This window comes from Bacillus sp. DX4.1, from assembly GCF_030348195.1.
Taxonomy (GTDB): Bacteria; Bacillota; Bacilli; order Bacillales; family Bacillaceae_G; genus Bacillus_A.
In genome coordinates, this window is the sequence record NZ_JAUCFT010000008.1 from 4306781 (window position 1) to 4768153 (window position 461373).

Annotated in this window: 426 protein-coding genes, 22 tRNA genes, 3 rRNA genes, 1 other RNA gene, 12 pseudogenes, 3 riboswitches and 3 other annotated features (1 of these 470 running past the window's edge); of the genes and pseudogenes, 131 read left to right on the forward strand and 333 right to left on the reverse strand. The window is 36.8% G+C overall.

Annotated features, from left to right (window positions below; genetic code table 11):
• Positions 1 to 358 precede the first annotated feature (358 nt).
• From QUF99_RS24935 to QUF99_RS24945, 3 genes and pseudogenes are all read left to right on the forward strand, one after another.
• Positions 359 to 856 (forward strand): annotated as a pseudogene (locus QUF99_RS24935) (alpha/beta hydrolase); the annotation flags it as partial.
• 253 nt (positions 857 to 1109) lie between these two features.
• Positions 1110 to 2357, forward strand: coding sequence for an RNA-guided endonuclease IscB (iscB, locus tag QUF99_RS24940; RefSeq protein ID WP_289373702.1), 1248 nt, complete (start codon positions 1110 to 1112; stop codon positions 2355 to 2357).
• Between the two features lie 89 nt (positions 2358 to 2446).
• Positions 2447 to 2980, forward strand: a pseudogene (locus tag QUF99_RS24945) (alpha/beta hydrolase); the annotation flags it as partial.
• 45 nt (positions 2981 to 3025) lie between these two features.
• On the opposite strand, the gene QUF99_RS24950 reads toward QUF99_RS24945, so the two are convergent.
• From QUF99_RS24950 to QUF99_RS28780, 6 genes and pseudogenes are all read right to left on the reverse strand, one after another.
• Positions 3026 to 3838: a DUF4247 domain-containing protein gene (locus QUF99_RS24950; protein ID WP_289373704.1), complete on the reverse strand. Its 813-nt coding sequence runs from the start codon at positions 3836 to 3838 to the stop codon at positions 3026 to 3028.
• Between the two features lie 12 nt (positions 3839 to 3850).
• A complete protein-coding gene (locus tag QUF99_RS24955) occupies positions 3851 to 4357 on the reverse strand; it encodes a DUF4178 domain-containing protein (protein ID WP_289373706.1) in 507 nt (168 codons plus the stop codon).
• 22 nt (positions 4358 to 4379) lie between these two features.
• A complete protein-coding gene (locus tag QUF99_RS24960; RefSeq protein ID WP_289373708.1) occupies positions 4380 to 4784 on the reverse strand; it encodes a DUF350 domain-containing protein in 405 nt (134 codons plus the stop codon).
• A gap of 304 nt (positions 4785 to 5088) precedes the next feature.
• Entirely contained in the window at positions 5089 to 5754 is a 666-nt protein-coding gene (locus QUF99_RS24970) for a PspA/IM30 family protein (RefSeq protein WP_289373710.1), read from the reverse strand.
• A gap of 446 nt (positions 5755 to 6200) precedes the next feature.
• Positions 6201 to 6284, reverse strand: a pseudogene (locus tag QUF99_RS28610) (sigma-70 family RNA polymerase sigma factor); the annotation flags it as partial.
• Positions 6285 to 6544: 260 nt separating this feature from the next.
• A pseudogene (locus QUF99_RS28780) lies at positions 6545 to 6732 on the reverse strand (hypothetical protein).
• 361 nt (positions 6733 to 7093) lie between these two features.
• Here QUF99_RS28780 and QUF99_RS24975 point away from each other — a divergent pair.
• Positions 7094 to 7270 carry a YqbF domain-containing protein gene (locus tag QUF99_RS24975; protein WP_289373711.1) on the forward strand — a complete coding sequence of 59 codons (177 nt, stop codon included), beginning with the start codon at positions 7094 to 7096 and terminating at the stop codon, positions 7268 to 7270.
• A 199-nt stretch (positions 7271 to 7469) separates the two neighbouring features.
• On the opposite strand, the gene QUF99_RS24980 is transcribed toward QUF99_RS24975, so the two are convergent.
• Genes QUF99_RS24980 through QUF99_RS24990 form a run of 3 tightly spaced genes read right to left on the reverse strand, consistent with a single transcriptional unit; the run spans position 7470 to position 9860 of the window.
• Positions 7470 to 7631, reverse strand: coding sequence for a FeoB-associated Cys-rich membrane protein (locus QUF99_RS24980; protein ID WP_289373712.1), 162 nt, complete (start codon positions 7629 to 7631; stop codon positions 7470 to 7472).
• A gap of 16 nt (positions 7632 to 7647) precedes the next feature.
• Positions 7648 to 9636 (reverse strand): ferrous iron transport protein B, encoded by a 1989-nt coding sequence (gene feoB / locus QUF99_RS24985; RefSeq protein WP_289373713.1) that lies wholly within the window; start codon positions 9634 to 9636, stop codon positions 7648 to 7650.
• The gene (locus QUF99_RS24990; RefSeq protein WP_289373714.1) at positions 9633 to 9860 is read right to left on the reverse strand and encodes a FeoA family protein; all 228 of its coding nucleotides are present in this window, start codon (positions 9858 to 9860) and stop codon (positions 9633 to 9635) included. The genes feoB and QUF99_RS24990 overlap by 4 nt, the downstream gene beginning before the upstream one ends.
• Before the next feature lie 186 nt (positions 9861 to 10046).
• Positions 10047 to 10148, forward strand: a riboswitch (TPP riboswitch).
• A gap of 91 nt (positions 10149 to 10239) precedes the next feature.
• On the opposite strand from QUF99_RS24990, the gene thiT reads away from it, so the two are divergent.
• The gene (thiT, locus tag QUF99_RS24995) at positions 10240 to 10842 is read left to right on the forward strand and encodes an energy-coupled thiamine transporter ThiT (protein ID WP_289373716.1); all 603 of its coding nucleotides are present in this window, start codon (positions 10240 to 10242) and stop codon (positions 10840 to 10842) included.
• Between the two features lie 348 nt (positions 10843 to 11190).
• On the opposite strand, the gene QUF99_RS25000 is transcribed toward thiT, so the two are convergent.
• The 6 genes from QUF99_RS25000 to QUF99_RS25025 all read right to left on the reverse strand — a co-directional run bounded on the left by QUF99_RS25000 (position 11191) and on the right by QUF99_RS25025 (position 15925).
• Complete coding sequence (locus tag QUF99_RS25000; protein WP_289373718.1) at positions 11191 to 12993, reverse strand: sensor histidine kinase; 1803 nt, start codon at positions 12991 to 12993, stop codon at positions 11191 to 11193.
• A complete protein-coding gene (locus tag QUF99_RS25005) occupies positions 12990 to 13679 on the reverse strand; it encodes a response regulator transcription factor (RefSeq protein ID WP_289373721.1) in 690 nt (229 codons plus the stop codon). The genes QUF99_RS25000 and QUF99_RS25005 overlap by 4 nt, the downstream gene beginning before the upstream one ends.
• 79 nt (positions 13680 to 13758) lie before the next feature.
• Complete coding sequence (locus tag QUF99_RS25010; protein ID WP_289373723.1) at positions 13759 to 14391, reverse strand: class D sortase; 633 nt, start codon at positions 14389 to 14391, stop codon at positions 13759 to 13761.
• Positions 14392 to 14485: 94 nt separating this feature from the next.
• Positions 14486 to 14944, reverse strand: a complete 459-nt coding sequence (locus QUF99_RS25015; RefSeq protein WP_289373725.1) for an LPXTG cell wall anchor domain-containing protein — start codon at positions 14942 to 14944, stop codon at positions 14486 to 14488.
• 234 nt (positions 14945 to 15178) lie between these two features.
• Positions 15179 to 15511, reverse strand: coding sequence for a hypothetical protein (locus tag QUF99_RS25020; RefSeq protein ID WP_289373727.1), 333 nt, complete (start codon positions 15509 to 15511; stop codon positions 15179 to 15181).
• A 192-nt stretch (positions 15512 to 15703) separates the two neighbouring features.
• On the reverse strand, positions 15704 to 15925 hold the full coding sequence (locus tag QUF99_RS25025; protein ID WP_289374762.1) for a hypothetical protein: 222 nt from the start codon (positions 15923 to 15925) through the stop codon (positions 15704 to 15706).
• 205 nt (positions 15926 to 16130) lie between these two features.
• Between QUF99_RS25025 and hpt the strand changes: the two genes are divergently transcribed.
• Both hpt and QUF99_RS25035 read left to right on the forward strand, forming a co-directional pair.
• Positions 16131 to 16661, forward strand: coding sequence for a hypoxanthine phosphoribosyltransferase (hpt, locus tag QUF99_RS25030; RefSeq protein ID WP_289373729.1), 531 nt, complete (start codon positions 16131 to 16133; stop codon positions 16659 to 16661).
• A gap of 329 nt (positions 16662 to 16990) precedes the next feature.
• Positions 16991 to 17170, forward strand: coding sequence for a cold-shock protein (locus QUF99_RS25035; protein ID WP_289373731.1), 180 nt, complete (start codon positions 16991 to 16993; stop codon positions 17168 to 17170).
• A gap of 951 nt (positions 17171 to 18121) precedes the next feature.
• Here the strand turns inward: QUF99_RS25035 and QUF99_RS25040 are convergent.
• On the reverse strand, positions 18122 to 19309 hold the full coding sequence (locus QUF99_RS25040) for an MFS transporter (protein WP_289373733.1): 1188 nt from the start codon (positions 19307 to 19309) through the stop codon (positions 18122 to 18124).
• A 258-nt stretch (positions 19310 to 19567) separates the two neighbouring features.
• Complete coding sequence (locus tag QUF99_RS25045) at positions 19568 to 20197, reverse strand: GNAT family N-acetyltransferase (protein ID WP_289373735.1); 630 nt, start codon at positions 20195 to 20197, stop codon at positions 19568 to 19570.
• A 220-nt stretch (positions 20198 to 20417) separates the two neighbouring features.
• Between QUF99_RS25045 and QUF99_RS25050 the strand changes: the two genes are divergently transcribed.
• Positions 20418 to 21263, forward strand: coding sequence for a MerR family transcriptional regulator (locus tag QUF99_RS25050; RefSeq protein WP_289373737.1), 846 nt, complete (start codon positions 20418 to 20420; stop codon positions 21261 to 21263).
• Positions 21264 to 21276: 13 nt separating this feature from the next.
• Positions 21277 to 21586, forward strand: a pseudogene (locus QUF99_RS25055) (transposase); the annotation flags it as partial.
• 35 nt (positions 21587 to 21621) lie between these two features.
• On the opposite strand, the gene QUF99_RS25060 reads toward QUF99_RS25055, so the two are convergent.
• The 6 genes from QUF99_RS25060 to QUF99_RS25085 all read right to left on the reverse strand — a co-directional run bounded on the left by QUF99_RS25060 (position 21622) and on the right by QUF99_RS25085 (position 28176).
• The gene (locus QUF99_RS25060; RefSeq protein WP_289373739.1) at positions 21622 to 23571 is read right to left on the reverse strand and encodes an FtsX-like permease family protein; all 1950 of its coding nucleotides are present in this window, start codon (positions 23569 to 23571) and stop codon (positions 21622 to 21624) included.
• Positions 23558 to 24328 carry an ABC transporter ATP-binding protein gene (locus QUF99_RS25065; RefSeq protein ID WP_289373740.1) on the reverse strand — a complete coding sequence of 257 codons (771 nt, stop codon included), beginning with the start codon at positions 24326 to 24328 and terminating at the stop codon, positions 23558 to 23560. Before QUF99_RS25065 ends, QUF99_RS25060 begins: the two co-directional genes overlap by 14 nt.
• 302 nt (positions 24329 to 24630) lie before the next feature.
• Positions 24631 to 26205: a putative ABC transporter permease subunit gene (locus tag QUF99_RS25070; RefSeq protein WP_289373741.1), complete on the reverse strand. Its 1575-nt coding sequence runs from the start codon at positions 26203 to 26205 to the stop codon at positions 24631 to 24633.
• Positions 26195 to 26911 (reverse strand): ABC transporter ATP-binding protein, encoded by a 717-nt coding sequence (locus QUF99_RS25075; RefSeq protein ID WP_289373742.1) that lies wholly within the window; start codon positions 26909 to 26911, stop codon positions 26195 to 26197. Before QUF99_RS25075 ends, QUF99_RS25070 begins: the two co-directional genes overlap by 11 nt.
• 357 nt (positions 26912 to 27268) lie before the next feature.
• Positions 27269 to 27907: an SdpI family protein gene (locus tag QUF99_RS25080; RefSeq protein ID WP_289373744.1), complete on the reverse strand. Its 639-nt coding sequence runs from the start codon at positions 27905 to 27907 to the stop codon at positions 27269 to 27271.
• Complete coding sequence (locus tag QUF99_RS25085) at positions 27904 to 28176, reverse strand: autorepressor SdpR family transcription factor (protein ID WP_289373746.1); 273 nt, start codon at positions 28174 to 28176, stop codon at positions 27904 to 27906. The genes QUF99_RS25080 and QUF99_RS25085 overlap by 4 nt, the downstream gene beginning before the upstream one ends.
• A gap of 211 nt (positions 28177 to 28387) precedes the next feature.
• Here QUF99_RS25085 and QUF99_RS25090 point away from each other — a divergent pair, with 211 nt between their 5' ends.
• From QUF99_RS25090 to QUF99_RS25110, 5 genes are all read left to right on the forward strand, one after another.
• Positions 28388 to 29083 (forward strand): response regulator transcription factor, encoded by a 696-nt coding sequence (locus tag QUF99_RS25090; protein ID WP_289373749.1) that lies wholly within the window; start codon positions 28388 to 28390, stop codon positions 29081 to 29083.
• A gap of 2 nt (positions 29084 to 29085) precedes the next feature.
• Positions 29086 to 30096: a sensor histidine kinase gene (locus QUF99_RS25095; RefSeq protein ID WP_289373751.1), complete on the forward strand. Its 1011-nt coding sequence runs from the start codon at positions 29086 to 29088 to the stop codon at positions 30094 to 30096.
• Positions 30097 to 30200: 104 nt separating this feature from the next.
• Entirely contained in the window at positions 30201 to 32171 is a 1971-nt protein-coding gene (locus QUF99_RS25100) for an ABC transporter permease (RefSeq protein WP_289373753.1), read from the forward strand.
• Between the two features lie 20 nt (positions 32172 to 32191).
• Positions 32192 to 32944 (forward strand): ABC transporter ATP-binding protein, encoded by a 753-nt coding sequence (locus QUF99_RS25105; RefSeq protein WP_289373755.1) that lies wholly within the window; start codon positions 32192 to 32194, stop codon positions 32942 to 32944.
• Positions 32941 to 34923 (forward strand): FtsX-like permease family protein, encoded by a 1983-nt coding sequence (locus QUF99_RS25110; protein ID WP_289373756.1) that lies wholly within the window; start codon positions 32941 to 32943, stop codon positions 34921 to 34923. Before QUF99_RS25105 ends, QUF99_RS25110 begins: the two co-directional genes overlap by 4 nt.
• 51 nt (positions 34924 to 34974) lie before the next feature.
• On the opposite strand, the gene QUF99_RS28785 is transcribed toward QUF99_RS25110, so the two are convergent.
• The 8 genes from QUF99_RS28785 to QUF99_RS25150 form a co-directional block, all read right to left on the reverse strand.
• The gene (locus tag QUF99_RS28785) at positions 34975 to 35127 is read right to left on the reverse strand and encodes a YjcZ family sporulation protein (protein WP_483298643.1); all 153 of its coding nucleotides are present in this window, start codon (positions 35125 to 35127) and stop codon (positions 34975 to 34977) included.
• A gap of 335 nt (positions 35128 to 35462) precedes the next feature.
• Positions 35463 to 35765 carry a nucleotidyltransferase domain-containing protein gene (locus tag QUF99_RS25120; RefSeq protein WP_289373758.1) on the reverse strand — a complete coding sequence of 101 codons (303 nt, stop codon included), beginning with the start codon at positions 35763 to 35765 and terminating at the stop codon, positions 35463 to 35465.
• A 4-nt stretch (positions 35766 to 35769) separates the two neighbouring features.
• Positions 35770 to 36876: an o-succinylbenzoate synthase gene (gene menC / locus QUF99_RS25125; protein ID WP_289373760.1), complete on the reverse strand. Its 1107-nt coding sequence runs from the start codon at positions 36874 to 36876 to the stop codon at positions 35770 to 35772.
• Complete coding sequence (locus QUF99_RS25130) at positions 36877 to 38322, reverse strand: o-succinylbenzoate--CoA ligase (protein ID WP_289373762.1); 1446 nt, start codon at positions 38320 to 38322, stop codon at positions 36877 to 36879.
• 459 nt (positions 38323 to 38781) lie between these two features.
• A complete protein-coding gene (menB, locus tag QUF99_RS25135; protein WP_289373763.1) occupies positions 38782 to 39600 on the reverse strand; it encodes a 1,4-dihydroxy-2-naphthoyl-CoA synthase in 819 nt (272 codons plus the stop codon).
• Positions 39601 to 39705: 105 nt separating this feature from the next.
• Positions 39706 to 40518: a 2-succinyl-6-hydroxy-2,4-cyclohexadiene-1-carboxylate synthase gene (menH, locus tag QUF99_RS25140; RefSeq protein ID WP_289373765.1), complete on the reverse strand. Its 813-nt coding sequence runs from the start codon at positions 40516 to 40518 to the stop codon at positions 39706 to 39708.
• Entirely contained in the window at positions 40515 to 42269 is a 1755-nt protein-coding gene (gene menD / locus QUF99_RS25145; RefSeq protein ID WP_289373767.1) for a 2-succinyl-5-enolpyruvyl-6-hydroxy-3-cyclohexene-1-carboxylic-acid synthase, read from the reverse strand. The genes menH and menD overlap by 4 nt, the downstream gene beginning before the upstream one ends.
• Positions 42266 to 43660 carry an isochorismate synthase gene (locus tag QUF99_RS25150; RefSeq protein WP_289373769.1) on the reverse strand — a complete coding sequence of 465 codons (1395 nt, stop codon included), beginning with the start codon at positions 43658 to 43660 and terminating at the stop codon, positions 42266 to 42268. Before QUF99_RS25150 ends, menD begins: the two co-directional genes overlap by 4 nt.
• Before the next feature lie 191 nt (positions 43661 to 43851).
• Here QUF99_RS25150 and QUF99_RS25155 point away from each other — a divergent pair, with 191 nt between their 5' ends.
• A complete protein-coding gene (locus tag QUF99_RS25155; RefSeq protein WP_289373770.1) occupies positions 43852 to 44805 on the forward strand; it encodes a 1,4-dihydroxy-2-naphthoate polyprenyltransferase in 954 nt (317 codons plus the stop codon).
• 183 nt (positions 44806 to 44988) lie between these two features.
• Positions 44989 to 45720 carry a TraR/DksA C4-type zinc finger protein gene (locus QUF99_RS25160; RefSeq protein WP_289373772.1) on the forward strand — a complete coding sequence of 244 codons (732 nt, stop codon included), beginning with the start codon at positions 44989 to 44991 and terminating at the stop codon, positions 45718 to 45720.
• A 39-nt stretch (positions 45721 to 45759) separates the two neighbouring features.
• Here the strand turns inward: QUF99_RS25160 and cspD (QUF99_RS25165) are convergent, their stop codons facing one another.
• On the reverse strand, positions 45760 to 45960 hold the full coding sequence (gene cspD / locus QUF99_RS25165) for a cold-shock protein CspD (protein ID WP_286122439.1): 201 nt from the start codon (positions 45958 to 45960) through the stop codon (positions 45760 to 45762).
• A gap of 356 nt (positions 45961 to 46316) precedes the next feature.
• Here cspD (QUF99_RS25165) and QUF99_RS25170 point away from each other — a divergent pair, with 356 nt between their 5' ends.
• Positions 46317 to 47099, forward strand: a complete 783-nt coding sequence (locus QUF99_RS25170) for a TIGR00266 family protein (protein WP_289373773.1) — start codon at positions 46317 to 46319, stop codon at positions 47097 to 47099.
• 73 nt (positions 47100 to 47172) lie between these two features.
• Here the strand turns inward: QUF99_RS25170 and QUF99_RS25175 are convergent.
• Positions 47173 to 47957, reverse strand: a pseudogene (locus QUF99_RS25175) (MerR family transcriptional regulator).
• Between the two features lie 196 nt (positions 47958 to 48153).
• Here QUF99_RS25175 and QUF99_RS25180 point away from each other — a divergent pair.
• Positions 48154 to 48876: a lipase family protein gene (locus tag QUF99_RS25180; RefSeq protein WP_289373774.1), complete on the forward strand. Its 723-nt coding sequence runs from the start codon at positions 48154 to 48156 to the stop codon at positions 48874 to 48876.
• A gap of 76 nt (positions 48877 to 48952) precedes the next feature.
• Positions 48953 to 49093 (forward strand): hypothetical protein, encoded by a 141-nt coding sequence (locus tag QUF99_RS25185; RefSeq protein ID WP_289373775.1) that lies wholly within the window; start codon positions 48953 to 48955, stop codon positions 49091 to 49093.
• Between the two features lie 136 nt (positions 49094 to 49229).
• Here the strand turns inward: QUF99_RS25185 and QUF99_RS25190 are convergent, their stop codons facing one another.
• The 6 genes from QUF99_RS25190 to QUF99_RS25215 form a co-directional block, all read right to left on the reverse strand.
• Positions 49230 to 51638, reverse strand: a complete 2409-nt coding sequence (locus tag QUF99_RS25190) for a glycogen/starch/alpha-glucan phosphorylase (protein WP_289373776.1) — start codon at positions 51636 to 51638, stop codon at positions 49230 to 49232.
• Positions 51639 to 51650: 12 nt separating this feature from the next.
• Positions 51651 to 53087: a glycogen synthase GlgA gene (gene glgA / locus QUF99_RS25195; RefSeq protein ID WP_289373778.1), complete on the reverse strand. Its 1437-nt coding sequence runs from the start codon at positions 53085 to 53087 to the stop codon at positions 51651 to 51653.
• Positions 53088 to 53275: 188 nt separating this feature from the next.
• A complete protein-coding gene (locus QUF99_RS25200) occupies positions 53276 to 54310 on the reverse strand; it encodes a GlgC family sugar phosphate nucleotidyltransferase (protein WP_289373781.1) in 1035 nt (344 codons plus the stop codon).
• Between the two features lie 18 nt (positions 54311 to 54328).
• The gene (locus tag QUF99_RS25205) at positions 54329 to 55459 is read right to left on the reverse strand and encodes a glucose-1-phosphate adenylyltransferase (protein ID WP_289373782.1); all 1131 of its coding nucleotides are present in this window, start codon (positions 55457 to 55459) and stop codon (positions 54329 to 54331) included.
• Positions 55407 to 57344: a 1,4-alpha-glucan branching protein GlgB gene (gene glgB / locus QUF99_RS25210; protein ID WP_289373783.1), complete on the reverse strand. Its 1938-nt coding sequence runs from the start codon at positions 57342 to 57344 to the stop codon at positions 55407 to 55409. The genes QUF99_RS25205 and glgB overlap by 53 nt, the downstream gene beginning before the upstream one ends.
• Before the next feature lie 738 nt (positions 57345 to 58082).
• Positions 58083 to 59027 (reverse strand): L-lactate dehydrogenase, encoded by a 945-nt coding sequence (locus QUF99_RS25215; protein ID WP_286122448.1) that lies wholly within the window; start codon positions 59025 to 59027, stop codon positions 58083 to 58085.
• A gap of 493 nt (positions 59028 to 59520) precedes the next feature.
• On the opposite strand from QUF99_RS25215, the gene QUF99_RS25220 reads away from it, so the two are divergent.
• Positions 59521 to 60441: an alpha/beta fold hydrolase gene (locus tag QUF99_RS25220; RefSeq protein WP_289373785.1), complete on the forward strand. Its 921-nt coding sequence runs from the start codon at positions 59521 to 59523 to the stop codon at positions 60439 to 60441.
• A gap of 36 nt (positions 60442 to 60477) precedes the next feature.
• Here the strand turns inward: QUF99_RS25220 and QUF99_RS25225 are convergent.
• The 24 genes from QUF99_RS25225 to QUF99_RS25340 all read right to left on the reverse strand — a co-directional run bounded on the left by QUF99_RS25225 (position 60478) and on the right by QUF99_RS25340 (position 67194).
• Positions 60478 to 60549, reverse strand: a tRNA-Glu gene (locus tag QUF99_RS25225).
• A gap of 8 nt (positions 60550 to 60557) precedes the next feature.
• Positions 60558 to 60648: transfer RNA gene (locus QUF99_RS25230), tRNA-Ser, on the reverse strand.
• Between the two features lie 3 nt (positions 60649 to 60651).
• Positions 60652 to 60726 (reverse strand) — tRNA-Asn (locus QUF99_RS25235).
• Between the two features lie 4 nt (positions 60727 to 60730).
• Positions 60731 to 60807 (reverse strand) — tRNA-Ile (locus tag QUF99_RS25240).
• Positions 60808 to 60816: 9 nt separating this feature from the next.
• Positions 60817 to 60887: transfer RNA gene (locus QUF99_RS25245), tRNA-Gly, on the reverse strand.
• 7 nt (positions 60888 to 60894) lie between these two features.
• Positions 60895 to 60970 (reverse strand) — tRNA-Lys (locus tag QUF99_RS25250).
• A 37-nt stretch (positions 60971 to 61007) separates the two neighbouring features.
• Positions 61008 to 61083, reverse strand: a tRNA-Phe gene (locus QUF99_RS25255).
• A gap of 9 nt (positions 61084 to 61092) precedes the next feature.
• A tRNA-Asp gene (locus QUF99_RS25260) sits at positions 61093 to 61168 on the reverse strand.
• Between the two features lie 2 nt (positions 61169 to 61170).
• Positions 61171 to 61247 (reverse strand) — tRNA-Met (locus QUF99_RS25265).
• 26 nt (positions 61248 to 61273) lie between these two features.
• A tRNA-Ser gene (locus QUF99_RS25270) sits at positions 61274 to 61366 on the reverse strand.
• A gap of 17 nt (positions 61367 to 61383) precedes the next feature.
• Positions 61384 to 61460, reverse strand: a tRNA-Ile gene (locus QUF99_RS25275).
• A gap of 4 nt (positions 61461 to 61464) precedes the next feature.
• Positions 61465 to 61541, reverse strand: a tRNA-Met gene (locus QUF99_RS25280).
• Between the two features lie 14 nt (positions 61542 to 61555).
• Positions 61556 to 61628, reverse strand: a tRNA-Ala gene (locus tag QUF99_RS25285).
• A gap of 11 nt (positions 61629 to 61639) precedes the next feature.
• A tRNA-Pro gene (locus QUF99_RS25290) sits at positions 61640 to 61713 on the reverse strand.
• Between the two features lie 11 nt (positions 61714 to 61724).
• Positions 61725 to 61798, reverse strand: a tRNA-Arg gene (locus QUF99_RS25295).
• A 3-nt stretch (positions 61799 to 61801) separates the two neighbouring features.
• Positions 61802 to 61890: transfer RNA gene (locus QUF99_RS25300), tRNA-Leu, on the reverse strand.
• Positions 61891 to 61906: 16 nt separating this feature from the next.
• Positions 61907 to 61981, reverse strand: a tRNA-Gly gene (locus tag QUF99_RS25305).
• Between the two features lie 29 nt (positions 61982 to 62010).
• A tRNA-Leu gene (locus QUF99_RS25310) sits at positions 62011 to 62091 on the reverse strand.
• Between the two features lie 20 nt (positions 62092 to 62111).
• Positions 62112 to 62187, reverse strand: a tRNA-His gene (locus QUF99_RS25315).
• 9 nt (positions 62188 to 62196) lie between these two features.
• A tRNA-Thr gene (locus QUF99_RS25320) sits at positions 62197 to 62272 on the reverse strand.
• Positions 62273 to 62278: 6 nt separating this feature from the next.
• Positions 62279 to 62354, reverse strand: a tRNA-Val gene (locus QUF99_RS25325).
• Between the two features lie 5 nt (positions 62355 to 62359).
• Positions 62360 to 62475: ribosomal RNA gene (rrf, locus tag QUF99_RS25330) — 5S ribosomal RNA — on the reverse strand.
• Positions 62476 to 62578: 103 nt separating this feature from the next.
• Positions 62579 to 65500 (reverse strand): 23S ribosomal RNA (locus tag QUF99_RS25335).
• A 142-nt stretch (positions 65501 to 65642) separates the two neighbouring features.
• Positions 65643 to 67194 (reverse strand): 16S ribosomal RNA (locus tag QUF99_RS25340).
• Together the 16S, 23S and 5S rRNA genes with 21 tRNA genes alongside form the textbook arrangement of a ribosomal RNA operon.
• A gap of 477 nt (positions 67195 to 67671) precedes the next feature.
• Here QUF99_RS25340 and QUF99_RS25345 point away from each other — a divergent pair.
• Entirely contained in the window at positions 67672 to 68352 is a 681-nt protein-coding gene (locus QUF99_RS25345) for an MgtC/SapB family protein (protein ID WP_289373787.1), read from the forward strand.
• Positions 68353 to 68471: 119 nt separating this feature from the next.
• Positions 68472 to 69467, forward strand: a complete 996-nt coding sequence (locus tag QUF99_RS25350; RefSeq protein WP_289373789.1) for a potassium channel family protein — start codon at positions 68472 to 68474, stop codon at positions 69465 to 69467.
• Here QUF99_RS25350 and QUF99_RS25355 read toward each other — a convergent pair.
• Positions 69457 to 69867 carry a YugN-like family protein gene (locus QUF99_RS25355; RefSeq protein ID WP_289373790.1) on the reverse strand — a complete coding sequence of 137 codons (411 nt, stop codon included), beginning with the start codon at positions 69865 to 69867 and terminating at the stop codon, positions 69457 to 69459. The genes QUF99_RS25350 and QUF99_RS25355 overlap by 11 nt on opposite strands.
• Before the next feature lie 238 nt (positions 69868 to 70105).
• Entirely contained in the window at positions 70106 to 71458 is a 1353-nt protein-coding gene (locus QUF99_RS25360) for a glucose-6-phosphate isomerase (RefSeq protein ID WP_289373791.1), read from the reverse strand.
• Between the two features lie 432 nt (positions 71459 to 71890).
• Between QUF99_RS25360 and QUF99_RS25365 the strand changes: the two genes are divergently transcribed.
• A complete protein-coding gene (locus QUF99_RS25365) occupies positions 71891 to 72124 on the forward strand; it encodes a DUF378 domain-containing protein (RefSeq protein ID WP_289373792.1) in 234 nt (77 codons plus the stop codon).
• 143 nt (positions 72125 to 72267) lie between these two features.
• On the opposite strand, the gene yugI is transcribed toward QUF99_RS25365, so the two are convergent.
• The 3 genes from yugI to QUF99_RS25380 form a co-directional block, all read right to left on the reverse strand.
• The gene (gene yugI, locus QUF99_RS25370) at positions 72268 to 72612 is read right to left on the reverse strand and encodes a S1 domain-containing post-transcriptional regulator GSP13 (RefSeq protein WP_289373794.1); all 345 of its coding nucleotides are present in this window, start codon (positions 72610 to 72612) and stop codon (positions 72268 to 72270) included.
• Between the two features lie 156 nt (positions 72613 to 72768).
• Entirely contained in the window at positions 72769 to 73959 is a 1191-nt protein-coding gene (locus QUF99_RS25375; protein WP_289373795.1) for an aminotransferase, read from the reverse strand.
• Entirely contained in the window at positions 73956 to 74450 is a 495-nt protein-coding gene (locus tag QUF99_RS25380; RefSeq protein ID WP_289373796.1) for an Lrp/AsnC family transcriptional regulator, read from the reverse strand. The genes QUF99_RS25375 and QUF99_RS25380 overlap by 4 nt, the downstream gene beginning before the upstream one ends.
• 117 nt (positions 74451 to 74567) lie before the next feature.
• Between QUF99_RS25380 and QUF99_RS25385 the strand changes: the two genes are divergently transcribed.
• Together QUF99_RS25385 and QUF99_RS25390 are read left to right on the forward strand one after the other, a co-directional pair.
• On the forward strand, positions 74568 to 75530 hold the full coding sequence (locus QUF99_RS25385; RefSeq protein ID WP_289373797.1) for a 2-hydroxyacid dehydrogenase: 963 nt from the start codon (positions 74568 to 74570) through the stop codon (positions 75528 to 75530).
• A gap of 108 nt (positions 75531 to 75638) precedes the next feature.
• Positions 75639 to 76478 (forward strand): alpha/beta fold hydrolase, encoded by an 840-nt coding sequence (locus QUF99_RS25390; RefSeq protein ID WP_289373798.1) that lies wholly within the window; start codon positions 75639 to 75641, stop codon positions 76476 to 76478.
• A 258-nt stretch (positions 76479 to 76736) separates the two neighbouring features.
• Here QUF99_RS25390 and QUF99_RS25395 read toward each other — a convergent pair whose 3' ends face one another.
• Positions 76737 to 76988 (reverse strand): DUF1871 family protein, encoded by a 252-nt coding sequence (locus QUF99_RS25395; protein ID WP_289373800.1) that lies wholly within the window; start codon positions 76986 to 76988, stop codon positions 76737 to 76739.
• Positions 76989 to 77106: 118 nt separating this feature from the next.
• On the opposite strand from QUF99_RS25395, the gene QUF99_RS25400 reads away from it, so the two are divergent.
• On the forward strand, positions 77107 to 78258 hold the full coding sequence (locus tag QUF99_RS25400) for a MalY/PatB family protein (RefSeq protein ID WP_289373802.1): 1152 nt from the start codon (positions 77107 to 77109) through the stop codon (positions 78256 to 78258).
• Between the two features lie 85 nt (positions 78259 to 78343).
• On the opposite strand, the gene QUF99_RS25405 is transcribed toward QUF99_RS25400, so the two are convergent.
• Both QUF99_RS25405 and QUF99_RS25410 read right to left on the reverse strand, forming a co-directional pair.
• Positions 78344 to 78883 (reverse strand): superoxide dismutase family protein, encoded by a 540-nt coding sequence (locus tag QUF99_RS25405; RefSeq protein WP_289373803.1) that lies wholly within the window; start codon positions 78881 to 78883, stop codon positions 78344 to 78346.
• Between the two features lie 69 nt (positions 78884 to 78952).
• Positions 78953 to 79129 carry a hypothetical protein gene (locus QUF99_RS25410; RefSeq protein WP_286122464.1) on the reverse strand — a complete coding sequence of 59 codons (177 nt, stop codon included), beginning with the start codon at positions 79127 to 79129 and terminating at the stop codon, positions 78953 to 78955.
• 114 nt (positions 79130 to 79243) lie between these two features.
• On the opposite strand from QUF99_RS25410, the gene kapB reads away from it, so the two are divergent.
• Positions 79244 to 79627, forward strand: coding sequence for a kinase-associated lipoprotein KapB (gene kapB / locus QUF99_RS25415; RefSeq protein WP_289373805.1), 384 nt, complete (start codon positions 79244 to 79246; stop codon positions 79625 to 79627).
• A 171-nt stretch (positions 79628 to 79798) separates the two neighbouring features.
• Here kapB and kapD read toward each other — a convergent pair whose 3' ends face one another.
• Complete coding sequence (kapD, locus tag QUF99_RS25420) at positions 79799 to 80422, reverse strand: 3'-5' exonuclease KapD (protein WP_289373806.1); 624 nt, start codon at positions 80420 to 80422, stop codon at positions 79799 to 79801.
• Positions 80423 to 80731: 309 nt separating this feature from the next.
• Between kapD and QUF99_RS25425 the strand changes: the two genes are divergently transcribed.
• On the forward strand, positions 80732 to 82057 hold the full coding sequence (locus QUF99_RS25425) for an ArsB/NhaD family transporter (protein WP_289373807.1): 1326 nt from the start codon (positions 80732 to 80734) through the stop codon (positions 82055 to 82057).
• Positions 82058 to 82568: 511 nt separating this feature from the next.
• On the opposite strand, the gene QUF99_RS25430 is transcribed toward QUF99_RS25425, so the two are convergent.
• Positions 82569 to 83030: a hypothetical protein gene (locus QUF99_RS25430; protein WP_289373808.1), complete on the reverse strand. Its 462-nt coding sequence runs from the start codon at positions 83028 to 83030 to the stop codon at positions 82569 to 82571.
• A 114-nt stretch (positions 83031 to 83144) separates the two neighbouring features.
• Here QUF99_RS25430 and QUF99_RS25435 point away from each other — a divergent pair, with 114 nt between their 5' ends.
• From QUF99_RS25435 to QUF99_RS25445, 3 genes are all read left to right on the forward strand, one after another.
• Positions 83145 to 83837: a DNA alkylation repair protein gene (locus QUF99_RS25435; RefSeq protein ID WP_289373809.1), complete on the forward strand. Its 693-nt coding sequence runs from the start codon at positions 83145 to 83147 to the stop codon at positions 83835 to 83837.
• A gap of 520 nt (positions 83838 to 84357) precedes the next feature.
• Positions 84358 to 85734: a glycine--tRNA ligase gene (locus QUF99_RS25440; RefSeq protein ID WP_289373811.1), complete on the forward strand. Its 1377-nt coding sequence runs from the start codon at positions 84358 to 84360 to the stop codon at positions 85732 to 85734.
• 257 nt (positions 85735 to 85991) lie between these two features.
• Complete coding sequence (locus tag QUF99_RS25445; RefSeq protein ID WP_289373812.1) at positions 85992 to 87863, forward strand: LTA synthase family protein; 1872 nt, start codon at positions 85992 to 85994, stop codon at positions 87861 to 87863.
• Between the two features lie 114 nt (positions 87864 to 87977).
• Here the strand turns inward: QUF99_RS25445 and QUF99_RS25450 are convergent, their stop codons facing one another.
• On the reverse strand, positions 87978 to 88361 hold the full coding sequence (locus QUF99_RS25450) for a hotdog fold thioesterase (protein WP_289373814.1): 384 nt from the start codon (positions 88359 to 88361) through the stop codon (positions 87978 to 87980).
• 92 nt (positions 88362 to 88453) lie between these two features.
• Here QUF99_RS25450 and QUF99_RS25455 point away from each other — a divergent pair, with 92 nt between their 5' ends.
• The 5 genes from QUF99_RS25455 (at position 88454) to QUF99_RS25475 (ending at position 94129) form a co-directional block, all read left to right on the forward strand.
• The gene (locus tag QUF99_RS25455) at positions 88454 to 89197 is read left to right on the forward strand and encodes a DUF3298 and DUF4163 domain-containing protein (RefSeq protein ID WP_289373816.1); all 744 of its coding nucleotides are present in this window, start codon (positions 88454 to 88456) and stop codon (positions 89195 to 89197) included.
• A gap of 50 nt (positions 89198 to 89247) precedes the next feature.
• A complete protein-coding gene (locus tag QUF99_RS25460) occupies positions 89248 to 89856 on the forward strand; it encodes a biotin transporter BioY (RefSeq protein WP_289373817.1) in 609 nt (202 codons plus the stop codon).
• 267 nt (positions 89857 to 90123) lie between these two features.
• A complete protein-coding gene (gene murJ / locus QUF99_RS25465; RefSeq protein WP_289373818.1) occupies positions 90124 to 91680 on the forward strand; it encodes a murein biosynthesis integral membrane protein MurJ in 1557 nt (518 codons plus the stop codon).
• The gene (locus tag QUF99_RS25470; protein WP_289373819.1) at positions 91673 to 92740 is read left to right on the forward strand and encodes a glycosyltransferase family 4 protein; all 1068 of its coding nucleotides are present in this window, start codon (positions 91673 to 91675) and stop codon (positions 92738 to 92740) included. The genes murJ and QUF99_RS25470 overlap by 8 nt, the downstream gene beginning before the upstream one ends.
• 12 nt (positions 92741 to 92752) lie before the next feature.
• Positions 92753 to 94129: an O-antigen ligase family protein gene (locus tag QUF99_RS25475; RefSeq protein WP_289373820.1), complete on the forward strand. Its 1377-nt coding sequence runs from the start codon at positions 92753 to 92755 to the stop codon at positions 94127 to 94129.
• A gap of 24 nt (positions 94130 to 94153) precedes the next feature.
• On the opposite strand, the gene QUF99_RS25480 is transcribed toward QUF99_RS25475, so the two are convergent.
• From QUF99_RS25480 to QUF99_RS25530, 11 genes are all read right to left on the reverse strand, one after another.
• Positions 94154 to 96706, reverse strand: a complete 2553-nt coding sequence (locus QUF99_RS25480) for a YfhO family protein (protein ID WP_289373821.1) — start codon at positions 96704 to 96706, stop codon at positions 94154 to 94156.
• Between the two features lie 122 nt (positions 96707 to 96828).
• On the reverse strand, positions 96829 to 99501 hold the full coding sequence (locus tag QUF99_RS25485; protein WP_289373824.1) for a YfhO family protein: 2673 nt from the start codon (positions 99499 to 99501) through the stop codon (positions 96829 to 96831).
• A gap of 95 nt (positions 99502 to 99596) precedes the next feature.
• Positions 99597 to 100019 (reverse strand): GtrA family protein, encoded by a 423-nt coding sequence (locus tag QUF99_RS25490; RefSeq protein WP_289373825.1) that lies wholly within the window; start codon positions 100017 to 100019, stop codon positions 99597 to 99599.
• Between the two features lie 12 nt (positions 100020 to 100031).
• On the reverse strand, positions 100032 to 101039 hold the full coding sequence (locus QUF99_RS25495; RefSeq protein WP_289373826.1) for a glycosyltransferase family 2 protein: 1008 nt from the start codon (positions 101037 to 101039) through the stop codon (positions 100032 to 100034).
• A 141-nt stretch (positions 101040 to 101180) separates the two neighbouring features.
• On the reverse strand, positions 101181 to 102071 hold the full coding sequence (gene galU / locus QUF99_RS25500; RefSeq protein WP_289373827.1) for a UTP--glucose-1-phosphate uridylyltransferase GalU: 891 nt from the start codon (positions 102069 to 102071) through the stop codon (positions 101181 to 101183).
• A 452-nt stretch (positions 102072 to 102523) separates the two neighbouring features.
• A complete protein-coding gene (locus QUF99_RS25505; RefSeq protein ID WP_289373828.1) occupies positions 102524 to 102922 on the reverse strand; it encodes a DUF2304 domain-containing protein in 399 nt (132 codons plus the stop codon).
• Positions 102919 to 103635, reverse strand: coding sequence for a glycosyltransferase family 2 protein (locus tag QUF99_RS25510; RefSeq protein WP_289373829.1), 717 nt, complete (start codon positions 103633 to 103635; stop codon positions 102919 to 102921). Before QUF99_RS25510 ends, QUF99_RS25505 begins: the two co-directional genes overlap by 4 nt.
• Before the next feature lie 27 nt (positions 103636 to 103662).
• Positions 103663 to 105582 carry a DUF2142 domain-containing protein gene (locus QUF99_RS25515; RefSeq protein WP_289373830.1) on the reverse strand — a complete coding sequence of 640 codons (1920 nt, stop codon included), beginning with the start codon at positions 105580 to 105582 and terminating at the stop codon, positions 103663 to 103665.
• Between the two features lie 25 nt (positions 105583 to 105607).
• The gene (locus QUF99_RS25520; RefSeq protein WP_289373831.1) at positions 105608 to 105946 is read right to left on the reverse strand and encodes an EamA family transporter; all 339 of its coding nucleotides are present in this window, start codon (positions 105944 to 105946) and stop codon (positions 105608 to 105610) included.
• Entirely contained in the window at positions 105939 to 106280 is a 342-nt protein-coding gene (locus QUF99_RS25525; RefSeq protein WP_289373832.1) for an EamA family transporter, read from the reverse strand. The genes QUF99_RS25520 and QUF99_RS25525 overlap by 8 nt, the downstream gene beginning before the upstream one ends.
• 317 nt (positions 106281 to 106597) lie before the next feature.
• On the reverse strand, positions 106598 to 108325 hold the full coding sequence (locus tag QUF99_RS25530; protein WP_289373833.1) for a phospho-sugar mutase: 1728 nt from the start codon (positions 108323 to 108325) through the stop codon (positions 106598 to 106600).
• Between the two features lie 316 nt (positions 108326 to 108641).
• Between QUF99_RS25530 and cdaS the strand changes: the two genes are divergently transcribed.
• The 3 genes from cdaS to QUF99_RS25545 all read left to right on the forward strand — a co-directional run bounded on the left by cdaS (position 108642) and on the right by QUF99_RS25545 (position 111163).
• The gene (gene cdaS / locus QUF99_RS25535) at positions 108642 to 109250 is read left to right on the forward strand and encodes a sporulation-specific diadenylate cyclase CdaS (protein WP_289373834.1); all 609 of its coding nucleotides are present in this window, start codon (positions 108642 to 108644) and stop codon (positions 109248 to 109250) included.
• A 103-nt stretch (positions 109251 to 109353) separates the two neighbouring features.
• Complete coding sequence (locus QUF99_RS25540) at positions 109354 to 109713, forward strand: hypothetical protein (protein WP_289373835.1); 360 nt, start codon at positions 109354 to 109356, stop codon at positions 109711 to 109713.
• A 310-nt stretch (positions 109714 to 110023) separates the two neighbouring features.
• Positions 110024 to 111163 carry a mannosyltransferase family protein gene (locus QUF99_RS25545; RefSeq protein WP_289373836.1) on the forward strand — a complete coding sequence of 380 codons (1140 nt, stop codon included), beginning with the start codon at positions 110024 to 110026 and terminating at the stop codon, positions 111161 to 111163.
• A gap of 106 nt (positions 111164 to 111269) precedes the next feature.
• On the opposite strand, the gene QUF99_RS25550 is transcribed toward QUF99_RS25545, so the two are convergent.
• The 4 genes from QUF99_RS25550 to QUF99_RS25565 all read right to left on the reverse strand — a co-directional run bounded on the left by QUF99_RS25550 (position 111270) and on the right by QUF99_RS25565 (position 114707).
• Entirely contained in the window at positions 111270 to 112757 is a 1488-nt protein-coding gene (locus tag QUF99_RS25550) for a leucyl aminopeptidase (protein ID WP_289373837.1), read from the reverse strand.
• A 412-nt stretch (positions 112758 to 113169) separates the two neighbouring features.
• A complete protein-coding gene (locus QUF99_RS25555) occupies positions 113170 to 113796 on the reverse strand; it encodes a 3D domain-containing protein (RefSeq protein ID WP_289373838.1) in 627 nt (208 codons plus the stop codon).
• Between the two features lie 82 nt (positions 113797 to 113878).
• Positions 113879 to 114196: a YuiB family protein gene (locus QUF99_RS25560; protein ID WP_289373839.1), complete on the reverse strand. Its 318-nt coding sequence runs from the start codon at positions 114194 to 114196 to the stop codon at positions 113879 to 113881.
• A 16-nt stretch (positions 114197 to 114212) separates the two neighbouring features.
• Positions 114213 to 114707: an NUDIX domain-containing protein gene (locus QUF99_RS25565; RefSeq protein ID WP_289373840.1), complete on the reverse strand. Its 495-nt coding sequence runs from the start codon at positions 114705 to 114707 to the stop codon at positions 114213 to 114215.
• Between the two features lie 266 nt (positions 114708 to 114973).
• On the opposite strand from QUF99_RS25565, the gene QUF99_RS25570 reads away from it, so the two are divergent.
• The gene (locus QUF99_RS25570; protein ID WP_289373841.1) at positions 114974 to 115408 is read left to right on the forward strand and encodes a DUF5391 family protein; all 435 of its coding nucleotides are present in this window, start codon (positions 114974 to 114976) and stop codon (positions 115406 to 115408) included.
• 260 nt (positions 115409 to 115668) lie between these two features.
• Here QUF99_RS25570 and QUF99_RS25575 read toward each other — a convergent pair whose 3' ends face one another.
• The gene (locus tag QUF99_RS25575) at positions 115669 to 116877 is read right to left on the reverse strand and encodes an NAD(P)/FAD-dependent oxidoreductase (RefSeq protein ID WP_286122493.1); all 1209 of its coding nucleotides are present in this window, start codon (positions 116875 to 116877) and stop codon (positions 115669 to 115671) included.
• 465 nt (positions 116878 to 117342) lie between these two features.
• On the opposite strand from QUF99_RS25575, the gene QUF99_RS25580 reads away from it, so the two are divergent.
• On the forward strand, positions 117343 to 118332 hold the full coding sequence (locus tag QUF99_RS25580; RefSeq protein ID WP_289373842.1) for an NAD(P)/FAD-dependent oxidoreductase: 990 nt from the start codon (positions 117343 to 117345) through the stop codon (positions 118330 to 118332).
• 113 nt (positions 118333 to 118445) lie between these two features.
• Here the strand turns inward: QUF99_RS25580 and QUF99_RS25585 are convergent, their stop codons facing one another.
• On the reverse strand, positions 118446 to 119186 hold the full coding sequence (locus tag QUF99_RS25585; protein ID WP_289373843.1) for an SDR family NAD(P)-dependent oxidoreductase: 741 nt from the start codon (positions 119184 to 119186) through the stop codon (positions 118446 to 118448).
• Between the two features lie 119 nt (positions 119187 to 119305).
• Here QUF99_RS25585 and QUF99_RS25590 point away from each other — a divergent pair, with 119 nt between their 5' ends.
• Complete coding sequence (locus QUF99_RS25590) at positions 119306 to 120148, forward strand: LysR family transcriptional regulator (RefSeq protein WP_289373846.1); 843 nt, start codon at positions 119306 to 119308, stop codon at positions 120146 to 120148.
• A 145-nt stretch (positions 120149 to 120293) separates the two neighbouring features.
• Here the strand turns inward: QUF99_RS25590 and QUF99_RS25595 are convergent, their stop codons facing one another.
• Positions 120294 to 120524 carry a hypothetical protein gene (locus QUF99_RS25595; protein ID WP_289373847.1) on the reverse strand — a complete coding sequence of 77 codons (231 nt, stop codon included), beginning with the start codon at positions 120522 to 120524 and terminating at the stop codon, positions 120294 to 120296.
• Between the two features lie 190 nt (positions 120525 to 120714).
• On the opposite strand from QUF99_RS25595, the gene QUF99_RS25600 reads away from it, so the two are divergent.
• From QUF99_RS25600 to QUF99_RS25610, 3 genes are all read left to right on the forward strand, one after another.
• The gene (locus QUF99_RS25600) at positions 120715 to 121194 is read left to right on the forward strand and encodes a GyrI-like domain-containing protein (protein WP_289373850.1); all 480 of its coding nucleotides are present in this window, start codon (positions 120715 to 120717) and stop codon (positions 121192 to 121194) included.
• Between the two features lie 182 nt (positions 121195 to 121376).
• Entirely contained in the window at positions 121377 to 122627 is a 1251-nt protein-coding gene (locus QUF99_RS25605) for an MFS transporter (RefSeq protein ID WP_289373852.1), read from the forward strand.
• A 41-nt stretch (positions 122628 to 122668) separates the two neighbouring features.
• The gene (locus QUF99_RS25610; RefSeq protein ID WP_289373853.1) at positions 122669 to 123121 is read left to right on the forward strand and encodes a 2-thiouracil desulfurase family protein; all 453 of its coding nucleotides are present in this window, start codon (positions 122669 to 122671) and stop codon (positions 123119 to 123121) included.
• A 31-nt stretch (positions 123122 to 123152) separates the two neighbouring features.
• Here the strand turns inward: QUF99_RS25610 and QUF99_RS25615 are convergent, their stop codons facing one another.
• The 4 genes from QUF99_RS25615 to QUF99_RS25630 all read right to left on the reverse strand — a co-directional run bounded on the left by QUF99_RS25615 (position 123153) and on the right by QUF99_RS25630 (position 125470).
• Positions 123153 to 123506, reverse strand: a complete 354-nt coding sequence (locus tag QUF99_RS25615) for a YxeA family protein (RefSeq protein WP_289373854.1) — start codon at positions 123504 to 123506, stop codon at positions 123153 to 123155.
• A 143-nt stretch (positions 123507 to 123649) separates the two neighbouring features.
• A complete protein-coding gene (locus QUF99_RS25620; protein ID WP_000611448.1) occupies positions 123650 to 124003 on the reverse strand; it encodes a HesB/IscA family protein in 354 nt (117 codons plus the stop codon).
• 41 nt (positions 124004 to 124044) lie between these two features.
• A complete protein-coding gene (dapF, locus tag QUF99_RS25625; RefSeq protein ID WP_289373855.1) occupies positions 124045 to 124911 on the reverse strand; it encodes a diaminopimelate epimerase in 867 nt (288 codons plus the stop codon).
• Between the two features lie 319 nt (positions 124912 to 125230).
• The gene (locus QUF99_RS25630) at positions 125231 to 125470 is read right to left on the reverse strand and encodes a YuzB family protein (protein ID WP_289373856.1); all 240 of its coding nucleotides are present in this window, start codon (positions 125468 to 125470) and stop codon (positions 125231 to 125233) included.
• Positions 125471 to 125756: 286 nt separating this feature from the next.
• On the opposite strand from QUF99_RS25630, the gene QUF99_RS25635 reads away from it, so the two are divergent.
• The 4 genes from QUF99_RS25635 (at position 125757) to QUF99_RS25650 (ending at position 128872) form a co-directional block, all read left to right on the forward strand.
• Positions 125757 to 126827 carry an NAD(P)/FAD-dependent oxidoreductase gene (locus QUF99_RS25635; RefSeq protein WP_286122501.1) on the forward strand — a complete coding sequence of 357 codons (1071 nt, stop codon included), beginning with the start codon at positions 125757 to 125759 and terminating at the stop codon, positions 126825 to 126827.
• Positions 126828 to 127107: 280 nt separating this feature from the next.
• Positions 127108 to 127767, forward strand: coding sequence for an ABC transporter ATP-binding protein (locus tag QUF99_RS25640; RefSeq protein WP_289373857.1), 660 nt, complete (start codon positions 127108 to 127110; stop codon positions 127765 to 127767).
• Positions 127751 to 128539, forward strand: coding sequence for an ABC transporter permease (locus tag QUF99_RS25645; protein ID WP_289373859.1), 789 nt, complete (start codon positions 127751 to 127753; stop codon positions 128537 to 128539). The genes QUF99_RS25640 and QUF99_RS25645 overlap by 17 nt, the downstream gene beginning before the upstream one ends.
• A gap of 69 nt (positions 128540 to 128608) precedes the next feature.
• On the forward strand, positions 128609 to 128872 hold the full coding sequence (locus QUF99_RS25650) for a zinc ribbon domain-containing protein (RefSeq protein ID WP_289373860.1): 264 nt from the start codon (positions 128609 to 128611) through the stop codon (positions 128870 to 128872).
• A gap of 35 nt (positions 128873 to 128907) precedes the next feature.
• Here QUF99_RS25650 and QUF99_RS25655 read toward each other — a convergent pair whose 3' ends face one another.
• From QUF99_RS25655 to QUF99_RS25665, 3 genes are all read right to left on the reverse strand, one after another.
• Positions 128908 to 129708 (reverse strand): aminoglycoside adenylyltransferase domain-containing protein, encoded by an 801-nt coding sequence (locus QUF99_RS25655; protein WP_289373861.1) that lies wholly within the window; start codon positions 129706 to 129708, stop codon positions 128908 to 128910.
• Positions 129696 to 130004, reverse strand: a complete 309-nt coding sequence (locus QUF99_RS25660; protein ID WP_289373862.1) for a hypothetical protein — start codon at positions 130002 to 130004, stop codon at positions 129696 to 129698. Before QUF99_RS25660 ends, QUF99_RS25655 begins: the two co-directional genes overlap by 13 nt.
• Before the next feature lie 93 nt (positions 130005 to 130097).
• Positions 130098 to 130406 carry a DUF1462 family protein gene (locus tag QUF99_RS25665; protein ID WP_289373863.1) on the reverse strand — a complete coding sequence of 103 codons (309 nt, stop codon included), beginning with the start codon at positions 130404 to 130406 and terminating at the stop codon, positions 130098 to 130100.
• Between the two features lie 278 nt (positions 130407 to 130684).
• On the opposite strand from QUF99_RS25665, the gene QUF99_RS25670 reads away from it, so the two are divergent.
• A complete protein-coding gene (locus tag QUF99_RS25670; protein ID WP_000431179.1) occupies positions 130685 to 130921 on the forward strand; it encodes a NifU family protein in 237 nt (78 codons plus the stop codon).
• 238 nt (positions 130922 to 131159) lie between these two features.
• Here the strand turns inward: QUF99_RS25670 and yutH are convergent, their stop codons facing one another.
• On the reverse strand, positions 131160 to 132161 hold the full coding sequence (gene yutH, locus QUF99_RS25675) for a spore coat putative kinase YutH (protein WP_289373865.1): 1002 nt from the start codon (positions 132159 to 132161) through the stop codon (positions 131160 to 131162).
• A gap of 118 nt (positions 132162 to 132279) precedes the next feature.
• Here yutH and QUF99_RS25680 point away from each other — a divergent pair, with 118 nt between their 5' ends.
• Positions 132280 to 132771, forward strand: coding sequence for a phosphatidylglycerophosphatase A family protein (locus QUF99_RS25680; protein ID WP_289373866.1), 492 nt, complete (start codon positions 132280 to 132282; stop codon positions 132769 to 132771).
• A 184-nt stretch (positions 132772 to 132955) separates the two neighbouring features.
• Here the strand turns inward: QUF99_RS25680 and QUF99_RS25685 are convergent, their stop codons facing one another.
• On the reverse strand, positions 132956 to 133429 hold the full coding sequence (locus QUF99_RS25685; protein WP_289373867.1) for a GNAT family N-acetyltransferase: 474 nt from the start codon (positions 133427 to 133429) through the stop codon (positions 132956 to 132958).
• 176 nt (positions 133430 to 133605) lie between these two features.
• Between QUF99_RS25685 and QUF99_RS25690 the strand changes: the two genes are divergently transcribed.
• The 8 genes from QUF99_RS25690 to QUF99_RS25725 all read left to right on the forward strand — a co-directional run bounded on the left by QUF99_RS25690 (position 133606) and on the right by QUF99_RS25725 (position 141447).
• Complete coding sequence (locus QUF99_RS25690; RefSeq protein ID WP_289373868.1) at positions 133606 to 134868, forward strand: TerD family protein; 1263 nt, start codon at positions 133606 to 133608, stop codon at positions 134866 to 134868.
• A 12-nt stretch (positions 134869 to 134880) separates the two neighbouring features.
• On the forward strand, positions 134881 to 136095 hold the full coding sequence (locus QUF99_RS25695) for an HpcH/HpaI aldolase/citrate lyase family protein (RefSeq protein WP_289373869.1): 1215 nt from the start codon (positions 134881 to 134883) through the stop codon (positions 136093 to 136095).
• Entirely contained in the window at positions 136022 to 137407 is a 1386-nt protein-coding gene (locus QUF99_RS25700) for a phosphoribosyltransferase family protein (RefSeq protein ID WP_289373870.1), read from the forward strand. Before QUF99_RS25695 ends, QUF99_RS25700 begins: the two co-directional genes overlap by 74 nt.
• Positions 137404 to 138522, forward strand: a complete 1119-nt coding sequence (locus tag QUF99_RS25705; RefSeq protein WP_289373871.1) for a cysteine protease StiP family protein — start codon at positions 137404 to 137406, stop codon at positions 138520 to 138522. Before QUF99_RS25700 ends, QUF99_RS25705 begins: the two co-directional genes overlap by 4 nt.
• The gene (locus QUF99_RS25710) at positions 138519 to 139334 is read left to right on the forward strand and encodes an HAD family hydrolase (RefSeq protein WP_289373872.1); all 816 of its coding nucleotides are present in this window, start codon (positions 138519 to 138521) and stop codon (positions 139332 to 139334) included. The genes QUF99_RS25705 and QUF99_RS25710 overlap by 4 nt, the downstream gene beginning before the upstream one ends.
• A gap of 59 nt (positions 139335 to 139393) precedes the next feature.
• A complete protein-coding gene (locus QUF99_RS25715; protein WP_289373873.1) occupies positions 139394 to 140062 on the forward strand; it encodes a vWA domain-containing protein in 669 nt (222 codons plus the stop codon).
• 18 nt (positions 140063 to 140080) lie between these two features.
• Positions 140081 to 140767 (forward strand): MBL fold metallo-hydrolase, encoded by a 687-nt coding sequence (locus tag QUF99_RS25720; protein WP_289373874.1) that lies wholly within the window; start codon positions 140081 to 140083, stop codon positions 140765 to 140767.
• A 98-nt stretch (positions 140768 to 140865) separates the two neighbouring features.
• Positions 140866 to 141447: an NAD(P)H-dependent oxidoreductase gene (locus QUF99_RS25725; protein ID WP_289373875.1), complete on the forward strand. Its 582-nt coding sequence runs from the start codon at positions 140866 to 140868 to the stop codon at positions 141445 to 141447.
• A 37-nt stretch (positions 141448 to 141484) separates the two neighbouring features.
• Here QUF99_RS25725 and QUF99_RS25730 read toward each other — a convergent pair whose 3' ends face one another.
• From QUF99_RS25730 to QUF99_RS25740, 3 genes are all read right to left on the reverse strand, one after another.
• The gene (locus QUF99_RS25730) at positions 141485 to 142249 is read right to left on the reverse strand and encodes a TIGR01457 family HAD-type hydrolase (protein WP_289373876.1); all 765 of its coding nucleotides are present in this window, start codon (positions 142247 to 142249) and stop codon (positions 141485 to 141487) included.
• Between the two features lie 132 nt (positions 142250 to 142381).
• Positions 142382 to 143014: a helix-turn-helix transcriptional regulator gene (locus tag QUF99_RS25735; RefSeq protein WP_289373877.1), complete on the reverse strand. Its 633-nt coding sequence runs from the start codon at positions 143012 to 143014 to the stop codon at positions 142382 to 142384.
• A gap of 93 nt (positions 143015 to 143107) precedes the next feature.
• Complete coding sequence (locus tag QUF99_RS25740; protein WP_289373878.1) at positions 143108 to 143548, reverse strand: DUF86 domain-containing protein; 441 nt, start codon at positions 143546 to 143548, stop codon at positions 143108 to 143110.
• 147 nt (positions 143549 to 143695) lie between these two features.
• Here QUF99_RS25740 and glpX point away from each other — a divergent pair, with 147 nt between their 5' ends.
• The 4 genes from glpX to QUF99_RS25760 all read left to right on the forward strand — a co-directional run bounded on the left by glpX (position 143696) and on the right by QUF99_RS25760 (position 146342).
• Entirely contained in the window at positions 143696 to 144667 is a 972-nt protein-coding gene (gene glpX, locus QUF99_RS25745; RefSeq protein ID WP_289373879.1) for a class II fructose-bisphosphatase, read from the forward strand.
• A 14-nt stretch (positions 144668 to 144681) separates the two neighbouring features.
• Entirely contained in the window at positions 144682 to 144948 is a 267-nt protein-coding gene (locus QUF99_RS25750; protein ID WP_286122523.1) for a DUF3055 domain-containing protein, read from the forward strand.
• A gap of 366 nt (positions 144949 to 145314) precedes the next feature.
• Positions 145315 to 145815 (forward strand): S4 domain-containing protein, encoded by a 501-nt coding sequence (locus tag QUF99_RS25755; RefSeq protein ID WP_289373880.1) that lies wholly within the window; start codon positions 145315 to 145317, stop codon positions 145813 to 145815.
• An 11-nt stretch (positions 145816 to 145826) separates the two neighbouring features.
• Positions 145827 to 146342 (forward strand): GNAT family N-acetyltransferase, encoded by a 516-nt coding sequence (locus tag QUF99_RS25760; protein ID WP_289373881.1) that lies wholly within the window; start codon positions 145827 to 145829, stop codon positions 146340 to 146342.
• A gap of 172 nt (positions 146343 to 146514) precedes the next feature.
• Here the strand turns inward: QUF99_RS25760 and QUF99_RS25765 are convergent, their stop codons facing one another.
• A complete protein-coding gene (locus tag QUF99_RS25765; RefSeq protein WP_286122526.1) occupies positions 146515 to 146817 on the reverse strand; it encodes a YutD family protein in 303 nt (100 codons plus the stop codon).
• 118 nt (positions 146818 to 146935) lie between these two features.
• Here QUF99_RS25765 and QUF99_RS25770 point away from each other — a divergent pair, with 118 nt between their 5' ends.
• The 4 genes from QUF99_RS25770 to QUF99_RS25790 all read left to right on the forward strand — a co-directional run bounded on the left by QUF99_RS25770 (position 146936) and on the right by QUF99_RS25790 (position 149985).
• Positions 146936 to 147514, forward strand: a complete 579-nt coding sequence (locus QUF99_RS25770; protein WP_289373882.1) for a YhcN/YlaJ family sporulation lipoprotein — start codon at positions 146936 to 146938, stop codon at positions 147512 to 147514.
• Between the two features lie 131 nt (positions 147515 to 147645).
• On the forward strand, positions 147646 to 148425 hold the full coding sequence (locus QUF99_RS25775) for a YhfC family intramembrane metalloprotease (protein ID WP_289373885.1): 780 nt from the start codon (positions 147646 to 147648) through the stop codon (positions 148423 to 148425).
• A 352-nt stretch (positions 148426 to 148777) separates the two neighbouring features.
• A complete protein-coding gene (locus QUF99_RS25785) occupies positions 148778 to 149488 on the forward strand; it encodes a GNAT family N-acetyltransferase (protein WP_289374763.1) in 711 nt (236 codons plus the stop codon).
• A 20-nt stretch (positions 149489 to 149508) separates the two neighbouring features.
• A complete protein-coding gene (locus tag QUF99_RS25790) occupies positions 149509 to 149985 on the forward strand; it encodes a YbaK/EbsC family protein (protein WP_289373886.1) in 477 nt (158 codons plus the stop codon).
• Positions 149986 to 150006: 21 nt separating this feature from the next.
• On the opposite strand, the gene lipA is transcribed toward QUF99_RS25790, so the two are convergent.
• A complete protein-coding gene (lipA, locus tag QUF99_RS25795; RefSeq protein WP_289373888.1) occupies positions 150007 to 150903 on the reverse strand; it encodes a lipoyl synthase in 897 nt (298 codons plus the stop codon).
• Positions 150904 to 151233: 330 nt separating this feature from the next.
• Here lipA and QUF99_RS25800 point away from each other — a divergent pair, with 330 nt between their 5' ends.
• Complete coding sequence (locus QUF99_RS25800) at positions 151234 to 152223, forward strand: M23 family metallopeptidase (RefSeq protein ID WP_289373890.1); 990 nt, start codon at positions 151234 to 151236, stop codon at positions 152221 to 152223.
• Between the two features lie 85 nt (positions 152224 to 152308).
• Here the strand turns inward: QUF99_RS25800 and yunB are convergent, their stop codons facing one another.
• The 5 genes from yunB to QUF99_RS25825 all read right to left on the reverse strand — a co-directional run bounded on the left by yunB (position 152309) and on the right by QUF99_RS25825 (position 155592).
• The gene (gene yunB, locus QUF99_RS25805; protein ID WP_289373892.1) at positions 152309 to 153046 is read right to left on the reverse strand and encodes a sporulation protein YunB; all 738 of its coding nucleotides are present in this window, start codon (positions 153044 to 153046) and stop codon (positions 152309 to 152311) included.
• A 55-nt stretch (positions 153047 to 153101) separates the two neighbouring features.
• Positions 153102 to 153404: a YunC family protein gene (locus tag QUF99_RS25810; protein WP_289373893.1), complete on the reverse strand. Its 303-nt coding sequence runs from the start codon at positions 153402 to 153404 to the stop codon at positions 153102 to 153104.
• Between the two features lie 128 nt (positions 153405 to 153532).
• A complete protein-coding gene (locus tag QUF99_RS25815) occupies positions 153533 to 154942 on the reverse strand; it encodes a bifunctional metallophosphatase/5'-nucleotidase (RefSeq protein WP_289373894.1) in 1410 nt (469 codons plus the stop codon).
• 261 nt (positions 154943 to 155203) lie between these two features.
• Positions 155204 to 155377 carry a hypothetical protein gene (locus QUF99_RS25820; RefSeq protein ID WP_289373895.1) on the reverse strand — a complete coding sequence of 58 codons (174 nt, stop codon included), beginning with the start codon at positions 155375 to 155377 and terminating at the stop codon, positions 155204 to 155206.
• Between the two features lie 44 nt (positions 155378 to 155421).
• Complete coding sequence (locus QUF99_RS25825) at positions 155422 to 155592, reverse strand: hypothetical protein (protein WP_289373896.1); 171 nt, start codon at positions 155590 to 155592, stop codon at positions 155422 to 155424.
• A 165-nt stretch (positions 155593 to 155757) separates the two neighbouring features.
• Between QUF99_RS25825 and QUF99_RS25830 the strand changes: the two genes are divergently transcribed.
• Positions 155758 to 156174 carry a hypothetical protein gene (locus tag QUF99_RS25830; protein WP_289373897.1) on the forward strand — a complete coding sequence of 139 codons (417 nt, stop codon included), beginning with the start codon at positions 155758 to 155760 and terminating at the stop codon, positions 156172 to 156174.
• A gap of 12 nt (positions 156175 to 156186) precedes the next feature.
• Complete coding sequence (locus tag QUF99_RS25835; RefSeq protein ID WP_289373898.1) at positions 156187 to 161163, forward strand: DUF4132 domain-containing protein; 4977 nt, start codon at positions 156187 to 156189, stop codon at positions 161161 to 161163.
• Between the two features lie 76 nt (positions 161164 to 161239).
• Here the strand turns inward: QUF99_RS25835 and sufB are convergent, their stop codons facing one another.
• The 14 genes from sufB to QUF99_RS25905 all read right to left on the reverse strand — a co-directional run bounded on the left by sufB (position 161240) and on the right by QUF99_RS25905 (position 173118).
• Positions 161240 to 162637: a Fe-S cluster assembly protein SufB gene (gene sufB / locus QUF99_RS25840; protein ID WP_286122539.1), complete on the reverse strand. Its 1398-nt coding sequence runs from the start codon at positions 162635 to 162637 to the stop codon at positions 161240 to 161242.
• A 55-nt stretch (positions 162638 to 162692) separates the two neighbouring features.
• Positions 162693 to 163124, reverse strand: a complete 432-nt coding sequence (gene sufU, locus QUF99_RS25845) for a Fe-S cluster assembly sulfur transfer protein SufU (protein WP_289373899.1) — start codon at positions 163122 to 163124, stop codon at positions 162693 to 162695.
• A complete protein-coding gene (gene sufS / locus QUF99_RS25850; RefSeq protein ID WP_289373900.1) occupies positions 163114 to 164334 on the reverse strand; it encodes a cysteine desulfurase SufS in 1221 nt (406 codons plus the stop codon). The genes sufU and sufS overlap by 11 nt, the downstream gene beginning before the upstream one ends.
• On the reverse strand, positions 164334 to 165626 hold the full coding sequence (gene sufD / locus QUF99_RS25855; protein ID WP_289373901.1) for a Fe-S cluster assembly protein SufD: 1293 nt from the start codon (positions 165624 to 165626) through the stop codon (positions 164334 to 164336). Before sufD ends, sufS begins: the two co-directional genes overlap by 1 nt.
• A 15-nt stretch (positions 165627 to 165641) precedes the next feature.
• Positions 165642 to 166427, reverse strand: coding sequence for a Fe-S cluster assembly ATPase SufC (sufC, locus tag QUF99_RS25860; protein WP_286122543.1), 786 nt, complete (start codon positions 166425 to 166427; stop codon positions 165642 to 165644).
• A 238-nt stretch (positions 166428 to 166665) separates the two neighbouring features.
• Positions 166666 to 167472, reverse strand: a complete 807-nt coding sequence (metQ, locus tag QUF99_RS25865) for a methionine ABC transporter substrate-binding lipoprotein MetQ (protein ID WP_289373902.1) — start codon at positions 167470 to 167472, stop codon at positions 166666 to 166668.
• A 40-nt stretch (positions 167473 to 167512) separates the two neighbouring features.
• Complete coding sequence (locus QUF99_RS25870) at positions 167513 to 168178, reverse strand: methionine ABC transporter permease (RefSeq protein WP_289373903.1); 666 nt, start codon at positions 168176 to 168178, stop codon at positions 167513 to 167515.
• Positions 168171 to 169196, reverse strand: a complete 1026-nt coding sequence (locus QUF99_RS25875; RefSeq protein ID WP_289373905.1) for a methionine ABC transporter ATP-binding protein — start codon at positions 169194 to 169196, stop codon at positions 168171 to 168173. Before QUF99_RS25875 ends, QUF99_RS25870 begins: the two co-directional genes overlap by 8 nt.
• A gap of 377 nt (positions 169197 to 169573) precedes the next feature.
• Positions 169574 to 169681: riboswitch (SAM riboswitch) on the reverse strand.
• 125 nt (positions 169682 to 169806) lie between these two features.
• Entirely contained in the window at positions 169807 to 170151 is a 345-nt protein-coding gene (locus QUF99_RS25880; protein WP_289373907.1) for a hypothetical protein, read from the reverse strand.
• A 153-nt stretch (positions 170152 to 170304) separates the two neighbouring features.
• A complete protein-coding gene (locus QUF99_RS25885) occupies positions 170305 to 170613 on the reverse strand; it encodes a thioredoxin family protein (RefSeq protein ID WP_289373908.1) in 309 nt (102 codons plus the stop codon).
• Between the two features lie 3 nt (positions 170614 to 170616).
• Positions 170617 to 170961 (reverse strand): toprim domain-containing protein, encoded by a 345-nt coding sequence (locus QUF99_RS25890; RefSeq protein WP_286122549.1) that lies wholly within the window; start codon positions 170959 to 170961, stop codon positions 170617 to 170619.
• A 412-nt stretch (positions 170962 to 171373) separates the two neighbouring features.
• The gene (gene gcvH / locus QUF99_RS25895; RefSeq protein WP_289373909.1) at positions 171374 to 171757 is read right to left on the reverse strand and encodes a glycine cleavage system protein GcvH; all 384 of its coding nucleotides are present in this window, start codon (positions 171755 to 171757) and stop codon (positions 171374 to 171376) included.
• A gap of 41 nt (positions 171758 to 171798) precedes the next feature.
• Complete coding sequence (locus QUF99_RS25900; protein ID WP_289373910.1) at positions 171799 to 172164, reverse strand: arsenate reductase family protein; 366 nt, start codon at positions 172162 to 172164, stop codon at positions 171799 to 171801.
• Between the two features lie 420 nt (positions 172165 to 172584).
• Positions 172585 to 173118, reverse strand: a complete 534-nt coding sequence (locus QUF99_RS25905; protein ID WP_289373911.1) for a hypothetical protein — start codon at positions 173116 to 173118, stop codon at positions 172585 to 172587.
• A gap of 146 nt (positions 173119 to 173264) precedes the next feature.
• Here QUF99_RS25905 and QUF99_RS25910 point away from each other — a divergent pair, with 146 nt between their 5' ends.
• A complete protein-coding gene (locus QUF99_RS25910; protein WP_289373913.1) occupies positions 173265 to 173924 on the forward strand; it encodes a phosphatase PAP2 family protein in 660 nt (219 codons plus the stop codon).
• A 119-nt stretch (positions 173925 to 174043) separates the two neighbouring features.
• Here QUF99_RS25910 and QUF99_RS25915 read toward each other — a convergent pair whose 3' ends face one another.
• The 11 genes and pseudogenes from QUF99_RS25915 to QUF99_RS25965 all read right to left on the reverse strand — a co-directional run bounded on the left by QUF99_RS25915 (position 174044) and on the right by QUF99_RS25965 (position 183845).
• On the reverse strand, positions 174044 to 175057 hold the full coding sequence (locus tag QUF99_RS25915) for a PTS sugar transporter subunit IIC (protein ID WP_289373915.1): 1014 nt from the start codon (positions 175055 to 175057) through the stop codon (positions 174044 to 174046).
• A 20-nt stretch (positions 175058 to 175077) separates the two neighbouring features.
• Positions 175078 to 176028, reverse strand: coding sequence for an L-lactate dehydrogenase (locus tag QUF99_RS25920; RefSeq protein ID WP_483298617.1), 951 nt, complete (start codon positions 176026 to 176028; stop codon positions 175078 to 175080).
• Positions 176029 to 176295: 267 nt separating this feature from the next.
• Positions 176296 to 176544, reverse strand: coding sequence for a spore coat protein (locus QUF99_RS25925; RefSeq protein WP_289373918.1), 249 nt, complete (start codon positions 176542 to 176544; stop codon positions 176296 to 176298).
• A 13-nt stretch (positions 176545 to 176557) separates the two neighbouring features.
• Complete coding sequence (locus QUF99_RS25930) at positions 176558 to 176743, reverse strand: hypothetical protein (RefSeq protein ID WP_289373919.1); 186 nt, start codon at positions 176741 to 176743, stop codon at positions 176558 to 176560.
• A 200-nt stretch (positions 176744 to 176943) separates the two neighbouring features.
• Positions 176944 to 177075: pseudogene (locus tag QUF99_RS25935) on the reverse strand (permease); the annotation flags it as partial.
• Positions 177076 to 177109: 34 nt separating this feature from the next.
• A pseudogene (locus tag QUF99_RS25940) lies at positions 177110 to 177259 on the reverse strand (TetR family transcriptional regulator); the annotation flags it as partial.
• On the reverse strand, positions 177259 to 177981 hold the full coding sequence (locus QUF99_RS25945) for an MBL fold metallo-hydrolase (RefSeq protein ID WP_289373921.1): 723 nt from the start codon (positions 177979 to 177981) through the stop codon (positions 177259 to 177261). The gene QUF99_RS25945 and the pseudogene QUF99_RS25940, both read right to left, overlap by 1 nt.
• A 160-nt stretch (positions 177982 to 178141) precedes the next feature.
• A complete protein-coding gene (locus tag QUF99_RS25950) occupies positions 178142 to 179926 on the reverse strand; it encodes an acyl-CoA dehydrogenase family protein (RefSeq protein ID WP_289373922.1) in 1785 nt (594 codons plus the stop codon).
• A gap of 81 nt (positions 179927 to 180007) precedes the next feature.
• Positions 180008 to 180142: a hypothetical protein gene (locus tag QUF99_RS25955; RefSeq protein ID WP_289373923.1), complete on the reverse strand. Its 135-nt coding sequence runs from the start codon at positions 180140 to 180142 to the stop codon at positions 180008 to 180010.
• 124 nt (positions 180143 to 180266) lie between these two features.
• Complete coding sequence (locus tag QUF99_RS25960) at positions 180267 to 181442, reverse strand: acetyl-CoA C-acetyltransferase (RefSeq protein WP_289373924.1); 1176 nt, start codon at positions 181440 to 181442, stop codon at positions 180267 to 180269.
• 21 nt (positions 181443 to 181463) lie between these two features.
• Positions 181464 to 183845 carry a 3-hydroxyacyl-CoA dehydrogenase/enoyl-CoA hydratase family protein gene (locus tag QUF99_RS25965; protein WP_289373925.1) on the reverse strand — a complete coding sequence of 794 codons (2382 nt, stop codon included), beginning with the start codon at positions 183843 to 183845 and terminating at the stop codon, positions 181464 to 181466.
• Between the two features lie 239 nt (positions 183846 to 184084).
• Here QUF99_RS25965 and QUF99_RS25970 point away from each other — a divergent pair, with 239 nt between their 5' ends.
• Positions 184085 to 184231: a YuzL family protein gene (locus QUF99_RS25970; RefSeq protein ID WP_289373926.1), complete on the forward strand. Its 147-nt coding sequence runs from the start codon at positions 184085 to 184087 to the stop codon at positions 184229 to 184231.
• A 102-nt stretch (positions 184232 to 184333) separates the two neighbouring features.
• Positions 184334 to 185173: a D-alanyl-D-alanine carboxypeptidase family protein gene (locus tag QUF99_RS25975; protein WP_289373927.1), complete on the forward strand. Its 840-nt coding sequence runs from the start codon at positions 184334 to 184336 to the stop codon at positions 185171 to 185173.
• A 25-nt stretch (positions 185174 to 185198) separates the two neighbouring features.
• Here the strand turns inward: QUF99_RS25975 and QUF99_RS25980 are convergent, their stop codons facing one another.
• The 3 genes from QUF99_RS25980 to QUF99_RS25990 all read right to left on the reverse strand — a co-directional run bounded on the left by QUF99_RS25980 (position 185199) and on the right by QUF99_RS25990 (position 187186).
• On the reverse strand, positions 185199 to 186116 hold the full coding sequence (locus QUF99_RS25980) for a proline dehydrogenase family protein (RefSeq protein WP_289373929.1): 918 nt from the start codon (positions 186114 to 186116) through the stop codon (positions 185199 to 185201).
• Between the two features lie 408 nt (positions 186117 to 186524).
• Positions 186525 to 186770: a YusU family protein gene (locus QUF99_RS25985; protein ID WP_289373930.1), complete on the reverse strand. Its 246-nt coding sequence runs from the start codon at positions 186768 to 186770 to the stop codon at positions 186525 to 186527.
• A 113-nt stretch (positions 186771 to 186883) separates the two neighbouring features.
• On the reverse strand, positions 186884 to 187186 hold the full coding sequence (locus QUF99_RS25990) for an MTH1187 family thiamine-binding protein (RefSeq protein ID WP_286122570.1): 303 nt from the start codon (positions 187184 to 187186) through the stop codon (positions 186884 to 186886).
• 555 nt (positions 187187 to 187741) lie between these two features.
• Here QUF99_RS25990 and QUF99_RS25995 point away from each other — a divergent pair.
• Positions 187742 to 188410, forward strand: coding sequence for an adhesin (locus QUF99_RS25995; protein WP_289373931.1), 669 nt, complete (start codon positions 187742 to 187744; stop codon positions 188408 to 188410).
• A 225-nt stretch (positions 188411 to 188635) separates the two neighbouring features.
• A complete protein-coding gene (locus QUF99_RS26000; RefSeq protein WP_289373932.1) occupies positions 188636 to 189394 on the forward strand; it encodes a TrmB family transcriptional regulator in 759 nt (252 codons plus the stop codon).
• Positions 189395 to 189699: 305 nt separating this feature from the next.
• Here the strand turns inward: QUF99_RS26000 and QUF99_RS26005 are convergent, their stop codons facing one another.
• Positions 189700 to 190872: an MFS transporter gene (locus QUF99_RS26005; RefSeq protein ID WP_289373933.1), complete on the reverse strand. Its 1173-nt coding sequence runs from the start codon at positions 190870 to 190872 to the stop codon at positions 189700 to 189702.
• A gap of 117 nt (positions 190873 to 190989) precedes the next feature.
• Between QUF99_RS26005 and QUF99_RS26010 the strand changes: the two genes are divergently transcribed.
• Positions 190990 to 191292: a hypothetical protein gene (locus tag QUF99_RS26010; RefSeq protein WP_289373934.1), complete on the forward strand. Its 303-nt coding sequence runs from the start codon at positions 190990 to 190992 to the stop codon at positions 191290 to 191292.
• A gap of 105 nt (positions 191293 to 191397) precedes the next feature.
• On the opposite strand, the gene QUF99_RS26015 is transcribed toward QUF99_RS26010, so the two are convergent.
• The 3 genes from QUF99_RS26015 to QUF99_RS26025 form a co-directional block, all read right to left on the reverse strand.
• A complete protein-coding gene (locus QUF99_RS26015) occupies positions 191398 to 192705 on the reverse strand; it encodes an APC family permease (RefSeq protein WP_289373935.1) in 1308 nt (435 codons plus the stop codon).
• A gap of 65 nt (positions 192706 to 192770) precedes the next feature.
• Positions 192771 to 193009 (reverse strand) — a binding site (T-box leader).
• Positions 193010 to 193170: 161 nt separating this feature from the next.
• Positions 193171 to 193953 carry a membrane protein insertase YidC gene (locus QUF99_RS26020; protein WP_289373937.1) on the reverse strand — a complete coding sequence of 261 codons (783 nt, stop codon included), beginning with the start codon at positions 193951 to 193953 and terminating at the stop codon, positions 193171 to 193173.
• A gap of 30 nt (positions 193954 to 193983) precedes the next feature.
• Positions 193984 to 194268, reverse strand: coding sequence for a hypothetical protein (locus QUF99_RS26025; protein ID WP_289373941.1), 285 nt, complete (start codon positions 194266 to 194268; stop codon positions 193984 to 193986).
• Positions 194269 to 194547: 279 nt separating this feature from the next.
• On the opposite strand from QUF99_RS26025, the gene QUF99_RS26030 reads away from it, so the two are divergent.
• Positions 194548 to 195441, forward strand: a complete 894-nt coding sequence (locus QUF99_RS26030; protein ID WP_289373944.1) for a YitT family protein — start codon at positions 194548 to 194550, stop codon at positions 195439 to 195441.
• A gap of 160 nt (positions 195442 to 195601) precedes the next feature.
• Here QUF99_RS26030 and QUF99_RS26035 read toward each other — a convergent pair whose 3' ends face one another.
• Complete coding sequence (locus QUF99_RS26035; protein WP_289373946.1) at positions 195602 to 195871, reverse strand: hypothetical protein; 270 nt, start codon at positions 195869 to 195871, stop codon at positions 195602 to 195604.
• 635 nt (positions 195872 to 196506) lie between these two features.
• Between QUF99_RS26035 and QUF99_RS26040 the strand changes: the two genes are divergently transcribed.
• On the forward strand, positions 196507 to 196893 hold the full coding sequence (locus tag QUF99_RS26040; protein WP_289373947.1) for a DUF3938 domain-containing protein: 387 nt from the start codon (positions 196507 to 196509) through the stop codon (positions 196891 to 196893).
• A gap of 238 nt (positions 196894 to 197131) precedes the next feature.
• Here the strand turns inward: QUF99_RS26040 and QUF99_RS26045 are convergent, their stop codons facing one another.
• The 4 genes from QUF99_RS26045 to QUF99_RS26060 all read right to left on the reverse strand — a co-directional run bounded on the left by QUF99_RS26045 (position 197132) and on the right by QUF99_RS26060 (position 199118).
• Complete coding sequence (locus QUF99_RS26045; RefSeq protein ID WP_289373948.1) at positions 197132 to 197272, reverse strand: DUF3985 family protein; 141 nt, start codon at positions 197270 to 197272, stop codon at positions 197132 to 197134.
• 147 nt (positions 197273 to 197419) lie between these two features.
• Positions 197420 to 198127: a DUF3169 family protein gene (locus tag QUF99_RS26050; RefSeq protein ID WP_289373950.1), complete on the reverse strand. Its 708-nt coding sequence runs from the start codon at positions 198125 to 198127 to the stop codon at positions 197420 to 197422.
• Entirely contained in the window at positions 198117 to 198338 is a 222-nt protein-coding gene (locus tag QUF99_RS26055; protein ID WP_289373953.1) for a helix-turn-helix transcriptional regulator, read from the reverse strand. Before QUF99_RS26055 ends, QUF99_RS26050 begins: the two co-directional genes overlap by 11 nt.
• Positions 198339 to 198503: 165 nt before the next feature.
• Positions 198504 to 199118, reverse strand: coding sequence for a DedA family protein (locus tag QUF99_RS26060; protein ID WP_289373954.1), 615 nt, complete (start codon positions 199116 to 199118; stop codon positions 198504 to 198506).
• Between the two features lie 615 nt (positions 199119 to 199733).
• Between QUF99_RS26060 and QUF99_RS26065 the strand changes: the two genes are divergently transcribed.
• The 3 genes from QUF99_RS26065 (at position 199734) to QUF99_RS26075 (ending at position 201853) form a co-directional block, all read left to right on the forward strand.
• Positions 199734 to 200171 carry a DUF3978 family protein gene (locus tag QUF99_RS26065; protein WP_289374764.1) on the forward strand — a complete coding sequence of 146 codons (438 nt, stop codon included), beginning with the start codon at positions 199734 to 199736 and terminating at the stop codon, positions 200169 to 200171.
• A gap of 104 nt (positions 200172 to 200275) precedes the next feature.
• Positions 200276 to 200749: a L,D-transpeptidase gene (locus QUF99_RS26070; RefSeq protein ID WP_289373955.1), complete on the forward strand. Its 474-nt coding sequence runs from the start codon at positions 200276 to 200278 to the stop codon at positions 200747 to 200749.
• 441 nt (positions 200750 to 201190) lie between these two features.
• Positions 201191 to 201853 (forward strand): response regulator transcription factor, encoded by a 663-nt coding sequence (locus tag QUF99_RS26075; RefSeq protein WP_289373956.1) that lies wholly within the window; start codon positions 201191 to 201193, stop codon positions 201851 to 201853.
• 328 nt (positions 201854 to 202181) lie between these two features.
• Here the strand turns inward: QUF99_RS26075 and metG are convergent, their stop codons facing one another.
• Positions 202182 to 203816 carry a methionine--tRNA ligase gene (gene metG / locus QUF99_RS26080; RefSeq protein WP_289373957.1) on the reverse strand — a complete coding sequence of 545 codons (1635 nt, stop codon included), beginning with the start codon at positions 203814 to 203816 and terminating at the stop codon, positions 202182 to 202184.
• A 51-nt stretch (positions 203817 to 203867) separates the two neighbouring features.
• Positions 203868 to 204140: a binding site (T-box leader), on the reverse strand.
• A gap of 152 nt (positions 204141 to 204292) precedes the next feature.
• Between metG and QUF99_RS26085 the strand changes: the two genes are divergently transcribed.
• Complete coding sequence (locus tag QUF99_RS26085) at positions 204293 to 205087, forward strand: class I SAM-dependent methyltransferase (protein ID WP_289373958.1); 795 nt, start codon at positions 204293 to 204295, stop codon at positions 205085 to 205087.
• A gap of 427 nt (positions 205088 to 205514) precedes the next feature.
• The gene (locus tag QUF99_RS26090; protein WP_289373959.1) at positions 205515 to 205829 is read left to right on the forward strand and encodes a metal-sulfur cluster assembly factor; all 315 of its coding nucleotides are present in this window, start codon (positions 205515 to 205517) and stop codon (positions 205827 to 205829) included.
• Between the two features lie 52 nt (positions 205830 to 205881).
• Here the strand turns inward: QUF99_RS26090 and QUF99_RS26095 are convergent, their stop codons facing one another.
• From QUF99_RS26095 to QUF99_RS26110, 4 genes are all read right to left on the reverse strand, one after another.
• Complete coding sequence (locus tag QUF99_RS26095) at positions 205882 to 207531, reverse strand: M4 family metallopeptidase (protein ID WP_289373960.1); 1650 nt, start codon at positions 207529 to 207531, stop codon at positions 205882 to 205884.
• A gap of 152 nt (positions 207532 to 207683) precedes the next feature.
• Complete coding sequence (locus QUF99_RS26100) at positions 207684 to 208379, reverse strand: pirin family protein (RefSeq protein WP_289373961.1); 696 nt, start codon at positions 208377 to 208379, stop codon at positions 207684 to 207686.
• A gap of 51 nt (positions 208380 to 208430) precedes the next feature.
• Entirely contained in the window at positions 208431 to 208841 is a 411-nt protein-coding gene (locus tag QUF99_RS26105; RefSeq protein ID WP_289373962.1) for a MarR family winged helix-turn-helix transcriptional regulator, read from the reverse strand.
• A gap of 114 nt (positions 208842 to 208955) precedes the next feature.
• Complete coding sequence (locus QUF99_RS26110; protein ID WP_289373963.1) at positions 208956 to 209390, reverse strand: DUF3920 family protein; 435 nt, start codon at positions 209388 to 209390, stop codon at positions 208956 to 208958.
• Positions 209391 to 209603: 213 nt separating this feature from the next.
• On the opposite strand from QUF99_RS26110, the gene QUF99_RS26115 reads away from it, so the two are divergent.
• Positions 209604 to 210044, forward strand: coding sequence for a Dps family protein (locus QUF99_RS26115; RefSeq protein WP_289373964.1), 441 nt, complete (start codon positions 209604 to 209606; stop codon positions 210042 to 210044).
• A 96-nt stretch (positions 210045 to 210140) separates the two neighbouring features.
• On the opposite strand, the gene QUF99_RS26120 is transcribed toward QUF99_RS26115, so the two are convergent.
• Positions 210141 to 210719: an LOG family protein gene (locus QUF99_RS26120; RefSeq protein ID WP_289373965.1), complete on the reverse strand. Its 579-nt coding sequence runs from the start codon at positions 210717 to 210719 to the stop codon at positions 210141 to 210143.
• A 73-nt stretch (positions 210720 to 210792) separates the two neighbouring features.
• On the opposite strand from QUF99_RS26120, the gene QUF99_RS26125 reads away from it, so the two are divergent.
• Entirely contained in the window at positions 210793 to 211107 is a 315-nt protein-coding gene (locus tag QUF99_RS26125; RefSeq protein WP_289373966.1) for a MazG nucleotide pyrophosphohydrolase domain-containing protein, read from the forward strand.
• 185 nt (positions 211108 to 211292) lie between these two features.
• Positions 211293 to 211799: a ferritin gene (locus tag QUF99_RS26130; protein ID WP_289373967.1), complete on the forward strand. Its 507-nt coding sequence runs from the start codon at positions 211293 to 211295 to the stop codon at positions 211797 to 211799.
• A 41-nt stretch (positions 211800 to 211840) separates the two neighbouring features.
• Here the strand turns inward: QUF99_RS26130 and QUF99_RS26135 are convergent, their stop codons facing one another.
• Positions 211841 to 213022, reverse strand: a complete 1182-nt coding sequence (locus QUF99_RS26135) for a NupC/NupG family nucleoside CNT transporter (protein ID WP_289373968.1) — start codon at positions 213020 to 213022, stop codon at positions 211841 to 211843.
• A 953-nt stretch (positions 213023 to 213975) separates the two neighbouring features.
• Positions 213976 to 215406, reverse strand: a complete 1431-nt coding sequence (locus QUF99_RS26140; protein WP_289374765.1) for an alanine/glycine:cation symporter family protein — start codon at positions 215404 to 215406, stop codon at positions 213976 to 213978.
• A 373-nt stretch (positions 215407 to 215779) separates the two neighbouring features.
• Here QUF99_RS26140 and QUF99_RS26145 point away from each other — a divergent pair, with 373 nt between their 5' ends.
• Positions 215780 to 216418, forward strand: coding sequence for an NAD(P)-dependent oxidoreductase (locus QUF99_RS26145; RefSeq protein WP_289373969.1), 639 nt, complete (start codon positions 215780 to 215782; stop codon positions 216416 to 216418).
• A 121-nt stretch (positions 216419 to 216539) separates the two neighbouring features.
• Here QUF99_RS26145 and QUF99_RS26150 read toward each other — a convergent pair whose 3' ends face one another.
• The 4 genes from QUF99_RS26150 to QUF99_RS26165 form a co-directional block, all read right to left on the reverse strand.
• Positions 216540 to 217451 (reverse strand): thioester domain-containing protein, encoded by a 912-nt coding sequence (locus QUF99_RS26150; protein ID WP_289373971.1) that lies wholly within the window; start codon positions 217449 to 217451, stop codon positions 216540 to 216542.
• 158 nt (positions 217452 to 217609) lie between these two features.
• A complete protein-coding gene (locus QUF99_RS26155; RefSeq protein ID WP_289373972.1) occupies positions 217610 to 218170 on the reverse strand; it encodes a biotin transporter BioY in 561 nt (186 codons plus the stop codon).
• 153 nt (positions 218171 to 218323) lie between these two features.
• Complete coding sequence (locus QUF99_RS26160; protein WP_483298644.1) at positions 218324 to 219163, reverse strand: aldo/keto reductase; 840 nt, start codon at positions 219161 to 219163, stop codon at positions 218324 to 218326.
• Positions 219164 to 219263: 100 nt separating this feature from the next.
• A complete protein-coding gene (locus QUF99_RS26165) occupies positions 219264 to 220487 on the reverse strand; it encodes an MFS transporter (RefSeq protein ID WP_289373975.1) in 1224 nt (407 codons plus the stop codon).
• Between the two features lie 471 nt (positions 220488 to 220958).
• Here QUF99_RS26165 and QUF99_RS26170 point away from each other — a divergent pair, with 471 nt between their 5' ends.
• The 3 genes from QUF99_RS26170 to QUF99_RS26180 all read left to right on the forward strand — a co-directional run bounded on the left by QUF99_RS26170 (position 220959) and on the right by QUF99_RS26180 (position 223451).
• Entirely contained in the window at positions 220959 to 221306 is a 348-nt protein-coding gene (locus QUF99_RS26170; RefSeq protein ID WP_289373976.1) for a winged helix-turn-helix transcriptional regulator, read from the forward strand.
• A 485-nt stretch (positions 221307 to 221791) separates the two neighbouring features.
• The gene (locus QUF99_RS26175; RefSeq protein ID WP_289373977.1) at positions 221792 to 222232 is read left to right on the forward strand and encodes a helical membrane plugin domain-containing protein; all 441 of its coding nucleotides are present in this window, start codon (positions 221792 to 221794) and stop codon (positions 222230 to 222232) included.
• Positions 222233 to 222272: 40 nt separating this feature from the next.
• The gene (locus QUF99_RS26180; RefSeq protein WP_289373978.1) at positions 222273 to 223451 is read left to right on the forward strand and encodes an NAD(P)/FAD-dependent oxidoreductase; all 1179 of its coding nucleotides are present in this window, start codon (positions 222273 to 222275) and stop codon (positions 223449 to 223451) included.
• Between the two features lie 122 nt (positions 223452 to 223573).
• Here QUF99_RS26180 and tyrS read toward each other — a convergent pair whose 3' ends face one another.
• The 6 genes from tyrS to QUF99_RS26210 form a co-directional block, all read right to left on the reverse strand.
• Positions 223574 to 224836: a tyrosine--tRNA ligase gene (gene tyrS, locus QUF99_RS26185; RefSeq protein WP_289373979.1), complete on the reverse strand. Its 1263-nt coding sequence runs from the start codon at positions 224834 to 224836 to the stop codon at positions 223574 to 223576.
• Between the two features lie 83 nt (positions 224837 to 224919).
• Positions 224920 to 225142 (reverse strand) — a binding site (T-box leader).
• Positions 225143 to 225345: 203 nt separating this feature from the next.
• Complete coding sequence (murB, locus tag QUF99_RS26190) at positions 225346 to 226221, reverse strand: UDP-N-acetylmuramate dehydrogenase (protein WP_483298645.1); 876 nt, start codon at positions 226219 to 226221, stop codon at positions 225346 to 225348.
• 882 nt (positions 226222 to 227103) lie between these two features.
• Positions 227104 to 228498 (reverse strand): DUF4179 domain-containing protein, encoded by a 1395-nt coding sequence (locus QUF99_RS26195; RefSeq protein ID WP_289373981.1) that lies wholly within the window; start codon positions 228496 to 228498, stop codon positions 227104 to 227106.
• Entirely contained in the window at positions 228468 to 229028 is a 561-nt protein-coding gene (locus QUF99_RS26200; protein WP_289373982.1) for a sigma-70 family RNA polymerase sigma factor, read from the reverse strand. Before QUF99_RS26200 ends, QUF99_RS26195 begins: the two co-directional genes overlap by 31 nt.
• A 127-nt stretch (positions 229029 to 229155) precedes the next feature.
• Complete coding sequence (locus tag QUF99_RS26205; protein ID WP_289373983.1) at positions 229156 to 229551, reverse strand: SET domain-containing protein; 396 nt, start codon at positions 229549 to 229551, stop codon at positions 229156 to 229158.
• A gap of 302 nt (positions 229552 to 229853) precedes the next feature.
• Positions 229854 to 230195: a zinc ribbon domain-containing protein YjdM gene (locus QUF99_RS26210; RefSeq protein ID WP_289373984.1), complete on the reverse strand. Its 342-nt coding sequence runs from the start codon at positions 230193 to 230195 to the stop codon at positions 229854 to 229856.
• A 500-nt stretch (positions 230196 to 230695) separates the two neighbouring features.
• On the opposite strand from QUF99_RS26210, the gene QUF99_RS26215 reads away from it, so the two are divergent.
• Entirely contained in the window at positions 230696 to 231238 is a 543-nt protein-coding gene (locus QUF99_RS26215) for a DUF4871 domain-containing protein (protein WP_289373985.1), read from the forward strand.
• A gap of 295 nt (positions 231239 to 231533) precedes the next feature.
• Here QUF99_RS26215 and ssrA read toward each other — a convergent pair.
• The 17 genes from ssrA to QUF99_RS26300 form a co-directional block, all read right to left on the reverse strand.
• Positions 231534 to 231888: a transfer-messenger RNA gene (gene ssrA, locus QUF99_RS26220) on the reverse strand.
• A 126-nt stretch (positions 231889 to 232014) separates the two neighbouring features.
• On the reverse strand, positions 232015 to 232482 hold the full coding sequence (gene smpB / locus QUF99_RS26225) for an SsrA-binding protein (RefSeq protein WP_289373986.1): 468 nt from the start codon (positions 232480 to 232482) through the stop codon (positions 232015 to 232017).
• Between the two features lie 91 nt (positions 232483 to 232573).
• Positions 232574 to 234922, reverse strand: coding sequence for a ribonuclease R (gene rnr / locus QUF99_RS26230; RefSeq protein WP_483298646.1), 2349 nt, complete (start codon positions 234920 to 234922; stop codon positions 232574 to 232576).
• 387 nt (positions 234923 to 235309) lie between these two features.
• A complete protein-coding gene (locus QUF99_RS26235) occupies positions 235310 to 236050 on the reverse strand; it encodes an alpha/beta hydrolase (RefSeq protein WP_289373990.1) in 741 nt (246 codons plus the stop codon).
• Positions 236051 to 236280: 230 nt separating this feature from the next.
• Positions 236281 to 236514 (reverse strand): preprotein translocase subunit SecG, encoded by a 234-nt coding sequence (secG, locus tag QUF99_RS26240; RefSeq protein WP_289373992.1) that lies wholly within the window; start codon positions 236512 to 236514, stop codon positions 236281 to 236283.
• Positions 236515 to 236618: 104 nt separating this feature from the next.
• Positions 236619 to 237311 carry an LrgB family protein gene (locus tag QUF99_RS26245; protein ID WP_289373994.1) on the reverse strand — a complete coding sequence of 231 codons (693 nt, stop codon included), beginning with the start codon at positions 237309 to 237311 and terminating at the stop codon, positions 236619 to 236621.
• Complete coding sequence (locus tag QUF99_RS26250; protein WP_286122630.1) at positions 237308 to 237676, reverse strand: CidA/LrgA family holin-like protein; 369 nt, start codon at positions 237674 to 237676, stop codon at positions 237308 to 237310. The genes QUF99_RS26245 and QUF99_RS26250 overlap by 4 nt, the downstream gene beginning before the upstream one ends.
• Positions 237677 to 238122: 446 nt before the next feature.
• Positions 238123 to 238668 carry a hypothetical protein gene (locus QUF99_RS26255; protein WP_289373997.1) on the reverse strand — a complete coding sequence of 182 codons (546 nt, stop codon included), beginning with the start codon at positions 238666 to 238668 and terminating at the stop codon, positions 238123 to 238125.
• Positions 238669 to 238889: 221 nt separating this feature from the next.
• Positions 238890 to 240182, reverse strand: coding sequence for a phosphopyruvate hydratase (gene eno / locus QUF99_RS26260; RefSeq protein ID WP_286122632.1), 1293 nt, complete (start codon positions 240180 to 240182; stop codon positions 238890 to 238892).
• A gap of 32 nt (positions 240183 to 240214) precedes the next feature.
• The gene (gene gpmI / locus QUF99_RS26265) at positions 240215 to 241744 is read right to left on the reverse strand and encodes a 2,3-bisphosphoglycerate-independent phosphoglycerate mutase (protein WP_289373998.1); all 1530 of its coding nucleotides are present in this window, start codon (positions 241742 to 241744) and stop codon (positions 240215 to 240217) included.
• The gene (gene tpiA / locus QUF99_RS26270) at positions 241741 to 242496 is read right to left on the reverse strand and encodes a triose-phosphate isomerase (protein WP_289373999.1); all 756 of its coding nucleotides are present in this window, start codon (positions 242494 to 242496) and stop codon (positions 241741 to 241743) included. Before tpiA ends, gpmI begins: the two co-directional genes overlap by 4 nt.
• Positions 242497 to 242527: 31 nt before the next feature.
• Entirely contained in the window at positions 242528 to 243712 is a 1185-nt protein-coding gene (locus QUF99_RS26275; protein WP_289374002.1) for a phosphoglycerate kinase, read from the reverse strand.
• Between the two features lie 136 nt (positions 243713 to 243848).
• Positions 243849 to 244853, reverse strand: coding sequence for an ArsJ-associated glyceraldehyde-3-phosphate dehydrogenase (locus QUF99_RS26280; RefSeq protein WP_003201932.1), 1005 nt, complete (start codon positions 244851 to 244853; stop codon positions 243849 to 243851).
• Positions 244854 to 244883: 30 nt separating this feature from the next.
• Positions 244884 to 245912 carry a gapA transcriptional regulator CggR gene (gene cggR, locus QUF99_RS26285; protein ID WP_289374005.1) on the reverse strand — a complete coding sequence of 343 codons (1029 nt, stop codon included), beginning with the start codon at positions 245910 to 245912 and terminating at the stop codon, positions 244884 to 244886.
• Positions 245913 to 246047: 135 nt separating this feature from the next.
• Positions 246048 to 246293 (reverse strand): glutaredoxin family protein, encoded by a 246-nt coding sequence (locus QUF99_RS26290; protein ID WP_289374006.1) that lies wholly within the window; start codon positions 246291 to 246293, stop codon positions 246048 to 246050.
• A gap of 9 nt (positions 246294 to 246302) precedes the next feature.
• Positions 246303 to 247610 (reverse strand): RNA polymerase factor sigma-54, encoded by a 1308-nt coding sequence (gene rpoN / locus QUF99_RS26295; RefSeq protein WP_289374007.1) that lies wholly within the window; start codon positions 247608 to 247610, stop codon positions 246303 to 246305.
• 629 nt (positions 247611 to 248239) lie between these two features.
• Positions 248240 to 248315, reverse strand: a tRNA-Arg gene (locus tag QUF99_RS26300).
• A gap of 254 nt (positions 248316 to 248569) precedes the next feature.
• Here QUF99_RS26300 and QUF99_RS26305 point away from each other — a divergent pair.
• The 8 genes from QUF99_RS26305 to clpP all read left to right on the forward strand — a co-directional run bounded on the left by QUF99_RS26305 (position 248570) and on the right by clpP (position 253325).
• Positions 248570 to 248776 (forward strand): DUF1657 domain-containing protein, encoded by a 207-nt coding sequence (locus tag QUF99_RS26305; protein ID WP_289374008.1) that lies wholly within the window; start codon positions 248570 to 248572, stop codon positions 248774 to 248776.
• 251 nt (positions 248777 to 249027) lie between these two features.
• Positions 249028 to 249516 carry a YhcN/YlaJ family sporulation lipoprotein gene (locus tag QUF99_RS26310; protein ID WP_289374009.1) on the forward strand — a complete coding sequence of 163 codons (489 nt, stop codon included), beginning with the start codon at positions 249028 to 249030 and terminating at the stop codon, positions 249514 to 249516.
• A gap of 29 nt (positions 249517 to 249545) precedes the next feature.
• The gene (gene spoVAC, locus QUF99_RS26315; protein WP_289374010.1) at positions 249546 to 250022 is read left to right on the forward strand and encodes a stage V sporulation protein AC; all 477 of its coding nucleotides are present in this window, start codon (positions 249546 to 249548) and stop codon (positions 250020 to 250022) included.
• A complete protein-coding gene (gene spoVAD, locus QUF99_RS26320) occupies positions 250023 to 251036 on the forward strand; it encodes a stage V sporulation protein AD (protein WP_289374011.1) in 1014 nt (337 codons plus the stop codon).
• Entirely contained in the window at positions 251037 to 251387 is a 351-nt protein-coding gene (spoVAE, locus tag QUF99_RS26325) for a stage V sporulation protein AE (RefSeq protein ID WP_289374013.1), read from the forward strand. It abuts the gene before it with no gap.
• 11 nt (positions 251388 to 251398) lie between these two features.
• The gene (locus tag QUF99_RS26330; RefSeq protein ID WP_289374015.1) at positions 251399 to 251605 is read left to right on the forward strand and encodes a DUF1657 domain-containing protein; all 207 of its coding nucleotides are present in this window, start codon (positions 251399 to 251401) and stop codon (positions 251603 to 251605) included.
• A gap of 20 nt (positions 251606 to 251625) precedes the next feature.
• Positions 251626 to 252495: a DUF421 domain-containing protein gene (locus QUF99_RS26335; RefSeq protein WP_289374016.1), complete on the forward strand. Its 870-nt coding sequence runs from the start codon at positions 251626 to 251628 to the stop codon at positions 252493 to 252495.
• A 248-nt stretch (positions 252496 to 252743) separates the two neighbouring features.
• Positions 252744 to 253325 (forward strand): ATP-dependent Clp endopeptidase proteolytic subunit ClpP, encoded by a 582-nt coding sequence (gene clpP, locus QUF99_RS26340; RefSeq protein ID WP_289374017.1) that lies wholly within the window; start codon positions 252744 to 252746, stop codon positions 253323 to 253325.
• Between the two features lie 430 nt (positions 253326 to 253755).
• Here clpP and QUF99_RS26345 read toward each other — a convergent pair whose 3' ends face one another.
• The 17 genes from QUF99_RS26345 to QUF99_RS26425 all read right to left on the reverse strand — a co-directional run bounded on the left by QUF99_RS26345 (position 253756) and on the right by QUF99_RS26425 (position 271799).
• Entirely contained in the window at positions 253756 to 254820 is a 1065-nt protein-coding gene (locus QUF99_RS26345) for a glycerophosphodiester phosphodiesterase (RefSeq protein ID WP_289374018.1), read from the reverse strand.
• Positions 254821 to 254995: 175 nt separating this feature from the next.
• Complete coding sequence (locus tag QUF99_RS26350; protein WP_289374019.1) at positions 254996 to 255253, reverse strand: HPr family phosphocarrier protein; 258 nt, start codon at positions 255251 to 255253, stop codon at positions 254996 to 254998.
• A 21-nt stretch (positions 255254 to 255274) separates the two neighbouring features.
• Complete coding sequence (gene whiA / locus QUF99_RS26355) at positions 255275 to 256225, reverse strand: DNA-binding protein WhiA (protein ID WP_289374020.1); 951 nt, start codon at positions 256223 to 256225, stop codon at positions 255275 to 255277.
• Between the two features lie 98 nt (positions 256226 to 256323).
• Entirely contained in the window at positions 256324 to 257277 is a 954-nt protein-coding gene (locus QUF99_RS26360; protein WP_289374021.1) for a gluconeogenesis factor YvcK family protein, read from the reverse strand.
• Positions 257278 to 257280: 3 nt separating this feature from the next.
• Positions 257281 to 258162 carry an RNase adapter RapZ gene (gene rapZ, locus QUF99_RS26365; protein WP_289374022.1) on the reverse strand — a complete coding sequence of 294 codons (882 nt, stop codon included), beginning with the start codon at positions 258160 to 258162 and terminating at the stop codon, positions 257281 to 257283.
• A 19-nt stretch (positions 258163 to 258181) separates the two neighbouring features.
• A complete protein-coding gene (locus QUF99_RS26370) occupies positions 258182 to 258640 on the reverse strand; it encodes an NUDIX hydrolase (RefSeq protein ID WP_289374024.1) in 459 nt (152 codons plus the stop codon).
• A gap of 126 nt (positions 258641 to 258766) precedes the next feature.
• Positions 258767 to 259588 (reverse strand): DUF368 domain-containing protein, encoded by an 822-nt coding sequence (locus QUF99_RS26375; RefSeq protein WP_289374025.1) that lies wholly within the window; start codon positions 259586 to 259588, stop codon positions 258767 to 258769.
• 186 nt (positions 259589 to 259774) lie between these two features.
• Positions 259775 to 260731: a thioredoxin-disulfide reductase gene (gene trxB / locus QUF99_RS26380; protein WP_289374027.1), complete on the reverse strand. Its 957-nt coding sequence runs from the start codon at positions 260729 to 260731 to the stop codon at positions 259775 to 259777.
• A gap of 78 nt (positions 260732 to 260809) precedes the next feature.
• Positions 260810 to 262321, reverse strand: coding sequence for a tetratricopeptide repeat protein (locus tag QUF99_RS26385; RefSeq protein WP_289374028.1), 1512 nt, complete (start codon positions 262319 to 262321; stop codon positions 260810 to 260812).
• A gap of 137 nt (positions 262322 to 262458) precedes the next feature.
• Positions 262459 to 262971, reverse strand: coding sequence for an acyltransferase (locus QUF99_RS26390; RefSeq protein WP_289374029.1), 513 nt, complete (start codon positions 262969 to 262971; stop codon positions 262459 to 262461).
• 113 nt (positions 262972 to 263084) lie between these two features.
• On the reverse strand, positions 263085 to 263720 hold the full coding sequence (gene ppaX / locus QUF99_RS26395) for a pyrophosphatase PpaX (protein ID WP_289374030.1): 636 nt from the start codon (positions 263718 to 263720) through the stop codon (positions 263085 to 263087).
• Between the two features lie 87 nt (positions 263721 to 263807).
• The gene (gene lgt, locus QUF99_RS26400) at positions 263808 to 264620 is read right to left on the reverse strand and encodes a prolipoprotein diacylglyceryl transferase (RefSeq protein ID WP_289374032.1); all 813 of its coding nucleotides are present in this window, start codon (positions 264618 to 264620) and stop codon (positions 263808 to 263810) included.
• A gap of 22 nt (positions 264621 to 264642) precedes the next feature.
• On the reverse strand, positions 264643 to 265572 hold the full coding sequence (gene hprK / locus QUF99_RS26405; protein ID WP_289374034.1) for an HPr(Ser) kinase/phosphatase: 930 nt from the start codon (positions 265570 to 265572) through the stop codon (positions 264643 to 264645).
• 165 nt (positions 265573 to 265737) lie between these two features.
• On the reverse strand, positions 265738 to 266112 hold the full coding sequence (locus tag QUF99_RS26410; RefSeq protein ID WP_289374036.1) for a phage holin family protein: 375 nt from the start codon (positions 266110 to 266112) through the stop codon (positions 265738 to 265740).
• A 207-nt stretch (positions 266113 to 266319) separates the two neighbouring features.
• Positions 266320 to 269193 carry an excinuclease ABC subunit UvrA gene (uvrA, locus tag QUF99_RS26415; protein WP_483298618.1) on the reverse strand — a complete coding sequence of 958 codons (2874 nt, stop codon included), beginning with the start codon at positions 269191 to 269193 and terminating at the stop codon, positions 266320 to 266322.
• Positions 269194 to 269195: 2 nt separating this feature from the next.
• On the reverse strand, positions 269196 to 271172 hold the full coding sequence (gene uvrB, locus QUF99_RS26420; RefSeq protein ID WP_289374040.1) for an excinuclease ABC subunit UvrB: 1977 nt from the start codon (positions 271170 to 271172) through the stop codon (positions 269196 to 269198).
• A gap of 162 nt (positions 271173 to 271334) precedes the next feature.
• Positions 271335 to 271799 carry a DUF4362 domain-containing protein gene (locus QUF99_RS26425; protein ID WP_289374042.1) on the reverse strand — a complete coding sequence of 155 codons (465 nt, stop codon included), beginning with the start codon at positions 271797 to 271799 and terminating at the stop codon, positions 271335 to 271337.
• Between the two features lie 440 nt (positions 271800 to 272239).
• Here QUF99_RS26425 and bcaP point away from each other — a divergent pair, with 440 nt between their 5' ends.
• The gene (bcaP, locus tag QUF99_RS26430; RefSeq protein ID WP_289374044.1) at positions 272240 to 273649 is read left to right on the forward strand and encodes a branched-chain amino acid transporter BcaP; all 1410 of its coding nucleotides are present in this window, start codon (positions 272240 to 272242) and stop codon (positions 273647 to 273649) included.
• 18 nt (positions 273650 to 273667) lie between these two features.
• Here bcaP and QUF99_RS26435 read toward each other — a convergent pair whose 3' ends face one another.
• The 6 genes from QUF99_RS26435 to QUF99_RS26460 form a co-directional block, all read right to left on the reverse strand.
• Entirely contained in the window at positions 273668 to 274279 is a 612-nt protein-coding gene (locus QUF99_RS26435) for a hypothetical protein (protein WP_289374045.1), read from the reverse strand.
• Positions 274276 to 275034, reverse strand: a complete 759-nt coding sequence (locus QUF99_RS26440; RefSeq protein WP_289374766.1) for a MerR family transcriptional regulator — start codon at positions 275032 to 275034, stop codon at positions 274276 to 274278. Before QUF99_RS26440 ends, QUF99_RS26435 begins: the two co-directional genes overlap by 4 nt.
• A gap of 115 nt (positions 275035 to 275149) precedes the next feature.
• A complete protein-coding gene (locus QUF99_RS26445) occupies positions 275150 to 275377 on the reverse strand; it encodes a hypothetical protein (RefSeq protein WP_289374767.1) in 228 nt (75 codons plus the stop codon).
• Positions 275378 to 275985: 608 nt separating this feature from the next.
• Entirely contained in the window at positions 275986 to 276201 is a 216-nt protein-coding gene (locus tag QUF99_RS26450; protein WP_289374768.1) for a hypothetical protein, read from the reverse strand.
• Between the two features lie 37 nt (positions 276202 to 276238).
• The gene (locus QUF99_RS26455; RefSeq protein WP_289374046.1) at positions 276239 to 276436 is read right to left on the reverse strand and encodes a helix-turn-helix transcriptional regulator; all 198 of its coding nucleotides are present in this window, start codon (positions 276434 to 276436) and stop codon (positions 276239 to 276241) included.
• Positions 276437 to 276550: 114 nt separating this feature from the next.
• Entirely contained in the window at positions 276551 to 277573 is a 1023-nt protein-coding gene (locus QUF99_RS26460; RefSeq protein ID WP_289374048.1) for a YeiH family protein, read from the reverse strand.
• Between the two features lie 173 nt (positions 277574 to 277746).
• On the opposite strand from QUF99_RS26460, the gene QUF99_RS26465 reads away from it, so the two are divergent.
• From QUF99_RS26465 to abc-f, 4 genes are all read left to right on the forward strand, one after another.
• Positions 277747 to 278640, forward strand: coding sequence for a LysR family transcriptional regulator (locus QUF99_RS26465; protein ID WP_289374049.1), 894 nt, complete (start codon positions 277747 to 277749; stop codon positions 278638 to 278640).
• 50 nt (positions 278641 to 278690) lie between these two features.
• Positions 278691 to 279059, forward strand: coding sequence for a MerR family transcriptional regulator (locus QUF99_RS26470; RefSeq protein ID WP_289374769.1), 369 nt, complete (start codon positions 278691 to 278693; stop codon positions 279057 to 279059).
• Positions 279060 to 279065: 6 nt separating this feature from the next.
• Positions 279066 to 279602, forward strand: coding sequence for a flavodoxin family protein (locus QUF99_RS26475; RefSeq protein ID WP_289374050.1), 537 nt, complete (start codon positions 279066 to 279068; stop codon positions 279600 to 279602).
• Positions 279603 to 279892: 290 nt separating this feature from the next.
• Entirely contained in the window at positions 279893 to 281527 is a 1635-nt protein-coding gene (abc-f, locus tag QUF99_RS26480; RefSeq protein WP_289374053.1) for a ribosomal protection-like ABC-F family protein, read from the forward strand.
• Positions 281528 to 281637: 110 nt separating this feature from the next.
• On the opposite strand, the gene QUF99_RS26485 is transcribed toward abc-f, so the two are convergent.
• From QUF99_RS26485 to QUF99_RS26590, 21 genes and pseudogenes are all read right to left on the reverse strand, one after another.
• Entirely contained in the window at positions 281638 to 281949 is a 312-nt protein-coding gene (locus QUF99_RS26485; protein ID WP_286122670.1) for a heavy metal-binding domain-containing protein, read from the reverse strand.
• A 175-nt stretch (positions 281950 to 282124) separates the two neighbouring features.
• A pseudogene (locus tag QUF99_RS28790) lies at positions 282125 to 282561 on the reverse strand (hypothetical protein); the annotation flags it as partial.
• Positions 282562 to 282580: 19 nt separating this feature from the next.
• The gene (locus tag QUF99_RS26500; RefSeq protein ID WP_289374055.1) at positions 282581 to 283783 is read right to left on the reverse strand and encodes a PDZ domain-containing protein; all 1203 of its coding nucleotides are present in this window, start codon (positions 283781 to 283783) and stop codon (positions 282581 to 282583) included.
• Between the two features lie 202 nt (positions 283784 to 283985).
• Positions 283986 to 285419, reverse strand: coding sequence for a S41 family peptidase (locus QUF99_RS26505; RefSeq protein WP_289374057.1), 1434 nt, complete (start codon positions 285417 to 285419; stop codon positions 283986 to 283988).
• A gap of 117 nt (positions 285420 to 285536) precedes the next feature.
• The gene (gene ftsX, locus QUF99_RS26510) at positions 285537 to 286430 is read right to left on the reverse strand and encodes a permease-like cell division protein FtsX (RefSeq protein ID WP_289374059.1); all 894 of its coding nucleotides are present in this window, start codon (positions 286428 to 286430) and stop codon (positions 285537 to 285539) included.
• Positions 286420 to 287106, reverse strand: a complete 687-nt coding sequence (gene ftsE, locus QUF99_RS26515) for a cell division ATP-binding protein FtsE (RefSeq protein WP_289374062.1) — start codon at positions 287104 to 287106, stop codon at positions 286420 to 286422. Before ftsE ends, ftsX begins: the two co-directional genes overlap by 11 nt.
• 609 nt (positions 287107 to 287715) lie before the next feature.
• The gene (gene cccB, locus QUF99_RS26520; RefSeq protein WP_289374064.1) at positions 287716 to 288039 is read right to left on the reverse strand and encodes a cytochrome c551; all 324 of its coding nucleotides are present in this window, start codon (positions 288037 to 288039) and stop codon (positions 287716 to 287718) included.
• 500 nt (positions 288040 to 288539) lie between these two features.
• Positions 288540 to 289641, reverse strand: a protein-coding gene (gene prfB, locus QUF99_RS26525) for a peptide chain release factor 2 (RefSeq protein ID WP_289374065.1) whose coding sequence is annotated in 2 segments (ribosomal slippage) — positions 288540 to 289568 and positions 289570 to 289641 — 1101 coding nt in all. Because the reading frame shifts where the segments join, the coding sequence is not laid out codon by codon here.
• A gap of 481 nt (positions 289642 to 290122) precedes the next feature.
• Complete coding sequence (gene secA / locus QUF99_RS26530; RefSeq protein WP_289374067.1) at positions 290123 to 292633, reverse strand: preprotein translocase subunit SecA; 2511 nt, start codon at positions 292631 to 292633, stop codon at positions 290123 to 290125.
• A 313-nt stretch (positions 292634 to 292946) separates the two neighbouring features.
• Positions 292947 to 293489 carry a ribosome hibernation-promoting factor, HPF/YfiA family gene (hpf, locus tag QUF99_RS26535; protein WP_289374069.1) on the reverse strand — a complete coding sequence of 181 codons (543 nt, stop codon included), beginning with the start codon at positions 293487 to 293489 and terminating at the stop codon, positions 292947 to 292949.
• A gap of 331 nt (positions 293490 to 293820) precedes the next feature.
• A complete protein-coding gene (gene cspD, locus QUF99_RS26540; RefSeq protein WP_289374770.1) occupies positions 293821 to 294018 on the reverse strand; it encodes a cold-shock protein CspD in 198 nt (65 codons plus the stop codon).
• Between the two features lie 155 nt (positions 294019 to 294173).
• On the reverse strand, positions 294174 to 294878 hold the full coding sequence (locus QUF99_RS26545; protein WP_289374072.1) for a ComFC family protein: 705 nt from the start codon (positions 294876 to 294878) through the stop codon (positions 294174 to 294176).
• Positions 294878 to 296224 carry an ATP-dependent helicase ComFA gene (locus tag QUF99_RS26550; RefSeq protein ID WP_289374073.1) on the reverse strand — a complete coding sequence of 449 codons (1347 nt, stop codon included), beginning with the start codon at positions 296222 to 296224 and terminating at the stop codon, positions 294878 to 294880. Before QUF99_RS26550 ends, QUF99_RS26545 begins: the two co-directional genes overlap by 1 nt.
• A 346-nt stretch (positions 296225 to 296570) precedes the next feature.
• Positions 296571 to 296792, reverse strand: coding sequence for a heavy-metal-associated domain-containing protein (locus QUF99_RS26555; protein WP_289374074.1), 222 nt, complete (start codon positions 296790 to 296792; stop codon positions 296571 to 296573).
• A 492-nt stretch (positions 296793 to 297284) separates the two neighbouring features.
• Complete coding sequence (locus tag QUF99_RS26560; RefSeq protein ID WP_289374075.1) at positions 297285 to 298430, reverse strand: phosphomevalonate kinase; 1146 nt, start codon at positions 298428 to 298430, stop codon at positions 297285 to 297287.
• A gap of 77 nt (positions 298431 to 298507) precedes the next feature.
• A complete protein-coding gene (mvaD, locus tag QUF99_RS26565) occupies positions 298508 to 299497 on the reverse strand; it encodes a diphosphomevalonate decarboxylase (protein WP_289374771.1) in 990 nt (329 codons plus the stop codon).
• 460 nt (positions 299498 to 299957) lie between these two features.
• Positions 299958 to 300542 carry a chlorite dismutase family protein gene (locus tag QUF99_RS26570; protein WP_289374772.1) on the reverse strand — a complete coding sequence of 195 codons (585 nt, stop codon included), beginning with the start codon at positions 300540 to 300542 and terminating at the stop codon, positions 299958 to 299960.
• A 542-nt stretch (positions 300543 to 301084) separates the two neighbouring features.
• Positions 301085 to 302035: a mevalonate kinase gene (mvk, locus tag QUF99_RS26575; protein WP_289374077.1), complete on the reverse strand. Its 951-nt coding sequence runs from the start codon at positions 302033 to 302035 to the stop codon at positions 301085 to 301087.
• A 312-nt stretch (positions 302036 to 302347) separates the two neighbouring features.
• Positions 302348 to 303220, reverse strand: a complete 873-nt coding sequence (locus tag QUF99_RS26580) for a hypothetical protein (protein WP_289374078.1) — start codon at positions 303218 to 303220, stop codon at positions 302348 to 302350.
• A 17-nt stretch (positions 303221 to 303237) separates the two neighbouring features.
• Positions 303238 to 304347: an excinuclease ABC subunit UvrC gene (gene uvrC, locus QUF99_RS26585; protein WP_353958416.1), complete on the reverse strand. Its 1110-nt coding sequence runs from the start codon at positions 304345 to 304347 to the stop codon at positions 303238 to 303240.
• Positions 304348 to 304356: 9 nt separating this feature from the next.
• The gene (locus tag QUF99_RS26590; RefSeq protein WP_289374079.1) at positions 304357 to 305178 is read right to left on the reverse strand and encodes an ATP-binding protein; all 822 of its coding nucleotides are present in this window, start codon (positions 305176 to 305178) and stop codon (positions 304357 to 304359) included.
• Between the two features lie 703 nt (positions 305179 to 305881).
• Between QUF99_RS26590 and QUF99_RS26595 the strand changes: the two genes are divergently transcribed.
• On the forward strand, positions 305882 to 307177 hold the full coding sequence (locus QUF99_RS26595; protein WP_289374080.1) for a hydroxymethylglutaryl-CoA reductase, degradative: 1296 nt from the start codon (positions 305882 to 305884) through the stop codon (positions 307175 to 307177).
• Positions 307178 to 307298: 121 nt separating this feature from the next.
• Here the strand turns inward: QUF99_RS26595 and QUF99_RS26600 are convergent, their stop codons facing one another.
• Complete coding sequence (locus tag QUF99_RS26600; RefSeq protein ID WP_289374081.1) at positions 307299 to 308474, reverse strand: hydroxymethylglutaryl-CoA synthase; 1176 nt, start codon at positions 308472 to 308474, stop codon at positions 307299 to 307301.
• 437 nt (positions 308475 to 308911) lie between these two features.
• Here QUF99_RS26600 and QUF99_RS26605 point away from each other — a divergent pair, with 437 nt between their 5' ends.
• Positions 308912 to 310099 (forward strand): acetyl-CoA C-acetyltransferase, encoded by a 1188-nt coding sequence (locus QUF99_RS26605; RefSeq protein WP_289374082.1) that lies wholly within the window; start codon positions 308912 to 308914, stop codon positions 310097 to 310099.
• Positions 310100 to 310204: 105 nt separating this feature from the next.
• Here the strand turns inward: QUF99_RS26605 and QUF99_RS26610 are convergent, their stop codons facing one another.
• From QUF99_RS26610 to QUF99_RS26655, 10 genes are all read right to left on the reverse strand, one after another.
• Positions 310205 to 310756: a cob(I)yrinic acid a,c-diamide adenosyltransferase gene (locus tag QUF99_RS26610; RefSeq protein ID WP_289374083.1), complete on the reverse strand. Its 552-nt coding sequence runs from the start codon at positions 310754 to 310756 to the stop codon at positions 310205 to 310207.
• 34 nt (positions 310757 to 310790) lie between these two features.
• Positions 310791 to 312842, reverse strand: coding sequence for a ribonucleoside-triphosphate reductase, adenosylcobalamin-dependent (gene nrdJ / locus QUF99_RS26615; protein WP_289374085.1), 2052 nt, complete (start codon positions 312840 to 312842; stop codon positions 310791 to 310793).
• 358 nt (positions 312843 to 313200) lie between these two features.
• Positions 313201 to 313902: a Crp/Fnr family transcriptional regulator gene (locus tag QUF99_RS26620; protein ID WP_289374087.1), complete on the reverse strand. Its 702-nt coding sequence runs from the start codon at positions 313900 to 313902 to the stop codon at positions 313201 to 313203.
• A gap of 207 nt (positions 313903 to 314109) precedes the next feature.
• Positions 314110 to 314268, reverse strand: coding sequence for a hypothetical protein (locus tag QUF99_RS26625; protein ID WP_289374089.1), 159 nt, complete (start codon positions 314266 to 314268; stop codon positions 314110 to 314112).
• A gap of 24 nt (positions 314269 to 314292) precedes the next feature.
• On the reverse strand, positions 314293 to 314502 hold the full coding sequence (locus QUF99_RS26630) for a heavy-metal-associated domain-containing protein (RefSeq protein ID WP_289374091.1): 210 nt from the start codon (positions 314500 to 314502) through the stop codon (positions 314293 to 314295).
• On the reverse strand, positions 314499 to 314765 hold the full coding sequence (locus QUF99_RS26635; RefSeq protein ID WP_289374092.1) for a flavodoxin domain-containing protein: 267 nt from the start codon (positions 314763 to 314765) through the stop codon (positions 314499 to 314501). Before QUF99_RS26635 ends, QUF99_RS26630 begins: the two co-directional genes overlap by 4 nt.
• Before the next feature lie 375 nt (positions 314766 to 315140).
• On the reverse strand, positions 315141 to 317036 hold the full coding sequence (locus tag QUF99_RS26640; RefSeq protein WP_289374094.1) for a heavy metal translocating P-type ATPase: 1896 nt from the start codon (positions 317034 to 317036) through the stop codon (positions 315141 to 315143).
• Positions 317037 to 317739: 703 nt separating this feature from the next.
• Positions 317740 to 319029: a C40 family peptidase gene (locus QUF99_RS26645; RefSeq protein ID WP_289374096.1), complete on the reverse strand. Its 1290-nt coding sequence runs from the start codon at positions 319027 to 319029 to the stop codon at positions 317740 to 317742.
• Between the two features lie 296 nt (positions 319030 to 319325).
• Positions 319326 to 319640, reverse strand: coding sequence for a winged helix-turn-helix transcriptional regulator (locus QUF99_RS26650; RefSeq protein ID WP_289374098.1), 315 nt, complete (start codon positions 319638 to 319640; stop codon positions 319326 to 319328).
• Between the two features lie 169 nt (positions 319641 to 319809).
• The gene (locus QUF99_RS26655; RefSeq protein WP_289374100.1) at positions 319810 to 320652 is read right to left on the reverse strand and encodes a DegV family protein; all 843 of its coding nucleotides are present in this window, start codon (positions 320650 to 320652) and stop codon (positions 319810 to 319812) included.
• A 240-nt stretch (positions 320653 to 320892) separates the two neighbouring features.
• Here QUF99_RS26655 and QUF99_RS26660 point away from each other — a divergent pair, with 240 nt between their 5' ends.
• Together QUF99_RS26660 and QUF99_RS26665 are read left to right on the forward strand one after the other, a co-directional pair.
• The gene (locus QUF99_RS26660; protein WP_289374101.1) at positions 320893 to 321537 is read left to right on the forward strand and encodes a YigZ family protein; all 645 of its coding nucleotides are present in this window, start codon (positions 320893 to 320895) and stop codon (positions 321535 to 321537) included.
• A 25-nt stretch (positions 321538 to 321562) separates the two neighbouring features.
• Complete coding sequence (locus QUF99_RS26665) at positions 321563 to 322663, forward strand: LCP family protein (RefSeq protein ID WP_289374103.1); 1101 nt, start codon at positions 321563 to 321565, stop codon at positions 322661 to 322663.
• A 168-nt stretch (positions 322664 to 322831) separates the two neighbouring features.
• Here the strand turns inward: QUF99_RS26665 and wecB are convergent, their stop codons facing one another.
• Together wecB and QUF99_RS26675 are read right to left on the reverse strand one after the other, a co-directional pair.
• Positions 322832 to 323947 (reverse strand): non-hydrolyzing UDP-N-acetylglucosamine 2-epimerase, encoded by a 1116-nt coding sequence (gene wecB / locus QUF99_RS26670; RefSeq protein WP_289374105.1) that lies wholly within the window; start codon positions 323945 to 323947, stop codon positions 322832 to 322834.
• Positions 323948 to 324038: 91 nt separating this feature from the next.
• Positions 324039 to 325364: a UDP-glucose dehydrogenase family protein gene (locus QUF99_RS26675; protein ID WP_289374106.1), complete on the reverse strand. Its 1326-nt coding sequence runs from the start codon at positions 325362 to 325364 to the stop codon at positions 324039 to 324041.
• An 874-nt stretch (positions 325365 to 326238) separates the two neighbouring features.
• On the opposite strand from QUF99_RS26675, the gene QUF99_RS26680 reads away from it, so the two are divergent.
• From QUF99_RS26680 to QUF99_RS26690, 3 genes are all read left to right on the forward strand, one after another.
• Positions 326239 to 327312 (forward strand): glycosyltransferase family 4 protein, encoded by a 1074-nt coding sequence (locus QUF99_RS26680; RefSeq protein ID WP_289374107.1) that lies wholly within the window; start codon positions 326239 to 326241, stop codon positions 327310 to 327312.
• 200 nt (positions 327313 to 327512) lie between these two features.
• Positions 327513 to 328253 (forward strand): polysaccharide deacetylase family protein, encoded by a 741-nt coding sequence (locus tag QUF99_RS26685; RefSeq protein WP_289374108.1) that lies wholly within the window; start codon positions 327513 to 327515, stop codon positions 328251 to 328253.
• 102 nt (positions 328254 to 328355) lie between these two features.
• Positions 328356 to 331031 carry a sigma-54-dependent transcriptional regulator gene (locus QUF99_RS26690; RefSeq protein WP_289374111.1) on the forward strand — a complete coding sequence of 892 codons (2676 nt, stop codon included), beginning with the start codon at positions 328356 to 328358 and terminating at the stop codon, positions 331029 to 331031.
• 82 nt (positions 331032 to 331113) lie between these two features.
• Here the strand turns inward: QUF99_RS26690 and QUF99_RS26695 are convergent, their stop codons facing one another.
• Positions 331114 to 331527, reverse strand: coding sequence for a CHRD domain-containing protein (locus QUF99_RS26695; protein ID WP_289374113.1), 414 nt, complete (start codon positions 331525 to 331527; stop codon positions 331114 to 331116).
• Between the two features lie 241 nt (positions 331528 to 331768).
• On the opposite strand from QUF99_RS26695, the gene QUF99_RS26700 reads away from it, so the two are divergent.
• Positions 331769 to 332950, forward strand: a complete 1182-nt coding sequence (locus QUF99_RS26700) for a chromate transporter (RefSeq protein ID WP_289374114.1) — start codon at positions 331769 to 331771, stop codon at positions 332948 to 332950.
• A 39-nt stretch (positions 332951 to 332989) separates the two neighbouring features.
• On the opposite strand, the gene chbG is transcribed toward QUF99_RS26700, so the two are convergent.
• The 5 genes from chbG to QUF99_RS26725 form a co-directional block, all read right to left on the reverse strand.
• Positions 332990 to 333694, reverse strand: coding sequence for a chitin disaccharide deacetylase (chbG, locus tag QUF99_RS26705; protein WP_289374115.1), 705 nt, complete (start codon positions 333692 to 333694; stop codon positions 332990 to 332992).
• Between the two features lie 52 nt (positions 333695 to 333746).
• Positions 333747 to 335072 (reverse strand): 6-phospho-beta-glucosidase, encoded by a 1326-nt coding sequence (celF, locus tag QUF99_RS26710; RefSeq protein ID WP_289374117.1) that lies wholly within the window; start codon positions 335070 to 335072, stop codon positions 333747 to 333749.
• A 5-nt stretch (positions 335073 to 335077) separates the two neighbouring features.
• A complete protein-coding gene (locus QUF99_RS26715) occupies positions 335078 to 335401 on the reverse strand; it encodes a PTS lactose/cellobiose transporter subunit IIA (RefSeq protein WP_289374118.1) in 324 nt (107 codons plus the stop codon).
• A 182-nt stretch (positions 335402 to 335583) separates the two neighbouring features.
• Positions 335584 to 336891, reverse strand: coding sequence for a PTS cellobiose transporter subunit IIC (celB, locus tag QUF99_RS26720; RefSeq protein ID WP_289374119.1), 1308 nt, complete (start codon positions 336889 to 336891; stop codon positions 335584 to 335586).
• 16 nt (positions 336892 to 336907) lie between these two features.
• Positions 336908 to 337210: a PTS sugar transporter subunit IIB gene (locus QUF99_RS26725; RefSeq protein WP_289374120.1), complete on the reverse strand. Its 303-nt coding sequence runs from the start codon at positions 337208 to 337210 to the stop codon at positions 336908 to 336910.
• Between the two features lie 450 nt (positions 337211 to 337660).
• Here QUF99_RS26725 and QUF99_RS26730 point away from each other — a divergent pair, with 450 nt between their 5' ends.
• The gene (locus tag QUF99_RS26730) at positions 337661 to 338101 is read left to right on the forward strand and encodes a GNAT family N-acetyltransferase (protein WP_289374122.1); all 441 of its coding nucleotides are present in this window, start codon (positions 337661 to 337663) and stop codon (positions 338099 to 338101) included.
• A gap of 17 nt (positions 338102 to 338118) precedes the next feature.
• On the opposite strand, the gene QUF99_RS26735 is transcribed toward QUF99_RS26730, so the two are convergent.
• From QUF99_RS26735 to QUF99_RS26755, 5 genes are all read right to left on the reverse strand, one after another.
• Positions 338119 to 338532 carry a DUF3021 domain-containing protein gene (locus QUF99_RS26735; protein ID WP_289374123.1) on the reverse strand — a complete coding sequence of 138 codons (414 nt, stop codon included), beginning with the start codon at positions 338530 to 338532 and terminating at the stop codon, positions 338119 to 338121.
• Positions 338533 to 338536: 4 nt separating this feature from the next.
• On the reverse strand, positions 338537 to 338986 hold the full coding sequence (locus QUF99_RS26740) for a LytTR family DNA-binding domain-containing protein (RefSeq protein ID WP_289374125.1): 450 nt from the start codon (positions 338984 to 338986) through the stop codon (positions 338537 to 338539).
• A 134-nt stretch (positions 338987 to 339120) separates the two neighbouring features.
• Positions 339121 to 339438 carry a PTS lactose/cellobiose transporter subunit IIA gene (locus QUF99_RS26745; RefSeq protein WP_289374126.1) on the reverse strand — a complete coding sequence of 106 codons (318 nt, stop codon included), beginning with the start codon at positions 339436 to 339438 and terminating at the stop codon, positions 339121 to 339123.
• 9 nt (positions 339439 to 339447) lie between these two features.
• Positions 339448 to 340749, reverse strand: coding sequence for a PTS cellobiose transporter subunit IIC (gene celB, locus QUF99_RS26750; RefSeq protein WP_289374128.1), 1302 nt, complete (start codon positions 340747 to 340749; stop codon positions 339448 to 339450).
• Between the two features lie 14 nt (positions 340750 to 340763).
• The gene (locus tag QUF99_RS26755; RefSeq protein WP_289374130.1) at positions 340764 to 341066 is read right to left on the reverse strand and encodes a PTS sugar transporter subunit IIB; all 303 of its coding nucleotides are present in this window, start codon (positions 341064 to 341066) and stop codon (positions 340764 to 340766) included.
• A gap of 447 nt (positions 341067 to 341513) precedes the next feature.
• Between QUF99_RS26755 and QUF99_RS26760 the strand changes: the two genes are divergently transcribed.
• Entirely contained in the window at positions 341514 to 342728 is a 1215-nt protein-coding gene (locus tag QUF99_RS26760) for a dicarboxylate/amino acid:cation symporter (RefSeq protein ID WP_289374132.1), read from the forward strand.
• Between the two features lie 338 nt (positions 342729 to 343066).
• A complete protein-coding gene (locus QUF99_RS26765) occupies positions 343067 to 344215 on the forward strand; it encodes an acyltransferase (protein ID WP_289374133.1) in 1149 nt (382 codons plus the stop codon).
• A 394-nt stretch (positions 344216 to 344609) separates the two neighbouring features.
• On the opposite strand, the gene QUF99_RS26770 is transcribed toward QUF99_RS26765, so the two are convergent.
• On the reverse strand, positions 344610 to 344759 hold the full coding sequence (locus QUF99_RS26770) for a hypothetical protein (protein WP_289374135.1): 150 nt from the start codon (positions 344757 to 344759) through the stop codon (positions 344610 to 344612).
• A gap of 260 nt (positions 344760 to 345019) precedes the next feature.
• Between QUF99_RS26770 and QUF99_RS26775 the strand changes: the two genes are divergently transcribed.
• Positions 345020 to 346375, forward strand: a complete 1356-nt coding sequence (locus QUF99_RS26775; RefSeq protein ID WP_289374138.1) for a cytochrome ubiquinol oxidase subunit I — start codon at positions 345020 to 345022, stop codon at positions 346373 to 346375.
• A complete protein-coding gene (locus tag QUF99_RS26780; RefSeq protein ID WP_289374140.1) occupies positions 346368 to 347393 on the forward strand; it encodes a cytochrome d ubiquinol oxidase subunit II in 1026 nt (341 codons plus the stop codon). The genes QUF99_RS26775 and QUF99_RS26780 overlap by 8 nt, the downstream gene beginning before the upstream one ends.
• A 104-nt stretch (positions 347394 to 347497) precedes the next feature.
• Here QUF99_RS26780 and thiC read toward each other — a convergent pair whose 3' ends face one another.
• The 4 genes from thiC to QUF99_RS26800 form a co-directional block, all read right to left on the reverse strand.
• A complete protein-coding gene (gene thiC / locus QUF99_RS26785; protein WP_289374141.1) occupies positions 347498 to 349258 on the reverse strand; it encodes a phosphomethylpyrimidine synthase ThiC in 1761 nt (586 codons plus the stop codon).
• 457 nt (positions 349259 to 349715) lie between these two features.
• Positions 349716 to 349831, reverse strand: a riboswitch (TPP riboswitch).
• A gap of 171 nt (positions 349832 to 350002) precedes the next feature.
• A complete protein-coding gene (lldP, locus tag QUF99_RS26790) occupies positions 350003 to 351664 on the reverse strand; it encodes an L-lactate permease (RefSeq protein WP_289374143.1) in 1662 nt (553 codons plus the stop codon).
• Between the two features lie 533 nt (positions 351665 to 352197).
• The gene (locus tag QUF99_RS26795) at positions 352198 to 352692 is read right to left on the reverse strand and encodes a metal-binding protein (protein WP_289374145.1); all 495 of its coding nucleotides are present in this window, start codon (positions 352690 to 352692) and stop codon (positions 352198 to 352200) included.
• Positions 352693 to 352741: 49 nt separating this feature from the next.
• Complete coding sequence (locus QUF99_RS26800) at positions 352742 to 353107, reverse strand: YkvA family protein (RefSeq protein ID WP_289374148.1); 366 nt, start codon at positions 353105 to 353107, stop codon at positions 352742 to 352744.
• A gap of 548 nt (positions 353108 to 353655) precedes the next feature.
• Here QUF99_RS26800 and QUF99_RS26805 point away from each other — a divergent pair.
• The 5 genes and pseudogenes from QUF99_RS26805 to QUF99_RS26825 all read left to right on the forward strand — a co-directional run.
• On the forward strand, positions 353656 to 355584 hold the full coding sequence (locus QUF99_RS26805) for an LTA synthase family protein (RefSeq protein WP_289374149.1): 1929 nt from the start codon (positions 353656 to 353658) through the stop codon (positions 355582 to 355584).
• A gap of 820 nt (positions 355585 to 356404) precedes the next feature.
• A complete protein-coding gene (locus QUF99_RS26810) occupies positions 356405 to 357277 on the forward strand; it encodes a D-amino-acid transaminase (RefSeq protein ID WP_289374151.1) in 873 nt (290 codons plus the stop codon).
• A gap of 512 nt (positions 357278 to 357789) precedes the next feature.
• Positions 357790 to 359559: a C40 family peptidase gene (locus QUF99_RS26815; protein ID WP_289374152.1), complete on the forward strand. Its 1770-nt coding sequence runs from the start codon at positions 357790 to 357792 to the stop codon at positions 359557 to 359559.
• Between the two features lie 547 nt (positions 359560 to 360106).
• On the forward strand, positions 360107 to 361318 hold the full coding sequence (locus tag QUF99_RS26820; protein WP_289374153.1) for a NupC/NupG family nucleoside CNT transporter: 1212 nt from the start codon (positions 360107 to 360109) through the stop codon (positions 361316 to 361318).
• 109 nt (positions 361319 to 361427) lie between these two features.
• A pseudogene (locus QUF99_RS26825) lies at positions 361428 to 361679 on the forward strand (glycosyltransferase family 2 protein); the annotation flags it as partial.
• A gap of 322 nt (positions 361680 to 362001) precedes the next feature.
• Here QUF99_RS26825 and QUF99_RS26830 read toward each other — a convergent pair.
• Both QUF99_RS26830 and opuD read right to left on the reverse strand, forming a co-directional pair.
• Positions 362002 to 362136 (reverse strand): hypothetical protein, encoded by a 135-nt coding sequence (locus tag QUF99_RS26830; RefSeq protein WP_286122731.1) that lies wholly within the window; start codon positions 362134 to 362136, stop codon positions 362002 to 362004.
• 267 nt (positions 362137 to 362403) lie between these two features.
• Positions 362404 to 363933 carry a glycine betaine transporter OpuD gene (gene opuD, locus QUF99_RS26835; protein WP_289374154.1) on the reverse strand — a complete coding sequence of 510 codons (1530 nt, stop codon included), beginning with the start codon at positions 363931 to 363933 and terminating at the stop codon, positions 362404 to 362406.
• Positions 363934 to 364608: 675 nt separating this feature from the next.
• Between opuD and QUF99_RS26840 the strand changes: the two genes are divergently transcribed.
• From QUF99_RS26840 to QUF99_RS26855, 4 genes are all read left to right on the forward strand, one after another.
• Positions 364609 to 365478 carry a cell wall-binding protein EntA gene (locus tag QUF99_RS26840; protein ID WP_289374155.1) on the forward strand — a complete coding sequence of 290 codons (870 nt, stop codon included), beginning with the start codon at positions 364609 to 364611 and terminating at the stop codon, positions 365476 to 365478.
• A 90-nt stretch (positions 365479 to 365568) separates the two neighbouring features.
• Complete coding sequence (locus QUF99_RS26845; RefSeq protein WP_289374157.1) at positions 365569 to 365877, forward strand: DUF3910 family protein; 309 nt, start codon at positions 365569 to 365571, stop codon at positions 365875 to 365877.
• Positions 365878 to 366128: 251 nt separating this feature from the next.
• On the forward strand, positions 366129 to 367748 hold the full coding sequence (locus QUF99_RS26850; RefSeq protein ID WP_289374159.1) for an SWIM zinc finger family protein: 1620 nt from the start codon (positions 366129 to 366131) through the stop codon (positions 367746 to 367748).
• Positions 367732 to 370488 (forward strand): DEAD/DEAH box helicase, encoded by a 2757-nt coding sequence (locus QUF99_RS26855; protein WP_289374160.1) that lies wholly within the window; start codon positions 367732 to 367734, stop codon positions 370486 to 370488. The genes QUF99_RS26850 and QUF99_RS26855 overlap by 17 nt, the downstream gene beginning before the upstream one ends.
• A gap of 297 nt (positions 370489 to 370785) precedes the next feature.
• Here the strand turns inward: QUF99_RS26855 and QUF99_RS26860 are convergent, their stop codons facing one another.
• Positions 370786 to 371271, reverse strand: coding sequence for a VanZ family protein (locus QUF99_RS26860; RefSeq protein ID WP_289374163.1), 486 nt, complete (start codon positions 371269 to 371271; stop codon positions 370786 to 370788).
• A 121-nt stretch (positions 371272 to 371392) separates the two neighbouring features.
• Here QUF99_RS26860 and QUF99_RS26865 point away from each other — a divergent pair, with 121 nt between their 5' ends.
• Together QUF99_RS26865 and QUF99_RS26870 are read left to right on the forward strand one after the other, a co-directional pair.
• Positions 371393 to 371617: a DUF1659 domain-containing protein gene (locus QUF99_RS26865; protein ID WP_289374165.1), complete on the forward strand. Its 225-nt coding sequence runs from the start codon at positions 371393 to 371395 to the stop codon at positions 371615 to 371617.
• A 37-nt stretch (positions 371618 to 371654) separates the two neighbouring features.
• Positions 371655 to 371870: a DUF2922 domain-containing protein gene (locus QUF99_RS26870; RefSeq protein WP_289374167.1), complete on the forward strand. Its 216-nt coding sequence runs from the start codon at positions 371655 to 371657 to the stop codon at positions 371868 to 371870.
• 19 nt (positions 371871 to 371889) lie between these two features.
• Here QUF99_RS26870 and QUF99_RS26875 read toward each other — a convergent pair whose 3' ends face one another.
• Entirely contained in the window at positions 371890 to 372288 is a 399-nt protein-coding gene (locus QUF99_RS26875; RefSeq protein WP_289374169.1) for a DUF4359 domain-containing protein, read from the reverse strand.
• Between the two features lie 193 nt (positions 372289 to 372481).
• On the opposite strand from QUF99_RS26875, the gene QUF99_RS26880 reads away from it, so the two are divergent.
• Entirely contained in the window at positions 372482 to 372967 is a 486-nt protein-coding gene (locus tag QUF99_RS26880) for a competence protein ComK (protein ID WP_289374171.1), read from the forward strand.
• Between the two features lie 49 nt (positions 372968 to 373016).
• Here the strand turns inward: QUF99_RS26880 and QUF99_RS26885 are convergent, their stop codons facing one another.
• The 66 genes and pseudogenes from QUF99_RS26885 to fabZ form a co-directional block, all read right to left on the reverse strand.
• Positions 373017 to 373487: a sigma-70 family RNA polymerase sigma factor gene (locus tag QUF99_RS26885; protein WP_289374172.1), complete on the reverse strand. Its 471-nt coding sequence runs from the start codon at positions 373485 to 373487 to the stop codon at positions 373017 to 373019.
• A gap of 225 nt (positions 373488 to 373712) precedes the next feature.
• Complete coding sequence (yknW, locus tag QUF99_RS26890; RefSeq protein WP_289374173.1) at positions 373713 to 374399, reverse strand: YknW family membrane protein; 687 nt, start codon at positions 374397 to 374399, stop codon at positions 373713 to 373715.
• Positions 374400 to 374701: 302 nt separating this feature from the next.
• The gene (locus QUF99_RS26895; protein ID WP_289374174.1) at positions 374702 to 375901 is read right to left on the reverse strand and encodes an ABC transporter permease; all 1200 of its coding nucleotides are present in this window, start codon (positions 375899 to 375901) and stop codon (positions 374702 to 374704) included.
• Positions 375898 to 376578: an ABC transporter ATP-binding protein gene (locus QUF99_RS26900; RefSeq protein ID WP_289374175.1), complete on the reverse strand. Its 681-nt coding sequence runs from the start codon at positions 376576 to 376578 to the stop codon at positions 375898 to 375900. Before QUF99_RS26900 ends, QUF99_RS26895 begins: the two co-directional genes overlap by 4 nt.
• Complete coding sequence (locus QUF99_RS26905; protein WP_289374177.1) at positions 376575 to 377765, reverse strand: efflux RND transporter periplasmic adaptor subunit; 1191 nt, start codon at positions 377763 to 377765, stop codon at positions 376575 to 376577. The genes QUF99_RS26900 and QUF99_RS26905 overlap by 4 nt, the downstream gene beginning before the upstream one ends.
• A gap of 201 nt (positions 377766 to 377966) precedes the next feature.
• On the reverse strand, positions 377967 to 378410 hold the full coding sequence (locus QUF99_RS26910; RefSeq protein WP_289374178.1) for a hypothetical protein: 444 nt from the start codon (positions 378408 to 378410) through the stop codon (positions 377967 to 377969).
• A 251-nt stretch (positions 378411 to 378661) separates the two neighbouring features.
• Positions 378662 to 380002 (reverse strand): MFS transporter, encoded by a 1341-nt coding sequence (gene pgtP / locus QUF99_RS26915; RefSeq protein WP_289374179.1) that lies wholly within the window; start codon positions 380000 to 380002, stop codon positions 378662 to 378664.
• A 19-nt stretch (positions 380003 to 380021) separates the two neighbouring features.
• Positions 380022 to 381056, reverse strand: coding sequence for an ABC transporter substrate-binding protein (locus QUF99_RS26920; protein WP_289374181.1), 1035 nt, complete (start codon positions 381054 to 381056; stop codon positions 380022 to 380024).
• Complete coding sequence (locus QUF99_RS26925) at positions 381053 to 381835, reverse strand: DUF3919 family protein (protein ID WP_289374182.1); 783 nt, start codon at positions 381833 to 381835, stop codon at positions 381053 to 381055. Before QUF99_RS26925 ends, QUF99_RS26920 begins: the two co-directional genes overlap by 4 nt.
• A gap of 66 nt (positions 381836 to 381901) precedes the next feature.
• Positions 381902 to 383332, reverse strand: coding sequence for a HAMP domain-containing sensor histidine kinase (locus tag QUF99_RS26930; RefSeq protein WP_289374183.1), 1431 nt, complete (start codon positions 383330 to 383332; stop codon positions 381902 to 381904).
• Positions 383333 to 383343: 11 nt separating this feature from the next.
• Complete coding sequence (locus QUF99_RS26935) at positions 383344 to 384015, reverse strand: response regulator transcription factor (protein WP_289374184.1); 672 nt, start codon at positions 384013 to 384015, stop codon at positions 383344 to 383346.
• 106 nt (positions 384016 to 384121) lie between these two features.
• Entirely contained in the window at positions 384122 to 385066 is a 945-nt protein-coding gene (gene manA / locus QUF99_RS26940; RefSeq protein ID WP_289374185.1) for a mannose-6-phosphate isomerase, class I, read from the reverse strand.
• Positions 385067 to 385084: 18 nt separating this feature from the next.
• Positions 385085 to 387034, reverse strand: a complete 1950-nt coding sequence (locus QUF99_RS26945; protein ID WP_289374187.1) for a PTS fructose transporter subunit IIABC — start codon at positions 387032 to 387034, stop codon at positions 385085 to 385087.
• A gap of 155 nt (positions 387035 to 387189) precedes the next feature.
• A complete protein-coding gene (locus tag QUF99_RS26950; protein ID WP_289374188.1) occupies positions 387190 to 389139 on the reverse strand; it encodes a BglG family transcription antiterminator in 1950 nt (649 codons plus the stop codon).
• A 219-nt stretch (positions 389140 to 389358) separates the two neighbouring features.
• Positions 389359 to 390499 (reverse strand): annotated as a pseudogene (locus QUF99_RS26955) (RNA-guided endonuclease InsQ/TnpB family protein).
• Between the two features lie 291 nt (positions 390500 to 390790).
• Complete coding sequence (tagU, locus tag QUF99_RS26960) at positions 390791 to 391702, reverse strand: polyisoprenyl-teichoic acid--peptidoglycan teichoic acid transferase TagU (RefSeq protein ID WP_289374190.1); 912 nt, start codon at positions 391700 to 391702, stop codon at positions 390791 to 390793.
• Between the two features lie 247 nt (positions 391703 to 391949).
• Positions 391950 to 392966 (reverse strand): UDP-glucose 4-epimerase GalE, encoded by a 1017-nt coding sequence (galE, locus tag QUF99_RS26965; RefSeq protein ID WP_289374191.1) that lies wholly within the window; start codon positions 392964 to 392966, stop codon positions 391950 to 391952.
• Between the two features lie 668 nt (positions 392967 to 393634).
• Entirely contained in the window at positions 393635 to 394324 is a 690-nt protein-coding gene (locus tag QUF99_RS26970; RefSeq protein ID WP_289374192.1) for a CpsD/CapB family tyrosine-protein kinase, read from the reverse strand.
• A gap of 445 nt (positions 394325 to 394769) precedes the next feature.
• A pseudogene (locus tag QUF99_RS26975) lies at positions 394770 to 394925 on the reverse strand (hypothetical protein); the annotation flags it as partial.
• Positions 394926 to 394989: 64 nt separating this feature from the next.
• Positions 394990 to 396792: an ABC transporter ATP-binding protein gene (locus QUF99_RS26980; protein ID WP_289374193.1), complete on the reverse strand. Its 1803-nt coding sequence runs from the start codon at positions 396790 to 396792 to the stop codon at positions 394990 to 394992.
• Positions 396793 to 396794: 2 nt separating this feature from the next.
• On the reverse strand, positions 396795 to 397979 hold the full coding sequence (locus tag QUF99_RS26985) for a nucleotidyltransferase domain-containing protein (protein WP_289374194.1): 1185 nt from the start codon (positions 397977 to 397979) through the stop codon (positions 396795 to 396797).
• 22 nt (positions 397980 to 398001) lie between these two features.
• On the reverse strand, positions 398002 to 398454 hold the full coding sequence (locus QUF99_RS26990) for a lasso peptide biosynthesis B2 protein (RefSeq protein ID WP_289374195.1): 453 nt from the start codon (positions 398452 to 398454) through the stop codon (positions 398002 to 398004).
• A gap of 239 nt (positions 398455 to 398693) precedes the next feature.
• Entirely contained in the window at positions 398694 to 398993 is a 300-nt protein-coding gene (locus QUF99_RS26995; protein WP_289374196.1) for a lasso peptide biosynthesis PqqD family chaperone, read from the reverse strand.
• Positions 398983 to 399921, reverse strand: a complete 939-nt coding sequence (locus QUF99_RS27000; protein WP_289374198.1) for an aldolase — start codon at positions 399919 to 399921, stop codon at positions 398983 to 398985. The genes QUF99_RS26995 and QUF99_RS27000 overlap by 11 nt, the downstream gene beginning before the upstream one ends.
• A gap of 108 nt (positions 399922 to 400029) precedes the next feature.
• Positions 400030 to 400161, reverse strand: coding sequence for a paeninodin family lasso peptide (locus QUF99_RS27005; RefSeq protein ID WP_289374200.1), 132 nt, complete (start codon positions 400159 to 400161; stop codon positions 400030 to 400032).
• Between the two features lie 14 nt (positions 400162 to 400175).
• Positions 400176 to 402110 carry a lasso peptide isopeptide bond-forming cyclase gene (locus QUF99_RS27010; RefSeq protein ID WP_289374201.1) on the reverse strand — a complete coding sequence of 645 codons (1935 nt, stop codon included), beginning with the start codon at positions 402108 to 402110 and terminating at the stop codon, positions 400176 to 400178.
• A gap of 555 nt (positions 402111 to 402665) precedes the next feature.
• Positions 402666 to 403835, reverse strand: a complete 1170-nt coding sequence (locus QUF99_RS27015) for an aminotransferase class I/II-fold pyridoxal phosphate-dependent enzyme (protein WP_289374202.1) — start codon at positions 403833 to 403835, stop codon at positions 402666 to 402668.
• Between the two features lie 13 nt (positions 403836 to 403848).
• The gene (locus QUF99_RS27020) at positions 403849 to 404481 is read right to left on the reverse strand and encodes an acetyltransferase (RefSeq protein ID WP_289374203.1); all 633 of its coding nucleotides are present in this window, start codon (positions 404479 to 404481) and stop codon (positions 403849 to 403851) included.
• Between the two features lie 13 nt (positions 404482 to 404494).
• On the reverse strand, positions 404495 to 405091 hold the full coding sequence (locus tag QUF99_RS27025) for a sugar transferase (RefSeq protein ID WP_289374204.1): 597 nt from the start codon (positions 405089 to 405091) through the stop codon (positions 404495 to 404497).
• Between the two features lie 461 nt (positions 405092 to 405552).
• Entirely contained in the window at positions 405553 to 407100 is a 1548-nt protein-coding gene (locus QUF99_RS27030) for a lipopolysaccharide biosynthesis protein (RefSeq protein WP_289374205.1), read from the reverse strand.
• Between the two features lie 3 nt (positions 407101 to 407103).
• Complete coding sequence (locus tag QUF99_RS27035) at positions 407104 to 407985, reverse strand: glycosyltransferase family 2 protein (RefSeq protein ID WP_289374206.1); 882 nt, start codon at positions 407983 to 407985, stop codon at positions 407104 to 407106.
• Positions 407986 to 408297: 312 nt separating this feature from the next.
• Positions 408298 to 409383 (reverse strand): acyltransferase family protein, encoded by a 1086-nt coding sequence (locus QUF99_RS27040; RefSeq protein WP_289374207.1) that lies wholly within the window; start codon positions 409381 to 409383, stop codon positions 408298 to 408300.
• A gap of 106 nt (positions 409384 to 409489) precedes the next feature.
• Positions 409490 to 410671, reverse strand: coding sequence for a glycoside hydrolase family 88 protein (locus QUF99_RS27045; RefSeq protein ID WP_289374208.1), 1182 nt, complete (start codon positions 410669 to 410671; stop codon positions 409490 to 409492).
• A gap of 39 nt (positions 410672 to 410710) precedes the next feature.
• Positions 410711 to 411271: an acyltransferase gene (locus QUF99_RS27050; protein WP_289374209.1), complete on the reverse strand. Its 561-nt coding sequence runs from the start codon at positions 411269 to 411271 to the stop codon at positions 410711 to 410713.
• Positions 411272 to 411496: 225 nt separating this feature from the next.
• Complete coding sequence (locus tag QUF99_RS27055; protein WP_289374210.1) at positions 411497 to 412711, reverse strand: glycosyltransferase; 1215 nt, start codon at positions 412709 to 412711, stop codon at positions 411497 to 411499.
• Positions 412712 to 412723: 12 nt separating this feature from the next.
• Positions 412724 to 413914, reverse strand: a complete 1191-nt coding sequence (locus QUF99_RS27060; protein ID WP_289374212.1) for a glycosyltransferase — start codon at positions 413912 to 413914, stop codon at positions 412724 to 412726.
• 13 nt (positions 413915 to 413927) lie between these two features.
• On the reverse strand, positions 413928 to 415088 hold the full coding sequence (locus QUF99_RS27065) for a polysaccharide pyruvyl transferase family protein (RefSeq protein WP_289374214.1): 1161 nt from the start codon (positions 415086 to 415088) through the stop codon (positions 413928 to 413930).
• Between the two features lie 21 nt (positions 415089 to 415109).
• Positions 415110 to 416141, reverse strand: a complete 1032-nt coding sequence (locus QUF99_RS27070; RefSeq protein ID WP_289374216.1) for a glycosyltransferase — start codon at positions 416139 to 416141, stop codon at positions 415110 to 415112.
• 138 nt (positions 416142 to 416279) lie between these two features.
• The gene (locus QUF99_RS27075; RefSeq protein WP_289374218.1) at positions 416280 to 417482 is read right to left on the reverse strand and encodes a glycosyltransferase; all 1203 of its coding nucleotides are present in this window, start codon (positions 417480 to 417482) and stop codon (positions 416280 to 416282) included.
• Positions 417483 to 417567: 85 nt separating this feature from the next.
• The gene (locus tag QUF99_RS27080) at positions 417568 to 418185 is read right to left on the reverse strand and encodes an acyltransferase (protein ID WP_289374219.1); all 618 of its coding nucleotides are present in this window, start codon (positions 418183 to 418185) and stop codon (positions 417568 to 417570) included.
• A complete protein-coding gene (locus tag QUF99_RS27085; RefSeq protein ID WP_289374773.1) occupies positions 418178 to 418966 on the reverse strand; it encodes a glycosyltransferase family 32 protein in 789 nt (262 codons plus the stop codon). The genes QUF99_RS27080 and QUF99_RS27085 overlap by 8 nt, the downstream gene beginning before the upstream one ends.
• A gap of 39 nt (positions 418967 to 419005) precedes the next feature.
• A complete protein-coding gene (locus QUF99_RS27090; RefSeq protein WP_289374221.1) occupies positions 419006 to 420073 on the reverse strand; it encodes an EpsG family protein in 1068 nt (355 codons plus the stop codon).
• Between the two features lie 345 nt (positions 420074 to 420418).
• Entirely contained in the window at positions 420419 to 421321 is a 903-nt protein-coding gene (locus QUF99_RS27095; protein ID WP_289374222.1) for a glycosyltransferase family 2 protein, read from the reverse strand.
• Positions 421322 to 421348: 27 nt separating this feature from the next.
• Positions 421349 to 422461 carry a glycosyltransferase family 1 protein gene (locus QUF99_RS27100; RefSeq protein WP_289374224.1) on the reverse strand — a complete coding sequence of 371 codons (1113 nt, stop codon included), beginning with the start codon at positions 422459 to 422461 and terminating at the stop codon, positions 421349 to 421351.
• Positions 422462 to 422472: 11 nt separating this feature from the next.
• Positions 422473 to 423540, reverse strand: coding sequence for a glycosyltransferase (locus tag QUF99_RS27105; protein ID WP_289374225.1), 1068 nt, complete (start codon positions 423538 to 423540; stop codon positions 422473 to 422475).
• Positions 423503 to 424669 carry a glycosyltransferase family 4 protein gene (locus QUF99_RS27110; protein ID WP_289374226.1) on the reverse strand — a complete coding sequence of 389 codons (1167 nt, stop codon included), beginning with the start codon at positions 424667 to 424669 and terminating at the stop codon, positions 423503 to 423505. Before QUF99_RS27110 ends, QUF99_RS27105 begins: the two co-directional genes overlap by 38 nt.
• 111 nt (positions 424670 to 424780) lie before the next feature.
• Positions 424781 to 426595, reverse strand: a complete 1815-nt coding sequence (locus tag QUF99_RS27115; RefSeq protein ID WP_289374227.1) for a polysaccharide biosynthesis protein — start codon at positions 426593 to 426595, stop codon at positions 424781 to 424783.
• A 621-nt stretch (positions 426596 to 427216) separates the two neighbouring features.
• Positions 427217 to 427876 carry a CpsD/CapB family tyrosine-protein kinase gene (locus QUF99_RS27120; RefSeq protein WP_289374229.1) on the reverse strand — a complete coding sequence of 220 codons (660 nt, stop codon included), beginning with the start codon at positions 427874 to 427876 and terminating at the stop codon, positions 427217 to 427219.
• A complete protein-coding gene (locus QUF99_RS27125; protein WP_289374230.1) occupies positions 427866 to 428564 on the reverse strand; it encodes a YveK family protein in 699 nt (232 codons plus the stop codon). Before QUF99_RS27125 ends, QUF99_RS27120 begins: the two co-directional genes overlap by 11 nt.
• Before the next feature lie 998 nt (positions 428565 to 429562).
• Entirely contained in the window at positions 429563 to 430723 is a 1161-nt protein-coding gene (locus QUF99_RS27130; RefSeq protein ID WP_289374231.1) for an aminotransferase class I/II-fold pyridoxal phosphate-dependent enzyme, read from the reverse strand.
• 31 nt (positions 430724 to 430754) lie between these two features.
• Positions 430755 to 431378, reverse strand: coding sequence for an acetyltransferase (locus tag QUF99_RS27135; protein ID WP_289374232.1), 624 nt, complete (start codon positions 431376 to 431378; stop codon positions 430755 to 430757).
• The gene (locus tag QUF99_RS27140) at positions 431375 to 431986 is read right to left on the reverse strand and encodes a sugar transferase (protein WP_289374234.1); all 612 of its coding nucleotides are present in this window, start codon (positions 431984 to 431986) and stop codon (positions 431375 to 431377) included. The genes QUF99_RS27135 and QUF99_RS27140 overlap by 4 nt, the downstream gene beginning before the upstream one ends.
• A gap of 13 nt (positions 431987 to 431999) precedes the next feature.
• Positions 432000 to 433166 carry a glycosyltransferase family 4 protein gene (locus tag QUF99_RS27145; RefSeq protein WP_289374236.1) on the reverse strand — a complete coding sequence of 389 codons (1167 nt, stop codon included), beginning with the start codon at positions 433164 to 433166 and terminating at the stop codon, positions 432000 to 432002.
• Positions 433166 to 434293, reverse strand: coding sequence for a glycosyltransferase family 4 protein (locus QUF99_RS27150; protein ID WP_289374237.1), 1128 nt, complete (start codon positions 434291 to 434293; stop codon positions 433166 to 433168). The genes QUF99_RS27145 and QUF99_RS27150 overlap by 1 nt, the downstream gene beginning before the upstream one ends.
• A gap of 96 nt (positions 434294 to 434389) precedes the next feature.
• The gene (locus QUF99_RS27155) at positions 434390 to 435742 is read right to left on the reverse strand and encodes a nucleotide sugar dehydrogenase (RefSeq protein WP_289374239.1); all 1353 of its coding nucleotides are present in this window, start codon (positions 435740 to 435742) and stop codon (positions 434390 to 434392) included.
• 51 nt (positions 435743 to 435793) lie between these two features.
• Positions 435794 to 437068: an O-antigen ligase family protein gene (locus QUF99_RS27160; protein ID WP_289374240.1), complete on the reverse strand. Its 1275-nt coding sequence runs from the start codon at positions 437066 to 437068 to the stop codon at positions 435794 to 435796.
• A gap of 30 nt (positions 437069 to 437098) precedes the next feature.
• Positions 437099 to 438391, reverse strand: coding sequence for a lipopolysaccharide biosynthesis protein (locus QUF99_RS27165; RefSeq protein WP_289374241.1), 1293 nt, complete (start codon positions 438389 to 438391; stop codon positions 437099 to 437101).
• Positions 438392 to 438395: 4 nt separating this feature from the next.
• On the reverse strand, positions 438396 to 440228 hold the full coding sequence (locus QUF99_RS27170; protein WP_289374242.1) for a polysaccharide biosynthesis protein: 1833 nt from the start codon (positions 440226 to 440228) through the stop codon (positions 438396 to 438398).
• Between the two features lie 158 nt (positions 440229 to 440386).
• Positions 440387 to 441265: a UTP--glucose-1-phosphate uridylyltransferase GalU gene (gene galU / locus QUF99_RS27175; protein WP_289374243.1), complete on the reverse strand. Its 879-nt coding sequence runs from the start codon at positions 441263 to 441265 to the stop codon at positions 440387 to 440389.
• 232 nt (positions 441266 to 441497) lie between these two features.
• Positions 441498 to 442265: a tyrosine-protein phosphatase gene (locus tag QUF99_RS27180; RefSeq protein ID WP_289374245.1), complete on the reverse strand. Its 768-nt coding sequence runs from the start codon at positions 442263 to 442265 to the stop codon at positions 441498 to 441500.
• 268 nt (positions 442266 to 442533) lie between these two features.
• Positions 442534 to 443223 (reverse strand): CpsD/CapB family tyrosine-protein kinase, encoded by a 690-nt coding sequence (locus QUF99_RS27185; protein ID WP_289374246.1) that lies wholly within the window; start codon positions 443221 to 443223, stop codon positions 442534 to 442536.
• On the reverse strand, positions 443213 to 443950 hold the full coding sequence (locus tag QUF99_RS27190; RefSeq protein ID WP_289374248.1) for a YveK family protein: 738 nt from the start codon (positions 443948 to 443950) through the stop codon (positions 443213 to 443215). The genes QUF99_RS27185 and QUF99_RS27190 overlap by 11 nt, the downstream gene beginning before the upstream one ends.
• Positions 443951 to 444550: 600 nt before the next feature.
• Positions 444551 to 445543: a UDP-glucose 4-epimerase GalE gene (galE, locus tag QUF99_RS27195; protein ID WP_289374250.1), complete on the reverse strand. Its 993-nt coding sequence runs from the start codon at positions 445541 to 445543 to the stop codon at positions 444551 to 444553.
• 761 nt (positions 445544 to 446304) lie between these two features.
• The gene (galU, locus tag QUF99_RS27200; protein WP_289374251.1) at positions 446305 to 447189 is read right to left on the reverse strand and encodes a UTP--glucose-1-phosphate uridylyltransferase GalU; all 885 of its coding nucleotides are present in this window, start codon (positions 447187 to 447189) and stop codon (positions 446305 to 446307) included.
• Between the two features lie 189 nt (positions 447190 to 447378).
• A complete protein-coding gene (tagU, locus tag QUF99_RS27205; RefSeq protein ID WP_289374253.1) occupies positions 447379 to 448296 on the reverse strand; it encodes a polyisoprenyl-teichoic acid--peptidoglycan teichoic acid transferase TagU in 918 nt (305 codons plus the stop codon).
• A gap of 227 nt (positions 448297 to 448523) precedes the next feature.
• Positions 448524 to 448958 carry a 3-hydroxyacyl-ACP dehydratase FabZ gene (gene fabZ / locus QUF99_RS27210; protein WP_003202177.1) on the reverse strand — a complete coding sequence of 145 codons (435 nt, stop codon included), beginning with the start codon at positions 448956 to 448958 and terminating at the stop codon, positions 448524 to 448526.
• 881 nt (positions 448959 to 449839) lie between these two features.
• On the opposite strand from fabZ, the gene QUF99_RS27215 reads away from it, so the two are divergent.
• Both QUF99_RS27215 and QUF99_RS27220 read left to right on the forward strand, forming a co-directional pair.
• Positions 449840 to 450133, forward strand: a complete 294-nt coding sequence (locus tag QUF99_RS27215) for a hypothetical protein (RefSeq protein ID WP_289374257.1) — start codon at positions 449840 to 449842, stop codon at positions 450131 to 450133.
• A 237-nt stretch (positions 450134 to 450370) separates the two neighbouring features.
• Positions 450371 to 450640 (forward strand): hypothetical protein, encoded by a 270-nt coding sequence (locus tag QUF99_RS27220; RefSeq protein WP_289374259.1) that lies wholly within the window; start codon positions 450371 to 450373, stop codon positions 450638 to 450640.
• A gap of 261 nt (positions 450641 to 450901) precedes the next feature.
• Here QUF99_RS27220 and QUF99_RS27225 read toward each other — a convergent pair whose 3' ends face one another.
• From QUF99_RS27225 to QUF99_RS27255, 7 genes are all read right to left on the reverse strand, one after another.
• Entirely contained in the window at positions 450902 to 452113 is a 1212-nt protein-coding gene (locus QUF99_RS27225; protein ID WP_289374260.1) for a glycosyltransferase family 4 protein, read from the reverse strand.
• Between the two features lie 14 nt (positions 452114 to 452127).
• Positions 452128 to 455400, reverse strand: a complete 3273-nt coding sequence (locus QUF99_RS27230) for a CDP-glycerol glycerophosphotransferase family protein (RefSeq protein WP_289374262.1) — start codon at positions 455398 to 455400, stop codon at positions 452128 to 452130.
• A gap of 226 nt (positions 455401 to 455626) precedes the next feature.
• The gene (locus QUF99_RS27235; RefSeq protein WP_289374264.1) at positions 455627 to 456958 is read right to left on the reverse strand and encodes a CDP-glycerol glycerophosphotransferase family protein; all 1332 of its coding nucleotides are present in this window, start codon (positions 456956 to 456958) and stop codon (positions 455627 to 455629) included.
• A gap of 407 nt (positions 456959 to 457365) precedes the next feature.
• Positions 457366 to 459000, reverse strand: coding sequence for a teichoic acids export ABC transporter ATP-binding subunit TagH (tagH, locus tag QUF99_RS27240; RefSeq protein ID WP_289374265.1), 1635 nt, complete (start codon positions 458998 to 459000; stop codon positions 457366 to 457368).
• A gap of 15 nt (positions 459001 to 459015) precedes the next feature.
• On the reverse strand, positions 459016 to 459819 hold the full coding sequence (locus tag QUF99_RS27245; protein ID WP_289374266.1) for an ABC transporter permease: 804 nt from the start codon (positions 459817 to 459819) through the stop codon (positions 459016 to 459018).
• A gap of 4 nt (positions 459820 to 459823) precedes the next feature.
• A complete protein-coding gene (locus QUF99_RS27250; RefSeq protein WP_289374268.1) occupies positions 459824 to 461020 on the reverse strand; it encodes a CDP-glycerol glycerophosphotransferase family protein in 1197 nt (398 codons plus the stop codon).
• Between the two features lie 190 nt (positions 461021 to 461210).
• Positions 461211 to 461373, reverse strand: partial view of a CDP-glycerol glycerophosphotransferase family protein gene (locus QUF99_RS27255; RefSeq protein ID WP_289374269.1) — the final stretch only. Its footprint extends 1016 nt past the window's final position; only the last 163 of its 1179 coding nucleotides appear in the window; the start codon falls outside the window, past its right edge; the stop codon is at positions 461211 to 461213.

The following is a 461373-nucleotide window of genomic DNA, read 5'->3' on the forward strand; positions in this document are numbered from 1 at the left end:
TTATTCCATTAAAGAGCCATTTAATGGAATAACAGTCACAGAGATGATCAATCATTTTTATAAAAAAATGATTCAATTGAATATATTAAAAGCGTGTTTTGATCAATCTTTTTTTCAAAACACGCTTTTTCTATTTGCTCTTTTATCAACGTTTGTAGAGTTAGTTTAATCAAACTTTATTTCAAGGCTACACATATTTACCATCTATAATTTTATTGTTAACTTAGCTACGTCTAAATCATAAAGGAAATTCTTATAATACATTTTCCAAATCTGGTTCAACATAAGTTTGCTTATAACTTTAGCTTTCACGTATGATTATCGTAATAATAAAGTAAGGAATGAAGCTAATTTTATTATGAAAATAAAAAAACAAAAATCTAAAGGAGTATGGAAAAAAAGAATTTTTATATCTATCCTAATTGTTCTCGGATTGGTTCTTGCGGGAGTAAGTTATTGGAATTTTTCACCCGTTCCAAAGGCATTTCTGATTAAAAAAGCATTTGAAGAGGGAATGTTTGCTCAATCTGATAACTATGACAATGCCTTAAAAGAAACAAAAACTGTTAAGGATATCGATTATAATTCTAAATTTCCAGATGGCACATTAGACATCGTTTATCCGAAAAATCATACAGAAAAAACACCTGTTATTTTTTGGGTACATGGAGATGGATTTGTAGGTGGAGATAAATCACAAATCACTGGGTATGCAGTGGAATTAGCTGCTCGTGGTTATACAGTCGTGAATATAAACTATGCTCTTGCTCCTAAAAAAGAATATCCTACTCCAGTATTCCAACTTGGTGAGGCTTATGAATATATAAAAGAGAATGAAGAGAAATATAAAGTCAACTACCCACCACTTAAACGCTAACGCGTTTTGAAGTGGGGGCTTGTAAAAAGCCCTGGTTGTCTAGCCTCAGCCTTTTGTAGACTACGTTCGTAGGTTGCATACCCAAGAATAATTCCCTAGTTCTTGGCTCTATGGTGGCTCTGTAACAGTTCTGGTTGGGAAGGAACGGTCAACCACAAGCCTTCTTTCATAAGAAGTTGCTAACACCTACAAACATTGGCGAAGGGAAACAAACTCTTAGGAGGGACAAAACATGCGTGTATTTGTCAAGAATTTACGAGGAGAACCGCTCATGCCTTGCAGTACTCGTAAGGCACGGCTTCTTCTCAAACAAGGAAAAGCTAAGATTATGGGTTACACACCGTTTACCATTCAATTGCAATATGCGACTGGTGAAATAGTACAACCTGTTACAATCGGTTTCGATAGCGGTGCAAAATATGTGGGGATCGCAATTACAACAGAGGAAAAAGTACTAGTGAAAGGAACCATTGAATTACGTCAGGATGTGAAAGAGAACCTTACTCTTAGAGCCACATTACGTAGAAGCCGAAGACAACGTAAAACCCGTTACCGAAAAGCGCGCTTTCTCAATCGAAAAAAGAAAGATGGCTGGCTTCCACCATCGATTCAAAGTCGAACCGATAACATCATTCATTGGATTGAGACATTCAAATCGCTATTACCTTCACCAAAAGTCATTGTAGAAGTCGGCAAGTTTGATGTACAAAAACTAAAGAACCCTGATATACAAGGGAAAGCGTATCAACAAGGAGACGCATTTGGCTTTTGGAATACAAGATACTATGTGTTTGCGAGAGACCATTATACATGTCAAATCTGTAAGAAAAAAGGTGGCATTTTGCACACGCACCATATAATTGAGCGGCGTAATGGCGGTTCAGATATGGCAGATAACCTCATGACAGTACATGAAGATTGCCATGAAAAATTCCACCAAGGGAAAATCAAGTACGTTTTTAAGAAACCAAAACAGTATAAAGAGACAGCCTTTATGAATATTTTGCGGCTTCAAATTATGAAGCGCTTAGATTGTGAGATTACGTATGGTAGTTACACAACACCGAAGCGAAAAGAATTAGACTTATCTAAAACACACTATAATGATGCCATTGCGATTACTAATCCGAAACAATTACGAGAATATCAGCAAAGTGGTGAATTTCGCATCAAGCAATTTAGAAAGAAAAAACGGTCATTACATGAAGCAACTGCAAGAAAAGGAAGAAAAACGAAAAATAGAACAGCGAAAAGAAATAATAAAAATACACCGTATGTAGGCACAATGTATCTAGGTGATAAGGTGAAAGCGTTTGGACAAATAGGATTCGTGACAGGATTTACAGGGAAGATGGTGTATGTGCAAGATTTGGACGGCCATTATATACAAAATCCTGTTAAATCTTATAAACAAGTGAATATATCGGATATTAAATGTATGCACCACAATCATAATTGGTTATTCTTACAAGTCAGTTAGGCGATGCCTAACCGAAATTCATCCCCACCTTATCGCTTGGCTATCGCCCGTCACGCGCCTGAAGATGGGGACTTCTTTCGGGAAGTACATTAAAACTAGACAATGTTTATTTTGCAGGAGATTCTGCTGGGGCACAAATATCTGGTCAATTCGTTAATATTCAAACATCCCCTGAGTATGCAAAATTAACGAAGATTGACGCTATTGTTAATCCTTCTACAATAAAGGGTGTATTGCTATTTTGCGGTCCATATAATATGCCTGCGTTAGCTAAGATGGAAACAACTAAAGTAATACAAGACTTTATGCGTACCACTGGTTGGGCTTATTTTGGGAAGAAAGACTTCGAAAAATCACCTGAAATGGAGATCGCTTCAATTATAAATCATGTTACAAAAGATTATCCACCAGCATTTATCACAGATGGGAATACTGCATCATTCGAGAATCAAGGGAAAGAATTAGCTTCTACTTTACAAAGTAAAGGAGTCCCTGTAGACAGTCTCTTCTTTGATAAAAATATTGCTGGTGAGTTAGCACATGAATTTCAATTTAAAATGAATACACCAGCAGGTCAAGAAACTTTCAACAAAGTTCTTGAATTTTTAAGTGAAAATAAATAACAGAAAAGCCCAAGAAGCATCTTCTTTGCTTCTTGGGCTTTCACTTTATCTTCTCTTCGTAATTTTCCCTGAACCGCCAACCCTTGTTTTAGGGGGAGATGTATTTCGCGGCGGGCTTTTAATCGATGATTTTGGTTTTACATCTGATCCACCTGAATTACCAGGTGATTTTATGATTTTCCCTTTATTTTCAGTAGATGGCGGGACAGTCTTACTTCCTTTTTCTGTAATACTCCCTTTATCACCTACAGATGTTTTTGGTTCTTGTATCTTATCACTTCTCTTAATAATAGAGCCTTTACCCTGTTTCGTAATAGGCGGCGGTGTCTTCTTCTCTTCCTGTGTAGGCGGCCTTTCTGGAATAACCGGTTTATGATTTTTTCGGTCTGTATATCCGCGATAATCTCCATGATAGGATTTACGCGAATCAAATATGTCATCTAATATACTTGCTAAAATATAACCTTGTAAGAAAGATGGTTGATAATTTTGACGAACAAATTCTTTGTTACTTATCTCAACTAACGTATCAGATGGTTTCTCTTTATCTTTCTGAAGGTTATAAATTTTATCAGAATACACAAGGAACATCTGATTTTCATCTTCTTTAGACGCTTGCTTTGGTTCCTTTTCATCAATTAATTCCTTCGCAACTTCAGGAACAGAGCGATTGGCGGCCCTATATACATATGATTCTTGCTTGCCGTCTTTTGCAACGGACTCTAACGGGTAACGGTCTTGAATGGATTTCTCATTATCGCATCCCGATAAAACGAAACCAGCAACTACCAGTAAAGTCACAATGGCAAGAATAGGGATTAGGAACGATTTAATCATGGTAAACAATCGGTTTGACATGATTACGCCCCCTTACGTCGCCCTTATAATTTGTACATCAGCAGAAAGAATCGATTCTCCCTCATACATCATTGTACGCCCATCTTGCCACTCTATACGAAGTAGCTTCCGGTTGTCGGATTGAAACTCCCACACGTGTTGTTCATCAGATACTGCAAACGGTGTTTTCCCCATCACAACAACGCGTCCATTATATTGTTCTTCCATATGATACTCTATATCATCCATTTCAATTGTCGTTGGAACCTCATTTATAGAATCTAAACGCCCATCGATTGGTGCATACAGTTTATAATAAGTGCTTTCACGGTTTTCAATTTTTAAATAGCGAATTGTCTTTCCATCCTGCAATGTTAAAACAATTTCACCACGAGAATGCATACTTGTTTTTCCAATCAGTTCGTACATCACTAATGAAACTTCAATCATATCCCCAGGCGCTAACGTGAGTAAAGTTTTCTCTGGTTTCGCAGGCTCGGGACTTTTCATTATATTTTTAATACGTTTGAATAAACTCATGGAGCTATCCCTCCTTTTCTCGTTATAGGCACGCTGCTAAAATGAAGGCTCCGACAATATGTAACGAACCAGCTAACAAAGCATGTGCTACATGCCCTTGCTTCGTTCCCTCTTCTAAATCTAAACCAACTATTTTTTTCAAAATGAGTTCAATAAACATTTCTACCACTAATAAAATAACAAAAGAAACAGCGGATGCAAGTAATGCTTGCCATAAATCATTCGATTTCGTAATCGATTGTGACAAAATATATCCTTGTGCAAAAAGCTTCATAATAAAGCGAGTTGTGACAGCTATATTTCCTTTTTTGATTTCCGCTAAATCATTATATTTTGTAAAAATAGAATCAATCCACATAAGTAGAAATAAAAGAACCGCACTTGCCCCTGTCCATACAAGCATGGCTAAAACATTCATCCATGTCATTCCAAAACCTCCTCTAGCAAAATAAAGTGAAACTTTAATTAGTGGGGGTTCTCTTCATTCCCCACTAATTATTAGCCCTCACCAATCGGGCTTTTATGGGCAGTTTCTCCTCCACCTAACTTCTTTGCTTGTGCTGCATTTTGAGGGGAGAGATTACTGCCTGTTAATGATGGGTAATAGAAAACCGACATGGTTTATTTCTATGACATGTCGGTTCTTTCCATACATTCTCTATAAAAAGTGCTTACACTATATTATCCCGCATGAACGAGCAGTAATATGCCACACTTATTAACATTTCATATTATTTCTCATACTGCTTCATAATACGGGCTAATTCATCATCTACAACTGAGTTTTTATTTAGACTTGCGAATTCCTCATCTAATGATTTTTCTTTTTTGTAGATTTCTCCACTTGCTTCTGCTTCTGCCTCTAATTGAAGAGCTTTTTCTTCCATACGACTTAACCCAGCTTTTGCTGTATTTGCATCAAATCCAGACATTGCTTTATTAATATTTTTTTGTGCTTTCGCTGCATTTACACGCGCTACAAGCGTTTCACGTTTATTTCTTAGCTCTGTTAATTGTTTACGCATTTCTTCTAATTTCGCGCGAAGATTATCAGCAGCTGCTTTATTTTGTTCATAGCTTGCTTTATATTCATTCATCTTTTGCTCTGCATTTTGCTTTTCTTCTAGAGCACGGCGTGCAAGGTCAATATTATTTGCCTGAACAGCCATATGTGCTTGTTCTTCACGTTTCTTTACAAGAGCTTCTTGTTCTTCATATAATAATTTAAACTTTTTCTCAAGCGCAATTTGAGCTGCTACACTCTTCTCAGCTTCTTGTACATCTTCTTGCATATCACGTAAATATTGATCCGTCATCTTAACTGGATCTTCCGCCTTTTCAATCAATGCATACACATTTGACATCGTTAAATCTCTTAATCGTTTAAAAACTGACATTCAGATTCCTCCTATGGACTATCTCATATTTCAAATTCAATTCCCGTAAAACTAAATAAAGTAAAACTTCCATCAGTGGAAGCTTTATCCCCACTGATGGTCAGCCCTCATGAATCGGGCATTTACGGTCAGCTGTCTCCCACCTATCTTCTCTGTTCTTCCCTAAATCTTGAAGCGGGGCTCACTGTCCGCGAATAGCGAGATAAATCTTCCTTTACAGTAAGAATATTCATTTTCAAAGCCTATGTGTTTATTATAACAAAACTAAAATGTCCTTACATGTTATTCCTTGAACATACAAACTATAATATGACATTCTCTTCACAACATTTCCTCATACTACATACTTACTTTCTATATCCTACAATCTTGCTACTTTCCGGAATGATTAGCCCGTCAATTTTGATTTAATATCTATTTAATATGGTAGTTAATTATAATTCTTATTTTTGGCGAACAAAAGCAATGAGTTGTTCAAACGCTTGATCATTTCCTTTTCTTGCTTGTTTTACTAGATAGGCTATGTCCATTTTTATTTTTTCTTCCCTTTACTAATATAGTCGAATGAGAGAACCGAAAGGTTGCAAAAATAAGAGTATATATAAATCCCCTCCAGCAAAATACTTTGGAGGGGATCCTAGTTCACATAATCCATCATTATAGGTAGCAAAAATATTAATGCCGTAATTAAACTTAAAAATGCTCACACAAATGATCTGCACATCAATTATCCTTTGATATACAGATCATTTGTACGATAATTTTTACAGATAAGTGCAAAATAATAAACTTACATGAATGCTTTTAAAAGTTCTTGTACCATTGGAATTACTCCACCTATAAATTTTAAAACAGCGATTGCGATTTCCATACTATTTACCTCCTTTTATCTTATATTAAAATGTAGTGAATCTTTATATCTCTATTATAGTAAGCGTTTATGTGCATATCAATACATTTTAATATGCAATATTTCATAAAACACAAACGGTTTATTTTGTTATAATTATAAAGGTGAATTGTTCATCCAACGATTCATAACAACGCATATCTATTAATAATGCAACCCTAATTACGCACAAAGGGAGAAGAATGTTTATCATTCTTCTCCCTTTTATATTTTAACGAACCTAACCTATCTATCTTAAGAAAGTGCTTGCATATAATTATTTACTAGATCCCTTTTCTTCCTATCTTTTTACAACCCGATAAAGTGAAACTTCCATTTGTAAAAACCACTGATAAATCCCTTTAATATTTTGGCATAAATAACCAATTTATAGGTTATTCTAATAAAAACTATTTAGATCCATATCCTGATATAGTGGAGGTATGTATGATGTATTATGTGAAATTAATTAAGGGACAATCTTTCTATGCCTTTGATCATCGTTTCTTATTACATCAAGAGGAACAAGTTACACAAAAAATTTTTAAATACCTGTGCAAAAATGAATTTTTTGAATTACGCAAAGACGAGAGCTCTCCCATTATAAAAAAAGAACAAGGAAAATAGACATTTGTCGTCTAGTCAAACATTTGTGTGAGTGAGGTCATATGTAATACAAAAAAGGATAGATAAAGCTAATATTCTTTGCTTGTATCTATCCTTCTCTTTTACTGTATATAATGTGTAACATTATATACCTTTAGTATTAAGTTAATTACCTAAAACCTTGACTTTTGATAAAATATCTAGATTAACTTCCGTTTAACTACTTATGAGCAGTCATATCAGGACTACAACTATTTGACTGACACGACTTATTCAGCGAACATGCTGCACATTTCCCTTTTTTACTTCTCTTTACAAAATTGATTAACGTATATCCTGCATATCCAAAAATGGCCGCTCCGATTACAATATTGACTATCATTATGATACATCTCCTTCTAGAATCCGAGTAGGGATCCAACTTGGTATATAATGAGCGTTAACACATAAGCAACAATAAGTGGATAAATAACAGAGAAAATCGTCCACTTTACAGATCCTGTTTCACGGCGAATCACAGCAACTGTCGCTAAGCATGGAACGTATAACAAAATGAAGAACATGAACGCATATGCTGATAATGCAGTATAGTGCGCGCCCATTACATTTCCTAATACATCTTCTTTAACAGCATAAATGATTGCCATTGTAGAAACGACAACTTCTTTTGCTAAAAATCCTGTTAATAATGACGCCGCTGCTTGCCATGTTCCAAAACCGAGCGGCGCTAAAATTGGTGCCACGAAACCACCAATCATCGCTAAGAAACTATCTCCCATATCTACACCAAATCCTGATGGACCAGCATAGTTGAGTAACCAAATGACGACAGAACCACCAAAGATAAACGTACCTGCTTTACGTACGAAACCTTTTCCTTTTTCCCAAGTACTAAGCCATAATGTTTTTGCTTGTGGCACACGGTAAGGTGGAAGCTCGATAACAAAAATAGACTTTTCTTCTTTTAAAACGGTAAGAGACATTACCTTTGTAACTAAGAGTGCTAGTACAATACCTGCAATGTATAAAGAGAATACGACCATCGCTTGACTATGAGGGAAAAAGACTCCCGCAAATAATGCATATACAGGTAAACGTGCTGAACAAGACATAAATGGTGTTACTAAAATGGTAAGCAATCTCTCTTTCTCTTGTTCAATTGTTCTCGCTGCCATAATCCCTGGTACGTTACAACCGAAACCAATGATCATCGGAATAAACGCTTTTCCGTTTAAACCAAAGTACTCCATAATACGGTCCATTACAACGGCAATTCGTGCCATATAACCTGAATCTTCTAATAACGAAATAAAGAAGAACAACGCAAAAATTTGTGGAACGAATACTAATACAGCTCCAACACCAGCAATAATCCCTTCTGTAACAAGAGCTTGAATAAATTCAGATGCCCCGATATTTGCGAGTCCTGCTGTGACCCAATCTGTGAACTGCCCACCGAGAAATCCATCAAGTATATCCGATAAAGGTGTCCCAATCCACGTAAACGTAACCTGAAAAATAAAAAACATAACTGCTAAAAAGATTGGAAGTCCTAAAACTTTATGTGTAATTAACTGATCGATTTTTTCTGAAAAAGGAATTTCCCCTTCCTTTTCATGCTGAATAATATTTGTTTTTAACTTTTCAATATACGCTGCACGTGTATTGTAAATATGCTGATCCAACGCTACATCAAACTCCACTTCTAACGCCGATCGAATCGCTACAAGATCCTGATAAATAGACAATGTATTCAATTCTTGTTCTACTACTTCGTTATTACTTAAAAATTGAAGTGCAAGCCATCTTGGATGCTTATAATTTGCTTGCCCCAATATGTCCATTAATTGTGTAATGCCTGCATCTACGCTTTTACCGTAAGAAAGAATAAAAGTTTTCCCCTTCTTCTTCCCACTCTCATGGAGAGTAGCTAGTAATTCATCGCAGCCTTTTCCACTTCTCGCAACAACAGGAACGACTGTTACACCGAGCATTTCTGCTAGTTTTTTTGCATCAATTATAATCCCGCGCTGTTTCGCCACATCGACCATATTTAACCCGATAGAAAGTGGCTTACCAAATTCTAATAATTGCACAGTCAAGTGCATATTACGCTCAAATTGAGAAGAGTCTACAATATTTAGCATATGATTAAATTCTTCTGTTAATAGAAATTTTGTAACGACTCCTTCATCACGGGAAACCGGATTTAAGTCATATACGCCTGGTAAATCAATCAATGTTCCTTGTTTATCTTTTAACTTACCAACTTTCTTTTCTACCGTTACTCCGCTCCAGTTCCCTACATATTCATATGAACCAGTAAGCGCATTAAATAATGATGTTTTTCCGGTATTCGGATTCCCTAGCAAAGCAACCTTATTCACGCTAATTCCACCTTTATCATTTTCGCGTCACAATGACGAATACTAATTAATTGTCCACGGCACTCTAATGTACAAGGGCCATTGAACATTGCCTTTTGTTTTATACGAAGCTCGCTTCCTTCTAAAAGACCAAACGCAGCTAATCTACGTTTTAACAACTTATCTAACGACTGTATATTTTTCACTAATACCTTTTCACCTATTTTAATATCAACTAAGCTCATAATTTCCCTCCTTAGAAGAGAATGATAATTATTTTCAAGAAAATTATATCATATTCTTGTTATCTTGTATTATATCTTTTTGCTTCATATTTATTAACATTTTCGTACAATTATATTTAAATACTAAATATTCATTTGTCATTTTCATCCATTTCCATTACAATGAACCTAACAAATAAAGAATCTCGTTATCACAGGGGGAGCCTCGTTGCTGAGAGGGAACACTTCGTTCCGACCCTTTGAACCTGTTAGTTAATGCTAACGTAGGAATTGTGCAAACGTTGAAATACATACCTCATCATTCTCTACTTACGTATTTCATATCTCCCTATGGTAATTCTTCTTTTTTGTGCAATTTAGATTTAGGGGGACTGACAATATGCGTAACACCAATTTACAAGCGATGATTGAATCTGCAATTCTTGCAGCCTTTGCCTTGATCATCGACATTTTACCACTATCGATTAAACTTCCAACAGGCGGTTCTATCTCATTTGCTATGATTCCTATTTTTATTATCGCTTACCGCTGGGGATTTAAAACGGCTTTCTTAGGAGGCTTAATTTGGGGACTACTACAAATCGTAGTCGGCGATGCCTATATTTTAACGCCTGTACAAGCGTTTATTGAGTACTTTATTGCATTTGCATGTATTGGTTTTTCTGGTTTATTTTATCAACCTATCCAGCAAACACTAGCAAATGGTCAAGGCAAGAAAACAATGGCCTATATTATAGTTGCTACACTTATCGGTAGCTTTGCCCGCTATTTCTGTCACTTTATTGCTGGCGTTATCTTCTTTGGAAAGTATGCACCACCGGGACAGTCCGCTTTCCTATATTCGTTAATCGTCAACGGTAGTACCATGCTTGCTTCTTTCGGGTTATGTACAGTGTTACTACTCCTTTTATTTACAACATCACCTCGCTTATTCAAAAGCATTGGTGCACATCATATGAATTCAAAAAAGAAGAGTGCCTAAATGGCACTCTTCTTTTTCACTAAATCAAACTATATTTTCAGAAACACTACATACCAATATAAGAAGGGTACCCCTCCCTCTATAAGGATATCCTTGTAGTAAGGAGAATTTTCAACCTACAACACTGTATCTTTATATTTTCTACTAATAGATTTTTAATGAGTTATATCAATAATAAATACGATAAATGCACAAAAGAAAATAAAGACCACTATACTTAGTAAATTGCTATTCACGGCTAATCTACTCCTTAAAAAACTCATTTTCTATTGAAATTATACGTTTGAAACATAAAGATAAGATAAAGATACTATCAAAAAAAATTAAAAAAAGTGTAGAATGTCCTTTCTACACTTTTTTCTGTAAATAAAAATAAAACAGCACACCATCTTCTGTATTATTTACACCATACTCTACGCCATGAAGTTCTAAAATATTTTTAGAAATGGCAAGCCCAAGCCCCGTTCCACCTTTTGAACGCTGACGAGCCGTATCTATCCGATAAAAACGATCCCAAATTTTATCTAATTGCTCTTCTTGAATATGAGCACCTTTATTTTCTATACAAACCTTAACTCGATTTGGTTCATCTATTGTGGAAATAATAATATCTTCTTTTTCCGGCGTATAACGGATTGCATTCGTTATAAAATTGACAATTACTTGTTCAATGCGATGCTGATTTGCGACAACTTGGGCTGGAGATACATGTTTGTAAACATGAAGTTCCTTTTTTTCTATCTCTACTAATAATTGTTCACATATTTGCTCAATAACTTCATCAATATAAAAAGCATCTATTTTCATTTTATATGTGCCGGATTCAAATTTAGCTAACTCCAGCATATCCAAAATTAACATATCCATCTTATCTACTTCTTTTTCCATTGCTTGAAAATAATATTCTTTCTTATGCTCAGCGACCCCATCTTTTAAGATAGAAATGCAGCTTTTCATAATACTTAGAGGAGTTTTCAGTTCATGTGATACACCTGCAATAAACTCTTTCCGTGTGTTTTCTAACTTTCTTTCTTTTTCGATGTCTTGTTCCAGTTGTCCAATATGTGAATGTAGTGTATTAGATAGCATGTTAATATTTTTCGATAAATCTCCAATCTCATCTTTTGAAGTAATCGGGATTCTTTCCGTGAAATCTAAATGTGCAATTTTTTTCGTTGTATCATTTATTCGTAATAACGGTTTTGCAATTTGTTTTGAATAATAGAAAGAAGCAAGAAAAATCAGTACTAATACAAACGCAATGATATATACATAATAATCCTTTACCATTTGTACTGCTTCATCTACTGGCTGTAAGGAGGCCATTGCGAATACATATGTGAATGAGCCATCTTTTTCTTTTATCGGTTCTATTAACCATTTATATTTTATATCATTTTTTTCATAGTCAATTATCTGTAAGGAATCATTGGTATCTTTACTTTCATTTAACAGTAAGTTTGCTTGAAACTCTTTTATACTCTCCAAAAATAGAGTATTTTTATAAAGGAAATTCGACATTCCTTTGCTATCAGGTAGTTGAATTTTTGTAATAGTTCCTAAAAAAGCAGTACTAGGAACTTGAGCAGCACTTTTCTTTTCTTCTTTAACTTTAGTTTGCATATCATTTATTTTCTTATTCAGGGGTTTATTGGACCAATTTGTCCCTCCCTTGTATAGATTTAATCCAGCCGGAACGAATGTAGAATCCCTATTTATTCCATAAACAGAAATTTGTAATCCTGAAAAATGTGGTAGTTTTTCATTTTCAACCTCTTCTATCCCCATAAGATTATATAGAGGAACTTTAATGTTTGTTTTTCCAAACTCTTTCTGGGACAGTCGATCCAGCTTTACTTCTAAATAAAAATCTTCGGCATGTTTTAAATTCCCATCGCTATCTAATGTTGTGATCCACGTATTATTTTCTCGATAAAAATCTTGCTCAAGTTTTCGAATTGATTCTATGTTACCTCCGCTATTCAAATATCCTCTCTCAAAAGAGCTTATGTTCGTTTGAATATCATTTACTTTTCTGTTCGCATAATATTGTTTAAAGAATATCGTTTGTCCAATAAAAATCGTTGCTAAAATCAACATGCATAAGGTTGTTGTAAGGATAAATAATTTTAGTACAATCCCTTTTCTCATAGACTCCCCTCAAATTTATAGCCCGCTCGAACAACAGTAATAATATACTTCGCTTTATCCCCTAATTTATTTCTTAAATTACGGATATGGCTATTCACTGTCCGATCATCACCAGCAAATTCATATCCCCAAATTCTTGTAATTAATTGCTCTCTTGTTAGAACGATTCCTTGATTCTTCATGAAATACGTTAATATCTCAAATTCCGTATGCGTTAAATTAATATCGATCCCATCTATCGTGACGATACGTGATGGAAAGTGGACGCAAATCCCATGAATAGATAACGTATCATTATCATTATTCGAAAATTCACTTATAGCTTCTCTACTTTCCAGCAGTCGCTTCGCTCTTGCTAATAAAATCGGCGGGCTATATGGTTTTGCTACATAATCATCTGCACCTAACTCAAATCCAAGTAACGTATCATCTTCATCTACACGTGCTGTCAGCATAATAATTGGAACTTGAGATGTCTTACGAATTCTTCGGCAAACAGACCAACCATCTAATTCTGGCAACATAATATCAAGAATTACTAAATGAACCTCTTCTTCTCCAAATAAGACTAACGCTTCCTTCCCGTCTCTTGCCTCAAGTACTTTATATTTTTCATTTAAAAAATAATCTTTCAAAATTTCACGTAAAATATCCTCATCCTCAACAATTAAAATTGTTTTTGTCATGTTTTATTTCCCCTTCTCTCATTCTAAGCAACAGATTATCTTCTTTTTCTTTTTGATTCCAAAATATTTAGCAGTTAGATTACTGTAATTTCACTTTCGGATCGCTAGGAATTAACTTCGCTTCAATAATATATCGATCTGGTGCATCACCTATATAATCGAATGGATAGCAAGTTGTCAGCGTTAATGTTGGTTCTTCTTTCTTTACAATAACTGTACGATCATCTGCATGTGTAATCCACATTTTTTGAATTCCATACGTGTAAATCTTATTATCATATTCTACAATAAGGCTATCTTTTTCTTTAAGCTCCCCTAGCTCTGTAAATACAGTATCGCGATGTCCACTCAGTACGGTATGACCCCCTTCAGATGGAGCAGTTGTAATATCACTCACAAACATACCTACTCCTTTTTTTAACGTGGTATCATTCGCTCCCCAATATACAGAAAACTTTTTCTTCATTTTTGGGATATTTAATATAGCTACTTTCTCCCCTTCTTTATATTGCATTTGAGAGGATGGTACTTGAGAATTCACAGGCGTTTCCGCGGAATGTTGTTTTGGTTCTATCTTCTCAAAATGCTTTATTTCTTCCGTCGTTAAATCTTGCGCAGCACTTTTCCCTTTGTACCACTCAAAAAAATAATACGTTCCCATAAAAATACCAACTATCATACAACATAATCCAATACGATTTACAAGTCTCACTTTTAATCCCTCCATGCAAAAAATGGTAGGGTTATCCTACCATTTTTAATATATGAAATTATCCTACTTTCCATAGGCTAATAAGAAATTCGTTTTACGCTTTGATTTTACGGCGAGTAAATCCAAATACTGATCCTAACGCTACAAGACACGCGCTTAATACCATCATTGTTACGCTATTTGATGCTGTATTTGGTAGTTTCTCACCTTTTGTAACTTGCTTTGCTGCTTCTTTTTTCATCTTATTTTGATTTTGTTGTTCCTGAATTGCTGCTTCTTTTTTCATCTTATCTTGATTTTGTTGTTCCTGAATTGCTGCTTCTTTTTTCATCTTATCTTGATTTTGTTGTTCCTGAATTGCTGTTTCTTTTTTCATCTTATCTTGATTTTGTTGTTCCTGAATTGCTGCTTCTTTTTTCGCCATATCTTGCTTTTCTTGCGCTTGTGCTGCTACTTCTTCCTTTGTCATTGTTCCAGTAGATGCACTAGCTACCGATGAGTACCCTACTGATAAAAGTGCCATTGCACAGATTGGTAAAAGTTTTTTTTTCATTTTATTTCTCTCCTTTTATACTTTTTTCACATCATCTTGGATGTATTAATAGGATATATCTGTTATGTAAATATGAGATGCAGATAAAATGGATTTCTTTTAAAGATTAAATTCATATTAAAAATATAAAATTTTCCTATTGTGAATAGCATGTCTTTCCGTTTAAAGTGGATCCAAAAAGAACAAAAAAGCATTGTAGATTCTCTCTACAATGCTTTTTCTGTGTCTCAGTTTCTATTTGTTACTTTCTTGTGATTCTAGAATAGGTGGGTCCGGAACGATAACTATTTGTCTCGGCTCAGTTTTCTTTAAGTGATTATTGACATTACACTTATGACGCTGAACACCCCATGCTTTAATAGGGTTTGTAAAAATGACTCTTCGCTCTTTATTAGGGGTCTCTTCTCTCGTTTTACAATGCTCATTCCATTTACACCACTTCATTGTAAACTTTAAAGAAGAATGATCTTTTTCTCGATCAAACAAATACGAAAAACTCATATCTTCTGCTAACGTAACAGTATGACTAGTTGATAACAAAGCAAGGGTCGTCCAACGTTTTTCCATTCCCTCCTACTCCTTTTCACATATAGTGCCTAAAACTTGCCTTACCTAAAATGTGTTTGCCTTTTTACCTTACATATGTAAGTGTATACAAAACTATGCTTCTCAACTATCGATTTGTCTTACAAAATACCTTACATTTTTGTAAGAAATAAAAAAACCTCCATTTATATAAATGAAGGCAAACTATTACACTTAGTTTTTATCTATATACTCTTTCATTTCATCTAATCCAGTTTCACGCATCTGCATCAGCATTCCATGTGCAATCGCTCCAATAATTAAGGTCATCCCAATCAATGAAATACGGATAATTGGTTCATCAATGATATAAGCTAACAAGCCAAGAACAATTGTTAACATTAACGATTTTGTAAATGTAACGTATGTGTAATGCTTCTTCTTCATTTCTACCATCCCTTTATGGAAGCGCTCTCTTATCGTGCTTAGTATATCATATTTTGTCACTACTTTTCTAAAAACCACAAGGTTGGTTCAATGTTATTGACAGAACGTTTCTAATACAATCCAAAGTCCATTTTTCATCTATCTTTTTTGACTTTTGCGCATCAATCCTTTACAGTCAAAATGTTCATAAGTTTTACACTGTAGGAGGATCCCAATGAATATTGAAATAAAAGATACTTTAATCTCTGAAGAAACATTACAAGCAAAAGTAAAAGAACTTGCGCTACAAATCGAGCGCGATTTTGCAGGAGAAGAAATCGTTGTTATCGCTGTATTAAAAGGTTCTTTCGTCTTTGCTGCTGATTTAATTCGCCACATTAAAAACGAGGTAACAATCGACTTTATCTCTGCATCTAGTTATGGTAACCAAACAGAATCGACTGGAAAAGTAAAATTATTGAAAGATATCGATGTGAACATTACAGGTAAAAATGTAATTGTTGTGGAAGATATTATCGATTCTGGCTTAACGCTTCACTTCTTAAAAGACCATTTCATCATGCATAAACCAAAAACATTGAAGTTCTGTACATTACTTGATAAACCAGAGCGCCGTAAAGTCGATTTAAAAGCAGAATACGTAGGCTTCCAAATTCCGGATGAATTTATCGTTGGCTACGGCATCGACTGTGCAGAAAAATATCGTAACCTTCCATATATCGCGGCGGTTGCAACAGATAAATAATAGATAGACTGAACTGTTTCATATAAACTGAAACTTTAATCAGTGGTAGGTTCTTCATCCTTCACTGATCATTATCCCTGACCAATCGGGCTTTTACGGACCGTTTATCCCCACCTAACTTCTTTGCTTTTTGCAGAACTTTAAGGTGAGGGTATTACTGCCCGCAAATAGCGGGATAATTCACTCCGTTATGTGTTGGAAATTATTAAAGTTCGCATTTTTATAAAAAAAACTTTATAATTAAAAGTATTAAAGGTTGTTAACACAAAAACGTTAACAACCTTTTTATTTTTTTAAAGAATGATACTTTACTTAAGAGGAGCGATTTCATGTATTGGAAAAGAAATAATACCCCTGTAGAAGAACCCGTGGAAACAGCTGTATGGGAATGCCAAACGGAAGACTGTTTAGGATGGATGCGTAAAAACTTTTCTTTTGATGAAGAGCCAAAATGTCCTTTATGTAAAGGTAAAATGACAAGCGGAGAACGCCTATTACAGAAGCTATAAAATAACTAAATTTTTTTCATTTCCTACATTCCTCAACTATGAAGTCAAATAAAGTGAAATTCCCCTCATTTAGGGATTTCTCTTTCTCCTTACCTACGATACAATTCCATTTCCTAAATGTGAATCTAAAATAAAAGGTACAAAAAAGGCTTTGCGTACCTTGCAAAGCCTTTTCTTTATTTACTATATAAATCCATTTTGATTTTTCGACATATAGCCGCGGCTATGGATAACAAAAGGTGGCCTGCACTCGTTTTCTCTCTTTGTTTTCACTATGTCTGGGCAGGAAAAGGATCTGACCGCTTCTATGCATGGCCGGATGCTCTCTCCCACCTAAAAAGAAGGATTTTATGTCGGTTTTTAAATTTGTATTTATATAATAAGAACTGTACCAATAGCTACTTCTCTCATTATTTTCCGCTCACAATCTTAAAGTAAGAACGAACTGTTAAGAAGTAATATCCAATATAAATAACGCCATCCTTTCCTATGATTCTACAGAAAGAATAGCGTATTTTTTCATTTTAGGGGGTATCTTATTTTGTTAGCTTGATAGCGATGTGGCGGTACCTCTAGTAGGTTCTTATTATTATGGAGTTTCATAATTTTTATTTTTAAGATCTAACGAATTTACTATAAATACAAATAAAAATCCAATTGCACATAGAAACTCTAACCAATTGAATGTGTGTTCTTTTAGCAATTCAGAAATAAAGTCAATGCTATTAGTAACAAATAATATCCCAAAAATGCATATGTTAAATTTCAATATTTTTAAACTTTCCATAATGTTCACCTCAATTTCCAAATTAATATATTATTATTTAGATATCATAATAATATATTAGTGAATATCTTTTCACCACACTATATTTCGTGGTTACAATTCTTTTATTTGTTCAATTCATCAGGTTTTTTTAGGAACTACATTAAATTCTGGTACAAAAAATGTTAATTCAGTTTTGCTCTACTCTTCCATAATACAGTTATGCCAAAACCAGCAGTAAGAATTAATCCCGCAAAAATATATGGAATATTAACATTTACATTAAATAAGATACCTCCCAGTGCTGGCCCTACCATATTTCCGAGGCTTGTATAAGTAGAATTCATCCCTCCGGCAAATCCTTGATTTTCTCCAGCTATTTTAGAAAGTAACGTTGTGATTGCCGGCCGAAGTAAGTCACATGCCAAAAAAACGATAAACGTTACAATCATAAGTGCCCAATAATTACTAATAAATGCAGACTCAAAAATATATATAGCAGCTATGAGTAGGCTACATTGAATGATTCTTTTTTCACCAAATTTTTTTACTAGTTTTTCAAAGAATAAGATTTGTACTACTACTCCTAATATGGCGCTTATTGCAATAATTGTTGATATATCCTTGGGCGTAAAACCAAACTTTTTATCAACAACAAAGCTAAACATATGTTCATAAGCTGATAAACCACATGCTAGAACAAAGACAAGTAATAGTGGGGTAAAGTATAAAGGGTGAAAAGATTGTTTAATTTCCTGTAAAAAGCTTATTTGTATTTTGTTATCTCTCATTTTATTTCGTTGCTCTTTAGACACAGGTTCTTTCAAAATGAATACTGAAAAACACGCAGCGATACCGGAAATCACAGCTGCAAAAAAGAACGGTGCACGTATGCCAAAATCAGATATAAATCCACCAATCCCAGGGCCAATGATGAACCCTGCACTGATAGATGCTGATAGATACCCTAATGCTTTTGCTCTGTTTTCTAATGAAGTTGTATCAGCTATAAAAGCAGTAACTGCCGGCATCATACATGCGGCACTAATACCGCCTAATGCTCTAGAAAGAAATAATACCCATATATGATTTCCAACTCCAAATAAAAATTCAGAGAAAGAAAAAAGGGATAATCCCAGTATAATCATTTTCTTTCGACCAAATGTATCTACCCATACTCCAGCAATAGGAGATGTTAGTAGTTGAACAAATGCAAACGTAGCAATTAAATATCCCATAATGTCAGTACCTAATTGTAATGTCTTCATATAAGATGGCATTATGGGAACAACAAGACCAATGCCTAAAAATACAATAAATAAATTGAATAATACTAAGGCTAAAGATAATTTTTTTCTGTTACCTACAATCATGTTACTTCCCTCATTCTATGGTTAGTTAAATACAATCGTAAAAAAACTTTTTATTGTACTAATAAGTAGTGTAAACATTCAAGTTACTTTAATGTCAATACAGTAAATACAAATATAGCTCTTCTGATGTTGGATCAGTAGATTCATAAGAAAACGTCATCCTTTCTCAGCTAACTTGTTTAGAAAGAATAACGTTTTTTATTATTTGGAGAGGAGGATACTTTTTTGAGTTGATGGGCATGATGCTACCCCTATTAGTTAAAAATTATAACAGTATAAAAATACATTAAGTTTTGCTTGAATTGAATCAAAATAAATTTCTTTTTCATTTATACGTTCAAAGTTTTGGCTGTCATAAAATCCATAGTTACATCTAGTATCTGTATATAAATATAAAGATTTCACATCCGTACTTTTCATATAATTAGACAAATGATTCATTAGAGCCTTTCCAACCCCAAGACCTCTAGATTCCCCTGATACAATAAATAACTGTACAGAACCTTGAAAATCATCTTCTTTTCCTTGTATAAGTTCTTTATATGTGTCTTGAACTTTTGAGAATTCTTTTATGAATTTTTTATTCTCCTTATTAGCCATGAGCACTTTAAGCATGGTATAGGCAAGACTTAAAGTATTATGAGCTTTCTTTAAACGATTTTTGTCTTTTTTTGAATCCCCCAAAATAACACCAATAATCTTATTGTTTTTTTCTGCTACTTTGCTAAATGAACTTCCTAAAATACAACTTTGTAGATAGATGTTTAATATTGAATCTAAAAATTTCCTATCTTTAATAAATTCATTGAAGCCAAATGCTTCACCAATCAATTCTTTAACAGATTCATAATCCTCTTTAACTAGACCTCTATACATTACTTCATCCATGTTTATAAACTCCCTTTTATATACGAATTAAAAAACCGACATAAAAACCCCCTTCTTTTTAGGCGGTCAGATGCAAGGTTTAATACAAAAGGAGTAAGCAAGTAGCGGTCATGTTGTATTTTCCATAGCAGCGATTTATATGTCGAAAAATTAAAATGTATATATATAGTATTGCAAATAGCTTATTATGATAATAAGGTCTCCTCTAAGGGGAGAGTCAATGAGAAAAAATATAAAGGAAGTGATTAGGGTGAAAAACTTATTTTCTATTGGGGAAGTTGCTAAAATGAAAGGCATTACAATAAAAGCGTTAAGATATTACCATAAAATAGGTATTCTCATTCCAAGATATATTGATGAAATAACAGGTTATAGATATTATTCTATAGATCAATTTATTTATATAGATATTATAAAAAATTGTAGAGAGTTAAGAACTAGTATAGTAGAACTTCAAGAGATTTTTAAAGACTGTAATACTGATAAATTACTAAAATTTTTACAATTAAAAAGATATGAAGCAGAAGAAAACATAAATAAAATGCAAGAAATAATCAAAAGCATTGATACCTTAAATACGCAGGTAGAGAATTCTAAGGATATATTAAATAATGATGAAATATCTATTAAATTCTTTGAACAGCGCTATGTAATTGTAGCACCATGTAAAGAAGTAGGAAGTTTAAAGGAGCTACTTTACTATTCAGACTTAGAGAAAATCATTCAAGATAAAGAGTGGAAAATGTCAATGGAAAGAGGAATCATATATAACTTTAATTCAGATGGTAATGTAGAACCAAAATATGTTTTTAGTGGATTTCAAGGGAATTCTAATATAGAAGTTGAACAAAATATAAAAATATTACCAAAGGGGAAGTATTTAACTTTAGCCTATAGTAAAGATAATGAGGAGGAACGTAGAAGAAAAATAGTTAAATATGTAAAAGAAAATAATTTAAAAATTAAAGGTTTTATTGAAGTGGAGTTATTTAATGATTTCTTCAATACAGAATCCTATAGTTGTCAAGTTCAAATGTTTATAGAAAATAATGAGGAAGTTGACTAAAGATAAGTAGGTATCACAACAGAAGACCTTTGGAACAGAGTGTTTAGCGACATTACGACCTGGCGACCTATGTATTCGGGGTTTAGGCTATTATTCACTGGACGATTTAGATCAAATGGACCAACGTGGCGTGTATTATATATCGCGGCTTAAATTAAATAATATGGTGTATATCAAAAATGAGTTTCCTGAATACTTTCGAAATGGGACAGTAAAAAAAACAGTCTCAGTACATCAAAGTTGATTTAGAACACATTATGAATATCTTAAAACCAGGGCAGTTCTATGAAATAACAGACGCTTATATTGGAAAGGATAAAAAAGCAGCTATTGCCTGTAACAATAGCTGCTTCTTTCATTACTTCGAGTTCACGATATTAAAGTAAGAACGAACTGTTAAGAAGTAATATCCAATATAAATAACGCCATACACACCGATACTCATTAATAACGGAATCAAGATTTCATATGGCATTAACGTTGATAAACCTTTTAACGCAAATAGGCTGTGGCAAATCCCTACTACTAATGGAATCGCGAAGATAAATCTTACTTGTTTCGCAATCGCTTTTTTCATTTCTTTTTTTGTAACTCCGACTTTGCGAAGTACTACGTAGCGATCACGGTCTGCACTTGCTTCTGTTAACTGTTTGAAGTAAATGATAGAACCTGTTGCTAGTAAGAACACAAGACCTAGGAAGAGACCAATGAACATCATTAAGCCCGTTGCTTCAAGCATGCCATGGAAACCGGTGTAGAAATCATTGAAAGGTACCGCAACTTCTGATTGTCCAGCTGGCATCACTTTCTTTAATTTTTCTGTCAGTACTTTACTATTCTTCTCATCTTTTACATCGATATTCTTAACGATGCGTGTTCCAGCTACTTTTTTCGCACTGTCATATACCTCATCTGGTACAACAACGAATAATTCACCTAAGTTCGTTAAGTTACGTCCTTCAGCACCTTTAATCGTTAATGTCTTTGTCTCATTGCCAATTGGGAATACCGCTTTATTCCCTTTATATATCGTACTAAATTCATGACCTTCTATATACATGCCATCAAATACGAACGCTTCGTTAGCCGCCAAACTTACAGCATCTACATCCATTTTTTTTGCAGTTTGATTGAAAGCTGATTGCGATACAAGCTGATATTTCTCTGTAACTAAGTAATTCGTATTCATACCCATATCTGCTTTTTCGCCTTCAAACTTTCCTTTAACAGAAACCATTTCAACTTCAACTTGATTCGTTACGGGATGATTTTGCTTCTCTTCATCCAAAATCGCATTTACTTTATTATCTAATACCGCATCTTTTTTCTCGTAAGAATAGCTGTACGGTGCATAATCCCTCGTTTGTTTAAATGTGTTGTAATACATCGTTACAGATGTCCCAACCGCTGTTAACGTAACGGCACTTAATACCGCAATTGTTGCTAGTGATTTTGCATTTCCTTTAATGCGGTATAACAACTGAGATGTTGTTACCATGTTCATTCCATTATAGAATGATGACTTCTTGTTTCTCGCTCTTTTTAATACGAACACTGTAAAGAACGTAAACAGTAAATACGTTCCAAGTACAGTTGCCAGTAGAATGTAAAAAGCAATCATCATAAAGTCAGCATATTTAACTGCCTGCATAAATGTCAGTGATAAGAAATAACCAGAACCGATTAAGAAGACTGAAATTAATGCCATAATAACCGATCCTTTTGGCATTGATTCACCTTCGCGCTCAGCATGGAAAAGTTCAATTAATTTGAAGCGATAAATTAAACGATAGCCTTGGAACGATGTGTATAGAATAATGACAAAAAAGATAAACGTTGTATCAATAACTGCACCCATCGGTACTTCAAAATGAACATTTAAGTTTAATCCCATCATGCTTACTAATAATTCAAGGAATAGCTTAGAAAATAGACTACCGATTGCAATCCCGATTACTAATGACATTAACCCCATCAACATATTTTCATAAAATAACATTTTACCAATTTGTTTTTTACGAATTCCTAGTAACGAATATAATCCAACTTCCTTTTTACGCTTACGTGTAAAGAAACCATTAGAATATATAATAAATACCGCAACGAAAATGATGAGCATTACACTTGAAACTTGGAAAGCACCGCTAATCTTCTTCGATCCTTCCGCTGCTTTTTCCATCTGCGAATTGTATTCTAGTGCCTTAAACGTAAAGTAAATAACAATACTAAAGATCATGGAAGCAAAGTATAGAAAATAATCTTTAAAATTCCGCTGTATATTGCGGAGGGCAATGCTAGATAACGTCATCTATTGCACCCCCGGAGATTGTGGACATCATGTCTAATACTTGTTGGAAGAATTGTTTACGCGTTAATTCTCCTCGGTGTAACTCTTTATATAACTCACCATCTTTAATGAAAATAACACGTTTGCAATAACTTGCTGCAAATGCATCATGTGTCACCATTAAGATTGTTGAATTATCGTATTCATTTAGTGATTTCATACTTTCTAATAAATCTGTTGCTGATTTTGAATCTAATGCACCTGTTGGCTCATCCCCAAAAATCATACTGGGGCTTGTAACAATCGCACGAGATGCTGCACAGCGCTGCTTCTGTCCACCGGATACTTGGTATGGAAATTGACTCAAAATATGATCAATGCCAAACTTCTTGGAAATCTCAAGAACGCGGCGATCAATTTCACTCGCTTTCACTTTTGATAACGCAAGTGGCAGTGCAATATTTTCTTTCACCGTTAACGTATCTAATAAGTTATAATCTTGGAAAATGAACCCTAAATGGTCACGACGAAACAACGCTAATTTATCATCATTCATTTTCACAATGTCTTTTCCATCAATTAAGATTTCACCGCTCGTTGCATTATCAATCGTAGAAAGAACATTTAATAATGTTGTTTTACCAGATCCGGACGGCCCCATAATCCCAACGAACTCGCCTTCTTGTACTTGTAAGTTAATCCCTTTTAACGCTTCAAATTTATTTCCACCAGTGTCATACACTTTTGTAATATTTTTCGCTTCTAATACTGTTTTCATCTCTATATCCCCCACTTCATCTCATTTCTATTCTGACTATATCTCACTTCTACTGTTGTCACTATCGATGTTTCTTACACAAACATGACAGTTATGTAAGAGCAACCAGCAGAAGAAACTAAACTTAACATGATGAAATAACTACTTTGTTACTATAGCATTCGGGTATAGAGGCATCTATTCATTCTCATTACATGAACCTTACAATTCTGTAAGGTAAAAAAAGCACCCATCTTATAAATGAGTGCTTTTTAGAATATAGTTACGATTCAATTATGAATTACAAACTTAGTACTAGCGTTTCACTTTATACTTTTTCTAGATTCATTGTTATACAGTAACGTGTTAATAATAGAAAGTGCTACAACAACTACAAAAGTAAATACCCTATAGTTCGATATAGTAACCGTACCTACTAGCAAGGCAGGTATGCCAGCCATAATCAAGCCTCCAAACATGCCAACAAAAGATCCCACACTCTGTTTCACTACTTGAGTTTCTGACTCCCAGTCATAATAAGCAAATCGATTATTAATAAAGACCCCCCATATCGCTGAAAAAAATGAATACGTTAGTGGGGTAATTACTATTAAAATAGAAGTCCAAACATCTGGTTTTAAACCTATAATCATAAGTATAGCGCTAATGACCGATGCAGGTATACTCAGCGAAAGGTTCATAAGAATCTTACTGTCATAAATAACTTTGGGTGTAAGAGGCAATGATTTGATGATCCATACATTTTTCCCCTCTAACGACAATGACACACAAGTTGTACATGTCATTGAAATCATTGCTGAAATCGCAAATGGTGCAATCCTTGGCAAAATCGTTTCGACTCCAGGATATCCTATTAATTGACTTGGTCCTACCACAACCACTGCGAGTGAGAAGGCCATTGCAATCACAACTCCCATACCAATATTTATCACATATATTGGAGAAGAAAAAAAACGCTTCCGTTCTTTTTTATATAATGCAACCAATACTTTTTCTTTTTTCATACTATCAATCTTATAATTTGAACGCATATGATACGTAGAAACGCCTGTGTTGATTTGCTTATATTTAAGAGAGAGTATTTTTACAAAGAGACAATACCAAATAATTGATATTCCAACAAATATGATAAAAGCTCCAATATCAGCATCCACAATTGCTTTTTGAAAAATGTTGGCGGGCGGATACACTTTAGTCAATTGCTCCGAAACGATTGCTCCAATCCCATTAAGATCATTAATACTATAGTTAGTATTTCTCATTTTTATCATGAAAAAGCTAAATATAACAATTACCATAAAACTTAAAATCGTAGTTACTCTATTCGCATTTCTAAATTTAGAAGCGATTGCCGTAATACATGCTCCAAAAACTGCCGCAATCGTTGTTGGAATTAAAGATGCTGTAAACAGACTTATGAACCACATAAAGTAGAAAGTGGCTGATGGTTTCGCATATATACAATAAACAACGCCCATTGGGAGCATGATTATGATTGAAAAGACCGTATTTAGCACATATAAATACAAAAATCTACTAGTAATAATAGTACTTACACGAATCGGTAATGACATCACGAAATCATAATCCTTAAAGGCAAAAAGCTCTCCATTCGCCTTAAACATGGTGAAAACCAAAGTTAATACACTGCTAAGAACTAATGCATAGACTGGAATGACTTCGCCTATCCCAAGTTTCACCAATCCATATGCTGTGGTTCCACAATATACCATCAACATTACACCAACAAGGGCAATAGTTGCTGAAATTAAAATTTTATTCTGCTTCTTTTTCTTATCTTTTTCATATTTAAAAGTATTTAGACCAAGCTGCGTTATCAGCCTGATTTTTAGAAGAGTTAGACAGTTATTTTTCATTATCAAGCACCTTCATAAAGAGCTCTTCCAATGAATTTTCCTTTATTAGAGACTTCACTTCCCCCGAAATTGCCAGTTTTCCTTTATTTATCATTGCTATCTTATTACATAATTTTTCCGCCACATCTAAGACATGGGTAGAGAAGAAAATAGCACTGCCTGTTTCACAAAGCTCCTTCATAATATTCTTCAATACGATAGCCGCCTTTGGATCAAGACCAACAAAAGGCTCATCCAAAACTAATAATTTCGGATTATGCAAAACTGCCGATATAATCGCTACTTTTTGTTTCATACCGTGTGAGTAGGAAGATATTAAATCTCCCAAATACGCCGTAATCTCAAAGGCATCTCCATATTTTTTTATACGTTCTTCCCTATCTTTTGCAGACACTCCAAAAACATCAGCAACAAAGTTCAAATATTGAATTCCTGTTAATTGTTCGTATAAATCTGGATTATCAGGAATATATGCCATTACTTTCTTACACGCAATAGGGTCCTTTTTTACTGAATGTCCATCAACAAAAATCTCTCCCTCTTCGAAATCTATAACACCCACTAACGACTTAATCGTCGTACTTTTCCCCGCACCATTGTGTCCGATAAATCCGAAAATATCTCCTGCTTGAACAGTAAGATTCAAATTATCTACTGCTTTCCTACCACCTTTGTATGTTTTGCTAAAATTTATGATTTCTAACATATTCTCTCCTCCAAACTATCTGCACTAGTATAGAATCAACTAAATATATTTAATTTACATTAAAAATATCTACTACTTAATGATCAAATATTAGTAAAGCACTTCTACAAAACTAAAATATCTTTTATCGAAATATTCCAACTTTAAAATCTACACCAATCTTTAATTAACCGTTAAATATGATGCTGTAAATTAGGCTTCTATCACAATAGAAGCCTAATTTATACAGTTATCAATATCTTTTTCACTATAATATTACCCGTTAAAATATAGAAAATATGAATACTAGCACGGCTGAGGCGTTACGAAATACCTACTTTTATTACTTCCAACCTACCCCAAAGTGCGGATACTCACTTATATTCTTATTTCTTCTTTATAAATGGAATATGATTTTATCGTTGAGATAATAACGCATAATAATATAGTTCCAACTGCACTAAACATATTGATAGGATCAGGAAATACTGCAGCAACATACATAAACATTGCCCCAATTACAAATACCTTTGAAGCAAATCGATGCGTTTTACGCCATACTTCTGGATTCTCTAATGTCCAATACATTCGAATTCCTACAAAACCATTTGGCTTTGTCTGCTGCATATAATTACCTACTACAAGAAATATCGTCCCTAATCCAAAATTAAATGCTATTGAACCTGAGACAATATATCCAGATGAAGCTAACACTGCGAATATATTACATCCAAAAACTACAAAAAGAATAGCATGATTTGTCATAGAAAGGGCTTTAGCATGTTGTTTATGATTACCCTTCGTTAAATCAATTCTCCCCATAAATATCCATATAATATAGAACAGTATCATGCTTCCTATTGAAACAGAGGCCGCCTCTACTTTAGAAAAATACCCATCTACTTCACCGGATATATTATAATGACGCGGAATCTGCTCTGGTAAATACGGCCAAGCAATATACCAACCAATTGCAACCGCAATAATGAAAATCCACGGAAACAAATACTTCTTCATCTTCCATCTCCCCCTTTATTCGTAAACGTAAACACCCAGGTTAATAAATCTTGAAAAACAGTCGTGTTTAAGGAATACACAACAAACTGTCCCCTTTTTTCATCTTGTATGAGCTCTGCATGCTTCAGTGCGTTTAAATGGTGGGAAATACTTGGTTTTGTCATATTAAAGTGTTCTGCAATTTCCCCAGCCGTTAAATCACTTTCTTTTAATAAGTCTAAAATTTTTCGCCTTGTTGGATCTGCCAATGCCTTAAATGCTTGATTCAATGTCTGTTCTTCCTTTCAATAATTAGACATTTAGATATTTATCTAAATAATAAAATGAAGAATCTGAATTGTCAATTGTATCCATGTTCTTTTTCTTTTTCTTTTTCCATTTTTAACCTATACTGTTTAAGGGCACCCCTTTCAACATAATGAAAAGACATGAAACACATGGTACACTATAGCTACAATTGTTTTGAGGAGGAAAACACATATGTACAAAATTTTAATCGTTGAAGACGATCCAAATATTTCATCTTTACTTCAAACTCACATTCAAAAATACGGCTATGATGCAGTCGTTGCTGATAATTTTGATGATGTTATGGTTTCTTTTAATGAAGTAAAACCACATCTTGTTCTATTAGATGTAAACTTACCAAAATTCGATGGCTTCTACTGGTGCCGTCAAATTCGTCATGAATCTACTTGTCCAATCATTTTCATTTCGGCTCGTGCTGGCGAAATGGAGCAAATTATGGCGATTGAGAGCGGGGCGGATGATTATATTACAAAGCCGTTCCACTATGATGTTGTTATGGCAAAAATTAAAGGCCAACTACGCCGCATTTACGGTGACTATGCCCCAAATGTTTCAGAACGTATTGTAGACGTAGCAGGTTTAAAATTATACCCTGAACGTCCAGAACTTCACTTCAGCACTGAGCAAGTATTACTAACAAAGAAAGAAGCAATTTTAGCGGAAATGTTGTTATCGAAACATCCTCGCACAGCAAGCCGTGAAGATTTATTGGCTGCACTTTGGGATGATGAAAGCTTCGTTGAAGAAAATACATTAAACGTAAATATTACGCGCCTTCGTAAAAAATTTACTGAACTTGGTATTGAAAATGCCATTGAAACAGTACGCGGATTAGGGTATCGTTTTAACGCAACTTGGAGTGAATAAGAATGAAATTATTTTTACGTGATCATTTTGCATTTTTTGTTCTTTATGCGTTAAACTTTGGTATCATTTTTATTCTTTATGATGCAGTCGATGGATTTCAGAACAATAAATTTTACTTTATTGTTTTAAGTATGTACTTATTCATCTGTTTCCTTGCTTATCGCTATGTCCGTAATCGCAGATTATACAATCGATTAAGCGAACCACCTGAAAAAATGGAAGATGTATTTATTGAAAGAGCAACAGCTCCCCTGCCTCATGGTGTAAATGAGCTTGTTCGTACGCAATATCGTCTTTTCCAAAAAGAATTGCAATCATATGAAGTAAAACAACAAGAGCATCAATTATTTATTAACCACTGGGTGCACCAAATGAAAACACCCGTTTCAGTTATGCAGCTTATGGTGCTTGAAATGGAAGATGAGCACCTCATTCCAAAGTATAAACAAGAACTGGAAAAGTTAAATCAAGGACTTGATATGGCATTATATATGGCACGATTAAATAACTTCCATGAAGATTTTCATGTGGAAACTATTTCATTAAAAGATGCCGTAACAAAAAATATAAACAGTTTAAAAGAACTGTTCATTCGGAATGGTGTCTTTCCTGTTTTGGAAGTCCATTCAGATTTGAGGGTGGCTTCTGATGCGAAATGGTTAAAGTTTATTATTTATCAATTAATGACAAATGCTGTTCGCTATTCTGGGGAAAGAGGAAAGAAAGTATTCTTATCTGCTTACCAAAACAGCAAAGATATCATTTTAGAAGTTCGTGATGAAGGTATCGGTATCCCGCAGGAAGATATTCGAAGAGTATTTGAACCATTTTATACAGGAAAAAATGGACGTATCTTTGGAGAATCTACTGGTATGGGACTTTATATTGTAAGTAAAATTTGCTCTTATTTAGGACATTCTGTGAAATTAGAATCCGAAGTAGACAAAGGTACAAGCATCAAAATCATCTTCCATAACGCTGCGAACAATCAAGTGAATGGGCATGAAAGGTGATACATTGATGAAAATAAAACACTTGGTAAAAATGTATGAGAAATCACTCTCATACATTTTTTACAACACATGTAAAAATTTTTTTTACCGGGGAGGCATACATTATGACTTTTTGGCAGTTTGCATTTAAAAATGTTTCTCGTAACTCCCGGGCTTATTTTGCTTATTTCTTAAGCAGTTCATTTTCAATTGCTATTTTCTTTTCGTTTGCAGTCTATTTATTCCATCCTCGATTACAAAACTTTGGATCTATGAACGAAGTTGCGGGATTAATGATATTTTCAGAAGTGGTCATTGTGTTCTTTTCCTTTTTCTTTCTGCTTTATTCCATCGGTACTTTCTTAAAAGTTCGTAAAAAACAATTTGGAGTTTTAACCGTTTTAGGAATATCGAGAAAGCAATTGAAACGTCTTGTTTTCATGGAGAATATGTTAATTGGAGTATTATCTATCTTTTTTGGAATGCAATTGGGACTTGTTTTTTCACAGTTTTTCTTATTAGTCACAGCGAAGATTACACATGTTCCAGGACTGTATTTATATTGGCCAACAGGTGCCATCATTTTAACAGCAGCCATCTTTCTTGGACTCTTTATCTTTGTTTCTGCTTTTACTCCCATGCTCATTCGCACAAGGAAAGCTGTACGTCTTTTAAAAGAAGGAAACATGAAGCAAAAAGAGAGAAAACCATCTATACTGATTTCTCTTTTTGGAGCTACATGTTTACTGTCTGGATATATATTAGCAGGGAATCCAAAATATTTTATATCACTAGGTACTGAAATAGGTGCTATATACATTGTCTCTAGTATTTTTGTCATTCCAACACTTGTAGCAATCGGAACATACTTTTTCTTTTCACAAATTAGCTTCCTGCTCATTCGGATTTTGAAAACGAGACGGAAATTTTATATGAAACGAATTAATATGCTTTGGATTTCAGATTTGGCAAGCCGCATTCGAACAAATATTAATATGCTGTTTATTGTAGCGATGCTATCTACTCTTGCATTTACAATGATTACATTCATATATGGGTTTGGGAAATTTATAAAATTTGATGCAACCCAAAATAAACCTTTCCCATTTACCTATCTCTCATACGATGCAAATCCAATGGCCTCTCAACATATAGACTGGTTAGAACAACGATTGAGTCAAGAGGACTTTACATATAAAACATACAAAACCGATTTATATGCAGTATCATTGGAAGAAGATGAACTGACTCCATATAGAAGAGATGCGTATGTATTAAAGCAAAGTGACTATAACAAGCTTGCTACTGCTTTAAATCTCAAGCACCTTTCTGTAAAGGATAATGAAACATACATCCTCCCTGGACATGGATATCAAAGCCTATTGGGTCCACTGGAAGAAAGGTTCAAACAAAAAAGCATTACACTTTCTCAAAATTCCTTTCCCTTACATGTAAAAGGATATGAAGATTTTAGTATAATCCCAACTGGAATGACATCACAATTGTTAATTTTATCTAACGATACAGTACGTTCCTTATCTAGTAGCATAAAACATATGGAACTGTATAGCATTCAAGTACAAAATTGGGAGCAAACACACGAAATCGCAGCGGAGTTTATAACAAAATTGGAGAAAGACCGAAAGAGTATCACATCTGAAGAACCTTTATTTATAGGGATAGAAGCTAGTAATTCACTATACGAAATCAAATTAGGAGCTGCTTCATTCTTCTTTATCGGTACTTTCCTTGGTGTTATTTTCTTTATTGGTGCCGGAAGTGTACTTTACTTCCGTATGTATACGGATTTAACGAATGAACAGGAAAAATATATTACGATTACAAAAATTGGTTTGACGGAATCTGAAATGAAACGATCTGCTACCATTCAGCTGGCCATCTTATTTTTTGTTCCGTACATTATGGCTTCCATCCATACGATATTTGCCACAAAAATGTTACAGGAAGTCATAAATATATCATTATTTGCTGAGGTTACAGTTGTCCTTATGATTTTTGGCACGGTTGAAATTATCTTTTTCTTGTTAATTCGTTCCCTATATATGCAAAAACTATCTCAACATATTAAGCTTTAAGAAATAGAAAGGTGAGTTTTATGGAAGAAGTATTACACATTCAAAATGTCTCAAAAGTGTATGAGGGAAAAGTCCCTCATACCGCTTTAAAAAATATTAATTTACATGTAGATAAAGGTGAGTTTGTCGCAATTATGGGGCCGTCAGGAAGCGGTAAATCTACTTTATTAAATGTAATTTCAACAATTGATACTCCTACATCGGGTGAAGTTTTTATTAACGGAAAACAACCGCACACTTTTCGCAGAGAGAAACTCGCGATTTTCCGCAGGCAAGAATTAGGATTTGTCTTTCAAAATTTTAATTTATTAGATACGTTAACAATCGGTGAGAATATTGTATTGCCATTAACATTAGACAATGTTCCCCTTAAAGAAATGGATGAGAAGCTCGATATTATTTCAAAGAAACTTGGAATTGATCACATTTTAAACAAAAGAATTTTTGAGGTTTCTGGTGGACAGGCCCAGCGTGCTGCTGTAGCTCGCGCTGTTATTCATAACCCTTCTTTATTACTCGCTGATGAACCAACAGGAAATTTAGATTCCAAGGCTGCTATCGATGTAATGGAGCTTTTTACAAAGTTAAATAAAGAAGAACAGGCTACTATTTTAATGGTAACACATGATCCATTTGCGGCTAGCTACTGCAACCGTATCATTTTTATTAAAGACGGAGGACTGTATAACGAATTACACCGTGGCCTGCATCGTGAAAAGTTTTATCAAGAAATTCTAGATGTGTTAGCGCTACTAGGAGGACGACGTGGATGACATTTTGGCAGTTTGCATTTAAAAATGTCACACGTAACTCCCAAGCATATTTCGCCTATTTTGTAAGCAGTGCCTTTTCGATTATGGTTTTCTTTTCGTTTGCTGTATATGTATATCATCCGCAATTACAAGGCTTACAAGATTTTCGAGAGCGAGGACCTCTTATGAATTTAATTGGGACGGCCCAATTTGTCATCGTCATGTTCTCGTTCTTTTTTCTCCTTTATTCTATCGGGACATTTTTAAAAGTACGTAAAAAACAATTTGGCATTTTAACGATTCTCGGTATTTCAAAGAAACAACTAAAGCGACTTGTTTTTATGGAAAATATGATAATCGGGTTATTATCGATTTTTGTTGGTATTCAGGTTGGGCTTGTCTTTTCTAACTTTTTTCTATTGATTACCTCAAAATTAACCGGTGCAAAAGGACTATATTTATATTGGCCAACAGAGGCCATTACAATGACAACCATTACATTTATTATCTTATTCTTTATCGTTTCTACATTTACCCCTATATTAATTCGCACACGTAAAACAGTGCGTTTAACAAAAGGGGATATCCAAAATAAAAAAGAGAAAAGACCTTCTATCATCATTTCTCTTTTTGGTTTAACTTGTTTAGGGGCATGTTATTATATTGCAGGATTCCCGCAAAATTATATAACAGAAGAAAGTATTAAAAACGGCACTGCCTTTCTTACAATCTTCGCCATTTTGCCACTGGTAACAATCGGAACCTATTTACTATTTTCACAAACCCTTTTTCTTTTCATTTGGCTATTGAAAAAGAGACGCCGTTTCTACATGAAACAAATTAATATGCTTTGGATCTCTGATTTAGCGGCACGTACCCGTGGCAATATTAATATGCTCTTCATTGTAACAATGCTATCCGCACTTGCTTTTACAATTATTACATCACTGTTTGCAATGCACAATTACACAAAGGAATCTATTCTAGAAGAGTATCCAATGCCTTTCACGTATATATCTAATAGCGAAAATCCATTAGAAGAAAAGCATACTGCTACAATTGAAAAAGAACTAACGAATCATCAATTTCAATATAAAAAGCATAGGTCTGTTGTTCTAAAAGATAAAGCTTTCGAAAATGATATTATGATTATGAAAGAAAGTGATTATAATACCCTTTCTAGACTACTAAACAGACCGGGGATCCAACTGAACGAAACGGAAACGTATGTTATCTCTAAATTTTCACCGACTACGTTAAATTTATTTACAAACCCTTTTCTAAAAAGAGAAACTATTACAATAGAATCTAATAAAAAAACATTTCATATAAAAGGCTTTTCCGAACAAACACTTGAGCCACAATTTGCACTTCCTCAAATGATTGTTATGCAAGATAATGTAGTTGAGACGATGATTCCTCATATCGAAACTGTGACAATCTATAATTATGTAGTTGAAGATTGGGAAAATACACTTTTACCTACAAAAAATATATTAAAAGTTATTAATCAAGACGGAAATAATATTTCTAAACCTGAAGAACAAGAGGACGGCACACAAAAAGAACCTCCATTCCGTATTTTCACAGCTAGTGATGAACTACATCATGCTAAACAAAGCAATGTCGCCGATTTCTTTATCGGTACGTTTCTCGGTGTCATCTTCTTTATTGGAGCAGCTAGTGTACTCTACTTCCGGATGTACACTGATCTAACGAGAGAAGAAGAGAAATATATTACAATTACAAAGATCGGCTTACAAGCAACAGAGATGGTTCGTTCAGCTACGATTCAGCTTGCTATTTTATTCTTTGTTCCTTATATCATCGCTTCGATTCACACGATATTTGCTATTAAATTTTTACAAAGTACACTCGCACTTCCATTAGCAAAAGAATTGATATTTGTTTTCGTATTGTTCGGTATAGTCGAGATCATTTTCTTTTTCTTCATTCGTTCACTTTATATCAAAAAATTATCACAGCGTATTAAACTGTGAATAAAATAGCCTTGTGCACACTGCACAAGGCTATTTTCTATAGTTTTTAGATTAGCAACAGTAACCGCCATAACCGCCGCCATAACCGCCGCCGTAACCGCCGTAACCACAGCCGCCACCACCGAAGCAGCTAGCACCGATGATAATTAATAAAATAAACAATACAATTAGAAGCGCAAAGCCACCGCCGAAGCCGTGTCTTATGTGTCTGTCATCGCATCTGTGATCGTGCCTGTGTTCGCGTCTATGTTCGCGTCTGTGTTCGTGTCTATCATCGTGTCTGTCATCAAACTTTTCACTCATTACTCTATTCCTCCTTTAGTATCATTCATATAACAAGGGGATCCTATCATGTTCTAAATGAGCGGATTCAATGTATATTATGTTTACAAAGGAAATAGGAAGCTTGTTTTTCCCAAAAACAGGCTCATTTCGTTAAAAGATACGACAGTGCCCTGGACTTATGAATAAAGTAAAATTTCCATCAGTGGGGATGAAGAAAATATAAAGGCCTACGATGTTAAATCATCGTAGGCTCTTTATATACGCTGCACAAACAGCTTTCCTTCTCGAAATATACGCTTCTTTAATTGTTCATTAGAGAGCGTATTTACATGAACTACATCAATTTTATATCTTCCCTCTATATCTTCCATTAATTGAAGCCATAGCCATTGAAACTCCTTAGTACTACAATCGGTTGTTTCAATAGCAATATCATAATCAGACTTCTTTGTCGCTTCCTTTCGTGCATGAGAACCAAAAATATATGCAATTTTTACAAATGGCGTCGCTAATAGACGTACCTGTATATTGCGGAATATTTTTTCCTGCTCTTGCATGACTTCACCTCTCACATACAATGCGTTGCTTTGTGATTTCTTCTAGTCTTACCCGGTTTACTTCATATCCAAACCCAGCTTTCTCAGGTACAAGAACCTTTCCACCTTGCAACATCACTTCAGGCGTAATAATATCTTGTTCCCAATGCCTACTAGAAGCAGAAATATCACCTGGAATTGTAAAGTTCGGCAAAGATGCTAAAGCAATGTTTTGTGCACGTGAAATTCCCATCTCCACCATACCGCCGCACCAAACAGGTATATCATGCTGCTGACAATAATCATGAATTTGAATCGACTCTGTTAATCCACCAACTCGTCCAGGTTTAATGTTCACAATACGGCAGCTCCCAAGTGTAATTGCTACTCTTACGTCTCCTAGGCTATGAATACTCTCATCTAAGCAAATCGGTGTTTCTATCTGCTTTTGTAGTTTGGCATGATCAAGAAAATCGTTATCCTCTAAAGGCTGCTCAATCATCATTAATTGGAACTCATCTAACCTCTTTAATTGCTCAATATCCGCTAACGTATACGCTGAATTTGCATCGGCCATTAATGGAATCTCTGGAAAGACCCTCCTGATTTCCTTCAGCAACTCATAATCAAGGTCCGGCTTTATTTTCACTTTAAAACGCCCATAGCCTTCTTCTGCATATGCTTCAATTCGATTTAACATATTGGGAACGGTATCTAAACCAATCACAACACCGACTTCGATTTCTCGTTGTGTACCACCAAGAACTGTAGCCAATGATTGATTTTGACGTTTCGCATATAAATCCCATATAGCACCTTCTACACCCGCTTTTGCCATCCGATTACGTTTTATATGGTGGAAGACATGAGGTATTTCTTTCGGATGTGTAATCTCAGCTCCCGATAGAGCCGGCAATAAAAAATCTTGCAGCATGTGAAGCGCTGTCGTCACCGTTTCTTCTGTATACCATGGTTCTGAAAAAGCAACTACCTCTCCAAAGCCGATGTATCCATCCGTATCTTCTAGTTCAATTACAATGCTCTCACGCGTTTTATATGTTCCGTAACTTGCTGCAAAAGGAATCACAAGAGGCATTTCTGTTATATAAAGCGTCGCCTTTTTTATTCTCATCTACATTTCCTCCAGTAACTGCCGCAATTCCCGTCTTAGTAATTTTTTTGAAGCGTTACGTGGTAACTCAGATAAGAAATACACTTCTTTTGGTATTTTATATCGTGCTAACTTTTCTTCACAAAATTGAATGACTTCTTCTTCGGTTACATGCTCTGTTTTGACGATAAAGACAACGGGTACTTGTCCCCACTTTTCATCCGGTTTTCCAACAACACCCGCTTCACCAACTGCAGAATGAGCAAGCAAAACTTCTTCAATTTGTGCGGGATAAATATTTTCTCCGCCTGAAATAATTAAATCACTGCGGCGATCTAGTACATATAGGAAGCCCTCTTCATCCAAATACCCAAGATCGCCAGTATGAAGCCAACCATCTCGCACTGTTTCACGAGTTGCCTCTTCACGTTTAAAATAACCACTCGTCACGTTCGGGCCTTTTACAACAATTTCCCCTTCAACGTGAGATAGGACCAATTCTCCATCATTTTCAATGCGAAGTTGGCATGGAAAAAGTGGTTTTCCTGCTGAACCAACTTTCGTTAACATATAATCAGCTGCCAACGTACAAATTTGCGAAGATGTTTCCGTCATACCATACGTTTGATACACCGGAATCCCTTTGTCTACACATGTCTCTAATAACGGTCTAGGCGCCGGTCCTCCGCCTAATAATACGCACCGTAAGGATTTTGGATATGTGTCCTCTTGCAGCCTCTCTAATAGGTCTGTCAGCATTTTAGAGACGACAGATATCATCGTAACCCCTCGCGTCTGCAAAGCGGTATGAATAAAGTCTGGGTCGTAGTTCGGAACAAGTAAAATACGCATGCCATATATTATATTTTTCATTAAAAGGGATAATCCACCTACATGAAAGAGCGGTAGACATGCTAACCAACAATCCTCTTCACGAAGCCCTAAATTAAGAGATGATCCAACTGCACTCGCCCAATGATTACCGTATGTCAATATAACGCCTTTTGGTTTTCCCGTTGTACCTGATGTATAGATAATCGTCATAGCCTGCTCTAAAGAAAATTCCGTTTGCACGCTCGCCGCTTGCTTCGGCCCTCTTACTAATTCTACAAATGAATATACAGGTACTTGTTTCGTCTCAAATTCTTGATCTGTCAGTAAACAAAACACTTCAGCATCTTCCATTTGCCAAAGTAGCTCTTCTCTTGAAAGACGTGTATTTAGTAATACAGCAACCGTCCCCATATAAGATAGGGCGTGAATGACCGTAATCATCTCCATACTATTTTTCATCAGAACAGCCACTTTTGTACCTTTTTCTACATGCAAATGTGAAAGGTGTTCACAAACGGATAATACTTTCTCATGCAGTTCTAAAAATGTGATAATTTCCTCTTTTGCTTCAATTGCAGTGCGCTCTGGTGTTAAAAATGCACGTTGCATCAACCAATTGGGCATCGTCTCCATTATATAATCTCCTTTCATTACAGAAAGAGACTTGATGTAAATTCATCAAGTCTCTTGTTTTTTGGTTCTGCTTTTAATCTATTTCCGAAAGAGTTCCCCATCTTCAAGCGTGTAACAGGCAATAGCCCAGCGGTAAGATGGGGATGAATTTCGGTTAAGCATAGCCTACCTAAAGTAATTCTTGGCAAATACACGCATGTTTTGCCCATCCCATAGGATGTAGTTTCCCTTCGCCAATGTTTGTAAGTGTTGGCAACTTCTTGCACAAGAAGACTTGTGGTTGACCGTTCCTTCCCAATCAGAACTGTTACAGAGCCACCATAGAGCCAAGAACTAGGGAATCATTCTTGGGTATGCAACCTACGAACGGAGTCCATAAAGGACCGAGGCTAGACAACTAGAGCTTTTTACAAGCTCCCACTTCAAAAAGCGTTAGCATTTAAGTGGTGGGTAGTTGACTCAAGGGAAACGAGGGAACTGATCAAAGTTCGGGCTACGTTTTTCTTTAAACGCATCGCGGCCTTCTTTTGCTTCGTCAGTTGTGTAGTACAATAGCGTTGCATCGCCAGCCAATTGCTGGATACCTGCTAAACCATCTGTATCTGCGTTAAATGCAGCTTTTAAGAAACGAAGTGCCATTGGGCTGTTTGCTAGGATTTCTTGTGCCCATTGTACTGTTTCTTCTTCAAGTTGTTCTAATGGAACAACTGTGTTTACTAAGCCCATATCAAGTGCTTCTTGTGCACTGTATTGACGGCATAAATACCAAATTTCACGTGCTTTTTTATGACCTACCATACGAGCTAAATAGCCAGCACCGTATCCACCATCAAAGCTACCTACTTTAGGACCAGTTTGTCCGAATACAGCGTTGTCTGCTGCGATTGTTAAGTCACATACGATGTGAAGTACGTGGCCACCACCGATTGCATAACCTGCTACCATTGCGATAACTGGTTTAGGAATTGCACGAATTAAACGTTGTAAGTCTAATACGTTTAAGCGTGGGATTTGGTCCTCACCAACATATCCGCCATGACCGCGAACCTTTTGGTCACCGCCAGAACAGAATGCACGTCCACCTTCACCTGTTAAAATGATAACACCAACATTTGCATCATCGCGAGCGTGTGCAAATGCATTAATTAACTCCATTACCGTCTTTGGACGGAATGCATTATGTACTTCAGGGCGGTTAATCGAAATTTTTGCGATACCATTGTATGTGGAATAAATGATATCTTCGTAATTACCTTCTTTTACCCATTCAACTGTCATATACTATTACCTCCTTTTTATTTCGCTAGCCATTCAATCTAACTCGTACGCTAACGCTCTATAAGTTCTGCTCCTCCTTAAAGGAAAAATTCCTAGAAGAAAGTATCACTGTATGGTTTTGAGAAATCCCTTTACTATTGTATCAAACTTTTGCGGTTGTTCCACATGAATTGCATGGCCAGACCCATCAATTTTTATAAATTGCGCATGAGGGATATGTTTTCGCATGTTTATTAAGATGTGAAAAAACTTTTGATCATACTCTCCATTCATTAACAAGACAGGCATTTGTAGTTGATACAGCTCTTCCCACCAAGAAGGCTGTGCTCCCGTTCCCATGCCGCGAAGACTATTTGCTAACCCCTTCGGATTATTCAAAAGGCGCTCTTCTCGAACCTTCTCTTGTACATGTAATGACAATTTTTTTTGCGAAGCAAATAGCGGGATGTTTTCCCATTTATTCACAAAGACTTCTATGCCTTCTTGTTCAATTCTATCCGCAAGCTGTTTATCTTTTTCACGGCGTTCTTTGCGCTCTGCTTCTGACCTAAGTCCTGCTGTACAATTCTCTAGTAAAAGAGAGGAAACGCGTTCTGGATGTAAACATGCCATTGTAATCGCCAGTCTTCCACCCATCGAATACCCAAGTATATGAGCTTTTTGAATTTGCAAGTGATCTAGCAATGCAATCATATGGGAAGCAACATTTTGAATGTCGTAATGTTTGATTTGTTCTGGACTTTCCGTTTTCCCGTGTCCAACAAGGTCGATTACAATAACTTGAAATTGTTTGCTCCATGAAGGGATAAATGTGCGCCACGTCTCCATGCTACCCGTAAAACCATGAAGAAGTAGAAGTGGTTCTCCACTCCCGACCACTTCATATTCATACGTCACACCTTGCAGCATTACACTCATTTCGCTTCACCTTGCAATAGTGTAGTAACAGCCTTCGATGTATCTGCCCACAAATCACGGTGCATCCGTAAGTTTTCTTCTCGGTTCGTACAAATTTCCACAACGTGTAAGCCTTTTTCAGTTGTTCCTTTTTGTACTTCATGACGAAATGCTTCCCATCCATTTACACGCGTGAATGAACCACCATACATTTTCACAACATGCTCATAATCAAGTCCAAGCGGTGTCCCAAATAATGCTTCAAAGTGCTCCTTTTTCTCATATTGCGGTAAAAAGGAGAAAATTCCGCCACCGTCATTATTTACAACAACAATGGTTATATTTAACTGATGTAATTTTGCTGCAAGTAACCCATTTAAATCGTGATAGAATGCTAAATCACCGACAACTAATACAAGTGGTTCACAAACAGTGCTCGCACCTAATGCTGTAGAAATAATACCATCAATACCATTCACACCACGGTTTGCCATCACATTGATCTGCTTATCTGTGGTAAAGAAGAACGTATCTGTGTCACGAATCGGCATACTATTGCTCACAAATAAAGTCGCTTTCTCTGGTAAAACATGTATAAGATCTGTAATCACTTTTCCTTCAAATGCTGTTTCATATGTTTCAACTTCACGAAGTTGTTCCTTCGTTTTTTCGTTTATATGTTGCCACATCTGGAACCAATCATTCTCTTCTCTCTTAGCGATGCTGCTTGCAAGTTGGTTACAAAACTCTACATCATTTGCACATATCACTTCCGTTGCCATAAGAGCAGGATCTCGCCATTTTCCTGATTCATCCACAACGATATGAACAGCTGTCTTTTGTTTCTTTATATATTGCGTTAATGCTTTTGAAACTGGCATACCACCGAAACGAATAATAATATCTGGCTTCCATGTATCCTTTAGCAATTCATTTCGTAAAAATGTATCGTAGCAGTCCATCACCATCGCTTTATCGTGATTTCCAGTGCGAAGACCTGAAAGCGGATCCGCTAAAATTGGATATCCAGTTTGCTCAGCAAACTGCGTGATACCTTCAGCAAGATCTGGATGGCTATCGTCTCCACAAACAATAAGCCCCTTTTCCATGCTCGAAAGGCGCTCTATAAGAGAACTTACATATTCACTCTTCATCGTCATGTTTCCTTGATGAACTGCCCCTGTATATTCACCTCGACCTTTTTCCCATAAATTCTCTAAAGAGAAATCAGGAATTAGCGGTTCCCGAAGTGGAAAATTAATATGGACAGGTCCCTTTGGTGTAAAGCATGCGCTTGCAACAGCGCGCCCAGCCGTCATACGGGCATAATGATACATTGGTTCTGACGCTTCCGGAAGAGCCATCTCCATAAACTGTTTCACAAAGGAGCCATATAAATTCAGCTGATTCATCGCCTGCGGTGCTCCCACATCTCGCAATTCATGCGGCCTGTCTGCTGTTAATACAAGTAGCGGTACTCGTGAATGAAATGCTTCACAAATAGCCGGATAATAGTTCGCTGCCGCTGTTCCTGATGTACATAAAATCGCTACAGGACGTTTCTTCGCTTTCGCAATACCGAGCGCGAAAAAGGCAGCTGATCGTTCATCCACATGCAAATAGGTTTGTATGTGTTCATGTTGTTCCATTAGTAAAGCTAACGGCGTTGACCGCGAACCTGGACTAATTACAACATCATATACATTTAGACGCGCCAGTTCGTCAACAAACGCGCCTAAATAATATGATAATGCTTCTATATGATTATTCATTTCATTAATTCCTCCAAAGCACCAAGCATCGGTCTAAACTTCAAACTTGTTTCTTCATATTCAAGCTGTGGCACTGAATCGATAACAATACCGCAGCCAGCAAATAAGGATGCCCTGTCACCGTTCAATAATCCGCAGCGTAAAGCTACCGCAAATTCACCGTTTCCTTTGTCATCTATCCAGCCGATCGGCGCTCCGTACAATCCTCGGTCTAATGACTCTACATCACGAATGAGCTTCATCGCCTCAAGGCGAGGTGTACCGCCAAGGGCTGGTGTTGGGTGTAATTCTTCTACCATCGTCAGAAGCGATGCATCACCTTTCGCTTCAACTGGTGTATACAAATGTAGTAAATTTTTTGTTGTTAATAATCCTGGATGCTGCGGAATATTAACGGATTCACAATGCTCTGTTAATACGCTCCGAATCATGTTAACTACATAACCATGCTCTGCTAAATTCTTTTCATCATGAAGAAGTGCATCACCATTTTGCTTACTTTCTTCCATAGAAGCACCATGACCAATAGAACCAGCAAGGCACATAGACGTAAACTTCCCGCCTTCTTTTCGAATCAATCTCTCAGGCGTTGCTCCTAAGAAGCAAGCCTCTTTATAATCAAAGGAAAATATGTAGCAATCTGGTTGTCCGATGCGGAGCGCTTCTAAAACAGAAGCAGAATCAATACTTTGATCCATCATCAGTTTTAGTTCTCTTGCTAATACAACCTTCTGTACACTTCCTTTTTTCATTTCGTCCTGCACTTTTACAATTGCACTCATCCAGCCCTTTGGATCAACTTCTACTTTAGAAGTTACCGTTAATTTTGCTTCTGTAAGCGGACGCTTACTCTCTTCTAAAAGTCTTTCTTCTAAAGAGACAATCTCTTCATAAACCGTCTCTGCACAATCTTCAGCTGAGACAAATGTATTAATTGTTAGCCATGCTTTCTCATTTTTTACCGTTAACAGAAAAGCTGGTAACGACAATGTTGTATCTTTAAATTCTTTCCAAAGACCTGTTTGCTCTTTTTGTGGATCAAATGAAAAGCCACCGAATAAAAGTGGACCCGTTCCAAATTCATATACGTCTCGGTGAATCATTGCCTTCTCCTGCACCTTACTCCACTCTTCACGAGCAGTTTGAAAGCGTTTATCAGAAGAGTTTGCTATAGTGAAAGCAGAACCAATTCCAGCAAAAATCACATGCTGAGCTGGGTCTGCGAAATAACATCTATTTTCATATGCAACTTGTTTTCCTGCTGCATAGAAAAAAAGCGGATCCATCCAATCTATCTGCTTTACAAAACTGACCAATACTTTTTCATTAGTCGCACATTGAATAGCTGTGAAAATCACTTCTTGTAAATCTTTTTGTTTCGTTTGAATCACAAAGTCTCCCCCCTATGGGCGAAAAATAGTCATAAATACGCTTGATTTTAAGATACACCTCAAACGAAAGCCCTGTCAACGTTTAGCATTTCTGAGAAATTCACCTTCTCTTCCTAGAAAATAAACGTTGACACTAAATGATGCTTTTCCTACACTTAATTGTGTACATTACGTGACAAGGAGGATTCAACATGGAAATGAAAGTAGAAACGAATTCTTCTCCTATGTCGCCAAAACCAAATAAACAAACGGGCTGGCGCATTTGGTGGAGTTTATTACGTCCTCATACATTAACAGCAGCTTTTGTTCCTGTTTTTATCGGAACAGCTTATGCAATGCAAGTAGGGGGCATAAATCAAATACATCTTCCTCTTTTCTTTATCATGCTTCTCGCTTGTCTTCTCATTCAAGCAGCGACAAACATGTTTAATGAATACTTTGACTATAAAAGAGGATTAGATCATGAAGGTTCGGTTGGCATCGGAGGCGCAATTGTCCGCGATGGTATTGAGCCAAAAACAGTGCTCAATTTAGCATTTGGATTCTTTGGTATCGCCATGTTATTAGGAGTTTATATTTGTATGAATTCTAGCTGGTGGTTAGCCGCAATCGGACTTGTTTGTATGGCTGTTGCCTACCTTTATACAGGTGGTCCACTTCCAATTGCCTATACACCTTTTGGGGAATTAACAGCAGGATTATTTATGGGTATTATTATTATTGGCATTTCATTTTTCATCCAAACTGGAACTGTAACATCAGAAGTAGTCTTACTATCCATTCCAAATGCAATTTTGATTGGAGCAATTTTACTTTCCAACAATATTCGTGATTTAGATGGAGACAAAGAAAATGGTCGTAACACGTTAGCAATTATCGTTGGGCGTGAAAACGCTGTTGGTGTTCTTGCTTCTATGTTTATCATTTCCTACATTTGGACGATTTGCCTAATTATTGTCGGGATTGTATCACCATGGATGCTTATCGTTTTCCTAAGTGCGCCAAAAGCATTTAAAGCGACAAAAGGATTTATCGGAAAAAGCATTCCAATGGAAATGGTACCCGCTATGATTGCTACAGCAAAAACAAATACAATCTTTGGATTTTTAATGGGGATTGGTTTATTACTTGGATATTTCCTATAAAGTGAAACTTTGATCAGTATTTTTTTCGTCCCGCACTAATCATTGGTTGAACCAATCGGGCTTTTACTGTCCACGAATAGCGAGATAAAAAAGGGGCGACTTCGCTCCTTTTTTTTGAATTCATAATTCCTGCATTCCAGCCCATACTACATAAGGAAACCGAATTGTAGGAAGGTGGACATTATGTTAACTCCACAACAGCTAAATCATTTTAAATCCATTTTAGAAAAGCAACAACAAGAACTGGAACAAACTTTGCAAAATCATGAGAGCGAAGACCGGGCATCCGAACGTGAATCTGTTGGAGAATTATCTGCCTACGACAATCATCCAGGTGATATGGGTACCGAATTATATGAACGAGAAAAAGATTTAGGACTCGTTGAATTTTGGCATAAACAACTGCAAGATACAAAACATGCCCTGCAAAGCATACAGACGGGCACATACGGGATTTGTGAAGTATCCGGCGAATCAATTCCACTGGAACGATTAGAAGCAATGCCCACTGCAACAACCTGTATCGAACATACGCATAATAAATTAATTTTAGGGGCACGTCCGGTTGAAGAAGAATTAATAGAACCACCGTTTGGTAAATATGATATGGACAGCGCCGTTGGATACGATGCAGAAGATGCTTGGCAAGATGTTGCTTTATACGGAACGTCAGAAACACCATCTGATTTGGAACGCCGCGATTCCAAAAACTTCGATGAGATGTATGTAGATGCGGAAGAGCCACGTGGTTATGTAGAAGATTTCGAGAATTTTATCGGAACAGATATGTATGGAAAGAATCTACAAGTGTATGCAACAGAAGAACATGAAGAGTATGAACAAATGCTTGATGATTTTGAGGAAAGAACATATAAAGGTGAACTTTCTTCGGATGAATCTGGTTCGAAATCATAAAAAAAGCATTCCGAATTTCGGAATGCTTTTTTCGCATAATTAGTTTTTAGTAACGTTAGCAGCTTGAGGTCCGCGGTTACCTTCAGTGATTTCGAAAGAAACTTCTTGACCTTCTTCTAAAGTTTTGAAGCCTTCGCCTTGAATAGCTGAGAAATGAACGAATACGTCTTCTCCGCCTTCAACTTCGATAAAACCGAAACCTTTTTCACCGTTAAACCATTTTACTTTACCTGTTTGCATGTCATGTACCTCCTAAATAAAAATGAAACTATGAATCCACATGAAAAGGTGGATATAAAGGACATGAATGTATCACAAGCCTAACGCCTTGAAGTAAACACGCTTTATTTCCGTACCACATTATGTAGCTCAATAGTGACTTCACTATATCATGGTATATAGAAAACGTCAAATGAGAACACTTTCATTTCAAAATTTTCTTTTCCTCTTCTAAGGAAATATAATGGTTACATGCAGATAGAACCTAAAAATTTTAATTTCTTCCACTTTTCATTAGAAAATTAACAAAACTTAAGTTTTCTAAAATCCATAATTTCTGTACAATATACTTATATATTACATTCGAGGTGAAGATGATGAAAGCACATGAAATTGAATATAAATTGTATGGCGATGATATGCAATTTGTAGAAATTGAATTAGATCCAGAGGAGAGCGTCGTTGCAGAAGCTGGGGCAATGATGATGATGGAAGATCATATTGAAATGGAAACGATATTTGGTGATGGCCGCGGACAATCAAGTGGCCTTTTCGGTAAATTAATGGGTGCTGGAAAGCGTCTCGTTACAGGCGAAAGCATGTTCATGACCGTATTTACAAACACCGGACACGGTAAGCGTCACGTATCATTTGCTGCACCATACCCTGGGAAAATTATTCCTGTTGATTTAAGAGAATATAATGGCAAAGTTATTTGTCAAAAAGATGCTTTTCTTTGCGCTGCAAAAGGTGTCTCTATCGGCATTGAATTCACAAAAAAACTAGGCAGTGGCTTTTTCGGCGGAGAAGGCTTTATTATGCAAAAGCTTGAAGGTGACGGACTTGCTTTCATGCACGCAGGTGGCACAGTGTACAAACGGGAACTAAAACCTGGTGAAAAATTGCGCATTGATACAGGTTGCCTCGTTGCAATGACAAGAGATGTTAATTACGATATTCAATTCGTAGGCAATGTAAAAACTGCTTTATTTGGCGGAGAAGGCTTATTCTTTGCAACATTAGAAGGTCCCGGAACGGTTTGGATTCAATCCTTAACATTAAGCCGCTTAGCACAGCGTATTACGAGTCCAGGAGCTCAAAGTAGTGGTGAAGGTAGCGTTTTAGGTGGACTTGGCCGTCTTCTAGATGGTAAAGAGTAAAATCGTTCAATACAAAAAAAAGCAAATCGCTACATCTCATAAGGAGAGCGGTTTGCTTTTTCATTTTAAAGAATCATTTATCTTTTTCTTCATCACATGGACTGTACATACCATTCTGAATCATATAATTCTCCATTGCCTGATTTAACCATTCCTCTTCTTCCTTTGTATACGGAGACGGAATCATATTCTCATACTGCTCTTCCATATGCTCTAATTCCCCAAGAGAATATAACGCTTTTTCACCCACATATGTAAGAGTTGCCTTCATATGTTTATCGACAAGCTTTTGTACCTCTGAATCATGAACTGGCCTTCCAAATAATCTCTTTACCTCTTTAGACAAATGGATAAATTCTTTATCAAATTCCACCATATCTTCTTCAGATTTATTATATAATTGATCAATGACTTCCTTAGACATATATTCTTCAAGCCATAAACGTTGTTCACTTTCTTTTTGTATATTACTGATTAAACTCATTAAAATGTCACTATCTACTTTCCCTTCTTCCTCTAACAAAATAATCGTTCGATTAATTGCTTTCAGAGAAGCCTCGATATGTTTCTTTTTTCTTCAAAAGCATTCTTTTGATTCTGTAATGTTTCTTTTAAGTTTACGCTAAAGCTAGACATATTCACCATTACACAAATTTCATCTAGACTATATCCTAAAAATTTAAGACTTACTATCTTTTGCAACGTTAATATGTCTTGACTTTTATATATTCGATGTCCGGAACTAGGATGTTTTTCAGGTGTGAGTAATCCAATTTCATCGTAATAATGTAGTGTCCGTATTGATGTGCCTGTTCTTTTCGAAAACTCTCCAATTGAATAACCTTCATTATTACTCATCTGTTATTTCCCCCTACATTCTTTTTACCGATGTGGTTACCCAGATCATACTACCTCACGTAACTGAAGGTTCAAGTGTTAAGTCGCAAAAATGTTCATTTTTTCATCTCGCTTTGTTTTAAAGCTACTCAAAGAATGATTCCCTCCTTTAACTCATATATTGAACTATACTTTCTTCTTAAGGAGGGCTTCCTTAATGCGTACTCCTTTATCCTTTGATAAAGATACTGCCATATTGTTAGCCACATGCTGTGAATTAACATATGAACAATATAAGCAAAACGGGATTTTTCAAATACCTGACGGGTTTCAATATGTACAAGGCTTTCAAGCAAAATCCATTCAGACAACAGAATGGTTCGGCTTCATACTAGAATCTGAAGACACCGTCATTATCGCATTTCGCGGAACCCAATCTGATCCGAATTGGGTTACTGATTCTCTTGTTAATCAAAAACCTTATCCTTATTCCTTCAATAGTGGGAACGTTCACAATGGATTCCTCTCTATTTATGAATCCTGTCGTGATTCCATTATGGATATGCTCGTATCTTTGCCATCACATAAAACACTTCTTGTTACAGGGCATAGTTTAGGAGGGGCCCTTGCTGCACTTCACATATTAGATGCACGCGTAAATACTTCTTTCTCACGATGCAGCCTCTATACCTTTGCCTCCCCAAAGGTTGGGGATATTGCCTTTCGAAATTATTATAAAATACAAGTTGCCAGTAGCTTTCGCCTCGTTAATTTATTTGATGTCGTCCCACTTCTTCCTCCTCGTAAAGTACAGTTTAACGATCAAGAATGGGAATATTCTCATGTTCACCATAGTATGACATTTGCTAAAAATATGAAGTCTATTATAAAAAACCATTCTATGACAACATATAAAGCATGTCTCACTTCTCTCTTTTAATTGGAAATCATTGGGGTAAACAAGAATAATATATTATAATAATAAGAGTATCTATTTTAGGATGAGGGGACCAAACATGTTAAAAATTATTTTTGCATTTTTTCTTCTTTTACTTATTAGTGCTACGGGTTTCTTCACATTCTCATACTTTGTTACAGAGGAATATGATGGTCAGGGTATGTTATATACACAGATTCCTTATGTTGCAGCAGTATAATAAAGTGAAACTTTGATTATCAGGGAGCTTCATTCCCCAACTAACTTCTTTGCTTTTTGCTAAACTTTGGGGTGGGGGTATTACTGCCCACGAATAGCGGGATAAAGTAAAACAGCTTGGAAAACTCCAAGCTGTTTTACTTTGCATGCATTTTGTTAGCAATTCCCCAAATTTCCTTACTATACTGTAAAATTGTACGGTCACTCGCAAAATAACCCGATTGTGCAATATTTATAATGGACATTTCCAGCCATTTTCTACGATTTTCATAGGTTCTTCCCACTGATTCTTGACAATCTACATACGGCCCAAAATCACGAAGAACAAAGTATTCATCATTTTGAATGACAAGCGAATCATAAATCGCTTCAAACTCTGCTCCAGCGTTTGTGAAAAATCCGTTTGTTAACTGATCTACCACTTTTTTAATATGTGAGTTATGATGATAATACTCATTCGCCCGGTACCCACCATTCTGATAATAATGTAACACTTCCTCAGCTGTTAAACCAAAAATAAAGCTAGCATCCTCGCCCACTTTTTCCCTTATTTCAATATTGGCCCCATCTAGCGTCCCTAACGTAATGGCACCATTCATCATAAACTTCATATTCCCTGTTCCAGATGCTTCTTTACTTGCCGTCGAAATTTGTTCACTCACATCTGCTGCTGGAAATATATCTTCAGCCACGGAGACACGATAGTTTTCTAGAAAAATAACTTTCATATATTGACTAACATACGGGTCCTCATTCACTTTTCGAGCAAGTTCATTTATTAATTTAATAATTTTTTTTGCATAATAATAACCTGGTGATGCTTTTGCTCCAAAAATAAATGTGCGTGGATAGAATGAAAAACTCGAATCCTCTTTTAAACGATTGTACAAATATAAAATATGTAGCACATTTAATAATTGCCTTTTATAAGCGTGTAATCGTTTTACTTGCACATCAAAAATAGAATGTGGATCAACGAGAATCCCCGTTTTATCTGCAATTCGCTTCATCAATATCATTTTACGTTGCTGCTTTACAGCATGCAATTGATCTTGAAAAGCAGTATCATACTGATAGCTTTGCAATGCTTGCAATTGTTCTGGATACTTCATCCATTCTGTTCCGATTGCTCCTGAAATCAAGTTAGAAAGCTGCGGATTGGCCTTTAACAACCAGCGTCGATGCGTAATGCCATTTGTTTTGTTATTAAATTTTTCCGGATAAAACTCATAAAACAAACGCATCTCACGTTGTTTCAAAATTTCCGTATGAATTTTAGCCACTCCATTTACACTATAGCTCCCGACAATTGCTAAATGAGCCATTTTCACAAGATTATGTGCAATAATCGCCATGTCTTCAATTCGCGCCCAATCATACGGATACCGTTCCCATAATTCATGACAGAAGCGTTCATTGATCTCTTCAATAATCATATAAATCCGCGGCAATAACGGCTGAAAAATATGAATTGGCCACTTTTCTAGCGCTTCTGATAATGTCGTATGATTCGTATAAGAAATCGTATGCATTGTGATATACCATGCATCTTCCCAGCCCATCTTTTCCTCATCTAATAAAATGCGCATTAATTCCGGAATTGCAAGTACTGGATGGGTATCATTAATATGGATTGCAATTTTTTCATGCAAATTTCGAAGTGTACCGTTTTGCTCCCGGTGCAAACGAACAATATTTTGCAAACTTGATGATACAAGAAAATATTGCTGTTTTAACCGTAATATTTTCCCTTCATCATGTGTATCATCCGGATATAAAAATTCCGACACGACTTCTGTTTCACGTTTATACTTCAAAACATCTTTACAATTTTGCGGAAAAGGAACCGGCTCTGCATTCCAAAGTCGAAGTGTATTCACAGTATCCGTTTCATATCCAACAACCGGAATGTCATATGGAACTGCCATAATCACTTCCGCATTTGTATGCCGAAACTCTAGGCGGCCATTGATTTGCACTGCTTCCACTTGTCCAAAGTAGCTTACTTCAACTGCTTGGTCATGCCTTCTAACTTCCCATACATTTTCATGTTGCAACCACTGCTCTGGTAATTCCACTTGATACCCATCTACAATTTTTTGATCAAACAAACCATGTTTATAACGAATACCACATCCGTGTCCTGGGAGGTTTAAAGATGCAAGGGAATCAAGAAAGCAGGCTGCTAAACGTCCAAGCCCTCCGTTTCCAAGTCCAGCATCCGCTTCACTCTCTTCTAATTCTTGCAAGGAAATCCCCAGCTCTGCTAGCCCTTGTTCACATACATCATGAATCCCTAAGTTGAGCATATTACTACCAAGTAAACGACCTAATAAAAACTCAATCGATAAGTAATACATTTGCTTTTGATTCCCTGCCCTATATCTTTCGTTCGTTGCAATCCAATGCTGATTCATATACTCACGTACCATATGCCCAAGTGTATTATAATGATCACGACTTGTAGAATCTTTGAAACTTTTTCCATACATTGTTTCTAGTTTTTCTAAAAAGGCTGCTTTAAAGCTTTCTGTATGAGTAAACATTTTTTTCACCTCTTAGGAATGATCCAACAAACTTTTATACAACTCGCTATATTGACGTGCTGACTTTTTCCAGCTGTAATCTTCTGTCATCGCCTGTTTTACAAGCCCGTTCCACACTGGTTTGTTATGATAATACTTTAGTGCACGACGAACCGTATGTAACATGTCATGTGCATTAAAATTTGTAAAGCTAAAGCCATTTCCAGAGTCAGTTTTCTCATCATAAGACTGAACCGTATCATTCAATCCTCCTGTTTCCCTTACAATCGGAATAACACCATATGCCAGTGCAATCAGTTGTCCTAAGCCACATGGTTCAAATAATGATGGCATTAAAAATAAATCGCTACCCGCATATACTTGATGTGCCAGCTCTTCATTAAAGCCAATATACACTTTTACTTTTTCTGGATACTCACATGCCATTCTTTCAAAAAACTGTTCATATTCGGCATCCCCTGATCCTAAAATGATACATTGTACATTTTCTTGCATCATTTCATGGAACACACCGCGGACTAAATCCAAACCTTTTTGCTTTGTTAAGCGTGTTACCATTGCAACAATTGGTGTGTCTGCCTTTTCAGGTAAACCAAAATAACGCTGCAAAGCATATTTATTTTCTCGTTTTTTAAATAATGTTTTGGCATCATATGGGGCGGTAATGAATGGATCCGTTTGCGGATTGTAAACAACCGTATCAATACCATTTATAATTCCAATGAGCTTATCATTATATTTGCGCAATAAACCATCTAGCTTTTCTCCAAAGAATGGATATTGAATTTCTTCTTTATAAGTGGGACTAACAGCTGTAATGCAATCCGAAGCAATAATGCCACCTTTCATAAAGTTGACATTCCCATAAAATTCGAGCTGTTCACTATGAAAATATTCATCACCAAGATTCAATAAATCGTGCATAACCACAGGTGGAAATACACCTTGAAACTGTAAATTATGAATGGTAAAAACCGTTTTAATATGTTTATATAATGGCTGATCTCCATATTGTTCGCGCAATAAAAAATTAGCCATCGCTGTATGCCAATCATGAGAATGAAGAATATCCACTTCGAAATCTAAATGTGGAATAGACTCTAATACCGCCTTGGAAAAGAAAGAAAAGCGTTCCCCATCATCGTAATGCCCATAGAGCGAATCCCTGTTAAAATAATATTCATTGTCAATTAAATAATAAGTAATCCCATCTTGTTCTCCTTTTAAAATCCCACAATATTGATTTCGCCAACCAAGCTGAACGTTGATTACCTTATGGAGCGTACATGTTTCTCGCAAGTGATCGGTAATTAGACTGTAATTTGGAAGTATAATGCGGACATTCACCCCTAATTTTTTCAGTTCTTTTGGAAGTGCACCCGCCACATCTGCTAAGCCTCCCGATTTAATAAACGGTACGCATTCTGATACTGCAAATAAAATATTCACGTGTTGTTCCACTGCATGAAAAACAAATATACCCTCATTGCTTTTCTTACAGCTTCCTCCCTTCGAATTTTAAAAATTGTGCTACTATTTTTAACAAGTGAAACTTCCATCAGTGGGAGCCTCATTCCCCCGCTGATGGTTATCACAACTTGTGAAAATCTTGCCTACTACCATTTTGTACAGAGCTTTTATGAATAACTAGTTATGTTATGACTCTGTACACTACCTTTTTCTACAACATACGGGTTATGAGCCGTTCCCGTTAAGATCACACCATCTTCAATTTTTACATCCTTATCAAGGATAACGCCATCTAGTATACAATTATCCCCAATTTGACTCTTTTGCATAATAATACTATTGCGAATAATAGACCCTTTTCCAATCTTTACAGAACGGAATACAATGCTTTGATCCACTTGCCCTTCAATTACACTACCATTTGCAATCATCGTATTTTGTACTTGAGCACCTTTCATATAGCGCGTTGGCGGTTCATCTTTAACCTTTGTAAAAATTGGAGCTTCTTTCGTAAATAACTGTTTCCAAATAGAAGGCTGTAAAATTTCTAAGCTATGTTTATAGTAGCTCTCAATCGAGTCAATGACCGCTACATAGCCCGTATGTTCATACGTCCCAATATATAAGGATTCCCCACGTTTTTCCTTAACAACATCAAATAAACTATAATGTTTCTGTTCTTTATACGTTTCAAATAAATCTAGCAATAAATCCTTCTTTAATACATATGTTTGCAGTGATACTCCTTCATGGCATACTTCCGTAATATCTGCCCGGGTATGTATATGTCTTTCTAGTACAGCTTGAAAATTTAATGCTGTTACAAGATGGCTGTTTGTAATAACAACATACTCTTGTTTACTTCGTAGAAAATAATCAATATGTCTACGGAAATGAGCAAAGGAACCAAACTCATCTTGATCACATTGGCAATTAGGAGGGAATAAAAATAAGCCGTCACGTTTTCGATCTAAATCCCATTGTTTTCCTGATCCGAGATGATCCATTAAGGAACGATTTTTATGACTGGTAAAAATCGCTACACTATGAATATGGGAATTTACCATATTAGAAAGCATAAAATCAATAAGACGATAACGTCCCCCAAATGGTAATGCTGCCAGTGAACGGTGGCCTGTTACTTTCTGTAAGGAAGGAAAACTTCCAGTTGCATTAATAATTCCTAACATTGATTCTCCCATTCATCCCATCCTCCTTAATTAATTCCCATCTGCTATAAGTACAACTTCATCCATATTTTTTTCTGGTCGAATAATCGTTCCATCTTCAATAATCATTTCAGGTCCAACAATCGCTCTTTCAATGACTACATGTTTGCCAATCTTAGCATCTGGCATAATAACTGAATCCTTAATGATACTTCCTTCTCCAACTGTTACCCCTTGGAATAGAACAGAATGCGCTACATCCCCTTCAATTACACAGCCTTCATTAATTAATGATTCCTCTACCTTTGCCTTCTCAGAAATATATTGCGGTGGTTGGTTGGGATTCACAGAATACACACGCCAGCCACGGTCATATAAATTCAAAGATGATTCCTCATGAAGCAAATCCATATTTGCTTCCCACAAACTTTTCACCGTACCAACATCTTTCCAATATCCACTAAATGGATACGCCATTAATTTCTTCTTTTCATCTAATAAAAGTGGAATTACATCTTTTCCAAAATCATTACTCGAGTCTGGATTTCTTGCATCCATCTCTAAATACTCTTTCAAAACAGACCAATTAAAAATATAAATCCCCATCGATGCAAGGTTACTTCTTGGATATTGTGGTTTTTCTTCAAACTCAACAACTTCCATTTCTTCATTTGTATTCATAATTCCAAAACGACTTGCTTCTTCCCAAGGTACTTCAATAACAGAAATAGAAACGTCTGCCTCTTTTTCAATATGATAATCCAGCATTTTGCTATAATCCATCGTATAAATGTGATCACCTGATAAAATCAGAACATATTCTGGATTATATTGACATAAATAATTCAAGTTTTGATAAATCGCACTAGCCGTCCCTGTATACCATTTCACACCAGAAGATTCCGCATACGGCGGAAGTACAGTTACCCCTCCATTGACACGATCTAAATCCCATGCGCTCCCAATACCAATATAATTATGAAGCTCTAGCGGTTGGTACTGCGTCAATATCCCGACCGTTTCAATTCCAGAATTTGCACAATTACTTAATGTGAAATCGATAATTCGATATTTACCGCCAAATGGAACAGCTGGCTTAGCTAAATTTTTTGTTAACGCACTTAAACGACTACCTTTTCCCCCTGCCAATAACATCGCTACGCAAGTCTGCTTTTGAACCATCTTGTTTTTTGCTCCCCTTTCTCGTTTTCACTGGCCGTAAAATTGAAACGCCAAATGGTGGAATTGTTATTTCTACATGAGCAGACTGATTATGATACGACTCTATAATCGTCTTTAACCGTTTTTTGTTTACCTGTCCTGAACCGCCGTATACCGGATCATCACTATTTAAAATCTCGTTATAATATTGAAATGCTGGTACACCTACTTTGTAGTTTTCATACACAGCATTTGTGAAATTACATACAACAACAAGGATCTCTTCCTCTTTCTCCCCTTTGCGAATAAATGAAAAAATACTTTGTTCTCGGTTATCTGCATCAATCCACTCAAATCCTTCTTGTGAATGATCTAATTGCCAAAGTGGCTTTGAGCGCTTATACAATGCTATGAGTTCTTTAAAGTAATCATGCATACGATCATGCATTTCAAAATCATGTAAGTTCCAATCTAAATCTTCGAGATCTTTCCACTCATCAAATTGTCCAAATTCACCACCCATAAAGAGCAATTTCTTCCCTGGATGTGTGAAGAAATATCCGTACAATAAACGAAGCTGCGCAAACTTCGACCAATAATCTCCCGGCATTTTATTTAATAACGATTTTTTCCCGTGAACAACTTCATCGTGGGATAAAGGTAAAATAAAGTTTTCTGAATAAGCATATAGCAAAGAAAATGTCATTTTCTCATGAATATATTTACGATATTCTGGTGCACATTCCATATATTTCAGTACATCATTCATCCAGCCCATATTCCACTTATAATTAAAACCAAGTCCGCCCTCATACGTTGGAGCAGTCACAAGTGGCCAAGCTGTTGAATCTTCAGCGGTCATAAGAAATGTTGAATCCTCAGCAAATACCACCTCATTTAATTGGCGCAAAAAGGCGACCGCATACTCATTACTTTGTTGCTTTCCATCCTTTTCCCAATACAACATATTTGCAACTGCATCAACACGAAAACCATCAATATGATAATGTTTCATCCAAAACAGTGCATTTGAAATTAAAAAGTTTCGGACTTCCTGTTTTCCTAAATCAAAGTTTACCGTTCCCCAAACATGATTTTCCTGTACATCAGAGTCCCTATATTCATACGTTGGTTCTCCATCAAATAAATGCAGCCCATGGGCATCTTTACAAAAATGTCCTGGTACCCAATCTAAAATGACACCGATCCCATATTTATGACATTCATCGACAAAATACATAAAATCATGCGGTGTACCAAATCGACTCGTCATCGCATAATATCCAGTACCTTGATATCCCCAAGAACGATCGTACGGATGCTCAATAAGCGGCATGATTTCAATATGAGTAAATTGATGCTCCACTACATAAGGAATAAGCTCCTCTGCCATTTCTCGATACGAGTACAGCGAGCCATCTTCTTTCTTTTTCCATGAACCAAAATGCAATTCATAAATTGCCATTGCTTCTTGATAAATTAGCTTTCGCTTCTTTTTTCGAAACCAATTTTTATCATCCCATTCATATCCCTTTATATCAAAAATAACAGATGCCGTATTTGGTCGTACTTCTGCATATGTTGCATATGGATCTGCTTTTAAAATTATTTCATCACCAGAAGTTTTGATTGCATACTTATATATTTCGTATGTCTCCAGTTTCGGTATGAATAATGACCAAATACCTTGCTCTGTCATTTTTACCATCCTATTTTTTTCGTTGTCCCATTCATTGAAATCTCCGACAACACTTACGACTTTCGCATGAGGAGCCCATACTGTAAAACGTACCCCTTGTATTTCATGCTCTGTTACAAGGTGAGCTCCAAACATGTTATAACTCTCATAACACCCTTCTTTATGAAACTCATACAATCCTTCTTCCATACAATTTGTTACATCCAATATGTTCACCTCACTAAGATGACAGAATTTTTAATACTATTCACTATTCGATAATAAACTGAAATATCCTTGTGGAATTTTAAATAAATATACGTTTTTTCATTAAAATCAAAGAAAATACTGGCATATTTGATAGAAAATATCGAATTTTGACGAATATTCATTGAAAGCGTTTTATTTGAATATAATTTTTAACAGTACTCCAACAGAAGTCCACTCCCTCAAACATGTGTAATGCACAGCATAAAGTAAAACTTTGAGGTAGGGGGTATTACTGCCCGTGGAGAGCCTGTAAGACTCATTGGGTACCCAATGTGCAAAGCTCTATAAAACAGGAAATCCCTTCTTCAAACAGCTCATTAGAGTGTTAAGAAGGGATCATTCACAGTAGAATTTTCTATACATCAGCATCTTCTACTATTAACAATGCTGTGGCTAATGGTATTCAAGTTTCTTTTCCAGTTACAGTTACAATTACAATTACAATTGGAGATAGTAAAGCAGAAGAAAGCGAACCAAAAATTCATGTTCTAACAAATATGAATTTTGGTCAATATGAAGCCATCCATTCACGTAACAAAGACAAAAACGCACTCTATCCTAACATAGAGTGCGTTTTGCTATAATCGACCCTTTCCAGCAAGAGTGTATACTTGGGGATATACAGGGAAACCGGAAAAGGAATTTATATAAAAAATTCAGAAGGGAGAAGCAGTCCCCACTTCTGAACAATTTATCTTATAGTACTGGTGCCATAGTTTCTTTTAATACTTTTACAGAATGAGCAAATTTCGCTTTTTCTTCTTCATTTAACTCAAGCTCAACAATTTCACGAACACCTTCGCGGTTAATTACAGCCGGTACACCTACATAAGCATCAGCTTCGCCGTATTGACCTTCTAGGTATGCAGATACAGTTAACACGCTATTCTCGTTGTTTAAGATCGCTTTAGTTACACGTAGAAGTGACATACCGATTCCGTAGTAAGTTGCACCTTTACGCTCAATGATATGGTAAGCAGCATCGCGTACATTTACAAAGATTTTATCTAAATCATTTTGGTTATACTGTTCATTGTTCGCTAAAATTGTTTCTAGTTTTTGTACACCTACTGTAGTGTGGCTCCAAACCGGAAGCTCAGTATCACCATGTTCACCGATAACGTATGCGTGAACGTTGCGTGGATCTACATTTAAGTAGTCACCTAGCATATAGCGGAAACGAGCAGAGTCTAAAGTTGTACCAGAACCGATTACGCGCTCTTTTGGTAATCCAGATTCTTTCCAAGTTACATAAGTTAAAATATCAACTGGGTTAGTTGCAATTAAGAAGATACCATCAAATCCACTATCCATAATGCCACGAACGATTTGTTTAAAGATTTTTGTATTCTTTTCAACTAAATCTAAGCGAGTTTCACCTGGCTTTTGTGGTAATCCAGCAGTGATAACAACAAGATCTGCATCTTTACAATCTGCATAACTACCATTCCAAATTTTTGTTGGTGCTGGAGCAAATGGAACTGCATGGCTTAAATCCATTGCTTCTCCTTCTGCTTTTGCTTCATTTACGTCAACAAGAACGAATTCCTCAGCTACACCTTGGTTAATCATAGAATATGCATAACTACAACCTACAGCACCTGTTCCTACTAATACTACACGATTGATACCTTTTTTCATGATAAATTCTCCTCTCTATTGTTCACTTCTTTATTATTGTCATTTAAGTAATTAATTAAAATACTAATTTAATGTTGTTTAACTTCCTTACATTCATATTGTAGCACGAATCATTGTGAATGCATTCACATATTATGACCTATTTGTGAACTTTTTCACAGATAGGAGAAAGTTATCGTATCAGGTATGGAATCAATCTCAATGGAAGCCTTTTCTTTAGATTGTGAAAAAGCTTATTTCAGTGCGCTCTCACAATTTGTTCCTTAAAAGTAAGTGGAAAAAATCTTCTTTTTCTGACCAATAATAAAGTGAAACTTTAATCAGTGGGTTTTTTTCATCCCCCACCTAACTTCTTTGTTCTTTGCTGAATTTTGAGGTGGGGATATTACTGCCCGTTAACGCGGAATAAATCCCAGTATTTACAAATAGATCAATCCTATTATAAAATTAGACTGAACGGTCGGTTTAATTGATATGATAAGGAGTGAATAAAATGAAGGATCATGTTATAACATTACAAGACGGACGCACTTTAGCATATATAGAGTATGGACAAACAAATGGATTGCCAGTAATGCTGTTCCATGGTACACCTGGTTCAAGAATTTGGGCATTGAAAGATGATATGGTTGCAAAGCGATTAGGCATACGGCTTATTTCCATAGATAGACCTGGATACGGACTCTCTGATCCAAAACGTAATAGAACCGTTTTAGATTGGGCTGATGATGTGAATGAGCTAGCAGATCAACTACAGCTTCAAACTTATTCTATTATAGGTGTATCAGGCGGTGGAGCTTATGCAGCAGCTTGTGCTTACAAAATCCCTGAACGTTTGCAATGCGTAAATATGGTTTCTAGTGTAGCTCCATTTGAAAATGAGAAGCCTCCAGCTAGCATGTGCCGTGAAAATCGAATCGCTTTCTTTATCTCCAAACGATTACCTTGGATATTAAAATGGGCTTATCGTTCACAAAAAAAGCAAATGGAAAAGAATCCTGAAAGATATATACGGTCAATGAAAAAAGGTGACACCCATTTATGTAAATGGGACCAACAGTTCATCAAAACGGATGAAGATATTAAAGTAGCTATGATTCATATGAAAGAAGCTCTGCGAAATAGTGTAGATGAAGCTGTAACAGAACCTGCACTCTTAGCAAAATCTTGGGGATTCACTTTTAAAGATATTTCTATCCCTATGCATATTTGGCATGGTACAGCTGACACTTTAGCTTCCATAGAAGAAATAAAAAAAGTAGCAGCAGATATTCCCTATGTAACAACCCACTATATAAAAGATGCAGGACATTTTTTACCCGATGATCCTCACATATGGGAATCTATTTTACAAACAATCATTAATGTTACAAATTATAAAGACACCTCAGAAACATCATTTTATACTAAATAAAAAAAGAGATAGCAGATTATGCTATCTCTTTTCGTATGACCCGTACGGGATTCGAACCCGTGTTACCGCCGTGAAAGGGCGGTGTCTTAACCGCTTGACCAACGGGCCAAAATATATGGCAGAGAAGAAGGGATTCGAACCCTCGCACCGCGTAAGCGATCTACTCCCTTAGCAGGGGAGCCCCTTGAGCCACTTGGGTACTTCTCTATATGGCTCCGCAGGTAGGAATCGAACCTACGACCGATCGGTTAACAGCCGATAGCTCTACCGCTGAGCTACTGCGGAATAATGGTGGGCCTAAATGGACTCGAACCATCGACCTCACGCTTATCAGGCGTGCGCTCTAACCAGCTGAGCTATAGGCCCAAAACCAAAAGCGGGTGAAGAGAATCGAACTCTCGACCAGAGCTTGGAAGGCTCTTGTTTTACCACTAAACTACACCCGCATAAAAATGGTGAGCCATGAAGGATTCGAACCTTCGACCCTCTGATTAAAAGTCAGATGCTCTACCAACTGAGCTAATGGCTCATTTAAACAAAATAAGCAATCACCAAATGAAATATAATGGTGGCTCGGGACGGAATCGAACCGCCGACACGAGGATTTTCAGTCCTCTGCTCTACCGACTGAGCTACCGAGCCAAAAATAAATGGCGGTCCCGACCGGGGTCGAACCGGCGATCTCCTGCGTGACAGGCAGGCATGTTAACCACTACACCACGGGACCATTGGTTGCGGGGACAGGATTTGAACCTGCGACCTTCGGGTTATGAGCCCGACGAGCTACCAGACTGCTCCACCCCGCGACGATACAATATTCTTTTAGAAAAAATGGAGGAGGTAGAGGGATTCGAACCCCCGCGCGACTCTCGCCGCCTGTCGGTTTTCAAGACCGATCCCTTCAGCCAGACTTGGGTATACCTCCGAGATATTTACTTTAAATGGTGGACCTTGTAGGACTCGAACCTACGACCGGACGGTTATGAGCCGTCTGCTCTAACCAGCTGAGCTAAAGGTCCTTTATGGTAGCGGCGGAGGGGATCGAACCCCCGACCTCACGGGTATGAACCGTACGCTCTAGCCAGCTGAGCTACACCGCCATAATAAAGTTAAGTGGAGCCTAGCGGGATCGAACCGCTGACCTCCTGCGTGCAAGGCAGGCGCTCTCCCAGCTGAGCTAAGGCCCCATGACTAACTATCGGGAAGACAGGATTCGAACCTGCGACCCCCTGGTCCCAAACCAGGTGCTCTACCAAGCTGAGCCACTTCCCGTTAAGAAAAAACGCGCCCGAGAGGACTCGAACCCCTAACCTTTTGATCCGTAGTCAAACGCTCTATCCAATTGAGCTACGGGCGCATATGGTGCCGAGGGCGGGGGTCGAACCCGCACGGTGGTCACCCACCGCAGGATTTTAAGTCCTGTGCGTCTGCCTGTTCCGCCACCCCGGCATGTCATATTGAAAATTGGAGCGGAAGACGGGATTCGAACCCGCGACCCCAACCTTGGCAAGGTTGTATTCTACCACTGAACTACTTCCGCAAGACATGTATGAGTTATAAAATTAAAAGTGCGGGTGAAGGGAGTCGAACCCCCACGCCAAAGGCGCCAGATCCTAAGTCTGGTGCGTCTGCCAATTCCGCCACACCCGCATATTATCTTTTTTAAAAAATGGGGCGACTGATGGGAATCGAACCCACGAATGCCGGAGCCACAATCCGGTGCGTTAACCACTTCGCCACAACCGCCATAGTTACTGGTGCCGGCTAGAGGACTTGAACCCCCAACCTACTGATTACAAGTCAGTTGCTCTACCAATTGAGCTAAGCCGGCAATATATGGTGGAGGATGACGGGCTCGAACCGCCGACCCCCTGCTTGTAAGGCAGGTGCTCTCCCAGCTGAGCTAATCCTCCACTTTGCCTGGCAACGTCCTACTCTCACAGGGACAAGGTCCCAACTACCATCGGCGCTAGAGAGCTTAACTTCCGTGTTCGGTATGGGAACGGGTGTGACCTCTCTGCCATCATTACCAGACTATATTTATTTGAGACAATCATTATTATACTTGATTGATTTAAAAAGTCAACAAGTTTTTTTATATTCTCTCAAAACTAGATAACACAAGCATTCATATTATATGGTTAAGTCCTCGATCTATTAGTATTCGTCAGCTCCACATGTCACCATGCTTCCACCTCGAACCTATCAACCTGATCATCTTTCAGGGATCTTACTAGCTTACGCTATGGGAAATCTCATCTTGAGGGGGGCTTCATGCTTAGATGCTTTCAGCACTTATCCCTTCCGCACATAGCTACCCAGCTATGCCCTTGGCAGAACAACTGGTACACCAGCGGTGCGTCCATCCCGGTCCTCTCGTACTAAGGACAGCTCCTCTCAAATTTCCTGCGCCCACGACGGATAGGGACCGAACTGTCTCACGACGTTCTGAACCCAGCTCGCGTACCGCTTTAATGGGCGAACAGCCCAACCCTTGGGACCGACTACAGCCCCAGGATGCGATGAGCCGACATCGAGGTGCCAAACCTCCCCGTCGATGTGGACTCTTGGGGGAGATAAGCCTGTTATCCCCGGGGTAGCTTTTATCCGTTGAGCGATGGCCCTTCCATGCGGAACCACCGGATCACTAAGCCCGACTTTCGTCCCTGCTCGACTTGTAGGTCTCGCAGTCAAGCTCCCTTATGCCTTTGCACTCTACGAATGATTTCCAACCATTCTGAGGGAACCTTTGGGCGCCTCCGTTACACTTTAGGAGGCGACCGCCCCAGTCAAACTGCCCACCTGACACTGTCTCCCGGGTCGATGAGACCCGTAGGTTAGAATTTCAATACAGTCAGGGCGGTATCCCACCAGCGCCTCCACCGAAGCTAGCGCTCCGGTTTCAATGGCTCCCGCCTATCCTGTACAAACTGTACCAAAATTCAATATCAGGCTACAGTAAAGCTCCACGGGGTCTTTCCGTCCTGTCGCGGGTAACCTGCATCTTCACAGGTACTATAATTTCACCGAGTCTCTGGTTGAGACAGTGCCCAAATCGTTACACCTTTCGTGCGGGTCGGAACTTACCCGACAAGGAATTTCGCTACCTTAGGACCGTTATAGTTACGGCCGCCGTTTACTGGGGCTTCAGTTCAGAGCTTCGCTTGCGCTAACCCCTCTCCTTAACCTTCCAGCACCGGGCAGGTGTCAGCCCCTATACTTCGCCTTACGGCTTCGCAGAGACCTGTGTTTTTGCTAAACAGTCGCTTGGGCCTATTCACTGCGGCTTTCCGTTAAGAAAGCACCCCTTCTCCCGAAGTTACGGGGTCATTTTGCCGAGTTCCTTAACCAGAGTTCTCTCGCACACCTTAGGATTCTCTCCTCGCCTACCTGTGTCGGTTTGCGGTACAGGCACCTTTTATCTCGCTAGAAGCTTTTCTTGGCAGCGGGGAATCAAAGACTTCGCTCCATAAGGAGCTTCCCCATCACAGCTCAGCCTTCACGATAAGCGGATTTGCCTACTTATCAGCCTAACTGCTTGGACGTGCACAACCAATCGCACGCTTCTTCTATCCTTCTGCGTCCCTCCATTGCTCAAACGATAAAGAGGTGGTACAGGAATATCAACCTGTTGTCCATCGCCTACGCCTGTCGGCCTCGGCTTAGGTCCTGACTAACCCTGAGCGGACGAGCCTTCCTCAGGAAACCTTAGGCATTCGGTGGACGGGATTCTCACCCGTCTTTCGCTACTCATACCGGCATTCTCACTTCTAAGCGCTCCACCAGTCCTTACGGTCTGACTTCACTGCCCTTAGAACGCTCCCCTACCACTGATACCATAGGTATCAATCCGCAGCTTCGGTGGTGTATTTAGCCCCGGTACATTTTCGGCGCAGAGTCACTCGACTAGTGAGCTATTACGCACTCTTTAAATGGTGGCTGCTTCTAAGCCAACATCCTAGTTGTCTAAGCAACTCCACATCCTTTTCCACTTAATACACACTTTGGGACCTTAGCTGGCGGTCTGGGCTGTTTCCCTTTTGACTACGGATCTTATCACTCGCAGTCTGACTCCTAAGGATAAGTCATTGGCATTCGGAGTTTGACTGAATTCGGTAATCCGATGAGGACCCCTAGTTCAATCAGTGCTCTACCTCCAAGACTCTTACACTTAAGGCTAGCCCTAAAGCTATTTCGGGGAGAACCAGCTATCTCCAGGTTCGATTGGAATTTCTCCGCTACCCACACCTCATCCCCGCACTTTTCAACGTGCGTGGGTTCGGGCCTCCATTCAGTGTTACCTGAACTTCACCCTGGACATGGGTAGATCACCTGGTTTCGGGTCTACGACCACGTACTAAACGCCCTATTCAGACTCGCTTTCGCTACGGCTCCGCCTCTTCAGCTTAACCTCGCACGGGATCGTAACTCGCCGGTTCATTCTACAAAAGGCACGCCATCACCCATTAACGGGCTCTGACTATTTGTAGGCACACGGTTTCAGGATCTCTTTCACTCCCCTTCCGGGGTGCTTTTCACCTTTCCCTCACGGTACTGGTTCACTATCGATCACTAGGGAGTATTTAGCCTTGGGAGATGGTCCTCCCAGATTCCGACGGAATTTCACGTGTTCCGCCGTACTCAGGATACATTCAAGAGGGAACGAAGTTTCGACTACAGGGTTGTTACCTTCTATGACGAGCCTTTCCAGGCTGCTTCGTCTACCCCGTTCCTTTGTAACTCCGTATAGAATGTCCTACAACCCCAAGAGGCAAGCCTCTTGGTTTGGGCTAGATTCCGTTTCGCTCGCCGCTACTCAGGAAATCGCATTTGCTTTCTCTTCCTCCAGGTACTTAGATGTTTCAGTTCCCTGGGTCTGTCTTCCATACCCTATGTATTCAGGTAAGGATACCATACCATTACGTATAGTGGGTTTCCCCATTCGGAAATCTTCGGATCAAAGCTTACTTACAGCTCCCCGAAGCATATCGGCGTTAGTCCCGTCCTTCATCGACTCCTAGTGTCAAGGCATCCACCGTGCGCCCTTTCTAACTTAACCAAAATTAATTAAAAAAATATGAGCTACACTGTTATCTAGTTTTCAAAGAACATACATTTCGAGAGATTTAGTTCTCTCAAAACTGAACGAAACGAAACAAGTCAACGTATATTGATGAACTGCGTTCATCAATTCTCCATAGAAAGGAGGTGATCCAGCCGCACCTTCCGATACGGCTACCTTGTTACGACTTCACCCCAATCATCTGTCCCACCTTAGGCGGCTGGCTCCATAAAGGTTACCCCACCGACTTCGGGTGTTACAAACTCTCGTGGTGTGACGGGCGGTGTGTACAAGGCCCGGGAACGTATTCACCGCGGCATGCTGATCCGCGATTACTAGCGATTCCAGCTTCATGTAGGCGAGTTGCAGCCTACAATCCGAACTGAGAACGGTTTTATGAGATTAGCTCCACCTCGCGGTCTTGCAGCTCTTTGTACCGTCCATTGTAGCACGTGTGTAGCCCAGGTCATAAGGGGCATGATGATTTGACGTCATCCCCACCTTCCTCCGGTTTGTCACCGGCAGTCACCTTAGAGTGCCCAACTAAATGCTGGCAACTAAGATCAAGGGTTGCGCTCGTTGCGGGACTTAACCCAACATCTCACGACACGAGCTGACGACAACCATGCACCACCTGTCACTTTGCCCCCGAAGGGGAAGCCCTATCTCTAGGGTTTTCAAAGGATGTCAAGACCTGGTAAGGTTCTTCGCGTTGCTTCGAATTAAACCACATGCTCCACCGCTTGTGCGGGCCCCCGTCAATTCCTTTGAGTTTCAGCCTTGCGGCCGTACTCCCCAGGCGGAGTGCTTAATGCGTTAACTTCAGCACTAAAGGGCGGAAACCCTCTAACACTTAGCACTCATCGTTTACGGCGTGGACTACCAGGGTATCTAATCCTGTTTGCTCCCCACGCTTTCGCGCCTCAGTGTCAGTTACAGACCAGAAAGTCGCCTTCGCCACTGGTGTTCCTCCATATCTCTACGCATTTCACCGCTACACATGGAATTCCACTTTCCTCTTCTGCACTCAAGTCTCCCAGTTTCCAATGACCCTCCACGGTTGAGCCGTGGGCTTTCACATCAGACTTAAGAAACCACCTGCGCGCGCTTTACGCCCAATAATTCCGGATAACGCTTGCCACCTACGTATTACCGCGGCTGCTGGCACGTAGTTAGCCGTGGCTTTCTGGTTAGGTACCGTCAAGGTGCCAGCTTATTCAACTAGCACTTGTTCTTCCCTAACAACAGAGTTTTACGACCCGAAAGCCTTCATCACTCACGCGGCGTTGCTCCGTCAGACTTTCGTCCATTGCGGAAGATTCCCTACTGCTGCCTCCCGTAGGAGTCTGGGCCGTGTCTCAGTCCCAGTGTGGCCGATCACCCTCTCAGGTCGGCTACGCATCGTTGCCTTGGTGAGCCGTTACCTCACCAACTAGCTAATGCGACGCAGGTCCATCTACAAGTGACAGCCGAAGCCGCCTTTCAATTTCGCACCATGCAGTGCAAAATGTTATCCGGTATTAGCCCCGGTTTCCCGGAGTTATCCCAGTCTTGTAGGCAGGTTACCCACGTGTTACTCACCCGTCCGCCGCTAACTTCATAAGAGCAAGCTCTTAATCCATTCGCTCGACTTGCATGTATTAGGCACGCCGCCAGCGTTCATCCTGAGCCAGGATCAAACTCTCCAATAAAGTTAGTTTGTCTAGCATCATAAAAATAAAAATTGACGTTGCACGTTGTTTGTTTCGTTCAGTTTTCAAAGAACTTGTTTGCCGCTCATTTGCGACTTCCTTATGTTAACATCCTTGTATTTCGATGTCAACCAAGTTTTTAATTTTATTTGTCGCTTTCTGCTGTTTTGCATCGGCGACGGTTATTAATATAGCATGTAAAAAAACGAAATGCAACACCCTTTTGAATTTTTTTTTAAAAGTAACCAACTTTTATGTTCCACACCATATACTTAAAGAAAGCGGCTCTTTCCTTACATAAGAAAACTTACTTTCATGGCTATTCCCTTCATTTCTTACCGCTATATTATCTCAATCCTCATCATCTTAATGTGAAACTCTTATACGATTTAAAACTTTCACTTTATAAAGCGAAACTTCCATCTACCTAGTTTTGCTGCTGTTATAGCAGAATAGATTTAAGAGGGAGGTAAAAACATGGACTATGCCGATTTATTAATTAAGCTAGGCCTCTCTGCTATTTTGGGATTTGCCATCGGCTTAGAAAGGGAGTTAAAACGAAAACCCCTTGGTTTAAAAACTTGCTTAGTTATTTCTATTATTAGTTGTCTCCTTACTATTGTTTCTATTAAGGCTGCTTATAATTTACCTCATTCCAGTCGTATCACCATGGATCCACTTCGCCTAGCTGCTCAAATTGTATCCGGAATCGGTTTTTTAGGTGCCGGTGTTATTTTAAGAAGAGGAAACGACAGTATTGCAGGTCTGACTACAGCCGCTATGATTTGGGGAGCCTCTGGTATTGGTATTGCTGTAGGAGCTGGTTTTTATCTAGAAGCAATTTTCGGAATGTGCTTTCTTATGATTAGTGTCGAGCTTATTCCATTAGCAATGAAATTTTTAGGACCCAAATCATTTCGGCAGAGAGAAATTGCTGTAAAACTTGTTGTGAGTAGAATGGACAAAATCCCTACAGTTATTGACGAAATAAAAGAGATGGATATTAAAGTTAAGAACATAAAATTGAAAGCATTAGAAAACGGCTCTCACTTCTTACAATTAAAACTGTCTGTTGATCAAAAAAAGCATACAGCAGATGTGTATTATGCGATTCAGCGCCTCGAAAGTGTACAACAAACTGAAGTGGAGAGCATATAACATGTGTTCATGCCCCTTCATACATCCATCCGGATAAAAACTCTCTTATACGAAGGAGAGTTTTTCTTTTTTTCATAATGGCAACAATGTAGCTATATGGAATGAGGAGGAATACAAATTTGAACTCACGAAGCAGCATTTTAGACGCATTTCGAAACTCGATTATCGTCCGCTTAGTTACCTTAATTATCATACTTATTGTCTTTTTTGGTTTTCTCATGTATCAGTTAGAACCAAAACACTTTTCCACATGGTTTGATGGCATATGGTGGGCGCTTGTCACAACATTTACTGTCGGATACGGCGATTACGTTCCACACACACCTCTAGGGAAACTTGTCGCAATGCTTCTCATTTTATTAGGAACCGGATTTGGTTCTTACTATATGGTATCATTCGCTACCGAGATGGTTAGCAAACAATATATGAAAATAAAAGGCGAAGAGGCAGCTTCTTGTCATGGACATATGATTGTTGTCGGCTGGAATGAACGGGCAAAACATGTTGTTAGTCAAATGCATGCTTTGCAACCAAATCTCGATATTGTACTCGTAGATGAAACGCTCCCAATGCTCCCAAAATCATTTCAGCATCTTCAATTTATTAAAGGTTGTCCGCACCATGATCATACTCTACTAAAAGCAAATATCAGTACAGCCCATACAATCTTAGTCACAGCAGACAAAGAAAAAAGCGAAAGCTTAGCTGATACACAGTCCATTTTAAATATTTTAACCGCGAAAGGATTAAATCCTACTATTTACTGTATTGTGGAATTACTTACTTCTGATCAAATTCAAAATGCCACAAGGGCAGGAGCAACAGAAATTATTGAAGGAAATAAATTAACAAGTTATGTCTTTACCGCTTCTCTTTTATTTCCTTCAATTTCTGGTGTGCTCTTTACACTTTACAATGAAATTACAGAAAATAAATTACAACTTCTAAACACTGCTTCAACATACTTTGAGAAAACATTTGAGTTCTGCAGTAATTCATTTTTAAAACAAGACATTCTATTACTAGGTATACAGCGTAATGGACAATATCATATTAATCCTGTCCATTCATTTGTAATTACTGAAGGAGATATATTCATCGTCATTAAACATTAAAAAGGTGCTTTTCCACTTCTCGTACCAATACTTTTCCAATCTCAATGTACTTTTCTTCTATATCGCCATCAGGATTTTTCGGCTCTGCAAATTGGTCTAATGCTGTTACCCCTGCTGCAAACGTATTAGCCTGATCATCTAGTTCGTCTTGATATATATGGGAAAGAAGATATGGTTGATCAAGACGAACAACTACCCCTTCCACATCAAGCTCTCCTTCTACCGCTGTGAAAGGTACCCGTAAAAATTGATACCCCTCTTCCTCATCTATTTTATAATCGAAACAGCCTTTATCGTAATCCCAATTTCCGCCGATTGTATAACCAAGCGGTTTTAATACTTGTTCCAATTTGAAGAGAGCATATGTATGTCCCTCTAAATCCGATTGAATTGGAATCAAATCTCTCATCCTTTCCGCAATATTTTTTTCTAGCATGCCCTATAAGATATTGAAATAACAAAAGAGGTGTTAGGATTTTCCTAACACCTCTTTTCATATAAGCAGCTTTCACTTTTCTACTGTCCAGCTCCAATGGCTAGAATGGTCGGTGGCTTCGCTTCTTCCTGCGAGGTATAAACCACCTCTTACTCAGAAGCTCCATCCCCCTCTCATTCTGAACGAGCCATTTCCACTTTTCTTATTTCAAACGTTCTTCTAGCTGTGCTTTTAATTCTTCAAATCCTGGTTTTCCAAGAAGAGCAAACATATTTTTTTTGTATGCTTCTACACCTGGTTGATCAAATGGATTTACGCCTAGTAAATAGCCGCTCATCGCACATGCTTTTTCGAAGAAGTACACAAGGTAACCAAATGTATACTCATTCAATTCTGGAATGTTTACGATTAAGTTTGGTACACCGCCATCGCTATGTGCAAGTAATGTACCTTCGTATGCTTTTGTGTTAACGAATTCTACCGTTTCACCAGCAAGATAATTTAATCCATCTAAATCGCTCTCATCTAATTCGATTTTTAGTTCATGTGTAGATTTCCCTACTTTTAGAACCGTTTCAAATAGATCGCGGCGTCCTTCTTGAATGTACTGACCTAATGAATGTAAGTCAGTTGAGAAGTTTGCTGAGGATGGGAAAATTCCTTTTTGATCTTTTCCTTCACTTTCACCAAATAATTGTTTCCACCATTCAGCAAAGTAATGAAGTGCCGGCTCATAGTTTACAAGCATTTCAATTGTTTTTCCTTTATTATATAGAGCATTACGTACAACTGCATATTGGTAAGCTGGGTTTTCTTCAAGCTCAGACTTTGCAAAATCATCGTGAGCCACAGCCGCACCTTGCATCATCTCTTCAATATTTAAACCACTTACTGCAATTGGTAATAAACCAACTGGTGTTAATACAGAGAAACGGCCACCAACATCATCTGGAATTACGAATGTTTCGTATCCTTCTTCATCAGCTAATGTTTTTAAAGCACCACGCGCTTTATCAGTTGTTGCATAAATACGTTTGCGTGCTTCTTCTTTTCCATATTTCTCTTCTAATAATTTACGGAAAATGCGGAATGCAAGAGCAGGTTCTGTTGTTGTACCTGATTTGGAAATGACGTTAATGGAGAAATCTTTACCTTCTAATACATCCATTAAATCTTTCATGTAAGTGGAGCTAATGTTTTGTCCAACAAATAGCACTTGTGGAGTTTTGCGTTGTTCTTTAGAAAGCGTATTATAGAAAGAATGGTTTAACATTTCAATTGCTGCACGTGCTCCTAGGTAAGAACCACCAATACCAACAACAAGTAAGATGTCCGTGTCATTTTTAATTTTCTCAGCACTTTTTTGAATGCGAGCAAATTCTTCTCGATCATATTGAAGCGGAAGTTCTATCCAACCTAGAAAATCGTTTCCAGCTCCAGTTTTTTCATGGATTGCATGATGTGATACTTTTACTGCATCACGTAAATAAGTTAGTTCTTGTTCACTGATGAACGATAACGCTTTAGAATAGTCGAACGTTACGTGTGTGCTCATCTTTTTCCCTCCAATTATGTATATGTATTTCTGTATTCACTTTAGCGAAACTGCAGTTGTAAATCAAGCGATTGGAGAATTGTAAACGTATCCATTATTTATTTTTTGAAAAAAGTTCATTTTTTGCATGAAAATACGTCACTTTCTGTATAGATGTATATACAATTTATAATAAAGTAAAACTTTGGTCAGTGGAGTTTTCTTCATCCCCTACTAATCATTAGTTGAACAAATCGGGGTATTACTACCCGCGAATAGCAGGATAAAAATTCTTTTTGCATAAGAACCGCAAAATATATGCATTCTATTAGAGAAGCAATTCACATAAAGTGAAACTTCGAACTTTATGGTGAATTTTTAACACTCATGAGAGCTGGATATAAAGAAGCTTTTATTTACTCATGCTTCAAATTTAAGGAGGTACTATTCAAAATGAGTACTTTACAACGTATTGCATTAGTATTTACTGTAATCGGTGCCGTCAACTGGGGACTTATCGGGTTCTTTCAATTTGATTTAGTAGCAGCAATCTTTGGCGGGCAAGGTTCAGCCCTTGCGCGAATTATTTATGGTATCGTTGGTATTTCTGGATTAATTAACCTTGGTTTATTATTTAAACCATCTGAAGCATTTGAAACACGTCCAGAAACACGCGAAGTCCGATAATCCTAACTCAATATTGATTTAAGAAAACACACTATATCAACGACTCTCCCTTTCCATCCGACATACAAATATGATTGCATGCAATCATATTTGCCAATATATATCATAACTATAGTAAAAGAGGATAGCTAAGCTATCCTCTTTTACTTTGTGAGCTGCGATTCTTCAATCCACTCTGTTAATTTTTCACGTAATGTATTGAATCCTTTATCAGATGGATTTGGCACAAGGATCTTTCCCTGCTTTCGCTTAGCTGCTTTTAACGACAAACTCATTTTTCCGTGCTCTTTATCAATTGAAAGTACCTTTACTTCTACTGCATCCCCGACCTTTAAAAAGTCATGAATATCTTTTACATACCCATTTGTAATTTCGGATATATGCACAAGACCTTGCGTTCCTGCATCCAATGCTACAAATGCACCGTAATCTTGAATTCCAGTCACTTTCCCTTTCACAACCACTCCTGTTATGTATTGTTCTGACATAAGAAACACTCCTATACATTTACCAGTTTATATTAGTAAATTATACCACCAGCCTCCGTTTCATTCAAAAGTCACGAAAAAATTTTCCTTACTACGTATAATTTTTAAATATTGGGATAGAATACTAACACATGGCTTTCTAGTATTCCCCCCCTTTTATGGACAAAACGTATTCTGTTTTGTCCTTTTTTTATTTTCTACAAATCGTTTCATTCGCTTCATCGCTTCCATAAGTTGCTCAAGTGAAGTCGCATAGGAACAACGTATAAATCCTTCTCCACTCTCACCAAATACACTTCCAGGTACAACGGCTACTTTTTCTTCTAAAAGCAACTGTTCCGCAAATTCCGCTGAGGACAGACCCGTTGAAGAAATAGACGGAAATACATAAAATGCTCCACCTGGTACATGGCATGTTAAACCCATCTCATTAAAAGAGGTCGTCATAAAGTTACGTCGTTTTTTATAACTTTGTCTCATGCGAATCACTTCATCGTTACCAAAGCGAAGTGCTTCTAACGCTGCGAATTGAGACATCGTTGGTGCACACATCATCGAATACTGATGAATTTTCAGCATCAATTCCGTAAAATGAACAGGAGCAGCAATCATACCAAGGCGCCATCCCGTCATAGCAAACCCTTTTGAAAAACCAGAAATTAAAATAGTATGATTCCGCATATTGGTAATGCTAGCAAAACTCGTATAAGCCTCGTCGTAAACAAGTTCTGCATAAATCTCATCAGATAGTACAATAAGATTATATTTTTTTACAATTTTCGCTAATTTCTCTAATTCTAATGGATTTAAAAGTGCTCCTGTCGGATTGTTTGGGGAACAAAGTAAAATTGCCTTTGTTTTCGTTGTAATCGCCGATTCAATTTGTTCTGGCTGCACTTTAAATGCATTTTCTAAAGAAGTTGCAACCGCTACTGGCACGCCGCCAGCTAATGTAACAAGCGGTGCATAGGATACGAAGCTTGGTTCAATAATGATGACTTCATCACCAGGATTTACAATTGCTCGCATTGCAACATCTAACGCTTGGCTCGCTCCAACTGTGACAATAATTTCTTCATTTGGATCATATGAAACATGAAATTGCTTTTGAAGATACTTTGATATTTCTTGACGTAGTTCAAGTAATCCTGCATTTGCAGTATATGATGTATATCCCTCTTCTAATGAGCGAATGCACGCTTGCCTTACATTCCACGGTGTAACAAAATCTGGCTCTCCAACTCCAAGTGAAATAACACCTTTCATACCAGCTGCTAAATCAAAAAACTTGCGGATGCCGGATGGTTGTAAAGACTGTGCTGTTCTTGATAGTTCAAACTGGTTCATGGTGTCACCACAATTCGTTTATCATCATCAGTTTTGTCATAAATAATGCCCTCATGTTTATACTTTTTCAAAATAAAATGTGTAGTTGTTGAAACAACCGATTCAATTGTTGCTAACTTTTCTGAAACAAATGTTGCAACTTCACTCATACTTTTTCCCTCTAATGTAATAGAAAGATCATATGTCCCTGACATTAAATAAACGGATTTCACTTCTGGATAGCGATAAATTTGCTCTGCAACAGAATCGAAACCTACCCCATGCTTTGGTGTAACTTTCACATCAATCATCGCTGTTAACCCTGTATGTTCCTTCACCTTTGTCCAATCGATATGCGTAACATAATCAACGATGATTTCTTCCCTTTCTAATTTCTCAATCATCATTTTTACTTCTTCTAGTTCTATATTTAGCATTTTCGCTAACGTTTCCACAGATAAACGGCTATTTTTCTCAAGACAAGCTAATAGTTCTAATTCTTTTTCAGTCATCGTACTCTTCACCCTTCCTTTCGTTTGTTTCTAAATTATACAGATACCCTTTTATGTTTGAAAAGAAGATTTTTTTAGAGAATTATGTAAAAATAAAAAAAGAAAGGGGATGGAACTGTGAAACCAAAAGTATTTATTGCTGAACGTGTTCCAGAATTTGTAGAAACATATATCTCTGAGCATTGTGAATATGAAAAGTGGGATAATAGTGAAAAAATACCGCATGATATTCTATTAGAAAAAATAAAGGATAAACATGGGTTACTCAATTTCGGATCAAAAATTAACGAAGAATTATTACAGGCAGCTCCTCACCTCAAAGTGGTTAGCAACATTTCTGTTGGATATGATAACTTCGATTTACAAGCGATGAAAAGCAGAAATGTCATCGGAACCAATACACCTTACGTATTAGACGATACAGTGGCCGACCTTGTTTTTGCTCTTATGCTATCGGCTGGCCGCCGCATATGTGAGCTCGATTCTTACGTAAAAAATGGAAACTGGAATGCTGAAATTAAACAAGAACATTTCGGATTAGATGTACACCATGCAACCATTGGCATTATTGGAATGGGCCGAATTGGAGAAGCTGTTGCAAAGCGAGCAAAATTCGGATTTGATATGGATATTCTTTATTACAACCGGCGCCGCAAAGAAAATGCAGAAGAAAAATTTGATGCAACATATTGCGATTTACATACACTGCTACAGCAATCTGACTTTATTATTCTTCTTACTCCTTTAACAGAAGAAACGTATCACCTCATTGGCGAAAAAGAATTTTCAATAATGAAAGAAACGGCAATCTTTATTAATGCTTCTCGTGGTAAAACAGTGGATGAAGCTGCATTAATTGATGCCTTACAGCAAAAGAAAATCTTTGCCGCAGGCATTGATACATTTACACAAGAACCAGTTGCAATAAACAATCCACTCTTATCTTTACCAAATGTCGTTACTCTGCCGCACATTGGATCAGCTACATTAAAAACAAGACAAAACATGGCGATGACAGCAGCAAAAAATTTAGTGACAGGATTACAAGGACAAACGCCACCCAATGTTGTACGTGGATAAAATTCAAATACACAAAAGGTAAGATGGACTCCCATCTTACCTTTTTTTGTTAACATAATTTTTTTCGTGCTGGAGATGATATGAACAAAAATCAATGGAGTGACAAAAATGAAACACGAGACAGAGCTTCCTTATTCCACTTTTTCCACTCATGGTACTATCGTTCATTACGAGTTATATGAACACAGCAATAAAAAAGAACGACCAACTTTCGTACTCATTCACGGTTTTCTCTCGTCCTCGTTTAGCTACCGACATTTAATTCCGCTCCTTACGAAAGAAGGAACCGTTATTGCTCTTGATTTGCCACCGTTTGGAAAAAGTGATAAATCGAATCATTTCACGTATTCTTATCATAATTTAGCTACTATTATCATCAACCTAATCGAATACTTACAATTGCAGAATATTGTTTTAGTCGGTCATTCAATGGGTGGACAAGTCTCACTATATGTAAGCCGGTTACGCCCCGATTTAATTACAAAAACGATATTACTATGTAGCTCCAGTTATTTAACACGTGCGAATTTACCGCTTATCTACTCTTCCTATTTGCCTTTTTTTCATCTTTACGTGAAAAACTGGATCATAAGACGAGGAATTGTTCACAACTTAATGAATGTTGTTCATGACCATTCTTTAATTGATGATGAAATGATGGAAGGCTATGCTGCCCCCTTTTATGATAATCGAATTTTCCCCGCTTTAACTCGAATGATTAGAGATCGCGAGGGAGATTTATCATCAGCTGAATTACGTGAAATCGAAACCCCAACTCTACTTATCTGGGGCGAAAAAGATCGCGTTGTTCCAGTTCACGTCGGTCGTCGCTTACACGAAGACTTGCCTAACTCCTATTTTATTTCATACGAAAATACCGGACATTTACTACCCGAAGAAAAGCCGCAGCATGTATTTGAAGAAATCATCACATTTTCTGCACAGTAAACTGTTACTTCATTCAGGCTCTAACAGGCTATTAGAGTCTGATCCATATATTGTATTCACTATTTACATTACATCTTTATAAAGTGACACTTTTCTCAGTAGGAATTTCTTCATCCCCACTGAGAAAAGTTGAACAAATCGGGCTCCTATGGGCTGTTTCTTACCTACCTAATTTCTTTGTTATCTGCAGAACTTTGAGGTGGGGGTAATGCACGTTAATACGAAATAAAAAAATAAGCAGGAGTAAACTCCTACTTATTACAATGAACAGCTTCCACCTTCTTTTAATACTAAGAGCTCATTCGTTAATTTCTCACATTTCTCAATGGATGGGATTTCTTCAAATGACATAAAGTAAATATGCTGTATTTTTTTTGCAATGTATTTTGGATCATCAAATGCACTTACCACGTACACAACATCGCTTGCTTCCGTTTCATAAAATTCAGGTCCCATTTGAAAGGGATCCCAATTCTTCACCAGTTCTACCATCTTTTCGTATGTCCCCATTTACTTCCCGCCTTTTCCTATTTTTCACTCTTTTCTTTATCGTATCATATCAGCTATGCTAGAAGAAATAAGGGAACTTTCACAAGATGCTACACTGAAGAAGAAGGGAGCAAGAAATATGGAACAGTTTCACAAGACGCTAAATCGCCGTGGTACCCATAGTACAAAGTGGGATACCTATCAAAATGAAGACTTTCTTCACGCTTGGATTGCAGATATGGATTTTCCGATTCCAAAACCAATTCAAGTTGCATTACAAAAACGGCTCCAGCATCCTATTTTCGGATATACACTGCCGCCTAAGGAGATGACAGATGTCATTTGTCATTGGACAAAAACAAAATACAATTGGGATATAAATAAAGAATGGATTGTATTTAGTGCTGGGATTGTTCCAGCTCTTAGCGTGGCTGTGCAAGCTTTGACAAACGAGAACGATACTGTTCTCGTGCAACCGCCTATCTATCCGCCGTTTTTTGACATGGTCACAAAGAATCAACGACATGTATGCGAAAGCCCCTTACGTTTTCACAATGGTACATATGTAATGGATTTTGAGCATTTAGAAGCACAGTTTCAGCAAGGCGTTACATTTATGCTACTTTGCAGTCCCCATAACCCAGTTGGACGCGTCTGGACAAAAAACGAACTCACACAACTCGGGGCACTATGCAATCAATATAATGTAACAGTTATAGCAGATGAAATTCATGCAGATATTATTTTTTCTAATCATACACATACACCATTCGCTTCTCTATCAGAACAATTAGCTTTGCGCACCATTACCTGCATCGCTCCAAGTAAAACATTTAATATCGCAGGTTTACAAGCATCTGCTATTATTATTCCAGATAAAAAACTTCGCCATGCTTTTACAGCAGTACAACAACGACAAGGATTTCACGGATTAAATACGTTCGCTTACACAGCTATGCAAAGTGCTTATACAGAATGTAATGAATGGTTAACACAAGTACTTATATATATAGAAGAAAATGCTCGTTTCGCTCGTGAGTTTATTGAACAGCATATCCCTGCACTTTCTGTCATTCAATCAGAAGGTACCTTTTTACTGTGGATCGACTGCTCACGCCAAAATCTTTCTCAGAAAGAACGAACAAAAAAACTAGAAGAAAAGGGAAAAATCATCGTCGATCCTGGAGAAAAATACGGTACTGGTGGAGAACATCATATTCGTATAAATATTGGCTGTCCAAGAGCAACCTTAGAAGAAATACTTCACAGACTCCAATATACATTTTCATGATAAAGTGAAACTTTGATTAATAGGGAATTACTGCCCGCGAATAGCGAGATAAAAACAGAAAAAGCTACCTCTGCAACGGTAGCTTCTATTTTTTCTTAGCAGCGGATACCTTTTCTACAATTACACCACAAGCAATCCTGTTTCCTGAATTCCCAGCAGGCTGTGTCATACCATCGTCAGGGTTTTCAGTAATAATAATGGACGCACCATTTTTTTGGTGTATCGTTGTTTTCCCTTTTTCAAGAGATACTTGAGGCGCTTGAATTTCCGCTTTAATCATACCTTTATCATCTGCAATTACATTAGGTAAATCTCCATTTTCTGCACCTTTGGGATTCATGAGTCCATGCTTCTTTTCATTTGGATTAAAATGATTACCAGCTGAAATAAAACTAGGGGCTTTACATTCCCCAATTTCATGAATATGTAACCCATGAGGTCCCGGTGTGAATCCTTCTGCCTTAATGGATACTTTCACGCCACTTGTTTGTTGCGCTACTTTCGCTGTGCCTACTTTATCACCAGAGGCATTATATAACTGCACATCAATTTCTTTTGGGGTTCCCTTTGCACAACCTGTTGCAAGAAACAGCATACAACAACCGAATAAAAGCTGTTTTTTCATAACAATTCCCTCCAAGATACATTCTGCCCTTAGATTGTCCGAGCTTAAAGGGAAACATACAAAAACAAATCAGCGTTTCTTTTCGGCTAATAACGTCTGTTCCAGCTTCTGCATGCGCTCCGCTTCTCGCTTCGATACGCGAATAAACATACGCCATGTTGCAATCGCACCGATTATAAATAAAAAACAAACAATTGCTGGTATAATATACTCTGTTTTATCTTCCGGAAAATATAAAGGCATCATAAAGGACACTCCCTTGTCTTTTACTTTCTACAATCTATTATACATAAAATTCAGATAAATATTTTATTTGACTCTCTTTTTCACATTTCTTACTATAAACTTGAGGTGAAAAATATGAACGAAACATTGCAAATTGGTGAAATTGTTACTGGCATCTATAAAACAGGAAAGTATATTGGTGAAATTACAAATATCCGTCCTGCACAATACGTTGTCAAAGTATTAGCCGTTTTAAAGCATCCAACGCAAGGTGATTTACATAATGTGAAGCAGGCTGATGTACTGTTTTTCCATGAAAGACGTGCTCTAGCATTTCGAGAGCAAACAAATATTCCGCAGCAAATGGTGAAAAAGTATGAAGGTAGCGTACCGGATTATAAAGAATCTTTGCAAATGGCATTGGAAACACAAATGGCTACATTCCAAGAAGACGATTCTCCCTTTGCACAGCGTAGTTTACAAACGCTTCAGCAATTAAAACAAGATTACAAACTGTAAAGTGAAACTTTAATCAGTGGGGATTTTCTTCATCCCCATTGATCATTAGTTCAACCAATCGGACTTTTACAGGAAGTTTATCCTTTTTGCGGAACTTTGAGGTGAGGGATACTGCCCGCGAACAGCAGAAAAAAACAAAACGACCAAATTACATATGTTGTAATTTGGTCGTTACTGTGTACTGACTTTCTTTAATACTTTTGAAAAATCTACGAGTTCACCAAGAGTTGGCGGAGCTGGCTTAACTAAATATTCTTTGTCCTTTTCCACAAGTTTAAAGATATTATATGTTGTCATCGCATCATCTAGCGCACAATGATGCTTCCCCGTCCCTACTTTTCCATACGCTTCAATTGCTTTCCATAACCCAGTTTGGTTTCGTTCTCCAAAGAAACGTTTATACTCGAGCGATAAGTCTCGGCACTGCCCTGAAAAAGGAAATTGTACACCCGCCGCTGCACAATTATGTTTTAACACTTTCATATCCATATTTCCCCACGTTACAACTGTTGTTTGACAACGTTTTTCATATTGAGCCAGTTTCTCGACAAGCTGGATAAATGAGATTCCCCCGTTCACTGCTTCTTGGTTAATTTTCAAAAATTTTTTACACCGTTCTGTTAAAGAAGGAAAAGTCTGTGGCTGCACATATGATGAATACGTATCTTTCAATACACAATCAACAACTGATACAAGCCCAACTTCAATAATCTCTTGAAAAAAACCCTTTGGCTTTTTTCTATTTTGAGGCATCGTGAACTCAAAATCCAAAAATAAAAATTGTTGTTCATCCATACAATCCCTTCCTTATCATTTCGTCTACTTGCATCCCTTTCAAACTTAACGATTAAACACGAACAGGCTCGAATGCATAGCTTTTATGCTGAAAATCCCTTTATACATTCAGGTAGGATGTATCTTATGTATATGTCAAATAACCGCAAATATTTTTAAAAATAAGAAAAAATCATTTGTACAGAAAATACGACAAAACAAACGCTTTCATTTACATCTGACATTTTTCTACTTTATAATGGCTTTAAGTGTGTGTCATACATATTTTTATGACGCATTAAAAAAGTTACCCAAAAGGAGATGGAATTTTTGCACGAAACAACGCAAGAAATCGCAAACTGGCAATATTTTTTTGCTATCGCAGTCTTTCTAATTACATATGCCATTATCATTTCAGAAAAGATCAATCGTGCTGTCATCGCACTTCTTGGTGCAGCGCTTATGGTAATCTTTGGAGTTGTTGATCTGCACAATGCTTTCACAAAACATATTGAATGGGGAACGATTACGCTACTAATCGGTATGATGATTTTAGTAAACATCACAAGTAAATCCGGCGTATTCCAATATGTTGCTATTAAAGCTGCTAAACAAGCAAAAGGAAATCCAATTCGTATTTTAATTTCTCTTTCTTTGCTTACCGCGCTTGGTTCCGCATTTTTAGATAACGTAACAACGGTACTACTTGTTGTTCCAGTTACCCTATCTATTACGCGTATTTTACAAGTAAATCCTGTTCCATATTTACTATCCGAAATTATTTTCTCAAATATTGGAGGAACTGCAACATTAATTGGTGATCCACCAAACATTATGATTGGCTCTTCAAATAAGCATTTAGATTTTAACGCTTTCTTATTTAACTTAGCGCCAATCGTAATCATTATTATTGCTGTTATCGCAACGATGATTTACTTTATGTATCGTAAACAACTCATTGCTGATCCTGTACAAATTAAAAAATTAATGAGCTTAGATGAAAAACAATACATTAAAGATGCTGTACTCATGAAAAAATCATTAATTGTACTTGGACTTACAATCCTTGGTTTCATGACTCATTCTATTTTCCACATTGATGCAGCCGTAATCGCTTTAACAGGCGCTACTGTTTTAATGCTAATTGGTGTAAAAGAGCATGAAATTGAAGATGTATTTGCTCACGTAGAGTGGGTTACCATCTTCTTCTTCGCCGGTCTCTTTGTACTTGTTGGTGGATTGATTGATATCGGACTCATTAAAATGTTAGCTCAAAAAGTAATTAGTTTAACAGGTGGAGATATTTCCCATGCATCCATTCTTATTTTATGGGTATCCGGCATTGCATCAGCAACAATTGATAACATTCCGTTCGTTGCAACAATGATTCCACTTATTAACGATATGGCAGTCGGACTTGGTTTGTCGCCTTCTGATGCACAAATCGATGTATTATGGTGGGCATTAGCATTAGGAGCATGTCTAGGTGGAAACGGAACATTAATCGGAGCTTCCGCTAACGTAATCGTAGCTGGAATCGCAAACCGTGAAGGACACAAATTTAGCTATATGGAATTCTTAAAAGTTGGTTTTCCAATTATGATTGTGTCATTAATTATTTCTCATATTTATATTTACTTACGTTATTTGATGTAGACATACAAAGCGGAAGTGGCTTGCTCAGAATCGTAGGACGTTGGAGCACCCGACAAAGAAGTGCTTTTTACTTCGTTCGAGGGGGCGAAACGACCGGAGATTCTAGCCACTGGAGCTAGACATACAAAGCGGAAGTGGCTTGCTCGGAATCGCAGGACGTTGGAGCACCCGACAGAGAAGTGCTTTTTACTTCGTCCGAGGGGGCGAAACGACCGGAGATTCTAGCCACTGAAGCTAGACATACAAAGCGGAAGTGGCTTGCTCAGAATCGCAGGACGTTGGAGCACCCGACAGAGAAGTGCTTTTTACTTCGTTCGAGGGGGCGAAACGACCGGAGATTCTAGCCACTGAAGCTAGACATACAAAGCGGAAGTGGCTTGCTCAGAATCGCAGGACGTTGGAGCACCCGACAGAGAAGTGCTTTTTACTTCGTTCGAGGGGGCGAAACGACCGGAGATTCTAGCCACTGAAGCTAGACATACAAAGCGGAAGGGCAGCCCTTCCGCTTTTTCTAATACCTCGGTGTCTCTTTTCGAATTACAAATAGATGAATTGGAAGGAAAATACAGCATGTTATCACGTGTAAAATCGTAAATAACACCGCGTTCGTACCATATCGATCTAAAACGGCATATATCAAATAAATCGAAAGAACAATCGTTACAACACTTGCTAAAACGTGTATAATCGGGACAAAATTCAAAATAAAACATGCGATATATACGCCAAGCACTTTCCAACCCGCATCTGCTTTCAAAGAAGCAGGTAACTTCTCTCTTACTAAATCGCCACATACTTTACTATTTAAAAAAGGAATAAAAGCAAAAACAGCATCGTCAGCTTCTTCATTTTTTGCCATCGTATACAATGCAAATGCAGTTAATAAATAAGAAAGAATTCCCCATATAAAAATGATAAAAACAACAAAAAAACCAAGTGCGAATAAACCTGCTAGTACACCTTGCTCTTCCATAATACACCCCCCCTCTCTATTCCCATCATATTTCCCATATCCATTGTTTATGTTTTAAATTCATATCCCTTCTTTGTATAATATGAAAAAGAAGCAAGAAAGGAGAACAATTTTATGCACCCATTTGTAGAAGCCCTAAAGCAACATTTCATTGCACATCAGAACCTAGAAAAAGCAGAACCCATGGCTCGTTATATGAAAAATCACTTCCCATTTCTCGGTATTCAAGCACCGGAAAGAAGAAAACTATTACGTGAAGTTATACAATTACATACCCTTCCAGACAAAACAGACTTTCCGGCAGTCATTCGTGAACTTTGGTCTTTACCTGAACGTGAATTTCAAGCCGCCAGTCTCGACGTATTACAAAAATATAAAAAACATCTCGATGATACCCATATCCCGTTCTTAGAGGAACTCATTACAACGAAATCATGGTGGGATTCCGTAGATGGACTTGTTCCTCAATTCCTTGGATCAATCTTTCTAAAGCACCCTGATGCCATTCAAACATATATCCCGAAATGGATTGCCTCAAAGAACATATGGTTACAGCGTTCTGCAATCTTATTTCAGCTAAAATATAAAGAACAAACCGATACAAAACTTCTTTTCTCAATCATTGGACAACTCAGTCATTCAAAAGAATTTTTCATTCAAAAGGCAATCGGCTGGGTACTTCGTGAATATGCAAAAACAAGCCCAGATGTCGTTTGGGACTTTGTCCAACACAATGAACTTTCCCCATTAAGTAAACGAGAAGCATTAAGACATATCGGTCCAACTATGAGCGCGGTACAAGAATAAAGAAACGAAATTCTGGTAAAACTCCATAATAGATATATGCTGGATTACATATGTTCCTCTATTGTGATTTAAAAAGGAACATGATAGAATATGGACATCTATTATTTAAATATGGTAGCGATGACGGACTTATAAGTACTTGCACCGAAGCGATTCAGGGACAGTGAAAGCCTGAAACAGCAAGGAAACGGCAGTCTTGAGCAATACGTGATAAAGTGGTTGTGTTATTCACACATCAACTAGGGTGGAACCGCGGGTATACAAGCTCGTCCCTAGGCAAATATGCCTAGAGACGAGCTTTTTTGTATGTAAAAGCGCAAGCGGCTTGTTCAGAATGTGAGGGGGATGGAGCTTCTGACATAGAGGTGCTCTTTGCCTCGGCGGAAGAAGCGAAGCCACCGAACATTCTAGCCGCTGGAGCTAGACATGGAAAAGCGCAAGCGGCTTGCTCAGAATCATCCGTTCGACAAGTACACCCTGTCATCGCCAATACGTTAACTTACCAAAGGAGGATTTTATTATGTATTCAATGGAACAAGTTGTAAACCTAGCGAAACATCGTGGTTTTGTTTTCCCTGGTTCTGAAATTTATGGTGGTCTTGCAAACACTTGGGACTATGGTCCACTTGGTATCGAATTAAAAAATAACGTTAAAAAAGCTTGGTGGAAAAAATTCATTCAAGAATCTCCATACAACGTTGGTTTAGACGCAGCAATTTTAATGAATCCAAAAACTTGGATTGCATCTGGTCACGTTGGTAACTTTAACGATCCAATGATCGACTGTAAGAAATGTAAAGCACGTCATCGCGCTGATAAATTAATCGAAGACGCTTTAGATACAAAAGGTATTGAGATGATCGTTGACGGTCTTACTTTCGATCAAATGGCTGGATTAATGAAAGAACACGAAGTAAAGTGTCCAGATTGTGGCAGCGAAGATTTCACAGAAATCCGTCAATTCAACTTAATGTTTAAAACCTTCCAAGGTGTTACAGAATCTAGCACAAACGAAATCTTCCTTCGCCCTGAAACAGCACAAGGTATTTTCGTAAACTTCAAAAACGTACAACGCTCTATGCGTAAAAAGCTTCCATTTGGTATTGGCCAAGTCGGTAAAAGCTTCCGTAACGAGATTACACCTGGTAACTTCACTTTCCGTACGCGTGAGTTTGAGCAAATGGAACTTGAATTCTTCTGTAAACCTGGTGAAGATTTAGAATGGTTCACATTCTGGCGTAATACTTGTAAAAACTGGCTACTTACACTTGGTATGAACGAAGAAAGCATGCGTCTTCGTGACCATGGTGAAGAAGAATTATCTCACTACAGTAACGCAACAACTGATATTGAATTTAAATTCCCATTCGGCTGGGGCGAGCTTTGGGGTATTGCATCTCGTACAGACTTCGACTTAAAACGTCATATGGAACATTCTAACGAAGACTTTAACTATATAGATCCACAAACGAATGAACGTTACGTACCATACTGCATCGAGCCATCTCTTGGCGCAGACCGCGTAACATTAGCGTTCTTATGTGATGCATACGAAGAAGAACAATTAGAGAACGATTCTCGTACGGTTCTTCGTTTCCACCCTGCTTTAGCACCATATAAAGCAGCAATCTTACCATTATCTAAAAAGTTATCTGAAGGTGCTCAAGAAGTGTTCGCAGAACTTGCAAAAGATTTTGTAGTTGACTACGACGAAACTGGTTCTATCGGTAAACGTTACCGTCGTCAAGACGAAATCGGTACACCATTCTGTATCACATATGACTTCGACTCAGTTGAAGACAAAGCTGTTACAGTGCGTGACCGTGACACAATGGAGCAAGTTCGTATGCCAATTAGTGAATTAAAAGGCTTCTTAGAGAAGAAAGTTCAATTTTAATATAAATTGAAACTTTAATCAGAGTGGGGGGTTCTTCATCCCCCACCTAACTTCTTTGCTTTTTGCTGAATTTTGAGGTGGGGATATTACTGCTCGCAAATAGCGGGGTACATTACAAGAATAGAAGCAATCGCTTCTCATTTTCTAGAGAATGTTCCTTATTTCATGTTACAATTAAAAAAAGCTTATAATGAAAGCAATTCATTATAAGCTTTTTTTTTTTGCAACTAGGGATTCATAGAAAAAGGAGTTTTTTTATGTCTACATTATTATCATATTTAAAAAGATTTACAGTAACAAAATTAGACCTTATTATTTTTACAATTTTTCTTTTGTGGAAGCTAAACTTATTTTTTAGTTCGCTTTTTGCTGACCCACAAGAAATTGTAATACGATTTACCTTTTTTGAAGTGCTACTCTTATTACCGGTTATTCACCTCTTCTCTAGAAAATGGCGCATTATCTCAATCTTTATATTAGATCTTTCAATTAGCTTATTATTGCTCTCTAATATCATTTATTATCGCTATTTTCATGATTTACTTTCTATCAGCTTGATTAAACAATTCGGACAAGTATCTAGTTTAGCCGATAGTATTTGGACATTATTCGAAATAAAAGATATCATTTATTTTGCCGATATTCCTTTATTAATCATCATTTACATCATTATGTCTAGACAAAATTGGTTTTCACACTCTAAACGCTTTATCAATCACGTGATTACATTTTTAATAATTGTACTACTTATATGTATTCCACTTCGAGAGAAGTATAAATATGTAGAGGGGGCAAATATTACAAATGCTCGTTTTGCAAATACGTGGGTTGCAGATCATCTAGGTATTATTAACTATCACGTCTTTGATATTTATAAGTACATTAGTAACATGATATTAAAAGAAGAAGTCTCTACAGAAAAAGTAACTGAAATAAAACAATGGTATCATGATCAAAACAACGGTATTAGTAAAGGAGATCTTTTTGGAAAAGCAAAAGGTCAAAATATCATTCTTATTCAAGCTGAATCTCTTCAAAGCTTTGTCGTTGATTTAACCATTGATAGTCAGGAAATTACACCAAACTTAAACCGCTTAAAAAAGGAAAGTGTGTACTTCCCTAACTTTTTTGATCAAACAGACCAAGGAAGAACATCCGATGGAGAATTTACAACTTTAGTTTCCATGCATCCATCACGATTTAACGGAAGTATTTACTTTAACTTTGCAGATAATACTTTTGAAGGATTACCATTCATTTTAGGGGAACATGGATATTCTACATTATCAGCACATGGCTATGATGGTGGTTTTTGGAACCGGGCATTTATGCACCGAAATCTAGGATTTCAAAAATCTTTATTTGCAAGCAATTTAAATCCTGGGGAAAATCTAGGCTGGGGATTATCTGATATGGACTTTCTAAATCAAATGGGAGATACGTTACCAAATTTAAAACAACCATTTTTCAGCTTTTTAATCACATTAACTAATCACCATCCTTTTGAATTACCACCAGAGCACCGAGAGTTGCAACTTGGAGATTTAGAGGGCTCATTAATGGGCAATTACCTTCACTCTGCTCATTATTTCGATAAGGCTCTTGGAACTTTCATTGAGAGCCTAAAAGAAAAAGGTCTGTACGATTCTTCCCTATTCGCAATTTATGGTGACCATGATGCCGGATTACCGTTAGAGGAATTAGAAAGAATCGGATTAACACAACAATTTGATCGTCAATTTGATAAAGTACCATTCCTGATTCATAGCACAGCACTCGCAAATCAACAAGGTGTAGTTGATGAACAAGCAAGTGGACATTTAGATATTTCACCGACACTTTTATATTTATTAGGAGTTTCACAAGACGATAAATATTTTTTAGGACAGCCTTTATTTGATCAAAATAGCGAAAATCACTATGTCCCATTCCGAGATGGTTCCTTTGCAAAAGGAGATTATATCTTCTTAAACACAACTGGCTCTTTTAAGAAAGAGAATGTATGGAACTTTAAAACGGAGCAACAAGAAAATGGATTATCAAAGGTAGATTTTGAGAATGCTAATTACAGGTTAACAACTTCTGACTTATTTTTAGAAGGGGATTTAATTCCAAAGGTAAGAAAATAAGAAAAGAGGCACCCACCAGTGGGATGCCTTTTTTTCACATATATAACCTCTTTCAAAATACTTTTGATAACTCTCCAATAGGGAAATTACTATACCTATTACGACGTGATTTCTCTATTGGCCTCTTTTTTCTTTAATAGCAACAGTACACCTTGAAATGCACAACAGCTGATCCTCTTCATCAATAATCCGAACATCCCAAACCATCGTTGTTTGTCCTTTGTGAATCGGTGTTCCAATTGCAGTCACTAACCCTTCACGTTTAGAACGAAGATGATTGGCGTTGATTTCAAGTCCAAAACAAATACACTTTTCTTGATCAATCAAATTGTATGATCCAACACTCGCAACAGTTTCCGCTAAAGCAACAGATGCACCACCATGTAAAAAGCCAAATGGCTGATGTGTACGCCCATCTACTGGCATTGTTGCTACAACTTTCTCCTCCGTCATTTCTAAAAGTTCAATCCCGAGCGCTTCCATTAATGTTTTTGGCATACGACTCTCTCCTTTCACTTATCAAAAATGCATAATTTTCCCTATGTATTTTCAAACTATATATAGCATCAATATAAGGAGGTTACAGCTAGATGAAAAAAAGTTACTTTATTCTACTTCTATTGTTCTCCTCGCTCATTATTGTACCAAATTGTACGAATGCAGCCAAAGCCCCTAACTTGACAATTGACATCCATACTGTCACCCAAAAAGGTAAGAAACCTGATTTGGAATACCAAATAAGTAGGCCGTATTTTAGCAATTTTTATGATCAACAATTTCAAAAAAAATTAAATACCTATTATAAAACAACTACACATCGGTTTAAAACAAACTTAGAAAAAGAAGCAAAAAGGTATTACAATGAAGCAAAAGAAACGAATGCAACCTTTCATCCATATGTTGCGAACGTCGATTATAAAGTGACATTGCAGCGATCACCCTTATTAAGCTTGTATGTAAATTATTATCAGTACACTGGCGGCGCGCATGGTATCTATACATGGAGGGCAAATACATTTGATTTGAAAGAAAAGAAAATATTGAGCTTAGCTGATTTATTTCAAAAAGACAGTGCGTATAAGGATGTCATTCGAACAGAGATCATAAAACAAATAAAACAAAATGAAAACATCTATTTCCCAGATGCAGCTGAAAAAGCAATGAATGCAAAGACCTTTCACTATTTTCTTGAACCCGAGAACCTTGTCATCTATTTCCCACTGTATGAAATTGCTCCTTACGCAAGTGGTATTCCACAATTTCGCATTCCATACACATTACTACGGGACGTACTAAAACCAAATTTTCAAAACATTTTAATTGACAATAGATAAAAAAATTAGCTACGATATTGTTAACCGAAAATCAACAGGAGGTTAACAATATGAAACGATTACGTGCTTTAGATTTAGCATTAGCCGCAATGTTTGTTGCCCTCATGGCAATTGGTGCTAACATCACATCTTGGGCACCATTCTTACAAGTAGCAGGAGTTCCACTTTCCATGCAACCATTTTTCGCCATTTTAGCAGGTCTTCTTCTCGGAAGCAGGCTTGGTGCCCTATCTATGATTGTTTATATGTTAGTTGGCATTTCAGGAGCACCAATCTTTGCAAAATTTGAAGCTGGATTTGGAGCACTATTAAGTCCTACTGGCGGTTTCATTATCGCCTTTATTATTGTGGCCTATGTATCAGGAAAACTTGTTGAGCAAAAAGAAAAACCGCGGTTTAGCACATTTGCAATTGCTTCTGCTGCTGGCATCATTTTAACGTATGTGATTGGAACTACATATATGTACGCAGCTGTAAATGGCTGGGGCGGGGGAAACATGAGCTATAAAGCAGCTTGGATTATCATGATGTGGTTTGCTATCAAAGATATCATTTTTACAATCATCGGTGCAGTCATTGCACCTCGTATATACTATGCTATTTGCCGTTCTGCCTATCAGCATGGTCATTCTGCTTTATCCCGCATTAACAGGCAGTAAAAGTCCGATTGGTGAGGGCTAATAATCAGTGAGGAATGAAGAAAACTTTCATTAGTGATACTGCTGTTGTTTTGAACGAATCGGACTCTTCTTCCCTAACTTCTTTCAAGCGGAGATGTTAGCGGAATCTAAAAAGGATATCATCCTATTGGGTGGTATCCTTTTTTGTACGAAACATCTCCTATTATCCCTACATATATTTGATTTTTACATATAAATAAATTATGCTTGAAAAAGACTTAAAATAGAATAAGGAATTGATTATAAATGATTAGGGAAGCCTCTCAAGATAAGACAAAAAGATTTCTCATTGTAACGCTATTTTTCACACTTGGGACAGCTTTAGGAAAACTACTTGGGTTTGCAAAAGAAGTCACACTTGGAGCTTATTTCGGTACAAACTATGCTGTAGATGCATACGTTGTTGCTTTAAACATACCAACAATTGTCTTTACTGGTATAACCGGTGCTTTTGCTTTTTCATTTATTCCAATTTTTATGGAATTAAAAGGTAAAGACCCTCTTAAAGCGTATCGATTTATGAATAACTTTTTAAATATAGTTCTTCTTATATTCTTTATTCCGCTTTTGCTCATTGAACTGCAACCACATTTTTTCATTAAGATGTTTGCACATGGTCTCCCTGAGCAAACAGCACTATTATCAGCTTATCTGCTGCAAATTATTTTTCCAACTGTATTTTGTACATTTTTTATTGATATCTTTAATGCTTATTTAAATAGTTTACATAAATTTCGGATTACAAGTATGCAATGGGTTGTACTAAATGGTATTACTCTTCTTGTTTTCGTTCTACTGGTACAATGGATTGGAATTTATGCACTTGCATTAGGAGTTATTATCGGAAATATTGTGCAAACTATGCTTGTTTATTTTGCTTCCAAGCATGAAGGGTATCGCTATCAGTTTTTAATCGATTGGAAAGATCCTTCTCTAAAAACAATGATGTCCTTAAGCATTCCTGCTTTTATTACAAGTACATCTGTTCAAATTAACCTACTTGTAGACCGTACATTAGTTTCTGGATTAAAAGAAGGTTCTATTGCAGCTCTCAACTATTCTCAAAAGTTATATTTTATTCCACTCGGATTAATTGCTGCACCAGTTTTAACAGTTATGTACCCTAAATTTGTCGAATATGTAAATCAAGAAAACTGGAAAGAGTTTATTCGCCTAATGGAAACAAACCTTAAAGTGTTGTTATTTTTATTTATTCCAGTTTTTATTTACTTTACCTTTTTCACTGAAGAAATTGTGAAGGTTATCTATAACTACGGTGCTTTTGAAAGAGATTCCATTATACTGACGGCAACTGCCTTACAGTTCTATTCACTAGCCGCTCTTATGCAACCGTTAAAAGATTTACTCGATCGCTTACTATTTTCTCTGAAGCTCAATAGATATATTATGTACGCATCTATTGTTTCCATGATTATTAATGTTATATTATGTATTATACTTGTTCCTTATATAGGCTTAGCTGGTGCAGCCCTTTCTACTTCTATCGCATCGGCTAGCACAGTATTTATGCTATTATGGATGCTTCAAAAGTGCATGAAAGAGAAAGAACAGATAAATTTGCATTACGCTAGCTTCTTGTTAAAATGTACCGTTGCATCTTTTGTAAGTTTGTATGCTTCCAAACTGCTGCTTCATTTCTCACATGACACAAAGTTTCTTATCTTATTAGCAATAACAGTTGGTGCTATCGTTTACTTACTCATTACTTACATATTAAAGGTAAAGGAGCTACAACAATTGCTATCGCTATTTTTAGGTAAAAGGAAGGATATAAATGAATAAAATTATGTACCTTTTGAATTACGTCGGGGATGGTGGATCAGAAAAATACGTCCTAGATTTAATTCAAGCTGTTGATCCAAAACGTTGTATTCTTGTATATTCTACTCCCGGTCCTTTCTTACATAAGTTTGAAAAACTAAACATACCAATATACCGTATAGAGATGCACCATCCTTTTGATATACAAGCTGCAAGGAAATTAAAAAAGGTTATACAAAAAGAACAAGTAAGCATTGTTCATACACAATTTTTGCGTGAAAATTACATTGCGATTTTAGCAAAAATGTTTGGTGCTCCCGTGCGTGTCATTTGGACATATCATGTGGATGTTCAAATGGCATATCATTTAAGATGGAGCAATACTTTTTTCACTCGTTATAACGATACCATTATTTGTATTTCAAAGTTTATGAAACAACAGCTTACTCAAAAAGGCGTTCCAAAAGAAAAAATAAAAATTATTTATAATGGTTTACATGATCCATATACAAATGCTCTACCAGTCCACCATAAACCAATGAAGATCGCTGTAATCGGAAGATTGAGTAAAGAAAAAGGACAACCCTTCTTATTAAGAGGCTTGCAAAAATTAAGAGAGCTACATCCATCTTTACAATGGCAATGTAACATAATTGGAGACGGTCCCTTAAAAAGTGAATTACACAACTTAATTACGAAATTACAATTAAACGATTACGTTTCGTTACAGGGGTTTCAAGATAACATCATAAAAGAATATGAGGAACATGATGTAGTCGTAATTCCTTCTGAAAATGAAGGACTATCTTATGTTGCGATTGAAGCGATCGCAATGAAAAAACCTGTTATTGCAACAAACGTTGGGGGTTTACCTGAAGTCATTGTCCCGAATCAATCCGGTATCTCCATACCATATGGAGATGAGGAACAATTAGCAACAGCATTAGCAAAGTTGTTACAAGACGAACAACTTTATTATTCCTTAGCAGAATGCGGACGCGAGTATTACTTACAAAACTTCACCTTCCCTAAAATGGTGAAAGAAGTAACAAACATTTATCGCATACCATCATCATGTTAAAGGAGATTCTATATGACACATCTAACTCGATTCCATTATATAGTACTAAGCATTCTCTTCGTTACATTAGGATTATTCTTTTCATCACCTTATACCGGGCTATTCATTTCAGTTGTACTAGCAGTTTCTGCTTTTCGAGATGAAAAGCTCGGTATTGCTTATTTACTATTATTTATTCCGATGCGTCCCTTCCTTGTTGCCTATAATGCTGGACTAAAATTTATTGGTCTTTTCATTATTATTTCTTTATTATGCAAAGTATTTTTACAATATCGCCATAGCGTTTCAAAATTATTCTCATTTCATTACTTTGAAATTGCATATTTTTTATTTTGCTTATTTGGTGCGATTCTCGGCTTTGTTAATAATGTTTCACTGATGGCAATTATGATGCAATTGCATACCCTTCTATTATTTTATTTTGTATTCTATATTGCGACCCGTATCTCTTTTCATAATGACGATTTATTATTTTTTGCACAAACTACTTTTATCGCTTCCACTATCATTTCAATACATGGTTTAGTTGAAAAGCTATCACTACGAAGCATAGGGCTTCCAGAAGCATGGAAAGAGCTTGTACTAGCTCCAACCAATAAAATCCGTATATACGGGATGATAGGCGGTCCAAATGAATTAGCGCTTTACTTGACGTTAGCTTTTTTAATTTCGCTGTGTTTGTTGCGAAATACCTCAAAACAAATGAAGTATTTGATCTATACAGGCCTTACACTTATAGCAACAACTTTATGGTTAACATATTCACGCGGGGCATTTTTAACAATTATCATTTTTTTAATTCTTTATATCGTTATACATCGAGGCGCATCGCATTGGAAAGCGTTACTTCCTATCGTTCTTATTTCCTTTCTATGCGCCACTGGTATATCTAAAATGACAAACTATTTAGAAGGAGAATCTATCGGATCTAAGCGCTTTTCAGAAGCATTATCAAAAGAAACTGTTGAACTAAGTAAGGAAGATGGACGTATTTATTATGTGAAAAAAACACTGGAAATTTTCCAAGACAAACCGATTACTGGATATGGCTTTGGAACATTTGGGGATGCAGCCACTCAAACATATTCATCACCAATCTATGAACAATATAAAATTACATGGAATTTTTATTCCGATAACCAGTACATTCAAATTCTTGCTGAAACAGGTATAGTCGGAACAATTCTTATCTTCACCTTCGTCTTTGGAGTATTATCCATTCTGTGGAAATATCGTAACGGGCATAAAATTTCTCCCTTAGTACTCTATTTAATGGTTGGAGCCATTGTTGGTAGTGCGTTTTATAACATTTTAGAAATTGCTCCGTTTATGATGTATTTCTTTTTGACAGTTGGATATTTATATCCAAGAATGCAAAAAAGCTACTGATATTTTCAGTAGCTTTCTCACGTTTTATTTCGCTTTCTTTCTGAATACTTTAATTTGCCAAACCACAAGTAATCCTGTAAGAATAACACTTATGATTGAAATGATTATACCTATTTTTAAACCTGGTGAATCGAATGTGAGCACAATTTCATGCTTCCCTTCTGCGGCTTTAACACCTAACAGCCCACCAGCAACTTTCTCCATTGTGCTTTCTTTCCCATCAACAGTAACTTTCCATCCCATATCGTAAGGAATTGGAAATACAAATGTTGCATCTTGGTTTAATTGAATACTTCCCTTAACCATTTTTCCTGTATTTTCAGTAACCTTCATTGTAGTTTTTTGCAGATCAGCTATTGTCTGATTGAATTCTTCAATATCTAATCCATATAATCTTAACCTTTTCAAAGTAAAGACATCTTCATTTTCAACCTGTATCTTCATTGTTACTACACCTTTTAAAGGAAAATACCCGAAATCAGTTAATGTTTTCTCTACGTCTGGTGGCAAATAACAAGCATAGTGATCATTTACCGATATCTCTTTCCAGTTTTCAATTCCTTCAGCTAACCCATATAATTGCACTTCTTTTGGTATGTTTACTTGAATAGTAATATATCCTGGTGCTGATTTATCGATTTTTTCATATTTGCCTTCTTCTTGCGAAACAACAGACATATTTTTTAAAGTAATCTTCGGTTCTGCTAACTCTTTGAATAACGTTCCTTCTTTTACACCAATTAATTTCTCTTGTAAAATGAAAGGATTCTCTTCATCCTCATAAGGTGGCTGTTCAATTGCATAGCCAAATGGGACAACATTTTTATTTTGGAATACATTCACAAAATCAAACTGTTTGATTTTCTCATAACCATATTTCGGAACACTTCCATCTTCAAGCTTATAACCAATCTTCAAAATAGCATCCAATAATAATGTATCACCATGATTATTTGCTACTAAAAAGTCTGGAGATGTGGAATATCCGGTTTTCTTTAAGAAACGATGGAAACCACCATTTGCCATTGAATTGAAAGTCTGGAAAGATGGATAATTATATTGTAACGAATCATTTAACGTTCGGAAATATTTGGAACTTACACGCATATTCTCTGTATTGATTCTATTTACATATTGAACTGCCTTTTTAGTTTCTTTGTTTATTTGATACTCTTCACGTTTGGCATAGTTCATTTCTTTATGTAGCCCACGAATATAAGTACTTGTATTTAAACCAATATCAAATATTAAACAAACCAATAACACACATGTTGTTAATTTAGACAATGTCGGCTTTATCATTCTAATATGTAGCACAACAGTAATAATCGTGATAAACAAAGCATTAAAAATTAAAATATCATTATGAATTACTTCATAATCTTTCACAGACAAGCTATACAATAAAATAAGGTGTATTGCATAAAAAATCCATAATGGCATAATATACTTGTGATTCAGCAGTTGAAACACACGTGCTGCCATTACAATAACTAACATAACAAAAGTAAATGCAAAACGATGTGGATATGCATTTGGTGGTTTATTTCCATGCCACGCTAGATTTAAAAATGGAATTGCAAAACTACAAATTAAAAATAGAAATAGAAATATAAATAGAAACTTTTCTTTTTTCTTAATTTCTTTATTTACAAAATAGAGGGGTAATAACACCAATACGAGTGTCGATACATATACATTAGGGGCACCAAATAAACTTGAATCATATCCTCCAGATAACAATTTCCAATAAAAAACGAATAAATCTAAGTTCCATTCGAATGTAAAAGGCATTGAATTAACACTATACGGACTATTTTTTAAAGCCTCAAAAGTCGGAAGGATAATCCAAGCTCCCATTCCTGCCGCTAGCCCTGTTCCAATGCAGAATAAGATAAAATATTTACCCCATTCTTTAATATTCTTCATATCATAATTTGAAAAAAGACGAATAATAAAATAAAGGAATGTAAAGATTCCTAACATAAACGAAATATAGAAGTTAGCAATAAACATAATTGCTAATGAGATGGTAAAGAAAAAAATATTTCGATTTTGTAGGAGTTTTTCAACACCTACTAAGATCACAGGTAATAGTACAATACCATCTAGCCACATTACATGAAACGAATATGCCATCACGTAACCAGATAATGCATAAGCTGTAGAAAACAATAATAAACCTTTATGTTCTTTCCCTACTAAATAACGTAAAAGCCAACCACACGTTACACCTGCAAACCCTACTTTTAAAAGTGTAATCAGAAAAATAAATTCTGGAATACTCTCCTTATTAAAGAAATACAGAAGAGCAGAGAATGGACTTGATAAGTAATAGGCGAACGTTCCAATAAAGTTACTACCCCCACCTAATTCAATTGTGTACTGTAAACTTGTTCCTTCTGTAAATACACTGTGCAAATAAGTATAAAATTGAACATACTGTGTATTCAAATCGCTAATTAGCACTGAATACTTTCCAAATGGATACACACCAAACAAAGCATAACTGGTAAGCAATATTCCAAATGGAACTAAGAAGAAAAGAATACCATATAAACTCCTTAATATTTTCATCATCTTACGCTCCCATTTTAGCTTATTCATATATACTACTATGAATTCACGTCAACAAATATATAAAAATCCTCTCAAAGCAGGTTCTGTTATCCCTACTTAGAGAGGATTTTCTTACAACATTACTTCCTCTTCTTCCTCATGATTAACCCAAACATCATCGTTGCAAGGAAGCTAATAACAGAAATGATGGATCCTACTATAAATCCTGGAGATGTATACTTCAATTCAATTGTATGTGTTCCTTTTGATAATTCTAACCCAAGGAATGCATCATTTAATTTCAGTAGCTTTGCATCTTTTCCATCAACTGTTGCTTTCCACCCCTTATCATATGGGATAGATAAGAAAAGAAAATCATTTTCTTTTACATCAATTTTTCCTGATACACTGCGACTTGTGTAGTTCGTTACGTCAAATGGCTGTTGTTTTAATTCATTCACCCGTTTGTCAAATAACTCTACATCAAGCCCATAGAATAATTGTTGTTCTATCTCAACCGAAGAACGATCTACCTTTACTTCAACTTCTACTTTTTCATTTTCAAAATAACCTAGATCCAAAATACCATTGTTCCAATAGTAACGAGGATATTCAGTGAATTTCTTACCAAGTGATTGTCCATTTACGTATACTTTTGTAACATCAGTAGGTTCTACACGTAACTTCGTATACAGCTGTTGCTTTCCTTTTACATCAAATACATATTTAATGCTAGCTGTTTTTCCCTCTTGTTGTTTTATCAATTCAATTGGCTTTTGGTTTGTACGGGCCATTTTTTTCTTTTCGGCAGCTAATTCTTTCTTCGTTTTTTCGCTCTCTACGACAGCCAAGTTATTATATTCTAGAGAGCTTGGTTCAAGTGGCTTATAATAGTCAACATCTTTTCCTTCTAATTTGCCAATGAATTTATTTTGTTCTTCAAAAGAATTTGTATAGTTGATTTTCTGAACTTTCAACTTATCTTTTCCTTTTGTATCAAATTCATTTTTATTTACCATATATCCAAACGGAAGAGCATTTTTATTCTCATACACATAATTACTTCCAACATGATCAATTTCTGACCATCCATGTTTATTTAACGGCTCATCTGAAATCATATATTTCATGCCAAGCAAGGCATCAGTTGAAACAATCCCTTTACCATTTTGTAAAATTAATGCTTCTAAATAACCATATCCCAAGTCCTGCATATATAAGTTTAAGTGTCCATTTGCTACGGAATTAAAATGCGTGATACCTTTATATCCAAAGCGCAAGGCATCATTCCATGTCACACCTCTTGTCGTTTCCATACGATAGAGACCTTTATCTTTTTCTGCTACTTTCTGAATCGTTTCTTCATACTTTGGATATGGAGAGGCATATTCTTGGCGATTAATATAACCGTATTCATAGCCCATTAGCTTAATCATATATACTGTATTAAGTGCAACATCTAGCCCAACTACAGCAACTAGGGCAAAGGAAAGAATAGCTTTATTTTTTTTCAGGCGTACTTTTCCATATAACAATAAAGCATATACAACAATAAGAAAGGCATTGACCATTATTTTATTAGATTGCATATAACTAGGTGCTACTTTCCCTAGTAACAGTAGCATGAATATATTAAAGAATACTATCTTTTTTAAGGCCGGTATTAACTCCTCTTCAAACACCATAAATGTTCGAACTGCTACATAAATAAGCACGAAAGAGAAGGTGAATGAATAGCGATATGGGAAATTCGTCGGCGGTTCAAAACCATGCCAAGCGATATTTAAAAATGGAATTTCAAAAGAAAGAATCAAGAACAGTAAGACTGCCCCATATACAATTTTTTCTTTTAACGCAATTTTCTTTGTAACAAAGAACAATGGAACAAGTAATACTGTTAAGACACCCGCATAGACGTTTGGCATTCCATTTACTGTCGTATCAATTACTCCATTAAAGAAACGACTATAAAAATCAAATGGATCAAAATTAAACGCTGTAGAAAATGGAATCTTTGCACGCTCAACAAAATTACTCTTTAAATCCATATACGTTGGTAACGTAATAAAAGCGGACATTCCTGCTGCTAAGCCTGTTCCAGCACAAAACCAAAAGAACTTTTGAATAAACAGCTTTATATTTCGAACATCGTAAAGCACACAATAACGTGCCACAAAATAAATGAATGTGAAAATCCCTACCATAAAGGAAATATAAAAATTCGTAATAAATGTAAGTGCTAAACTAAATATAAATAATCCATATTTTTTTTGCGTTAGCAGCTTTTCAACACCTAGCATAATAAGAGGCAGTAAGTAAATCGCATCCAACCACATAACACAAAACGAATACACTGTTACAAATGACATTAATGCATAAAAAGTTGAAAATAGTGCCATCGTAATTTCTCGACGCTTCATCATATGACTTAAATAATATGTCATCGTTACACCAGCTAATCCAACCTTCAATAACGTCATCAACATAATCGCTTCCGGAATGTGCGAGCGATCAAAAAAGAGAATTAAAATAGAAAATGGACTTGCTAAATAATAAGCAAATACACCAATAAAATTAAGTCCCATTCCACCTTCCCAGCTATAAAATATGCTTTTTCCGTTTTTCAAAACATCATATAAATATGTGTAAAACTGTACATATTGCGAATGCAAGTCAGTAACAAGAATTGATTTTTGTCCAAATGGTGCAACACCAAGCAACATAAAAATCACACTATATATGGAAAACGGAAGTAAAAAAGCGAATGCATATAAAAACTTCTTTTTCTTAAACAAATCTAGCAGCTGTTGCATTATACTCCTCCATATCATTCCTAATTCGTTATTCATTATAAAAAAATATATGTATAAAAAAACAATAGCCGGCATAAAGCCAAGCCATTTGTTTTTTATGCGTTTTGACCTTGTTTTACATCGGTCTTCTTTTTAAAGATAATATATTTACTTGCAAAATAATTCACGACGACAACAATGACGTTTGCGATAATTTTTGCTACTAAATCATTCATACCTAGCCATTCGATTAAAGCAATCATTGATGCAATATCAATGAAGTACGATAAGACGCGGAAACCCATAAAGTAGACAAACTCTTTTATTGCATGAATAAAGTTTGTTTGTTGACTGTTAAATACATATTTCTTATTTGTAATATACGCAAACAGTACAGATACAATCCATGCAATTGTTGTTGCAACTTTGTAATCCATTCCAGCTAACGTTGCACAAACGAAATACGTTACAATGTTAACCAGCGTCGTTAAACCACCGAAAAGCAAATAATTAAAGATTTCTTTCGCTTTATTATTCACGTTTCCAATCTCCTAACGATTTGATTTTACTTTATGATCTTCTACGCTATATAGTTTCGCCATTTTTTTATCGTCATCTAAATTTGTTACTTTATCGTCATTATACTCATCTACAAAGTATAGTGGACGCTGCTTCGTTTCGTTAAAAATACGCCCTAGATATTCACCAATAATTCCAATGGAAATTAGTTGTACACCACCTAAGAATAAAATGGCAGTCATCATAGATGGATATCCACTTACTGATTCACCATACATAAGCGTCTTAACGATAATCCAAATCATAAAACAAAACGCACCAAATGATACGGTAAATCCTACGAATGATGCAAGACGTAATGGAGCTGTTGTGAAGGATGTAATTCCTTCAATCGCAAGATCAATGAGCTTGAAGTAATTCCACTTGGTTTCACCTGCTGCACGTGGATCACGGTCAAATAAGATTTCTTTCTTATTGTAACCAATCCAGCTAAACATTCCTTTTGTGTAACGCTGTGTTTCACGAATTTTCCTTAACGCTTCCACACAACGACGATCTAGTAAACGGAAATCTCCTGTATTTTCTTGAATAGGGATTCTTGTCGTTTTCTTTAACAAACCGTAAAATTTACCAGCTGTCCATTTTTTTGCCCAAGATTCACCTGCACGAGAACGTCTTTTCGCATAAATATCATCATAACCCTGTTCCCAATATTTAATCATTTCCGGGATAAGCTCAGGTGGGTCTTGTAAATCAGCGTCAATAATAATTACCGCATCACCGATCGCATGATCCAGGCCAGCAATCATTCCGGTCTCTTTCCCAAAATTACGAGATAAATCTACATATGAAATACGTTTATCATGTAAGCGAAATTCTTTAATAATATTTAATGTATTATCTTTACTACCGTCATTGACAAATAAAATTTCAAAATCGTAATTAGGAATGCTTCCAATTACGCCTGTTAACCGGTTATACAATTGTTCTAATACATCTTCTTCATTGTATGCCGGTACTAAAATAGTAATGGTCTTCAAAGAAGGTACCCCTCTCTTTCTCAAACTTTCCAAATAAAGACTAATTTATAAGCACAGATTAGACATAGTAAATTGGATGTTTTCCTTAGAATACCTCATTCTCCAATTCACTATGTCTACCCACACACATTTATACATGAATTAATTTTTAATTACGTTCGTTTGTTCTTTTACAAGCTCTTGCATAATTTGTAATAAATCATCTTTTAACTCATCATGCTGCAATGCCATTTCAATAGTTGTTTGAATGAAACCAAGCTTTTCGCCGACGTCATAACGTTTTCCTTCAAAATCATACGCAAACACGCGTTGAATTTCATTTAAACGTTGGATGGCATCTGTTAATTGAATTTCACCACCAGCACCGATATGTTGTTCTTCTAAGAAACTGAAGATTTCTGGTGTTAATAAATAGCGACCCATAATTGCTAAGTTTGAAGGTGCTGTTCCTTGAGCTGGTTTTTCAACGAACTGTTTTACTTGATAACGACGTCCATCTTTTTCTAATGGATCAATAATCCCGTAACGATGTGTTTCGTTTTCAGGTACTGTTTGTACACCGATTACAGATGAAAGTGTTTTTTCGTACTCATCAATTAATTGTTTTAAGCATGGTGTTTCAGCTTGTACAATATCATCTCCAAGTAAGACAGCAAACGGCTCATCACCAATGAACTTACGTGCACACCACACAGCATGCCCTAGTCCTTTTGGTTCCTTTTGACGAATGTAGTGAATATCCACCATTTTAGAAGATGCCTGTACTTTTTCAAGTAGCTCATACTTTTTCTTCTCTAATAAGTTTTGTTCCAATTCAAACGCATTATCGAAATGATCTTCAATCGCACGTTTTCCTTTTCCAGTAACAATAATGATATCTTCAATACCAGACGCTACAGCTTCTTCAACGATATATTGAATTGTTGGCTTATCAACAATTGGTAACATTTCTTTTGGCATTGCTTTCGTTGCTGGTAAAAAGCGTGTCCCAAGACCAGCAGCTGGAATAATCGCTTTTCTTACTTTTTTCATGCTTATAACCTCTTTCTTTGTTGGCTTACATGCACATCCATACAGTCATTATTTTATTAATTTACCCTGTCAAACCATATTTATTGGATACATTTTATTCTTCTATAAGAATTTTCCTTATACAAGGTATAACTTCTTATATTATATATCTATTAATCTATGTGTCACATTACATTTTTTTTACATGTTACTTTTTTCACTAATTGCAAATGACACTTCCTACAAATTCTACATGATTGTCTCTTTATTCGTCAAGGTCACTTCTTTATAGCTATTTTACATTTCATTCTCTATACACTTTGTTTATGGTCACTATTTTTATTTTTGATTATTTAAGCACTCAAACCATTCAAAAAATAACTTGTATGGCGAATAAATGTTCATTAATGAAGGATAAATACAATAGAAGCCATTAATATGTACATACTAATGGCTTCTTTTTTAGTGATTCATTATTCAACAGTTACTTTTTGTTTTTGTTCTTTAGTGCTAACTGTATCTAGTTTCTTTTTCATGTTTTCATTTTCATGCTGATAAATTGCTACAATTTGTGTTAATTCTTTAATCCGGATGGAGGATCTTGATACAACTACTGTTAAGAAGAATAATACACATGTAACAAAAAGAAATCCGAAAAAGAACAGCGCATTAATTGGTGTCGCCACGCCTAATAAGTATGAAACAGCATCAATTGTTTTCGGGAAAATACCGATAATTACAATACCGATTAATACGCCATACCATGTAAGTACGTATTTTAATTCTAATTTTTCTTTACGAACTAAGTTCGTAAAAACAATTAACCCTACTAATACACCTAAAATAATTAAAATTTGAAGGCGAATTGTCATGAAACATTCTCCTTTCGTTTAGGCTTCAATCTATCAATTGCAATCGCAAGTGTTACCTTAATCATGTAGTAAATTGCTTTATAGTTTACAATCGAAGATGTTCCTCCAATTCGCTCACGCATAAGTACAGGAACTTCTTCTACTCTATAATTGTTTCTTAATACAGACACAATGCTTTCTGGTTCTGGATAGTCTTTTGGATAATACTCACAAAATTCATTAATGATCTTCCGATTCACCATTCTAAATCCAGAAGTTGCATCCGTAATTTGTTTCCCAGATACAATTTTAATTAGCTTTTCAAAAAAGCGAATCCCTAATCGTCTTGTAAAAGAAGACTGAAAACCTTCTTTATTAATAAATCGAGATCCAATAACCATATCAACCTGTTTCTTCTCCATCGCTTGAAGAAGTGCCCCTAAATATGCAGCATCATGTTGACCATCACCATCAAATTGTACAGCAATATCATACCCATAACGCTGAGCATATTTATATCCAGTTTGCATTCCTCCACCAATTCCTAAATTGATTGGCAAGCTTACATAATTAAAGTTATTATCTTTACAGATTTGTTCTGTATCATCTTTTGAACAGTCATTAATAATGACATAGTCAAAATCTGGAGCATTCTTTTCTATATCCTCTACAACGTGAATTAAGTTCGTTGATTCATTATAAGCGGGAATAATAATAAGTTTTTTTTTAGACAAATGAAATCCCTCTCTTTGCTTTTCTAATTAAAACAACTTCCCAAACCAAAATACAAATGCATATGTCAAGAATAGTATCGCTGCTTTACTCGCAAATGTATCTACATTCGGTTTTTCAACATTAACTTTAAAATATTGCTGAACTAATAGTAGAATAAATGGAATGATTGGAATGAAGTAACGACCTTGAATTCCAAAAATATATGGATTTCCTACTGTTGTCCATGTCATATACAAGCTTAGCATAACAAGTAGAGTTACACTAGCAATACAAAATCTTAGACTCCATTTTTTCATCCAGTCTAACTTAGGAACACCCTCTTTTTGATCAATGATTGAAATTATTACAAATACAATCGGATACAAGTATAGAATTCCTTTAAGTGGTGTAGATAAGAAGCCAAAGACATTATACATTTCAATCCACTCATCTAAGCCATGATCAAATGAGCGAATAAATACTTTGAGTGCTTCAAGTGGGTGATGTAACATGTAAGAGATTTGGCCTGTTGCCGATACGTTCCCGCTATTTAAGCCATCACCAACATACTTCATTACGAATATGTTCCATCCCGCAACAAATAGTGCCGCAATACCTGTCACACCCACATTGAATAACCAAAACTTCTTTTTCGTTCCATATTTGTCCACTCCGCCAAATAACATAAGTAATAAAAGTGGCCAATACGTAAACTTACATAACGCCATTACAATTCCGGCTATCGCCATTGTAATAAACTCTGATTTTTTAAGCGGTTCATTGTGGAACCATAAACGCATTAACAATGCAATGAATATAAAGCTTGCTCCCATTAATACAGCATCAGCAGATAAGCTCGCCGCATGGAACATAATAATCGGAGCTAGCATAAAGAACATAAATGTCCGTCTCATAACAGGCATTTTTTGAAGAGCATATGCAGACATTACAATGAATGCCAACAGGTTAACTATTCTTCCCAGTATATTTGCTGTCCAAATATTTGTATCAAATAACATAGCTGCTTTAATACCAATAGCCTGTGGAATATACGGTATAACTGTATAAACGGCAGTTGTTGCTTGCGGCTCAAACACTTGTTTATTTGGTGCATCAGGCCTAATACTAAATTGTTTCACATAATCAATTACATCTGGATTCATCTTTTCATCCCGTTTAACTGGATGGAGATACGTGTCTAATATTTTTTGTGAAACGAAATATCCTACATTACCATCATGTTTCGGTGTAATAAAATTGCCTTGCGCTACATCTTGACTTTTTAAGAAATGAACCCATTCATCAGAAGTTTGATGAATAGGAGTAAAGATAGCAAAGAAGCTACCAAAAATTGTTGCGATTAAGATATATTCAACCACAATACGCTTTCCTACCCATAATAGTAAAGTTGCGACTAACAATGATAGAGCTACAATCACACCAATCTTCCAATATGGCAAGGATGATAATGTATAGTCAACAGCTAGTACTTTATTTTCTTTCACTTCGCCATTCACATTTAAAAGTCTATCTTCTATAGGGAAAGCTGTTGTTATATAAATACCCTTATTTTCATCAAATTTAACTTGCTCTAGCACTACTTTTAAATCAGTTGCTTCTTTTTGAATATTTTCAGCTAGAGGAATATTCAGCTCTCCTCCCTCTGTAAACATGTCCGAAGTAACATCTATTTCTTCATTCGCACTCTTGGTGATCAACTTTAATTTCGCATGGAAATTTGCTTGCTTCACATCAGAATTGAAATGTACCGAAATTGCACTCATATCTTTATGGTGATTAGATAATTGTTGCGTAATCGTATCTCCTTGTTGCAGCCGATAACCTTCTTTTGTATTTTTAAAATTCCCGCCCTCTGCTCTTAAAATGCTGGAGTTGGAACTTGTATACAATAACAAGATCGCAAATATTACAAAAAAACTAATAAACCATTTTGTTTTTTTCCTCATAAAATCCTTCATACTCCCTCTATTTTTATTGAATACAGAACACCGCAATTCCTAGTATAATGATAATATTCCCTATCACTTTCCTTTTCGTGATTTTTTCACCAAGAAAATACCATCCAAATACTAAAATAATGATATAACTAAGTGACTCTATAACAGGTGCTTGCTTTAAAGGAACACCTTTCATAGCAATCACATTTAAACCTGCGTTTATCACAAATAAAGAATACCCCACAATTACATAACGGTTTACATATTCTTTCCACTTTGTATCATAAACCGACAAAGTCGCTTTCTTTAATAAAATTTGCGAATAATTCGCCAAAACAACCCCAAAAATATACAGCAATACATATTTATTCATCTTTCACCACCACAACAATCCCCACAATAATAATAGCTGCGCCAAGCAGATTGTTCCATTTCACAGTATCACCAAAGAATACTACAGACCATATAAGTCCCCATAAAATTATAATACCTCGGTGTGAATACGCTTTAGATATTTCAAACGGTTTGATTACTTGCTGCCAAATAATTGCATAACCAAACAAAAGAATGACAAGGACCACATAGGCAATTAAAAAGGCAATGGACCCGACTGGATATTGTGCTGCCCATTTCATATAAACCATAATAATAGAATATAAAAAAAAGGCGACATGTAAAAACACATAATGCTTAATAGATGCTTTCATACGCTCAACTCTCTTTTTTTGAATTAATAATTAGTTCATCACAGTTTGTCCTAATCATCATTAGATATTTACATACATACAAATTAAAAGTTTATCACAAATAGTTAAATATTTCATGCTGAACTTTCCCCTACATACTTTTTACATTTCCTTTTTATGTCAAAAAAATGACAATTTTAACAGTAGAGGAGAGGCGCTCTCTACCCGCTGTCTTTTGCGATTCTTTGTCTCTTGAGATGGTAATCCCTTCCTGTTAATGCAGCATAAAAAGAGAAAAAAGCATGAACAAATACATGTTCATGCTTTTTTCTCTTTTGTTATTGAACGCGATTCATAACGTTTTTCTTAATATTTTCAAGTTTCTCTTCACTATGTTGTAAAGAGTCCCCTTGCACACCAAAGTAAAATTTAATTTTCGGCTCTGTTCCTGATGGACGTAGGCAGAACCAAGATCCATCCTCAAGATAATATTTTAATACGTTTGATTTTGGTAAGTAGATCTCTTCAGTTGCTACTTCTGCTACTTTTGTTCTAATGCTCGCTTTATAATCTTCTGCAATCGTAACTTTTAAACCAGCTACTTCCACTGGTCGCTCTTCACGGAAAGATGTCATCATATTTTGAATTTGCTCTGCACCGTCTTTTCCTTTTAACGTTAGAGAAACAAGTCCTTCACGGAAATATCCATATTTCTCAAATACTTCAATCAATCCATCATATAATGTTTTTCCTTGTGATTTGTAATATGCTGCCACTTCACATGCGAACAATACCGATTGAACAGCATCTTTATCACGGCAGAACGAGCGAATTAAATAACCATAGCTCTCTTCATAACCGAATTGGAATGCATATTCGCCACTTTCTTCATATTGTTTAATCTTTTCACCGATAAACTTAAATCCAGTTAATGTGTCAATTGTATCCAGCCCATAAGCTTTTGCAATTGTACGTCCTAATTCTGAAGTAACAATTGTTTTTAATACAACACCGTTTGCTGGTAAAAGGTCTTTTTCTTTCTTTTGAGATAATAAGTAATCAAGCATTACAGCACCTGTTTGATTTCCTGTTAATACTTGATACTCACCAGCATGATTTCGAACTGCAACACCAAGACGATCTGCATCTGGATCTGTTGCAATTAGAATATCTGCATCAATTTCTTCACCGTAACGAATTGCTAATTCAAAAGCAGCATGTTCTTCTGGGTTTGGCGATTTTACAGTAGAGAAGTTTGGATCTGGCTGTTCTTGTTCTTTTACAACCGTAACATTTGTAAATCCAACTGTTTCTAAACCACGACGAGCTGGAATATTAGATGTTCCGTGTAGAGGTGTAAAGACAATTTTCAAATCGCCCCCTACTTCTTGCACTAATTCTTGATTGATGATAACTGTTTTTAATTGTTCTAAATATGCATCATCTACATCTTGTCCGATAATTTGTAATAAACCATTTTGTTTTAATTGCTCAACATCAGCAACTTCTACTACTAGTTCATCACTTACAGCATTTACGTAAGAAGTTAATTCATCTGCTTCTTTTGGTGGGAGCTGTCCGCCATCTTCTCCGTACACTTTATAACCATTATATTCTGGCGGATTATGACTCGCTGTAAGAACGATTCCACTATATGTATGTAAATAGCGAACTGCAAATGAAAGCACCGGTGTCGGACGTAAACTTTCAAATACATATGTTTTAATGCCGTGAGCACCAAGTGTCGCTGCTACCTCCATCGCAAATTCTGGAGATTTATGACGAGAATCATACGCAACTACAACACCGCGTGCTTTTGCTTCATCACCTTGTTTTTCAATAAATTGTGCTAGGCCTTCTGTTGCTTTACGTACCGTATACACATTTAAACGATTTGTTCCTGCACCAAGTTCACCGCGCATACCACCTGTACCGAACTCTAAGTTTTTATAGAAGCTATCCTCAATTTTCTTTTGATCTTGCTTCATTTCTTCTAGTTGTTGCTTTAACTCTGCATCTAAATTCGCAAAATTGCTCCAGCGTTCATATTCTGTTTTCCATTCCATTTAAATCTCTCCTCTCAGTCAAACATAATCTCATTATATGAAAAAAACAGCGCTTTCCTCAATAATATTTTATATTTTAACAAAATATTATTTTCCATTGGTTCGATACTTTACTGCTCTTTTTTTATAAAGTGAAACTTTAATCAATGAGGGTTTTCTTCATCCCCCACCTAACTCCTTTGCTTTTTGCTGAATTTTAAGGGGGGTATTACCGCCCACAAATAGTGGGATAAACATATCTCTTCCTTTACGCATACTTTCCGCGTACAACGAAAAACTATACGTAACAAATATATTTTTAAACAGGGTGAATACAATGCAAGAATGGGCGCTAACAACAACAATGAAGCTGCATATTCAAGAAACAATTGAAGACATTGCACATACTCTTCAAAGTATGAAGATCGCATTAGATCACAACGATGAATGTATTTTATGTAAAGTTGAAGATATCCAAAAAATGTTACTCCATATTCAAGCAACCACCGCTTCTTACTATGTCAAAACATACTTATCTCCCTATACAAACTGTTACATTCATTTACTAACAGCAATTCAGCATTTATCGGAGCGAAGACACGGTGCACTAATTGCCGTGGAAAGAGAACAATCACTCAAACCATTTATTCAATCAGGGACACAGCTCGGCGCTCATTTAACCGTTCCTTTGTTAGAATCTATTTTTTATCCTGGAAATTCCCTCCATGATGGAGCTGTTCTTGTGAAAGATAACCATATTATATCAGCAGCGAACATTTTGCCATTATCACAACAAGCTTCAGCAACTGACAGAAAGCTAGGAACACGTCACCGTGCAGCAATCGGACTATCTGAAGTAAGCGATGCTCTTGTCCTTGTTGTATCTGAAGAAACTGGAAAAACATCTTTTGCACTAGCTGGAACATTATATACATTTACGTTATAGCGGCTGCTAACAACTACTCTGGCACTCCTTTAAGAATAAAACAGGAATTTTCAGTTTAAAAACCGAATATTGTACATCATTAGAGATAGAGAGGCGATGTATCATGAAACACATATTCTATCTATTCATTACAATGCTCTTTACTTTTTTTATATTTACAGGCTGTATCGATCCAAGCTTATCGGAAAACTCTTCACCTCAAACGCATGAAGCAGAAAAAAGTGTCAAAAAAGAAGTATGGAATCAATTATCCAATCAAGAAAAGCAAAACATTATTGGAGATTGGGAAAATGCTACTATGACAAAAACTGTTTTGCATAAATATAATAGTCATCAAACGAATGAAGCTTATGAAGGAAAAGCAGTCTATCTCATTCATTTTCCTTCTGATGCAAGCGCTCCAAAAAATATTGAAGTATATGTTGACATAGATACAAATGAAATAGTTGGATATAATAAATAGATGAAAAACTGACCTCTAAAAACGAACTTATCGTTCTTTTAGAAGTCAGTTTCTTTATTTTTTGAAATTAAGAATCGTTCACTATTGAGAAATGACTTACCATTCGGTTATTTTTACTACCACTATCTATGTACTCATCATAAACATTTAGATTAACTTAATATGCAGTTTAGCTTCATCTTTCTTTTCTCTAAAAATAAAAAATGATATTTTATACAAATACAAGATACATGAGTTTATAAATTACAAGGCATATATTACGGAAATACTATCATCCTATTTATTTTCTACGAGATAAGGAGTAAAACCCATGAAGAACAACGTATTTCAGAAGATGAATTTACATAAGAAAATACCGATCGAAAAAGCTTGGTGGTTTAAGCCAATTCTCGTACATTATCTTCTATTAATTATTGCAATTCTATTGCCATACTATAACAACATTCAAGAAGGAATGACATTAGAACATTTAAAACATGCATTAATCAATTGGGATAGTCACTGGTACATCGGTATCGCTGAAAACGGATATGAATCCGAAAAAGCCGCAGCATTCTTTCCATTTGTACCAATCTTACTTAAAATCTTTGGGAGTCCCTATATTGTCATTGCAATAACACAAATTGCATTTTTCATTTGTTTATATTTATTAAGAGAATTCTTCAAACGCTTTAACATGACTAATTCTCAAATTAAGGCGGGAATTTGGTTTTTTGCCGTAAACCCTTGCGCTATCTATTATGCTACACTTTATACAGAAGTATGGACTGTTCTTTTTTCTCTTGCATCGCTTCATATGGCAGTAAAAGGGAAGTGGTTTTACGCATGTCTATTTGCCGCAATCTTAACATCAACCCGAGCAAATTCTTTAATATTTGGTATTTTCCCACTGGTTCTTTTCCTACTTTCATTATGGAAAAAAGATTGGAAAATGGTGAAAAACTCTTTACTCTGGGGAATTAGCTGTACAATCGGTTTAGTATGTTACATGATATATTTATATTACACTTTCGGAGATCCAATGGTCTTCTCAACCACCCAAAAAGAGAACTGGGATCATTATTCAGTTTTACCATGGATTCAAATTATTGAAGGATTTCACGCTGAATTTGCTATCGACATAAGAGAGATTAGACAAGGATTATGGACATTAGCAGTACTATTTGCGTTTTTTGGAACAGTAAGCATTTGGCGTTTAAGATCCAATGTAAAATGGGAGAGCCTCGGTGCAATTCTATTTGTTGTTATTACTATTATTTTCACATTCAGTTTTGGTACCCGTGGTATGCCAATGCATAGTACACTGAGATATTTGAGTGTTTTATTCCCACTCTATGCTATTATGGCAATCGTTTTACCTAAACCACTTCGGGGTGTCTTAATTATTTTATTTGCTATTGTATCGTTTATGAGTGCATGGAATTTCACTCATCACATATGGAACCTGTAGTCTAGTTACAACATCATCATATGTTTTTTTTAGTTGGCAAATACTTTTATAAATTTAAAAGGAGCAGTCCACAAGATATATATCCGATGTGGACTTGCTCCTTTTTCTATTCTTCGCTATTAAAACGCTCAACAAGCGTTGCAAGTGTACGAACCATCGCACCTGTTGCTCCCGCTGGACCTAAATCATGTGCACTCTTTGTATCAGCTGTTCCAGCGATATCTAAATGCACCCAAGGTGTTTCTTCTGCAAACTCACCAAGGAATGTTCCAGCCATTACCGCATGACCCTCACGACCTGGTGAATTGTTTAGATCTGCAAATTTACTGTTGCGAACACGCTCTTTATCACGTTCAAAAATCGGCAATTGCCAAACTGGTTCATCTGTTTCCATTGATGCTTCTAATACTTGTTCAAACAACGCTTCATCGTTTGTCATCGCACCTGTTGTATGGTTTCCAAGCGCAACAATCACACCGCCTGTTAATGTTGCAATATCAACAAGATAGTTTGCACCAAGTTTCTTCGCATACGTAAGACCGTCAGCTAACGCTAAGCGTCCTTCCGCATCCGTATTTAATACTTCAATTGTTTTACCGCTCATAGCTTTAATAACGTCATCTGGTTTAAAAGCAGTGCCGCTCACTACATTATCAGTCGATGGAATAACAGCCACTACGTTTTGTTCAGGGCGCAGTTCACCGATAATTTCCATGGCACCAAGTACAGCTGCAGCGCCGCCCATATCTGTTTTCATCCCAACCATACTTTCACGTGGTTTCAGAGAATAACCACCTGTATCGTATGTAATCCCTTTTCCGACGAAGCCAACGACATCCGTCCATTCTTCTTTTCCTTTATAAATAAGAACGATCATTTTAGGTGGTTCTGTAGACCCTTGGTTTACCGCAAGCAGTGCACCCATACCTAGCTCTTCCATTTCTTCTTTTTCAAGAACTTTATAATCCATATCATATTTTTCAGCTAATTCAACAGCATACTCCGCGAGTGTTGTTGCTGTTAATACATTGGGTGGCATATTCACAAGTGTACGAGCTGAGTTTGTAGCACGTCCATGAACATATCCTACTGTTAATGCAGCTTCGATCTCTTTTGGCTCTTCCACTGTAATGACTGCGAAACTTTCTAACTGTGCTATCTCTTTTTTATTTGTTTTATATGTCTGTAATTCATATGTACCAAGGCAGTATGATTCAGCTGCAATATGTGCAACATCAATTGCTTCCATTTTATCCGTTACAAAGGAATCAAGTAAAAAGGCAGCATCTTGTACTTTTGCAGCTTTTAATGTTTTAAACACTTTACCAAGCGCCGCGCGTAATGTTTCAGTTGTATATGCTTCTTTTTTGCCAAGACCAACAAAATAATAACGTTTTACATCTGTTTTTCCTAAGCTATGTACTTTTGAAATAGCTTTTTTCTTCGCTGAAAGCTCTTTTTCTTCTAATAAAACTTGTAATTGTCCATCAAAGGCCTCGTCCAACTCTTTTACAAAATTGCTCGCTTTTTCTTCTTCAAATAAAGCAACGATTACTGCTTCATGGCTTACTAATTTTTTTTGTACTTGAAACATGTTCAGCCCTCCCCTAGATTTATCTTGTTCTATTATAACTGTATTTTCTTGAAAATGCGATAATTCAAATTCTTCTCGCGTTAACGGGCAGTAATACCCCCGATTGGTGAAAACTAATCATTCGTATGGGATGAAAAAAAACAAAACACTGATGAAAGTTTCACTTTACTATATAAATCCATTTTGATTTTTCAACATATAAGCCGCGGCTATGGATAACAAAAGGTGACCTTCACTCGTTTTCTCTCTTTGTTTTCACTATGTCTGGGCAGGAAAAGGATCTGACCGCGGCTATGCATGGCTGGATGCTCTCTTCCACCTAAAAAGAAGGGTTTTATGTCGGTTTCTTAATTTGTATTTATATATATTGTGGCCATGAAAAATAAAAAAGTCTAGTGTTAATCTCACTAGACTATCTCTGTTTTAAATATTGTCCACGGAACACCTGCATGGTTTCATCTTGATTGAGCATCGTCAACTGTTCTTCCGTTAACTTTCCGTTCCCCATCTTTACAACATATACATTTACTTTTTTCTTGCCCCATTGACTATATACATCCCGAACCTTTTCATAATATAAATCAAGTCGGTTTCCTTTTATTGCGCCACCCTTATCTGCTACAACACCATATCCATAACCTGGTATGAAGAGAATGGTTCCAATTGGAAAGACACGCAAATCAGCTGCGATTGTGGAATATAAATCCCGTTTTACCTTCACCCCTGAATACGTAATGCCATACTGTGGGTGTCCGGGGTTTTTACCCGTTGACTCCATACCCGACGTATAACCTGTTGCTGTGACTTCCATTACACGATATTTAGACCAGTCGTTTGCCTGCTCTAAAGCACTTATCACTTCTTTACTTGGAACAACCTGTTTTTCGATCTCCGCTGCGTGTACTTCTTGCACTTTACTCTCTTGATATGTTCGTACAGCATCTAAAAAAGAGAGTCCTGTCAGTGCTTGCCATGTCACACATAATGCTGCTACAAGTAAACAAGTCATCATAATGCGAATACCATATCGTTTTAACATTTTAACATTCCACACTCCTTCATCGTTAGTAGTTCCCTATACGAGAAGAAAATATGCAAAAAAATCTCCAGTAAACTGGAGATTAAAACATTTGATAGCCACTTTGGCGCAGCTTCTTTATTATGACACCGGACAAAATCGCTCCAATTAATCCTGTCGATAGAATAAAAAGATCCGCTTGTCCAAGATGCGATACACTTGTTCCAAATGAAGAAAATGTTTCTTTCGGTTGTGAAAAATAGTCCCAAATACTTGCTTTATTAATGATAAACATACAAACAAGTGGATAAATGACAAGCATCACCCACGTAGCGCGTAAAATCATATTTAGTAAAAAACCAATTCCAAAAAAAAGGATAAAAAACAACATCATTGAAATAAGTAGTACCGGTATGCTCATCTTTTTCCCCCACCTTCTATTTCTTCGCTCCTGCCGTAAACACATGATACGCTGTATATCCAAATTGGTCTCCTGGATTTAATGTTGTGTCCATTGTGAGAGGAGCCGCTGACATATCTTCTAATAAATAACGAATTAATACTGAAGCGCTTTCATCATATGCGATATCCTTCGGGAATAAAAATGCCACTTCAGATAGTTCTTTCTCCTGAACAATAATTTCTTCTCCTTCAGGCTCCAGTAAAAAGATGATCATGTTATCACTAATTTCATCTCGAATGACACCCGACCGAATGCCTATAACACCTTTTACACTCGTCACAACGCCTGTCTCTTCTAAAATTTCACGTTTGATGGCTTCATCAATCGTTTCGCCTTCATTAACAAAACCGGCTGGCAATGACCACTTCCCTTTTAACCCGCCATATTTTTTCTTTACGAAAAGCCATCTGCCATCTTTCGTGGCTACAAGTCCACTTACAGCTAACCAAACATTCCCACGTTTCCCCATGCTGCAACCCCTCCCGAACAAACGAACAGAATATTCATTCTTTTTTATATATTATACTATATTTTTCAGTGAGAATAATATAATCTTCCTTGTTCCTTAGTTACTACATTTTTTTCTACTCTTCTACCTCATTTATAAATTTCCATATATTTGATATAATGTGAATATAGGGTATTAATTATCTGTAGAAAGGTCTCGAATTACTTCAAAATTCTTCCTTGAATATTACATCATACCTATTTATTGCGAAAGGAGTAAAAAGTAAAATGAGAAATCAATCAAAAAAATCCAGTATTGTATTTATAGCATTAGTTTCCGCATTACTCTTCTGCTCTTTCTTAATTGCCACTTCACTTTCACCACTTGCTGATTTAGGACCTAATGCAAATAAATTTAACTCTTTAGGCATGTGGAAATCAATCGGCATGATTTTACTATTTTATATCGTACCTCTACTTCTTTATATAGGAGGAATAAAGGCAATGCGATTCATCATGGCTTTTCTTTGCGGTATGGGGCTATTCATACATCTCGTGATACTTGCAATCGTATTTATTGTAATACGCGTAAGTGACTATAACGCCTCCTCTTTCTTAGGAGTCATCATTCTTTGCGCAGCAGTATCCATCACAAATGTAATTTGGTTTTTTGTTGCTTTTCGCTCAAAAAGAACTTCTACTTATACACTAAATGTACGATGAAATAGAAGTTTAAGAAAAACTTGTACTACACGAAAAAAGCAGAAACGACTCATAGCCGTTTCTGCTTTTTTTTCTACTATATACCTCTTTTGATTTTCCAACATATAAAACACGGCTGTGAAAACAAAAGTGGATCTCCACTCGTTTACTCCCTTTGTTTTAACATGGCATGGGGTAGGAAAAGGCCCTGACCGCTTCTACACATGGCTGGATGCTCTCTTCCATCAAAAAAGAAAGGTTTTTTCATTTATATTTATATATTAAAAGAATTTCAATTTACCTTTTTTAATAACTAATAAAGGCCCACCAAGTAAGAATAGGTAACGGTTATCAATTACTTTCTTCATGAAAGAAGCTTTCCAACCCGTTAACTTTTTACCCATAACAACGCCCATTGCATCGTCATGCCCTAATGAACATACAGAACCTTTGTTGTCGAATGCAAATTTTTGCATTTCGCCTTTATCACGAATTAAAACAGCTAGGTTATGTGCAATGTTGTAACCTTCTTGAATTGCAATTTGTGCTGTTGGTGGGTATGGACGATTAGTTTCTTCGTTAATGATTAATGCAGCATCACCAACCATGAATACATCTTCATGACCTGGAGCACGCATGAACTCATCAACTTTAATACGTCCGCGCATTGCTTCAAAACCGGACTCTTCCACAATACCATTACCACGAACACCTGCCGCCCAAACAACAGTTTCAGATTTAAGTAATTCAACATCGTCACCATTTGCAACCATGATACCTTCTTCAGTTGCTTCTTTAATTGCTGTACCGATGCGGAATTCTACACCTTTTTTCTCCAACTGTTTTACAGCGTACTCAACTAATTCTGGATCGAAACCAGGAAGTGCTGTTGGAGCAGCTTCTACACAAATGATACGTGCTTTTTCACGTGGAACATCATACTCTTTACAAAGTTCAGGAATACGGTTTGCAAGCTCACCTACATACTCAATACCTGTAAAGCCTGCGCCACCAACAATAATTGTAACTAACTCATCACGTTTTTCAGTCGCATATTGAGAGAACTTGTATTCCATATGATCACGAATTTGACGTGTTGCATTAATGTTAGTGATAGAGAATGCATGCTCTTTCAATCCTTTAATACCAAATGTTTCAGATTCGAAACCAAGACCGATTACTAAGTAATCATACTCTAATTCACCATTGTTTAAGATAATGCGTTTTTCAGCTGCTTTAATTTCTACAACTGTATCTTGTACAAAGTTTACTTTATTTGTATCAATAACGTCTTGAATATCTAGACGGATTTTATCATGATGTAATGTGCCAGCTGCACTTTCATGTAACCAAGTTGCTTGGTAGTGATAGCTGTTATTGTTTACTAACGTAATTTCAGCCTCACTTACAGATAATGTTTTTTGCAGACGAACAGTCGTAATCATCCCGCCATAACCTGCACCTAAAACTACGATTTTTGGAGTCTTCACCAAATCACAACCCTTTTCTTTATATAATAGTAACTAAAAATAAGAACAAAGTGCTAAACACTTAAATTGTCAAGAATGTGGAATTCCTCACATTCTTAACAATAACAAAACGTATTCAAAAAATCGTACGAAATTTGTCATAAAAAATTAACATAATACTTTCCTATATTAGTCGGTTTCATTTCATAATTCAAGCATCTAGAGAATTATCGATATTTTAAAATAACATAGCGTTTTCAAGGATTTTTAAGCCTTTTTTTCATGTATTTTCCTATTGTTATATTTTATACATTTCTAGTCTCTCTATGCAAAAGCTTACACACAATTCAGTCGTTTTCTGAAGTATTCTCAATTGAAATATGATATCATTTATTTTAAAGTGCAATCTCATTTGCAGGATTTCCGTATACATATAAAAAGTATATGGAATCAATATCAAAATTCCATCTATAGGGGGCATAAATAGTGGCAGAAAATCAAAAAGTGTATGACATCACGATTATCGGTGGCGGTCCAACGGGACTATTCACAGCATTTTATGGCGGAATGAGACAAGCAAGTGTAAAAATTATCGAAAGCTTACCACAGCTGGGAGGACAATTGTCCGCGCTATACCCTGAAAAATATATTTATGACGTTGCAGGATTCCCGAAAGTACGTGCGCAAGAGCTTGTTGATAATTTGAAAGAACAAATGAAAAAGTTTGAACCAACAGTTTGCTTAGAAGAAGCAGTTGATACACTTGAAAAGCAAGCTGATGGCGTATTTAAACTTGTAACAAATAAAGATACACACTATTCTAAGTCTGTCATTATTACAGCTGGTAACGGTGCATTCCAGCCACGCCGTTTAGAATTAGATGACGTAGAAAAATTCGAAAAGAAAAACTTACACTACTTCGTTGAAGATATGAATAAATTTGCTGGCAAACGCGTTGTTGTATTTGGCGGTGGTGACTCTGCAGTGGACTGGACAATGATGTTAGAGCCAATCGCTGAACAAGTAACAATCGTTCATCGACGTGATAAATTCCGTGCACATGAGCATAGTGTAGAAAACTTAATGAACTCTCGTGCAGACGTAAAAACACCTTACGTTCCAGTTGAATTAATTGGCGAAGACAAAATTGAACAAGTTGTTCTGCAACATGTGAAAACAGAAGAAAAAGTTGTTATTGACGTTGATGATGTCATCGTTAACTACGGTTTCGTCTCTTCTCTCGGTCCAATTAAAAACTGGGGCTTAGACATTCAAAAGAACAGCATCGTTGTAAACTCTAAAATGGAAACGAACATCCCTGGTATTTATGCAGCTGGTGACATTTGTACATATGAAGGAAAGGTAAAGCTGATTGCATGTGGCTTCGGTGAAGCACCAACAGCAGTAAACAATGCAAAAGCTTACTTCGATCCAAATGCAAAGCTTCAACCAATGCATAGTTCTAGCATGTTTTAATTTATAAATATGATAGAAAAGACGCAATTTCCACAACAGAAATTGCGTCTTTTTCATTCTATAGATAAAAATCGTTATTACGTGCATTATGCCATATATAATACGCTATAATCTTAAAGCGTCTGTCCATTATCAATTGTAAATACCTGTCCGGTAATAGATTCCTGAGTCAATTGAAACAGGATAGCTTCTGCAATATCGTCCGGTGTTGAAATTCTGTTAAGTGGTAAGCTTCCCGCAAGTTGATACATCTTATCTTCATTACCTGACCACCATTTCGTATGAACTGCACCAGGAGAAATACTATTTACTCTGATATCCGGTGCTAATGCAATTGCCAACGATTTTGTCATTGTATGAATGGCGGACTTTGTTGCTGCATACGGTATAGATGAACCTAATCCAGTTATCCCGGCAACGCTCCCCATATTCACGATCGCACCGGATTTTTGTTTCTTCATATAAGGAACAACAGCTTTTACACAATGAAACATCCCTTTTACGTTTACATTGAAAAGGGAATCCCACACTTGATCTGTTACAGAATCTAAGTCATCCATAGGTATTTGGGCTGTTATACTAGCATTGTTCACTAAACAATCTACTGTCCCAAAGAATTGGATAGTTTGAAATACCATCGCCTTCACTTCTTCTTCTTTTGCTACATTTGCCTTAATAGCGCGTGCTGTACCTCCTCGCTGTTTAATTTCATTAACAGTTTCTAACGCTTCTTTTTCTGAACGGCTATAATTAATAATAACTTTTGCTCCTGCATCTGCTAATTTCAAAGCCACAGCCTTTCCGATACCAGTACCACCACCTGTTATAATTACTACTTTATCTTTTACATCCATTTTAAACTCTCCTCACCTTATCTGATTTGATTCCATTGTATCTTCGTTCATTTGAGGAGTATAATACTGAATAATGAGGCCGATATCATTTTAAATGATATCAGTGGAGGGATTTATTTTTGGACAGTCATGACTTGTGGATTTTTAAACATGTTGCAGAACTACAATCGATATCTAGAGCTGCCGAAAAATTAGGATATGTACAACCTAATATAAGCCAGCGAATAAAAAATTTAGAAGATGAACTAGGCGTCAAATTATTGAAGCGTAATAACAGAGGAGTAACGTTAACTGAGCAAGGAAAAGTCTTATTAGATTATACAAATCAAATTATGCTTTTAATGGATAAAGCTAAATCAGAAATAAACCCTAAGAAGTGGAGAGAATCTTTAACAATTGGAGCATCTCAAACAATTTCTGCTGTTAAAGTTCCTAAGCTACTCTCTTCTTTTTTGAAGTCACATAAAAATATTGATGTGAAAATAAAAACAAGTGAAAATCTCAGGTTGCAAGAAATGCTTTCTTATGGAGAAGTTGATGGGATTTTTCTAAACGGTTCCTATAATGATTTACAGTTCGAAGTTGTTTATAGTTATTTTGAAAATATCGTGCTCGTTTCGCCAAAAACAGCTCAACTTGAAACGCAGCATAATCGGACTTTAATTGTGAATAGTAATCCAAGTTGTATATATCAAAATAAGCTACTAGATTTGTTTCATACAAGTAACCTTGATCAGCCAAATATAATGGAATTTGATTCCCTTGAATCTATTCTGCAGGCTGTTAATGATGGACTTGGTATTAGCGTAATCCCGGCAGATATTATATATAGCCGAACAAAGACAAAAACAATTCATTATCAGGAATTATCCGAAAGAATCGAGATAAATTTTGTTATTAAGCGTAAAAAACAGAACACACACAGTTTGAAGAAGTTCATTCGTTTTTTGCAAGAGTTATAATTTTTACAATGTATCTTCTTTCAACGTCAAACTGTAGATAAGCCCTCTTCAAATTCCAACCGTTCCCCCAGATTGTTGGGTTAAAAAAGATTCTTTTATTAGACTATTTTACAGAATATAGTTCACATTTGCGAAAGAGTCCGTTTTAATACAGTAGCTCCTCACCAAGATTATCTAAATCTCTAGAAATAGCAAGGAGGATTAAATAATTCTCCTTTTTCTTTACATTCCCTGATTTCACAATTTCTTTTACTTCAACATGGTCATTTTCATATTTCCTGGAGAAGTGTGCAATTTCTTTTAATGTCTTTGCAAATGATTGATTCTTCTTTGTAACAGTAAGTTTCACCTCAAATTGATGCTGTTCTATATTCACCTGTTCGGTATATGTTCCTTTTAACCTACAACAAAAATAAGAAGTATTTGCATCCTCCTTTGCACTCTATTTCTTGTCACCCTAACATTTATTCTAAATTAATAAACAATCTCTTCCTTTTATCTGTATAATTATGGTACACTAAAAACAGAACATTTGTTCTTTTTTAGTGAAAGGGAGGAATATAAAAATGATTCAACCAAAGATTGTAAAAAAAGAAGCTTTCCAAGCCATCGGCATTTCCGTTACAACAAAAAATGACATTGAAATGTCCAATGAAGGAAAGATCCCTCAACTATGGATCCACTACTGCCAAGACCAAATAACAGATCAAATTCCTAACAAAAGTAAACAAAACGAAACACTAGCATTATATTCAAATTATGAATCCGATGAAACAGGGGCTTACGCTTATACAATCGGTATGTCCGTTTCATCACTAAACACAATTCCTGAAAATATGACATCCCTTACAATACCTGCTGGTACATATGCGGTATTTACAACGCGCAAAGGTCCAGTATCCGAAGTCATTATAGAAGCATGGCAAGACATTTGGAACTGGTCGAAAGAAAACAAACGTGCTTTCACAACAGATTTTGAGCTGTATGATGAACGAGCTATCGATCCAAACGATGCGCAAGTTGATATTTATATTGCATTGGCTTAATTCATATAATAAGAAGGTGCTTTCCGCATCTTCTTATTTTTTTGCCCTTAAAAATCTACTGGGCAAATGTGCTATTATTGTCTACAATTAAAAAGTACAGTATAGAAATATTAGAAACTGTATACAACGAGTGTTAAGAGGATTTTAATCCATTCAAAATTGGTACATAGAAAGGAAGCAATATGGAGGAATTACAACAAAACAAACCTGCTCCAGCAGAAAGCGGAACACCTTTGTTAAAAAATACAAACTTCCTATTTCTCTGGGCAGCTACTCTATTTTCAAGCTTTGCTTTAGCCTTTTTCACATTTTCCCAAACATGGTACATAGCAAAAACATTAAATCTAGAAGCTTCACTCGGCATTGTCTTTGTCGCACTTAGCGTCCCACGCCTTATCTTTATGATTATTGGCGGTGCTATGGCAGACAAATTCCCGAAAAAGAATATTATGTTTTACTCCAATATTGTACGTGCCCTTCTAGTAACCGTCATCCTTATTTGGTTTATTGTCGGTCACGTTACGTTATACACATTTGCTCTATTTGCTTTATTTTTCGGATTAGCCGATGCTTTTTTCTGGTCAGCAGACGGATCCATTTTACCAGAGCTCGTTGATAAGCATCGCCTGACACAGGCAAATTCACTCACGCAAATGACAAATCAAGCATCGGTTATTCTAGGCCCTGTACTTGGTGGAATTCTTATCAAATTTAGTAACTATGAGACGATCTTTACAATTGCAATTCTTCTATTACTAATCGCCGCCATACTTGTCCAAAAAATCCATGCGAGTGTACAACAAGAAGAAACGAACGAAAACAAAGGGATGTTTACCTCTATTAAAGAAGGTATTGTTTATGTAAAAGAATCTCCATTCTTATCAACGTTTCTTATTTGCAGTGCATTTTTAAATCTATTTTTAATTGGTCCGATGCAAGTTGGTTTTCCACTGTTTGTGAAAAACGTATTGCACGGCGACTCTCTACAATTTAGCTACTTAGAAGCAGCTGTTGGGGGCGGAATGGCGATTGGAGCCGTAATTGTGGGGCTCCGAAATATTAATCGAAGACGCGGTTTATTTTGCATCATCATGATGCTATTATCAGGTGTCTTCTTCCTAACCATCAACTTCAGCACAACACTTTTGCAAGCAATTCTTGCAGGTTGCTTTTATGGCATTACAATTGCTATGGCAATCGTTCCATTAATGGCAATGATTCAATCTACTGTAAAAGAAGAAATGATGGGACGTGTCATGAGCTTACTCATGCTATCATCGATGGGCTTTATCCCACTATCTTACGCTATGACATCACTTACACTAGCAGCAGGCGTTCCCATTGTTACGATTATGAGAAGCGGAGCCATTGCCGTAATTCTATTCGTATTATTTATTGCAATTCGTATTCCGGTTGTACGGAAGTTTGATTAAAAGCACTCTATATGAGTGCTTTTCTACTAGGAGGAGAATATATGATTGTAGTTAGTGCCTGTTTAGCCGGCATCGCATGTCGATACGACGGAAATGATAATCTCATTGCCAAAATTGAAAAACTCTTGCAGGAAGAAGAAACAGTTCTTATCTGTCCAGAAGTGTTGGGAGGATTACCTACACCGCGTCCATCAGCAGAAATTGTTGGTGGTAATGGCGACGATGTCTTAGATGGAAAAGCAAAGGTAATGGATAAAAACGGAAATGATGTAACAGAAGCTTTCGTACAAGGGGCTTATGAAGCATTAAAACAAATTAAACATTTAAATCCAGAATATATTATTTTAAAAGAACGCAGTCCATCATGTGGTAGTTCTACAATTTATACAGGAGAATTTAATGGACAGAAGCAAGTCGGATACGGCGTTACAACTTCCTTATTTAAGCGCCATGGTTTTACCGTTATTTCAGAAGAAGATTTTGCAAAACAATAAGCTTGCTCTACTTATAGAGCAAGCTTATTGTTTATTTCACACCTAATTTTTCTTTCACTTTTGCTGGGATATCCTCTTTCTTTACTTCTTCCCAAGATGTTACACCTTTTTTATCAGAGTAGTATACGCATAAAAATGCTTCTTTGCGAAGATTTTTATTAGCATTAAATTCCATTGTTTTTTCTTTACCATCTTCATCAAACCCTGATGTCTTATATTCATAATTTGTATATGGTTCACCATTATCCGCTTTCCCTTTTTTCTCTTTCCCATCAACTGTAATCTGAACATAATATGAATCTTTCCCCATACGGTTCAAGTTACAACCTGCTAACATCGTTGCAAATACGACTAAAATACTAAAAAGTGCAATATATCGTTTCATGTCATTCACCTCATGTGTTTTTTATCATGCTATTATCATAATGTCGTTTGTTCTTAGGAGAAATTCAAAAACATGACATGAACATTACACTTTTGTAAGAAAACAAAAATAGCCTCCTCACTTTATTGTGAGAAGGCTATTTTTTAGCACTCTTCTGGCTTACCAGCATTTGATGCTGTACGGAAAGATGATCCGCAACCGCATGATGCGATAGCGTTCGGGTTATCAATCGTAAACCCGCCGCCAAGCATTGACTGCTTATAATCAATATTTACTCCTTTTACAATCGGAGCACTTTCTTTATCAATAACAAATTCAACACCGAAAAACTCAAGAACTGTGTCGTCTTCATTTGGTTCTCTTTCAAATCCTAAACCGTAAGAAAGACCGCTACATCCACCGCCATGCACAGCAAGACGAACGTATTTCTCTCCATCTTCGGCATCTTTTAACATATCTTTAATTTGATATGCCGCTTGCTCTGTTACATTAATCATAGAATTCACCTTCCTTTCTTCTCGCGTTCTATTATACATCTTTACTCTTCTATCTTGTACTGATATACTCCGTGGCAAATGACTTCCGCTGGACCTTTCATCATAACTGATCCTTCTTCCGTCCACGTGATCATTAGATCTCCACCTGCTAAATGAACCGTAATTTCTTCTTCTCGTTTCATTTTTCCATTTAAAACTGCCGCTACAACTGCAGCACATGCTCCAGTTCCGCACGCTTGTGTAATACCTGATCCACGTTCCCATACACGAAAATTCATTTCATAATTGTTTACAATCTCAATAAACTCTACATTTACGCTTTCTGGGAACATTTCATGTGTCTCTAGTACTGGACCCAACGTTGTAAGCGGTGCTTCTTCAATGTCATCAACAAAAATAACCGCATGTGGATTCCCCATTGAAACAGCTGTAAATATATAGCGATGATTACTATATAGAAAGTCTTCACGAATAAATGGTGTCTCTCCTTTTCCAAGCATCGGTAGATCCGCACGCGTTAAACGTGGTGCTCCCATATCAATTGTAACTAAAGTAACAACATCATCTTCCACTGTCACCTCTGCTGTTACAATACCAGCTAATGTTTCAATTGTAAAAACAGTCTCTTCTACTAACTTATGTTCATAAGCATATTTGGCAACACAGCGCAGTCCATTCCCGCAACTTTTTCCTTCTGAACCATCTTTATTAAACATACGCATTTTCACAGGTGCTACTTCTGATGGACAAATTAAAATCATGCCATCTGACCCCATCCCTGTATTGATATTCGAAACTTTTTCAGCAACGCAAGATAGTTCTTCCTCTGCAATTTGTTCCTCAAACATATTTACATATATATAATTATTCCCAAGTCCATGCATTTTTGTAAAAGAAAATTGTTTCATCTCGGCTCACTCCAAAAAAAATTTGTTGTTTTAAGTATAAAATGCATGCTTTTGGAACACAATAAGAATGTCCCGATTCCCATATTTGACGGCTCCTAACTATTCGCCGTCTTTGCACAATTTGTGTAAGAAAAAAGCCCTTCTATAAAAAAGGGCCTTTTTTATTTTACTCCGCACTAATGGACAGTAACCCCCACTCACCTCAAAGATTCAAATTCTGTGTTAGCATTTCCTCCAAGGGGAATTCTACTCTGAGGAAACAATCATTAGAAACACAAGTTTCGACGGAATAAAAAAGACGTTGCTCATTTGCAACGCCTTAAAACATGGGATTTTCATCTAAGTAGTTATATACGTTTTTTACAAGTTCTTCTACTGTTGCACCTTGTACTACTTCTCCGTTTACAAGTGCAAATGGCCCTTCAAAACAAATGCCACAATACCCTAGACAACCATACTCCATGACATCTAAATTCGGATCTTTTTCTAATTTTTCTAGTGCTGCTTGCGAACCACTCGCAAGGTTCCCCACACAAAATTCGATTAATGGCTTAATCAAACCTCTCCCCCCTGTCTCTATAAAAAAATGTTCTATAATAGTAAGCCTAAGGCTATTTCTTGTTGATATAGTAACTATAGCGTGTAGAATATTCGTGGCTTCGCTTCTTCCTTACATTCTGAACGAGCCGCTTCTACTTTTCTTCTTATTGTACAACAGAGTATGCATTCATGCATTGTTATTTGTTCACAAATTCGATATAATTTGAATGAGTAAAGTCAAAATATTTTTTTAATATATAATTGTGTGATTAGGGGATATTTCAACAGAAAAGGGGTAATCCATCATGAAGCACCTCGTACTACTCGGTGGTGGCTACGGTGGAATGAGAATTCTGCAGCGGCTTCTTCCAAACAATCAACTTCCAGATGATGTTCAAGTAACATTAATCGACAAAGTACCGTATCACTGTTTTAAAACAGAATATTATGCATTAGTTGCGGGTACGATCTCGGAAACGCATATTCGTATTCCATTTCCAGAACATCCGCGTCTCAACATTCAATACGGCACAATAACGAATGTTGACCTCGAAAACAAAGCCGTTCATCTTGATGGCGGTGAAGTTGTCCAGTATGATGACTTAATTATCGGGCTTGGCTGTGAAGATAAATATCATAATGTTCCTGGGGCAAAAGAATATACGCATAGTCTTCAATCCATTGAGCAAGTTCGTAAAACATACCAACAATTAAATGGCTTAGAACCAAATGCAACAGTTGCTGTTGTCGGTGCTGGTTTAAGCGGTGTCGAAGTTGCAAGTGAACTTCGCGAAAGTCGTTCAGATTTAAAGATCTACTTATTCGATCGAAAGGATCGCATTTTATTCCCATTCCCTGAGAAGTTAAGTAGATACGTAGAAGAATGGTTCGTTAAACATAATGTTACTATTATTCGAAACTCTAACATTACGAAAGTAGAACCAAATGTTGTATACAATCATGGTGAACCACTTGAATGTGATGCAATTGTATGGACAGCTGGTATTCAAGCAAATGAAGTCGTTCGAAACCTTCCGGTTGAGCACGATAGTAGTGGACGGGTTATATTAACGAAATATCACAATATTCCGAAAAATGAACATGTATATGTTCTAGGCGATTGTGCAGCCTTACCACATGCACCTTCCGCTCAACTTGCCGAGGGACAAGGTGAGCAAATTGTCCAAATATTATTAAAACGATGGAATAATGAACCACTTCCAGATGAACTACCCGTTATTAAATTAAAAGGGGTTCTCGGTTCTCTCGGTAAAAAACATGGTTTCGGATTATTAGCAAATCAACCCTTAATGGGACGTGTACCTCGTCTATTAAAATCAGGGATTCTTTGGATGTACAAATACCATAACGGTTAAAAAGAAAAACAAGAGCAATTGCTCTTGTTTTTTTCTATATAAATACAAATTAAAAAACCGACATAAAACCCTTCTTTTTAGGTGGGAAAGAGCATCCGGCCTTGCATAGAAGCGGTCAGATCCTTTTCCTGCCCAGACATAGTGAAAACAAAGAGAGAAAACGAGTGCAAGTCACTTTTTGTTATCCATAGCCGCGGCTATATGTCGAAAAATCAAAATGAATTTATATATTTCCCTCCTTTTTTGATAGGATATTAATAGAATTAGAAAGGGGAAGATTATGTTTATACTAAAGGGCGTCACATATAAAGACATTCTACAAATTCCTTACTTAGAGATTCACAAAGAAAAGATCACCTGTATCATCGGCGAGAGTGGAAGCGGTAAAAGCACGTTGCTCCGTATGTTAAATGATCTGCAGTCACCCACAAGCGGTTCTATTCATTATAAGCGAGCACCTATTTCTTCTTATCCGCCCATTCAATTACGCCGTGAAGTCGTTATGCTTGGACAAACACCACCTATATTTGAAAAGACGGTAAAAGATAATTTGTTAATCGGACTTCGTTTTTCAGAAAAGCCTTTTCCTTCTGATGAACAATTACAACAAGCTCTAGCGGCTGTAAGTTTGGAAAAGGACTTAGAGGATAATGCGTCTTCTTTATCCGGTGGCGAAAAACAACGGCTCTCTTTAGCACGTGTTTTACTTATGGATCCTCCAGTTTATTTATTAGATGAACCGACTTCTGCATTAGATGCTGATACAGAAAAACGCGTAATGAAACAATTTGCTGCAATTGCCCAACAAAAAAAGAAAACGATTGTCATGATTACCCACTCACAACAACTCCCAGAAGAAATTGCAGACGATATTATCGAAATAAGTAAAACAAAAGGTGCTATCAGAAGGGAAGTGCGCGCACTTGAAGGGCGTTATTGAGCTACAAATTTGGCAGCTTGCTGCTGCATATATTTTTATTATTATTTTAATTGGCCTTGTAAAATTAAAGGGTATACCTCGTGAAAAACAAATTACGATCGCTACATTACGCATGACAATTCAACTTGTACTTGTTGCCTACATACTCACGTACATATTTGAAAATAGTAATCCATTCTATACAATTGCCATTATTACTTCTATTACAACTTTTGCTATATTCAACATCTATAAGCGTGTGAATATACCTATGTCAAAAGAATTAAAACAAGTTGCCGCCCTTTCGATGATTGCCGGATCACTCGGGCCGCTTTTATTATTTATTTTTGTTATTATCGGACATGATCCTTGGTATGCCCCTCAATATATTGTCCCTATTGCAGGAATGCTAATTGGTAATGCAATGACAGGTATATCCCTTGGAGCAAATTCATTTTTAAACAATGTGAAATCAAGGCACGCGCAAATTGAAGGTGCACTTATGCTTGGCGCAACTCCAAAACAAGCAGCTGCTCCACTTGTTCGAGATGCTTTCGATTCAGCAATTCTTCCAACGATTAACTCCATGGTTGGAATGGGAATTATCACCCTACCAGGTATGATGACAGGACAAATTTTATCAGGTATTTCACCACTTACCGCCATTCAATATCAAATTGCAATTACACTTGGTATTTCTGGAAGTACTGCCTTCTCCGTTATTATCTTTTTACAACTTGGATATAAAACATTCTTTAATAGACGGTGCCAATTGAAACAAATGGAATCCTAAAGGTAAGTTGTATCTCTAAAGGAATCATACTATAATCATTTGGACTACATATATTTAGAGGCGGTTATCATGAAAAAACATAAAAATTGTCAAAGTTGCGGTATGCCATTTTCAAAAGACGAAAAAGGTGGCGGCACAGAAAACAACGGTGAAAAAAGCACAACATATTGTAGCCATTGCTATGAAATTGGCGAATTCACTCTACCTCATATCACAGTAGATGAAATGAAACAGCTTGTTGAAAATAAGATTGTTTCATTTGGTTTCCCTAGATTTTTATCTAAATTGTTCACACGAAACATTCATAAATTAGAGCGTTGGAAAAATATTTAATACAAAAAGAGTTCACATCCTATTGTGAACTCTTTTTATCTTTCCCACTTCTTCTTACATTCCTCTATCCCACTGAGCAAGTACACCTTCGTCATGTTCGCTCGCTTCCATCTCGAAATATTTCGTTTCGCTCTTTGATTATGGCGTATACGATGCACTTCTTGTAACAGCGGTTCCCATTCCTCTGAAGATGATTGCATTATATACTGTAATCCTTTATCTTTTGAAACAATTGTTTCATGTTCTAACGTATATAAAATGCGTCCCATCGTTACAACAGCGGATTCTACCCACTCTTCAATTAAAAATAAGTATGGACGCGATGCTTTTTGACTCCAGTACTGTTCCACATTATATTTCATTGTTTCTACAACATCATTCCATATAACTGTAAACGGGAGTTCATTTGCTTCTTTTCCCATGATCGTAATACCACGATTTTTTACCATCCACCATGTAACAGCATTCACATCCCAGTGACCTACGTTAATCTTTCCATCAGCACAATAGACATACTGCGGCATTTCCTCATTGTACTTTCCTAAATCAGCAAGTGGAATATACATGCCGTCCATTCGTTTTCCTAACGTACTTTTACTCAGTTTTTTATGCAGCTCACTTATTCGTATTTTCTCGGCTTCGCTTACTGGCTCTGCTATCACTGTTACAAAGTCAACATCACTCGTTTCTAAATGAAATGCACCTAGCGCAATTGAACCGTATACATACACGCCAATTAACTTTTCATTAGCCAAAATGCCTTGAAGCCCATTCACGTATTGATCTAATAGACTCTTCACTTCTTCTGGTATTGAATATTCCTTTACGATACCCATACATACCCCCCTAAAGCAGTTATGACATTGGAAATTGCCGCAAACGCATACGTTTTTGCAGCTTGAAAACGAGACACTTTACGTGTTGGTTTTGCCGAAAAAAATGTACCGCGTGCCCCTAAAATAAATCCATCTACTAAAAGAGCTACCGCATTGGCTATTAAAAACAAACTAAAGCATCCAGCTAACCAATATACAATACTCAAGTCCTCTTTCCAATAAGAAACAACAAGAACAATAAGGAAACCTAAAATTCCTAGAGCAAGACCTTTTTTCACATCTATCATCCTTTCCATAACAAGATGACACTTCCACCTACTAATATTTCTCTATCGGTATTTAATAAAAAAACCTTTGCAATTCCATGTAGGTTGCAAAGGCTTTTTGTATTATAAATATTTCTCGATTTCTTCGTATACATCCTTCAAACGAGGATTTCCTTCTCCAACAATTTCTCCATTTACGAGAACAACCGGGTAAAATAAGTCCTCTTCAATTACACGCTCAGCAAAAGCTTGTTTCTCCTCATCTTCTTGCTGCTCCTGAATATCAATGTATTCAAACTGAAATTTATCTTCCTGTCCTTCATACTTACGACCAATCGCCGCTTGTAGCCATTCAAATGTTTCTGTTGAAGATGGCATGCCAACACAGCTTGCACAAATTACTTTTGCCCCATATACATGAACTTTCACCATCATCTCTCCCCCATTCCCCGCTCTACTGGCTTCACTTCAAATAAGATCACCGCCAGTAAGAGTCCGATTGCACCTCAACTGCCTAACAGTGGTAATTCCCCACTGATGGAAGTTTCATCTTATAAGCACATACCTTTACAAATCTGTTTCTTGTCCCCTATACTGAAAAAACACGTTGTAAACATGATACAATATTTCGACAATAAAACAAGAACAGAAAAAATAGATTTTCCTCTGTATCTTGATTATAATAAAACTGATGAAAGGAGTCGATAAAAATGGAAAACCCAAATATGCAAGAACAAGTACTAGAAGTATTAGATAAATTACGTCCGTTCTTACTTCGTGATGGCGGTGACGTTGAATTAGTAGATATTGAAGAAGGTATTGTAAAATTACGCCTTATGGGTGCATGCGGTAGCTGCCCAAGTTCTACAATCACATTAAAAGCTGGTATCGAGCGCGCTCTACTTGAAGAAGTACCAGGCGTTATTGAAGTAGAACAAGTATTTTAAATTTAAAGCGGAAGCGGCTCGTTTAGAATAGGAGGAGGATGGAGCTTCTGACATAGAGGTGCTTTTTACCTCGACGGAAGAAGCGAAGCCACCGACTATTCTAGCCGCTGGAGCTGGATAATTTAAAGCGGAGGCGGCTCGTTTAGAGACGCGAAGCATAAAAAAGAGACCACTACTGGTCTCTTTTTTATAAAGTGCAACTCTGATCAGGAAGGTATTACTGCCGGATCAACACCTGTTAGGATAACCAATCTAATTTACGAATCCCTAACTTATCAACAGGCAAGCGAAGGGATTCATAAAAGTGCCTCATAAATTTTTCAGAGCGATTCACATCATGTAAAATAGCTTCTAAACGATCGCGGTATAGACTTTTTTGGTCCTCGTTTCCTGTTAAATAATATCCTTCTACTGTTTCAAAGTAGCGAAGAGGGAAAAGAAGACGTGCAAATAACAGACGCCAACCAAAAGAAGAGAGCGGATAATTTCGTTCATAGTCTGTTACAAACTGAAAAATAGTTTGTTCCCAGTTTTCCTTTTTTTCCATCGACACATATCGAATCCATTCCGCCAAATCACGGCTCGGATGATCGTATACCCAATCAATGGGGATTTTTAATTTATTCGTTTGCTGCCATAATAAAGGTGTCAATCGTTCTTGGCAAATGGTTGCTGCATCTGCAAGTTGCGGTGTATCATCTATTTCGGTGTCAACAACATATTGAATGGCATTTTCAGCAACTCCTAAATAATAAGGGAATGATTCAATAAATAGTTGATCAAATACATCTGATGGATGATTAGAAATTTGCGATTGCCAAAAGCGTTCTAACTGATCGAGTCTTTTTTCCCATAATGCCTTCCATTCACCAATGCGACTTAACTGTTCTACTTCTTCCGGAAAAAAGGCTCCTCGTTTATGAAATATTGAAAGTTCGCTTCCTAGCGAAGTTGCATGCCGATCTAACATGCGCATGCCTTTTAATAAGCAATAATTGTTCTCTTCTATCTCACTTACATAGTAACCGTGTATAGTCGGAACGAAAGTCGCAACGGTAATATCCCCCTGCTGGTTCATATAATCGCTTAATTTTTTCATTTCAACAAGTTCTTCTTCCTCCATATTTCCAATCGGAAGAAGTACATAAATTTTATTACGAATCCAAAAGCTTTTATAGGGGCCAAGGGGGATTAATTCTTTGACATGCATCTGATAATGCTCATAAATATGCTGAATCATCAAAGTCGCCACCTATGTTTTTTCTTTATATATATGAGCTTGTGCTCGACTTTCATTCCTATGCACATGATAAAGCAATTAAACGTATACAATACTAAAAAGAAAAAAAGGTGATAACATGAAAGGATCCAATCAACTACAAGAAAGAGCATTGCAATTACTACAAGAGCGCGGAGTAAAAATTGATGATATTGCGGAACTGGTTCATTTTCTTCAAAAAAAATATCATCCAAATTTAGCGATGGAAGAATGTCGCTATAATGTAGAACGTGTCTTATCCAAACGTGAAGTACAAAATGCATTGATCACAGGTATTGAATTAGATGTCCTTGCCGAAAAAGGACTGTTAAGCGAGCCTTTACAAGATATCGTAAAACGAGACGAAGGCTTATATGGTGTCGATGAAGTAATTGCCCTTTCTATTGTAAACGTGTACGGTTCCATTGGTTTCACAAACTTTGGATATATCGATAAATTAAAACCAGGAATTTTAGAAGCTTTAAATGATAAATCATCTGGAAAAGTTCACACATTCCTTGATGATATCGTAGGAGCAATTGCCGCTGCTGCATCAAGTCGTTTAGCACACCGAGCTGAGCATGCAGAATAAAGTAAAATTTTTTTCAGTGGGAGTTTTCTTCATCCACCACTGATCATTAGCCCTCACCTATCGTGCTTTTACGGGCAGTCATCCCTTCTTTGTTTCTCACTGAATCTTGAGGTAAGGGTCTTACTGCCCCTAAATAGCGGGATAAAAAACAAAACCAACTTCCATGAAAAGAAGTTGGTTTTTTCTACTCTACATCATATGTCATTAACATAAACTCTCTTTTTCGACTTACAAAGGTTGGTCCAGTTTTAAAACCAGCTTTTTCATATAATGTAACTGCACGTTTATTAAAGGTTGCGACGCTTAAACGTATCACTTTCGGCTGGAATTTTTCTTTTACAAACTGTAATCCAGTTTGTAAAAAAGATATCCCCATCCCTTTTCCTGTTAACACAGGTTTCATTCCAAGTCCGATATCCACAACATGCTTTCCTGTGTATAACTTCGCTTCCCTTCCTCCTGGAACTCGTGCATTTTCTCCACAGCAAAAATATCCTATCAATTCCCCCTGCTCATTGCAATATCCATAATATGTACCATCTAAGAGTTCATGTAACGCTTCATCACTACCTGAAAAGCTATATAACGAGTACGGTTTTTCGTACTTCCATGCATTAATTTCTTCTGCTTCCGCTTCTGTCAGTTTGTGTATATTCATATGCTCTTTTTCTCCTCATTTCTTTTCAGAAATCCTATTACTAACAAATTTCTACATTAATCATGCAATTCATCTTTTATTTTTAAAAATTTTGTAAATTTTTAATAGATGAAATTGGAAAACTTTTCTTTGCATGTTACGATTGCATTAATCATTGTAAATGAGGTGAGTTCAAAATGACACTACAATTACGCAAAGGGCAAAAGGTTGATTTAACAAAAACGAATCCTACATTAACTCATATCAAAATTGGTCTTGGATGGAATCTCTCTCCGAAATCAAGTTCACATGCATTCGATTTAGATGCCTCCGCTCTTTTATTAGACGAAAATGGGCGCATTGCAGATTTAGAACATATCGTATACTACAACCAACGAACAGCTTTGCAAGGAGCAATTACGCTGTCACCAGATAATCGTACGGGTGCAGGGGCCGGAGATGATGAAGAAATTTCAATTTCACTTCAAAAACTTCCATCTCATATCGAACGAATTATGCTAACAATTACCATTCACGATGCGGTAGCTCGCATGCAAACATTCGGTCAAGTAAACCGCTCTTACGTCCGCATCATAAACGCCGCAACCGACGAAGAACTGTTCCACTATAATCTTGAGAAAGAGTTTTCCTCGGAAACAGCTCTTATCATCGGGGAAATCTATCGTTATAAAGGAGATTGGAAATTCGGTGCGGTCGGCAGAGGTTTACAAGGTGGCCTTATCAACCTTTCCCAGCAGTTCAGAGCATTACATACACCTTCTAATTTTTTTCAAAAATTAGAACCGAAAATTAATCCCTTATCTATGCCAAAAAACATTAATCTTTCTAAAATTGAATTAAAAAAATCAGGCGATACAATTAACTTACAAAAAACAGACAAACCGCTTGGAGAAATCGCGGTGAACCTAAACTGGAGCAAACAAAAGGAGCAGAAACAAAAAGGATTCTTCACATCCTTAATGGCAGGTGGCTCCTCTCTAGTAGATTTAGATTTAGGCTGCTTATTTGAATTTAAAGATGGTTGGAAAGACGTCGTACAGCCGCTTGGAAATATATTTGGCTCATTTTATGACGAACCTTACATTCATTTAGATCAAGATGACCGTACGGGTGCTTCAGTAAACGGTGAAAACTTACGCATCAACGGAGATATGGTTCATGAAATCAAAAGAATATTAATTTTCTCTTATATATACGAGGGCATTGCAAACTGGTCACAAGTTGATGGTGTCGTCACATTGAAACAGCAAAATGGACCGGATATTATCGTAAAAATGGATGAACACCGCAATGGATTTAATACTTGTGCCGTGGCAATGCTTGAAAATGTAAATGATGAGACATTCAAGGTACAAAGGCTCGTGAAATATTTTAAGGGGCACAAAGAAATGGATCGGCATTACAAATGGGGGATGAACTGGGTCGCTGGCTCAAAATAAGGTGGTGAGAATTTGAAGCATTTTGCATATTTGTCTCCTGAGGAAAGGCAAAAGCTTTTCTATCAGGAACCGATTGAATTTTCGAAGGATATAACAAAAGAACAACTAGCCTATGCATTAGGTGCTACGCTATACACACCTGGAACAAGAGAGAACATTGCTCAAGAAATTGCAACAAAAAAACACGAAGGTACCACATCTATCGTATTCTGTTTAGAAGATTCCATTAGCGATGGAGATGTGGAACGTGCGGAGCAAAATATCGTTATACAAATGCAAACACTCGCGCATATGATTGATGCAAATAAGCTTCATTCAGCAGACGTACCGCTTCTCTTCATCCGTATTCGCGAGCCAAAACAGATGCGCTCACTCGTTCATGAACTAGGCAGTGCTGTTCATTGCATAAGTGGATTTGTCTTTCCTAAATTCACTCCTGCTAACGGAATGTCTTATATTCATGAACTGAGGCATATAAATGAACACTATTCACTTTCACTTTATGGGATGCCTATTTTAGAATCCCCTGAAATTATGTATAAAGAAACGCGTACCGAAGCATTATTAGCAATCAAAGCAATACTCGATTCTTACCGGGATTACATTCTAAATGTAAGAATTGGTGCTACCGATTTTTCAGGCATATTTGGCATTCGCCGAAACAGTGCTACAACAATCTATGATATTTCTGTTATTCGTGATTGTATCTCTGACATTATCAATATCTTTTCTAGGTCAACAGATGAGTATGTCATATCGGGACCAGTGTGGGAGTATTTCGGAAATCAGCAACGCGTTTTAAAGCCACAACTTCGCCAAACACCCTTTCGTGAATCACTTGGCAATGATGGACTAAAAATGCGAACAGAAATGCTTCATCGTTATGAGGATGGTCTGATTCATGAAGTCTTGCTTGATCAAGCAAATGGATTGGTCGGAAAAACAGTCATTCATCCTTCTCACATTAAACTCGTACAAGCTTTACATGTTGTAACACTAGAAGACTATGTAGATGCGATGGCTATTTTCGAAAATGCTCACACGTATAACGGTGTTATGAAAAGTAGTTTTTCCAACAAAATGAATGAAGTGAAGCCCCATTATAATTGGGCGCGTAAAACAATACTGAAATCTACTATTTACGGGGTGCTACATGAACAACAAACTTTCATCGATCTCCTTACCGAAACATCAAACCAAAATGTACACGTACCAAATTTTAAATAAAATAACAGTTCATATAGAAGTGTGCGATAATCCATATTTTTTATCACCAGAACATCTGTTTCAAATGGCAGCGAGAATCAATAAGAAACGTGGCTTTTTATTTGTCAGTACCATTTTAGGAAAACATCTTCCTATTTCACCAGCTGTCTCTTTAGCAGGAGGATGTGCTCTTGCTGCAAGATATATGGAAATGATGCACAATACAAACCATCCATTTCAAAAAGAGATTCTCAAAATCATCTCAACGAAAAAAAGTACAGATTATGAGTTACAGGCTATTTTACAATATCAATTTCCTCTGCAAAAAGAAGTCCTATTTATCGGTTTTGCAGAAACGGCTACCGCATTAGGTCACGCTATGTTTCAATGCTTCCAAAATGCAAAGTATGTACATACAACAAGGGAAACTATTTCACAAATTGATCCTATCATTACATTTGAAGAAGAACATTCCCATGCGACATCTCATCGCTGCTATGTGGACAATAGTTATTTTCAAAACGAAAATCCGATTATCCTTGTCGATGATGAAATGACAACAGGGAAAACAGCCTTAAATATCATTCAATCTATTCAAGAAAAGTTTCCAAGAAAAGAATATGTTGTTGCTTCCTTATTAGATTGGCGCTCAAATAAGCACCGAGAACAGTTTGTAAAATTAGAGAAACAGCTTAATATAACCATTCACGTTATATCCCTATTAGGGGGATCTATCGACGTTATCGGCAGCCCAATTGCTACTTCTAAGCCAAATGATCTAGTAGCTCATCCAGAGCTTGAAACGGACATAAAAAGGTATTCTATTTCTTGTCCCTCCCTGCCGTATACATCTCCTGAACATGACATTACTTATACAAAGTATACAGGTCGTTTCGGTATTTCGGCAGATGAGCAAGAAAGTCTGCATTCATTTTCCAAGAAAGTTGGCAAGCAACTAAAAGAAAAAAGAAAAGGCAAAAACACTCTCTGTTTAGGAACTGGCGAGTTTATGTATATACCGATGCGAGTCGCCGCTGAAATGGGTGCAAACGTTTCTTACCAATCAACGACACGCAGTCCCATTCATCCTTATGCCGAGGCACAATATGCGATTCATAGCCGTTTTTCCTATGAAAGTCCCGAAGACAAAGCGGTGACAAATTATTTTTATAACATTGAGCCCGGTAATTATGACGAAGTCTTTCTCTTTATCGAACGAAATCTACAAGAAGAGTGCTTACTGCCGCTCCTTGGGCAATTACAAAAGATGATTCCACTCATTCATATCGTTTCATTTAGCAATTTAGCAGAAAGCGAAGGTGAAGAAATATGACCCAATCAAAAACTTTGCAGCGCATTGGTAGTTACGCTGACGATGATGCTATCTTTCTATTAAAAGATATTAGTAATATCATTGTAGAAAGCTCAACAGACCAAAGAGAGATAGCCATTCAGTCAGGGACGCACTACTCTGAGATGCTTCCAATTGAATACAAGCCATCCAAAGAGTATATGGACTTATTCTTCACTTCCTTACAGCAATATAAGCACAAATTAGCAGTTGCCGCCGGTGTAGTTGCAGAACAAATTGTAAAGACAAAAGGAACGAATCTTGTTCTCGTCTCGTTAGCAAGAGCTGGTACTCCAATTGGTGTTTTAATAAAACGATACATACGTTATCAATATAATCTCGACCTACCACATTATAGTATATCTATTATTCGTGGACGCGGCATTGATGAAAATGCCCTTCAATATATTTTGCAAAAACACCCGAATCAAACGATTCAGTTTATTGATGGATGGACCGGCAAAGGTGCCATCAAAAAAGAGCTTCGTCAATCTGTGCATAGATTTAACGAAAAGTATCATGAGTACATTTCAGACTGTATGGCTGTGCTTGCTGACCCTGGCCATTGCACAGCTATATATGGGACACGTGAAGATTTCCTCATTCCAAGCGCCTGTTTGAACGCAACAGTTTCAGGATTAGTAAGCCGCACAGTCTTAAATGAGGCATATATTGGCCCTAATGATTTTCATGGTGCCAAATATTATAAAGAACTAGAAAAAGAAGACTTGTCTAATTTATTTATCGAAGAAATTACAACGTTATATCCTGATGTTGGTGATGAGATTAAAACGCAACTGGAGCATATCATCGCTACATATACAGAACCATCATGGCAAGGGTTACAAAATATCACTTCTATTCAAAAACAATTTGAAATAGATGATATCAATTTGATTAAACCCGGCGTCGGAGAAACAACACGTGTTCTACTAAGACGGATACCATGGAAAATTTTGATTCGCGAAGAAAACAATCCTGACTTACAGCATATTTTGCTTCTTGCACAAGAGTTGAATGTACCAATTGAAATATATAAACATATGACGTACTCATGCTGCGGATTAATTCAACCGCTAAGGAGGAACCAATCATGATTTTCGCAAGCGACCTTGATCAAACGCTTATTTATTCTCGTAAATCATTTCGAAAGCATATAGACGATGTGCATATTCAGCTTATCGAAACATTAGATGGAAAAGAAATCTCTTTTATTACGCATGAAACAATTTCCTTATTGCAAAAGTTACAATCACAAGCACACTTTATTCCGGTCACAACGCGAACAATCGAGCAGTTCCAACGTATTACGCTGTTTCAAAAGGATGTTGTACCAGAATATGCTGTTACAAGTAATGGCGGCAATATTCTTCACAACGGCAAACAGGATACTGCTTGGAAAAACAACATACAAGCACGGATCACAACAGAATGTATGGCAAAAGAAGACGTTCTAAAGGAGTTTCAAAATATTTCTCATGAAGAATGGGTGCTATCACAAAAAACAGCAGATGACTTATTTCACTATTGCATAATTGACCGAGAAAACATTCCCTACAAAGAGCTCGCTTCCTTTACAGCATGGTTAGACACGCAAGGGTGGAATTATTCACTGCAAGGCAGAAAATTATACTTTGTTCCAAAGCCAGTGAACAAATGGGATGCCGTCGCGTATTTAAAACAAATCACCGCGACCAAAACCGTAATTACAGCTGGAGATTCCTTACTTGATTTATGCATGCTAGAAGGGGCAAATCATGCTTTTGCTCCCCTACATGGTGAACTAGAAACAGAACAAGGTAGTTTACTACCTCACATTACAAAAACAAATGAATTTGGTATATACGCAGCTGAAGAAATTGTAAACAGAGCTCTTCAACTTATCCAAACTTCTCTTCCAACTGCGTAATCTATACATACTTCAAGAGTCAACATCCTTGTTACATTACAAAAAAAGGGGCGATTGTATTGAGTACTATCACATTAAGAAAAGAAGCTGTACGTGTTGTATTAGAGAAAAAGAAATTAACAGGTGTTGTGGCAAAAGTTGCACTCGTTTTAGACATTTCCGGATCGATGCGAACTTTATATAGAAACGGTACTGTCCAAGAAGTTGTGGAACGCATCCTTGCTGTTGCAAGTCAATTTGATGATGATGGTGCACTAGATATTTGGGTGTATGATAATGAGTTTTCTAGATTACCAGCCGTTACTGAAAAAGACTTTGCTGGTTATGTAGAAAAGCATATCTTAAATAACAATTCCATTCATAAATTCGGCCGAAATGACGAACCACAAGTGATGGAAGATGTGATTCAAAAGTATACCATGGAAGAGAAAAGTGAAGAACCAGCCTTTGTTATTTTTATTAACGATGGTGGTTGTAAAAAAGGCATTCAAAAGCCAGTAGTATCCTCCTCTAACAAGCCAATTTTTTGGCAGTTTGTTGGGATTGGAAACGGCAAATTTGATGTTCTTCGAAAACTCGATGAAATGGATGGACGCTTCATCGACAACGCAAACTTTTTTCACATTCGAGATATTGAAAAAACAACAGATGAAACACTATATAACCAGCTATTAAATGAACTTCCGCTGTGGATAAAGGAAGCGAAAGAGAAGCGAATTTTGCTATAACGTATAGAAGGTGTTATTTTGATTGAACAATTATCATTAGGCTTTTCCAACGCGTTTCTCCTTCGTGGCGATAAGACCATTATTGTGGATACAGGTAGACCCGGAAATGAGACTCGTATTTTACAAGCACTCGAACAACGAAACATCTCTCCAGCAGATGTTTCGTTAATCTTATTAACACATGGACATTTTGATCACTTCGGAAGCGCAAGAGCTTTAAAACAAAAATTAAACGTCCCAGTTGCCATTCATCATTTGGACCACGTTGCATTACAAAACGGGAAAGATCCTGCACTACATCCAACAAGGTTTACTGGAAAACTCTTAAAGCTTTTCTTGCATGGAAAAACGGAAAGCTTCGAACCAGATATTATCATCCGTAGCGAATTTAATCTTGAAGATTACGGCGTTTCAGGTAGAGTCATACATACTCCTGGTCACACACCTGGCTCACTATCGATCATGTTAGCCAATCATGACGTAATTATCGGTGACTTACTAATGGGTGGACATTTAGGGGGAATTCTTTCTTCTCACATACCAAATATCCATTACTTTGCAGAAGATATTGAACAAGTCCACAATAGTATCCACAAAGTCATAGGTTATCAACCGAACCGTGTATTTGTTGGTCACGGTGGTCCATTACGCGCTGTGGATATTAAGCATGCCTTTCACATCCCTGTTGATAAAGTGAAACTTTAATCAGTGGGGGTTTTATGTCGGTTTTTTAATTTGTATTTATATGGGTTCGTTATCATTCGAGCAAACTATCAACATATCCACAAATAGGAGGAACAAACATGAAACATTTAATCATTTATGCACACCCTAATCCACAAAGCTTTAACCATGCAATTTTAGAAACTGTACAAGGACAATTAGAAGAAAAAGGTCATGAAGTACGCGTTCGCGATTTATATGCCTTAAACTTCAATCCTGTATTAGCTACTGATGATTTCATTTCATTTTCTCAAGGAAATACGCCAGCTGAAATTGAAGAAGAACAAAAACATATTGCTTGGGCAGATAACATTATATTTATTTATCCAGTTTGGTGGGCAGGCCTTCCTGCAATCTTAAAAGGATACGTTGATCGCGTATTCAGCCATGGCTTTGCGTATGCTTACAGTGAAAATGGCATTGAAAAGTTATTAAATGGTAAAAAAGGCTTGCTATTATCCACAATGGGAAATACGAAAGAAGCTTATACAGCAAACGGTATGTTTGAAGCAATGAAGAAAACAACTGATGCGGGTATTTTTGATTTTACAGGTATTGAAACATTGGAACACACATTTTATACAAGCGTCCCTTCTGTGGATGATGCAGCGAGAAAGCAGTACCTTGAAGAAGTGAAAGAATTAGTGAACCGAGTATTTTAATAAGAAAAACGAGATAACAACTGTTATCTCGTTTTTCTTACATCTTCTCAATCCACTCGGTCAAGTTATGCACAACCTGTGTTGGTTGCACATCATATTCTGTTAATTTCTCCACAGATGTGACTCCAGTGTGGACAAGTAAAGTATGCATGCCAGCATTGATCCCCGCTAGAATGTCGGTATCATAGTTATCCCCAACCATTAACGCCTCTTCTTTTGATGTGCCAAGTACTTTTAACGCTTGCTCCATAATAATGGATTCTGGTTTACCGATAAAAATTGGATCTACGCCTGTGGATACTGTGACAACAGATGTTAATGATCCGTTTCCTGGCAGTAAACCACGCTCAGTTGGAATGGCAATATCCCCATTTGTTGAAATAAATGTCGCGCCACTGCGTACTGCCAAGCAGGCTTTTGCCAGTTTTTCATACGTAATTTCACGATCCAGTCCAACAACAACAAAATCAGGATTTTCATCCACAAGCTCGAACCCTTTTTCCACAAGTGCATCATGTAATCCTTCTTCACCAATCATATAAACTGAAGCATTTTGTTTACGCTCATAAATAAAGTTCGCTGTTGCCATACTCGTTGTAAATACTTGATCCGGCTTAGCTGGAATATCAAAACGAACAAGCTTTTCTGCCACTTGTTCCGGTTTACGCGTTGAGTTATTTGTTACAAATAAATACGGAAGATTACGTTCCTGCAATGCTTTCACAAAATCGCTTGCTTCTTCAATTTGTTCTTCTCCGCGATACATTGTACCGTCTAAATCGATTAAATAGCCTTTATACATCTACTATGTCTCTCCTTTTTGTCCCGTCATAGCGGACACTTGTGAAAGTTTTATTTAACCTGCAACACCCTTCTTATATTAACCCTTTTCATAAAAGAAAAAAACGCTTTATCCAAAAGCGTCTCATAACGTTCATTTTTTTTCTTGTATTTGATATGAACAGTGACAATCTCCGTCGCACATGTTAGATAGCACTTTCATATTTGCGGAAGAAAACAATCGCTGATACATATTTTTCTCGTCTACACAAAGCTGTGGAAACTTCTCAGCAACGGTCATTAATGGACAATTTTGTTTTTGTAAGATGAAAGAGTTTTCGCCTTCTTGTTTCACCTGTACCATATACCCATTTCTCTCTTGTAAAAAAGCCACTTCTTTTAATTTATTTATCAATTTATCTTGACGACTCACTCGCTTTTGGAGTTGTTCTTCCATCCGCTCTGTTCTTGCTTGTAAAATCGCTTTCACAATTGTTTCATCGCCAATACGTTGTAATTCCTCTAGTATATCTAACGCAAACTGTTTATACTCTTTCGGAAACAAATCTTCCCCTTTTTCACTTAAACCATATACATATGTAGGTCGTCCAACGTGTTGTCTCATCATTTTTGAATGAATCAATTGTTCTTTCTCTAACTTGCTTAAATGACGACGTACAGCCATTTCGGTGATTTGTAAAGATTCAGCTAGCATTGCTACAGTTTGTTCCCCTTTTACTTTTAAAAGCTGTACAATCTCCTCTTTCGTTGTACGTGCTTCCCCCATTTTTTTCCCTTCTTTCCTTCCCTTTTCTCTCGCTCTAATAACAGTACAAAATCCCCATCTGAGCAAAAAGATAGATGGGGATACTGCGGGACCTTATTCTGGTACAAACGCGGAAACGGGTCCTAATTCCTGTTCTAAATAACGACGAATATTTGCAGGATAGTTTTGCACTATGGCTATTTGTTTTTGTATTGTTCTATATAACTCTTCATGGTTCATTTCTACATAATCTTGCATCAACATTTTACGAAGAAGAATCACTTTCTTGATTCCTTCCCCCTCTTCATTACGTATTACCTTCTCGTCCATTAAAATATCAATAATATCTTCATAGCTTCCTGGATCGCGCATAATAAACCCATCAATCATTGCATTTCCAACATCTAATATGCAATCAATGATAAGATGCGACATACGTTCTAACGCATAATATTCAAAAGAAGTCTTATATTGTTGCTTCTCTTGAAATGTATCTACCACTTGTTCTAAACATGTTAACATTTGTTCTATTTTTTTTCGATCTACAAAGTACATGAATATCACCCACCTGGAAATAAAAGCATTTACATTTTAATTGTAACCGTTTCTTCTGAAAAAATCGACAATTTTTCGAATTCACCTTTTCCCCGTTCTTTGTTATAGTTATAACTGTATGATTTTCGAAATTGGAGGAATGTCACCTTGGAACGTGAACTCGCATTAGAAATTGTCCGTGTAACAGAAGCAGCAGCCCTTGCATCAGCACAATGGATGGGCCGTGGAAAGAAAAACGAAGCAGATGACGCAGCAACTACTGCTATGCGCGATATGTTTGATTCAGTAAACATGGCAGGTACTGTTGTTATTGGTGAAGGAGAACTTGATGAAGCACCAATGTTATATATTGGTGAAAAACTAGGGACAGGCAACGGTCCAGATGTAGATATCGCCGTTGACCCATTAGAAGGTACAAACATCGTTGCAAAAGGCCATGCAAACGCAATGGCAGTTATTGCAATCGCAGATAAAGGAAACCTTCTTCATGCTCCGGATATGTACATGGAAAAAATCGCGGTTGGTCCAAAAGCAGCTGGTAAAATTAGCTTAGATGATCCAATTGAAAAAACAATTGATATTGTAGCAGAAGCAAACAATAAAAAAATTCGTGACCTAACGATTATCGTCCAAGAACGTGAACGTCATCAAGAAATCATTGACCGTGTACGTGCAAAAGGTGCACGTGTAAAATTATTCGGTGATGGCGATGTTGGTGCGTCAATCGCAACAGCTCTTCCAGGAACAGGTATCGATTTATTCGTTGGTGTTGGCGGTGCTCCAGAAGGCGTTATCTCTGCCGCAGCACTGAAATGTCTTGGCGGTGAAATGCAAGCACGCTTAGTTCCAATGAATGAAGAAGAAGAAGCACGTTGTCGTAAAATGGGACTAGAGGATCCTCGTCAACTTCTTATGTTAGATGACTTAGTATCTGGCGAAGATGCAATCTTCTCAGCAACAGGCGTATCTGCTGGCGAGTTATTAGATGGTGTAAAATTCCTTGGCGGAGATTTAGCAGAAACGTATTCTATCGTTATGCGTTATAAAACAAGAACGGTACGCTTTATTAAAACGCATCACCATTTAGACCATAAGCCTCACTTAAATTTAGATATTTAAAAGGAGTCGAATGTATGGGAGAACGTTTTTTTCTTTATGATGACACAGTAGACACAAAAACACGTTTCGTTAGCTTTATGGGAGAAAATGAGCGTCACGATTTAGCGCTTCTATACTCTGATCGTCATTATGGTAAAACAATTGTCCTGGATATTCAGCGCAATAAATTTGCGATTATTGGCAGTGACGATTTAAACGAACCGGGCTACTTAGAGCATGCATTTTCTATGTCTGAAGAAAATGCAGAAGAACTACGCTCATTTTTATTTGAACTTATATGATTTCTTGCGCCAGCTATTACGATAGCTGGTATTTTTTCACATATTAAATTTCGAATTTTCAATCTTTTATGTTATACTAAAAGGCAAATCTATTTGGATAGAAAGGACGTCTACTACGTATGCCAACATTTACTTTGTAATGGACCAGCAACTGGATAGCATTACTCTCAAAAAAGCAGCGTGCTTTTTCAAGGGAGTAGTCTGCCCATACCCATTACAAGGAGCGTAGCACATCTGTAGTATGATGTTTACGGAGGTTCCTCTAAAGGGTCTCCTTTTATTTTTGTCTATTTCCTTCCTTCTCATACTGCAAGACATCCAAATAGCTGTCTTACGTTCCTTTACCATAAAACGAGGTGAAGGAAAATGCAGAAAGTACACCTTTCTTGGAATTTATATCAAAGTGAATTAGAAACAACTGTTGAAAAGCATTGTAAAAATTGTGGGTACACCACCCTTTTTACTGCTACACGCATTCGTCGGCATAACGCAAATGGGAAAAACATTTACCGTTTTGCGATTTATAAATGTCATAAAGGACATACGTGGAATAAGAAACTCCAAATTTATAAAACGTATTCAGAGCATGTAGAAACACTGGATATGTTTCAAGAAGAATGGAATGAAACAGCAAATACCATCTCGATGATGCAATATAAAGATGCTGGCACTACTGAAATAACAATCCTGTTAGAGATGGTCTTTGGCTCCCATCGCATCGACAAAGCTCTGGCAGCATATATTTCAGACTGGAGCCGCACCGCAATTGTAGAAAAAATAAAAAGCGGACACATTCATTTGAATGGACAAAAGATGAAACCAAATGCAACGCTTTCTGAAGGTGATCTTATTTCGATTTGCTTGTAAAGGAGACACATATGTTAAAAATAACAAAAGGTACGCCTTACCTGCTTGATGAATTAAATATGATGTACCAAAAGTGTAAAGAAAGCCTGCTACAGAAACAGATTTACCAGTGGGATGACTCTTATCCAACGCGAGAATCAATTGCATATCACTTAGAGAATCATGAACTCTACTGTCTATTTAAGGATACTTCTCTCGTTGGTGCCGTCGTTTTGAACGAATGGCAATCTCCTGAGTATACACTCATTGATTGGTCGAAAACAGATGGTCGTTTTCTCATTGTTCATTCTTTTGTCATCCATCCTATCGCCCAAGGGCAAGGATATAGCAAAATACTATTATCCTTTTGGGAGGACTATGCGAAGAAAAATAAATATACAGAAATACGCCTAGATGCTTTTACAGGCAATCCCGTTTCATTACGCCTATATGAAACAAATGATTACACGTGCCGAGGAGCCATCTACTTTGCAAGTAAGCCTGTGCCCTATAATTGGTATAACTGCTACGAAAAAATATTTGAATAAAAAAGAATTCCTCTTACATTGTGTAAGAGGAATTCTTTTTTATCCCGCATTAGCGGGCAGTCCCCCCACCTCAAGATGTAAAAGTTAGGTGGACGATAACTGCCCGTAAAATCTCGATTCGTTCAATTCATCATCAGTAGGGGATGAAGCCCCCAATGATGAAAGTTTCACTTTATTTCTTTACTTTTCTCAATACAAAGTGCGCACACCCAAAATTACAGTACTCGTATAAATACTCCGATAATGTACTAATTTTCGTATCATACGTTGAACGTTGACTACTATCATCAAAAAAACCACGCAACCTGAGTTGATCATATCCCCAGTCACCTACGATATAATCGTATTTATTTAAAATTTCTGCATAGCGTTCTTTAAATGCTTCTTCACGAAAACCATTACGATAATCTTTGATTACTTCGTAATTAACATTATTGATGGAAACTGTAGTGTGAATCTCCTGCTTTTGCTCCATAATTGACTTCCTTTCTAAGCATTCTTCTTTTTATCGTATCACAAAGGGAAAAAACCAACAATTTCAAATGTACAAAAATGAAAAGTAGCAAATGCTATAGAGAAGGAGGTGATTTTTAATGAAAAAGCAACTCGTTCTCTCTCTCCTCACTCTTACCTTATTTGCAGCGTGTCAATCAGCAAATAAAGCGGAAATGCAACGAGAAGAAGGCAGTCGTGTTCTTGTCTCTAATAAAGATGACATGTATCATACGGAACAAACAAATACTAGGCTAACAAGGGTTGGCTACTCTCATAAACAAAAAAATGAAGTATCTAACCGACAAGTAGGTGCCATTAACCGTAAAAAGGTAGCCGAAATGATTACAGATATGACAGTGAAACTCCCTGACGTAACAAATGCCGCTACTCTCGTCACTGATGATGAAGTATTCGTTGTATATCGGGCCAAAACAACAGATCCTGCTCTTGTAACAGATCAAGTATATAAAACGGCTTTGTCCATCGTTCCTCGCTATTATAAAGCATATGTTTCAACAGACCAAAAGTTGATTTCCCAAATTCAAGGGCTACAATCTGGTACGTTAAATGATAAAGAATATACACAGAGCCTTGATATGCTAAAACGGGAAATGAGCAAAAATCCGCATTTGAATAATAATCAAACAGAGACGCTAAATGATATGATAAAGAAATAAGACTTGCATTACGGGCGGTTTTTACCGCCCTTTTTCTATTCCTTGCCCCTTAACTAGAAGCAGTTCCCTCCACATTTCCCCGGTTTTCATGCATAATATAGGAGTACACACGTTAGAAAGTGGTGAAAAATATGGTTTCAAATGCTGTGATCAGCAGTATGATTATTCAATTGGTACTCTCTGTTCTTGTGCCCATTATCGTTCTCGTTTATTTCCGAAAAAAATATCAGATTTCCTTTAAAGTGATTGGTGTTGGTATTCTTATTTTTATCGGATTTTCACAAATTTTAGAGAAGACACTTCACATGTTTGTTCTTGGAAATCCGGTGACACATGAACTATTAAAAAACCCATTCATTTATGCAACTTATGGTGGCCTTGCTGCCGGCATTTTTGAAGAGTTTGGACGCTTTGTTGCCTTCTTCTATTTACTAAAGAAATATCAAGATTATAGAGATGGGCTAGCCTATGGACTTGGGCATGGCGGCATTGAATCCATTTTAATCGGTGCGCTAGCTGGTATTCAAAGTCTGTTCTTTGCCTTTTCTATTAACAATGGCACCTTCTCAAAGCTCATTGAGCAAACCCCACAGCTCAGTAAAGTACAAGATGCTTTAATCAACACTCCGGCCTACTTATATTGGTTTGGTAGTCTAGAAAGAATCATGGCACTCATTTTACAAATCGCCTTCACAATGCTTGTATTATACGGTGTGAAACAAAAGAAATATATTTTCGTTTTATACGCTGTCCTCTTCCATGCATTTGTAGACTTCTTTGCAGCACTCTATCAAGCAGGGAAAATTAACTTGTTTGTCACAGAGGGTCTAATGGTCGTATTCGGAATCTGTGCCTATATCGTGATTCGTAAAATGAAAGAAAAGCTTACAACAGAACCGATTACAAGCTAAGTCAATATGACTTAGCTTTTTTATTGTATCCTGTATCTCGTATTAACGGGCAGTAAGACCCCCACTGATGGAAATTTCACTTTATGAAGGACTTTGTTTTCTGCTTGTCGAAGTATGTTACGGTCAACTTGAAAAAGTGAGGTATGGACCGAGTCGCATCGGTCATCCACGATATTTTAAAGCAAGAACATACTGTAACCTTACTTATGACACATGGAAAAACTTAAGTAATCCAGATGTGTATGAAATTACAGTTAATGAACAAACGACAATCCACAGATTGTGGGGGATACAATTGAAACTCGTTTCACTAGACGCTCATAACATAGGAACTGAGCATATTTGCTGTGCCATTTCGGACAAGAAAGTGCAACGTGGTGTGGAGCTAAAAAAAGATTGGCTAAAAAATCGTCTCGAAGAAGGACTTGTTTTCAAAAAGCTAGATGCAAAAGGAAAGGTCTTTATTGAATACCTTCCAGCCGAATATGCATGGGTACCTATCTCTGCAGCCGGATACACATGCGTGAACTGCTTTTGGGTGTCTGGACGTTTTAAAGGGCAAGGCTATGGCGCTCAGTTACTAGACGCGTGCATACAAGACTCAAAAGAAAAGGGAAAACACGGAATTGTGGTCATTTCAAGCAATAAAAAGCGTCCGTATTTATCAGATAGTAACTATTTTAAGAAAAAAGGGTTTCAAGTATGCGATACGGCACCGCCTTATTTTGAACTGCTTGTTTATAAATTCAATCCAGATGCTCCTACTCCGCAATTTAAAGCAAGTGCAAAAGAAATGAAGATTACAAATCAGAACGGATTAGTTGTCTATTATACGAATCAATGTCCCTTCACCGACTATTACATTAATCAGGAATTAAGAGACGTTACAAAGCAGTATAACATTGCTTTCGAATGTATTCAGTTGACATCGCGAGAAGATGCACAAAATGCTCCTTGTGCTTTTACAACGTACGGGGCTTTTTATAATGGAGAATTTTTAACTCATGAAATTTTAACTGCAAAAAAATTTGAAAAGATGATGATGAACATGAAACAAATATAAGGAAGGGGTATAACTGCAATATGTACGAAGAAGTAATCTCCTTATTACATAAAACAAATGTTTCCTATGAGAAATTTGAACATGAACCGGTTTTAGATTACGAAGCGGACCGGATCGTTCGAGAACGTCTCGGTTTACAGGGTGCTCCAAGTAAAAGCTTATTTTTAAAATCAAAATCCGGATTCTATTATGTCCTATTCACATTAGAAAATATACGTTTCAATATGAACGATATAAAAGAAATTGCTGGGAAACGTCTGTCTCTTTGTTCACCTGATGAACTAAGAGAACAAACAGGTTGTATTCCTGGATGTGTTGCACCTTTCGGTTATTCACAGGATGTAACAATTATTGTGGACCATTCCATTTACGCTTACGACAAAATCTTAATTTCACCAGGTGTCCCAGAGTTTACAATTGAATTATCCACAGAAGAATTAAAAAAGATTTTATCCACATGTAAAAATGCAGTTTTAGAATATAAAAAAGAGAGCTGAATCATCAGCTCTCTTTTCTCATTATTTTGCCTGTGCTATATTTTCTTTTGCAGAACGTACTTGCTCATCTGCATGATAAGAAGAACGAACAAGCGGACCAGCTTCACAGTGGCTAAAACCTTTACTAAGCGCAATTTCTTTTAACTCTGCAAATTCAGCTGGTGTGTAGTATTTAATAACTGGTAAATGTTTTTTAGATGGTTGTAAATATTGACCAAGTGTTAAGATATCCACATTGTTCGCACGTAAGTCGTCCATTGCTTCAATCAAATCTTCTCTTGTTTCACCTAATCCCACCATAATACTTGATTTCGTTGGGATATCAGGTTGCATTTCTTTTGCACGACGTAAAAACTCTAATGAACGAGGATATTTTGCTCTAGCGCGAACTCGATCAGATAATCGACTTACTGTTTCAATGTTATGGTTTAAAATATCCGGACGTGCATCCATTAGCATTTTTAAGTTCTCTTCTACACCGCCCATATCAGATGGTAAAACTTCAATAGACGTAAACGGATTTTTACGACGAACAGCACGCACTGTTTCGGCAAATATTGCTGCTCCGCCATCTTTTAAATCATCACGTGCAACTGCTGTTATAACAACGTGTTTTAAGCCCATGTGTTCTACAGAATCTGCTACGCGTTCTGGCTCTTGTAAATCAAGCTCCGTTGGTAGGCCTGTTTTAACCGCACAAAAACGACAAGCACGTGTACAAACCGCACCTAAAATCATAAACGTTGCTGTTTTTCTAACAGCCCAACATTCGTGAATGTTGGGACATTTTGCCTCTTCACAAACTGTATGAAGCTTTTTAGAGCGCATCATTTTCTTTAAGCCTGTATAGTTTTCATTTGTATTTAACTTAATTTTCAACCATTCGGGCTTGCGCTTGTATTCTGTTTGTTTTGTCATGTTATCAACTCCGCACAATATGAAATAGTTTACCGCGTTCGCTTCTTTCAATGTAACATATCTATTCTATCGTATGAAAGCGATTTGCTCAAATGAAGATTCTAATTAAGCGAGACTTCCATCAGCGTCCCCCGCTGATGATTAGTTGAACCATTCGGGCTTTTACGTACAGTTTATCCCCCACCTAACTTCTTTTCTTTTTACAGAATTTTAATGTGGGATATCGCTGCCCTCGAATAGCGGGAGAAGTTTTCCCAATGATTCCCTATAATGAAATATCTCGTATATCCCACACTAAAGAGAGTGATGTTGTGAAAGGAGTTCATTTTCATGCTTCGAAAACTTTTCCTACTGCTTTCTATTTGTTTTCTTCTTCAGCAAGGAGTTGTGTACGGTGAAGCCGATCAACAAAACATATATGAGAAGCGCATGACACTATATAAAGAAACCGAACAAACTTCCGGCGTCCCTTGGTATTATTTTGCCGCAATTGATCAGTATGAGCAAAATATTCGCAGCGTACGTCGTGATATTCCGAAAAAAACCGATGCCATCATTTCTATTTATTTCAAACCAGAAATATGGGCTGGACCCGCCAATTCCACGTACAATGATACATTACCCCATACCATTTCTTTATTTGGAGGAATTGGCTTAGATGGTAATCATGATGGATTCGCAAATTCAAATCATGATCGGGATATTTTATATACAATGGCTTCCATTTTAAGAAAGCAAGGGACGAAAGAAGATCATATTAAAATTATGCTTTGGGAATATTATCAACGCGCCAAAACGGTTGAATTAATTATGGGTTATGCTCGTATGTATGAACATTACGGTCGTATTAACCTAGAAGGAAACGCTTTTCCTCTTCCCGTTCGTAGCGATCATAGCTACCGCAGTACATTTGGGGCTGGACGTAGCTTTGGCGGGAGGCGCATGCATGAAGGAACCGATATTTTTGCAGGATATGGGGTACCTGTTAGATCGACTTGCTATGGCATTATTGAAACAAAAGGCTGGAATCGTCTCGGTGGCTGGCGTATTGGCATTCGTGATTTATATAATAACTATCACTATTACGCACACTTAGGTGGTTTTTCCAAACAGATAGAGCTTGGACAAATTGTAGAACCTGGAACCGTGATTGGCTTTGTTGGCAGCACAGGCTATGGCCCTCCCGGCACAGCGGGTAAATTCCCGCCCCATTTGCATTTCGGACTATATAAAGACAATGGCTACAGTGAGTGGGCCTTTGATCCATATATGCATTTAAGTCTATGGGAACGAAAAGAACGCGCAAATTTAAAAAGATAACCGCAGCTGCATAGCTGCAGTTATCTTTTATATTCCACCAGACATAATGAGTATACCTAAAAACGCAATTTAAAAAGCGGATAGCTTACTCATCCGCTTTTTTGTCTTTATTATTCGGTACGACAACGCTCCCGCTTCCATAGTATGCAGGTACTTCTCCTTGCACGATTCGCGTCGCAATGGGAATATGCTGTTTCACTGTGATTTCCTTTGTGCGAAATGGGATAATCACTTGTAACGTCACATCCACTTCCATCACAATCTTAATAGCTGTATTGTTAATACCATGCTGTTCAATCTTCTGTTTAATATCTGTACCCACATGACCGATTGTTGTAAAGTCAATCGGAATATCCGGCCCTATGTTACCAAGCAACGCATTGTCTGTTATTCGTCCAAGAGGGACCGACATCGATGCCCCTCCTTCTTCTAGAAGACCGAGTGCTTTCACATCACCGTTCTCCACTTGATGCAAATATTTCTCTATGTACGTTGTAGTTGATGTTAAAATCTCATTCACTTGCTTTGTATTTAAATCAATTGTTGATACTTTTCCATTCTTATCATTTTGAACCTTCATTAATGAATCGACATCAAATCCTTCATTAATCCGATCCTTCACCGCTTTTGTCATAACAACGGTTGCCATTTTCTTCGTCTGCATTTCTGCATATTTTATCAATGTAGGCTGAATATTTTTATTCACAAGCCATAATCCTTGCAGAGTTAGCAGCAAAAAAATGATAAACGAAATAAGCAACACATACTGAAAAGGAAGCGGTCCTTTTCGAAATCGCGAAGCTTTTGGGCGAAATGCACGCATAGCAAATCCCTCCTTCTTATTTTATTTCTATGCAAGAAAGAGGGACGATATATACTTATATCATTTTTAATAACGCATCTTTTCCAATTGTTCCAGCTGAAATTCCTAATGCCTCTGCTCCGATTGTTACAGATTCAAGTGGTGCCTCTAACAGCTGTTCAATGGTTCTAACGCCAACCGCACGGCCAGCAAGAATCCCGCGGTCACCTAGCTTTTCATTTAATAACCCAACATCCAAAGCCCCGCACATAATATATCCTTTATCGCTCATAACGGCGAGCAAGTTTGTCTTTGGCAGCTTGACGCTAACTGCTATAAATGTATGATTATCAATGATAATCGGTTCAACATTTACCATCGTTCACACTCCTCTCTTCTTTTATCTTTATGAAAGGATAAAAATGAGTGTGACAAATGAAAAAACTGTCGATTTGCTGCTTTTCGACAGTTTATGAAAATTAATAAATATCGTATTACAAAGATGCTCTATAATTTTATAGATGATGCATATGTCAGTAATGTCTCTGTTAAAACATCACGTAATAACTCTGGCATATAGTATTGCTTTTCAGGGAGGGTTGCTAGTTCTGGGTATAAATAACCGAACGTGAACATATCAATTGTTCCGACTGTATATACTCTCTCTAAATCCAACGACTCTCCGTTAATCAATACATCTTCTAATAAAATTTTATTTCCTGGAATCGTATCCGGTATCACTTCTACGCCATCATAAATCATTTTCCCCATGACTTTTCCGCGAAAGCCTAATCCTTTTACTTCGAGTTGTTCCATATTGGGGCGACGTGCCTTTAAAATAATCTCTCGCAATGTCTTCCCTTTCATTTGAAGGCTGCACGGGTTAATGGGATGTGGACAAATACGATGGATATCTCCTCGTGTTACAACCCCTTCATCTAACCCCTCTAATAATACACCTGCGTTGACCATTCCAATTTCAGCACTGCACCATTTTCTTAGCGTGCTTGCTAACATATGGGCAAACTGTGTCTCCTGAAACCAATCAATAGGCAACGGTTCTTTTAAATCAACGATTGGTTCTGCCATAAGCAGCTGGCTTTCTTTCTGCAATGCTTCAATAGATGGCAACTCATCTCCATATGCATTCAGACGCTTTACGCTAATCGCTCTTCCATCTTTTTTTATTACTCGTTTCATCACTGGATCCACTGTAAGCTGCACATGACCTACGTAATGTCCCCACTTCTCTCCGCAGCAAAGAAGCGTTCCATTGACAAGTACACCGCGCTCAAACAAATGGTGCGTATGTGCCCCCAAAATGATATCAATATTATAATTCTCAGCCATATGTTCATCTGCATGCTTCCCAAGGTGGGAGAGAACAACCGTAATATCTGCTTTTCCCTTCACTTCTTCCAAAATTGACTCTAAATGCAAAATCGGGTCTTCAATATGCCAGTCTAATACTGCATAAAAGTCAGGATAAGCCACTGTTAAGCCTATAAAAGCAATTGTCATTCCATTCTCTAACTCTTGAAGTATATATGGTTTTGCCCAACTTGGACGTGTTCCATCCATTTCAAATAAGTTAGCCACTAGCACTTCAAAATTAGCTTCATCATATAAGTGATCTAACTGCTCTTTTGCTAACGTAATGCCTTCGTTATTTCCAATCGTTACATAATCATATAACGCTTCATTTAATAATTTTGTATTTCCTTTTCCATTTGTCGCTTCTGTTATGTTATGAAAACGATCAACATGATCGCCAATATCTAACGTAAACACTGTTTCTCCTGCCGCATGACGACGCTTTTTCTCTTCTAACACAAACCGAGAAATTTGTGGCCAATTTTCAAAATGACTATGTATATCGTTTGTATGATAAAGGTGAATGATTGTTTCTTTATCCATATTCAGAGAAAAAACCTCCTCTCAATTCCTTACTGCTTTTTTACGCTATATACAAGCAAGAATCCTGTAAATACTTTTCGCCTTTTCTTGCTATTTTCATCTCATTTATCCATTGTACTCTCATTGAATGAAAAAGCAAAAAGATACCTTTCAATTAGAAAATTTTTACAATAAATGTACGGAGGTGACTCATTTGTCTAACAAATATAGCTTTCTCTCTCTATGGATTACATTAGCTGGAGTTGTTTTATTTTCGCTTAGTTATGCTCTTGCGGCAAATTCAAACTTTTTACCAATCATTTTCTTTTTTACTAGCATCGCTTGCATCATCCTCGGCCTCATATTCAGCATGATCGCCATAAACAAAAACGAACCAAGCAAATGGAAGTTTGTAAGTATTTTTGTTCCACTTCCGACGATATATTTACCACACACTAAAAAAGCGCCCTGTGTGACAGGGCGCTTCCACTTTTCTTTTATTATCCAGTTCCAGCGGCTAGAATGCTCGGTGGCTTCGCTTCTTCCTGCGAGGCAAAGAACGCCTCTACGTCAGAACCTCCATCCCCCTCACACTCTAAACGAGCCGCTTCCACTTTAAATATTAACCAATAGAACCTTCCATTTCGAATTTGTTTATTTTCACCAATCATATCGAATCAAAACAAAATGTTTATATATCAATGTTTTTGTAAATTAGCTAATCAAATTGAATCATAATAAAAAACTATTGTTCATTTTTTAAGAATTATTAAAAAACGAATAGACCTAACATGTATTTTTTTGTATATTAGAATAAAAAACAACGGGGGATTTGTTTGAAGATTTATACACGTGTAAAGTCCATCGGGAAACGCAGACCCGTTTTACAATTGCAAGAATTAGAAATCGGGCAAATGACGAATTTACGTGAATTAATTATCGAAATCGTGACACAACAAGTAAAGGTCTATAATGAAAAGCCGCTGGAAGAAGCGCTTTGGATTTATCTTGTGTATGAAGATTTAGAAGAAGCAGCACGAAATGGCAGGGTTGGTTTTGGTGAGCGTAAAAATGAAAATCAACAGGATTTGAATGAAGCGATTCAAAATGCGATTCAAAGTTTTGAGGATGGGCTTTATTGTGTACTCGTAGGTGATGAAGAAATAAGCGATTTGGATGCACCTTTAGATTTAAAGGACGAGGATGTTTTAACATTTATTCGATTAACAATGCTTGCAGGGAGAGCTTGGTAAGGAGAGAAGATTATGAATGAAACATTGCTACAACAATTAGAGGGCAAAAGTCTTGAGATTGTAAAAAACATTATGGGAATCGAGGAATTGGCCGAGAAAAATCATCAAATTTATCAATACGATAAGATTTCAAACTTTGCATTGACACTAAAAAGTGAAAATACCACACAAATTGAAACACTTTGGGAGCAGGGACTAGGGGTAGCGGTTGGAGCAATTATTGATGATGAGAAGCAGGTAAAGGAATTTTACGGTTTTTTAGAACAATTAAGGACAATCTCTTATCAAGTTGGATATTATCGACGTTCTTATAAGTCAGAAAAGCCTGTCGTCGATCATGCCCATACGATTGCTGCTCTTTTAGTTGCGTTACCACATAATAATAAGGTAGATGTTCTAGATGTCTTGATGAATTTATCTCAATTTCAACATCAATATTCGGGTGCGATTACGTGGTATGCACATAAAAAAACAAATGTGAAAGTTGTGACGACTGCTTATTTTCTTGCCAAAGTTACATACGAATTGCGTCAAAAGAATCGTGTTTATGAAGAAGCAGTTGAGGAAATTTTATTTGGTGAAAATCAAGTTGCAACATTACGGCATGCGATTATTCAAGCCATCGTTCAAAGTGATAATGAACGCATGATTGAAGGGCTTGGAAAATTATTGCTTGCCGCAAAACGCCAAGAGGGGCTTCGTCAGGCTATACTTGAAACGGTTGATCGCGGAACCTTATCATCATTAATTTATTTTATGCGCTTGATTCAGGAACATGATTTGATTCGTTTTTCTTCTGTACAACGTGCAATCAGCACATGGATGGGACTTGGCTATGAGGTGGAAGATAAAAAAATTATTGGAAAAACATTTACGACTGCACTTGCATTATTTGAAGGCGATATGATCTATGAGGAATGCATCGAATCGGAGGATTTGATTTTAAATTATGCGGCACTTTGGTCAAAAGCAACGCAATCAAAAGAACTTGTCTTAGAAGAAGTACAAAAGTTATTAGGAAAGAAAAAACATCAGCAATTATCTGCATTGTATTTCTTAAAAACGTTGCAAGATCATGAGATTGCTTATCCTCTTGTAGAGCCTTTAATTTTTCAAACAGAGGATTTAGATGTGTTAGCTTTTGCATTACCATTCTTAATTCCAACAAATGCAAGTATGCGTTATCCTTCATATAATCATGTATTTTATGAAGGGAAGCTTCAAGAAGACTATCATTTCATGCTTCATTTTTCAGAAGAATTATATAAGCGTATTCATACCATTCGTGAACAATTGAAAAATGTGAGCCATACGATAGAAGGAAAGCCTTTCCCATGGATTCATACGGAATTATCAAAAGAGTTTTTATGGAATCTCGCTATGTTGATTGCTCATGTTCAACAGAACCAAGAATGGATGACGGAAATTTTACAGCATGCAGATGAGATGTCATCTGATAATCGCGCGAATTTATTAAGCTTTTTGCCAAAAACAATTCAATCTCCTACAGAGCGACAATTTTTATTTAATACATTAAAAGATCGAAGCCTATCTAATCGTGAAGAAGCATTACAAAAGATTAGAACGCTAACATTGGATGAAGAAGAACGTCAGCAAATCGTACAAATTTTGGCACTGAAAACAGGAAGCTTACGTCAACTTGCTTTAAAGATTTTGATTGCACAAGATGATGAGTTTTTGAAAGAAACGATTCCAACACTTTTAGCTGATCGCAAACAGGATGTGCGACTTGGCGGTTTAAGCCTCTTATCAACGATACTAAAAGAAGAGCGCTGTACGCAAGAAGATATAGCGGTCTATACAGAAAAATTAGCAAAACCAACAGCAAAGGAAGTTACGATAATAGAAGATTTATTAAAGGCAGATACACATCAATACACAAGAAAAAATGGCTTCGGCTTATATAAGCCTGATTATGACACATCAAAGATTCCGAGATTACAAGAAGTTGAACCAATTTATCTACAGGCTCTTATGGACTTTGATGTGGATGTCTTAATGGAAAAAATGAAAAAATTATCAGATTTAATCCATGAGAATCGCATGTATGCATATGAAACGGCAAACATGGAAGGGACAAGAATTGAGTTGCTTTTAGGGAATCAGCGAATTGCCCCTTTATATGATCATGCAGAAGAATTTAGAAAAGAGCCGTATTTGCATCACTATCCACTCGCGGATTTGTGGAAGACTTGGATGGAAGAAGTGAAATTAACATGGTGGGATTGTCAATATATCCAGCTTTATAAGTATAAAAGTTATTATAGTAAGCGCTCTTGGAAAGAAACGGTTCATCCAGAAGCTTTTCCATTATTTGAGCAACTTTTTGATTTAGAAAAAGCTGATAAGTTAAATCAATTATTTAGCGAATTGCCTTATACGCCGACAATCAATCAGTTACTTTCTATAATGCAACGAAAGTTCCTATTTGAAAAAGAAGAAAATGTTTTTTATTTTTTCTACCAGGCTTGTATCGAGATTTTCCAAAAGGTTGATTTGAAGGACTGGCATACGAAAAATATCCTTTCATCATGGGGCGATCCTAATCCATTTCATGAGCATCGTTTGATTGAAAGTTATTTTAGACAGCTCAAAGTTACAGAATTAACAGATGCAGATTTTGAAAAAAGATTAGCAGTTCATTGGGAACTTACTCAACGTATGCAAAAAGAAAACGAAGAAAAATTAGCAATTATTAACCTTGAAATTGAAGAATTCTGCCGTGCTATTGATTTAGGCTTGTTAACAGAGGATGCACTATTTGCCAAAATTTTTCAAAAAAACCAATTAGCGAATGCGTTAGAAGTCATTTTTGAACGTTCGAAACGTGAAGCGTTACAGAAAAAATATCCTTTCATTGAAGAAATCTATGAACGAATCATGACACGTCTATTAGAAATTGAATTGACACGTGGCGATTCAGAAACTGAAGTGAGTAGCTTTATTTCGAGAAATTTCCGCGAAGTAGTTGGTGTCAAAACATTTGTGAATCTCCTTGTTTTGATGGACGGTTTAAAATATGTTCGAGGTTATACATGGAGTTCGGAATATACGAAACGTGAGATTTTTTCCGAATTGATGAAGATAAGCTCGCCTAAAAAAGAGGAGACGGTTGAAGATTTAAAAGCTGCACTTGTACCGTATAAAATCGAAGATGAACGATTATTGGATGCGATGATGTATTCTCCAAAATGGATTCCACTTGTAAGTGAATATGTAGGATGGAAAGGATTATTGAGCACTGCATGGTATTTCAAAGCGCATGCATCAGACGATACAAACTCTTACGAAATGAATGTCATTAGTCATTATTCAAGCTTGTCTAAAGAAGATTTTAATGATGGTGTTTTTGATTTGAATTGGTTCAAAGAAGCATACAAAGAGATCGGTAAAAAACGATTTAATCAAGTATATGAAAGTGCAAAATATGCTTCAGAAGGTTCTAATCATCGTCGAGCACAATTGTTTGCAGATGCGGTACTAGGGAAATTACGTCTAAAACCTTTATTAGAAGAAATTGAAGACAAGCGAAATAAAGATAAATTGCGCTGTGTTGGATTAATCCCGTTAAGCAAACGAATTCCTGAAAAAGATGCATGGAAACGATACAAATTTTTACAAAAATTCTTGAAGGAGAGCAAACAATTTGGTGCACAACGGCGGGAAAGTGAAGGCTTGGCTGTTCGAGTAGCATTAGCGAATTTAGCACGAAACGCAGGGTTTGATGATGTGACACGCTTTATCTGGAAAATGGAGTTGTTTAGCTTAAAAGAGCGTGCAGCTTACATGAAACCTACGCAGATTGAAGATGTCGAAATGTGGTTAGAGGTTGATTCATTAGGAGTCGCTCAACTCATTGTCCAAAAAGAAGGAAAAACATTAAAGTCTGTGCCTACTCGTTTGAAAAAGAATGCGAAGGTCGTGAAGTTTCAAGAAATTCGAAAAGAAATGCGTGAGCAACAAAAACGCTCCAAAAAATCATTGGAAGAGGCGATGGAAACAAGTACAGCTTTTCAATTTGGCGAACTTCAAGAATTGCTTCGACATCCTGTTATTGCACCTTTATTAAAGACATTAGTTGTAAAAGTGGACCAGCATCTAGGGTATGTTAAAGAAGATGGATTGCTTATACTAAAAGGTGGTTTATTGCAAATTGATGCAGACGAAACAGCAATTTTAGCGCATCCTTATCATCTTTATGAAGCTAAGCAATGGCGTGCTTTCCAACATGATCTTTTTGAAAAAGAAATGAAACAACCATTTAAACAAGTATTCCGCGAGTTGTATTTAGTGAATGCGGATGAACGGGAAGCAACAAAATCAAGAAGATATGCGGGGCATCAAATTCAACCTCAAAAAACGGTGGCTTTATTAAAAAATCGACAATGGCGTGTAACGTACGATGCAGGCTTACGAAAAATTCATTATGATGCAGATATTGTTGCAACGCTCTATGCGATGTGTGATTGGTTTACACCTGCTGATATCGAAAGTCCAACTTTAGAATATGTTTATTTCTATCATCGTAGAACAGATAAGACACTTCATTTAGAAGATATTCCACCGATTGTGTATTCAGAAATTATGCGAGATGTGGATCTAGTTGTGAGTGTTGCACATGTTGGTGGCGTCGATCCAGAAGCAAGTCATTCGACAATCGAAACGCGTGCAGCAATCGTAGAAGAATTAATGAAACTTCTAAAAATCGACAATGTTTCGGTGAAAGGCCATCATGCCATTATTCAAGGGAAACTTGGAGAGTATTCGATTCACTTAGGGAGTGGTGTCATTCATCAAATCGGTGGACAAATGATCCCAGTCATCGCTGTGCCTTCGCAGCATCGAGGACGGATCTTCCTACCATTTGCTGACGAAGATCCACGTACAGCAGAAATTATGTCGAAAATTCTATTGTTTAGTGAAGACGAGAAAATTAAAGATCCAATGATTTTAGAAAATATCCAATAAAAAATGATGGGGCTGTCTAATAAGTCCCTAAAATAAAGCCCGTCACAGACGTTAATGTGACGGGCTTTTTGAGGTCTTAACCGATAGAACCTTCCATCTCAAACTTAATCAGACGGTTCATTTCTACTGCGTATTCCATTGGAAGTTCGCGAGTGAATGGCTCGATGAAGCCCATTACGATCATTTCTGTAGCTTCTTGCTCAGAAATACCGCGGCTCATTAGGTAAAATAATTGTTCTTCTGATACTTTTGATACTTTTGCTTCGTGCTCAAGTGAAACGTGATCGTTTTTGATCTCGTTGTAAGGAATTGTATCAGATGTAGATTGGTTATCCATAATTAACGTGTCACATTCGATATTAGAGCGAGAGTTTGTCGCTTTTGGTCCGAATTGTACGATACCACGGTATGTTACTTTACCACCATGTTTTGCAATCGATTTAGAAACGATTGTTGAAGATGTGTTTGGTGCTAAATGAATCATTTTCGCACCAGCATCTTGGTGTTGGCCTTTACCAGCAATCGCGATAGATAATGTTAAACCACGAGCGCCTTCGCCTTTTAAGATAACAGCTGGATATTTCATCGTTAATTTAGATCCGATGTTACCGTCAATCCATTCCATCGTTGCGTTCGCATCACAAACCGCACGCTTTGTAACTAGGTTAAATACGTTGTTCGCCCAGTTTTGGATTGTTGTATAACGGCAATATGCATCTTTCTTAATGATGATTTCTACTACCGCACTATGCAGTGAGTTTGTTGTGTAAACAGGTGCTGTACAACCTTCTACGTAATGTACGTGTGCGCCTTCGTCTACGATAATAAGCGTACGCTCGAATTGTCCCATATTTTCAGAGTTAATACGGAAATACGCCTGAAGTGGTGTATCAACTTTTACACCTTTTGGAACGTAGATGAATGATCCACCAGACCAAACTGCAGAGTTTAACGCTGCAAATTTATTATCCGTTGGTGGGATTGTTTTTCCAAAATGCTCACGGAAAATATCTTCGTTCTCTTTTAACGCGCTATCTGTATCTTTGAAGACGATTCCTAAAGCTTCTAGGTCTTCCTTCATGTTGTGGTATACAACTTCAGATTCGTACTGTGCAGATACACCCGCTAAATATTTTTGCTCAGCTTCTGGAATACCTAATTTATCAAATGTTGCTTTAATTTCATCAGGTACTTCATCCCAAGACTTTTCAGATTTCTCAGATGGTTTTACGTAGTACGTAATTTCATCGAAATCTAAGTCGTTTAAGTCGCCGCCCCATTGTGGCATTGGCATTTCATAGAAGTAATCCAGTGATTTTAAACGGAAGTCTAACATCCACTGTGGTTCTTCTTTCATACGTGAAATCTCTTCTACGATTTCTTTTGTTAAACCGCGTTTTGAACGAAAAATCGAAACGTCTTTGTCCTTGAAACCATATTTATAATCGCCGATATCTGGCATTTGCTTCGCCATGTTGGTATGTCCCTCCTTAGATAACCTCGTGTTTAGGAACCCATCTACTTTAACATTACTTCTCTTCGTTTAAACCTTTTTCTAACGCTTTCCAAGCTAATGTTGCACATTTGATACGTGCTGGGAACTTGCATACGCCTTGTAATGCTTCAATATCTCCTAAATCTACGCTGTCATCATACTCTTTTCCTAGCATCATATCAGAGAAAATTTTAGATAGCTTTAATGCTTCTTCAATTTTCTTTCCTTTTACTGCTTGCGTCATCATCGAAGCTGAAGACATGGAGATGGAACATCCTTCTCCTTCAAACTTCGCCTCTTGTACAATACCCTCTTCTACTTTCATCGTAAGTTGAATACGATCACCACAAGTTGGATTGTTCAAGTTAACCGTAACACTATCTTCTAACACGCCATTGTTACGTGGATTTTTATAATGATCCATAATAACTTGACGATATAACGTATCTAAATTATTAAATGACATTTGTGAAATACTCCTTCGTTTTCATTAGCGCTTCAACAAATGTATCGATTTCTTCTTTTGTATTATATAAGTAGAAGCTTGCACGCGCTGTAGAAGAAGCTTTCAACCACTTCATTAATGGCTGTGCACAGTGATGTCCGGCACGAACCGCGATACCTTCTACGTCTAATACTGTCGCAACATCGTGCGGATGTACTTCGTCAATATTGAATGTAACAAGACCAGCACGATGCTTTGGACCATAAATTGTAACGCCATCTACTTCTGATAGTCTTTCTAATGCGTACTGCGCTAATTCATGCTCATGCTTTTCAATATTATCAAGACCGATTTCTTCTAGGAAATCAATTGCAGCTCCAAGACCGATTGCATTACCGATAATCGGCGTACCTGCTTCAAACTTCCATGGAAGCTCTTTCCATGTAGAATCTTGCAAGCCTACGAAATCGATCATTTCACCGCCGAATTCAACTGGCTCCATATTTTCAAGCAATTCTTTCTTACCATATAATACGCCGACACCTGTAGGCCCGCACATTTTATGAGCGGATAATGCGTAGAAATCACAGTTTAAATCTTGTACATCCACTTTCATATGCGGTGTACTTTGTGCACCATCAACGATCATGATTGCACCGTTCTGATGTGCGATTTCTGCAATTTCCTTTACAGGATTAATCGTTCCAAGTACGTTAGAAACATACATGATGGAAACGATTTTTGTATTTGGCGTAATCGTTTGACGAGCGTCTTCCAATGAAATCGTTCCGTCTGTTTGAAGCGGAAGATATTTTAATGTTGCGCCTGTTTTCTTCGCAACTTGTTGCCACGGGATAATGTTACTATGATGCTCCATGTAAGAGATGACGATTTCATCGCCTTCTTTTACATTTTCCATACCATAGCTTGCTGCTACTGTATTTAATGCAGTTGTTGTTCCGCGCGTGAAAATAATCTCTTCCATAGATTTCGCATTAATAAACTTGCGAACTTTCTCGCGTGCGCCTTCATACGCATCGGTTGCTTTCGTACCGAGCGTATGAACACCGCGATGTACGTTAGAGTTATATTCTTTATAGTAACGTTCTAACGTTTCAATGACTTGAATTGGTTTTTGAGAAGTTGCCGCACTATCGAAATATACAAGTTGTTTGCCGTTCACCTTTTGATCAAGAATTGGAAACTGTTTGCGTATTTCATGAATATTCATTAGCGAACTTTCCTTTCAATTACCTCAACAAGCTGTGCTTTTACTCCTTCAATTGGAAGCTCATTTACTACAGGTGCTAAAAATCCATGGATGACTAAACGTTCTGCCTCTTGCTTCGGAATACCACGGCTCATCAAGTAGTATAGTTGCAATGGATCTACGCGGCCTACAGAAGCTGCGTGACCTGCCATTACATCGTCTTCGTCGATTAAAAGAATTGGGTTTGCATCCCCACGTGCTTTTTCATTTAACATAAGAACGCGAGAAGATTGTTGTGCATTTGATTTAGATGCACCGTGTTCAATCTTACCAATTCCGTTAAAGATAGATGTTGCGCTATCTTTTTGTACACCGTGTTTTAAAATAAAGCCTTCAGAGCTTTTACCGAAGTGAACAACTTTTGTTGTAAAGTTTTGTGTTTGGTTACCACGGCCAATTGTTACTGTTTTTGTATCAGCAAATGATCCGTCGCCCATTAAGTTCGTTACGTTCTCTGAAATTGTATTTCCGTCATTCATAAGGCCTAATGCCCATTCTAGACGGCCGTCGCGTCCAACAATACCGCGGCGATTCACGTAAGTTGTTACGTCTTTCGCTAATAGATCAACCGCACCGAATTTCACTTGTGCACCTTGTTCTACGATTACTTCTGCCACGATATTTGCAATACCTGTAACAGTTTCATTCGCCACGTAGTTTTCTACATATGTTGCAGAACTGTTTACATCTGCAACAAATAATACGTGGTTATAAACATTTGCTTCTTCACCGTCTACTAAAAATACAGCTTGAAGTGGCGTTTCAAGAACAACGTTTTTCGGAACATATACGAATGCACCGCCGTTGATTAACGCAGCATGAAGTGCTGTTAAACGATGCTCATCCACTTTCACGCCATCTTTCATTAAATACTTTTGTAAGAGTTCAGCATGCTCAGTTGCAGCTGTTACGATATCTGTAAAAATAACGCCTTTTTCTTTTGCTTCATCTGCTAAAGAAACGAATGCATTTGTACCAGTACGTCCTACAAGTACGCTATTATTTGTATCAATTAACTTTTGCACTGCTTCTGGAAGTTCCTCTAAAGAACTTACAGGCTCTTGCTTAGCAGTGTGGCCTTTTCCAACAAAATCCCATTTATCAATTTTTGTTTTATCAGGCTTTGGCATTGGAAGTTCAGTTGCTTGTGCAAGAGCTTGTAAGCGGAACTCAGTCAACCAAGCAGCTTCGTTTACTTCGCTTGCGCGCTGACGGATTGTTTCTTGATCGAAAGGTAATGTACCGATTGTCATGTTTATGCTCCTCTCTTACGCTTCTTGCTCTTCTGTTTCGTCTTCAATACCTAATTCTTTTTTAATCCAGTCGTAACCTTCAGCTTCTAGACGTTGTGCAAGCTCAGGACCACCAGATTTAACAACACGGCCGTTCATCATAACGTGAACATGGTCTGGCGTGATGTAGTTTAATAAACGTTGGTAATGCGTGATCATTAAGCAACCGAAATCTTCACCGCGCATTTGGTTGATACCTTTAGATACAACTTTTAATGCATCAATATCAAGACCTGAGTCAATTTCATCTAAAATTGCAATTTTTGGCTCAATCATCATTAATTGAAGAATTTCGTTACGTTTTTTCTCACCGCCCGAGAAACCTTCATTCAAGTAACGTTGTGCCATTTCTGGATCCATTTCTAGGAATTCCATGTTTTTATCTAATGTACGGATAAATTTCATAAGAGAAATTTCTTCGCCTTCTTCGCGGCGTGCATTAATTGCAGAACGTAAGAAGTCAGCGTTTGTTACTCCGCTAATTTCGCTTGGATATTGCATTGCTAGGAATAGACCAGCTTGTGCACGCTCATCTACTTCCATTTCTAATACATCTTCACCGTCAATGATGATGCTACCTTGTGTTACTTCATATTTTGGGTGACCCATAATTGCAGAAGATAAAGTTGATTTACCTGTTCCGTTAGGTCCCATGATTGCGTGGATTTCTCCACCCTTCACTTCAAGGTTTACACCCTTTAAAATTTCTTTACCGTCGATTGATACATGTAAGTCTTTAACCGTTAATGTAGAACCAGCCATCTCAATACCTCCAATAATCCTCTATATACATTTTAAAAATTCCTAAAACGTTCACATTCTCATTTTATTCTCATTCTAATTTTATATCAAATAAAATGATATCGCAAACCCTAAGAAAAAGTAACCATTTTTCCACAAATATATATAGTATTCTCTCTCACATTCTATTATGATACACCTTTCTTCTTATTTATATAAAGAAAAAAGGGCTAGCATTTGCCAGCCCTCTCCTTACATATTATTCTTTTACAGGAATAACTGCTCCTTTATATTCTTTGTTAATAAAGTCTTCGATTTCTTTAGAATGCAACACTTCTACAAGTGCTTTAATTTCCTTCTTATCTTTATCACCTTTACGAACTACTAATACGTTTGTATATGGAGAATCGTTGCCTTCAATTGCGATCGCATCTTTTTCTGGATTTAATTTTGCATCAATTGCGTAGTTAGAGTTAATTAAAACAGCATCGCCTTCTTTGTTGTTATACACTTGTGGTAATAAACCAGGCTCAATATCTGTTTTGAATTTCAGATTTTTCGGATTTTCTGCAATATCTTTTACAGTTGCTTTTACAGGTTCTACACCATCTTTAATTTTCAAAATACCTTCTTTTTGTAAGATCGCTAAACCACGTCCATGATCAGTAATAGAGTTACTCATAATAATTGTTGCTCCATCTGGAAGGTCTTTTAAACTTTTATATTTTTGAGAATACACACCGATTGGTTCTAAATGAACTTTACTCGCTATTTCAAACTTATAACCTTTATCTTTCATTTCTTTCTCTAAGTACGGAATGTGTTGGAAATAGTTTGCATCTATCTCTTTATCCGCTAATGATTTATTCGGTAATACGTAATCTTGGAATTTTTTAATTTCTAATTTTACACCTTTTTTCTCAAGTAACGGTTTTGCCTTTTCTAAAATGACAGCGTGCGGCACGTTTGAAGCCCCGACAACCAGCTTATCTTCACTTTTTCCTCCACAAGCAGCTAACCCAAAAATTGACGTTGTAATAAGTGCTGTAAGTAATAATTTTTTCATGTTATAAACACCCTTTCCCTTTTTTAAGTAGATGTATTTTTTATCGTTTATCAATTCGATTTGTAACAAAATCACCAATCCACTGAATAAGAAAAACAACTAGTAGAACACAAATTGTCGCAACGATTGTCACGTCATTATTCCCGCGCTGGAATCCTTCTAAGTAAGCAAGTGTACCAAGTCCTCCGGCACCAACAACGCCTGCCATTGCTGTATAACCAACGAGAGCAATCGTCGTAACGGTAATACCGGAAACAAGCGCTGGCAATGATTCTGGTATAAATACTTTCCAAATAATTGTGCTCGTTTTTGCTCCCATCGCTTTTGAAGCTTCGATAACTCCTTTGTCAATTTCGCGAAGGGCAATTTCAACCATTCTTGCATAGAACGGTGCTGCCCCAATAATTAAGGCTGGTAGTGCTGCACTCGCCCCAAGAATTGTTCCAAGAATAAGCTTTGTGAATGGAATAAGTAAAATAATTAAAATGATAAACGGGATAGAACGAAAGATATTTACAAACGTTCCAATTACAGAATTAACTGTTTTATTTTCCCATAAATTACCTTTGGATGTCATAAAGAGCAACAACCCAAGAATGAGGCCAAATATAAATGTTGCTATTGCGGCAATTGCCGTCATGTATACAGTTTCTCCAATTGCTTGAATCATTGCATCCCAATCAATATTTTGAAAGAACTTATCCATGTGCAATCACCTCCAACTCTACTTGTTGTTGTCTAATTCCTTTGATTGCTTGTTGAACTGCTGCATCATCCCCATTCAAATGAACGATTAAATTCCCATACGATCCATTTGTCGTTTGTGCAATATTCCCTTGTAATACGCTAACTTCTATATCCTCACGTCTCATTAATCGCTGTAATACAGGTTGTTCTACTGAATCACCGATAAACTGTAAACGAATGACTTTTCCATCTGGATATTTGGCCAATAAACTTTCAATTGTTTCATTTGTGTCTTCCGAATCTGTTAATTGCTTTACAAATCGCTTTGTAATTTCTTGCTTTGGATCACGGAATACATCAAGTACACTACCGCTTTCAACAATTTTTCCTTTTTCCATTACCGCAACGCGATGACAAATTTTTCGAATGACGTGCATTTCATGTGTAATCAATACGATTGTTAAGCCAAGGCGTTTATTAATATCTAATAATAAGTCTAGAATTTGATCTGTTGTTTCTGGATCAAGTGCAGATGTTGCTTCATCACATAGCAGTACTTTTGGATCATTCGCTAATGCTCTGGCAATACCCACGCGCTGCTTTTGACCACCACTTAATTGAGATGGATAAGCATCTCCCCTGCCTTCTAATCCGACAAGACCAATTAACTCATCAACACGCTTTCTACGCTTTTCTTTTTCCACTCCTGCAATTTCAAGTGGAAAAGCAATATTTTCGCGCACAGTCCGTGACCAAAGTAAGTTAAAGTGTTGAAAAATCATTCCGATTTCTTGTCTGGCCTTTCGAAGCTCATTCCCTGTAATAGCAGAAATAACACGGTCAGCTATTGTAATTTGACCCGAAGTTGGTTTCTCTAATTGATTAAACAAACGAATTAAAGAACTTTTTCCGGCACCGCTATATCCGATAACACCAAAAATTTCACCTTTTTCTATTTTTAAATTGGCGTCATCTACAGCAGTTACATCACCACTTTTTGATTTATATATTTTCTTTACGTTCTCCAATAAAATCATGTTGTTTCACCCCTTTTTGTTTAAAAAGCGTAAGCAGCTCGTTCAGAATGTGAGGGGGATGGAGCTTCTGACGTAGAGGCGCTTTTTGCCTCGTAGGAAGAAGCGAAGCCACCGAACATTCTAGCTGCTAAAGCTGGATTCCTTAAAAAGCGTAAGCAGCTTGTTCAAAACCGTAGGACATTGGAGCTCTCGACCGAGAAAGCGAAATGACCGGAGGTTCTAGCCGCTGGAGCTAGATCTTTGAAAGCACACGCGGCTTTCTATCTCTGAAAAGCTTTCTCTGTTACCGAATGTCCTCCTCATTCAGACAACAAAAAAACCTTTCTGCTTTTGGAATGAGCAGAAAGGTTTACATGTATATATACCATTATCCTTTCCTCTCATCTCTCAAAGCATTCGCTTTGCAGGAATTGGCACCATTTCAACATAAGTTGACGGTTGCCGGGTTTCATCGGGCTCAGTCCCTCCACCTCTCTTGATAAGAGAAATCAGATTCAAATTTCGTCTGATTTGTAATTTATGAAATTGTCTTTATTTTATGAAATGAATTGTATCAACATACGAATTATATGTCAACAGAAACTTTCGGAAAAAATGAAACTTCTGAATATTAAGCACCTACTCGTAATGGCTTACATATATGAAATACGGATTCTAATAATAACATTGTGCGATACGTCCCATTATATTGAACACGTCCGCTGTGCAACAGCGTTTGTAATCTTACGTTTCCAGTCACTAACCGTCGTAAGTCGTCTTCATAAAAACAAACGACCTGTTCTGTTCCCATTGACCCTTTCAAGATTTGTATGTATTCTCTTGAAATTTGGAGCGAATAACATTCATCATGAAGCGTAAAACTAATTGTTTTTTCACCTTGTCGAAGCAGGGGCTCCAGGTGATACTGGGCATTAGCATATGTTACAAATGATTGAAGCAACGAATATAATTTCATTCCAATCACATCCTTCACATCACTTTCTACCTAATACCATTCCATCCTGATCAAAAGCAATCCTTTTACTTTTTCTCGACAAATATTGGATGATTTCCACTTCTCTAGTTATATTTCCCCAGAAATATGTCGAGGCGGCAATATTATTGCCGCCTATTGTAATTCTGTATATAAATATTCAACCGAATGAAACGCATATATTTTCTTTATCAGTGTCCCCTGTTCAAATACAAGTAAGCAAGGTACACTTTCTATTGCATATTCCCGTGCCAAATATGGAGCATAATTTAAATCTAGCATTCCAATTTTCAAATCAGATATGGTAGCTTCTACAACTGTTAGCATCTTTTTTGCTAATTGGCATGTTCCACACATTGGTGTATACACATACAACACTGTTCTTTCTTGGTCTGCTATTAGAGCTACAGCTTCATCACCTGTCCAGTCAATCACTTCTATCATTCCTTACCGTAAATATTCTGTGTAAACGTCAATGTCAGCGCCCCATAGTACGTTCGCTAAATGATTAGAAGGAGCAGTCGCTACTTCACGATACGAACGATCAATGTATATATGTTCTGCTTGCGGAAATTCTCGGCGAAACTGCTTTCTAAGCTTTTCACCAGCATCATCTGCATCAACCAAAACATACACTTCCTTATCAAAAAACTGATCAATGAACTCATCCATTTTCGACAAACCAATTGTACCATTTGTACAAACAATTTCCACCGGTTCTCGAATAATAGATTCAATCTTTCTTCTATCTGACTTACCTTCGACAATAATGACTTTTTCTACATAGACCATTTGTCATCACCCGATCACCATAAACTATAATACAACCTCACCTTAGTATATAGTATATTCGTTCTTTTCATGTTGTTTCCTGTTTATTTTTGAAATGAAATGTGGAAGCGGCTCGTTTAGAACAAGAGGGCGTTGGAACTCCTGACGTAGAGGCGCTTTTTGTCTTCTCGTGCGGAAGGTTCTTAGACATGAGGGGCTAGGACAAAGAAAAGCGGAAGCGGCTTGCTTAGAATGTGAGGACGTTGGAGCTGTTGGCTAAGGCCTCGACCGAAAGTCATATGAAGGTTTAGATGCGGATCAAACGATGAATTTATTTTAAAAAAACATACAGTGAAACTTTGATTAGTTAAGCCAATCGGGCTATTCGCAGGATAAAAATAAAAAGGACAGCGAATTCGCTGTCCTTTTTATCTTAGTCTTGGTTTGTCATTTCTGCGTATTGTTCTGCAGTTAATAACTCTTCTACTTGACCTGCATCAGCAAGTTCAACTTTAACCATCCATGCACCTTCGTATGGAGATTCGTTAACAAGCTCTGGTTGGTCGCTTAGATTTTCGTTTACTGCTACAACTTTACCACTTACAGGTGCGTATAATTCAGAAACTGTTTTAACAGATTCTACACTTCCGAATGGCTCGTCAGCTTCAATTGTTGCACCAACTTCAGGAAGTTCTACGAATACGATATCGCCTAACTCACTTTGTGCGAAATGAGTAATACCGATAACAACTTGGTTGCCTTCAGTTTTTACCCATTCGTGTTCTTCAGAGTAACGTAAATGATTTGGAATGCTCATGACTGTACCTCCACTGAATGTATTAATTATGTAAAAATACCTTATTGGTACTTTTTCCACACGCTTTCAAATTGCTCTTCATTAAAACCAAGTGTTACATCATTTCCATCTGTTACAATTGGACGTTTGATCAACATGCCATCAGAAGCTAGTAAATCTAACATTTCGTCTTCACTTGCCTCTTTTAACTTATCCTTTAAACCAAGCTCACGGTAACGCATTCCACTTGTATTGAAGAATTTTTTTAATGGCAATTCACTTTTTGCATGTAAATTACGTAAATCTTCTTTAGAAGGTGGAGCCTCAACAATATGAATCATTTCATATGCCACATCGTTTGCTTCAAACCATTTCTTTGCTTTTTGACATGTACCGCATTTTGGATATGAATAAAATGTTACTGACATACATTCACCTACTTTTACTAACCTTTACCTTTATCATATAGAAAACATTTTATTATTTCAAACGATTATTCTCCAAACTCTAACTATTTTCGATGTCTATTTCATTTATCCTGCAAAAAAACATATAATTTTGGCTGATTTCTAAAAAATATTATGTCATACTGCTTTATCTTATGCCCATGCCTATATAATGACTTATACGTGTATACGAACACATATATTAAACAAACGTTTGATCAAATAAAGTGAAACTTTATTCAGTGGGGGTTTTCTTCATCCCCACCTAACTTCTTTGTTTCCTGTCGAAATTTGAGGTGGGGGTATTACTGCCCGCAAATAGCGAGATAAAAAAGCCGAACATACCTGTTAAACAAACGTTTGAAGTGGTGGGTAGTTGACAGTGGAAGCTTATTGGTCTTCTTATTTTCTGCTCAAATAATCTGCAATCGTTTGAAACACGTATATATACATATTATGAAGACTTTGCTCCGTAATCGTATCATTGTATAAACCAGTGCTCCAAGACCGCCCTTCACCACTTCCAATGTTTACGAACCCTTGTGTATACAACCCTTTTTTATTTACCAGTGCATTGTTATAATCTAAACCTTTTTCTATAAAAATCAAATACGATCTATCCTTTAAACCAATAAAAAACACTGGCTTTTTAAGCGTTAAAAATAGATCTGTATATTTGTCTTCTGATGCTGGCCCAAAATATTCTTTCATAACGAGAAATCCATCAACTTCCTCAGATTTCTCTTTCATTTCATCTAAAGTCACCTGTACAAACCTTATATTTCTAAACGTATCATTTGGTGCTTCACCGACAACCCCAATCACTAACGCTCTCCCACTATACTCTAAGGAAGCTGGCACATCCTTATTCTTTGTACATCCAGCTGCCCCTAAACATAGCAATATAACAAACAACAAGCTAAGCAAACGTTTCATCCCTAATCCCTCCATTTCAAAAATCAAGTGACAAAAATGTAAGCTTAATTCAAAAAATGTAAGTAAAATCGATAGCCCATTTTGTTTTTCCATATTATAATAATCAATTGGATTTACTTACATTACTAGAAAAATAGGAGACAACTATGAAAAAATATAAACTTTCGTCTTTTCTTCCATTAAGTTATATATTTCTACTTGTACTCGTAAGTCCCCTTTACGATGTACTCAATAAATCCGGCGTCCAAGCTGTTGATGTCACAACAATAGTCGATGATTGGATTCCGTTTGTAAAAGCATTTATTATTCCGTATTTACTTTGGTTTCCCTACTTATACGGTGCTTTAATTTACTATTGTTTTGCTGACCGCAAGCAATATTACGTTACACTAAGCAGTATCATTCTTGGAAAACTTACGTGCTTTTCGATTTATTACATGTGGCAAACGACAGTACCTCGTCCAGAAGTAGTAGGAACAGATGCGTTCTCAAACTTAGTTCGCTATATTTATAGTATTGATCAACCAGTAAATTGTTTTCCGAGTATTCACGTCTTAACAACATTCGTCATTATGTTAGCTGCTTATAAACGAAGAGAACAACACAAGTGGGAATATTGGATTCTTACTTTCTTTGGCATGCTCATCATTCTATCTACTTTATTCACAAAACAACATGCCTTTTTAGATGCTGTGTCAGGAATAGTAGTTGCCAGCACATTATACTTCGGCGTGCAATTGCTACTGGCATATCGCAAAGAAAAGGTTACGATACCTGTAGGACAACCCTATAAAGTGAAACTTTGATTAGTGTGGGTAGACTACCCATTCATGCGGGATAAAATGCAACAAAAAAAGCAGACTGTGGCTTCTTCAGTCTGCTTTTATCTATATAAAGGAAATTTCCAATATAATAAGTCTAACGATTAAGATTGTGGTACAGTCATGTCGCCAGATTTAATACGACCTGCTTTTCTTAGTACCATATAAAGGATATAAGAAACAGCTACCGGGATTACGATATAAGTAATGACCATTGCCGGTACAACACTTAATCCTTGATTTGAAATTAAATTAATTGGTGCAATAAAAGAACTTAACCCAAGTCCTGCAATCTCTTTTCCTGCTTCTAATTGGAAAATAAGTGCTGACACAGGCCCGACAATTGCGCTGGCAACAACAGTTGGCACAAGAATCATTGGATTTTTAGTAATATTCGGCAACTGTACTTTTGGAGTACAGAGCGCTTGGGCTAAAATACCACCTAAATTGTTCTCTTTTGCAGAAATAACAGAGAATCCGATAAATTGAGCTACACATCCTGCAAGGGCTGCACCGCCTGCAACACCGTCTAGACTAAGGGCAATTGCTAGCGCTGCTGATGAAGCTGGTGAGATTAATAATAGTCCCCAAACAACCGCAAGTACGATGGAAGCGATAAATGGACTACCTGCTGAGCTATCTTTAATAAATACTCCGATTGCATTTAATACAGGGCTAATATTTTGAGCTAACCAAATACCGACTACACCTGAACCTAATATTGCTGCGAATGGAACGAGCATCATATCTAAAGCAGTTTTCCCACTTAATCGTTTACCGATATAAACCGCTAAAGTTGCTGTTAATAATGCACCAATTGGTTCACCAGTTTTAATAATTAAACCGGCTTCAGTAATCGAAATCGATCCGGCTCCAAGCGCGCCGGCAATCATTGCAGAGAAAATAACAAGTCCATTTGCACCGAGCATAAAAGCAATCCCTGCTCCAATCGCTGGTGCCATCAGTGACTTCGCAACAACTCCGATTGTAATTAACATCGGGATATCAACAATTCTTCCTATATTTTCTATCAGCAAACCAATTCCGAGGGATACGAAAATACCTTGTGCAATCCCGGCAGAACCTTTGAATACACGAGACATGATATATTCCTTCATCTGTTTCACCTTCTCCTATTTTAGTAACCGATTGTTTTCATGTAGTCACGTAAAATATCATTGGATTTTGCAAATCGGTTTTCTTCAGCTTCAGATAAGTTCAGTTCGATAACTTCTTTCACACCATCTCTTGTAATAATCGCTGGTACACCTGTACAAATATCAAATTCACCATATTCGCCGTCTAGGATTGCTGAAACGGCAATCACGCGGTGGTCATCATTAAAGATAGATCTCGCAATATAAGCAAGTGAGTTACCAATACCGTAATAAGTAGTTCCTTTACGTTTATAAATCTCCCAACCAGCTTTTGCAGTTTTTTCTACAATTTCATCTAAATCAATTTCACCTAAACGCTCTTTTTGCTCTTCTAAAATTTGCAAGATTGGTTTGCCGCCAACTGTTGCATGAGACCAAGCAACCATTTGTGAATCACCATGCTCACCTAATGCATAACCATCAATACTACGAGGGTCAACTTCCAGCATTTCAGATAAAATTGTTCTCAATCGCGAAGAATCTAATGATGTCCCAGTACCGATCACGCGATTTCTTGGCAGACCTGATAATTTCCAAACTTGATACGTAATAATATCAACCGGATTAGATGCTAGTAAGAAAATCCCATTAAATCCACTTTCCATTACGCCTGATACAACACTTTCCATAATCTTCGCGCTTGCTCCTAAAGTATCCAAACGGCTTTGCCCTGGTGTCGGAGCTGGACCTGCTGTAATAATAACAATGTCCATATCTTTACAGTCTTCATAAGTTCCTGCATATACTTTTGTTCTTGTATTTGTAAAGTTAATGCAGTGTGATAAATCCATCGCTTCCCCAACTGCTCTTTCATGATTTAAATCGATTAGTGCTAGTTCCTCACAGATACCTTGATTCACAATTGAATACGCACAGCTTGATCCAACTAACCCAGTACCAATAATTGCGATTTTTCTTGTGTTTCTATTCATAAGAATCTCCCCTAAGTAATCATGTGATTTTATGTATTGTTCGTCCTTTATACCTTTCATTATAGAGATTTTCACTGTAGAAACCATAGATACTTTGTGAATCATCGAGCAAAGTTTATGTACTTTTTGTGAAATCTCACACAAACTTTTCGTCATATTTGTTACACCAAAAAATAAATTTATATATTCATCTTGACATATATATAAATAATAAATAAAAATAAAAAAAACGAATGAAACATCACATGATGTTCACTCGTTTTTTTATTATTGTGCGCTTAGTTGACTTTTCAGTTGCTGCACTACCGTTGGATTGGCAGGGGCAGCTGGTTGATAATATCCCTTTTGCAATGCATATTTATATACGTTACGTTGTCTTGTTTCATCTTGATTGCGAATGTGAATCAGCGTTTGATGTAACTTTTCGTTATTCGATTCTGCTATGTAATTCGCATAGCTAGTCAAACTAGCATTTAATTCCGATAAATAATCGTTAACCATATCTTTTTCGTTCATATTTGATACCCTCCTAGCCTAAAAAGGACATTAATTGTTGTTTTGTATTTCTTGCAGCTTGCGCATCTTGCTGTAGCATTTGTTTCAATTGAGGATCTGTACACTGCTGCGCATACTGATCTAATTTGTTCGCAACTGTCCCATGTCCCCCAATAATATGGCGTAAATTTTCAAGCTCAAGCTCGGTTAAGTTTGGCATAATAAAGACCTTCCTTTCTACATTGATTAATTGTTTGCATCCTTATTATTTAATGTCTTCTAGGTTTGTATACATTTTATGTAGCAGATCTCCAAAAGAAACACTACCATGTACACAATGAAATGCTAAAGTAAAAAAACCTCGGAATCTCTCCAAGGGTTTTCAAAAGGTTTCCTAATATTGTAACGATCTCAGGCTGCAAAACCAAGCAATGGAAAGTTTCCAAAATTCCCATGAAGTAATGACAAATCAACGCAATGCACAAGTAAATCAAGCGCCCAGTGGCTCAATACGACCGCCCCAATAACAAAACCACTCCACCTTCCCCAAAATCATTCTGCCAAAATGTCCTGCAAACATTTATTTTAGTGCTGCTTCTCCTTCCAAGTCATATGAGGAGAGCACGCCAACTGCCAAATCTACAATTTTCCCTCCCGTCCATTGAACATCTAAGTCTCGTAGAAGAGTAGCTTCTTCATACAATCCTGGATGTCTGCGTACAAAATCAACATATGCTACATTTCCTTTCCATCGAATAAATTTTGTTCCGCTTCTATAATGGCACGTTTTATCGCATCAAGCGGTTGCTTCATCATTCGTCCATGCCCTGCGGCAAGTAATGAAGGCTCATACTTCTGAAGCTTCTTGGCACTCTCTAATGACTTTTCTTTATTCCATGTTCCTATAGCTGGAAATGGAAACATCCATTTTATTTGTCCCGCTACTGCAATACCTCCGCGTGTTTGAAAAGCATCTCCTACAATTAATGCATCATTTCGGGTATCAAGAAATGACATAGAACCAGGCGTATGTCCTGACGTCGCTATTGCAAAAAGAGAGCCCACTCGATCTCCATCCTCTAATAAAATATCTGCTCTTGTTTTTACTTTTTTAGATACGCCACCTTTTATTGGTGTGTTCGGTTCATCTAATTGTAATGTCATATCCCCAGCTAACAAACGAGCATCTCTCTTTGAAATATAAACGGGAACATCGGGAAGCACTTGCTTTAGTGCATCAAGTGAACCAACATGATCGTCATGTGCATGTGTTAGCACAATTTTCGTAATGGGTTTCCCAATTTTCTGAGCTGCCTGCAAAATTCCTTTTGCACTATATGGCAAAGCGGCATCAATTAAAGTTAAACCATCTTCTTCCTCCACCAAATAGCAATTAACCGGAAACAAATTAGGTAAAAACGCTAATTGATAAATTGTACTTTCATGAATCATTCGCATCGTAAACATCCCTCTCCCTTAAAACTAACACCATTAGTTTTAACAAGAATTTTTTTCCAGTTATTCTTATTTTGAATATATAACCTAGATTTTAATTACATACATATTAAAAATAAAAAACAGTAGCCGCCCGGTGCGACTACTGTTTTTTGCCAAATCATTAAATTGTATAACGCTCATCCTCTAGCACTTTCGCTGCAATTTCACGCTTCTTCGGAATTACGTTAAGCGGTGTATGACGTGTAAATTTACGAAGTGCTGATAACATCATGCGCAGCATATCACCATTTTCTACAGCGATAATTGTTTCTTTCGCATGTGCTTCAATTTCGTTGAACGCTTCTTGACAGAACACTTCTGTGTATAGAACCTTTTGCTTATTCTTTTCAAGGCCTGTTACTTTGATTGCTTTTTCTGTACGAAGAACCGCAGATTCCATTGCATATAAGTTGCTCACGATATCAGCAATGTTGACAAGAACTTCTTGTTCTTTATCTAAGCCTTTACCGTATTTTTGAACCGCTAATCCAGCTACCATTAAGCCGATTTTCTTCGCATTATTTACTAAATATTTTTGAAGTGCTAATGGCTCATCGCCCACTTCTTCTGGCATCATCATCATTAATTCTTCTTGTAATTTTTGTGCTTTTTGCAGAAGTGGTAATTCACCTTTCATCGCTTTACGTAAGAACGTGCCTGGTACGATTAAACGGTTAATTTCGTTCGTACCTTCAAAAATACGGTTAATACGAGAATCTCGGTACATTCTTTCAATCTCGTATTCTGCCATAAATCCGTAGCCACCGTGAATTTGCACACCTTCATCTACTACGTAGTCTAGTACTTCAGAACCAAATACTTTATTTAATGAGCACTCAATTGCGTATTCCGCGATAGAAGCTGCTACAGCTTTACCGTCTTTTACTTGCTCTTCTGTTAGTGTACTCATATGGCTTTCAAATAAACCAACCGTACGATATACAGAGCTTTCTGCTGCATAAATTTTCGCTGCCATATTCGCTAATTTTTCTTGAATTAATGGGAAGCGAGCGATCGGTTGTTTAAACTGTTGACGTTGATTTGCGTATTGTGCGGAGATTTCTAACGCACGTTTAGAAGAACCAACTGTACCAACGCCTAATTTATAACGACCAATATTTAAAATGTTAAAGGCGATAACATGACCCTTACCAATTTCACCAAGTACATTTTCTTTCGGTACTAATGCATCTTCTAAAATTAACGTACGAGTAGAAGAACATTTAATACCCATTTTCTTTTCTTCAGGGCTTGTAGATACGCCTGGATATTCTTTCTCGACAATAAACGCTGTGAAGTGCTCGCCATCAACTTTTGCGTATACAATAAATACATCAGCGAAAGCTGAGTTTGTAATCCATTGTTTTTCACCGTTTAATACGTAATGTGTGCCCTCCGCATTTAAGCGAGCAGTCGTTTTTGCACCTAATGCATCAGACCCTGATCCTGGCTCAGTTAATGCGTATGCAGCTAATTTTTCACCTGTTGCCAGTAGCGGTAAATATTGTTTCTTTTGCTCTTCGTTACCGAATAATACGATTGGTAATGATCCGATACCAACGTGAGCACCATGTGTAATTGCAAAGCCGCCAGCGCGAGAGAATTTCTCTGCAATTAATGCTGAGCTAATTTTATCAAGTCCAATCCCGCCGTATTCTTCTGGTACATCAGCACCTAATAAACCAAGTTCTCCAGCTTCTTTTAATAAACGCACAGAGCGATCAAACTCGTGTTTCTCTAAATATTCAAGTTCTGGCAGAACTTCATTTACGATAAAATCCTCTGTCGTTTTTGCAATCATTTTATGCTCAGCTGAAAAATCTTCCGGCGTAAACACTTGATCAATTGTAATATCATCAACTAAAAAGCTACCACCTTTTACTGCGCTTCCCACTGTTTTTTCCATGAAAATTTCCTCCTTCATATTTTCATAAGCAGCTTCTCTCGTTTCAAGAGAAGCTGGCTCTCCCTTTATTTTTTATACCCTTTAGTCACTTCCACTTTTTATTTGTCCAGCTCCGATAGCTAGAACAGTCGGTCGTTTCGCTCCTTTCTTAGAGGCAAAAATCGCCTCTGCGTCAGGAACTCCAACACCCTCCTGTTCTGAACGAGCTATCTCCACTTTTTATTTGTCCAGTTCCGATAGCTAGAACAGTCGGTCGTTTCGCTCCTTTCTTAGAGGCAAAAATCATCTCTGCGTCAGGAACTCCAACACCCTCCTGTTCTGAACGAGCTATCTCCACTTTTTATAGTAATTCGAACACTCCCGCAGCTCCCATTCCGCCGCCGATACACATTGTAACGATACCGAATTGTTGATTGCGACGTTTCATCTCGTGAATAAGAGTTAATGTTAGTTTCGCTCCTGTGCAGCCAAGTGGATGCCCAAGTGCAATTGCACCGCCGTTTACATTTACCTTTTCTTCATCTAAGCCAAGTTCACGAATAACTTGGATAGATTGAGATGCAAATGCTTCATTTAACTCAAATAAGCCGATGTCAGATAGTTCAAGCCCAGCTAATTTTAGCGCCTTTGGAATCGCTGCAATTGGCCCAATTCCCATTACTTCTGGTGGTACACCAGCTACTGCGAAGGAGCGGAATTTTGCAAGTGGCTGCATGCCATCGCTTACTGCTTTTTCACGATCCATAAGAAGTACTGATGCTGCACCATCACTCATTTGTGAAGAGTTACCAGCTGTTACAGAACCACGAACATTAAATGCTGGACGTAATTTTCCAAGGACATCTAATGTCGTATCTGCTCTTACTCCTTCATCTTGTGAAAAGATGATTGTTTCTTCTTGTATTTTATTACTCGCTGAAACAGTGCGTAGCGTTACATCTACAGGGACTGTTTCGTCAGCAAATTTCCCTTCAGCTAATGCTTTCGCTGCACGCTGATGACTCCTTACTGCAAATGCATCTTGCTCTTCGCGAGAAATTCCATATTTAACAGCGACTTGTTCCGCTGTATGCCCCATGCCCATATAGTATTCTGGAGCCCCTTCTACAAGGCGGCTATTCGGACGAACGACGTGCCCCATCATTGGGACTAAACTCATAGATTCTGCTCCGCCAGATAATACTGCTTCCGAGTGACCGAGCATAATCCGCTCTGCTCCGTAAGCGATACTTTGTAATCCTGAAGAACAGTAACGGTTAATTGTAATAGCCGGAACATCGTAAGAAAGTCCTGCTAATCCGCCGATATTACGTGCCATATTTAACCCTTGTTCTGCTTCTGGCATCGCACAACCAAAAATCAAATCATCAATTGGTCCTTCATAGTTATTCGCACGTTTTAACGTTTCTTTTACTACTAATGCTCCTAAATCATCAGGACGAACTGTTTTTAATGAACCCCTCTTTGCCTTCCCAATTGGCGTTCTTGCTCCCGCAACAATGACAGCTTCTCTCATGAACGATATCTCCCCTCGTTATTAGTTACGTAATGGCTTTCCTTTTACAAGCATGTGCTGCATTCTTGCTTGTGATTTCATCTCACTTACTAAACTGATAAATGCTTCACGTTCCACATCTAATAAATACTGCTCATCAACTTCTGTTCCATACGGTACTTTTCCACCAGCAATGACATATGCGAGCTTTTTCGCAATGTGTAAGTCATATTCGGAAATATAACCAGATAGATGCATTGCTTCTGCTCCAAGCAATAGCGTTGCATATCCTGTTTCACCGACAACTGGTACCTTTTTACGAATCGGTGCTTTATAGCCTGCTTCATATAAAGCAAGTGCTTTTTGTTTTGCATCATATAGTAAGTGATCACCATTCACACTAATACCATCTTTATCGCCTAAGAAGTTACGAGAAACAGCTTCTTGCGCTGATGTAGATACTTTCGCCATTGCGACTGATTCAAACACTTTATTCGCAACCTTTTGCAGATCAAACTCTACACCGTTTGCCATCTTGTTGAGGTGTTTAATGTATAGCTCTTTATTACCGCCACCGCCAGGAATTAAACCAACACCAACTTCTACTAATCCCATGTACGTTTCGCTAGAAGCTTGAATGCTAGCTGCTGGTAAACAAACTTCTGTACCGCCGCCAAGCGTCATACCATATGGTGCTGCTACAACTGGCTTAGAGCTGTACTTAATTTTCATCATTGCGTCTTGGAAGTTTTTCACGACCCACTCAATTTCAAAGTAGTTATCATCTTGTGCTTCCATTAAGATCATCGCAAGGTTCGCACCAACGCAGAAGTTCTTCGATTGATTTCCAATAACAAGCCCTTTATAATTTTTCTCAACTTCATCGACAGCGTAATTAATCATTTGCGTAATATCCATACCAATTGCGTTACTCTTCGAATGGAATTCTAAGCAAAGGATGCCATCGCCTAAATCAATTAAGCTCGCTCCACTGTTTTTCTTTAACACACCATTTTTCTCTTTTAATTGTTTCAGAGAAATTGCTTTTTTATTACGCTGAATAAGCTTATATTCACCGTTATCGTAATAATAACTTTCACCATTATCATGTTTATAGAAAGAGCTAAAGCCTTTCTCTAACATTTCTTTTACCCATGCAGGAACAACTTGCCCGTTCTCTTCCATCTTTTGAATGGATTTTTCTACGCCGATTGCATCCCAAATTTCAAACGGTCCTTGCTCCCAGCCAAATCCCCACTTCATCGCTTGGTCAATTGCAACAATATCATCTGCAATTTCTTTATGAAGCTTCGCTGAGTATAGAAGAGTTGGCGTGATAATGTTCCACAATAACTCTCCAGCACGATCTCTCGCATATACAAGCGCTTTCAATTTGTTTGATAATCCTTTTTCTTGCTTGCTTAACTCTACGGAAGCAGCTCTCAATTTTTTACGTGCTTCATATTCCATCGTTTCGGGATTCAATTCTAAAATTTCTTTTCCTTGTTTTAAGAAGAATCCTTGACCTGTTTTACTGCCAAGCCATTTTCTTTCAAGCATGTCATGCATAAAAGCCGGTACTTTAAACACATCACGCTCTTCTTCCTGCACATTTTCATACACATTGTTTGCAACATGTACAAATGTATCTAATCCGACAACGTCTAATGTGCGGAAAGTTGCGCTCTTTGGACGACCGATTAGTGGACCTGTTACAGAATCTACTTCTCCAACGCTATAACCTCGTTTAATCATTTCTTGCAGCGTTACAAGTAGTCCGTACGTACCAATGCGGTTTCCAATAAAGTTTGGTGTGTCTTTTGCAGTAACAACACCTTTTCCAAGTACATCTTCGCCAAATAATTTCATGAAGTCTAACACATGTGGGTCTGTTTCTTTTGTTGGTATAATCTCAAGAAGTTTTAAATAACGTGGTGGATTAAAAAAGTGCGTTCCTAGAAAGTTTTTTTGGAAGTCAACTGAACGCCCTTCTGCCATTTTTTCAACGGAAATGCCTGATGTATTTGAGCTCACAATAGAACCTGGTTTGCGAACAGCATCTACTTTTTCGAATAATTTCTTTTTGATTTCTAAGTTTTCAACAACAACCTCAATAATCCAATCTACATCAGCGAGGCGTTCCATATCATCTTCCATATTACCAGCTTCAATTAATGCCAAATTTTGTTTCACTGTAAGAGGAGCTGGTTTTTGCTTTAATAATTTTTGCAATGCTCCGTTGCTAAAACGATTTCTTACACTTTTATGTTCTAACGTAAGTCCCTTCGCTTCCTCTTCTTTTGTAAGCGATGGTGGTACAATATCAAGCAATAATGTTGGTATACCAATGTTGGCTAAATGTGCAGCAATCCCTGAACCCATTACGCCAGAACCGAGAACGGCAGCCTTTTTAATTTGGAACATCCATTTCTCCCCCTTATTCTTGAATGAATGCTCATTCAATTTTTCGACGTACGTCGCAATCAATGAGTGAGCCTCTACTAATAAATATATGATACTGTTTAAATTTTCGCAATATATTTAAAAATAAAATTTTCTGAAACAAATTATTTTTTTACGTTTGGACATCCTATGATTGTGTATTTTCTTTACTAGAATACGCTTTTTTCTTTTTAGAATTTGACGAAAACGGAGGAATTTATATGGCAAAGCTTAAGAAAGACCCTTCAAAAGCAGGTGTTAGTGCTGCTAGCGTAACAGGAAATGCAGGTCCAGTAGATCGTGGCATCGAAAAAGGTCGCCAAGGAAACAATCAACAATACAAAAAACAAAACATGGGTGAAAAATAACGCTATATCTTTGGGCAGGGAACGTGGCATAATGAATATTGGGCCGCTTTTCTGCCCAATTTATTTTGTATACATAAGGCGAAACAAACGAGGGACTGTATGATGAAACGAACAATAATCATGATTGTGATGATTGCTACACTTTTTACAAGTATGATTTTCTTCTCTTACGCAAAGCGCCAAAAGGACGTTAAAGATAACGGGCCTGCTATCACAGGGAAATACGGCATTACAATTGATGCCGATACCGGCGAAATCCTATATGGAAAACGAGAACAAGAACGTTCTTACCCAGCTAGTGTAACAAAAATGATGACCACTCTTCTTTTACTAGAGAATGTAAAGAAAGATGAAGAAATTACTGTCACAGAAAATGCTACAAAAACCGAAAGTCAGAGTAAAAAAATTAAACTTCGCGCTGGTGAAAAATTAAAAAGAGATGAAGCATTAAAACTGATGCTCGTCATTAGTGCTGATCCAATTGCTGAATCTATTGCAGAGCATATTGCAGGATCAAAAGAAAAGTTTGTAAAAATGATGAATGAAAGAGCCAAAGAGCTCGGGGCAAAGCATGCGACGTTTAAAAATGCGAGCGGGGCTGACGCACTCGGCAATAAGGTATCACCTTACGATATCGCAATCATTACGAAAGAAGCATTAAAATACCCAATTGTACTAGATTATATGAATACGACGCGCACAACATTACATACTTCACAGCGATCTCCAAAAATCGCAAACTATGGCCGCGAAGAACTTTATAATGATTCATATGCAATTGGAAGTAAAAGTGGTTTATCTGCTTTAGGAAAATATACGGTCGTAACAGTTGATGAAAAAGATGGTAAACGCGTTATTAACGTTGTATTTTCTTCTAGTCGTACTCAGTTATACCCTGATACGAAAAAGATGGCCCACTACGCTTTCGAACAATTAAAATAAACCAAGGAAGTTTTTCTTCCTTGGCTTATTTTCTTATCATTCCTTTTAGAACAAACGCAACGTTTGCTGGACGTTCTGCTAAACGGCGCATGAAGTAACCGTACCAGTCATTTCCATATGGCACGTATACACGCATTTTATATCCTTCTTTTACAAGCTCAAGCTGACGCTCTGGGCGGATACCAAATAACATTTGGAATTCAAATTGATCGCGCGAAATGTTATGCTCTTCGACAAGTTTTTTCGTATATTCAATAATTGCATCATCATGTGAGGCAATTGCAGTATAATTTCCATTTAATAAGTGCATTTTAATAATTTTTTTATAATTGTCATCTACATCTTTCTTGTCTGGGAACGCAACTTCTTCAGGTTCTTTATAAGCCCCTTTTACAAGACGTAAATTAGGACTGTATGCATTCAAATCCTCAATGTCTTTCTCTGTACGGTATAAATACGCTTGAATAACCGTACCAATATTGTCATATTCTGATTTTAGTTGTTTAAAGATATCAATTGTTTTGCCGCAGCGTGAATAGTCCTCCATATCAATCGTGACAAACACACCGTTTTCTTTTGCTGCATCTAAAATGCGGCGCATATTATTCATTACTATATCATCTGAGATGTCTAGTCCCATAGAAGTCATCTTTAAAGACAATTGTGAATCCAGACCTTCACGTCCAATTGCACGAATGGCTTCGATAGACTGGCTTGCCATTTCATTTGCTTCTGCTTCGTTATCAACGAATTCACCTAAATAATCAATCGTAACGCAAAGATTTTTTTCATTTAACTGCTTAATAGCAGCGGTCGCTAATTCAATCGTTTCCCCTGCGACAAAGCGCCCTGCACCAAAGCGTAAACCGTATTTTTTCGCAACTTTTGTAAGCGCTTTATTTTTTGATAAAAAGAGAAATGAATTGCGCATTAATTGTTCCATGTAAACCACCCCTATGACTGTAATTTATCTGTTTTTTACCCCTCTTCAAAATTATATCATTCTTTAAAATTATTTGATACAAATAATTATTTAGATAATTAGCAATTTCATATGATAATGTTTAAATCCTTGATATACCGCAAAAAACAGCACACAAAAAATTTTTCGACAAATCTGAAAAAAACCATGTAAAACGCTTACAATTCAACGGGAAATTTAAAAAACAGCACCATTCCTTCTATCTTAGTGTCAAACAGGTAAAATAACAGACAAATATTATATAGCGATACTAACCACCTGTATTTATCACATTCGAATTTGCTGCTTAAGTGCTTTCCATCCGTGATACATGAAAATCTCTATATATCCTATGAAAAAAGCCGCTCAAATGAGCAGCTTTTTTCATTCTTATTTATGATTACGATTTTCTTCATTTAATCGTTTAATATCCGCAATCAATTTTACCATTTCTTCTTTTCCATCTGGATACGTTTCATTCCAATGTTTTACAAGTGCAGGCATCGTTTTTGCAATGTAAGAATACAACGCCCATTTTTGCACCTGTTCTTTTCGTTCTTCATTGCTTTCTCCTAGCAATAATTCTGTATACTTTTCAAGCAAGCCATCAAACTGCTCATTAAACTTATCATTCATCGCTCTTCCTCCTTCTCTAAATTCCACAATTGATAATAAAAAAGTGTATCATGGCTACACCCGTCTTGCCTAATTTATCCATAGAAAAAAGCAGCGGAAATCGCTGCTTTTTTCTATAATTTTGATCGAACAGAGTTTAATTTCTTCTCCATCGTACTTTCTTTATCGCGACGATCATCAATACGAATTGTTGTCGCTACTCGCTGTGCACCTTTTGAATATGGTACCTCATGCATTTGTTGAATGACTTCAAATAATACGGGAAGTTCTCCCTCAATCACTGTATTCATCGGTGTTAATTGGTACTTCACGCGATCAGCATTTTTCTCTAATACTTTTTGTACTTCTGCTACATATTCACTTACGCTTGGATTACTTGTTCCAACTGGAATAATCGATACATCAACAATTGCCATGATAGTTCCCTCCTATGTGTTTCTCTTTTCTATTGTACAGAACCCTCTCTCACTTTACTAATCATAACTACCGTGAATGACCCCTCCTTAACATTCTATATAAATTCATTTTGATTTTTCGACATATAAGCCGCGGCTATGGATAACAACAGGTGACCTGTACTCGTTTTCTTTCTTTGTTTTCACTTGGCATGGGGCAGGAAAAGGATCTGACCGCTTCCATGCATGGCCGGATGCTCTCTCCCGCCTAAAAAGAAGGGCTTTATGTCGGTTTTTTAATTTGGATTTATATAATGAGCTGTTTGAAGAAGGGGCTTCCTGTTTCATAGAGCATGGCTGATTGGATACCCAATCAGTCTGACATCCTCTCCGCATGCGTCGTTTATATTGTTCGGACACATGCTTTAGGAAGGGAACTTCTATTGGAGTACTGTTAAATTTATTTTTCACCATATGCTTATCCACTGTAACGCGAACCAATTAGTTATGCATATAGTGATGTTATCTCTTTAAAAAGCACCATAATTCCCGATACTTTTGGAAGGACGTGAACACATGAAAAAGTTGTTTCTTACTTTATTATTAGCAGCGCCCCTCTTATTCGGAACAGCCGCATGTGAAATCGGATCTGGAAAACCAGATCCTAAATCAGTAGAAAAACCGGCACCTAAGCCAGTTCCTCAACCTACTCCTACTCCACCAACAGCTCCTAACCCACCAACAGCTCCTAACCCACCAACAGCTCCTAACCCACCAACAGCTCCTACTCCACCAACAGCTCCTACTCCACCACCAACAGTTGATACAGACCGTGCTATGCAGAGTTTTGTAAATACGATAAATACAGTTGGAAAATCCACCGGAATCAATATAAGCAATATAAAAGTATATTCAGAAGATCCACAAGCAAAAACATATAACGGACTATTCAGCAATAAGTTCGGATTTGGCATCACAATTTATAAATCTAATGGTAGTATTGGCGCTATTGCTATCGTCGGATCAGGCACTTCTAAAGAACAAATTAAATCTTTCTACTCCACAATAAGTACCGTCATTCGTAGTATTGACTCACCTCTTAGCGAACAAGATGTAGAATCCATTCTAGAAAAACTTGGTTCGAAAGACCTCTCAGCCAAACGCTATTCAACACAAGCAATTGGTGGTACATTAACCGTATCTGAAAATAACGGCACGCTTACGTTCCAAGCCATTCACAATTAAATATTTGCTAAAGAATAGAGTCATTGCTAACTCTATTCTTTAATTCTACGTTGTACAATATGCTTTTCTCACTCTGTTCATTCTCTTGTCTATAGCGGACACTTTCTCAAAAGGGACAACTTATGATATCTTGGCTGCATAGACATCCTCAGAAATAGTAGCACTTGTATAAACACAAATAGTTCTTTATTCTTACTATAGAGTCTAACTTGTTCGGGAGGCATTATGTTACAAAAATTCGGATTCTCACAATATGAAAGCCAAACATATGAAATAGTGGTCTCAAGCAATGAACCACTAGATGCAACAACGATTGTCAAATATTCAGGTGTTCCAAAAGCCAAAATATATGAGGTGTTAGCACGCCTCATCGATAAAGGGATGATGATGGACTCTGTCTCGGAAAAGAAAAAGCTGTATACGGCTTTACCGCTAGAGCTTGCCATTCAAAAATTAACTGCAGAATTTCAATCTAATATTAAAGAGCTACAAACAACCGTTTCAAAAAGATCTTTTACAGATGACCGTGTTTGGAGCTTAAAAATGCAATCTTCTATTCAAGTTCAAAGTAAACAACTTGTAGAAGACGCCAAACATTCGATTCGGATTTCTGCTTGGAATGATACGTTTTCAGAATATCTTCCCTTATTAGAAGAAAAAGCAAAGCAAGGTATAGATATTGAAGCACTTGTCGTCGGAGAGGTGGAAACGGAGCTACAAAACGTACATTTTCTTATTCCAACTGAAGAACATAACGCGTTAGAACGCTACCTACTCCTTATCGTTGATGATCGTGAAATTTTATTTGCCGGAGTAGAACAAGAATCTTGGCAGGCGATGAAGACAATGTCACAGCCATTCGTGAAATTTTTTACAGAGTTCTTTTATCATGATGTTGCTCTTGCGAAAATTACCGAAAAGCATCACGATCTCTTTATGAATGATGAGGAAATACGAAGCATTTTAATGAAGCTGCGATATTAAAAATAGTAAAGGTTCTTCCTTTGCTATTTTTCATTTTGTTTTTTTATGTCGGATAACAGAGCAATAATCTTTTCATTTTGTTTGATTTGTTCCTCTGAGTTCATATAAATGAAGCGAATCCACCGGAATACAAATACAATTAAAAGCAAAGGAATTATGAAAAAAACAAAACCCATGAAAGATGTCATTATCATTATATATCCTCCCCTTCCTCCATCTCTCTATAGCAACATTTGATTCATTTGTAACAATCCCTTTTAACAGTTTTCTACCTTATTCCTCATTCATATAAAAAAAAGAACCCGTCACACGACAGATTCTTTTTTCATTGCATGGGTAGATTGCCCTCTCGTAATCGAGAAGATTGCACATAGTAGTGCAAGAATGACGAAGCCACCACCTACCCAAGCATTATAGATAACAGATGATTTCTCAATCACAGCACCGCCTACGGTTGAGCCAAGAGCTATCCCTAAATGCAGCGCCGAGTTGTTTAAACTTTGCTGAATACCAGCTGATTCTGGTGCAATTTCAATTAAATAATTTTGCTGTGCGGGTGAAATCGCCCAGCTTAACATACTCCAAATTGCCATCATCACAATAAATAACGGAAAAGAGAATGTCATCATCGGCAATACAAAAATCGCACATGCAAAGACGATAATAATCGAGATAATACTTTTCTTTGATCCCCATTTATCTGCAAGCCAGCCACCAAAACCACCGCCGATTACCGCTGCAATTCCGAAAATAAAGTAAAACACACTAATCCAATTTGCTTCTACATGCATGATATCTTTTAAAAATGGTGTTAAATATGCATATAGTGTTAAATGTCCTGTTAAGAACAGAAACGATGTGAGTTGTGCACTTACAATCTTTTTATCTTTTAACGTAGCAATTTGTTCTCGTACAGACAATACAGGTGCCGGTGGAACTTTTGTTAAAAATAAAGAAATGCAAACAATCGCTAGTATCGCTAATACCGAGATTAAAACAAATGGTGCACGCCAGCCATAGGCATTCCCAAGGACAAGTCCTAGTGGTACTCCAAGTACAAGCGACCCGCTAATTCCCATAAAAATAATTCCAATTGCACGCGCACGGAAATGTGGTTCTACAACACTAGAAGCCAATGTCACCGATAGTGCAATAATAAGGGATCCACTCGCTGCACAAATGACACGCGAGAACATCAGCATCATATAATTTAAACTAAGGGCTGAAATCACATTTCCAACAAAGAAAATACATAATGCTCCTACATATAATGTTTTACGTTCTATTTTCCCCGTTACTGCCAATAAGACAGGTCCAGAAAGAGCAAATACAATCGAAAATATCGTAATTAATTGTCCTGCCGCACTAATGGAAACTCCTAAATCACTTGCTACTAAATCTAGTGTTCCTCCAATAATTAATTCAACCGTCCCGACTACGAATGCCGCAATCGCTAATATATATACACGAAAATTCAAGTTCCCCCCCACACTTTCTCTCGCTCTCTTTTGGTTACTACAATAATAGTAACCAAAAGATTTCTCGGACGCAACCCTTATTTTTTATAGTAATTTTTTCCTTGAAACCGAACATGCATGGGATTGCAAATTATTCAAAGAGTACAACGATTAGAACAGGCGTTATCTCAAAACCCTCTTGTTGCAGATATTTTTCCGCAAGGTTCCATCAAAATGCGAACTATTTACGAAGAGCCGATGTTGTTGTCGCTATACATGATTTTGAAAATACACGTGCAATTGTTCTCATTCAAAAAAGACAGTGCCTCGAACCTTATGCTCACTAAAAGTTTTCATGCGTATTTCAAAAAAGTAGAAGCTATGGTCACATACGATTTTCTTCAAATGCCAGCCATTCCATATGAAGGTCCTGTTATTTAATCATACAAAAAGGAGGTATCTGCTAAAAGATACCTCCTTTCAAAATCCTTTTATCCCGCACTAACGGGCCGTAAAACCCCACTGAGAAAAGTTTTACTTTATACGTTAATTTGCTTTTTTCCTATTCAAGTACCAATAAACCGGAAGTCCTGTAAATACTATACCAATTGATAAGAAACAGCTTATCGGATCATTGATAATTGCACTTCCAATTACGAACAGTGACCCTAAAATCGCTACAATTGGTACAATCGGGAATAGCGGTACACTATACGCACGCTCTTTCCCTTCATTACGTTTTCGTAAAATGAATACACCAATAAATGTCATCACATAGAAAATATAAATGATAAATACGGAAATCTCAGAAAGCTTATTTGGATCACTAATAATCATTAAAATAATACCTAATATTATTTCAAAAGTAATCGCATTTGCAGGTGTTTTAAATTTCTCATGTGCCTTTGCAATAAACTTAGAAAATGGAAGTTGTCCACGTTCTGCCATCGACATTGGAATACGAGGAAATGTTAAAATCTTTCCGTTTAAACATCCAAAAATAGAAATAATAATACCGATACTAATGATTTTTCCGCCATGTTCTCCAAGCAGTATTTCTGCTGCTGTCGCTGTCGCATTTTCTCCAAGATCCACAATTTTCGCTGCTGGTAATACTTTCAGTAACGCTAAGTTAATTAATACGTAAGCCGCTGTTACAATTAAAATCCCTACTGTCATAGCCTTTGGTAATAGCTTTGTCGGATTCTTCATTTCACCGCCGATAGAAGCAAGTAAAATCCAGCCGTCATAAGCAAATAAAGTCGCTAAAATCGCCATCCCAATGCTTTGATTTTCTGATATTGGTACAACTACATTAAAGATGTCGCTATTCCCTTTCCAAAAACCTAACACAACAATTAATATGATGGGAATCATCTTTCCAACTGTTGTAATTGTTTGGACAATGCCCCCATACTTCGTTCCCATACTATTGACAACACCAAGGAACACAACTGTTCCAATTGCGATCGGTAAGTTCCATACTTTATCTAAATAGAAAAAATTAATGACTAAAGAACTAAAATATAAACCTAATGTTCCAATAATAGCTGGGCCGTATACAATTGTTTGCATCCAGCCGGATAAATATCCCCAAAAGCTCCCATAAATCTCCTCTAAATACGTGTACAATCCACCATTTTTCGGAATTTGCGCTCCGATTTCAGCTACAGTTAAACCGCTAGCTAATGTTAACAAACCACCTACTACCCAAGCGAAAATTGCCATATTAGAACTCCCTGAGTAATCTAATACGCTTCCTGGCTTCATAAATACACCAGATCCAATGATAGTCCCTACAACGATAGATAGTGCCACCGTTAAACCAATTTTGTTTTTCTCATCATGATGCATGCTGCGTATCCTCCTTCCAATCCTAGTGTGATGCAAAAGTAAAATAAAAAAACACTCCTCCCTAAAAAAGGGACGAGTGTTTTATTCGTGGTTCCACCCTTGTTTCAATTGATAAAATTAAACACACTTCACCAATCTCTCAAGTCTAGATAACGGTTTTTGCCGGCAAGCAATTACTAGATATTCGTTCACTGCTGCAGTTCAGAGGTGGTAATCCATTTTTTCGTATTAGAAAGCTTACAGCCAAAGGCTTTCTTCTCTGAGAATCGTAAAAAACAAATCTTGTCCTCATCATCACTTATTATTGTCGAATTTTGTAGTTATTGTCCATTATATTGAATTTTTCAAAAAAAGCAAGAATGTTTTTTATATAACATAGAAAAAATACCCTTACTTATATTGTAAGAGGTTATAAAAAAGCCTCAAAAACAACAAAAGCCGCTCATAAACAGAGCGGCTTCTTCTCTATGCTTTTTGTAATTGTCCTTCTTCACGTTCCATTACTTTACGCAATACAATCATTTGAAGCATTATAAATACATTACCTGTAATCCAATACAGCACAAGTCCCGATGGTGCCGCAAATCCCATAAATAAAATCATGGCTGGCATCATAAACTGCTGTATTTTCAACATTTGAACTTGGTTTCCTGCCGCCGTATTAGACTGCATAATCTTCATTTGAATAAAGGTTGTCAGTGCAGCAATGATCGGCAATATATGATATGGATCTACATGTCCTAAGTTCACCCATAAAAACGAAGATGTACGAATCTCTTCCGTACGACTAATTGCATAATACAGTGCCGAGAAAATAGGCATTTGTATTAAAAGTGGTAAGCAGCCCATCATTGGGTTCGCACCGCTTGTGTTCATCAGTTCCATCATTTCTTTTTGATACTTTTTTTGTTTCTCAATATCTTTACTAACATCACCATGCTTCTCTTTCAATTTCTGCAACTGTGGCTGCATCTTTTTCGTTCTCATTTGAACGCGATATTGCGTCACAGCCAACGGTATCATTGCTGTACGAATCACGAGTGTAATGATAATAATCGCAATGCCGAAGCTTCCGCCTGGTACATGATGTGCTACAAATTGAAGCATAAGCGAGATCGGATAAACAAAATAGTGATCCCAAACCCCGGTACTATGTGCATCAATTGTTGCTGTATTACTACAGCCAGATAAAACAAAAACAAATAATAATGATAAACTAACGAGCCAAGCTCGGTATGATTTTAACACGTTCACATTCCTCCAATGTTTCGTAATTAGTTAGCGAAACATTGGCATATATGGACCGACCTCATCACTCTCTCCGCTCGATTCTTGTCTGCGAACTGAACGGACCATCCCATATTTATAGAAGATAGAGAAAAGCGGACTATTTCTTACATGCTCCTCACATGTATCAACTACTGCGAAAACCTTTTGTCTACCGCCATATGTTTGCTGACGAACAAAACGAGAAACATTAGCGTGAAAAAAGACTTCTAATAAACAAAGTGCTGTCGTTACAACAGATATATATAGAATTGCATCCTGCAATAAAAATTCCATCGCTTCACATCCTTACTCGACCAATTGTAGCATATTTCACACATGATCTCTATTTCCCTTTATTTCCTATAAAAAATATTTTGTATATTTTTTCAAAAAAGTTTTCAAATCGAACGGTTGTATTCGCTTTCTTTAGTATATTCACGCAAATCGATGAATAGGTTTGTTTTTTTGGGAATTTATAAAATTTTCTTATTATAATAAAACGGTTGCCAGTTTTTGAAAAAAGCATTATTCTCTTCTTGTAATCAAAAATGAATTATGGAGATGAAACACACTATGGGTCAATTAGGAGACGCCGATTACGTTCCCGATACCGCCTTTTTATCCTTCCCAGCAGCTAGAACATTTCATTTAGAATTCATGATACAGTTGATTGTTATTTTTATAGCTTCCATTTTGTATGCCATTTCGATGAATATGTTTTTTATCCCACATAATATGATTAGCGGTGGATTTGCTGGCGTTGGGATGATTATTGGTTACTTAATGCATTATAATATCGGTGCACTTATCTTTTTATTAAACATCCCGCTTCTTGTTCTAGGCTATTTTTATTTAGGACAGAAAACAACTTTTTTAACAGCTTATTTTGTAGCAGTATCATCTTTAGCCATGAATATTATCCCGGTACACCAAATTTCAGATGATATTTTACTTTCTTCTGTATTTGGTGGTGTAATCTGCGGTGCTGCATCAGGAATTATTTTCCGATTTGCCTCTTCAACAGGTGGATTTGATATTATTGGGTTAATTGTAGCGAAATATAGAGATATTTCAATTGGCGCTATTATTTTTGGCTTCAACTTAATCCTACTTGTTGCCGCTGGTTTTATTTTCGGATGGGATATTACCCTATATACGTTAATTAGCCGTTTTGTGGTCAGTAAAGTCATTGATGCAGTTCACACAAAACATATTAAATTAACGATTATGACAATTACCGAAAAGGGCGAGGAAATTAAAAGAGCACTACTGCATCACGGCATACGTGGTGTAACAATGGTAGACGCTGTCGGCGGCTATACCAACCATAAGAAAAAAATGATTTACACTGTCGTAACTCGTTACGAATTAGGAGAAATGAAGCGTATTATTCGTCAAGTAGACGGTCATGCGTTTATGAATATTACAGAAACCGTTGAAATTGTTGGACGTTTCAAACGTATATGAGAAAACGCAAGGAATTAGGATTCCTTGCGTTTTTATTTATCACGCTATTTGTGGCCCACCTCAAAATTCAGCGCAAGCAAAGAAGCTAGGTGGGGGATAGACTGCCTATAAAAGCCCGATTGGTGAGGGGTAATACAAGTTTCTTATTACATCACCTAACTTACGATGTGTATGTACTTGTCCCACTCAATAATCTTTGATTGTAGTTATGAGCTGCAAGAGCTCCCCAAACCATACAAATAATATGTGTAATAAACAGCCCGATTCCAAATGTTACGATTCCAACAATTAGCTCAATAACAATCATAATAATGGCACCAATAATTGTTGAATACAGCATTCCAAAAGAACCAAATAAAAACGTCAATACTAAAGAAACCCCTACACTTTTTGTAGGTGTAACTATAATGTGCTGTTTCTGTGTCCCCATCTAACTATCCCCCTTTAATTAACTGAAAATTCAATCAAATTAATTGTACAACAAAATGGAATATTAATCCATAAAATGTAGTTCTTCGAATTATTTTACACTTATTACAAAATCAGATAATTCCTATTATTACTCGTCTAAATATGCTATAATAAAAATAGGTTTACACAATGAATGTATAGACTTGGGAGTTTCTCTTACTTTTACAAGCAAAAAGAAACAAGAAGTCGGGTATATTTCAACACAAATTTACGTAATAACTATATAAATCCATTTTGATTTTTCGACATATAGCCGCGGCTATGGATAACAAAAGGTGACCTGCACTCGTTTTCTCTCTTTGTTTTCACTATGTCTGGGCAGGAAAAGGATCTGACCGCTTCTATGCATGAACGGATGCTCTCTCCCACCTAAAAAGAAGGGGCTTATGTCGGTTTTTTAATTTGTATTTATATATAATTGTTTTCAGTTGTTTTATCACACAGTACAAAAACTTTTCAACATAACCAATCACCTTGGTTATTCTTCTATCAATCTTTTTACTTATAAAAAGATACGTACAACTAAAATCAACTTCTATTACTATACCTACCTTTGAACTTCCAAATCATCTTATTACATAAGGAGATGAGAATATGAATCAATATATACGCTACATGATAGCTGCCTTATTCGCTTGTATTGGCGGTGTCATTTGTTTCTGGACAAATATTCAACTTGGAGAATATATCATTTTTAATGGCATCGAATCTGTTGTAAGCGCTTCAATTTTAGGCGGATTTATCTTCTTCCTCTTTAACCCAGAAGAAAATGCTCAAAAAACAATGTTATTAACCATGATCGGGATTGTTGGTGGATGTATTTCCTTTTTAATGACGAACTACACGCTTCCACTACAATTAAGTTCCGCTTTCTTCCACGGTCTTTGGACTTGGTTTATCGCATTTTGCTTAGCTGATGTGTTTAACTTATTACAAGACCCTGAAGAAGACAATGGTAGCGGGATCGAGAGTAATTCTTAATAAAAAAAGGCTGGAAGATAAATCTTCCAGCTTTTTTTATCAGTATATCGACCGCTTCTTGGCATATATCGGCACTTCTACAAAATACGACACACCGTAATCCTCGGAATCTGAAACCATACATGTGCTGTTTTCTGCAGAGATGTTTCCACGATGTTTTGCTACATGGAAAATAAACAAATAAAAAAAGAAGCTACAATTTTTGGTAGCCTCTTTTTCCTAATCAGTTATATATAGGCTATAACCCTAACATTTTCTCTCCAAATTGAACGATAAACACAATAACTAATATAATTGCTAACAGCTTAAGCGATACATATGCCACTTTACAGATAACATAAATTAACATACATAACAGAATGAGCATAATAATTCCCATAGATATTGCCTCCAAAACTTTCTCTTCTTCCTATTAAGGAAGTTCTTTCATTCTACTCTTCTCATTTTATTTATGAAACCTAATAAAATTACATAAATAGAAGAGGATATCTCACTCGGCGTAAGATATCCTCTTCTTGCTTCTCTTTTAATAAATCATTTTCTTATGCATTTCATACATGTATTTTCCAATATGTAAAATCCAAACAAATGTAATAATACCAATTAAAAAGAAATCGTTTTTACCTAAGATTGTATATGCAATCGCTGCAAACCATACACATGCAAGTACCGTATTTGTAGATTGATAAGCCTTGTATCCTGCTTCATGGACAATATGAGTTTGTCCTTCATCCGCATTTTTCGCCCACATCTCCAATGACTGTGAATATGTTACACTTTGTTCTGGATAGAGTGTATTATATCGACTTTTCATAACAAACCCTAAAGATATCACACCAATTAAACATATTGAGGAAACAATCACATTCACCACTTCAAATGATAAACTCGTTCCTGCTGTATAGGAACGATAACAATATATATATGCATAAACTGTCCAAGACGGTATAATGATTTCACTTATTCGCAAATAAATTAATCGTGCTCCTAATCTTCTGCCTTGAGCACTTTCCTCCTCATCACGTAACTTAGTCAACATACGTGTAGTTTTCCAAATCTGATACATAATCGCTACACCCAATAAAATAAGCGCAATAATTACTAAATAACCAGGTACTATTCTTGGCCCTGGAACATAAGCATCTGCTAATATAAAACCAATTACACCACCAAATACCATTCCACTAAAAATCTTCAGCAATGAAAATATTGTATGTTTCACCCTACTCTCCATCTGCCTCTTCCCCCTCCACTAACGTAAATATCTCTTCAACCGCTACCCCAAAAACATGTGCAATCTTTAACGACAGAACAATTGATGGCGCATAATCACCGCGTTCAATTAAACTGATCGTTTGCCGTGATGAGTCGATTGCTTTTCCTAAATCTCCTTGTGACATTCGGTGCTTTGCACGAAATTCTCTCACTCGATTTTGAAGCTTCATATCTAACCTCGTTTTCCTTTATTTAGTTAAAATTGTAAAGACTTCTCCTCTTTTTGTCAATTATCATTGTCATTTTGACGTTAATATATGTCAAAATAGAATTTAAAAAAGACAGTGCTTGTCAGCACTGTCTTTTCCAATTCTCGACATAGAATAGATTCCCTATTAATTTACACTTTGTACAAATACACGCTTTAATTGTTTGCGGAAACGAATTCCTACAGTAATTGCTGTAATTACGATAATCCCGAAGATGATTTTACCAATATGCTGTCCAAGTAAACCGAAGATATTATCTAAATTTCCACCTAACCAATAGCCACTGATCAAGAAGAAGGACACCCAGAAAAGAGCACCGGAGTAGATTGTCAGTGCAAAGCGGCGGAACGGTAAATTAATAATTCCTGCAAAATAGCCTGTGAAATGACGAACACCCGGGATAAAGAAGCCGATAAAAATAAGAAAATATCCGTATTTATCAAACCACATTCTTGTTAAATCAATTTTTCTTTGTGTTAAAAATACATACTTCCCGTATTTCTGCACAAATGGCATACCAAGTTTATTCCCTAAAAAGTATTGAATCGTCATCCCAACACTCGTACCAATAAATGATAATAGAATTAAAATTGGTAATTGTAATTCTCCGGTATGTGCTAGGTACCCTGCATACGCTAGCGTTGGCTCTCCTGGAAACGGAAGTGCAATATATTCCAGCAGCAATCCAACAAGTACAACATAATAGCCGTATTGCTGAAATAATTCATAAACCCACTCCATGTCGCCCTCTCCTTTTCTCATTAATTGACAGCATAAATCACGTACGAACTGTTACTTTTATTGTATAAAAATTTTGTCGAAATAACTATCACAATAACTTACATTTAGATTACATTTTTGTAAGAATAGATATTTTTATCCATTATCCGCAAATTCCTTTAGCGCATTTATACTCACTTCTAATTTTTCATTGCTAACATATTTGTTTTATATAAATCCATTTTGATTTTTCGACATATAGCCGCGGCTATGGATAACAAAAGGTGACCTGCACTCGTTTTCTCTCTTTGTTTTCACTATGTCTGGGCAGGAAAAGGATCTGACCGCTTCTATTCATGGCCGGATGCTCTCTCCTACCTAAAAAGAACGGTTTTATGTCGGTTTTTAATTTGTATTTATATAATTAAGTATGATATCTAACTATTAAACTAGTTCCATATTAACTTCATAATAGCTTCATATTAACTTCATATTATCTTCATATTCATATTGTAAAATTATATCGGACTTTGTTGAATTTTAGGATGAAATTTCGCTATTCACATTATGTATCACGTTTAAGCAAGAAATAAACACGCTTTAATTTTCGAAAATATAGACAAGGAGTGAGGAAAACTGCAAGTATATAACATTCATAATGTTGTTCATACGCAAGCTAAATCCAACCTAAGTGAAACAATTTTTAGCCTACATGTATGTGAAGAAAGTGAATTTGATTCAAGCTTAAGGAAGTCCACTACATTATCCTTTATTGTGAGCCGAGAAACTGTAAAGATTTTGATCAAAAAAAGTATAAGTTATAAACCTGACAGTATCGACAGTAAAAGTTACATTATTCCTAGTCAGGCATTTCATTACCTTTTTCCTACTATTTGTGAAAATGATGAAGAAATAATTGTTCATGTACAAATTTTCGGGAAAAATGGCGAATTGTTGCTGAACAATAGGTTATTCATTAACAAAAACCTAAATCGTAAATTTAAGGTACAAACGTTTTTTGAAACGATTAACGAAAATATATATCGAGCATTATATAATTTTCAAGCTTACTAAGTCTAAAACACAAAGAATCTATGTTTCTTTATGTTTATTTTTTTTACGCTCTTATTTTAAATTCTATATCTAACAATAAAACAAATTACCGTAAGGAGAAAACCATGAAAAAGATATTATTAGTTATTTTACTATTGAGTGTATGGGTATTCCCATATGAAAAAGCAGAGGCAGCGGCAGCGGCTCCTACACCAGATCAAAAATTATTTGTCAATACAAGTACAAATAAGATGGACTTTTATCAAGATGGTAAATTTATAAGACGTTTTACTGTCGCTACAGGAAAAGCAAATACTCCTACAGCACTAGGAACATTTATCATTGTAAACAAAATAAAAAATCGCCCTTACTATACTAGACATATTAAAGGTGGAGATCCACGCAATCCCCTTGGTGATCGTTGGCTTGGATTGAATATGAATAAAACGTGGGGAACAACATATGCGATTCATGGTACAAATACAAACACAGTAATTGGAAAAAACACGACACTAGGATGTATTCGTATGTATAACGAAGATATTCATTGGCTATTTGACCGTATTGGAGAAAAAGCTACTGTAGTTGTAAAAAAATAAAGTGAAACTTTAATCAGTGGGGGATTACTGCCCACAAATAGCGGGATAAATACCCTAAAGAACAAGTTTATATCCTAGCCAAGAACTTTGCTCTTGGCTTCTTTTATTTCTTCATTTAAAGTAGCAAAATAGCTAGCTTTACATATATAATTGAAACGAAGATATAAAGAATTTCATGCTTCGCACTTGCCAAAATAAACATTACAATTGCACCATCATAATCATCAATTTATTTATATAATAAAGTGAAACTTCCATTCATTTAACTCATTCTTTATTCAACATGAAGAATGAGTTAAATGAATTAGACTGTATTCTCTCCTCTGTCTTTAACTCTTAAGATGGGGGTCTTATTATGTAGTAAAGAAAATAACCATTGTAACCGGCAAGAACGATAAGCTGAAATACTCTTGTTAAATTGTGCTTTTAGGAGGTGGGATTGTGAAGCACATACTTGTGATTGAAGACGATCCAGATATTCAAGAACTAATACGAGGACTTTTAACAGTACACAGTTTTAGAGTTGATGTTGTAGGTACTGGCACAGAAGGTATACTCCTTTTTCAAAAAAATTCATATGACCTTATCCTACTCGATGTTATGCTACCTGATATAAATGGGTATAGTGTTTGTAAAATTATAAGAGGACAATCTATTGTTCCTATTATTATGCTAACAGGGTTACATAGTGAGGAAAATGAAATTAGAGGATTTGAATTAGGAATAGACGATTACATAACAAAACCTTTTCATTACACCATATTTGTAAAGCGAATTGAATCTGTGCTAAGAAGGCAAACATCTTTAGAAAATGATAATGATATACTACAATTTAACGAGTTTATATTAAATTTAAAAGCCTATACAGCTTATGTTCATGGGAATCAAGTTGAACTAACAACGAAAGAATTCGAGATCATGTATACACTGTTACAAAATCGTGGGAAAGTACTATCAAGATGTGATTTGTTAAATAAAATATGGGGCTATGAGTATTATGGTGATGTAAGAGTAATAGATACTCATATTAAAAACATACGGAAAAAATTAAATATTCCATACATTAAGACGGTAAAAGGTATTGGATATAAGTTGGATTCGTAAAAACAAGCAAGAAAACATCACCAGAAAATTTTTTATAAAATCCGTTATACTTTCTATTCTTTTCTCACTTTCCCTATATTTTATTATTTATTTACTTTTATCTAATTATGATAAAAAACATAAAGGTAATTTCATCGTATATTCCAAATAATATACACGAGTACATCAAATGGTTACACGTTAGAAGTCGTAAATACAGGAACACAAATTGAAGACGAAAAGAAAAGAGACAAACCATTGAACAAAGCGTATAAAAAAGAGCACATGATGTGCTCTTTTTTATACCGCATTAATGGGCAGTAAAACTCCCACTGATTAAAGTTTCACTTTATTTTAATGATGCGTATAGCTTTTCTACTTCTTTTTCAATTTGTTCGACATCAATTCTTTCAAACAGTGGTTGTACATTGCTAATTCGCTCTGGGAAAACAGTTTCACATGCCCAATCTGTATGAGAAATAGATAGCATTTCCCTTACTTTCTCACTAGAAAACGGTAAAAATGGTTGTAACAACTGTGCAAAATTCACAATAAAATATACGCAATGGTAAATTGTCTCGTTACACCCTGAAGGGTTTTCTTTTATTTGCTTCCACGGCCCTTGCTCATCAAAATATTTATTCGCATATCGTACTGTTTCAAATATTGTTTCTAACGCAACTTTAAAATGAGCTTGCTCAATCGCATTTCCTACCTTACGATATAATTCCTCCACCCTCTCCTTCAGCTCTAGATTTACATTCCCTTTTGGCACATCACCATCATAATATTTCTCAATAAATTTCAATGTACGACTTACAAAATTCCCGTACGCTCCTAGCAATTCGCTGTTATGGCTATAAATAAATTCACGCCAAGAAAAATCAGTATCGCGATTTTCCGGTGCATTTACCGTTAAAAAGTACCGAATCGAATCTGGATCATACCGCTCTAATATATCTGGTACCCATACTGCCCAGTTTTTACTTGTCGATAATTTTCGTTTCTCAACAGTTAAGTATTCATTGGAAACAATATGACGTGGCATTGCTTCCTCTCCTACTCCAAGTAATACAGCCGGCCAAATAATGGAATGAAACGGAATATTGTCTTTCCCGTGCACATAATATGTTTTCGCACTACTATTCCAGAATTCTTGATCATCCTGTCCTGTTTCTTTTGCCCACCGTTTACTCGCCGAATAATAACCAGAAACAGCTTCAATCCACACATAAATTTTCTTATCCTCATATCCCTCTACAGGAATTGAAACTCCAATTGGTAAATCACGTGATACCGCTCGGTCGTGTAAACCTTCTTGTAAGTAACGCTCTGTTAATTGAATTGCATTGTCACGCCATACCCCTTGTTGTTTTGCTTCCGCTACTGCCTCCTCAATAGGTTTCTGAAATTGATGCAATGCAAAATAGAAATGCTCTGTTTCCTGAACTGCCGGGATATTTCTGCACAACTTACACTTCTTCTCCAGTAAATCAAGTGGATCTAAAATAGCAGAACAAGCATCACATTGATCACCACGTGCTGGTTCCTGACAATGCGGACAAATTCCTTCTACGTAACGATCCGGTAAAAATTGCACACATGATTCGCAGTATGCTTGTTCAACTTTCTTTTTATAAATAAAGCCTCCTTCTAATAGACGTAAGAAAATCTTTTGTACTGTTTGATGATGATGCTCTCTATCTGTACGTGTATAACAATCATACGTAAAACCAAGCTGCTTAAAACATCGCTCAAATTCTTCATGATAATGATCAGCAATTTCTTTTGCAGTAACGCCTTTTGGTTTTGCCCGAATGGCAATCGGTGTCCCATTACAATCGCTCCCTGATATGTAAAGAACACGTTCACCTTTCGCCCTGTAATAGCGTGCTAAAATATCTCCTGGTAATAGGCTCGCAACATGCCCAAAATGCAAAGGGCCATTCGCATAAGGCCAAGCTCCACCAATAAAAATACTCATCTTTCATTCCTCCTTTACATATAAAAAAGCCTCGCCCTTATCTTCTAAAAAGATAAGGGCGAGGCTTTATAAACAGTCGCGGTACCACCTTATTTCATCAGTTGTTCACACAACTGACCTCTACAAGTACGGAGCAACATGTGCTCTTATACTGTGATTTTGATAACGAGAACCAAATCTCGTCGCCGCCTACTATTATCATTTGATAAGTTCAGGACGAAGCTCAAAGGCCATTGTTCAAATGAATATTCTGGCTTCTTCTCAGCTTCCGAAGCTCTCTGGAAAGAATGATTCCATTCTACTTTTCCTCTTCAATGCTTTTCATATTATATGTAACATGTATTCTACATACAATACACAGAAAAATCAAATTTTTATTCTTTTTCTTTTACACTTCTACACCCGAACTAGTGTAAAAGCAGGAAATACAACATCTTCAAAGAATAAGTACACGTTCAGAGAAAGGAGAGATGTCATTGAACCAACAACAATTAAGTGCAAATAATAAAGAAGGTTGGAATAAAGCCGCTTATGAAGCATGGACCAGTCGGCATGGAACACCGCACGAATATGCTCAGCAACTAGTAAAAGATCCCGCCCATACAGTATCTCATTACTTACCATACATAAAAGGTATACAAGGAAAACGCATCATCAACTTACTTGGTTCAAAAGGAAGTAAAGCTGTTGCCTTCGCATTACTAGGAGCTGACGTAACCGTTGTGGATATTTCTGAAAGCAATGCGAAATATGCCAAAGAATTAGCCAGTGCAGTAGGTGCTCCTATTGAATACATCGTTTCAGATGTACTAGACATACAACCTACAAAAACATTCGATGTTGTTTTATTAGAACTAGGCGTACTTCATTACTTTATAGATCTACAACCTCTATTTCAGCTTATCTTTCAACTACTAAAAGATGGCGGTACGCTTATATTGCGTGACTATCACCCTATTTATACAAAGTTGCTAGAAATGGATGATACAACATTTCTAGCAAACGGCAATTATTTTCATGAAGAAATTGTTGAAGTTGAAGTTGCTTACAGTATTCTCCTTAATGAAACACAGAAAGCCTCATTACTTAAAAATAAAATTCGCCGCTGGACGTTAGGAGAAATTATTACAGAAATCGCTCAGACGAACCTACGTATTAAAGAATTTATTGAAGAACGTGGTCCACACCAACGATGGGTCTTCCCTCCCTCTGCTCCAGAAGGAATTGAAAACCGCATTCCTGGACTTTATACATTGATTGCTACAAAATGAGTTAATTGCACACATGCAAAAAAGAATCCCTTCACGATTGGGATTCTTTTTTGGCATGCTTAACGCATATAAGTTGAGGTTGGAGATTACCATAATTCTGTAGAATAGGACACAAGGTATTTCAACATTTTGTCTCTGACTTACGCAGTCAAAAGGGGTATGACCAACATAACGAAGAGTAATGTTGGTTGATACTGAAAATCATTATCAACTAATTAGAAGTATACAGGATGTTTTCTAAAAACACAATAGCATTTTCTTATTTTTTATAAGAATTTTTATTCTAATTTATTTTCAAAATCGCCTCTTTATACATACTTATTAGTATAAAAAGAATTACGAAAAAGGCTGTGAGCTATTTCACTGCATCTTTCCCTTATTTCCTTTATAATGAGAACAGATATCACTAATATTAGGAGTGTTATATATGTCACAAGAGCTCGAAGATAAATTATTTGCCAATTTAGAGGCTGTTATTGATCCTGAATTAGGTGTCGATATTATCAACCTTGGCTTAGTATATGACGTTACAGTTGATGAGCAAAATAATGCTGTCGTTACGATGACGATGACTTCCATCGGTTGTCCGATGGCTGGACAAATCGTATCGGATGTCAAAAAAGTATTATCGACAAATGTACCTGAGGTAAATGGAATAGAAGTAAATGTTGTTTGGAATCCACCTTGGTCAAAAGAACGTATGTCACGTATGGCGAAAATCGCACTAGGAATTCGCGATTAAACAAAGGAAGAAAAAAGACCTGACATTATCAAAGTCAGGTCTTTTTCGTTTCTTATTTTACACCAACTGCATCATAAGCTTTCGTTACAGCTTGTACCGCTTTAGAATTTTTTCCATATAAATCTTCTGCAGATTGAATTGCAGCTTGGCGCATCATTTTAAAGTTAGAGTTTGCAGTTAAATATTTTGTAAGAGCACGGTAGTAAATTTTTTCTGTTGCTTCGCGGCCAACGCCAGTTACTTTCACACCGTAGTGCTCGCCACCTTCAGACACTAAATATGCAGCTTTATTGTTAATACTACTATTAATATGAACGCCGCCATTATCATATGGACCTGTATAGCGTTTGTTGTAATGATCTGGGTAACCTTCTCCAGGTTTTAATGGGTTTGGAATGGATGCTGGATCTTTCAGAGAACGAAGTGCATCTCCTTCTATACCAGGCGTATAAATATCAGCCCCAAGATCCCAGCTTTTCTTCTCGACCATTACACCCATAATATCAGATAATGATTCATTTAATGCACCAGGCTCATCTTTATAAACAAGATTCGCTGTATATTCTGTTACAGCATGCGTTAATTCATGCCCAATAACATCTAACCCTGCGGATAATGGAATGAATGTTTCTCCATCACCATCACCGTACATCATTTGTACCCCGTTCCAGGCAGCATTATTCCAACTTTCACCTACGTGAACAGTAGAAATTAACTTCGCCCCTTCATTATCAAAAGAATTACGGTTAAATGTCTTCTTATAATAGTCATATACTTTCGCTGCGTTTACGTGTGCATCAACAGCAGCTTTATCTTCAAAGTACTTCGATTTACTTTCTATTTCCTCACCTGTATATCCAAACCATTGCGAGAAGATATTAAACCAATTTTCATCCATATTTTGTGCGTCAAACGTATGAACACCTTTTCCGCGCTTGCCATCAAATAAATTAAACGCACCTGTTTTTGCATCTTGTGAAATTTCAAAAGTTACCTTATTCCCTAATACACCCTCACCGAAACCGTTGATGTTATCAACAGCATTGTATTTCTCAATTACATTTCCGTTTGTTGCATCAACAAAGTAGTGCCAATATCCTGGTGCTGGTTTTGAAATAGATGCTTTTACAAGGTATGCAAGATAGTATTTTCCATCTTTTTCATACACATATAAATCTTTTTTCACACCATCATATTTATCTACTTTTCCAATTTGTTTCTCAATATCAGCCTTCGCAACATTTACTGCTTGCTCATCAGTAATGCTTGCTGCAGCTGGAATATTTTTATCTTCTAAATTCGGGATAACTTGTCCGAAAAATGCCTTTACATTATTGTCTTTATCAAGTGCAATTGTTTGATCTGATCCGTACACAGGGATGTCGTTATGCTTCTCAACTAACTTCACATGTGTTGTATTAGATTCAGCGTCCTTTTCTTCCCCTACAATGTTAAAATGCTTTTCTATACTTCCTGCTAATTTAAACATTTCCTTCTTACTCTCTAAATATTGAAACACTGTCTCTTTTTTATCTAAGCCTTCCGGTGCTTTCCATTCTTCACCTATGTAAGCTGGTGTTTTGAATTCTTGATGATATTGAATTTTTTGCTCTGCTGCTTGTGTTTTTGTTACACCAAATGCACCAAATCCCCCAAAAATTACGGATAAAGCTAATGCTGAAGAAACCACTTTCTTTTTCAATCTAACACTCCCCATTCTCCCGAAAATTTTTGACACTCTTATACATTTCGAAAAAAGGAGAGTAACTCCTACCCAAAAATGTTGAGAAACATTTATTTTACAATTTAATACAAAAAAGGAACGTCATGTTAGACGTTCCTTTTCCTTACTTACTATTTCTTCATTTCAATTGCTAAATAGTGAGATTTCTCTGTTGCTTGAATACGAACATCCTCTTCAATAACTTCTGCTGCATCACGCATAACAAGAGTCTCGCTATTTACAACACTGCTTCCTTCAATTTGCACAAGATAAACCTGACGCCCTTCGCCAACCGGGAAGCTAATCTCTTTTCCAGCTTCTAATGAAAGAGAATATAAGTTTGCATCTTGATGGATAGCAATTGGTGCACCGCCATCAACTGGAGAGACCATATGGAACCATGTGTTTTCACGTTTGTTCCAGTCAAATTTAAACTCACCATAGTTTGGTGTATAACCAGCACGATCTGGTAAAATCCAAATTTGTAACAGACGTAACGTTTCATTCCCTAAATTATGTTCACTGTGAAATACACCTGTACCAGCGCTCATATATTGCACATGACCACGCTCAATTGTACCGCGATTTTCCATACTATCTTGGTGTGTTAATTCTCCATCAACAACGTAAGAAATAATCTCCATATCACGGTGCGGATGCATATCAAATCCTGTTTGTGCTGCTACTAAATCATCATTTATCACGCGTAGTGCGCCAAATTTCATGTTATTTGGGTTATAGTAGTCTGCGAATGAAAAATGAAAATGTGTATTTAGCCAACCATGATTTGCTCTTCCCATTTTTTTATGATCAATTTTCTTAAACATACTTTTCACCTCATATTATCTCGAATTCGAGATATTTATTTTAATTTTTTATCATTGTAACTTTCGAAGTAATTCCAATAATTGTTTCTGCTCACCGCGATCCAACTTACAAAATTGCTCTGCTTGAAAAGTCTCTTGTGGTGGAACAACCTCTTCATATAAAGCTCTTCCCTTTTCTGTTAACGAAAGATATTTTGCATGTCCCTCTTGCTCTCTTCGAATAAAATCCAGCTGCTCCATTTTATTTAAAAGCTGCGTGATGTTCCCTTTTGTAACAAATAGCTTTCGTCCAAGTTCTTGCTGCGTTAAACGATCTTGTCCTCCAACTTGGGCTAATACATCAAACTGTGCAGCTGATAAATCCCATTTTCTCAAATGCTGATTTGTCTCGCGAATACTTCGGTTATAAAAGCGAGATAAACGAAACCATAATAATAAACCAAGTCTTTCTTCTGTTTTCATTCCATCACCTCGCTTATTTGATGACTTAAGTTTAGTCCTAAACTTCATAAATGTCAATTACTATATTTTAGTTAGTTGTAAATTAAAGAATAGTGATTGAACCATCACTATTCTTTAATTTATGTTTCTTCTTATATATTCATTAATTTTCCTTTGTGCAAACGTCCTTGCATCTTGTTCAATCCAACGGTCTTCATAAGCTTCCTTACTGAGGTATAATACACCTTGTTCATGTTGCATAGAGTGACGAAATTCATGCAGTAAAGTTTTGAGCACTTGCTCATACTGTTCCCACATACAAACAAAAATTAATTGTTTTTCTTTATGATAAAAACCGCTTAAAGGAAACAAAAATTCTTCTTCCTCTTCTCCCAAATTTACGAGCACATCATTTGTATCACACGTATCGCAAAAAATAACCGGGATTTCGCGCTTCTCAATTAACGAAAATATATCTTTTTTCACCTGCTGAATATCCCAAGGAAATTCCGAATCCAACACATACCAATTCCCAGCTTGTTGATATACGTTTTGAAACTGGAGTTCCATTACCCTCCATTCCCCTTTCAAAATTCTCTTTTTCTATATATATGCCACAATATGGTAAAAAATAAACACATACTGCAATATAACACTACATCTTGTTCAAAAAATGTTCAAAAATAATGATTGTAAAAAGGTTGATTTATACCAATTACTAGATTATAATAATTATAAATTAGTAAACGGTATAATATAATAACTCAAAAGGAGATTGATCATATGAACACACAAGTAATCGAAGTATTAAACAAACAAGTAGCAGACTGGAACGTATTATTTACAAAACTACACAACTTCCATTGGTATGTAAAAGGACCTCAATTCTTTACACTTCATGAGAAATTCGAACAATTTTATACAGAAGCAGCTGGACACATTGATGAAATCGCTGAACGTATTTTAGCAATTGGTGGTAAACCAGTAGCAACAATGAAAGAATATCTAGAATTATCTTCTGTTCAGGAAGCAGCTTACGGAGAAACTGCAGAAGGGATGGTTGAAGCCATTATGAAAGATTATGAAATGATGTTAGGTGAATTAAAAAAAGGCATGGAAATCGCTCAAAACACTGACGATGAAATGACCTCTGACTTACTATTAGGCATCTACACAGAACTAGAAAAACACGCTTGGATGCTACGCGCATTCTTAAATCACTAAGAAGAAAAGCGCAAACAGTTCGTTCAGAACCGTAAAATCACACAACATACTCTGCACATAATAAAAACCGAGTGGGAAAATTCCACTCGGTTTTATTTATGATAACTGCTTCCACTTATTCCCCATAACTGGTCGTTTATAATTTTTCATGCTGGAAATCAATTCATCAGCAGTTGCTGCAGAAACAAGCAGCTCTTTATTGGATGGATTCATAAACCCTTCTTCTGCTGCACGCTCGATCATTTGTAATAGCGGTGAATAAAACGCTTCAATATTAAGTAGCCCAACTGGTTTTTCATGAATCCCAATTTGTGACCAGCATACAACTTCGAATAACTCTTCGAACGTTCCATACCCTCCTGGTAATGCGATAAAAGCATCAGCAAGTTCACCCATTTTTGCTTTGCGTTCATGCATCGTTTCTACTTCGATTAATTCTGTTAATCCCTCATGTACAATCTCTCCTCGGAATAAGCCACGAGGCATAACTCCCGTTACACGTCCCCCTAATCGTAACACTTCATTAGCTACTTCGCCCATTAATCCAACGCATGAGCCTCCGTATACCAATTCACAGTTATTTTGAACGAGCACTTCTCCCAGTCTTCTTGCTTGTACTTGAAACTCTGCTCGCTCTCCAAGGTTAGAACCTGCGAACACACAAATCTTTCTCATACCCACACCCCAAAACTATATATTGTTATGATACAATGAACATTGTACAACATATTGAGGGGATGGGGAAGAATTGAATATAGCCGAATTTCAAAGATGGGTTGAGGAATTTTACGAAAAGCGGAGCTGGTCGCAATATAACTCTTTTATTCGCTTAAATTTCTTAACTGAAGAAGTAGGAGAAGTTTCACGCGTTGTACGTGCCATTGAAATTGGACGTGATCGCCCTGATGAACAAGCGAAGCAAGAAGAGGAATTATTGATTGATTTAAAAGAAGAAATTGGAGATGTATTAGCTAATCTCATCGTTCTTTCTCAAAAATATGATTTAGACTTACAAGATATTATGGAGGCACATGTAGAGAAACTTTCTAACCGTTTCCAATAAAGTGAAACTTTTATCAGTGTGGTTTTCTTCATTCCCCACTGATCATTAGCCCTCACCTATCTTCTTTGTTTCTCTCTGAATCTTGAGGTGGGGATCTTACTGTTTGTTAATGCGGGAGAAACTAAACGAGAACATCTATCAATTATGATATAATATTTCAGAATGAACATGAAGGAGGATAATTTATGTTATCTACAAAATTACACGACACGCTTAATGATCAAATGAATTTTGAGTTTTACTCTGCGCATGTTTACATGGCAATGGCTGCTTACTGCACAGCAGAAAGCTATGATGGATTTGCGAACTTCTTTCTCGTACAAGCAGAAGAAGAGCGCTTCCACGCAATGAAGCTTTACAATTATATTAATGACCGCGGTGAGCGTGCTATTATTACTGGATTTGAAAATCCTAACAATGAATACGAATCTGTTTTAAGCGCATTTGAAATCGCGCTTGAGCATGAACGTGAAGTAACAAAACGTATTTATAACCTATCAGATATCGCTTGGGATGAACGCGAACATGCTACAATTACATTCTTGAAATGGTTCGTTGACGAGCAAGTAGAGGAAGAAGCCTCTTTCGATAGCATTATCCAAAAACTAAAACGTATTACAAGTGATTCTAACGCTCTATTTATGTTAGATGCCGAATTAGAAAAGCGCACATTTACGCCACCTGCTGAGTAAACAAAAAAGCAATGAGCATATCGCTCATTGCTTTCCCTACTTTATAACATAACACCAACGATAATCGCTGATAATATACTTACTAATGTTGCACCGTATACAAGTTTTAATCCGAAAGAAGATACAACATTCGCTTGTTTTCCATCAATACTCTTCGTTGCACCTGCGATAATTCCAATTGATGAGAAGTTTGCAAATGATACAAGGAAGATAGATAAAATACCAACTGTACGAGCTGATAAATCACCCGCTACTTTTCCTAAATCAAGCATTGCAACAAATTCGTTCGTTACTAATTTTGTCGCCATAATTTGTCCAGCTGCCAGCATCTCTGATGTTGGAATCCCCATAATGAACGCTAGTGGTGAGAAAACATATCCTAAAATACTTTGGAATGTAATACCGAAAACAGAGTCAAACACACCGTTAATAGCTGTAATTAAAGCAACGAATCCAATTAACATTGCCGCTACTGTAACCGCAATAGAGAATCCAAGCATAATGTACTCGCCTAACATTTCAAAGAATGTTTGCTTTTTATCTTCTTGCAATTCTAAAATGTCTTCCTCTTCACTTACATCATAAGGGTTGATAATATGAATGATAATAAATCCACTAAATAAGTTTAAAACAAGTGCCGTTACAACAAACTTAGGATCAATCATTTTCATGTAAGAACCAACGATTGACATTGATACTGTTGACATAGAAGATGCACACAGTGTATATAAACGATTTTTTGGTAACTTGCTTAATTGATCTTTTACTGTGATGAAAACTTCTCCTTGACCAACAATTGCCGCTGCTACTGCATTATAAGATTCTAGTTTTCCTAAACCATTTACTTTACTTAATAAAAATCCAACTGCTTTAATAATGATTGGTAAGATTCTAAGGTGTTGCAGTATCCCAATTAACACCGCTAGGAAAATAATTGGAAGTAATACTGAAAGGAAAAACGTAAACTCTCCTTTATTTACAAGTCCGCCAAATACAAAGTTAACGCCGGATTCCGCATATTTTAAAATGGAACCAAAGCCATCTGAAATCCCTTTTACTAATACATATCCAATCTTTGTGTTCAGTAAGAAGTATGCTAATGCTAATTGAATAACAAGCATAATTGCAATTGGTTTATATTTAATTTTCTTCCGATCTGAACTTACAAGGAAACCTAGTACAAATACAGCAAGTAAACCGACTAGAAACATAACTAGCTTCATATATGAATCCTCCACTTCCCATGAGTTATTGGTCGTCCAACGAATGACGTCTGACCATTGATATTAAAAAATAAAAAGCCTTAAAATACTATTTACTTTAAACTGTAACCTAAAATAAGTAAGCGATTACATAAATTGCAATTTATAATTAGTAGCCTCTTCTTCTCTACTAGATTTAAAGTATGAAAATGATACCACCTACAATCAAATTGTAAGCGTTACCTTTAAGAAATGCAACATAATTTTTCAAAAAATAGTATGTAAAATTCTCCCTCTCGGCTCCTCTTAGATTCCCCTTCACAATCCGGTTCTTGCTATGCTTACTAGATACCAAAAAAAAGCAATGAACACATTGCTTTTTTCACTGCTCTCACGAACCAAATATATAGGTAATCTAAGAAGACAATCGTTCATTGTTAGAAGTTTCACTTTATAACATAACAGCCACAATAATCGCTGATATATAAATACAAATTAAAAAACCGACATAAACCCCTTCTTTTTAGGTGGGAGAGAGCATCCGTTCATGCATAGAAGCGGTCAGATCCTTTTCCTGCCCAGACATAGTGAAAACAAAGAGAGAAAACGAGTGCAGGTCACCTTTTTCGACATATAGCCGCGGCTATATGTCGAAAAATCAAAATGGATTTATATAGAACACTTACTAATGTTGCACTGTATACAAGCTTTAATCCAAATGAAGAAACAACATTTGATTGGTTTTCATCAATACCATAAAGTGAAACTTTAATCAGTGGGGGTTTTCTTCATCCCCCACTGATTATCAGCCCTCACCAATCGGGCTTTTACGGACAGTTTATCCCCCACCTATCTTCTTTGGTTTCCTTAAAATCTTGAGGTGGGGGTATTACTGCCCGTTAATGCGGGATAAAAAACTTTTGAAATAACAAAAACGAGTATCAGGCTCACCCTGATACTCGTCTATACTTCAATTATCCTACTTGTTTTTCGCTTTCTGCCGCAGAATCTTCCCAACACTCTGTGTTTTTCAATCCTGGAATAGAACTTGCATAAAAGACAGGATCTTTTCCTTGTTTCTTTTGCTTTATATAATCTGCTAAAGCTGCATATGCAAATCTACCAAGAAGTGTAATTGCAATTAAGTTCGTAATAACCATAAAGCCCATAAATAAATCAGCTAGATCCCAAACAATTTGTACCGTTGCGATAGATCCAAACATTACCATCCCAACTACTGCAAAACGATACATTGTTAACCATGTCTTGCTTCTTTGAATAAATTCAATATTTGTTTCACCATAATAGTAGTTTCCTAGCAATGAGCTGAAAGCAAATAAGAAAATAATAACTGCTAAGAAGCTGCTTGCCCAAGCTCCAATTTGTGAACTTAAAGCTGCTTGCGTTAGCTCAATCCCTGTTAAATTTGATGCTTTATACGCGCCAGAGCACAATACGATAAACGCTGTCGATGTACATACTAAGAATGTATCTACTAATACACCAATTGTTTGAATAAATCCTTGCTTAGCAGGGTGTGTCACATCGGCTGTTGCCGCCGCATTCGGTGCGCTCCCCATACCAGCTTCATTCGCAAATAGACCACGTTTAATTCCCATCATAATTGCGGCACCAACGCCGCCTCCCACCGCTTCTTTGAAACCAAATGCATTCATAAAGATTTCTGTAAACACGTCTGGAAGTAACGCAAAGTTTTTAATAACAACAAAAACAGCTACGGCAATATAAATTAATGCCATTGGTGGCACGATTAATTCTGAAATACGTGCGATACTTTTCACACCGCCGAAAATAACAATTGCAATTAATACAGATACTACGATTCCTACAACGTAACGCTCAATACCAAATGCATTTTTGAAAGCAAGTGTGATTGTATTTGCTTGTACTGCGTTAAAAATAAGTCCATAACTAATTGTAATTAAAATAGAGAATAAAATTCCCATCCAGCGTTTATTTAAACCCTTTTCCATATAATACGCTGGACCACCACGGAATCCACTTCCATCTTTTATTTTATAAATTTGAGCTAACGTACTCTCTACAAAGCTTGAAGATGCTCCAATAATAGCAATCACCCACATCCAAAAGACTGCTCCTGGACCGCCCATAGAAATCGCTAGTGCTACCCCTGCTAAGTTTCCGATCCCAATGCGGGCCGCCGAACTCATGCAAAAAGCTTGGAAAGAAGAAACACTTCCCTTTTTGCGTGTCTTCCCTGTTAATCCATCACCCATTAAACGTACCATTTCCCCTAGATGACGAATCTGTACAAAATTCAATTTAAAAGAAAAATAGAGCCCTAGGCCAATTAACATTGCAATAAGAATATAAGACCAAAGAATTGTATTCGTTACCCCGACGAACTTTTCTAAAATGTCTATCATATTGTAACCTCCCTTTCCACTTCCATAAGATGAATTATATTCAAAAAACATTCAAAAATCAACAATTTCCGACAAAACCTAACTTCCAAATGTTAGTTTTTCTAACATCGTTATGTAACTTTATAAAATAAACAAACAAAATAATATTTTTTGAAGTAACCATTTCACGCTTCGAAAATACTCTTTTTTTACTTATAAAATAAGGCATACTACATAGTAATTACATTTTTAAACAAACCAATTGACAAAATTTAATTCTGTAACTAAAATGATTACAACGGGTTATAAAAAACCTAACTAAATATATCTATTCATTTTTATTCATACATTTTAAAAAATCTATTCTATAGAAAACTTGGAGGTATACCTTATGAAAATCGGAATTATTGGAGCAAACGGAAAAGCAGGAAGTCGCATTATGAAAGAAGCACTTGATAGAGGTCATAAAGTAACTGCAATCGTGAGAAACGCATCAAAAATTACAGAAGCTAATGTAAATGTTTTAGAAAAAGATGTATTCAATCTAACTGCAGATGATCTTCAAGTATTTGACGTTGTAGTGAACGCATTCGGTGCTCCTGCTGGTAAAGAACATCTTCATGTCGATGCAGGAAATGTATTAATTGAAGCAATGAAAGGTGCTCCTAATACAAAATTAGTCGTTGTTGGCGGCGCTGGAAGCTTATTTGTAGATGAAGCTAAAACAACGCGCGTATTTGAAACACCAGGTTTTCCTAAAGAATACCTAGCAACAGCTCAAAATCAAGGAAAGAACTTAGAAATTTTACAACAAACAGACGAAATCAATTGGACATTCATTAGCCCTTCTGCATTGTTCGCACTTGGAAAACGCACTGGGTCTTACAAAGCAGGAAAAGATCACCTTCTTGTTAACGCAAAAGGCGATAGCTATGTAAGTTACGAAGATTATGCTGTAGCTACACTCGACGAAATCGAAGATCCAAAACACGTTAACGAACGCTTCACAGTTGTATCAGAAGCTGAATAATAAAAAGGCGCCTCTAGTCAAAATGAGGTGCCTTTTTTGTTTTGACCTTACAGAACTACCCTCCACTTATCAGCATGAACATAAAAAAAGCTGACATATGCCAGCTTTTCTGTAACTTGTACTATCTTTTATAAGGTGTAGAAGGCTTATTCGGTTTCTGAGGAACTTCGGTCTTTTTCCAACTTACCACTAATTCTGGACTTGTTTTCTCTTCACTACGTTCTAATAGAACTACCGCATCTTGAATCGTTGGAGTTCCTTTATAAGCAATACCTTGTAATTTCGTTAAATTCCCGGATACTTTAAAGCTAAATTCACCAGATGCTGTCTCTTTCGGAATTAAAATACGGAACTTTTCCCCTACATTAAATTGTGTTTTTGTTTCGCCATTTTCATTCACAAACTTAACCCCTGCAGGTGCACCAGTTGCTTGAACTTGATACGTTCCACTTTTCGCATTTGTTTGCACAGTATATAAACCTGTTTCGAAGAACCCATTTTTTAATACCGCTTCTTGTTTGTCTAGAGGCGAAACACTCATCGTAATCTCTTGTACTTCTTCACTGCTCGCCGCTTTTGCAACAATATCCTTCACTACTTTTTCCACATTTTTATTACGATGTTCTAAATCATTTACGTCAATTTGTTTTAACGCATTCCATACAGCAAGCTGCGTTGCATAATGCGCTTCCCTCCAGTCCGATACACCTAATTCCTGTGGACTCTTTTGTGGATATCCATTTAACAGCACACGATACACACCAATATCAACTTTTCCCATTTCAGGTAAATCTTGACCGCTTGGTGATTTCAAATGCACATCCAAACAGAACGCAATTTTACCATCAGCTGTTTTAATAAGCTCCGTTCGAATTGGCTTCTTTAACGATTTACTATAACTCCAATCCATTTGGTATTTTGTATGATCCATTACTTCTGCCCATGCTTTTTGCATTGGGAACAGTAAGTTTACAAAAACAAATAGCACGCTCAATAAGGCAATCAACAACTTATACGATTGTTTTACATTCATGTTTACAACCCCTTACATTATGATTAATAAAATAACGAATTTACTACGTATAGTATCTAGTTAAGGGTTTTTTTTATGCATCATTGTTGATAAACTATTTTTTCACAGAACACGTAAAAAAGGCATAAATTGGTCCAATTTATGCCTTTTTACATCATTTAATTTCCTTGCAATATAAGCTTGGAACGTACTAATGCTTCTCTCACTTTAATACCAATCCAAGCTGCTAAAGCAGCCTTTATTACACCTACAATTATAAAAGGAACAAAACCACCCATAAATGCAGCTTGCCAACTTAAAGACGCTACATATTTTAAAAATACTGTCCCAATAGATAATGTCACAAACATCCCTAAAACATTAGCCATTAACGAATTCCAAAATGTAAGCTTTGTTTTTTCTGTTACAAAACCAATTAAAAAGGTAGCCGGGATAAATGCTAATAAAAAACCACCTGTAGGTCCGAACAAAACTGATAACCCTCCGCTAAATCCTGCATAAACAGGAATCCCTGTCGCTCCAATTAAAACATATACTAATACAGATAAAGTGCCATAACGCGAACCTAAAATGGTCGCTGTAAGACCAATCGCTAACGTCTGTCCAGTTATCGGAACGAGAGGCAATGGAATCGTAACTTGCGCAAGAATACCGGTGATAGCCGCAAATAACGCTGTAACAATTAACATACGAAAATGATTTGTTTGATGACTATTCATGTATTTCTCCCTATATACTCTAGATTTTTTATATTATAAATTAAAGATATCTTATTCTTGATAGAGAGTAAATGTTTTTGTGTGAATATTTAGTTTTTATCGCACATACAGAAAGAACGTAAACACAAATTTACGCTCTTTTTGTACGTTCTATTAAAAATCAAAGTTATCCGGATCTGGACCAACGCGGTGATTTTGATTCAAAGCATCTATTCGCTCCATATCTTCTTTTGTTAATTCGAAATCAAATATGCTTGCATTTTCAATAATGCGGTGTTCTTTTGTAGATTTTGGGATGGTTACAACCTCATTTTGCAAGTCCCAACGCAGGATAACTTGAGCAATTGATTTTCCATACTTATTTGCTATTTCTTGTAGCGCAGGATTATCTAATAACTGCCCTTGCATAAGCGGAGACCAGGCTTGCATTTGAATGCCTTGTTCCTTACAAAAAGCTTGCAATTCCTTTTGCGTCAAACGCGGATGATATTCGACTTGGTTTATCATTGGTCTCATTTCTGCATCTTGCATGACGTCCTGTAAATGATGGATTTGGAAATTACTCACTCCAATTGCACGTACTCGACCTTCCTTATAAAGTGTCTCTAGCGCTCTCCATGTTTCTTTATATTTCCCTTCTACAGGCCAATGAACAAGGTATAAATCTAAATACTCTAATCCCATTTTTTCTAAACTTTCCTCATACGCTGCTAATGTGCCTTCATACCCTTGATCCGCATTCCAAACTTTCGAAGTAACAAATAACTCTTCCCTTGAAATCCTTGCTTCTTTTATCCCTTCTCGAATTCCCTGTCCGACTGCCTTTTCATTGCCATAAATAGCCGCTGTATCAATACTACGATATCCTTGCTTAATTGCTGTTTTTACCGCATGTACAAGTTCTGGACCTTCTTCCACTTTAAATACACCCAAGCCAAACCAAGGCATTTTTACATCGTTATGCAATGTTGTTGTATCCTGTAAATTATTCATCATAATAGTAAGATCTCCTCTTTTATTATTTAATTCTTATAATATAATTAAATGTTATTATCAAAACTTTTTTTCAATCCTTTTACAACTGAGAGTCTTGTTAACGTGTTGCTGTTTCTTGATCTTGTTTTTCTAATCTCATGCTCCATGCTGTTAAAACAACTGCCCCTACTACCATAATAGCTCCTACCCATGCGGTATGAATTAATCCTAAAGAGTCGGTTACAACACCGCCTAGGTAAGCACCGAGGGCAATCCCAGCATTAAATGCAGCAATGTTAATTGCAGACGCAACATCTACAGCATTTGGAACGAAGCGCTCAGCCAATATAACAACGTATACTTGTAATCCAGGAACATTCATGAATGCGAATAATCCCATCAAGATAATGGTAATAAGACCGGCCACTTTAAATGGGGCTGTAAATGTTAATACCAACAATACGATCGCTTGAATGAAAAACATATAGAATAATGAACGAATTGGATTACGATTGGATAGCTTTCCTCCAATAATATTTCCGATTGCAATCGCTATACCGTATACCAATAAGATGATCGTAACCGTTCCTGCTTTAAAGCCTGTAACTTCTTGTAGTAATGGAGATAAATACGTAAACGTTACGAATGTACCTCCATATCCTAATGCTGTAATAATGAACACAAGAAGTAATCGACCGTTTGTTACAATTTTTAGTTGATCACGAAATGATGCTGATGCACCTTTTCGTAAATTAGATGGAATCAATATACTGTTTGCCACTAAAGCAACGATTCCAATTGCAACGATGATCATGAAAGAAGCTCTCCAGCCAAACTGTTGTCCAATAAATGTACCCATTGGTACACCCGTTACTGTTGCAACTGTTAAACCAGTAAACATAATCGCAATTGCACTAGCACGCCTGTCTTCTGATACAAGATCAGCTGCAATGGTAGAACCAATCGACATAAATACACCATGTGAAAATGCCGATATCACTCGCGCTACAAGTAGCATGCCAAAACTTGTTGCCATAGCTGCGATACTATTGCCGATAATAAACACAATCATAATCCACATTAATAACGTTTTACGTGACATACTAGCTGTTAAAGATGTTAATATCGGAGCACCAAACGCTACTCCTAATGCATATAAAGAAACTGTTAAACCAGCTGTTGTAACGGAAACATGTAAATCACTCGCTATAGATGGTAGCAAACCTACACTGATGAATTCAGTTGTACCAATTCCAAAAGCACTAATCGCTAATGCCAATAAAGCAAATATACTTCTTCTATTTGTTTGAGAATTTGAAGAAGATACGATATATGAACCCAAACGAATACCTCCTTAATATAAGAAAACCTATAATAACAGCATGATAAAGTGAAACTTTGATCAATCGGGCTTTTACGGGCAGTTTCCCCCCACCTAACTTCTTTGCTTCTTGCTGAACTTTGAGGTGGGGGGTCTTACTGCCCGTTAATGCGGGATAAAAAGGCCTTTTTTATCTTCGAATCCAAACAGCTCATACCGCTCGTAAATGCTATTATGAATGGTTTCATTCTTTTTAGAAAGAACGCACTTTTAAGTACTATAGGTACTAAAAAGTAACATAGATACTTTTTAGTACCGTACTATTCTCTTTCCTCTTACCTATGCTATTATGAAATAGATTCACCCTAAGAACTAGTACGTACTTTAAAGTACGATAGGCACTAAAAAGTAACTTAGAGATCTTTACGTACATGAATACAGCTTCTTTTGTTGACCCAGTTACACAAAGATTCATCAAAAGGAGGTTTTATTATGAAGCAATATAATATTCCTGTAGAAGCAACCCTAGAGGTTATTGGTGGAAAATGGAAGGTCGTCATTCTTTGCCACTTAACAAAGGGAACGAAACGTACAAGCGAATTAAAACGTTTAATGCCTGGGATTACACAAAAGATGTTAACCCAGCAATTACGAGAGTTAGAGGTAGATGGTGTCATACAAAGACAGGTATACAATCAAGTTCCACCCAAAGTTGAATACTCTCTTACCGATTATGGTTGGTCTTTAGAAGTGATCCTTGATTCGCTTTGCTCTTGGGGTGAATGTCATCTTGAAAAACAAGGGAATTTATCCATGCTTATAACGCAAATAGATGAATAAAAAAGCTAAAAAATGAAAAGCTAATCATCATCATGATTAGCTTTTCATTTTTTATTTTATTGATATAATAGGCATATCATCCTATTCATTCGCAGAAGTCAAAATCTTAGAAATCATTTTTATGTTAACCTGAGTTTATATAGTATATAATATATAATGTATGTTATAAAAACCTTCCCGGTTAAGGAGGGTTCAAGTTTATAGACAACTTCTTTTACAGGACAAGTCCATAAGCTACAGGTAAGAAATCATGATTTTGAATTTATTATTTCAGATTAGGTGATTTTTTTGTATCTCCTTCAAATAGGACATCATGAATCATTCACTACTAATAGTAAGTTTAAAAGTTATTATTTGTAAAACTTTGTGTAAAGTTCCGCAAATTTTCTCGATTCCTTTCATATCGAGAAATCTTACCTCCCATCAGGAATAATGTTTTATTCCCAAAAATACAGAAGCATTGCTATCGTAAAGGAGAATTGGAGATGCCAGAAACAATCACGCAAACAAAGCCTGAACAAGAATCATTAACACTTTCTGCAAGCCAAGGACAACTTGATGTACTTGATCAGTTATTAAAACCTGAGGTTCAAGAATCGTTGACTGCTTTAGTAGAGCAACTTCCAAAATTAACTGAACTTGTAAACGTCTTAACTAAGTCTTATGACTTCGCACAAGCAGTCGCTACTGATGAAGTATTAAAGAATGATACTGTTGGAGCGATTCAAGAAATTGTAGAACCTGTAAAAGACACGGTGAAAAACATTGCTTCAACTGCTATCGAAGCCAAAGATCGCGCAGAAGTAAGCAATGACGTAATCGGTCTGTTTGGTCTTTTAAAAATGCTAAAAGATCCACAAGCACAGAAGCTATTTCGCTTTGTAAACGCTTACCTTCAAATTACTGCAGAACGCAATAATAAATAGTTCTTACATTACAATTAGTAAAGACGGGGGATATAGTACTATGCCAAAACAAATTGTCATCTTAGGCGCTGGTTATGGCGGGCTTCTAGCCGCTTTAAACATTCGCAAACATTTAAGTAAATCTGAAGCACAAGTTACTGTAATTAATCAATATCCAACACACCAAATCATTACAGAACTACATCGCCTTGCAGCAGGAAACGTTTCTGAACAAGCAATCGCAATGCCGCTTGAGAAACTTTTCAAAGGCCTTGATATTGATCTTAAAATCGCAACAGTTGATTCATTTTCAGTAGATAAAAAAGAAGTGAAACTAGCAGGTGGCACTACTTTAACATATGATGCTCTTGTAGTTGGATTAGGAAGTAAAACAGCTTACTTCGGTATTCCAGGACTAGAAGAAAATAGCATGGTATTAAAATCTGCCAATGATGCAAACAAAATTTATAAGCATATTGAAGATCGTATTCGTGAATATGCAAAAACAAAAAATGAAGCTGATGCTACTATCTTAATCGGCGGCGGCGGATTAACTGGTGTTGAGCTAGTTGGTGAACTTGCTGATATTATGCCTAAGCTTGCGAAAAGCCATGGTGTAAATCCGAAAGAAGTAAAACTATTACTTGTAGAAGCAGGTCCAAAAATCCTTCCAGTTTTACCAGATCATTTAATTGAACGTGCAACTACTAGCTTAGAAGCACGCGGTGTTAAATTCTTAACTGGTCTTCCTGTAACAAATGTTGAAGGCAATGTAATCGATTTAAAAGATGGACAAAAAATCATTGCAAATACGTTCGTTTGGACAGGTGGCGTACAAGGTAATCCGTTAATTGGCGAATCAGGTCTTGAAGTAAATCGTGGCCGTGCAACTGTTAACGAATACCTTCAATCTACTTCTCATAAAGACGTATTCGTTGCAGGCGATAGTGCTGTTGTCTTCGGTCCAGAAGGTCGTCCATACCCACCTACTGCACAAATTGCTTGGCAAATGGGTGAACTTATCGGCTACAATCTATACGCATACCTAGAAGGCAAATCGTTTGAAGAGTTTGCACCAGTAAACTCTGGAACACTTGCAAGCCTAGGCCGTAAAGATGCAGTTGCTACAATTGGAGCAAGTTCAACTCCACTTAAAGGGCTTCCAGCATCTCTAATGAAAGAAGCAAGTAACGTTCGTTACTTAACACATATTAAAGGACTGTTCAGCTTAGCTTATTAATCTGAACTGTAACCCGAATAATGGAATCCATTATTCGGGTTTTTTTATTTGTTTCCACCCGCTAACACTACAAAAAAAAGAAGAGTAAACAATCGTTACTCTTCTCTCATGCAAATATTACTTCATTCCCCTAATTTCACTAGGCTGTATTTCTTTTTCCCTTTACGGATAATAATAAATCTGCCATCGAATGAGTTTTCCACTGTTACGTCTGTGTTTACATCATTCACTTTTTCACCATTCATAGAAATAGCCCCGTTATTAATATCTTCTCGAGCTTGACGTCTAGATGGTTCAATCCCTAAATCTACTAGCCACTCTACAATATTTTTTGTTTCTTTTGAAGCATGGAAAGTAGGCATATTTTTAAATCCTTGCTCAATTTCATCTGCTGTTAATGATTTAATATCTCCACTAAATAATGCTTGTGTAATTTTTACAGCTTGAACAAACGCTTCTTCACCGTGAACAAATTTTGTCATTTCTTCTGCTAATACTTTTTGTGCTTCACGTTTATGAGGCTCTGTTTGAACCTTACCTTCTAGTTCATCAATCACATCTTTCGTTAAGAATGTGAAGAATTTCAAGTATTTAATTACATCACGATCATCTGAATTCACCCAGAATTGGTAGAATTCAAATGGTGTTGTTTTCTTAGGGTCTAACCAGATTGCTCCACCTGCTGATTTACCAAATTTTGTACCATCTGATTTTAATAGTAATGGAATCGTTAATCCGAATACTTTCGCTTCTGGACCTTCTTTTTTACGAATTAAATCTAGGCCACTCGTAATATTTCCCCACTGATCACTACCACCAATTTGTAGTTGTACATCTTCTTCTTTGTATAAATGATGGAAGTCCATAGATTGTAGAATTTGGTATGCAAATTCTGTAAATGAAATTCCACTATCTAAACGGCTTGCTACAATATCCTTCGCTAACATACTATTCACACTAAAGTTTTTACCGTAGTCACGTAAGAAGTCGATAACATTTATTTTATGTGTCCAGTCGTAGTTGTTCACCATTTTCACTTCACAATTGCCGCCAAAATCGAATAGCTTTTTCATTTGCGCTGTTAGTGCATCAACATTATCTTGCACTTGTTCCAATGTTTGTAATTGGCGTTCAGTTTGACGTCCACTTGGATCACCAATCGTTCCTGTTGCTCCCCCGATTAAGATAACAGGATGATGTCCTGCTAATTGAAAACGCTTCATCATCATAAATGGGATTAAGTGTCCAATGTGCATACTGTCACCAGTCGGATCGACACCACAGTACAAGGAAATCTTTTTCTCCTCTACTAATTTACGTAATCCTTCTGCATCTGTCTGTTGGTTAATGGCATCGCGCCAGTCTAATTCATCAATAATATTCATATTTTCCAACTCCTTTAATTTGTAAATTCCTTATAATTCAAATGAATGCTGATACATATAAAAGTCCCTATGTCTATATTAGACATAGGGACGATTTTTAACCGTGTTACCACCCAAATTGTATGAATAGCACTATAAGTACACATTCATACCACTCTTAGCAATAGTATCGATTGCTACTCCGCTTAGCATTACCTAAGATACTCTAGAGTGTAATTCACAAGTTTGTTTGTGCTAGGTTGCATCAACCCCTAGCTTTCTTGATAACAGTGACAAACTGCTACTGGGCTCTTTCAACGTATATTATGTATAATATTATAGTCATTATATTGAATTAAAATATTATTGTCAATTACATACAGACCTATTTTAAAGCAATTCTTATTTCTATAATAGCCAATTCAATCTTATTTTGCTAGAGGGCTAAATACACGATTGTGATAGTCACGATACGGTTACTTACATTCATCCATTTGCGATGTTGTGATCATTTTTCCTGAACAATCGAATCAGTCTTCGCCAATTACTTTTACTTCTGTTTCTAATGTCACTCCGAACTTTTCTTGAACCGTCTTTTGAGCAAAATGAATTAAATCCACATAATCCTGTGCTGTTCCATTATCAACATTCACCATAAACCCGGCATGTTTTTCCGAAACTTGTACACCGCCGATTCTTGTTCCTTGCAGTCCGCTGTCTTGAATGAGTTTCCCAGCGAAGTGATTAGGCGGTCGCTTGAAAACACTCCCGCACGATGGATACTCTAATGGTTGTTTTGTTTCTCTAAGATGAGTAAGATCGTCCATCTTTCCTTTAATATCTTTATCGATACCTCTTACAAGTTCAAAGGTCGCTTCCAGTATAATGTAATGATTGTTTACAAACGTACTTTTACGATAACCAAAATCAAAGTCGTCTCTTGATAGATGGTATAACTCCCCTTCGTTTGTCATTACAATGGCTTTTGTCAATACATGCGCAATCTCACCACCATACGCACCCGCATTCATATACAGTGCACCACCGACAGTTCCAGGGATCCCACAGGCAAATTCAAGTCCTGTTAAACTGTGTTCTAATGCGGCTCTTGATACATCAATAATCGCCGCACCACTTTGTGCTGTAATTGTATGCTCCGTCACAGTAATCTTTTTCATGTTGATTAAGCTTAATGTGATTCCACGAATTCCACCATCTTTTATAATGACATTGGATCCGTTCCCTAAAAGCGTAAGTGGAATGTTGTGTGTAGTAGCATATTGTACAACACCTTGAATTTCAGTATATGTAGCAGGTGTCACAAAGATATCAGCGTTTCCTCCTACTTTTATATACGTATGTTTTTTTAAAGGTTCGTTCTTTTTTAGGTTTTCTTTTGATAGCATTTTCTGTAAATGCTTATATACTACATGAATATCCATATTATATTTCCTCTATTTCTACTAAATAATTATTCTTAAAAAGTATTATCTTCTATACTATAGGGAGCTCGAACAAATTTAAAGCAATCCGCTTATCCTCTTCCAACTATTTCACCCGTTCATCTAATGTCGCAAATGTAATTTCATCTTGTAAACATTGTTGAAAAGAGACAGATAGTTACTTATCGTATAGGTTCGCCAGAATATATAAATCCATTTTGATTTTTCGACATATAAGCCGCGGCTATGGATAACAACAGGTGACCTGCACTCGTCTTCTCTCTTTGTTTTCACTGTGTCTAGGGCAGGAAAAGGATCTGACCGCTCCTATGCATGGCCGGATGCTCTCTCCCACCTAAAAAGAAGGGGTTTATGTCGGTTTTTTAATTTGTATTTATATAGTTAAGCAAGCTTCAATACGGATATCTCCCTATTTACGTTTCATATAAAAGTACTTGAATATTATACAGCTTATTTTTACACTTTATAAAGTTTATACTCATATTAAATTATAATTTTTTTAAGAAAGCAATGCAAAAGAATATATGACACAACGGAAGAAAATTTATCCTCCCATTAACGGACATTAATACCCCCACCTTAAAATTCGGCAAGAAACAAAGAAGCTAGTTGAGGGCTAAATTGCCCATAAACGCCCGATTGGTGAGGGATGAATCCCCACTAATCAAAATTTCACTTTATAGTAACACCTTTGAATGAGTTGAATATAACTACCCACTCTTTTCTGTTGCAAAGAAATTTCATATTGTATGCCAGTTGTTTAAAGGAGTGTGAAGTAAGCACAAAAGGATGCCTCCTTATATGTTAAGGGCATCCTTTTTCATATTATTTTAATTGAATTTTGACTGGTGGCAATGACTTTTCAGGATGATATGGTGACATTTCTATATCTAATACATAATTCTTTAAACTAAAATTCTTTACACCATATTCCCCATCTAACTTAAATGTCGCTTGGAATTGTAACTTTTCCTTATTCAATACCTTTACATCGCAGCCCTTTATAACATGACCAATTGGTGCAAATTCTTTATCCAAATATGAAGAATCCTTTAAATTCATAACTTCTCCGTAATTTATCAATTCGTCCATAGATTTATGTTTTGTATCAACATTTTGAAGTGTATATTGCACAATTAATCGCTGTTTTTTATGCTGAATTTTATTAACGATCACCTTCAAATCACTACGAGTACTTTGTATTTCAAATGGTGTCTTTTTATTTAAGGCCTGAATAGATGTTTTTTCAGACAATCGCACATTTGGATGTAGCGTAATAAATTTCGAACCCACTGGAATTTTCCCAAAAATAGATCTTTCATCAGATTCTATCTGATTTCCGATTTTTTCTCTTCCAAATTCAATACCTGACGTTTTAAAATCTATTTCATTTCCCTTATCATCAGTCACTTTTCCAATTCTCGCTAAATCATTCCCCCCTATAAGCGGATAAATTGCTTTATAGTCGATTGCAATTGATTCTTTTCCAACTGTAATCTTTTCAAAGTTGAATGTATGTTCTTTATCTTCACTACTTATGGATTGGTGGGGGTTAATAATTTTATTTTCTAATTGTTGCACTGGAATATCAAATTTCCAAGTCCCTTTTGTGTCCCCGATAGATGTAATGGTAATTGGTAACGTTGTATTTCGTGGAAGCTCTTTTTCTGGATAATCAATGTGAATATTCCCAAACCAACCTTCTTTTGTTATTTTTCCATCAAATGAAGCTGCACTCATCCATTTCGGACTCCCATCAACAAGCTTAAAATCATAATAAAAATCCCTACCATAATTATTTCTTATCACTACTTGATCTGGATTATCTACTTTAAATGTAACGCCAATTCTACCACCATCATAATACACACTGTTCATCGTTACGCTAATCCCATTGCTCACCGCTTGCTGATTTAATTCTGTTACAAGCTTACTTGCCGATAAATTTTGACCAATTGTATCATGAAAATGCGAATAAATTTTCCCGATAATCGGAACTTCCGCCAATACACGGCTCATTTGTGGAAACACAAATCCAGAGCCTAGTACACCTATACATATTGAAGCTGCAGTTAACAAAGCAATTTTTCTTCTCTTATATATCTTTTTAACTGGTTTTTCTGCCTTTGCCCTAGCAATTCCTTTTTGTATACTCATATTCAGTTCTTGTTTCGGTACATCAATTTTATTTATTTCGTCATCAAACCACTGTTTATCCAATTCTCATCACTCCCCCCTAATAATTTTTTTAGCGACTTTCTCGCTCGGTGCAAATATGTCTTTACCGTTCCCTCTGGTATATTCATTTGCCAAGCAATTTGATTGATTGGAAGATCATAATAATAATATAAAATGATTACTGTTTGATAATTTTCATCCAACCTTTGAATTGCCCCCTGCAAATCAATATGTTGCTCGATTTGATGTAACTTGTTAGGCATCGCTTCATATGTATCGGCTTCTCTTCCGTCTTCTATCTTTTTCACTTTTTTCTTCTCACCTAATAACTGATAGGCATTATGTATAAGAATACGTGTCAACCATGTCAAAAAATAGTTTGGTTTCTGTAACTGTTCTATGGATAAATACGCTTTGTACACTGTTTCTTGTACAACGTCTAGTGCATCCTCTTTATTCTGTACATACATATAAGCAGTACGGTACAACCTGTCTTGATGTAGACTAATAAGCTGTTCAAAAGCTACATCGTCACCTTTTCTCGCTTTTTTAACCAATTTTATCTCGTCCATCGTATCCCTCCTTCCATTTATTAGATAGCCTACATAGCTATTTGGTTTCAACAATTTATATTTTTTTCAAAGTTTTTACTGCATACAAAAGAGCACATCCAATAGAATGTGCTCTTTACATACTTTATTACTTATCGTTTTCTTCTTTTTCCTTATCAAACCATAGTAACTCATCGTCATCAACTTCACCATTATAGTTGATGAGTATCTCTTCTCCTGCTTTTATATCCTTGTAAGCAAAGAAGTTAAACGTGTGGTTATCAAAGTCAATCTCATAAGTGGCATTCGGCTTATATGAATGATTAAATAGCATACCATAACCTAAAAGGATTGCAGTATGGTTAATACCATACTCAAATGCGTAATCAGCAAGTAGCGTTTTCTCTATGAAAACATGCTCCTCATTCGGATAAGAAATAACTGGTGCTGCATGTAGAAGCTCACCTTTCGCTATATCACGTTTTGCAAATACCCCTCTATTGAACTCTCCATCGCTGAGTGTAGAAGTCTTTATCTCAATCATGTTAGTCACCTATTCATTTCTTTCTATGAAGTCTTTTATCTTCTTAAGCTTGGCAGATAATGAGGAGAAAAGCAATGGATTAATTTGCAATGCAAACAGATAGAACAATTCTGTCTTGTTCTTTATGATAAATAATTCTGAGAAAACGTATTCTTACATACAAAAAAAGGAAGCGTAAACCTGCATTTTATGCAAAGTTATGCTTCCTTTTATAATTTTTCTGCGATCATCTATAAACGTTTAACTTTATAGCCAAGAATTTCAGTGTGTAGGATGAATCCCCTACTGCTAAAGGTTTCACTTTATGCCTTTTTAACAAATTCAGATTTTAATTTCATAGCTCCAAAACCATCAATTTTGCAATCAATATCATGATCTCCATCTACTAAACGAATGCTTTTTACTTTTGTACCGATTTTTACAACTAATGAAGTTCCTTTTACTTTAAGATCTTTGATTACTGTTACAGAATCACCATCGTTTAAAACATTTCCATTTGCATCTTTAACAATTTTTGTATCTTCACTATTTTCAGTTTCTGATGCTAAAGTCCACTCATGCGCACATTCTGGGCAAACGAAAAGACTTCCATCTTCGTAAGTGTATTCTGAATTACATTTTGGGCAATTTGGTAAATTAGACATAATTTTATTTCCTCCACTTGTTATCATTAATTCTAATATATAAGAATTATTTTCAATTTCCGTTTTACAACTTCGTAAGAATAGCAATTACAAACTTGAAATTCAAAAAAACTATAGGGTGTTCCTTATATGCTTATATACTGCCATAGTCTTCTCATATTGACAACCTTTCCTCCCTCCTCCCCCCATTTACATGAACGTGTACATTTCTATTCATTATACTAAAGTCCATTTTTAATGAACTTTAGTATCTTTTAAACGACTTTATTGTAAATGAAACAATTTTATTGTCACTACACACCATAAGCATAACTTTGTTCCTACTAAATAAAGAAACTATCCCAAAATAACAATTTTCAGGATGGCCTATTTGTAGCTTTATAAAAAAGTCTGATTAAAACTCGCTTGGAATTCTTTAATTGAAAGAAGCAAAGTATCGCAACTTTTTTACAAACATCGTGACTTTATTTTAAAGTCACAATAAAAAGGGAGCGATATAATTGAAAGTCTATATTAAAAGTATTGTTTTACTAATAGGGACTTTACTTATTTTAAATGGTTGTTCTGATAACCAAAAGGTAGAGGTTAAGGAATCCCAAACTGTGATGAAACGAGGTTTACCAGCTGATACTCCAACTTACATTACTGAAAAAAATTTTAAAAACATTGATTGGGATAAAACTGTTACGACATTCAACACAGGAGAAACTGAAGTAAATGGGAATAAGACTAAACTAGGTTTTATTGGTCCAGATTTAAAAGTTAATCAAGTTGAAAAATGGCTATGGCATTTTTGGGGTATTAAGAATGGGAAAGTAACAGTTGTTGGATTTCATAAAGATACTAAAGCCATTCAAAAGGTATTCTTTGACAGTGATTCAAGAGCAACTCAGTGGTCTCATGGTACTCTAGGAGGTGCAACAAACGGGGCTGATGCAACAATGCCATCCAATGTTATACTTCCAAAAGCAGATCAATGGGCGACACTAGTTTACATTAATGAAAAGTTATTTGATACATTAGTTATAGACGTTAAAGAATAGCAGAAATATGTACACAAGAGTAATAATGATCTATATGGAAAACACCTTTTCAGTCTACAGCTATTTTTTAATAGTCTAAAACATTTTTTTAATAAGACATTAATAATACACTTAATGAAAAACAGTTATTACAAGCTAAGATTATATTCCTAACAAATTAACCTTAACATCCTCTGAATTTATATGTAACAAAAGAAACCATAAATTGTCCCAATACAAATAAAACCATAAGTTGTCCAAAATGGTCAACTTATGGTTTAAATTACACAAAATAAAAAAACCACCAAATATGTATTGGTGGAGACGGTGGGAGTCGAACCCACGTCCAAAAATATCGGCACTTAAGCTTCTACGAGTGTAGTCGATATATTGGCATTTCGCGAACTCTTCGGCCTATCGACAGGCTTCTGAATTGCTAGTCTGATTATTCTCTTCCTTCGCCCTCAGACGGCGAACTCCGGCGTAGTCCACTTAGTTTGAGTCCCTTACCCTACCACATGGACGATGGAGGGAGGAACCTTTAGTGCAATTAAGCAGCTAAAGAAAGATTGTTTTGTTTGCCAGTTATTGGCTTTGACGTTTTAACGAGGCCGATCCCCTCGACTCGCAACCTAAGCTCGAACTATCCCTGTCGAATCCGTAACGTCCCCATGATAGAAATGGAGCATACGAAGAAATATCGTGATAGCTACTAAGAGCTGTTTTTCAATGTTCAACTGGCCTTACAAGAATTATTATATCATATGCGCACCGTTTTACAAATGTAAATTTCTGTATTACATCTTTTGACGATCACGGAATGCACGTGCAATTTCGCGTTTTGCTTCTTTCTCTTTTAAATCATGACGCTTATCATATTGTTTCTTACCTTTTGCTAAACCAAGTGCCATTTTTGCAAATCCATTTTTTAAATAGATTCTAACTGGAATTAACGAATAACCTGTTTCTTTTGAATAGCCCATAAGCTTTTCGATTTCTTTTTTATGAAGAAGTAATTTTCTTGTACGAAGCGGATCATGATTGAAACGATTCCCTTGTTCATATGGACTAATGTGCATATTGTGTACCCATACTTCACCATTATGTACACGTGCGAACGCATCCTTTAAGTTAACACGCCCAGCGCGAATTGCCTTAATTTCCGTTCCTTGAAGGACAAGCCCTGCTTCGTATGTTTCTTCGATGAAATAATCATGAAATGCTTTTTTATTTTGTGCAATAACCTTACCGCTACCTTTTGGCATTATCTGTCCCTCCTCTATTTTTATCATTGTAACAAAAGATAATGAAAAGCGGAAGTGGCTTGCTTAGTATATAAGCGAAGCCACTATCTTCTTACTTACGCTTTTTCTTTTTCTTCTTAAATCCTGGTACATTCTCAAAGAATGGCTTTTGCTTCTTGCCATCTTTTTGCGCTGGACGACCAGATGATCCATTTCCTTGACCACCGCGTTCATTATTACGTCCACCACTGCGTCCACTGCCGCGCTCTTTGCTACGTTCATCGCTGCGTCCGTTACGTTTCTTTCTGCCGCCTTTTGGCTGTTCAATGACAACCGGACGATCTTTAAATTTACGTTTCACACTGCCTTTCATGCCAACGATTTCAAAGTCGATTGCACGCTCTTCTTTATTGACGTTAACAACGCGAATCGTAATTTCGTCACCGATGCGGAAGATGTTACCTGTCCGCTCACCAATCATCGCAAAATGCTTCTCATCATAGCGATAATAATCATCTGTTAAATAACTAACGTGAACAAGACCCTCAATGGTATTTGGCAGTTCGACAAATAAACCAAAGTTTGTGACAGAGCTAATCATACCATCGTACTCTTCACCAATCTTATCAAGCATATATTCTGCTTTTTTCAGTTCATCTGTTTCACGTTCTGCTTCAACAGCACGGCGCTCCATATTAGAGGAATGCTCAGCGATCTCCGGTAAATTTTCACGCCATTTCACTTGCGTTTCGTTATCTACTTTACCGTTAATGATATACGTACGAATTAATCTATGCACAATTGAATCTGGATAACGACGAATTGGTGAAGTGAAGTGCGTATAGAATTCCGTTGATAAACCGAAATGCCCTAGGCTATCCGCGTCATAACGAGCTTGCTTCATAGAACGAAGCATAACTGTTGAAATCACCACTTCTTCCGGCTGCCCCTGTACCATTTCAAGAATTTGTTGCAGAGCACGAGGATGTACTTCATTCGCACGCCCCTTCACCGCATAACCGAAGTTTGTTACAAACTCGAAGAAACGTTCTAGTTTATCTTCTTTCGGATCTTCATGAACACGATACATAAACGGCAAATTCATCCAGTGGAAATGTTCCGCCACTGTTTCATTAGCAACAAGCATGAATTCTTCAATTAACTTTTCAGCTACAGAACGATCACGCATAACAACGTCTGTTGGTTTTCCATCTTCATCTACTAATACTTTTGCTTCTTTGAAGTCAAAATCGATTGCACCGCGTCTCATGCGTTTTTCGCGTAAGATTGATGCTAACTTACCCATCTCTTGGAACATCGGCACAAGTGGCTCGTAGCGCTTCAATAACGCTTCATCTTCATCCTCTAAAATGCTTCTTACATCAGAGTATGTCATACGCTCTGTTGTTTTAATAACACTTTGGAAAATCTCATGACTGACAACATCACCGAGATGGTTAATTTCCATTTCACAAGAAAGTGTTAGACGATCTACTTTCGGATTTAACGAACAGATTCCGTTTGATAAACGATGTGGAATCATTGGAATTACACGATCAACAAGATACACACTCGTCGCTCTCTCCGCAGCTTCACGATCAATTGGAGATCCTTCCGTCACATAATGACTCACGTCCGCAATATGAACGCCAAGCTTATAGTTACCGTTCTCAAGCTTCGTTACCGTTACCGCATCATCTAAATCTTTGGCATCTGCACCATCAATTGTAACAATGACTTCATCACGTAAATCACGACGATCTTTTAAATCTTCTTCTGAAATTGTTTCTGGTACACTGTTTGCGTGCTCCATTACATCTTCTGGGAAGGCTAATGGTAAGTGATGCTTGTGAATCACAGATAGAATATCTACACCCGGATCATTTTTATGGCCGAGAATTTGAATGACTTCACCTTCCGCGCTTAAACGATCTTGCGGATAGCTTGTGATTTTCACAACTACTTTATGACCATCTACCGCACCCATAGAAGCACTTTTCGGGACAAAAATGTCACTTGTCCATCGCTTATTATCAGGAAGGACAAACCCGAAATTTTTAGACTCTGTATATGTACCGACCAATTCTGTTGTGCCACGCTCTATAATACGAATAATCGTACCTTCTTGGCGAGAACCACTCGATTGTGAATTAACGCGAGCTAACACTGTATCACCGTGCAGTGCACCGTTTAATTCTGTCGGCGGAATAAAAATATCATCTGTCGTTTTTTCTTCTGGTACAACAAACGCAAACCCACGTGCATGTCCAATTACTTTACCACGCATCAAATTCATCTTTTCCGGAAGACCGTAACGATTGCTACGTGTACGAACAACGAACCCTTTTTCCTCCATCATAACTAGTGCCTTTACAAAGTCTTTAAAACCAGCGGAATCTTGAATACCAAAGGCTTCTTCTAACTCTTGTATCGTCAGTGGCTTATACGCTTCTTCTTTCATGAATAACAACAACTTATCAATATGTTCTTGAATAATTTCTTCCAAGCACAAATACCTCCTTTAAACCCTTATATTATTTAGTGTATCCGAAATACGGCATATGTATAAAGTGAAACTTCCATAAGCACTTGTTTTTCATCATTTATTCTGCTGCTTCATTCTCATCTTAAAAGTTTATTTCTATATAAATCCATTTCGATTTACTGATACCTAAGTCGCGGCTATGAAAATAAAAGAAGATCTCCACTCATTTTCTCCTTTTGTTTTCACTTGGCATGGGGCCAAAAAAGGCCCTGGCCGCTTCTATCCATGGTCGGACGCTCTCTCCCACCCAAAAGAATGGTTTTACGTCCTTTTTGTCCTATGAAAAAAAGAGGCAACTAGATCTTACCAATCTAGTTGCTCCAAGAAGTCATATACATCTTCGTGTAGCTCATCACGCTGTTTATCAAGCGTAATAACATGCGTAGAGTCTTCATACCATTTGATTTCTTTTAAGCTTGATTCAACACCGTTATAAATGATATTTGCACTATCTGTATTAATCATTTCGTCATGGCGTGCTTGTACAACAAATGTTGGCGCATAAATCATATCGATATTATTGCGCACGTCACGAATTAATTCCTGCAGTGATTTCAATGTATTCATTGGTGTTTGTTTGAATTCAAGCATCTCTGTGTTAATTTTCTCTGGTGATTTTTGCTCACGCTTTTTGTACTCACGTGCATACGCCAATATACCCTGATACATAATTTCTTCGCTCTTAATGTACATAGGGGCACACATTGGTACAACACCTAAAATGGGCATCGTATAAGCAAGTTTTAAAGAGAATACACCACCAAGTGATAATCCAACAGCAGCAATTTTCTCATATCCTTGATCTTTTAAATGTTGATATGCAGCCATTACGTCTTTCCACCAGTCCTCGGGACCTGTATGAACAAGCTGTTCTGGAGGCACACCATGACCTTTATAAATCGGGGCGTGGCAAGTGTAGCCTTTTTTCTCTAAGTAACGCCCGAGCATACGTACATCAGCTGAGTTTCCAGTAAATCCATGTAATAATAAAACAGCACGGTCTCCACCTTCAAACGTAAATGGTTTCGGAGATGCTAATTTCATCTTCTTCTCCTCTTTCTCTCGTGTAATCTAGTCGTATTGTTTCTATCCTTAGTTTACCATAGTTCCATTTCCATAATCTAATTAGAAACTTTTTTCACATAGTAAAAGCGAACTTCTATCAACTGGTTCTTCACTGCCATTAAACAGGAATACAAAAAAAGAAGAACCATTAACACAAATGTGCTAACGCTTCTTCCTTTTCCATATCTTTCAAAAAGCAAAGCCTTAACTTATATGCTCAAGTACGTAACCCCAATTGTTAATGCGAAAAATAATACAGCAAGAACAACTGTAATGCGGTTTAAGACTGCTTCAATCCCGCGTGCTTTTTGCTTACCAAATAACTGCTCCGCACCACCTGAAATTGCACCAGAAAGACCTGAACTATTACTAGATTGCATAAGTACAAGCACAATTAATAAAATCGATACGGTAATAAGTAAAACTGATAATAACGTATGCACTTGGCGTACCTCCTACAAGAATTCAGTTATTTTAAATGTAGCATAAATCCTATAGAAAAGCGAGAGCCGTTCATGTAACTCTCATTCTTAATTATTTCATCATCTTACATAAAAAATGTTGCGAATAATGGACCGAGCAGGCATGTTAATATAGCTGTCAATGTCATTGTTACCGATCCAATCACACCTTCATGCTCATTATTTTTCATTGCACGCATAACGCCCATAATATGAGAAGCACAGCCAAAACCGATTCCTTTACCAACAGAATTTGTTACACGGCTCCATTTTAGTAGAAGCGGCCCTGTAATTGTTCCTGTAACCCCAGCCACAACAACGAACGCTGCGGTTAATGATGGAATACCACCTACTTGTTCTGATACACTCATCGCAACTGGCATTGTCACTGATTTAGGTAATGAAGATAAAATTAAACTTTTATCTGTTCCCATAAGTGTCGCAATAACCAAGTCACTTGCAATTGCAACTGTTGTTCCAACTAGTACGCCTCCAGCAATCGGTACAACATATTTTTTTAAAACTTCACGTTGTTTATAAAGAGGAATTGCAAATGCTACCACACCTGGACCAAGCAATTTAGAAATCCAGCCACCGCCACTTTGCATATATTGCTGATATGGTATATCTAACACTAATAATAAAACAATCATCAACGCTGTTGCTACAAGCATTGGAACTGTAAACGGTGTTGGTAGCCATTGATAAATTTTCTTAGATAATTGATATAGTAAGACTGTAAGAATAATCCAACCAATTCCGATTATTATATTACTCATTTCACTTCTTTTTCCTTTCTATTCGCAAGATACTGTCCTGTATGTCCTGCTACGATAATAATTAAAAACGTACTTGCAACAATAGTAATGAAAAGGGAAATTCCTTTACTCATAAAAAAAGCACCGTAATTCATTAAACCAATCGTCGGTGGAATTAATAAAAACGGCATAAGAGCAACGAGCGTTTCTGCGCCTAAGTCGAACCATTTCACAGGAAGGACTTTTAATCCTAGTAAGACAAGTAATAGAAACATTCCGATTAAACTCCCCGGAATTGGAATCTGTAACATCTCTTGCACCCATGTCCCAATCATGTAAAACACATAAAGAGCTGCAACTTGGACAATAATCTTTGTAAATTTCATGCTCCATCATCCTTCATAATATATACGATCTTCTGTTAGCTTCCTTATCATAGTATAAATTGTAAAAACCTGCAATTTATCAACTTGACAAAGAAAACGGTATATGTTATACGCTTACAACGTTGATATGACTGTGTTTCTGAGTGAAATTTAAGTCAAAAACATTGACCTAATATAAAAAGTTTATATTTTCTGAATTTTAGGATTTGCTATTCTAGGAAAGAAATCACCATCAAAGTGGATATGTTCTCAAAATATATAAATGTGCAACATCCCAATGTGGGTAGACCTCTTTAAATATATTAATCGAGTTCACAATATCCCTATAATCTTGTCCTTAATAAAGAGGATATGATCTAAAAACTTGTCCAAAAGAAAGCATAAAAAAACACTAAGACGTTACTTAGTGTTCTTCTTCAGGCAATAAAAAATCACTCTATTTTTATTTATATTTTATATAGTGCATGATATACTACATCACAAAATTCTTTACTCCCATGTACTCTAAAGATTATCTCCTTCTTAAATTCAATTGTTAGCATCCAATCTTTATTTCTTCCAATAAGTCCCGTATAACTTGTCCCTCCTTCAACTGCTCTGTTTTCTGTTAATAGGTAATACAGCGGAAATAGTGCGTAGCTCTTGTCTGCTCTCTTTAAGCTATATGTCCCAATACTTTCTACTTCCCTTGCAATATTATCGTGAATATTAACATTAAAATAGTAACACCCTTCATTTAGTCCTGTTTTTCTACACCCTTCCAATATAACTGTATTTAACTCATCTGGAGAAAAAGTGGCGGGTTTGGAGTTGTGGACAATTGAATAGAATGTTGTATGATGCTTGGCTAAATTGACTGAATATAAAATAGTATTTACACCAAAGTAGCAGTCTTCCAGAAAATCAATTGGAAAAATATACTTTTCTAACCATTCTGTGATTTCATTAGACTCTTCATTATCTATTGCTGTACTCAGTTTAACTATTCTCACGAACCTATTCCTCCTCTTGATTTAAATATTTTCTATTCGTATCATTTTACATGTCATAGGTCTATTATGTTTTATTTTTTTATTAAACTATATGAATAAATGGTATATTTATGCCTCTTATTGACATTAATTCACATTCATTACAAATATATAAAAAACCTCCTATCATGAATAGGAGGTTTTTTATTACTTAATTTAAACGGTTAGAAACCATGTTTAAATTATTTTTTAAGGTTGTAGAAAGATTTTAAACCATCGTAAACAGCGATTTCGCCTAGTTCGTCTTCGATGCGTAATAATTGGTTGTATTTCGCAATACGGTCTGTACGGCTCATAGAACCAGTTTTGATTTGGCCAGCGTTAGTTGCAACTGCGATGTCAGCGATTGTAGCATCTTCAGTTTCACCAGAACGGTGAGATACAACTGCTGTGTAACCAGCACGTTTAGCCATTTCGATTGCTTCGAAAGTCTCAGTTAAAGTACCGATTTGGTTAACTTTAATTAAGATTGAGTTAGAGATACCTTTTTCGATACCTTCAGCAAGTTTTTGTGTATTTGTTACGAATAAATCGTCACCAACTAATTGAACTTTTTTGCCAAGACGGTCAGTTAATAACTTGTGGCCATCCCAGTCGTTTTCGTCTAAACCATCTTCGATAGAGATGATTGGGAAGTCGTTGCAAAGACCTTCGTAGAAATCAACCATTTCTGCAGAAGTTAGGACACGGCCTTCGCCTGCAAGGTCATATTTACCAGTTTCTTTGTTGTAGAACTCAGAAGAAGCAACGTCCATTCCTAAGAATACGTTCTCGCCAGCTTTGTAACCAGCTTTTTCGATTGCTTCGATGATTACTTCTAATGCTTCACGGTTAGAACCAAGGTTTGGAGCGAATCCACCTTCGTCACCTACTGCAGTGTTAAGACCTTTGTCATGTAATACAGCTTTTAATGCATGGAATACTTCAGCACCCATACGGATTGCTTCTTTGAATGATGGAGCACCAACTGGTAAGATCATGAACTCTTGGAAGTCTACGTTGTTGTCAGCGTGAGAACCACCGTTGATGATGTTCATCATTGGAGTTGGTAATTGTTTTGCATTGAATCCACCAAGGTAACGGTATAATGGAAGACCTACGAAGTCAGCTGCTGCATGAGCTGCTGCCATAGATACACCAAGAATCGCGTTAGCGCCTAATTTACCTTTGTTTGGAGTTCCGTCTAATTCGATCATAGCACGGTCAATTCCAGCTTGGTCAGTTACGTCAAAACCAACGATTTCTGGAGCGATAATTTCGTTTACGTTATTTACTGCGTTAAGAACACCTTTACCTAAGTAACGAGATTTGTCACCGTCACGTAATTCTACTGCTTCGTATTCACCAGTAGATGCACCACTTGGTACTAGTGCGCGTCCGAATGCGCCGCTTTCTGTGTATACTTCTACTTCTACAGTTGGGTTACCACGAGAATCTAGTACTTCGCGAGCATAAATATCAATAATTGATGGCATAATATTTCTCTCCTTTTATATGTGTAATTAAATTATTTAATAATTGTTTTACCTGTCATTTCTTTCGGTTGTTCAACATCTAAAAGTGTAAGCATTGTTGGAGCGATATCTCCTAAAATACCGTCTTCACGAAGCTGTACATCTTCTTTTGTAACGATGAAAGGAACCGGGTTTGTTGTATGAGCAGTCATTGGTTGTCCTTCAGAAGTTAACTCCTGATCAGCATTACCATGGTCAGCAGTAATAAGTGCTACACCATCTTTTGCAAGAATTGCTTCTACAACTTTTCCTAAACATTCGTCAGTTGCTTCTACTGCTTTAATTGTTGGTTCCATCATCCCAGAATGGCCAACCATATCACAGTTTGCAAAGTTTAAAATGATAACATCATGTTTATCATTTTCAATTTCATTTACAAGAGCATCTGTTACTTCATAAATGCTCATTTCAGGTTTCAAGTCGTATGTTGCGACTTTTGGTGAGTTAATTAAGATACGCTCTTCTCCTGGGAATTCAGCCTCACGACCACCGCTAAAGAAGAATGTAACGTGCGGATACTTTTCAGTTTCTGCGATGCGAAGTTGTTTTAATCCCGCTTGCGCAACAACTTCACCTAACGTATTATCCAAGTTCATTGGCTTGAATGCCACATAACCTTTTACTGTTTCACTAAAGTGTGTCATACAAACGAATTCTGGAATGTGAGGTACTTTTTCACCACGATCGAACTCACGGAAGTCTTCGTTTGTAAATACACGTGCAATTTGAATTGCGCGGTCTGGACGGAAGTTATAGAAGATAACTGCATCATCATCATTGATTGTTGCAACTGGCGTGTTATCTTCATTTACCATTACAGATGGCAATACGAATTCATCATAGATCCCGTTTGCATATGAATCATCTACACACTCATATGCTGTTTTGTAAGTAGGGCCTTCACCATTCACCATAGCACGGTAACATTTTTCAACGCGATCCCAGCGTTTGTCACGGTCCATGGAGTAATAACGACCAGAGATTGTCGCGAATTGTCCTACTCCTATTTCTTTAATCACTTCATTTGTTGCATCGATATAACCTTTTGCTGTTTGTGGTCCAACATCGCGGCCGTCTAAGAATGCATGGATGTATACTTTCTCCAAGCCTTCTTTTGCAGCTAAGCGAAGCAGAGCAAACATATGGTTCATGTGACTATGCACACCACCATCAGAAAGTAAACCAAATAAATGAAGAGCTGTACCTTTTTCTTTTACGTGTTTAATTGCATTTTGGAATGTTTCGTTCTTATCGAACTCACCTTCACGAATTGCAACGTTAACACGTGTTAAGCTTTGATATACAGTGCGGCCGGCACCAATATTTAAGTGACCTACCTCAGAGTTACCCATTTGTCCTTCAGGAAGTCCTACCGCTTCACCGCACGCTGTAAGCGTTGTATGAGGGTATTGGTTCCAGAAGCGATCAAAATTAGGTTTTTTCGCTTGTGCTACAGCATTCCCGTAAGTTTCTTCACGTAGTCCGAAACCATCAAGAATAATTAAAGCTGTTGGCTTTCTCATTTTACCGCCCCCAGAAGACCTAAGAAGGAAGCTGGCTCTAAGCTTGCACCGCCAACTAAAGCGCCGTCGATGTCAGATTGTGCCATGTACTCTTTAATGTTTTCTGGTTTTACGCTACCGCCGTATTGAATACGAACTGCTTCTGCAGCTTCTGGAGAAACAGCTTCAGCAACAACTTTACGGATGTGCGCACATACTTCGTTTGCATCTGCAGAAGAAGAAGATTTACCAGTACCGATAGCCCAGATTGGCTCATATGCGATAACAGTTACTTTTACTTGCTCTTCTGTTAAGCCTGCAAGTGCTTTTGTTACTTGACCTGCTACTAGATCAAATGTTTTTCCGCTTTCGCGTTCTTCTAACGTTTCACCACAGCAAACGATTGGTGTTAAACCATGTTCAAATGCTGCTAACGTTTTTTTGTTTACTGTTTCGTCTGTTTCAGCAAACATTTCACGACGCTCAGAGTGGCCAAGTACTACGTAGCTCACTTTTAAGTCGCTAAGTGCTACTGGGCTAATTTCGCCAGTGAATGCACCATTTTTTTCGAAGTGCATGTTTTGTGCACCTACTTTTAAGTCAGTTCCTTCAGTTGCTGCAACAAGACGCTCTAAGAAAAGAGCTGGAGAGCAAACTACTGCATCAACAGCTGTAGCTGCTGGGATTTGACCTTTTACTTCCTCTACGAAGCTAACTGCTTCAGATAGAGTTTTATTCATTTTCCAGTTACCTGCGATAATTGGTTTACGCATGCTTTGCACCGTCCTTTTTCTTAGCTGCTGATTATTTGTCGTTAAGACAAACTACACCAGGAAGTTCTTTACCTTCCATAAATTCTAATGACGCACCGCCGCCAGTAGAAATGTGGCTCATTTTATCAGCCATGCCGAATTTTTCAACAGCTGCTGCAGAGTCACCACCGCCGATAACAGAGTATGTACCTTCTGCATCTGCTAATGCTTGTCCTACTGCTTTTGTACCTTGTGAGAATGGAGTCATTTCGAATACACCCATTGGTCCATTCCATACAACAAGCTTAGAGTTTTTAATTACATCTGCATAAATTTCACGTGTTTTTGGTCCGATATCCACGCCTTCCCAATCAGCAGGAATAGAGTCGATATTCACGATTTTTGTTGTTGCAGTTTCAGAGAATTCCTCTGTGATTACAACATCAACTGGCATATAGAAGTTTACGCCCTTTTCTTTTGCAAGTTCCATAAACTCTTTTGCTAAGTCAACTTTGTCATTTTCACATAGAGATTGTCCGATTTCATGTCCTAATGCTTTTACGAATGTGTAAGCAAGGCCACCACCGATGATTAGGTTATCTACTTTGTCTAATAGATGACGAATTACACCGATTTTATCTTTTACTTTCGCACCACCGATGATTGCTGTAAATGGGCGTTCTGGGTTAGAAAGTGCTTTACCTAATACTTCTAACTCTTTTTCCATTAAGAAACCAGATACTGCTGGTAGGTAGTCTGCAATACCTGCAGTAGAAGCATGAGCACGGTGAGCTGCACCGAATGCATCGTTAACGAATAGATCAGCAAGAGCTGCAAATTCTTTCGCAAGTTCTGCATCGTTCTTTTCTTCGCCCGCATAGAAACGTACGTTTTCAAGAACTAATACGTCGCCTTCGTTCATTGCTGCAACCATTTCTTGTACAGCTGGTCCGAATGCTTCGTCCGCTTTTTTCACATCTTTACCAAGAAGCTCACCTAAACGTGCTGCTACTGGAGTAAGACGCATTTCTTCTACTACTTGGCCTTTCGGACGACCTAAGTGACTTGCTAAAATAACTTTCGCACCTTGCTCTACTAAATATTGAATTGTAGGAAGAGCTGCACGAATACGAGTCTCGTCTGTAACTTTGCCATCTTTCATAGGTACGTTGAAGTCAACGCGGCAAAATACTCGTTTACCTTTTAAATCTACGTCACGAATTGATTTTTTGTTCATTGGATTTCCCTCCGACTAGTTAGGATTGACAAAACCCATTCAAAAGCTTATCACATTTGCTTCTAAAACGAAAGAAGAGAGAGAGGGAACAAACCCTCTCCCTCGTTTTGTCATTGATCACTGATAAACTTAAGAATTAAAGACCTTTAGAAGCGATGTAATCTACTAAGTCAACTACGCGGTTAGAGTAACCAGTTTCGTTGTCGTACCAAGAAAGAACTTTAATCATGTTGCCTTCCATAGTCATTGTAGATAATGCATCGATTGTAGAAGAGTTTGTGCATCCGTTATAGTCGATAGATACTAATGGCTCTTCGCTGTATCCAAGGATACCTTTTAATTCGCCTTCAGCAGCTGCTTTGAATGCTGCATTTACTTCTTCAACTGTTACTTCTTTGTCAAGTTCAACAACTAAGTCAACAAGAGAAACGTTAGCAGTTGGAACACGTACTGCGCCACCGTTTAATTTACCTTTAAGTTCTGGTAATACTAATGCTACCGCTTTAGCTGCACCAGTTGTAGTTGGGATCATGCTCATTGCTGCTGCACGTGCACGACGTAAGTCTTTATGTGGTAAGTCTAAGATTTGTTGGTCGTTAGTGTAAGAGTGAATTGTTGTCATCATTCCACGTTTGATACCGAACTTCTCGTTAAGAACTTTAGCGAATGGTGCTAAGCAGTTTGTAGTACAAGAAGCGTTAGAGATTACATGGTGTTGAGATGCATCGTATGCTTCGTGGTTAACACCCATAACAACAGTGATATCTTCGTCAGAAGCTGGTGCAGAGATGATAACTTTTTTAACTGATCCACCTAAGTGTTTTTCAGCGTCTGCTTTTTTAGTGAAGCGTCCAGTAGATTCTACTACTACTTCTACTCCGTAGTCGCTCCATGGTAATTGTGCTGGGTCACGCTCAGCGATAACTTTAATTTCTTTACCGTTAACAACGATGCTGTCGCCGTTAGCAGATACTTCTGCGTTTACTGTTCCGTGAACAGAGTCATATTTTAAAAGGTGAGCTAAAGTGTTAGCGTCTGTTAAGTCGTTGATTGCTACTACTTCCACGTTAGGGTTGTTAAGAGCTGCGCGGAATACCACACGTCCGATACGTCCAAATCCATTAATACCAATTTTAGTCATTTGAATTTCCTCCTTGGGGGATTATATTAATTAAAGGGTAATACCCTTTGTTAACTGTTTTGCTGCACCTTCATCTGTAATCAGTATCGAAGTATGCCCTTGTTTAATTACAGCCTGTATTGCTTTTGCTTTTGAAGAACCACCAGCGACTGCAACAACGTGAGATACATGTTGTAAATCCTCAAGTTGCATCCCTACTGTTTGTACTTTATGAACGACATTACCTTGTTCATTGAAGTAATATCCGAAAGCTTCGCCTACTGCTTCACTTGCTTTAATTTTCACCCAATCTGCTTCTGAAGTACTTCTGCGACGTGCCATTGTTAATGCATCACCAATTCCATGAATGACAATATTGGAAGATCGAATCAACTCAAGAATTTCTTTCACGGAAGGTTCTGTCACAATGGACGCATATGCTTCGCTGCTCACATGATCTGGAACATACAATAAACGATAGTTACTCATCGTATTTTGTGCCATCTTTGCACAAATCGTATTGGCTTCTAGCTCAACACCTTCTCCAATTCCACCACGTGCTGGGACAAATAGCATATGTAAATCTTTGCAATCTAGTTGCATCATGTCCGCAGCAGCAGCTAGCGTTGTTCCTCCAGCCACAGCAACGATATTATTCGCTGTCAAACGGTCTTTTATACAAGTAACACAAGCACGGCCCATCTCCAGTTTGACCCAAGGTGAATCATCACTATCACCAGGGACAACGAAAACTTCATCCAAGTCTAATGTTTCCTTAAGTTGTTTTTCTAAAACCTTTAACCCGGAAATTTCTTTCATAAAGTCTTCCAAAGCAAGAACCAAAGCTGTTCCTTCTTCTGTCAATGTCATTCCAGAAGAGGCGACGTGAACTAAGTTTTGTTCTTTCAAAACTTGCACTTCACTTCGTAATACTCTTTCTGTCATACCAAGACTTGCAGATAAGTTTCTTCTTCCAATCGGCTGCGTGAGCCTAATGTGCTGAAGAATTTGCATTCTTGTTTGCATAACAGGTAGCAGATCAGGTAATAATTTTTTCGTATTCTGAATCCATGAGCGCATATCATTTCTCCTCACTACATTGGTTCATTTCCCTTCGTGGTCAACTTTCGTCCCGTAGTGACAATTTGTGTCCCACATGGGTTAAAAAAATAATCCCTGCTACGTGTATTATTGTAACAGGAGATAGAAAGTTATTCAACTCTTAACTGCATTGTTTATATAGTTTATTATGGCATCTTTGTGAATGACACCGCATTCCGCCTGTTTTCCGTCGATTTCCACGACCGGAATCATAATCTGATACTTTTCCAAGAGTTCATCATCTTCATATATATCTATTTCCTCAATTTCAAAAGAATATACATGTTGCACTTCTTTCAAAACCTGTTTCGCTTTTTCACAAAGACCACAGTCCGTTTTCGTATATAAAACAACTTTCATCATCTTCACCTATCCAATTGTTTTTCTCAGAGAAGAAGCGGGAATATTCATTTGTTCTCGATATTTTGCGACTGTTCTACGAGAAATAACGATTTCATGCTCTTCTTCTAACAATTTTGAAATTTTTTGATCTGAAAGTGGTTTTTTCTTGTTTTCTTGTTCTACAAGCTTTTGAATAAATTGTTTTACACGCTTTGTAGAAACAGCTTCATCTTCTGTTGTAACTACCGCATTACTAAAGAACCATTTCATTTCAAACAATCCGTGCGGCGTTTGTACATATTTATTACGTGTAGCACGGCTAATTGTAGACTCATGTACACTTAGTTCCTCCGCCACTTCCTTTAAAGAAAGGGGTTTTAAATACTCTGGGCCTTTCCAAAAGAAATCACGTTGCTTTTCTATAATGATTTCCATTACTTGCAGTAGCGTTTGTTTTCGTTGCTTCAAACTACGCATAATCCACTGTACATGCTGATACTTCTCAGATACATAGGAAGCAACTTCACTTTCACTATTATGAAGAAGCGCACTATATTCTGAATGAATTTCAATTCTCGGCATGTTACGTTCGTTCATTTGTAAAACAAGACGATCACCGTCTTTTTTCACAGCCATATCCGGAGCAATATAAAGTGGCTTCTCAGAAGAAAACGCAAGCCCTGGTTTTGGCTGCAATGATGTAATACAATCAACAGCTGCTTGTAATTCTTCATTACTACATTTCATGACATGAATGAGCTTTCGCCAATCTTTCTTAATGAAATACGTAAAGTATTCATCCACAATCATTTCTGCGAGTTCATCCTGATTTTGTAAGCGCTTCAATTGGAGTGCTAGACACTCCTGAATATTACGTGCTCCCACCCCTGCTGGCTCTAATGACTGGACAAGCTCTATAGAGCATTCTACTACATCAAGAGGCGCGACAAGTAGCTCTGCTAATTCTTCATTTGTTTCTTGTAAATAACCATTCTCATCCGTGTTCATAATGATGAAAGAAGCTGTTTTCCGTTGCTCTTCATCTATTTTATAATACTGTATTTGATCTAATAAATGTTGCTGAATCGTTATCGAATTCACACTGTAAATGTCCATTTGATTGTCGACTTGTTTGCTTGTACTTTTACTTTTGCTTGAGCTCTTTTTCTTCTCCCTCTCAAAGCCACCTAACTCAATAAGGGGATTTTCCAATGATTGCTCATACAAAAATTCCGTTAATTCCTGCACATTATACTGGAGCATTGTAATTGCTTGTCTTAACTCTTGTGTCATGGCCAAACGTAAACTTTGTTCTTGTAAAAGACTTGCCTTCAATCTAATCTCCCCCTCGTCTCTATTGTACAATAAGTTTCCTGAAAGGAGAATCCTTACAAAGATACCCACTCCACATATTGTTACTTCATATGTATTAATTCTGTTTATATCTTACAACTATAAAATGAATAATATTGAAAAAAGACGATAAAAAAGATGTTTTCATTATAGAAGAAATTCTCAAATCGACATTTTTATAACCACATACTAATAGTAACTCTTATAATTAGATATAACAAGAGAGGATTATGTTTTCCTTTTTTAATACTAATAGCTGATAATTTGTCTAATTCCAATAAGGTGTTTCATTGTTCAATTTTTCTTACTGTAATTCTCATGATTTGAAAATTGTTTAATAGAACGATGTCTGTATCAACAGCATGTTTTTTTGATTCTTTTCACAACAAAAACCCCCTGCACATGATTATTTCTAATCACATACAAGGGGCTTCCCTAGTTTTACTATTCATTTTCAACACGTTCTGTACATGTATTGACTGTCACTTACTTAACACCCTAAATCTTTCCACTTTGGAATAGAACGTTTCACAGTAACGCTGAATGTATGACGTTTATCCAAAGTATTTCTTGAAGGAATGTAAGTACAGCAAGCCCTGTAATAAAAAAAACGCGCCCAGAGGGATTCGAACCCCCGACAGACGTGGTACCGGAAACCACCGCTCTATCCAACTGAGCTATGGGCGCATGAATGATATATCCGTAATTATATCTTCTTATGCCAATGTGCGCAACTACTATCATCCAAAAAATACATAACCTATTTTTCAAACCACAAATCTATTTTTTATTCATTTTTCACGATTCAACCTCCTTTTCCCTTGATAATTAAGTGCAAAGTGGCAATAGTTCACGAATAACCTTAATTTGGAAATTATATTTTCACTCTCTTTTACAGATTCTAATCTTTGAATTCATACTTCACAAGGAGGCTTCAATCGATGACTGTAATTACAAAATTAAAACAAGCTGTTTCTGGATTAAAAAGTGCGCAAGCAAGCTTAGAGGGATTTGCTCTTGATACAGATAACCAACAAGCGAAGCAACTATTTCAAACAGCAGCTCAACAAACACAATCCATTATTGATTCTTTAAACCCACGTGTTGAGGAAGTTCAGCAAGAAGAACCTCAATATACACAACAATAAAGTAACCATTTCATCAGTTATTTTGATATGCACTTTATGATAAACCGAAAAAGGATGATTCCATATCATCCTTTTTCAACTCAAATTACATAAAGCGAAACTTCTAATAATGAGAGTGTTCTTCACCTCTCACTAATCCGATCCTAACGAGCAGTTATTCCCCACCTGACCTCTTTATTTTTCTGCGTTTTGAGGCGCGGGGTTTTACTACCCGTTAGAGCGGGATAAAGCAATAGAAATGGAATGATACGATGCGAAAACTTGGCACAATTACCGTGTTATTCGTGCTCCTACTCAATTTAATAACCGGATGTACCAGTAGCCCGTTAGATAAAAAGGTGAAAAAAGAGGCAGATAAAAAATCCGAGCAGAAAAAGGATTCGCAGTTAAAAAAGGTAAGTGCTGAATCCATTAATCAGTCTATCGCAAACGATGCGAAACATAAAATTCTTTCCATGGAAGGATTACTAGATGCAAGAGCCGTTAATTCAAATACTGATCTTTACTTAGCTGCCAAACCTGAACACCATGAAAGATTTAAGCTAAAAGCGTTACGAAACAAAATGAAAAAACAATTGCAATCCGCATATCCACATCTCGATATTCATATAAGTACTGATCGAAAGATTTTCACGCTATTAGATAAACTAGAAAAAAAAATTAAGAAAAAAGAGATAGACAAAGAACAATTAAAAAAGCAATTAAAAACAATCCAATCAGAAATGAAATCTGATACTTAATCAGTACGCTTTATAAAGGAAGGATTCACATGCCTAGTAAAGACAAAAATTTATCGCCAGTACAACAAGAATATAAAAAATTCGAGCAAGAGCGCGAGCCGAAACGACCTGTTTTAAAAAATTGTATAAAAGCCTTTTTTGTTGGCGGCCTGATTTGTTTAATCGGCCAACTTATTTCTACCTTTTATATCACCTATTTTGATTTCACCGAGAGGTCAGCAGGAAATCCTACAGTAGCTACACTCATTTTCATTTCTATGCTACTAACAGGCTTCGGCGTATATGATCGACTCGCACAATTCGGCGGCGCGGGTACAGCTGTACCTGTTACTGGATTTGGCAATTCCGTCATAGCTGCTTGTATTGAACATCGGACAGAAGGTTTTGTTCTCGGGGTAGGTGGCAACATGTTTAAATTAGCAGGTTCCGTTATTTTATTTGGTGTGTTTGCCGCTTTTGTTATCGCCATTATTAAAACCATTCTCGTTCAATGGGGAGGACTGTAAATGTTACAAGGGCACCGAACATGGGTATTTGAAAACAAACCTGTCATTATCTCAACAGGCGTTATCGGCGGACCATTTGAAGCAAACGGAAATATCCCTGAAGATTTCGATACCCTTCATGAAGATCTATGGCTCGGACAAGACTCTTATGAAAAGGCACATAAAATTTTATTCGAAGAAGCTTGTAGTCGAGCAACTGAAAAAGCAAAGCTTCGTAAAGAAGATATTCAATTCATTTTAGCAGGAGACCTGATTAACCAAATTACTCCCTCAAGCTTTGCTTGCCGTACACTCGGCGCTCCCTATATTGGATTATTTGGTGCTTGCTCTACTTCTATGGAAGGCCTTGCTCTCGGCGCAAGTATTGTAAATGCAAAAGGCGCAAAATATTTATTAACAGGGGCATCAAGCCATAACACTGCCGTTGAAAAACAATTCCGCTATCCAACTGAATACGGCGGACAAAAACCCCCTACTGCTCAATGGACCGTAACGGGTGCGGGCGCAGCATTATTAAGTGATCAAGGAGAAGGCCCTCAGGTTACATCAGCTACAATTGGACGAGTGATCGACATGGGCTTAACTGATCCTTTTAACATGGGAGGTGCGATGGCTCCCGCTGCCGTCGATACGATAGAAGCGCATTTAAGAGAAAGACAAATTGAGGCATCCTACTATGACTTAATCGTAACAGGCGATCTCGGTCATGTTGGGCGCGAGATTGCTTTCGATTTACTGCGTAAGCAGGGGACCTCTATAACAAGTGATCAGTTCCAAGATTGCGGATTAATGATTTATAGAGAAGGTCAACCTGTATTGGCAGGAGCAAGCGGGGCCGGTTGTTCAGCGACAGTCGTATACGGACATTTGTTGAACAGGATGAAAAAAGGTGAGTTCAAAAGGATACTTGTCGTAGCTACTGGCGCGCTATTATCACCACTTACATTTCAGCAGCAAGAAACGATTCCGTGCATCGCTCATGCAGTATCGATTGAATTTGGAGGTGTACAATAAATGATCTATTTTTGGGCTTTTGTCGTCGGTGGATTGATTTGTGTAATCGGTCAGCTTATGTTCGATGTTGGTAAACTTACCCCTGCTCATACAATGACTACGCTCGTTGTTGCTGGTGCATTATTAGATGGATTCAATCTATATGAACCCTTAATTGATTTCGCAGGAGCCGGGGCAACAGTTCCGATTACAAGTTTCGGGAACGCTCTCGTTCATGGAGCTATGGCAGAAGCAGCAGAACATGGACTTGTTGGTGTCATAACAGGCATGTTTAAAGTAACAAGTGCCGGTGTATCTGCTGCGATTATCTTCGGATTCATCGGCGCATTATTATTCAAACCAAAAGGATAAGAGGTGTCTGTATGACTGTTGTTGCTAGTGTAAAAACGTGTCTCGCTAGTTTAAAAGGTGCACAAGCAAGCTTAAGTGCACTTTCACAAAACGCTGTTGATGAAGAAGCAAAACGCGTTTTCCATGAATGCATGTTAGAAATGGATAGCGCAATTGCTGATCTAAAAAAACGAATTTCAGTATTAGAGCGGGAAGAACCGCAATATAAAGGATTTTAGGCAGACTGGAGGGAATTCATATGCCTCACATACCAGAATGGCCACTTGTCATTATACGTTCTTTGTGTATCTTAATTATTTTATTCGCCATTACGAAATGGCTTGGAAAAAGACAAATCTCTCAACTATCCTTTTTTGAATACATAGCTGGCATGACAATTGGTGATATTGCTGCTGAAGTATCAACAGGGCTAGAACAAAACTTTTTCCACGGCGTTTCCAGTATACTCGTTTTCGCTATCGTACCTTTTCTCACTGGGCTTATTTCCTTAAAAAATAAAACAGCAAGAGATTTCTTCGAGGGAAAATCCACTGTTTTTATAAAGGATGGCAAAATACTTGAAGATAATTTGAAAAAGGAAAAGTATACAAGTGACGAGTTGCTCGAACTCCTTCGAAAAAAAGATATATTTAACATAGCTGATGTCGAATTTGCTGTATTAGAACCAAGCGGTGAATTAAACGTCTTATTGAAGAAAGACAGACAACCACTAACCGCAAAAGACATCGGATTAAAAGTACCGAACGAAAAAGAAACACATACAGTCATTATGGATGGAAATGTACTAGATGAACCACTTTCAGCTAGTGGGCATAATCGCGCTTGGCTTCACACTGAGTTAGAGAAGATTGGAGTTATGATAGAAAATGTCTTTCTTGGACAAGTCGACTCTTACGGCCAACTCACTGTCGACATCTATAATGATAAAATTCAAATGCCATCCCCTCAAAACAAGCCATTACTATTAGCTTCCTTAAAAAAATGTCATGCGGATCTCGAATTATTTTCTTTAGAAACAAAATCAAAATCAGCAGGACAAATGTATAGCAAAAATGCGAAGCAAATAGAAGACATTTTAAACAAGGTAACTTACCTTCTAAAAGAATAGCAAATGAGAGAACGCTTCTACTATAAAGGCGTTCTTTCATTTGCTATTTTCTTTCCTAGATAAAATACGTTTAAATTTATATAATTCGGTTATGATGATGAAGATACATAAGCAGGGAATTCCAAAAACATAGCGAATAAATCATGGTACAACTATATATTTTTTTGATTTAAAGTGGTTTCGTTTGACCTTTATTGACCATAATTGTATGATAAGACTAAGAAAGCTTTTAAAGGAGGAAATAACAGATGAATTTAATTCCTACAGTAATTGAACAAACAAATCGTGGAGAACGCGCTTACGATATTTACTCACGCCTATTAAAAGACCGCATCATTATGCTTGGTAGCGCAATTGATGACAACGTAGCAAACTCAATCGTTTCCCAGCTTTTATTCTTGGAATCTCAGGATCCAGAAAAAGATATTCACATATACATCAATAGCCCTGGTGGTTCTATCACAGCAGGTATGGCAATTTACGACACAATGCAGTTTATTAAACCACAAGTATCAACAATTTGTATCGGTATGGCAGCATCTATGGGTGCTTTCCTACTTGCAGCAGGTGAAAAAGGAAAACGCTTTGCTCTTCCAAACAGTGAAGTTATGATTCACCAACCACTTGGCGGGGCACAAGGTCAAGCAACAGAAATCGAAATCGCAGCAAAACGTATTCTATTCTTACGTGAGAAATTAAACCAAATTCTTGCTGACCGCACAGGTCAACCACTAGAAGTTCTTGAACGCGACACAGATCGCGATAACTTCATGACAGCTGAAAGAGCACTAGAATACGGCTTGATTGATAAAATCTTTACAAACCGTTAATTTCTAAAAGCGGAAGCGGCTGGTTCAGCTCTGACTGGCTAAGGTTCTTTCGCATAAAAGGCGCTCTTTGCCTTCTTATGCGGAAGGTTCTTAGACACGAAGAGCTTGCCGCTGGAGGGGGATGGAGCTTCTGACAAAGAGGTGCTTTTTACCTCGGCGGAAGAAGCGAAGCCACCGACCATTCTAGCCGCTGGAGCTAGATAATACCTAAAAGCAGAAGCGGCTCATTCAAAAGAGTCACTACACCAAAAGGCTATCGCGCATGCGATAGCCTTTTTTTAAACGAGCGGTACACTTATTTATCGATAATTTCCATGTTTGATCATTTCTGTGATTCTTCTTCAATTAAAGCTCCCTTAGTTAAACAAGGAAGTTTATTGTGTAAGTGTATCTTTTTCTTCAAAAGTTTTAGCGTTACGATCTAAGTTTCTCACTTATTGGGAGCCGAGTAGCGCTTGGGTAGCTTGAAACCATGCTGCTCCATGACCTCACGCAACCGGTCCGGGTAGTCGGTAATGAGCCCGTCGGCACCGTCGTCTATAAGCTTATGCATAGTGGGTGCATCGTTCGCCGCCCACGGGATAACTTTCATGCCGTATTTATGTGATTCTTGTACCATTTGTTCCGTCACGTAGGGCACATAGTTCTCGTCGGTAACTTTGCCGTCTTGTGGGAAACCGTGCACGGGAGAGATAGCGTCTGCGCCGAATGAGTGGGCCGCTGCCACAAGGTCGCCCCCAAAATCGTCGATATCAATTCCGCCCAACCACGGAGATGCCCCCGGTTGTCCAGGCCGCAAGAACTCCGGACCATTAGTCAGTGCGACGATAGGCAAGCGCGGCTCGACCTCGCGCATTCGCATGAGAGAGCCCCAGTCGAAGCTTTGGATCGACACTCGGTCGAGCATCCCGGCCTCGCGAACCTGGCGGGCTACGATCTGCACGAATTCTTCGCGGGGAGCAGTTTGCTCTGGTGCGCCTGCCTCCACTTTCGTCTCTATGTTCATCCACACTTTCTTAGCTTTGTAGCTTTTGACGAGGTCGAACACCTCGGTAAGCAACGGCATCTTAGCGCCGGGACTCGGGCGCTGTTCTGGATACTCCGGCTTGGTCTTTGAGCCACAGTCAAGCGTACGAACCTGGTCGAGTGTAAGATCCTTAATATACTTTCCGACGTATGGGTACTCTGGATCGCCAGCAAATGCGGGACTCGTATCCTGGCAATTTCTATTCGAAATTTTGCGGTCATGCGTGACGACAGCATGGTGGTCCTTGGTGATCTGTACGTCGAGCTCGAGTGTGCTCACACCAAGTTCGAGGGCGTGAGAGAATGATGCGATCGTTGACTCGACGGTAAGCCCCATTCCCCCGCGGTGTGCTTGAAGGTCGAAACCTTGAGGACCGAAGCTCATGTCATCTGCAGCAGCTAAGGCTGGTTTTGCTGAACACACCATAAGAGTAGCAATCATTGCTAATATAACCTTTTTCCTATTCATTTGTGCATCTCCTTATAAAATTATTTCTTTATAAGGATAGATGGATAATGTAAACCCCCGTTTACACATATGTTAAGAAAAAGTAAAGAAAACTAAGAATATAACAAATAATTACAGATTATCAAGCTTTATTCAAAAACTACAAAAAAAGCTATCGCCGACGCGATAGCTTTTTCTACTGTTTATTTTGTACGTAAGCCGCAAGTGCCTCCAAAGCAGCTTCTGCATCTGAGCCTTCTGTTATAATGGTTACGTTGCTGCCAGACCCAATCGCTAAACTCATAATTCCCATGATGCTCTTAGCATTCACTGTTTTCCCATCTTTTTCAATAAAAATCTCAGCATGAAAGCGATTCGCCTCTTGTACAAACAACGCAGCCGGACGTGCTTGTAAGCCGTTTTTTAATGAAACCTCTACCCGTTTTTGAACCACAGCTCCATTTCCCCTTTACCGTTATTTTTTTGCTACCGGTTCCCCCGCGCGTAATTTCTCCGCAATTTCGTCGATTTTACGCAAACGATGATTGATACCTGATTTACTAATTTTCCCCCCAGATACCATTTCACCTAATTCTTTCAATGTTACATCTTGATAACTAATACGCAGTTGTGCAATTTCTCGCAGTTTATCTGGTAATACATCCATCCCAACCGTTTCGTCAATATAACGAATATTTTCAATTTGCCTTAATGCGGCTCCAATTGTTTTATTTAAGTTGGCTGTTTCACAATTCACTAAACGATTTACGGAATTACGCATATCGCGAACAATACGGATATCTTCAAATCTTAAAAGCGCATTATGTGCACCAATAATATTTAAAAACTCCGTAATTTTCTCTGCTTCTTTTAGATACGTAATGTACCCTTTACGCCTTTCTAGCGTCTTACTATTTAAATCAAATCCGTTCATCAGTTCACATATAGAATCATTATGTTCCTTATATAACGAAAAGACCTCTAAATGATAAGATGATGTTTCTGGGTTATTTACCGAACCACCTGCTAAAAATGCACCTCGTAAATAAGATCGCTTACAACATTTTTTCCCAATTAGTCCCTGAGATATATTGCGAATAAATGAAAAATCCTCTCGTACGATATGCAAATCCGCTAATATTTCACGAGATTTTTCAACCAACCGAACGATATATACATTGTTTTTCTTAAGTCGCATCTTTTTACGAACAAGCAATTCTACCGTAACGTCATATCCTTTTTTCAACAATGTATAAATCCGTCTCGCAATTGCTGCATTTTCTGTTTGAATATCAATGGAAAGACGACGGTTTGAAAAGGAAAGTGATCCGTTCATTCGAAGCAACGCTGATAGTTCTGCTTTCTCACAGCATTCCTTCATTTCAAGCTTTGTCAGCTCTTTCTTTGTTTCTGATGCAAATGACACAGTAACACCTCCTTATACTGTACTTGGGAACATGTTGTAGCCTAAGAAATCATGTCCTATATGAATGAGTAGCGTTATCTCAGGAGAGATAACGCATGCTATAACAACGAATATAAGATAGAAGCTAATTTTAATGTATCATGACGCACAACTCGATCATCATATTTCGCTAATTCATCTTGAATTAACATAATATGATTTTTAGCAAAACAATCTTCATCAACCACGACAGGCTCAGACATTTCCTCTGCATAAAGTTCACGCAATTCAGCAGGAATTTTATGATTATTTACAATCGCCGTATCAATAAATGATTTTCCAAGATGGTCATGCAATGCTTGCACATGATCAAATGCCGTATAGCCCATCGTTTCACCTGCTTGCGTCATAACGTTACACACATACACCTTTTTTGCTTTTGCAGCAAGAACAGCATCCCCAATTTTTTTTACGATTAAATTTGGTAAAATACTTGTATACAAACTACCAGGACCAAAGACAAGTAAATCCGCTCGCTGAATTTCAGTTAACGTCTCACACAACGGTTCGACATCACCTGGTGTTAAAAATACGCGATTGATCTTCTTTCCGAAATATGGAATTTTCGATTCACCCGTTACAATTTGTCCATCTTCAAGTTCTGCATGGAGCACAACACTTTGATTCGCTGCTGGTAGTACACGTCCTCGCACATTCAACACTTTACTCGTTTCTGTAATAGCGTGGAAAAAATCTCCTGTGATCGCCGTCATACCCGCTAATAATAAATTACCTAGCGCATGCCCCGTTAATCCTGCTCCAGATGTAAAACGATGTTGAAATAAAGCCTCCACAAGCGGTTCGACATCTGATAACGCAACAAGTACGTTACGAATGTCGCCTGGAGGTGGAATTGCTAACTCATCACGCAATCTACCTGAACTGCCTCCATCATCAGCAACCGTTACCACCGCCGTAATATCAACAGGGTACTTTTTCAACCCTCGTAATAAAACGGATAGTCCAGTTCCTCCCCCCATGATGACAATTCTAGGTTTTCTCTCTTTTTTCATCCTTTAATGGCCCTTTCTCTTCTCCACATCACGATGGGATACATGAACGATATATTCTGGTTTCAAATGTTTCCCAAGGTATTCTGCAAGCGTAACGGATCGATGCTGCCCTCCTGTACATCCAATTGCAATTACAAGCTGACTCTTTCCTTCTCTTTTATAATGCGGAAGCATGAAAGTAATAAGATCCGTCAACTTTTCTAAAAATTTATGTGTTTCATTAAATTTAAGCACATATGACGAAACTTCCTCATCGAGTCCTGTTAATGGTTTCATTTGTGGAATATAGTATGGATTTGGTAAAAAACGAACATCAAATACTAAATCTGCATCAATTGGAATGCCGTACTTAAATCCAAATGACATCACATTTACACGAAATGCTTGTTCACTTTCTGTTGAAAAGAGATGAACAATCCTTTCACGTAATTCTTTCGGTTTTAAATCTGACGTATCGAGTACAATATTTGCTCTCGCCTTCATATCCGTTAATAACTTACGCTCCGCTTCGATTCCTGTTAACGGAAGACCTGTCGTTGCAAGCGGATGCGAACGTCTCGTTTCTTTATAACGTGTTACAAGTGTACTATCTTTTGCATCTAAAAATAAAATATGGGGAATAATCCACGTACGCTCTGACAAGTCATCTAGTGCTCCCCATAAATGATCAAAGAATTCACGACCTCGTAAATCAATCCCAAGTGCCACTTTATTCATTTTTCCTTTTGAGTCTGCCATCAACTCAACAAACTTTGGTAATAACATAGGTGGTAAATTATCTACGCAAAAATAGCCTAAATCTTCAAAACTTTGCAGGGCTACTGATTTACCTGCACCGGACATTCCTGTAATAATTACCATTTTAATATCATTATGTGCTGTCATTGTATCCCTCCTTGACAGTTTAGCTTGGATCCAATCGATATGAAAGTAATTCAAAGTCTGGTGTATATACAAATGTGCCGTAAATGATACCATTTCCTTTAATCAAATAGTCAATAATATGATGATCTCCCGGTGCCATTGGTAGCTCGTCAATTTTATCAAACGTATGCCAACCAATGATGCCTTCTTCGCTTTCCAATTTATTTTCTCCTGCAAAATCTGTTGCTAAGAAGGAAAACATCATCCATTCCGAAACAACTTTATCACCTTCTTGAATAACAAAAGTGAAGACTCCTTTTAATGAGGGGTTTTTCAAATAAATTCCGGTTTCTTCACGATATTCACGAACTACCGAGTCTCTTACCGTTTCGCCGCGCTCCATTTTCCCACCTGGAGCAACCCACCAGTTTCGACGAGGTTTTTGCAATAGGAGAACTTCGTTATCTTTGATTAACACACAGTTTGTTACTCTTTGCAAGCTTCTTCACCTCAACTACTTATGACGAATCTCTCCGTCCTATACTTACTTCATTATACTATCAAAAACAGTTTGTCACAACGAAGGAACTCGGGTGATCCACCAGGCAAAAAAAGTGATTGAGTGCTATCCCTCAATCACTTTTTTCTTACTAAAATATGATACAATTGCAAATCCTAATATAAATGTAATAATAGAAGTTACAATCGACATGCCACCTGTTGGTATTCCCGGAAACACCACTGCGATTGATCCGATCACTAGTCCAATAATCGCAGCGAACGTTACACTTTTATAGTGTTCTAATAAATAACTAATCCCTTTACTACTTACAACAAATCCAACCATAACGCCTGCACCAATCACTGCAATAAGTGGTAGGTTTAATGTTGTTAAAGCGTTAATTGCTGTTGGATACACGCCAATGATTAATAAAATAAATGATCCGCTAATTCCCGGAAGTAACATAGCCATACTAGCCATCCATCCCGCAAAAAATAATCCAATCGCACTTAAAATTGTTAACGTTGTAATTGGATCTGCTGTTTTATCTGGCTTAAAGAAGGCTGTAACCGCTACTAGTATTGCTGCAATAATTAATACAACAATATGTCCTCCTTTAAATGTTTCTTTCGCATTTGCTTCTTTCATAAGCATCGGTAAAATGCTTAAAATTAAACCCAGAAAGAAAAATTGTGTTGGTTCATTGTGATTTTCCAGCAAATATTTAATCACATGACTTAATGTTAAAAACGCTGCGGCCACACCCGCACCAAGTGGAATTAAAAAGCCCAAATGTTTTTTCCACTCACGGCTAAAGAATCCACTAATTACTGCAAGCAATTGCTCATAAATTCCTAATACAACAGCGATTGTTCCACCGCTTACACCAGGAATTAAATCGCTAACCCCCATACAAAATCCACGATATATATTACGCCATTCCATATTGAATCAACTCCTCATTTCTGTTAAATATTTTTTTCGCAAATTATAGTATAGCAATAATTTGTAATACAAAAATATGAAACAATAACAATTATTTGACATCTCTCGAACAAAAATCCCACAAAAAAGAAAGCTACCTCCAAAGAAGGTAGCTTTCTTTTCTAACGGGAGTTACATCCCATCTCTTTATTTTTCTGCTATAGCCTTTAATTCCTCTAACAGCTCTTCTACGTAGTGCTGTGCACTTTGCGCTGCGATGCTACCATCACCAGTTGCTGTTACAATTTGACGAAGCATTTTTTCACGAACATCTCCTGCTGCAAAAATGCCAGGAACCTTCGTTTCCATGTGTTCATTTGTTTCAACATAACCGTTCTCGTTCGTAATTCCAAGCGTAGTAAATGGTTTAGAAAGTGGTAACATACCGATATAAATGAAGGCACCATCTGTTTTAAACTCTTGCTCTTCACCGCTGTTTACATCTACAAGTGTTACACTACCAACTTTACCATTCTCTTCATTAATTTCTTTTACAGTATGATTCCAAATAAAGTCTACTTTCTCATTTTGGAATGCGCGATCTTGTAAAATTTTCTGTGCGCGTAATGCATCACGACGGTGAACAATTGTTACTTTTGATGCAAAGCGTGTTAAATACACACCTTCTTCAACTGCAGAATCTCCACCACCAACAACAACAAGTTCTTTCCCTTTAAAGAAAGCACCGTCACATACTGCACAGTATGATACACCGCGGCCACCAAGTTCTTTTTCACCTGGCACACCAATTTTTTTATACTCTGCACCACTTGCAACGATAATCGCACGTGTTTTATATTCTTTTTTACCAGCTACTATTGTTTTATATTCTTTGCCATCGATGATTTCTTTCACATCACCATATGCATATTCAGCACCAAATTTTTTCGCGTGATCAAACATTTTATTAGATAAATCAGGCCCTAAAATATGTTCGTATCCTGGATAGTTTTCTACTTCTTCTGTATTCGCCATTTGACCGCCTGGAATACCACGTTCCAGCATCAACGTACTTAAGTTTGCACGAGATGTGTAAACAGCAGCTGTCATTCCAGCTGGTCCAGCACCAATAATAATAACATCATAAATTTTTTCTTCTGACACAGTCTTCACTCCTATTCATTCCTACACATAACTTACCCTCATTATACTGTTCACATCTGGTTTTTCCCAATGATTTGCCTATGCATGGGTACGTTTTACTGCTTGCACATATTTTCTCACAGTTGTTACAGATACATTATATATATTTCCAAGTTCTGCTTGTGTCATCTTGTCTCGCTGTTCTCCGCGTACAATATATTCGATTGCCGCTGACCAGCCAAATACGTTCGTAAACATCGTTCCGGATGTATATAAACGTATAAATGTACAAAACCAAAAATGCAAACACTCTTCAATCAGTTCATCGTCTTTTTTCGTATAGTTATATAGAGCATCTGCAATACGAACGCATTGCTCAAACGGTTGTAACTCCGCCGTAATACTCTTATGACTATTGATTAAAAAGAAGTACTTTGCCAATTGTGAAACAATCGGTACACGATTCAAAGACTGCGCCGCATCAAAGAAAAAGCTGATTTTTTCTGGTGTTGTCAGTTCATTCATTAAATACAGTGCTAACATTTGTTCTTCTAGCGTTTCACTTTGCTGGAAAGATTTCCGCAATTCCTCGAACAAAATGTTTTGCCCTTCATCAGCTAAATTCAAAGCATTCCACGGTTCTTTCCCTTTTTTATCAGGGTGCAATTCTACAACAGACTGCCACATTTTTTCGGCTGTATGTTGATCCTTTACCATATAAGCAGAGTATGCAAACCAATAGTAAAAGCTAACATCTCCCTCATATCCTTGACGCTTTAATAATTTCAGCCATTTATAAGCCGATGCAAAGTGACCAATTGTTGCAAATGTTGTCCCTAACTTTAAGCGGTGCTCAAATGATATCGGATATACCGTTTCTAATTGCTCTGCTAAATGCTCTGCTTGTTTATGCTCTCCAATCGAATATAGAAAAATAAGCGTATTACATAACGCATGCATATTGCCAGGATTTTTCTCTAAAATCATCTCTGTTAACTTTAATGCTTCATCTACATTCCCTAATTGAAAATGAGCAATTGCTAAGTTATTATGACCCGACCAAAATTCCGGATAATCCTTTGTCACGATTTCAAGTGTCTCAATCGCTTCTTCTAGCTGTCCGTTGCGAATGTAACGATTCGCCTGCTCCTGCATTAAAATGAGCTCATCTTCATCTTCAAACTCTTCCTCATCAAATGCTTCTTCGTCCATAATCTCTAGTAGCTCTAACGTTTCTTCCACAAACTCTTTCTCTGTTGCTACTTCTAAATACTGATCCGCATACTTCTTTGCTTGCTGAAACAATCCAAGATATGCATAGTTATTTGCCACAAAATAATAACATTGTTCTATATCCGCTCCAGAACGAATCAGCTTCAAGAAAATTTGATTAGACTCTTGATACTCTCCCACTTCCGATAATACCGTTGCCAATTGACATAAAATAAACGGCTCTTTCTCACTTTGTGCCGCTCTTCGAAAATATTTAATTGCATCTTGTAATTTATGATTACGATACGATTTCATCCCTTTTTTATAAAAGAAATCGGCTAATTGGTTAAACGAGATAACTTGTCCGCTCTCCTTATACATCCCTTGATTTTTCCCCATATATCCTCCATTATTTGTTTTCTTCGTTCATACTTTCTTCTATTTATAAGTATAAACGATTCCTAGAAAAACAAAACAGTATATTATACGCAAATATTTCCTTTTTATTCATAAAAAGAGAAGGAAAATGTTACATTTTAACACGATCCTTCTCTCGCTGCCATTTCTTCTTTCGTGTAAATGATACGCATCGGATTTCCACCAACAAAAGCACCGCTTGGTACATCACGGTGAACAAGCGTACCTGCTGAAACAATGGCACCGTCCTCAATTATAACACCAGGCAAAATAGTCGTATTCGCCCCAATCATTACTTCATTCCCTATGACAACTTCTCCTAGACGATATTCCTTAATTAAATATTCATGAGCTAAAATAGTCGTATTGTAGCCAATAACTGAATTATTTCCAACCGTAATCTTTTCTGGAAACATAATATCCGGCATCACCATAATTGCAAAAGATGTTTGCTTACCCACTTTCATCCGTAAAAACGTGCGGTATAACCAATTTTTCATGGACAAAAATGGTGTATAACGTGCGATTTGAATAATAATAAAGTTTTTCATTACCTTCCAAAAAGATACCGTCTTATACACATTCCATAATGAATTTGCTCCTGAAACAGGATAGCGCGTTGTACGTCGCACTTCTCTCTCTCCCCTTATTTCCCGCTCTAACAGGCTTTAAAACCCATTAGCGTTCGATACATCAACGAAGGTAAACCGAAACGCGGATGTCAGTTTCAATACAGTCACGTAGTTTAAGACAAAATTGATAATAAATCACTCATTTTATCTAATACGTAATCTGGTTTATATGACTCTAAATATGTTCTTCCTTTAATCGTCCACGCAACTGCAGCCGTTTTCGTACCTGCATTTTGTCCACCTACAATATCATGGTGATTATCGCCCACCATTAGCGTGTCTTCCGGTTTTGCATCCAGTAATTGCAATGCCTTTTGAATTGGTTCTGGATGAGGCTTCACATGTTCCACATCATCAATTGTCACAACAACATCAAAAAATGCTTTTAATTTTGAAAGCTGTAAGCCCATTTCGACCGTTTGTCTCGCCTTCGTTGTCACAATTCCAACTTTATAACCTTTTTGTCTTAGTTCTTGTACTGTTTCATAAACAGTTTCATATTCTTCGACTAGTTCATCATGGTGCTCATGATTAAATTTACGATAACATTGAATCATCTCTTCCACTCGGTTTGGATCAATCGAGCCAAACGTATCTTGTAAAGATGGACCGATAAATGGCAATACATCTTCACGCTTGTACTCATTTGGATAGTACTTGTTTAATGTGTGTAAAAAAGAAGAAATAATAAGTTCATTTGTATTAATTAACGTTCCATCTAAATCAAATAACACTGTATTTATTTTCATATTCTCGATCCCTTCTGCTCATTCTTAGGTTGCTAAAAAATTCTTTATATGAAAGAAGCAGCATCTCATGTAAGATGCTACTTTTCTCTAGTTTTCTAAATATCTTTTATCAGCCTGTCCCATTTTACGTCTTACAATAATGAAAATGATAGAAATGACAACAAGCCCGATGGACATAACCTGTGCAATACGAAGCGGTCCTAACATTAAGCTATCCGTGCGTAATCCTTCCACAAAGAAGCGCCCAACTGAATACCATATTAAATAAGTAAAGAATAGTTCACCGCGGCGTAAATTTACTTTTCGTAGTAACAATAATAAAATAACACCTGCGATATTCCATAATGATTCATATAAGAACGTTGGATGATAATAGACACCATCAATATACATTTGGTTAATAATAAACTCTGGTAAATGTAAACCTTCTAGAAATTGTCTTGTCACTTCACCGCCATGAGCCTCTTGGTTCATAAAGTTTCCCCAGCGTCCAATCGCTTGTCCAAGTAAAATACTTGGCGCTGTAATATCAGCTAGCTTCCAAAAAGAAAGACCACGTTTTTTTGCAAATAAAACCCCTGTAATGACAGCTCCAATCAAACCACCGTGAATCGCTAAACCACCTTGACGAATATTAATGATTTGGCTTGGATTTTGCATATAATATTCCCATTCAAAAATAACGTAGTATGCTCGCGCACAAAGAATAGCAACTGGTATAGCGATTAAAACAAGATCGACAAATGTATCTTGTTGAATGCCCAATCGTTCACCCTCGCGAACCGCAAGCCATAATCCAAGCAATACACCTGTACCAATAATAACCCCATACCAATAGACTGGGAATGGTCCAAGTTGAATCGCCACGCGATCTAGTTGTGGTACAGATCCTAACAACATATTTATGACTCCCTTCTTACAATTACTCCTGATTCCCTAGTTCAATCGCACTCATTAAACGCTCAGAAAATTGTTGAGCGGCATTGACTCCCATACGTTTTAGTCTAAAGTTCATCGCTGCTACTTCGATAATAACAGCTAAGTTTCGGCCAGGACGCACCGGAAGTGTAATCTTCGTAAGTTCTGTATCTATAATTTTCATTTTCTCTTCATCAAGACCAAGACGATCATAGTTTTTCTTTTGATCCCAAATCTCAAGGTTAATAACAAGCGTAATACGCTTATAATTTCGAACTGCCCCTGCACCGAATAACGTCATTACGTTAATAATACCTAAACCACGAATTTCTAGTAAATGCTCAATTAAGTCTGGTGAACTCCCTACTAAAGTATCTTCATCTTCTTGACGAATCTCTACGCTATCATCGGCAACTAAGCGATGACCACGTTTCACAAGTTCAAGTGCTGTTTCACTTTTCCCAACACCACTTTGACCTGTAATTAAGACACCAACTCCATAAATATCCACTAATACACCGTGAACAGCAGTTGTTGGTGCTAACTTACCCTCTAAATAGTTTGTTAAACGACTTGATAGTCTTGTTGTTGTTTGTGAAGAACGTAAAAGCGGCACTCCAGATTGACGTGATGCACGTAGTAATTCCTCCGGTACATCTTGACTACGAGTTACAATAATACAAGGCGTCTCTTCTGTGCAAAGAGCTTGCATCCGTTCTTGCTTTTGTTCACTTGTTAATGTGTCAAAAAAAGTAAGCTCTGTTTTTCCTAGAAGCTGGACGCGATCAGCTGGATAGTATGTAAAAAATCCTGCCATTTCAATTCCAGGTCGCGATAAATCACTCGTATCAATTGGACGATGAATTCCTTCTTCACCACTTACTAATTCCAATTGAAACTGTTCAATTAAATCTTTTGTTCTTACTTTGGGCATATGTAAACCTCCACTCCGCTGCGGGTTCAATCTCATTTTCTGTAGAATTCCATTCTACCGGATATTGTACCATTTTTTTCTGAAAACAAGAAATATCGTTTCTAGAAAATAAAATAAAAACATTTCATGTAACTCATGAAATGTTTTTCTGTTTGTCAGTTTCACTTATTTCTTATCAGATAGTGGCTCCACAATTGCTTTATCAATTAACATATTTAAAATAGAAATGCAGATTGCAGCAAGAATCGCTACACCAAATCCTGATATGTTAAACGCATCACCTAATAATGAATCTGTCATTTTTAATGTGATCGCATTAATCACAATTAGGAAGAAACCAAATGTTAAAACAGTAATTGGCAATGTAATTAAAATTAATAGCGGTTTTACAAATACATTTAAAATCGATAAAATGACACTTGCAATAATCGCGGTTTGTATATTTGCTATGTAAAACGCATCTGGTGCAATTCCTTTTAGAAGACCCGATACAACAATTAACACGATGCTATTTACAAGAAGTGATATAATCCATTTCATTTTCTTACACATCCTTTTAACATATATACTTAATCATACGCTAATAGAAAACAAACGCCAAGTATCCATGTAGAATAGAGATTCTCCGCCTTTTATTCTATAACAGCTTATTCTTCCCTTCCTACTTGTATACCTTTCATCCTATCAGCCACCTTGCAAAAAATATTAACTACAAAAAATAAAGAGCTGCCCCATGGGCTTAGCTCCTTATTTCGACACTTCAATCTCTTCAATTTTCTCTTTCATACGTGCTGTATCGCGCTCTAAAATCTGTTTTAAATACTTTCCAGTATACGAACACTCTTCTTTTACAACTTGCTCCGGTGTACCTGAAGCAACAATTTGTCCACCTTTATCTCCGCCCTCTGGGCCAAGATCGACAATGTAATCAGCTGTCTTAATCACATCTAAATTATGCTCAATAACAAGCACCGTTTCACCATTTTCAACGAGGCGCTGCAATACTTGTAAGAGGCGCGCAATATCATGAGCATGTAGACCTGTTGTTGGTTCATCTAAAATGTACAATGTCCGCCCTGTAGAACGACGATGTAACTCAGATGCAAGTTTGACACGCTGCGCTTCTCCGCCTGATAACGTTGTTGCTGGTTGACCTAATTTCATATAGCCAAGTCCTACATCTACAAGCGTCTGCAACTTCCGTTTTATTTTCGGGATGTTCGCAAAGAATTCCACGCCATCTTCAATTGTCATTTCAAGTACATCAGAAATATTGTTATCTTTATACTTCACTTCCAATGTTTCACGATTATAACGTTTTCCGTGGCACACTTCACACGGAACGTAGACATCTGGTAAGAAATGCATTTCAATCTTAATAATTCCATCACCGCGGCACGCCTCACAGCGCCCACCTTTTACGTTAAAGCTAAAGCGACCTTTTTGGTAACCACGGACCTTTGCTTCGTTCGTATTTGAAAACACATCACGAATATCATCAAATACACCTGTATATGTCGCTGGATTCGAGCGTGGTGTACGCCCAATTGGCGATTGGTCGATATCGATTACTTTATCTAAATGTTCAAGCCCTTTAATTTGCTTATGTGCACCTGGTTTACTTTTCGCTTTATATAATTTTTGTGCTAACGATTTATACAGAACTTCATTTACCACTGTACTTTTCCCTGAACCAGATACACCCGTTACTGCGACAAATGTACCAAGTGGGAATGACATTTTCACATTTTTTAAGTTATTTTCTTTTGCACCTATAATCTCAATTTTACGTCCGTCCCCATTACGCCTTTCGACTGGAACCGGAATAAACTTCTTACCACTCAAATATTGACCTGTTAATGAATTGTCATCATTCATCACTTCTGATGGCAGACCTTCTGATACAACTTGTCCGCCATGAATTCCTGCACCTGGACCAATATCAAGTAAATAGTCAGCTGCCATCATTGTATCTTCATCGTGCTCTACAACGATTAATGTATTCCCTAAATCACGCATTTCCTGCAAAGTATGAATGAGGCGCTCATTATCACGCTGATGCAAACCGATAGAAGGCTCATCTAAAATGTAAAGTACACCTGTTAGACGAGAACCAATTTGCGTAGCAAGGCGAATACGCTGTGCTTCCCCGCCCGATAATGATCCCGCCGCACGACTTAATGTTAAATAGTCGAGTCCTACGTTAATTAAGAAGCTTACACGTTCTTTAATTTCTCGCAAAATTAAATGTGCAATTTTCTGCTGTTTTTCCGTTAACTCTACATGTGTAAAGAAATCGTATACTTCTTGTACAGAGTACTTCGTTACATCCGCAATTGTTTTTTCACCAACAAAAACAGCCAAACTTTCTGGCTTTAAGCGACCACCCTTACATTTCGGACACGCTTGCTCCGCCATATACTTCTCCATTTGCTCACGAATGTAATCGGAGCTCGTCTCACGATAACGACGCTGAATGTTTGGAATCACGCCTTCAAACAAAATATCGCTCTCTTTCACTTGACCAAAATCATTCACATAACGGAAATAAACCTTCTCGTCTCCGCTTCCATACAATACTTTATCAAATAAGTCTTTCGGTATGTCCTTCACCGGCATATCCATGTCAATTCCGTAATGATTACAAACCGATTGCAGTAATTGTGGATAGTATTGGGAACTTGTCGGTTCCCAAGGTGCAATGGCATGATCATTTAAAGATAAATCCCAGTTTGGAATCACGAGTTCTAGATCCACCTCTAATTTTGCACCAAGTCCATCACAAGATGGACACGCACCAAATGGGCTGTTAAAGGAGAACATGCGCGGCTCTAGCTCCCCAATTGAAAAACCACAATGCGGGCAGGCATGATGCTCACTAAATAACAGTTCCTCTTCACCCATGACATCGATTAACACGCGACCTTCCCCAAGCTTTAACGCACTTTCAAGAGAGTCAGCAAGTCGGCTCGCAACACCTTCTTTTACAACAATCCGGTCAATGACTACTTCAATTGAATGCTTTTTATTTTTATCTAACGTAATCTCGTCAGATACATCCAACATCTCTCCATCCACACGAACGCGGACATAACCTTGTTTTTTTATATCTTCTAGTATTTTTACATGCGCACCTTTACGTCCTGATACGATTGGTGCCAACACTTGTAGTTTCGTACGTTCTGGATATTCTAAAACACGGTCTACCATTTGCTCTACTGTTTGTGATGTAATTTCAATTCCGTGGTTTGGACAAATTGGTGTCCCAATACGAGCGAATAGTAACCGTAAATAATCATAAATCTCGGTAACCGTTCCGACCGTTGAACGCGGGTTACGACTCGTCGTTTTTTGATCGATTGAAATTGCTGGAGACAGCCCTTCAATTGCATCAACATCCGGCTTATCCATTTGTCCTAAAAACTGGCGTGCATACGCCGATAAAGATTCCACATATCGGCGCTGTCCTTCCGCGTATATCGTATCAAATGCTAAAGATGATTTTCCGGAACCAGATAATCCGGTCACAACAACAAGTTGATTTCTCGGAATGGTTACATCAATATTTTTTAAATTATGTGCCCTTGCACCTTTTACAACGATAAAATCTTTGCTCACCATCTTCACCCTTCCGCTTTTAATTTTAGTAGTAAATCTCTTAGTTCAGCTGCACGCTCGAAGTCTAGCGCTTTTGCCGCTTCCTTCATTTCTACTTCCATCTTCGCAATCGTCTTTTCACGTTCTTTTTTCGTCATTTTCTTAGCAGGTGCTGCTTCATACGTTTCTGTATCCTCTGCGGCCGTTGTTGCACGAATGACATCACGCACTTCTTTTTGAATGGTTCTCGGTGTAATTCCGTGTTCTTTATTATAAGCTTCTTGTTTTTCACGACGGCGCTTCGTTTCTTCTATTGCAATTCCCATCGATTTTGTAATTCGATCAGCATACATAATTACATGACCATTTTCATTACGTGCTGCGCGGCCAATCGTCTGAATGAGCGAGCGCTCCGAACGTAAGAATCCTTCTTTATCCGCATCTAAAATCGCCACAAGCGATACTTCTGGAATATCAAGTCCTTCTCGCAATAAGTTAATACCAATAAGCACATCAAATTTTCCAAGACGAAGATCACGAATAATTTCAATCCGCTCAAGCGTTTTAATTTCAGAATGTAAGTAGTTTACTTTAATTCCAACCTCTTTTAAGTAATCTGTTAAATCCTCTGACATTTTCTTTGTTAATGTCGTAATTAAAACACGCTCATTTTTCGCAATACGGTCGTGAAGTTCTCCTAGTAAATCATCAATTTGTCCTTCTATTGGACGCACCTCAATTTGCGGATCAAGTAACCCAGTCGGACGAATGATTTGTTCCACCACTTCCGGTGCGTGCTCTAGTTCGTATGGACCAGGCGTTGCCGATACATACACAACTTGATTGGTTTTCTCTTCAAATTCCTCAAACATAAGCGGTCTATTATCCAGCGCTGAAGGTAAGCGGAAACCATGTTCAACAAGCACTTGCTTACGCGCCTGATCCCCATTATACATCGCTCTTACTTGGGGCAATGTTACGTGTGACTCATCCATGACAATCAAGAAGTCATCCGGGAAATAATCTATTAATGTATATGGTGTTGATCCAGCTGGACGCAACGTTAAATGCCGGGAATAGTTTTCAATTCCAGAGCAAAAGCCCATCTCGCGCATCATTTCCAAATCGTAACGTGTCCGCTGCTCAATTCGCTGTGCTTCTAACAATTTACCGTTATCGTTCAGTTCCTTTAATCGTTCTTCTAATTCCTTTTCAATATTTTCAATGGCAACTTTCATCTTTTCTTCACGTGTAACGAAGTGAGACGCCGGGAAAATTGCAACGTGTTCGCGTTCTGCTAGCACTTCACCTGTTAATGCATTCACTTCACGAATCCGATCAATCTCATCGCCAAAAAATTCAATTCGAATGCAATGTTCATCGAGCGATGCCGGGAAAATTTCAACTACATCCCCGCGTACGCGAAACGTCCCACGCTTAAAGTCAATATCATTCCGTCCATACTGTACATCAACAAGTTCACGAAGCAATTGGTTTCGTTCCTTTTCCATACCAACACGCAAGGAAACAACAAGTTCTCGGTATTCTTCTGGTGAACCTAAACCATAAATACACGAAACACTCGCTACAATGATTACATCATTACGTTCAAACAAAGAAGACGTTGCCGAGTGACGTAGTTTATCGATTTCATCATTAATTTGAGCATCTTTTTCAATGAATGTATCGGTTTGCGGTACATATGCTTCCGGCTGATAAAAATCGTAATAACTAACAAAATACTCTACAGCATTGTTTGGAAAGAAATCTTTCAACTCACTGTATAGCTGTCCTGCCAACGTTTTATTATGGGCCATCACAAGTGTTGGCTTCGTTACTTCTTTAATGACATTTGAAATTGTAAATGTCTTTCCTGTTCCCGTTGCCCCAAGCAACACTTGATGCTTCTTACCATTTTGAATCCCTGCTGTCAGCTGCTCAATCGCTCGCGGCTGATCACCTTGCGGGGAATATTCTGATACAATCTCAAATTGATGTTCCAAATTCACCGTACCTCCTCGTAAAAAATCTGTATTATTATTTTACCACGAACGCACATAAAAAAACCAAAAAAACGAACAGATATTCGGTAAAGTATTCGACAAGATCTACATAGAAAAGGAAGGATCTTTATTTATGTAAGTCCCTTCCTTCTTTAATCCGATTCATTTCGCTGGAACACTTAACAACTCATATCCGTTGCGACCAGCTTCTTTCATGCAATCATTTAGCGTATACCTTATGCCTTCTTCACGTATATCTTTCGTTATCTTTTTACAAGTATCGGACTCAATCCCTTTATCTTTTCCAGCAAATTTATCTTGCGAGTTATCTGAAGTATAGCGTATCTCTATTCCATCGTATTCTAACGTTTGAAAGATAGGATCCCCTTCATCTGTATAATGCACAATACGTACTTGATCAGTTTGACCACTTTTCACACGAGTCAAAAACTGCTGAAACTTATCTAAATTAGTCACATCACCAATTTTCCCGACAACATCATTCTTTTTATCAATTTTTGCTATACCATGCTTCTCACTATTTTCTACTAGTTTTGTAGAAAATAAAAAACCAACCAAACTGCCAATACATACTAGCAAACACAATAAGACAATTCCCTTTTTCATATTGATCCTCCCCAGCTTGTTTCGGCTTTATACTACCATTCAAAATGAAATGAATTGAAGTATATAAATACAAATTAAAAAACTGACATAAACCCCTTCTTTTTAGGTGGGAGAGAGCATCCATTCATGCATAGAAGCGGTCAGATCCTTTTCCTGCCCAGACATAGTGAAAACAAAGAGAGAAAACGAGTGCAGGTCACCTTTTGTTATCCATAGCCGCGGCTTATATGTCGAAAAATCAAAATGGATTTATATAGCAATATAAATATCGACAAGGAATATCCTATGTTTGTATTTTCAGATAGGTAGAATTTTCTAAAAAGATAATATTTACAACGCCCACTTTTCATATTACAATACGTATTACAAGATTCGACATTATACGACAAAACGATATTAATGTTCAGAATATTATAACGAATAGGGAGTGAGAGATCTATATGGATTTATTTCGTAAAAAATCAATTTCTGCACTGTTAGCACAGTCGCAAAAGAAAGGAGCCTCTTTAAATAAAGAACTTGGTGCACTCGATCTAACAACGTTAGGTGTGGGCGCTATTATTGGAACCGGCATTTTCGTTCTTACCGGTGTTGCTGCAGCAGAGCACGCAGGACCAGCACTTATTTTATCATTTATTTTATCAGGTTTAGCCTGTGTATTTGCGGCATTATGTTATTCTGAATTCGCTTCAACTGTACCGGTTTCAGGTAGTGCTTACACTTATAGCTACGCAACATTTGGAGAAATAATTGCTTGGATTTTAGGATGGGATTTGATTCTAGAATATGGCTTAGCTTCCTCAGCTGTTGCATCAGGGTGGTCCGGATATTTCCAAGGACTATTAAGTGGATTCGGTATTACATTACCTACCGCTTTAACAAGCGCATATAATCCTGCAGCCGGAACATACGTAGATCTACCGGCAATCTGTATCATTTTTCTAATAACATTGTTATTAACAAAAGGTACAAAAAAATCAGCTCGCTTCAATACTATTATGGTAGCTATAAAACTATTTGTTGTTCTTCTATTCATCGGCGTTGGTGCCTTTTATGTGAAACCTGAACACTGGACACCTTTTATGCCATTTGGTTTCTCTGGCGTAGCAACTGGCGCTGCAACTGTATTCTTTGCTTACATCGGATTTGACGCTGTATCAACAGCTGCTGAAGAAGTGAAAAATCCACAGCGCAACATGCCAATTGGTATTATCGCTTCCTTAACAATCTGTACAATTTTATATATCGTTGTTTCATTAATATTAACAGGAATCGTTCCCTACAATCAGTTAAATGTAAAGAACCCTGTTGCGTTTGCATTACAATATATTCATCAAGATTGGGTTGCTGGCTTTATCTCTTTAGGAGCAATGGCTGGGATTACAACGGTACTACTTGTTATGTTATATGGACAAACACGTTTATTTTACGCAATTAGCCGTGATGGATTACTACCAAAAGCTTTTTCTCGCGTAAACAAAAAAACAAAAACACCTGTTCTTAATAGTTGGATTACTGCCACTATGGTTGCTTTCTTTGCTGGTTTTATTCCTTTAAGCAAACTAGCTGAATTAACAAATATAGGTACACTATTCGCATTTAGCGTTGTTTCAATTGGTGTAATCATCTTACGCAAAAAACAACCTGATTTACCACGTGCCTTTAAAGTGCCATTGGTACCATGGATTCCGGCTTTAGCTGTTCTATTCTGCGGATACCTAGCATTGCAGCTACCAGCAATAACATGGATTGGCTTTGTCGTATGGCTTGTAATTGGACTTGTTGTCTACTTCAGCTACGGTTATAAAAATAGTAATCTGCAAAATAAACAAAAAGAAGACGTTGCATAATAAAAAGCTGTTGTCCAATTAGGACAGCAGCTTCTTTTCTTTTTTTGGGAAAATGACATAAGAAAATGTAATCACTGTATCGACAAGAAACACAACACCCCACACTTGACTCACACGATTTGCCGCTTCATTTAAAACAATTCCTTTTTCAAGCCAATTCGTCCATTGTTCAAACGGTGCCAACCCGTACATAAAGAAAAAAATAAGATGTATCGCAACAAATAAAGCAAGATGTAAACCCCATTGTCCCAGTTCTTGCTTCGCATACGCCCAGCCCGTTAGCTCCGCTGGCTCTTCTATAATTGGCAACGGTTCATTTCGCCACTTTGCCACCAGTCTCTGCATACGATGATCAAGCTTCTTCAAATCTTTTTTTCCATATAATAGTGCATATAACAATATCACCACAACAATGATTTGAAAGTTAGAGAACTGACCCGTTTCATAGTAATCCATCACACCTAACGTTAAAATAAACACTTCGTTTAGTAATAATACGATTCCCGCCACGAAACTCGCTTTTCGTAATCGAAACCCGTAACGAAGTAAAAAAAAGCTAATCGCCGTGACCCAAAATACAATTTCTGCTCCAATTAATAAAAACCAGCGATATTCAGCAAGTACACTCATTTCTCCCGCCCTCCTTTTTCATCATATATACGAAAAGCCTCATCCATATATCGCAGAAGTTCGTCCTCAATTGGATACATATGCATCTTTTGTGAATCCTCTTTCGACTTTCGTACTCCCCATAATTTATCTAAAAATGCTTCATCACCATTTGCCATCTCTATACATTTTTCCATTAATTTTTTGGTAGCTTCTTGTACTTCATTATGAGATGGGTCCTTTCTCTCTTGCATTAAACAACGTAATTGTTTTAACAAAGCAACCCACTCACCGACATTCTCATCTTCCTCACTCATATTTGGCAAATTGTGAAGAAGCTTTTGTTCCTCATCTGAAAACACCTGCTTTTGAAACAATTCACGTATACGAGGAGATTGCTGTGAAAGTTGAATGAGCTCGAACATGATTCTCCAATCTAACTCACCCTCAAGCTCTGCTGAATAGACGACAGCCTGTAAAATCTTTTCCATACGATTGAATTTCTTCTGCTCTTCTTGTACAAATTGCAATTGATTTTGCAATGATTCTTTTAAACTCAATTCATCCGTTACTAACATATTCGCAACTTCTTTTAATGAGAAGCCCATTTCTTTTAGAAATAAAATTTGTTGCAAGCGAATAACATCCGATTCACTATATAAACGGTGTCCACCTTCTGTTTTTCCACTTGGCTTTAATAAATCAATTTGGTCATAATACCGAAGTGTCCTTACCGTAACACCCGTCTCCTTTGTCAACTGCTGAATCGAGATCATTCCCATCACCCTTTCCTCTCCATTGTAAAAGATGACGTAACGTTACTTTCAAGCATTTTTTATGAAAAAGAAAATATAAAAAGCTGTTTACATCTCCTTTGATGTAAACAGCTTTTTATGGAAACAACATTTTTCGAATCACTCGCCCACATGATAGAGCAGCAATCCCAACTAAAATGCTTGTTGCTAACTTATGATAATGTGCCAAATCCAGCAAGTAATACGACAATCCCACTACTCCAATCACAATAACTGCGCTTGGCACAGGATTGCGAACAATATTTTGGCTACCCCAAATAAATGCAAACAGAGCTGCAACAATGCATAAAATCGGTAATCCCATCCCGTATGCCCCTTTATTCGTCGTCTTCAAGATTTTTTATCTTCCGCTTTTCTCGTGAACAAATCAAAAAGAATAGTACAGTTCCTGCCGTCATAATTATAAATTCAATTCCGGTTCTTCCCTTTGTAATCATGCTATAAAGCGACCAAATTAGCAAACATGCACCGTAAAGTGAAACTTTAATCAGCGGGGGTTCTCTTCATCTCCCACTGATTATTAGTTGAACCAATCGGGCCTTTACGGGCAGTTCATCCCCCACCTAACTTCTTTGCTTCCGCTGAATTTTGAGGTGGGGGTATTACTGCCCGTTAATGCGGGATAAAACATGAATGTATATCTAGACGCTTTACCTGTTATATGCCACTCATACTCATCTACTCGTCTTTTCATTGTACATTTCCCCTTCAAAATATATAAATTCATTTTGATTTTTCGACATATAAGCCGCGGCTATGGATAACAAAAGGTGACCTGCACTCGTTTTCTCTCTTTGTTTTCACTGTGTCTGGGGCAGGAAAAGGATTTGACCGCTTCTATGCATGGCCGGATGCTCTCTCCCACCTAAAAAAAAGGGTTTTATGTCGGTTTTTTAATTTGTATTTATATAGTTACTCATCCTCTTTCCATTTACCAAACTTCCATTTCGGCCAATGGTTCACAAATAAATATATAAATTGTCCTACAACAAACAGAACAAACGGCGTACCCGCGCTTCCATGGACGATCAGGTTGTACATCCCCCATATCGCTAAACTCATTGCGTAAAAAACACCTAAATATTTAAAAGCTTTATCTGATTGATGTCTTTCAAATTCATCTTGCATTCTCAATGTATGCCACCTCTATTCAATCTTTATGTCTTTATTCCAATGTAAAGATCTCCTCCACATTCATCCCAAAATATTTTGCAATCTTTAGTGACAATTCCAAACTCGGATTGTAATGATTGTTTTCAATCGCAACAATCGTCTGCCTTGTCACTTGCATCGCTTTTGCCATCTCAACTTGCGTAATATGATTTTGTTTTCTTAATTCTTTAATTCTATTTTTTACACCCATAGGCTCCACCTTAAAAGTAAAGATATCTTTACTTTAATTATAAATATTTTCCAGTTTTAAGTAAAGATATCTTTACAAAAATCCAAATAAAAAAGACTTGCAGCTGCAAGTCTTTTACACAAAACCTAGTACGTATACAAGAATATACCCAACAATAGAAAGTGCGACAGATCCAATCAATCCCGCAACAAATGCTCTACTTCCTAACTTACGGAACGTCGTAAACTCGACATTTAAACCGAGACCTGCCATCGCCATGGCGATAAGCATGTAAGCAAGGGTTACTATATATCCTGCCACGACTTCCGGTATAATTCCTAATGAATGAAAAGCACTCATTGCAAGGAAGCCAAAAATAAACCACGGAATCGGAATATCACGCCATGAGCTTTTTTTGCCTTCTCCTTCGCTGCGCTGGAACCATAATCCAATTAAAATTGCGACTGGCACAAGCATCGCAACGCGTGTCAGTTTTACAATGACTGCAATATCAACAGCCGTACTACCGCCTGGTGCAGCCGCGGCAATAACATGCGCAATTTCATGCAATGTCGCCCCAGAAAACACACCATAGCTATAAGGAGATAAACCTAGCACCGGATATAATAATGTATAAAGTAGTGTGAAAATTGTTCCTAAAATTGCAATAATTGCTGCGCCAACTGCAGTTTCCTCATCCTTCGCCTTCACTTGTGGTGCAATGGCTACAACCGCTGCCGCCCCGCAAATTGCTGTCCCGCATGCTGTTAAAATCCCAAGTGTTTTCTCTACTTTAAAAACACGTGTTAACGTATATACAACAACAAGTGTGAATGCAATAACAATCGCAGCAATGACCAACACTTTTGGTCCTGCTTTAGCGATATCTACTAAATTCAAACGCATACCAAGTAAAATAATTCCAAACCGAAGCAATTTTTTACTTGCAAAATTCGTTCCTGCTATCGCTCCATAAGGCACACTAATGGTCGCTCTCCAAATCATACCGATCAAAATAGCAATGACCAATTGTCCCATAATATTTAAAAATGGAAGCTGCGCTAAGTACTTTGCCGTAATCGCAATTAACAAGGTAATACCAATTCCTTGCGAAAAACCGAGACGCTTCCTCTTTTGTATGACAAGTGTTTGTTCCATGTTGTACCACCCCAATAATCATATTGAAACATGCATGTTCTCTCTACTTCTAGTATAAAAGAACCCTAATCATAAGTTTAATACCAATAAATAATCTCAATCATCAAGAAAACTTATGATACAATGCATGAAAAGCGGGATCAGCTGATTATTAAACAAAAGGAGACAACAAAATGAACGTCGATATTTTAAAAATATTTGTTACTGTCGTAGAGCAAAAACACTTTTCGCGTGCTGCTGAACTACTAAATCTGTCACAGCCTGGCGTCAGTATGCATATTCGCAATTTAGAAAATGAATTTGGCAAAACACTTATTCAACGTTCTCCAAAGCACGTGCAAGTAACAGAGGCTGGCAACATTTTATACATACATGCGAAGCAAATGCTATCGCTATATGAAGAAGCGAAACAGGAAATTAACGAACTCGATAACGTTGTCACAGGAACACTTCGCATCGGTGCTAGTTTTACAATTGGTGAATATTTACTCCCCAAAATATTAGCAAACTATGCAAATGAAAATCCACGCGTAGAAGTACATACACTCATCTCCAACACAGAAGAAGTTTTGCAGAGCATCCGCTCCAATCAAATTGATATCGGTTTAGTCGAAGGACAGGTCGTGTACACTGATATCGATGTGGAAACCTTTATGGAAGATGAAATGAAGCTCGTCGTCCCGCCAAAGCACCCTCTGTTAAGCATAGCTAAAATCAATGAACATACACTACAGGACCAAGTATGGATTCTGCGTGAAACCGGATCTGGAACACGCGCCTATAGCGACCGCTTTATCCATCATCATCATTTAAAAATGAAACGTCACTTTACATTTAGCAGCATACAAAGTGTCAAGGAAGCCGTTGCTGCCGGGCTTGGCATCGCTATATTATCAGATTGGACCGTGCGAAAAGAATTGCAGGCAAACGAGATTTTTCACATTCCGATTCCAAATGAACAACTCGTCCGTCCCTTCTCTATCGTCCGTGGCAAATACTTTATTCCGTCTAAAGCCATTCAAGTCTTTTTAAAACATGTACAAGCATTTTCTAAAAATCATAGTTGACCTTTACATTAATGTGAAGGTTTAAAATGAATGTGAAAGGAGTGACGATATTGCGAATCGGAGAATTGTCAAAGCAAACCGGTGTTAGTGAACGCTCATTACGACATTACGAAGAAAAAGGTTTGTTACCTTCAAAACGGCTAGCAAATGGTTATCGTGACTTTGATGAGCAGGCAATCGAAAAAGTAAACCTCATTCAAATGTACTTACAGCTCGGACTGAACTTAGACGAAACTGCCCGTATGCTACGTTGTTTAGAAATTGAACCACACTTATATGAGAAGCCTTGCAGCAGTATCATCACTCTCTATGAGGAGAAACTTATGGAAGTCACAAAACAAATCTCTTTACTCTCCCATATTCAAAAAAATTTGCAAAAACAAGTTACACTCCTTAAGCAAAGTAAAGAAAGGGACTGATAAAATATGTTCGTTATACACGGCAGCTCACGTTTAAACGGAAATACAGAAACGCTTACACAGATGATGATAGCAGGCATTGAAACGGAGCAAGTTTACTTGCGCGACCAAACAGTTCATCCCATTACAGATCAACGCCATGATGCGAATGGCTTTCAACCTGTAGACGACGATTATCAGCAGCTTATAGAACAAATGTTAGAACATGACACAATCGTATTTGCCACGCCCCTATATTGGTACGGAATGAGCGGACATATGAAAAACTTCGTCGATCGCTGGTCACAAAGCTTACGCGACAGATCCCTTAATTTTAAAGATCGTATAAAAGGGAAAAAAATGTACGTTGTTATCGTTGGCGGTGATAATCCTAAGCTAAAGGCATTACCTTTTATCGCGCAATTTCAGTACATTTTTGATTTTGTTGGCGCTTCTTTTGAAGGCTATATCATCGGAGATGCAAATGCGCCAGATGAAATTATGAACGATAAAGAAGCAATGGAAAAAGTAAAAATATACAACGAATTACTGCAGACAAAATAACCCACTATTGCTTCTAAATGGTTTGACAAATTCATTTGTATGCGCATACAATGAACGTAAGATTATGAAAGGAAGGTACCCGGCCAATGAAGTTCTAATTCTCTTTTTTATTCATCCATCACGCATAGTGAAACAAAATGATGAAAACTAGAAGAGGATTAGTATGTCCATTTGTCGATACTTTCTTTTGACAAGATCATGTAAAAATACGTGTATCGTTTCTTTATGTACACCCTTTTACATATATGGGCGACTTCTATCCTCTCTAGTGAAACTAGGGAGGTTTTTTTATGACTATTTTATTCGCACGTAACATTGAAAAAAGCTTTGGTGACCGCACTTTATTTACATTACAATCACTCGACATCCATGCACATGATCGCATTGGCATTGTCGGTGTAAATGGTGCTGGAAAATCTACCTTATTACAAATATTAAGTAAAGAAATAGAACCTGATGACGGTACCGTTACTCATCATAGCTCTGTTGCAATCATTCCTCAGTTCAATGACGATACAGTCGAAACGGCTTCCTCTCCTACAAAAGGAAAATGGAACATTTCTAACGTTACAAGTGCGATGAGCGGCGGCGAGCGCATGCGTTTAAAAATTGCGCATGCCCTCGAGCAAGAAGCAGCAATTTTATTTGCAGATGAACCGACAAGTCATTTAGATTTGTACGGTACAGAGCAATTAGAAAAAGCGCTACAATCTTATAGAGGGGCAATTGTTTTAATCTCTCATGACAGAACATTACTCGATGCAGTTTGTACAAAGATCATTGAAATTGAAGATGGTGTTGTTCGTGAATATAAAGGAAATTACGCTAATTATAGAGAGCAAAAAGAACGGGAACGGATAGAACAACAGGCTGATTATGAGCAATATGTACAAGAAAAGCGATGCTTAGAGAAATCCATCATAGGTAGGAAACAACGTGCTGCTAGTATGACGAAAATCCCAACCCGCTTTAGTTCTTCTGAGTCTAAACTATATAAATCGGACGCTGCTTATAGTCAAGGCAATGTACAGAAAGCAACAAAAGCAATAGAAACAAGACTCGAACAACTCGAAAAAAAAGAAAAACCGAAAGATTTTTCTCATGCAAAATTTGATGTACAACATCATGCTCCGATTCATAGTAAAACAGCTGTGCAATTTAATAAAACAGCGAAAAAACTTGGAAACCGTACCTTGTTCCACAATATGAACGGCAGTATTACTCCAGGTGCAAAACTTGCCATCTTAGGGAAAAACGGAAGTGGCAAAACAACATTGTTCAACATGATTCTTGCCAAAGAGCGAGGTATTCAGCTTTCAAAAAGTTGTAAAATCGGTTACTTTGAACAAACATTATCCATCTTAGAAAATGATAGAACGATTTTAGAAAATGTGATGGAAGAAACGAATTATACGGAGGCTTTCGTAAGAATAATACTTGCACGCCTTCTCTTCCGGCGCGAAGATGTTCACAAACAAGTACATGTATTAAGCGGCGGTGAACGGACAAAGGTCGCACTCGCAAAAGTATTTTTAGGAAACTACAACATGCTCCTGCTGGATGAACCAACAAACTATTTAGATTTAGCAACGCAAGAGGAATTGGAACAAATGTTGCAAGAATATCCTGGCACCGTTCTTTTTATTAGCCATGACCGAGCGTTTATTCACACAGTAGCAGACCACATTCTACATGTAGATACGGAGTCCCCTCGGCTCTTTCACGGAAATTACGAGCAGTACATGAAACGCTCGGAACAAACCTCGGTAAACACTGCCGAGCAAGAACTGTTACGGTTACAAACAAAGTTAACAGAAATCATCGGTCGTATTTCCATGCCCGATCGACATGATGACATTGCGCTTCTTGAAAAAGAATACGAACAGTTAGTAGAACAAATTAAAGATTGTAAGGAAGCCCTCTAATGTCTTCCCTATATGTCGACAGGCATCCTGACATTTCCCAAGAAATATCGATAATTCGACATAAAAAAAAAGAAGCCGTGCACCAAGTACGGCTTCTTTTCTATCTATTCTTACACGCGTACTGCTGTACCGCTTACTGCTACCATTAACATACCTTCGCGAACTACTTCATAATCCACATCAATGCCAACAATAGCATTCGCACCTTTTTGCTTCGCAAGAGTTTTCATCTCTTCCATCGCAATATCACGAGCTTCTTTTAATTTGCTTTCATATGCACCTGCACGGCCACCGACAACGTCACGAACAGAAGCAAATAAATCGCGCACGATATTAGCACCCATAATTGCTTCACCATTTACGATATCAATATATTCTATAATTTCTTTCCCTTGAATAACAGAAGTTGTTGTTACGATCATCGTTTACTTCCTCCTATATATGTATATTTGTAATTCCTATCCATATGGTACGCTATTTTTAATGAAATTACATATACGAAACCCTTTTATTTATGACAGCTACCCAAACATCCATCTTTCAGTTTGTTAGATTCAAAAGTATTGTCATATTCCCCATCATGCAGAAGTTGGTCACTTACGAACTAAATTGCGCTTCATATAACCTACTATAACCTCCGCCTTGTTCAATCAGTTCTTCATGTGAACCTTGCTCAGCAATTCCATCCTTATTTACAACGATAATACGGTCCGCGTTTTTAATCGTTGCAAGTCGATGTGCAATAACTAACGTTGTACGGCCAACTGACAGCTCGGCAAGCGCTTGTTGAATACAATATTTTTTAAAATGGGTTCTTGTTTTTCATATCCGAATGTAACGAGACGCATTAACATGTAACTAATCGATGAATTTAAAGCCATAATTTTATAAACCATTAACTTTGTCGTACGAAAACGAGCATTATTCACTGCAAATTGCTCCTTCTCGAACTTCTCGTTCCCAAACGCTTGTACAACACGAATAGCGGGATAAAGTGAAAATGGCCTACGAAAATTCGTAGGCCACTTTTCATTCTTATTTTTCTGTAAAATATTAGATAGCTTCCGTATCCCATTTATGCTCCTGCTCCACAAACACAATTCCTAATTCATAATGTACACCAGCATAAAGAGCATTGTGAACAAGGCGAAGTTCACCGTTTGTATCGAGTACCTCTAATTTGCAAAATGCACCTGTTGTTTTCGTCTGCAATGCATCGTAAAACTCCTCGACGCTCATAGGAATGACACCGTTCACTTTTGTAATGACCTCTCCAGGCTTCAAATTCATTTCTGCGCCTGTTGTATTTGGCATTGCACCTAACACAACCAATCCATCATTACGGGCTGCAAAGTAAGCTGGACGGGTTTCATCGGCTATGCGCTCCTGCATGGAAATTGTAAAACGGCCAAGCATTGCCACTCCCATCGCAACAATCGCTAACAGGGGCCACCAGTAACTTGCTACACCTAAAATCAGAACAAGGGCAGCTAATCCAAATATACGTCTCCCTGTAAACAATAATGCTTCCGTCGGTTCATAACTTTTAATTGTTCGCATGAAACCTATTAAAAATGGAACAAGGAACAGAGAATAGGTTTGTGAGCCAACAGAAACGACAGGCCACCATGAAACAAATTGTGTTACGGCATCTCCCGGCACAAGAATGAAAATAGGAACGAGCCATAAACGCTTTGATTCATGTAACCCAATATTTAAACCGCGCTTTCCTTTTCGCAGTTTTGGCGTTGAATGCCGCACTGCATTTTTAGAAATCAATAATCCTTCTACAATCAGCATCACGCCAAGTAAAATTGCAAGAGAAGGAATCGTACGCTCTTCCCCATCTTGAAGTTGTAAAAAAGGGATGGGTAGCTTAGATGATAACATTGCTGCTACAATCGCTATACCAAATGTGTATGCAGAAGACAAATATCTATATTGAGCGGCTAGTCCAAATAATAGCGTCCAAATTAGAATCACCCATATACTAGCTTGCGAGAGAACAAGTCCAGCTCCAATTGTGATCACTGATACAAGAAAACCATATCCAATTCCAGCGAACATTGATGTCCGCATTTCAAACCAAACATCGTATACTTTAAAAGAAAAATCTTTTCGTTCTCGTAATACACGCAAATATCCAACAAAAATACTACTTATAAAAAATACATAAACAGCAGGGTGCAAGAAAAAACGCCCAACCGCTTTTATTACTTCAAATAACCATGCCTCCACGAACCGCTTCACCACCATTTGTATAGTAATCTCCTTTTATCTTATCACAACTAAACAAACGTTTGTTTAACATGCATAAAAAAATACAGGCGATAAAACATGCCTGTATTTTTTCTCTCGCTATTCGCGGGCAGTTTATCCCCTCCTAATTTCTTTTCTTCTTGCAGAACTTTGAGGTAGGGTTAATACTGCTCGTTAATGCCCGATTGGTTCAACTTTATTATTTCGCCATTAATTTTAATGCTGCTTGTAGTTGTAGATCATTTTCACCGGAACGAATCTTTTCAATAATTTTATTTTGAATCGCTTCTGCTGTCTTTTTATCAAGCTTTCCTGTTGCTTCCATTTCGTTCGCATTTTGGAATGCTTTTATTGCAGATTCTGTTTCTTTACTAAAGTAACCATCTTCACGCCCTGTTGCATATCCTAAACTTTTCAACATTTCTTGTGCATGTTTCACTTGTACATCGTTTGTATTATAAGAAAGTGTCTTCTCAATTTGGATTGGCGTTGCATGATAATAATCTGGTTGCTTTACTTCCACAGTTGGGGCAATTCCTTTTTTATGAATCCAATTGCCATCTGGTGTAAGCCACTTAAACATTGTAAGTTTAATATTGCTACCATCTGTAAATGGAACGGCTTGCTGAACAGTACCCTTCCCAAATGTATTTTCACCAATTAATGCATACCCTTCGCCTTCTTTTAATGCTCCCGCTAAAATTTCTGAAGCCGATGCACTTCCTTTATCAATTAATACTGAAATTGGATATGATTTTCGCTCTTTTAGTGAAGTATAAAACTTCTCTTTTTTTCCATTTCGTTGTTCAACTTGCATCATTGGCTTTTTCTCTGTCATGATTAATTTCAAAATATCTTGAACACTATTTAAATAGCCTCCGGGATTTCCACGGACATCAATGACAAGCCCTTGCATATCTTTATTTTCAAGCTCTTTCAATTGATCTGTAAATTCTTTCGCTGTATTTTCAGAGAAAGATGTAATTTGTATATAGCCAATATTTTTCTCATTCTCTTTCTTTACAGAACTAAACACCGTAAAAATAGGAATTTTTTCACGCTTAATTTTAAAGTCTAGTGGATCCACTACCCCTGAACGCTTTACTTCAAGTGTAACGGTCGTTCCTTTTTTACCACGAATCTTTAATACTGCTTCTTCACGTGATAAATCTTTTACACTGTTTCCATCTACCGATAAAATTTGATCATTCGGTTTAATACCTGCTTTTTCAGCCGGTGAACCTTTAATTGGAGATACAATGATAAGTTTACCATCTGTCTTGTTCACTTCAGCACCGATACCTTCTAGCTCTGGATCAAGCGACTCTTTAAATTGCTTCGCTGTGTCTTTATCCATATACGTGGAATACGGGTCCTTCAGCGTGGACAACATCCCTTGTATTGCTCCTTCAACAAGCTTGTCGTCTTTCACGTCTTCCACATAACGTGAATCAATAAGTGCATACGCCTCACGAATTTTATTCAAATCCGCTTGTTTTACACCGGTACTATCTCCTGTCATCGTTTGCGCCATATATGGATTACTTCCCAATACATGCATTCCCGCAAACATTCCACCAGCACCAACTAAAAATGCCATAATCATTCCAATAATCGCAACTCTACGTTTCAATGCGGAGTTCCCCTTTCCAAAACACACAATGGTGTAGGAAAAGGCATCACACATTGTGCGATGCCTTTTCCTATTTCTACTATATGATAAGCTTGTACGAATTATGTTTGCAACTTTTTACACTTTTAAGAAACGACGGATAGACATAACGCTTCCCCACATACCAATTAACGCACCGATTAGCATTAATAATCCTGAAAGTTGGAATACAAATGGGCTATATGGAAGAAGTTCAAAAATCGTTCCACCAAGTTTCTCATTAAACATACCTTGAAGTGAATTATAAGAAGATAAAATCACGGCAATTGGAAGAATTGAACCGAGTATACCTAAGAATAAGCCTTCTAATAGAAACGGCCAACGAATGAACCAGTTTGTCGCCCCAACAAGTTTCATAATTTCAATTTCTGTACTTCTCGCATAGATTGTAATTTTAATCGTGTTAGAGATTAAGAACATCGCTGTGAATAAAAGACCAGCAATTAATACAATCCCAATGTTACGACCTGTTTTTACTGTATCAAACAGTTTCTTCACTTCATTTTTACCATATTGTACATTGTATACAAATTGCATTTTTTCAATTTTTTTCGCAATTGTAGCTGTATCTGTTGGTTCTTTTGCTTTTACAATATATACATTTTTTAATGGGTTATCTTGTTCAAATAACTCGAAAGTTTTCCCACTATCACCTAAACTTTTAATCAAACGTTTTAATTCTTCTTCTTTTGAAGAGAATTTAATAGAATCTACTTTTGCAATCTTGCCAATCTCTTCTTTTAATTTCTTTTGATCCTCTTCTTTCGCTGCTGGATCAATGTGTACACGCATTTCTACATCTTGCTCCACTTTCGTTGCAAAGTGGTTCATATTCATAATCGCTGTTAAAAAGACACCTACAAGTAATAATGTAACTGTTACCGCACTTACAGAAGCAAATGTCATCCATCCATTACGGGATAGATTTTTTAAACCTTCTCGTAAATGTCGATTAAGGGTTTTAGTCTTCATATCCGTATCCTCCCTCAATCTCATCTCGAACAATTTTTCCACCTTCGATTGCAATAACACGATGGCGAATTGTATTTACAATATCCGAGTTATGCGTCGCCATTATAATTGTTGTACCACGTTCATTAATGCGCTTGAAAATACTCATAATATCCAATGCCGTTTCCATATCAAGGTTACCTGTTGGTTCATCGGCAATTACAACCTTCGGACGATTCACAATCGCTCTCGCAATTGCAACACGCTGTTGCTCTCCACCTGAAAGTTCATTTGGAAGTGCATCCGCACGATCCTCAAGACCAACAAGACCTAATACTTCCATAACACGCTCACGAATTACCTCAGGCTCTTCTTCAATTACTTCTAAAGCAAACGCTACATTCTCATATACCGTTAATTTAGGTAGCAATTTAAAGTCTTGGAAAATTACGCCTAGTTGACGTCGGAAATAAGGTACATCTCGCTCAGCCAACGTTTCAATTACAAGCCCATTCACATTAATAGACCCTGTTGATGGTTTTTCTTCACGATACATCATCTTAATAAACGTAGATTTTCCGGCTCCACTCGGTCCAACTACATATACGAATTCACCTTGCTTGATTTTAACTGTGAGCCCATCAATGGCTTTCATACCATTTGGATACTCCTTATACACATTCGTCATTGTTATCATTATTTATCACCCAATACTAATGATTTTTTTCGACATACTTTTTCTACTTATCTTCACATGAAAGCAAGTACTCCCATTATTACTTATGATCTTGTTGTAACTTCAAACCTATCGAAGCATGTCTTTTGTTCCAAAACAACAGTAACATTTCCTCTTGCCACTATTTATGTACATGTTTCAGCAAAATTCTACAAACTATATTGTAACATTATTCGGTTTCCAATTCGGATACATTTTTATTACAGTTGTGTTACACAACGTGCGAAAAAGTGACAAAACAGCGGTAATCCAAAAATCCTATTGTCAACAAGAGGTTATTTCTAACTATCACATAGTAGGTCCATCTGCTTTTACATGCTTGTTTCTATCATAAACTGAAGCTTTAATCAGTGGGGATATTACCGCCCGCAAATAGCGGGAGAAATAATCCTTGTCTTATAACCTAGCTTTTCCCCAAAAAAACCTTCATACAAAAGAAAGAAACTTAGCCACTAAGACTGAGCAATCAATTCCCGTGACTAAAGTTTCCATTCATTTCTTAGGGCTAAACAGTCAGCTTCACTTTTCTTATGGTCTAGCTCCTGCTGCTAAAATTTTTGTTCGCTTTTCTTATTTCTTTTCCGCTAACCATTCTGCCACTTTTTTTGCCTCTTCATCTTGAATTAAGCCTGCTGGCATAGCACCGCGACCTTTTGTAATAATTTTTTCAATATCTTCTTTTCCATATTTACCGCCCACTGTCTTTAGACTAGGCGCGGTAACACCAGCTAAGTCATTACCGTGACAACCTGCACAGCTTTTTTGATAAATTTTTTCAGCACTATCGGTACTTGCAGCTTGATTCGAAGATTTACTCTCTTCCTTCTTCCCGCACGCTCCTACGGCAAGAACTAATGATGTTCCTAACACAATAGCCAACAATTTCTTTTTCATATATATCGCTCCCCACTGTCAATGCCCTTCTTTTCGTAAAGTGAAACTTCTATCAGTGGACAAGTTTTTCATCTCCCACTGATGGGAAGCTCTCACCAATCGAGCTCTCACTAGCATTATAATAATTTTCCTAGCAAAGAAAAACTAACCTATACAGGATAATTTTAACAACACACATAAGAAACCTACTAATACAGCGCTTTTCTGCAATTGTTTCAATTCTGTGAACAACTGCAAACTATTACAAAGAATCCGTTTCTTAAAAACATAAAGGGAAAATCTTGTATGATTTCCTTATCAATTGCATGTGTGATTCTTATATTTTCTACTTTTTACAAAACAATATACGACCTTGTATCATAAAACTACGCCCACCAAAAAGAGAAGTTGTTAGTCCAACTTCTCTCCCTCGCTCTTTCCTTCTAAATAAAAGAAAAGATATACTTCTTCATTCTTTCTATTTTCCTCGCATGTAAGCCAACAATATGTTGGCTTTTTTCTTAGGAAATGCGAGAACGTAAATACGCATCGATAAACGCGTCAATTTCTCCGTCCATAACGGCTTGAACGTTACCAACTTCCGTATTTGTACGGTGGTCTTTCACAAGAGAATATGGGTGGAATACGTAAGAACGAATTTGGCTACCCCAGCCAATTTCTTTTTGTTCTCCACGGATTTCATCCAGTTCTGCTTGTTGTTCCTCTAGTTTCTTTTGATATAGCTTTGCTTTCAACATCTTCATAGCATGTTCACGGTTTTTAATCTGCGAACGCTGAGATTGACACGTTACAATAACATTTGTCGGGATGTGCGTAATACGAACCGCAGAGTCCGTCGTATTAATGTGCTGTCCACCTGCACCACTTGCACGGTACGTATCTATTTTCAAATCTTCAGTACGGATTTCAATCTCAATATCATCGTTAAATTCCGGCATTACTTCACAAGATACAAACGACGTATGACGACGTCCAGATGCATCAAATGGTGAAATACGTACAAGACGATGGACACCCTTTTCTGCTTTTAAGTAGCCATAAGCATTATGACCTTTAATTAATATCGTAACACTTTTAATACCCGCCTCATCACCAGGAAGGTAGTCTAATGTTTCCACCTTAAAACCGCGTTTTTCAGCCCAACGCGTATACATACGATACAGCATAGAACCCCAATCTTGTGATTCCGTTCCACCTGCACCCGGATGTAACTCTAAAACTGCATTATTTTTATCATATTCTTCGCTCAGTAATAATTGCAGCTCGTATTCATTCATTTCTTCGACTAAAGACTTTACTTCAGCTTCAAGTTCTACGTGTAACTCTTCATCATATTCTTCTTTTACAAGTTCATGTGTCACTTCTAGATTTTCAAATGTTTCATTGAGATCCGTAAACTTACCAACCATATCCTTTAATGTATTTGCTTCATTAATAACAACTTGTGCACCTCTTTGGTCATCCCAAAAGCCTGCACCCATCATCACTTCTTCTAATTCTGCGATACGTTTTTCTTTTCCAGGGAGGTCAAAGAGACCCCCTAAAAGCCGCTAATCTCTTAGCCATTTTCTCTAATTCTTGTCTGATTTCTACTAATTCCATTCTCTTCACCTCTATGTAATTACTGTTACTTTTATATGGAAACAAGGGAAACTCTCCCCGCTTTTTACAGAGAGAGTTTAGCTCTTTTTATTATATGGATATCCTTAAAAATTTTCCATTTCTAGAGAAAAACTTTGTGAATCACATCTGCTTTTCTTTTTGTCTAGTTCCGCCTCCTAGTCCCTCATGTCTAAGAACCTTCCGCACGAGAAAGTACAAATCACTTTCTGTGCGAAAGAACCTTAGCCAACAGGACTAAACAGTCGGCTTCACTTTTCTTTTTGTCTAGCTCCTGTGGCTAAAATCTCCGGTCGTTTCACCCCTTCGGACGAGGCAAAAAGCGCCTCTCTGTCAGGGCCTCCAACGTCCTCCGATTTTAAACGAGCCACATCCGCTTTTCTTTTTGTCCAGTTCCGGCGGCTAGAATGCTCGGTGGCTTCGCTTCTTCCTCACATTCTAAACGAGCCGCCTCCACTTTTCTTTATTTCCCAATACCACAGCAGTTTTTATATTTTTTTCCGCTTCCGCATTTGCATAGGTCGTTACGTCCGACTTGGTCACCTTTTACAACTGGTTTCTTTTTCGCCTCTTCACCGTCATCTTTCGGATGAACTGCTTCACCTTGTGCTACTTCTTGTCGCTCTAAGTTTTGTTCAATTTCAGCTTTCATGATGTAACGAGAAATTTCTTCTTCAATGGAAGCAATCATTGATTCAAACATTGCGAATCCTTCCATTTGATATTCACGTAACGGATCAATTTGACCATACGCACGTAAATGAATACCTTCACGAAGATGATCCATTGCATCGATATGATCCATCCATTTCGTATCTACAACGCGGAATACAACAACTTTCTCAAATTCACGCATTTGTTCTTCCGGTAGAATTGTTTCTCTCTCATCATAGCGTTCTTTTACTTTTGCAAAGATAAGCTCGCTCATTTCCTCTGGTGCAAGGCGACCTATTTCTTCTCCCGCTACATCACCATCTTGAAGAAGGTTTGCATGTAAGTAGTCCATCAGACCTTTGATATTCCAATCCTCTTCAATCTCTTCTTGCGTATGAAGTGCTACAGCTCGTTCTACAGTAGCGTGCATCATACCTTCAATAATGCCGCGTAAGTTGGCAGATTCCATTACTTCTTGACGCTGTTTATAGATCACTTCACGTTGCTGACGAAGTACATCGTCATATTGCAACAGCTGTTTACGTGAATCATAGTTATTTCCTTCTACTCGTTTCTGTGCAGATTCTACAGCACGAGATACCATTTTACTTTCAATTGGCTGTGTATCATCCATACCAAGACGATCCATCATCGCCTTCATATTATCAGAACCGAAGCGGCGCATCAGTTCATCTTCCATTGATAAGTAGAATTGTGTTACACCAGGGTCCCCTTGACGTCCAGAACGACCACGCAACTGATTGTCAATACGACGACTCTCATGGCGTTCCGTACCAATAACAGCTAAGCCACCAGCTTCTTTTACGCCTTCCCCCAGTTTAATATCCGTACCACGACCGGCCATGTTTGTTGCAATTGTTACTGCACCTTTATAACCTGCCTCTATAATAATATCCGCCTCACGTGCATGGTTTTTCGCATTCAAGATGTTATGACGTACACCTTTGCGCGTTAACATTTTTGAAATGAGCTCGGATGTTTCAATCGCAACCGTACCAACAAGAATAGGCTGTCCGTTTTTATGGCGCTTTACAATATCGTCTACAACTGCATTGAATTTCCCTTCCATCGTTTTGAAAATTAAATCAGCACGGTCATCACGAACAATCGGTTTATTTGTTGGAATTACAATAACATTCATATTATAAATATTGCGGAATTCCTCTTCTTCCGTTTTTGCAGTACCCGTCATACCTGATAACTTTTCATACATACGGAAGTAGTTTTGGAATGTAATTGTTGCAAGCGTCATACTTTCGTTTTGAATTTCTACGCCTTCTTTTGCTTCAATCGCTTGATGCAAACCTTCGCTATAGCGACGACCTTTCATAAGACGCCCTGTAAATTGGTCTACAATTACGATTTCGCCTTCTTGTACAACGTAATCTGTATCGCGGTGCATAACAACGTGTGCACGAAGGGCCTGATTAATATGATGAAGAAGTGTAACATGTTTTAAATCGAATAAGTTTTCAATATGGAAGGCTTTCTCTGCCTTATTGATCCCTTCTTCTGTTAACATAACGTTTTTCGTTTTCACGTCAAATGAATACTCTTTTTCATCTGCTAATGTACGTACAAATGCATTTGCAAACATATATAATTCTGCTGATTTTTGTGCTTGTCCAGAAATAATAAGCGGTGTACGTGCTTCATCGACTAAAATAGAATCGACTTCATCAATGATGGAAAAGTGGAGAGAACGCTGTACGCGTTGCTCCTTATATAGCACCATGTTGTCACGTAAATAGTCAAAACCAAGCTCATTATTTGTACTGTACGTAATATCTGCAGCATAAGCGGCTTGTTTTTCCTCACGTGACATGCTATTTAAGTTGATCCCTACTGTAAGACCAAGGAATTCATGTAGTTTCCCCATTTCGCTTGCATCACGCTGTGCTAAATATTCATTGACTGTAACAACGTGAACACCTTTACCTGTTAAAGCATTCAAATAAACAGGTAATGTAGAAGTTAATGTTTTACCTTCCCCTGTTTTCATCTCAGCGATATTCCCTTCATGCAAGGAAATACCACCCATTATTTGCACAGGATACGGACGCATACCCAGAACACGTGTCGCCGCCTCACGAACAACCGCAAAAGCTTCTGGTAATAGATCATCTACTGTCTCACCTTTCGTAAGACGATTTTTAAACTCAATCGTTTTTCCTTTTAACTGTTCATCAGTTAGCGGTGTAATGGACGACTCTAGTGCTTCTACCTGATCCACGATTTTTTGCATACGTTTAATTTGGCGTTGGTTTATATCAAACACCTTTTTTAAAATACCGATCATGGGAAATACGCTCCTCTTTTATTAAAATAAAACTTCCGACAGTGCTATTTATTTCTGTTCACCAATCAGTCGTTATATAAAGCTAATTTATTTTCCTGCCATTTTCTCTCCTAATTTTAAAAACCCCAAAAAAGTATAAACCTAATGATAATTGTAACACTTGTTTTATAGCTATGACAACAATCGACCACGTGCACCATCCTAAAATAAAAAATAAGAAGCCTCCACATATTTCCCTGACCCTTACTTGAACCTCCGCATGCAAATTGCAATCAAAAAAAACGCAGCCTATTACAGCTGCGTTTTCTACTTATTATTTTGTTTCAATTAATCCATATTTTCCATCTTTACGGCCATATACAACATTAGTTTCATCAGTGTCCGCATTAGTGAAGACGAAGAAGTTATGCCCTAGCATATCCATTTGTAGAATCGCTTCTTCTACGTCCATCGGTTTTAAATCAAATCGTTTTGTACGCACAAGCTCTAATTCATCCTCTACAACTTCCTCTTGAGCCATTGGTTGCCCTGGAAGAATGAAGACATTTTTAGTAGATCCTTTTTCACGGAATTTACGATTTACTTTTGTTTTATGTTTACGAATTTGTCGCTCAATTTTATCAACCACTAAATCAATTGCAGCGTACATATCGCTATGAGTTTCTTCTGCACGAAGTAATAAATCCGGGAATGGGATTGTTACCTCGACACGTTGCTTGTCAGAATATACTTTTAAGTTAACTTTAATCTCTGGAAATGTATCAAAATAACGCTCTAATTTGCTAATTTTTTTCTCTACATAATCCTTTAATGCTGGAGTTACCTCAATATTTTCACCACGAATGTTGAATTTCATAGATGAATTCCTCCTTTCAAGCCTATGTATACACTTTCGACAAAGGGTTAAAAACTCCTTCTAACTTTTTTGAAAAAGTTAGCGAAATTGCAATTTTTTATCGTTTTTTGTTGAAAAGAAAAGATGCATCGTTTCTACTATCAGTTTATCCTATTTACATCATAAATAAAGGATATAAGTATGGACAATTCGTTACAGAAAAGAAACAACTTTTTGACAATACTTTCTTTACAATAAAAACCCCCGCATCGCTACGGGGATTTTCTAATTATATGAAACGCTTGCCACAAAAGCAGCTCTATGTTTGTATAGAAACAATTCTCTATAACCCTTACAACTTCACAACATTCGCTGCTTGTGGTCCACGCGCGCCTTCTACAATGTCAAATCCAACTTTTTGTCCCTCTTCCAACGACTTATACCCATCTTGCTGAATTGCAGAAAAATGAACAAAAACATCATCACCGTCTTCACGCTCAATAAAGCCAAAACCTTTTTCTCCATTAAACCATTTTACTTTTCCTTGCATGTTCATTCCATTCCCTTCACTCTAAAAATAAGGGCATATGCCCCATAGTTTGACTATAACGAATGACAAACCATCAAGTCAAAGAAGACTTGTCGTCTTTTTATTGTACTTTTCGACATTCTCTCACCGTGAGGATACCCTTTAATAATCTTACTTTATCCCCGGCAAAGAGTAAGACTAGAAACGGTTTTGGCTTTAGCTTCATACAAGCACCGCGCAACTTGTCTGATTGTAATCCCGGTCGTATACACATCATCAATGAGTAAAATATGTTGCCCAGCAAACGTTTCTTCTTTCTGAAAGTAAAAGGGGTTCGATTGTGAAAGTCTCTCTATCCGCGTTTTTTTACTTTGTTTTTCCATATCTTTTCTACTTAAAGATGTTTGCAAAATTGTGATTGGTAAACAAGCGGCTAATAACTCCGCTTGATTAAACCCACGTTCATATTCACGCTCTACACTAAGAGGAATTGGAATAACATGATGACAATCAGAAAAATACCTTTGAAACGAGGTGACAAAGGCAGCTGCAAAGACTTGAACGAGCACAGCATCACCCCGAAATTTAAAACGGGCTAACACTTCTTTCATCCAATCATTATATGCATACAGGGATCGATTTTTTACAGGTTGCAATGTTTCGTCTTCCTTCCATCTTAAACAATCTCGGCAAATATCCCCTTCTCTATATTCACGAGAAAGAGTGTGAAAGGGACGTCCGCAGTCGTCACAAATTTCTCCTACTATATAGGAAAGCTTTTGTTCACATTGTTCGCATATACAACGCATTTCTGCCTGTACAAAAAACGAATACCAACTAGCAAAGTTCGAAATTACATCGTCACAAAGTAAACAATGCATCAGTCAATCAGCCCTTGCTTCTTCGCTCTTTTATTCATAGATTGAATATGCCGTTTTGCACGTAACATCGCCTCTGTTTTCCCGTAATGAAAATAGAGCACATCACCTTTTGGTGCGCTACTGCTTCTGCCAACACGACCTGCAATTTGTACAAGTGCACTTTCTGAAAAAACGACTTCCTCTGCCCCTAATACAGCAACTTGTAAATTTGCTACCGTCACGCCACGTTCCAAAATCGTCGTTGTTACTAGCAATGGAATATCCCCCTTTCGAAACGCAGCGACTTTCTCTTTTCGCCTTGGATCTTCTGCATGAACACCTTCAATTCGTACATCAAATTCTTTTAACAGCATACTTATTTCTTCGATATAACGTACATGTGGAAGAAATAAAAAGATGGGATATTGTTTGAGGAGATACATATGGAGCCATTCTAAGACAACGCGAGGTATTCTTTTTTTCTCTAGTGCTTTCTTCCAATTTCCGCACCATCGAAAACGAGGAACTGGTAAAGGATGACGATGATAACGCCCTGGAATAATAGCACCTTTTTGTTTTCCATTCCAAAGTTTTCGTTTCCATTTATCGGATGGAGTTGCTGTTAAGTAAATACGAGTTGCTCGCTCTTTACTCGCTTGCTGGACAGCATAATGTAGCGTCCTATCCATAGAATAGGGAAAAGCATCAATTTCATCGACAATCATGACATCAAATGCCCGATAATAGCGCAGCAACTGATGCGTTGTGGAAACGACAAGTCTAGCTTCCTTTTCATGTTCCAAACTCCCACCGTATAACGCAGCAGTAGGTATGCCCGGAAAAACCGTTTGAAGACGCGGATATAGTTCGAGTACAACATCGGTACGTGGTGTCGCAATACATATGCGCTCGCCTTTTCGAAGCGCCTCTTCTATACCGTAAAACAGCATTTCTGTCTTACCAGCTCCGCAAACCGCCCATATGAAAAATGATTCTCTTTGCCGCACAGCCTCCGTTACGCCAAGTGCTGCCAGTTTCTGCCCTTGCGATAATGTTCCTTCCCACCGTAAGGCACGTTGCACTGGGGTTCTTTCTAAATCCCGGATACCACGAACAAGTACTGTGCATTCTCCCACTCGTCCCATCATGATACATTTCCGGCAATACGTACACTGCTGCTTACATCGCTTACATAAAAACGAAGCAAATAATCGTTGTTCTCTGTTCCCGCAGCGCTGACACAAGTAACGTGAAGATGTCTGCACGACACCGCGTTCGAAAGAAACATATCCTTGTTTTTGTAAACGAGCTAATTTATCTTTTGATATTGCAAGTTCTTCTAACAGCATTTGACGCCCTTCTAACATAGAACAACACCCCCTGCTCTACTATAATCCTTTCTATCCCGCTCGTAAAAAATCAAAAAAGCCGATAACCTACTTTTAAAATAGTAAGCTATCGACTTTATACACGTGTTTTATATTAATCCATTTTGATTTTTCGACATATAAGTCGCGGCTATGGATAACAAAAGGTGACCTGCACTCGTTTTCTCTCTTTATTTCCACTGTGTCTGGGGCAGGAAAAGGATCTGACCGCTTCTATGCATGGCCGGATGCTCTCTCCCTCCTAAAAAGAAGGGCTTTGTGTCGGTTTTTTAATTTGTATTTATATAGTTCTTTCACCTTTAAAATCCTATTGATATAAACGGATTTAAGCTACTTTAGCTGAAATTACAATATAACCTAAATTTTTAATCGTCTCCTCGATATTTTTTGCATTAGTTAGAGATTTATCAAATTGTGTTTTTACCTTGCCTAAGTTAAATAATACTTTTACTGATTCTACACCAGCTTTTTTAGTAAGTGTAGATTCAATTTTCTTAACACAAGATGGACATGTGAATGGTTCTAATTGAAATACTGCTTTTGTCATATTGCTTTCCCCCTTTTGTTTTATACTCCTATCTTAATGCCTCTTATGTTTAAAAAAATTGACCTCAATCAACCTTTTAGAAAATAGATTGGATTATATATAAAGTGAAACTTTAATCAGTGGGGGTTTTCTTCATCCCACACTGATTATTAGTTGAACCAATCGGGCTTTTACGGGCAGTTGATCCCCCACCTAACTTCTTTGCTTTCGCTGAATTTTGAGGTGGAGGTCTTACTGCCCGTTAATGCGGGATAAATCCATTTTGATTTTTCGACATATAAGTCGCGGTTATGGATAACAAAAGGTGACCTGTACTCGTTTTCTCTCTTTGTTTTCACTATGTCTGGGATCAGGAAAAGGATCTGACCGCCTCTATGCATGGCCGGATGCTCTCATCTTCCTAAAAAGAAGGGTTTTATGTCGGTTTTTAATTTGTATTTATATAGATAAAAAACTCAAATCAAATTAAAAGCGAACAGTGACACTGTTCGCTCATAAATAGGAATAGCTAAAATATTCTTCTAATGAAGGCTCGCAATTAGATTCCGTTATCGATACACCAGTTTGAGATATAGTTACTTTTAAAGGATTTATATCTTTTTCCAGCCATGCTTTAAACAGTTTTTCAATTTGGTCCTCTCTTTTTACCAACGCAATACCGCAATCCCCGCCGCCTGCACCGGATGATTTCCCACTTCCATACCGCTCAGCGATGGAGCATAAATCCTTAAGCTTAGTTGTTTCAATCATGATTTCTGCTTTTTCAGCTAATCTCAATAGGGCTTTCCGGTTTTCTAACAGACTAGAAACAGCCAAACTTTCATCATTTCGTTCAAAACTTTGAATCAGTCGGGCTACAGCAATAGAGCTTTCTTTCAAAAATTGAGTATATGCCTGTGGATAACAGTCTCGAAAATTTTGGACCTTTTTAATCAGTGGCGCTGTCGATGCTGCTTCTTTTGTCCACCCAACACATAATTTCAGCTGTGACGGGGTAGTTAATGTACGAATGGACAAATTAGGCCACGGTTTCTCAATGAGCTCACTTAGGCTAACTCCTTGGTCTAATTCATTTAAAACCCAACTCGGTTGAAAAGAAGAATACACAAGTATACCGCCAAAAATGGACGCCGCAATATCGACACCGGAACCATTTTTTTGTGTTTTTAAATGAGCAAGTGCTGCTAGCTTAAAAACCTGGTCAAGTGTTGGCAGGGAAATCCTGCTACCATACAACATGAACATGGCGGAGATGACGGCTGCGACTACTGCCGCACTTGATCCCATACCATATTTTCGGCCCGTTAAAGGGTCATCAAGTTCACTTTTAATGATTAAATGAAATGGCTGCAGTGGAACCGAATTTTCCGATAAGAACTGGTTAACGATTGCAATCGAATTTTGAATAAAGTTCAATCGTGAATCGGAAACATTGAATTGAACATCTTTATCCCATGTAATGTGTTCCAACCCTAACTGGGGAAGGGAAAGTTGATTCTGTCTGCTCGGTTCAATATAAGCGGTAACATAACGGTTAACCGCCATAACGACAGCTTGCTGTTTAGGTTCAAGAACAGCATATTCACCGGCAATAAGTAGCTTCCCTGGTACTTTGACACGATATCCTGAAAAAGTCACGATCATTCATCCCTTCACATGTAGTAGGTTTAATTTTGATTTTTACCATTCATCGCCGAACATTTTTTCAATTTGTTTTAACTTAATGAATCAGATAAGTACGTGACGCCTGGCCCTGGATGGCACATATAAACGTCACGAACAGAAGGTATAGATAAAAGCTTATCACGAACGACCTGTTCATCCTCTGGTTGGCAAAGGACTTTGACATTTGGCCCGGCATCAATCGTGAAATAGGCCTCAATTCCTGAGCTTCGGAGTGCTTGAACTTGTCCCATCACCTCTACTGTGGCACTTTGCCAGTAGAAAAACGGTGGTTTTGCACCAAGTGTCGTCGCATGCATTTTCAATGCATTTGCCTCGATAGTCTGACCAAGTTTTTTAAAATTCCGTTCCTTAATGGCAGCTTTAGCGATAAGCAAATCTTTTTCAGCTTCCCTCACCCAACTAGAATAAAATGGAGATGTTTCTACGGTCCGTTTCATTCCTTCTCGGCTTGAAACTTGCTTTTGTTCGGCTGTCAAAAGAACAGAAAGAATGCTAAGGTTCCAGGTTTGTTTCTCTTCAATAGGCACTCCATAAGAATCCGTTCCATCTTCGTTTCTTCCTTTTTTCCATTCTACATAACCTCCGAATATGGATCGGCAGGCAGACCCTGAACCTTGCCGTGCTAGTTGTGATAACTCCGTTTCCCCTAGCTCTAAACCAATCGCTCTTGCTGCTGCCGCTGCTAATGCAGCAAAACCTGAAGCAGAGGAAGCAAACCCTGAAGCAGTAGGCACTCTGTTTGTCGATTGTACGATAGCATGGGTCTCTTTTCCGGAGATTTCCCTGATTCGATTTAGAAATTGAGAAACTTTAAGGGTTTCAGTCTCACCAGCTATCACTTTATTAAGAATGAAAATATCCTCATTAAGCCATGGGCAAAATTGAACGGTCGTTATTGTATAAAACTTATCCAGGGTGATAGAAAGGCTGCTATTCATTGGTAAAAAAAGCGACTCATCCCGTTTTCCCCAGTATTTAATCAGCGCTATATTGGTATAGGCTTTTGCGGTCGCTTTCATTAGCTCCAACGTCATCTTATAAACCACTTCCTTCAATATGGTTAAAACCAACTAATCGAGTACTGCTTATCTACATAAAAGTTCTTAATTAACTTATCTTCAGTTTTATCATTTTGAAAAATAAAAGGTGACTGTTTCTACGACATCCTTTAAAAATAAATTCTGTAATCTCAATAGATATAATTTAAATGTAATGATAAAGATTAACAGAGTAATAGGACTACCATTTGCTTTAAACAGTAATATATAAATCCATTTTGATTTTTCGACATATAAGCCGTGGCTATGGATAACAAAAGGTGACCTGCACTTGTTTTCTCTCTTTGTTTTCACTTGGCATGGGGCAGGAAAAGGATCTGACCGCTTCTCTGCATGGCCGGATGCTCTCTCCCACCTAAAAAGAAGGGTTTTATGTCGGTTTTTTTAATTTGTATTTATATAATAAAATCTGCTATAACCATTAAATATACTGTGACAGTGCTTCCTCTAATGTAAAATATCTGCCAACAATAAATGGCCATTCATGCTTCATATATAATCTTGCTTTACAATCTCTTAAACTTCGAACACAGTCTACCAAAAGACCTAAATCATCTGTCTCAAACGACAGCAGCCACTCATAATCCCCTAATCCAAATGCGTGGACAGCATTTGTTAAAATTCCCGGAACGAATTCATGACCTACTAATCCATGATCATGCAGAAGTCCTTTCCTTTCCCATTTTGGAAGCAGGTAGTATTCGGGAGTACGAATAAATGGGTAGAAACAAAGATAATCCCGTGGCGGAGTCCCCATTTGGAAGGAAGTTGGATGCTCTGAGAATTCAAACGGCTTTGTCATCCCTGTAAAGGCATAAGGACTATCAACAGCCTTTCCAAAGGTAGAACGGCGCAGTTCCAATTGTAAATCCTGGATATCTTCAAAACGATCAGCACACATCCAAAGTAAAATATCGGTATGTGCTTGAAAAGCTTGTGTCACATAAGTCCCCCGCAGCCAAACTTTTCCTTCGTATTTAGCGAATAGCCCAACTACTTCCTTTATCGCAGCTCTTTTCTCTTACTCTGCAAGTTCATGCCAACGTTGTGTATATTTCAATGCTAAATGATTTGTAAATTGTACTTGTATCGCCATACTTTTTGACTCCTCCTAGAAATAAGCTCTTTATCGTTTGTGATAATGATTATTATTATTAATTAAGGTTTAAGAATGATCTAAGCTTACAGCGGATAGAGAGATTCAACCTTGATATAGGTCAATTTTTTGTCATCAACATTGTTTTTTTCAAATGGGTATAAAATAAAGTGAGACTTTAATCAGTGATGGTATTACTGCCTACGAATAGCGGGATAAAGTGAAACTTTAATCAGTGGGGGTTTTCTTCATCCCCCACTGATTATTAGTTGAACCAATCGGGCTTTTACGGGCAGTTTATCCCCTACCTAACTTCTTTGCTTTCTGCAGAAATTTGAGGTGGGGGTATTACTGCCCGTTAATGCGGGATAAATGGGAGGAGAAAACAGTAAAAAGCCGCACAGTTGACTAAATAACTGTGCGGCTTAAGGAACGCTCCAAACAGATTTTTTCTAACAAAAACGAGAATCGGTTGAAAAATACCAGGTTTTGTTCGCACCTGCCTTCATTAATGCACCAGCAATGACTTTTGCATGCTCAAGATTAGGGGCGAGAGCAATTACACAGCCCCCGAGACCGCTACCTGTCAATTTAGCTCCTAGTCCGCCCGCACTTCGGGCGGCCTCAACCAATCGATTAAGACCATCATCGCTAACACCAAGTGTAATGAGTTCTGCATGGTTTAAATTTAATAATCTGCCAAGTAAATAGGCATTCCCATCCGCAAGAGCACCGTTCGCTTCCCGTGTAATTCTCTCGATCCGTTCTAGCGGCCTTTGTATTTTTTCCGGCTCTAAGAGAAATTTCTCCCTCACCTTTTTAACAGCAGTATGTGTGTTCCCGATCCGACCAGAATCAGCCACAACGATACTAAGGGGTGAGCCTACGTTTAGCGGAAGTATCTCTTTTCCGTTTTTAAACCAAATCGGTAATTCACTCGATGCTGCAGCCATATCAATTCCACTAGGATTTCCATGGGCATAAATCTCCCCGATTTCAACAAGCGCCATTAATTCCTTTTGTGAAACCTTTTGTCCATAAAAAGAGAATAAACTTTTTACAATGGCGATGGCAATCGCTGCACTAGATCCTAAGCCCCGGCCTATCGGTATTGATGAATGAAGACGAATCAATAATCCATTAAGAGGTTTTTTCAAATCATTCAACGTTGCTCTAATACAAGCAGCGATCCCCTGCATTTTCACTGGCATTCTGTTAATAGGACCAACGTAATGACCACAGGCAATCATAATCTCCCCTGTTTTCTCTTCAATAGTAGACTTTACCCCCAGTGGAAAGGGAATGGCAATCGCAGGCTTTCCGTAGACAACCGCATGTTCGCCAACTAAAATCAATTTACTATGTGCATAGCCCACTGCTGCTTTAGGAGTAGATGTAATCATTACGAGTTCTCCTTCTCTCCAAACTGACTCACCAGTCTTTCTCTAAAAATTCTTTTAAACAATAACTATGCTTTCCATCTAGTCTTACAATATCCTGTTTAGACATTTCTTAAATAATCTGGAATCATATATATCCACTTTAATTTTTCGACATATAAACTGCGACCATGGATAACAAAAGGTAACCTGCACTCATCTTCTCTTTTTGTTTTCACCATGTCTGGGGCAGGAAAAGGATCTGACCGCTTCTATGCATGGCCGGATCCTCTCTCCCACCTAAAAAAGATTTTATATCGTTTTTTTAATTTGTATTTATATAATTGCTCTTCTTAAAGCTTTTTGATAGAAATAGCTCATCATTTTTGCATCATCGTTTATATCAAATATAGCAAAATTCAATTGAATATCGACTAAAGTTCGAAATGATTCAATTTCGCTTAAGGATACAAACCCTCTCGTTACATACAGCATTAACCCATCAAGATCCGGTTTCCCACGTTCAATTAAGGTATTTATTAAAGAATCATCCCTTATTTTTTGGCTATCATAGATAAATGGTTTCTGAATGAGTGAAACAGAACCATATTTATGGGGAATCTTTCTTACCGTACTGAGGTACTGACAATTCTGCATTTGTTTTTTTAAAGAACCATATTCTAATTTAGCAGCCTTTAAACGATCCATGTAATCTCTTTTTTGCTTAGCTGCTTCTTCCAAAGTAATCTGTAAATCTTCAGATTCTGCTATTTTCACAAACTCTCTTCCAAGCTGATTAAATGAAGGCTTTATATAGAACTCTGGACTTAATCTGTAGGGCTCAAATAAATCAAGCAGGGCAGGACTTTTTTTAAGATCCGTACTTGTGAGTTTAGTCAGATTCTGAAGTAGACCGCGATCATTTAAATATTCATTTAATCCTGCATAATCATATTTAAATATCTTTTTAGGGATGAATTTAGCAACCAAATGACAGCCTATTTCATGTCTCTTAGCTTCATGATCAATGAGATGATTATAAATATTTTTATTTATAGAATCATTTTTATTTGCTAGTTCTTTTAAGCGTTTATAAGAGCCGGATCCAATAAATTCCTCCATGATTTCGCCTGCGTTTGGTTTATTTTCTACAGAAGAAGTATATTCTTTATCTCTTCCTATTTTGGAAAAAGTATTTTTATGAATCATGCCGGTACCTCTTTTTATTACAGTCTTTTTCCTCTAGGTTCCGTATTCACTTCTCCTAAATCCATTAAGGAGAACTTATCTTTTAACACAGCACAAGCATTTTCACAGGATAATTTCACCAGTTCCTTTTTCTGCCCACGTTTTGGCACAATTAGTTTCACTTGTGGCAAATGCTGCGCTGACTCTTTACTAATTGACACAGGAAGCAATACCTCTTTTGGCATCATGATGTTGTCTCGCAAATAAAATTGTTTAAGAAAGGTGGAAAATTCTAAGTTTGCCTTATCAGAAATCGGAAAGGTAGACACATCTCGTCCCATCACTTTCCCTTGTCGGACAAAAAATACTTGCACACACATCCAACCGTTTCTGACATCATAACCAAATACATCTCTTTCCGTATCGTCAGTTGTAAGCATTTTTTGTTTTTCCATTACTATTTTGATTTGGGCAATTTTCTTTTGACATTCCTTTGCTTTCTCAAAGTCTAAGCTTTCTGATGCGGATTTCATTTTCCTTATTAATTGTCTTTTGATCTCTTTATAACCGCCATTAAAAAAGTGAACGATTCCGTCAATGGCTTCCTTATATTCTGTTTCACTTACTTCTCTTGCACATGGACCAATGCATTGACCTAACTGATAAAATAGACAGGGGCGTTTGGACGAAAGCGGGCATCTTCTTAATGGATAAATATGTTCTAGTAGCTTTTTCGTTTCGATTGCTGCTTTAACATTCGGGTAGGGTCCAAAATACTTCCCTTTATCATTTTTCAGTTCCCGGGTGATGATAAGACGCGGATGACGCTCATCTGTAATTTTTATATAGGGATAGCTTTTATCATCCTTTAACATGACGTTATATTTAGGCTGATTCCCTTTAATCAAATTCATTTCAAGAATAAGTGCTTCAGTATTGGATGAAGTAATAATATAATCAAAGTCTTCGATTTCATTAATGAGACTCCGTGTTTTTCCCTCATGTGAACCGATAAAATAGGAACAAACACGATTTTTTAGCACCTTTGCTTTTCCAACATAAATAATTGTGCCACGGCTGTCTTTCATTAAATAACACCCTGGCTCCTTAGGAAGAAGCATTAATTTATTTTTGATCGTTTGGTTCATTTCAATTACCTACCAATCATCCTCTAACAGTTCTTTCAAACGATAGCTATGCCTACCTTGTATTTTTATAATGTTCTGTTTTGACATACCTTGGATCAAACGGTCCGTAATTTTAGGCCCATATTCCAAATATATGTCTTCGATCTCCAGATTGGTTGTCACAAGAAGGCTTTTTGATAATCTGGAATTGAGGATAGTGAACAATAATTCCTTCGTCCATGGTGTGTCCCCCTCTGCTCCTAAATCATCAAGTATTAACAAATCCACTTCAGCAATTGCCCGCATGATTTCCAATTCTGTAAAAACACTATCTTTTGACCAAGAAGACTTAATCATATGTTTTAGTGTTGGAACTTCTAAAAATAAATAAGTTTTTTGTAATTTTGTTTCGACAATCTTGCTTATTCCCACTGACAAGTGTGACTTTCCTAACCCTGATTCTCCATAATAAATGGCACGAGCTATTTTATTTTGAGCTAATTGTTCAATGAACTCAATGGCTTTTTTAACTGCGTGAGATTGAGAATCATTATGAGGAGAGTAATTTTGCAAGGTTGCATGTATTAAAGAATGGTTAATTGTGGATAGCTCTTTAAAATATTTAATTTTTGTTCTTATAGCCGTTTCTAATGCTTGTTTTGCTAAATAGCAACTGCATTCCTCCGTTACGGCAGTACATTTACCTTTATTCGGACCGCCTACCAGCTTCACTCTGTAGGTTTTAAGCTCTCGACCACAATTCTTACATGGTTCAGCCTTTATAATTTCTCTGTTTAAGTTCATCTCGTTTACACCGAAAAGTGTTTTTGTCATATCTAAAATTCGTCTCATATTCTCTCCAGCTTTCTACCCTTGCGGCAATCGATCCATTACATGGGAACTTTACATGTTTCCCTCATTAAATAATGAAGTCACATGAGTCGTAGAATATTCCTCTCCTTACTATTTATTGATGGAGATTTCTCGGTTCTGGTGCTATATCGTCGTATTTAATACGTTGTTTCATTTCTATTACCTCGTGCAAATAAAGCATTTTATTTTCTAAAACATGGAGAATTGGTTTCGTATGAAGCTGATACTATATATATCCATTTTGATTTTCCGACATATAAGCCGCGACTATGGATAACAAAAGGTGACCTGCACTCGTTTTCTCTCTTTGTTTTCACTATGTCTGGGCAGGAAAAGGATCTGACCGCTTCTATGCATGGCCGGATGCTCTCTCCCACCTAAAAAGAATGGTTTTATGTTGGTTTTTTAATTTGTATTTATATAACTTTTAAACTCCACATGTAAAATGATACACCATCATACGAAAATTATTTTTGACCTATATCAAGTTATTGATTTTTTTTTTATGAAACAATGAGAGTAGCTTTTTTTAGCTACTTTCCATTAAAATTAGTCGCTTCATTTTATAGACTAAAATGAATGTACTATTTTTTTACTATTTTCAAGTTCTACTGTTCGGTTTTGAAGGAGCTTTTGCACAGAAAGGTTTGTTTTTTACATAAACAAATCGGAAGGAGAAAAAATGGAGAAAAAATATTTAAATAAATTTTATAAAAAAAATCGTGTTGAGAGAATTGAGGGATTAGCTTTAGCTAAAGTTATCTCTAAAGAAGATGCTATGCTCTTAAAAGATGGATTACAACTACCCGCAGAAGTTGCTGATCATATGATTGAAAATCAAATTACAACTTATGAACTGCCGCTCGGTGTAGCTTTACATTTTTTAATTGATCAAAAGGAATATGTTGTACCAATGGCCGTCGAGGAACCTTCAGTCATCGCAGCAGCCAGTTCCGCGGCTAAAATTATTAATCAAGCAGGTGGTTTTCAAACGATCATTCAAAAACGCACCATGATTGGGCAGGTAGCTTTAAAGGATATTCCAGATATGACATATGCCAAAAAAATATTAATAGAACACAAGGCAGACATTATACGAAAAGCAAATGAAGCACATCCTTCCATTGTGAAACGAGACGGCGGGGCAAAAGAAGTCATAATTCGACCTATTGCCGCAGATGAAAAAGCAAATACGCCTTCCTTTTTAGTCGTCCATCTCCATATTGAAACTATGGAAGCAATGGGAGCAAATATCATTGACACAATGGTTGAAGCCATTAAACCCTATCTGGAGGAGTTAACAAATGGAACAGCCTTAATGGGGATTCTCTCCAACTATGCAACAGAATGTTTAGCCACGGCGAGCTGTCATATTCCTGTTTCTTTACTGAAAAAAGGAGACTATTCTGGCGAAGAGGTGCGGGACCGAATCATTGAGGCCTGTCAACTTGCTATTGTTGATCCATACAGGGCTGTCACCCATAACAAAGGCATTATGAATGGGATTGATCCAGTCGTTTTGGCATCGGGAAACGATTGGCGGGCTATTGAGGCAGGAGCTCATGCCTATGCTGCACGGTCTGGACAATACCGCTCCCTATCAACTTGGAGTAAGGCAGAAAACGGAGATTTAATGGGCAGTCTGACCATTCCCTTGCCAATTGGTGCCGTTGGTGGTTCCATTAACATCCATCCTGCTGCCCAATTTAGCAAGCAACTGTTAGGCTACCAAAGTGCGAAAGAATTAGAATCAATTATTGTTTCAGTTGGACTCGGACAAAACTTTTCAGCCATTAAAGCACTTGTAACCGAAGGAATCCAAAAAGGACATATGGGTCTTCAAGCGAAATCTCTTGCCATTCATGCCGGAGCTAAAGGTAAGGAGATCGACTATGTTTCAGAAAAATTAAAGCAACAAAAAAACATGAACTTAGCTACTGCAAAAGAAATTTTAAAGAAACTAAAATCAGACGATTAAAGGAGAAATGCTGATAGGCTATGTTTCTAAGTTAAAAAAGATGGCATCCCTAAGTCAAATCATCGACTTAAGGATGCCATCTTTTTAATTGTTTTTATCCCGCTATTCGCGGGCAGTAATATTAAAGTTTCACTTTATTCACATACTGACGCATATGCTCATTTATCCCTGCTAAGCAAATCACAGCCGGATCTTTTTCAATAGGCAATATCACACTTGAACCATCAATGAGTAAAGTTTCTTGGAATATTTCTTCGTACTCGGAAATGCTGACTTCTCTACGTTCTGACAATAATTTCGCATGTTGATCAGTACGTAAAACATCCCGATAATGAGGTTGTAGAATGCCAGAAAAGAACTCGCCAACCGACCCTGAGCCATAGCTGTATAGGCCAATTCTTGAACCTGCTTCGATGTCTGTATTTAATTCAAGTAAGGAAAGCAGACTCAAATACAAAGCACCTGTATAAATGTTACCAACAACCTTGTTATAACTCTTGCTGATTTCAAATTTGGCTAATAGTCGTTCTCGATCTGCGTCCGTTCCCTCATCAATTACTGTTCTTAATGCTTTCAAGCCCATCTTTGTATAAGGTAAATGGAAACAAATAGATTCAAAATTTTTTAGTTCGAACCCTGTTTTCTTCTTATACTGCCCCCAAACATTTTGGAAAAAGGCAATGTATTGTTTAACAGAATACTCGCCTTGGACAAAAGCCGTATCAGAGTATAAAGGACGCCAAAAGTCCATAACATCTTCTGTATAATAAGCACTTGAATCTTCTATAGTCATGATCCTCGGATTGGCACTCATTAAAATTGCAACAGCTCCGGCTCCTTGGGTAACTTCTCCAGGTGTTCCTAAGCCATATTTGGAAATATCCGAACCCAGAACCAGCACTTTACTTTCTGGATTTAATGCAATATGTCCTTTTGCCATTTGGATGCCAGCTGTAGCCCCATAGCAAGCTTCTTTTACTTCGATCGAGCGTGCATTAGGATTTAATCCTAATAAATGATGAACATAAATGGCTGCTGCTTTTGAATTGTCAATGCCCGATTCCGTAGCAAAAATGACAAAATCAATTTTCTCCTTATCATCTTCGTCCAAAATTTCCAATACTGCGTTAGCCGCTAAAGTAACGGCATCCTGTGTAATGGGAGAAACAGCCATTTTTTCCTGTCCAATACCAATGGTGATTTTCTCTGGTTCCTCATTTCTTGCAACAGCCAATTTATTCATATCAACATACAGATGTGGAGTATAAAAGCTGATTTTATCAATTCCTATTTTCAAATACATTCAGACCTTTCTATATTATATTTTCATAAAATATACTGAAGCCTTTTTCATTCGTAATCAGCTTTACTATACTAAATGGATCATCCTAGTTACTTGAGCTAGATCAAGTATTTAAAACATTACAAGCATTAAAATAGTAGTATGAAAAAAAGAGAAAGTAGAATGTCAAAAACAGTTAAAGAATTTTGGTTTCAATAAAGTGAAACTTTAATCAGTGGGGGGGTCCTTCATCCCCCACTGATTATTAGTTGAACCAATCGGGCTTTTACGGGCAGTTATCCTCCACCTCTCTTCCTCGCTTTACTCTGAATCTTGAGGTGAGGGTATTACTGCCCGTTAATGCGGGATAAAGGAATAACAGACCTAAAAACTAACTTAGCAATTGAAGAATACACTTTTAAGAATCTTGATATAAAGGAGCGGATTATGAAATGGAAGAAGTTGCAATTATTAGTGCTGTTCGCACTCCCATCGGAAAGTTTGGGGGCAGCTTAAAAAATATATCTGCTGAAACATTAGGTGCATTGACGGTGAAGGAAGCCATCCGCAGAGCCTGCATCTCCACACAAGAAGTAGAGTCTGTTATTTTCGGCAATGTTTTGCAAGCAGGACTTGGTCAAAATATAGCACGGCAAATTGCAGTACGCGCGGGTATACCCTATGAAGCACCTGCTATGACAATCAATGAAGTTTGTGGTTCGGGTCTAAAGTCTGTCATTCTGGGTAATCAGGCTATTCAATTAGGAGAAGCAGATATCGTTGTCGTGGGCGGAACAGAAAATATGTCCCAGTCTCCGTATCTTTTGCCTAATCATCGCTGGGATCACGAATCAGGTGATACATACATGATCGATAGTATTTTACATGATGGCCTCACCGATGCCTTTGAGCAAATTCATATGGGAGTAACAGCTGAAAATTTAGCCGAAAGATTTCGTATTTCTCGTGAAGAACAAGATCAATTTGCTTTACATTCACAAAAAAAAGCTATAAACGCGAAAAGAAGCAACAAATTTAAAGAGGAAATCATACCCGTAAAAATTAAAAATGCTATAGGGGCAGAAGGCTTATTTAGCGAGGATGAATATGTCCGCCAAGATACGACTATGGAAGGTTTGCAGAAACTTAAACCAGCCTTTATCGAAAATGGGACAGTCACTGCAGGTAATTCTTCTGGTATTAATGATTGTGCGGCAGCTCTTGTCCTCATGAGGAAATCAATAGCCGAAGCAAGAAATATCCCTTATTTAGCAACGATAAAGGGTTATACAGAAATCGGAATGGATCCGTCCCTAATGGGATACGCTCCATACTATTCCATCCGTAAGCTAATAGATAAAACGGACATAACTTTAGACGATATTGATCTCTTTGAATTAAATGAGGCCTTTGCTTCCCAAAGTATCGCCGTAATAAGAGACTTAAACATTGATGAAGCAAAAGTAAATGTTAATGGTGGTGCCATAGCATTAGGGCATCCCATTGGAGCATCTGGTGCAAGAATACTTGTTACCTTGTTATACGAAATGCAAAAAAAAGCATCTCATTTAGGGCTTGCATCTCTATGTGTAGGTGGCGGAATTGGCATTTCTATGTTAGTTGAGCATGGAAAGAAATGATCTTAACGAATTTACTAGCCAAACGGAATCTAAAAAAGGGAGAATCATGACAATTCTCCCTCAATGGTTCGTTACAACATGTGATCAACAATAATTTATAGAACCTTAGCTTTTATGTAGTACTTTTTCAGAAAAGCCAAGCATTACATTCACAAAACGAGCGGTTACAAATAATAAATCCGAAAGCCTGTTTAAATAAGAAAGCACAACAGGATTTACTCCATCTCCCAATGAAACCACACATCGCTCCGCTCTTCTAGCAGTTGTCCGGGCTACATGAAAGGCAGCACCTGCAGGATGGCCTCCTGGTAAAATAAAATTCGTTAATGGCGGAAGCGTTATATCCCATTCATCAATTTGTTGTTCCAATTCTTCAACATCTGAATAGGAAACCGTCCATTTCACCTCTTTTCCTTTAGGTGTAGCAAGCTCTGCTCCAACATGGAAAAGATTGGTTTGTATTTTATGATATACATCTTCCAATTTATCTTTTCCAAGAAAACTTTCTCCATTTAAATAACTGAGAGCTAATCCAATCATGGAATTCGTTTCATCACAGGTCCCATAAGCTTCTACTCGGGCATCATTTTTCGCAACCCTTGACCCATAGATAAGGGAAGTTGTTCCCTTATCTCCTGTTTTTGTATATATTTTCATTAGTAATACCCCCACTGATCAAAGTTTCACTTTATTATCTAATTGGACAAACTCCATTTTCGCAACCTTCTTCTCCAATGTCTAAATCGACTTCTTTTAACTCGTATTTCGTTAGTAATGAAGCATCAAAAGGCTTCATGTTTTCTTTTCGTTCCTCATATTCCCCTTTTGAAATTTTTTCATATGGCATTAATGGATATACACTGTCGTATAAAGATAAGAAAGATACGGCCACAAAGGAATCCCAATTATTCCAAACCCATTCTTCGACTTCATCCCATTCCTCTTCTCGCACGGTTACCGTAATTGATGTGTTATGCTCAACATATTCTTCTTGAAACATTTTATATGTTTCTAATTGCTCAATAGCCGATACATCATGTTTCGTCACTTTTGCAGGAGAGTGGACAGGGAATTCAACGACAAGCGTAGATGCGTTATCCCATGTTTGTCCATTCTCAGGAAATACAGGATAATTCAATTCTTGCACGACCTTTGCTAATGGATCGAAAGCAGAGATGCGTACTCTACGGATGTAATAGTCTGCATGTGAACGATGTACGCCTGAAGATACAGTTGGCAAGCAAGAAATCGTACCTTCTGGCTTTACAGTTGTTGCTAATAGAGGGTGATTGACACCTAATTCATCAGCATAACTGTTTGATTCATTCCGAACAATCTCTTTTAAATGACGTAATAAGATACGTTGTTCTTTTATGGATAAATGAACAGCATCAACCATATCAAACCAACCTGTTACAGAACAACCAAGTAAGCGGTCTTTCTTCTGTTGTTCGTTCCAAAGAGGCATTTCTAACTCGACTAATGTCATACGAAGACCAATACGAGCAGATAATTGAAATGCTCTATATAACCCCTGTATGTCTAACACACCATCTTTAACAAAGGCAAGTACATTCACTGTAGATAAGTTACACAGACCCTTGTTTGCAAGGATGATTTCAGCACATGGATTAAGACCCTCTGCATCTTTTCTACGCTTACGAGCAGATTCAGCATTGATGAGCCCTCGTTCTCCAGTCAATTGCATATTTTTAAATGATTGATGTAGTTGAGCTCTGGTTGGTTTCTTTTCAAAAAAAATAGAATTATTCGATACAGTACGGTGTTCAATCTCTATATCAATTTTCCATTCACCATCTACTTCTTTAAAAAGATTTGTTTTTGCTAATTCAATATCCGTATCTTCTAATGCAGAAAGATTGATTTCAGCAGTTCTTCTTACACCACCTGAGACCACGTTTTCTCCAATGATGTTACCAATATCTAATGCATGAATAGGGATTAGTTTACCATTCGCCTTTTTCATGATTTTATCAATCTTAAGGAACATTCGTTTCAGGCTTGTATGTCCACTGGCTTTTCCACCGAAGCGAACAAGTTTCTCCCCTTTTGGTCGCACACTATCATAATTTAATTCGATATCGGTAATGAGTTGATATTCTTTTTTCGTCAAGATATCAAAATAAAGACCTAATGATTGAACCCAACCTTCTTTGCTATCGCCAACGTGAATCGTTGCTTTATTTCCGTTCATTTTGAGAAAAGAAAATTCTTTTCGAAGATCTTTAGGGACAGGGGTGTAATTTCGATGTGATAGAACAACCTCTGTTCGATAATTTGGAAGTTTGTCTACATCATTAGGCATTGTACGAAACCCAACACCACTACCAATCATGAGTAAATAGAACAACTCAGTAAAAGCATCAAACCCATCAATCACTAAGAAAGAGCAATTAAAATTAGCCGTAGGGTACATTTCTGATACAGGTGTCCCTCCAATCCACATTGTACGACCACTTGTAAACTGCTTGAGATGGAACATATTATCGAACAATTCTTCCGCTTCTTCTTTTAGCTTATCCATATTTGCATTTGGATTGTGTTTTAGCTCTAATCCAATATTGTAATTTATCACTCGCTCAAGTGTTTCTACCCATGTTTCTCTTCTTTGTTCGGAAGGTAACCACCTACTATAAGTACGGGTATATACAAAGGAACCTAAATCGGTCATTTGTGTTTGTTTATTTTTGTAGTTAGCAAGAAATTCTTTTGATAAAAACATAGCAATAGCTCCTTTTTTTATGAAAATATTTGTGATACTTTTTTACTCATTTTATAATTTCCCCAATCCCGATTTTCCTCTTATTGTATAAGAAATACCCTATAGAATAGACTTTTTTAAGCATCTACTCTATAGGGTACATTTTAAATTTCCCTCTCCTTCAAATCTTAGATGTGCCCTTTCTCTCTCATGCTGTAGTATTCGGCATTGGCACTCACAATCAGGTTGTACATACTTTAATTTAGTTGCCTAATTTTTTAAAAACACAAGTTGAAATTCGGTAAGCTTAAATATTTTATTTAGCAATTATGAAATTGACTCAATTAAGAAGCTTTAGCTTCTATTATATTTTTGTCTCTCAGACAAGCAACAATCCATCTAAATCTAAAATTTCAATTTTTTTATGTGCTTTCTGTTTGATATAACCTTGCATCTCAAGGTCAGATAACTTACGGCTAATGGTTTCAGGAGATGTTCCCAAATAAGAAGCTAAATCCTTTCTACTCATGGGCAGTGTCAACTCGGTTGATTGATCATCACTTAAACATTCGGCTAAGAAATGTGCCAACCGTGTTTCTACTTTCTCAGTCGCGAATCTAGTCATCTGTTTTTCCGACTGTTCTAGTCGATTTGAAAATTCGTTTAGTATTTTTAATGAAATGGATGGGTATTTTAAAAGTAATTCTTGCAAGTCTGACTGCTTAATCATGCAAACATTGGTTTCTTCCATTGCTTCTGCAAATGATTCATAAAAATCCTTCTTAAATAAAGCAAGCTCGCCTGTGAACTCTCCTGGGCTTAAAATCCGAACCAGCTGTTCTTTTCCTGATTCAGAAAGTCGATAAATCTTAATCTTTCCCTTACTTACAATATAAAGGGTATCAGCTTGATCGCCTGCATGGTAAATGATTGCCCCTTTTTTGTACGAAATCGATTGAGCTGCTGCCATAATTTCATCCATTTGTTTGCTTTCTAAATGATTAAATATTGGAACCAACGAAACGCACGTATGATGACCACAATGAGCATTGTTATGGGTATGAATATTTTTTATTTCCATAGTCATCTCTCCTTATTTTGAATGAATGCTGTCTGATAAAGTGAAACTTTAATCAGTGGGAGTTCTCTTCATCTCCCACTGATTATTAGCCCTGACCAATCGGGCTTTTACGGGCAGTTTATCCCCCACCTAACTTCTTTGCTTTCGCTGAATTTTGAGGTGGGGGTATTACTGCCCGTTAATGCGGGATAAATGTCGTCTTGTTTTTTACCTTCTTCTATCATTTCCTAGGTATAATTGTAACATCCCAAAATATGATTTTTTTAAATTGAAATCGCCCGCTTTTTCACGGTTGATTGCGTACTTCGCAACCTCTTCTGAAATAATGATATCCCCAGCAATTAAGGATCGGTCCAATTTAATCATATAACGCGTCACAGCAAGAAAATTTTAATCAAATATACGAAATGTTAATTTTTGTATTTTATCGTTAATTTCCTCGGATTGGATGATATTTTCATTAAAGTTTATTTCCATTTTTCCGCTTCCTGATATAATCTTCACTTGTTCAACTCCACGGTATTTTTTCATCCTTCTTTTTATTTTCCCGATGCATCCGATACAGGCAACATCGTTTAATTCCAATTGAACGGTACTCATTTAAGTGAAATACCTCCCATTCTTCCCACAAAGGATTGGCCGAATTGGATACATTGTTCCTTCTCAGAATATGCCTTTGCAAGATCTATTTTCAATCCATCAAAGACCACTGCACCTAATTTAGCCAATTTATATGTTAAAGTATCGACCGCTCTCCCCCAATGTTCATAGGAAGAATCACATGATCCAAAAGAAACAGCTATTTTTTCATTTAAATCTAATCCGCTCATACTTGCATAAGCAATTAAAGAAGTAGCATTCATGATAAAAACACCTCTTATTTTTTCTTTTATTTTAATTGAGAGTCAATCTCAATAACCTTGATCTATATCAAGAAAAGCAAAGAATTGGTGTCCATCACATCAATAAATTTTTAAAGAAGAGAAAATAGAGGTATCTCTTCCTCTACCTCTATCAAAATGAACTTTCATTTGTATATAAATCCATTTTGATTTTTCGACATATAAGCCGCGGCTATGGATAACAAAAGGTGACCTGCACTCGTTTTCTCTCTTTGCTTTCACTTGGCATGGGGCAGGAAAAGGATCTGACCGCTTCTATGCATAGGCGGATGCTCTCTCCCATCTAAAAAGAAGGGTTTTATGTCGGTTTTTTAATTTGTATTTATATAATTTTGATTATGCATATACAGCTTGTAATTCTGTTTCTACTTTTGTGCTCCTATGATTAAATCTAACTAATCTCATCGCATTCAAAATAACAAGTAATACGCTGGCTTCATGAAGAAACATACCGAATGCTAAATGTACAGATCCATTTAATACGCCAAGTAGTAAAACAAAGACAATTCCAACTGCGAAATAAGTGTTTTGTTTCATGTTACGAATTGTTGCTTTTGATAGAGAGTAAGCATGCGAGAGTTGCGTAAGCTTATCGGCCATTAGAACGACGTCAGCCGTTTCCATTGAAATATCTGTACCACCTTCGCCCATCGCTAAGCCGATATCAGCTGTCGCAATCGCAGGCGCATCGTTAATTCCATCCCCAGCCATTGCCACGACAAGGCCTTTTTCCTTTAAATTTTTCACGTATTCTACTTTGTCTTCTGGTAATAATTCTGCATGGTATTCATCTAATCTTAGTTTTTTTGCCACTAATTCAGCTGTATGCTGATTATCACCAGTCAACATGATAATTTTCTTAATACCATTTTTCCTCATTTCTGCTAGAGCTCTCGGTGCATCTTCACGAATCTGGTCAGCAATCGAGAACACACCTGCAACTTGGCCGTCTACTGCTGCAAAAATAGCGGTGTTCCCAGCCTTTTCACGGTCGGCTGAATAGTTCGCAATGACATTTGAAAGCTCAATGTTTTCACTGTTCAATAATTTACGGTTACCAATCACTAAGACATGGCCCTCAACCTTTGCACGAATTCCCTTTCCTTTAATGACTTCAGCAACTTCAGGTTCACTCGTAACGTTTAAGTTTCGTGCCTTTGCTTCTTTGACAATCGTTTGACCTAAATGATGCTCTGAAATAGTTTCAGCCTGTGCCACTAATCTTAGTAATTCATTAGCATCTATGGTTTGAAATGTTTGAATATCAGTGACCTCTGGTTTCCCTTTTGTTAAAGTACCTGTTTTATCAAAGACGAGTATGTCCACTTTCGAGAATTTATCCATGATTTCTCCGCCCTTAATCAGAACACCATTTTTAGCTCCATTCCCAATTCCAGCAACGTTTGAAACCGGCGCTCCAATAACCAAGGCGCCCGGACAAGCAATTACAAGGAATGTGATGGCAATTTGAAGATCTCTTGTCAAGACAAAGACTAGAATCGATAAGATAACAACCGCTGGTGTATATACATCGGAAAATTTATCAAGAAATTTTTCCGTTTTTGATTTTGACTCTTGTGCTTCTTCCACTAATTCAATAATTTTTGCAAAAGTTGTATCATCGCCAACCTTTTCTGCGACCATTTCAATATAACCATTATCAACAAGCGTTCCACTAAAGACCTTATCATCTAATTTTTTCAATACAGGTACTGATTCACCTGTTACGGCTGCTTCATTTAATGATGCTTGACCAGATAAGATCCTTCCATCAACTGGAACCTTTCCACCTGAGCGAATAACCACTCGGTCTCCTTCGACTACTTCTTCAATCGGAATTTTTATATTATTTCCATTACGGATAACGATGGCTTCTTGTGGGGCCATATCGACTAATTCCTTTAGAGATGAACGTGTTTTTTCCAATGTACGTGCTTCTAGATAATCCCCCAATAAGAATAACAATGTAACAACTGCTGACTCTGTATACTCTTGAATATAAAGAGCACCAATTACTGCAATTGTTACCAACAACTCAATACTAAAAGCTTTCATACGTAATGATTGATAGGCCTTTATTGTAATTGGAATACTAGCGATTATTGTTCCAATGATTAGGATTATATTTTTGATATCACCATTTCCAATTGCTCCAGTAGCAAAACCAATTACGATTAATATAAATGAAATTGCAGTAATATAATTTTTATTTTTATATATGGTTTTAATCATTTTTTCTCCCCCTTATTTAGCCAATTTATTTTATTGAACCGGGTACCAAGCTCTTCAGAATTTTTTCTAATTATTCTACAGATGCCTTTGTTTCATCGAATTTGTCTGGGCTTTTCCTAATCTAGGAAAAACTTTGATCGATATGACTTCGTTTGATGCTTTAACTAATTATCAATTTTTTACCGCAATCAACACACCCGATTTTTACCAATTGAAAAAGCCCTTTCGCCAAATTGGTTACTTCTTTCTTTTGTTTTTTTATTTCTGCTCTTTACACTCCTATGATACGGTTCTTTCCTTTTAAAAGAGATGACCATCATCAAGTATGTTTATCTTTTTTCTAAATTCTTGAACTACATGATACTAAATAAATCCATTTTGATTTTTCGACATATAAGCCGCGGCTATGGATAACAAAAGGTGACCTGCACTCGTTTTCTCTCTTTGTTTTCACTATGTCTGGGCAGGAAAAGGATCTGACCGCTTCTATGCATGGCCGGATGCTCTCTCCCACCTAAAGAGAAGGGGTTTATGTCGGTTTTTTAATTTGTATTTATATAAATATGAAGGGCACAAAAGGTTTCGCCTGTGAACTACGATCAAATTCTTGCAAAAGTTGAAGAAAAAATAAAAAAAGCCGATAACCTACTTTTAAAATAGTAAGCTATCGACTTTATACACATATTTTATTTAGTTAAAAATCTTATAATCTACCGTAACCTAAGAAATGAGATTGGTTATAACTGCTGTTCAAGCTAGAGTATGCAATCCCTTTATCACCAGCGTGAATCATTTGTCCGTTACCAACATAAATGCCAATATGAGATGGACCTGCTTTATACGTACCTTGGAAGAATACTAAATCCCCAGGTTGTGGGCTAGATAATTTTTGAACAGAATTCCAGTAACCCGCAACATCTTGACGACCTACACCATAAATGTAAGAAATGAAACCACTGCAGTCAAAACCACCATTTGATGGAGATGCACTACCCCAAACATATGGCATACCAAGATATTGTTGTGCTTTACCAATTACACCACCTGTTACAGGTTTCTCTGGTGCTGGGGCTGGCGCTGGTTTAGGTTTTTCTTTTCCAGCTTCAGCTTGTCCACCACCATTATTTGCTGGAGCTGGGGCTGGAGCAGTCGGTTGTGGTGCCGGTGCTGCTGGTGCTTGCGCTGGTGCTGCTGGTGCTTGCTCTGCTTGTTTCTGCGCTGCTGCTTCTTGTGCTGCTTTTTCTTGCGCTTCTTTCTCAGCTAAGCTTTGTAAGTATAACGCTTGTTTTTCAAGCTCTTTTAATTGATTTTCTGTGCTTGTCATGCCGTTTACAACTGTATCCATCTTACCGCTTAAATCATTTACTGCTGTTTGTTTTTTCGCTTTTTCAGCGTCAAGTTCTTTCTTAGCATCTTCGATTTTTACTTGTGCTTCTTTTAATTCTTTTTGTTTTTCTTTTACAAGTTCAACATCTTTTTTCACGTTCGCTTGATCTTCTTGTTGTGTTTTCATGATATCTTCATCAGATTCAAAAATTTTAGAAACAGAAGTTAAACGATCTACCAAATCAGCGATGTTTTTAGAGCCTACAACAACTTCTGTTACAACATTCGTATTTGGTTGCTCTTGAAGTGCGACTAAACGTTTTCTTAAAAGCTCTTCACGCTTTGCAATTTTCGTTTGCAATTTTGCGATATCGTTATTTTTTGTATCGATTAATTTTTGTGTCTCTTCAACTTTTTTTGTTGTGTCTGCAAGTTTTGATTCGTTCTCTTGGACAGACTTATCTAAACCTTCAACTGTTTTATTTAATTCGTTCATTTGTTTTTGAAGCTCATCACGTTCTTGTTGTTGTTTATGTAAAGTGTCATTTTGCGAGTTAATTTCTGTTTTTACGTCCTCAATCTTTTCCGCAAATACATTTGGTGTTACTACTGAAAACATCATAAATCCTGCCGCTAATGCGCAAGATGCGATTTTTAGTTTTTTCATTTTGTTTTTTACACCGCTTTCTTTTTGTTTTTTCCGTATTTATCTACTAAAATTTATACCATAATCCGGGAGTTTTTTTATCAATGTTACGTGTTTGTAAAATAAATGTAATATTACGTTTGTAATTTCTTGGAATAATTCTAGTGATTTTGTTTTATTTTGTAGAATCCTAAGAAAATATCATGACCTTTTTTCTTATTCCAAAGCTCTTTAAAAATAAAAATATTTTTATGGAAATGTCATTCCTTTGTTACACAAATAAAAAGGTGTAAGGAAACTTCCTCACACCTTTTTTATTATTTCACCCATTTTTCAGCCCAATTTTGGACTTCATTCATAACATCTTCTAACGCTTTACCTTTATCTGTTAACCCGTATTCAATACGAACAGGCACTTCTGGATAAACCGAACGTACGACTACACCTTCACTCTCTAATTCCTTTAAACGCTCCGATAACATACGATCGCTCATATTTGGGATAATATCCGCAATTTCTCGAAATCGCTTCGGCTCTTCTAACAAAGATTTAATAATTAACCCCGTCCACTTTTTACTTAGAAGTGTAAAAGCCGATTCAAACTTTGGACATAAACAAGAATTATGCTCCATACGTTTCACCTCTCCTCTATTATAAAATAGTTTCTTATAAAAAGTAAGTAATAAAACTTTCCGTATGAAAGATTATGTATATTTTATCACTTCCAAATCTTAACTTGTCAAATACACATACATCTATCTGCAAAAAACTCTCTACAACAAGAGAGCTTTTGCATTTCTATTATTTTGTATACCATCCCAAACCGAGTGCTCCCTCTCCTAAATGCGTTCCAATTACTGCACCAAAATAACTGATGCGAATTGTAACATGAGGGTACTTTTCTTGTAATTCTTGCTGCCATTCTTTTGCTTCCTCTTCACGATTCGCATGAATAATAACAGCTTCCATCGGTACACCTTTACTTGCTTGCTCATCAAGAATTTCAACGATACGCTTCAATGCTTTTTTACGCGTACGAATTTTTTCAAACGGAATAATGATTTTATCTCTAAAATATAAGACTGGTTTCACTTGTAATAGACTGCCGATAAACGCCTGCGCGCTATTTAAACGGCCGCCGCGCTGCAAATGATGCAAATCATCCACAACAAAATAAGCATCCATTGTTTGTTTCATTTCATCAAATCGAGCTAAAATTTCTTCTGGCGTTTTCCCTTCGCTTGCCATTTTTGCACCTTCACGCACATAGAACCCTTGCACTTCACAACTAATTTCAGAATCATACGTATATACGTTTATTCCTTCAGCCATTTGTCCAGCTGCCGTTGCTGTTTGATATGTACCGCTAATTCCACTTGAAAGATGGATACTAATAACAGCATCATATTCTTTTGCTAGTTCTTCAAATTTCTCTACAAATTTCCCAATAGCTGGTTGGGAAGTCTTTGGAAGTTCTCCATGTTCACGCACTTTCACATAAAAATCATCCGCTGTAATTTCTGCTTCCTCCTGATAAGAATCTGTACCAAAAATAACATTTAATGGAATCATGTGTATATTAAGTGCTTCACGAATATGCTTCGGTATATATGCTGTACTATCAGTAACAATAGCTATTCTCATTTTCGTACCCACCCTATAAAAAAGTTTTTATTATCCAATTGTACATAAAAATAGGAAATGGCGCATTAATGTATAAAAAATGCTAATTTAAGATTATAATAAACATTTCAACAATTTACAACAAAAAGCTTAAATTTATAATAAAAATTGCTATATTTCTACAAAAAATGTTTGAATCTGAAAACCAGCCCTTTTACAATAAAAAGTACTGGTCATTTTGAAAGATAGGGGCGTATACCATTGTTATTACAATATTTAACAATAAAAGACTACGGTGAACACGAGATTATTATTCAAAAGTCACGGTTCATTTGCTATGTAAGCCGGGCTACAACAGAAGACGAAGCACAAGAATTTATTCAAAAGATAAAAAAGCAACACTGGAATGCAACGCATAACTGCTCTGCCTATTTAATTGGAGAACATGATCAAATCCAAAAGGCGAATGATGATGGTGAACCAAGTGGTACAGCCGGCGTACCGATTTTAGAAGTATTAAAAAAACGTCATCTAAAAGACACAGTTGTTGTGATCACACGTTATTTTGGCGGCATTAAACTTGGCGCTGGTGGTTTAATTCGCGCGTATGGAAAATGTACAAGTGAAGGTGTGAATCACGTAGGTGTTGTGGAGCGTAAGTTGATGCGTGTCATGAAGACAGAAGTAGATTATACATTACTCGGAAAAGTTGAAAACGAATTACGTCACTCCGCTGCTTACGCACTTAAAGATATACATTACCTAGAAAACGTAACGTTTGACACCTATGTAGAAGAAGACAAAAAGCAAGCATTCACAGAGTGGATGATTGAACTAACAAATGGGAAATGTACAATTAAAGAAAACGATATGCTGTATTTAGAGCAGGATATAGCAAAACAATAATTTATAAAATAAAAGGAGATCATGTATGGAAGAGCGTTATTATCATCTCCAAAAAAGAAGAGTTAAAAAGAAACGGAGACGCAAATTGTTCATCTTTCTCATTTTCACTAGCCTGATCGGTAGCGGAGTACTCTATTTCTTTAATTCCTACTCTTCTCTTATGGGAATATATAGTGGATTTACTCGTGATAAGTCAAAATTACGTGCGGGAGATGTAGAAATTACAAAAGAACCTTTCAGTATACTCATTATGGGAATTGAAGATTATGCAACAGGTGGACAAAATGGACGGACGGACTCCCTCATGATGGCAACAGTTAATCCGAAAACGAAACATATTTCACTCATGAGTATTCCACGTGATTCCCGCGTTACCATTGCAGGAAAAAATCAAAAAGATAAGATAAACGCCGCACATGCTTACGGCGGAGAAAAAATGGCATTGGAAACTGTCGAAAACTTTTTAGGCGTGCCTGTAGATCATTATATTAAAATTGACTTCAAAGGCTTTAAAGGTATTGTCGATGCCGTTGGTGGCATTACTGTTGATGTTCCTTTCGATTTTTGGGAACGTTCTGATGTAGATTATTACAAAAAAATCAACTTTAAACAAGGGAAGCAAGAGCTGGATGGCGAAGAAGCATTGGCCTATGTCCGCATGCGAAAACAAGATCCAAACGGAGATTATGGACGCGCTGCAAGACAACGGCAAGCACTTGCTGCGGTGGTACACAAATTAAACTCTGCTTCGACAGTCTTTAAAATTAAAGATTTAACAACCGTAATCGGCAAATATGTAAAAACCGATATACCTATATCTGATGGACTTGCATTATATAACAAGTTGTCCGGATTTGATCCTTCTAGCATACAAACAGTTAAATTAGAGGGTGAAGACAAAAAGCTAAACGATGTGTATTACTTTATTCCAGATGAAATGAGCCTACAAGCTGTTCGTCATACATTTATGCAAAACTTAGAACAAGAACAATCAAACACAAACACAAACACAAACACAAACACAAACACAAACGAGAATACACCGACGAACTCATCTCATAAAAAACAAGAACAATCATCATCTAACAGTACGAATACAGAATGGCAAATGAAGACAGGTTCTTGAATAAAGTGAAACTTTATTCAGTGGGATTTTCTTCATCCCCCACCTAACTTCTTTGCTTTTTGCTGAACATTGAGGTGGGGGATTACCGCCCGCAAATAGCGGGATAAAAAAAGAGCTGATTCTAGTACCAATATAGCGGTATTTGAATCAGCTCTTTTTGTTTGTTTTTTATTTATTGAAATACTGTAAGATCGCTTCAACAATACGTTCGGACGCATGGCCATCACCGTAAGGATTCGATGCCTGTGCCATTGTATCATGCGCTTCTTTGTCTGATAACAATTCATCTGCTAGCGTAAAGATTGTTTCTTCTTCTGTACCAGCTAGCTTTAATGTGCCAGCTTCAATACCTTCCGGACGTTCTGTCGTATCACGAAGAACAAGAACCGGTACACCAAGTGAAGGTGCTTCTTCTTGTACACCGCCAGAGTCCGTTAACATTAAGTATGAACGTGCTGCAACGTTATGGAAATCAATTACATCAAGTGGTTCAATTAAATGAATGCGGTTATGATCCCCTAAAATCTCACTTGCTGTTTCACGAACAACAGGATTCATATGAACCGGATACACAACTTGCACATCTTCATGCTTTTCAACAAGACGTTTAATCGCACGGAACATATTACGCATTGGTTCACCTAAGTTTTCTCGGCGGTGCGCTGTCATTAATACAAGACGATCATTTCCAAGCTGATCTAATATCGGATGACTATATTCTTCTTTTACTGTTGTTTTTAGCGCGTCAATTGCTGTATTTCCTGTTACGAAAATACGTGCTTCATTTTTATTTTCTTGTTGTAAGTTCGTTGCTGATTTTGCTGTAGGAGAGAAATGAAGATCTGCCATTACACCTGTTAATTGGCGGTTCATTTCTTCCGGATATGGAGAATATTTATCCCACGTACGAAGCCCTGCTTCAACGTGACCGACTGGAATTTGATTGTAGAATGCAGCGAGACTCGCAATAAACGTCGTTGTTGTATCCCCGTGCACAAGAACGATATCTGGTTTCGCTTCTTTCATTACTTTATCTAGACCTTCTAAACCACGTGTTGTAATATCAATTAATGTTTGACGATCTTTCATGATATTCAAATCAAAATCTGGCGTAACACCAAAGATTTCTAATACTTGGTCTAACATTTGGCGATGCTGCGCCGTTACCGTTACAATCGGTTCGATTTGCTCTGGGTGTTTTTGCAACTCTAGCACAAGAGGTGCCATCTTAATTGCTTCTGGACGCGTCCCAAAAATCGTCATCACTTTCAAACGTTGTGTCATTTCATTGCCCCTTTTCTCTCGCTAAATAACATATATGTTAGTATTATTTGCCATTATATATGAAAATGCAAGATGATAAAAGGAAGCATTTCTAATAAGTTGTGGAGGCCTTTCTATTACGAATCCTTTGTCTTCCAACGGAATAATAATCTATTCCGGATTTCTCAACATCCTGTAGACTATAACAATTTCTCCCATCAAATATAATAGGTTCACGCATAAGCTTCACATACTTTTCTATAGGATATGTCCGTATATCCTCCCATTCGGTTACGATAAACGCGGCTTCCGCTCCTGTAATTGCCTCATCCATACAAGTTGTATATTCTACTTGTTTCGCAAACAGCTGCTTCACATGCAGAATAGCCTGTGGATCATATACAATAACGTTAGCACCCATCTTTAAAAGCTCCTTGATAATAAGAAGAGAAGGTGCTTCTCGTATATCATCTGTATTTGGTTTAAAAGCCGCCCCTAGCACAGCAATACGTTTCTCGTTTAAATTCATAACCTTTTTCGCTTTATTCACAAGCATCATTTGTTGTTTATTATTTACCTCAATGACTGCTTTTAATAATTGAAAATCATGTGCAATATTCCCTGCAATTTGAACAAGAGCATTTGTATCCTTCGGGAAACACGAGCCGCCATAGCCAATACCGGCTTGTAAAAAATGTGGACCGATTCGCTTATCCTTTCCCATACCGGCCGCTACTTCTAACACGTCCGCTCCTACCTTTTCACATATATTTGAAATTTCATTTATAAAACTAATCTTTGTAGCTAAAAAAGCGTTTGAAGCATATTTTATCATTTCCGCACTTCGAATATCTGTAACAAACGTTTCAATCGCCAACTCTCTATATAAGTCCTCTACTTTCTTCGCAATTTCTGCTTTTTCGGCCCCAATTACAATGCGATTACCATGAAAAAAGTCATACACACCAGAACCTTCTCGTAAAAATTCCGGATTCGATACGATATGTATCCTATGTTTTTGTGGCAACTCCTCCAGAATCCATTCCTTTATTTTGTCATTAGTTCCTACAGGAACAGTACTCTTCGTAATCACAATCACATCCGAATTCACATACGTTCCAATATCATGACACACATTACGAATATAAGTTAAATCTGCGGTTCCATCAGGCAATGAGGGCGTTCCTACTGCTATAAATAAGTAATCTACCCCTTCAAGCGCCTGGGCGTGACTTGATGTGAATGTTAAAAGTTTCTTTTGAACAGCCTTATCTACTAATTGTTGTAGACCTGGTTCATAAATCGGTAATTCGCCTTGCATCATTCTTTCAATTTTTCCTTGATCAATATCAAAGCAAGTAACTGGATAACCTAATGTCGCTAAACCTACGCCTGTGACTAATCCGACATAGCCAGTACCTATAACGGTAATTTTCATACTTCACCTCTTATTTCTTAACTTTGCGTACAATCATAAAGTGAAACTTTGATCAGTGGGGTTTTATGGGTAGTTTATCCCCACCTAACTTCTTTGTTTCTTATTAGAACTTTGAGGTGGGGGTATTACTGCCCGCGAATAGCGGGATTAAAAAGACTATCACTTCACATTTCCTGATTATGATTTATTAGCTTCGCATACACAACAGTTCATTCGCTTTCTCATTTCTTTATTATATGAGACGTCTTCTCTTTCTTTTTTTAAGATTTTGTAAAATAAAACTTTCCATATTTTAACGCGGAACGTACGGATATGAACGTGCAACACTTATAATAAAGAAATCCGCTATCGCCCATACAATCTATAATACCTGCTAGAAAAAACATTCAAATATAACTTTCAGCCCAGCATAGTAAGCCGTACTACACCTATATAAATCCATTTTGATTTTTCGACATATAGCCGCGGCTATGGATAACAAAAGGTGACCTACACTCGTTTTCTCTCTTTGTTTTCACTATGTCTGGGCAGCAAAAGGATCTGACCGCTTCTATGCATGGCCGGATGCTCTCTCCCACCTAAAAAGAAGGATTTTATGTCGGTTTTTTAATTTGTATTTATATAAACAAAAAACAAATGATTTAAAACAAAAATCTTTACAACGTATGTTGTAAAGATTTTGTAACCTTCTTATATGAATTAACATTCGTCATGGGCTTGTCATATATTTTATCTATTTCCAATTACAGTGAAAAGAAAAAAAGATTGAATTCTAGTCTTTTTGTGATACCATATGTTTGAGTCAAAAAATAAACATCATAATTTTCAATTAACTTTCAGGAATTTACGTTAAAATATAAAAGGTGGGGTATTCATGGACTCACAAGTGATTTATGCAATTTTGGCATCCTTCATTACCGTACTAGTCATTACTCCCTTTGTAATTAAGTTAGCATTTAAAATCGGAGCAACGGATAAGCCAAACGCACGTAAAGTACACCAAAAAATCATGCCTCGTCTTGGTGGATTAGCAATCTTTATTGGCGTAGCTGTCGGCTATTTCATTAGTGGATTATACGAGCAGAGAATGATGTCAATTAGTGTAGGTGCCATCATCATTGTTATTATCGGTATACTAGATGACATGTACGAATTATCTGCAAAAGTAAAATTTAGTGGCCAACTATTAGTCGCAGCACTTATTGTAAAAAGCGGCTTATTAGTTCAAGTACTATATATTCCAATCTTAGGAGAGACTGAGCTTGGGATACTTGCTTATCCAATTACAGTCTTTTGGATCGTAGGTATTACAAATGCCATTAACTTAATTGATGGATTAGATGGATTATCAGCTGGAATTTCATCTATCGTCCTTGCAACGTTAGCATATATGGCTGTTACGAGTCCGATTGGTACTGGCGCTGTCATCATTCTGCCACTCGCATTGATTATCCTTGCAAGTACAATTGGATTTTTATTCTATAACTTCCATCCAGCAAAGATTTTCATGGGAGATACAGGGGCATTATTTTTAGGATATTGCATCTCTGTCATATCGTTACTCGGCTTATACAAAAGCGTAACGTTATTCAGCTTCATCGTTCCAATTATTATTCTAGGCGTACCTGTATTTGATACAACGTTTGCGATTATCAGGCGCGTCGTCAATAAAAAACCGATTTCTGCACCGGATAAATCGCATTTACATCATCGTCTATTAGCAATGGGCTTCTCTCATCGTATGACGGTACTCATCATTTACGCATTCGGTATTTTCTTTAGCGTAAATGCTATTATTTTCTCTAGTGCAACTTTATGGTTATCCATTATCCTTCTGTTCGTTTTAATCTTCTTTACTGAACTTGTAGCAGAAGTAATTGGCCTTGTGCACGATCGCTATAAACCAATTATTGCCTTCTATAAAAAAGTAAAAAAGCGCGAAGAATAAAAATAGTATAACCCGTATCTTCATAAAATATTCAAATGGCATCCTTTCTTTTCTAGAAAGGATGCCATTTTTTATTTCCAAAATATAGTTTGTTTGAGAGTCCCTCTATTGGAGAAAGATATAGACACAAAAGTGATAGTAGGAAAGGTATCTTTATTTCTTTCTTTACATTTTTGACTGTTAAACTGAGGGTGAGTATCATGACAAAGCAAATGTTTCGATGTATTTGTTTGTGTTTGAGTATTATTACATGTTCTATATCTTATACTGAAGCAGCCGCTAACTCCTCAAGTGAACATCGCTCTACTATTCATACTACTTCCAGTCTTCCACAAAAAATAGCGTACTTAACATTTGATGATGGACCAAACAAATACACATCACAAATTTTAAACATTTTAAAACAAAAAAATGGGAAGGCAACCTTCTTTGTAATTGGTGGAAAAGTTTCACACTATCCACAAACCGTAAAACGACTTATACAAGAAGGCCATTATATTGGTTTGCATAGCATGTCTCACGACGTAAAACGTTTATACAATGGCGATCCATCCGTTTTGATTGCAGAAATGGAGCAAACCCGAACAATCGTCCGTCATGTAACAAATTTAGACTCACACCTTGTTCGTGTTCCTTACGGTAGCATGCCTTATTTAAAGAAAAATTATCGCGATGCACTTGTTTCCGCTCAATATAAAATGTGGGATTGGACAATCGATACATATGACTGGAAAAGCTATCATAACCCATCAGCTGTACTAGAACGGATTATGAATCAAAACGATGAACAAGTAGAGGTCATATTAATGCACGATTCTAACGTTACCGTACAAATTCTCCCCAAGGTAATTGACTATCTCTTAGCAAAAGGATATACACTTCTGCCCTATAATCCTTCTTCTCATGTAGAAGTAAACTTCTGGAAGGACACAAGATTGTAACAGCTTTAGTAGATACTAAAGCTGTTTGCTGCTTTTCTCTTCCCACAATTCCTATTTTTGTGTAAAATTTTAAATAGTGATGAAGTTTCGAGGTGAAAAATAATGAAACGAATGGACCTCATTTATGACGCAATACAAAAAGGTATATATCAAGAAGGTGTAACAGCAGCTGAACTTGCTACACTTCTACAGTTAGACCGTGCAAATGTAAGCAGTGATTTAAATAAACTTGTGAAAGATGGCCGTTTATCTAAAACAGGAACACGTCCCGTCCGTTTCTATTTAGGAACGAATGCTCATATGGAAACGCATTCGCAGGATGAAACTTCACTTGATGCCTTTGCAAGAGAAAATCAAAGCTTGAAAATTGTGATTGAGAAGGCAAAAGCAGCTGTTCTCTATCCTCCAAACGGCATGCATACGCTTCTTCTTGGAGAAACGGGTGTCGGAAAATCCATGTTTGCCTCTTTAATGCATGAATACGCGATTGAAGTGAATCAGCTTCAAAAAGGTGCACCGTTCATTGTCTTTAACTGTGCTGATTACGCCAACAACCCACAGCTCCTACTAGGACAACTTTTTGGGATTAAAAAAGGAGCTTATACAGGTGCGAATGATCAAAAAGGCTTAATCGAAAAAGCACACGAAGGCATTCTCTTCCTTGATGAGGTACATCGCCTTCCACCAGAAGGACAAGAAATGCTCTTTACATTTATTGATCGCGGTGTATATCGTCGTTTAGGAGAAACAGAGAATGAGCGCCGTGCACAAGTATTAATTATTACCGCAACAACAGAAGAACCAAACTCATTTTTACTCAAAACATTCACAAGACGCATTCCGATGACTGTAACACTTCCACCACTTCGTGAGCGGACTCATCAGGAACGCTTCGCATTGTTACAACTCTTTTTTACAAGTGAAGCAATTCGGTTGCAAAAAGAAATTCATGTCAGTCCAAATGCAATGCGCGCTTTCGTCTTTTATCACTGTCCAAACAACATCGGACAGTTAAAAACAGATGTACAAATCGCTTGTGCCAAAGCCTATTCTGACTTTGTAACAAAAAAGCGAGAGCACATCCGTGTTTCTAGTACCGACCTACCATGGTACATGAAAGAAGGCTTGTTTATCGAAAGAAAAAGTCGACACCTGTACCAAGTGCCAAATGAGACATTTGTATTTACAAGTGATGAAGGATGGAGCCGGCACAAAACAGAAAATACCCGTTCCTCCATTTATGATTACATCGATCATAAATATGAAGAACTGCAAGCACGTGGCATTGAGGAAGAAGAATTAGAACTACTAATAGAAAATGATATTCAAAGCTTTTTTGTCCATTATTTTAATCAAATGTCCAAAAAGACAAACCATGAAAACGTCTTCAAAATTGTGGATCGAAATATTGTTGCAGTATGTGAAAAAATTGCAGCGTTAGCAGAAAAACATTTAGCTAAGACGTTCGATGAAAAAGTATTTCTTGCTTTAAGTTTACATGTACAGACAACTTTACAACGATTACAGAGTGGCAAACAGATTCATCACCCGCAGCTAGGTCAAATTCGTACGAAATACAAAGATGCTTTCTCAGTAGCGATGCAGGGCATTCAGCTTTTAGAAGAAGAATTACAAATAACAATGCCGATTGATGAAGCTGGATTTTTAACGATGTTTTTCGTCGTTGATTCCATCCCGACTTCCCAAACAGAAGTAAAAGTATTAATTTTTGCTCATGGCAATGGCATTGCAACGGAAATGGCAAATGTCGCTAACGAATTGCTTGGTATTGATGAAGTAACAGGAATTGATATGCCACTTCACGAGTCACCAAAAGACTTCCTAGAACGAGTAAAAGTGTACATGAAAACCTTGCAGCATATCAACGGACTTCTCTTGCTTGTTGATATGGGATCACTCGCTTATATCGGGGATATATTAGAGACAGAATTTCATATTCCTGTACGCGTTCTTTCCATGACGAGCACACCGCATGTGTTAGAAGCAGCCCGAAAAGCTCAGCTTGGCTATTCATTAGATGCGCTATATGAAACTGTGAAAAACTTAACGCCGTTTTATCTCAACATACAAGAAGAGAAGAAAAAGCCATTGACTCCAATGAAATCGGTCATTTTAACAGCCTGTTTAACAGGTGAAGGAAGTGCACTGGCTATTCAAAAAATGCTCGGAAATTATTTACGCTTTGATAAAGATCTAATTGAAATTATTCCAATAAGTATCGTTCATGAAAAAGATTTAACAAAAATGATTGAAAACATTAAGAAGGAACGCAATATGATCTGTATTGTGACAAACTTTGATGTACAAGTACCGTGCTTAACCTACCATTTCCAAGATATCTTGAATTACAAAGCAATTCAACCGATTCAAGAGCTGATTACGTACGAGGAAACATATGCAAAAATGGCTGATATTCTCGGTCAACAAATGCAGCGCGATGATGGCGCACTTATGATTAAAACGATTCGTTATTCATTAAATACAATTCAAGAGCTCATCTCTTTGCAGCTAAACCCTGATAGTTTAATGGGCGTTATTCTGCATATGAGCTGTATGGTTGATCGTCTTCAAAAGGGAGAAGAACTCCTTCCTTATCCCGACAAAGAAACGCGTAGACATGATGAATATTGGATGTACATGAAAATTAAAAAAGCACTGCAACCCATCGAAAACACGTTTGAAATACAAATTCCAGATGATGAAGTATTTTATATCATGGACTTTTTCATTAAAAATCAACCAGACAAAAAAGAATAAAATAAAAAACATTCCTGTGAATCTCGACCTTCACGGGAATGTTTTATGATAGAGAGTTTTTCCTATTTCGTAACGAAAAGACTTATGAATCAATTTCCTTTATCGCTCCTCGAATTTCACCTCTTTTATATTCCTCTGTATGAACATTTACATAAGCATTCGCCTCATATAATTCGTGTACGAGGTTCTCAAGCGTCTTTCCTTGCAAAGGGCCTTCTAAATCTTCATTCGTTACCATACCCCTAATTACGCCCTCATTCACGCTAATTCCCGGCTTAACAGGACCAAATAGAAATGCAACAACTGGACCATTCTGCTTTGCTGTTCCTAAATGAATATGACAAGCGGTTACCTTCTCAATATCCTTCAATGTGATCCTGTAATGCATCCTTGTAAAATTATCATTAAAGATAAATTCTGTTACGCCATACGCTTTTGTTTTCACAGGAGGTATTTCATATCGTCCTTTTAGTCTAGCAAAGAAATGTTTTATCATGCTAGCAACCTACTCCTTATATAAATTTCATCGCAATGCTCACATCTCTTTGAATATCCTCTTTAACTAACTTATGGCTAGGACACGATCAATTATGCCTCATTCACGATTGATTTTTTCATGAAGGTACCTAATTTCTCTTCTGAAACATTTACAAAATCATTACATTCCTGTTATTCCATTCACCACCGTAAGTCCTGTATAATGCATCGTAGATTTGATGCTTCTTTAGGAGGTTCACTTGAAAACGCTAAAACATTCCGTGCACTCGTTAATAGAAATCTTTCTTGTTTCACTCAAACTTGGTCTCACTTCGTTCGGAGGTCCTGTCGCTCATCTTGGTTATTTCCATCATGAATATGTACAAAAGCGAAAATGGATGGATGAGAGAAGCTATGGGGATTTAGTGGCACTCTGTCAATTCCTTCCTGGCCCTGCAAGCAGCCAAGTTGGTATCGGGATTGGCTTGTCACGCGGAGGACTACTAGGAGCAATTGTCGCTTGGATTGGCTTTACGCTTCCATCCGTTCTTGTCCTTGTGTTTTTCGCTTTACTACTGCAGTCATTTTCTGTAACAAAAGCCGGCTTTATTCATGGGTTAAAGCTTGTAGCTGTAGCGATTGTTGCCCATGCATTATGGGGCATGGCACAAAAGTTAACGCCTGACCGAAACCGGGCAACAATTGCCATTATTACCGCGGCGATTGCTTTATTATGGCCAAGTGCTTGGACACAAGTTGTGCTTATTCTGTTTGCAGGTGGCATCGGCTGGCTCTTATACCGTGAGCATACGATTCCGCCTGCTACTGAAACGCGCATTCCTGTTTCACGTACCATTGCCGTCACATGTATTCTATTATTTTTTAGTTTATTATTCTTTTTACCGATCTTACGACCACTTTCCGATTGGATCGCCATGTTTGATAGCTTCTATCGTTCTGGCGCACTCGTATTTGGCGGTGGACACGTTGTTCTTCCCCTTCTTGAAAATGAATTTGTTTTAAATGGCATCATGACAAAAGAACAGTTTCTAGCAGGATACGGCTTAACCCAGGCTGTTCCAGGTCCTCTTTTTACATTTGCTGCTTATATAGGGACCTTGCTCGGTGGTATACCTGGAGCCATCCTTGCAACAATTGCGATCTTTCTTCCTGCATTCTTACTCGTCATTGGTGTTTTGCCATTTTGGGATTACTTGCGACGTCAGCCAACTATACAAGGCGCACTCTTTGGCATCAACGCCGCCGTTGTCGGTATTTTACTAGCTGCCTTCTACAACCCTATTTGGACAAGCTCTATCATGAGTACAATTGATTTTGTCATCGCCTCTCTCTTATTTAGCCTGTTAGCATTTTGGAAGGCTCCTCCTTGGACCGTTGTCCTCCTAGGTGCTTTCAGCGGATATATGCTTTCGCTCCTATAATAAAAAAGACGACTTTTCGATAGTCGTCTTTTCTTATATTTAAAACTTTACAAGTTCCATTCCTTCTGGCAAAGAACTTTCTGTTAAAATTCGTAGCTCCTTCACGCGATCCATCACGTAAGAGGAGTGCTTCACAAGCTCTGGATCAATATACGCAGGGTGTACCATAATTTCGACTGTTTTCCCATCTAAAACACGTTCTTTCAGCCTCATAAAGTAATCCTCCTGTACTCCATCACTGTAGAAATCACTATAAAACACATCAGAAAATGGTCGCACTGCTCGCTCTTGTTCGCAGCGGCGAATCGGTACATTATACTTTTCAGCTAATCTTTCTAGCACATCATGCAAAATCGGCAAGGAATGTACATGATGATGACTATCTAAATGCGTCGGTGTTAATCCGTAAGATAAAAACTTTTCAATTTGCGCGGTCCACTCTCTCTCGACATCTTCTGGATTGATATCGCCTTCCCACACAGTAGCTTGTTTATGAAATAAACCATCTTCTTTCACAAGTGATGGCACATCTGTAAGAAGAGGTTTTCCAGCAGTTAATACAAGATGGACCCCAACTCCTAATGTTGTATATTCCTTTGCCAAGCGTGCAGCATGCTCTGTTCCTGGCATGTTCATCATCATTGTTGTAGAATTTACAATCCCGTTTACGTGCCCTTCAATAATTCCGTAGTTGGTACCTTCTGTAAGGCCAAAATCATCTGCATTTACGATTAATCGAATCATGTATTTCCCCTCCTACTAAATGAAAAAAAGCGGGCTCAGTAAGCGCCGCTTTTTATTTTTCTACTTTTTTGAAGAATTGTGGAAGATACTCTTTATGTGCTTCCAACATTTCATCTAAAATTTGTTTCGCTACTTTATCTGATGGTACAAGTGGATTGATTGTCATAGCAAGCAGCGCTTTATGATAATCACCTGTAACAGCAGCTTCAATTGAGGTACGCTCAAATGATTTAATTTGCTGTACTAAACCGCGAACAGGAACCGGTAAATCACCCACTGCGATCGGTTTTGGGCCGTCTTTTGTAATGACACAGTTCACTTCAACAGCAGAATCATACGGCAAGCTTGCAATTGTACCATTATTTCTTGTGTTAACAGGTTGAATATCACCTTTGTTATTATAAATCGATGTAATTAAGCTACATGCTGCATCGCTGTAATAAGCTCCGCCGCGTTTTTCTAATTGCGGTGGCTTAATATCTAAATTCGGGTCTTTATATAATTCGAATAATTCATCTTCTAATTGTTTCACGACTTCTGCACGTGTACCTTTTTCGATAGAAGCTTGTTTTTCTTCTTCTAGCATTTCACGTGTTTTATAGTAATAACGATGGTATGGACATGGAATTGCACGAAGCGCACGAATGAAATCTGGCTCCCAATCAAGCGCCGCAATGTTTTCCATTGTGATTTGCTTTTCTGGATCTGTCATTAATTCTAAAACGCGATCCATTACACTTACGCCATCTAAATACACATTCAATCCGTAGACCATATGATTTAAACCAGCAAAGTCAACATGCACACGGCTTTCATCTACTTCAAGAAGCTTTGCAAGTCCCATACGAATACCAATTGGAACGTTACATAGCCCAACTACTTTTTGAATATTCGTATAGCGAAGTACAGCCTCTGTTACCATTCCAGCTGGATTTGCAAAGTTAATAAGCCAAGCATTTGGACAAAGCTCCTCCATATCCCTACAAATATCTAAAATGACAGGAATCGTTCTCAACGCTTTAAATAAACCACCAGGACCGTTTGTTTCCTGACCGATTACATCATATTTCAAAGGGATTGCTTCATCTTTTCCGCGCGCTTCTAATAAACCAACGCGGAGCTGTGTTGTTACAAAGTCAGCATCCTTTAATGCCACACGACGATCAAGCGTCAAATGAATATCAATTGGTAATCCTGCTTTTTTCACCATACGCTTTGCTAAGTTACCAACAATTTCTAATTTCTTTTTCCCAGCTTCAATATCTACTAACCAAATTTCACGAACAGGAAGTTCATCGTAACGCTTAATAAAGCCTTCAATTAACTCTGGTGTATAACTAGATCCACCGCCAATTGTAGCGATTTTAATTCCACTCATGTTGTTTATTCCCCTTTCGCTTCAAGCTTTTTATATAGATTGATAAATTCTGCTGCTAATTCTTTTACCGTAATTGCATTCATTAAATGATCTTGTGCATGAATTAAGAGAACACTAATTTCAGTTTTTTCTCCCCTTGCTTCTGATTGTATGAGCTCTGTTTGGAAATGATGTGCTTCATTGATCGCTTCTTTCGCCTTTTCCATTGCTTCATCAGCAGCATCTAATTTCCCCTGTTTTGCATATTGAAGTGCTTCCATTGCGAAGCTTCTTGCGTTACCGCTGTGTAAAATAAGTTGGAATGGGATTTGTTCTGCTGTAGTCATCATAATTTACCGCCTCTCTCTATAAAGTTCAACCGATTGAAATGCCCCTTCAGTTTGAACGTGTCTATTAAAGTATGATTTTATTTATTTAGTTTTGGTGTTCTTCCAGATGTGTGCCATCCTTCTGAACAAGATATAAAGTTATTGTTCTCACGGACAATGCTGTCCGTGAGAACAATCATGTATTACATAGGTACAGATTGGTCTTTTCCCTGTGTTGCTGCTTTTTCAGTACGAACAACAGAACGGTCACATAACACGACGAATGGATAGTAAATTACCATCGCAATTACAAAGTTGAATAACTGTAGAATTGCACCGGAGAAATGTCCGCCTGTTACAAGGTAACCACTAATGATTGGTGGTGTTGCCCATGGAATCATCGCAACTGTTTTTGGTACCCAGCCAAGAGAAATAGCTGTATAAGAAGTAATAACTAATACAAGTGGTGTCACAATAAACGGAATGAATAAAATTGGGTTTAAAATAATTGGTGTACCAAAGATTACTGGTTCGTTAATGTTGAATGCACCAGGCCCGATCGATAATCGTGATACCCCGCGCAATTGTGCACTTTTTGCTACGATTAATACAACAGCTAAGAATGCTAATGTTGCACCAGAACCACCAAGATATACGAAAGTATCAAAGAATGGTTTTGTAATAATGTTTGGAACATCAAATGCAGATGTACCATTTTGGAATAAGTTGATATTTTTTTCTAGTGCTGGTAAGTATAATGGCTCGATAATACCACCAACGATATTTGGACCATGTAAACCAAAGAACCAAAGAAGATGAACAAGGAACACAATAACGATGGCACTTGGCAATGTACCTGCTAAACTTTGTAACGGTAATTGAATTGTATTAAAGATAAATTCATGAACACTGGTACCTGCTAATTTCACTGCTAATTGTATCCCTGCAACAACTGTTAAAATAACAAACGCTGGAACTAATGCTGCGAAAGATCTTAACACTGCTGGTGGCACACCATCTGGCATTTTGAAAGTAATCTCTCTTTGTACAAAGAAACGGAACGCCTCAGTAACAAGAAGTGCCACAATGATTGCTACGAATAAGCCTTGCGCGCCTGTCCAAAGGAAGTTGAGGCCGCCTTCTTTCGGTGTTGTTGGTGTAAGAATAATTAACGCACTAAATGAAATAATACCTGCTGACAATCCATCAACACCGTAAGATTTTGCTAAGTTATAACTTGTTGTAAACGCTATGACAAGTGCTAAAACTGCGAAAGAACCTGTCCACATTCCACCGCCGATTTGTTTCCATGTCTCTCCAAACATATCTTTCATAAAGTTTTGGAAAACTTCAGATGGGAAACCATTAATTAGTGATGCAAATGCACCCACTAAGATCAGTGGCATAACTGCAATAAAACCATCACGTATTGCAGCTAAATGACGTTGCGATCCTATTTTCCCTGCGACTGGAACAATATACTTTTCCATAAATGCAATAAATTTTTGCACTATTTCTCCCCCCTAATTATTTTTTTAGTGTTAATGCATGATCTAAAACTGCTTCACCATTCATCATGCCGTAATGCATTGAATTAATAACATCGATTCCAACATTTTTCTCATCAGCAAGCGCTTTCATAGATGACAGCATGTAACGAACTTGTGGTCCTAATAATAATACGTCTGCTTCATCGATGTTGTTTTTTACTGCATCCCCAGATACAGCCCAAATCTTTCCTTCTAATCCGCGAGCTTTTGCAGCCGCTTCCATTTTTGTAACTAGTAAGCTTGTAGACATTCCTGCTGAACAACAAAGTAAAATATTCATTCCTAATTCCCCCTATGTGTATAACTTGTTTGTTTATATGTTTTTTCTTTACGCCTTTTATTAATGCAAGTACCGTGCCAACTTTCGAAACCGCTTTATATTAACGTTTTTTCTTGTGTTTTTATTGTGTGTTATCGATTTCAAAGTGTGTGTTATCCGAAACACGGGTAGTGTGTCGCAAAAACAACACACTATGAGTACATATCAACATAAAAATGGATTAGTGTTTGATTGTCTAGTTGTGTGTAGGAACAGAACAGAAAATAAAATAAAATATTTTTATAAAGTGAAAAAACTAGTTCGTAGTCTAGGAGAAATAATCGATATGAGCTAACGCTCGTTTTACTTTGCAAGAATTCTCTCCAACATGAGACACATGTTAAAATAAAGTAAAACTACCATTAGTGGGGACTTACTGCCCGTTAATGCGGGATAAAAAGGAGTAATCTTATGAATTGGTATATTAAAAAATTCGAAGAACTTACAACAAATGAACTATATGAAATATTAAAAGAACGTACAAATGTCTTTGTCGTTGAACAAAACTGTCCGTATCCAGAAGTCGATGGGAAGGATATTGCAGCACATCATGTATTTCTCGAAAAAAATGGTGAAATCATTGCGTATTCACGCGTTTTACCAGCTGGTGTTGCCTATAAAGAGGTTTCCTTTGGCAGAGTGCTCGTGAAGAAGGAGCATCGTGGCACTGGTCTTGCAAAAGAGCTACTCGAAAAAGTACTTCACTTTCTTGAAACAGAATTAAAAGAAACAACGATAAAAATCCAAGCGCAAGATTATTTACAACAGTTCTATGGTTCATTTGGATTTGAAGCTATTTCAGATGTATATTTAGAAGATAATATTCCGCATATTAATATGCTAAAAAAATAAGAAGGGAAACTCCCTTCTTATTTCAATTGATTATTCAATCCCTCAATTTTTTTCTTCCAATATGTTGTCATCGCAAACCATATAATCAAGTAAATAATGATAAAGCTACCTACACAAATGAGGATAGGTCCAATGCGTACTGGTACCCAACCAATCCATATCGAAACTGGCAAGAATGTTCCTAGTAAAATGATAAAATGAATAATTGTTTGTTTTAAAATGTTCCATTCTTCTTTCTCAAAGACAAAGGAAGCGAACGAGAAAATCAGCCCAACAATATTTGCTGTAACAAGGTGGATGAGTAATGTTTTTGTCTGCAATACATCCATTCCATTCGCATAACCAATTCCTAAAAACAATAAGCTATAAAACATCGCCATCGCCATCCCTGCGACTACCTTAGCACCAACCCTATCAAACAATGTAACCATCTTCCTAACCTCCTCCTATATTAAAAGCCTCTTTAATAAGCGGCACATACTTTCTTGAAACATATTCCTTCATTCCGTTTGAAAAGTGTGCACACATACTGCCGCTAAAGGACATCTCAAAGCTTGTGACATGCTGTAGATTTGCAAGTGTAGACTTCGAAAATCGTACAAAGCGATCACTTTGAAGTTTTGTTTCGAGTTCATATAAACGAGATTTTATTTCGAGAATCCCTTTCGTCGTTTGTGCTATTACCTTTCGATCCTCTGCATAAAACCAATAAATATCTTTTGGTTCTAACACATAATATTTCTGATCCGATATCCCCACAATTTGCTTTATATTCCCCCCTTCTATCATTTTTAAAAGATGGTGTATTTCATCCGTTACTTCTTTTGCCTTTACAATAATCTCAATTTCATCTTGTGATGGGTCTAACTCAATGTGAATTTTCACTGCTTCCCACCCCCTTTACATCTTCATTTTTACATATATTTGGAATAAATAAATGGATATGTACATAAGTGGTACCTTTCTTGACATAACCGACTGGTTTTCACACATCAAAAAAGGCCCTGCACTTGCACGGCCTAATCTTTCTCTGACATCTTCCTATATAACTCTACAAATTCACTCGCTAGTTCCTTCACTGTTATGGCATTCATTAAATGGTCTTGTGCATGAACCATTAACAATGTAAGCTCTACCTTTTCTCCGCCTGCTTCTTTTTGAATGAGTTCTGTTTGCAAGCGATGTGCTTCTTGCAATTCTTGCAGTGCCTCTTGCAGTTTGGCATCCGCTTCGGCAAACTCTCCTCGCTTCGCATAATCGATTGCTTCCATCGCACTGCTTCTGGCATTTCCTCCATGCAAAATCAAATGAAAAGCCTTTGTTTCTAACGTATCCATTTCGATTCTTTACTCCCCCTGTTCTTCGGCTACCTTTTGCTTATCCCATATTTTTAAGAATGGAAGATAAATAAGGAAGGCCAAAATAAAGTTAACAAGTTGCAATACAACACCTGAAATTTTCCCACCCGATCCTAAATAACCACTAAACAGAATCGGTGTCGTCCATGGTACAGCTGCTCCGCTTGGTCTTGCAACAAGACCCCATTCCATCGCAAAATACGATACAACCGTTAAAACAACTGGAGCAAGTATAAACGGAATAAGAAGAAGCGGATTTAACACGATTGGCATCCCAAATGTCACCATCTCATTAATATTAAAGATACCAGGCGCAATGGATAGCCTACCTAAACTTTTTAATTGCTGACTTCGAGCAAATAATAACATCGCCACAACAAGTGCAAGCGTGGCACCAGAGCCACCTGTATAAATCCATAAATCAAAGAATTGTGCTGTTATCGTATTTGGTACGTCTTGCCCTGCCTGAAAAGCAATGCGGTTTTGATCCATTAACGATAACCAAACCGGGCTCATGACTCCGCCCACAATCGCAGCTCCATGAATCCCACATGCCCAAAGCATATGGACAATAATTACCGCCGCTACCGCGCCAAAAAGACTTGCACCAAGTATACTAAGTGGTGCTTGCAGAAGTTGCCCCACAATATTATGAATACTACCAAAAGTAGTATGCTCCATAATTAAGCGCAAGATCCAAACAACGGTTATTACAACAAATCCTGGAATGAGTGCAGCAAATGAACGTGTTACAGCTGGTGGAACATTTTCTGGCATTTTAATAATCAGCTTTCTTTGTACAATAAACCTATAAATTTCGGTAGATATAAGTGCTAAAATCATTGCCACAAATAACCCTTGGCTCCCCATTAGTACAGCGGGGATTACACCTTCTACGATCACACTCTCCTTCGTACCAGTTATCATATGTGAAACTTGGAATGGTGTCGCCAGCAAGAATGACACCATTGATAACGTACCTGCTGCTAATGCATCAACTTTATATTGTTCCCCAAGTCTGTAAGCGATTCCAAAACTTGCTATTAAAGACATTATATTAAATGTTGCGCTAACTGGATACCCTAATGCTTTTTGCCAACCATCTCCAAACAGATTTGCCATAAAGTCATTGTAGCCTGGTATTGGCAAAGAACTGATAATAAGGAAGAATGATCCGATAATTAAGAAAGGCATTGTTAAAATAATTCCATCTCGAACAGCTTGTAAATGGCGCTGTCCTGCAATCTTTCCTGCTATCGGCATCACGTACTTCTCTAAAAACCCTATCATCTACTCCACTCTCCTTATGTCTTCATTAACAATGCTGCTTGTAGAACGGCTTCTCCATTACAAAGCCCGTAGTGTACAGAGTGAATAACATCAACCGGTATTCCTTTCTCCTTACACATTTCTTTCATCTTTGGCAGTAAATAGCGGACTTGTGGTCCAAGTAATAATACATCCGCTTCATCAATATGATTACGTACTTCCGATCCTGAAACAGCCCAAATTCTCACTTCAACTCCTTTTACTTGTGCCGCCTTTTCCATTTTCGTTACAAGTAAACTTGTAGACATTCCTGCCGCACAGCAAAGTAAAATATTCATCGAACCCCCTCCTCTCTTTCTCCATTTTTATATACAATGCCTAGCTTGATCCGGCTCGAATCGCAACTAGATTACCAATATATATGTCTAGATTTTTTTCCATATGACGAGCATGAAAAACAAAAATCCCCAATACAAACAGTTCTCGTTTTTCACGCTATTCTATCTATCTTCATTTTCCTAGTAAACAGCAGCACAACTCGCTATAATAAATCAGTATGATTTTTTATAAATATATAAATCCATTTTGATTTTTCGACATATAGCCGTGGCTATGGATAACAAAAGGTGACCTGCACTCATTTTCTCTCTTTGTTTTCACTGTGTCTGAGGCAGGAAAAGGATCTGACCGCTTCTATGCATGGCCGGATGCTCTCTCCCACCTAAAAAGGAGGGTTTTATGTCGTTTTTTAAATTTGTATTTATATAGATTGGGGGGGTATATATATGAAAGCTTATCGCTTTCCACTTATTTTATTATCTTCCATCCTAATTGGTGGTTTCATTGGTTATTTCATGGGTGCCGATGCAGTTGCTTTAAAACCGCTTGGCGACATTTTCTTAAACTTAATGTTTACGATTGTTGTGCCACTCGTTTTCTTTAGCATCGCCTCATCCATTGCCAATATGGATGGATTAAAACGTTTGGGAAAAATTATGTCGAGCATGGCTGGGACTTTCCTATTTACGAGTATTATTGCCGCAATTTTTATGATTATTGTTGTGAAAGTATTCCCACCAGCACACGGCGTTGTATTAGAACTAACAAAACCTGATAAAGTTGCAAATATTAGCGTTGCTGATCAAATCGTTGGTATTTTTACAGTTTCGGACTTTGCAAAACTACTATCTCGTGAGAATATGCTTGCCCTTATTTTCTTCTCTATCTTAATGGGTGTAGCCACTTCAGCGGTAGGAGAAAAAGGAAAGCCATTCGCTACCTTCTTACAATCTGGTGCAGAGATCTCGATGAAAGTTGTATCGTTCATTATGCACTACGCTCCGATTGGACTTGCTGCATACTTTGCCGCTTTAGTTGGTGAATTCGGACCACAGCTACTCGGAACATATTTCCGAGCAGCAATGGTATACTATCCAGCTTCTATCGTATACTTCTTTGTTGCTTTTACATTTTATGCTTACCTTGCTGGACGAAAGCAAGGTGTACAAATCTTTTGGAAAAACATGGTCTCTCCTACCGTTACATCACTTGCAACTTGTAGTAGTGCCGCAAGTATTCCAGCAAACCTAGAAGCTACAAAAAAAATGGGTATTTCTTCTGACATTCGTGAAACAGTCGTCCTGCTTGGTTCTACTCTTCATAAAGACGGATCTGTTTTAGGCGGCGTGATAAAAATCGCCTTCTTATTCGGGATTTTCAATATGGAATTCTCTAGTCCAAAAACGTTAGCAATCGCACTTGTTGTTTCTCTATTAGTTGGAACAGTAATGGGCGCAATTCCTGGCGGCGGTATGATTGGTGAAATGTTAATCGTTTCTCTATATGGCTTCCCACCAGAAGCTCTGCCAATCATTGCAGCGATTAGTACAATTATTGATCCCCCAGCAACGATGTTAAACGTAACAGGTGATAACGTTTGTGCGATCTTAACAGCACGCCTTGTAGAAGGTAAAGATTGGGTTAAAAATAAACTTGCATAAAGTGAGACTTTGATCAGTGGAGTATTACTGCCCGCAAATAGCGGGATAAAGTGAAACTTTTATCAGTGGGGTTTTCTTCATCCCCCACTGATAATTAGTTGAACCAATCGGGCTTTTACGGGCAGTTATCCCCCACCTATCTTCTTTGTTTCTCTCTGAATCTTGAGGTGGGGGTCTTACTGCCCGTTAATGCGGGATAAACAAAAAGAGCGTTGGTTTTCATAAACCAAACGCTCTTTTTTATCACTGCCACAAATTTGTTATAACTTTCACAAACTTTCCACAGTACTTTCCCTTACTTCGTACTATAATCATGTATGGAAAAGGAGATGGGAATCATGACACAAAATGCCCCAGAATTTAAAATTTTGCAGAGCATCGCTTTCCTAGCCGTTGTTTTGCAAAGTTCATTAATATATACAATGAACCAAGGCAATTTAGTATTAGAACAATCTATTATTATCGGTATGCTATTCAACCTTGCAAAATTCTCGGCACCGGCCTTTATCTTTATCGTTGGTTTTCATCTCATTAGCCAGTATACAAAGCAAATACTATATAAAGAATACATCTATGAAAAAACAGCAAATCTACTTGCCCCTTACCTTTTCTGGTCTATCATTTACCTATTCATAACAAAAGACGCACTCACAATGCAAAGTGCAATAAAAAGTCTATTACTTGGAACAGCTGCACCTCACCTTTGGTATGTCATCATGATGTTTCAAATTCACTTATTGTTCCCGCTATTATGCGTCACTTTTTATTGGTTTCAAAAACGGACACATAATCAGCAAGATATATACAAGTACATGGCTGTCTTCGCCATGATTTATTTTCTTTTAATGTGGTACTCTTCTCACTACATCTTTAACGGAGAAGCATTAACTCGTTCAGGCATTTTACATTATACAGACCGATCCTTCTTCTTCTATTCTTTTTATTTTGTCATGGGAGGAATTGCGGCTGTTAGCCTTCGTGCTTGGCGTTCATTCGTCATGAAGCATATACCGCTTTGTACTATTCTATTTTTCATTTTATTCTTATTCATTAATTATGAATTATTTAGTTTTCACGGTGTGGATGAAATTCATCTCACGGTATCTACCTATTTAAAACCTTCCATGTTTTTGTACATTGTATGTGAAATTTTAATACTGTACGCTTTATCCATTACAATCGCTCAGCATCGCAGTGGTTTATATAGAGCATTGCGCTTTATTGGAAACTATACATACGGTGCGTATTTAGCACACTTCTTCTTCTTACAGCTAAGTATTAAAATACTCTCAATGTTCACACTGCAAACAAATTCAATTCTCTACAGTGTGCTGCTGTTTCTTTGTACCGGGGCACTATCTATCACAACAATGGTCGTATGCAGCCTGATTCCGTTCCATACATGGATTACAGGTCCAAGTCCAGTTCCTGCACTCAAATGGCCAGCTATCATGCCCTCGCTATCGCTATTGCGAAGTAAAAAATAGCGTAAAGTGAAACTTTAATCAGTGGGGGAGTATTACTGCCCGCAAATAGCGTGATAAAAGTACGTGTTCAAAAAGGAGGATACAGAGAGCCGAGCAATTCGAGGCACGGAAGCCAGGAGGATACGGAGTGTAGCTGGAACTACATGAGTACCGGACTGGCGACGTAACGAAGAAATAGGGCAGCTATCTTTACCGGACTTTTTGAACATCCTATAATAAAAACCAGCAAGCTAGTTACTTGCTGGTTTTTATTGCTGTTTCCGCCAATAACGGTAATACATTATCAAAAATATGCGTGTCCTTCTTTTCACCTCTTTAATAAGGCTAATCCGAATCGTTTCAGGGCATACGGAAACAAAAAAGGACAACCTAATTAGATTGTCTCTTTCAATCTCTATCCTTCACAAACTTCTTTTGTAGGACGATATAGTGCTTGTACAAGATGGTCATATTCACGCCGCGTGATTTCCTTATTGTATAGCTTTAATAACAAATCTCTATGCTCTTTCGAAAATGCCATTTTTTTAATGACTTCAGGATACATAATAACATGCCCTCCGTTTCACATGAACTTTTCTATTCGGTTACCCCGAACAGAACTTACGTTCGCATAAGCATTATAAAAGATTTTGTCCTAAAACACAAATAAAAAGATTTTTCATTGTCTTTAAATGTTTTTTGAATATTTCGAAATCATGATATCATAATTACTTTTTAAAATACACATATATTTTTTGGCAGTTTTTTGAATAATTTTTCCAGTCCAATCAGAAAATAATGGTAAAAAAGAAGAGGAGTAACATTATGGATACCGTTACGTTATCACGCGCTTTCTTCGGGTCGTCACTAGCTTTTCATATTATATTTGCAACGCTTGGTGTCGGACTATCTTTAATGATTTTTATAAGCGAAGTGTTATATCACTGGAAGAAAGATTCAGATTATGCTGTCATGGCCAAACGGTGGACAAAAGCTTTCGCCATTCTGCTTGGCGTGGCCATTCCAACTGGAACAATTGTCGGTGTACAAATTTCACTTCTTTGGCCCGGATTTGCAAAAATTGTAGGACAAGTCATTTCTGTACCATTCCAAATTGAAATTTTCGCCTTTTTTTTAGAAGCTTTATTCATGTCCATTTACGTGTATGCCGCAGATAAATTGCCGCCATTTATGAGATTGATCTCCCTCTTTTTTGTTATGCTTGGTGCCACTGCATCTGCTATCTTAATTACATCCGCAAATACGTGGATGAACACACCAGCGGGTTTTTCCATGAACCCAGATGGCTCCGTCTTTAATGTGGATCCATGGAAGGCCTTTTTTAATCCAAGCTTCTTCACAAGTTCCGTTCACGTTACGATTACCGCTTATGCAACAGGGGCTGCTGTCATCGCTTCTATCGCTGGATTTAAATTACTAAAACGAAATAAAAGTGTACGTGAAATTGCCTATCATAAGAAGGGATTGTTTTTAGGTCTAACTGTCAGCTTTATTACTGGCGCAATTCTGTGGCTCTCTGGGCATGAATCAGCTATCGCTTTACATAAGCATTCACCAGAAAAATTAGCAGCAGCGGAAGCACTATTTGATACACAGTCACACGCGCCGCTATCTCTTGGCGGAGTTGTTGATCCTGAAACACACGAATTAAAATACGGACTGGAATTTCCCAATATGTTAAGTATGTTAGTTGGACTGAATCCAAATACTGTCGTAAAAGGATTAAATGACTTCCCACAAGAAACGTGGCCACCCTTTTACACCCATACACTGTTTAACTTGATGGTCGGCACAGCGGTCTTCGCTTTCGCTGTAGCCGCAATTTCTCTTTTATATTGGTACTTTATTTATCGTAAAAAGGGAACAGAATTCCCAAAATGGATGCTATGGGGGATTGCCGCATGTGGTCCAGTTATGATGCTCGGCATTGAATTTGGGTGGATTTTCAGTTGTAGTGGCCGGCAGCCGTGGACCATTTATGGAATGCAGCGCACAATGGATGCCGCAACACGTGCTGACTTTGTCGGACCTTTGTTCGTTTTATTTGTCATTTTATATATCGGGCTTGGCGCTTTAACGATTTTCGTACTTCGGACATTCTTCAAACGCCATCCACTGCAGAATGACCTACAACATCAAGGGGGTGGGCCACGTGCATGAAGCAAGTATTGCCATTATCATTTTATGGGCGATTATCTTTGTATACAGCATTTTAGGTTCCATTGATTTTGGAGCTGGGTTCTGGGGAATGGTATATGCGAAGCACCCAACACTAGCAGGAAAGCTTGCCAACCGTTACTTATCGCCAACTTGGGAAGTAACCAATACATTTCTCGTCTTTGTCGTTGTCGCATTTCTTGGCTTCTTTCCAAAGGCAGCTTTCACATTGGCAACAGTCATGTTCGTACCGGTGACATTAATTCTAGTCCTTGTTGCCATTCGTAGTACATTCATGGTTTTTGCTTATTCCTTGCCAAAGTACGCGCATTTGCTTCGCCTTATTTCTGGCATTACCGGGCTCTTAATCCCAGCTCTATTAATCACCGTTCTTCCCGTGACAGAAGGTGCTTATATTACAATCTCTGGTGGAAAAGAAACACTATTATACGGGAAGCTTCTATCAAGTCCCGTTATTTATTGGTATATGTTATTCGGATTAACTTCCGAATTATTTCTCTCCTCTCTTTTTCTAGCCGATTTTGCGAGAGAACAAGGCTCAGAAGATACGTATCGGATTTACAGGCGCAATGCTATTGTACTTGGACCAGCAACACTCGTTACTGCGATCATTGCTCTTGTTGTCATGGACCCAGAAACAAATTGGCTCATGCAAGGGTTAATTAAACAATTTCCATGGTTTACAGTTTCACTTATTTTGTTTGTAATCGGTTATTCTTCCCTTTGGTGGACGAATAAAAAATACGATGCGCTTGGTTGGTCACGCATCGCTGTTTTAGCGGTTGTCGCACAATATGCCTTTGCAAGTTACGCTTACGGCGTCGCACATTTACCGTATATCATCTATCCAGATGTTACTGTATTTACAAGCTTTACAACGAAAGAAACATTCTATGCCCTGCTTGTTCTCTATGCAATCGGTATCGCGATTTTACTACCAGGCTTTATCTTCTTCTGGAACCTGTTCTTAAAAGATCGAACGTTTTTAAAAGAAAAATAATAATAGCCCCCTCTGCTACCGTCTTAGCAAAGGGGGCTTCTATATTTAAGTTAGGTACACGTGATCAATCAAGTAAAAAGGTGTTCGGAATGATACATTCCATATTATTGATATAAATGACTACCTGTTTCTTTAAATTGTTCTGCTTTTTCTTTCATGCCTTGCTCAATTGCTTCTGTTGTTTCTAAATCATTCTCTTTTGCATATTCACGAATGTCATGTGAAATTTTCATACTACAGAACTTCGGACCACACATCGAACAGAAATGAGCGGTTTTTGCGCCTTCTGCTGGCAATGTTTCATCGTGATAATCCATCGCTCTCTCAGGATCTAACGATAAGTTAAATTGATCGCGCCAGCGGAATTCAAAGCGTGCCTTTGAAAGTGCATCGTCGCGTTGTTGTGCTGTTTTATGCCCTTTTGCAAGGTCAGCAGCATGCGCCGCAATTTTGTAGGTAATAACGCCTTCGCGAACATCATCTTTGTTCGGTAAACCTAAATGCTCTTTCGGTGTTACATAGCAGAGCATTGCTGTACCAAACCAGCCGATCATCGCTGCTCCAATTGCAGATGTAATATGATCATAACCTGGTGCAATATCCGTTGTTAATGGTCCAAGTGTATAGAACGGTGCACCTTGGCAAATATCAATTTCTTTCTCCATATTTTCTTTAATTAAGTGCATTGGTACATGCCCTGGTCCTTCAATCATGACTTGAACATCATGCTCCCAAGCGATTTTTGTTAATTCCCCAAGTGTTTCAAGCTCAGCGAATTGTGCTTCATCATTCGCATCCGCAATCGACCCTGGACGTAAGCCATCTCCAAGAGAGAAAGAAACATCATATTGTTTCATAATTTTACAAATTTCTTCAAAGTGTGTATATAGGAAGTTTTCTTTATGATGATATAAACACCACTGTGCCATAATCGAGCCACCGCGTGAAACAATTCCCGTTACACGTTTCGCTGTAATAGGAATGTAACGAAGTAATACACCCGCATGAATCGTAAAGTAATCGACGCCTTGCTCTGCTTGTTCAATTAATGTGTCATGGTATACTTCCCACGTTAAGTTTTCAGCGATACCATTCACTTTTTCAAGCGCTTGATAGATCGGTACAGTTCCAACTGGTACAGGTGCATTACGAATAATCCATTCCCGTGTTGTATGAATGTTTTTCCCTGTAGATAAATCCATAATTGTATCTGCGCCCCAGCGCGTTGCCCATGTCATCTTCTCTACTTCTTCTGCAATAGAGGAAGATACGGCAGAGTTCCCGATATTCGCATTTACTTTCACATGGAAATTACGGCCGATAATCATCGGTTCTGCTTCTGGATGATTAATGTTTGTTGGTAAAATAGCACGACCTTCTGCAATTTCTTTACGAACAAACTCTGGTTTTACACCTTCACGAATCGCAACATATTCCATCTCAGACGTAATGATGCCTTTACGAGCATAATGCATTTGCGTTACATTTGCCCCTTCTTTCGCACAAAGTGGTTTACGATCCATTTGCGGGAACACAGGTGTATGTTCCGATGCAGCTTTCACACCATCATCTTCTGGTTTCACTTCACGACCTTCATACTCTTCCACATCTCCGCGCGCAACAATCCATCCGTGACGAGGCGTTGGAATGCCTTTCTCAAGCTCCACTTTGTATGCAGGATCTGTATAAGGACCACTCGTATCATATACGCGAATCGGTGGATTTGGCACACCGTTTGTTTCGCTTTGTGCAATCTCACGCATCGGTACTTTCATACCTTCACGTGTGCCTTCTACGTAGACTTTCTTACTCCCTGGTAAACTCGACTTCAATTCAATTTGCTCAGCTGAAACAGATTGCTTCATAATTTGTGTTCCTCCCCTTTATTGTTTCAAGAAACCTACCTTGCTTGGAATCTCCAACCAGCTTCCAAACAATTCGATTCTAACTTCAGCGACATTTCGCCGCTTCTGCTTTTCTTGAGATCCAGCTCCAGCGGCTAGAATGGTCGGTGGCTTCGCTTCTTCCGCTGAGGCAAACTACGCCTCTTCGGCTGAAGCTCCATCACCCTATCATTCTGAATGAGCCGCTTCCGCTTTTCTTGAGATCCAGCTCCAGCGGCTAGAACAGTCGGTGGCTTCGCTTCTTCCGCTGAGGCAAACTACGCCTCTTCGGCTGAAGCTCCATCCCCCTCTTGTTCTGATCGAGCCGCTTCTGCTTTACACGTGACAAGGACGAGAATAAGAACTAGTGGCCAGCGCATGCCAAAATAAAAAAGCCAGGTCCATAGTAAAAAAAGGACCTGGCTCATAAGACATAGTTATGTAAAGCCGTTAACTTCCCTACGCTGGTACGAGCCAGATCAGGTCCAGAGGGTTAAGAAGTTTTCGCCCTTCTCTCTCAGCCCAAGCATCTCTTGGGCACCCCTAGTTTATCACTGATTTAATTTTCAATACTTTCTCATCATACATGATAATCTGAAAAATGCAAAGAAATGATTCAAGATTTGTGTGACTATCCCATATCGATTTTTGACGTTTAGTCGATATATTTTAGCAAGCGATGATATATACAAAAAGATGCCCATCTAAAGGGCATCTTTTCTTTGCTTACGGTATCATCCACGTTAAATAGTATGCTTGTACATATGTCATAATACCCACAATAGTAACGAAGAATAAGCTATGTTTTACTGTAAATCGAAACAGGTCAGATTCTTTTCCTGCTAGTCCTACTGCCGCACACGCAATAGCAATCGATTGCGGTGAAATCATTTTACCCGTTACGCCACCTGTTGTATTTGCAGCAACAAGTAATACTTCTTTTACGCCAACTTGTTGGGCTGTAATCGCTTGTAAGTTGGAGAATAATGCGTTGGCAGATGTGTCTGATCCAGTTAAGAATACACCAATCCAGCCAAGGAATGGCGAGAAGAATGGGAATAGGCTCCCTGTTCCTGCTAGCGCTAAAGCTAACGTAGATGATAACCCAGAGTAATTTGCGATGAATGCAAAGCCTAATACAAAACCGATAGATAAGATTGGCATTTTTAACTCTTGCAATGTTTCTTTAAATGTTTCGGCCGCTTGTTTTGCACTCATTTTGAGCACAAACATAGAAATGATACAAGCAATTAAAATCGCTGTTCCCGTTGCCGATAAAATATCAAGCTTTAATACTGCATCATAAGGTGTTGGTTTATTTACAATTGGCTCTGCCTTCATAACCAAATTGTGCAGACCAGGAATTTCAAATTTAAAAACAAGACTTTCTAATGCCCCGCCCGGAACAAATAATGCTTTAAAGAAATTTTGACTCCAAATGACTACCATAACCGTTAAGATAATGAACGGTGACCAAGCCTTAACAACTTTTCCTGCTGTTAATTTTGGCATAGATGACATCGTTGTTGTCGCCGCGGCTTCTCTATTTGCTTGATTCGTTTGATAGATTTCTTTTGGCTGCCATACTTTTAGGAATAACGCTAAACAGACTAAGCTAACAAGTGCTGATGTAATGTCCGGAAGTTCCGGTCCTAAAAATGTCGCTGTAATAAACTGTGTAATTGCAAATGAACCACCGGCTACAAACAGTGCTGGCCATGTTTGTTTTACACCTTTAAAACCATCCATTAAAAATACGATAAAGAACGGCACAAACATGGATAAGAACGGCAATTGATGTCCTGCCATTTGTCCGATTTTATGCGGATCAATCCCCGTTACTTGTCCCGCAACTGTAATTGGAATCCCCATCGCTCCGAATGCTACCGGTGCTGTGTTTGCAATTAAACAAAGTCCTGCTGCATATAACGGATTTAATCCAAGTCCGGCAAGAAGTGCCGCTGTAATTGCTACTGGCGCACCAAATCCCGCTGCTCCTTCTAAAAACGCACCGAATGAGAAGCCGATTAAAATCACGAGTAGACGGTGGTCATTCGTAATGGAAAGAACCGATGCACGAATGACATCAAACTGTCCTGTTTTAACAGAAATTTTATATAAAAATACCGACATAATAATAATCCAAGCAATTGGCCATAACCCATATGTAAAACCATATCCAGTTGCTGCCATCGCCATTGTAAACGGCATTTTATACGCAAAAAGCGCGACAAGAATTGTTAATACAACTGTGATAAACCCTGCAACATACCCCTTCATACGAAAAACGGCTAACGCTAAGAAAAAAAAGATAATTGGAATAAGTGCTACCGCCGCAGAAACCCAAATATTCCCAAACGGATCGTAAACTTGTGTCCATGTACTCATTGTCCTTCTCCCTTTCTGTAATCCCCCTGTTTTCAAATCCCTATAACCTTATCAATAGACTATCCGGTCATCATACCTTTAAGCCCAAAAATAGAAAACGCTTTCTGAAAACGTTTCCTATTTTTACTTTACCATATCATTTTCGTTTTACAAAGATGTTTTTGACGAATTTTCTCATTTTTTCGTTAAATTAAGTGTTCTTTAATCCAAAACTATCTTTTTTATCAAGATTGGAGCGTGATAACATACTACAGGTTGACTGCATACATTACTGCCCATTAAGGTCTTATACTATTACAATCTTAATTTTCGGAACACCCCATGTAATAGAGGTCAAAGAAAGATTCTATCAAAAGACATTTATATAGGAAAAAAAGCGATTTAATTTCTTTTTCATTTTTTAAACAAACGTTTGATTAATTGTGAGAAAGGCTTATCAACACTACACATTTCGTCTTAAACAAACGTTTGATTAAACGCCTCACTACCTGCTCAGCATGGTACAAAAAAAGCACTTGCAATATGCAAGCGCTCTACCTTCTTCTTCTTTTTTTCTTTCTTCGCATAAGCCTTTTTCGGCGCGTATTCAATCGATCCGCCAAAATATGTAACGCACTTGCAGCGATGACACCAATAACAAATGTCGCTAGAGCAACATCATGCTCCTTGGCAATCGCCAGTAGCTGTCCGTCTAATACCGTTTTATTTAAGATGTATAGAAACGGAGAAAAGACAATAAGCATGTACAGAATACGCAGCAAATCACCAAGAATAATCGTATGCGTTAACACAGAACGATGCGGCATTACAGTTTGATACGGATACCAAAAAATACGTAGCAAGCCCCATTTATTATAGGCTGAACTATGAATATCCAAATCGGGTGTTAAAAAAAACGTACCGGCTAAAAAGCCAATTGCAAAAGCAAGCAAAAAATCAAAATTTGTTAGTCCATACGAAACAAGCATAAACAAAACAATCGGAAGAGAAAGTAGGTTTATTTTTGTATGGGTTTTTCCTGATGGCATAGTCCACTTCCTTGCTTGTGTTTCCCCTGCCAATTTCAGCAGTTTTCACTTATTGATCTAATTTTTGATCGATAAACGATGTGTCTATATCAGAACCAAACCAACCTGCTAATTTCATCCGTGCTTTTTCTTTTACATCTTCATTTACATACATTGATGCTTGCAGAAGTGCAGCTGTTAACGCACCTAAATCATCTGTATAACCAATGCCAGCTATAAAATCAGGAATCGCATCAATTGGAGCAATAAAATAAGCAAGCGCCCCAATAATTGTCGCTTTTACACGCTTTGGAACATCCGGTCTTTGCAACACATAAAGCAGCAATAAGCTCGCATAAATAACGGATTGTCCTGCTTGTTTTGCCACATGTTTCACTTTATTCCAAAACGCTTCGACTGAAAACTTTCGTTCCATGTAAAAGCCCCCTTGTTTTATGTTCTTCGTTTACGAGAAAGGTAGATGTATCTTCAAAAAGAAAAGATTTACGTGGTCCCTATACAGTTCATCAAATATACACATAGCCCATCTATGAAAGTCTATTGTAACAGACAACAAACAAAGGAACAAGTGTTCGCAAACATTTTCCACTCTCATAATTTCATATTTCTCAATATGAAATGTTCTATTTCTCTTAAAATTCTCTCTTATCTTTGTTATATTTTCTAGTTGACGAGCATATAAACCAATGTTAAAGTTTTCCTTGTCAACAACATTGAAAAAATACAAAAACTGTAAAATGTTATAGTATTCCTAAGAAGTGAATTTTGTTGTATAATACAAAAATGACGTTATGCTTATAAGCAACAAAAGACATGGCAGGAAAACAAAAGGGTATGCATAGTTAAAGTCGTATATGGGAGATATAAAAAATTCTACTCATGGCAAAGAAAACTATGTATTTTTTATTTTAGCATTTTTCGCTCAAAAATCGACCAAGCCTGATATAGAAAGGGTGGAAATGAATGAAGGAATCTTTAAAGTCACAATTTGCAAATGTGCGCTTTACTTTGTTCGTTGCTTTAGCCGTATGGCTAAAAACTTACATTATTACACGCACGAGCTTTGATTTAAAACTTGAATCTTTCATGCAAGAGTTTATCTTATTTATTAGTCCATTAGCAGCATCTTTACTTCTAGTGGGGCTAGCATTATTTGCAAAAGGGAAGAAACGTAACTATATAGCACTTGGAATTGATTTTGTTTTAACAATCGTTCTTGTCGGTAACGTAATGTTCTACGGATTCTACAATGACTTCGTTACTTTACCGGTACTTGGGCAAACATCCAACTTTGGACAGCTAGGATCCAGTGTGAAAGAACTACTTAATTACAAAATCATCGTTGCATTTGCTGATATTGTTATCTTTTCTATTCTATTAAAGAAAAAGAAAAACTTTGCAAAAACAGAACGTGTGTCACGTCCAATGCGTTCCCTATATTTCGTAGCAACAGTAGCAGTTTTCTTCGCAAACTTAGGTCTTGCAGAGACAGAGCGCCCAGAACTATTAACACGCTCATTTGACCGCGTAATGCTCGTGAAAAACTTAGGTTTATACACACACCAAGTATATGATCTTGGCTTACAAGCAAAATCAAGTTCACAAAAGGCTTTTGCTGATGGTAGTAAATTACAAGAAACAGAAAACTATGTAAAAACAATACAAAGCAAGCCAGATCCAAATATGTTCGGCACTGCAAAAGGGAAAAACGTAATTGTCGTTTCTCTTGAATCACTGCAAACATTCTTAATTGGTGCAACTGTAAACGGTCAAGAAGTAACACCATTCTTAAACCAATTTGCAAAAGAAAGCTATTACTTCGAGAACTTTTTCCACCAAACAGGTCAAGGAAAAACATCGGATGCTGAATTCTTAGTAGATACATCCCTATATCCATTAGACCGCGGTGCTGTATTCTTTACACACGGTAACAACGAATATACGGCAACACCAGAAATTCTGCGTCAGCAAGGGTATTACACATCTGTATTCCATGCAAACAACGCAACATTCTGGAACCGTAACATTATGTATCCTGCACTTGGTTACGATCGTTACTATAACGAACTTGACTACAAAATTACACCAGAAACAAAATTAAACTGGGGATTAAAAGATATCGAGTACTTTAATCAATCAGTGGATATGCTAAAAGAAGTGAAACAACCATTCTATTCACGCTTTCTTAGCTTAACCAACCACTATCCATTTACGTACGACGATAGCACAAAATTAATTGAACCTTACAACTCCGGTGATCGCGTATTTGACGATTACATGGTAACAGCACGTTACTTAGACGAAGCGATAAAAAACTTCATCGAACGTCTGAAAGCAGAAGGTCTTTATGATAATTCTGTCATCGTCTTCTACGGTGACCATTATGGTATTTCTGAAAATCATAACCGTGCGATGGCACAGTTCTTAGGAAAAGAAGAAATTACTACATTTGATCATATGAACTTACAACGTACACCAATGTTCATTCACGTTCCTGGTCAAACAGAAGGACAAACAATTTCAAAACCAACTGGTGAAATTGATATTAAACCAACAATTCTAAACTTACTTGGTGTTGATTCAAGCAATGACATTCATTTTGGTCACGATGTATTCTCACCAGATAATAAAGGATTCGTTGTCCTTCGCGATGGAAGCTTTGTAACAGACAAATATATGTATACAAACAGCACCTTCTACAACCGCACAACTGGTGAAGTAGTAGAGGTACCAAAAGAAGAAGCACAAGCAATGATTGATCGTGCACAAAATGAACTACGCATGTCTGATAAACTCATTGAAGGAGATTTACTTCGCTTCTCTGAAAGTAACAAAATTAAAACGGGTCAAGTAAAAACAAAGATTAAAGAAGACAAAAAAAGCGCTGAGTAATCTCAGCGCTTTTTTTTGTCTATTCCATCTACGTTTAGCAATAAAGTGAAACTTGGATTAGTAGGGTCTTCATCCCCCATCTAACTAACTTCTTGATTTCCTACCAAATTTTAAGATGAAGGGATTATTACCTGCAAATGGCGGGATAAAATTACACAATCTTCACCAAATTTTTACAAGAAATTCACGAAACTTCTCTATAATAAACCTTGTAAACAATGTTCTGTTCATCCCCTACTTATCATTTCACGATTTTGTGGAAAGTCCCCTTTGGGATGACAGTACCATTTGTGTAACTAGCTTTCTGATGTTGCTGAAAAGCAGCATCCATTGTCTGAGTAGAGCCGAGTCAGTTTGGTGTTTATATTTCTAGGCTATACCAGGGCAATATCCCTATGCAACAAGCTACCCTCCTTATGCAACATTCTATATGAATGTTGCTTTTTTTTATGTACAAAAGCAGGATTCTCATTTCCCACTTACGAATTTGTATATGCGAAATACAGTAAAATCTCTATCAATTAAGCAGCTTTCTGATGATTAGTTGAGCACCCTGGACTCTTACGGACAGCTTGTTTTAGATTTACTTTTTAAAACTATAAGGAGGACGACCTTTGCCCTGTTACTGTTAGTGCGGGATAAAGTGAAACTTTAATCAGTGGGAGTTTTCTTCATCTCCCACTGATTATTAGCCCTCACCAATCGGGCCTTTACCAGCAGTTTATCCTTCACCTATCTTCTTTGATTTCCTTAGAATCTTGAGGTGGGGGTATTACTGCACGTTAATGCGGGATAAAATCGAGAAGGGACGGGAAGTAAAATGGCATACGAACGGTTCATATTATGGAATGACGCAATTATTGATACAAATAAAAATCAACCGTACATACAATTAGAAGAGCGTGGTTTACAATTTGGAGACGGCATATACGAAGTAATCCGCATCTATAAAGGGGCATTCCACCTATTAGATCCTCATCTAACAAGGCTATACCGCTCAATGGATGAAATAGAATTAACATTACCCTTCTCTAAAGCACAACTCATTACATTGCTCTACAAATTGCTTGAAAACAATAACTTTCAAGAGGATGGAATTGTCTACTTACAAGTTTCTCGAGGTGTTCAAGCTCGTGCACACGCATTCTCTTTTGATGCAACCCCAACAATCTATGCCTATGTTGTGATAAAGGAACGCCCTGCTTTATGGATTGAATATGGCGTTCGTGCAATATCAGAGCCTGATGTACGCTGGCTTCGTTGTGATATTAAATCCCTTAACTTATTGCCGAATGTGTTAGCCCATACAAAAGCAGAACGAAAAGGATGTAAAGAAGCGCTCCTTGTTCGTAACGGAATCGTTACAGAAGGCAGCCACTCTAACTTCTTCCTTGTAAAAAATGGCGTACTCTATACACACCCTGCCAATCACTTAATCTTAAACGGTATTATTCGGCAGTACATTCTATCTTTAGCCAAAACACTGCAGATTCCCTTACAGGAGGAATTGTTCAGTATTCGTGATGTTTACAGTGCGGACGAATGCTTTTTTACAGGAACAACTTTGGAAATCCTGCCTATGACACACCTGGATGGAACAGCTATTCAAAATGGTCAAGTCGGTCCTATCACCAAATTACTACAAAAAACGTTTGTCCAAAGTTTTTCTACTTCTCACATCCCTTTTCCTTAAAGTACGTGTTCATAAAGGAGGATAAAGTGAAACTTTGATTAGTGGGGGTTTTCTTCATCGCCCACTAATCATTATCCTTTACCAATCGGGCTTTTACGGGCAGTTTATCCCCACCTAATTTCTTGACTTCCTGCCGAATTTTGAATTACTGCCCACAAATAGCGGGGTAAAGAGAGCCGAGCGGTTCGAGACGCAGAAGCCAGGAAGATACGGAGTGTAGATTGAACTACATGAGTACCGGAGTGGCAAAAAAACGAAGAAATAGGATGACAATCTTGATCGGATTTTTTGAACATCTTCTTAAAACGGACATTCATGCCCTATCAACTTTTAATATATGTATTTTCATTAAAAATCAAGGTGGTATTTCGCACCTTAATTTTTTTTGTATCCTTTTTGTCATATTCGGATTCCTTCATAAGCCTTGACATCAATCGACAAGCACCTTAAAATTTTTAACAGTTGGTAAATATTTCATCACTTTAATTACAGACAGAAAGGAATCGACAAAAATGAAAAAATACCTTGCCGGTCTCGCGGCAGTGTCTGTAGCAGGAGGAGCAGCTCCTACATTGGATACCGTTCATGCAGCAGCTAACGAAAACGCTCAACCACCTGTTACACAAACTGTTCAAGCAGCCCCACAAAACAATTCAGATTACACAGTAACTGCTGACGTATTACACGTTCGCACAGGCTCTAGCACTTCTCATGACATTATCTCTCGCGTATATGAGGGTCAAAAATTAAACGTAATTGGAGAAGAAAATGGTTGGTTCAAAATTAACCATAAAGGACAAACTGGTTACGTTAGTGGCGAATTTGTCGCAAAGAATGGTACACAAGTAAGCACAAGCGGAAACAAAAAAGTAACCGCTGACGTATTGCGTGTTCGTACAAGCCCAAATACTTCTAGTTCTATTATGGGACGCGTGTATGAAGGTCAAGCACTACAAATTATCGGAGAAGAAAACGGCTGGTACAAAATTAACCATAACGGACAAACTGGTTACGTTAGCGGGCAATTTGTATCTGGTAATTCTTCAAATGCTGGTTCTACAAATAACAACAACAACAATACAGTTACTCAACCTGCAAGCGGAAACTATACAGTAAATGTATCTTCCCTTCGTGTTCGTACAGGCCCTAGCACTTCTCATACTACTTTAGGTTCTGTTCATAAAGGACAAGTTGTAAAAGTTGTAGGCGAAGTTCAAGATTGGTTTAAAATCAACTATGCAGGACAAACAGCTTACGTTAGCAAGGACTACTTAACAAAAGGCGGTTCTAATACAGATGTTGTTCAAGGCAACGAACAGAATCAAAATCAAAATCAAGAACAACCTAATAATAATAATGATAATGTAACGGTTCAAACTGGCGGTACATATGTTGTAAATACAACATCTTTACGCGTTCGTACAGGTCCAGCTTCTTATCATAGTGTTATTGGCGGCGTATTAAATGGCCAAACATTAGACGTAACTGGCGTTGAAAATGGTTGGTTCAAAATTAATCACCACGGAAAAACTGGCTATGTAAACAGCGAATTTGTGAAGTTCGTAAAAGGTGGCACAGCGAAACCAACTACACCTGAGCAACCAGACCAAGGACAAGAACAAAAGCCACCAACGGTTGTTGGCGACTACTACATTAATGCAGCTGCATTAAACGTACGTAGTGGCGAAGGTACGAATTACAGTGTAATTGGTGCTCTTCCACAAGGTCAAAAAGTACAAGTTCTATCTGAGCATTACGGATGGAGCAAAATTAACTATAACGGTCGTACCGGTTATGTAGGAACTCGTTTCCTATCTAAAACACCAGTTGGTGGTATTCAAGAAAATAAACCTAGCCAACCGGGCAACAACAACAACAACAACAACAACAACAATAACAATAACAATAATAACAACAGTGGTAATACATCATCTCTACTTGAATATGCAAAATCGATGGCAGGCGTACCATATGTATGGGGCGGCACTTCTGCTAACGGTGTTGACTGTAGTGGTTATATTTTCCACGTATTTAACAAATTTGGTCACAATATTAGCCGTCAAAGTGTAGCAGGATATTGGAGCAGCTTCCAAAAAACTTCAAATCCACAACCAGGCGACTTAATCTATTTCCAAAACACTTATAAAGCTGGTCCTTCTCACATGGGTATCTACCTTGGTGGCGGATCATTTATTCAAGCTGGCGACAATGGCGTAAAAGTAGCTTCATTAAGTAACTCTTATTGGAGCAGCCACTTCTTAGGTTACACAAAAGCTCCTTAAGTTATAGTTTAAGAGTCTTCTAGATTACTAGAAGACTCTTTTTCTATTTTCATAGATTGTAAACCATTCCCGCACAGACTATATTAAAAAACCGAAATAAAACCTTTCTTTTTAGGTGGGAGAGAGCATCCATTCATGCATAGAAGCGGTCAGATCCTTTTCCTGCCCCATGCCAAGTGAAAACAGAGAGAGAAAACGGGTGTAGGTCACCTTTTGTTATCCATAGTCGCGGCTTATATGTCGAAAAATCAAAATGGATTTATATACTCCGAATAATGTTTGGCTTTTTCTTTATTTCATACACTATATTTCGCTCAAATATGCTATAACGCCGTAATAATCATGTGTTTTTTCGAAAATCGTAACAAATTTCATTATTTTAGGATAGATATGTGCTTTTTTGTTAAATTTTCTTTTTATTTTAACTTTTTTGTAGATGTTTGACCTCCGATGTCTGGTGTGATACGTTACTTAAGATGTTATTTTCATGGAAGTATATACATCTACTATATATACTTCTGTACGATGAGAGAGGAGATTATACTGCATGAATGTTTTATGGGGAATTGGCGGCGTGCTTGGAATTTTAGCAATTGCTTTTCTACTATCTTCCAACCGCAAAGCTATTAATTGGCGCACAATTTCAATTGCGCTAGCACTACAAATGGCTTTTTCATTCGTCGTTTTACGATGGGATGCCGGAAAAACTGGTTTAAAATATGCCTCTAACGGTGTTCAAAGCCTAATCAATTTTTCTTATGAGGGGATTCGATTCGTTGCTGGTGATTTAGTAAACGCAAAAGGTCCTTGGGGATTTGTTTTTGTTATTCAAGCACTACTTCCAATTGTATTTATTAGTTCATTAGTAGCAATTTTATATTATTTCGGTATTATGCAATGGTTTATCAGTATCGTCGGTGGTGCACTAAGCAAACTTCTTGGTACTTCTAAAGCAGAAAGTTTAAATGCTGTAACAACTGTTTTCTTAGGTCAAACAGAGGCACCAATTTTAATCAAACCTTACTTAACACGTTTAACAAATAGTGAATTCTTCGCAATTATGGTGAGCGGTATGACAGCCGTTGCTGGATCGGTTCTTGTCGGTTATGCAGCAATGGGAATTCCGCTGGAGCATTTATTAGCAGCAGCCATTATGGCAGCTCCATCAAGCTTATTAATCGCAAAACTAATTATGCCAGAAACAGAAAAAGTAAATAATGATGTAACGCTTTCTACAGAGCGTGAAGATGCAAACGTCATTGATGCAGCAGCACGCGGAGCATCTGAAGGAATTCAGCTCGTTATCAACGTTGCAGCAATGCTAATGGCATTCATCGCATTAATTGCCGTACTAAACGGCCTTCTAGGATGGGTTGGATCTTGGTTCCACATTAAGCTTAGCCTGGATTTAATTCTTGGTTATCTATTATCTCCATTTGCCATCTTAATTGGTGTGTCACCAAACGAAGCAGTACAAGCAGCTGGCTTCATTGGACAAAAGCTTGCAATCAACGAATTCGTTGCGTATGCAAACTTAGGACCACACATGGCAGATTTCTCAGATAAAACAAATATGATTTTAACATTTGCAATCTGCGGTTTCGCAAACTTCTCTTCTATCGCAATCCAGTTAGGTGTAACAGGAACACTCGCTCCTTCACGCCGTAAACAGATTGCACAATTGGGAGTTAAAGCAGTACTAGCAGGTACGCTAGCAAACTTCTTAAACGCAGCCGTTGCTGGTATGATGTTCTTATAAAAACTCCCCCACTTATCTCCTTAAGTGGGGGTTTCTTGTGTATCATCATCTTCAATAGATGCTTAACACGAGTGGAGTTGACACAGTTTCCTGATGGCACAACCCCTCTATTCCATCGGCAAACGCCTTTGGAACTGCTTTTTTATTTTCAGGATTACTCATCTATTATTCCTTCCTAACAATTGCTGGCCTTGTTCATCGAAATCGAAAGCTAAGAAATCGCACATTAGATCATTATCCAAGCGTGGATATTCTGATTCCAGCCCATAATGAAGGTGTTATCATTATGGACACATTAGCAGCAATGGCAAACATCGAATACCCTAGGAAGCTAATGATTTATTTATTAAATGATAATTCACCCTTGCCCTACAGCCACGAATAAGAATATATGTTCGCTTCTATTCCTATCACTAGCGTACACTAGGTTGCAAAAAAAGGAAATAAAAACTTCGTGCTGTCCACGACCACCATTCATCCCCTCCCATGCCCGGCACATGCTTGAAGAAGGAAACTTCTATCGTAGTACTGTTAAGTATAAAAAATAAGCACAGAGCGCCGTATGCTCTGTGCTTATTTTTTATCTTGAAATATATATCTGACAATACCCCTTAGTCGAAAGCTATTTCACGTCCATCCCCCAACGAACGAGTTACTTTCATTTATATACGAAAAAGTGACTGCTATTTTTGTAAAACCAACTGCTTGTCTTGTTGTTCTGTATATTTCTCAGTTTTTGGTTCCGTGTTTTCTTGCACATTACGATGTGCCACACGTTTCAAACAAATATGCTTCCACTTTCTTTCGTAACGCTTCATTATTCTAGATGTCCCCCTTGATACGCTTAAAACTCAGTTTGAAATCGCTTACAGGAAATAATATAACACATATACGGAAAAGTGACAACACATTTCCGACAATTTTTTGTCAAAAATATGGATTGGTTTTGACAATATATTGAGGATATATCAATGGTTCGACATTCTAGGACAATACACGTACAAAAAAACGAGCTGATTCAAAATCAGCTCGTTTCTTCTATTATTATTTATCCCGCTATTTGCAGGCAGTAATACCCCTACTAATTAAAGTTTCGCTTTATGATGATCGGGATGACGACCTTCCTTTTTCAATTCTTGAAATAACGAAACAACCATAAAGAAGATAACAAATATAAACGGAAAGGCTGCAATAATCGAAGCTGTTTGCAGCGCTGTTAATCCACCGACATATAGTAGAGTGGATGCTAATGCAGCCAGTACAATACCCCAAACTAATTTAATACGATTTGGTGGGTTTAAACTCCCATTTGTCGTTAACATACCAAGAACAAATGTCGCAGAGTCTGCTGATGTAATGAAGAATGTTGAAATCAGTAGAATCGCCAGAACAGATAAAACTGGGCCAATACTACCCATTTCATGTAATACAGCAAACAGACCAACTTCTGTACCCATTTCTTTAATTTGACCATAAATATTTGCACCCTCAAATAGCTCCATATGAATACCTGTTCCACCAAATACAGAAAACCAAAGCGCACCGATCAGCGTTGGAACAAGTAATACACCGATTACAAACTCACGAATGGTACGCCCTTTTGAAACACGGGCAATGAATGTACCAACAAATGGTGACCATGCAATCCACCATGCCCAGTAGAAAATTGTCCATGACTGGATCCACTGGTTCCCACCTTTATCTAACGGACTTAAGCGGAAGCTCATGCTTGGCAATTCTTGAATATACGAGCCAATTGTCGAAGTGAAATAATTCATAATAAAGTTTGTTGGACCAGCAAATAATACAATACCCATAAGTGCAAAGGCCAATATAATATTCGCATTACTTAAATACTTAATTCCTTTATCTAATCCTGTTTGCGCCGATAACATATATAGAACCGTTACGATTGCAATAATAATGAGCTGCGTTGTAAATGAGTTTGGAATTGCCGTTAAGTAGCTGATGCCACCTGCAATTTGTTGTGCTCCTAGCCCTAAAGAAGTGGCAACACCAAATACCGTCGCAAATACAGCTAGTACATCAAACGTACGTGCAATACGTCCATTCTCGCCACTCTTAAATAGAGAACCAACTGTCGCACTAATTGTACTTGGCTTTCCTTTTCGGAATGTAAAATATGCGATACACAGTGCAACAAGTGCATATAAGCCCCATGGGTGTAATCCCCAGTGGAAGAATGAAAAACGAAGTGCAAGGCGCGCACTCTCTTCCGTTGCGCTTTCTCCGAACGGCGGCGTGTATAAATGATTTAACGGTTCCGCAACGCCCCAGAACACCAAACCGATTCCCATACCCGCACTAAATAGCATAGCAAACCATGTCATATAACTATAATCTGGTTCATCATCATCTTTTCCTAAACGGATCGAACCATACTTTGAAACGATTAAAAAGATCGTAATTCCTAAGAAAATCGAAACAGAAATAATATAGAACCAACCGAACTTACTAACTAACACGGTTTGAATCGCAGTCGTTACATTGCCTAAACTACCTTTTCCCATTATAGATTCGGGAATAATCCCCCAAATTGTAAATGTCATACATAATGCTAATGAGACGATAAATGTTCTTGTCAGTTTTCTCATCAAATCCCCCTTTATAGGTTTCTTTTTTTTGTGAAATTAATTAAATTCCAATATGATGAATCGGATAAAGTGAAACTTTGATCAGTGGGGGTTTTCTTCATCCCCTACTAATCATTAGCTGAACGAATCGGGCTTTTAGGGGCAGTTTATCTCCCACCTAACCTCTTTACTTCCTGCCGGACTTTGAGGTAGGAATATTAATGTGAGATAAATGCGGGTGGAAAGTAGATTTTTTCAAAAAAAATGGTGCGTTACAGTTATAAAAAGGACAAATTTGTTCATTACGATCCTTTCTTTTTGTAACATTTATGCGGTTATTTTGTTGGGATATAGCATTTCTTTGTGAATGAATGAACAAAATATTTATGTTTATATAACTATTTTAGACATAAATAGACATAATACTCAAGGAATGCAATACTTCAGTAAACATTTTGTAACATTACAGAAACATTAGTATCTCTATTGAAAAAAACTGTACGTGTTAAAAAAGAGAAAAATGTCTTTTAAACTACCTAGGGCATTAGCTAGAAAACCGCTTTCTTTCATCCCTGTTTATATTACAAAGTATTAATGTCTTATTACGAATGGTTTGTAATTATGTGATTTCCCAAATCCGCGAAAAAAGTGTTGCTATAATGAGGGCACGAAAACAAAAGCATATGGAGGCTATTCATGAAAAAACTAATTGGTATAGCAACAGCAGCAGTTTTTGGTCTTGGGATTTTCACATCTTCTGCACAAGCAGAAACTATTGTCACAACAGACGTATTAAATGTACGCGAAAACCCAACTACTGAATCACAAGTTGTAGGAAAATTACTAAATGGTAATAAATTAGATGTTACAAATACACAAAACGGATGGTTACAAGTTAAATTAGACGGTAAAGACGCATTCGTAAGCTCAGAATTTACAAAAAGCATCTATTATGTAACAACAAACGTATTAAACGTACGTGCTGAAGCAAACACAAACTCAGAAATTTTTGGTACGTTGAAAAAAGATGATATCATCGAAACAACAAATCAAGTACAAAACGGTTGGTTACAATTCGAATATAACGGAAAAACGGCTTACGTTTATGTTCCTTTCTTAACAGGTACAGCACCTGTTATTGAAAAACAAGAAACGCCGGCTCCTGCTAAAGCTGAAGCACCAGCTAAAGGTCAGGCACAAGCGCAACCAGCAGCTAAGCCTGCTGTAAAAGCAGCAACAACGAACACACCTTCAGGTGGCCGTGAGTTAACAGTTGTAGCTACAGCATATACAGCTCATCCAAGCGAAAACGGTGGCACATATGGTGGCCGTGTATTAACTGCAATGGGTCATGACCTAACAGCAAACCCGAACATGAAGATGATTGCTGTTGACCCGAAAGTGATTCCACTTGGATCAAAAGTATGGGTAGAAGGATATGGAGAAGCAATCGCTGGTGACACTGGCGGTGCAATTAAAGGAAACCGTATCGACGTTCTAGTTGGTTCTGATTCAGCTGCTGACAACTGGGGACGTAAATCCGTAAAAGTGAAAATTTTAAAATAATGCTATTGTTGCTAAAAAGTGAAGCCAGTTCTCATCTATTGAGAGCTGGTTTTTATTTTTCTATAATAGAACAATAAAGGAGGCCATATAATGAATATAAACGCAAAAGTAGACTGGATTGGCACACCCAAACCTTACATATACAAAGACGACGTAGCATACGATGCGATTGCCATTGATTTTTCACTCGAACATGATGATAAACGCTATAAACTGATCGCACTACAGCGCGGTGAACACGTGCAATATAAACTTGTACAATATGGTGTCAAGCCAGGTTCCCAAAAGCCATTTCCGATTGATCTCCCCTTTAAAGATGAAATGCTTCCGTTAATTGAGGGAATTCTACAAGATCCCTACGTACAAGCGATATTACAGAAAAAAACTACCTCTTCCTAAAAGAGATAGTTTTTTTCATGTTAGTGCGTTAGACCAATTTCCCATCCGCAGGAACTGTAATAAAGCGAACCTTTAATCAGTGAGGGTTTCTTTATCCCCCACCTAACTTCTTTGCTTTCTGCAGAAATTTGAGGTGGGGATATTACAGCCCGCGAATAGAGGGATACATCCTCAGAAATTCATTTTTTCTGTTTTGTATGCTTTTTGTTTATAATGGTAAAGGAAAGAAATCTTTTGTACGGAGGAAAATTATGCTGCAACATTCAATTACGAAAGATGAAATTATGATGATCGCCAACGAATTTGTACAGGGGCTTGATCCGCAGCAAGCAGCCGATCAAGAGCATGTCGCTACCGCTCGGCAGTTATACCGCAGTGGTTTCGTCTATAACGTTGATTTCGACGGTTATACATTATCAGGAACCGTCGACTCGAGCGGAAATGTGTATAGCGTCCATATTCCCATTCGTAATGTCTCAGAAAGCTATTGCGATTGTTTTGCGCCAACGCAGTGTGAGCATATGCTCGCTGTATTATTGTCTGCAGCTTCTAGCTTCGGGCAAGTGGGAGATGTTTTAACATTATTTAAAAACAAAACGAAACCATCTCTCCCTCCAATCCGAACGGCACGGCAAGTATTACAAGCTTCCTCATTTGAAGAGACGGACTATAAAAGTTGGCACTCGTATTTCAAATCTGAATATGACTCTTTTCAAAAGGAACAAGCGCGGCTTTCGTATAAACAAATGTATTTTCTAATGAGCATCTTCACGGATTTTTATATGAAAATAGAACGCAAAGCACCGCGTATTGTCGCGATTCATGAGCTATTTAAATTGCACGGAGCACTCTTTTGCTTTCAGAAATTATTAGAAGAAATTCAAACTTTTGAGACGAAGAAAATCTATTCCTATCACCAACCCATTAACGTTGTTCGGCTTTTCGTCGATAAAGTAGAATCACTCGTACGCGATTTAAAATCAGAGTCGATTCCAGCTGAGTGTAAACCGATTTTACAAGAAACTGCACGTATGGTGCATAACATTTTCTTCTCAACCGATACATTTGCACAGGAGCGATTCTTTATTTATCGGCACCTATGGGGTGAATTACTAACAGAACCGGCTTGGCTACAAGAAGAAGAGAAACAAATTGAATCGAAGATCCATCCGCTCTCAAAAGCATTAGCATCCTCACATCTTCTCTTCCTACAACAAGAAGATAACGCTGCAATGCGCTTACTCGAAAAACAGCCTGCGCAGGTCGTTGGACTCTATTTTGACTGGCTGGAAGATTTGCTGAGCACAATGCAATGGGAGCGTGCCAAAAAATGGCTTTCTTTCACATATAAACAAGTGAAAGAAACGATGACAGATACGAAAGATGCCATTTTTGTAAAAGACATCGTCCGTTTATTTGTCATGATGTATGAAACATATGCGACGCACACAAATGAGCAGGCAGGCCTTGAAATGATCCTGCAAGAACTGTTGCCATACAGCTTCACAAGCTATGAACAATACGTATTAGCAAAAAAACAATATCATACGTGGACGGAACTTCACCTTCTGCACGGATTCGAAGCAATTGAGTTATTAAAAGAACCGCTAAAAGAAATCGAAAAAGAAGTACCTGAAGCAGCACTTCCGCTCTATCATCTCGCCGCGGTGCAAGCGATTGAAGAAAGAAATCGAAAATCCTATCGCCGCGCGGTTCGTTACTTAAAAAAATTACGAATGCTCTATAAAAAATTGAAGAAAACGGATGAATGGGACGTTTTCATTGTACAAATTGCAAGCCTGCATTCACGCCTGCGGGCATTGCAGGAAGAACTGCGGAAAGGAAAGTTAATCGATGACCATACAAACTGAAGTAACCATTCGACTCCAGCACATAAGTACAGGTTGGTTTCTTTGGGCGGAAGATGAAACTGGATCACCCTTACCTGTAGAGGATTGGAAGCGCAATGCCTTCACATGGCATTCTACATCCTTCTACGGTACCTTTTTGAAAGAAGGTACCGTAGAAGAGCGAATCGGCATTATGCTGACAAATATTCAAGCGTTTGAGTATATTGCCAAAAAACCGATGAACTCCTTTGCTAAATTACAAATGAATGGTCCCATTACTGCACTCACGCCAAACGCAAAAGAATTATGGGATGCTTATGTAGACGGAAACTTTTTACCTGATATGAAACATTGGAGCGAATATCCATCGTGGAAAGTTACAGGTGTTCCAAATGAAGATGAGACGATGGCAAATCTCTTCTCAGATGCCATCAATGAAACAATTCGCCAAGATGCCCGTTCAAGTGATGCATGGAACGATGCAAAACGATTATATGAGCATTATGACTTTACGAAAAGACAGCTGGAAACAGCGATGCACGAAGAGGATTGGCTGCGAAAAATTGGTTATATAGAAGACGACCTTCCGTTTACAATCGGCCTTCGCCTGCAAGAACCACAAGATGAATTTGAGATGTGGAAGCTCGAGACCATTGCAACAACGAAACGTGGTGCACATCGAACATATGTGTACGATGGTACCGATTCATTACCAAAGCGATGGCAAAGTCATGAACAGCGCATTATCGAAGCTCAAGAAGGTTTTGGCAAACTCGTACCGTGGTTACGAGAAGCTGACCAATTCCGGGATGAACTCTACGAAACGGAAGCATGGAACTTTTTAACAGAGGCAAGTAACGAGTTACTCGCGGCTGGCGTTTCTATTTTACTACCATCTTGGTGGCAAAATTTAAAAGCTTCCAAACCGAAGCTACGTGTCCATTTGAAGCAAAGTACAAACCAGACGCAGGCCTTCTTTGGCATGAACACCCTTGTCGATTTTGACTGGCGTGTATCAACCAATGGGATTGACCTATCAGAAAAAGAATTTTTCGATCTCGTAGAACAAAATAAACGACTCTTCCGTTTGAACGGTCAATGGATGCGACTTGACCCTGCCTTTATTGAAGAAGTGAAAAAGCTAATGAAGCGCGCTGATAAATACGGTCTCGAAATGAAGGACGTTCTGCAGCAACACTTATCAAACACGGCAGAAACAGAAATCATCCAGGAAGACAATCCATTTTCAGACATTGAAATCGAGCTAGATGATTATTACGACGAGCTCTTTCAGAAATTGATACATATCGGAGACATTCCAAAGGTTTCCGTGCCAACTTCCTTGCAAGCCACACTTCGTCCGTATCAAGAACAAGGTGTGGAGTGGCTTTTATATTTACGAGAGCTCGGGTTTGGGGCACTATTAGCAGATGACATGGGGCTCGGAAAGAGCATTCAAACAATCACTTACTTGCTATACACAAAAGAAAACCAGCTGCAAACAGGGCCGGCATTAATCGTGGCACCTACATCTGTTCTTGGGAACTGGCAAAAGGAATTTGAGCGCTTTGCACCGAGCTTACGCGTTCAATTGCACTATGGAAGCAATCGTTCCAAAGGCGAGACATTTAAAGACTTTCTCCAGGATACAGATGTTGTGTTAACATCATATGCACTTGCACAGCTTGATGAAGAAGAACTGAGTACACAGTGCTGGGATTCGATTATTCTAGATGAGGCGCAGAATATTAAGAACCCGCATACGAAACAATCACGGGCCGTCCGCAACTTGCGAGCAAATCACAAAATCGCCTTGACGGGTACGCCAATGGAAAACCGTTTATCAGAGCTATGGTCCATTTTCGACTTCCTGAACCACGGCTATCTCGGAAACTTATCACAGTTTCAGCGCCGCTTCGTAACGCCGATTGAAAAGGATCGCGACGAAGCAAAAATCCAGCAAGTGCAGCGGTTCATTTCACCATTCTTACTGCGCCGTACAAAGCAGGATCAAACAGTCGCATTAAACTTACCGGACAAACAAGAACAAAAGGCATACTGTCCGCTAACAGGTGAGCAAGCGTCACTATACGAACAAATGGTGCAAGATACATTGCAAAATATTAAAGGATTAACGGGAATTGAACGACGCGGATTTATTTTACTAATGCTGGGTAAGCTAAAACAAATTTGTAATCACCCCGCCCTTTATTTAAAGGAGACAACACCGAAAGATGTCGTGCAGCGATCCATGAAGACACAAACATTAGTGGATCTCATTGAAAATATAAAAGATCAAAATGAAAGCTGCCTCATTTTCACGCAGTATATTGGAATGGGGAATATGCTAAAAACCATATTAGAAGAGAAGTTTGGACAGCGTGTTCTCTTCTTAAATGGTAGTGTACCGAAGAAAGAGCGTGACAAGATGATTGAGCAATTCCAAAACGGAACGTACGATATTTTCATCCTGTCATTAAAGGCCGGCGGAACAGGTCTAAACCTAACCGCAGCAAACCACGTCATTCATTATGACCGCTGGTGGAATCCGGCTGTAGAAAACCAAGCGACAGACCGTGCACATCGCATCGGACAAAAGCGATTTGTACACGTTCATAAACTCATTACAACAGGAACACTTGAGGAAAAAATCGATGAAATGCTAGAGCGAAAACAATCGCTCAACAACGCGATTATCACAAGTGACCGTTGGATGACAGAACTATCAACAGATGAACTGAAAGAACTACTTGGTGTATAGAAACTGGTGTGATATCGTATATTGTCGAACGGTCGATATACCTTGTCGAAATGCCGATATATTCTCAGAAGCGGTCGGTATATATCCATTTTGATTTTTCGACATATAGCCGCGGCTATGGATAACAAAAGGTGACCTGCACTCGTTTTCTTTCTTTGTTTTCACTATGTCTGGGGCAGGAAAAGGATCTGACCGCTTCTATGCATGAATGGATGCTCTCTCCCACCTAAAAAGAAGGGGTTTATGTCGGTTTTTTCATTTGTATTTATATAAAAAAGGAGCAATCCCTAATAGGGATCAGCTCCTTTTTCTTTTCCAAAACCAGTTACTTATTGTAATTCCCGTTAATCCACCGCACGTATCCAGCAAAGAGTCTTGCCACATCGGTGTACGGTCACCTGTAAATGCTTGATGAATTTCATCAAATGTTGCATACCCCGCAATGAAAAGAAGCGCAAATAAGAAGGAACGCTTTCTTGAAAATCCAGAGCACTGCAATGCATAATACGTGAGTGCCCCAAGCATAAAGAACACCATAAAATGAGCCCCTTTACGAAGGAAAAACTCAATAAAACCGCCAACGCCTTTATTTTCAATACTGACCGGTGTCCCTCCGCCATAATCGATAGATACCCATGAAAAGTAGCCTGTCACAAACTCTACATTGACATACTTTTCAATTTCCGGGCGCATATCCTGCTTCTTATATGGCTGAGCGGAAGAATAAAAAATGATTCCCATCCATAATAAAACGGGAATCCAAAATAACCATTTACGATTCATTTCTAGAAACTCCTCACTATTCACTCTCTTAATCTTCTAAGCGTACCAAAAAAAAGAAAAAATTTCACGCCAAAATTGGTCTACTCTCTCTTATATATATGACGAAAAGGAGGTGAAAAAGATGGCGATTCAAACGATTGTATCTGAAATGAGCTTACGACTTGTATTTAATGGTGGTACAGACGAGAAAGGAAAAAGCATCATGAAAAACAAGCAATTTAAAAAAGTAAAACCAAATGCCGATTTAACGAAAGCGTATGAAGTTGCAAATGCACTCTCTTCGCTACAGGGATTACGACTTGATGCTGTTCAGCTCCTTAGCACAGCGGATTTATCCGATCAATAAGGAGTATTACAGTCCTCACAAAAGGAGGTGAAGAGAAATGACAGTACTTGAGCTCATTTTCTTAAAAGAAGATGGGAAAACAATAACCTTTTCCATCGATAACCCAACGACACCTGTGAATACTGAAACAATCAACAGTGTCATGGACACCCTTCTTGCATCGGATATTTTCTTATCTATTGATCCGAACACCCGTAAAAAAGGAGCACGCCTCGTTGAAAAGACAGTATCAGAAGTAGCTGTTATGGCTTAAATGAAAAGAAGGAGCTGCATTATTTTGCAGTTCCTTCTTCCTTCTTCGGCATTTCAATTGGAATAAAAATATGCGAGAGTCCAACTGAAACATATTTATAATTTTTCTCTCCAATTGTAAGCTCAGTCGTATATGTTGAGAAGAAAATGTAATCGCTACGCTCCGTATAATGGTCAATTAATAATCCAACTTGCGGCTTTACATATTTCTTCGCTAGCTTCTTACCAATTGTCGCCAATTCACCAACAAGTCCATCTGGATCTTCTTTTTCAATTGCTGTTAACTTCTCATTCACATCATTGCGCTTCATAAATTGCTTTGCCGCCCATTCTGTATAGTCCCCTTTACTCGGGTTACTATTTGCTAAATATACAAGAAAGAGAACAAGCAGTGCCACACCAATATATTTTCGCTTCATACTTTATCACCGCCTAACTATTTCTATTTTTATACATATGTACATGCAATGCAAATTAGACAATTTCCCTTTCATAAATTCATTTTCTAATATCATACATTTTTATTAAATATTTACAATAAATTAAAACTATTTTCATATTTAATCGTTATAATAAAATATGTAATATACCATATTAAAGGAGGCTTTTACTTTGTATGACCTATTTAGTCTCGATGCTATTTTCAGTTCTACAATGATGCTGCAGCCTTATGGAGATCCTTTTTATCGCACAAAAATTCAAACGACACACGGTATTCTTTACTCGTTGAAAACACCAATAGACTTAATAAAAGAAATTATCATCGCTCACAATTCTTCTACATATGAAGGCAGACGAAAAGCAATTATGAAAAAATGGGACTTACAGCAAAATACACCGATCCCGATTGATCACCGTCATTTTATTTGTGCCATTCCTACAAAGTCTCCCGCCGCTTGGGACTGTATTTGGGTCTTCTACAAATATATTAAGAAAATTAAAGAGTACGGAAGTAAGCAAACACGACTCCATTTTTGCAACGGCGAAACCGAAATCCTTCCCATTACCTGTTATAAGATGAAACAACAATGGCGGAAAGCTGGTAACCTGTTAAGTCAAATGAATATGCAAGATGCCCAAAACCCCTTTGTTCACTAACCATATAGAGAAGGGAGACAAAGTATATGCCTTTGTCTCCCTTCTTTTTTCACCGCATCGCCGCTCGTATTTTTTCCATCGCTTGCCGATACACCCAGCGTGCTTGATGATAGGTCATCTCCATATCATCGGCAATTTCATGCATCTTCTTTCCTACATAAAAGCGTTCCCGGATCACATGCTTCTCTTTCTCATCTAGCAAACTCATATATTCTTGTATGTCTGAAGACTCCTCCTCTCCACATACATTTTGCAAGATTTCCTGTTCTACACATGTATGGCGGTCTTGAAACCGACGCTCTTTTTTTAATCTCTCTAATAAATATCCGCGCACCGTTACAAGTGCATAAGCAGAAAAGCTCCCTTTTTCCGCCTCATACTTTTCATACGCCCGCCAAAGTGCAATTAAACCACATTGGTAATACTCTTCATACTCTCGATAAATACAAAGCTTTTTCATCTGATTTTTAATCATCTTCTCATATAGGACAACTGTCTCCGTAAAAGTGATCGGCTTCATATCATGCCCGTTTCTAAAAGGTATACCTCTTTGTTATTCCGCGGTATCTTTACAATATAAGAAGATATGAAAAAGTTCATAGGAGGTTATTTCAAATTCCGTATAGAGAATTTGAAATTTACCTAGATGAAATTTGAAATTCTAGCTTATGTATTTCAAGTACACACACAAATAAAAAAACGACTCTGTATGAGCCGTTTTTTTACACATATCTTTCTTATCTTCTTATATATTCTTCATAATCTCAGTCATAACTACAGCAACAAGACTTATGAAACCAGCTTTAATAATAAAGAGAATAACAATTGGAACCGCTGCTTTAACTTTTCCTAATCCCGCTGTAATTTGTAATCCTATCCAGATTAAAAATAGGTTCCATAAGTAGAAGACTTCAACTGTATTACCGATAGCGTAACCGATTGTACCTTCTTCGAATAAAGGTGATAAACTTGTATAGTAGACTGATCCACCATCAAGCACTAAACTTAATACAGAATTAATGAGCCCACCAATTATCATAGCAATACTTGAATAAGTAATAATCGCTAATAACGTTTTGTAAGAAGTATCATTGCCAAAAAACATCATAAAGATTTTATATATAGCGGCTACAATAAAAGCACCAATCATTACACCAATGAAACCTTGTACAACAGCTTTACCAATCAACGTTCCAATCGGCTCTGCTTCTAAACCAAATTTCTCCTGCATTGCGATCGTTTCAGGACTTGTTTGTAATATATACGTAGACAATCCAGATACAAGCGCCTGTAAAAATGAAACAAGGAAGAAAATCCCCCAAATCTTATTACTCGCCTTCATTCTTTCAAACTGTAATCCTGGAGATGTAATCATTCCCAGTAATGACGGCTTTTCTCCGTCAACCTTCTGTGTATTGACATTCGGTTCCATTCTAAAAAACCTCCTTATATTTATCTAACCCGTTCTAGCGGGCGGTTCACCTCCATTCGTAGTAGAGGTGAACCACCCGCTAGAACACTATGTATGTGTATATAAATCCATTTTGATTTTTCTACATATAAGCCGCGGCTATGGATAACAAAAGGTGACCTGCACTCGTTTTCTCTTGGCATAGTGCAGGAAAAGGAATGCATGTCCGGATGCTCTCTCCCACCTAAAAAGAAGGGTTTTATGTCGGCTTTTTAATTTGTATTTATGTAGTAGAGGAAATCCTCCTCTACTACGCTCCCAAACTATTCGTAACGAAGTGCCTCAATTGGATCTAGTTTCGCTGCTTTGTTTGCTGGAATTAATCCGAAAATAATGCCGAGTGTCATGGAGAATAACACGCCGCCGAGCACAACTTCCCATGAAACGAGTGGTGGCCAGTTCGCAAATTTCGACACAATGTATGCACCAGCATAACCCAGTCCGATTCCAATTAATCCACCAAGAAGTGTCAACATCACCGCTTCAATTAAGAATTGCAGTAAGATTTTACTACGCGTTGCACCAAGTGCTTTTCGCACCCCAATCTCGCGCGTACGTTCTGTCACTGACACGAGCATAATATTCATAACACCAATGCCACCAACGACTAATGAAATACCAGCAATACCGCCAATAATCATCGTCATAATACCAGTCATCTTCGAAATACCTTCTTGAATTTCTTTTAAATTCATCACTTCGTATTCACCGGAAGCATCGCTTGGCTTACGACTATTTAATACGTCGGCTGCCTTTTTACCCGCTTTTTCTAGATCATCTACATTTTTCGCTTGAACAGAAATACTTTGAATTTCATCTGTTCCATATAAGGTTGGCCATAATGTAAGCGGGATTAATGCTTCTGAAGGACTCATTCCCATAAATTCATTATCCGACTTATATACACCGATAATTTGCATCGGCTGGCCTTTCATCTCGATAATTTTGCCGACTGGATTTTCTTTTGGGAATACTTTTTCTTCCACACCCTTACTAATCATAACAACGTTGTTCCCTTGCTCAATATCCGTATCATGTAAGGAACGGCCTTTTAGCACCTTCACTTTATTTACCGCAAAATATTCACTATCTAGCCCTGTAATGCTAACCATGTCTTTTTTATCATTGATATCGAGTGTCTCCATGTTTGAGTTCGTTGTAATAACATGCGCAATTTCTGGAATCTTTTTCACTTCGAAAATATCTTCTTCAGTCAATGGCGGTTGTCCCATTGCTTCCATACCATATGGATCATTCATATCGACTTTAAATTGAATGGGAACCGTACTATTACCATCACCAACGAATTGTGATTTTAATGCCGCTTCCCCGCCTTGCCCAATTGCGACAACCGTAATAATGGAGCCAACACCGATAATAATGCCAAGCATGGTAAGTGCCGAGCGCAGTTTATGAGCTAGAATAGAAGATAGCGCAATTTTTATACTATCTAGTAAACTCATACCGCACACCTTCTATCTTCAGTAATTTTCCCGTCTCTTAGAACAATGCGGCGCGAAGAATATGCTGCAACTTCCTCTTCATGCGTAACCATAACAATCGTCGTACCTTCCGCATTTAACTTCGTAAAAATATCCATAACCTGTTGCCCAGACTTCGTATCAAGGGCACCGGTTGGCTCATCAGCCATAATAAACGTCGGATCATTTGCAATAGAACGTGCAATGGCTACACGCTGCTTTTGCCCACCTGATAGCTCACTTGGTAAATGACTTACTCGGTCTGACAATCCGACTTTCCCAAGTGCATCAAGAGCCCGCTGGCGGCGCTCTGCTTTCTTTACGCCGCCGTATATAAGCGGAAGCTCAACATTTTCTACTGCTGAAAGACGTGGTAGTAAGTTAAAATGTTGGAACACAAAGCCAATATATTCATTGCGAATAAGGGCAAGTTTCCCCTCATCTGCTGTTAAGATATTCACGTCATTCAACATATATTCGCCTTCTGTTGGACGATCTAAACAGCCTATTATATTCATAAGCGTCGATTTCCCAGAACCAGATGGTCCCATAATAGAAACAAACTCACCGCTTTGAATTGTTAAACTAATACCATGCAAAATCGGTACAGCAAGATTGCCTTGATAATACGTCTTGTAAATATTATTTAACGTAATCATTTTTCTTTCACTTCCATTCCGTCATACACGTTGTCGGAAGGATTTTTAACCACCTTTTGTCCTACTGTTACGCCTTCAGCTTCTGTCCAATCGCCGTCAGTAGAACCCTTTTTCACATTTTGTTTACGAAGCTTCCCTTTCTCTTCTACATAAACAAATGCATCACCATCTTTTTCTACAATGCTCTTACTAGGAACAGCAATCATCTTCTTGTTTTCTAAGCTTACTTGTAATGAAACGTGATAGCCTGGAGATAAACCTTCTTGTCCATCTAAACTTGCTTTATATGTATATTGAGACATGTTTTGAGACCCTTCACCACCTGGTCCAGCTGCTTGTGCCACCTCAGCATTTGTCGGGAACTCGCTCACTTCTGTAATCTTTCCTGTCCACTTCTTCTTACTATTTGCTTTCGCAGTTACGGTAAATGGTTGATCCTTTTGAATTTGTGATTTTTGGAGCTCTGTTAACGTTCCCTGAATTTGGAATGGATCTTTAGATGCAATTTGTAAAAATGATTTCCCTTGTCCACCCATTGCTTGCGTCGAACTTTGCGCCGCATCTTTATCTAGCTTTTGCACAACACCAGCGAAGTTACTATATATCGTTAGCTCACTTTGCTTTTTCTTTAACTCCTGCGATTGTAACTCTCCTTTTTCCTTCTCAAGCTCAGTTGTTTTCTGCTGCACCTCTAGTTCGCTCACTTGCTCATCTAACGGTTCTATTACCTCTTTCCCCGCACCGCTATCTTTCGCTTTCTTAATTTCTTTCTTCAATGAATCTATTTTCTTTTTCCCTTGATCATAGCGCATAGAAGCCATTTTCTGATCAAGTTCAGCTTGCTTCATTTGTAAATTGATTTCTTCATTATCATAGGAAAATAATTTCGTTCCTTTTTCCACTTCTTGTCCTTCTTTAACCTCAATATCCTTCACTTTTCCCTTTGCCGGATCTGCGTAGAAGCTCTCAATATTTCCAGGCTTTACTTGTCCCGAAATTAACTTCGTATTATTGAGCGTACGCTCTGTTACTTTTTCGAAGCTAACAGCGTCTGCTTTTGCCTCACCCTTCTTTTTCCCTTGCATCATAAAAATATTGACGGCTGCAACGACGATAATTAAAGCAATAACCCCAATGATGATCCATTTCTTCTTCTTATTTGGAGTACGAACGGTATTTGGTAACATATTCTCGCTCCCTTTTACATCTTATTATAATGATTATTTAATCGTGTGAAACTTTCTGAAAATTATAAATAATTTTCTCGCATTATTAAGATTTCCTTACAAAGTTTTACACTTATGATTCTATTGTAACAAAAATACCAACTATTAGAAATGTAACACTTTATATTTTAAGAAAATTTTAAGGAAGCTAAAAAACCCGCCTTACATAAGGCGGGTAGGTCGTTTTCCCCAGGTTTCAGAATCACCAGACTCATCATCCATTGGGACATTCGTTACATCTTTTCGCATCTTCCGTGGAATGTTTTTTTCGACCATCTGATATGCTTCATACTCCGGTACTCGCATCGCTCTATGGAAATCTCCACCGAAATCCTCGCCTCGCATTTGCAGCATCCAACCTGTTGGACTATTACATTCTTCTCTAAATCTTTCTTTCGACTCTTCATCTGGAAACTCACATTTGTTCACTTTCATATACGTTTCAATATTCATCGGAACCCACTCTTGCTCATAACCATCATCTACTAAACTAATTGAAATCCCAATTGGTGTACTACGGACGACAAACTCAAATGTACAATCTTGCTGTGTGACTGTCGCTGAACATAAATAGAACGTTTCTACTTCGGATACAAAGATTCCCACTACTAGCATCTCCTTTTATACATATAATTTGTCTTACTCACTTCTACTAAATTTTAACATTTATTTTTGAAGATACTGTAAATTGATTGTTAACTTTCTATATATAACGTAAAAGAAACGTAACGTTTGTGGGAATCATTTGTTACACACAGGAAGCAATCGCATACAAAGTACCCTTTCCCTATTCTTAAACAAACGTTTGATTAAAAATAGAGAACCTATCCATTGATAGATTCTCTTTACATATGCTATTAAGCAATTTGATCCTTAGGGCCTTTTTTCTCATGTCCACGCTGAACTATAAATAAGAATACTGTTGATAAAATACCGCCTGCTAATAATAAGATGAAGCAACCGTCCCAACCAGAGCGATCCACAATGATACCAATCGCTGCGTTTGCTACAAGACTTCCTCCTACATAACCGAACAGACCACACATACCAACTGTTGTACCTACTGCAAATTTCGGTACTAATTCCATCGCGCTTAGGCCGATTAAAAACTGTGGTACGTAAATTAAGCAACCAATAATCGAAACCGCAATACTCACAACAAGTATGTTCGTAGCTTGCCAATATACTAACGTTCCAATAACAACACCGGCCATACTAATAATACATAATGGCATACGTTTTCCTTTAAATAATTTATCACTTAAGAAACCAACGATTAATGAACTTGGAATCGCCGCTGCTTCAAAGATAGAAAAGGCTGCATGTGCCTCTGTTTTTGTAAATCCTTTAACAGTTGTTAAATAAATCGGTACCCAGTTAATAACACCGAAACGAATTAAATATACAAATGCATTTGCAATACATAAATACCAAACAAATTTATTTTTCAATACATATTTTACCAAAATTTCTTTTGGTGACATTTTGCTGGCATTGTCTGCCTTCTCAAGATTTTCATAATCATTACGGTATTCATCAATTGGAGGAAGACCGACGGATTCTGGTGTATCCTTACCGTTAATCCAAACAAGGACTGCAATAACCATCGCAATAATTGCTGGGAAAGTGAAGACGCCGCCTTGCCAATGATTTTCACCGAAAATACCAACACCAAGTCCTACAAGTGGTGGCACAAGCATCGCACCAATATTATGTGAAATATTCCACAGCCCTGTTTTTGTACCACGTTCTTTCTTCGAGAACCACTTTGTCATTACAATACTACAAGGTGGTGCTCCCATACCTTGCACAATGCCGTTAAACACAAGTAGTGTTACAATCATTCCAAAGGAAGATACGAAACCGAAACAAATATTTACAAGCCCTGATAAGAATAAACCAACCGCTATAAAGCGCTGGGCATGAGCCTTATCTGATAAATTCCCCATAAAGAATTTACTAAAACCATAAATAATTGCCGTTACTGATCCTAGTAATCCAATTTCCGCTGTACTAAACCCATAGTCTTTCATTAAATACGTACTTGATAAAGTAAAGTTACTGCGAACTAAATAATACGCTGCATATCCAACTGAAATACCTACTAACACACGAATACGTAAAATCATATATAACTTATCAATCATATGCTTCGGTAATCGTTCGATTGCTGGCGGTGCCTTAAGCCAATTAAACATAGTATCTCTTCTCCTTTTCTCACTTTAGAGAGAGACGTTGTCTATTCCATATCTCGATGACTCCACTATCTGATACATTCTTGTTCGTTCTTCTAACAGGCTGACCTTCTATTTCTTTCTGATTCTTTCCAAGCATCGTTGGTACGCCAAACGAAACTTTTTCTAAAATATGCCCCGCTTCTTCTGATAAACAATAATCAATAAATAAATCCGCAATAATACCACTCGGTGCATGTTTCAGTTTCGAAATCGCATTGACAGATAACCCTGTTTGCTCAGGTACTTTACTCAAAATCGGAAAGCCTTGTTTTTGAAGCATCCGCTGGTCTCCCATGAAGTTAATCCCAATCATATATTCACCGCTTGCTACATACTCAGCAGGCATATAACCATTCACCGTTACCTCTGCAACTTGCCCTGCAAGGCTCTTTACGTAACTCCGAGCTTCTTCCTCACCAAATGTATCGATAAGTGATTGGAACAACGTATATGCTGTTCCCGAAACATTTGGATCAGGCATGACAATCTTTCCGGCATACGCATGGTTCAATAAGTCCTTCCACCCTGATGGATAGGGAAGTCCAAGTGGCGCTATTTCCATATTCCATCGCTCTTTATTAATCGCGATTGCCAGTTGCTCCACTTCATATCCATACCAAAAGCCATCCTTATCTTTAGCAGCTTTTGCAATGTGATTGGCATGCTGGCTAGTAACAGGTATAGATAAATTTTTCTGCTTCATCATTTGATGCGCATCTACTGTACCACCAATGATGATATCTGCCTTCGGATTTCCCGCTTCTTCTTCTACTCTTCTGAGAAGTTCTTCTGTAGAAAGACGAATAAATTCATACGTACACCCTCGTGACTTACAAAACGATGATAACAGTGCTTCACCGACTTCTTCACGAGCCGCTACATATGCAACAAGATGACGATCCTTCAAATTTGGAAGACCATTTTTACTATATTTGATAGAGGTTGTATCTCGAGAGCAACTAGACATCGCTCCTCCGATCATTAGCAAAAATAAGAAAAAGGCTATCTTTCTCATGAAACATTCTCCTTTACCAATAGAGCTGCTAGGGAGCCTTTCATATACATCACATTCCCATTATTATCGCCAAGATACTGCACAACAAAGTAAGAAGGATATACAGAAATCGTAAGAATATCCTTACGTTCATTTTTTACATGCTTCCCGTTTTGATAAGCAGTCATATAAGCAATTGGGTCTTTCTGCGATTGCAGTAGCTTCTGAATTTCTCCGTAGTCTGTGATTTGCTTCGCTTGCCGAATCGAATCAAGTAATGGCGTAAGATCAGTAGAACGTACTATATCACCTTGCCGCACAATGACTTCCTTTGCTGATGCGAAGAAATCGCTAATAGACTCCGGTGTATAATACAGGCCCAGCAAATACGTTTGGAATGCGGAAATCATTGGATCCGTCCCCTTCTTTCCGTATACGCTTTCCTCATACTGGAACAAGTCACCTACTGCAAAAGTACGCTTATGTCCATTCAAGTACGTTACTTCTCCAGTAAATACTTGTTCATGGCTCTTCGCTTCCGTTTGTTCCATTCGAATCCGATCAAAAAATGAAATAATCGCATGCAGACGAACTTCATCTGTTACAACTACTTCTCCCCACTTCTCATGTCTTACTCTCACTTCAATAGGAAGGGATTCATTCGCTCTTTCTAAAACGGCTTGCTTGTCATTTACCACCGTAACGTGGTTATACAGCTGCTTCTCTAAAACATAAAACAAAATAAGAGAAGCAATTATACAAAAGACAAACAAAAGAATTTGAAATGATAGCCTTTTCATTTCTGCTTACCTCCACGATAAAAAAACGTTGTTTCGAAAATACCGCATAAATGTTTCATAAATGTATCATTTAACCGCTTTCAATTTTTTTATATATTCCAAACTTCTTGGTAACAAGAAAGTGAGTTGCATCATCGTTCCCATTTCCTCACTACTCTCAATTCGCATACTTCCGCCCTGCTTATTCATAATCTCCTGACAAATGTATAAACCATATCCATTTCCGTAACTAGAAGTGAGTACTTTCCCTTCTGGAGAACGATTCCATTCAGCTAATACACTTTCATCCATACCAATTCCATCATCATGAATTAGAACCTTAGCCTCATGCTCATTTACAATGACAGTTATAAGCATTTGCGCCGCATCACTATATTTAATCGCATTATCAAGCACATTCAAGAAAATCTGCTTCGTCTTATCAAAATCAGCGACAACATGCACTTCCGTTAACTCGGTCACAACCTCTATCTCATATTGCTGAAGACGAGGTTTCACAATAGAAATCACCTCTTCCGCAAGCGCTTTTATATCCACAATCGTTGGTGAAACTTCAAACGTACTTGTCCCATACTTCGAAGATTGTAACAACTCCTCAACGAGTGATAATAAGCGCTGACTTTCAATCGAAACATAATGAAGACTTTCTTGTACATCCCGTGCGGATTGCAGTTTCGGAATTAAATCCACATAACCAATAATCGCAGTAAGCGGTGTTTTTAATTCATGCGTAATCCGGTCCAAGAAATCCTTTTGTTTCTCTTTCTCTTCCTTTAGTTGCGTTATATGTAGCTCAATCGCATCAGCCATCGCATTGAAAGATGCTGATAACTGGGAGATTTCCACGTATTCTGTTAGCTCAATTTTACTTTTATAATCCCCATTCGCAAGCCGCTTTGCCATTTGTCTTAACTGATCAATTGGCTTATGAAGAGACTTCGCTAAACGAATCGCAAAGAAAATACCGCCGGCTACTAAACAAAGAGATGTAATCAGAAAGGTCCAACTAACATTCGTTAAAACCTCTTTCTCATCTTGTAACTCATGAATAAAACGGATAGCTCCGATTACTTCATTGCCGCGATAAACAGGGCTCGAAAATAATAACAATGGCGCTGGATCACCATTTTCAAAAACGTAAGCCTTCTTCCCCTGTAGCGATCTATCCATATCTATATTCTTATGCTGCAATGCTCCTTTTTGCGTATCCGCAACGACATCCCCATTCTTTCCGACCATCTGCACCCGGACATCCATCCGCTTCGCTAAATACGAAGCAATCAGCATTGAATTTGGTCCAAGTGTCTCCACTTCTGCTTCCTTCTCTAAATAATTCATCGTATAGATTTGCGCCTCTACACTTATCTTCTCCAATGAGCCCGCTGCACTATGATACATGTTCTTCTCCAGTGCAATATAAGTCACTGTATAAAGTAGAAATAAAATCGGGATTAACAATCCGGCAATACCTAGCACCATATTTCGTTTTAACGACATCTTATCACCTTTTAACAATCTAACTTATAGCCAACGCCATAAATCGTCTTAATATGTTCCCCGCTTGCTCCAAGTTTCTTGCGAAGACGCTGCACCATAATATCAACCGCTCTCGTATTTCCGCTATACTCAAACCCCCATACTTTCTCTAAGAGCTCATCTCTCATAAACACACGCTGCGGGTTGGAGGCAAACAGCTGACATAAATTGAACTCACGGTACGTTAAATCAATTTCTTGTCCGCTCACACGTAGCTTCCGTTCCTTTGGACAAATCATTAATTCGCCAGCTTGAATCACTGCATGATTACGAGGCGTTTCTTGCTTCCTTACACGCCGTGCCATATTTTTAATACGAAGAATTAGTTCCGCATGATGAAACGGCTTCGTCACATAATCATCCGCCCCAAGCTGTAACCCAAGCAATTTATCATTCATCTGGCTCTTCGCCGTTAACATTAACACCGGAATATCCCGCTTCTTCTCTCGAAACACACGAAGAAGCTCATAACCATCTGTATCTGGGAGCATCACATCTAAGATTAAAACATCCGGCTGCTCTTCCCACCTTTGCAGCGCCTCTTTGCCATCGGCTGCGGTGAGCACTTCATATCCTTCCATCTCTAGCTGCATGCGAATTAAATTCCGAATGCTTGATTCATCATCGACTACGAGTATTTTCATAGGTATCCTCCTTTCACGGTACATTTTAGTATAGCAAATATCATATACAAAAAGAGAGTGTATTGCCGAACATAATTTGAACGGCGATACACTCTCTTTTATCATATCATATACTTGCAATAATACATTCGGTATTACCTGTAATCTCGTATTCTCCAAAACTATTAGGTAATATAAAATGATCTCCCTTTTCCAAGGAATAACGCTTATCTTCCTTAACTAATTCACCTTTTCCATCAATCACACTAACAAGAAGGAAACCTTTTTGCTGATTTAACAGAGCTGAACCGTGTAACTCCCACTTTTTCACTGAAAAATACGGACATTCAATAAAAGAAGTTACATGCAAATCGTCTATGTCCGCATATTGACTCTTTTGCTGAGTAAAAGTAAATGGAGTTTCAACTACATCAATACCTTTTTGAAGATGCAATTCACGTAAATTACCATCTGAGTCTTTTCTATCATAATCATATAGTCTGTAAGTTGTATCAGAATTCTGTTGTGTTTCTAAGATAAGAATTCCTTCTCCAATTGCATGTACTGTTCCACTTGGGACATAGAAGAAATCTCCAGGTTTCACCTTTACACGATGCAATAGCTTGTCCCATTCTTCATGTTCTATCATAGATAGTAATTCTTCTTTTGATTTCGCATGCTGACCATAAATAATTTCTGCATCTTCTTTACAATCAATCACATACCAACATTCTGTTTTGCCAAGTTCCCCATCCTCATGTAAGCCTGCATACTCATCGTTTGGATGTACTTGAACTGATAAATCTTGATTTGCATCTAGAATTTTTGTTAGTAGGGGAAATCGCTCCCCCTTCACATCTCCAAATAAATCTCGATGTTCATTCCACAATTCCCCTAAAGTTAACCCTTTATACTCTCCATTTTTCACAACGCTTTGTCCATGAGGATGCGCTGCAAAGGCCCAGCATTCTCCAGTTTTCTCTGTTGGAACTTCATAACCAAAGGAAGTTAATTTCGTTCCACCCCAAATTCTCTCTTTAAAAACAGGTGCAAAAAATAATGGTTCAGTCATAATTAAAATCTCTCCACTCTATACGATGTCATCTAGTAGTTTATATGCTTCTTCTTTTGTTTGGACGGATAATAACCGTTCTCTATAACTGTCATCCATAAGTTTTCGAGAAAGCATTTGAAGGATTTTCAAATGTTCATTTCCTTTGCTTTCTTTTGGTACAGCAATCATAAATATTAATTTCGCTTCAGTTCCATCAAGACTTTTCCAATCTACTCCGGATTTTTTGATTCCAAATACTACACTTGGTTTTTTGACAGCATTGGATTTCCCATGAGGAATGGCAATATTCATACCAATACCTGTCGTACTTTCCTGTTCACGATCCATAATGGCTTGTTTGAACTCCGACTGGGAATGTAAAGCCCCAACATATGCTAGCTTTTGAATCATTTCATCAATGATGTCATCACGTGTTTCCCCTGCTAAGTCAGTATCAATAAGCTCTAAACTTGTGATATCTGTTAGTTTTTTAATTTCTATTTGCTCTACTTGGCTTTTTTCTGTTTGATCTTGAGCTTGTGGTATTTCTTTTGTTGCCGAAACTTCTTTCATTTCTTCTACTTCTGGTGTATCTACTTTTGCAATATCTTTTTTCAACACATTTACTAAAAGTGCAGTCACAAAGGAACCAGCAATCACAGCAATAAAGAACATAAGTACATTATCTACTGCTCCTAATACAGCAACAATTGGACCACCATGTGCTACTCTATCTCCTACATGACCGATCATTGCAATAACAGCACCTGTCATAGAACCAGCCATAATACTTGGAATGACACGAAGTGGATCTTGCGCTGCAAATGGGATAGCACCTTCAGTGATACCGAATAGACCCATTGTAAATGACGCTTTCCCCATTTCTCTTTCTGAAGCTTGGAATTTTCCCTTTCCTAAGAACGTAGCAAGTCCCATTCCAATTGGTGGAATACAGATTGCCGCAGCGATTGGACCCATAATTTCATAATTTCCTTCCCCAATCATCGCTGAGCCAAATAGGAATGCAACTTTATTTACTGGGCCTCCCATATCAAAAGAAATCATAGCCCCTAAAATTAATGCTAAAAGAATGGAGCTTGTTCCTTGCATACCCGCTAACCACGCTGTTAATGTTTCAAAAACTTGTGCGATAGGTGCACCGATAATAAATACGAACGCTAACCCTACAATCAGTGAAGCAAATATCGGAATAATAATAATTGGCATAATTGGTAGAATTGCTTTTGGAACTTTTAATTTCTTAATTCCTAATGCTACATAACCAGCTAAGAAACCAGCAATAATACCACCGATAAATCCTGCACCACTTTCACTTCCATAAAAACTTCCCGTTGCCGCAATATATCCACCGATCATACCAGGAACAAGCCCTGGTTTATCTGCAATACTATATGCAATAAATCCTGCTAGAATTGGAACCATGAACGAAAATGATGCACCGCCAATTTGTTCAATTGTCTTCCAGAAAGACCCTTCGGGAATCACTAAACCTCCAGGTGTTTTTTCGCCTCCAAGTGTTAACGCAATGGCAATCAATAATCCACCAACCACGATGAATGGAACCATATAAGATACACCATTCATTAAATGACGATAAATCGGATTTTGTTTTTTCTCCTGTTGATTACTTTCACCCGTTTTTGACTGTGAATGATAAACAGGTACATCACCATTTACTGCTCTTTGAATTAATTCTTCTGGTTTACGGATACCATCTTGAACCCCGACGACCAACAATTTTTTCCCTACAAATCTATCTTTATTTACTGCTCTATCTGCAGCAATAATAATGCCATCTGCTTCGCGAATATCTTGTTCGGTTAGCTCGTTTTCTACCCCTATACCACCTTGGGTTTCAACCTTCATTTTAATCCCTAATCGATCCGCTGCCTTTTGCAGATTTTCCGCTGCCATATAAGTATGGGCAATTCCATTCGGACACGATGTAATCGCTAACAATTTCATTTTAATCCTCCTCAAACCCTTGATGTAAGCGCCTACACTTACTATATATCAATATCAGAAGGACAAAAGTTTCATTTTTTACCGTAGCTTCCGGAAAAATTGACCTTTTACCTTATCAAACAGAAAAAGCAAGGCTACCGAGCCTCGCTTTTTCTTTAATCATGTAAATAAGATAAAAACTTCATTACATTTGTTTCTCTCGTAAGTGTTTGAATAAAAGCTGGTTGTTCGCTTATAAAAGATAGCTCACGAAACAATTGTTTCGTCTCCTCTTGTCCATCATTCTTAACAGCTAGCATAAATACAAGCGATACTTTCTCTGAACCCCAATCAATTGGTTTCTTTAACGTAGCAATTGCAATCGCTGACTGTTTAATAAACTTAGGATTACCATGAGGAATCGCGATACCTGCCCCAATAGTTGTTGCCGACATTTTTTCTCTTATAATTGCATTGTCAGCATACTCCTTTTCTACATAACCTTTATCATGCAAGGCTTTTGCTAGTTTTTCAATTAACTCATAATGATGTTCTACATCCTGTTGTAAAAAAACTAAGAAAGGAGTTGTGTAATTGAGCATTGCAAATTCTTTTTGTTCTTTACGTTTCGGTTCATCAAGTTGTTTCATAAAATCCTCTAGTTTCCTTTCTTCCGTCGATTCTAATAGTGGAGATACAACCAGATGAGGAATCCTTAACTGTGGAAGCGAGATAGTAGAAATAACAAGATCCACATCTTGATGTTGCATTAAATAATCCCCTAAATCCGCTTTTGCTATGCATCCCATCACATGAACATTCGAAAACTTTCGTTCAATCTTTGTCCGCAATAACTGGGACATTCCAATCCCCATATGACAAACAATAATTACATTTTTAAGCTTTCCTCTAGTATTATTTAATCGTTCGATAGATGCTTGAAAATGTAGTGTTAAATAAGCTGCTTCTTCTTCTGGAATATAAAGTTCAAACAAACGATTTATTTCCTCTATTACTTGAATCAACATGTCAAACATATATGGATACATTTTTTTTATGTCATTTAACATCGGATTTGATACAGAAAGATTATAATTCAAGCGATTTAACGTCGTATATAAATGAACCTTCAATCCATCTATTAATGTTTGATCCTTACTAAAATCAATCCTATGTAACTGGGACATACTTGTCAGTAAATGTAACACAACCTTAGAAAGAATGGGATTACTTTCAGCAAGCCTATCTCCTTGCCATGCTCTATCTTGATAACGAAATTTCCCGCCCAAAATATGCACTGTTAAATAGGTCACTTCTTCTTCTGTGAAATGAATAGTGAACACAAATTCCAATCGTTTTAGAAACTCAAGTGCCCATTCATATTCTTTCGTTTCTTGTATAATCGTAATTTCCTTTTTAGAAACTGAAATCGGTTGTTTTAGTTTCGCTCTCCGAACCATAAGCAGCGTATGCAAGAGTAAGCTTTCAAATGCATCATCTGTAAAAAAGATAGAATGCCGCTTTTGTAACGCTTTCAATTCATTCATTACGAATTCAACCTCATGATTTAGAAATTGCTTTTTAATAAATTGATTCGTAAGTTCTGGGTTGTTAATCAACTCTGATAATCTAGCCAATGCTTTTCTTTTATTTTTTTCATGACCTTCAATTGTTAAGCCTACTCGTTGTTTTGAAACTAATGCTAAATCTATACGGTTCAGCCACTTCTCAATTTTATCTAAATCTTTCTTTATAGTTGCTCTATTTACAAAATGCTTGGAAGCCATATCTTGTGCTGTAACTGGTTTTACATTCATCAACAAGTTATACGCAATTTGCAGAGCTCTTTCTTCGTCAGATTCATATTTAGGACGATTATTTACGCTATAAAGTCTATTAAACAGCTTTATTCTTTCACCTTCTTCAATATTTAAATACACCCCTAATCCAGGTTTCCTAACAAGAAGTACATTCGAATATTTCACAAGATAATCTTCAATCGCTTTAAAATCATTACGAATTGTTTTTTCAGAGCAACTCACTCTATCCGCAAGATCTTGCACTAATACATGTCCATCAGATTTAGATAACAAAACATATAAAATTTCTTGTTGTCTCTTATTCATCAGCTTCACTCGTCTCATATATCCTTTACAAATAGTATGTTACTAACTTAATTCATTTATCATAACATATAGTCAGATCTGTGAATCACTGGATTTCATAATGTGAATGACCCCTCCTTAACACTCTTACGAGTTGTTTGAAGAAGGGGCTTCCTGTTTCATAGAGCGTTGCTGCTTGGGAGTACCCAAGCAGTCTTACATACTCTCCACAGGCGTCATTTATACTGTTTGGACACAATCTTGCCCTACAGTTTCAGTCGTTCTCACAAGTAATTGCTCTAACCCTTTTCGCAAAATATTTAGACTCGCATTATAATCCCTGTCTAATACCGTTCCACACTTTGTACAAACATGTGTCCGAATCGAAAGCGATTTTTTCACACGATTCCCACAGCTAGAACAATCTTGCGATGTGTATGCTGGGTCTACTTTCACAAGTAGACCTCCAAATTTCTCGCACTTATACAGCAGCATATTACGAAAAGCACCCCACCCCGCATCAGAAATTGACTTCGCTACCTTTCGATTCCGCACCATATTTCGGATATTGAGATTTTCCATACAAATTACCGAATATTCTTGGGTAAGGTAATAACTTAATTTGTGTAAAAAATCTTTTCTTTGGTTCGCTACCTTTTCGTGAAGGTGTCGAATCCGTTCTACTTGTTTGATATAGTTCGCAGAGCCTTTCTTTTTCTTTGAAAGATTACGCTGTGCTTTTTTAAGTTGCTTTTCTTTTCGGCAGAGAAATCTTGGATTTTCAAATGCCGTTTCATTTGAAAGAACAGCGTATTTGTTTATCCCTACATCTATACCGACTGTCTGTTCTATATCAATAGAAGAAGGTGTGGCTTGTCTTTCGACACTAAAAATAGCGTACCACCTCTTGGATTGGCGTTTAATAATCAGTTGTTTGATGGTTCCTTCTATCGGACGATGAAGAAGGATATCGATTTCTCCTAGTCGTTTGTTATATAATTTTCGGTTATCCGCAAATGACATTGCAAAACGGTGTTTTCCATTCGGTTTGAATCCAAATTGCGTGAAAGTGAGACTGTTATATTCTTTATACTTTTTCAATTTTGGATATTTGGAATCCCCACGAAAAAAGCCATCATATGCCTTTTTCAGTCGTAAAAATACTTCTTGTAAAGGCTGTGATGGCACTTCTTTTAGAAAAGGATAGGTCTTCTTATCTATTGTTTGTTGCTTTTGCATGTCAGAACGTGTATATTTTTCTCTGTTTGTCTAAAAGAGCAGAATTATAGGTTTGACGACAATATTGTAGCCAACGCTCTAACATTTCTTTTTGTTCTTTGGTTGGGAAAATTTCGTATTTTTGACTCAGCAACATTGTCATCACCTTCCTCTTTTTTCGTTGTAGTGTTTCAGATACCTAAACACAAAACAGAATACATGTTCGCACCTATTTCTAGTACTATCATACATGATGTGACATAAAAAGGAAATAGAAATTTCGTGCTATACACGTCCAACATTCATCCCCTCCCTACCACCTGGGCTATGCCCTGCAAGTGCTTGAGGAAGGGGACTTCTGTTGGAGTACTGTTAAAATTTGTTCACTTTTATTCATTCCATCACAAAAAAACCCAATTTCTCATGAGAGATAATTGGGCTTGTTATACACATGTTACTGCTTTGGCAACTCTAAATGTTCTCTTAACTTATTAGAAAGGTCTTGACGATCCTTGTCCGGTACGAAGTAATACCAAATACCACCTTGCTTATGACCATCTCCAGGAATTTGAATCTCTTCTTTATTTTGCATCGCAGATTTATAATTACTCTGCATATCAAATATTTGATCTTGCGTTAAATTTGTTTTAACGTTTTTTTCAACTGCTTGTAACATATCGCCAAGTTTTGTTAGGGACGATACGCTTGCCCCTTTACTAATAACAGCTCCCAGCACTTGACGCTGACGCATTTGACGACCGAAATCACCGCGTGCATCTTGCTTACGCATACGCGTATACTTTAACGCTTGCTCGCCATTTAAATGAATATTCCCTTTCTCAAATGACATGCCTTCTAATGTAAACGCCAAGTCGTTATAAACATCGACACCACCAACAGCATCAACAATATCACTGAAACCTTCCATATTGACTTCAATATAATAATCAACCGGAACATCTAAGAAATTTTCAACCGTATTTACAGTCATATTAATTCCGCCAAATGCATAGGCGTGATTAATTTTATCTTTTTTCCCTTTTCCAACAATCTCTGTATATGTGTCACGAGGAATACTTACAATTTTCATCGAACTGGATTTGGGATTTAACGTCAATAACATTAACGAATCCGCACGCCCTTTATCTGTGCCGCGCTCATCAGCACCGAGCAATAAGATGGAAACGGGCTTAACTTCTCCTAACTCCACATCAGTAGATCGCTTCACAGAATGATCTCGTTCAAGCGGACTATATACTTTATTTAGCGTACCTGAAACAGAAGAATACATATAATATGCATAACCGCCACCCGCAATTACAAGCACACCGATAATACCAAGTATCCAAAATAGAATCTTCTTCATAGCGGTAACCTTCTTTCTAGAATCGGCCTTAATCGTCCCATGCAGGAACAAAGTACCAAATCCATCATACATGGAAATAAATTCCACAACTAACTTATATTATGTTTCAGCACATTTACATATATATTTCCCCATATGATGTCTTGCCTATACAAAAGAACTCCCCGCCTTATCCAGCGTATGGATAAAGCGGGGAGTTCCTTTTACTGTGTAATACAAAGAAAGCCAAATATTCGACCCAAATATACTATACTTCTTGGTAGCCATTCTTATTGCTTGATTGCCATTTCCATGAATCGATACACATTTCTTCAAGGCCACGCTTTGCTTCCCATCCTAATTCTTGTTTTGCCTTAGAAGGGTCTGCAAAACACACAGCAACATCCCCAGATCTACGCTCTGTAATTTTATAAGGGATTGACTTTCCCGAAACCTTTTCAAATGCCTGTACCATTTCTAAGACGCTATAACCGACACCTGTGCCAAGATTATATGCATCTACTCCGGCTGTTCGTAATACTTTTCCAAGGGCTTTAACATGCCCATCAGCAAGGTCAACAACGTGGATATAATCACGGACACCTGTTCCATCTTTTGTTGGATAGTCATTACCAAATACACTTAACTCTGCTAACTGGCCTACCGCCACTTGTGCTACATATGGCATTAGGTTATTCGGAATTCCGTTTGGATCTTCCCCGATATAACCACTAGTATGTGCACCAAATGGATTGAAGTAACGAAGTAATGCGATACTCCACTCGGAATCAGCTACAGCCACGTCACGCATAATTTGTTCGATCATCAATTTTGTTTGACCATACGGGTTTGTTGCGCTTAATGGAAATTCTTCCGTAATCGGTGATGTTTCAGGGATACCGTACACAGTTGCCGATGAACTGAAAATCATCTTCTTCACATTATGTTTTTGCATTACATCACATAATACTAATGTACTTGTAATATTGTTATGATAATACGTAAGTGGAATTTTCACAGATTCTCCAACTGCTTTTAAACCAGCAAAATGAATAACTGCTTCGATTGTATTTTCTTCAAAAATCGCATCAATTGCCTCACAATCAAGAAGATCTTCTTTATAAAACTTAAATTGTTTTCCTGTTATTTCTTTTACTCTGTTTAACGATTCTATTGAACTATTAGAAAGGTTGTCAACTACTACGATATCATAACCACTATTTAATAATTCCACGCATGTATGACTACCAATATATCCTGCTCCACCTGTTACAAGTATTGCCATAAGTATAGCCCTCCATATTATATTTACTTTTTATTTCTCGGTCTTTCATTACTCATTCTTATAACTCCAAACAGAATCAATTTCAAAATGTTATCTCCATATACTTCCTATCATTTCACATCAAAAAAGCCCAATTGAACAAATGAAAATTGGGCTCCTCACTTCATCTACGATTTTTTCTCTAAGTTCGGCTTAGACATAAGTTTTGTATATACAACAAATCGATCTGAAGTATGGCCAATATCCCCAAACGAATATCATGTCGGTTTACCATCATTCGTACCTGCAAGAATTTCACTCAACTTTGAAATTCCTGGTTATTTCTCCTGTTTATAACAATCATATAATTTAAATATATCATAATGAACCCTGTTAAAGATAACTTAATAACAATTTTTAAATGTAAATATCTTATAAACTTCCACCTCAAGATGGATACCAATATATATATAAATCCATTTTGATTTTTTGACATATAAGCCGCGGCTATGGATAACAAAAGGTGACCTGTACTCGTTTTCCCTCTTTGTTTTCACTCGGCATGGGGCAGGAAAAGGATCTGACCGCTTCTATGCATGGCCGGATGCTCTCCCCCACCTAAAAAGAAGGGTTTTATATCGGTTTTTTAATTTGTATTTATATATTCTTCATCTGTTCTTCTTATCTATTTAGTTCGAACCGTAATAGTAATACTCTGATTCGGTTTGTTCTTTATCATTTAAAATGACGCCAAGTAATTTACCCTTTGCACCATCTAATACCTGTTTTGCCTTCAACGCTGTACCCTTTTCTGTTTCTTCACTACGTACAACAAGTATAGAAGCATCACATTGATTCGCCAAAATTTGCGCGTCCGTAACCGGTAAAAGTGGGGGAGTATCAAAAATAACCAGATCATACATGCCATATGCCTCTGAAAGTAATCCTTTCATTGAACTTGCTCCAAGCAATTCTGCTGGGTTTGGTGGGATTGATCCACATGATAAAAAGTCTAAGTTACCAACGCTTGTCTTTTCTACGCACATCTCCAGTTTTTTACTACGTGTTAATACGTCCGCTAGACCGAAAAGATTATCGATTTGCAACATTTGATGCAAGGCTGGCTTACGTAAATCCGCATCAATCAGTAACACCTTTTTTCCTTGTTGCGCAAAGACAATCGCGATATTAGCAACTGTTGTTGTTTTTCCTTCCTTCGAATTTGCTGATGTTACAAGAAACGAACGAATCTTCTTATCAACAGATGCAAATTCAATGTTTGTTCGTATATTTCGGTACTGCTCTGAAACAGCTGATTTCGGCTTTTCATATGCAATAAGCTGCCGACGTTGACGTGATGCTTTCTTCTTAAAAATCAATTGTCTGCCCCCTTACTTTCCTCGTGCTGTTAAACTACTACTTTTCACACTACTTTCTTCCATGTGAGAAACGACACCAAGTAGTTTTTCAATTACAATCTATATAAATCCATTTTGATTTTTCGACATATAAGCCGCGGCTGTGGATAACAAAAGGTGACCTGCACTCGTTTTCTCCCTTTGTTTTCACTATGTCTGGGCAGGAAAAGGATCTGACCGCTTCTATGCATGGCCGGACGCTCTCTCCCACCTAAAAAGAAGGGCTTTATGTCGGTTTTTTAATTTGTATTTATATATCATAATTATTATTTTTTCAATTTTGCTTTATTATAGAAAGGGGGAAATTGAGAAAACACCCCAAACCTAAAATTACGAATCCTCCATACAAAAAGACGACAGTTACCTTTTAAGGAACCTGTCATCTTTTTTGCTAAATATATAGCTATCCTTTTCCAATCGGTCCACGTACGCGTGTCATTTTAACTTCTAAACGAAGCTGATCACCTGGACGTACTTGGCGCTTGAAACGGCAGTTATCCACCTCTTCTACATTTTTTAAATCTTGAGATGGGGTATTACTGCCCGTTAATGCGGGATAAATGTCCTGAAGAAATAAAAGCAGTACATTTCCCGCCTTTATCAGTCAAAACCATAGATGCCAATACTCAAAGGCTTACCTCGGCTTGTTTTCCCAATAAACTGCTGAACAAACCGTTTTTATCTGTCGCCAGTTGAGCAAAACTGCCATTCTGAATGATTTGCCCCTGGTCCATTACAATTACCTGATCAGCTTTCCGTATAGTGGATAATCTGTGCGCAATGACAATGATCGTCATGCTTCCTTTCAGTCTTTCCAATGCCTCTTGAATTTTCGCTTCATTTTCAGCATCTAGTGCACTGGTCGCCTCATCCAATACTAAAATGGATGGCTTTCGAAGTATCGCTCTAGCTAAAACAAGCCGTTGCCGTTCTCCTCCTGAAAGTCTGACTCCTCTATCGCCGATAAGTGTATCCACTCCTTGCGGAAGCCTGCTAACAAACTCAGCAGAAGCAGAAAAATCCAATGCTTCCCAAATTTGCTCTTCGCTTGCATTTGGCTCAACCATTCTCAAATTGTCTCTTATACTAGCATTAAATAAAAATGGATCTTGAGGAACATAGCTAATGGATTTCCTCAATGATAATAGGTCCTTACTTGTCAAAGGTTTATTATCTATTAATAACTGTCCGCTCTCTGGTTGCATAAGTCCCATTACAATATCGATTAATGTACTCTTCCCAGCGCCGGAACGCCCTGAGATAGCTGTCATACAGTTGGATGGAATGCACAAATTGATATTTTTCAGGGAGTATACAGAATCCTGTTTATTGTAACGAAAAGAGATATTTCGGCACTCAATGGATTGTTCTATCTGAATTGGATTCACACAATTATAATTCTGCTCTACATCTTTTAATTCCATACTTTTCCTACACTCTTCTTGTAATTCCAGCATATCTTTAAACGCAGAAAGATTCGATGCAATTTGTTCCATGTTTGATTGTATGCCTGAAAATCGCGGCCACAATCGGGAAAATATAAGAATAATTAATAATAATTGCTCAGTTTTCGTATGAAACAAATTGACCGATAACAAAATAAGAAAAGCAATGCAAACCGCTGATGCGACCTTATAAAAGAGCTGAGAATTATTTCTCACCGTAATAGATGCAAACTGCTCACGTTCCACATCTTCTACCCAATTACGCAGCCACATAATACGGGATTGTTCTAGGAGATTGCTCTTTATATCTTTAATCCCATTAAAATGATCTGTTATACCTGCAAGATAAGCTTTTGAATTCTCTGAGGTCCGGCCACCTAACCGTTTCGATTTTTTAATAAATCTTCGGGAAAAAAAGGCAAGCACAACACCACAACATAACACAAAGATTGTTATATCTGCCGATAACCAAAAAGCGAAACCAATCTGTATAAATGTAAAAACCAATGAAGTAAGCAATTGTAAAAACAAGTTCGTACCTGCGCTGACACGGCCCAATTCTGTTGTCAAAGAGTTAATCAAATCAGATTTCCTCTTTCTCACAAAAAAACTCCAATTGGCTTGCAACAGGTCACGGTAAGTTTCCATTCTCAAATGGTTAATAAAACGTATATGAATTTTTGCATTGCGAATCGTGATGTTTCTTTGCAAAATCGCTTGCCCCACAACCAGTACGATATATATTCCTAATACAAGTGGTAATCCTAAATTTGTTGGAAGATCACTTAGAAATCCTAATGGTCCTGAAAGCGGGCTTGCTGCTTCATTCATCTTTGCAATTCCGCTAATACTGATCATAGGGATTAATAGTAAAATGCCGATTCCCTCTACAAGACTGACCGATACCATTCCCAAGAGATTAACAATGAGAATGTTTCCAGTAAAAGAGTATAATTGCTTGATAAAGTATAAAATATTTCTCATTTTCACATCTCCTTATGACCCATCATTTTCCTCCACATCCACAAAATAGGTCGTAAAGGAAAATATAGCACATGCAACTGTTTTGGCAATGGTAAAGTTTCCACATCCTGAGGATAAGGATACAACCAACTGAGATGAAACAATAACTTTTGAGAGCTTGTCTTTAACGAATATAAATACCGTTCATGATATTTTGAAACTTCTTCTGGAACTGGATCTGTATGCAAATTAATCATACTTTCCAAGTAATATATCGCAATTTGCGCTAATTGCGTGAATCGTTCTCCTGACATGAACACTTTTGTCTCTTCTGTTGCCGGAGTATTGAGCAGCTGAGAAGATAAAACAAGTGCCTGACCTACCAGATGATTACATTGATATTTTTTCAAAAGGAAATTAAGCTCTTTCCAATCCATCTCTTGCCTTACAATACGGTCAATGTCTGCTAACCATCGAATCCTAGACCAACCATGTCTAGTGCCATGACAAACAAGAAACATAAACAAATCCTCTCTACCTAGAAAATAGACAGGATAACTTGTGATAGGGCTAGTTCTTTTTCGTTTCCATAACTCATCGAAGCGCGGTTCCTTTCCCGGGCCTGGGTGTAGTCGCCAATGAATCTCCAATTTCACTTTACTCATCGGATGCATGTAAGTTGTATGGTGACGTCTCCACTTCCATTCATTCATAACCGTAGGGAAATCATCCTCTTTGATATAACCATTCTTCACAAGTAACTCGTTCACTTTTCCAAGATCATCCATAGGAACAAGAACATCCAGGTCCCCTGATGTTCGAAGCGAAATATCTCCATATAAATCTACGCCAAGAATAGGTCCCTTCAAAAATAGGAGACGGAGCTGGTTTTCAGCAAATAATTTACTTACCTTTCCCATCTCTCCACTCAAATGAAGCATGTGGAATGTATTCCTTTTGGAGTATGCACTTAACGCTTGTACAACATGTGAAGGAACTAGCTGTTTATCAATGTCCTTCATTTTTGTATAAATAAGGGGGTACATGCGATGATGCAGCGTCAGTTTCAAAAATTTGTTCCAATCAATATCGATAAACCAATCTTTTTGGATTGTTTGTAGATCTTTATCTTCTTTCTTTATAATTTCAAGTAACAATTTCAATTCTTTAGGTAAATGGCTCAAATCAAGATTACAACCGGTATCCATCTCATTCTCCTTCAAGATTTTTTTACCCTATTCTTCTTGCAAATTTACCAACAACAGTGAATCTCTTCATTTCTTCTGCGCCAGTAATATAAAAGGGCCCGCTGCGCAACCACGCATGGGCAATCATGTTTCCTGTCTCATCTTTCGCGGTTCCTAAATAAAGCGTACTTTCAATATGACGCTTCTCCAGCATTTTCATTGCAGCAATAGCTTTAACGAGACACTGGCTTTCCCAAAATGTATAACGACTCATCATATGCACTGCTTGAGAAATTTTCCTTAACATAATCTTGTCCGATTCATCATAGCTTAAAGATGTTTCTGCCATATGAATTCCCAATATAGGAGCAGCTTTAGAAAACGGTATACTTTTCAGAATACGAGCCCAACCTAAATAAAAGAAAGCTTCTAAAAGTAACACCTTTGTTCTCGTATCGAACGACAAGAAAGCTTTTGCTTTATTTATGATATTCATCGATCCTACTCCTAATCTATTAAATCTGGAACATTCAGCTATATATATCCATTTTGATTTTTCGACATATAGTTGCGGCTATGGATAACAAAGGGTGACCTGCACTCATTTTCTCTCTTTTTTTTAACTTGGTACGGGGCAGGAAAAGGATCTGACCGCTTCTATGCATGACCGGATGCTCTCTCCCACCTAAAAAGAAGAGTTTTATGTCGGTTTTCTAATTTGTATTTATATACAAATCAACCTTTCTCATTGATCAAGATTAATTCTTCTGAATACAAGTGGTTTAGGAAAGAGAGTACTTGTTTCTTACACTCTGCCTCTTCAATCGCATATCGGGACATTAATATATTAACTAGTTGATCAACTGATATTAATTCATTAATTAAATCCCAAATTTCACCGCCTAGCCCTCCTAAATTGTAGTATTTTCCATTATGGATGCTCATCATCACTTTCTCTCCATCCATATCGCTCACTACATTTTCTTGTCCCTGTACGATAAAACTGTTTAATGAAATTTCTTGTTTACTCATCATTTTTTTCCTCCTCTTTTAAAGAATCTAGAATTGTGGATACTAAATCATGCACCGTGAATTTCGAAATAGGGCGCCTCAATTGAAACATATCTACCTTGTTTACGATACTTGTAGATTGCATAAAATGCCAGTCCATCATCCCTAACCGCGGGATTAATGAGTTCCGATATGTATGACGAAGCAATGTACGCAGTCTTTCTAATCCTTCAATCTGGTGGATTTCGACATCCTCATTTTCTACTTTCACTAACTCAAATATACCTGCCAGTGGTAACGATTCATTAAGAAATTTAGATGAAACTGGTACAGCATATTTAGTCTCTCTTTCAAATAAAGGCTGATAATGCGTCGTTTCCATTCCAAACTGATCAAGACTCTCTTTCCATAGCTTTTGTTGCGGGTAAGATGGTGTAACAAAAGGAGTATTATCCTCAGAAAGAGACACAGCGATTACATCATCGCTTAAAAGTTGATATCCTTTTCTTAGCAGAGCCGATGCAAGGGTTGACTTCCCAGCTCCCGATCTTCCTACAAAAGCATATGCCTTTCCATTGATGGCTATTACACTTCCATGCAGGGGAAGTATTTTTCTCTGCATCAATAATGCACCCATACAAGTCCCAAGAATATAAAGTCGAATCTTATCTTGGTCAGACCCTTCCATAGGTGAAACAATAATTTTTTCTCCATTTCGGATACAAAACGTAGCAGTTTCGGGGATTTGGAACATAATTGATTCTTTTTCGACTACGAATGCTGACTTTTTGGAGGACAACTCACTCCATAACTTGGACAAGTCTGCAGTTTCGATTCTTACGTCTACTTCATTTTCATAATTGCTTACTTGAGGCAATTCCGGTAGAGGAATCTCACTTAATAGGGTTAATCCGAAGGTTTTGTAAATCTCTTTCTTTACAGTATGTATCATCTTTCTCACTCCAAATAGTTGAAAAATTGATTAAAAAAAAACCCTTATACTGTTTTTAAACTATATAAGGGCTGTAAAGCATATAAATCTCATTTAAATATTAGTGCATTAGCTGTAATGAAGTGCGCCTTCTTCGTCCTCATCTTCAAAGACTTGGTCAACTTTAGAAAGTCCTGGTCCAGCCATTGTCATGTTGATATCAAGCACTTCTAATACTGGTGGTTGCCATGTTTGTTTCATAGTATCACCTCCTTTCAAATAAATTTCTTGATGAATCGATACGCGATAAGACTACGCATTAAAATTCTGAAATCTGGATCGAATGCATATTCCGGTTGTGGTTTTCCTTGCATCTTCAAAATTGCGTTCTTAATAACTTCTATATTGAAAAACTCAGAGGCCACAGGGTCCGCACTAAGCTGCTGAAGTTCTCCGATAAATATTTCCCAAGAGGGAACCATGCGGTGAATCACATCAGCACTTTGTACACCCCGACGCCGATTCAGCCTTACCTTGTCAGGAAGAAAACCTTTTGTCGCTCTTCGGACAAGTGCTCGGTTTAAACCATTTTGAACGAATTGTTCGAGCGGGAGAGATAAACAAAATCGAATTACTCGTAAGTCATTCGTCGGATCATGCCCCTGCAAACCATAGCGCAAGGACAGTTTTGTTCCACTTGTACCGGTCGTATTCCATAAATTTAGCTGTTCAAAATGTTTCTGCCTAATTTCATATATACTAGGTACAGAAGCCCCCGTTTTTTTGATGCCATGTTCTTCAAGTTTGTTAAATACATCTGTACGTTTCGCAAGTTCTGGATTGATCAACATTGGCAGTTCATATTGCTGTTGTGAAGAAATCATACGGTTTATGAACGGAAATGCCTTCTTCCCTACAACTTTCAGGATTCTCGATTTTTCCACTCCACCATTTTTACCATATAAATCGATTTCACGATAAAGTTGAAGCCATTTCAACTTTTTTAATAGAACCGCATAGTAGTCTAAAGCTGGCCCCCAAGAAATCGTGAAATTTCCTCTTGCCCCATTTAGGAGCACTCCAACTCCTTGTTGCTGGGCTTTTTCATAAATCCCCTTCACCCAAATAGAGTTTTCAAAAAATTTATACGGCATTTCCATAATATCAAGCCAATCATCAATTTCTGAAAATGAACTTTTCCCTGGGAAATTCAAGTAATGATCTGTAATATTTCCTACATGTTGTACTGTAGATTGGATAAACGGCTTCTCATCAGCAACCGTATGGCTACGAGTCCAATCAACAAAGCCTTCTGCAGGTACAGAGCTGAATGTATATAATTTTTTATTCTCTTTTTGCAGAGCTCTGGCAGCAAAACTAGCAACTGCACCCGAATCTAATCCTCCACTTAAATGGGAACCGACATTGCGATGAGTACGTAGTCTTGATGTGACTGCACTTTCAAATACATCTCGAAACGCCTCTTCATATTCTTGATTAGATTTAAGCTGTAATCGTTTCCCTACAAACAATGTATCATATTTCGAAAGACTTATCCTTCCATTGATTACAGAGATCGTATGAGAAGGCGGCACTTGTTCTATATTTTTATGGACTGTTGAAAATGCATCTATTGTATCAAGCATATTAGGTATCGCTAAATATTCAGCTAACCATTTCTCATTTAAATCCTTCCCGACGTACGGTAAAGAAAACAATGGTTGTATGCTGGTGCAAAAAGCAAATTGATTTTGATTACGGTAAAAGTACAAAGTCCGACTTCCTGAAAAATCACGTGCACCAAAGAGTAATTGTTTTCTCTCATCCCAAATCATAAAGGCAAAATCGCCAATCAGATACTTTGGTACATCTTCTCCCCACTTTTGATACGCTAGCAAAATCAACTTACTGTCAGGCATCTCTCTTCTGTATGCCTGTTCTACTTGTAATCTATCAAATAATTCATTGCGATTATCAATAATAGCATCAGCAGTTATAGCCAACTGTGTTTCATAATCATAGTAAGGTAATTGTTCATTAATAGATTCGGATGTTATCCATTGTGCATGGGAGCCCAAAAAAATATTTTCCTTGTGCCATATATCGGTATTGTCAGCTGGATAACGAGATAAAGCTTTCATGATTCCCATACTATGTTCAAACGGTATGGGTTCCCCATTTAAATGATATATTCCGGTTATTGCACTCATTTCTTTCCTCCCACTACGAGACAAGTAAGGGAAAACCCGATGGATAAGACGATTACCAGATATATCAAAAAATGTTATTAATATACCAATAAAACCTTTTCTCAAACTACCGTGTTTCCGCATAACAGATTTTAAAACCCGATTTTACAACCTTACATCCATTTATAGTTGAAACATTCAAGCATTCAGGCTATCTGTCCTATTGTAAACCCTTGCATTTTTATTTTTATATTCTTAAAAAAGGACAAAGGTGTGATTCTCTTACTTTGAATAAAACATATTGCTATCTAACTTTTTATATAAAAAACCGATAAATTTAATATATCAATAAAATGTTTATTTTCTTTATACAGAATACAAACTCAGATTATCATTTCACCTTTATGTTGTCAAGTATCTGTATACTCAAAAAAACGAATATTTATGTATCTTTTTAAGTAACTATAATAACAAATGATAAAGTGAAACTTTAATCAGTGGGGCTTTCTGCATCCCCCACTAATTATTAGCCTTCACCAATCAAGCTTTTACGGGCAGTTTATCCCCCACCTATCTTTACATACCAACACTTATTGTCAGTATATTTTTGATACATGCAATAACCCTTGTCTGATCTTTCTCTGTCATACTTGATCCAGATGGAAGACATAAGCCTGTTTCAAACAATTTGCTAGCAACATCTTCGCAATCACTATGAGGATAATAAGTTATCCCCTCAAATAGCGGTTGCATATGAAGAGGTTTCCAAACAGGACGTGCCTCAATATTTTCATTTTCCAATTGTTTCAGTAATTCCTGAATCGATACCCCTGCTTTTTCTTCATCTACAGTAAGAGCTGTAAGCCATCGGTTCGAATAAGTATTCTCTAACTCAGGCATGAATTTTATACCTGGAATATGAGATAATTCTTGGTAGTATCTATCAAATATTCGTCTTCTTGCCTGTACTCTGTCTTGTAAGACTTGCAGCTGCGCTCTGCCTACCCCCGCCAAAATATTACTCATACGGTAATTATATCCCAATTCACTGTGTTGGTAGTGCGGAGCCGGGTCTCTTGCCTGAGTAGCTAAAAATCTTGCTTTTTTCAATGCTTCGACTTCATTTGAAACAAGCATACCTCCACCTGAAGTTGTAATGATTTTATTGCCATTAAACGAATAAACACCAAACTTCCCGAATGTTCCGCTTGCTTTACCTTTGTAGAAAGAACCGAGCGATTCCGCTGCATCCTCTATCACTGGAACATCGTACTTATTGCATAGCGAAAGAATTTCATCCATTTTAGCGCTTTGTCCATATAGATTCACAACAATTACTGCTTTCGGAAGTATTTCCTTCTCGTTTGCATCACGCAATGCACGTTCTAAAGCTTGTGGTGACATATTCCATGTTTCAGGTTCTGAATCAATGAATACTGGTGTAGCCCCTAAATATACAATTGGATTTGCGCTCGCTATAAAAGTAAGGCTCGAACAAAACACTGTATCCCCATCTTTTACATCCAGCAAGCGAAGTGCCAAATGAATAGCAGCGGTTCCTGAACTAACTGCAGCCGCATCACGAACTCCCACATGGGATGAAAGTTCACTTTCAAACGCATCTACATTCGGACCAAGTGGAGCAATCCAATTCATATCAAATGCTTCCCCTATATATTTTTGTTCATTGCCGCTCATATGTGGAGCGGAGAGATAGATTCTTGTTTTTCCCTGTGAATATACCACTTTAAACACTCTCCTACAATTCTTTTTTTGTTACTCTAGCTGGAATGCCCACTGCTGTACAATTCGCTACAATATCGCAGATTACCGTTGCTCCCGCACCGATAACAGCCCAATCCCCAATTGTAATATTTGGAATTACATTAGCTCCTGCCCCTACATGTACTCCTGTCCCTAGGGTAACAGATCCAGTAAGAACAGCATTAGGAGAAATATGTACAAAATCTTTTACCTTATTATCATGTTCAACAATAGCTCCTGTATTGACAATAACGTGATTCCCAATTTCAACATCTGCATTAACGATTGCACCTGGCATAACAACTGTGCCAACTCCAATCTTTGCACTTAAACTAACAATAGCTTGCTTATGTATAAGCGTCACATAGCGATGATTAGGAATCTCTAACTGCTCCATAATTAATTTTCTAGTTCTGTTATTTCCTATAGCTATAACGAACTTCGTATCTGCATGTTCATTCATTAACTTTACAGCTGCAGAAATAGGGCCAAAATAAATGCCGTCCTCAACCTTTAATTGTTCATACACATCATCTAGGTGTCCAATGACTTCATAATTTCCATTTGATAGGATAATATCGCGGATGACCTTACTGTGACCACCTGCCCCAATCATGATTATTCGCATTCATCTCACCTCCTCAAAAGTTCTTTGTACCAGTAAATTTCTCAATGGTCACATGCCCAGCTTGATTAATTCCTTCTGACTTAAATACTTTCTTTGCCGTTAACAACAAAATTTTCATATCAAGCCAAAAAGTCCGATTCTTGACATACCACACATCAAAATCAAATTTCTCTTCCCATGAAATTGCGTTTCTTCCATTCACTTGAGCCCAGCCTGTAATTCCTGGTCTTACATTATGCCGCTTGGCTTGTTCTTCTGTATATAGCCCCAAATATTCCATTAATAATGGTCTCGGGCCTACCAAACTTAAATCCCCTTTTATAACATTGAACAACTGTGGCAACTCATCCAAACTACATTTTCTAAGTAATTCCCCAAACTTAGTAAGCCTTACATCATCGGACAGCATATTCCCCTCGCTATCTTTCTCATCAGTCATAGATCTAAACTTGTAAAGAAAAAAAGGCGTACCATGTACTCCCGGACGTTGCTGCTTAAATATGATGGGGGAGCCCAACTTAACTCTAACTAAAACAGCTACTATAATAATAGGAAGTAACAGTAACACTAATAATGATAAAGAAACGAACAAATCAAAAAGTCTTTTCATAAGTAATTATACTCCAATCGAAAATTTTTTGAGGTGATTCCCACAAAACGGAATTATAACCTTCCAACCACCTTTAGGGGAGTTTTTCCAATTCAACCTTACTCTTGCATAAAATTTTAGCAATTCGTAGCTTACATTCTTCTATGAATTTCGTTCATTCAGTATGTTATAAATACATTCCCTCGTGTTCTGAAATCCTAGGCGCCTAAACTCAATAATAAAACCGCTATATTTTTATAAAAATATAGCGGTTTTTTCTTTCTATATAAATCCATTTTGATTTTTCGACATATAGCCGCGGCTATGGATAACAAAAGGTGACCTGCACTCGTTTTCTCTTTTTGTTTTCACTTGGCCTGGGGCAGGAAAAGGATCTGACCGCTTTTATGCATGGCCGGATGCTCTCTTCCACCTATAAAAAAAAGGGTTTTATGTCGGTTTTTTAAATACCTTAATCAAAATTAATAAGAAATTCTCTTATTTAACTTGAATTTTTTTAATAACTTTTGTGAAATTCCCCTAATAATCCCAAATAAGTATTTAAATTCAACTGTTTTGTGGAAAATGGATATATAAATTACATTCGGGACTACGATGCAAATGATTCCCTTTAACAATAACTCCAAGAAGTTACTTGATAACGTGAAGTTGCTCGCAAGGTTTGTAATAAGATATGTCCCTATACCTATAGCTGCATAGTAGGAGTATTTTAAGAAATATTCCATTACAGGCCTATTAAATACATTTCTGTATACTAAATAAGGAGTAATCCAGAAAGGAACAGTGAGCACACTTACAAAGGTACCAAGAAAGACACCGACTATCCCCAAATATTTAACTAACACAATAGAAAAGACTAAATTAACAGCAGCTTGAACCAAAGGTGCATATCTATCCTCATGAAAAACACCCGCTGTAGTTTTTATAGTCGTTATGGAGTTCCTCATGCCCCTTTCATAAAAAATAATTACTAATACAAGCAACACACTTTTACTCATAAGATACTCTGGTCCAATCCATAAAGTGATAAAAGGTTCTATTATAATACATAAGAATATGGAGAAGAATGAGTATAACCAAAAATTCAAAAGCATATAGACTTTATACACACTATAAACCTTCTCTATGCTTTCCTCTGCTACTAAATTCCCTACACTATGATATGTATTATTAAAGATTTGATAAGTAAAGTTTCTACAAATATCTATTAACATATTGTAGTTAGAATATAGCCCGACTGCCGCCACGCTGATAAATGAAGATATAATAATGTTATCAGTACCCAATACTAAGTAATTTCCTATGTTTTGCAATATAATTGCTTTCACATTCTTAACAATTTTCTCTTTAGTTTCAGCATCTAACACGCCCGAAACTTTCTCTTTTAAAAATGGGTACATCCTGTTGACTATAATTGCCAAAATAATGCTAGTAGTGACTGTTATCACACTATCGATAACTAAGTATAGAATATAATTTTTTGTAAAATGAAGTATTCCAATCTTGAGACAAACAGATGCAATTGAAGATATAGAATATATTCCTGTTACAATATAACTCTTCTGCGAAACACTTAAAAATGAATTCTTATGCATGTACAAATAGGGTGCAACCGTATTGAATAGAAAAATAAGATAAATCCAATGGATATTTTCGACATTCGAATCTTTAATGAAATATCCAAGGAATGGCATAAATGATAATCCAAGTAACAAGACAATCAAGGCGATTACCATATATGCTTTCCGATACAATCTCATAAGTATGTTGATTCTTTCTTGATCATTTTCTGCGACCGGCTTATAAAGACTGTACATTATGCTAGCACCTATCCCTGCCTCAGCTAAAGAAAGCATGGATAATATATTAGTAAGAAATCCATTTATACCTAGATATTCAATACCCAGAGTATTGATAAATACAGTTCGTGAAATAAAGCTTAAAGATGTGACAATGATTTGATTTCCGATCCCAGCAGACATATTAATTATGGAATTTTTTACCCTCATATATTAAGACCTTCTTGATATAATTTTTTTACATTTAGTCAACAGGATAGCTGACATTAAAGTAACTGGTTGAATGCCCAAGTATTCTGCAGCTTTCTTTACATTTAGATTAGACTTAACAAAATCATAATATAAGTTATAATAAGATAATTTACCTTTCGGACCACACTTATAAAATTCAATTTGCTGCTTTATGTAATATGCTGTACCTTTCGGACTTCCAGCGAATATCCTTTTCATATTTTGGGTTAAACCATCCTCTAGATAATTACATATATATGTTGTTTTATTAAACCATCTTATTTTATAACCCTCATAGGCCATTTTATTCCATACTGTAGCCTCTGTCATAAATTTTTCCCCTTCAAACTCATGAAACTTGTATTTCCTTAGTATATCGGTATAAAAAGCTTCAGCCTTATCTCCCGTTATATTGTATGTATTACGTTCAAGTGAAGTTGCATCAATATATTCACCTTCAAACGTTGTTCCTAAGAACTCCTTAACACTCCCTCCTCTATTACCAGAAACACCACAAAATAGTTTTTTATCTTCTAAACTATTTTCCCACCTTACTATACTTTCTAAAGCATCTTCCGTAAGATGGTCATCAGAATCTACTATAAAGAACATTTCTCCTTCAGCCAAATCAACAGCCTTATTAATTGCTCTATGTTTCCCACCGTTTTCGACTTTATAATACCGTATGGAAAATGAATTCTTTTCTAATTTCCACATCTTAAATAATTCTTCTGTATTATCACTTGATCCATCATCAATGACTAGCCATTCAAAATCCTTATATGTTTGCTCTTGTAATGACCTGTATAGTTTCTCTATAATATAGCCCCTGTTATACGTTGGGGTGAATACTGTTATTTTCATTTAATCCCCTCATTTTTACCCTAACTTTTTCTTTTCATCTATTCACGTTAATCATTTCAGTTAATTGTTTGCCTATTTCAAGACTAAACTTCTACAAATGAAAATATATCTTTTATATAAATCCATTTTGATTTTTCGACATATAGCCGCGGCTATGGATAACAAAAGGTGACCTGCACTCGTTTACTTACTAAATCTATTAAACTTTATTCTATTTGTTATCTTTAGATATCAATTTTTTCAAGCTATGAAGAAGAAAATGTTTGTTTTCTAGGACTACATTTAGCAATAATCCTTTACAAAAATCCCTTATTAAAGGAATTCTTTTGTTGAAGACACTTGTATCTTTTGACGTTTTTTTTGAAAACCAAAACGAATTTTCTTACGTAACGGCTCTTCGTAAAATTGATAAATTACTGAACTTAACAATAAAGAAACTATTAAACAAACCACAAAACTATACGTATTTTCTAACTTCAAAAAATCCAAGTATCGTATCACTATTTGGTGAATCATATAAAATGAGAAACTAATTTCACCTAAGTAAACAAATAGCCTTTGTGATAATAATTTTGAAAATATACCACATTGAAATGCAAAGGTGAAAATTAACAAGCACCATAGTGGAACAAAATAAACACCGCGAACAATTCCTACATCTAATTTTATCGAATACGATAATAAGGCAATGGATAAAAGTAAACATAGTAGTTCTAAAACAGTAAATATGTTTTTGTTAAAGTTTGCTTTATCGGATTTTTCAACATAAATCAATCCCAAAAGCATACCTGTTGAAAATTCGAACAATCTAGTTACCGGAAAAATATGTAATATCCAAATAAAAAATTGATTATCTCCATCCAAGTTTTTATTCAATAGAAATAAAACTATCCATACTACCAAAAATATCAATACTGATTTAATAATGTTCTTGTTAACTTTAAGTTTCATAAATACCCATAGCAGGAAAGGAAACATAAAATAAAAGAAAACTTCAACTGATAACGTCCACGAAACGCCGTTAAAATTGAAATAAGTACCCTGACTAGGAACAAAGCTTTGTACCAATAGCAAATTAATGATTGACATAAAAGCAAGTTTTATAAAATATAAACTATTAGGATGAAAGTATAAAATAACTAATGGTGCAGAAAGAAAAAAGGTTAATACATGAACTGGATATACTTTGGAAAATCTTGCTTTATAGAATTTTTTGATACTGTGTTTATTTAGTTCTGTAAATTTAGAATGATAGTTATAAGCTAAAATAAAACCAGATAAAACAAAAAAGAATTGAACACCTGCTGAACCTAATTGATACTGGCTGAACACACCCATATGGTATAAGAAAACCATTAGCGCAGCAATAAACCTAAATGACGTTAAAGAGTTTAACATATGATTCCTGCCTTTCTCATTTCTCCAAAAATAAATGATTTGAATTTTCAAATCATTTATTTTCTTTATCAATACTCATACAAATATGAGTATTGAGGATGAAGGTTCAGTTCCTACTTAAATATGAATTGATTAATCTAATGCAGAACCCTTGAGTAAACGGCAGGATATTAAATAACACGGAATATACTCCTATATCCTTTGTATCCCCTTGAGAAAAGTCAACTGCTCCGTCTTTTCTTGTAACTTTCATTAAATAATTCATAGCCCTATCTACACTATCTATGCATTCACTTGAAATTCCATTTATCTTTGAAGCATTTAACATAAACCATCCTAGCGTAGCTGTAGCGGAAGAGTCAGATCTACTCTCACTTCTAGTTACAGTCCAATTCCAACTACCATTATCTTGTTGAAAGCTCATTGCAGCTTCCGCAAATCTTTTAACACTTTCTTCGAGCACAAATTTATATTTACTATCTTGCGGCAATTCATTCCAAGCATCTATAAGGCCTATAGCAAACCAACCAAGCCCTCTCCCCCATCCGTATAATCCAAGGGGGACTTTATTCTCTATCTTGTAAACGTGACATGGTAGCGAATGTTTATCTAGCATTCCATATTGCTCATACTCTTTAATTTGTTTCACTGCTAAATCTATACAATCCTCTTTGTTATATCTAGTACCGTAACAAACTAAAAAAGGGCATATAAACCCTATAGTATCTACATATCTGTAGCTTTTCATAAACTTTCTATATTCTACTGTGCCGTCCTCACCTATATGATCTTTAATCATTTCCCATGTATAATCTAATGCCTTTTTATATTGATTTACATCAATATAATCCAACTTCATGATAGCGTAAGCAAGTATAGCTCCGTCTATATGCTTAGGTTTTTCTAACCATTGACCACTACTATCAAATTTTGAATTCAAAAATTTTGTAACCTCACATTTAACTTCCTTATCATCATTATGTTTTAAGTGCTCTGATAAACCTAATATTAATGATGCTTCTTGCCAATGTTGTATCGTACTTTTAGTATAATTTCCTTTTAACATGTCTATTACAACTAATCTTGTATTGTCTGTTACTTTTATTTTTGGTGTGTTCAATAACCACTTAGACCCTTTTTTAGTTATAGTCTTATTCCATAGGGACTTATCCTCATATCTCCCCATGTGAATTCTCAGTACCCAATCCTTCATTACAGGTACTAAATCTATGATAATAGTCATTAAAATAATAAAAATTATAATGCAACCCAAAATTTGAAATATCATCTTTATATTTCCCTTTCAACGTGAAAATAATTTAAATACTCATTTAACATATCCAACAGTACTACCTAATTCTTCTGACATTCTAGTACACATATCTAGTGTAATATTCTCACCTATTGTCCAGCTTCTATCATAACTATGTGCTGTCTTTAGATTTAATTTATGCTTATCAATATAATCTTTTGTTTTCCCTATAATTTTCGCAGGATTGCCTCCAACGATGCACCCTTCTGGAACCGATTTTGTTACTACACTTCCCGCCGCCACAATGGCATTTTTCTCAATTGTAACCCCAGGCATAATTAAAGCCCTTGCTCCTATAAATACATTGTCTTCTATTTTTATTTTGGCTATTTTTGTATAATCTAAATATCGTTTCGTACTGGCGTCATGTGCAAGGAGATATACTTGGGGTGCAAATGTAACATTATCACCTATTTCTATTAGCCAGCAATGAGCATAGTCAATTGTACTTCCAGCTAATCCACTACAATTTTTCCCTACCTTCATACCTCTTTGCAAACACGCTTCTACCGTTAAATCCTCAAGGGATACCATTCCCAACCTTACCATTAAGGATTTTTTTATCCGATTAAACATAATTTCCTCCGATAAATTTATTTCATCACTTAATTTATTTTCAAATACTATATAAATCCATTTTGATTTTTCAACATATAGCCGCGGCTATCGATAACAAAAGGTGATCTGCACTCGTTTTCTCTCTTTGTTTTCACTATGTCTGGGCAGGAAAAGGATCTGACCGCTTCTATGCATGGCCGGATGCTCTCTTCCACCTAAAAAGAAGGGTTTTATGTCAGTTTTTTAATTTGTATTTATATATTTTTCACTATTTATTAAATTATACAAATGACCGACTTCATCCTCTGTCCCCAATTCCTCTTTCTTGAGGTTATCAATAAACTTACTTCTTAATTTTTCGTCTTCTATTAATAGCTCAAGATGATCCGCCACTGACTTGGGATTCATCTCTGCAATGACTCCATTAATATTATGTCTTATATGATTATTAGCTGTTTCAAAATTAGTAATTAATATTGGTTTTGCCAGTATTTTTGCCTCATCTATAGAGATAGATTTACCCTCATATCTTGATGTCTGTATATATATATCTGCTTGCTTTATGTATGGATATGGATTTTCTTTTATACCTAATAACTCTACTCTTTTTTCCAGTTTTTCTTCCTTTATACTTCTTTCAAGTTCTTCTCTTACGTTGCCTTCTCCAATCAAATACCATTTCAAATCGTACCCTTTTTTTATAAGTATATTAAATGCTTCTAAGGAAATATCTAATCCCTTTTCTTTAGCCAATCTTCCTACAGAAATTAATGATATACTTCTATCGTTCTCTTCTTTAAAGCCAACTTTCTCTAATGACATTTTCTTTATCATTCTTGAAGAGACTATATTGTGTATACATCCAATTTTCTTTCCATGTTCCGGGAAATTCTCCTTTAAAATGTTAACTAGCTCTTCTGATACTGTAACTATATGATCTAATTTCCCAAAATAAAATTTTTCTTTACTATAATCAATCCCTAATTTATTGTAATCCGTGTGTATCCATCCAATCTTTTTTTTCGCTTTTACTTTATCTACACAGAAATATATCGGATTCTTTTCTTGAAATCCGATAGCTACGTCATATTCCTTATTGATTTCGCTTATCGAATTTGACATGTATTTCCATATTTTTTGTTCAATTATAGCCCCATTCGTTTCTGTTTTAGCCAGATACCCTAATATTCCTCTAGAAAATACCGTTTTAAAATCTCCTATTTTCATTAATTCCGTTAAAGACCTTTTTATAGGCATATCAAAATATTTGTATTTTATCGGTTCCGGTAATACAGTAACTTCTTTTGGTAACTTATTTATAAATATTCCTTCATGCTTAAATAAAAATAAATCTACTTTGTATTCAGAATAATCTATAACTTCCAATAAAGAAATTAGGGCTTTTTCAGCCCCACCACAATTTAAATTATTCATTATAAATAATATACTTTTTTTCATGAACTTCACCCATTATAGAATGTCATATAACTTATATATTTCTTCTTCCGTTCCTAATTTCTCTTTCGAAAGGTTACTTACTAATTTTCCCTTTAATTCTGTATCTTTTATAAGTCTCTCAATTCCTTCTGCAATAGCCTCTGGCTTCATATCTACAATTAATCCATTTCTCTCATTGTCGATTTGATCTTTCGCAGTACTAAAATCAGTAACAAGTATAGGCTTATTCAATATTTTCGCCTCATCAATTGCTATAGATTTCCCTTCAAATTTAGATGTTTGTGCATAAATATCTGCTTGTTTTATATACGGGTAAGGATTAGACTTTAATCCTAACAATTTGAAATTGTTTTCTAATTTATTTGCTTTTATCAAATTGGTCAGTTGTTCTCTTTCTTCTCCCTCACCTATAATATTCCATTTTATTTTGTACCCTTTATCTATCAGTTTCTTACAGGATTCTATAGCCATTTCAAAGCCTTTTTGATAGTGCAACCTACCTACTGAAAGTATAATAATTTCATTATCTTTCTTAACATAAACATCCTTATTTTCCTGGTTAGCCATTTTATGTATCATTGTCGGTGATACGATATTATAAATAACACTTACCTCATCTTTTTGATTAGGAAATCTATTTTTTAGGATATTAGCACACTCTTCCGATACCGTAACTATGTTGTTTAGCTTTCTGAAGTACAAAGCATCAAAGTTCGAATCCATCCCTAATTTATTATAGTCAATGTGTACCCATCCTATTTTTTTATGTGCTTTCACCTTATCTACGCAAAAATATGTAGCGGTTTTTTCTAAGAATCCTATAGTAGCATCATACTGTTTCCCTATTTCATTCAAAGACTTAGCAATATATTTCCAGTTGTATTGTTCCCTTATCGATGTATTTTTCATTTTTCTATTCTTCATAGTGAACATACACCTATTATAGGCTAGCGATATTTCTCCCTTTAATAAAAATTCTTTGACCGATTTAAACAAAGGTAAGGTGAACGTCTTATATGTTTCTGGTATAGGTAGAATTTGTACCTCTTTTGGCACAAATTCCATAAATATACCTTCATGGTTAAACAAGAATAAATCTACATTATATAACTGATAATCTATTTGAGATAGTAAGTTTACTAGACTCTTCTCTCCACCACCAGCAGACAGACTAGGCATGACAAATAATAAATTTTTTTTCATAATATACCCCGATTTACTTAGCTAATTCCTGTAGATATTCTACCGATTTATATGACATTCTTTTTATATTAGGTATGGATTGCTTTAGTTTTCTTCTCAACTGTTCTTCTTCCCTTACCATCTCATCGAATTTAGCTCTTAATTTATCACTATTAGATATTTCTTCTATATTTAAAACTAATTTCTCTTCTCCAAATAGGTCTTTAGCTATTCCCTTCGACTTTATACTGTATCCCAATACCATAGTTGGAACACAATTTGAATAAGCCGCTATCGTTGCATGTGTTCTAGCCCCTATAAAGAATCGCATCCTAGCTATATACCCCTTATATTGCGTTGCATTTAAATTGTTTGGTAATATAATCACCCTACCTGTATTTTGGAATTCTTCGTAATATTTATACAGAACTTCATAATCGTTATTTCCATCCTGTATAACATGAGGTGTGAGAGCAATTGTTGAATCGGTAGTATCTAATATATGATGAATTAGATCCCTTACTGCGACTTGGGAATCTTTATTTTTATTCCATACAAGTGGACTAAAGTTAAGACCTACTGTATTCCCTTGTTGCCACCCTTTAGGTAATTCCAATTCTTCTTTTTCCATAGTAAATGCAGGATCCGCGCATAATTTAACATTATTAAGTCCCTTATTTTTCAACATACTATAGGTAAGGGTTTCACGAGCTAATATTAAATCAAATTGTTTTAAGTCTTCTAATTTTCTCTCAGACATGTCCTCTTCACCTATGGAACATCCCCATAACACTAACTTCTTTCCTTGTGCTTTTACTCTTTTATTTATTTCATACAAGGCGGGCTGCTCCCCGTAACAATAATTATCTCCACCTATAGATAAGCATACATCCATATTCTTTATGTGTTTAATTATATTATCTTCCATTTTAGCTATTGCATAAGACTCATCATTAAACAATTTCACTTTAAGTAAAGCCATCCACCAATCATATGAGTACTTCGCTATACTACTGTTAGAACCATCATATATTCCATCTAACTGTGTTATAATCTTATCTGTTTCCGGCTTACTTGATGCCAAATATATCTTTGCTTCATCTACCTTTTCTTTTATGATATTGGTAGAAGAACGAACAATGGCCTCACATCCCCTATTAAGACTGCCACCGTGGGCAAACATCATAATTTTCATACTAAATAAACTCCCTCACTATTATTTATTTCTGAATCTACTATAAGCAGTAGCGCAATACAGTCCAACAGTTGATTGTCTTTTTATCGAATCTATTATAAACTGCTCATATCTTCCTAGCTTGCTGTAAATTGCACTATAGTATATAGGCAATGCTTCTCTAACATATTTATTTCGTATCATATTTTTCACATATCTATAACGCCTACTGAAACTTACATCTTTAGATGGCGTAAAATAAATATGGATATAGGACATTACACTATTAATAAACTTTATTGACTTTAATTCACATATTCTTACTCTATCAATCTTATCAGTATATATTTGGGGTAATTCCATAGTATATATTTCTACAGCTCTCTGAAAATAATCTTTTTCCGATATGTTTCTAGTAGCACTACCAGCTACCTCCCGATAATGATAACCTACATAATCTATATATTTCATACGAGTTGCAATACTAAAGAATTCAACGTTAAACATTCCATCTTCTCCCAATGCAATCCCACTTGGGAATTTAACGTTATTTTCTTTGATTAAATTATTTCTATAGATCTTATTCACAACAGTATTTAAATTATCTGCCTTAAGGAAATAAGGTAATATTTCTTGCTCTATATAATCTTTTTTAAGAACAATATCTATAGGAAATGGATATTTTGTAATTACCTTATGCCCTTCCGTCTCGCCCTTAAAATTTGATATAACTACATCACAATTACTTTGTTTTACTGAGTTATATAGTGTTTCATACATATCCCTTTCTATACAATCATCAGCATCAACAAATCCGACATATTCTCCAGCAGCTAAATGTAGGCCCATATTTCTTGCAATACTTACACCTTGATTTTCTTGATTTATAAGTGTTATCCTGTCATCTAATTGTTTATACTTCTCAATGATTTCTTTGCTATTGTCTATCGAACCATCATTAATAAATATAAACTCACACTCTTGGAGTGTCTGATTTAAAAGTGACTCTATGCACTGAGTGATATATTTTCCTGCATTATAAACTGGTATTACTACACTTACTTTTTGGTTCATGCCTAAATCACACCTTTACGAGCAATCTCTTACGCTATAATCATAAATACACCTTTATTGTTGTCTCCTATACTTGATGTATGTATTGGTTAGGCGCCTATAAAGTGAAACTTTAATCAGTGGGGGTCTTACTGCCCGTTAATGCGGGATAATTTTATACAGCTTATTCAATTCAGCATTATTGCTGTAATCTCTATCTCGCAAATTATTGATTAATGTTTTCCTTAGCTCATCGTCTCTATATAAGTTTTCGATACCTTCGACTAACCCCTCTACACTTGAATCACATATAACGCCCTCAATTCCATCATCTAATTGGCTGGCTGCAGTAGGATAATTAGTTATCAATATAGGCTTTTCAAGGATTTTAGCTTCCGTAACCGTAACTGCCTTTCCCTCATATCTGGACGGCTGAACGTATAAATCGCATAACCTCATATACGGATATGGGTTGGTTTGTTTGCCTAATAGTATAAAACTGTCTTCTAACTGTTGTTCTGTTATCAGTTCCTTAAGGATAGATTCATCTGATCCGTATCCTATCACATACCATTTTATATTATTTAACCCTTTATTATGTAATTCTTTAAGAGCTTTTATAGCAACATCAAACCCTTTAGCATATGACAACCTTCCAACCGATAGAATATTAAAAGTGCTGTTACCTTGTTTATTAAAACTTACATTATCTTCAGCCATCTTCCGAATAAATTTGGGCGAAGTAATATTTTCTATTTGCAAAATTTTATCTTTTAGCGATGGATATACAGTCAAGAATGCCCTTGTGCATTCATCTGATATAGATGCTATGTAATCAAACTTATTCCACATAGCAAAATCAATTTTATTATCAATTTCTAGTGTGCTATAATCCGTATGAATCCAAGCTATCTTCTTATCAGCACTTACAGTATCAGCTAAAGCATCGTGTGGCCATGCGTAACTAATTGCAAAGTCATACTTTTTTTTCTGTTTGGGCAAAAAATATGCTGCATACTTTGACACAAACTGCATCTGAATATATCCCGAACCTTCTTTTAAACGTCTCTTTTTTGATATTCTGCCTGCCATATACTTACTTATTATTCTTGTGACTGCTGCCCCAAAATATCCTTCACGTATGCATTGCACAATTGACTTCCTAAAGACGGTATATCCACCTACCTGTGGTAGTACGTTAACTTTATTAGGTACTAGATTTAAGAACTCTCCGGTATGATTAAATATCAATAAATCTACGTTGTATGTATCATAGTCGAAACTTTCCAGCATATTAATTAGACTTCTTTCTATTCCACCAATTTCCATATCATAGATAGAGATTAAAACATTTTTTTTCATACGATTCCTCACGTCCATGTTTTGTTTTAATGTAAGTAAATGAAAACAATCGCAGTATGTGAATTCATATGGAATAAACTTTTCATTAGCTGCTTAAACTAGTGCGATCGATACACATATTCTCTCTTTTATTCACAAACAGCGTATTAGAAGGAATACGCCCTTTCACAACACTTCCGGCGGCTATTACGGTATTATCGCCTATAACAGTATCCTTCAATATAACTACATTAGAACCAATCCAAACATTCTTCCCTATCTTTACCTCGCCTTTTACTAGATGGCTATCTGTAGGGTTTTTATAATTATGGTCGTGGTCATTAATACTCACATTTGGTCCTATCTTTGTATTTCTTCCAATCGCTATTCTATTTACACAGTTGATATTACAGTTATCATTAATAAATACTTTTTCTTCTATATCTAATACTCCGTCAAAGTCCATTCTAATGCTAGCATTCTTTCTTACAAATACAAACTTTCCAATATTGACTTTTGAACGCTTATTGAAGATCTCAATCCTGCTATTTGCTTGAAGAGAAAAGACTGAGCACTTTATATTACGAAAGTATATTAACTTATAGAAAGTGCCTCTTAATACAGCTATTAAGTGTGAAATATTCATTAGTATAGTAAAGTACAGTCCTCTATTACGGCTTTCTGCAACTATCGTTTGAACTATTTTCTTGAATACCTTAATCATGTGTATTCTCCTTAAGACCTTTTTTTCCTATCACATATTTTCTTAGCCTAGCAATGTTATTTCCGCCTATAATTTTCGCTAAGATTAATTTTATATTACCCTTGATTCTTACTTGAGGAGGCAACCAGCTTTTGTAAAAGTGATGCATTGCATACGTATTTTCAGTTATAAACTTTCTACAATTGATATAATCATATGGAGAAAAATAAGTTTGTGGATAAAAGGCTCCCATTCCACTTATTTCTTGATATTCTCCATTTAATTCCAACCCTGCGTTTTTTAGTATATTAGTTACAATAGCCACATTGGTTAAATCATCATGGTTTCCATCCTCTTTGATGAACCCTTTCCCTTCATACGAATCCAAAAATATTTTAATTAACTTATTTCCTTTAATCGATCCTATAGTACTTGTCGCTATGTAATTCTCTTGCTCAAACCCCCAAAATGAATCATGATGGAGCATGTCATCAAAAGATTTGAATACTTCTACATCGGTATCTAAATAAATCCCTCCGAACTTATAAAGAACATATACTCTTACATAATCACTTACAAATGCAAATTTTTTCGAATCATAGGCTTCTTTGACATATAAGTTACATTCTATATCAAAATTGTCCTCATTCCACTCAATAATCTCATATTCTGAGAGGTTCTTCTTCCAGCTATCTATGCATTTTTGTACTATCTCGGGTTTCTCTCCACCACCAAACCAACAATAGTGTATGATTGATGGAATTTTCCTCACGTGCTCCAATTGATACACCCTCTCCGATATGTTTGAGTTTATACTTAAAAGTAGGGGTTACTGAAAAATCTATAAAGATATATATTTACTTGTATACATGATTCCTAAGCTTATTACACTCTCGTAAAAATAATAAATAAGATAACATAATAAAAGTCCATAATATACGAACTTCCTATCCTTTTTACAAAATAATACAACAATCCATGAAATTAAAATTAATTGATATAAACTGAAATAAATGCTGAATCTTGCAAATATCCAATTTTGTGTTGAAATAATCATGAACACTAAACCAATTAAAGACATGTTTACAATGTAATCACTTTTCGGAAAAACTTCTCTTAATTTTTCTTTTCCAAAATATGCAATAATTATTGGCACAGCACTAACTGCAACACGTAATACATTGGCTCCTCCCTCTGCAAAGTCCTTGTAGTGTCCATACTGAGTTGATTCTAATGCCGCGAACAAACTTTCTGAGAATTGGTTAAATCCAATTACTATAATGACTGAGAAGAAAAGCAATATATACGTATCCCAAGCCCAAGCCTTTCTCCTAACCAAAAAGTAAATCGGGATTAAGACAAGCGCTGACTTATGAATTGTAGCTGCTAAAAGTACAATTAAAATATATTTTTTCCAATTTCCATTGAAAATAAATTTTGTGGCTGCAAAGATAACAGCTGCTGCTAAAAATTGCCTGATCCCGTTCATGGATACCAAATACATTCCACCTGTAATATAGACAAATAAAGCTACTTCAAACATCCGAGAGTATTTATAAAGAGTTATTACAATTAATACATTTGTCACTAACGCAACAATAAACACCATTATTTGTGGATCTTTTGAGAAGTTTTGAAGAACCATCTGTAAAAGATCGAATCCAAAATCCCCTGTAAAATCGATAGTTTTCCAATCGAATTCATTGTGAGAATAGGAATACATGTAAAAATAAGTATCACCAATATTATTTCTAAGTCCCGATACAATAACAAGAGATGCCATTGCCAAGAAACTAAGCATTTTATTTGGTTGAACTGGAACGATCCCATTGTTCATGCTCTTTGCAGAATATCTTGCAAAAAAAGATAAAATATAAACTACAGAAAGATTTATCCATAATACAGTCATTCCATAACTCCTTCCACACGGCACACAAGCAAGTAACTTAGAAAAGCAAAAGCATTGGAAAAACAGATATATGTATATAAATACAAATTAAAAAACCGACATAAAACCCTTCTTTTTAGGTGGGAGAGAGCATCCGGCCATGCATAGAAGCGGTCAGATCCTTTTCCTGCCCAGACATAGTGAAAACAAAGAGAGAAAACGAGTACAGGATACCTTTTGTTATCCATAGCCGCGGCTTATATGTCGAAAAATCAAAATGAATTTATATACACATAAATATATTAAACGATTAATTGACCAATTATTGCAATCTTAAAAAGCAATTACCGGTATATCGTCACCCTCCTAATGGTGCTTCGAAACAGTTCTATTACTCGTATTCTTTATATAAAGATAAAGCAAAATTCCAAAAGGTATTGCCAAGAAAGTAGTACCCTTACATGGTGATTCTTTAAGAAAAACATAATTTCTGATCATTAGATTACTTGATACATAATGTATGGATTCCCGAAATCTCTCCTTAAAAGAAGGAGCATACTTCATAGCAACCTTTCTGAAGAATAAAAAACCACGCGGATTTTTCTTATATTGTTTAATCATGTTCATACTTGAACCATCATCCAAATATTCCACATGGCATAAGACTTCGTTCATAATGAGTAAAGGGCATTGTTGATCAATTAAAATATACTTATAACTGAGCGGGCAGTATTTTTCTCCTGAAAATATAGGATATGGCAAAGAGTTTCTTGTCAATTCCGAACGATAAACAAGTTTCTTGTCTCCTCTGACTCCGTGAAGACCATACAAACCTGATAGTGTGGAAGCTTTAATATTAGATGGCATTTTAGTTCCAATGATCTCTCCATTCGGTTTTGCATCTAACCCAACTATTCCAGCAAACTCCTTACTTCCATGTGTCTTCCAAAATGAAGCAATCTTTTCAACAGCATCTTCAGCCATATAATCATCCGAATCTATACAAACATTTAACTCTGTATCAATTAATTCATAAGCGGTATTGTGTGCTCCGTGCATACCTTGATTTTCTTGGTATTGATAACGGATGGGAACTACATCTTCTGCAATCCAAGTATCTATAAGTTCCTTTGTGTTATCAGTAGAGCCATCATCAATGATTAACCAAATAAAATCTTTACATTTTTGTCTCTTTAAACTTTCGTAACATAAATGAAGGGTATATGCACGATTATATGTAGGCGTAAAAACGGTTAAGAGTGGTGTCATTACAAACCCTCCTGCATCAAGTTTTTATTATTTATAGGCATGTGCATAATAGTAATCTGTCAACCAGCTTGCCATAGTGGCCGTATCATAGCCAATATTTTGCATTACATTTGTTGTATCCTCATGCTCCAATGATGAGGAAAGAATATAATCTGCCCATAATTTCGTTGGACTCTTTAAGCTCATAAATTTCATTCGGCCAGTCAAGTCAGATTCACTAGTAATTGCATCAGACACCACACAATTTAAACCAGCAGCCTGTGCTTCAACTAGTACAACTGGCAAGCCTTCAAAAAGTGAAGGGAAAAGAAAAATATCAAATCCTTGCATCAATTTCGGGATATCGGTTCTAGTTCCTAGAAATCTAACTTTAGAAGACAATCCTAAGTCAGCTACCTTTTTTTCAATGTTTGGGCGTAGGGAACCTTCTCCTATGAGAACCAGTATGGATTCTGGGTTCTTTTTGTGTACAGCCTGGAAAATATCTATTAAGAATTCATGATTCTTTTGCTTATTGAACCTTCCTACATGCCCTAGAACTAATGTATTATTATTTGCTCCAATTTCTTCTCTTACTTTATTTCTGTTACTTTCGTTATATTTAAATTCTTCAGCATTCACTGCGTTATTTAGAACTTTCACTTCATTAGAATTAACCCTTTTCTCTCCAAACAACCATTCCCCTGCTTTTTTTGAACATGCAAAATAGGCAGTCGGATTGTCTTTCATTGTGGATCTTGCATATAGTCGAAAAGGAAGTTTTATATCGATGCCTAAATCACTTAAATGGCTGTGCGCAATACGGCACGGAACACCTGCATTTTTTGCTGCTCTTAATACAAAACTACTGTTCTCATTGATATGGGAATGTACTACTTTATATTCAGAATTAGTAGCAAAGAACTCATTGAGTAATTTAAAGTAACGACGATAATTTCCAGGGCGTATCTGTGGCATTCGATAAATTTTTCCACCAAGCCCCTCAATTTCATCATCATAATGTCCCTTATCTGTTCTATGTACCATAAAATCAAATTGAATCTTGCTACGGTCTATTCTTCGGTAATAATTCATTAACATAGTTTCAAGCCCGCCGCGATTCATGACGGTAACTACTTGAAGTATACGAATAGGTTTCAAGAGTACCACTCCTATCTAATCATCTTTCTGAGTGAATCTATTGCCACTAACATAAAATAATACCCTGCGGTAAACCTATATTTTACGCAAAAGTAAAACGCCTTCCAAACAATAGGGAAGTGATCCATCTCTAATTGTTTAAAAGAACGCCTTATACGATTATCATTCAGTATTTTACTTAATCTATTAAATTTCTTGAATGGAGATATGCGATTACTTTTACTCATCATATTTAGGCCAAGTCCGAGCGTATTAAGACAAATACGATTATTTAAGGCTAATCGAAAATTTCCTGATAGCTGCCTATCTTCTAAAAATTTCTCGATTATGTCATAAAGGTTAAACCATTGGTTCATCAATTCCGGTTTGTAATTAGACGTGACCGAAGCTGCATTTGTCTTCCAGTAATGATAAAGAGGCTTATTTAAAAAAACAAATTTATCAATATAATAAAATGTATGTATATTAAATAATGAATCCTCATTTGTACCAATAAAACTTAAATCCACAAACTGAATTGCGTTTTCTTTAATAATATCAGAACGATAAAGCTTTGACCAAACAGTTCCCCAAGCATCTAAGAATTCTGGATTTCCTATCTCTTCATTTATAGGGCCGATTAAGCGTCTCATTACATTTACTTTAATTTCTTCGCCTTCATAACAAACCTTTTCAGGAAGATCAAATTTCTTCTCTTTTGAATGACTTCCAAATTCACGAGTATATGTACACATAACAATGTCTGCTTCACCTTGAACTGCTTCCTTATACAAGGTTTCATACATTTCCATGTCTATCCAATCATCCGGATCAACAAATCCAATATATTCCCCGCTTGCGGTTTGTATGCCTGTATTTCTTGCTGAAGAAACACCACCGTTTTCTTTTTCAATCACTATAATTCTTTTATCTTTCTTTGCGTACTCATTAAGTATATCTGCACTCTTGTCTGTTGAACCATCGTTTACCATGATGATTTCAATATCTTCAAGTGTTTGTGACGTTAGGCTGTTTAAACATCTTCCTAATAAAGTTTCAACATTATAGACAGGAACTATTATACTGACTTTCGGTTTCATCTGTTTCCTCCAGAATGTATTTCCCATAAATAGAACTCAATTCAGATTGAACTTGAATAATCGAATATTTATGCATTTTTCGTTTGCTTTCAATACCCATTTTCACAAGTAAGTCTTTTGATTTGTTCATCTCTACTACTCTTAAACCAAAAATTTGAGCATCTTGATCGGAAATGATATAGCCATTTACTTTATCTTCTACAAGCTCCAAATGCCCTCTGTTCTCGCTGGCTATAACAGGCAATCCGCAAGCCATCGCTTCCATAATATTAACTGGTAACCCCTCACGGAGACTCGATGCAACCGCAATATCGCAGGCGGATAAAATCTTCGCGATATCATTCCGATAACCAAGAAAGTCCACCATTTCAAATACTCCCATTTGTTTAGCCAATTCTCTGCAATCCTCTAGCAGGGGACCGTTCCCAGCCAATAGAAGCCTCGCATTAGGAACATTATCTTTTATTAAAGCCAATGAGCGAATCAAAAGCTGTTGATTTTTATTTTTATTAAACTCAGCCGCATAAAACATCAAGAAATCATCAGGCTTATACCCCATCTCATTCCTCAGACAAAGCTTTTGAATCTCATCAACTGGTTTAAAGTATTCTGTGTCCACTCCCACTCCATGAACTTGTTCAATGTTAGTTGCTTTGAAACGCCGATGAACAGCCAGATCATAGTCCTCTTGATTTATTGTGATAAGGCAGTCTGTGTAATTTGCCATTACTTTTTCAATGGGATAATATAATAGCCAATTTATAAGCGGGGCACCTTTACAAAAGTGAAATCCATGAGCAGTATATAAAACATTTGTTCCATGCTTTCTAGATTTTCTTGCTGCCAAACGTGCAATGGCTCCTCCCATCGGTGTATGACAATGAATGATTTTATATTCGTTTTTATCAATGATAGCTTTCAACTCTTTATAAGCCTTAATATTTTTAAGTTGCAAAGGCGATCTTTGAATAGAAATTTCATACTTCTTATCCACATATGGGAGTTCCATGTTGCCAGCAGCAGCAACATGAACTTCCCATCCCTGTTCTTTAAACCATTTCATATATGGCAAGTGAAATGCTTTAAAATGAAAGTCTACCGTTGCACAGAATAATACTTTATTTTCCACATATATCACCCTACACTTGTTATAGTCTGTCTAATCAATCTGTGACCTGTACATGCTTCATTTCTCCAAATAGTAAGACACGCGTCTAAGCATATGTATTCAAATCGACATTCACACTATATTTTGCGAAACTATACGGCTATTTGCCAATTCCAATACCTGTTCTCTCAATTTTGATTTCTCAAGATCAGGATATGTTTGAATAATTTCTTCGATTTCTTTCATATAAAGATTGGATGTTTTACCTATATAAATTTTAGGATGAATTTGTTGCTCATGTAATTCTTCTTTTTTCAACAATTCTTCAAAAAGTTTCTCCCCAGGTCTCATTCCAGTGAACTTTATTTGTATCTCATCTAATGAATTTCCTGATAACGTGATTAAGTTTTTCGCAAGGTCTACTATTTTCACAGGCTCTCCCATATCTAAAATGAATATCTCTCCACCTTTAGCTAATGCTCCAGCCTGTATTACAAGTTTAGACGCTTCTGGAATTGTCATAAAGTAACGAATCATTTTTGGATCAGTGACCGTCACTGGACCACCTTGCTTAATTTGCTTTTTGAACAGTGGTATAACACTACCACGGCTTCCCAATACATTCCCAAAACGGACGGCCACAAACTTCGTATTACTTGTTTTGTCTAAGTTTTGGATTACCATTTCAGCAAGCCTTTTTGTTGCACCCATTACACTTGTCGGATTCACAGCTTTATCTGTAGAAATCATTACAAACGTCTCAACTCCGTGCCAACTTGCTGCTTTTGCCACATTTGTTGTCCCGATCAAATTATTTTTTATAGCTTCTTCAGGGTTGCGTTCCATCAACGGTACATGCTTATGCGCAGCAGCATGATAAACAACTTGAGGCTGATATTGACTCATGACTGACATCATTTTCAGATCATCCTGTACATCAGCAATTTCTGTAGTAAAAACAATACTTGTGTCACCGTATAGCTCTCTCAATTCCATTTCAATGGAATAAATACTATTTTCACCGTGCCCCAATAAAACCAATTGTTTCGGGTTAAATTTTGCAATTTGACGACAAATTTCAGATCCAATTGAGCCACCAGCGCCAGTTACTAAAATGACTTTATCAGTTATAAAGTCTGAAATACTTTCAATATCCAATTCAACCGGCTCACGCCCTAATAAATCTTCTACCTGGACATCACGAAATTCATTCACTGAAACTTTCCCAGTCACTAAGTCCTCCAACATTGGAAGGATCTGAGTTTTTGCTTTTGTCTTAGAGCATTCTTGAAAAATCGTATTTAATGCTTTCTTACTAAGTGAAGGAATTGCTATGATGATGCTATCGATGGCGAATTGCTGAACAACAAATTCAATACGGTCAATTCCTCCGATTACCGGAATTCCAAGAATATCTAATCCATGTTTCTTTGTATTGTCATCAATGAACGCCACGGGCAGTAATTCTGTGTCATTATTATTCAAAAGTTGTCTTACGACCATTGTACCCGCAGAACCTGCACCGATAATCAACGTTCTTTTTTTGTCGTCCCCTTTTTTGATATAAGCATCTCTGAACATTCGCCATAGAAAACGTGATCCTCCAATCAGTAAAATATGGGTCATCCACGTTACAACAAGGAGTCGGAAGTAAATCTCTTGAAGCAATATTTGTTGTACTACTGCTGTTGTGACAATAGAAAGTGTGATTGCTTTCAAAATAATTAGCAATTCTCCTATACTTGCATACTCCCATGCTTTCTTATAGAGCTTATAAATAAAAGAAAAAATATGATGGCTAAGCAGCAGAGTCATTGCACTCACTACGATGGGAAATGTTATGACATTGAAATCAGCACTTACTAAGAAGCGACTAAAGAAAATCGTGGTTAATACGATTAAGGAATCCATTAAAATTAATAAGGATACTCTTTGACGATACGTCATAATAGGCCCCCTCTCTCTCAATTTTTTTTATAACAAAAGAAAATCCTCATAATTATTATCTTAGGATTAACAGATTTATATATTGCATATGTCCAGCTGAATATATATAAAAATACAAATTAAAAAGCCGACATAAAACCCTTCTTTTTAGGTGGGAGTGAGCATCCGGCCATGCATAGAAGCGGTCAGATCCTTTTCCTGCCCAGACATAGTGAAAACAAAGAGAGAAAACGAGTGCAGGTCACCTTTTGTTATCCATAGCCGCGGCTATATGTCGAAAAATCAAAATGGATTTATATAGACAAGGAAAGTAATCAATAACCAACTAATGCAAAGTTCCTATCTACAAAATCCTTTAGAAAGACTTTCTAGACAAGAACTTCAAATAAATTTGGGCATTCAACCCTCCCTCACACCATACTCTTGACGACTAACGTCTAAGGTTTTTTATAACCCACAGCATGGCCGAGTGTCTCCATTGATAGCGGTAAGGAGACATCACCGTACCCTATAAATTTTTTATAGGTGGTCTTTCATTCTCTACCAAGAAATGTATGAAAAGCTTTTCATATTTACGTCATAGGTTAAGAAAGCGCTGTATACCTTATTCTAATAAATCTCTTATACCTTTTTATTCAGAATAGCCCCCACAAGCTTTCCTTTTGTTAAATCTAACGCCCTATCTGCTTCGACTGCTGCTTCACTAGCAGTTTGATAGCAACTTAACACCAACAATACTCCATCACACTGACTAGCTAATATATTTGTGTCTGCTACCTCCAGAAGAGGCGGAGAGTCAAATAAAATAATGTCATATTGCTCTATTGCTTTGCTAATTAAATTTTGCATAGATGGTAAGCTAAGCATCTCAGCTGGATTATTAACTTCAGGACCACTTGTCAATATATGTACATTTTTAACTTCTGTCTGACTTACCACTTTTTCTAACGTTGCTTTTCCCTCTAGAATATTTGTTAATCCAGATTTATTTTCCACTCCAAAAATCGCATGTAGTTCCGGGGTTCGCAAATCCGCATCAACGACTAAGACCTTGTCATCTTGCTGAGCCATAGACACCGCCAAATTTGCCACAGTAGTGGTTTTCCCTTCCCCATATCCAGGAGAAGTAACAATTATAGTTCGTTTTTTATCAGTTTCAGATGCAAACTGAAGATTAGTACGAATTGTTCGATATTCCTCAGCGACCTTCGATTTCGGAGCTATATGAGCAATTAAATGACTATTATCAAGAATACGGCTTTGTTTTTTATTACGAATCAAATGTTCTCCCCCCAGCTGTTACACTTTCTCTCTTACTTTTTTTATCTACTATATTATTTTTCTTCATTTGAGAAACACTTCCTAAAACGGGAACCTGTAATAGCTTTTCAATGTTACGTTCCGATTTAATCGTTTCATCAAGGGAATCCAATAAGAAGACTACTCCGATACTCAATATAAGCCCGGCAGCCATAGCCATCTCTATCGCTTTTGCATGATTTAGATTTATTGGTGAAGGATTTCCTTGTGCATTTGCTTCAGTTAAGATACGGACACTTCCAAAATTCATGATAGCTTTTGCTTCTTCTTTATAAACATTTGCTGTAGCATTAACAATTTTGGCAGCCTGAGCCGGATTAGCATCTGTAGCTGTTATAACGACAACCTGGGACTCCTCCACTTTTCCAACACTTATCTGTCCACTTAATGCACTTGCTGATTTTTGCAACTTTAGTTGCTGAACTACTTTTTCTAAAACAACGGGTTCTTTTATCATTACTTTAAGTGTACTCATAGCTTCAGCATTAGCTGGAATGAGCATTCTTGCGGAGGACGCATATAAAGGCGTTTTCATGAAAAAGCTGTATATACCACCAACAAATGCAGCTAATATCGTGATCACTGCAATAATCCAAAATTTCCTTCTTAAAACATTAAACAAGTTTTTTAAGTTTATTTCTTTCTCCATATTTCCCCTCCACTACTGCTCATTTAATTGGTTAACAAGTCTTCAGATACAAATTGAAGATAAATCAAATTTGATCGCATGTAACATCTATATAAATACAAATTAAAAAACCGACATAAAACCCTTCTTTTTAGGTGGGAGAGAGCATTCGTTCATGCATAGAAGCGGTCAGATCCTTTTCCTGCCCCATGCCAAGTGAAAACAAAGAGAGAAAACAAGTACACGTCACCTTTTGTTATCCATAGCCGCGGCTTATACGTCGAAAAATCAAAATGGATTTATATAAACAGTAATAATTTTATCAGACATATCTTCTATTCTAAAAATATATAGCTTATTATATTAAGCATAATATTACTAGCGTTGCATTAATATAATGTGATATAATTATTCCCAATGTTTTTAATGTTACAACTTATTAACAAATACATAAAAAAAAACCTTTATAATGGTAAGTACAGATAATTTCCTGTCCAAACCCAAAACAAAGGACTAACTCATGGACAAGAATACACTATTTTCTTCATTTGGTAAATGGGTATCACCCATTAATTTAATAAAATTTCTTGTATAAAAATACCAAATGAATAGAGATTACCTTTCGAGCACTTGTTCTCTTTTTTAACTTCGTAGCACATAATAACACTTTGAATAATCAAATAAATATAGTTCGTTAGTTGTATGCAGCGCTAGTTTATTTCAATATAAAAAATACATTATCTATGCATTTTTTATATCTTTTTTTGGCCCAAAACTATTATACGATATATTTTTTATTTATGATATATAAACACATTGTTTAGTGCAAAATGAAAGTGAGTTTTACGCTCTTTTGGTGAGTTGTTCTTTTACGTACTATATTGATATAAAAGAAAGCCCAATTGCACAAACGGCAATTGGGCTTTCTAGACTGTACTTCTTACTTATCTACAATGGTTTCTCTCAATTCGATTTAAAAATCAGTGTTGTATACACAACAAGAATACACTTTTTATCATTTATTTAGTTACAACTTGCTTTGCTAACACTTTTTTAACAGTAGCAATGACTCTCTCTTGGTCTTCTACTGTCATGCTTGAACCAGAAGGTAAACATAATCCTTGGCTAAACAGCTTATCAGAAATACTTTCTGTATCACTGTGAGTATAATATTTAGAACCTACAAATACAGGTTGTTGATGAAGTGGCTTCCAAATCGGACGAGCTTCAATGTTTTCCGCTGTTAAAGCTTCAATTACGTCTAAATATGTAGCACCCGTTACTTTTTCATCAATTAATAATGCGGATAACCAACGATTAGGAACCGCATCTTGGAACTCTGGCATAAATGTAATTCCAGGTAATTTACCTAAAGCTTCTTTATAACGATCGAAAATATCACGACGTGCTTGTACACGATCGTCTAACACTTCTAACTGTGCTCGTCCTACACCAGCCACAATGTTACTCATACGATAGTTATAACCGATATGGCTATGCTCATAATGAACTGCTGGATCACGTGCTTGAGTAGAAAGGAAGCGTGCTTTTTGGATTGCTGCTTCATCATTAGAAACAAGCATACCACCACCAGAAGTAGTAATAATCTTATTACCATTGAAAGAGAAAATACCAAATTTACCAAATGAACCTGTTTGTTTCTCTTTGTACGTTGTACCTAGTGACTCCGCAGAGTCTTCCACGACTGGTACACTATATTTATCACAAATCGTCATAATTTCATCCATCTTTGCACTTTGTCCAAATAGGTGAACAACGATTACTGCTTTAGGAAGCTTCCCTAATACTTTTGCATCCTCAAAAGCTTTTTCAAGAGCAACAGGGGACATATTCCATGTATCAGGCTCAGAATCTATAAAAATCGGTTCGGCTCCTTGATACGCAATTGGATTTGCACTTGCTGCAAATGTTAAAGAGGAACAAAATACAGTATCATCTCTTTTCACACCTAACAGTTCCAAAGCTAAATGGATAGCAGCTGTTCCTGCACTCACTGCCGCTGCACTTTTCACGCCAATATATTCCGCAATTTGATGTTCAAATGCATCTACGTTAGGACCTAATGGTGCAATCCAGTTTTGTTCGAACGCTTGATTTACATATTTTTGTTCATTTCCGCTCATGTGTGGTGGTGATAAAAAGATTTGTTTGTTTTCCATGATTCCATTACACTCCTTATGGTAAGGTAACTTATTTTATAACTCTTGCTGGAGAACCTACTGCTGTACAAAAAGATGGTATATCATGAATGACTGTTGCTCCTGCACCAATTATACTCCATTCGCCAATTTTTCGATTTGGAATAACGATTGCCCCTGCACCTACTTGTGTACCTTCATTAACAAAAACTGTTCCTGTTAACGTTGCATTTGGAGAAATATGTGCAAAGTCACCAATATGATTATCATGTTCTATTACCGCTGCAGTGTTAACAATAACATGACTTTCAACTACAGTATCTGCATTAATAACAGCATTCGGCATAATAACTGTTCCGACCCCAACAGAGGCGGACTGACTCACTACAGCAGTTGGATGAATGATTGTCTCATAACTTTCATCTTCCAATCCTAACTGCTGAACAATCCTTTTTCGTACAGCATTATTTCCAATTGCAATTACAAGCTTAAATCCAATTTCTTCTATTACTTTCTTAATAGAAGAAATTGGACCGTAGCATACACCTTGTTTCCTACTTAGGTTTTCGTATTTATCATCAAATACAGCAACAATTTGATATCCTGTATTTGCATGAATCATATCTGTAATAACCTTCGCATGTCCACCTTGACCAATTAAAGCTATCTGTTTCATTTCACCACTTCTTTATTTATGTTTGATCCTGTAAACTTTTGTATTGTTACATGCCCTTGTTGACTAATCCCTTCCGATTTAAGGACTTTCGCAACCGTCAAGAATAAAATCTTTATATCTAACCAAAAAGATTGATTATCTACATACCAAACATCTAATTTAAATTTATCTTCCCAAGAAATTGCATTTCGACCATTTACCTGTGCCCATCCAGTAATACCAGGGCGTACTTCATGACGTCTAGCCTGTTCTGGCGTATATAAAGAGAGATATTCCATTAATAACGGACGAGGCCCTACTAAACTAATATCCCCTTTTACTACATTAATAAGCTGTGGTAATTCATCTAAACTTAACTTTCGAAGAAGCTTACCAAATGATGTTAATCGAATGTCATCTGGTAAGAGATTGCCTTCTTTATCTGTTGCATCCGTCATTGTACGGAACTTGTATACGTAGAACGGTTTACCTTGTAAACCTGGGCGTTTTTGTTTAAAAATTATAGGGCTACCTAACTTACTTTTAACTAAAGTTGCTATCATCAAAAATGGTATAAACAATAAAAGACATAATATACTAGATATTATGAAATCAACAGATCTTTTCATTTGTATCACCCAACTAAATTTCTTTTAAAATTCCATATAATTTTTGTGATAACTTCACAGAATCATAGTGTGTTTGAGCTAATTTTTTAGCATTTCTACTAGTTTCTTCATACAAACCTTTATTTTCTTTTAGCTCTCTTAAATAAGAGTAATATTCTTTTCTATCTTGATATTTAAATCCTTTTCCAGCACTACCTTTTCTTAACACCTCATTCTGCCAACCTAAATAATTTAATATAATAGGTTTTCCAGCAGCAAGATAATCAAAAAACTTATTAGCACTATTATCTTGTAATATTTTATAATCACTAACCGACATAATTCCCACATCACTAAATTTAACTAATTTTAAAACTTCTGCCTTAGACATTTGATCTAAAATATACACATTATCCAATCCATGACTTTCCTTAGTCATTTTTAGTCTTTCTTTTTCTTTTCCCTCCCCTATCAATAAATACACTATATTATCATTCCTATAGTCATTTGCGATCTCTAGAATATGTTCTAAGCCATTCACAAATCCCATTGTTCCAGAATGAATACATACAAACTTATCTTTTAGAAATGGGTATTGCTTAAGAATATCCTTCTTATTCATATCAATCTCTTCAACCAAATGATTATTGGCTAAATTAGTAATTACAGATATTTTATCTGAAGGTACCCCTTTTTCAATTAAATTATTCCTCATACCTGTTGATAGGACAATAATGTGAGCAGCATGCTTGTAAATTAACAGTTCTAACTTACTTAGCATTTTAATTACAAGTTTATTTTTTATAAACCCTAACTGAATTGGTATATCCGGCCAAACATCCCGTACTTCAAAAACATATTTTTTCTTTAAAATTTTTGACACTAATAATCCTGTTACCCCAATAGTTAAAGGTGTCGATGTGGCAAATATTATATCCGTGTCTTTTTGTTTAATCCCTAATAAAATGCTTTTTATCATAAAATGTAAAAAAGCATATACTCTCTTTATAAAAGAATACCCTTGTTTATACTGCGTATTGGTTGAAATAATATCAATTCCATCATACTGATTTATATTAACTTTATTCCCTGTTAGTATAGTTACATTATTACCTTCTTCTGCAAGATACTTTGAAAACTCAAACGACCTTGTCCCACCAGAGTTCACTTGAAAATATTGATGTATATACAAAATATTCATTAGTTCCCTCCTAAAATACTCTCATATAACTTTATTAATTTCTTTTCTTCAACTTTCCAATTAAATTGTTCCTGGTAAGCTTTAAAGCCATTTTCCCCAAATTGTATACTCAATTCTCTATCACTTAAAATTTTATGTACAGAGTCTGTTATTTCTTCTATATTAAAAGGATCAACAACTATACCACTTTCACTATCCTCTATTAACTCTGTCCAATCAGGAAAATTAGAAGCAACTACTGGAATACCAAATGACATATATTCAAATATTTTTGTTGCTAAAGATTGAAGATAGTTTTTTTCGGGATGTAAAATAGCTAGTCCTATATCTGCTTGTGCATAATAACCGAATACCTTGTGTAAAGGTAGCCTTCCTGGTAATTCAATATACTCATTGAGATTATTAGTAATAATAAAGTCTGTCGTCTCTTTCTTAAGTTGCTCTGAGAAATTTCCAATCAAAATCATTTTGAATTCGAACTCTCTTTTTTTTAATTCCTTGGCCACTTTTAACATTTCATGTAAACCTCTGGTTTTACTAATTGCACCCGCATAAACGATATTAGGTACTTTGTTTTTTGTGACATTAATGGAAATTTTGTTATCTAGAGGATAATTTAAAATATCTTCTTTTATAATATCTATATCTTCATAGTTATTCTTGTAATACTTTTCTGCATAAATCACAGCATCACATTTTTTTATTAAAAATTTCTCCATATAACCTACTACACTGGATAGTTTGCCTCTGATAATTTTAGGTATCCATGGTTTACTTTTTATAGCAGCAGGAAAATCTTCATGCATATCATAAATGACTTTAGATTTAGTAAACACCTTTAAAAAGTACCCTACTACTAATAATTCTGGATCATGAAAATGATATACATCTGCTTTCTCCCGCAAAGCTTTAATAAACAAGCGCAGCCATAAAAATGGTCTTGCTAACCTTTTTACTTTAGGAAGATATTCAATTGTTAGATTTTCATACATATCTTCATATTTCACATTATTTTGAACAGCACATAACTTTACTTCGTAACCTTTTTTCGCTAAACTAACTGTTTCTTTATAAAATACACGTGTATCATTCCACGGATGAACTGAACTAAAAATAAAAACTTTCAAAGTATACTTCACTCCCACTAGATATAACAATAAATATACTGATATTTTAATAAAAAAGAGGTATTTTATTAATAAAAATACCTCTTTCTTATCAAATCATTGTACTTGAAGAACTTTTTTCGATTTCTCATTGGCACCTAGCTTAATAATTTTCGAATCATCAAACTCTTTAAAAGTATTTCTTGTATCCACGATTAACTTACTATTTTCAACCACCATATCGCTATCATATGCCTTATGATTTGTAATTAAAATTACACAATCATATTCTGCTAATCTTGAATACTCTAATTCAACTGAATCAACTTTTTCTCCATATTTGTCTTTAAACGAGTGAGCATGTGGATCATTATAGTCAACACGAGCTCCACCATCTCTTAGTAACTCATAAATTTCTAAACCTGGTGACTCACGTAAATCATCAATATCAGGTTTATAAGCCATGCCTAATAATAATACCCTTGAACCCATTACAGACTTTTGATGTGTATTTAAAGCATAGCTGACTTTGTTATAAACATATTCTGGCATATGTTTATTAATTTCCTGTGCAGTTTCGATGAATCGACTAAAGAAGTTAGAACCTTTTGCCTTCCAAGCCAAATACATAGGATCAAGTGGAATACAATGTCCACCAATTCCTGGACCAGGAGTGAATTTCATAAATCCGAACGGCTTTGTATTCGCTGCATCAACTGTTTCCCAAATATCAATACCCAATTTATCACACAACATAGCCATTTCATTAATAAAAGCTATATTAACACTACGAAATGTATTTTCGAGAAGTTTACTCATCTCTGCAACTTTAGGAGATGAAACAGGAACTACAGTATCAATAAAACTACTATATAAATTCATACCTAATTTTGTACATTTTTCAGTAGTTCCACCTAATACTTTAGGTGTATTTTTTGTATTATAGTGCTGATTTCCTGGATCTACCCGTTCTGGGGAAAAACATAGGAAATAATCTTCTCCTACTATATACCCTTGATTATTTAATTCTTCTTCAATTAATTCTTCAGTAGTTCCGGGGTATGTAGTACTTTCTAACGTAATTAGCAAACCTTTATGCATATATTTTTTAATTTCAGTCATTACAGCAATAATATAGCTCATATCAGGTTCCTGAGACTTAGTTAAAGGAGTTGGTACACAAATACTCACTGCATCTAACTCTTTAATACTTTCGAAATTACTAGTAGGAGTAAACTGACATGATTTATTTATAAATTCAATTTCTTCATTACTAATATCAATAATATAAGAATTATTATTTAGAAGTTGATCTATCTTTTTATTATCTAAGTCAATTCCATATACATTATACCCAGATTTTGATAACTCTACCGCTAATGGCAATCCAACATAACCTAATCCAATAACACCTACTTTGGCATTACGATTACCTATTTTTTCTTCTAATTGCTTATAATAGTTATTCATTTTCAATTCTCCTTAATATCGATATATAATAAATCACAATTATATTTTTAATTAATTTTCATTTAAATTCTTAAATCCCAAATCATGCCTTACAGTAAGTTTTCTTAGGTTTCTGTCAGGAACTCTAGTAATGCAACTAGATACATATACTAAAGACATAAAGCAAAACATTACTCTATTATCATTTAAATCCCCTGAGATATTTGCATTTAAAAAATAAAATAAAAATACTATAAATATGGAGTAACCAATACTATTATCCTTACCGCCTCTATAAAAGTAAGGTACAATACACTTAAATATTAATAATAGAAAGAGAATAAGCCCTAGAAGACCTAATTCTGATATTATTTCTAAGAAAATATTATGTGGATAACCTCTAGCGTCTGTATCATTATAGCTATAACCAAATCCACCAATGCCATCTCCTACAATGGGATTATCAGCAAATAATTTAAAAGCAAAATCATATCTATCGGTTCTTCCTTCAGCAGATTCTCCACCTCCTGAATCTGTTAAGAGAACCTGAAACCTATATATCATAGTATCAAAAACACCTGCCTTAGCTAATGTCCCTAATACACAAACACTCAATAATATGACAATAAAAAACATATTGAACCCTTTTCTAACATAAATCTTCTTTTTTATTTTAATAGATGACATTGCCATATAAATCAACATACAGACTAAAGCTACTAGAGGCATTCTTGAACCTGATGCAAATAATGCCACAAAGTTAAGTATGATCCCTATAAATGCCATCATTTTAATCATCAGATTTTTATTACTGATAATATAAAATAGTAATATCAAAAGAATTCCCATAGCACTAACTCGACCTAGTGATAAGTAATTCCCTCCATTCACAGAAACAAAGCCAATATATGTGTTTCCTAATAACGACTTTAAATCTTTTATTGCGTAACAAGACATAATTACAGAAATAAGAATAGAATAAAATATGAATTTCTCTATATCTCTTTCTTTCTTGAACATAAAAAATGGTCCAATAAATGCCCACGCAGTAAATGATATAAACCGAACTGCTTTATCAAGACCGTATAGATGGCTACTACTGTAAAATAAACTCAACAAAATGAGTATAGCCAATAAAATATAAATTCCTACAGGCTGGATAATATTTTTATTAATTTTAGGTTCATTAATAAATTCAATTAACACTAAAGTCGCTGATAATAAAAGACCTAACATAGACAAATCTAAGAAAGAAGATCCTGTAGATACCTGTTTAAATGCTCCTGCAAACAAGAATAGAGCAAAATAAAATTCTTTAGCTACAGGAAAATATAATATTTTTTTCATTTTATCCCCTCTAAAACATACTAATTCACTCTATGTATTCAATGTATTATCAAGCTTTTTTAATTTAAAATAAATTAAAATCAATAATACAATGTATGATAGAGCCATAAACACTCCATAACATAATAAAGTTAGTTTAGGATCCCAAAACAAAGCTTTTGCTGCGAAAAAAATAACTATTACTCCAATAAACCTAGATGTATCCCAAATTAACTGATGTTTTTGTAATTCTAATACCGTAAGGGTTTGAGAAAGAGGAAAAGCAATAAAATATGCTATATACATAGGGGCCAAACATTGAGAATAAACCCCAGATTCAATCCATTGCTCACCAAAACCTACCTTAAATATCCAAGGACCTAAAAGTAAAATCCCTAAAAATGGAATTAACCCAAATATAAATAACTTTTTAACTAATCTCAGAAAAAATTTTTCCAAACCTTTTTTCTTACTGCGTATATCACTGCTCAACTGTCCTAAGTAAACTTGAGCTACTGATTGACCTAGTATACCTAAGGGAGCCATGATAACCTTCTGAGATAACGCGAACCATCCTATTATACTTTGATTGTACATTGCAATCATTATGATAGGAGGTATTTGTAAAGCTGCTATATTAATGACAGCAGACCAACTCGATATTAATGGGAATTTTTTGTAACGTTTCAGGACTTTCCATAACCCTTGTGCAGAAATAGTAGTTAAAATATTAACATCTTTCAATGTACTCTTTATTAAAGTCCGTATACCAGACCCTTTTCCAATAATATCGCCAACTATTAAGCCAATTGGACTATTAAATTTAATCCCTAGAATCACATAAGATGTTACTTGTCCTATACTCTGATTAACTTTTGTTTTCGCTATTGTACGAAAACTTTTTTTACGTATGGCCCAATAATTTAAAACTTGATAAACTCCCATAAAAAAAATACTTAGAGGTAGTACCCACAAGAAATTTGCTATTGCATTAACTTTATCTAGATGTACAATAATATCTTTTAGTAAAAATACACTAATAAATGTAGCAAAACTTATAAGGCACACAATAATAAATGACAATACTACTAAATGTAATGCATCATCATCATTCTTTGCTATAGTGATAGCTGATTCATATCGTAAAGAAGCTATTACTAGTACAAATGACAGCAATGAGCCATATATCCCTGCTAGGCCAAAATCATTAGGGTTATAAATTCTAGCAATAATAAAGGACGATGCAAAAATAATAATTTGTCCTAAAATTGCCCCACTTAATATCATAAACAGACTAGAAAGAAATTTTCTTTTTGCCAACCTATTTTTCAACACTTTATACATATAGCTATATCCTCTTTTGAGTATCTAGATTTCTTTCTAATTCATTATTTTTATTTACAAACCCTATTAAAGTGTCTCTTATTTGTTCAGAAGAATATAATTCAAATTCCTTTAAAATACATTGTATCTTCTCCATATTTATATCACTAGTTTTCCCAGCAAAGATTTTAGGATATATTTGTTTTTCATGAACCTCGTTATCATTCAATAATTCCTCAAAGAGCTTTTCTCCAGGTCTAATCCCTGTAAATTTAATGCCTATTTCGTCAGTAGAGTAACCTGAAAGGTTAATAAGGTTTCTTGCTAGGTCAACAATCTTTACTGGTTCTCCCATATCTAATACAAAGACCTCTCCCCCATCTGCCAAAGCACCTGCCTGAATAACTAAACGTGAAGCTTCCGGAATCGTCATAAAATAACGCACCATATCAGGATCTGTAACAGTAACAGGTCCACCCTCTTGAATTTGTTTCTTAAATAAAGGAATGACACTACCACGACTTCCAAGTACATTACCAAAACGAACAGCTACAAAGCGAGTGTCACTAACTGTATCCATATGTTGTACAATCATTTCCGCAATACGTTTTGTTGCACCCATTACACTAGTTGGGTTTACTGCTTTATCCGTAGAAACCATAACAAATGTGTTTATGCCGAATGTAGCTGAAGCTTCAGTTACATTTTTTGTACCAATAATGTTATTCTTCACAGCTTCTTCTGGGTTACGTTCCATAAGTGGAACATGTTTATGTGCAGCTGCATGATATACGATATATGGTTGATGCTTTTCCATCACTTCAAACATTTTATTACGATCTTGCACATCGGCAATTTCTGTTGTAATTTCAATTGAATCTTTATAAAGTGATCGTAATTCCATTTCAATCGTATAAATACTATTTTCACCATGACCAAGTAATACGATTTTGCTTGGTTTAAATTTCATTACTTGCCGGCAAATTTCTGATCCAATTGATCCACCAGCACCTGTTACTAAAATCGTTTTACCTGTAATTTTCTCTCCAATGCCTTCATCATCTAATTTTATAGGTTCACGTCCTAATAAATCTTCCACTTGTACATCCCGAAATTCGTTTACAGAAACTTTTCCATCTAGGATATCTTCTAGCATTGGTACAATTTGTGTTTTCGCTTTCGTTTTTGTACATTCTTCAAAAATCTCATTGACTTCTTTACGGCTAAGTGAAGGAATCGCAATTATAATATGCTCAATTTGATACTTATCGACAATTTGTTGAATGTCTTCTGTTGTTCCCACAACAGGTACATCATATATCTCTAACCTTTGTTTCTTTCGGTCATCATCAACAAACGCAACCACTTCTAAATGCGCATCTTGGTTTTTTTGAAGTTGACGTACTACCATCGCTCCTGCTGAACCAGCGCCAACAATCAACGTACGTGCTTTATCTGTTTTTTTCGAAATATATGTATCACGGAACGTACGCCACATAAAGCGTGAACCACCAATAAATAACATATGCAGCATCCACGCAATCGCTAAAATACGAAAATAGATATCATTGTTAATAATTTGTTGTACAATTGCGGTCACAATAATAGAAAATGTAACTGCTTTAAAAATGTTTTCTAACTCTCGTATACTTGCATACTCCCAAGCTTTCTTATACAGCTTATAAATTGATGCAAAGATATGATGACTACAAAGCAATGTAATAGAGCTAATGATGAGTGTCATTGGAATATTATCCAGTGCATTAGGATGGATAAACCAGTAACTTAAATACACTGATGTTAAAACAATAAGAGAATCTAATATTACTAATAGTGAGAGTCTTTTTTGATAACTCAAGACACACGTTCCTTTCTTTATATAGCTTTAAAACGAAAATTCTAATCACAAATAAAAATAATGTAACTAGAACTTTATAAATAACACTCAACTTCTATATTTCCCCTGATTAAAACCTCTGTTCATTTCCAGTTTAGTTAAAATCTATCTGACTTTATTTAAAGTAAGGTTTCTTTTTGTACAAGTTCACTCATATATTTCATCAATTCTTCTTTTAATTCCTCATGCTGCAACGCCATTTCAATCGTCGTCTGAATAAATCCTAATTTCTCTCCAACGTCATAGCGCTTTCCTTCGAAGTCATACGCAAAGACACGTTGAATTTCATTTAAACGTTGAATCGCATCTGTAAGCTGAATTTCTCCGCCAGCCCCTGTTTGTTGATCTTCTAGGAACATAAAGATTTCTGGTGTTAAGACGTAACGGCCCATAATCGCTAAGTTCGATGGTGCTGTTCCTTGTGCTGGTTTTTCCACAAATCTGCTCACCTGATAACTGCGGCCCTTTTGTTCCAATGGATCAATAATGCCGTAGCGATGTGTTTCGTTTTCCGGAACGGTTTGCACACCGATTACCGATGATTTTGTTGCTTCATATTGATTCATTAATTGACGTAGACAAGGCGTGTCTGCTTGAACAATATCATCACCAAGTAATACAGCAAACGGTTCGTTGCCAATAAACTTGCGTGCACACCATACAGCATGTCCTAAACCTTTTGGTTCTTTTTGTCGTATGTAGTGAATGTTAATTTTGGAAGACGCTTGTACTTTTTCAAGCATTTCATACTTCCCTTTTTCTAATAAGTTTTGTTCGAGTTCAAAGGAATGATCGAAGTGATCTTCAATGGCACGCTTTCCTTTACCCGTTACGATAATAATATCTTCAATACCAGAAGCAATTGCTTCTTCGACAATGTATTGAATCGTTGGTTTATCCACGATTGGCAACATTTCTTTCGGCATTGCTTTTGTCGCTGGTAAAAATCGTGTCCCCAGTCCAGCTGCTGGAATAATTGCTTTTCTTACTTGCTTCAACTGTAAAGCCCCCCACATTTATATAATAAAAATCCTAGCCATATCTTCTGAAGCTTAAAAAGATATAGCTAGAACTTCTATAAAAAATTTATAAAATAACGGGCATCTAACCCGACCTCACACCATGCTTTTGACGACAGGCGTCTAAGGTAAGAGATCATCTCATACCCACAGCATAACCGAGTACCTCCATTGATAGCGGTTAGGAGGCATCACCCATATGTTTGCTTCTTTAAAAGAGACCCAATATTTTTTTGCGTCGTATTCGCTCTGGCTCTTCTCGATAAATTGTTTTTCCGCTTATTAATAAATATGTATTTTCTTTAAAGTTATATAGTGTAGAAATCCCAAATGTCTTTTCTACCGTTTCATACGCGGCTTGTAAGTGAAAAGAGCGCGTTGTTGTGTCATGGGCATCTGATGCGATGACATGCGTCAAATGATGTTCAATGAGCTGTAATGTAAATTTTTTAATTTTCTTTCCGAACCTTCCCGTTACACTTCCTGCGGTAATTTGCGTCAATGCTCCTTGATTCACGAGCTTGTACAATACATCTGGGCGTTCGATGATTTCTGTATTTCGCTCTGGATGCACAATGATCGGTGTGATTCCTTTCGTGCGCAATTTATATAACATTTGCTCTGCATATCGAGGCACATGATTGGCTGGGAATTCAATGAATACGTATTTATCCATTTGATTTAATGTAACAATATGACCCGATTTGTAGTCTTCTAATAATTCTCCGTATAACCTGACTTCTTGACCAGGTAAAATGGTTAAATTGATCTCTTGTTCTTTCAAAGCTTCATTTAACTGCTTTACCTGATGAAGAATACTTTCTGCTGGATTAATATAGACGCCGTTTTGATGATGCGGGGTCGCAACGATTGTATGAATGCCTTCTTTACGTGCCGCCTTTGCCATTGCAATGCTATCTTCTATTGTTTGTGCCCCATCATCAATACTAGGCAAAATATGACAATGTAAATCAATCATTCTCTTACATCCCTTCTCCATCTATTCTTTATAAATCCATTTTGATTTTTCGACATATAGCCGCGGCTATGGATAACAAAAGGTGACCTGCACTCGTTTTCTCTCTTTGTTTTCACTCGGCATGGGACAAGAAAAAGATCTGACCGCTTCTATGCATGACCGAATGCTCTCTCCCACCTAAAAAGAAGGGTTTTATGTCGGTTTTTTAATTTGTATTTATATAAATGGAAGAAGAAAAGATGAATCCTCACCTTTTCTTCTTATCTATTTAGTTCGAACCGTAATAGTAATACTCTGATCCGGTTTGTTCTTTATCATTTAGAATGACGCCAAGTAATTTACCCTTTGCACCACCTAATACTTGTTTTGCTTTCAACCCTGTATCTTTTTCTGTTTCTCCGCTACGTACAACAAGTACAGAAGCATCGCATTGATTCGCCATAATTTGCGCATCCGTAACCGGTAAGATTGGTGGTGTATCAAAAATAATAAGATCATACATGCCATATGCTTCCGAAAGCAACTCTTTCATTGAGCTTGCACCAAGTAATTCCGCTGGGTTTGGTGGGATTGACCCACATGGTAAAAAGTCTAAGCTACCAATTTGTGTCTTTTTCACACATGTTTCAAGTGTTTTGCTACGCGTTAATACATTTGTTAAGCCGAAAAGATTATCCATTTGCAGCATTTGATGTAATGTTGGCTTACGTAAATCTGCATCGACAAGTAATACTTTTTTACCTTGCTGCGCAAAGACAATCGCAATATTAGCAACTGTTGTTGTCTTTCCTTCACTAGGATTTGCGGATGTAATAATAAGAGAACGAATCTTCTTATCAATAGATGCAAATTCAATATTTGTTCGTATATTTCGGTACTGCTCCGAAACAGGAGATTTTGGTTGTTCGTATGCAATAAGCTGACGACGCCCACGAAATGCTTTCTTCTTAAGAACCAATTGTCTGTCCCCCTACTCTCTTTGCTCCTGATCGACTACCACTTTTTGCACCGTTTTCTTCCATATGAGAAACGACACCAAGAACAGGTACACCAAGTAGCTTTTCAATATCATCTTCTTTTTTCAACGTGTTATCTAAATATTCTAGTAAGAATGCTAGTCCAACAGAGGCCATTAATCCAACTACAAATGCAATTGCCACGTTTAGCATTTTATTCGGTTTGATTGGAGACTGCCCTTCTGTTACTTCTGCTTTTGATAAAACAGTTACATTATCTACACTCATAATTTTCGCAATTTCACTTTTAAATACTTCCGCTGTTGTGTTCGCAATATCACGAGCTCGTTTTGCATCTTCATCTTGAACTGTTACAGCAATCACTTGTGAGTCTTTCTCATTTGCTACACTAATTTTGCTATTTAATGCCCCTGTTGACATATTAAGCTTTAACTTCTCTTTTACTTGATCTAAAATGACAGGGCTTTTCACAATGACTTTATATGTATTTGTTAATTGAAGACTTGTCTGTACTTCACCAGGTTGGAAAACACCCTCTTGCTTCTTCTGATTAACAAGAATCTGCGTCGAAGATTGATAAATCGGTGTCATAAAGTAGAAACTTACAATCGCACTTACAAGGGCTGCACCAATCGAAATCGAGAGGATCATAACTAGTCGTTTTTTCAAAATAGTAAATAGCTCTTTCAAACTTATTGTTTCTTCCATACCTTCCTCCAGCTGTCAATAATTTGTCATAAAAAACACCTATAAATAAAATGTCAGATTTATAACTGACATTACGAATCTGCTACTTAGCACGAGTAATGTTTATAAATAACTAACTATTTATTATATTACCGAACTTACATTTGTATAGCAAAAAAGGTTGAAAAAATTGTTCATAGAATTGACAAATAGAATACTACTAAATTCGATATCATTTGTCGTAAATAGGTTTTTATTTACCATAAAATAGAAGTATATCACTATTATTACTTATATTGGATAATAGAATCATAAATTTTCTACATTTTTATAATATCCTTTTTATAAAAATAATGCTAGAAAGGATTCTCATTTTACACTTTCCTAATTTTTCCACATCATTTTCTTTGTTTCGTTGAGAAATAAAAAACTGATTCAAAGAGGATCACTCTCGAATCAGTTTTTATCTATAGTATTCATTTACGGCTTCTATTTTCCTTAACATCATTTCCACTTAGATATTTTTGAATGCCGACAAAAGATAACATGTATTGCACGATGTTTTCATAAAGTGAAACTTTGAGGTGGGGATATTACTGTCCACAAATAGCGGGATAAATCTTACTTCCCATATCCCTCTGGATGATTTTGATGCCAGTTCCATGCATGTTCAATCACTTTTTTAATATCCGTATACTGCGGATTCCATCCTAATCTTTCTTTCGCTTTTTGAGAAGATGCGACTAAACGTGCTGGATCCCCCGCTCTTCTTGGCGCAACTTCCGCTGGAATTGAATGATTCGTCACTTCACGAACCGCTTCGACAATTTCTTTTACACTAAATCCATTCCCATTTCCTAAATTGTAGAAATCGCTATCTCCACCATTTTGTAAATCTTTTAATCCTAGGAAATGTGCCGCAACTAAATCATCAACATGAATATAGTCACGAATACATGTACCATCTGGCGTATTATAATCATCACCAAACATCATGATTTTTTCACGTTGCCCCAAAGCCACTTGTAGAATCACTGGAATTAAATGCGTCTCTGGACGATGGTCTTCACCAATAATGCCACTCGGCGCGGCTCCGGCTACATTAAAATATCTAAAAATCTTATATTTTAAATTGGAAGCTTGGCTATACCAATGCAGCATCTTTTCAATTGCTAATTTTGTTTCTCCATATGTATTCGTCGGATTTGTTACTGTTTCTTCCGTAATTAAATCGACATCCACATCACCATATGTCGCAGCTGTAGAGGAGAAGATAAATTTATCAATTTGGAATTCATTCATCACTTCAAGTAAACATAACGCACCGTATACGTTGTTATTATAATATTGAAGCGGCTTTTCCATGCTAACTCCAACTAAGGAATCCGCTGCAAAGTGCATAACAGCATCAATTTCTTCTTGTTTAAAAACATCTCTTAAGAAACCTTTATCACGAAGATCTCCTTTATAAAACTTCACACCATCTGTAATTGCATCTTCATGACCCGTTTGTAAATTATCAACAACAACTACAGATAGTCCTTCATCTACTAATTTTTTTACAGCGTGAGAACCAATATAACCAGCCCCGCCGCAGACTAAAATAGAATGCATATCGTATCGCTCACCTTTTCATTGATTATTTTTCAACAGTAGTTTTTGATTTTATTTCTAACTCCTCAAACAAAGAAGCCCTTATTATATAAATCCATTTTGATTTTTCGACATATAAGCCACGGCTATGGATAACAAAAGGTGACCTGCACTCGTTTTCTCTCTTTGTTTTCACTATGTCTGGGCAGGAAAAGGATCTGACCGCTTCTATGTATGGCCGGATGCTCTCTTCCACCTAAAAGGAAGGGTTTTATGTCGGTTTTTTAATTTGTATTTATATATAAGTAAAGTTTTTGATATATATCCTACGTTTAAATAAAGTCTACCACAATTGCTATTCTCTCAACTTCATCCATACATAGCAAGAACCTTTTGTGTGAATACCTTGTCTTAGAAATGTCCTCTTGTATATTTTTTCTGTTTCTATATTCCAATAAATCCCCTCAAAAATAGCTACACGATATCAAGAATCACTTTTCAAACAAACACTTTATTTAAAAAAGAATCTATCTTAATTGATAGATTCTCTTTAAATATATAAATCCATTTTGATTTTTCGACATATAAGCCGCGGCTGCGGATAACAACAGGTGACCTGCACTCGTTTTCTCTCTTTGTTTTCACTTATCATGGGGCAGGAAAAGGATCTGACCGCTTCTATGCATGAACGGATGCTCTCTCCCACCTAAAAAGAAGGGTTTTATGTCGTTTTTTAAATTTGGATTTATATACATGAGTTGTTAAATTTACTTCATGCCCTGCTATTTAGTAAGGTTAAGCTCGTTTTGTAAAAGGTTATTCATATAGTCTAAAAGATCTTGTTTTAGCTCTTCATGTTGCATCGCTACTTCAATTGTTGTCTGAATAAATCCTAGCTTTTCTCCAACATCATAACGTTTCCCTTCAAAATCATAAGCAAATACGCGTTGCATTTGATTTAAACTTTCAATTGCATCTGTTAGCTGAATCTCGCCACCAGCACCTGTTTGTTGTTTTTCTAAGAACATAAAGATTTCTGGAGTTAATACATAACGCCCCATAATAGCTAGATTAGATGGGGCAGTTCCTGCTGCTGGTTTTTCAACAAATGTACGTACTTGGTAAGAACGGTCATTTTGTTCAATTGGATCAATAATACCATAGCGATGCGTTTCCTTCTCTGGCACTGTTTGAACCCCAATAACAGAAGCTTGCTTGTTTTCATATTCATTCATTAATTGACGTAAACAAGGTGTTTCCGCTTGAACAATATCATCACCAAGTAAAACAGCGAACGGTTCATTACCAATAAATTTACGTGCACACCAAACCGCGTGGCCTAGACCTTTTGGTTCTTTTTGACGAATATAATGTATATTAATTTTTGAAGATTCCTGTACCTTCGCAAGAAGATCGTATTTCCCTTTTGATAATAAATTTTCTTCTAGTTCAAAGGAATGATCGAAGTGATCTTCAATTGCACGCTTCCCTTTTCCTGTAACAATAATAAGATCTTCAATCCCAGATTCAATTGCCTCTTCGATAATATATTGAATTGTTGGCTTATCAACAATCGGTAACATTTCTTTTGGCATGGCCTTTGTTGCAGGTAAAAACCGTGTACCAAGACCTGCTGCTGGAATAATTGCTTTTCTTACTTTTTTCAAAAATAATCACCCTAACTCATAAGATATAAGATTCACTTCTAATTATACAACCTATTCCAATTTTATCATTATAACAATATAATCGTAAAATTCACATTAATCAATTTATAAATAAGATCCAACCTCTATTCATTATTATCCTACAGAAAACCCAAATGCTTTATAAGCAATTGGGTTCTTCTTAAAAGATTAATTTCCTTTTATTTCAAGATGTTGTTTTAATTTATTTGATAGATTTTGACGCTCTTGATCAGGCACATAGTAGTACCAAATACCATCTTCCGCTTTATGTCCATCACCTTTAATTTGAATCTCTTCTTTGTTCTGTATTGCAACTTTGTAGTTCTTTTGCATATCATACATTTGATCTTGTGTTAAGTTTGTTTTTACGTTTTTCTCAACTGCTTTTAGTACATCACCGTAGTTTGCAAGAGAAGAGACGTTTGCTCCTTTACTAATAACAGCTTGTAGTACTTGACGCTGACGCATTTGACGACCGAAATCACCGCGTGCATCTTTCTTTCTCATACGTGTGTATTTTAGTGCATCTTCACCTGTTAAATGAATATCACCTTTAGCAAAATGCGTGCCATCTTGTGTAAAGCCTAAATCATTGTTCACGTCTACACCGCCGACCGCATTAACAATATCTTTAAAACCTTCCATGTTCACTTCAATATAATAGTCAATTGGTGTATCCAAGAAGTTTTCCACTGTATTAACAGACATATCAATACCGCCAAATGCGTATGCATGATTGATCTTATCTTTCTTACCTTTACCGACAATCTCTGTATACGTATCACGAGGAATACTTAACAGTTTCATAGATTTTTGTTTTGGATTTAAAGTAATTACCATTAATGAATCTGAACGACCTTGGTCGCCAGCACGCTCATCCGCACCCAGCAGTAAAATGGATACTGGTTTTGAATCCGCTACTTGTACTTCTTCAGTACGTTTCTTCGAATGATCACGATCTAATGGTTGATGCACTTTATCTAACGTACTTGAAACAGAAGAATAAATGCTATATGCATAAACCCCTGCACCAATTATAAGTATACCTACAATTCCTAAAATCCAAAGTAAGATTTTCTTCTTCACCACTTCAACCTTCTTTCCATTTATATACGAGCTACTTGCAATTTAAAAATATATTCTCTATGTATTCTGCTATCTTTTATTGGTCAAAAACTATTATACGATATATTTTGTTTTTTAACAGGTATCCCTCGATGTTTTATTTCATGAAAATAGGAGTTGAATGACAAGGGCTAAAAACAATCCTCGTCATTCAACTCCCAAGGTAAACTATTTTGCTTACATGATACCTATTCTTTCTTATCCCCAAGTGCAAATGTAACTTCTGCTTCACAAGCAATTTCACCATTTACAGTTGCGACTGCTTTTCCTTTTCCAATCGGTCCACGTACACGTGTCATTTCCACTTCTAAACGAAGCTGGTCGCCTGGGCGTACTTGGCGCTTGAAACGACAGTTATCAATGCCAGCAAAAAATGCAAGGCGGCCACGGTTTTCTTCTTTCTTTAATACCGCAACAGCACCCACTTGTGCTAACGCTTCGACGATTAGGACACCTGGCATTACAGGGTAATCAGGAAAATGTCCGTTAAAATATTCTTCATTCGCTGTTACATTTTTAATTCCAACTGCACGCTTTCCCTCTTCTACTTCTAGAATTTGATCGACAAGTAGAAATGGATAGCGGTGAGGAATGATTTCTTTAATTTGCTGAATATCTAACATATTGTTCGCTCCTTACATACCAAATTGGTCATACCACTAAAGATCATGTTTTTATTATCCCATTTTGTTTATCATTTGTCATTATGAAAAAGACGAACCAGGCTCTCCTGCTTCGTAACGTTTCAAAAAAATGTATACACTCTTTTCAGTATAACAAAATTTTATTATTGCTGACACGGAGGTCGAAAAGAGTGTATACCCAAGTTAGGGAAAGGCAATTTTTATAAAGTATTATTTGCCTTAAGTGTCGTATTCACAATCCATTATAAAGGACATAAATAAGAAAGAAAAACCTAATATTTCACGTTTTTTCTCGTTATTTACGAAAATTGCTACTGATTTCTCTTTTTATCTTATATTATCTTAAATGTTATATTTAGAAATTAAAATTTTTATCAAAACAAGCATACTATTCTAGAAGAAAACTACCTTCTGTAATATTTTTAGGACTAACTAGATTATTCTCTACTGCAAAGATTAGCCTCTCTTCTAAAGATTACTACTTATGGTTTATATAATTTAAAAACTGTATAATTAATTACCGATTCTATAATATGATATGAATGGATCTACACTCTTTTAAAAATCGACTTGAAAAGTATGATTTAGTCATATTTGCTGAACTCGGATACATTCTGTTATCCATATTAAAGAATGGAGAAATAGCTAGATTTCCGGTTGAAAAATACAACATTTTAAAAAGTGAAAATCTATTTTCTAGTTGCTTATATAATTACACTCGCAATACACCATCAGTCATATTCAGGGGATTTTTTCTATTTTTAAGTACAGGTTCATTTATACAAATTATTTACGTTATCCCACTTATTACTACATTAAACTAGTAAAAATGATTTAAAATTTAATAAAAGGAGCACATTATGAGCGGTAAAATCGAAGTGCATTATAAGGCTAAAAACGGTGTTGAACTAACCTATATGGAAGATCCATATCCAATCCAGAATTATAAAGGGGAAAGAAAATTATTAGTAATTTTTCAATCACTAGGTAATGAAAAATCTGATGATGCTCGACAACGTTATCCTTACACTTTAATCGATGGTTTGAAATTTTATAATTGTAGAAAGATTTACATTAAAGATGATATAGGACACGTAGGAAGTTATTATTTAGGCCTACATGGAAAATTTGATGTACGTGATGCAATTCATTAATTTTTAAAATTAAAAATTAATGAATATAAAATCTTAAAAGAAGATATTATTTTCTTTGGTCCTTCAAAAGGTGGTTATGCTGCATTAAATTTCGGATATGAATTAGGTGTTCAAAACATATTAACTGCAGTCCCACAATATCACCTTTACAACTTTATTGAAGAATACAAAAGCTTTCTAACATATATTCTACCTGAGAATATTACAGATGAAACGAAAGCTTTTTATAATAACTATTTGGGTAATGTAATTAAAAAAAGTCGACATAAACCAAATGTTTATTTAGTTACATCACAACATGACAATTTATATGACGACCATATTGTTCCGTTAGTAGAAGCAATAAATGAAAACGGATCAAATCTATTTATTTATGGAAATAATGAAATGTATGTTACTAGACATAATAATGTTGTTGTAAATACAATGAATGAAATACTAGCTATTTTAAGTATGCTTTTGTGCGATGATAAAATAAAAACGTTTGTCAATCCACAAGTGCAATAACTATAAAACATACAAAAATATACAAAAATGAAGAGTCTCCAAAAATTATTATTTTTGGAGGCTTTCTTCATCCCCCTCTGATTATTAGCACTCACCAATCGGACTTTTACGGATAGCTTATCTCCCACCTAACTTCTTTGCTTTCACTAAATTTTGAGGTGGGGGCATTACTGTCCGTGAATAGCGGGGTAAAAAAGAGCCAACTCTAATCAATAGCTCTTCGTCAACTTTTCGAGCCAGCTTCTTTCATATTAAAGTATTTTATACAGATGTCTGTACAAGCATTTCTTTCACGTTCTTTTTTGACTTTTTTTGTACTTGTTCTTCTAATATATGATCCCATTTTCCACCAACAACATTAAATGTGTACTTTTCAACATTCTTTTTAGCATTTCGGCCATACTCTTTTCGCAATTCTTCAGACTCAATTAACGTCATTAATGAATTAGCTAGCTCATCTACATTTCCTTCTTCTACTAGAATACCATCTTCTTTATGTGTAATGACTTCCCTAGGGCCTGTACATGCAAAACCTACACAAGGGACCCCAACGGACATTGCTTCAATAATTACCATTCCAAAGGATTCATATCTAGAACTTAAAGCATATATAGAAGAGTTGCGCATTTCACCAATAATATTATTTGTCTTTTGCATAAGGAAAATATTATTATATGCTTTTTCCTCAAAGATTTTTTCGCGAAGTGCCTCTTCCTCTACTCCAGAACCAAAAATCTTCAGCTTCCAATCGGGATGTTTTTTGATAACTTTAGAAAAGGCTGGAATTAAGAGATCAAATCCCTTTTCAGGAGCATAACGTCCAGCCGCAATAACTACTTTTTTATCTAGATCCGCTGTTTCTTTCGGAATATCTGTTGCATTTTCTACTTTGTATAAATCTACCTTACTTCCTTTTAATAATTGCTCATAGTCATTAATTTCGGAGTCTGTTAAGCATGTTAGAGCATCTAGCTTTTTATAATGTTTCTTTATTTTATTTTGCAATCCTGGTGCATGACCGGCGAAATACAGATGTTCTTGTCCAATTTTTATTACATCTTTCTTTACAAACTTTGTAGCTAAAATATTAAAGGAAGGTGTTGTCGTAATTAAAATCCCTTTGTTTATCTTTTTAAGTGCTGCAATAATTTTAAGATCTACAAATAGATTAAACATATGATATAAATCTTCGCTTTTATCTATAAAGGCACTAGGGAATTTCATTAGTATCCTTTTAATGATTTTTTGATATAACGGTGTGTTTTTACCAAATAATTTTCCTCTTCTTGCATCAAAAATTGGAGTAATCTTTACTTTTTTATCAATATCAAACATCGTCTTAGCACTTGTTCTTCTCACACTAATAATTTCTACATCATGGTTTTTAGCGGCAAAGTAATTGGCTGTATTTACAACCGTTCTTACCGTTCCACCCATCCCATAAATATTGTATACAAGAAACGTAATTTTCATTTTTCTTCACCTCACTACTTAGACATTTTTTTATTAGATAACTTCTTAATTTCGTTATAAATCCGCTCAAAGTTCTTCTTATCATGATAGTCATAATATTTTTTAGAATTTATATTATATTTAGGTTTATATTTAAAATCATTTTTAACATAATCACTCACATATTTAATAACTTCATCTTTTGTATGTGCAATATCCCCAACTAAATCTTTTCTTAAATCTACATAGGAACCTCTATGTTTCAAGTAATCATTTAAGTCAAAATGATAGAAGATTGTTGGCTTTTTCAAATAGTTAAAATCAAATACAACACTTGAATAGTCCGTAATCATTAAAGAACTATTTTGCATTAATTCTTTTACACTTTCTTCTCCCAATTTAACAATTTGTATTCTTTCATTTAAAGATGCAAATTCATCCTTATATTTCTTTTGAATTTCAATATGCGGGAAGAATTTAAGTACTAAATCATGTTTCTCAAGCAAATCATGTAATTTCTTATCTTGTAATAATCCATGGTAATGTACAAAGAAATCCGATGTTAAAAACCCTTCTCTCGAGCCAATAATCCATTCTCTCCATGTAGGCATAAGAAGAATTTCTCTCGTTTTCCTAGTCTTACTTTTATCTACTAACGAATCAAACCTAGCGAAACCTGTAATCATAACTTGCTTCTCTTTAAAGTTCATTTCATTGATCATAATATTTTTTTCATGCTCAGAAGCAACAACAAACTTTTTAATCATCCCATTATATGAATTTCTATTAAACTTTAATTTTTTCATCGCAGTAATGCCATGTTGCAAATAGATAACTTCCTTTTTATTACTCGCCATTTTATTATGAACAATACTTGGAATAGCATCTCTAATTCCATGACTCACAATTATATATTCACTTAAATGGTATAAAACAAGATGCTTAAAGCTATCATATTGCAGAACTTTATCTTTATATGGTAATAGATTATCCATATTTTTATTATTTTTCTTACTCACATAATACGTCTCTTCGTGGATATTTTTTTTAATACAAGATTCAAAAAAAGCAAATCCATTATCTTGTGCAACTTCCCCTAAATTCTCTCCGATAAGCCATACCGGTTTTTTTCTAAATTTACCCCATACTTTAGCAATCCCTCTGGCCATTAAGAATTTTATTTTTTCTCTTTTTCTTTCATGTGCCTTTAAGTTTCTTATTTCAAATAACATTACCTTACTCTTTTTATCAAAGAGAATTTTGCTCCTTGTATCGAAAAACATAGAACAATATAAACCACATTCCATCTTTATCGCATTTGCTTTAAAAGTACAGTTTCTATTAATAGTATTTATGTCATCGCAAAGAACCTTAGTTTCAATATCATTATTATTAATATTTGCACCAAAGTATACATTCCATTGCCCTGCATCATGAAGCCCATTTACTTTCATAAATGATGAATCAATATAGAATAGATACTCATTAAGATTATTTAACTTACCTCTCTGGGTTACAGTGTGACCAGTTTTATTTTCCCTAAAGATTAACTTTACATCTTGTAGTTCAAACTGTTCTTCTGCTTTTGAATTAATTTTAAACTTTATGCTATTCTTATTCGAATCTATTACAGTACAATATGCTTGTAAATAATTTTGTACTGATACCGATAATTCATTTTGATTTGTATAATAGGGATGAATTTGTACCGGATACCCATTAATATTTCGGTTTAATGCCGGATAGATAATAACCTTTGATTTATTATTTATATCATCTAAGTTAGAAGCTAAACTAAACTCAATGTTATTTCCATTACTCTCAATACGGATCATAAATTTTAAATTTACTTCACCAATTTTTTCAATATCAAATGAATCCCAGTCATATGAGCTATTAAAATAATAGCCTCCATCTTCTTTTGAAAATTCATTTATACAATTGATTTTTAAATTCATAGATTCTTCATGAAGATACACATCTTTTAAAACATAGTTAACATCTGGAATGCATACAAAGCCTTTTACGATTAGCTTACTCGCTTCATAATCAACTCTAATAACATCGCAGCATACTCCTTCATCTCTAACTAATACCGCTAAGTTTTTATCTAAAGTTACATATGGCCTAATTCTCTTTATAGCACCCGATTTACTATAAACTGTTTTAGGTAGTATTACAAAATCTGCTTTAGAATCTGGGTTAGTACCTAAATTTAATCGAGCTTTATCTCTAATTCCTTTCACATTAAAGCTTATGAATACATCCCAAACCCCTTTTTCTCCAAAAAAATCACCTTCTTCAAAAGTAATTGTCTCTTTAAAGAAACCATTCTTTATAAAAATAGGGTGGGATTGCTCTCTTTTCGTATCTCGATTAATAAACAATAACTCTACCATCTGATTTTCCGCATCCACCATACAATTAAATTGCACGAATCCTCCGATAGTGAGCTTGTTTTTCCCTAAATTTACAGTTTCAATTTTAGTAGAAACCATTTCCTCTGTATTCTTTTCAATTTTTAGAATAAAATCCTGTTTATTGTTACGAGAAAACGCATGATAATGCAATTGCTCATTATAACGAAAATAACTTCCGACTACTTTTCTTTCTTGCTTATTTTTAACCTTTATTAATACAGGCTTACCATTAAGAGCTCCTGCACAAAATAATTCCCAGTTACCTTCATATAAAGGATTTCCCTTTAAATTCAGCGTTACTTGATATTCATTTGTGCTGTCATTCACTTTTAAATCCGTTAAGTTTTTCACTTCTTTTGTAAGATCATTTTTCAAAAAGAACTCTTTTAAACAAACCTCTCCACGCTTAGACTCCGAGGAGAAATCCCCCAGTATTACAAAATCTTTTTCTTCATTTTCAAAAATTTCATTTGCAGAGACAGCAATACTTACAGAATCTTTTCTACTAAATTCAACAAGCTTTTCAACTGAATTACTCGCATTCACTTGAAAGATTGTATTATCAGGACATATAAAGAATTCCTTCTTCAAATTGTTATATACGTGAAGAAGAATAATATCTTTATCTAGTTGTAAAGAAATTTTTAACATTCCATCATTCATTATTTCAGAAAGCCCCGAAATTGGTAGAACACATATAATTCTATCTTTATGGATTTTCATACTAGATAGTGATAACTGTTTTTTAGAATTTCCTTTATGAATAAATAATTCCTTTACTCTCTCATAAACACCTTTAGTATCTCCATCTGTTTGTATAGAGATTTCAAGTTCAATGCTTTCGTTTTGAGTAATTTTCATTTCTTCCAATAATACTTTTACTTTCAATTCAATCTCACCTTTCATCTGTTAACAGTTAAATCCACTATCCGACCACTTGGTGTTCATTCTTCTATTTACAATTTATGTTTTATGGCCTACATAAAAAGCTATTCCAACCACCATAATTAGGAAGAGAGTCTGTAATTATATTTAAATAGTGCAAGCATAGTATACTTATTTATTTAATTAACAATATAACGAAACAACCCTAACTAACTAAAAAAGGGAGGATTTAGTTTTTCAGTTGCTCTCTCTTTGCAAGGATCTTCTGGGCAATTCTCTTTGAATTATTTCGATCGACATATGAGAATAAGCGATTTCTAAGCAATTTATACCTTTCTTTCTCCTTAAATCCATTGTTCATATAGAAAGTTAAGAGCTGGACTAGTTCATTCACATGCATACATCTATCTCCAAATAATTCATGTTCTACATTTAAATAGCCATTCATTATATGATCAAACTGAAAGAAAATAATTGGCTTTTTTAAATAATACATATCCCAAGAAACACTAGAATAATCTGTTATAAGAAGCGAGGATTCCATAATTAATTCATTAATTCTTACTTCTCCGTATTTAACAAAATGCACATTTGGGGTTTTTCGATGAAAATAGTGGATAGAATCATGAATTCTTGGATGCATACAAAACTTTAATACGATATTATACTGCTCTAATTTTTTAATGAGTGTTACATCATTTAAAAGTTTTTCATATTGCCTATAAAATTGACTATCTAAAAACTCTTCCTCTGATACCTCATCTAGCCACTCTCGCCATGTCGGTAGCAATAGAATTTGTTTTTGCTCCCCACTCTTATCTTGCAAATAATCCCACCTTGCTAATCCACTCAAAATGATTTCATCTTCTGTATAATTAAAAAATTGTTTTACAATTTCTTTTTCATATTCCGAAGATACACAAAATAAATTCGTTCCATTCGGACTACCCTTTTTAAAAATTGAATCCACCTTTTTCAAGCCTAGTACACCGTGTTGTAGAAAAACGTGCTTTTTAGCATGAATAACTTTCTTTAACGTTCCTCTGTTTTCTTTCCATATATAACAATGTGCCTTTGACTCAGAAGATATCATAAATGTACTAGCAAGGAGATAAATCATATGCTTGATGCTCATAAAATCGATAACTTTATCCTCATATCGCTCAAGCATCTTATAGTCATTAGACTTTTTGTTAATTACATAATATAGATTGGGAATTTGCTTATGATCATAGCAATACTTAAAGAAATAATAAGAATTATCTTGTGCGGTATGGCTAAATTTCTCATATGCTAATACAATGCCTTTTCGATCCCAATGCCATTTAAATGTATAATATATGATTAATGCCAGCTTTTCTTTTAAGGCATATTTGAAATGGTCATAGGTCCCTTTCTTTCGATAATGTAAGCTTAATCCACCTTTAACAGTCACATATGGATATACTACATATCCATCTTCACTATAGTCACGCTGTAATCGATTGTTTAGCTTTCTATTAACAATATAGCTGGGATGTTTAATTCGATAACTTTTAAGTTCATCGGATCTCAAATGCACATAAAAATCCCCAAAAAACGGGCCTAGCTCAAGTTGACCCAGCTCTATTTCAAAGACAACCTTTTTTTCAAATTCATTTACGCTACTTTCCTGATACGGGAGTTGATAAACTTTATCTCCGTTCCTTTTTTTTAAAGTTATGGCCTCGACCGTACATTTATCTCTACATTTTACTCTAATAGCAAATTGCCATTTTCCTTTTTTCTTCTTAAATGACGTTATTCGTATTTTAGAAATTAACTTTCCGGAGGATTTTACCATTCGCTTCACTCTTTCTTCAGCATTTCAACGAATTGAATTCATATAGTTAAATATATGATTTTAAAGAAATTTGTATGTTATAACTCAACTATGAGCGATATACGAAGGTTTTAATCCCACCGTAATCATGTAAACACTTCATCAATTTAATTAGCATGTACAAATATAGATATTTGATTAACAGTTATACCATCTGCGGATGAAAATTTAAAATCATATTTATCAGAGCGGTATATAAATGATGCTCCGTCTTCACTTACTAATTGCGCTTGACCTAACTTCTCTAACATCGCCGCCTTAGGGATAGACATATTCTGTATTGTAACCTGTTTTACAGTGAATTGATGGTTATATAGAACATTGATATTTTCATAACTATTTACTGTACCCTCTAATAGTTCTTCGGTGTTTTTTGGCTTCCCTATCATACTTTGTACATCTTGTTGATTCTTTCCTAATAAGGATATACCACTTTCAAAGTTTTGGTTTGAGCCTGATAACTCCTTTAACTTGTTAGAGATAGTCTCATACTGTAAAGCTAAGCTAAAAGGAATCGTACTTGACACACCCTCACTAACCCATCCTTCTGTCCCATCTTCATATACAATCTTCAACCAGTTTATATCGTTTTTTTCATCTTTTTGCTGTTTCTTTACCACAAACGGTGTACCAAATTCCATCATAGCTACTTGGTTACCATTTAGATTTGGCATACTTCTAACCTTTGCCTTTGCCATTTTCACATATCGAACATCTAAATCTGCCAATGGATTTTTTTTCTTTTCACTAGACACTTGTTTCTTTTTACTTACAGCTTCCGCCTGAGGAGGCTGGACAAACAAATCCTTTTTCAAATAAGCAGTACTCCCTACTCCGATACATAAGACCAAGCCTGCCAATGGAATCATATATTTTTTCTTTTTCTTCCGTTTCCTTGGATTTAATCCAGTATGTGCAGTATCTAAAACCTTAGCATTCTCCTGCTCCATTTCCTGACCAGCCTGTTTCCGCTGTGCTTCTTCTTTAAATTTTTGTTGCTCTTCTTTACTCATAGAACGGAATTCTTTTAAAAACTGTTCATATTTAGGCATAACATCTTTCATAAGCCCATAATCTTTAATCTCGCCATATTCAAGCCATAACACTTTTGTACAAAACTGTTTCACTTGCCCTAATGAATGACTCACAAAGAAGATTGTTTTCCCTTGTTCTTTAAATTCATTCATTCGTATTAGGCACTTATCTGTAAATGTTTGATCACCTACTGATAAAGCCTCATCAACCACTAAAACATCAGGATTGATATTAACAGAAATTGCAAAGCCGAGACGAGATTTCATACCACTTGAATACTTTTTTACAGGCATATCAATAAACTTACCAATATCCGCAAAATCAATAATATTTGGTGTTAAATTTTGAATCTCTTCTTTACTTAAACCCATCATTAAACATTTAAGTTCAATATTTTCTCGACCTGTTAATTGATTATTAAGTCCGGCGGATATTGCGATAAGTGAAATTTTACCTTTTATATCAATATCTCCCGATGTAGGTGGTGTAATGCCAGCAATTAAATTAGACATTGTCGATTTACCAGAGCCATTTACTCCGATAATTCCAATCACATCACCTTTTTGGGCTTCAAAATTTAAATTTCTTAACGCATAAAAGTCTTCACCAAATCCACTTGGATATATAATATCCTTTAATTTATCAGAGCTTTTACTATGCATTTTATATTTTTTTGTTACATTATGAAACTTCACTGAATAGTTCATCTTTTACAGTCCTCATTATAGGTAGTCTACAAAATGTTTTCTAAATTTCACATGTATTGCTGTACCAATCAATAACATAAAAAAGACAATTCCCCAGAAATAGAGAGCGTACTTTATATCTTCATAAAACCAACCGGTTCCTAAAAACGCCTTTCGATAACCTTCGACAATATAGCATAATGGATTTAACTGCATAATCTTTTGTAATGCTGGCGGTAATTTCTCAGGAGTCCATAAAATAGGAGTTAGATAGAGCAACATCCGCATTAAAGATTGAACAACCATTTGTACATCTCGCACGATTGTAGATAATGTAGAAGTAATTAAAGAAAATGCAAAGACAAGCATAACTGTAGCAAACATATAATATACCAATTGAATATAATGAATTGATATCCCTTGACCTGTTATTAAAAATATTCCGGTAACAATACCAACTAATATTAGATGTTGATAAAAGTTAGACATAATTACATAACTAGGAATTACACTCATCGGAAAACTCATCTTTGAAATCATGTTTAGTCTTGTATAAATAGACTTAGAAGCTTGCAAAGTCGCAGGATTAATAAAGAACCATACCGCTACACCAGAAATTAACCAATATACAAAAGGAACACCATTTACACCTGAGCCGCCTCTTATTCCAATTCCAAAAACAAACCAATAAATGCTCATTTGAATTAAAGGGTTTAACATTTCCCAAACGATGCCTAGATAATTATCTTTATTCGTACTTTTGACTTGATAAATAGATAGACGCTTAATTAAATAGAGACTATTTATCTGTTCTTTTAATACCATCATCATTGCATTCATTTTATTATGCCTCTCCAAAGAATATTTTCTCTACTACACGTTTAGATGCAAAACCATTTTCTAAATAACAATATTTATTATAAAAAGTATTATATTTCTTTTCAAATTCGCCTAGTCCATTGGTTTCAAACTTCAGTATCTCTTCTAATACATCTTCTGTTGTCGTAACGACTGGTCCAGGGGCTTCCAACTCTAAATTAAAATAGAAGCCTCTTAACTTATCACGATACGAATCAATATCATAAGTATAGAAAATAATGGGCCTATTCAAATTTGCATAATCAAAAAAGACAGAAGAATAATCTGTAATTAACAGATCAGATAGTACGTACAATTCATTAATATCTACATGCTGAGAAAAGTCATAAGCAAACCCTTTATATGGTGTTAAATCAAACTGTTCTGCTACTAAATAATGCATCCTTAGCAAAATGATATAATCAGAATTTAACTTTTGTTGTAAAAGGCTTAAATTCAGTTGCAAGTCTAGCTTATAACGCCCTTTACTATAAAATTGATCATCTCTCCATGTTGGAGCATATAAAATTACCTTTTTATCTACAGGTAAACCATTCTTTTTCTTTAGCTCCTCAATCTTCTTACACTCATTGTTCACATATAAAAAATCATTTCGAGGATACCCCGCTTCAACTACATCCTTTTTAAAGTGAAACGCCCTTTGGAAAATCTCTGTTGAATAAGCATTAGGTGACAATAAATAATCCCAATTTTGTGCTTCTTTTCGAAAGTTTTCCTTATATTTTTCTGTAGTTGTCCCTGGCATATGAACTTCTTTCATATCCATAGCTAACTTCTTAAGTGGTGTACCGTGCCAAGTTTGTACATAAGTAGTGTGCTTTGGCTTTGGAATCCACAGTGGCATCCTACTATTTGTAACCCAATATTGTGCCCGTGCCATTAAAATAAACCAGCGAATTGAAAACCTTTTGACATGTGGAATGTTTGCCTCTTCAAATTGTGCTGTATAATTTTTATTCACACTCCAAATCATTTGGAAATCTAAATTTTGCTGTACCATATATTCATATAGTGCACGTGGATTACAACTATACTGCTTGCCTGAAAAGCTTTCGAAAACAACTAGATTTTTTCGAGCCGGAAAATGACTACAAATTAAAAATATTGTTTTACAAGCAACCTTTACTATTCGATGATTTTTTAACTTTTTGATTACACTCATATTTTTTATACACCTTCTAACTACAATCAGCCGTTTTATAAATTAATATATTGAAACTTTATCTTCCTACACTTTATATCCATTGATAAATGTATTAGGAAGAATAAAAATTACATACATAAATGAAAAAAGCTAAGTGATTTTAATGAATCTCACTTAGCCACATTCAACTTGCTACTTACAATATAGCTTATAGCTCAATTCCGTTTTGGCTAAACAAGTAATCCACTAACTTCTTACTTGAATCCCCATTTGAATATTGATTCCAACGTGCATTAAACTGCTCTAACTTATTACTATTAAATGAATTGTTTTGTATCGTATCAATAATTCCAGCTGAATTATACACAGTC

Excerpts from the sequence above, each read along its gene's own strand:
- iscB (WP_289373702.1), top strand. The coding sequence starts at position 1,110 with ATGCGTGTATTTGTCAAGAATTTACGAGGAGAACCGCTCATGCCTTGC.
- QUF99_RS24950 (WP_289373704.1), bottom strand. The coding sequence starts at position 3,838 with ATGTCAAACCGATTGTTTACCATGATTAAATCGTTCCTAATCCCTATT.
- QUF99_RS24955 (WP_289373706.1), bottom strand. The coding sequence starts at position 4,357 with ATGAGTTTATTCAAACGTATTAAAAATATAATGAAAAGTCCCGAGCCT.
- QUF99_RS24960 (WP_289373708.1), bottom strand. The coding sequence starts at position 4,784 with ATGACATGGATGAATGTTTTAGCCATGCTTGTATGGACAGGGGCAAGT.
- QUF99_RS24970 (WP_289373710.1), bottom strand. The coding sequence starts at position 5,754 with ATGTCAGTTTTTAAACGATTAAGAGATTTAACGATGTCAAATGTGTAT.
- QUF99_RS24975 (WP_289373711.1), top strand. The coding sequence starts at position 7,094 with ATGTATTATGTGAAATTAATTAAGGGACAATCTTTCTATGCCTTTGAT.
- QUF99_RS24980 (WP_289373712.1), bottom strand. The coding sequence starts at position 7,631 with ATGATAGTCAATATTGTAATCGGAGCGGCCATTTTTGGATATGCAGGA.
- QUF99_RS24990 (WP_289373714.1), bottom strand. The coding sequence starts at position 9,860 with ATGAGCTTAGTTGATATTAAAATAGGTGAAAAGGTATTAGTGAAAAAT.
- thiT (WP_289373716.1), top strand. The coding sequence starts at position 10,240 with ATGCGTAACACCAATTTACAAGCGATGATTGAATCTGCAATTCTTGCA.
- QUF99_RS25000 (WP_289373718.1), bottom strand. The coding sequence starts at position 12,993 with ATGAGAAAAGGGATTGTACTAAAATTATTTATCCTTACAACAACCTTA.
- QUF99_RS25005 (WP_289373721.1), bottom strand. The coding sequence starts at position 13,679 with ATGACAAAAACAATTTTAATTGTTGAGGATGAGGATATTTTACGTGAA.
- QUF99_RS25015 (WP_289373725.1), bottom strand. The coding sequence starts at position 14,944 with ATGAAAAAAAAACTTTTACCAATCTGTGCAATGGCACTTTTATCAGTA.
- QUF99_RS25020 (WP_289373727.1), bottom strand. The coding sequence starts at position 15,511 with ATGGAAAAACGTTGGACGACCCTTGCTTTGTTATCAACTAGTCATACT.
- QUF99_RS25025 (WP_289374762.1), bottom strand. The coding sequence starts at position 15,925 with ATGGTAGAAATGAAGAAGAAGCATTACACATACGTTACATTTACAAAA.
- hpt (WP_289373729.1), top strand. The coding sequence starts at position 16,131 with ATGAATATTGAAATAAAAGATACTTTAATCTCTGAAGAAACATTACAA.
- QUF99_RS25035 (WP_289373731.1), top strand. The coding sequence starts at position 16,991 with ATGTATTGGAAAAGAAATAATACCCCTGTAGAAGAACCCGTGGAAACA.
- QUF99_RS25040 (WP_289373733.1), bottom strand. The coding sequence starts at position 19,309 with ATGATTGTAGGTAACAGAAAAAAATTATCTTTAGCCTTAGTATTATTC.
- QUF99_RS25045 (WP_289373735.1), bottom strand. The coding sequence starts at position 20,197 with ATGGATGAAGTAATGTATAGAGGTCTAGTTAAAGAGGATTATGAATCT.
- QUF99_RS25050 (WP_289373737.1), top strand. The coding sequence starts at position 20,418 with ATGAGAAAAAATATAAAGGAAGTGATTAGGGTGAAAAACTTATTTTCT.
- QUF99_RS25060 (WP_289373739.1), bottom strand. The coding sequence starts at position 23,571 with ATGACGTTATCTAGCATTGCCCTCCGCAATATACAGCGGAATTTTAAA.
- QUF99_RS25065 (WP_289373740.1), bottom strand. The coding sequence starts at position 24,328 with ATGAAAACAGTATTAGAAGCGAAAAATATTACAAAAGTGTATGACACT.
- QUF99_RS25070 (WP_289373741.1), bottom strand. The coding sequence starts at position 26,205 with ATGAAAAATAACTGTCTAACTCTTCTAAAAATCAGGCTGATAACGCAG.
- QUF99_RS25075 (WP_289373742.1), bottom strand. The coding sequence starts at position 26,911 with ATGTTAGAAATCATAAATTTTAGCAAAACATACAAAGGTGGTAGGAAA.
- QUF99_RS25080 (WP_289373744.1), bottom strand. The coding sequence starts at position 27,907 with ATGAAGAAGTATTTGTTTCCGTGGATTTTCATTATTGCGGTTGCAATT.
- QUF99_RS25090 (WP_289373749.1), top strand. The coding sequence starts at position 28,388 with ATGTACAAAATTTTAATCGTTGAAGACGATCCAAATATTTCATCTTTA.
- QUF99_RS25095 (WP_289373751.1), top strand. The coding sequence starts at position 29,086 with ATGAAATTATTTTTACGTGATCATTTTGCATTTTTTGTTCTTTATGCG.
- QUF99_RS25100 (WP_289373753.1), top strand. The coding sequence starts at position 30,201 with ATGACTTTTTGGCAGTTTGCATTTAAAAATGTTTCTCGTAACTCCCGG.
- QUF99_RS25105 (WP_289373755.1), top strand. The coding sequence starts at position 32,192 with ATGGAAGAAGTATTACACATTCAAAATGTCTCAAAAGTGTATGAGGGA.
- QUF99_RS25110 (WP_289373756.1), top strand. The coding sequence starts at position 32,941 with ATGACATTTTGGCAGTTTGCATTTAAAAATGTCACACGTAACTCCCAA.
- QUF99_RS25120 (WP_289373758.1), bottom strand. The coding sequence starts at position 35,765 with ATGCAAGAGCAGGAAAAAATATTCCGCAATATACAGGTACGTCTATTA.
- menC (WP_289373760.1), bottom strand. The coding sequence starts at position 36,876 with ATGAGAATAAAAAAGGCGACGCTTTATATAACAGAAATGCCTCTTGTG.
- QUF99_RS25130 (WP_289373762.1), bottom strand. The coding sequence starts at position 38,322 with ATGGAGACGATGCCCAATTGGTTGATGCAACGTGCATTTTTAACACCA.
- menB (WP_289373763.1), bottom strand. The coding sequence starts at position 39,600 with ATGACAGTTGAATGGGTAAAAGAAGGTAATTACGAAGATATCATTTAT.
- menH (WP_289373765.1), bottom strand. The coding sequence starts at position 40,518 with ATGAGTGTAATGCTGCAAGGTGTGACGTATGAATATGAAGTGGTCGGG.
- menD (WP_289373767.1), bottom strand. The coding sequence starts at position 42,269 with ATGAATAATCATATAGAAGCATTATCATATTATTTAGGCGCGTTTGTT.
- QUF99_RS25155 (WP_289373770.1), top strand. The coding sequence starts at position 43,852 with ATGGAAATGAAAGTAGAAACGAATTCTTCTCCTATGTCGCCAAAACCA.
- QUF99_RS25160 (WP_289373772.1), top strand. The coding sequence starts at position 44,989 with ATGTTAACTCCACAACAGCTAAATCATTTTAAATCCATTTTAGAAAAG.
- cspD (WP_286122439.1), bottom strand. The coding sequence starts at position 45,960 with ATGCAAACAGGTAAAGTAAAATGGTTTAACGGTGAAAAAGGTTTCGGT.
- QUF99_RS25170 (WP_289373773.1), top strand. The coding sequence starts at position 46,317 with ATGAAAGCACATGAAATTGAATATAAATTGTATGGCGATGATATGCAA.
- QUF99_RS25180 (WP_289373774.1), top strand. The coding sequence starts at position 48,154 with ATGCGTACTCCTTTATCCTTTGATAAAGATACTGCCATATTGTTAGCC.
- QUF99_RS25185 (WP_289373775.1), top strand. The coding sequence starts at position 48,953 with ATGTTAAAAATTATTTTTGCATTTTTTCTTCTTTTACTTATTAGTGCT.
- QUF99_RS25190 (WP_289373776.1), bottom strand. The coding sequence starts at position 51,638 with ATGTTTACTCATACAGAAAGCTTTAAAGCAGCCTTTTTAGAAAAACTA.
- QUF99_RS25200 (WP_289373781.1), bottom strand. The coding sequence starts at position 54,310 with ATGGGAGAATCAATGTTAGGAATTATTAATGCAACTGGAAGTTTTCCT.
- QUF99_RS25205 (WP_289373782.1), bottom strand. The coding sequence starts at position 55,459 with ATGGTTCAAAAGCAGACTTGCGTAGCGATGTTATTGGCAGGGGGAAAA.
- QUF99_RS25215 (WP_286122448.1), bottom strand. The coding sequence starts at position 59,027 with ATGAAAAAAGGTATCAATCGTGTAGTATTAGTAGGAACAGGTGCTGTA.
- QUF99_RS25220 (WP_289373785.1), top strand. The coding sequence starts at position 59,521 with ATGAAGGATCATGTTATAACATTACAAGACGGACGCACTTTAGCATAT.
- QUF99_RS25345 (WP_289373787.1), top strand. The coding sequence starts at position 67,672 with ATGGACTATGCCGATTTATTAATTAAGCTAGGCCTCTCTGCTATTTTG.
- QUF99_RS25360 (WP_289373791.1), bottom strand. The coding sequence starts at position 71,458 with ATGAGCACACACGTAACGTTCGACTATTCTAAAGCGTTATCGTTCATC.
- QUF99_RS25365 (WP_289373792.1), top strand. The coding sequence starts at position 71,891 with ATGAGTACTTTACAACGTATTGCATTAGTATTTACTGTAATCGGTGCC.
- yugI (WP_289373794.1), bottom strand. The coding sequence starts at position 72,612 with ATGTCAGAACAATACATAACAGGAGTGGTTGTGAAAGGGAAAGTGACT.
- QUF99_RS25375 (WP_289373795.1), bottom strand. The coding sequence starts at position 73,959 with ATGAACCAGTTTGAACTATCAAGAACAGCACAGTCTTTACAACCATCC.
- QUF99_RS25380 (WP_289373796.1), bottom strand. The coding sequence starts at position 74,450 with ATGACTGAAAAAGAATTAGAACTATTAGCTTGTCTTGAGAAAAATAGC.
- QUF99_RS25390 (WP_289373798.1), top strand. The coding sequence starts at position 75,639 with ATGAAACACGAGACAGAGCTTCCTTATTCCACTTTTTCCACTCATGGT.
- QUF99_RS25395 (WP_289373800.1), bottom strand. The coding sequence starts at position 76,988 with ATGGGGACATACGAAAAGATGGTAGAACTGGTGAAGAATTGGGATCCC.
- QUF99_RS25400 (WP_289373802.1), top strand. The coding sequence starts at position 77,107 with ATGGAACAGTTTCACAAGACGCTAAATCGCCGTGGTACCCATAGTACA.
- QUF99_RS25405 (WP_289373803.1), bottom strand. The coding sequence starts at position 78,883 with ATGAAAAAACAGCTTTTATTCGGTTGTTGTATGCTGTTTCTTGCAACA.
- QUF99_RS25410 (WP_286122464.1), bottom strand. The coding sequence starts at position 79,129 with ATGATGCCTTTATATTTTCCGGAAGATAAAACAGAGTATATTATACCA.
- kapB (WP_289373805.1), top strand. The coding sequence starts at position 79,244 with ATGAACGAAACATTGCAAATTGGTGAAATTGTTACTGGCATCTATAAA.
- kapD (WP_289373806.1), bottom strand. The coding sequence starts at position 80,422 with ATGGATGAACAACAATTTTTATTTTTGGATTTTGAGTTCACGATGCCT.
- QUF99_RS25430 (WP_289373808.1), bottom strand. The coding sequence starts at position 83,030 with ATGGAAGAGCAAGGTGTACTAGCAGGTTTATTCGCACTTGGTTTTTTT.
- QUF99_RS25435 (WP_289373809.1), top strand. The coding sequence starts at position 83,145 with ATGCACCCATTTGTAGAAGCCCTAAAGCAACATTTCATTGCACATCAG.
- QUF99_RS25440 (WP_289373811.1), top strand. The coding sequence starts at position 84,358 with ATGTATTCAATGGAACAAGTTGTAAACCTAGCGAAACATCGTGGTTTT.
- QUF99_RS25445 (WP_289373812.1), top strand. The coding sequence starts at position 85,992 with ATGTCTACATTATTATCATATTTAAAAAGATTTACAGTAACAAAATTA.
- QUF99_RS25450 (WP_289373814.1), bottom strand. The coding sequence starts at position 88,361 with ATGCCAAAAACATTAATGGAAGCGCTCGGGATTGAACTTTTAGAAATG.
- QUF99_RS25455 (WP_289373816.1), top strand. The coding sequence starts at position 88,454 with ATGAAAAAAAGTTACTTTATTCTACTTCTATTGTTCTCCTCGCTCATT.
- QUF99_RS25460 (WP_289373817.1), top strand. The coding sequence starts at position 89,248 with ATGAAACGATTACGTGCTTTAGATTTAGCATTAGCCGCAATGTTTGTT.
- murJ (WP_289373818.1), top strand. The coding sequence starts at position 90,124 with ATGATTAGGGAAGCCTCTCAAGATAAGACAAAAAGATTTCTCATTGTA.
- QUF99_RS25470 (WP_289373819.1), top strand. The coding sequence starts at position 91,673 with ATGAATAAAATTATGTACCTTTTGAATTACGTCGGGGATGGTGGATCA.
- QUF99_RS25475 (WP_289373820.1), top strand. The coding sequence starts at position 92,753 with ATGACACATCTAACTCGATTCCATTATATAGTACTAAGCATTCTCTTC.
- QUF99_RS25480 (WP_289373821.1), bottom strand. The coding sequence starts at position 96,706 with ATGAAAATATTAAGGAGTTTATATGGTATTCTTTTCTTCTTAGTTCCA.
- QUF99_RS25485 (WP_289373824.1), bottom strand. The coding sequence starts at position 99,501 with ATGCAACAGCTGCTAGATTTGTTTAAGAAAAAGAAGTTTTTATATGCA.
- galU (WP_289373827.1), bottom strand. The coding sequence starts at position 102,071 with ATGAAAAAAGTAAGAAAAGCGATTATTCCAGCTGCTGGTCTTGGGACA.
- QUF99_RS25505 (WP_289373828.1), bottom strand. The coding sequence starts at position 102,922 with ATGACAATTCGCCTTCAAATTTTAATTATTTTAGGTGTATTAGTAGGG.
- QUF99_RS25515 (WP_289373830.1), bottom strand. The coding sequence starts at position 105,582 with ATGAGGAAAAAAACAAAATGGTTTATTAGTTTTTTTGTAATATTTGCG.
- QUF99_RS25520 (WP_289373831.1), bottom strand. The coding sequence starts at position 105,946 with ATGAATAAATATGTATTGCTGTATATTTTTGGGGTTGTTTTGGCGAAT.
- QUF99_RS25525 (WP_289373832.1), bottom strand. The coding sequence starts at position 106,280 with ATGAAAGCATCTATTAAGCATTATGTGTTTTTACATGTCGCCTTTTTT.
- QUF99_RS25530 (WP_289373833.1), bottom strand. The coding sequence starts at position 108,325 with ATGGAATGGAAAACAGAATATGAACGCTGGAGCAATTTTGCGAATTTA.
- cdaS (WP_289373834.1), top strand. The coding sequence starts at position 108,642 with ATGCAAGAATGGGCGCTAACAACAACAATGAAGCTGCATATTCAAGAA.
- QUF99_RS25540 (WP_289373835.1), top strand. The coding sequence starts at position 109,354 with ATGAAACACATATTCTATCTATTCATTACAATGCTCTTTACTTTTTTT.
- QUF99_RS25545 (WP_289373836.1), top strand. The coding sequence starts at position 110,024 with ATGAAGAACAACGTATTTCAGAAGATGAATTTACATAAGAAAATACCG.
- QUF99_RS25550 (WP_289373837.1), bottom strand. The coding sequence starts at position 112,757 with ATGTTTCAAGTACAAAAAAAATTAGTAAGCCATGAAGCAGTAATCGTT.
- QUF99_RS25555 (WP_289373838.1), bottom strand. The coding sequence starts at position 113,796 with ATGTTAAAACGATATGGTATTCGCATTATGATGACTTGTTTACTTGTA.
- QUF99_RS25560 (WP_289373839.1), bottom strand. The coding sequence starts at position 114,196 with ATGAGCATACCGGTACTACTTATTTCAATGATGTTGTTTTTTATCCTT.
- QUF99_RS25565 (WP_289373840.1), bottom strand. The coding sequence starts at position 114,707 with ATGGGGAAACGTGGGAATGTTTGGTTAGCTGTAAGTGGACTTGTAGCC.
- QUF99_RS25570 (WP_289373841.1), top strand. The coding sequence starts at position 114,974 with ATGAGAAATCAATCAAAAAAATCCAGTATTGTATTTATAGCATTAGTT.
- QUF99_RS25585 (WP_289373843.1), bottom strand. The coding sequence starts at position 119,186 with ATGGATGTAAAAGATAAAGTAGTAATTATAACAGGTGGTGGTACTGGT.
- QUF99_RS25600 (WP_289373850.1), top strand. The coding sequence starts at position 120,715 with ATGATTCAACCAAAGATTGTAAAAAAAGAAGCTTTCCAAGCCATCGGC.
- QUF99_RS25605 (WP_289373852.1), top strand. The coding sequence starts at position 121,377 with ATGGAGGAATTACAACAAAACAAACCTGCTCCAGCAGAAAGCGGAACA.
- QUF99_RS25610 (WP_289373853.1), top strand. The coding sequence starts at position 122,669 with ATGATTGTAGTTAGTGCCTGTTTAGCCGGCATCGCATGTCGATACGAC.
- QUF99_RS25615 (WP_289373854.1), bottom strand. The coding sequence starts at position 123,506 with ATGAAACGATATATTGCACTTTTTAGTATTTTAGTCGTATTTGCAACG.
- QUF99_RS25620 (WP_000611448.1), bottom strand. The coding sequence starts at position 124,003 with ATGATTAATGTAACAGAGCAAGCGGCATATCAAATTAAAGATATGTTA.
- dapF (WP_289373855.1), bottom strand. The coding sequence starts at position 124,911 with ATGAAACAATTTTCTTTTACAAAAATGCATGGACTTGGGAATAATTAT.
- QUF99_RS25635 (WP_286122501.1), top strand. The coding sequence starts at position 125,757 with ATGAAGCACCTCGTACTACTCGGTGGTGGCTACGGTGGAATGAGAATT.
- QUF99_RS25640 (WP_289373857.1), top strand. The coding sequence starts at position 127,108 with ATGTTTATACTAAAGGGCGTCACATATAAAGACATTCTACAAATTCCT.
- QUF99_RS25650 (WP_289373860.1), top strand. The coding sequence starts at position 128,609 with ATGAAAAAACATAAAAATTGTCAAAGTTGCGGTATGCCATTTTCAAAA.
- QUF99_RS25655 (WP_289373861.1), bottom strand. The coding sequence starts at position 129,708 with ATGGGTATCGTAAAGGAATATTCAATACCAGAAGAAGTGAAGAGTCTA.
- QUF99_RS25660 (WP_289373862.1), bottom strand. The coding sequence starts at position 130,004 with ATGGAAAGGATGATAGATGTGAAAAAAGGTCTTGCTCTAGGAATTTTA.
- QUF99_RS25665 (WP_289373863.1), bottom strand. The coding sequence starts at position 130,406 with ATGGTGAAAGTTCATGTATATGGGGCAAAAGTAATTTGTGCAAGCTGT.
- QUF99_RS25670 (WP_000431179.1), top strand. The coding sequence starts at position 130,685 with ATGGAAAACCCAAATATGCAAGAACAAGTACTAGAAGTATTAGATAAA.
- yutH (WP_289373865.1), bottom strand. The coding sequence starts at position 132,161 with ATGATTCAGCATATTTATGAGCATTATCAGATGCATGTCAAAGAATTA.
- QUF99_RS25680 (WP_289373866.1), top strand. The coding sequence starts at position 132,280 with ATGAAAGGATCCAATCAACTACAAGAAAGAGCATTGCAATTACTACAA.
- QUF99_RS25685 (WP_289373867.1), bottom strand. The coding sequence starts at position 133,429 with ATGAATATACACAAACTGACAGAAGCGGAAGCAGAAGAAATTAATGCA.
- QUF99_RS25690 (WP_289373868.1), top strand. The coding sequence starts at position 133,606 with ATGACACTACAATTACGCAAAGGGCAAAAGGTTGATTTAACAAAAACG.
- QUF99_RS25700 (WP_289373870.1), top strand. The coding sequence starts at position 136,022 with ATGAACAACAAACTTTCATCGATCTCCTTACCGAAACATCAAACCAAA.
- QUF99_RS25705 (WP_289373871.1), top strand. The coding sequence starts at position 137,404 with ATGACCCAATCAAAAACTTTGCAGCGCATTGGTAGTTACGCTGACGAT.
- QUF99_RS25710 (WP_289373872.1), top strand. The coding sequence starts at position 138,519 with ATGATTTTCGCAAGCGACCTTGATCAAACGCTTATTTATTCTCGTAAA.
- QUF99_RS25725 (WP_289373875.1), top strand. The coding sequence starts at position 140,866 with ATGAAACATTTAATCATTTATGCACACCCTAATCCACAAAGCTTTAAC.
- QUF99_RS25730 (WP_289373876.1), bottom strand. The coding sequence starts at position 142,249 with ATGTATAAAGGCTATTTAATCGATTTAGACGGTACAATGTATCGCGGA.
- QUF99_RS25735 (WP_289373877.1), bottom strand. The coding sequence starts at position 143,014 with ATGGGGGAAGCACGTACAACGAAAGAGGAGATTGTACAGCTTTTAAAA.
- QUF99_RS25740 (WP_289373878.1), bottom strand. The coding sequence starts at position 143,548 with ATGTACTTTGTAGATCGAAAAAAAATAGAACAAATGTTAACATGTTTA.
- QUF99_RS25750 (WP_286122523.1), top strand. The coding sequence starts at position 144,682 with ATGGGAGAACGTTTTTTTCTTTATGATGACACAGTAGACACAAAAACA.
- QUF99_RS25755 (WP_289373880.1), top strand. The coding sequence starts at position 145,315 with ATGCAGAAAGTACACCTTTCTTGGAATTTATATCAAAGTGAATTAGAA.
- QUF99_RS25760 (WP_289373881.1), top strand. The coding sequence starts at position 145,827 with ATGTTAAAAATAACAAAAGGTACGCCTTACCTGCTTGATGAATTAAAT.
- QUF99_RS25765 (WP_286122526.1), bottom strand. The coding sequence starts at position 146,817 with ATGGAGCAAAAGCAGGAGATTCACACTACAGTTTCCATCAATAATGTT.
- QUF99_RS25770 (WP_289373882.1), top strand. The coding sequence starts at position 146,936 with ATGAAAAAGCAACTCGTTCTCTCTCTCCTCACTCTTACCTTATTTGCA.
- QUF99_RS25775 (WP_289373885.1), top strand. The coding sequence starts at position 147,646 with ATGGTTTCAAATGCTGTGATCAGCAGTATGATTATTCAATTGGTACTC.
- QUF99_RS25790 (WP_289373886.1), top strand. The coding sequence starts at position 149,509 with ATGTACGAAGAAGTAATCTCCTTATTACATAAAACAAATGTTTCCTAT.
- lipA (WP_289373888.1), bottom strand. The coding sequence starts at position 150,903 with ATGACAAAACAAACAGAATACAAGCGCAAGCCCGAATGGTTGAAAATT.
- QUF99_RS25800 (WP_289373890.1), top strand. The coding sequence starts at position 151,234 with ATGCTTCGAAAACTTTTCCTACTGCTTTCTATTTGTTTTCTTCTTCAG.
- yunB (WP_289373892.1), bottom strand. The coding sequence starts at position 153,046 with ATGCGTGCATTTCGCCCAAAAGCTTCGCGATTTCGAAAAGGACCGCTT.
- QUF99_RS25810 (WP_289373893.1), bottom strand. The coding sequence starts at position 153,404 with ATGGTAAATGTTGAACCGATTATCATTGATAATCATACATTTATAGCA.
- QUF99_RS25815 (WP_289373894.1), bottom strand. The coding sequence starts at position 154,942 with ATGGATAAAGAAACAATCATTCACCTTTATCATACAAACGATATACAT.
- QUF99_RS25825 (WP_289373896.1), bottom strand. The coding sequence starts at position 155,592 with ATGATTGGTGAAAATAAACAAATTCGAAATGGAAGGTTCTATTGGTTA.
- QUF99_RS25835 (WP_289373898.1), top strand. The coding sequence starts at position 156,187 with ATGAATGAAACATTGCTACAACAATTAGAGGGCAAAAGTCTTGAGATT.
- sufB (WP_286122539.1), bottom strand. The coding sequence starts at position 162,637 with ATGGCGAAGCAAATGCCAGATATCGGCGATTATAAATATGGTTTCAAG.
- sufU (WP_289373899.1), bottom strand. The coding sequence starts at position 163,124 with ATGTCATTTAATAATTTAGATACGTTATATCGTCAAGTTATTATGGAT.
- sufS (WP_289373900.1), bottom strand. The coding sequence starts at position 164,334 with ATGAATATTCATGAAATACGCAAACAGTTTCCAATTCTTGATCAAAAG.
- sufD (WP_289373901.1), bottom strand. The coding sequence starts at position 165,626 with ATGACAATCGGTACATTACCTTTCGATCAAGAAACAATCCGTCAGCGC.
- sufC (WP_286122543.1), bottom strand. The coding sequence starts at position 166,427 with ATGGCTGGTTCTACATTAACGGTTAAAGACTTACATGTATCAATCGAC.
- metQ (WP_289373902.1), bottom strand. The coding sequence starts at position 167,472 with ATGAAAAAATTATTACTTACAGCACTTATTACAACGTCAATTTTTGGG.
- QUF99_RS25870 (WP_289373903.1), bottom strand. The coding sequence starts at position 168,178 with ATGGATAAGTTCTTTCAAAATATTGATTGGGATGCAATGATTCAAGCA.
- QUF99_RS25875 (WP_289373905.1), bottom strand. The coding sequence starts at position 169,196 with ATGATTTTATTGGAGAACGTAAAGAAAATATATAAATCAAAAAGTGGT.
- QUF99_RS25880 (WP_289373907.1), bottom strand. The coding sequence starts at position 170,151 with ATGAAATTATATTCGTTGCTTCAATCATTTGTAACATATGCTAATGCC.
- QUF99_RS25885 (WP_289373908.1), bottom strand. The coding sequence starts at position 170,613 with ATGATAGAAGTGATTGACTGGACAGGTGATGAAGCTGTAGCTCTAATA.
- QUF99_RS25890 (WP_286122549.1), bottom strand. The coding sequence starts at position 170,961 with ATGGTCTATGTAGAAAAAGTCATTATTGTCGAAGGTAAGTCAGATAGA.
- gcvH (WP_289373909.1), bottom strand. The coding sequence starts at position 171,757 with ATGAGCATTCCAAATCATTTACGTTACTCTGAAGAACACGAATGGGTA.
- QUF99_RS25900 (WP_289373910.1), bottom strand. The coding sequence starts at position 172,164 with ATGTCAGTAACATTTTATTCATATCCAAAATGCGGTACATGTCAAAAA.
- QUF99_RS25905 (WP_289373911.1), bottom strand. The coding sequence starts at position 173,118 with ATGAAACGTTTGCTTAGCTTGTTGTTTGTTATATTGCTATGTTTAGGG.
- QUF99_RS25910 (WP_289373913.1), top strand. The coding sequence starts at position 173,265 with ATGAAAAAATATAAACTTTCGTCTTTTCTTCCATTAAGTTATATATTT.
- QUF99_RS25915 (WP_289373915.1), bottom strand. The coding sequence starts at position 175,057 with ATGAAGGAATATATCATGTCTCGTGTATTCAAAGGTTCTGCCGGGATT.
- QUF99_RS25920 (WP_483298617.1), bottom strand. The coding sequence starts at position 176,028 with ATGAATAGAAACACAAGAAAAATCGCAATTATTGGTACTGGGTTAGTT.
- QUF99_RS25925 (WP_289373918.1), bottom strand. The coding sequence starts at position 176,544 with ATGAACGAAAAAGATATGGTTAACGATTATTTATCGGAATTAAATGCT.
- QUF99_RS25930 (WP_289373919.1), bottom strand. The coding sequence starts at position 176,743 with ATGCCAAACTTAACCGAGCTTGAGCTTGAAAATTTACGCCATATTATT.
- QUF99_RS25945 (WP_289373921.1), bottom strand. The coding sequence starts at position 177,981 with ATGCGAATGATTCATGAAAGTACAATTTATCAATTAGCGTTTTTACCT.
- QUF99_RS25950 (WP_289373922.1), bottom strand. The coding sequence starts at position 179,926 with ATGGAAAAAACAGTGGGAAGCGCAGTAAAAGGTGGTAGCTTTTTAGTT.
- QUF99_RS25960 (WP_289373924.1), bottom strand. The coding sequence starts at position 181,442 with ATGAGAGAAGCTGTCATTGTTGCGGGAGCAAGAACGCCAATTGGGAAG.
- QUF99_RS25965 (WP_289373925.1), bottom strand. The coding sequence starts at position 183,845 with ATGTTCCAAATTAAAAAGGCTGCCGTTCTCGGTTCTGGCGTAATGGGT.
- QUF99_RS25970 (WP_289373926.1), top strand. The coding sequence starts at position 184,085 with ATGGCAAAGCTTAAGAAAGACCCTTCAAAAGCAGGTGTTAGTGCTGCT.
- QUF99_RS25975 (WP_289373927.1), top strand. The coding sequence starts at position 184,334 with ATGAAACGAACAATAATCATGATTGTGATGATTGCTACACTTTTTACA.
- QUF99_RS25980 (WP_289373929.1), bottom strand. The coding sequence starts at position 186,116 with ATGGAACAATTAATGCGCAATTCATTTCTCTTTTTATCAAAAAATAAA.
- QUF99_RS25985 (WP_289373930.1), bottom strand. The coding sequence starts at position 186,770 with ATGAATGATAAGTTTAATGAGCAGTTTGATGGCTTGCTTGAAAAGTAT.
- QUF99_RS25990 (WP_286122570.1), bottom strand. The coding sequence starts at position 187,186 with ATGGCAATTGTTGATGTATCGATTATTCCAGTTGGAACAAGTAATCCA.
- QUF99_RS25995 (WP_289373931.1), top strand. The coding sequence starts at position 187,742 with ATGAAAAAGTTGTTTCTTACTTTATTATTAGCAGCGCCCCTCTTATTC.
- QUF99_RS26000 (WP_289373932.1), top strand. The coding sequence starts at position 188,636 with ATGTTACAAAAATTCGGATTCTCACAATATGAAAGCCAAACATATGAA.
- QUF99_RS26010 (WP_289373934.1), top strand. The coding sequence starts at position 190,990 with ATGGGATTGCAAATTATTCAAAGAGTACAACGATTAGAACAGGCGTTA.
- QUF99_RS26015 (WP_289373935.1), bottom strand. The coding sequence starts at position 192,705 with ATGCATCATGATGAGAAAAACAAAATTGGTTTAACGGTGGCACTATCT.
- QUF99_RS26025 (WP_289373941.1), bottom strand. The coding sequence starts at position 194,268 with ATGGAATTTTTATTGCAGGATGCAATTCTATATATATCTGTTGTAACG.
- QUF99_RS26030 (WP_289373944.1), top strand. The coding sequence starts at position 194,548 with ATGGGTCAATTAGGAGACGCCGATTACGTTCCCGATACCGCCTTTTTA.
- QUF99_RS26035 (WP_289373946.1), bottom strand. The coding sequence starts at position 195,871 with ATGGGGACACAGAAACAGCACATTATAGTTACACCTACAAAAAGTGTA.
- QUF99_RS26040 (WP_289373947.1), top strand. The coding sequence starts at position 196,507 with ATGAATCAATATATACGCTACATGATAGCTGCCTTATTCGCTTGTATT.
- QUF99_RS26045 (WP_289373948.1), bottom strand. The coding sequence starts at position 197,272 with ATGGGAATTATTATGCTCATTCTGTTATGTATGTTAATTTATGTTATC.
- QUF99_RS26050 (WP_289373950.1), bottom strand. The coding sequence starts at position 198,127 with ATGGAGAGTAGGGTGAAACATACAATATTTTCATTGCTGAAGATTTTT.
- QUF99_RS26055 (WP_289373953.1), bottom strand. The coding sequence starts at position 198,338 with ATGAAGCTTCAAAATCGAGTGAGAGAATTTCGTGCAAAGCACCGAATG.
- QUF99_RS26060 (WP_289373954.1), bottom strand. The coding sequence starts at position 199,118 with ATGGAGTGGGTTTATGAATTATTTCAGCAATACGGCTATTATGTTGTA.
- QUF99_RS26070 (WP_289373955.1), top strand. The coding sequence starts at position 200,276 with ATGAAAAAGATATTATTAGTTATTTTACTATTGAGTGTATGGGTATTC.
- metG (WP_289373957.1), bottom strand. The coding sequence starts at position 203,816 with ATGAGTATTTTTATTGGTGGAGCTTGGCCTTATGCGAATGGCCCTTTG.
- QUF99_RS26090 (WP_289373959.1), top strand. The coding sequence starts at position 205,515 with ATGTCACAAGAGCTCGAAGATAAATTATTTGCCAATTTAGAGGCTGTT.
- QUF99_RS26100 (WP_289373961.1), bottom strand. The coding sequence starts at position 208,379 with ATGTTTAAGAAAATTGATCATAAAAAAATGGGAAGAGCAAATCATGGT.
- QUF99_RS26105 (WP_289373962.1), bottom strand. The coding sequence starts at position 208,841 with ATGAAAACAGAAGAAAGACTTGGTTTATTATTATGGTTTCGTTTATCT.
- QUF99_RS26110 (WP_289373963.1), bottom strand. The coding sequence starts at position 209,390 with ATGGAACTCCAGTTTCAAAACGTATATCAACAAGCTGGGAATTGGTAT.
- QUF99_RS26115 (WP_289373964.1), top strand. The coding sequence starts at position 209,604 with ATGAACACACAAGTAATCGAAGTATTAAACAAACAAGTAGCAGACTGG.
- QUF99_RS26120 (WP_289373965.1), bottom strand. The coding sequence starts at position 210,719 with ATGAGAAAGATTTGTGTGTTCGCAGGTTCTAACCTTGGAGAGCGAGCA.
- QUF99_RS26130 (WP_289373967.1), top strand. The coding sequence starts at position 211,293 with ATGTTATCTACAAAATTACACGACACGCTTAATGATCAAATGAATTTT.
- QUF99_RS26135 (WP_289373968.1), bottom strand. The coding sequence starts at position 213,022 with ATGAAGCTAGTTATGTTTCTAGTCGGTTTACTTGCTGTATTTGTACTA.
- QUF99_RS26145 (WP_289373969.1), top strand. The coding sequence starts at position 215,780 with ATGAAAATCGGAATTATTGGAGCAAACGGAAAAGCAGGAAGTCGCATT.
- QUF99_RS26150 (WP_289373971.1), bottom strand. The coding sequence starts at position 217,451 with ATGAATGTAAAACAATCGTATAAGTTGTTGATTGCCTTATTGAGCGTG.
- QUF99_RS26155 (WP_289373972.1), bottom strand. The coding sequence starts at position 218,170 with ATGAATAGTCATCAAACAAATCATTTTCGTATGTTAATTGTTACAGCG.
- QUF99_RS26160 (WP_483298644.1), bottom strand. The coding sequence starts at position 219,163 with ATGAATAATTTACAGGATACAACAACATTGCATAACGATGTAAAAATG.
- QUF99_RS26170 (WP_289373976.1), top strand. The coding sequence starts at position 220,959 with ATGAAGCAATATAATATTCCTGTAGAAGCAACCCTAGAGGTTATTGGT.
- QUF99_RS26175 (WP_289373977.1), top strand. The coding sequence starts at position 221,792 with ATGCCAGAAACAATCACGCAAACAAAGCCTGAACAAGAATCATTAACA.
- QUF99_RS26180 (WP_289373978.1), top strand. The coding sequence starts at position 222,273 with ATGCCAAAACAAATTGTCATCTTAGGCGCTGGTTATGGCGGGCTTCTA.
- tyrS (WP_289373979.1), bottom strand. The coding sequence starts at position 224,836 with ATGAATATTATTGATGAATTAGACTGGCGCGATGCCATTAACCAACAG.
- murB (WP_483298645.1), bottom strand. The coding sequence starts at position 226,221 with ATGCTATCAAAAGAAAACCTAAAAAAGAACGAACCTTTAAAAAAACAT.
- QUF99_RS26200 (WP_289373982.1), bottom strand. The coding sequence starts at position 229,028 with ATGGACGAGATAAAATTGGTTAAAAAAGCGAGAAAAGGTGACGATGTA.
- QUF99_RS26205 (WP_289373983.1), bottom strand. The coding sequence starts at position 229,551 with ATGATTGAGATAAAGACTTCTACACTCAGCGATGGAGAGTTCAATAGA.
- QUF99_RS26210 (WP_289373984.1), bottom strand. The coding sequence starts at position 230,195 with ATGTCTAATTTACCAAATTGCCCAAAATGTAATTCAGAATACACTTAC.
- smpB (WP_289373986.1), bottom strand. The coding sequence starts at position 232,482 with ATGCCAAAAGGTAGCGGTAAGGTTATTGCACAAAATAAAAAAGCATTT.
- rnr (WP_483298646.1), bottom strand. The coding sequence starts at position 234,922 with ATGAAAGAAGAAGCGTATAAGCCACTGACGATACAAGAGTTAGAAGAA.
- QUF99_RS26235 (WP_289373990.1), bottom strand. The coding sequence starts at position 236,050 with ATGAAATTAGCATCTCCGAAACCATTTACGTTTGAAGGTGGAGACCGT.
- QUF99_RS26245 (WP_289373994.1), bottom strand. The coding sequence starts at position 237,311 with ATGAGTAATATAATAATCGGAATTGGTTGGATTATTCTTACAGTCTTA.
- QUF99_RS26250 (WP_286122630.1), bottom strand. The coding sequence starts at position 237,676 with ATGAAATTTACAAAGATTATTGTCCAAGTTGCAGCTCTTTATGTGTTT.
- eno (WP_286122632.1), bottom strand. The coding sequence starts at position 240,182 with ATGCCATCAATTATTGATATTTATGCTCGCGAAGTACTAGATTCTCGT.
- gpmI (WP_289373998.1), bottom strand. The coding sequence starts at position 241,744 with ATGAGAAAGCCAACAGCTTTAATTATTCTTGATGGTTTCGGACTACGT.
- tpiA (WP_289373999.1), bottom strand. The coding sequence starts at position 242,496 with ATGCGTAAACCAATTATCGCAGGTAACTGGAAAATGAATAAAACTCTA.
- QUF99_RS26275 (WP_289374002.1), bottom strand. The coding sequence starts at position 243,712 with ATGAACAAAAAATCAATTCGTGACGTAGATTTAAAAGGTAAACGAGTA.
- QUF99_RS26280 (WP_003201932.1), bottom strand. The coding sequence starts at position 244,853 with ATGACTAAAATTGGTATTAATGGATTTGGACGTATCGGACGTGTGGTA.
- cggR (WP_289374005.1), bottom strand. The coding sequence starts at position 245,912 with ATGCGCTCATGGATTCAGAATACGAAAAAATTATTACCTGATCTGCTA.
- QUF99_RS26290 (WP_289374006.1), bottom strand. The coding sequence starts at position 246,293 with ATGAAAGTTGTTTTATATACGAAAACGGACTGTGGTCTTTGTGAAAAA.
- QUF99_RS26305 (WP_289374008.1), top strand. The coding sequence starts at position 248,570 with ATGACTGTAATTACAAAATTAAAACAAGCTGTTTCTGGATTAAAAAGT.
- QUF99_RS26310 (WP_289374009.1), top strand. The coding sequence starts at position 249,028 with ATGCGAAAACTTGGCACAATTACCGTGTTATTCGTGCTCCTACTCAAT.
- spoVAC (WP_289374010.1), top strand. The coding sequence starts at position 249,546 with ATGCCTAGTAAAGACAAAAATTTATCGCCAGTACAACAAGAATATAAA.
- spoVAD (WP_289374011.1), top strand. The coding sequence starts at position 250,023 with ATGTTACAAGGGCACCGAACATGGGTATTTGAAAACAAACCTGTCATT.
- spoVAE (WP_289374013.1), top strand. The coding sequence starts at position 251,037 with ATGATCTATTTTTGGGCTTTTGTCGTCGGTGGATTGATTTGTGTAATC.
- QUF99_RS26330 (WP_289374015.1), top strand. The coding sequence starts at position 251,399 with ATGACTGTTGTTGCTAGTGTAAAAACGTGTCTCGCTAGTTTAAAAGGT.
- QUF99_RS26335 (WP_289374016.1), top strand. The coding sequence starts at position 251,626 with ATGCCTCACATACCAGAATGGCCACTTGTCATTATACGTTCTTTGTGT.
- clpP (WP_289374017.1), top strand. The coding sequence starts at position 252,744 with ATGAATTTAATTCCTACAGTAATTGAACAAACAAATCGTGGAGAACGC.
- QUF99_RS26345 (WP_289374018.1), bottom strand. The coding sequence starts at position 254,820 with ATGAATAGGAAAAAGGTTATATTAGCAATGATTGCTACTCTTATGGTG.
- QUF99_RS26360 (WP_289374021.1), bottom strand. The coding sequence starts at position 257,277 with ATGAAAAAAGAGAGAAAACCTAGAATTGTCATCATGGGGGGAGGAACT.
- rapZ (WP_289374022.1), bottom strand. The coding sequence starts at position 258,162 with ATGACAGCACATAATGATATTAAAATGGTAATTATTACAGGAATGTCC.
- QUF99_RS26375 (WP_289374025.1), bottom strand. The coding sequence starts at position 259,588 with ATGGAATGGCGTAATATATATCGTGGATTTTGTATGGGGGTTAGCGAT.
- QUF99_RS26385 (WP_289374028.1), bottom strand. The coding sequence starts at position 262,321 with ATGGGGAAAAATCAAGGGATGTATAAGGAGAGCGGACAAGTTATCTCG.
- ppaX (WP_289374030.1), bottom strand. The coding sequence starts at position 263,720 with ATGAAAATAAATACAGTGTTATTTGATTTAGATGGAACGTTAATTAAT.
- lgt (WP_289374032.1), bottom strand. The coding sequence starts at position 264,620 with ATGTTGTTAGGATCTGTACCACAACTAGATCGCGTGGCGATTCAACTT.
- hprK (WP_289374034.1), bottom strand. The coding sequence starts at position 265,572 with ATGCCCAAAGTAAGAACAAAAGATTTAATTGAACAGTTTCAATTGGAA.
- QUF99_RS26410 (WP_289374036.1), bottom strand. The coding sequence starts at position 266,112 with ATGAAATGGATTATATCACTTCTTGTAAATAGCATCGTGTTAATTGTT.
- uvrA (WP_483298618.1), bottom strand. The coding sequence starts at position 269,193 with ATGGTGAGCAAAGATTTTATCGTTGTAAAAGGTGCAAGGGCACATAAT.
- QUF99_RS26425 (WP_289374042.1), bottom strand. The coding sequence starts at position 271,799 with ATGAAAAAGGGAATTGTCTTATTGTGTTTGCTAGTATGTATTGGCAGT.
- bcaP (WP_289374044.1), top strand. The coding sequence starts at position 272,240 with ATGGATTTATTTCGTAAAAAATCAATTTCTGCACTGTTAGCACAGTCG.
- QUF99_RS26435 (WP_289374045.1), bottom strand. The coding sequence starts at position 274,279 with ATGAGTGTACTTGCTGAATATCGCTGGTTTTTATTAATTGGAGCAGAA.
- QUF99_RS26440 (WP_289374766.1), bottom strand. The coding sequence starts at position 275,034 with ATGATCTCGATTCAGCAGTTGACAAAGGAGACGGGTGTTACGGTAAGG.
- QUF99_RS26445 (WP_289374767.1), bottom strand. The coding sequence starts at position 275,377 with ATGGGATTACCGATTTTATGCATTGTTGCAGCTCTGTTTGCATTTATT.
- QUF99_RS26450 (WP_289374768.1), bottom strand. The coding sequence starts at position 276,201 with ATGCAAGATGAATTTGAAAGACATCAATCAGATAAAGCTTTTAAATAT.
- QUF99_RS26455 (WP_289374046.1), bottom strand. The coding sequence starts at position 276,436 with ATGGGTGTAAAAAATAGAATTAAAGAATTAAGAAAACAAAATCATATT.
- QUF99_RS26460 (WP_289374048.1), bottom strand. The coding sequence starts at position 277,573 with ATGGAACAAACACTTGTCATACAAAAGAGGAAGCGTCTCGGTTTTTCG.
- QUF99_RS26465 (WP_289374049.1), top strand. The coding sequence starts at position 277,747 with ATGAACGTCGATATTTTAAAAATATTTGTTACTGTCGTAGAGCAAAAA.
- QUF99_RS26475 (WP_289374050.1), top strand. The coding sequence starts at position 279,066 with ATGTTCGTTATACACGGCAGCTCACGTTTAAACGGAAATACAGAAACG.
- abc-f (WP_289374053.1), top strand. The coding sequence starts at position 279,893 with ATGACTATTTTATTCGCACGTAACATTGAAAAAAGCTTTGGTGACCGC.
- QUF99_RS26485 (WP_286122670.1), bottom strand. The coding sequence starts at position 281,949 with ATGATCGTAACAACAACTTCTGTTATTCAAGGGAAAGAAATTATAGAA.
- QUF99_RS26500 (WP_289374055.1), bottom strand. The coding sequence starts at position 283,783 with ATGGTGGTGAAGCGGTTCGTGGAGGCATGGTTATTTGAAGTAATAAAA.
- ftsX (WP_289374059.1), bottom strand. The coding sequence starts at position 286,430 with ATGAAGACTAAAACCCTTAATCGACATTTACGAGAAGGTTTAAAAAAT.
- ftsE (WP_289374062.1), bottom strand. The coding sequence starts at position 287,106 with ATGATAACAATGACGAATGTGTATAAGGAGTATCCAAATGGTATGAAA.
- cccB (WP_289374064.1), bottom strand. The coding sequence starts at position 288,039 with ATGAAAAAGAAATTGTTGGCTATTGTGTTAGGAACATCATTAGTTCTT.
- secA (WP_289374067.1), bottom strand. The coding sequence starts at position 292,633 with ATGATCGGTATTTTAAAAAAGGTGTTTGATATAAACCAACGCCAAATT.
- hpf (WP_289374069.1), bottom strand. The coding sequence starts at position 293,489 with ATGAAATTCAACATTCGTGGTGAAAATATTGAGGTAACTCCAGCATTA.
- cspD (WP_289374770.1), bottom strand. The coding sequence starts at position 294,018 with ATGCAAGGAAAAGTAAAATGGTTTAATGGAGAAAAAGGTTTTGGCTTT.
- QUF99_RS26545 (WP_289374072.1), bottom strand. The coding sequence starts at position 294,878 with ATGCATTGTTTACTTTGTGACGATGTAATTTCGAACTTTGCTAGTTGG.
- QUF99_RS26550 (WP_289374073.1), bottom strand. The coding sequence starts at position 296,224 with ATGTTAGAAGGGCGTCAAATGCTGTTAGAAGAACTTGCAATATCAAAA.
- QUF99_RS26555 (WP_289374074.1), bottom strand. The coding sequence starts at position 296,792 with ATGACAAAAGCAGTATTTCAATTAGAACCATTCACATGTCCATCTTGT.
- mvaD (WP_289374771.1), bottom strand. The coding sequence starts at position 299,497 with ATGAAAGCGACCGCAAAAGCCTATACCAATATAGCGCTGATTAAATAC.
- mvk (WP_289374077.1), bottom strand. The coding sequence starts at position 302,035 with ATGATTACATCTACTCCTAAAGCAGCAGTGGGCTATGCACATAGTAAA.
- QUF99_RS26580 (WP_289374078.1), bottom strand. The coding sequence starts at position 303,220 with ATGATTCATAAAAATACTTTTTCCAAAATAGGAAGAGATAAAGAATAT.
- uvrC (WP_353958416.1), bottom strand. The coding sequence starts at position 304,347 with ATGAACCAAACGATCAAAAATAAATTAATGCTTCTTCCTAAGGAGCCA.
- QUF99_RS26590 (WP_289374079.1), bottom strand. The coding sequence starts at position 305,178 with ATGAGACGAATTTTAGATATGACAAAAACACTTTTCGGTGTAAACGAG.
- QUF99_RS26595 (WP_289374080.1), top strand. The coding sequence starts at position 305,882 with ATGGAGAAAAAATATTTAAATAAATTTTATAAAAAAAATCGTGTTGAG.
- QUF99_RS26605 (WP_289374082.1), top strand. The coding sequence starts at position 308,912 with ATGGAAGAAGTTGCAATTATTAGTGCTGTTCGCACTCCCATCGGAAAG.
- QUF99_RS26610 (WP_289374083.1), bottom strand. The coding sequence starts at position 310,756 with ATGAAAATATATACAAAAACAGGAGATAAGGGAACAACTTCCCTTATC.
- nrdJ (WP_289374085.1), bottom strand. The coding sequence starts at position 312,842 with ATGTTTTTATCAAAAGAATTTCTTGCTAACTACAAAAATAAACAAACA.
- QUF99_RS26620 (WP_289374087.1), bottom strand. The coding sequence starts at position 313,902 with ATGGAAATAAAAAATATTCATACCCATAACAATGCTCATTGTGGTCAT.
- QUF99_RS26625 (WP_289374089.1), bottom strand. The coding sequence starts at position 314,268 with ATGATTAAATTGGACCGATCCTTAATTGCTGGGGATATCATTATTTCA.
- QUF99_RS26630 (WP_289374091.1), bottom strand. The coding sequence starts at position 314,502 with ATGAGTACCGTTCAATTGGAATTAAACGATGTTGCCTGTATCGGATGC.
- QUF99_RS26635 (WP_289374092.1), bottom strand. The coding sequence starts at position 314,765 with ATGAATGCTACTTCTTTAATTGCTTATGCAAGTATGAGCGGATTAGAT.
- QUF99_RS26640 (WP_289374094.1), bottom strand. The coding sequence starts at position 317,036 with ATGATTAAAACCATATATAAAAATAAAAATTATATTACTGCAATTTCA.
- QUF99_RS26645 (WP_289374096.1), bottom strand. The coding sequence starts at position 319,029 with ATGAAAAAACTAAAAATCGCATCTTGCGCATTAGCGGCAGGATTTATG.
- QUF99_RS26650 (WP_289374098.1), bottom strand. The coding sequence starts at position 319,640 with ATGGAGCATAATTCTTGTTTATGTCCAAAGTTTGAATCGGCTTTTACA.
- QUF99_RS26655 (WP_289374100.1), bottom strand. The coding sequence starts at position 320,652 with ATGAGAATAGCTATTGTTACTGATAGTACAGCATATATACCGAAGCAT.
- QUF99_RS26665 (WP_289374103.1), top strand. The coding sequence starts at position 321,563 with ATGGAAGAGCGTTATTATCATCTCCAAAAAAGAAGAGTTAAAAAGAAA.
- wecB (WP_289374105.1), bottom strand. The coding sequence starts at position 323,947 with ATGACACAACGTTTGAAAGTGATGACGATTTTTGGGACGCGTCCAGAA.
- QUF99_RS26675 (WP_289374106.1), bottom strand. The coding sequence starts at position 325,364 with ATGAAAATTACCGTTATAGGTACTGGCTATGTCGGATTAGTCACAGGC.
- QUF99_RS26680 (WP_289374107.1), top strand. The coding sequence starts at position 326,239 with ATGGACTCACAAGTGATTTATGCAATTTTGGCATCCTTCATTACCGTA.
- QUF99_RS26685 (WP_289374108.1), top strand. The coding sequence starts at position 327,513 with ATGACAAAGCAAATGTTTCGATGTATTTGTTTGTGTTTGAGTATTATT.
- QUF99_RS26690 (WP_289374111.1), top strand. The coding sequence starts at position 328,356 with ATGAAACGAATGGACCTCATTTATGACGCAATACAAAAAGGTATATAT.
- QUF99_RS26695 (WP_289374113.1), bottom strand. The coding sequence starts at position 331,527 with ATGATAAAACATTTCTTTGCTAGACTAAAAGGACGATATGAAATACCT.
- chbG (WP_289374115.1), bottom strand. The coding sequence starts at position 333,694 with ATGATTCGATTAATCGTAAATGCAGATGATTTTGGCCTTACAGAAGGT.
- celF (WP_289374117.1), bottom strand. The coding sequence starts at position 335,072 with ATGAGTGGAATTAAAATCGCTACAATTGGCGGTGGATCTAGTTATACA.
- QUF99_RS26715 (WP_289374118.1), bottom strand. The coding sequence starts at position 335,401 with ATGATGACTACAGCAGAACAAATCCCATTCCAACTTATTTTACACAGC.
- QUF99_RS26725 (WP_289374120.1), bottom strand. The coding sequence starts at position 337,210 with ATGAATATTTTACTTTGTTGTTCAGCAGGAATGTCTACAAGCTTACTA.
- QUF99_RS26730 (WP_289374122.1), top strand. The coding sequence starts at position 337,661 with ATGAATTGGTATATTAAAAAATTCGAAGAACTTACAACAAATGAACTA.
- QUF99_RS26735 (WP_289374123.1), bottom strand. The coding sequence starts at position 338,532 with ATGGTTACATTGTTTGATAGGGTTGGTGCTAAGGTAGTCGCAGGGATG.
- QUF99_RS26745 (WP_289374126.1), bottom strand. The coding sequence starts at position 339,438 with ATGGATACGTTAGAAACAAAGGCTTTTCATTTGATTTTGCATGGAGGA.
- celB (WP_289374128.1), bottom strand. The coding sequence starts at position 340,749 with ATGATAGGGTTTTTAGAGAAGTACGTGATGCCGATAGCAGGAAAGATT.
- QUF99_RS26755 (WP_289374130.1), bottom strand. The coding sequence starts at position 341,066 with ATGAATATTTTACTTTGCTGTGCGGCAGGAATGTCTACAAGTTTACTT.
- QUF99_RS26760 (WP_289374132.1), top strand. The coding sequence starts at position 341,514 with ATGAAAGCTTATCGCTTTCCACTTATTTTATTATCTTCCATCCTAATT.
- QUF99_RS26765 (WP_289374133.1), top strand. The coding sequence starts at position 343,067 with ATGACACAAAATGCCCCAGAATTTAAAATTTTGCAGAGCATCGCTTTC.
- QUF99_RS26770 (WP_289374135.1), bottom strand. The coding sequence starts at position 344,759 with ATGTATCCTGAAGTCATTAAAAAAATGGCATTTTCGAAAGAGCATAGA.
- QUF99_RS26775 (WP_289374138.1), top strand. The coding sequence starts at position 345,020 with ATGGATACCGTTACGTTATCACGCGCTTTCTTCGGGTCGTCACTAGCT.
- thiC (WP_289374141.1), bottom strand. The coding sequence starts at position 349,258 with ATGAAGCAATCTGTTTCAGCTGAGCAAATTGAATTGAAGTCGAGTTTA.
- lldP (WP_289374143.1), bottom strand. The coding sequence starts at position 351,664 with ATGAGTACATGGACACAAGTTTACGATCCGTTTGGGAATATTTGGGTT.
- QUF99_RS26795 (WP_289374145.1), bottom strand. The coding sequence starts at position 352,692 with ATGCCATCAGGAAAAACCCATACAAAAATAAACCTACTTTCTCTTCCG.
- QUF99_RS26800 (WP_289374148.1), bottom strand. The coding sequence starts at position 353,107 with ATGGAACGAAAGTTTTCAGTCGAAGCGTTTTGGAATAAAGTGAAACAT.
- QUF99_RS26805 (WP_289374149.1), top strand. The coding sequence starts at position 353,656 with ATGAAGGAATCTTTAAAGTCACAATTTGCAAATGTGCGCTTTACTTTG.
- QUF99_RS26810 (WP_289374151.1), top strand. The coding sequence starts at position 356,405 with ATGGCATACGAACGGTTCATATTATGGAATGACGCAATTATTGATACA.
- QUF99_RS26815 (WP_289374152.1), top strand. The coding sequence starts at position 357,790 with ATGAAAAAATACCTTGCCGGTCTCGCGGCAGTGTCTGTAGCAGGAGGA.
- QUF99_RS26820 (WP_289374153.1), top strand. The coding sequence starts at position 360,107 with ATGAATGTTTTATGGGGAATTGGCGGCGTGCTTGGAATTTTAGCAATT.
- QUF99_RS26830 (WP_286122731.1), bottom strand. The coding sequence starts at position 362,136 with ATGAAGCGTTACGAAAGAAAGTGGAAGCATATTTGTTTGAAACGTGTG.
- opuD (WP_289374154.1), bottom strand. The coding sequence starts at position 363,933 with ATGAGAAAACTGACAAGAACATTTATCGTCTCATTAGCATTATGTATG.
- QUF99_RS26840 (WP_289374155.1), top strand. The coding sequence starts at position 364,609 with ATGAAAAAACTAATTGGTATAGCAACAGCAGCAGTTTTTGGTCTTGGG.
- QUF99_RS26845 (WP_289374157.1), top strand. The coding sequence starts at position 365,569 with ATGAATATAAACGCAAAAGTAGACTGGATTGGCACACCCAAACCTTAC.
- QUF99_RS26850 (WP_289374159.1), top strand. The coding sequence starts at position 366,129 with ATGCTGCAACATTCAATTACGAAAGATGAAATTATGATGATCGCCAAC.
- QUF99_RS26855 (WP_289374160.1), top strand. The coding sequence starts at position 367,732 with ATGACCATACAAACTGAAGTAACCATTCGACTCCAGCACATAAGTACA.
- QUF99_RS26860 (WP_289374163.1), bottom strand. The coding sequence starts at position 371,271 with ATGAATCGTAAATGGTTATTTTGGATTCCCGTTTTATTATGGATGGGA.
- QUF99_RS26865 (WP_289374165.1), top strand. The coding sequence starts at position 371,393 with ATGGCGATTCAAACGATTGTATCTGAAATGAGCTTACGACTTGTATTT.
- QUF99_RS26870 (WP_289374167.1), top strand. The coding sequence starts at position 371,655 with ATGACAGTACTTGAGCTCATTTTCTTAAAAGAAGATGGGAAAACAATA.
- QUF99_RS26875 (WP_289374169.1), bottom strand. The coding sequence starts at position 372,288 with ATGAAGCGAAAATATATTGGTGTGGCACTGCTTGTTCTCTTTCTTGTA.
- QUF99_RS26885 (WP_289374172.1), bottom strand. The coding sequence starts at position 373,487 with ATGAAGCCGATCACTTTTACGGAGACAGTTGTCCTATATGAGAAGATG.
- yknW (WP_289374173.1), bottom strand. The coding sequence starts at position 374,399 with ATGGAACCGAATGTCAATACACAGAAGGTTGACGGAGAAAAGCCGTCA.
- QUF99_RS26895 (WP_289374174.1), bottom strand. The coding sequence starts at position 375,901 with ATGAGTTTACTAGATAGTATAAAAATTGCGCTATCTTCTATTCTAGCT.
- QUF99_RS26900 (WP_289374175.1), bottom strand. The coding sequence starts at position 376,578 with ATGATTACGTTAAATAATATTTACAAGACGTATTATCAAGGCAATCTT.
- QUF99_RS26905 (WP_289374177.1), bottom strand. The coding sequence starts at position 377,765 with ATGTTACCAAATACCGTTCGTACTCCAAATAAGAAGAAGAAATGGATC.
- pgtP (WP_289374179.1), bottom strand. The coding sequence starts at position 380,002 with ATGTTTAATTGGCTTAAGGCACCGCCAGCAATCGAACGATTACCGAAG.
- QUF99_RS26920 (WP_289374181.1), bottom strand. The coding sequence starts at position 381,056 with ATGAGAAAGATAGCCTTTTTCTTATTTTTGCTAATGATCGGAGGAGCG.
- QUF99_RS26925 (WP_289374182.1), bottom strand. The coding sequence starts at position 381,835 with ATGAAAAGGCTATCATTTCAAATTCTTTTGTTTGTCTTTTGTATAATT.
- QUF99_RS26930 (WP_289374183.1), bottom strand. The coding sequence starts at position 383,332 with ATGTCGTTAAAACGAAATATGGTGCTAGGTATTGCCGGATTGTTAATC.
- QUF99_RS26935 (WP_289374184.1), bottom strand. The coding sequence starts at position 384,015 with ATGAAAATACTCGTAGTCGATGATGAATCAAGCATTCGGAATTTAATT.
- manA (WP_289374185.1), bottom strand. The coding sequence starts at position 385,066 with ATGACTGAACCATTATTTTTTGCACCTGTTTTTAAAGAGAGAATTTGG.
- QUF99_RS26945 (WP_289374187.1), bottom strand. The coding sequence starts at position 387,034 with ATGAAATTGTTAGCGATTACATCGTGTCCGAATGGAATTGCCCATACT.
- QUF99_RS26950 (WP_289374188.1), bottom strand. The coding sequence starts at position 389,139 with ATGAATAAGAGACAACAAGAAATTTTATATGTTTTGTTATCTAAATCT.
- tagU (WP_289374190.1), bottom strand. The coding sequence starts at position 391,702 with ATGAAGAAGATTCTATTTTGGATACTTGGTATTATCGGTGTGCTTGTA.
- galE (WP_289374191.1), bottom strand. The coding sequence starts at position 392,966 with ATGGCAATACTTGTAACAGGTGGAGCAGGATATATTGGTAGTCATACA.
- QUF99_RS26980 (WP_289374193.1), bottom strand. The coding sequence starts at position 396,792 with ATGAGAAATATTTTATACTTTATCAAGCAATTATACTCTTTTACTGGA.
- QUF99_RS26985 (WP_289374194.1), bottom strand. The coding sequence starts at position 397,979 with ATGGATACCGGTTGTAATCTTGATTTGAGCCATTTACCTAAAGAATTG.
- QUF99_RS26990 (WP_289374195.1), bottom strand. The coding sequence starts at position 398,454 with ATGAATATCATAAATAAAGCAAAAGCTTTCTTGTCGTTCGATACGAGA.
- QUF99_RS26995 (WP_289374196.1), bottom strand. The coding sequence starts at position 398,993 with ATGATGAGTAAACAAGAAATTTCATTAAACAGTTTTATCGTACAGGGA.
- QUF99_RS27000 (WP_289374198.1), bottom strand. The coding sequence starts at position 399,921 with ATGATACATACTGTAAAGAAAGAGATTTACAAAACCTTCGGATTAACC.
- QUF99_RS27005 (WP_289374200.1), bottom strand. The coding sequence starts at position 400,161 with ATGAAACAAACATGGCAACCACCAGTATTAGAAGTGCTTGATATCAAC.
- QUF99_RS27010 (WP_289374201.1), bottom strand. The coding sequence starts at position 402,110 with ATGAGTGCAATAACCGGAATATATCATTTAAATGGGGAACCCATACCG.
- QUF99_RS27020 (WP_289374203.1), bottom strand. The coding sequence starts at position 404,481 with ATGCGAATAATCATGATTGGGGCAGGTGGTCACAGTAAGGTCATCCGC.
- QUF99_RS27025 (WP_289374204.1), bottom strand. The coding sequence starts at position 405,091 with ATGAAAAGACTTTTTGATTTGTTCGTTTCTTTATCATTATTAGTGTTA.
- QUF99_RS27030 (WP_289374205.1), bottom strand. The coding sequence starts at position 407,100 with ATGAGGGTAAAAAATTCCATAATTAATATGTCTGCTGGGATCGGAAAT.
- QUF99_RS27035 (WP_289374206.1), bottom strand. The coding sequence starts at position 407,985 with ATGAAAATAACAGTATTCACCCCAACGTATAACAGGGGCTATATTATA.
- QUF99_RS27040 (WP_289374207.1), bottom strand. The coding sequence starts at position 409,383 with ATGTTAAACTCTTTAACGTCATTTAGGTTTATTGCTGCGCTAATGGTT.
- QUF99_RS27045 (WP_289374208.1), bottom strand. The coding sequence starts at position 410,671 with ATGATATTTCAAATTTTGGGTTGCATTATAATTTTTATTATTTTAATG.
- QUF99_RS27050 (WP_289374209.1), bottom strand. The coding sequence starts at position 411,271 with ATGTTTAATCGGATAAAAAAATCCTTAATGGTAAGGTTGGGAATGGTA.
- QUF99_RS27055 (WP_289374210.1), bottom strand. The coding sequence starts at position 412,711 with ATGAAAAAAAGTATATTATTTATAATGAATAATTTAAATTGTGGTGGG.
- QUF99_RS27060 (WP_289374212.1), bottom strand. The coding sequence starts at position 413,914 with ATGAAAAAAAATTTATTATTTGTCATGCCTAGTCTGTCTGCTGGTGGT.
- QUF99_RS27065 (WP_289374214.1), bottom strand. The coding sequence starts at position 415,088 with ATGAAAATTATGATGTTTGCCCACGGTGGCAGTCTTAATAGGGGATGT.
- QUF99_RS27070 (WP_289374216.1), bottom strand. The coding sequence starts at position 416,141 with ATGAACCAAAAAGTAAGTGTAGTAATACCAGTTTATAATGCAGGAAAA.
- QUF99_RS27075 (WP_289374218.1), bottom strand. The coding sequence starts at position 417,482 with ATGAAAAAAAATGTTTTAATCTCTATCTATGATATGGAAATTGGTGGA.
- QUF99_RS27080 (WP_289374219.1), bottom strand. The coding sequence starts at position 418,185 with ATGATTAAGGTATTCAAGAAAATAGTTCAAACGATAGTTGCAGAAAGC.
- QUF99_RS27090 (WP_289374221.1), bottom strand. The coding sequence starts at position 420,073 with ATGACTGTATTATGGATAAATCTTTCTGTAGTTTATATTTTATCTTTT.
- QUF99_RS27095 (WP_289374222.1), bottom strand. The coding sequence starts at position 421,321 with ATGACACCACTCTTAACCGTTTTTACGCCTACATATAATCGTGCATAT.
- QUF99_RS27105 (WP_289374225.1), bottom strand. The coding sequence starts at position 423,540 with ATGAAACCGAAAGTCAGTATAATAGTTCCTGTCTATAATGTTGAAACT.
- QUF99_RS27115 (WP_289374227.1), bottom strand. The coding sequence starts at position 426,595 with ATGACGTATCGTCAAAGAGTATCCTTATTAATTTTAATGGATTCCTTA.
- QUF99_RS27125 (WP_289374230.1), bottom strand. The coding sequence starts at position 428,564 with ATGGAGAAAGAAATAAACTTAAAAAACTTGTTTAATGTTTTAAGAAGG.
- QUF99_RS27130 (WP_289374231.1), bottom strand. The coding sequence starts at position 430,723 with ATGGAAAACAAACAAATCTTTTTATCACCACCACACATGAGCGGAAAT.
- QUF99_RS27135 (WP_289374232.1), bottom strand. The coding sequence starts at position 431,378 with ATGAAACAGATAGCTTTAATTGGTCAAGGTGGACATGCGAAGGTTATT.
- QUF99_RS27140 (WP_289374234.1), bottom strand. The coding sequence starts at position 431,986 with ATGAAAAGATCTGTTGATTTCATAATATCTAGTATATTATGTCTTTTA.
- QUF99_RS27145 (WP_289374236.1), bottom strand. The coding sequence starts at position 433,166 with ATGAATATTTTGTATATACATCAATATTTTCAAGTGAACTCTGGTGGG.
- QUF99_RS27155 (WP_289374239.1), bottom strand. The coding sequence starts at position 435,742 with ATGAATAACTATTATAAGCAATTAGAAGAAAAAATAGGTAATCGTAAT.
- QUF99_RS27160 (WP_289374240.1), bottom strand. The coding sequence starts at position 437,068 with ATGAAAAAAATATTATATTTTCCTGTAGCTAAAGAATTTTATTTTGCT.
- QUF99_RS27165 (WP_289374241.1), bottom strand. The coding sequence starts at position 438,391 with ATGTATAAAGTGTTGAAAAATAGGTTGGCAAAAAGAAAATTTCTTTCT.
- QUF99_RS27180 (WP_289374245.1), bottom strand. The coding sequence starts at position 442,265 with ATGATTGATTTACATTGTCATATTTTGCCTAGTATTGATGATGGGGCA.
- QUF99_RS27190 (WP_289374248.1), bottom strand. The coding sequence starts at position 443,950 with ATGGAAGAAACAATAAGTTTGAAAGAGCTATTTACTATTTTGAAAAAA.
- galE (WP_289374250.1), bottom strand. The coding sequence starts at position 445,543 with ATGCATTCTATTTTAGTCTGCGGCGGGGCTGGTTATATTGGTTCTCAC.
- fabZ (WP_003202177.1), bottom strand. The coding sequence starts at position 448,958 with ATGTTAGATATTCAGCAAATTAAAGAAATCATTCCTCACCGCTATCCA.
- QUF99_RS27215 (WP_289374257.1), top strand. The coding sequence starts at position 449,840 with ATGAGCGGTAAAATCGAAGTGCATTATAAGGCTAAAAACGGTGTTGAA.
- QUF99_RS27225 (WP_289374260.1), bottom strand. The coding sequence starts at position 452,113 with ATGAAAATTACGTTTCTTGTATACAATATTTATGGGATGGGTGGAACG.
- tagH (WP_289374265.1), bottom strand. The coding sequence starts at position 459,000 with ATGAACTATTCAGTGAAGTTTCATAATGTAACAAAAAAATATAAAATG.
- QUF99_RS27245 (WP_289374266.1), bottom strand. The coding sequence starts at position 459,819 with ATGAATGCAATGATGATGGTATTAAAAGAACAGATAAATAGTCTCTAT.
- QUF99_RS27250 (WP_289374268.1), bottom strand. The coding sequence starts at position 461,020 with ATGAGTGTAATCAAAAAGTTAAAAAATCATCGAATAGTAAAGGTTGCT.